Origin of the sequence: Streptomyces nojiriensis (genome assembly GCF_017639205.1) — a bacterium.
Lineage (GTDB): Bacteria > Actinomycetota > Actinomycetes > Streptomycetales > Streptomycetaceae > Streptomyces > Streptomyces nojiriensis.
On sequence record NZ_CP071139.1, the window covers coordinates 4,578,150 to 5,025,003 of the forward strand.

Here is a 446,854-nt window from a genome sequence, read left to right on the forward strand (position 1 = left end):
AGGGTTCGCCGGACGCGCCGCCGTAGTAGGAGCTCGCGATCCAGTTGCCGCGCACCTCCAGCTCGCCCGCCGACTCCCCGTCCCAGGGCAGGAGGTCGCCGCTCGGGCCGATCAGCCGGGCCTCGACACCCGCCGGGAAGCGGCCCTGGGTGATCCGGTAGGGCCACTCCTCCTCGGCGCTCAGGCCGGCCGGCGGGTGCGCCATCGTGCCCAGCGGCGAGGTCTCGGTCATGCCCCAGGCGTGGCAGACGCGGACGCCGAGCTTGTCGTACGCCTCCATCAGGGCGGGCGGACAGGCCGAGCCGCCGATGGTGACGTGCTTCATCGAGGTCAGGTCGCGCGGGTTGGCGGTGACCTCGGCCAGCAGGCCCTGCCAGATGGTGGGAACGGCCGCGGCGTGCGTGGGCTTCTCCCGCTCGATCATCTCGGCGAGCGGGGCGGGCTGCAGGAAGCGGTCCGGCATCAGCATGTTGATGCCGGTCATGAAGGTGGCGTGCGGCAGTCCCCAGGCGTTCACGTGGAACTGCGGGACCACGACGAGGGTGGTGTCCCGGTCCGTGAGACCCATCGACTCGGTCATGTTGACCTGCATGGAGTGCAGGTAGACCGAGCGGTGGGAGAAGATGACGCCCTTGGGCTCCCCGGTGGTGCCGGAGGTGTAGCACATGGCGGCCGCCTGGCGTTCGTCCAGCTCGGGCCAGTCGAAGCTGTCGGAGCCGGCCGCGAGGAGCTCCTCGTACTCGTGCACGCGCACGTTCAGGCCTTCGAGCACGGAGCGGTCGCCGATGCCGCTGACCACCACGTGCTCGATGGTCGGCAGGTGCGGCAGCAGCGGCGCGAGCAGGGGCAGCAGCGTGCCGTTGACCAGCACCACCCGGTCGGCGGCGTGGTTGACGATGAAGACCAGCTGCTCAGGGGGGAGCCGCAGATTGAGGGTGTGCAGGATCGCGCCCATGGAGGGGATCGCGAAGTACGCCTCGACGTGCTCGGCGTTGTTCCACATGAGGGTGGCGACCCGCTCGTCCTGCTGGACTCCGAGCTCGTCGCGCAGGGCGCCGGCGAGACGGGTGGCGCGGTTGCCGATCTCGGCGAAGCTGCGGCGGTGCGGCTCAGCCTCCCCGGTCCAGGTCGTGACCTGGGACTTCCCGTGGATCGTCATTCCGTGTCGGAGTATGCGGGTGACGAGGAGCGGTACGTCCTGCATGGTGCTGAGCAAAGCGTCCTCCCGGTGAGCGCTGCGGCGCTGCGGCGGCTACGGATGCTGCCGATTCTGCGCACATACCGGTCGGTCTGTCACTACCCGGGAGTAGAAACCAGGGCGTGTTTCACGTGAAACATCCCCGGGCGTCGTCGTGTTTCACGTGAAACACCGTCCGTCACCGGACCGGCATGAGCTCCGGGTCCTCGCGGAGTTTGCCCAGCGCCCGGGAGACCGCGCTCTTGACCGTGCCGACCGAGACCCCGAGCAGTTCCGCCGTCTGCACCTCACTCAGGTCCTCGTAGTAGCGCAGGACGACCATGGCCCGCTGCCGGTCGGGCAGCCGGGTCACCGCACGCCACATCGCGTCGCGCAGCGCCTGCGCCTCGGCGGGGTCGCCGGCCGGAGCCGACTCGGTCTCCGGAAGCTCGTCGCATGCGAACTCGTCGACCTTGCGCTTGCGCCACTGGGAGGTACGGGTGTTGACGAGGGTCCGACGGACGTAGCCGTCCAGGGCGCGGTGGTCCTCGATCCGGTCCCAGGCCACGTACGTCTTCGCGAGGGCCGTCTGGAGCAGGTCCTCCGCATCGCACGGGTTGGCGGTGAGGGAGCGCGCGGTGCGCATCAGGACCGTGCCGCGGGTCCGTACGTACGCCGAGAACGACGGGTACGGCGTCGGATTCGAGGCGAGCGTGCACACAGGCGTGGTCATGTCTCCACGCTAGGAGCGCCCGCCCGCCGTGGGATCGGCCGCAGGTGCCGATGGTGGATCCACCTCAGGTTGTAGGAACAGGGCCGTCCCCACCCCCTGAAGGTGGAGGGGGCGGGGGCCACGGGTCCCGGATCTCAGCCGTCGGCGCCGAGGATCAGACCGGAGGTGGGGACCCCGGTACCGGCCGTGACGAGAGCGTGCGCCGCGCCCGCGACCTGATTGACGGAGGTGCCGCGCAGCTGGCGGACGGCCTCGGCGATGCCGTTCATCCCGTGCAGGTACGCCTCGCCGAGCTGGCCGCCGTGGGTGTTGAGCGGCAGCGCGTCCGCGGCCACGAAATCCGCGGCCTCGCCCGGCGCGCAGAAGCCGAATTCCTCCAGCTGCATCAGCACGAAGGGGGTGAAGTGGTCGTAGAGGATGCCGACGTCGATGTCCGAGGGCCGCAGCCCACTGGTCCGCCACAGCTGGCGGGCGACCACGTCCATCTCCGGCAGCCCGGTGAGGTCGTCACGGTAGAAGGAGGTCATGCCCTCCTGGCGGCGCCCGGCACCCTGCGCGGCCGCGGTGATCACGGCGGGCGCGTGTCTCAGGTCCCGGGCGCGCTCGGTCGTGGTGACGACGACGGCCTGGCCGCCGTCCGTCTCCTGGCAGCAGTCCAGCAGCCGCAGCGGCTCCACGATCCAGCGCGAGGCGGCGTGGTCGGCGAGGGTGATGGGCTTGCCGTGGAAGTAGGCGGCGGGGTTGTTCGCTGCGTGCCGGCGGTCGGTGACCGCGACGTGCCCGAATGCCTCGGGGGTGAGGTTGTAGGTGTGCAGGTAGCGCTGGGCGGTCATGGCCACCCAGGAGGCGGGGGTCAGCAGCCCCCAGGGCAGCGACCAGCCGAGCGCCGCACCCTCCGCCGAGGGCTCCCGCTGCTGCACCCCGGACCCGAAGCGGCGTCCGGAGCGTTCGTTGAAGGCGCGGTAGCAGACGACGACCTCCGCGACCCCGCTGGCGACGGCGAGGGCGGCCTGCTGGACGGTGGCGCAGGCCGCGCCGCCGCCGTAGTGGATACGGGAGAAGAAGGACAGGTCCCCGATGCCCGCCGCCTGGGCGACGGTGATCTCGGGGCTGGTGTCCATGGTGAAGGTGACCATGCCGTCGACATCGGCGGGGGTGAGTCCGGCGTCGTCGAGGGCGGCGTGCACCGCCTCGACGGCGAGTTTGAGCTCACTGCGGCCGGAGTCCTTGGAGAACTCGGTCGCTCCGATGCCGGCGATGGCGGCGCGGCCGCCGAGCTCGTCGCGAGTGCGGACGCTCATGCCGGCACCTCCGCGGTGACCGTCCCCGTGACGTGGTGGCCGATGCCGTTGGCGCCGACGACCCGGATCTCGACGGTGTTGCCGAGCACGGCGGTGACGGTGCCGGTGAGGGTCATGGTGTCGCCCGGGTAGTTGGGGGCGCCCAGGCGGATGGCGACCTTGCGCAGGACGGCGCGCGGCCCGAGGTGGTCGGTGATGTAGCGGCCGACCAGGCCGTTGGTGGTCAGGATGTTCATGAAGATGTCCGGAGAGCCCTTCTCCTGCGCGAGCGCCGCGTCGTGGTGGACGTCCTGGTAGTCGCGGGAGGCGATCGCGCCCGCGACGATCAGGGTCCGGGTGACCGGGATCTCCAGTGGCGGCAGCGTGTCGCCGACGTTCATGCCTGCTCTCCCTCGGCTCGTTCTCCCCCGGCTATCGAAGCTCCGAGCTCGGCCAGCAGCTCGCTGCCGCAGCCCAGGTAGGAGTCCAGCTGTCGTCCCCACAGGAAGTGCCGGTGGACGGGGTGGTCCAGGTCGGCGCCCATGCCGCCGTGCAGGTGCTGGCCCGCGTGCACGACCCGCTTGCCCGCCTCCGAGGCCCACCAGGCGGCCGTCAGCGCGTGCTCGTGTGCCGGAAGGCCCTGGTCGATGCGCCAGGCCGCCTCGTACGTGGTGACCCGGATCGCCTCGGTGTCCATGTACGCGTCGGCCGCGCGCAGCATGACCCCCTGGTTGGTGGAGAGCGGCCTGCCGAACTGCTCCCGGGTGGAGGTGTATTCCACCGCGCGGGCGAGGGACCCCGCGCAGACTCCCGCCTGGAGCCCGGCGAAGGCGGTGCGGGCGGCGGCGAGTGCGTCCTCGTACGCGCCGTCGGAGCCGAGGCGTTCTCCCTCGGCCGCGGTCAGCGTCAGCCGGCCGGCCGACCACGGGGCGGTGGTCTCCACCGGGGAGGTCCGCACACCGGGCGCGTCGGTCCGTACGAGCCACAGTGCCCGGTCCGTGTCCGGGACCAGTACGTGTGTGGCGTCGCGCAGCCACGGCACGGCGGGGGCGGTCCCGGTGAGCCGGCCGCCCTCGGCGGTGATCCGGCCCCGCGCCGGGAACGCTCCGGTGGCCACCGCCTCGCCCGTGCCGAGGGCGGGCAGCAGGCGGGCGCGCTGCTCGGGGCTGCCGTGCGCGGCCACGGGGAGGATCCCGTACACACAGGTGGCGGCGTACGGGACCTGTGCGGTGGTGCGGCCCTGTTCCTCCAGCAGCAGGACCAGTCCGAGCAGGCCGACCTCCTCGACCGCGGCGGTCAGTCCGGCCGTGGTGAGGGCCTTCCACAGCTCGGCGTCGCTGCCGGTGCCGGCTTCGGCGAGGCGCTCGTGGGTGGCCAGATCGGAGAGGATCCGGGCGGCGAGACCGGCCGCGGCGGCCTGCTCCTCGGTGGGGTGGAAGTCCATCAGCCCTCGCTCCCGCGGAAGACGGGGAGTTCGAGGCCGGCGTCGACGCGCAGGAACTCCAGTCGGACGGGGAGGCCGATGCGCACCTTGTCGTAGGGCACCCCGGTGATGTTGCTGATCATCCGGACTCCTTCGGCGAGCTCGACGAGTGCGACCGCGTAGGGCGGGTCGAAGGCCGGGAAGGGCGGGTGGTGCATGACGACGTAGCTGAACACCGTGCCGGCGCCGGAGGCCTCGACCGTGTCCCAGTCGGGGCTCGCGCAGGCGTTGCAGCCGGGGAGCCACGGGAAGCGGAGGGCGGCGCAGGAGGCGCAGCGCTGGATCAGCAGCTTGTGGTCGCGCACCCCGTCCCAGAAACCCTGGTTGTCGCGGTTGACCACCGGGCGGGGGCGCTGCGACGCGGGCCGCTGTGCCGGGGTCCGCTTCACCGGCCCGGCGGCGGGCGCGTACTTGAGGATGCGGAAGCGGTGGGTGCCGGCGAGCTCCCCGTCCGCCTGGACGTCCATACGGGTGGTCACGAAGTGGCCGGTGCCCAGCTTGGTCGTCTTGCGGGGCGACACGGTCTCGATGACGGCGTCGAAGGTGATCTCGGCGCCGGGGCGCAGGGGGCGGTGGTACTCCTGCTCGCAGTCGGTGGCGACCACGGAGGTGAAGCCGGCGCCGTCGAGGAGCGTGAGGAGCTCGTCGTAGGCGGAGGAGCGGTCCGCGTGGCCGGAGAGGCCTCCCATGGTCCAGGCCTGGAGCATGGTGGGCGGCGCGATGGCGTCCGGGCCGGTGTAGGCGGGGTTGGCATCGCCCATCGCCTCGCACCAGTGCCGGATCATCGGCTCGTTGACCGCGTCCTTGCCCCGTCCCGCAGTGGCGGCCAGCTGCCCCTCGAAGGCCGCCAGCAGGCTGTGGAAACGGGCTGCCGCTTCTGCCTCGGCCGCGACCGTGCCGTCCACGTCGTCCACCTCCGCGTCCGCCGTCATCGCTTCCTCCCCTTCATGCCGAGCCGCATCATGGCGACGATCTCCCGCTGGACCTCGCTGACCCCGCCGCCGAACGTGTTGATCTGGGCGGCCCGGTTCATCCGTTCGAGCTCGCCGCCGGCGAAGGCCGCGGGCCCGCGGATCAGGGCCTCCTCGCCCACCACCTCCTGGCACATCCGGTACACCTCGACGGTGGACTCGGTGCCGAGGAACTTCACCCCGCTGGCGTCTCCGGGGGCCAGGGCCCCGCTGCCCACGTCCTGGACGAGCCGCCAGTTGAGGAGGCGCACGGCGGCGAGGCGTGCGTGCGCCTCGGCGAGCCGGGACTGCACCCAGGGGAGGTCTGCGGGCCGGTCGCCGGTGACCGGGTCGGGGGTGCGGGCGTGGTCGAGCGCGTACGCGTAGAAGTCCTCGGCCTGCATGCCGATGGCGGCGAGGGCGACGCGCTCGTGGTTGAGCTGGTTGGTGATCAGACCCCAGCCGCCGTCCTCGGCGCCTACGAGATGGCCGGCGGGCACGCGGACGCGGTCGTAGTACGTGGCCGTGGTGGTGAGCCCGCCGACGGTGTCGATCGGGGTCCAGGAGAAGCCCGGGGTGTCGGTGGGCACCAGGATGATCGAGATGCCCTTGTGCTTGGGGGCCTCGGGGTCCGTGCGGCAGGCGAGCCAGATCCAGTCCGCGTTCTGGGCGTTGGAGGTGAATACCTTCTGCCCGTCGATCAGCCAGTCGGATCCGTCGCGGACCGCGCGCGTGCGCAGGGCGGCGAGGTCGGTGCCGGCCTCGGGTTCGGAGTAGCCGATGGCGAAGACGGTGTCGCCCGCGAGGATCCGGGGGAGGAAGTAGTCCTTCTGCTCCTCGGTCCCGTACTTCATCAGGGTCGGGCCGACGGTGTTGAGCGTGACCATGGAGACGGGGGCCCCGGCCCGGTAGGCCTCGTCGAAGAAGACGAACTGCTCGTCGGCGCCGCGGCCCTGACCGCCGTACTCGGCGGGCCAGCCGAGGCCGAGGAGCCCGTCGGCGCCTATGCGGCGCAGGAGTTCGCGCTGGCGGGCCGGATCATCCGGAAGGCCGTCCGGCATCAGGTCCTTGAAGTACGCGCGCAGCTCGGCGCGGAGCCGCAACTGGCCTTCGGTCGGGGCGAGGTGCACGGCGCTGGCCTCCCGGCATCACATCATCGAGGGAACCTGACTGTCCGTCAGATTCACCCGTGGTGTCAAGGTCGGGGGGACATGCGCGAGGGCGCCCGCGCTACCGGACCCCAGCCGGTCCGGTCGCACGGGCGCCCTGAGGAATCGGAGCGGCTCAGGCCGCGGCTACCACCAGGGGACGAAGTTGACCGCGACGGCCGTATTGGACTGGTCGATCGCAGTGAGGGCCGAGCCGTTCACCTGAGCGGTGTTGCTCCGGTTGGATGCGCCGGAACCGGTGGCGACCTGCTGCGAGGTGGACGAGTTGCCGTTGTTGTCCCCGCCCACACCGCTGCCGATGATCTCGGCCACGCTCGCATTCGATCCGTCGTTCGCGAAGGCGCCGTTGTCGGCCGACGCCACCCCACCGAAGAGAGCGGCGGCGAGGGGGAGCGCGGCGACGGCGGCGATGACGCGGGCGGTACGGATGCTTGCCATGTCTTTATCCTCCAGAAAACCGAAGTGGGACTTGCTCCAAGGCAGTTGGCCGACCGCCTCGGTGGTTCGTTCCGAGTGGTGACGACGTCGCGAGACCAGAGTTGCCCACCGAATCCGCGGCGAACCACCTCGGAGTCTCCGATTCCCCCGCAAGTATGACCAACATCGGATAAACCTCATTCACGCCCCCGAAGCCCCAGGTCAGCACCCTGGAAACAGCTGAATCCCACGCCGCACAAGGGATGAAGCGTTCCGCCGGTTTGCCCTGTCCCGGACATGCCGAAAAGGGCCGCGCCATCCGGGAACCCCACCGTCTCCCGGGCCTGCGGCCCTGCAATGCCAAGCTTCACGCCCCCTGTGCGCCCCGGCGCAAGCCGGGGTGATCCATCCGTGCCCTGCCCTGGGGGCACCCACGTAGCGCGATCCACGGTCACGACCGACCGGGCTCCAGCGCCTGTTACCGGGCCTGCTGCTGCTCTCGTTCCTGCTGGTCCTCTGGCTCGTCCTCTTGCCACTGCACGTACATGACCGACGGGACTACGGGACTACTGGCTACGGGGCTACGAGGCTCCCGGGCTACGCGGCGAGCGCGAGCGCGCCCCGGGTGGCGCCGGCGGCGACCGGGGGTACTGCGGTCTGCGCGGTGGGCGCCGCGACGGCGGCGGCAGGTGCTGCGGTGCGTGCTGCGGTGTGTACTGCGGCGGGCGTTGCGGCCGAGGTCGGCGTCGGGGAGGCGGTTCCGGCACCGGCGCCCATGGCGGCGGCAGTGGTGGAACGTCGTACGGAAGGGGTCTTGCCGTGCGCCTCGGCGTGGATCCGCTGCTTGATGGTCGGCGGCAGCGAGCCGCCCCGCATCATCGCCCGCCAGGTCCGCCGGGCCGCGACGGCCGGCCGACGTGCGGCGGTGGCCTCGGTGCCGGCAGCGGCGGGGGCGGGGGCAGGTGCGGAGGCGGCGGCCGGAGCCGACTTCCCCGTGATGCCGAAGCCGGAGAGGACGGCCATCAGGGCGGCGAGGACGGCGGTCCAGATCGACGTGAGGATGCTGCGCTGGGTCATGACGAGGTGCCTCGATTCACGATGTTCGGACGGGCGGATCTGAATACATTCGTCATGATGTGGCCGCAACCGCACCGTCCCCACGACCCGCGCCGATCTTCCGACAAACACCACTCGGACGGCCCAAGGACGTGACTCAGACCCTGGGCCGCCCTCCTTGGGGCCGCCGGAAAACCTTCTTCCGAACCTCCCCTGACCTGCGTATTCGCTTCAGCACGCGGCCGACCGACCGGCAAGCCGGGAATCCCCTCGCCTGCCTTGCCCCGGCAGATCACCTCCGGAGGCGCGCACACCACGCGGAAGCAGGCCCGGGTCGGCGACCCGGGCCTGCTTCAGGAACGGCGAGGAAGGCGGAGCGTCAGAAGATCCGGAGCCCGATCCGGCCGAGGATGGTGCCGGCGTGCGTGCCGTAGACGGCCAGCACTGCGATGCCGACAAGGAGCACGGCGCCGATCACGGCACGGCGGACGAGGCGGGCGTTCATGAGAGCTGCCTTTCTTTCACGGGTACGGGGTGTGCGGCGTCGCCCACGGTCAGGACCACGTCGCAGCGGTCGCGGACCGCGTCGTCGTGGGTGGCGATGACGACGGCGCAGCCCTCCTCACACATCGTGCGGAGGATCTCGACGACCATGGAGGTGTTGTCGTGGTCGAGGGCGCCCGTCGGCTCGTCGGCGAGGACGAGGGCGGGCTGCTTGACGATGAGGCGGGCCAGCGCGACGCGCTGCTGCTCCCCACCGCTGAGCCGGTGGACCTGTTCCTTCTCGCGTCCGGCCAGCCCGACCCGCTCCAGGGCCTCGGCGACGGTCGGATCGCCCTTCCTCGCTCTACGCGGCTTCATCGCGACCTCCAGGTTGGCCGCGACGCTCGCGTTCTCGATCAGCGCGTAGTTCTGGAAGAGGTACCCGAGCACGTCACGCCGGTAGTGCCGCGTGGCGCGCGGGCCGAAGCCGGTGATGTCGCGGCCCTCGTGCCGGATCGCCCCGGAGCTCGGCGCGTCGAGCAGGCCGAGGCAGTTGAGCAGCGTCGACTTGCCGGAACCGCTCGGGCCCGTGAGCGCCAGCATCTGCCGGCGTTCCACGGTGAAGGAGAGACCGGACCAGAGGGTTCGCGGGCCGAAGGACTTGGACAGGCTCTCGATCTCGATCATGTGGAAGCTCCTGCAGAAAGGTGGGGGGTCACGACTCGGCCGCCCCTTCCTTGACGATCCGGCGGTGGAAGACGACGAGGGCCACGAGCACGGCCGCGACCTCGACGGCGACGAGCACACCGGTGACGCCGAGGTCGAGCCCGGTGAATTCGGCGGTCGGGCGGGGGGCGGGGATGCCGAGGGCCTCGTACCGGGCGGCGTCCTGGTTCTGCTGCCACACCTGGAAGGGCACCCATGCGGCGAGCAGTACGGCGAGGACGCCTTCGACCAGCAGGACGGGACGGTGGGTGGCCGTGAAGGTCCAGCCGCTGATGTGGCGGGCGAAGATCGCCTGGGCGTTCTTGCGCGAGTGGACGATGCACACGCCGACTCCGGTGATGAGCAGCACCGCCACGGCCACCGCCAGGTTGAACAGCTGGAGCCGGAAGTCCCCGACCACCTTGCGCAGCTCCAGCGCGGCGTCCTGCCCCACGGGAGTCATGGCGGTGACGTACGACTCGAGGTGCCGCTTCTCGACGCCGGCCGTGACGTCGTCCGGGTTGTGGAAGACGATGCTCCGCTGCGAGGCGTAGCTGGTGTAGCCCTTGTCGCTCAGGAAGGGCGCTCCGTTGGGGAACACGATGATGACGGGGTCCGTCACCAGGGAGTCGTCCGCTCCGGGGTTGTCCGCGGCGTGCGACTTGCCTCGCGGGTTGTAGGTGAAGACGCGCTGGCCGTCCTTCGACGGCAGGGTCTTGACCTGGGCGGGAGCGATCTTGCCCGGGTCACTCGGGCTCAGCCACGTCGGGGTGAGCTCCTTCAGGCGGCCGGTGTGCTGTGCGAGGGCCTCGGGGACCAGGAGCCTGATCTGGTCGGGTGCCGCGGCGGTCGGTTCGATCCTTCGCCCCGCCGGGTCGAGGACGGGCTGCTCGGTGAGGAAGGTTTCGTTGACGACGAGCAGGTCGCCCTTGGTCAGGCCCGGTATGCCGGCCGACAGCCGGAGGTCACGGTGCCCGGCGACGATGATCTGGCCGTCCCGGTCGGCCTGGCGCAGCCAAGGGCCCACGTTCTCGTCCAGGCTGCGCAGGGCGGTGTCGCTCGCGAGGCTGCCGTTGAAGCGGATCGACGTGGCGTCGCCGATCTTCGCGTACGCCTCTCGGCTCTCCTGGCGGGCCAGGACGTCCTGGGCTCCCAGCACCACGGCTGTCGCGATGCTGAGGGCGAGCAGGAGCGCGGGTATCCGTACGAGGTAGGCGCTCACCGACGCGGCGCGCGCGGGCAGCTCGCCCTTGAGGGCACGCAGTACGTCGGTCTGGAACGTCAGCCAGAGCATCGCGCAGTGGGTGACGAGGGCGATGAGGCTCAGGGCGACCGTGCAGCCCAGGGCGATCGAGGCGAACTGGCCGATCCAGGCCAGCCCGTTGTAGAGGCCGAGGAGCAGCAGGGTCGCGGCGGACACCACGGCGCAGGCGACGGCCCAGAACGCCCCGAGTTGCCGCATGTCGCGCAGCAGGATCTGCCCGAACGACTTCCCCTGGAGCCGCTGCACTCCGTAGGCCTTGGCGTTGAGCAGGACGCTCGCGCCGGTCATCGTGACGACGGCGAGGGCGACCACGAAGAACGAGCGGTACAGCGCGCTGTCGGCGTAGACGGTGGTCAGCTGCGCCAGGGAGAAGGGCTGGTTGACGGAGGCGACGAGGCCGAGGTCGTCGAGGGTCCGGGTCAGCGAGGCGGCCGCTGCGTCCGGCCCGAAGACGTAGTAGAAGCCGCGCGGGTCGCGCTGTCCCAGCTCCGCGACGGGGTGCACGTCGGTGTGGTAACCGCGGCTGAACGCGGGATAGCCGTCCCGCAGCCAGTCGGAGTGGGGGCCGCCCGGTGCGAGGTAGAGATGGCGGCGGTGGGAGGGATCCTTGAGGTCGGGGACCTCGCGCGCGATCGTCGCGTGGTTCTTCGCGGCGAACTCGGCGATCACGCCGGCGACCTGCGAGCCGCTGGCCGCACCGTCGGAGTCCGTCACCCAGACGACGGCGGAGTGCCCGAGGGCCCAATCCTCGTCGAGGCTCCGGAGGAAGAGGAAAGAGAGGGTCGCGGAGAACGCCAGTACGACGGCGTGGGCGAACTTGATACCTCGATGCAGCATCTATTGCCTAGCTAGGGGCACTTCTGGAGCGCGATTCGTGGGGGGCGAGCCGTCCGCCCGTACGGCGCGGACGGCTCATCGCTGCAAGGCCGGGTCGTGGGACCCGGCCTCAGATCAGCAAGAGGTGTTGTAGTACGACTTGTTGCCGCTCAGCTTCACCTTGGCCGAGGTGATGGACCAGGAGCCCGAGGCGGCCTCGTCGCTGTCGATGTACGCACCGACGGAGGTCGAGCCGTGGCACTTGGAGCCGTGGTAGTAGTCCGACCACACGGTGGCGGTACCCGCGCCGTAGTTCCACTCGCCGCCACCGACGTAGGCGGTGGTCGCGAGGGCCGGAGCGGCACCGGCGATGACGAGGGCGCCGGTGGCGACCGCGAGCTTCATGCTGCGCTTGATCTGCACTGCAAACATCCTTCTTTTCGCGCACTGATGATCATCAGAAAATGATCACTGCGGAGATTGCCGCAACAGTTCGAGGCATGTCAACCGGCCATATGGCTCAAAGCCGTTGGTACGCTTGGGCTCCATGTCGACGTGATGATCATCACGCGCGACGGGGCCGAGCAACCACAGCCACCCGCCATGGCGTCTGGTCGGCCCCATGCAGAAGTGACACGTGTCAGCGCCGCATCGCACGCCCACCCGCCCGCCCGCCGGAACTGAGTTCGATGGCCGGCACCGCGTGCAAAAAGGGGTGCCACCAGATCGGTGGCACCCCTCATGAGCTGGGCCTCGGCCCGCTTGGCGGTGGGTGTGGGATTTGAACCCACGGTGACTCGCGCCACGACGGTTTTCAAGACCGTTCCCTTAGGCCGCTCGGGCAACCCACCTGGCCGGTACAGAGTACCGGCCAGGTGGGGGTGGCGGGAGCGGCTCGAGGGGTCAGGACGTCTGGGCCTTGTCGTAGGCCGCCTTCGCCTCGTTGCCGAAGTACGGGCCGTACATCCGGTTCGGCAGGAAGGTGTAGCCGAAGCTGTTCACCGAGACCTGGGTGCCCAGGCCCGTGGCCTCGTTGAAGTCCTGGAACCAGGGGCCGCCGCTGGAGCCGCCGGTCATGTTGCAGCCCAGACCGTGGTCCTTGGTCAGCAGGAAGTCCTTGCTGCTGTTGCCGCTGCAGTAGACCAGCTTGGTGCCGTCGTACGGGGCCGCCGCGGGGAAGCCGAAGGAGTACATCTTCTTGTTGTAGCCGCCGTTGAAGGCGATGCCCTGGGCTCCCACGGCCTGGCTGAGGGTCTGCCCGTTCAGCGGGGCGACGACGGCGAGGCCGACGTCCATGTTCATGTCCTCGCTCGCGGCCCACTGGTCGGTGGCGAAGGTCTTGGTGGCCGACCACTGGCCGTAAGGGGCGGAGCCGTTGTTGTAGGCGGGGACGAAGACCCAGTTCGTGTGCCAGGCCCCCTGGTACTTCACGCAGTGGCCGGCCGTGATGACCGTGCTGCCGTTGGCGCTGGTGACCGAGTCGCCGGAGCAGGATGCGGTCCGGTCGCCCATCGTGAAGAAGACTCGCCCCGAGGTCTTCACCACGGCGCCGCCGCCCGTCCAGGCGCCGCCCGCCTGCGGGAACGCCGTGGGGGACGCCGCCGCCGTGGGGGCGATGGTCGTGGGGGTCGCCGACGTGGCGACCGGGGTGCGGGCCGCGCCGGGGACCGCCGTCACGTCGAGCGGGGCGGCGCCGCGCATCCGCTCGGCGGTCCAGAAGCCGTCGGTGTGCTGCTGCCGGAAGGACGCGGGGGCATCCGCGGCGACCGAGGGGCCGGCCGCCGTCAGGGCGCCCGCGACCAGGGCGCCGGCCGCGAGCAGGACGGACAAGGCCGTGCGATGACGATTCACGCATGACTCCTTCTGCCGTGCCCGGGCCGGTTGGCGAAGCCGGGCAGGGTGGGGGTGAAGAGCGGTCGGTGCGGATCGGCTGTGCGCGGTTCGTGGTGCGTCGTGCGTCGTGCGTCGTGCGGATTACCGGGCAGGGTGGCACGGGTGCGTCGCAATGTCAGCGGGCAGTCGGAACGTTCGGTCGGTTCCGGCCAGGAAATGGCCAACTCCCCGCCGTTGCACCGCCATGCAACGCCATACGGCGTCATACGGTGAGCATCACGCCCGCGTACGAAACGCCCGCCACGACCACCCACGCCCCGAGCCCCAGCGCCGCGGCCCGCCCACCCGTGCGGGCCAGCGTCGGCAGGTGCACCGCGCTCCCCAGGCCGAACAGGGCCGCCGCCAGCAGGGCCTCCTGGGCGGTGTGCGCCCACTCCAGCGCTACGTCGGGCAGGACCCCGGTGGCGCGCAGCGCGGCCGCGGCCAGGAACCCGAGGACGAACAGCGGCACCGGCGCCGGCCTGCGGCCCGAGGCGGTGCGCACCCCGCGGCGCCGGGCCCGTACCGAGAAGGCGACGGCCGCCACCAGCGGGGCGAGCAGCGCCACGCGCATCAGCTTGACCAGGACCGCCTCGCCCAGGGCGGCGGGGCCCGCGGTCTGCGCGGTGGCCACGACCTGTCCGACGTCGTGGACCCCGGCGCCGACCCACCGCCCGAAGGCGGGGTCGGAGAGCCCCAACGGCCCTTGGAGGAGCGGGAGTATCCCTATCGCGAGCGTCCCGCAGAGAGTGACCAGTGCCACGGAGGCGGCCACGTCCTCCTCGTCGCTGCCGGACACCTCGCTCACCGCGCCGATCGCCGAGGCACCGCAGATCGAGTACCCGGTGGCGATCAGCAGCGGCTGATCGCCCGGCAGTCCCAGCCGGCGGCCCAGCCAGAGGGTGCCGAGGAAGGTGGCCGCGACCACGCCGACCACCATGGCCACGGTGGCCCAGCCCAGCCGGAGCACCTGGTCCAGCCCCAGGCCGAGGCCCAGCAGGACGATGCCCATCCGCATGAGCCGACGGCCGGCCAGGGAGAGTCCCGGGCGCGCGGCCGCGCGTACGAACGTCCGCAGGCCCGGCAGGTGCGCCACCGCGATGCCCAGCACCACGGATGCGGTCAGCATCGGTACGGCGGGAACGAGTCGGTGGACGCACCAGGCGGTCAGCGCGCCGCCCGCAGCCATCGCCAACCCGGGCCACGGAGTGGGTGTTTCACGTGAAACATCCCGGGCCGCCGCGCTTTGCGGGCGGTGGAGGAGGGCCATCAGTCGACGGGGAGCGTGTAGACGCGACGGATACTGGTGCCCAGCCGGGAGACGTCGGCGCCGTAGACGTGCACCGATATCGCCTTGGTCGTACAGGAGTTGCGCACCTTGTGGATGTCGCCGGGCGGGGCGAACCCGCAGACGTCGCCCTGGGCGTTGACCACGTCCTCGGTGGCAACCAGCCGGGCGGGACCGGTACCCGGCGCGAGCCGGAAGCGTCGTTCGCTCTCCTCGCCCAGGTGCACCCCGGCCACGCACCAGGACACGTGGTCGTGGATGCAGGTCTCCTGGCCGGGCAGCCACACCAGTGCCACCACGGAGAAGCTGCCGTCGGACTCGGCGTGCAGGATGTGCTGCCGGTACCGCTCCGGGTCGCCTTCCCGCTGCGCCTCGGTCAACAGGTCGGGCGCGCCCAGGTGCGGGGCGAGCCGCTCGCCCACCAGGTACGCGGTGAGGTCGGGAGCCAGCCCCCGCTCCACGACCGTGCGGATCTCACTGACGAGGGCGGCCATCCTCGTGGTGGTACGGGCCGGCGTGGTGGTGGTCATATCGGCAGCGTGCTGCCGACCTTCCATCACGTCCAACGACAGTTATGACCTGAAATCCCAAGCACCGCTTATGGGTTGGTCAGCAGCCGACCCGGTTCGCCGCCACCTGCTTCAGCGCGTCGAGCACCACGGCCGTCGCCGGGATCCGCAGGTGATCGCGGTAGACGTACGCGGCGATGTGCCGGCGCGCGGCGGGCTGGAGGGCCCGCCCGCAGACCCGGCTCAGCGAGAGGGAGGGCAGCACCAGCGCGGGCATCATCGCCACGCCCAGGCCCTGTGCGACCAGGCTCTGCACGACCAGGTTGTCATCGGTGGCGAAGCGGATGTCGGGCACGAAGCCCAGCTCCGCGCACTCGTGCAGCAGGTTCGCCCGGCAGCGCGGGCAGCCCGCGATCCACCGTTCCTCGGCGAGGTCGGCCAGGTGCACGGCGCGTCGGCGGGCCAGCGGGTGCCCGGTCGGGAGCAGCACCGTCAGCTGGTCCTCCAGCAGCCTGACCTCGGCGACCTCCTCCGGGATCTCCTCGTGCAGACCGGGATAGGTGAAGGCCAGGGTGATGTCGCACTCCCCGCGCTCCAGCCGACGCAGCGACTCGGGGGGCTCGCTTTCCAGCAGTTCCACCTGTATGCCCGGATGGTCCTTGGCCAGGCCGCTCAGGGCCTCGGGGACGAGGGTGACATTGGCGCTGGGGAAGCCGCACAGCCTGACCCGGCCGGTACGCAGCCGGGCGTACGCGCGCAGCTGGGCCTCGGCGGCGGAGAGGTTGCCGAGGATGGTCTCGGCGTGCCGGGACAGGGACTCCCCGGCCTCGGTCAGCTGCATCTTGCGGCCCACGCGGGTGAACAGCGGGGTTCCGACGGCGCGTTCGAGCGCCTTCATCTGCTGGGTGATGGCGGGCTGGGTGTACCCGAGCACGCGGGCGGCGGCCGAGTACGACCCGGAGGCGACCACCGTGTGAAAGGTCCGTATGTGCCGAGAATCGAACACCAGCGAAGCATAAGCGGACGTTGGAGGGGCCGTAGGCGAAATCCCGCCTACGGCCCCTCGACATCGGGCCGCCGCCGCGACCGGTGGTGCTCGGGTGCTGCTACTTGTCGCCGACCCGCGAACCGAGCGTGATGTCGACCGTGGTCGGCTTGCCGCCGCGCAGGTAGGTCAGCTTCACGGTGTCACCGGGCTTGTAGGTCCAGATCATGCTGATCAGGGTCGGGCCGCTGTCGACCGGCTTGCCGCCGAACTCGGTGATGACGTCGCCGGGCTTGAGCCCCGCCTTGCCGGCCGGGCCGTTCGGGTCGACCAGTTCGTTGGCGGCCGCGCCCTGCTCGGAGATCTTGGCGCCTTCGGACTTGGCCTGGAGGTCGACCGAAACCGAGATCACCGGGTAGACCGGCTTGCCCGTCTTGATCAGCGATTCGGCGACGTTCTTCGCCTGGTTGACCGGGATGGCGAAGCCGAGGCCGATGGAACCGGCCTGGCCGCCGCCGAAGCCGCCGTTGCCCGCCGACTGGATCGCGGAGTTGATGCCGATGACAGCGCCGCGTCCGTCGAGCAGCGGACCGCCCGAGTTGCCCGGGTTGATCGAGGCGTCCGTCTGCAGGGCGCTCATGTACGAGTTCTTGCTGCCGCTGCCGTCTCCGGAGGCGACCGGGCGGTTCTTGGCGCTCACGATGCCGGTGGTGACCGTGTTGGACAGGCCGAACGGGGCGCCGATGGCGATGGTCGAGTCGCCGACCGCGACCTTGTCGGAGTCGCCGAGGGGCAGCGGCTTGAGGCCGGCCGGCGGGGTCTTCAGCTTGAGGACGGCGACGTCGTAGCCCTGGGCACGGCCCACGACCTCGGCGTCGTACCGCTTGCCGTCGGAGAACGTCGCGAAGAGCTTGCCGCCGTTCGCGGCGGAGGCCACGACGTGGTTGTTGGTGAGGATGTGGCCCTGCTGGTCGTAGACGAACCCGGTGCCCGTGCCGCCCTCACCGTCGCCGGCCGAGGCCTCGATGGTGACCACGCTGGGCAGGGCGCCCGCGGCCAGACCGGCGATGGAGCCGGCCTCGCGCTTGAGGTCCTTGGGGCTGTTCGCGGCACTGATCGTGGTGGAGCCGGTGCCGTTGTTGCTGCGCTCGGCGGCCCAGTAGCCGACGCTGCCGCCGATGCCGCCCGCGAGGAGGGCCGCCACGAGCACGGCCGCGATCAGGCCGCCCCTGCCCTTCGGCTTGGGCGCGGGGGCCCCGTCGGCGGTCAGGGGGGCTCCCCAGGCACCGCCGCCGTGGCCACCGCCCGCTCCGTAGGCCGGCACCGTGGGCGGCGGGGGCGGCCAGCCCTCGGCTCCGTGCGCGGCCGGGGCGGCAGCCTGGTCGTACGCCGGGGCCGCCTGTGCGGCAGTCTGGTCGTACGCCGGGGGCGCCTGTGCGGGCGGGATCTGCTGGGTGGGCTCGGTGCCGGGCGCCGGGGTCGGCGGCAGCTGCTGGGTCACCGGCTCGCCGACGGCGGGCGCGGGGGCCGCATCCTGCGTCTCGGAGGCCGGAGCAGGGGGTACGGACGGGGCCGCGGGAGGTGTCGGGGCCGCGGTGCCCTCGTTCTCGGTGCTCACAGCGCTCTCTCCTCGTCACACACGGCTTCGGAAAATTCTCTGGCAATGTCGGTCCGAGTGAACGTTCGACGTGCCGCACAAGTTCCTGGGCAAAGCCTTTCCCATGACCCGTCAGAGCACTGTAAGCCGGACCTGTGCATCTCTCCCCATTCTTTATATCCGACATTTCGGATGCACTCCCGGGGTCGGCCCCGACACCCGGGCGCCTCTCGGTGGCACCATGACCCGGTGACCCACGCAATGCCGCGCACCATCCAGGTCGTCGCCCACCGCGGCGCCTCGGAGGATGCCCCCGAGCACACCCTGGCCGCCTACCGCAAGGCCATCGAGGACGGCGCCGACGGCCTCGAGTGCGATGTCCGGCTGACCGCGGACGGCCATCTGGTCCTGGTCCACGACCGCCGGGTGAACCGCACCTCGAACGGCCGCGGCGCCGTCTCCGCCCTGGAGCTGGCCGATCTCGCCGCCCTGGACTTCGGCTCCTGGAAGGACCGCGAGGAGTCCCCCGACTGGGACGCGGACCCCGAGCGCACCTCCGTCCTCACCCTGGAGCGCCTGCTGGAGCTGGTCTCCGACGCCGGACGGCCGGTGCAGCTCGCGATCGAGACGAAGCATCCGACCCGCTGGGCCGGACAGGTGGAGGAGCGCCTCCTCGTGCTCCTCAAGCGCTTCGGACTGGACGCCCCGCCCGCCGAGGGTCCGCACCCGGTGCGCGTCATGAGTTTCTCCGCGCGCTCCCTGCACCGGATCCGGGCGTCCGCGCCGACGATCCCGACCGTGTACCTGATGCAGTTCATCTCGCCCCGGATGCGGGACGGGCGGCTGCCGGCCGGCGTGACGATCGCCGGCCCCGGGATGCGGATCGTGCGCAACCACCCCGCCTTCATCCACAAGCTCCAGGGTGCGGGCCACTCCGTGCACGTATGGACAGTGAACGAACCTGAAGACGTTCAGCTCTGCGCTGATCTGGGCGTGGAAGCAATCATCACGAACAGACCCCGCCAAGTTCTGTCCCAACTCGGGCGCTGAAGTCCCTTTTTGCACACCCGCCACCCCCAACTCGTTCGTTACAGGGTGTGCTCCGGCGCATCCGCTCCGCATTCGGTCGGCGTGAATGCGTCAGAGGGGCCCGCTTCGGGCTGCTTCGACGGTTTCCGGTCCAGGCCATGGGGGCATCCAGACCATGCGTGGGGCTAAGGAGGTTCCGGGGGTGGCGTTGGTGGTGGCACAAGAAGTGCCCACGTCGTCGTGCATGGACGTACGCCATGGTCCTGCGGGCGTGGGCGAGGCGCGACACCGGATGCGCGAGCAACTGCGTATCAGCGGGGTGCCCGAATCGGTCGTGGACGATGCCGTACTGATTCTTTCCGAACTGCTCAGCAACGCCTGCCGACACGGCAGGCCGCTCGGCGCTCGGGAAGTCGGAGACGGGGAGATACGCGCCGCATGGCGCGTCGACAGAGCGGGACGACTGACGGTCGAGGTCACGGACGGAGGCGGGCCCACCCGCCCGGTTCCCGCCACGCCCTCGGTCACCGCACGGGGCGGCCGGGGGCTGAACATCATCAGCGCCCTGGCCCAGGACTGGGGTGTCCGGGACGGAGCGGCGGGTGAGGTCACCGTGTGGGTGATCGTTGCCTGTGGGCCCCGGCACGATGATTTCGCTACGCGCGTTGCGCCCCCGGCGATCGACTTCAGTACGGCGTTCGACGACCTCGGTCCCTGAAGCCGGGATCCCGGAACCCGGGATCGCAGACCGCACGACAGCACGACCGGCACGAGAGCAAGGCAGCACGAGAGCAGCACAGCAGTACCGGTCATCCGCACAGGCGGCCGTCCGGGAGCGCACGCCGACCGTGCTCCCGGCCGCACCCAACCGGTTCCGGCGGTACGAACGGCTAGGCTCGCGCCCAGACACGACGCCGTACCGCCGCAACCGGGAGACACGCACGATGGCCAAGAAGCGCCCCGCAGCCAAGACTGCAAAGCCGCAGCTCAACAACGGTGAGATCCCCGTCGTGGGCGCCCGCGAGCCCTGTCCCTGCGGATCCGGCCGCCGCTACAAGGCCTGCCACGGCGCAGCCGCCGCGCACGCCGTCACCGAGCACGTGCGGCGCCCCTTCGAGGGACTGCCGGGCGAGTGCGACTGGGTCGCGCTGCGCGAACTGGTGCCCGCCGCCACCGTCCCGCTGTCCCTCAAGGGCGGCCTGCCCGAGGGCGTCCCCTCCGTCACGCTGGTGACCGTACTGCCCATGGCGTGGCCGGCGCTGCGCCGTGAGGACGGGTCCGTCCTCCTCGGCCTGCAGAACGACTCCTCCTCCGGGGACCTCGGCCGCGACATGGCCGACACCCTGGAGCGTGCCCTTGTGGCGGAGCCCGGTACGCCGGTTGCCGCCCGCCGGGTTCCCGCCGAGGGTCCCCGACTTCAGGATCTCCTGGACACCGACGGCGGTTTCGAGCCGGTTGTGCACACCGGGTTCGAATTCTGGATTCCGGAATCCGAGAGCGCCCAGAACGCCTCGCCGGAGATCGCCGCCTCGCTGGAGCGCGCCAACGCGGCCGCCATTCCCACCGTCAAGCTGACCGGCGTGGACGCCGCCTACTGGTGCGAGACGCCGGACAAGAACCACCTTCGCTGGGTCATGCCGCACCCCGAGGAGAAGCTGCTCGACGCCCTCGCGCGGCTGCACGCGGCCGGGACGTCCTCGCTCGGCGAGGGCACGAAGCTCGTCGGCTCCTTCCGCGCCCACGGCCTGATGGTTCCCGTCTGGGACCTGCCCACCGGGGTCACGGCCGACGACGTCGAGAAGCCCGCGGCGGAGTTCGCGGAGCGGCTGGCCGGGGCTCTGGCCACGGACGCCCCGCTGACCACGGAGGAGCGCCGGGCCCGCGGCGGACTCACCAACCGCCAGGTGACGCTCAGCTGACCGAGCGCCCGCTGGGAGCCGGTGACCGGAGTCACAACTCCCGCTAATCGTCTGCAAATCGGTGTCTGAATATCGGAGATCGAATTTGCGAACAGGCGATCTCTTGTTACCGTTCTTGTAGCCCGGTCGCTGGTGCATCCCCCGTCGCCAGCGACCGGGCCCTTGATTTTCAGGGTGCGATCAACCGTCACCCGGCGCCGGTGAGTTGCTCCCGGACCTCAGAAGCAGTTCCCCTTCATCATCCGGAACTGCAAACTCCGCTACGGCCGAGTAACCCTCCGGACCACCTGCCGAGGCCTCTTTCGGCGTCTCGCACAAGCCCGGTTCGTCGCCCGCTCCCACCGCGCACCGAATCTGGACCGTACGCCCGGCCGGACCCATCAGCGTCAGCACGGCGTCCAGTGCGCGACCACTCGTGTTCCGGTAGTAACTCCGGCCCCATGTCCGGCCTTCACCGATCATCACGCACGTCTGCGCCTCCACCCCGTGCGGGGAGGACAGTTCGGGGCCGCAGCGGGAATCCGTACGGGGCTGTTCGGCCGGACCGGGCTGCTGCGGGCCGGCCGTCGGCGCCGAGCGCGCGGGGGATGTGCGGGAGGAGTCCGAAAGCCCGAGCACCGAGAACAGGCCGCCGCCTTTCCCGTCGTCCTGACCGGCAAAATCCGGCCCGGCGATCGCCCCGGCGAGCGGGAGCGACAAGATGATCAACACACCGGCGCCGATACCGATCAGGCGGAGATTCATTCGCCGAAGATAGCGAGGAGGGAATGGGCCACGGAGATGCCCGCGCCCAATTCCCTTGGAAACTCGTCCCGCCGACACCCGTACGAGTGATCCTCACAGGCCCGGCAGGTCAGTACGCGAGCCTGCTGCCGCCGCCCGGCGCACCGCTGCTGGCCTCGACCAGCGCGTCAACGACCGCCTCGATCTCGGGCAGCCAGAGATTTCCCGCCCCCGCCTGCACATGCGGCAACTGCGCCTGCGCCGACCGTGCCTGCGGCCGCTGCTCCGCCGACTGCGCCCGTGGCTCCCGTTCCCAGCGCACCTGGCCACCGCTGGACGCGGCGGACGGCGGCAGCAACAGGTACCCGCCCTCACCGTGGAAGCGCAGGGAGGAGGGCACGTGGTCCTTCGCGTAAAGGAGTTCGCCGAGCCGCTCCAGCGAATAGGGCGCCACCAGCAGTGCCCAGCGGGTGGGCGTGGCCACGACCGGACCGAGCCGCATGCCCTGCGCGTCCAGTCGTACGAGGGCGCGCGCGGCCGCGCCGGCCGGCAGGCTCACCGCGCACGGGGCGGTCCCGCCGGTGGCCATCAGGACGGGGGCGGCGGGCCGGTTGGTCCACCACCAGGCCACCATCCGCGGGTCGGTGGTGGCGGCGAGCAGTCCGGGGTCGAAGGGATGCGCGCCGGGGACGGCGCAGTCGGGGTCGGGGCAGGCGCATCGCTTGGCGTCGGTGCCGGACCGGCCGACGCCGGGCAGGACGGGCCACTGCCAGGTGGTGGCGCAGGCGAGCGCCGCGTCGAGGAGAGCCGACGAGCTGCCGCTCTGTTCCGGGTCGGGGCGCAGGGATTGAAAGCGATCGCGGAGCCGCTGGAGACGCCTTCCGAGGATCTCGCGCATGTGCGCTCGTTCCTTTCCGTTGAACGCCGAGGGCCACATCACACCATGTAACCGGTGTCTCACCACACGTACAGGTTTCGCGTCACTGTCCGCCAGAAGCAGGTTCACACGGTTCGTGCAGTCTTCTTACAGGTCCATCAAACGTCCCGCGGGGGTGGAGCGCGACCCGCGCCGGCCACCGAGACCGGCGGCCGCCGCTAAGGACGACGGCCCGCGCCGGGTGGTTCCCGGCGGCGCCAACTGGCCTCGTGCATCAACGAGTACGTACCCGAGGCCCCTGCGGAGCCCGCTCAGTCGATCGCAAAAACCGACTGCTCCCAGCTTTTTCCGGCCAAGTTCTAGCCTTGGCTCGACAGTGAGTTGCGGTCTCACGGACACCAGGATTCCCACCTGGGCAATGCTGGACATGCATCCACGTGTGCGTGTAGATGTGGATTCCTTGATGGCGGCGCAGCACGATCTGGGGGTTTGCGATGCTATTTGGCGAATCGCACCAGGTGGAAAGGCGGACGCCATGAGCGCCCCGCATCTGCCGAAAGTGGCTGGAATCGATCCAGCAGCAACCGCGTCGCCGCACACTGCGGCGCCCGCGCCCGCCCGGACCACCCCCGCACCGGCCCCTCCGCCCGGCGGCCCGGGCAGTGTCATCCAGGACCGGCTGGCGGGCATGGTCTCGGACCTCACCACCCTGCACGAGCTCACCGAGCGCCTCGCCCGCGCCAATGACCTCGACACCTCGCTGCGCGAATTCCTGCGCGCCGGAGCCGCGCTCGTCGGCGCCCGCCGCGGCCTGATCGTCCTGGAGCCCTCCGACGGACTCGGCCCGACCAGCACGATCGGCCTCGGGCTCGGCCACGCGGAGCTCGGCCACATCGAGACCGTGCCGCGCAGTGCCACCTCCTACGGGCGGATCCTCGACGGTCTGCCCGACGCCCAGGGCGGTTCCGACTTCCTCCCCGAACCGGGCGCGCCCCCCGGAACCGGAGGCTTCGCCGCCCCCGTGGATCCCCGCCACCGTGAGGTCGCCGCCCGGCTCGGCTACGCCGCGAGCTACTCGCTCCCCCTCACCGCCGAGGCCACCGGCCGGCTCGGCGCAGCCGTCTGGCTCTACGACGAGCAGGCCGAGCCGAGCGACCGCCAGCGCGACCTCGCCGGGCTGTACGTGCGGCACGCCGCCGAGCACCTGGCCCGGATGCTGGAGGTGGAGCGCTCCCGCTCGCACCTGGCCACCGTCTCCGAGGAGCTGCTGCCGAGCCGGCTCCCCCGGATCCCCGGAGTGCAGCTCGCGGCCCGCCACCACACGGGACCCCTCGGCGGGGGCGACTGGTACGACGCCCTGCCGCTGCCCGAGGGCGCCCTGGGACTGGCCGTCGGGTCCGTCACCGGATCCGGGCCGAGCGCCGTCGCCGCGATGGGGCGGCTGCGCGCCTCGCTGCGCGCCTACGCCGTCATGGAGGGCGAGGACCCCGTAGCGGTCCTGTCCGACCTGGAGCTCCTGCTGCGCCTCACCGAGCCCGCCCGCGCCGCCACCGCGCTGTTCGCCTACTGCGAGCCCGCCGGGGGTCCGCAGTCCGGAGGCCAGGGCAGCAAGATCATCCTGGCCGGTGCCGGGCACACCCCGCCGCTGCTGATCGGCGAGCACCGCACCGAGTACGTGGAGACCTCGCTCTCCGCGCCCCTGGGCATGCTGTCCTGCTGGGAGGCGCCGAGCGTGGAGATCGAACCCGCACCCGGAGAAACGGTGCTTCTCTACACCGACGGGCTGCTGCACCACACGGGCGACCCGATGGACCGGGCCTACGCCCGGCTGCACGCCGCGGCCGCTGCGGCCCCCCGCGGCGTCCGTGAGGACCCGGCGGCCCTGTGCGAGCACATCCTGCGGACCGTGCTGCCCGGCGGGGAGCCGACCGACGCCCCCGAGGACATCGTGCTGCTCGCGGCCCGGTTCGAATGAGGCGCGGAGCCTGTTCCGAATCGTGACGGATTCCACGATTCGGAACGGCTCTCTACGCACACGCATACGATGGATGCGGTCCACACCCAGGTCCGTACCGTCGTAGCTGAGGAGAAGACGTGGCTGACGAGCTCACCCCGGAGACCCCGGAAGAAGAGCAGCCCAAGAAGACGCACAAGCAGCGCAAGAACGGTCTGTACCCGGGCGTCAGCGACGAACTCGCCGAGAACATGCGCAGCGGCTGGGCCGACACCGAGCTGCACGGACTGGAGCCCATCGCCCAGGCCGCCCACACCCTCGCCCGCCGCGACGCGCTGTCCCGGCGCTTCCCGGGCGAGCGCCTCGTCATCCCCGCGGGCCGTCTGAAGACCCGCTCGAACGACACCGAGTACCCCTTCCGGGCCTCGACCGAGTACGCGTACCTCACCGGCGACCAGACCGAGAACGGCGTCCTGGTCCTGGAACCCAGCGGGGCGACCGGTCACACGGCGACCGTCTACCTGCTGCCGCGCTCCGACCGGGAGAACGGCGAGTTCTGGCTGTCCGGCCAGGGCGAGCTGTGGGTCGGCCGCCGGCACTCCCTCACCGAGGCCGAGCAGCTCCTGGGCATCCCCGCGCAGGACGTCCGCAAGCTCGCGGAGGCCCTCACCGAGGCCGAGGGCCCGGTCCGCGCCGTGCGCGGCCACGACCCGGTGATCGAGTCCGCCCTCACCGACAAGGTGACCAAGGAGCGCGACGAGGAACTGCGCGTCTACCTCTCCGAGGCCCGTGCCGTGAAGGACGCGTTCGAGATCGGCGAGCTGCAGAAGGCCGTCGACTCCACGGTCCGCGGCTTCGAGGACGTCGTGAAGGTCTTGGACAAGGCCGAGGCCACGTCCGAGCGCTACATCGAGGGCACCTTCTTCCTGCGCGCCCGGGTCGAGGGCAACGACGTCGGCTACGGCTCCATCTGCGCCGCCGGCCCGCACGCCTGCACCCTGCACTGGGTCCGCAACGACGGCGACGTCCGCTCCGGTGACCTGCTGCTGCTCGACGCCGGTGTGGAGACCCACTCCCTCTACACCGCGGACGTCACGCGCACGCTGCCGATCAACGGCACGTACACCGACATCCAGCGCAAGATCTACGACGCGGTCTACGCGTCCCAGGAAGCCGGCATCGCCGCGGTGAAGCCGGGTGCGAAGTTCCGCGACTTCCACGACGCCTCCCAGCACGTGCTGGCCGAGAAGCTCGTCGAGTGGGGCCTGCTGGAGGGCCCGGTCGAGCGCGTCCTGGAGCTGGGGCTGCAGCGCCGCTGGACCCTGCACGGCACCGGCCACATGCTCGGCATGGACGTCCACGACTGCGCCGCCGCGCGCACCGAGGCCTACGTCGACGGCACGCTGGAGCCGGGCATGTGCCTGACCGTGGAGCCGGGTCTGTACTTCCAGGCCGACGACCTGACCGTGCCCGAGGAGTACCGCGGCATCGGCGTCCGGATCGAGGACGACATCCTCGTCACGGAGGACGGCAACCGGAACCTGTCCGCCGGACTGCCGCGCGCCTCGGCCGAGGTCGAGGCCTGGATGGCGCGCCTGAAGGGCTGACGCCTGCGCATCGCGCACCGGTGGGCGGGATTCCTGTACGGGGTCCCGCCCATCGGCGTTCCCGGGAACGCCTACGACACCCTCAGCAGCGCGTCGTCGCGCCACTTCAGCATCTTGTCGAAGCTCACCACCGCACCGCGGCCCGGCCGGTTGCGGAAGCGGACGTGGTCGGCGAGTTCGGAGATCAGGTGCAGGCCCCGGCCGTGTTCGGCCAGGGAGGGTCTGCGGCGGGCCACCGTCGCGGGCGGGAACCCCGGACCGGAATCGGTCACCTCGATGCGGCAGCAGTCCCCGTCCAGATAGGCCGTGACGTGGTACGCCTCGGTATCGTCCGGGATTTCGCCACCCCCGCCGTGCTCCACCGCGTTCGCACACGCCTCGCTCAGCGCCACCGAGAGATCGAAGGAGATGTCCGGGTCCACCCCCGCGGTCTCCATCGTCCCCAGCAGCAGTCGCCTGGCGAGCGGCACGCTCGCGGCTTCGCGCCTCAAGTGGAGAGACCACCAGATGCTCATACGGTTACCTATTGCCGCCCGCGAGGGGGCGTAAGCGCCCTGCGGCCGTCCGAGACCTCAATGCGCCCGTACGGCCGATGCGGCTCTCCCGGAGAGCGGTGTATGCGGCGGGCCCGGACGGTCCTCGCACAGGGGACTCATGCGGACCTTCCGGACCTGCCGTATGAAGGGCCTGAGCACAGTGCGATGATGACCCGGCCATGTCTGACCCCCACGCGACGCACGCCGGAGCCGGCCTCCGGCTGATCCGGGCCGCGGTGTTCACCGCGGTCTGTGTCGTGCTGTCCGCGACCGGGCACGCCCTGGCGTCCTGCGCCACCGTGCCCTGGTGGTCCCTCTGTCTCGGCTTCCTCGCCGTCTTCGCGGTCGCCGCCCCGCTCGCGGGCCGTCGGCGGTCGCTGCCCGGCATCGCCGCCGGGCTCGCCGCCGGACAACTCGGCCTTCACGCGATGTTCGGCCTCGGCCAGCACAGCGCCGCGGCCGCCCAGGCACCGGCCGGCTCCGCCGACGCCTCGCTCGCCGAGCTCGCCGCGCGCCTGGTGTGCGGGGGCAACTCCGTACCGCTCAGCCCGGCCGACGCCCGGCAGATCCTGGAGGCCGCGGGCCTGGACCCGGCCGCCCTGGCCGAGCAGGCGGCACAGGCCGGGCAGGTCGCGGTGCAGGGGCACGGCGCGCACGCGCACGTGGCCCAGGCCGTCACCGCGGCGCCCGCCACCGGCCTGTTCAGCCCGGCCATGCTGGCCGGCCACCTGCTGGCGGCACTCGCCGCGGGCTGGCTGCTCGGCCGCGGCGACGCCGCGCTCTTCCGGCTGGTCGAGCTGTCCCGTCGCTCGGCCGAAGCCGCCCCGATCCGGCCGCTGCGCGCCGCGCTGGCCTTCGTACGCGCCCTCGGCGCCGGGCTCCCGGGCTCGGCCACCCGTATCCCGCAGGACCCGCGGACCGGGTCCGACCCCGCCCCCTGCACGGGGCGGGAAGCACTCCAGCACACGGTGATCCGGCGCGGCCCACCCGTGGCACTCGCCCTCGCAGCCTGACGCGGCACCCTCCTTCCCGGCCACAGAGCGGGATACCGGTGCCGCGAACTCCGCGCGCGCCCGTGCGCGGAGCCACCGCCACCACTGCTTCCGTGGAGTGTTCCTGCCATGAAGACCTCTCGCGTCTCCATCGCCGCCGCCATCGCCGCCGGTTCCGTCCTCGTCCTCTCCGGCCCCGCCTTCGCCCACGTCGGCGTGCAGCCCGCGGGTGAGGCGGCCAAGGGCGGCTACGCGACGATCAACTTCAAGGTCCCCAACGAGCGGGACAACGCGTCGACCACCCAGCTGGAGGTCAGCTTCCCGGTCGACCAGCCGCTCAGCTCCGTGATGCCGCAGGACGTCCCCGGCTGGACCGTGACGGTCGAGAAGAGCAAGCTCGACAAGCCGCTCACCGTGCACGGCAAGCAGATCAACGAAGCCGTCACCAAGGTGACCTGGTCCGGCGGCAAGATCGAGCCCGGGAAGTTCCAGCAGTTCCCGCTCTCCGTGGGCAAGCTGCCCGAGAACGCCGACCAGATGGTCTTCAAGTCCATCCAGACGTACGACAACGGCGAGGTCGTCCGCTGGATCGAGGAGGCCAAGGAAGGTGCCGCGGAGCCGCAGAACCCCGCGCCCGTCCTGAAGCTGAGCGCCCCCAAGGGCGACGACCACCACGACAGCGGTGCGAAGGCCGACGAGCCGAAGAACACCGACAAGGACGCCGAGCACGGCCACGACAAGGCCGCCGCCGAACACGGCTCCGACACCACCGCGCGCGTCCTCGGCATCGCCGGCATCGTCGTCGGACTCGGCGGTGTCGCCTTCGGCATCGCCTCGCGCCGCCGCTCCGCCTGACCTGCCGCGCCCATGGGCGCTGCCGTTCCGAAACGTCCGTAGCATCCCCGATCCCAGGGACATTTCTTCATGCGCACCACACGTGTGACGGTCGCCGCGCTGCTCGCGGCGGCCGCACTCACCCTCACCGCCTGCGGCGGTGAGCCCGCCAAGACCGGCGGAGTCACCCAGATCTCCGGCGGTCAGAACAGCAACAAGGCCGCGACCCTCCTGGACCGCCCCTTCACCAAGCCGGAACTCGTCCTCACGGACACCAGCGGCCAGCCGTGGAACCTGCGTGAGCAGACCAAGGGCAAGCCGACCCTCATCTACTTCGGCTACACCAACTGCCCCGACGTGTGCCCGCTGACGATGAGCAACATCGCCGTCGCCAAGAAGGCACTCCCCAAGGCCGACCAGGACAACCTCCGGGTCGTCTTCGTCACCACCGACCCTGCGAGGGACACTCCCGAGTCCCTCGGCGCGTGGCTCAAGATGCAGGACCCGTCCTTCACCGGACTCACCGGGGACTTCGCGACCATCCAGGCCGCCGCACGCACGCTCGGCATCGGCATCGACCCCGCCGCGACGGGGGCCGACGGCAAGGTCGTCTCCATGCACGGCGCCCAAGTCATCGCGTTCTCGCCGAAGACCGACGAGGGGTACGTCCTCTACGGCGAGAGCACCACCGTGGACGACTACACCAAGGACCTGCCGAAGCTCATCAAGGGGGAGAACCCGTGAACGCCCGCACCACCCGCACTCTCGCCGCCGCGCTCTCCCTGACGGCAGCGCTCGCCATATCCGGCTGTTCCGGGAAGGCCGAGCCGAGGATGACCGTGAGCGGCGCGTTCATGCCCCAGCCCGTGAACGACAAGATGGCCGGCGGGTTCATGGTCATCAAGAACGGCTCCGAGACCGCCGACAAGCTCACCGGCGTCACCTCCTCGCTCTCCGACGATCTCCAGATCCACGAGACCAAGGACCAGAAGATGCAGCAGGTCCAGTCGATGGACGTGCCCGCGAACGGCGAGCTCCGGCTGGAGCGCGGCGGCAACCACATCATGTTCATGGGGCTCAAGAGCACTCCCCGGGTCGGCGAGAAGGTCACCGTCGAGCTCCGCTTCGAGAAGGCCGCTCCGGTCAAGGTCGAGCTGGACGTGAAGGACCGGACGTACAACCCTCAGGCTCCGGCAGACACGTCCGGCAACGCCCACTGACGGACCGAGGAGCTGACACGCCATGACGGCCACCGCCCCCGCCCTCTCCACGGCCCGCGCCACGGCATTCCTGCCGCGGCTCGCGCTGGTCCTCGCAGCCCTGCTGGCAACCCTGTTCACCGCGGCCTCACCGGCCACGGCGCACGCCGCACTCACCGCGAGCGACCCCAAGGACGGGGCGGTGGTCGCCACGGCCCCCGCCCAGGTAACGCTCTCCTTCTCGGAGCAGGTCGCCATGGGGGACGACTCCATCCGCGTGCTCGACCCCCAGGGCAAACGCGTGGACACCGGTGAACTGCGCGACATGTGCAGCGGGAACACCGTCCGCTACGGCACCGCGCTGCACGCCGGACTGCCGAACGGCACCTACACCGTCGCCTGGCAGGCCGTCTCGGCCGACAGCCATCCGATCTCCGGCGCCTTCACCTTCTCCATCGGCGCGCCCTCGGCCACCGATGTCACCCTGCCCACCGCGCAGGCCGGCGGCGGACCCGTCGGGATCGCGTACGGGATCGCCCGCTACGCCGCCTACGCAGGGTTCACCGTGCTCGTGGGCGGCGCCGCCTTCATTCTGCTGTGCTGGCGCAGGGGCGCCGCCGAACGGCCGCTCCAGAAGCTCGTCGTGCGTGCCTGGGTCACCCTGACTGCCGCCACCCTGGCCATGCTGGTGCTGCGGACTCCGTACACGGGGTCCGGCAGCTTCTCCGATGTCTTCGATCTCGACGGGCTCCGGGCCGTCCTGCAGACCAAGACCGGGGCCTCGCTCGTCTCCAGGCTGCTCCTGCTGGGCGCGGCCGCCCTCTTCGTCGCGGTCCTCTTCGGCGTCTACGCGCGCCGCGTGGCGGGCCACGGACCCGATGAGGCCGACCGGACCGAGCGGGAGACCGACGGGCCGGACCAGGCCGACGGGTCCGACGAAGCCGATCGGTCCGACGAAGCCGATGGGGCCGAGAGGCCGGACGACACCAGCGATCTCACCTTCGGGCTGGCCATCGGCGGCGCCGTCGTGTCCGGCGGTATCGCCGCCACCTGGGCGCTTTCGGAGCACGCCTCGACCGGGATCCAGCCCGGAATCGCCATGCCCGCCGACATCCTGCACCTGATGGCGGTCGCCACGTGGCTCGGTGGTCTCGCCGCGCTGCTCGTCGCCCTCCACAAGGTCCCCGGGATCGAGCGCGCGGCCGTCCGCCGCTTCTCCCGGGTCGCCTTCGTCAGTGTCCTGGTGCTCGCCGTCACCGGCGTCTACCAGTCCTGGCGCCAGCTCGGCAGCTGGTCCGCCCTCACCGGCACCGACTACGGGCAGCTGCTGCTCCTGAAGATCGGCCTGGTCGCCGTCCTGCTCGGCATCGCCTACGTGTCCCGCAGGTGGACCGCGCGGCTCGCCGATGCCCCTGCGGACGCCGCCGTCGGCTCCGTCGGCTCCGTCGGCTCCGTCGGCTCCGTCGGGCAGACCCCGGAGGATGTTTCACGTGAAACAGAGCCCGTGCCGGCTCCCGTCCCCGCGGACCCGGAGCGCGCCGCCCAGCTCGCCCGGCAGCGGGCCGCACGCGAGAGCGCGCTGGAGAAGCGGGTACGGGACGCGGATCCGGACCGCGCCGGCCTGCGCCGCTCCGTCCTCGCCGAGGCGGCCATCGCCGTGATCCTGCTCGCCGTCACCACCGTGCTCACCAGCACCGAGCCCGGGCGGACCGTGGAGCGGGAGACGGGCCGCGGTTCCACCGCCACCGCCGTCCCCGACCGGGCCGTCAAGATCACCCTGCCCTTCGACACCGGCGGTCCGAACGGCAAGGGCTCCGTCCGGCTCGAACTCGACCCGGGACGGGTCGGGGCGAACACCCTGCACCTCTGGGCGGACTCCGCCGACGGCACCCCCTTCGACCTCCCCGAGATCAAGGTCGCCTTCACCCTTCCCGCCAAGGACATCGGCCCCCTGCCGCTCGTCCCCGAGCAGGCGGCTCCCGGACACTGGACCGCCTCCGGCGTCCAGCTGCCGCTCGCCGGTGAATGGCGCATCGACGTGACCGTCCGTACCTCCGACATCGACCAGACCACCGTCCAGAAGACCGTGAAGATCGGCTGACCAGCGTGACCGAGAGCAACCCCGACATCCAGATCTCCCGGCGCAGGCTGCTGGGTACCGTCGGCGCCGCGGGCGCCGTCGGGATCGCCCTCGGCGCCACGGGCGGCGCCTTGGCGCACTCCGCGCTGGACGACTCCGGGAGCGGCTCCGCCCCAGGCGCGGCCGGCGGTCCGGCCTCCCTGGGCGTCACCCAGGTGGCCTTCCACGGAGACCACCAGGCCGGCATCACCACGCCGCTGCAGGCCAAGGGACACCTCGTCGCCTTCGACCTCACCGCCGGGGCGGGCCGCACCGAGGCCGCCGCGCTGCTGCGGCGCTGGTCCGACACGGCCCGGCGGCTGATGGCGGGCGAGCCGGCCCCGGCCTCTGACAGCGGGATCGCCCTGGACGCCGGTCCGTCCTCCCTCACCGTCACCTTCGGCTTCGGCCACTCCTTCTTCGAGCGCACCGGCCTCACCGCCCGCCGCCCCGCCGCCCTCGACCCGCTGCCGGACTTCTCCTCGGACCGGCTGGACGCCCAGCGCAGCAACGGCGACCTGTGGGTCCAGATCGGCGCCGACGACGGCCTCGTCGCCTTCCATGCCCTGCGTGCCCTGCAGAAGGACGCCGGGGAGGCCGCCCGCGTCCGCTGGCAGATGAACGGTTTCAACCGGTCTCCCGGCGCCACCGGCACCCCGATGACCGCCCGCAACCTGATGGGCCAGGTGGACGGCACCGGCAACCCGAAGCCCTCGGAGCCCGACTTCGACAAGCGGATCTTCGTTCCCGGTGCGGGCCCCGGTCCCGCCGAGCACGCCTGGATGGCCGGGGGGTCCTACGCCGTCGTCCGGCGCATCCGCATGCTCCTCGACGACTGGGACAAGCAGTCCCTCGCCCAGCAGGAGCAGGTCATCGGCCGGACCAAGGCCACCGGCGCCCCGCTGACGGGTGGCGGCGAGACCACCGAGATGCAGCTCGACAAGATCGGGCCCGACGGCAAGCCCGTCATCCCGTCCAACGCGCACGCCCGGATCTCCGCCCCCGAGCAGAACGGCGGGGCCGCCATGCTCCGGCGGCCGTTCTCCTTCCACGACGGGATCGGCCCGGACGGCGCTCCCGACGCGGGGCTCCTCTTCGTCTGCTGGCAGGCCGATCCGCTGCGCGGGTTCGTACCCGTACAGCGCAAGCTCGACCGCGGCGACGCGCTGTCGGCGTTCATCCGGCACGAGTCCAGCGGGCTGTACGCGGTTCCGCCCGGGCCGCGCAGCGGCGAGTACGTGGGTCAACGGCTGCTCGAAGGATGAACAGCAACCCGGCGGTCGGCACCCCGGCATTAGGCTGATCGCATGTCAGCCACCCGCTTCACGTATCTCGGTCCCGAGGGCACCTTCACCGAGGCCGCCCTGCGCACCCTGCCGGAAGCCGCGACCCGGGAACTCGTCCCGATGGTGTCGGTCCCGGCCGCCCTGGACGCCGTGCGCAACGGCGAGGCGGCCGCCGCCCTCGTCCCGATCGAGAACTCGGTGGAGGGCGGCGTCACCGCCACCCTCGACGAGCTGGCCTCGGGCGAACCGCTGATGATCTACCGCGAGGTGCTGCTGCCCATCACCTTCGCGCTGCTCGTGCGGCCCGGGACCGCCCTGTCGGACGTCAAGACCGTCACCGGGCACCCGGTCGCCCAGCCGCAGGTGCGCAACTGGCTGCGGGCGAACCTGCCCGACGCCGTGTGGGAGTCGGCCGCCTCCAACGCGGACGGGGCCCGGCTGGTCCAGGAAGGCCGCTTCGACGCCGCCTTCGCGGGCGAGTTCGCCGCGGCCACCTACGGGCTCGTCCCGCTGGTGACCGAGATCCACGACGCGGAGAACGCCGAGACCCGGTTCGTGCTGGTGGGACGCCCCGCCCGGCCGGCCGCGCCGACCGGTGCGGACAAGACCTCCGTCGTGCTGTGGCTCGGCGACGACCACCCCGGTGCGCTGCTGGAGCTCCTCCAGGAGTTCGCGGTCCGCGGGGTGAACCTGATGCTGATCCAGTCCCGTCCGACCGGACAGGGCATCGGCAACTACTGCTTCGCCGTCGATGCCGAGGGGCACATCTCCGACCGGCGGGTCAGCGAGGCGCTCATGGGCCTCAAGCGGACCTGCCCCCAGGTCCGCTTCCTCGGGTCCTATCCGCGGGCCGGTGTCGCTCAGGGTGATGTCCGGGCTCCTCGGCCCGGGACCTCCGACGGTGACTTCACGGCCGCCTCCGACTGGCTGGGGCGTTGCCTCGACGGGCGGGCGTAGGGCGTCGTCCACTGTCCACAGAGTTATCCACAGGCGGAGATGGGAACCTGGGGACAAGTCGACAGAACGGCACGACAAGGTCGACAAATCGCCCGGGAGCCTCAGGTTTCGCTCTGGGGAGCGGGAGGTGAACGGTGTCACCTCCACATCGCCGATCAACTCTTTGGGGCGAGTCATTCCCACCCGAATGAGTGTGTGAGGGTGGTTTGAACCCTGATTCGTCCCGGCCATCCACCGATCAGGAATGATCTATTCCTGTGTCCACAGAGACGGCACACAGCCTGTGGATAAGATGCGGGCCACGGCAATTCCTGTGGACAAGAAGCCCCTCCGACCCTGTTCAGGGCCCGCCCGCCCGCCGGCATTCTGCCCCTTTTCGGGGAATGGGGCCGGTTTTCCCGACGCTCCGAGAAGGACCACTTCCGGTCAGCCGTCAAGACTTATCCATTCGTTGCAATTGGGACATAGTGACACGCAGCGTGATATCGGTGTGATCCCAGGAAGCCCAGCCCGGTAGCCTGGAGGGGTGATTGACCTCCGGCTGCTCCGTGAAGACCCTGACCGTGTCCGCGCCTCGCAGCGCGCCCGTGGAGAGGACGTCGAACTCGTCGACGCGCTGCTCTCCGCCGACGAGCGCCGCAGGTCCTCCGGCATGCGCTTCGACGAACTGCGCAATGAGCAAAGGTCCCTCGGCAAGCTCATCCCCAAGGCCTCTCCCGAGGAGCGGGCCGAGCTGCTGAAGAAGGCCGAGCACCTCAAGCAGGACGTCAAGGCGGCCGAGGCCGAGCAGAACGAGGCCGACGAAGCCGCCAAGCAGCTTCTCCTCCAGCTCGGCAACATCGTCCACGAGGACGTCCCGGTCGGCGGCGAAGAGGACTTCACCGTCCTGGAGACGCACGGCACCATCCGGGACTTCGCCACCGAGGGCTTCGAGCCCAAGGACCACCTGGAGCTCGGCGAACTGCTGGGCGCCATCGACGTCGAGCGCGGTGCCAAGGTCTCCGGCTCGCGCTTCTACTACCTGACCGGTGTGGGCGCCCTGCTGGAGCTGGCGCTGGTCAACGCGGCCATCGCCCAGGCCACCGAGGCCGGCTTCATCCCCATGCTGACCCCGGCGCTGGTCCGCCCGCGCGCCATGGAGGGCACCGGCTTCCTCGGCCAGGCAGCCGAGAACGTCTACCACCTGGAGAAGGACGACTTCTACCTGGTCGGCACCTCCGAGGTCCCCCTCGCCGCGTACCACATGGACGAGATCATCGAAGCCGAGAAGCTGCCGCTTCGGTACGCCGGCTTCTCCCCCTGCTTCCGCCGCGAAGCCGGTACGTACGGCAAGGACACCCGCGGCATCTTCCGCGTCCACCAGTTCGACAAGGTCGAGATGTTCTCGTACGTCGCGCCGGAGGACGCCGAGGCCGAGCACCAGCGGCTCCTGGAATGGGAGAAGCAGTGGCTGACCAGCCTGGAGCTGCCGTTCCAGGTGATCGACGTCGCCACCGGTGACCTGGGCTCCTCCGCCTCGCGCAAGTTCGACTGCGAGGCGTGGATCCCCACCCAGGGCAAGTACCGCGAGCTGACCTCCGCGTCGAACTGCGACAGCTTCCAGGCCCGCCGCCTGTCGATCCGCTACCGCGACGGCAAGAAGACCCAGCCGCTGTCGACGCTGAACGGCACGCTGTGCGCCGTACCGCGCACGATCGTCGCGATCCTCGAGAACCACCAGCAGGCCGATGGTTCGGTACGGGTGCCCCAGGTGCTCCGTCCCTACCTCGGCGGCCGCGAGGTCCTGGAGCCGATCACCAAGTGAGCCCGGCCCCGTTCCCGTACAAGCTCGTCGCGACCGATCTCGACGGCACGCTGCTGCGTGGCGACGACACCGTCTCGGAACGCACCCGTGAAGCGCTCGTCGCGGCCACCGCGGCGGGCGCGGCCCACATCATCGTCACCGGTCGGGCCGTGCCCTGGACCCGGCACGTACTGGACGATCTCGGCTACAAGGGGATCGCGGTCTGCGGGCAGGGTGCGCAGGTCTACGACGCGGGTGCGCACCGGCTGCTGACCTCGGTGACGCTGGACCGGCAGCTGGCCGGTCTGGCGCTGTCGAAGCTGGAGGCCGAGATCGGCCCGCTGGCCTTGGCGGCCAGCCGGGACGGGGTGGACGGCGAGGTCCTGTTCGGGCCCGGGTACCAGGTACAGGAAGGCCTCCCGGCCCTCTACCTGGAGGACGCCAAGGCGCTCTGGGCGGCTCCGCTGAACAAGCTCTACATCCAGCACCCGGAGCTGGACGACGACGCGCTCGTCAAGGTGGCCCGGGAGACCGTGGGCAGCCTGGTCGACATCGTCATGGCGGGTCCCGGCATCGTCGAGATCCTGCCGCTGGGTCTGACCAAGGCCACGGGCCTGTCGCTGGCCGCGCGCCGGCTGGGAGTGAAGGCGGCGGAGACGATCGCCTTCGGTGACATGCCCAACGACATCCCGATGTTCGGCTGGGCCGCGCACGGGGTGGCGATGGCCAATGCCCATGCCGAGCTCAAGGCGGTGGCCGACGAGGTGACGACCTCCAACGAGGAGGACGGCATCGCGGTGGTGCTGGAGCGTCTGCTGGGCGCCGCGTAGCGCGCGTGACGTAGGAGAGGTCCGGGACAGCCCGCGCCGCAAGGCGCGCTCGAAGTGGCTGCCCCGGACCTTTTGTTGCTCCCCGCACGACTCACTCTGCACCGGGCGCAGGTCCCTTACCAGCGAATTTCCGTGCATCAGCCGTGGATGCGGCGGCGGCGCCAGTAGGCGACGGTGAGAATGCCCAGCAGCGGGCCCCAGAGCAGCAGCGGCGCGTAGGTCAGGTCGAAGATCCGGAGGGCGAGCCCGGTGGGCGCATCGGGATTCGCGGCGTTGACCTCGCTCCAGGTCCAGGCGCCCAGGACCGTGATGCCGGTGAGCGCGATCGCGCCCAGCGTCGCGGGAACCACGGCCACCAGGGGGTGGATCCGGCGTCCGCCCAGCACGGGGATCCAGCCGGGCACCTCCTCGCCCCAGCGCTGGACCATACCGAGGCTCAGCAGGGCCAGGCACTCCTGCAGGATGCAGACGAAGACGAGGACCAGCGACCCGGAACCCGGGTAGTACGAGTGGTGCAGATCGCTGCCCGGCCCCCAGCCCATGGGGATGCCGACCGCGATCGCCAGCCGCCACAGGCAACTGGGAAGCACGGTCAGCGAGGTCAGCCCCGCGAGCCGGCGAAGCCAGGGGGAGACTCCGGGCACGGTGTGCGAAGCGCGAACGGCGGTGCTGGAGGTCATCTGCCAAGTCCTTTTCGGAGACTGCCGGTTGATGACTCAAGCCTGGTCGGACGAGGTCTTCGGAACCATCCGCCGATCAGCAGGCCGGCTGTCCCGCGGCGTCGGTGCCGCTCTGCCGATCGGCAGATGGCCGCACTCCGGGGTGCGCTCGTAGGGTCGGTTCATGACCGTCAGACTTCGTGCCGCGTATGCCCCGTTGCTCGCCCTTGCCGGCGTCGCCACCCTGCTCGCGGTGTTCCTGGGCGCGCCCCCGGCATGGTTGCTGATCTGTGTGGGTCTGCTGCTGGCGTTGCTGGCCCTGGTCGCCCGCTGGTCCCCGGTGCGTTCGGGGGTCGTCGCCGCCTCGCTGGGCGTGACGGCTGTCGCGGTGTGGCCGCTACCGCTGATGTGGGAGACGGCGTCGTGGCTGGAGGTCTGCGCGGCGGCGGCGTTCTGGGCGGTGCCCGCGCTCGGGGCCCTGGCGGCCGGGGGACATCTGCGCCGTCAGGCGAGCCGGATGCGCCAGGCCGTCCGGGACGGCCGGCGCGACCAGCAGCTGGAACTCGCCCGGGATCTGCACGACTTCGTGGCGCACGACGTGAGCGCCATCGTGGTGCAGGCTCAGGCGGCCAGGTTCGTGGCGGACAAGGACCCCGAGCAGGCGGTCCGCGCGCTGGAGCGGATCGAGGCGGCGGGGCTCGGCGCGCTCGCCTCGATGGACCGGACGGTGCACGCGCTGCGGGAGGCGGCCGGTGCGCGGTCCGTCTCGGTTCCGGGGACCTCGGAGCTTCCGGAGCTGGTGGAGCGGTTCGAGGGCGGGGTGCTGGAGGCCGATACGACGGCGGCCGGGGAGTTGTCGCGGGAGGCGGACACCACCGCCTACCGGGTGGCCGTGGAGGCATTGACGAACGTACGCCGGCACGCGCCCGGGGCGGCGATCGTACGGGTGCGCCTGCACCGGGTCACGGAGGGGATCGAGCTGAGCGTGGCCAACTCCGCGCCGGCCCGGGGCGCGGGCGGACTGCGGGGACTGGGACTGCGGCGGCGGAGCGGAACCGGGCTGGCCGGTCTGCGCGGCAGGGTGGAGGCGGCGGGCGGGACGCTGCGGGCCGGCGCGAGCGCCGACGGCGGGTGGCGGGTTCGCGCCGTCTTCCCGGCGCGGGGGCGCACCCTCGGGTGATCATGGCGGCGTGACCACACGCATCCTGATAGCCGATGACCAAGAGGACATCCGCAGCGGTTTCCGGCTGATCCTCGATTCGCAGCCGGACATGACCGTGGTGGGGGAGGCCGCGGACGGGGAGAGCGCCGTGGCACTGGCGCGGGAGCTACGGCCCGATGTGGTGCTGGCGGACATCCGGATGCCGCGGCTCGACGGGCTGGAGGTGACCCGGCTGCTGGCGCCGCAGACGCGGGTGGTGGTGGTGACCACCTTCGATCTGGACGAGTACGTGCACACCGCGCTGCGCAACGGCGCCTGCGGCTTTCTGCTGAAGCGGTCCGGGCCGGCTCTGCTGATCGAGGGGGTGCGGGCGGCGATGGCGGGGGACACACTGATCAGTCCGCAGATCACGGTGCGGCTGCTCAGTCGGCTGACGCAGGCGGGGCCGGTCGCCCGGCCCGCGGCGCGTCCACTGACGGAGCGGGAGGTGGACATCGTGCGCCTGGTGGCACGAGGGCTCACCAACGCCGAGATCGGCGCGGAACTGTTCATCAGCCCAGGGACGGCCAAGACCCACATCGCGAACGTCCAGGCCAAGCTGGGGGCCCGCAACCGGGTGGGAATCGCCGCCTGGGCCTGGGAGCACGGCATCGCCAAAGCGGAGCCGGAGGCTGAGGACACCCCGTAGGCCCTCGTCATGTTTCACGTGAAACAACGTTGCGGGTGAGCGGCCAGGCGAGCAGGCCGACGGAGAGCGCGATGGCGTGGCCGAGGTCCGTGAAGGTGCCGCCGGTGACCAGCGGGATCCCGAAGAAGGCGACCGCTCCGGCCAGGTAGAGCCATCTCCAGGGGCCGGGGAGCCGATAGGTGAGGACGCCGATGGAGGCCGCGAGCCCGTAGCTGACGCCGATGTCGACGACGTGGGTCATGCTGTGCGGGGCCCGGTGGTCCTGGATGGCCGTCAGGAGGATCTTCTGGCTGGCCAGGGTGGCGACGATGTGGGCGGTCGCGACGATCAGGAGCCAGCGCAGGGTGCCGAGCCAGCGTTCGACGGGGGCGTGGAACAGCTCGAAGAGCGCGGCGTAGAGAGCGAGAGAGGCCGGGTTCGCGATCCAGAAGGCACTGCTGACGAGTGCCCGGACGGGGTATTTGACGAGCTGGTTGATGTTGCTGCTGTTGCGGTGGAGCAGGACGTTGTCGACCCGGTCGGGTGCGATGGCGACGATGATGCTGGTGACGGCGATGATCAACAGCCAGATGTGCGTTCCGGGCGAGGTGCGTATCCAGGACCGCAGTGGCCTGGACGGCTCCGGCTCGGTGTGCGCGACCATGCACCGATGATGCCGCGCGAACCTGTGCCCCGCCTGGCCGGTGGGCCGGGCGGGGCACAGGTTCGTGCGGGCTGCGGCGGGACTTACTCCTCGCCCGCCAGGGTGAGGCGGCGGAGCTTCTGGCCCGCGTAGACGGTGGCGCCGACGGTGACCGCGCAGAGCAGGATCACGGCGGTGGGAAGGCCGACGGTGGCGTCGACGTACCCGTTCCCGGCCACCTTCTCGGCGACGGACAGCGCCCACTGCTGGACGCTGAGGGTCTTGGCTCCGGAGACCAGGCTGCCGAAGAGCGACTCCCAGATCAGGGCGTAGACCAGGCCGAAGACGACCGCGTGCCGGCTGACGGTGCCGAGCAGCAGGAACAGTGCGCTGTAGGCGATCGAGGCCACGAGGGCGGCGATCGTGTAGGCGACGGCGATCTGCTGGCCGTTGCCGTTGAGGATGAATCCGGCGATCAGGGTGGGGATCGCGGAGAAGACCATCGTGACGGCGATGGCCACGATCAGCTTGGTCATGATGATCGTCGGACGCTTCACCGGCTTGGCGAGCAGGTAGACGATGGAGCCGTCGTCGATCTCGGGCCCGATGGCTCCGGTGCCGGCGATGACACCGATCAGCGGAACCATGGTGGCGAGGGCGAAGCCCCCGAGGAGGTCGGCGGCGACCTTGTCGTCCAGGCCGACGAAGACACGGACGACGAGGGAGATCACGATCAGCAGGGCGGGCAGCGCGAAGAGGATCAGCGCGCGGCGCCGGCCGAGCAGGGCCCGGTAGGTGAGCCGGGCAACGGTGGGTTCGTACATGGGTGCCAGCTCCTTTCAGGCCGCGACGAGGTAGGAGAAGACCGACTCGAGGGACTCGTCGGAGGGCGAGACCGTCAGCAGCCGGATGCCGTGGTTCCGGGCCACACGGGGCAGCAGCTCGGTGAAGCGGCCGAAGTCGACGGCCTGGATGCGCAGCGCGCCTTCCTTGAGGTCGACCTCGATGCCGGCGGTGGAGGGGTCGGCGATCAGGGCCGCGGCGAGGGCCCGGTCGTCGGAGGAGCGGATGAGGTAGCGGTGCGGGCGGTCCGTCATCAGGCGGCGGATCTTGCGGAAGTCGCCGGACGCGGCGTGCCGGCCGGCCACGACCACCTCGATGTGCGAGGCGAGCTGCTCGACCTCCTCCAGGATGTGGGAGGAGAACAGGACGGTGCGTCCCTCGTCGCCCATGCGCCGCAACAGGTCCATGAGCTGCATGCGCTGGCGCGGGTCCATGCCGTTGAACGGCTCGTCGAGGAGCAGTACGGACGGGTTGTGGACGAGGGCCGAGGCCATCTTCACGCGCTGTCGCATGCCCTTGGAGTACGTGGAGATCTTGCGGTCCTGGGCGTACTCCATCTCGACGGTGGCGAGCGCCCGCTGGGCTGCCGCGTCGTCGAGGCCGTGGAGTTCGGCGTTGGCGACGACGAACTCCCGGCCGGTGAGGAAGTCGTACATGGCCTCGCGCTCGGGCACGACGCCGATCTGCTTGTAGACCTGCTCGTTCTGCCAGATCGGTGCGCCGTCGAGGGTGACGGTGCCCGTGGAGGGAGCGAGGAAGCCGCCCATCATGTTGATGAGGGTGGACTTTCCGGCGCCGTTGGGACCCAGCAGCCCGGTGACGCCGGGGCCGATGCTCATGGTCACGTCGTTGACGGCGACGACGTTCCCGAACCAGCGGGAGGTGTGGTCGATGTCGATGGTGGTCACAGCCCGGCCTTCCGGTAGCGGGCCATCAGGGCGGCGTACGAGCCGACGATGAGGCCGAGGGCGACGATCAGGTAGACGACGCCGACGCCGGCCGAGGGACCCTCGCCGCCGGGGAAGGCGGAGGTCGCACCGAGGAACGCGGTCTGTACGCCGTCGATGAGGGTGATGGGGGAGAACAGGCCCATCCACTCGATGGGCCCGGTGTTCCCGGTGCTGTAGGAGATGCCCTGGACCGCGGTCACCGCGCCGAACGGGATCAGGAGCACCGCGATGATCGCGGCGACGCCGAACCCGCGGCGCGGGGTGAGCGCGGCCATCACCAGGCCGAGGCCCGCGAAGAGCAGCGACAGCAGCAGCACCGACACGAGTCCCTGCCCGAATCCCTTGGTCTGGTCGGCGAAGTCGAACTTCGCGAGGAGCGAGCCGATCCACATGATCAGCAGCGGGGTCGCGGTGAGGATGAACAGGGCCGAGGCCATGGCCGCGTACTTGGCCACGACGTAGTCGACGCGTTCGATGGGCCGCGAGAAGTAGAGCGGCACCGTCTTGAAGCGCAGGTCCCGCGAGACCGACTGGGGCGCCTGGGACGCGAGGAAGAGGCCGATGATCACCTGCGTGGTCAGGGCGTACGTCGTGTACTTGATCGGCAGGTCGGTGGAGCCGGGCACCGCGATGGCGACCGCGACGATGATCAGCGCGGGTACGCACATCACCGCGAAGAGGATCATCGGGAGGACCTTGGACTTGGCGGACCGGCCGAGCCCGTAGGCGCCGCGCAGGGACTGCGAGAACAGCGACTTGCGGGCGTAGGCGCGGCCGAGCCGGGGTCCGTCGTAGGACCGGTAGCCGATGTTGTGGATCTGGGTCGAGGTGTCAGGCGCCATCGGAACCGGCTCCCTTCTGCTGGACGGTGGGCGAGGGCTGCTCGTTGGCGCGGAAGACCTCCGCGATGTGGTGACGGCGCTGCTCCATGCGGACCAGGCCGATGCCCAGGTCGGCGACGGTGTCGCGGACGGTGTCGTACGTCTGCTCGCCGGTGGCCTCGACGAGGAGGATGTGGCCGGCTCCGGGCAGGCCCTGCTCCTCTCCGACGTGCAGGGTGACACCGGCCTCGGTGAGCGCCTTGCGCAGGGCGGCGGTGCCGTCCGGGTGGGCGTCGGAGTCGGTGACCTCGACCGCGAGGGTCGTGGTGATCTGGGTGAAGTCGCTGGTGGAGCTGGAGCGCAGCAGCTTGCCGCCGTCGACCACGACCACGTGGTCGCAGGTCCGCTCCAGCTCACCGAGGAGGTGGGAGGTGACCAGGACGGAGATGCCGAAGTCGGTGTAGATCCGGCGGATCAGGCCGAGCATCTCGTCGCGGCCGACCGGGTCCAGACCGTTGGTCGGCTCGTCGAGGAGGACCAGCTGGGGGTCGTGGACGAGGGCCTGGGCGAGCTTGACGCGCTGCTTCATGCCGGTGGAGTAGCCGCCGATGGGGCGGTAGCGCTCCTCGTACAGTCCGACGTGGCGCAGGGTGTCGGCGGTGCGCTCGCGGGCCGCGGTCGGCGGCAGCCCGGACATGCGCGCCATGTGGACGACGAACTCGGTGGCCGAGACGTCGGGTGGCAGGCAGTCGTGCTCGGGCATGTAGCCGACGCGTTCACGGATGGCGCTGCCATGCGTGTGGACGTCGAGGCCGAGCACGGCGGCGCTGCCCTCGGTGGCGGGGGACAGTCCCAGCAGGATCTTGATCAGCGTGGACTTGCCGGCTCCATTGGCACCAACGAGGCCGGTCACACCAGGCCCGATGTCCAGGGAGAGCCGGTCGAGGGCGGTCACTCGGGGGTACCGCTTGCTCAGGCTTTCGGTCGCGATGACAGTCACGGGTTCGACGTTAGTGGCGCGTCTCCCGTGAAACGTCAGACCTGGAGCTGGATCCGGTCTCAGCCTTCAGGCGTACATGCCCGTACTGGAGGCTGATGTGGACCCGACAACTTTGTCCACAGGTCCGTGCACGACCCTTGACGTGATCTCCAGTCATTGTCACATTCATCAGTGTCAACTTACGGGCGCGTACGGCTACACGGATGGACGGGCTGACATGGCTGGGGACACCAAGCAACGCACCGCGCGACTCTCCGGACGACGCTCCGCCGACCTGAGCGGCTTCAGAGAGGTACAGCGCCTCTCGTACGAGTGCGCCGAGGCCGTCGCGGCCCAGCTGAGGCCCGGGGTGACCGAGCGCGAGGCCGCGCGGATGCAGCGCGAGTGGCTGCGGGAGCGCGGCGTACGGGACTGGTTCCACCTGCCCTTCGCGTGGTTCGGGGACCGCACCGCCTTCGCGAACTTCAGGATCCCGCTGCAGTTCTTCCCCACCCACCGGAAGCTGGAGCCCGGGATGCCGTTCATCCTCGACATGGCACCGGTCTACAAGGGGTACGCGGCGGACGTCGGCTATTCGGGCAGCCTCGGGCTCAATCCGGTGCAGGACCGGCTCATGTCAGATCTCCAGGCGCACCGCGTGCTGATCCTGGAACAGGTGCGCGAGGGCCGCTCCCTGCGCGAGATCTACGAGAACGTCGAACGGCTGATGACCCGGCAGGGGTACGCCAACCGGCACCGGGCCTATCCCTTCGGCGTGATCGCGCACAAGATCGACCGGGTCAAGGAGCGGCGCTGGTCGCCGACCGCTTTCGGCTTCGGCACCCAGTCCCTCAAGGGACTGGCGAGCGACGCCCTGCACGGCCACCGTGAGGGCTGGTCCCCGCTGTGGAGCCCGTACCACTTCTCCGACCATCCGCCGCAGCCCGGCCTGTGGGCGGTGGAACCACACCTCGGATTCCGGGGTACCGGCGCGAAGTTCGAGGAGATCCTGGTCGTCACCGACTCCCGGGACCCCGAGGAGAGCGCGTTCTGGCTGGACGACGATCTGCCGCACGTGCGGCGCTGGGCCGAGGAGAAGGCAGCATGAGCGACATGGGTGGAGCGGGAGCGGTGGGACTGGCGGGTGCGCGCGAGCGCCGGGTGAGCACCGGTGGGGTCGAGCTGTGCGTCGTCGAGCTCGGTGAGACGGGCCGGCCGACGGTATTGCTGGTGCACGGCTACCCGGACAGCAAGGAGGTCTGGTCGGAGGTCGCCGAGCGGCTCGCGACGCGCTTCCACGTGGTGCTCTACGACGTGCGCGGCCACGGTCGCTCCACCGCGCCGCAGCCGCTGCGCGGCGGCTTCACCCTGGAGAAGCTGACAGACGACTTCCTGGCGGTCGCGGACGCGGTCAGCCCGGACCGGCCGGTGCACCTGGTCGGCCACGACTGGGGCTCCGTACAGGGCTGGGAGTTCGCCACGGTCGCCCGCACCGAGGGCAGGATCGCCTCCTTCACCTCGATGTCGGGGCCCTCCCTCGACCACTTCGGGCACTGGATCAAGAAGCGGATGGCCCGGCCCACCCCGCGGGCGGCGGCGCAGCTCCTCGGCCAGGGCGCCAAGTCCTGGTACGTCTACATGCTGCACACCCCCGTGCTGCCCGAGCTGGCCTGGCGGGGACCGCTCGGCAAGCGGTGGCCCGCGATGCTCCAGCGCATCGAGAAGGTTCCGGCCGGCTCCTATCCGACGGCCTCACTGCCGTCGGACGCGGCACACGGAGCCTGGCTCTACCGCGACAACGTGCGGCCGCGCATGCGCCGGCCGCGCCCCGACGCGTACGCCCACGTACCGGTGCAGCTGATCACCCCGACCGGGGACGCCTTCCTGTCCGAGCGGCTCTACGACGGTCTGGAGCGGTGGGCCCCGGACCTGCTGCGCCGGACCCTGCCGGCCAAGCACTGGGTGCCCCGGACCCGGCCCGACCAGCTGGCCGCCTGGATCACCGAATTCGTCACCGACCGGGAGGAGCCCGCGACGCGGGCACCGGAGCGGAAGGCCCCGGGCCGGTACGCCGACCGCTTCGCGGGCCAGCTGGTCCTGGTGACCGGTGCGGCCAGCGGCATCGGCCGGGCCACCGCCTTCGCCTTCGCCGAGGCCGGGGCCCGGGTGGTCGCCGTCGACCGCGACGCGGAAGGCGCGGCGCGCACGGCGGACATGGCTCGGCTCGTCGGCGCCGCCGAGGCCTGGGCCGAGTGCGTGGACGTCAGCGACGAGCAGGCGATGGAGAAGCTCGCGGCGAAGGTCGCCGCCGAGTACGGAATCGTCGACGTCCTGGTCAACAACGCCGGGATCGGCCTGTCCGGCGCCTTCCTCGACACCACCGCCGAGGACTGGAAGAAGGTCCTGGACGTCAACCTGTGGGGCGTCATACACGGCTGCCGGATCTTCGGGAAGCAGATGGCCGAGCGCGGCCAGGGCGGGCACATCGTCAACACCGCCTCCGCCGCGGCCTACCTGCCGTCCAGGACCCTGCCCGCCTACAGCACCTCGAAGGCTGCGGTGCTGATGCTGTCGGAGTGCCTGCGCGCGGAACTGGCCTCGAAGTCGATCGGCGTCTCCGCGATCTGCCCGGGCATCGTCAACACCAACATCACCGCCACCTCGCGCTTCGCCGGGGTGGACGAGGCCGAGGAGAAGCGCCGCCAGGAGCGCTCCTCGCGGCTGTACGGGCTGCGCAACTTCCCGCCGGAGAAGGTCGCCGACGCGATCCTGCGGGCGGTGGTGCGCAACGAGGCCGTCGTGCCCGTGACTCCGGAGTCCAAGGGCGCCCTGTGGATGTCCCGCTTCGCCCCGCGCGCCCTGCGGCGCATCGCGAGGCTGGAGCCGAAGCTGTGAGCGGGGCCGCGGACCCGATCGCCCGGCACCCGATCGGCCCGCGCCGGGTGGCCTTCGAATGGAAGACCACCCCCCTGCACTGGATACCGGACGAGCCCACCGCCACGCACGTCATCAACGTGCTGCACCTGCTGCTGCCCGCCGGGGAACGGTGGTTCGTCAGGGTCCTCAAGGAGGGCCTGCCCCTGGTCACCGACCCCGAGCTGCGCAGTGACGTCAAGGGGTTCATGGGCCAGGAGGCCACGCACAGCGTGCAGCACTCCTACGTACTGGACCATCTCGCCGAGCAGCGGCTGCCGACGGAGGCGTACACGCGGCACGTGGACTTCCTCTTCGAGAAACTGCTCGGGGAGGCCCCGCCGTTCGGGGTACCGGTCACGGCGCGGGAGTGGCTGCGCTTCCGGCTGGCCGTGGTCGCCGCGATCGAGCAGTTCACGGCGGTCCTCGGGGACTGGGTGCTGCGGGCCGACGGCCTCGACCGGGCCGGGGCGGACGAGATCATGCTGGACCTGCTGCGCTGGCACGGCGCGGAGGAGGTGGAGCACCGCTCCGTCGCCTTCGACATGTACCAGCACTGCGGGGGAACCGGTCTGCCCCGCTACGCGCGCCGCGTCGAGGGGATGGTCGTGGTCGCGCCGGTACTGGCGTGGCTGTGGGTGTGGGGGGCCTCGTACCTCATACGCAACGACCCGGAGCTGGGCGGCCGGCAGCGCTACTCGCTCGGCGCGCACAACCGCGCGGTGGCCAAGGGCCTGCTGCCTCCGTGGAGAGAGCTCGGCACGGCCATACCCCGCTACTTCCGGCGGTCGTACCATCCCTCGCAGGAGGGCTCGCTGCGCAGGGCGGTCGAGTACCTTGCGGCTTCACCTGCCGCCCGGGCCGCGGCGGGCGCGGTCGGCCGAGCCGCGATGTCGTAGGGAGCCGGGATTGTCCGATCAGGCGGTAGCCGAGTACCGGATCGAGGATCTGGCACACCACAGCGGGGCGACGGTGCGCACGATCCGGGCGTACCAGGACCGTGGTCTGCTGCCGAAACCGGAGCGGCGGGGCCGTTCCAACGTCTATCGGGACACGCATCTGGCGCGGCTGCGGCAGATCGCCGATCTGCTGGACCGCGGCTACACCCTGGCCTCCATCAAGGAACTGCTGGAGGCCTGGGACGCGGGGCGCGGTCTGGGCGGCGTACTCGGGCTGGTCGCCGAGGTGCACGGGCCGTGGACCGACGAGGAGACGGCCCGGATCAGCCGGGAGGAGCTGAACGAGCGGTTCGGCGGCCGCCCGGACGACGACGCCGTGGACGAGGCGTGCGAGCTCGGGGTGCTGGAGCGGATCCCGGGGCGCCCGGACCAGTTCCTGGTGCCCTCCCCGCAGGAGCTGGCGGTGGCCGCCGAGCTGCATGCGGCCGGGGTGCCGCTGCCGGCGATCACCGGGCACCTGCGGGAACTGCGCGGACAGGTGGAGCACATCGCCTCGCGGTTCCTGGAGTTCACCACCGAGCACGTCTTCGCGCGCTACCTCGGACAGGTGCCGCCCACGGACGCGGACGCGGCGGAGGCGGCGACGATGGTACGGCGGCTGCGGCCGCTGGCCCAGCAGACCGTGGACGCGGAGCTGGCACGGGCGATGCGGCTCTTCGCGACCCGGCACCTCCAGCGGCACCTGGGGTCGGCCGGCGCACCGGGGCCGACGGGGCCCTCGCCGGTGGCGCTGCCGGCCGCGACGGTACGGGCGGTGCAGGAACTGGTGGGTGCCGACCATGTGGCGGAGTTCGTCCGGGCCGCGACGGAGCGGGAGCTCCAGGCCCGGACGATGAACGATCTGGCGCGCCGGGGGGAGCGGTAACGACGCCTGGGCGGGTGGTCACCGGCGAAGGGCCCGGTCGGGGCCGGTCCGCAGGTTCCATGAATTCCACGGACTCCACAGATTCCACAGGGCGGATCACGCGTTTGCCGTCAAAACCTGCCCAAACGGCTGTGGACAAGACCCCTTTTCCTGTGGGCAACTGAGCTGCCGTCTCACCCGACGGTCCCGTACGCCGCCTTGGCGGGGCTCGCTCCGTCCACCGGCGCCGCCTTCGCGCTCCGGCCGAACCTGGACCCGTACTTGGCCCCCGCCCCTGTCCCGGCCCCTCTCCCGGTCCCGTACAGGAGGGCGGCCAGGGCCAGGCCGAGGATCCCGCCGATCAGCTGGGCGCCGACGAATCCGGGCAGCGACCGGGGGGCTATGCCGGTGAAGGAGTCACTGAAGCTGCGCCCGATGGTGCCCGCCGGATTGGCGAAGGAACCGGAGGAGGTGAACCAGATCGCGGCCGCGATGTACGCCGCGACCGCCGCCGGGACGAGCCTGGAGCGACCGATCCGGCCGAGGCCCTGGATCAGGAGGACGAGACCGGCGGTGGCGACCACCTCGCCGATGAGCAGGTGACCGCCGTCGCGCACCTGGGTGGCGAAGGTGCCCGGGGTCCGGCCGAACATGACTTCCGCGACGAGGGCGCCGCCGATGGCTCCGGCGCTCTGGGCCACGGTGTAGACGAGCGCCTCGCGGGCGCCCAGGCCCTCGCCGCCGGTCCGCCGGGACCACCAGGAGGTGAGGGTGACCACCGGGTTGAGGTGGGCACCGGACAGCGGCCCGAAGATCGTGATGATCAGCCCGAGGCCGATGGCAGAGGCGAACGAGTTGGCGATGAGGGCGACACCGGTGTCGCGGCTGAGCTCGGCGGCCTTGAGCCCGGAGCCGATCACGACCACGAGCAGGCCGGCGGTACCGACCAGCTCAGCAGCGGCGCGGCGTGACAGTGAGGGTTGGGCTGTCATGGTTTCTCCCTCTGAACAGAAGTGGAAGTGGAAAATATATTCCGCATCTTGGAATGACGATAGAGGGTGTCCACCACCCGTCACCACCGGCCGCCCCCGGAAAATCCCTGCCGCGGGGCCGCCCGACCGGGCACGCTGGGGCCATGGATGAAAGACGCACCGTGAAGGTGTCGAAGTACGTCTCGAAACACCTGCGACACCAGCCGGAACGGATCGGACTGGTGCTCGATCCCCACGGCTGGGTGGAGATCGACGACCTGCTGCGCGCGGCCGCCGCACACGGCTTCCGCTTCAGCCGGGCCGAGCTCGACCACGTCGTCGCCGCCAACGACAAGCAGCGGTTCGCCGTCGACGGCACCCGGATCCGGGCCAGCCAGGGGCACACCGTCGCCGTGGACCTGGACCTGCCGGAGGCCGAACCGCCCGCGTACCTCTACCACGGCACCGTCGCCTCCGCCCTGGGGCCGATCCGCGCCGAGGGCCTGCGCCCGATGGCCCGCCACCACGTGCACCTGTCCCCCGACCGGGAGACCGCCACCCGGGTCGGCGCGCGACGCGGCCGGCCCGTCGTGCTCAGCGTGGACGCCGGGGCGATGCGAGCGGCCGGACACGTCTTCCGGATCAGCGCCAACGGGGTGTGGCTGGCGGACGCCGTACCGCCGCAGTTCCTGCGCTTCCCGTAGTTCGTGCGCTCCCCGGCCTGGCCGGGGCTGCGAGAGGAGGCCACCGCCACGACGGTGTCGGAGGCCCGCAAGCGGCTGGAGGAGGCCGCCGGGGTACTGGAGGCGGCCTTGGCGGCGGATCCCGGAGTCCCCGGGCTGCGGTCGAACTCGCCCAGACCTGGCATCAGCTGGCGCAGGTGCTCGACCGGCACGTCAACACGAACGGGCAGCCCGACGAGGGGACGAGGCCGAGGACCAGGAGCTCGCCGGTGCCGGCGCGGAGCCGTCGGCCCTGCTGAGCCCCGCCGAGGTCGACCGGCTGCGCCTGGCGGAGATCGAGCTGTGGGACCGGGCCTCCCGGGTCGACGCCGAGCTCGGCCCCGACCATCTGCGGGACCGGTTCCAGTGCCTGGACAACGCGGCCTGGACCGAGCAGGAGCGGGGTGACGCGGATGCGGGCGCCGCGCGCGTCTCCGCGCTGATCGACGAGGCCCGGGCGCTGCCCGAGGACGACGTGCCGGACTGGCTCCTGCCCTCGGCAGAGCGCCTGCTCGCGCAGCTGAACGAGAGGGACTAGCCGTCGCCGTCCCGGGCGTCGTCGCCGCTCGTGCGAGTGGCGACGACGACCGGCAGGTCAGCTGTCGAGCTGGGCCAGGGTCTCGGTGGCGATCTTCTCGAACACGGCCTCATCGGCGGCGAACTCGGAGTCCGGGATCGGGGCGTGGATCACCACCTCGGTGAAGCCCAGATCGCGGTGCCGGCCGGCGAAGTCGACGAACGCGTCCACGGACTGCAGCACGGTGTTGGCCTCCGGCGTGAAGCCGGTCAGGAGGACCTTCTCCACGGGCTCCAGGTCGCGCCCGATCTCCAGGAAGGCCGCGCCGAGCCGTTCGAGCTGCACGCGCAGGGCCTCGCGCGACTGCTCGGGCGTGCCCTCCTCGAAGAGCTTGGGGTCGCCCGTGGTCACCCAGGCCTGGCCGTGCCGGGCGGCGAGCCGCATGCCGCGCGGTCCGGTCGCGGCGACCGCGAACGGCAGCCTGGGCCGCTGCACACAACCGGGGATGTTGCGGGCCTCCTCGGCGGAGTAGAAGGTCCCCTCATGGCTCACCGATCCCTCGGTCAGCAACCGGTCCAGCAGCGGCACGAACTCGGCGAAGCGGTCGGCACGCTCGCGCGGGGACCAGGCCTCCTGACCCAGCGCGGTCGCGTCGAAGCCGTTGCCGCCCGCACCGATGCCGAGGGTGATGCGCCCGCCGGAGATGTCGTCCAGGCTCATGAGGTCCTTGGCGAGGGTCACCGGGTGACGGAAGTTCGGCGAGGTGACGAGCGTGCCCAGGCGTAGCCGCTCGGTGGCGGCGGCCGCCGCGGTCAGGGTGGGCACCGCGCCGAACCACGGGCCGTCGCGGAACGTCCGCCAGGACAGGTGGTCGTAGGTGTACGCGGTGTGGAACCCGAGCTGCTCGGCCCGGAGCCACTGATCGCGTCCTCCCTCGTGCCATCGACGTACCGGAAGGATCACCGTGCTCAGACGCAGACTCATGCTTCGAGCCTACGGTGAGGGGATGTTTCACGTGAAACGGCGCCGTTTCACGTGAAACATCGCCCGAGGTGACAGCCTCCCGCCCATGGTCAGGACCTCCTCGGCCATGGGCGAAGATGGAGCAGTGACCTCGGCTCCCCAGTGCCCGGACGGGCCAAACCCCACGCCCCGGCTGATCGCCACCGACCTCGACGGCACCCTGCTGCGCGACGACAAGTCCGTCTCGCCGCGCACGGTCGCCGCGCTCGCCGCCGCCGAGGAGGCCGGGATCGAGGTCTTCTTCGTGACCGGCCGCCCGGCCCGCTGGATGGATGTGGTCAGCGACCATGTCCACGGCCACGGCCTGGCGATCTGCGCCAATGGCGCGGCGGTGGTCGACCTGCACGCCGGACGAGAGTTCGTACAGGTCAGAGCCCTTCCGCGAGTGGCAGCGCTCACCGTCGTCGAGGCCCTGCGGACCGCGGCGCCCGGCACTTCCTTCGCGGTCGAGCTGACCACCGGCATCAACTACGAGCCGGCGTACCCGCCCTTCTTCAAGGACCCGGGTGCCCGGGTCGCCACTGCCGAAAAGCTGCTGCACGAGGACACGGACGAAAGCTCCGCGCCCGTGCTCAAGCTGTTGGCGCACCACGCCGAGCTGGCCCCGGACGAATTCCTGACGCTGGCACGGTCCGCCGCCGGCGGGTACGCGTCGATCACCCGGTCCAGTCCCACCTCGCTGCTGGAGGTCAGCGGGCCGGGCGTGTCCAAGGCGAGCACCCTGGCTCTGTGCTGCGCCGAGCGGGGCATCTCCCCCGCCGAGGTCGTCGCCTTCGGGGACATGCCGAACGACGTGGAGATGCTCAGCTGGGCGGGCACCTCGTACGCCATGGGCAACGCCCACCCTGATGTGATCGCGGCCGCGTCGGGCCGTACGGTCGCCAACAACGAGGACGGGGTCGCCCTCGTCATCGAGCGCATCCTGGCCGAACGGACCGCGGCGCAGCAGGCCTAGGTCGTCTCTTTCGGATCTTGTCGGCCGAGCCCGCGGCGTCCGGTGCCGTACATGGCAAGGCGGAGGAGCGCACCGTGTACTGGACGTACTCGGGCGCCCCGACAACGCGGCCAGGTGCGGTGCCGGGCGTCGCGGGCCCGGCAAGATCCGGAAGAGACGGCCTAGACGGCGGGCTGGAGCGGGGCCTCCCACACCACGGTGGTCCCGCCGCCGTCCTCGCCGAGGCCCGGGCCGTAAGAGCTCGCGCCGCCCAGCGACTCGGCCCGTCGGCGCAGGTTCCGCAACCCGCTGCGGCGACCGCCCTCCGGGATGCCCACCCCGTCGTCGGCGACCTCGAGCCGGACGCCGGGCCGACCGTCGGCGAGCGTGATGGTGGAGTCGACGACCACCTCGATCCGGGTCGCCTCGGCGTGACGGAAGGCGTTGGACAGGGCCTCCCGCAGCGCGGCGATCAGGTTCTTGCCCACCAACTCACCGACGACCGTGTCGACCGGGCCGAGGAAGCGGTGCGCGGGCTTGAAGCCCAGGGGCACCGCGGCCATGTTGATCTCCCGCAGCACCCGGGTGCGCAACCCGGACGGAGCCTCCGCCGGACCCTGTTGGAGGGCGAAGATCGCGGTGCGGATCTCCTGGATCGTCACGTCCAGCTCGTCCACGGCCTTGCCCACGCCGTCCCGCACCTCGGGGACGATGGACCGGCGCTGGGCGCCCTCCAGCATCAGCCCGGTGGCGAAGAGCCGCTGGATGACCAGGTCGTGCAAGTCGCGGGCGATCCGGTCGCGGTCCTCGAACACCGCCAGGCGCTCACGGTCGCGCTGCGCCTCGGCCATCATCAGGGCGAGCGCCGCCTGCGAGGCGAACTGGGTGGCCAGGGTCCGCTCGGCTTCGGTGAAGGGACGCCCGCCACGGGCCCGGGGGGTGACCAGCGCGCCCAGCACCCGCCCGCCGCTCTGCAGCGGCAGCAGCATGCACGGGCCGTACCGGCTGGTGAGCTCGCTGGTCGTGCGGGGGTCGGACGCGGCGTCGTCCACGAAGACCGGCTCGCCCTCCAGCAGCCGGTCCACCACCGGGCTCTCGGCCGGGATCACCACACCGATCGAGGTGGCAGGGTTCTCGGAGGAGACCGCGACGATCTCCATGCCACCCTCCTCGGCCGGCAGCATGACGATCCCGGCGGCGGAGTCGGCCAGCCGACGGGCCTGTTCGGCGACCACCGCGAGCGCGTCGTCCGCGTCCCCGCCGGACAGGAGGGCGGTGGTGACGGCCACCGAGCCGTCGATCCAGCGCTCGCGCTGCGTGGCGGCCTCGTACAGCCGGGCGTTGCCGATGGCGATGCCCGCCTCGGTGGCCAGTACCCGGACCATGTGGACGTCGTAGTCGTTGAACTCGCCGCCGCCGTTCTTCTCGGCGAGGTAGAGATTGCCGAAGATCTCTCCCTGCACCCGGATCGGCACTCCGAGGAAGGTCTTCATGGGCGGGTGGTGCGGCGGGAACCCCGCCGAGCGCGGGTCCTTCGTCAGATCGGCGAGCCGCACCGTGTCGGGGTGCGAGATCAGCGCTCCGATCAGGCCCCGTTCCCCGTCGGGGCGGTGCCCGATCTTCCGGGCCTGTGCGGAGCCGATCCCATGGGTGACGAAGTCCGAGAGCCCGCGGCCCTCCGTGTCGACGACACCGATCGCCGCGTAGCGTGCGTCCGCGAGCTCGGCCGCGGTCTCGCAGATGCGGTCCAGCGTGGAGTGCAGCTCGAGCCCGGTCCCGACCGACCTCATGGCCTCCAGCAGTTGCGGTACACGGGCCGTGAGCTCGGTGGACAGGCCGTGCAGGCTCCTGGTGGCCTGGGCGGCGGCCACCAGCGGATCCGGTGATGGACCCGGTGGGGGATCAGGTGATTCCTGCGACTCCTGCGCTGACATGGTCCTGAGAGTAGTTAGTCCCTATTGGCGGGGAAAGTTAGCCAAAGTTCCGTCCGTTGCCCTTTCGCGCTCCAGCAGTCGCCGCAGCGGTCCCTCGGCGGCGGCCAGCTCGGCGTACGGGCCGCGCTGCACGACCTCACCGTGGTCCAGCACGAGCACCTCGTCGACCGCCTCCAGGCCGGCCAGCCGGTGCGTGATCAGCACGGTGGTCCGGCCCTCGGTAGCGGCCAGCAGATCCGCCGTCAGGGCGTCCGCCGTGGCCAGGTCCAGATGCTCGGCCGGCTCGTCCAGGACCAGCACGGGGAAGTCCGCGAGCAGCGCCCGGGCCAGGGCCAGCCGCTGTCGCTGACCACCCGAGATCCGCTCGCCGTGCTCGCCGACCAGCGTGTCCAGCCCGTCCGGGAGGCCGTCGGCCCACTCCAGCAGCCGGGCCCCGGCCAGCGCCTGCCGCAGCTGCTCCTCGCTCGCCCCGGTCCGGGCCAGACGCAGGTTCTCCCGTACCGAGCTGTCGAAGATGTGCGCGTCCTGGGCGCACAGGCCCACGAGGGCCCGTACGGCGTCGCCGTCGAGCGTGCGCGCGTCGCTCCCGCCCAGGCCGTACGCGCCTTCGGCCGGGTCCAGGAACCGGAGGAGGACCTGGGCCAGGGTGGTCTTGCCGGACCCCGAGGGACCCACGACGGCGATGCGCCGGCCGGCCTCCAGGGTCAGGTCCACGTCCCGCAGCGCGGCACGCTCCTGGCCGGGGTGGCGGGCGGTGAGCCCCGTCAGCCGCAGCGGGAACGGCGAAGCGGGGGCCGCGGCGGGCTGCTCCGGCTCGGTGACCGGGACCGGCGCGTCGATGACCTCGTAGACCCGCTCGGCGCTACGGCGCACCCGCTGGCGGTACTGGACGGCGAGCGGAAGTCCGCTCACCGCCTCGAAGGCGGCCAGCGGCGTCAGGACCGCGACGGCCATGGCCACCCCGGACAGCCGTCCGTCGTGGACGGCGTTCGCGGCAACGGCCGCGGCGGCCACGACGGTGAGCCCGCACACCAGGGCCGACAGGCCGCCGCCCAGCCCGGCCGCGGCCGAGCCCCGCGCGGCGATGCGCGTCAGCAGGGCGTCGCTCCGGCGCGTCCGGCCCTTGCGGTCCTCCAGCGCTCCGGCCACGGTGAGCTCCGCGGTCCCGGTGAGCAGATCGGCCACGCGGGTGGCGAGTTCGCCCCGGGCGGGCGCGAGCCTCCGCTCCGCGCGGCGGGCGCAGGCGCCGCTGACCAGCGGTACCGCGACACCGGCGGCGAGCAGCCCGACGGCGAGTACGGCTCCGGCCTCGGGCAGCAGCCATGCGGTGAAGGCGACCGAGCCCGTTCCGACGAGCACGGCCGTACCGACGGGCAGCAGCCAGCGCAGCCAGTAGTCCTGCAGTGTGTCGGTGTCGGCCACCAGCCGGGCCAGCAGGTCCCCGCGCCGGTGCTCGCGCAGCCCGGCGGGCGCGATGCGCTCCAGTCGGCGGTACACGGAGACCCGCAGGTCGGCGAGCATCCGCAGCACGGCGTCGTGCGAGACGAGCCGCTCGGCGTACCGGAAGACGGCGCGGCCCATTCCGAAGGCCCGGGTGGCCGTGACGGCCACCATCAGGTAGAGCACGGGCGGCTGCTGCGAGGCCCGCGAGATCAGCCAGCCCGATACGGCCATCAGGCCGACGCTGCATCCGACGGCCAGCGCCCCGAGCAACAGTCCGAGCCTGAACCGTCCTTGCCATGCCCGGGCGACCTCCCGCACCCGGCGCAGCGGATCACCGGCCGCCCCGGAACGGGCCGAACCCGAACCGGCCGGGGCCGAGCCGCCGGTCTCCGACCGCTCGCGCGCCGCACCGAGGATCCACTCCCCGGCGTCCGGGACGTGCTCGTCGGCGTCACCGGCCGCACCGGAGGACAGCAGCTCGGCGCCGGCCGGGGAAGCGGCGCGGCGGGGGAGTGTCCCGTCGGCGAGGGACCCCTCGGGGCCGTCGCCCGCCGCCATCGCCACCACCCGGTCCGCGACGGCGAGCAGCGCCGGCCGGTGCACGACCAGCAGCACGGTCCGCCCCGCGGACAGCCGCCGGACCGCGTCCACGATCCCCGCCTCGGTCTCGCCGTCCAGCGCCGCCGTCGGCTCGTCCAGCAGCAGCACGGGCCGGTCCGCCAGGAACGCGCGGGCCAGGGCCAGCCGCTGCCGCTGACCGGCGGACAGTCCCACACCGCCCTCGCCCAGCGGGGTCTGCACCCCGTGCGGCAGCGCGGTCACGAACTCCCAGGCCCCGGCATCCTTCAACGCCTCGGCCACATCGGCGTCGGAGGCACCCGCGCGGGCCAGCCGTACGTTCTCGGCGATCGTTCCTGCGAACAGGTACGGCCGCTGCGGCACCCAGGCGACCTGCTGCCGCCACTGCGCCGGCGACAGCTCTGCGAGGTCCACACCCGCGACCCGGACCCGCCCGGCCGTCGGCGTGACAAAGCCCAGCAGCACCTGGAGCAGCGTGGACTTCCCCGCTCCGCTCGGGCCGGTGAGGGCCACGCACTCCCCCGGTCCGACCGTGAGCGAGACCGGCCGGGGCGAGTCCTCGCCACGGCCCTCGTAGCGGACCGCGATCCCCTCGATCTCGATCCGCAGGGGAGCGCCTCCCGGCAGCTCGGCCGTACCGGACGTACCGGTGGTGGGGGTCTCCAGAACCTCGAAGATCTCCTCGGCGGCCGCCAGCCCTTCGGCGGCCGCGTGGTACTGGGCCCCCACCTGCCGCAGCGGCAGGTACGCCTCGGGCGCCAGGATCAGGATGACCAGCCCGGTGTAGAGGTCCAGTTCGCCGTGGACCAGCCGCATACCGATGGTCACGGCCACCAGGGCCACCGACAGGGTCGCCAGCAGTTCCAGGGCGAAGGAGGAGAGGAAGGCGATGCGCAGGGTCCGCATCGTCGCGCGCCGGTAGTCATCGGTGATCTTGCGGATCGACTCGGCCTGCGCCTTGGCCCGGCCGAAGACCTTCAGCGTGGGAAGCCCGGCGACCACGTCGAGGAAGTGCCCGGAGAGCCGGGACAGCATCCGCCACTGGCGGTCCATCCGGGACTGGGTTGCCATGCCGATGAGGATCATGAACACGGGGATCAGGGGCAGCGTCACCACGATGATGGCCGCCGACACCCAGTCCTCTGTGACGACGCGGGCCAGCACGGCGACCGGCACGACCACCGCGAGCCCGAGCTGGGGCAGGTAGCGGGAGAAGTAGTCGTCGAGCGCGTCCACGCCCCGGGTGGCCAGTGACACCAGCGATCCGGTGCGCTGTCCGGCCAGCCATCCGGGCCCGAGCTCGGCGGCCCGGTCCAGCAGCCTGCCCCGCAGCTCCGACTTGACCGCCGCGCCCGCCCGGTGCGCGGCCAGCTCGGTGAGCCAGGCGATCAGCCCGCGCCCGAGCGCCACCGCCGCGAGCAGCAGCAGTGGCGTCCGGAGCGCCTGGCCGTCGAGTCCCCGTTCGAAGGCGCCGACCACGATCTCGGCGATCAGCATCGCCTGACCGACGACCAGCCCCGCCCCGGCGAGGCCCAGGGCCACCACCGCCCCCAGGAAGAGGCGGGTGGAACGGGCGTACCGCAGCAGGCGCGGGTCGATCGGTTTCACGTGAAACATCCCCTCGGGGAGGTCGTCAGCCGGACGGGCGGGTCATACGTCGCGGGGACTCGGTTCAGGGCTCAGTGCACATCGACGATGTGCTGCGTCCCGATCCGCTTGCGGAACACCCAGTACGTCCAGCCCTGGTAGAGCAGTACGAGCGGGGTGGCCACGGCCGCACACCAGGTCATGATCTTCAGGGTGTACGCGCTGGACGAGGAGTTGGTGACCGTGAGGTTCCAGGCCTCGTTCAGCGAGGACGGCATGACGTTCGGGAAGAGCGTGAGGAAGAGCATCGCGACGGCCGCCGCGATGGTCACTCCGGACAGTGCGAACGACCAGCCCTCGCGTCCGGCCAGGTTGAAGCCGAGGGCCCCGACCAGCGCCAGCACCGCGACGATCATCGCGATCAGGCTCTGGCCGTCGCCGCACGAGACCTGGGTCCAGATCAGGAAGACCAGGGCCAGCACGGCGGTGACCACGCCCAGCCTGGTCGCCAGCTTCCGCGAGCGGTCCCGGATGTCACCGACGGTCTTGAGCGAGGTGAAGACCGTGCCGTGGAAGGTGAACAGGGTGAGGGTGACCAGTCCGCCGAGGATCGAGTAGACGTTGAGCAGGTCGAGGAGGGTGCCGACGTACTCCTTGTTCTCGTCGATCTTGACGCCGCGCACGATGTTGGCGAAGGCGACGCCCCACAGGAACGCGGGGATCAGCGAGGTCCAGAAGATCGCGTGTTCCCAGTTGGTCTGCCACCGGTCCTCGGGGCGCTTGTGCCGGTACTCGAAGGCGACGCCACGGATGATGAGGCAGATCAGGATGAGCAGCAGCGGCAGGTAGAAGCCCGAGAAGAGGGTGGCGTACCAGTCGGGGAACGCGGCGAAGGTGGCACCGCCCGCGGTGAGCAGCCAGACCTCGTTCCCGTCCCACACGGGCCCGATCGTGTTGATCAGGACCCGCTTCTCCGTGCGGTCGCGGGCGAGCAGCTTGGTCAGAACGCCGACTCCGAAGTCGAAGCCCTCCAGGAAGAAGTAGCCGGTCCACAGGACGGCGATGAGTACGAACCAGACATCGTGGAGTTGCATGGTGTGCGCTCCTCGGCCTCAGTACGAGAAGGCCATCGGCCGGTCGGGGTTCTTGTCGTCCCCACCGATCTTGGTGGGTGGGTTGAGGTCTGCCTCGGTGAGTTCGGGCGGGCCGGCCTTGACGTACTTGACGAGGAGCTTGACCTCGATCACGGCGAGCACGGCGTACAGGAGCGTGAACCCGATCATCGAGGTGAGCACCTCGGCCTGGGACACGTTCGGCGAGACCGCGTCCCTGGTGCGCAGGACTCCGTAGACGACCCAGGGCTGGCGGCCCATCTCGGTGAAGATCCAGCCCCAGGAGTTGGCGATGAGCGGGAAGCCCATGGTCCAGAGCGCGACGACCCAGTACAGGTTGGCGAGCTTCGGGCTCAGCGGCTTCTTGAAGAGCACCAGGTGGGGAACCTCGTCCTCCCCGGTCCGCAGCTCCGCCGGCAGCATGAACCGCTTGCGGGTCAGCCACAGGCCCAGTGCTCCGATGCCGAGCGAGGCCATGCCGAAGCCGATCATCCAGCGGAAGCCCCAGTAGGCGACCGGGATGTTGGGCCGGTAGTCGCCGGGACCGAACTTCTCCTGCTCCGCCTTGTTGACGTCGTTGATGCCCGGGACGAAGGAGGTGAAGTCGTCGTTGGCCAGGAAGGACAGCAGGCCGGGGATCTCTATCGCGACCTTGTTGTGGCCCTTCTCGACGTCGCCGTAGGCGAAGACCGAGAAGGGAGCCGGCGCCTCGCCGTCCCAGAGCGCCTCGGCGGCGGCCATCTTCATGGGCTGCTGCTTGAACATCACCTTGCCGAGCAGGTCACCGCTGATCGCGGTACCCATACCGGCGACGATCAGGACGATCAGGCCGAGGCGCAGCGAGCTCCGCATCACGGGGACGTGCTTCTTGCGCGCCAGGTGGAAGGCGGAGATTCCCGCCATGAACGCGCCGCCGACCAGGAAGGCGGCCGTGATGGTGTGGAAGAACTGGGTGAGCGCGGTGTTCTGGGTCAGCACCAGCCAGAAGTCGGTGAGCTCGGCCCGGCCCCGCTCCTCGTTGATGCGGAACCCGACCGGGTGCTGCATCCAGGAGTTGGCCGCCAGGATGAAATAGGCGGACAGGACGGTGCCCATGGACACCATCCATATGCACGCCAGGTGGATCTTCTTCGGCAGCTTGTCCCAGCCGAAGATCCACAAACCGATGAAGGTCGACTCGAAGAAGAAGGCGATCAGGGCCTCGAAGGCCAGGGGGGCCCCGAAGATGTCGCCGACGAATCGCGAGTAGTCGGACCAGTTCATGCCGAACTGGAACTCCTGGACGATGCCGGTGACGACACCCATCGCGATATTGATCAAGAAGAGCTTCCCCCAGAACTTCGTGGCTCTGAGGTACTTCTCCTTCTCGGTGCGCACCCACGCCGTCTGCAAGCCCGCCGTCAGGGCGGCGAGCGAGATCGTCAGGGGCACGAAGAGGAAGTGGTAGACGGTCGTAATGCCGAACTGCCATCGCGCCAATGTCTCCGGCGCCAAAGCTAGGTCCACGTCGTCTTCTCCTTGTCGTCGCCGTGGTCACAGCCGCAGTCTGCCTGGCGGGTTCCCTCCATACCGGGAGGAAGCAGGACACGCTTGTGAACGCGTTCACATTCACAAGCATTATGTCGTACCACTCTCGGCCACCTTCGAGCGGGGTACCCCTCTAGCCAATTGATTCAACAGATTGTTGAATTCAGCTCATGCAGATACGAATCTCCTGGCCCGCGGGCCAGCTCACCGCAACCCTCGACGAGACCCCGACCAGCAAGGCGCTGGCCGAGGCCCTTCCGATTTCCGCCTCCGCCAACACGTGGGGCGAGGAGGTCTACTTCGACACCGGAGTCTCCGTCGCCCTGGAGGGCGACGCCCAGCAGGTCGTCGCCCCCGGCACGGTCGCGTTCTGGACCGAGGGCGACGCTCTCGCGCTGCCCTACGGCCCCACGCCCATCTCACGCGGAGGCGAGTGCCGCCTCGCGAGCCCGTGCAACGTGCTCGGCTCGTTCGACGGCGACCCCCGCCTGCTGTCCACCGTCCGCGACGGCGATCCCGTCCGCGTGGAACTCGCCTGAGCCCTACCGCCTGGCGCCTACCGCCTAGAGCTCCTTGAAGAACGCCTCGGCCGTGTGCAGGAAGAGGTCGTTCGCCTCGGTCTCACCGATCGTGACCCGCAGGCCCTCGCCCGCGAAGGGCCGGACCACCACACCGGCCTTCTCGCAGACCGCCGCGAACTCGGCGGTCCGCTCGCCCAGCCGCATCCACACGAAGTTCGCCTGCGTGTCCGGAACGGTCCAGCCCTGGGCGACCAGCGTCTCGTGCACGCGCGTGCGCTCGCTCACCAGCGCCCCGACGCGGCCCATCAGCTCGTCCTCGGCGCGCAGCGAAGCCACCGCAGCGTCCTGCGCGAGCTGGCTGACGCCGAAGGGCACCGCCGTCTTGCGCAGCGCCGCCGCGACCGGCTCGTGCGCGACCGCGAAGCCGACCCGCAGGCCGGCCAGCCCGTACGCCTTGGAGAAGGTGCGCAGCACGGCGACGTTCGGGCGGTCGCGGTAGAGCTCGATGCCGTCCGGCACGTCCGCGTCCCGCACGAACTCGCGGTACGCCTCGTCCAGGACCACCAGGACGTCCGAGGGCACCTGGTCCAGGAAGCGCTCCAGCTCGGCGCGGCGCACGGCCGTGCCGGTGGGGTTGTTCGGATTGCAAACGAAGATCAGCCGGGTCCGGTCGGTGATCGCCGCGGCCATCGCGTCCAGGTCGTGCACGTCGCCGTCGGTGAGCGGAACCCGCACCGAGGTCGCGCCCGAGATCTGCGTGATGATCGGGTACGCCTCGAAGGAGCGCCAGGCGTAGATCACCTCGTCGCCCGGGCCGGCGGTCGATTGGATCAGCGACTGGGCCACGCCGACCGAGCCGGTGCCCGTGGCGATGTGCTCGACCGGCACGCCGAAGCGCTCGGCGAGCTCGTTCACGAGGCCGGTGCAGGCCATGTCGGGGTACCGGTTGAAGTTCCCGGCCGCGGCGACCGCGGTCTCCAGCACGCCCGACAGCGGCGGGTACGGGTTCTCGTTCGAGGACAGCTTGTACGCGACAGGCCCTCCCGCGGCAGCCGGCTTGCCGGGCTTGTATGTCGGAATGCCGTCCAGCTCGGCGCGCAGCTTCGGGCTCTTCTCGCTCACCGCAGGTCCTCCTCGACCGTCCCGTACGACGTCGCCGTCGACTCAATACTGCTCACCTTATGAGGATTCCGCCGTTCCGAGAATGGGGGCGCCAGGAATGCGGGGGAGCGCACGCATATATGCGCGCGCCGGTGGCCTGCGCCGTGGCGCGCATCCCTCGTGCAGGTGAGTTGAGAACGGCCCGAGATCACATCGTTTTGGCATGCTCGGACCCGACGACAAGCTCAACACTCACCCTAAGCGATCAAAGACCTTTATTTCCAAGGTCATTGGGGGTGGCGAACCATGCAGAAACGTGCCTGTCAACGCCTGCATATGCACCCAGACCACCCTCCCCACCGAGCCCTACTATCGGCTCGCCATGACAGCAGCAGGGAAGCATCAGGTGAGCCGGACCGAGACCACCCGGCGGGCCGCCGGCCGACAGGGCCGGGCCGGCATCAGGGACGTGGCCGCCGCGGCGGGCGTCTCCATCACGACCGTCTCCGACGCGCTCAATGGCAAGGGACGGCTGCCCGACGCCACCCGCCGCCACGTTCGCGAAGTGGCCGACCGGCTGGGCTACCGCCCGTCGGCCGCCGCCCGCACCCTCCGTACCGGCAAGTCCGGCCTCATCGGCCTGACCGTGACGACATACGGGGATGAACCTTTCACCTTCACCGAATTCGCCTACTTCGCCGAGATGGCCAGGGCCGCCACCTCCGCCGCGCTCGCCCGCGGCTACGCCCTGGTCATCCTCCCCGCCACCTCCCGCCACGACGTGTGGTCCAACGTCGCCCTCGACGGCACCGTCGTCATCGACCCCTCCGACCACGATCCCGTCGTCACCGAACTGGTCCGCCAAGGCCTGCCCGTGGTCTCCGACGGCCGCCCCGCAGGCTCCCTCCCCGTCACCGCCTGGGTCGACAACGACCACGAGGCCGCCGTACTCGGCCTGCTCGACCACCTCGCCGCCGCCGGCGCCCGCCGGATCGGACTGCTGACCGGGACCACCACCGACACCTACACCCGGCTCTCCACCACCGCCTACCTCAGCTGGTGCGAGCGCGTCGGACAGGACCCCGTCTACGAGTCCTACCCCGCCCACGACCCGTGCGCGGGCGCCGTCGCCGCCGACCGGCTCCTCGCCCGCCCCGACCGGCCCGACGCGGTCTACGGGCTCTTCGACCCCAATGGCACCGATCTGCTCGCCGCCGCCCGCCGCTACGGCCTGCGCGTCCCCGAGGACCTGCTGCTCGTGTGCTGCAGCGAGTCCACCGTCTACGCCAACACCGAGCCGCCCATCACCACCCTGTCCCTCAAACCCCGCCGCATCGGCACCGCCGTCGTGCAGCTGCTCATCGACGCGATCGAGGGAGTGAACACCGGACGCCCCGTCGAGCAGGTCGTCCCGACGGAACTCATCATCCGTACCTCGTCGCAGCGCAGGCAGCCCCGCACGACCGTCAGCCCGCCCCGTTCGCCGGCCCAGGACTGACCGACAGACCGTCCGGTCGGCCTGCCGAGAGGCCGACCGAGGACCGTCCGAGGAACATCCGACGACCGGCCGAGCACCGACCAAGGACCGGCCGAGGATTTCAGCAACGCCGATATCGGGAGAAAACGGTAGGAACGATCGGCTCCGTAAAGGATTCACCACCCCTGGTGCGTCACAGAGCGCGAGCCGCATTCCTATGATGGGCGCACGACATCACGGACCCTCCTCCCTGGAGGTCAGGAGGGTCCGCAGGTGTACGGCAGCGCGACGGTGGTGGAGGGGTCGATGACTCAGGGGGCCGGTCAGGGACCCGCGATGCGGACGGACACGCTGCGGGACTTCCGGGTTCCCGGCACCGAACCCGCCCTGTACGCCGCAGCCACGTCCACGGGGCTGCCCGGCGAGCCTCCGGTGTACGGCGAATACCCGGCGTACTACGAGGACGCCACGCCGAACGTGCCCCCGCAGCCGGGCTATCCGCCGCAGCCGCCCGCGCACCGGCCGGCCGCGCCTCAGCCGCCCGCGCAGCAGCCCCCGTACCCCGACACGCGCACCGGCGCACACCCCGACGCCGAACCGGCGCAGGCGACGCCCCAGGGCCCCGGCGAGGACGACCCGGAGGGCTACACCCCGACCTACCGGGACCTGCCCGTCATCGGCCGCGGCGCACTCGGCGGCCCCGGCGACACCGTCCAGGTCCAGTACGTGCCCCAGGAACACGCCGCGGGTCCCGGACCGCTCTACGTCGTCGGCGACGTCCACGGCTACCTCGACGAGCTCGTCACCGAACTCCACGCCCAGGGTCTGATCGACGCGGAGCGCCGCTGGTCCGCCGGCAACGCCCGGCTCTGGTTCCTCGGCGACTTCACCGACCGCGGCCCCGACGGCATCGGCGTGATCGACCTCGTCATGCGGCTGTCCGCCGAGGCCGCCGCCGCCGGCGGCTACTGCAAGGCCCTGATGGGCAATCACGAACTCCTGCTCATCGGCGCCAAGCGGTTCGGCGACACCCCGGTCGTCTCCGGCGCCGGCACCGCCACCTTCCAGGCCGCCTGGCTCCTCAACGGCGGTCAGCGCACCGACATGGAGCGCCTGCAGGACGTCCACCTGCAGTGGATGTCCCGCCTGGACGCGGCCGTCCTTGAGGAGGGCCACCTGCTGCTGCACTCCGACACCACGGCCTACCTCGACTACGGCGACTCCGTCGAGGACGTCAACGACACCATCCACGAGCTCCTCAACCGCGGCGACGCCGACATCACCTGGGACCTCTTCCGCAAGTTCACCAAGCGGTTCGCCTTCCGCGACGAGGGCACCGGCCCGGCCGCCGTACGCGAACTCCTCGACACCTACGGCGGCAGCCGCGTCGTCCACGGGCACAGCCCCATCCCGTACCTGCTCGGCGAGGTGGGCACCGAGGACGGCGACGATTCGCGCGGCCCCGAGGCCGTGGACGGCCCGCACGTGTACGCGGAAGGGCTCGCCATCGCGATGGACGGCGGGGTGACGATGGCGGGCAAACTGCTTGTCGTACAACTCCCCCTGAGCGACTGAGAGCTTACGGAGAGGGGTATTTCCGGAAAGCCCCTGTCACGGCGTGGCGTGGGCGCTCTACCATCGCTCTATCCGTAGCAGGCTCTCCTCCGTTTGTGCCGGCGCCCGGGTCTACGCGGGCATACCGGCTTCTACGGAGCATCGGGGGATGCACATGACCAGCGCTCCGCACCTGCTGACCGAAGACCGACCGGAGTTCGATCGGCTCGTCGACGAGGCGCTGCGCGCCGCGCACGAGCGGCCCGAACTCGCCACCCTCGGCGAACGGCTGAACGCCGAACAGCTGCGCACCATGGCACAGGGGGCCAGCGCCCTGCTGGCGGCGGCCGCCGCGGCCGAGTACGGCCACTACGTGAAGGTCCGCGAGGAACGACGCGACGAGGTCCTGACCCCACCCGGCACGACGGGGGACGAGGACGGCGCCCAGGGCGGTGGTGGCGGCGCGGGCATCGGCGCCGTGGTCGCGGTCCTCGCGCCGGTCCTGGCGGGCACCGCCATGCTGATCTTCCTGCTCGTGGGCTACATCCTGAAGATGATCGAGCCCGAACCGGCCTTCGCCGAAACCATGCTGACGGCGGGCTGGCTCTTCGGCGGGCTCACTGCGGCCGCCCTGCTCTTCGCCGTGATCGGACTGCTGGTGACGGCCGTCCGCAACAGCGCGACCGAGGTGGCGGCGGACGAGACGGAGGCGATACCCGACGAGGTCGCCCGGGCCCGCGAGGCCTGGCGGCACGCCCTGCTGGAGCGCGGCATCATGCCCTTCCTACGGGACGCACTGGCCGATCCGAGCGCCGGCCCGGGCTTTCCCACCCCCCGCACCCCGGCGGCCGGCCGCATCCCCAACCTGGGGTACAGCCGCCCCGACTTCACCAGCCCGGGATCCCCGTCGGAGAGCCCCCGGCCCGGCTACACACCTCCGGACTTCACGAGCCCGGACTTCGGCGGCCCGGAACACGAACCGGAGTGACGCCCGGTGCGGGGCGTCAGCGCCTCGCACCGGCACCTGCCCGGATCAGGACATCTCGCCGTGGCCCGCCCGAACTGCCGCTCGCCGCACACCGGCAGCCCTTGGGATGACGGCCCCGCTCCGGGGGTGGCCGCCGCCGCGACGGCCCTACTCGTCTTCCTCGTGCTTCTCCGCAAGCGCTGATGGTCGCAACCGATGCGGGCAACCGCCCGTCATCCGTGATCAACAACTGCCTGGCCGGCGCGGGCGCCGTGTGGTTCTGCATCGGCGAGGCCACCACCTGACAGGCCCCGCTCCGCAAGAAGACCCGCGGCCGTTCGCCCTCGATCGCGGTGAGGGCGAACGACCGCAGGCCGTCGGACCAGGTGGACCGCGCTCTTCCAGCGCCTCCCAGCCCAGAGTCACCGGAGCGGTCCCCAGGTCGCAGCGACCGACCGACGGCTCCCCCCACGGCGCCGTCGGGCAGTCGCGTTCCCTCGGGTCAGTCGGCCAGCGGCAGGTAGACGCGGTTGCCCGAGGCCGCGAACTCGGCGGACTTCTCCGCCATGCCCGCCTGGATCTCCTCCGCCTTCAGGTCGCCGCCGTGCTCACGGCGGATGTCCTGCGAGATCTTCATCGAGCAGAACTTCGGACCGCACATGGAGCAGAAGTGCGCGGTCTTGGCCGGCTCCGCCGGGAGGGTCTCGTCGTGGAACTCACGGGCCGTGACCGGGTCCAGGGCCAGGTTGAACTGGTCCTCCCAGCGGAACTCGAACCGCGCGTCGGACAGGGCGTCGTCCCACTCCTGGGCGCCCGGGTGCCCCTTGGCCAGGTCCGCCGCGTGTGCCGCGATCTTGTACGTGATGACGCCGGTCTTGACGTCGTCGCGGTTGGGCAGGCCCAGGTGCTCCTTGGGCGTGACGTAGCAGAGCATCGCGGTGCCCCACCAGGCGATCATCGCCGCGCCGATGCCCGAGGTGATGTGGTCGTACGCGGGCGCGACATCCGTGGTCAGCGGGCCGAGCGTGTAGAACGGCGCCTCCTCGCAGATCTCCTGCTGGAGGTCGATGTTCTCCTTGATCTTGTGCATCGGGACGTGGCCCGGGCCCTCGATCATCGTCTGGACGTTGTGCCGCTTGGCGATCGTGTTCAGCTCACCCAGCGTCTTCAGCTCGGCGAACTGGGCCGCGTCGTTGGCGTCCGCGATCGAGCCGGGGCGCAGGCCGTCACCGAGGGAGTACGTGACGTCGTACGTCGCGAGGATCTCGCAGAGCTCCTCGAAGTTCGTGTAGAGGAAGTTCTCCTTGTGGTGCGCCAGGCACCACGCGGCCATGATCGAGCCGCCGCGCGAGACGATGCCGGTCTTGCGGCGGGCGGTCAGCGGCACGTAGGGCAGCAGCACGCCGGCGTGGACCGTCATGTAGTCGACGCCCTGCTCGGCCTGCTCGATGACCGTGTCCTTGTAGATCTCCCAGGTCAGGTCCTCGGCGCGGCCGTCGACCTTCTCCAGCGCCTGGTAGAGCGGGACGGTGCCGATCGGGACGGGGGAGTTGCGCAGCACCCACTCGCGGGTGGTGTGGATGTTGCGGCCGGTCGAGAGGTCCATGACCGTGTCGGCGCCCCACTTGGTCGCCCAGGTCATCTTGTCGACCTCCTCCTCGATGGAGGAGGTGACCGCGGAGTTGCCGATGTTGGCGTTGACCTTCACCAGGAACCGCTTGCCGATGATCATCGGCTCGATCTCGGGGTGGTTCACGTTCGCCGGAAGCACGGCGCGACCTGCGGCGATCTCCTCGCGGACGACCTCGGGGGAGACGTTCTCGCGGATCGCGACGTACTCCATCTCCGGGGTGATCTCACCCCGGCGGGCGTACGCGAGCTGCGTGACGGCGGCTCCGCCGCGGCCGCGGCGGGGCTGGCGGGGGCGGCCCGGGAAGACCGCGTCGAGGTTCTTGAGGCCGCCGCGCGGCGAGGTGTGCTTGATGCCGTCGTCCTCGGGGCGCACGGGGCGCCCCGCGTACTCCTCGGTGTCCCCGCGGCTGATGATCCAGTTCTCGCGCAGCGGCGCGAGGCCGCGGCGGACGTCGGTCTCGATCTGCGGGTCGGTGTACGGACCGGACGTGTCGTAGAGCGTCACGTCCTTGCCGTTGGTGAGGTGGACCTGGCGGACCGGCACCCGGAGGTCGGGGCGGGAGCCCGCCAGGTATCCCTTGTGCCAGCCGGGCTGGCGCTCGGTCTGGCCGTCGGCGTCCTGGCTGACGGCAGGCGTGCGTGCGTCCTGAATGGTCATGAGACCTGATCTCCCTACGCCGGCATTACCCGGTAACAGGTTCGGCGGTCGACGCAGCCTCTTCCCGTACGCATCTGAGATGCCCGTACGGTGATCAGCGTCCTCTCAGCCCGGTGCTCCGAGCTCCCGCGTTGTGCAAAGGTGCCCCCACGCTAGCGTCATCCATGGCGTGCTGAACAGTGGGCCCCCTCATCTCTTGCGATGATCTGCTGGTGACGCCCTCGCCGCAGCCCCCCATCGAGCACACAGAGCCCCATGGCCACAACGGCCACGCGCATGCGGGCCCCGGACCGTCCGACGGGCACGCCGACAGACACTCCGACGGGCACTCCGACGGTGGGTCGAACGGCGGCTCGGACGGGCACGCCCCGGGTCCGTCCCACAACCATGGCCACGGCCACGGTCATGGCCACGGCCCGGCGGCCCCCGTCTCGAAGCACCTGCGCAAGGTCATCGCCGCCGTACTGATCCCCTTCGCCGTGGCCGTCTTCGTCGGGATGGTGGTGCTCTGGCCGGGCGGCGCCCCCGGCCACGAGCGCACGGGGGTGGGCTTCGACCGGCAGACCCAGCAGGGCGTGGTCACCTCGCTCGAACAGGTCGACTGCAAGTCCGTGAACGCCGCCCAGGTACCGACGACCGCGGCTCCTTCCACTCCCGAGGGCCGCCAGGCGCAGGCCGAGCAGACCGGTGAGTGCAAGAAGGCCACCGTCGAGGTCACCACCGGACCGGACAAGGGCCGCACCTTCGTGGAGGTCGTCCAGCCGGGCGCGCCACGGCAGTTGGAAGAGGGCCAGGAGGTGGTGGTGGCGTACGCGCCGGACGCCCCCCGTGACCTCCAGTACTCGGTGATCGACGTGAACCGCAAGCTCCCGATGGCGCTGCTGGCCGGCATCTTCGCGGTCGCGGTCGTCGTCGTCGGGCGGATGCGCGGGCTGTTCGCGCTGGTCGCGCTGGTGGTCAGCTTCGGCGTGCTGACCCTCTTCATCCTCCCGGCCATCCTGCAGGGGTCGAACCCGCTGGTCGTCGCGGTGGTCGGGGCGAGCGCCATCATGCTGATCGCGCTCTACATGTGCCACGGACTGACCGCCCGCACCTCCGTGGCCGTCCTCGGCACGCTCGTCTCGCTGTTGCTGATCGGGCTGCTCGGCTCGGGGTTCATCGACTGGGCGTTCCTCAGCGGCAACACCGACGACAACACCGGCCTGATCCACGGGCTGTACCCGGACATCGACATGAGCGGTTTGCTGCTCGCAGGCGTGATCATCGGATCGCTGGGCGTGCTCGACGACGTCACGGTCACCCAGACGTCCGCGGTGTGGGAACTGCACCACGCGGATCCCTCGATGGGACCCCGCTCCCTTTACCGGGCGGCCATCAGGATCGGCCGCGACCACATCGCGTCGGTGGTCAACACGCTGGTGCTGGCCTACGCGGGTGCCGCGCTGCCGCTGCTCCTGCTGTTCTCGATCGCGAACAGCAGCATGGGTTCGGTGGCCAACAGCGAGCTGGTGGCGGAGGAGATCGTACGGACCCTCGTCGGCTCGATCGGCCTGGTGGCCTCGGTCCCCGTGACAACGGCGCTGGCCGCGCTGGTGGTTTCTGCCGACCGATCGGGATCCCCGGCCGGCGCCCCGGCCTCGGGGCCGGTCCGCGGCCGGGGCCGGCGGCGCAAGCGCTGAGCGGCCGACGGACCGGCCGGTCGATCGGCCGGACCAACGGCCGGTCCGTCGGCCCGGCGGCAGGCCCGACGGTCAGCCGGCGTTCTGTTCGTTCTGGTGCGATTCCGCGAGGATCTTGCCGAGGGCCTCGTCGAGGTTCTCCTCGAAGTCGCCCAGGTTGCGCTCCTGTCCGAGCGGAACGATCCGGTCGGTGCGGTCGAGGAACGCGACGAGCGGCGCCGCGCTGGCGCGGAACAGAGCCCGGTCGCCGCCGACCTGCAGGCGGATGTGCACGTCGGACAGGTCCTCCGGGTGGGTGGGGGCGATGTGCACATCGCCGTCACCGCATGGCTTGTTGATGCCGTCGAGGAGGAGCTCCCGGCCGAACGCCCAGGTCACGGGCGCGTCTCCGGGAAGGTGGAAGGTCAGGCGGACCGCGTAGGGGTCGCGTGCGTCGTACCGGAGTTCCACCGGAATCCGGAACGAGAGCTCCTCGGAAACGAGGAAGCTCATCATGACCTCTGCCTGTACCGACTCGCGCATTGACTACCCCGCTGTAGTTGAAGTGGCCAGGAATGATCCCCCAGGACCCACTTGACAAGAGTGGTGGAAGCGGTAGCAGATCACAAGGAGTGAGTTTTCAGATACTGATAGAGAAGGAGAGGGTGCTCAACAGCGCGCCTACTTCACTCCGTAGCCGATTGACTACATAGAGCAATCGTTCTTCTTGGTGGAGAGGGAGAGAAATGGCCATCGTCGCGACCGTATCGCCGGCCGCAATGGGGATGGCCGCACAGATCGTGCCGAGGGCATATTCCTGACGCTCGATCACCGGCTGCATTCGCCCGAGCGCCCCGATCCGGCTTTCCAGGGACCGTAGATCGCGGACGGTATAGGGGGTGATGGCCTCGACCGGATGGCGGTCGTAGTAGTCCTTGCGCGTCTTCTCGTCGAGTTGCCCCAGCAGGCACTGCCCGATGGCGTGCGCGTGGCCGGTCTCACGGAAGTCGGCCCACTCCTCGCAGGCCGGGCTGGCCGGAGTGTCCGAGACACCCACGACCTCGATCTCACCCTCGCGGTAGACCGCGAAGTAGACGGGGGCCCCGACCGTGTCGCGGAAGTACGCGAGCGAGTCGAGGATCATGCTGCGACGTTTCTGCTGGAGTCCCCCACGGGCGAGCCGCTCCGCGGCCTCCCCCAGCACGAACACGCCGCCCACTCTGCGCAGGTAGCCCTCGTGCGTCAGTGTGCGCAGCAGGTGGTACGCGGTGGGAAGCGGGAGCCCGGCCTCGCGCGCCAGCTGTTTCGCCGGGGCTCCCCCGCTATGGGACCCGGCCGCTTCGAGCAGCCTCAGCGCGCGCTGCACCGAACCGATCAGAGTCGGCACACCGGCGTTGTGAACCGGAGACAAAGCTCACCCCCAGGCGTGGCGGCGAGCCTTGGGGGAGGCCCGCCCTGCGGGGGCCGCCCCCGCGCATGCCGTGGATCCTGGGGGTCGTACTCGGGCGGCTCGTTTGCGTCGCCGCAGGTCAGGGCGGCAGATCGGAGCGGCGGTACCGGCTTTCGGTGCCCAGGGAACGGCATAGATTGCCACTCTATCCACCGATTCCGGGGATGTGAGCCGTTCAGCGCGTCACGTTCCCCCGCCTGGCTCAATCCCGGATCCGCCCGGACCGCTCCCGACTACCACTCGCCGGACGAGGCCTTCGAGCCGCTGCCGCTGAACTTCTTCACGACGAAGATCAGTCCGCCGACGAGGCCGACGAAGAGGAGCAGCTTGAAGACGAACCCGATCAGCGCGCCCAGGATGCTGGTGATCACCCCGCCGAAGACGAAGAGGGCCAGCAGCGGAACCGCGACCCACTTAACCCACCAGGGCATGCCTGCGAATATCTCTCGGATGCCGTCCATGTCCTCGACCTCTTCCTCGTCCGTGACTTCGTCCGCTACTTCCTGCTCTCGATGCTAGGAGTCCGGGGCCCCGTATCGGGGTCCGTGGGCCCTCGGAGTCCCCTGATCCGCCCCTTAGGGGGATCAGGGCCGCGACCCTCATCCGGCCGGGCCGCTCAGCCCTCCGGCGGGGAGAACACCACCATCACCTTGAGGTCCTCGGTGATGTGGTGGAACTTGTGCGCGACGCCCGCCGGGACGTAGACGACGCTGCCGCGCGCCACGGTCGTCGTCTCCTCCCCGACCGTGATCGAGGCCCGGCCGCTGACGACGAAGTACACCTCGTCCTGCCGGTGCGGCAGCTGCGGATCGATCTGTCCGGCGTCGAGCGCGTACAGCCCGACCGACATGTTCCGCTCGCGCAGGAACTGCAGATAAGCACCGTCGTTCGCGACCCGCTCCGCTTCGAGCTCGTCAAGCCGGAAGGCTTTCATCGTCGTTGTGCCCCTTGTACTCGATCGTTCCCTTGCATCCGCTGATCTGCGGATGTTCCACCGGGATCTTCTCTGCCACGATCAGACACATGACGAATTTCGTAGTCAAGACGCTCGCCAATGCGGCGGCCCTGGCCGTCGCCATCTGGCTGCTTTCCGGCATCACCCTCGACGACGGCAGCAGCACGGGCCGACGGGCGCTGACCCTGATCCTGGTCGCTCTGGTCTTCGGCCTGGTCAACTTGCTCGTCAAGCCCTTGGTGAAGCTGCTCTCGCTGCCGCTGTTCATCCTCACCCTCGGCCTGTTCACCCTTGTCGTGAACGCCCTGATGCTGCTGCTGACCTCGTGGCTGGCCTCGAAGCTCGACCTCAGTTTCCACGTCGACGGCTTCTGGACCGCACTGCTCGGCGGCCTGATCATCTCCATCGTCTCCTGGGCCATGAACATGGTCCTGCCCGACAAGAACTGAACGGGCCCGCCATGTACCGCGTCTGCTTCGTCTGCACGGGCAACATATGCCGCTCCCCCATGGCCGAGTCGGTCTTCCGTGCCCAGGTGGCGGCCGCCGGCCTCGGCACCCTGGTCGAGGTGGACAGCGCCGGCACCGGCGGCTGGCACGAGGGGGACGGCGCCGATCCGCGCACCGTCGCCGTCCTGGAGGCGGCCGGCTACGAGCAGGACCACCGGGCCCGCCGGTTCCGCTCCTCCTGGTTCGCCCGCCTGGACCTCGTCATCGCGCTCGACGCCGGGCATCTGCGGGACCTGCGGGCACTCGCGCCCACTCCGCAGGACGCCGCCAAGGTGCGGCTGCTGCGGTCCTACGATCCGGCGGCCTCGGCCGCGGAGACCGACGTACCGGATCCTTACTACGGGCCGCTCGACGGGTTCGAGGAGTGCCTGGAGCTGGTCGAGGCCGCGAGCCCCGGCCTGCTGGACGCCGTACGCGCCGCCGTGAAGGAGCACACCGCGTGAACGAATACGCCCCGCAGGAGACCGGAGCGGCCGCGCTCGGCGACGGCACCCGGGCCGTCCGGGCCGGACTGCCCGAAGCCGTCAAGAACGAACCGCCCCTGCCCGGACCGGTCTTCGCCGCCCACTTCCACCTCCCCGGCGACGTCGAAGGCCCGTACGCCTACGGGCGCGACACCAACCCCACCTGGACGCTGCTGGAACGGGCGATCGGGGAGCTGGAGGCCCCAGGCGAGGATGTGCACACGATCGTCTTCGCCTCCGGCATGGCGGCGGTCTCCGCCGTCCTCCTCTCCCAGGCGCACACCGGCGACACCGTGGTCCTGCCCGACGACGGCTACCAGGCCCTGCCCCTGCTGCGCGAGCAGCTGGAGGCGTACGGGATCCACGTGCGCACCGCTCCGACCGGCGGCGACGCCCAGCTCGCGGCCCTCGACGGGGCCCGGCTGCTGTGGATCGAGACCCCTTCCAACCCCGGGCTCGACGTGTGCGACGTACGCCGCCTCGTGGACGCGGCGCACGCCGGCCGGACCCTGGTCGCCGTCGACAACACCCTGGCCACCCCGCTCGGGCAGCGGCCCCTGGAGCTCGGGGCGGACTTCTCGGTGGCGAGCGGCACCAAGGGCCTCACCGGCCACGGCGACGTACTCCTCGGGTACGTCGTCTGCCGCGATCCGGAGCTCGCCGCCCGCGTCCGGCGGTGGCGCAAGATCGTCGGTGCGATCCCGGGGCCCATGGAGGCCTGGCTCGCGCACCGCTCCCTCGCCACGATCCAGCTGCGCGCCCACCGCCAGTGGGCCAATGCACTGGCCGTCGCCGAGGCGCTGACGCATCGGACGGACGTGCGCGGACTGCGCTACCCGGGGCTACCCACGGACCGCTCCCACAAGACGGCCGCCCGGCAGATGCGGGGCTTCGGGTCCGTGGTCTCCTTCACCCTGCCCGACCGCGCGCACGCGGAGCGGTTCATGACCGCCCTGAGCCTGGTCGAGGACGCCACGAGTTTCGGCGGGGTACGGTCCACCGCCGAGCGGCGCGGACGCTGGGGCGGCGACGCCGTCCCGGAGGGCTTCATCCGCTTCTCCGCCGGCGCCGAGGACACCGAGGACCTGGTCGCGGACGTGCTGCGCGCCCTCGACCACGCGGGCACCCCCTAGGCCTGAACCGGGGACGGCCGTCGCCGTGTGCAGCGGTCCGAGCCTCCCCCCTGGTGGCTCGGACCGCCCCGGGTTCCGCGCGCGAAGAACCACGCGACAAGGCTAATTGACTCTGCGTCAGTGTCCAATCACGGTAACGACAGGGAGCTATCTGCATATTTATAGTTGAAGGCCCCCACCGAGAGGTGCAGCGATGGACCTGACCCTGCTGCGCACCTTCGTCGCCGTCCACCGGGCCGGCTCGTTCACACGCGCGGCCACCTTGCTCGGACTGTCCCAGCCCGCCGTGACCTCGCAGATCCGCACCCTGGAGCGTCAGTTGGGGCGCCCGCTCTTCCACCGCCGGGCCCGTGGCGTCACCCCCACCGCCGTCGGCGACGAGCTGGCACACAAGGCCGCCCCGCACCTCGACGCCCTGCTGCGGATCACCGAGGCCGAGCGGGAGGCCGCCGGCGCGTTGCGCACCCTCCACGTCGCCGGGCCTCCCGAGTTCCTGTGCCTGCGCGTGCTGCCCGCCCTCGCCCTCCTGGTCGGCCAGGGCCACACCCTGCGCGCCGCCCCGCAGACCGACGCCGAGGCCACCCTCGACGGGCTCGCAGCCGGCCACCACGACCTCGTCGTCACCACCGCCCACCCCCGGGGCGGGCTCTTCACCGCCACCGCGCTGTGCGACGAGGAGCACGTCCTGGTCGCCGCGCCCTACTGGGCCGCCCTCGTCGACAGGGACCGGCTGGGCGAGGAGGGTTCCGCCGCGCTGGACGGCATCCCGCTGGTCGAGGTCCACGAGAGCCTGCCGCTCGTCACCCGCTACTGGGCCGCCGTCTTCGACACGCTGCCCGACGCCAGGTCCCTGGCCGCCACCGTGGTCGTACCCGACCTGCGGGCCGTACTGGAGTGCGTCCGGGCCGGCGCCGGACTCGCCGTCCTGCCCCGCTACCTGTGCCAGGACGCCCTCGACAGCGGTCGGATCGTGGCGCTGGCGGAGCCTGCGGTGCCGCCGCTGCGCACCTGGTTCCTGGTCGTACGGACGGGGAGCCTGGCCCTCGCCCACCTCGCCCGGGCGCACGACCGACTGCTGGATGCCGCAGTGCACTGGTGAGCCCGCCCTTTTCCGGCCCGTGGCGCGTTTCAGAAGCGGAGTGGCGGGCCACTCTTCTCCCATGACCGAACGTCCCGTGGTCAAACGCACCGCCCGCGCGATCCTGCTCGACGGTGACGACCTGATCCTCATCAAACGCACCAGGCCCGGCGTCGATCCGTACTGGCTCACCCCCGGCGGCGGAGTGGAGCCCTCGGACCCCACCGTCGTCGACGCCCTCCACCGGGAGGTCCACGAAGAACTCGGCGCGAAGATCACCGATGTGGTGCCCTGCTTCGTCGACACCGTCGAGCACATCGCCGACAGAGGGGTGACCGGCGTGAAGGTGCAGCACTTCTTCGTCTGCCGCCTCGAATCGATGGACCCGAACCTCCGGCACGGCCCCGAGGTCGACGAGCCCGAGGGCGAGTACGAGATCGTCCGCGTGCCCTTCAGCCGGGTGGGCATCGCCGCCGTCCACCTCGTCCCGCTGTCCCTGCGGCACTATCTCGACGGCAACATCGAGGGTGTCCGCGCCATGCACGCTCCCGACCTGGGCTGAAGCCGGGCTGAGACCGGCGGGCTGCCTCCGGTCTCAGCCGGCGATGCCGGCCAGCTCCTCCACGGCGTCGTGCCGGATCCGCTCGCAGGGGATGCCGATCCGCAGGAGCTCGTCCACTCCGTTGCGGATCATCGCGGGCGGGCCGGAGATGAACGCGTCGTACGAGCTCCACGGCCCGTGTTCACCCACCGCGTGCGGCAGCTGTCCGGCCAGCCCGTCGCCGACCACCGGGCGCACCGAAAGCCACGGGTGCGAGCGCTGGAGCCCCAGCAGCGTGTCCTTGTCGTAGAGGTCGCTGTCACTGCGGGCCCCGAAGAACACCTCCACCGGGCGCCGCTCGCCGTGTCCGGCCACGTCCTCGATCAGCGCCTTGATCGGAGCGATCCCGGTGCCCCCGCCCAGGCACAGCATCCCGTTGTCCGTGGTGTGGTCCACCACCATCGACCCGGCCGGCGGTCCCAGGCGCAGTACGTCTCCCGGGCGGGCGTGGCGCACCAGCGCGTTGGAGACCCAGCCCGCGGGGACGGCCTTGACGTGGAAGGACAGCAGCCCGTCGGCGCGCGGCGCCGAGGCGAAGGAGTAGTGCCGCCACACCCGCGGCCACCACGGGGTCTCCAGGCTCGCGTACTGGCCCGCGAGGAAGGGGTAGGGCTGGTCGGGGCGGACCGTCAGCACCGCGATGTCCGGGGTGCGCAGATCGTGGGAGACCACCTCGGCGTGCCACCACGGCGGGGCCTTCACCTCTTCCTCCGCCGCCGCGTCGATCATGATCTGGGAGATTCCGGTGTACGCCCGCACCCAGGCGGCCTGCGTCTCGGGCCCCCAGCTGTCCCGCGCGTACCGGGACAGTGCCCCGACGAGGGCCTCGCCGACCGCCGGGTAATGACCGGCCATCGTGCCGTACTTGCGGTGCCCGGCGCCCAGTCGGCGCAGGTAGGGAACGAGGACGGCGGGATTGTCGATGTGCTCGGCGGCGGTCAGCAGTGCCTTCAGCAGCCGGTCCCGCTGTACGTCCATGGCGGCGGGGAACATGCCGCGCACTTCCGGGTGCCCGGTGAACACCAGAGCGTAGAAGTACGAGGTCACCTTGTCGGCGACGGGGGCGATCTCCGCGAGGGTCCGGCGGATGAGTACGGCATCCGGTGAGGGCTCGATCGCACCGCCCTCGCCGGATATCCGGGCCGATTCGCGTCTGTCCGATCTGGTGGGCGGAGCGTCCATGCGGTGCCTCGCTTCGAGCATCTCGGTCGGTCTGCACACGCCACGGCCTGTGAATCCGTGGTTCCGGGTTTCACAGCGTGCCAGCCGACTCCGAGGCCTGCGGGGAAATGCAGAAATTCCGCGTTTCGAACCCACTTTCCTCCTAAGATGCGTCAACTCCCGGGCGCGTCAGCCCTACGAGCTGGTATGCCTCCCGAAGGTCCCGGCCCTCGTAGACATAGGTCGCACGTTCGGCGAGATAGGGCCTCGCATTCACCGCCACCGAGACCGGCACCGCCTCGAAGAGCATCGCGTCGGTCACCGAATCCCCGTACGCGACGCAGTCGGACCGGCTCACACCGAACTGCGCACAGAGCCGGTCCGCCACCCTCACCTTGCCCTCGGGTGTCAGGATCCCGGATTCCTCCACGGGCCGGGTGAACGGCACCTCCGGGAAGACCGAGCCGTGCGCGGCATGCGCACCCCACTCCAGCAGCAGCTCCACGAAGAACGACGGCGACAGGGAGATCACCGCGCAGTAGTCCCCGCGCTCCCTGATCTCCTGCCACACGTCCCGGATCCCCGCGAGCCAGGGAGCCCCGTCGAATGCGGCCCGGACATGCGCGGGCGTCAGATCGGCCCAGAGTGCGTGGGCGGCCACGGAGAACTGGTGCGGCCCCATCTTCTGCGCGCCGAAGGCTCGTTCCAGCTCGGCGATCTCGGCGCTCAGCCCGAGTTGGCGGGAAATTTCGACCGGCGCCGCCGAGCCGTACATCAGCGTTCCGTCGAGGTCGAAGAGGTGCAGGAGGGTCATGGCCAACGAGGCTAGTCGGTCTGTTTCACGTGAAACACCGTGTTTCACGTGAAACATCGACGGGTGTCCCGTGCCGGGGACCTGGTGTTTCACGTGAAACATCCGACCGCAAACCCTCTGGACGGCTCCCAGTCCATGATCCAGTCTGGGCCAGGTGACACCACCACACCTCACCGATCTACCGATCCGGGCGCTGACCGTGGACGATCTCCGCCGCTGCGCCGACCTGTCCGAAGATCGCGGATGGCTCCGCGAGGACCACAAGTGGCGTCTGCTCCTCGCCGCCGGAAACGGCTACGGCGTCGATGCCCCGGATGGCCAGGGACTCGCGGCCGCCTGCGTCGTCACCCGCTACGGCGACACCCACGCCGGCCCGGAGCTCGCCGCCATCGGGATGGTCCTCGTGGCCGACCGGTTCGCCCGCCAGGGCCTGGGCCGCCGTCTGATGACCCATGTCTGCGACGACGTGCTCAAGGGCGTCCCCCTCACCCTGCACGCCACTCCCTACGGGCGCCCCCTCTACGAGGAGCTGGGCTTCGAAACCACCGGCCGCACCGAGATGCTGACGGGCGCCTTCCGACACGAGGGCACCCCCCGCGCGTACGGCACCTCCCGGGTCCGGCCGGCGACCGCCGAGGACCTCCCCCGCATCCTGCGCCTGGACGCCGAGGTCTTCGGAACCGACCGCACGCACATGATCACGCGGCTGCCTGCCTTCGCCGACCGGCTGGTCGTCGCCGAGGACCGCTCCGGAGACGGCGCACTCACCGGCTACGCCGCGGCCTGGCCAAACATGCACACCCAGGTCATCGGCCCGCTGATCGCCCATGACACCGCGACCGCCCAGTCGCTGGTCACCGCGCTCGCACTCAGCACCGACCGGGCACTGCGCACCGACGTCGATGTCCGGCACGAGGAACTCCTCGCCTGGTTCAAGGACCGGGGCCTGGCCTCCGTGGCCTTCAACGCCGTCATGACCCGGGGCATCCCCGGCCTGCCCGGAGACTGGACCCGCCGGTGGGCGCCGCTCACCGTGGCCGCGGGCTGAGAGGAGAACGCACGATGACCGACACCCCCGAGCTGACGATCCGGCCGGCCACCGAGGCAGACGTGCCCGCCATCGTCGCCATGCTGGCCGACGACCCCCTCGGCGCCACCCGCGAGTCCCCGGACGACCTCACCCCGTACCTCGCAGCCTTGAAGCGCCTGACCGACGACCCGAACCAGCACCTGGTCGTAGCCGTCCGCGCCGACCGTGTCGTGGGCACCCTCCAACTGACGATCGTCCCGGGACTCTCCCGCAAGGGAGCCACCCGTTCCATCATCGAGGGCGTCCGGGTACACGCCGACGAACGCGGCGGTGGTCTGGGCACCCGGTTCATCGAATGGGCCGTCGAGAAGTCCCGTGCCGAGAACTGCGCGCTGGTGCAGCTGACTTCGGACGTGACCCGGACCGATGCCCACCGCTTCTACGAACGGCTCGGGTTCACCGCCTCGCACGTCGGGTTCAAGCTCCAGCTCTGACGATCGCTCCGGCAAGCCGGGCCGCCGTGTCGGCGGCCCGGCCTACGATCGGGAGGATGAGCCTCCCTCTCGTCACCACAGTCGAGCGACGCCACCGGCTCGGCCTGCGCCACCGCCTGGCTCCGTCGGCCCGCGCCGAGACCGTCGCGGAGGCGGCGGACTCCGTCGTCGCCCTGCACGCCACCGACGCCGCGACCGTCTTCCTCTCGGCCCGGGCCCGGCTCGCCGAAGGCGGCCCGGACGCGATCGAGCGGGCGCTCTACGAGGACGTAAGCCTCGTGCGCCTGCTCAGCATGCGCAACACCCTCTTCGCGGTCTCCGCCGAACTCGCCCCGCACGTCGACTCCTCCACCGCCCGCGCGATCGCCGCGAAGGAGCGCCGCAGCCTCCTCAAGCACCTCGACGAGGACGGACAGGGACTCGACGCCGCCTGGCTCGCCGGCGCGGAGGCCGCCGCGCTCGACGCCCTCGACGCCCGCGGCCCCTCCACCGGCAGCCAGCTGTCCGCAGCCGTACCCGCGCTGCGCCAGAAGATCACCATCAGCCGCGGCAAGAAGTACGAGACCGAGCAGGGGGTCGCCACCCGGGTCATCCGGCTGCTCGCCGCCGACGGCCGGATCCGCCGTGACCGACCGCGCGGCTCGTGGACCTCCAGCCAGTACCGCTGGGTCCACACCGAGCCCTGGCCCGCCGTACCCGCCGCCGAGGCGCGCGCCGAGATCGCCCGCCGATGGCTGCACGCGTACGGTCCGGCCACCGAGGCCGACCTCAAGTGGTGGACCGGGTGGACCCTCACGGACGTCCGCAAGGCCCTCGCCGTCGTCGGCCCCGACCAGGTCCGCCTGGAGGACGGCAACACCGCCCTGGTCAGCCCCGGGGACACCGGGCCCGAACCGGAGCCGGAGCCTTGGGCGGCGCTGCTGCCCGGCCTCGACCCCACCGGCATGGGCTGGGCCGACCGCGGATTCCACCTCGACCCCGCCCACAGGAGCGCCCTGTTCGACTACGCCGGCAACATCGGCCCCACCGTGTGGTGGAACGGCGAGATCGTCGGCGGCTGGGCGCAGCGTTCCGACGGCGAGATCGTCTGGCGGCTGCTGGGCAGCCCCGGCCGAGCAGCCGAGCAGGCGATCACCGCCGAGGCCGCGCGGCTCGCCGCATGGGTGGGAGAGGCCCGGATCACCTCGCGCTTCCGTACTCCGCTGGAGCGCGAACTCGTCGCCTGACCCGGCCCGCGCCGCCCGGACCGTCAGCCGATGCCCCGCCAGCCCTGCGGGTCCACCCCGCCGGGCACCGGGGCCTCGGCATCGTAGGGCTCCCGGGTGAACACGAAGGACGCCAGGTCGAGATGGCTCACCGAGCCGTCCGCACGGCGTACCGCCCGCAGCGTCTCACCAGCGTAGTAGCCGAAGAGCCCGGTCCAGCTGCCGTCCGGCTCCGCCCGGAAGCGGGCCGTGCGCCCGCTCGCGCCCACCGGCCCCAGTTCCAGGAGCCCGTCCGCGGTCAGGCGCACCACCTGGGCCGAAGTCCCCCAGTACCAGGGTCCGCACAGTTCGAGCGGCACGTGGTCGGACTCCGGGAACGGCCGCCACGGCCTCGGGAAACGCGGTTCCGCGTCCGCCACGATCCCCACGAGATCCGCGGCCACCGTCGAGGCCGGAAGCCCCGAGGTGCAGTTCGCCAGCACCACCGCCGCCACGTCGTCCGCCTCGCTCAGCCACAGCCCCGCGACGAAGCCGGGCAGGGATCCGCTGTGCCCCGCGAGCCTGCGTGCGCCGACGGCCATCAGCTGCATGCCCAGCCCGTAGCCCAGCTCGGCGAGACCGGGCTCCGGGGGCGCGGCTGCCGTGCGCATCTCCCGTACGGACTCGGCGCACAGGACGCGCTCGTCACCGCGCAGCAGGAAGCCTGCGAACCGCGCCAGGTCCCGTGTCGTGGACCACAGCTGGCCGGCCGCGGCCATCAGCCCCAGGTCCTCCAGCGGTTCGGGCATCATCACGTCCGCCCAGGGATGCACCGCCCAGCCGCCGGCGTGCGGGGCCTGCGGCTGTCCGCTCGTGCGCTCCAGACCCAGCGGCTCCAGCACTTCGGCCCGCAGCGCCTCTTCCCAGGGCCTTCCGCGCACCGCCTCCACCAGTGAACCCAGCAGGGTGTAACCGGGGTTGGAGTAGTGGTGCCTGGTTCCCGGTGCCAGCTTGAAGGGGTCCTCCCCCAGCACGTCGCCGAGCTCGGGCCGCAGCTCGGCGGGGGTGCGCTCCCACCACTCGCCGGGCGTCTCCGCCGCCAACCCTCCGGTGTGGGAGAGCAATTGGGCGATGGTCACCAGGCCGACGCCGGTCCCCGGCAGGTGCTTCTCCAGCGGATCGGCGAGCGAGATCAGACCCTCGTCCCGCAGCCGCATCACGAGGACCGCGGTGAAGGTCTTGGTGATCGAACCGATCCGGTACTGGACGTCGCCGTCCGGACCGTGTCCCTCGACCGAGGTCCGGGAGCCCTCCCAGACCACCTCCCCGCCCCGCAGGACGGCCGCCACCACGGACGGCGCCCGCCCTTCGCTCTGCGCGACGGCGATCCGGTGCCTCAGCGCGCGCCGGGTGGCAGGGAGAAGTTCCAGGTCTTCAGCAAGCTCATCCATGATCGGATGCTATGTGTTGGCCATGTCCACGAAGCGCGAGTAGTGGCCCTGGAAGGCCACCGTGATCGTGGCCGTGGGGCCGTTACGGTGCTTCGCCACGATCAGGTCCGCCTCGCCCGCACGGGGGGACTCCTTCTCGTACGCGTCCTCGCGGTGCAGCAGGATCACCATGTCCGCGTCCTGCTCGATGGAACCCGACTCACGCAGGTCGGAGACCATCGGCTTCTTGTCGGTGCGCTGTTCCGGGCCACGGTTCAGCTGCGAGAGCGCGATCACGGGGACCTCCAGCTCCTTCGCCAGCAGCTTGAGGTTTCGGGACATGTCCGAGACCTCCTGCTGACGGCTCTCGGGGCGGCGCGAGCCGCCCGACTGCATCAGCTGGAGGTAGTCGATGACCACGAGCGAGAGGTCGTTGCGCTGCTTGAGCCGGCGGCACTTGGCCCGGATCTCCATCATCGACAGGTTGGGGGAGTCGTCGATGTAGAGCGGGGCCGCGGAGACGTCCGGCATCCGGCGGGCGAGACGGGTCCAGTCGTCGTCCGTCATCGTGCCCGAGCGCATGTGGTGGAGCGCGACCCGGGCCTCCGCCGAGAGCAGGCGCATGGCGATCTCGTTGCGCCCCATTTCGAGGGAGAAGATCACGCTCGGCAGGTTGCTCTTGATGGAACAGGCCCGGGCGAAGTCCAGGGCGAGGGTGGACTTACCCATGGCGGGACGGGCCGCGATGACGATCATCTGGCCCGGGTGCAGGCCGTTGGTCAGCGAGTCCAGGTCCGTGAAGCCGGTGGGAACGCCCGACATCTGGCCGCTGCGGGAGCCGATCGCCTCGATCTCGTCGAGGGCGCCCTCCATGATGTCGCCGAGCGGCAGGTAGTCCTCGGAGGTCCGCTGCTCGGTGACGGCGTAGATCTCGGCCTGGGCGCTGTTGACGATCTCGTCGACGTCGCCGTCGGCCGCGTACCCCATCTGCGTGATCTTCGTACCGGCGGCGACCAGGCGGCGCAGGACGGCCCGCTCGTGGACGATCTCCGCGTAGTACTCGGCGTTCGCCGCGGTCGGCACGGACTGGACCAGGGTGTGCAGGTACGAGGCCCCGCCCACTTTGCTGATCTCACCGCGCCGGGTCAGCTCGGCGCCGACGGTGATCGGGTCGGCCGGCTCGCCCTTGGCGTACAGGTCGAGGATGGCCTGGTAGATCGTCTCGTGCGAGGGCCGGTAGAAGTCGTGGCCCTTGAGGACCTCGACGACATCCGCGATGGCGTCCTTGGAGAGCAGCATGCCGCCGAGCACCGACTGCTCGGCGTCGAGGTCCTGGGGAGGGACGCGCTCGAAGCCGCCGCCGCCGCCGGAGTCCCAGGAGCCGCCCTCGCGGCCCCGGTCGTGCTGTTCGTCCCCGCGGCCGCGGCCTTCGCTGTTACGGCGCGGACGGGCGGGCAGACGGTCACCCGGACCGCTGTCGGCCCAAGGGTCGTCCATGGGCTCGGGCATGCTCACCGGGCCGCCTCCTCCCGTCCGCAACGCGGACCTCGCCGTGTCACTCTTTCTACGACACGGCTCTGACATTTGGGGCACCCGAATCCGCCGTCGGCGAGTCGGGCAACGAACCACGGTAGGCCCGAGAGCGGCGTCAGCCAATCTTGTTATCCACAGGCTGTGTGGATGACATGTGGATGACGGCGCCAATGCTGTGGGTAACTCGCCGGAAGCTGTGTACGGACCGGGGGACGACGCTGTGGACAAAATCACCTGCGGCACCCACTTACCCCACCTGAACTGGGATTTCCTCCTCCAGAGGCAGCGGTGGAGAAAATTCTTGGACACTGTCTCAAGATCGCCTCCAACGAGGTGTGAGGAACGCCCAAGTCAACGCGTCAGTAAGGATTCAAAGGCAGTTGCATCTATTACCTGTGGAAGATTAGATTGAGCGCATGACACAGGCTGTCGCAGCACCCAAGGCAGGGCCGGAACGGCACGACCGAGAGATCTTCGCACTCGCTCTCCCCGCCTTCGGCGCACTCGTCGCCGAGCCCCTCTTCGTGATGGCCGACAGCGCCATCGTGGGGCACCTCGGCACCCCCCAGCTGGCCGGTCTCGGCATCGCCGCCGCAGTGCTCACCACCGCCGTGAGCGTCTTCGTCTTCCTCGCCTACGCCACCACCGCGGCCGTCTCCCGCCGCGTCGGCGCAGGAGACCTCCAGGCAGCCATCCGGCAGGGGATCGACGGCATCTGGCTCGCCCTCCTGCTGGGCGCGGCCGTCGTCGCCGTGGTGCTTCCCGCTACCCCCTCGCTGGTCTCGCTCTTCGGAGCCTCCGACACGGTCGCCCCGTACGCGATCACCTATCTGCGGATCTCCGCGCTCGGCATCCCGGCCATGCTCATGGTCCTGGCCGCCACCGGGGTCATCCGCGGCCTCCAGGACACCCGTACGCCGCTCTACGTGGCCATCGGCGGCTTCGCCCTCAACGCGGGCCTGAACGTCGCCCTGGTCTACGGTGCGGGGCTCGGTATCGCCGGCTCCGCCTGGGGCACGGTCATCGCCCAGTGCGCCATGGCCGCCGCCTACCTCGTCGTGGTCGTCCGCGGAGCCCGGCGCCACGGTGCCTCGCTGCGCCCCGACTCCGCGGGCATCCGGGCCTGCGCCCAGGCGGGCGCCCCGCTGCTGGTGCGCACCCTGTCGCTGCGCGCGATCCTGATGATCGCCACCGCCGTGGCCGCCCGGCTCGGCGACGCCGACATCGCCGCCCACCAGATCCTGCTCTCCCTGTGGAGCCTGCTCGCCTTCGCCCTGGACGCCATAGCGATCGCCGGTCAGGCGATCATCGGCCGCTACCTGGGCGCGGGCGACACCGACGGTGCCCGGGCCGTCTGCCGCCGCATGGTGCAGTGGGGGATCGCCTCGGGTGTCGTACTCGGCCTGCTGGTCGTCCTGGCCCGCCCGGTGTTCATCCCGCTGTTCACCAGCGATCCGGCGGTCGAGGCGGCCCTGCTGCCGGCCCTGCTGGTCGTGGCCCTCTCCCAGCCCGTCTCCGGCATCGTCTTCGTGCTCGACGGGGTCCTGATGGGCGCCGGAGACGGCCGCTACCTGGCCCGGGCCATGCTCCTGACGCTGGCCGCCTTCGCCCCGGCCGCACTGCTCGTGCCGATCCTCGGTGGCGGCCTCACGGCGCTCTGGTGGGCCATGACACTGATGATGGTGGTCCGGATGATCACTCTCCGGCTGCGGGCCGGCTCGGGCCGGTGGCTGATCGCGGGAGCCACCCGCTAAGCCATCCGGGCCCGGCCCACCGTGTTTCACGTGAAACACCGCCCGGCAACGACGAAGGGCCGCACCCCATCGGGGTACGGCCCTTCGAGCGCAGCCCTTAGGCGGCGACGACCTCGATGCCCACGTTCGCGGCCACGTCGGCGTGCAGACGCACGGAGACCTGGTACGAACCGAGGGTCTTGATCGGGGAGCCGAGCTCCACGCGGCGCTTGTCGACCTTCGGGCCACCCGAGGACTCGATCGCCGTGGCGATGTCGGCCGGGGTCACGGAACCGAAGAGACGACCGGCGTCACCCGCGCGGGTGGCCAGACGGACCTTCACACCCTCGAGCTTGGCCTTGACCTCGTTGGCCTGCTCGATGGTCGCGATCTCGTGGATCTTGCGGGCGCGGCGGATCTGCGCCACGTCCTTCTCGCCACCCTTGGTCCAGCGGATCGCGAAACCACGCGGGACCAGGTAGTTGCGAGCGTAACCGTCCTTGACGTCGACGACATCGCCGGCGGCACCGAGGCCAGAAACCTCGTGGGTCAGGATGATCTTCATTAGTCGGTCACCCTTTCCTTATCGCGCGGTGGACGTGTAGGGCAGCAGCGCCATCTCACGGCTGTTCTTGACGGCCGTGGCGACGTCACGCTGGTGCTGCGTGCAGTTGCCGGTAACGCGGCGGGCACGGATCTTGCCGCGGTCGGAAATGAACTTCCGCAGCATGTTCGTGTCCTTGTAGTCCACGTACGCGGTCTTGTCCTTGCAGAATGCGCAGACCTTCTTCTTAGGCTTGCGCACAGGCGGCTTCGCCATTGTGTCTCTCCTGTGTGATCAAGAAGTGGGGATGCGAGCTGCCCTAGAAGGGCGGCTCGTCCGAGTAGCCACCGCCGGAGCCGCCGGAGCTTCCGCCCCAACCGCCCCCGCCGCCGCCCTGCTGCTGGCCACTGGCCGGCGCGCTGGACGCCCACGGGTCGTCGGAGGGAGCTCCGCCGCCCTGCTGCGGCTGGCCACCGGGGGCTCCGCCCCAGTTGCCACCGCCGCCGCCCTGCTGCTGACCGCCGCCGCCGTATCCACCCTGGCCACCGCGGCCGGTGGTCTTGGCGACCTTGGCCGTGGCGTTCTTCAGGCTGGGGCCGACTTCCTCGACGTCCAGCTCGTAGACCGTGCGCTTGACACCCTCACGGTCCTCGTACGACCGCTGCCTCAGCCGGCCCTGCACGATGACGCGCATGCCTCGCTGGAGGGACTCGGCGACGTTCTCCGCCGCCTGCCGCCACACCGAGCAGGTCAGGAACAGGCTCTCGCCGTCCTTCCACTCATTGGTCTGACGGTCGAAGGTGCGGGGGGTGGACGCGACACGGAACTTCGCGACCGCCGCACCCGAGGGGGTGAAGCGCAGCTCGGGGTCGTCGACGAGATTGCCGACGACCGTGATGACGGTCTCGCCTGCCATGGATGAACCTCTCGGCGGGGATTGCTGCTGGGCTGCTGTGCTACTCGATCCCGATTACCGCTGAACCGAAGTTCAGTGGGTCTCGGGGCGAAGGACCTTGGTCCGGAGAACCGACTCGTTCAGGTTCATCTGTCGGTCAAGCTCCTTGACGACCGCAGGCTCGGCCTGAAGGTCGATGACCGAGTAGATGCCCTCGGGCTTCTTCTTGATCTCGTAAGCGAGACGACGACGGCCCCAGGTGTCGACCTTCTCGACCTTTCCGTTGCCCTCACGGACGACGGAGAGGAAGTTCTCGATCAGCGGGGAGACAGCGCGCTCCTCGAGATCGGGGTCGAGGATGACCATCACTTCGTAGTGACGCATGTGGAACCCACCTCCTTTGGACTCAGCGGCCACGGTCGTTCCGTGGCAGGAGGGTCGTGATGCGTGAGCACGGCGTCCGCAGAGCAGACACCGCGCAGCTGTACAGACTACCTGGTCGCGTCCTTCCGGTTGAAATCCGCCGGGAGAGGGCCACAATCTGTATCCATCGGGTGTGCTCGGTGCTATGCCCTCGGCCCCCGCCGGAGGCAGCCCGCAGCACCGCCAGCTTCAGCCAGGAGGTGCCCTTCCGATGGCACAGGCAATGCGGCCCCCTCAGATCTCCCTGCTCTCCACCGACGGCAAGCCCCACCCGCTGCAGGACACCCTGATGGCGGTCACTCTGACCCTCGGCGCCGTGGCGTTCGTCACGGCCTTCTTCCACAACCTGCACCTGATCAGCTCGTGGGCCGGGCTGATCGGAATCCTGACCGGCGCGTACGGACAGTTCGTCTCCGTCACGACACGCGAGCGCTTCGCGCTGATCATCGGCCTTGGCGCGTCTGCCATCGGCTTCTACCTCGGCATGTTCCACGGCGGCCTCTTCGGGGGCTGACCGGGCCGACCGGGACACCTCCTCGGCAGGGCGCCGGCCACGCACCGGCCCGGGCCCCCGGCCCGTCCCCCAGAAGGGTGGCGCCCCTGTCGCAGTAGGCTTCGCGCCATAGCAGCGAAGCCGCCGGAGGAGACGCCCCGCATGAGCCTGTCCCTGAGGACCATCAGCCGAGAGCAGCATCTGGGTTACCTCCAGAGCCTGCCCTCGGCGAGCCACTGCCAGGTCCCGGCGTGGGCCGACGTGAAGAACGAGTGGCGCTCCGAGAACCTCGGATGGTTCAACGAGTCCGACGAACTCGTCGGAGCGGCCCTGGTGTTGTACCGGCAGTTGCCCAAGGTGAAGCGGTACCTCGCGTACCTGCCCGAGGGCCCTGTCATCAACTGGTACGCCCCGAACCTGGAGGAATGGCTCCAGCCGATGCTGGCCCACCTCAAGCAGCAGGGCGCCTTCACCGTGAAGATGGGCCCGCCCGTCGTCATCCGCCGCTGGAACTCGACCGCCATCAAGGCCGGTATCCAGGACCCGAACGTGAAGCGCCTGCGCGACGTGGAGGCCTCGGTCATCGAGCCCCGCGCCTTCGAGGTGTCGGACAAGCTGCGCCGCATGGGCTGGCAGCAGGCCGAGGACGGCGGCGCCGGCTTCGGCGACGTCCAGCCGCGCTACGTCTTCCAGGTACCGCTGGCCAACCGCTCGCTGGACGACGTCCTCAAGGGCTTCAACCAGCTGTGGCGCCGCAACATCAAGAAGGCCGAGAAGGCCGGCGTCGAGGTCGTCCAGGGCGGCTACGACGACCTGCCGACCTGGCAGCACCTGTACGAGATCACGGCCGAGCGCGACAAGTTCCGCCCGCGTCCGCTCAGCTACTTCCAGCGCCAGTGGACGGCCCTCAACTCCGAGGACCCCAACCGGATGCGGCTCTACATCGCCACGCACGAGGGAGAGCCGCTGGCCGCCGCCACGATGCTCACCGTCGGCCAGCACGTCTGGTACTCGTACGGCGCCTCCGCCAACCACAAGCGCGAGGTGCGCCCCTCGAACGCGATGCAGTGGCGCATGCTGCGCGACTCGTACGCGCTCGGCGCAAGCGTGTACGACTTGCGCGGCATCTCTGACACGCTGGACGAGAACGATCACCTGTTCGGTCTGATCCAGTTCAAGGTCGGTACGGGCGGCGAGGCCGTGGAGTACGTCGGTGAGTGGGACTTCCCGCTCAACAAGATGCTCCACAAGGCCCTCGACATCTACATGTCGCGCCGCTGACCCGCCCCACCCCGCCCCACACGTACACACAGCACCGCTGCACCACGCAGCTTCTCAGGAGAGGTTCCGGACGGGCATGGCGCTCACGCTCTACGTCGACACCGCGCGCTGGCGTGCGCACCAGAAGCAGATCCAGGACCAGTTCCCCGGGCTGATCCCGGTCTGCAAGGGCAACGGCTACGGCTTCGGCCACGAGCGGCTCTGCGAGGAGGCGACCCGCATGGGCGCCGACATCCTGGCCGTGGGAACGACGTACGAGGCCTCCAGCATCAAGGACTGGTTCGGCGGCGACCTGCTCGTCCTCACCCCGTTCCGGCGGGGCGAGGACCCGGTGCCGCTGCCCGACCGGGTCATCCGTTCGGTCGCGTCGCTGGACGGGGTGCGCGGCCTGGTGGGGGCCAGGGTGGTCATCGAGTGCATGAGCTCGATGCGCCGTCACGGCATCTCCGAGCAGGACCTCGGCCAGCTGCACGCCGCCATCGAGGACGTCCGGCTGGAGGGCTTCGCCCTGCACCTGCCCCTGGACCGCCCGGACGGCTCGGACGCGGTCGAGGAGGTCATCGGCTGGATGGACCGGCTGCGCGCGGCCCGGCTGCCGCTGCACACCATGTTCGTCAGCCACCTGCGGGCCGCGGAGCTCGCACGGCTGCAGCAGCAGTTCCCGCAGACCCGCTTCCGGGCCCGGATCGGCACCCGGCTGTGGCTGGGCGACCACGAGGCCACCGAGTACCGCGGCGCGGTCCTCGACGTCACGCGCGTGGCCAAGGGCGACCGGTTCGGCTACCGGCAGCAGAAGGCGGCCTCCGACGGCTGGCTGGTCGTGGTCGCCGGCGGCACCTCGCACGGGGTGGGACTGGAGGCCCCCAAGGCGCTCCACGGTGTGATGCCGCGCGCCAAGGGCGTCGCACGGGCGGGTCTGGCCACGGTCAACCGGAACCTTTCGCCTTTCGTGTGGGCGGGCAAGCAGCGCTGGTTCGCGGAGCCGCCGCACATGCAGGTGTCGATCCTGTTCGTGCCCGCGGACGCGCCCGAGCCGAAGGTCGGCGACGAGCTGGTGGCGCACCTGCGCCACACCACCACGCAGTTCGACCGGGTGCTCGACGCCTGAGTCCGACCGGTCAGTCCTGGGCGCTCGCGCCCCAGGCGACCCGCTGTCCGTCCGAGGGCGTCGCGTACTGCGGCGCCCTCGCCGCGTCCGACAGCACGAACACGTCCTCCGCGCCGTCCAGGACGCCACCGGAGGGGTCGTCCGAGCCGTCCCGGCGTACGACGTCCCGCTCGGGCATAAGAATGTCCCGGACGATGACCGCGCACAGGTACAGCGTGGTCAGCAGGTGGGCGGTGATCGCCAGCTGGTAGCCCTCCACGGGCAGGCCCTGGTGCTTGTCACCGCTGGAGGTGTAGGCGAGGTAGAACCAGATCCCGAGGAAGTACACGACCTCGCCGGCCTGCCAGATCAGGAAGTCCCGCCAGCGCGGCCGGGCCAGTGCGGCGAGCGGGATGAGCCAGAGCACGTACTGCGGCGAGTAGACCTTGTTGCACAGGATGAAGGCGGCGACGACGAGGAAGACCAGCTGGGCGAAGCGGGGCCGGCGCGGGGCGGTCAGGGTGAGCAGGCCGACGGCCCCGCACAGCAGGAGCGTCAGCCCGGTCGCGTACGTGTTGGCGCCTTCCAGCGAGTTGCCCGAGCGCTGGGAGATCAGCAGCCACACCGAGCCGTAGTCGATGGGCCGCTCCTGGCTGAAGGTGTAGAACTTCTTCCAGCCGTCCCATGCGAAGAGCATGACCGGCAGGTTGACCACGAGCCAGGCTCCGGCCGCGCCGAGTGCGGCGGCGCCGAAGGCGCGCCACTTCCCGGCCCGCCAGCAGAGCACGAACAGCGCCCCGAGCAGCAGTACGGGGTAGAGCTTGGCCGCGGTGGCCAGGCCGATGAGGATGCCGAAGAGGACCGTCCGGCCGCGGGACCACATGAGCATCCCGGCGGCGGTCAGGGCGATGGCCAGCAGGTCCCAGTTGATCGTCGCCGTCAGGGCGAAGGCGGGCGCCAGGGCGAAGAGCAGGGCGTCCCAGGGGCGGCGGCGGTGGGTGCGGGCGACGCACACGGCGATGACGGCCGCGCAGGCCATCAGCATGCCCGCGTTGACCATCCAGTACATCTGTTCGCGGTGCTGCATGGAGCCGCTGCCGGGGGTCAGCCAGGAGGCGATCTCCATGAAGAGCCCGGTGAGCACCGGGTACTCCAGGTACTCCATGTCGCCGGGGAGCCGGTCGAAGTAGGGCGTCAGGTTGTCGGCGAAGCCGCGTACCGCGTACAGGTGCGGGATGTCGGAGTAGCAGGCGTGGGTGTACTGCGAGCCCGCACCCCGGAACCACGCCCAGTCGTAGCAGGGCAGCTTCTGGACCATGCCGAGCGCGAACATGCCGATGGCGATGAGCGCCACGACCCGGACCGGCCCCAGCCAGTGCCCGCCGAGCCGGGCGTAGCGGCCGAGCGGGCCGCCGATGAGCTCACTGCCGGCTGCGGCGACCTCGTCCTGCTGCGTCGGCAGTACGGGGCTGTCCTCGTGCACCTTGGTCATGGGCTCATCCTGCCGTACCGGACCGGACATGGGGGAAGGCCGTCGCACGGGGGGTGCGACGGCCTTCCTCGGCTCACGGAGCGGCGGTACGGGTCACCCGGTGCCGCCGTCGAACCCGCCGGTGATGCCGCCAGGGCGGCCCGGTTTGCCGCTCTGCGTCGGGGACGGTGATCCGCTGGATCCGCCGATCACCCCGGTGCTGGTGCCGGATGTGTTGCCCGAGTTGGTGCCGGTGCTGGTGCCGGTGTTGGCGCCGCCGTTGTTGTTGCCGCGCGTGGTGTCCGGGTCGCAGTACAGCTTCCACGGCGGGCAGGTCGGCCGGCCGCCCTTGGACGGGGAGGGGGACGCCGGCGGGGAGCTCGGCGGCTGCGTCGACGGGGACGGGGACGCCGGGACGACGGCCGAGGGCGTGGGGGAGGGGGCGCCGGCGGAGTCGGCGGTCACGCCGATGTCCTCGGCCTCCGGGAACTGCTTGACCGGTTGGCCCTTGAGCGCTTCGCCCATGTACTCGGTCCAGATCTCGGCCGGGATGTCACCACCGTGGAGGGAGGGGATGTCGCCCACGCCCTTCATGGAGATCAGCTTCTTGTCCGGCGAGTTGGGGTCGGTGCGGAAGAGGACCACCGAGGTGGACAGCTCCGGGGTGTAGCCGACGAACCACGCCGACTTGTTCTCGTCCGTGGTACCGGTCTTGCCCGCGGCGGGCCGGCCCAGCTTCTGGACCTTCTTGCCGGTGCCGTTCTCGACGACGTTCTCCAGCACCTTGGTGATGTTGTCGGCCACGGCGCTGTCCATGGCCCGCTGGGCCTTGGGGGCCTCGAAGCCCGCCAGCTTCTCGCCGTCCTTCTCGACCTCGGTCACGGAGAACGGCTCGCGGTGCGTGCCGGAGGCGGCGAAGGTCGCGTACGAGTCGGCCATGCGGATGGCGCTCGGGGTGGAGGTACCGAGGGCGAAGGAGGCGTCGTTGTTCGGGTTGACCGACTCCTCCAGGATGCCCGTGGACTTGGCCACGGCCCTGACCTTGTCGTGGCCGACATCGAAGACGAGCTGGGCGAACGGGACGTTGATGGACTTCTCCATCGCCTCGTTGAGGGTCACGTACCCGAAGGCGGTGGGGCTCTCGTTCTTCTGCTTGAACGGCGCGCCCGACGCGTCGCGCAGGGGCTTGCCCTCACGGTTGTTGATCACGGTGAGGTCGTTGGCCATGTACTTGCTGTCGGCCGAGATGCCCTTGCCCTTGGAGTTCTGGGTGCCGTACTCCATCGCCGCCGCCAGCACGTACGGCTTCCAGGTCGAGCCGACCGGGACACCGCTGGAGTTGGCGTTGTTGCTGAAGTACTTGTGGTCCCAGCCCGGGCCGCCGTACAGGGCGACGAGGGCTCCGGTCTTCACGTCCACCGAGGCCGCGCCGAACTGTACGAAGGTGTCCGTCTCGGGGCGGCCCTTCTCGTCGATGAACCCGTTACGGGTGTCCTCGACCGCCTTGACCATGGCGTCCACCTTCGGCTTCTGGAAGGTGGTCTTGATCCGGTAGCCGCCCATGGCCATCTGCTCAGGGGTGATGCCCTTGGTCTTCATCACGTAGGCCTTGGCCGTGTCGACCAGGTAGCCGATCTGCCCGGTCATGCCGCGGGCCTGCTCCGACTCGACCCGCGGGGGGAAGTCCGCGTCCGTGAACTTCGCCCGCTCGGCCTTGTCCATCCGGCCGACCTCGACCTCGCGGTCCAGCACCCAGCTCCAGCGCTCCCGGGCCCGCTTCTCGTTGAGGGCGGGGGTGGCCGCGGCGCCGATGCCGCCGTCCGGGTTGTAGAGGTTGGGACCCTTCAGCACGGCGGCCAGGAAGGCGCACTCGGAGGGGTTCAGGTCCTGGCTGTCCTTGCCGAAGTAGGCGCGGGCCGCGGCCTGGATCCCGTAGGCGTCCCGGCCGTAGTAGGCGGTGTTCAGGTAGCCCGCGAGGACCTTGTCCTTCTCCTCCGTGACACCCAGCCTTATCGCGATGAAGAGCTCGGTGGCCTTCCGCTTGAGCGTCTGGTCGGAGTCCAGGTAGGTGTTCTTCACGTACTGCTGGGTGATGGTCGAGCCGCCCTGGGTGGAGCCGCCCGTGGCCATGTTCCACACGGCGCGGCCGACACCCATCGGGTCCACGCCCTTGTCCGTCTCGAAGGACTCGTTCTCCGCCGAGATCACGGCGTCCCTCATCGACCGGGGGATGCTGGAGATGGGCACGATCTGGCGGTTCATCGAACCGCCCGTCGCGACCATCTGGCTGCCGTCGGCCCAGTAGAAGACGTTGTTCTGCGCCTGCGCCGCCTTGTTCGGGTCCGGCGTGCTCACCATGGCGATACCGATGCCGGTACCGGCCGTGATGACCGCGAAGAAGCCCAGGGCCGTGCCGGCGACGAACTTCCAGGACGGCACGAAGCGCTTCCAGCCGTCTCTGTCGGACCGCGGGTAGTTGATGAGCCGCTTGTCGCGCGTGGCGGTGCCGGCTCCTCTCCCGCGGCCGCTGCCTCTCTGGGCAGCCCGGCGGGCATCGGCACGGCTGCCCTGGGCGGGCTGCGGTGCGTACGGGCCGCTGTGCGACGCCGTGGGGACGTCACGTCCGGCCGCGCCTCTTCCGGGGCGCGGCGGGGCGGTGCGGCGGGCTGAGGCGCGCCCACCGCCTTCGGGCTGCGGCGGTTTGCGACGGTGCTCGCTCATCGAACGACTACTCCTCGGGCAGGCGAGTGGCCTGGAAGCGGCAGATTAGTTCCGGTACCCCCCGGTGTCATGGCGCACAGACTACGCACGCTCAAAACGCGCTCACTGCCGAAGTTCACCCCAAATCAGGCAACCTGCCTGGTGCGAATTGGTGATGTGACACCGGTCACCATGTCTCCCCTTGTCGATCAGAGCGCCCCGTTCTATCGTCTGGATGTATCGAGTCGATACATCAGCTCGACATAAAGACTCAGGGGCGGAGGAGGGGCAGGCGGATGAGCAGACGCTCAGGCATCCTCGAGTTCGCCGTCCTCGGCCTGCTTCGCGAATCCCCCATGCACGGCTATGAGCTGCGCAAGCGGCTCAACACCTCGCTTGGGGTGTTCAGAGCCTTCAGCTACGGGACGCTCTACCCCTGCCTCAAGACGCTGGTCGCCAACGGCTGGTTGATCGAGGAACCGGGCAACGCCCCGGAGGACGCGCTCGCCGCTTCACTCGCAGGGCGCCGCGCCAAGATCGTCTACCGGTTGACGGCCGCCGGTAAGGAGCATTTCGAGGAATTGCTCTCCCACACGGGCCCGGATACCTGGGAGGACGAGTCCTTCGCCGCTCGCTTCGCCTTCTTCGGCCAGACCGAACGAGACGTCCGCATGCGGGTGCTGGAGGGCCGCCGCAGCCGGCTGGAAGAGCGGCTGGAGAAGATGCGCGCCTCGATCGCCCGGACGCGGGAGCGCCTCGACGACTACACGCTCGAGCTGCAGCGGCACGGCATGGAGTCCGTGGAGCGCGAAGTGCGCTGGCTGAACGAGCTCATCGAGAGTGAGCGGGCGGGACGGGATCGCAGACGATCCGGTCCGTCCGACGAAACTGAAAAATGAGGCCTGCATCTCGCAGACCTCGTCCGAGAACAAACAGGGAGCAACCGGAATGGGTTCGGTTCGCGTAGCCATCGTCGGCGTAGGCAACTGCGCCGCCTCGCTGGTGCAGGGCGTCGAGTACTACAAGGACGCCGACCCGGCGGCCAAGGTCCCCGGTCTGATGCACGTCCAGTTCGGCGACTACCACGTGCGTGACATCGAGTTCGTCGCCGCGTTCGACGTCGACGCGAAGAAGGTCGGCCTCGACCTTTCGGACGCCATCGGCGCCAGCGAGAACAACACCATCAAGATCTGCGACGTCCCGAACGCCGGTGTGACCGTCCAGCGCGGCCACACCTACGACGGCCTGGGCAAGTACTACCGCATGACGATCGAGGAGTCCGCCGAGGCTCCGGTCGACGTGGTCCAGGTCCTCAAGGACCGCGAGGTCGACGTCCTGATCTGCTACCTGCCCGTCGGTTCCGAGGACGCGGCGAAGTTCTACGCCCAGTGCGCCATCGACGCCAAGGTCGCCTTCGTCAACGCCCTCCCGGTCTTCATCGCCGGCACCAAGGAGTGGGCGGACAAGTTCACCGAGGCCGGTGTCCCGATCGTCGGCGACGACATCAAGTCGCAGGTCGGCGCCACCATCACGCACCGCGTGATGGCGAAGCTGTTCGAAGACCGCGGTGTCCGTCTCGAGCGCACCATGCAGCTCAACGTCGGCGGCAACATGGACTTCAAGAACATGCTCGAGCGCGACCGCCTCGAGTCGAAGAAGATCTCCAAGACGCAGGCCGTCACCTCGCAGATCCCCGACCGTGAGCTCGGCGAGAAGAACGTCCACATCGGCCCGTCCGACTACGTCGCGTGGCTCGACGACCGCAAGTGGGCCTACGTCCGCCTCGAGGGTCGCGCCTTCGGCGACGTCCCGCTGAACCTCGAGTACAAGCTCGAGGTGTGGGACTCCCCGAACTCGGCCGGTGTCATCATCGACGCCCTGCGCGCCGCGAAGATCGCCAAGGACCGCGGTATCGGCGGCCCGATCCTGTCGGCGTCCAGCTACTTCATGAAGTCCCCGCCGGTGCAGTACTTCGACGACGAGGCCCTGGCCAACGTCGAGAAGTTCATCAAGGGCGAGGTCGAGCGCTAACCGAACCCAAGGGTCTTCACGACACCTGGACTTCGGCAGTTCTTCCGCGGAGGGTCCCCGGGCAATGTGCCCGGGGACCCTCCGCGTATGTGACCCTTGCCCTCATGCCTGTCGTACGTGATCTGCGCGTACTCCTGCGCCTGAGGGATTTCCGCAACCTGCTCGCCGTTCGGCTGCTCTCCCAGGCCGCGGACGGCGTCTACCAGGTCGCACTCGCCACCTACGTCATCTTCTCTCCGGAGAAGCAGACCTCCCCGGCGGCCATCGCCTCCGCCATGGCGGTACTGCTGCTGCCCTATTCGGCGATCGGCCCCTTCGCCGGGGTCCTGCTCGACCGCTGGCGCCGCCGCCAGGTCTTCCTCTACGGCAATCTCCTGCGGGCCTTCCTCGCCTGCATCACCGGGATGCTGATCGTCGCGCAGGTGCCCGACTGGCTGTTCTACGCCTCGGCCCTGTCGGTGACCGCCGTCAACCGCTTCGTGCTGTCCGGGCTCGCCGCCTCGCTGCCCCACGTCGTCGGACCCGATCAGCTGGTCACCGCGAACGCGCTCTCCCCCACCGCCGGAACCCTCGCGGCGGTGGCGGGCGGCGGGCTGGCCTTCCTCGTCCGGCTGATGGCCTCCGATTCCAACGCCCTTGTGGTGCTCCTGGGCGCCGGGCTCTACCTGTGTGCGGCCCTCGTCTCCCTGCAGCTGGCCATCGGCCTCCTCGGGCCGGACCACCCCGCCGGCCGGGCCCATCCCTCGGTAACCGAGGGGGTCGCCCTCACGGTGCGCGGGATGGCCGAGGGCCTGCGCCACCTCGCCTCCCGGCGCGAGGCGGCCCGGGCGCTCACCGCGATGACCTTGATGCGGTTCTGCTACGGCGCCCTGTTCGTGATGCTGCTGATGCTCTGCCGCTACTCCTGGTCGGACAACGAGTCCGACGGGCTGGCGCTGCTGGGCATCGCCGTCGGCGCGTCCGGGGCCGGATTCTTCGCTGCCGCCGTGGTGACCCCCTGGCTGGTGGGCCGGCTGGGTCCGCTCGGCTGGATCACCGCGTGCTCCGCGGGCGCCGCCGTCCTGGTACCGGCCCTCGGCCTGTTCTTCGCCCCGGGACCGATGCTGGCCGCAGCGTTCGTACTCGGCCTCGCCACCCAGGGCGCCAAGATCGCGACCGACACCGAAGTGCAGTCCCAGGTGGACGACGACTACCGCGGCCGCGTCTTCTCCGTCTACGACGTGCTGTTCAACGTCGCTTTCGTCGGCGCGGCGGCAGTGGCCTCCCTGATGCTCCCCGCCGACGGGCGCTCGGTGGCCCTGGTGCTCATCGTCTCCGCGCTCTACGCCGCGACCGCCGTGTTCCTGGCCCGGGGTGAGCGACGTTTCACGTGAAACATCAGCTCTGAAGAACGACGGGGTCGATGTTTCACGTGAAACATCGGCCCCGTCGTCCGTAGGTCAGGCCTGTGCGGCCCACCACTCCTTCAGCTCGACAACGGCGGCGTCACGGCCCATCGGGCCGTTCTCCAGCCGCAGCTCCAGCAGGAAGGCGTAGGCCTTGCCGATCACGGGACCGGGGCCCACGTCGAGCACCTGCATGATCTCGTTGCCGTCCAGGTCGGGCCGGATCGCGTCCAGCTCCTCCTGCTCCTGCAGCTGCGCGATGCGCTCCTCCAGCCCGTCGTAGGTCCGGGAGAGGGCATTGGCCTTGCGCTTGTTGCGCGTGGTGCAGTCGGACCGGGTCAGCTTGTGCAGACGTTCCAGCAGCGGACCGGCGTCGCGGACGTAGCGCCGGACCGCGGAGTCGGTCCACTCCCCGTCGCCGTAGCCGTGGAAGCGCAGGTGCAGCTCCACCAGCCGGGACACGTCCTTGATCATGTCGTTGGAGTACTTCAGGGCGGTGAGCCGCTTCTTGGTCATCTTCGCGCCCACCACCTCGTGGTGGTGGAAGGAGACCCTGCCGTCGCTTTCGAACCGGCGGGTGCGGGGCTTGCCGATGTCGTGCAGCAGGGCCGCGAGCCGCAGGACCAGGTCCGGGCCGTCCTCCTCCAGCGCGATCGCCTGCTCCAGCACGATCAGCGAGTGGTCGTAGACGTCCTTGTGACGGTGGTGCTCATCACTTTCCAGCCGCAGCGCGGGCAGCTCGGGAAGCACCCGGTCGGCCAGCCCCGTGTCCACCAGCAGTCCCAGACCCTTGCGCGGGTGGGAGGACAGGATCAGCTTGTTCAGTTCGCCCTGGACCCGCTCCGCGGAAACGATCTCGATCCGCTCGGACATCGCCTTCATGGCCGCGACGACCTCCGGGGCGACCTCGAAGTCCAGCTGGGCGGCGAACCGCGCCGCCCTCAGCATCCGCAGCGGGTCGTCGGAGAAGGACTCCTCCGGGGTTCCGGGCGTACGCAGCACACCGGCGGCCAGGTCCTCCAGACCGCCGTGCGGGTCGATGAACTCCTGCTCGGGCAACGCCAGGGCCATGGCGTTGACCGTGAAGTCACGCCGCACCAGGTCTTCGTCGATCGAGTCGCCGTAGGAGACCTCGGGCTTGCGCGACGTACGGTCGTAGGCCTCCGATCGGTACGTCGTCACCTCGATCTGGAAATTCCGCACGGCGTCCCCGACGCGGGCGCTCTTGTGAGCCCCGACGGTGCCGAAAGCGATACCGACGTCCCACACCGAGTCCGCCCACGGCCGGACGATCTTCAGAACGTCCTCGGGGCGGGCATCGGTGGTGAAGTCGAGATCGTTGCCGAGACGCCCCAGCAGCGCGTCGCGGACGGACCCGCCGACCAGGGCGAGGCGGAAGCCCGCCTCCTGGAAACGGCGGCCGAGCTCGTCGGCGACAGGAGCGACCCGCAGCAGTTCACTGACCGCGCGGCGCTGCACCTGACTCAGGGCACTGGGGTTGTCTTCGTTGGCGTTCGGCACAACAGAAAAGGGTACGTGCCCGGCCCGCCGGGGGCCGCCCCGTTTTGCGGCCACCCCGGCACACGGTCCCCGGGGTCCTGAGCCGATCATGTGGAGCAAGGCGCGGCACTCGCACACAGCGGGCCTCGTTACCATGCGTGGACGCACAAAAGACGACCACTGACACTTCGAGGGACGGGCTAGCGCGTGGCCGAGGCGGCTGACAACCAGGGGGCGTCCCCCGCTCCTGCCCGGCGCCGGTGGCTGCGGCGGGCGATCGTCCTGCTCGCCGGGACGCCCGTACTGGCCGCGCTGATCTACTCTCCCGCCCCCCGGGCCGAGGCCGCGCAGGCCTCGGCCGTGGACGTCCAGCTGACCTCCATGGCCCCCTCGGCGCCGGTCAAGGGCGACACCCTCACCATCCGGGGCACCGTGCTCAACACCGGTGCCGAGACGATCACCGACGCACATGTCGGTCTGCGGGTCGGGCCCGCGCTCGCGGACCGCTCGTCCATCGACGAGGCGGCGGAGCGCACCGGCTTCCGGGCCGGCGCCGACCCGGGCGAGATCGACCCGGCCTTCGCGGTGAAGATCGCTTCCCTGCCGTCGAAGATCAGCCAGGAGTTCACGCTCACCGTCCCGGTGAACAAGCTGGAGCTGGACAAGGACGGCGTCTACCAGCTCGGCGTCTCCCTGTCCGGGGTGACCGACAGCCGGCCCTCCGAGCAGGTGATGGGCATCAAGCGGACCTTCCTGCCCTGGCAGCCGGAGGCCGCCGCCAAGCGCTCCCAGCTCACCTACGCCTGGCCGCTCGTCTCCACCACGCGCCTGACGGCGGAGACCGGGTCCGACGAGCTCCAGACCCCCGTCTTCCTCGACGACTCCCTCACCGACGAGCTCAAGCCGGGCGGGCGCCTGGAGCAGATGGTCACCCTCGGCAAGGACCTGCCGATCACCTGGGTCATCGACCCCGACCTGCTCTACACGGTCGACGCGATGACCAAGGGCTACCGGGTCCGCAACCCGGGCGGCAAGCCCGTCCAGGGCAAGAGCAAGGCCGTCGCCGAGCAGTGGCTGAACTCACTGGAGGCGGCCGTCCAGGGCAAGAAGGTCGTCGCCCTGCCGTTCGCCGACCCCGACCTCGCCTCCCTCGCCCACCACGGCAAGGACGTCTCGGGCACCCTGGGCCAGCTGCGTCCCGCCACCGACAAGGCGAAGCAGGCCGTCGAGACGGTCCTGCACGTCCCCGCGTCCACGGACTTCTCCTGGCCCGTGGACGGCGCCATCGATCCCTCGATCGTCAATGTCGCCACCTCGGCCGGCGCCCACAACGTCCTCACCCGCAGCGACAGCCTCGTGGAGAGCGGCGCCCTCGGCTACACGCCCTCGGCCGCCCGGCCCATCGGCGCCGGCACCACCGCCGTCGTGGCCGACGCCGACCTGTCCACCGCCTTCGAGGGCGACATGCTGAACGCCGGGACCTCCACGCTCGCCGTACAGCGCTTCCTCGCCCACACCCTCGCCCTGAACCTGCAGAAGACCGACGAGCCCCGCAGCTTCGTCGTCGCCCCGCAGCGGATGCCCAGCGTCAGCCAGGTCCAGTCGATGGCCGAAGCCGTACGCGGCCTCCAGGCGGGCCGCTGGACCCAGCCCGCGGACCTCGAGGCCGCGGCCGCCGCCAAGCCCGACCCGGGAGCCACCACCCAGGTGCCGGGCGCCGGCCAGTACCCCGAGGCGCTGCGCAAGCAGGAGCTGCCGGTGTCGGCCTTCGAGAAGATCCGCACCACGCAGAACGCCCTCGACCGCTTCAAGGTGATCCTCGCCGCGCCCGACCGCGTGGAGATCCCCTTCGGCAACACCACCAACCGCGAGATGTCCACCTCCTGGCGCGGCCGTCCCGAGGAGTCCCGCCTCTACCGGGACCAGGTGCAGGACTACCTGATCGGTCTCACCGAGAAGGTCAAGGTCGTCCCCAAGTCCGACGCCACCCTGTCCGGACACAGCGCCACCATCCCGGTCAGCGTCCAGAACAGCCTGGTCCAGGACGTCCACGACCTCGTCCTGCGGGTGAAGTCCACCAACAAGACCCGCTTGATGTTCAGCCAGGACGAGCAGCAGGTCACCGTCCAGGGCGACCACACCCAGACGGTCAAGTTCACCGCCAACGCCACGGCGAGCGGCCCCGTCGAGGTCACGGCGCAGCTGTTCACCAAGGACGGCGTCCCCTACGGCAAGGAACGCAGGTTCACCGTCGAGGCCACCGAGATCACGCCCACCGTGATGCTCGTCATCGCCGGCGGTGTGCTCCTCCTGGTGCTGTCAGGCATCAAGATGTACGCCAGCCGCAAGCGCGTCGCAGCACGCGCGGCCGCCGAGGAGAGCACGCAGCCGAGTGACGAGTCCCCTGACACCGGAGTGCAAAGCACCGAGGGGTCCGGAACGAGTGAGACAGTGGACCGTTGATTGACGCCGTGGCCGGTCGGCCTGGGGACGATGAGGTGGGGTTTCGATGAACGCGCCGTACGACGGTGACCGCGCGCAGGGCACTGGTGGGCCTGCGCCCTCCCAGGGCGCTGCCCCGGGCACCCCGGTGCCCGGGCAGGTTCCCGCACCTGCGCCCGCACCGGAACGTGACCCGTATGTCCAGGACGCCTACGACCACGACCCGTACCGGTCCCAGGACCTGTCGGCCCAGGACCCGGTCGCCGAGGTGCTCTACGACCGCGCCTCGCACCCGCCGCCGCCCCCCGGCACCTACCAGGAGCCCGGCCCGCTCTACGCCGCGCCGACCGCACCCTCGTACTCCCCCGACCCGCGCGTCTGGGCCCAGACCCCGCCGCCCGAGCCGGACGGCCCCTCGCGCCACCTGCCGTACGGCGACCACGCCACCACCACCCAGTTCGTCGGCGTCGACTCCCTGGTCACCAACGCCTCGGACGAGCAGCCCGAACCCGACGCCTTCGCGCACCTGTACCGGGACCAGGAGGCGGCGCCCCGTACCCCCGCCGAGGACGCGCCCGTCGCCGCCCCGGCGCCGAGCAAGCCGGCCGGACGGGCAGCGAACCTGCTCAAGTCCAGCGCGCTCATGGCCGCGGGCACGATCGTCTCCCGCATCACCGGCTTCCTGAAGACCCTGGCGATCGCCGGTGCCATCGGCGTCGGCACCTTCAACGACACGTACCAGATCGCCAACACCCTGCCCACGATGATCTACGTGCTGGTCGGCGGCGGCGCCCTGAACGCCGTCTTCATCCCGCAGCTGGTCCGGGCCATGAAGAACGACGACGACGGCGGGCAGGCGTACGCCAACCGGCTGCTCACCCTCGTCGTGGTGCTGCTGGCCGCCGTCACCACCATCTGCGTCCTGGCCGCACCGGTGTTCATCACGATGATGTCGCCGAAGATCGCCTCCGACCCCCAGCAGATGGACGTCGCGGTCGCCTTCGCCCGCTACTGCCTGCCGACCATGTTCTTCATGGGCGTCCACGTGGTCCTGGGTCAGATCCTCAACGCCCGCGGCCGCTTCGGCGCGATGATGTGGACCCCGGTCCTCAACAACATCGTGGTCATCGCCACCTTCGGCGCCTTCATCTGGGCCTTCGGCGGCTTCACCACCTCCGGCGTCAACGCCGCCACCGTCACCCCGGAGGGCGTGCGTCTGCTGGGCCTGGGCACCCTGCTCGGCCTCACCGTCCAAGCCCTCGCGATGCTGCCGTACCTGCGTGACGCCGGCTTCAAGCCCCGCCTGCGCTTCGACTGGCGGGGCCATGGCCTCGGCAAGGCCGCCCGCCTGGCCAAGTGGACGTTCTTCTTCGTCCTCGCCAACCAGGTCGGCCTCGTGGTCGTGACCCAGCTCGCCACCTGGGCCGGATCCGTCGCCGAGAAGCAGGGCCACCCCGGTACCGGTATCACCGCGTACAACTACGCACTGCTGTTGTGGCAGATGCCGCAGGCGATCATCACTGTCTCCGTCATGACGGCCGTCCTGCCCCGCATCTCCCGCTCCGCGCACGACGGCGACGCCGCCGCGGTCCGCGACGACATCTCCTACGGGCTGCGCACCTCGGCCGTCGCGATCGTGCCCTGCGCCTTCGCGTTCCTCGCCCTCGGTGTCCCGATGGCCACCCTGCTGTACGCCGGCTCGGGTTCGGGCGCGCAGAACATCGGCTACATCCTGATGGCCTTCGGCCTCGGCCTGATCCCGTACTCCATCCAGTACGTGGTCCTGCGCGGCTTCTACGCCTACGAGGACACCCGCACGCCGTTCTACAACACCGTCATCGTCGCCGCGGTCAACGCGGCGGTCTCCGCGCTGTCGTTCTTCGTGCTCCCCGCCCGGTGGGCGGTGGTCGGCATGGCCGCCGCCTACGGGCTCGGCTACGCCGTCGGCGTCGGCGTCGCCTGGCGCCGCCTGCGCACCCGGCTCGGTGGCGACCTCGACGGGGCGCACGTCATGCGCACCTACGCCCGGCTCACCGGCGCCTGCATCCCGGCCGCCGCCGTGGCCGGCGCGGCCGCTTTCGGGGTCACCCAGTGGGTGGGCAGCGGAGTCACCGGCTCCGCCACCGCCCTCCTCGCCGGCGGGATCGCCCTGGCAGCGGTGTTCCTGATCGCCGCCAAGCGGATGCGGATCGAAGAGCTCAACGCGATGGTCGGAATGGTCCGCGGACGTTTGGGGCGCTGATGCGCACAACCGTCGCCCCCTTTCGTGTGTCGTGCTTAGCGTCGGACTGTGGGCACAATTGGCATGGCTTCGCAGACTGGCTTACAGCGCGCAACGGATGGGGAGGCAGGAACGACGGTGGCGGAACGTAGCACGGCTGCCGTCGACGTGGCCGACAACAGCGGCGATGAGCCGCTGACCGCTCAGGCGGCACAGGCCACGTCCGACGGGGTGGACACCCAGAACGGACGAGCCGCGGACGGACCCATGCCCGACAAGGACGGCGAACGCACCAACGCGGCCCCTGCGGCCGCACCCGAACTGCACAGCGGACACAAGCTCGCCAGGCGCTATCGGCTGGAAGAGTGCGTCACCCGTGTGGACGGATTCAGCAGTTGGCGCGCGATGGACGAGAAACTGCGCCGTGCCGTGGGCGTGCATCTGATGCCCGCCGACCACGCGCGCGCCCGCTCGGTCCTGGCCGCCGCCCGGTCCTCCGCCCTGCTCGGCGACCCACGGTTCGTCCAGGTCCTGGACGCCGTGGAGGAGAACGACGTCGTCTACGTCGTCCACGAGTGGCTGCCCGATGCCACCGAACTCACCGCGCTCCTCGCCGCGGGCCCGCTGGAGGCCCACGAGGCCTACCAGCTCGTCAGCCAGGTCTCCCAGGCCATGGCCGCCGCGCACCGTGAGGGGCTCGCCCATCTGCGGCTGACGCCCAGCGCGATACTGCGCACCTCCACGGGCCAGTACCGCATCCGCGGCCTCGCCGTGAACGCCGCCCTGCGCGGCATCACCAGCGAGACCCCGCAGCGGGCCGACACCGAGGCCATCGGCGCGCTCCTGTACGCCGCCCTGACCCAGCGCTGGCCGTACGAGAGCGACGCGTACGGCCTCACCGGCCTGCCCAAGGGCGTGGGCCTGATCGCCCCCGACCAGGTACGCGCCGGCGTCCACCGCGGCCTGGGCGAACTCGCCATGCGCGCGCTCGCCAACGACGGGGCCACCGCCTCCCGCCAGGAACCCGCCTGCACCACTCCTGACGAGCTGGCCAAGGCCGTGGCCGCGATGCCCCGCATCCGGCCGCCGGAGCCCGCCTTCACGGCCCCGCCGGAGTACCAGCACACCACCTACCAGCAGGGCACCTACGGCCGTCCCACGCCGCCCGGCGTGAACACCGTCCAGAGCCGGCCCGTCGTCCCGCCGCCGCCCCCGCTGCAGAGCCGTACCGGCCGGGTGCTGAAGTGGGGCGTCGCCGCCCTGCTCATCGCCGCGCTCGGCCTGGGCAGCTGGCAGCTGGCCGACCGCCTCTTGGGCCGCACCAACCAGCCGGGCAGCAGCGGCACCAGCAACAACACCAAGCCCGGTACCGACGACAACCCGAAGCCGCCCGAGCGGACCCCGCTGGCCATCAAGGGGGCTGCGGAGTACTACCCGGACGAGAAGCCCCAGGATCTCGACGGGGTCTCCAAGAGCTACGACACCGACCCGAGCTCGTTCTGGCGGACCTACCGGTACGACGACGGCCCTGACATGGGGGCCTACAAAGAGGGGCTCGGCCTCGTCTTCGACCTCGGCGAGGAGCAGGAGGTGAGTGCGGCCTCGATAGCGTTCCGGTACCCCGGAGACCACACCACCGCGACGATCTACGCCGCGCCGAGCCTGTCGTCGTCGACCCCGATCAAGAGCATGAAGCAGATCGCCACGGGGACCACGAAGGACCAGCAGCTGGAGCTCGCCACCGAGACTCCGGTCAAGACGCGCTACGTGGTGCTGTGGCTCACGGCCATGCCGAAGGCCGGTCCTTCGGAGTTCAGCGGGGCCGGCTACAAGCAGGGCATCTCGAACGTCGTCTTCTCCCGGATCTCCTAGCCCTTCCCCCGCTGTACGCGGTCCGGTCCGGGCAAGAGGTCTGCGGGAAGGAATTTCCCGCAGACCCCCGGGGCCCGGCCGCGCGGGCCGGCTCCGGGACGCACCCGGTTCGACACGTGCTCGGCTTCCCACAGGAGGGGAATCATGAGGCCTGCGCCTGACGGCCCCGCCTCGGACCAGGAGCTCCTGGCCCGGCACGTCGCCGGGGATCCCGAGGCCTTCGGGGAGATCGTGCGGCGGCACCGGGACCGGTTGTGGGCCGTGGCGTTGCGGACCCTCGGGGACCGCGAGGAGGCCGCCGACGCGGTGCAGGACGCCCTGGTTTCCGCCTACCGGGCCGCGCACACCTTCCGCGGGGAGTCCGCCGTCACCACCTGGCTGCACCGCATCACCGTCAACGCCTGCCTCGACCGCGCCCGCAAGGCCGCCTCGCGCCGGACCGCGCCCCTCGACGACACGGACCGCCTGGAGCGCCTCCTGGAGCCCCATGAGTCCGCGGAGGCCCCTGCGGAGCGCCAGGACCTCCATCGCCAGCTCCTGGCCGCTCTGAGCACCCTCCCGGCCGATCAGCGGGCCGCGCTGATCCTCGTCGACATGCAGGGATACCCCGTCGCCGAGGCCGCCCGGATCCTCGACGTCCCCACGGGCACCGTAAAGAGCAGGTGCGCACGCGGCCGGGCGAAACTCGTGCCGCTCCTCACTCATCTGCGCACGAATGCCGGGGATAACACGGCCACCGAGCGGGGAAGGAACCGGACGCCGGGCCCACCCGTCCCACCAGCGGCAGAACCCAGGCATCCAGACCCAGACGCTGTGAAGGGCGGAGGTGGACGACCATGACCCCGCCCACTGGCATGTCCGGCACGACCGGCACGATCCGGCACCCGGACGTCTCGGAGATCTCCGACCTGACCGAAGGTCTTCTCTCCCCGTCCCGGACCGCCGAGATCCGCCGCCATCTCGGCGACTGCGCCCTGTGCGCCGATGTGCGCGCATCCCTGGAGGAGATCCGCTCCCTCCTCGGCACCCTGCCGGGCCCGGCCCGGATGCCCGCCGACATCGCCGGCCGCATCGACGCGGCCCTCGCCGCGGAGGCCCTTCTCGACTCCACCCAGCCGCGGGCCCAGGCCGAACCCGCCGACCGGCCCCACACGGCGGACCGCGATGTTTCACGTGGAACGCCCCCAGCTACCGCTGGGAGGTACCCCCGGCCCGCCGGTCACCCGACCGGCCCAACCGGTCCCGGGCGGCGCCGCGCACGCCGCCGGATCGCCGTCCTCGCCGGTCTGGCCGGAGCCGCCGCCTGCGCGCTGGGCATCTTCCTGTTCGGCGACTTCGCGGGTACGCCCGCCCACCAAACCGCCGCCAGCGGCGAGGCATCCGACTCCGCGGCACGGCCGTCCGCCGCCGCGGGTGAAGGCGGCTACACCGCGCAGGGACTCCAGGACAGCGTCAGGCAGCTCATCGCGGGCGGGCAGGGTGCCAAGAACGTTCCCGAGGAGCAGAACAACACCCTCGGACTGGAGAACACCGCCCCCGGGGACAAGCGGGCAGCGCCTTCCGTCCCCGCATGTGTCCAGCAGGCCACCGGCCGGTCCGACAACCCGCTCGCGGCCGAACGCGGCAGCTACCAGGGCACCCCCGTCTACCTCCTCGTACTGCCGCACCCGGCCGACTCCGCCCGTGTCGACGCCTACCTCGTCGACACGGCGTGCGAGCGGACCGGTTCGGCAGACCCCGGGAAGGTCCTCCTGACGAGCACCTATCCGCGGTAGCCGAGGCGTTCGGGGCCGTGGTGGAGCGGGTGGGGAATGCATGCGCCGTAGGATCCGTTGGGTGGGGTGAGAGTCCGCACCGGCCCCCGGTAGGCAGTACGCAGTCCGCAGAGACGAGGAAGAAACCCGTGAGCGACGTCCGAAACGTGATCATCATCGGCTCCGGGCCGGCCGGTTACACCGCCGCCCTGTACACCGCACGCGCTTCGCTCAAGCCGCTGGTCTTCGAAGGTGCCGTCACCGCCGGTGGCGCCCTGATGAACACCACCGAGGTGGAGAACTTCCCGGGCTTCCAGGACGGCATCATGGGCCCCGACCTGATGGACAACATGCGTGCTCAGGCCGAGCGCTTCGGCGCCGAGCTGATCTCGGACGACGTCGTGGCCGTGGACCTCAGCGGTGAGATCAAGACCGTCACCGACACCGCCGGCACCGTGCACCGCGCCAAGGCCGTCATCGTCACCACCGGTTCCCAGCACCGCAAGCTCGGCCTGCCCAACGAGGACGCCCTCTCCGGCCGCGGTGTCTCCTGGTGCGCCACCTGCGACGGGTTCTTCTTCAAGGACCACGACATCGCCGTCGTCGGCGGCGGCGACACCGCGATCGAGGAGGCCACCTTCCTCTCGCGCTTCGCCAAGTCCGTCACGATCGTCCACCGCCGTGACAGCCTGCGCGCCTCGAAGGCCATGCAGGACCGCGCCTTCGCCGACCCGAAGATCAAGTTCGCCTGGGACAGCGAGGTCGCCGAGATCCACGGCGACCAGAAGCTCTCCGGCCTCACCCTGCGCAACACCAAGACCGGTGAGACCTCCGAGCTGCCCGTGACCGGCCTCTTCATCGCCGTCGGCCACGACCCGCGCACCGAGCTCTTCAAGGGCCAGCTCGACCTCGACGAGGAGGGCTACCTCAAGGTCGAGGCCCCCTCCACCCGGACCAGCGCCACCGGCGTGTTCGGCGCCGGTGACGTCGTGGACCACACCTACCGTCAGGCCATCACCGCCGCGGGCACCGGCTGCTCCGCCGCCCTCGACGCCGAGCGCTTCCTCGCCGCGCTCGCGGACGCCGAGAAGGTCCACGCAGCGGTCTGACCGGCCTGACCCCTACACCGCCCCACCCCACACCCCGCAGGAAGAAGAAGGAGGCCGCTGTGGCCGGCACCCTCAAGAACGTGACCGACGCTGACTTCGACAAGCAGGTACTCGAGAGCGACAAGCCCGTACTGGTGGACTTCTGGGCCGCCTGGTGCGGACCCTGCCGCCAGATCGCGCCGTCCCTCGAGGCGATCGCAGCCGAGCACCCCGAGATCGAGATCGTCAAGCTCAACATCGACGAGAACCCGGCCACGGCCGCCAAGTACGGCGTCATGTCCATCCCGACGCTGAACGTCTACCAGGGCGGCGAGGTCGCCAAGACCATCGTCGGCGCGAAGCCGAAGGCCGCCATCCTGCGCGACCTCTCCGAGTTCGTCAACGTCAAGACCGCCTGACGCGCTCGACGTTTCACGTGAAACGGGGCCGCCCCTCCTGGGGGCGGCCCCGTTCCGCGTCTCGCGCTCACAGCGGCCGCAGCGCAGGCTCCTTGCGCGCCGCCCCCAGCAACCGGTCCAGCGCCAGCTCCACGTCTTCCTTCCACGACAGCGTCGAGCGGAGTTCCAGCCGCAGCCGCGGATGCACGGGGTGGGGGCGGACCGTCTTGAAGCCCACCGCGAGTAGGTGGTCGGCCGGCAGCAGACACGCCGGACCCTCCCAGTGCGCGTCCCCGAAGGCCTCGATAGCCCGGAAGCCCCGCCGCAGCAGGTCCTTGGCCACCGTCTGGACCATGACCCGCCCCAGCCCCTGCCCCTGGTACCCCGGCATGATCCACGCGGTGATCAGCTGCACGGCATCGGGCGAGACCGGGCTGGTCGGAAAGGCCGTGGCCCGCGGCACGTACGCCGGCGGCGCGTAGAGGACGAAGCCCACCGGAATCTCGTCCACGTAGACCACTCGCCCGCAGGATCCCCACTCCAGCAGGACGGCGGAGATCCACGCCTCCTTCTCCTGCGCCGGCGTACCCGCTTTCACTGCGGCCTCACCACTGACCGGGTCCAGCTCCCAGAACACGCAGGACCGGCAACGACGGGGCAGGTCCTGGAGGTTGTCCAGCGTGAGCGGTACCAGCCGACGACCCATGACCGCATCGTATCCACTGGTCCATCGTTCTTCGACAGCAAAGCGAAGGGGCGGACCGCACCGGTTCACACCGCTGCGATCCGCCCCTGGCCGGCTGGGGATCACTCCCCGGCAAGACCCTGATCCAGCACCCGGCCTTCGCCCGGCGCCAGCGTCCCCAGAATCCGCTCCAGATCCTCCATCGAGGCGAACTCGACAGTGATCTTGCCCTTCTTCTGACCCAGATCCACCTTCACCCGCGTCTCGAACCGGTCCGACAACCGGGTCGCCAGCTCGCTGAGCGCCGGAGCCACCCGGGCACCCGCACGCGGACCCTTCGGCTTCACCGCACTCGACGGCTCCGAGGCCATCAGCGTCACGATCTCCTCGACCGCACGCACCGACAGGCCCTCGGCCACGATCCGGTGCGCCAGCTTGTCCTGCTCCTCGGAGTCCTCCACCGAGAGCAGCGCACGGGCGTGTCCGGCCGACAGCACACCCGCGGCCACCCGGCGCTGCACCGAAGGGGACAGCTTGAGCAGCCGCAGGGTGTTCGACACCTGGGGACGCGAGCGCCCGATCCGGTCGGCCAGCTGGTCGTGGGTGCAGTTGAAGTCCTTGAGCAGCTGATCGTAGGCCGCGGCTTCCTCCAGCGGGTTCAGCTGAGCCCGGTGCAGGTTCTCCAGCAGCGCGTCCAGCAGCAGCTTCTCGTCGTCCGTCGCCCGGATGATCGCCGGAATGGCCTCCAGCCCGGCCTCGCGGCAGGCACGCCAGCGCCGCTCACCCATGATCAGCTCATAGCGGCCGGGGGCCGACTGCCGCACCACCACCGGCTGGAGCAGTCCCACCTCCTGGATGGAGGTCACCAGCTCGGCGAGCGCGTCCTCGTCGAACACCTCACGCGGCTGACGCGGGTTCGGAGTGATCGCGTCCATCGGGAGCTCGGCGAACGTCGCGCCCGCCACTGCATTGCTCTCGGTCTCGGGCTCGATCTCGGGCTGGGGCTCGGCCACCGGGGCGACCGCGAGCGATGTTTCACGTGAAACATCGGCCTGTACGAGCGCAGCAAGCTTCGCCGCCGCGACCCCCCGCTCCGAAGCCAGTGTCGGCACCGCCGACGGGGAAGCCGAACCGGTGCTGATCACCGGCGGCGTCTTCTCCTGCGGAGCCGCGGGAATCAGCGCACCGAGCCCCCGCCCAAGACCCCTACGTCGCTCACTCACTGGATCCCCTCCGCCACACTGTGCGTGTTGTTGCTGCCCGGGCCCAGATGGGCGTGCCGAGCGTCGTACTGAATGCCGACCCCCCGATACGCGATCTCTCGCGCTGCCTCCAGATAGGAGAGGGAACCGCTGGAACCCGGGTCGTACGTGAGCACCGTCTGCCCGTAGCTCGGCGCCTCGGAAATGCGCACCGACCGGGGGATGCTCGTCCGCAGCACTTCCTTGCCGAAGTGGCTGCGCACCTCCTCCGCCACCTGCGAGGCCAGCCGTGTCCTGCCGTCGTACATCGTCAGCAGGATGGTGGACACGTGGAGCGCAGGGTTGAGGTGAGCCCGCACCAGATCGACATTGCGCAGCAGCTGACCCAGGCCCTCCAGTGCGTAGTACTCGCACTGGATCGGGATCAGCACCTCCGCGCCGGCCACCAGCGCGTTCACCGTCAGCAGGCCGAGCGAGGGCGGGCAGTCGATCAGGATGTAGTCGAGGGGCTGGTCGTACGCCTGGATCGCCCGCTGGAGGCGGCTCTCGCGCGCCACGAGCGACACCAGCTCGATCTCCGCACCCGCCAGGTCGATCGTGGCGGGGGCACAGAAGAGACCCTCCACGTCCACCACCGGCTGGACGACCTCCAGCAGCGGCCGGCTGTCCACGAGCACGTCGTAGATGGACGGCACGTCGGCGTGGTGGTCGATACCCAGCGCCGTGGACGCGTTGCCCTGCGGGTCGAGGTCGATCACCAGGACCCGTGCACCGTGCAGCGCGAGTGAGGCCGCCAGGTTCACGGTCGTCGTGGTCTTGCCCACGCCGCCCTTCTGGTTGGCGACGACGATGACCCGGGTCTGATTCGGCCGGGGCAGCCTCTCACCGGCGCGCCCCATTGCCTCGACCGCCTGCTGGGCGGCTCGGCCGATGGGGGTGTCGTTGTCTACAAGAGGCGGAGGCAATGTTTCACGTGAAACATCCTCACCCGCCGGTTCAGAGCGGGGACCGGGGACCGGATCGGCCATGGGCCCCGCGAGGTTGGCGTCGGACCGCACGGTGTCACTCTCCTCGACATCAGGCTCGCGATGAACAGAGCCTCCCATGTCACCCGGGTCGCGAACCAGCGGGGCCCGTACTCCTGTGGATGAATCCACCGATGTGGACAACTCTGTCCCCCTTGCGTCCTTGCGTTCGCGAGGGGACGCAGCCGCACGACCGCGGCTGATGATTCCGTGCAGCAGAGAGCGACGTTTCACGTGAAACACGATGCCCGGAGGGAGTCTCCCGGCCGCTACGACACTCCGAAATCCATACCTATAGGGCCCAACACGGATGAAATCTCCCGTGTGGGCCCCGACCGCCGGCGAATCCGCGGAGGATTACCGACGTCGGCGGGTGCGCCCCACCCGGGCCGCCTTAGCCCGCTTGGCCGCGAACCTCACCCCTCCAGGGCTCTCCCCGACCTCGACCCGCACCACCGTCGACAGCGGGTCCACCAGACCCTCGCCCACCTGCAGCACCGAGGTCTTCACCACACCCAGCTTCGCCAGCGCCGTCTTCGCCGACACCAGCTCCTCGTCCGCGGTGTCGCCCTTCAGCGCCAGCATCTCGCCGTACGGCCGCAGCAGAGGCACACCCCAGCCGGCCAGCCGGTCCAGCGGAGCCACCGCCCGCGCCGTCACCACGTGCACCGGCTGCAGCTTGCCCAGGACCTCCTCGGCCCGCCCGCGCACCACCGTGACGTGGTCGAGGCCCAGCAGCTCCACGGCCTCCTGGAGGAAGGTCGTACGCCGCAGCAGCGGTTCGAGCAGCGTGATCTTGAGATCCCGCCGCACCAGAGCGAGCGGGATACCGGGCAGACCCGCGCCCGAGCCCACGTCGCACACGGTGACGCCCTGGGGCACCACCTCCGACAGCACCGCGCAGTTCAGCAGGTGCCGCTCCCACAGACGCGGCACCTCACGCGGCCCGATCAGGCCCCGCTTGACTCCTGCGTCCGCCAGCAGCTCCGCGTACCGCACAGCTTCCGGGAAAAACTCACCGAACACCGCGCGCGCCTCTTCAGGCGCCGGGGGAAGCTCAGCTGCCTCCGTCACGGGGACCGTCCTTCCGTACCGCATGGTTCTGAAAAACCACGTCTTCAAGATGAGGCGTCGTTCACCTGTCAGGCCAGGCTGACAAACATCGGCCCCGCCTGCGACACAGACGGGGCCGAACAACTCGTGCCGACGATCAGGCCGGGAGCACAACGACGAAGCGCTGCGGCTCCTCGCCCTCGGACTCGCTCCGCAGACCGGCGGCCGCCACGGCGTCGTGGACGACCTTCCGCTCGAACGGGGTCATCGGGGCCAGCTTCAGCGGCTCGCCGGACGCCTTCACGTCCGCCGCGGCCTGGGCGCCCAGCGCCGCCAGCTCCTCGCGCTTCTTCGCGCGGAACCCGGCGATGTCCAGCATCAGCCGGCTGCGGTCCCCGGTCTCCCGGTGCACGGCGAGGCGGGTCAGCTCCTGCAGAGCCTCCAGAACCTCACCGTCGCGGCCCACGAGCTTCTGCAGATCACGGCTGGCCGAGTCACTGACGATCGACACCGCGGCCCGGTCGGCCTCGACGTCCATGTCGATGTCGCCGTCCAGGTCGGCGATGTCCAGCAGACCCTCGAGATAGTCGGCCGCGATCTCACCCTCCTGCTCGAGGCGGGTCAGGGTGTCGCCACTCTCAGCGGCGGCGGTGGTGGTGCCTTCCGTCACGGGAGGGACTCCTTCTTACTTCTTGGGAGCGGGCTTGGTGGGGGTCTGACGCTGCGCCTTCGACTGGCGCTTCGGCTGCTGCCGCTTCGCGGCACCGCCGCTCGCCGCATCCGAGTCCGCCGTCGCCTCGACACTCTTGATCACAGAACCGTCGGGCTGCGCGGCCATGCCCTGCTTGGTGAGGGCGGCGATGAACTTGCGCTCGTTGTCGTTGCGGTCCGGGCCCTTGGCGACGATCGCCGCGACGACCCGCTTCTTGCCCCGGCCCTTGAGCTCACCGTGCGAGCTGATCTGCTTCAGCAGGCGGGTCAGGTACTGGTCCTGGGCCTTGCTGCCCGGCGTCGGGTTCTGGTTGATCACGTACATCTGCTGACCCATGGTCCACACGTTCGTGGTCAGCCAGTAGACGAGAACACCGACAGGGAAGTTGATGCCCATGACCGCGAAGATCACCGGGAAGATGTACATCAGCATCTTCTGCTGCTGCATGAACGGCGTCTTGACCGAGAGGTCGACGTTCTTCTGCATCAGCTGACGCTGGGTGTAGAACTGCGACAGCGACATCATGATGATCATGACGGCGGTCACGATCCGGACGTCCGTCAGGGTGGCGCCGAGGGCGGCGACCTTCTCCGGGCTGTCCATGAACTTCGCGGCGATCGGCGCACCGAAGATCTTGGCCGCACGGGCACTGTCGACCAGCTGCTGGTCCATCGCGCCGACCGGCTTGCCATCGGCGATGTTCGACAGCGTGTGGTACAGCGCGAAGAAGAACGGGGACTGCGCCAGGATGGGCAGGCACGAGGAGAGCGGGTTGGTACCCGTCTCCTTGTACAGCTTCATCATCTCTTCGGACTGACGCTGCTTGTCGTTCTTGTAGCGCTCCTGGATCGCCTTCATCTTCGGCTGGAGCGCCTGCATACCCCGCGTCGCCTTGATCTGCTTCACGAAGAGCGGGATCAGACAGATACGGATCAAGATCACTAGGGACACGATGGACAGGCCCCAGGCCAACCCACTCGACTCACCGAAGATCGCCCCGTACAGCGAGTGGAACTGGACGATGATCCACGAGACGGGGTAAGTGATAAAGCTGAACAGACTGGCAATCGTGTCCACTAATCAGGCTCCTTGAGCATTGCGAGATCTACGCAACGCACTGCGCAGCTGCTCGTGCCAACGCGGGCGTTTACGGGGTGGGACGTGGTCCACGCCACCCGGGGACCACGGATTGCACCGCAGGATCCGCCAGGCGGTCAGGGCCGTCCCCTTCACCGCACCATGCCGGTCGATGGCCGTGTACCCGTAGTGCGAACACGACGGGTAGTAGCGGCACACCGGCCCGAGCAGCGGACTGATCGTCCACTGGTACAGCTTGATCAAAGCGAGCAGCGGGTACTTCATCGAGCCACGCCTCCCAGGAGCCGCACCAGAGCGGCATCCAGGTCCCGGGCCAGCTCGTCGGGGCCGGCATCACCCGCTCCGGGCAACGCGCGTACCACCACCAGGCTACCGGCGGGCAGCTGAGACAGCCGCTCGCGGACCAGATGGCGCAGACGGCGCTTGACCCGGTTACGTACGACGGCGTTGCCGACAGCCTTGCTGACGACGAAACCCGCACGCGACGAGGGATCGATCTCCCCCGACTCGTGCGGGTCCGTTGCACCGCTTGTACGTAGATGGACGACGAGGAGCGGGCGACCAGCCCGGCGACCTCGGCGTACCGCGCTCGCGAAGTCCTCGCGCCGCCTCAGCCGATTTTCGGGAGACAGCACGACGTCACGACCTGCGTGTTGTTACGCGGAAAGGGCGGCGCGGCCCTTGCCACGACGGTTCGCGAGGATCGCGCGACCGGCACGGGTACGCATCCGCAGGCGGAAGCCGTGGGTCTTGGCACGACGGCGGTTGTTCGGCTGGAAGGTGCGCTTGCTCACTCGGGGGCTCCAGAGAATGAATCGTTGTGGCGGGACATCGCCTGGCTGTCACCGTGCGCCCACGAGGAAACTCGCGTGTTCGCCCGAGTGGCACCGCTAAATGATCACTATCAGTGACCTTCGCCCATCGGTAGGCAGGCGGCAGCAGCCATCGACAACTCGACCTCGTTACGGTACGCGCGGCTACGCCATCCGGTCAAACCGAGCCTACGTGGCCCCACACTGTGCACAGGCTGTGGACAACGACTTGAACCGTACCCGCTGGCCTGACTACCGTTGCCTGACCCCGGATTTTTTGTCCCGACCGTCCCAAAGAACCACACATTCGTGGGACCCCTGTGAGAGAGCGTGCTCTGTGGCTGACGTACCTGCCGATCTTGCCGCAGTGTGGCCAAGGGTGCTCGAAAAGCTCCTCGGGGAGGGACAGCCGGGGATCGAGCCCAAGGACAAGCAGTGGGTCGAGCGGTGCCAGCCCCTGGCACTCGTCGCCGACACCGCACTGCTGGCCGTCCCCAACGAATGGGGCAAGCGCGTCCTCGAAGGCCGCCTCGCCCCGCTGATCAGTGACGCGCTCAGCCGTGAGTGCGGCCGCCCCATCCGGATCGCCATCACCGTGGACGACTCCGCCGGCGAGCCCGCGCCCCCCGCCCCGCCCGTCCAGCAGCAGGGCGGGTACGAGCCGTACGGCGGCCAGCGCCCCGGCGACGACCAGCTCCCCACCGCGCGCCCGGCCTACCCGGACTACCAGCAGCAGCGCCCCGAGCCCGGCGCCTGGCCCCGCGGCGGCCAGCAGGACGACTACGGCTGGCAGCAGCCGCGCCTCGGCGGTTTCCCCGAGCGCGACCCCTACGCGTCCCCGCAGCCCGGCTACCTCCAGCAGCCCGAGCCCTCCGGCTACGACCAGAGCTCCTACGAGCAGCAGAAGTACGAGCAGTCCCCGTACGAGGCCCAGCAGCACCAGCCCCATCAATACGAGCAGCAGCAGTACGAGCAGCCGGCGCCGCGCCAGGCCCCCGGCCGGTCCGCGGCGCCGTCCCCGTCCGGCGGCTCCACGTCGGGCCCGCTGGAGCCGACCGCGCGGCTGAACCCCAAGTACCTCTTCGACACCTTCGTCATCGGCGCCTCCAACCGCTTCGCGCACGCGGCCGCGGTGGCCGTCGCCGAGGCACCCGCGAAGGCGTACAACCCCCTCTTCGTCTACGGGGAGTCGGGCCTCGGCAAGACGCACCTGCTGCACGCCATCGGGCACTACGCGCGGAGCCTCTACCCCGGCACCCGGGTGCGGTACGTGAGCTCCGAGGAGTTCACCAACGAGTTCATCAACTCCATCCGCGACGGCAAGGGCGACGCGTTCCGCAAGCGCTACCGCGAGATGGACATCCTGCTCGTCGACGACATCCAGTTCCTCGCGAGCAAGGAGTCGACGCAGGAGGAGTTCTTCCACACCTTCAACACGCTCCACAACGCCAACAAGCAGATCGTGCTCTCCTCCGACCGGCCGCCCAAGCAGTTGGTCACCCTGGAGGACCGGCTCCGCAACCGCTTCGAGTGGGGCCTGATCACCGACGTCCAGCCGCCCGAGCTGGAGACCCGTATCGCGATCCTGCGCAAGAAGGCCGTCCAGGAGCAGCTCAACGCCCCGCCGGAGGTACTGGAGTTCATCGCCTCCCGCATCTCGCGCAACATCCGCGAGCTGGAGGGGGCGCTGATCCGGGTCACGGCGTTCGCGAGCCTGAACCGGCAGCCGGTCGACCTGGGCCTCACCGAGGACGTCCTGAAGAACCTGATCCCGGGCGGCGAGGACAGCGCGCCGGAGATCACCGCCTCCGACATCATGGCGGCCACCGCCGACTACTTCGGTCTGACCGTGGACGACCTGTGCGGCTCCTCGCGCAGCCGGGTCCTGGTCACCGCCCGGCAGATCGCCATGTACCTGTGCCGGGAGCTCACAGACCTCTCGCTGCCCAAGATCGGGGCGCAGTTCGGCGGCCGCGACCACACGACCGTCATGCACGCGGACCGCAAGATCCGCGCTCTGATGGCCGAGCGCCGCTCCATCTACAACCAGGTCACCGAGCTCACCAACCGCATCAAGAACGCCTGAGCGCGGCCCCCCGACACCCGGTTCGGGGCCGCTCCAGGGCCCCTTCAAACGCATCCAGAGGGCGCTCCCGGTCCACAACGGGGGCGCCCTTCTTCGTTCGCGCGCCCCTGACCTGTTCGAATACGCCCCCCGTGGACCAACTCATCCACAGATTGGGAGACTTTCTTCCGTCCACACCCTGGGGACGGGTCCCGTCACCCACAATCTGTCCACAGGCGTGCGGGGTGAGGCTCCATCAGGGCTGGTCAGCCCCCTGTGGAATTGTGCACAAACGTCATCCACAGGCTGTGGACAAATATTTCGTCCACAGCCCTGTCCACGGCGTTGTCCACCGTCGGCCCACAGGTTTCCACGTCCTGTGCACAGGATGCGCGGGCTTCTCCACACCCTTGTCCACTGTTCGGCAACACACCACCCCCTCTCACCACCCGGAGTGAAAGCCGTCACACGGATGTAGACGTTTGGGTTGTGGAGTACCGGGGGAAAGCTGGGGACGCACCTGTGGAGTAATCGGGGTCACCTGGGGACAGCCTGTGCAGAACTTTTCGTTCTCCACAGGGACACGGGGTTGTCCACCGGTGCCACCCACAGGGTCGGTGGATAAAAAACCGGGGTTGACCTGCGAGAACGGGCTTATCCACCGTTTCCACAGGCCCTACTACTACCCCCATAGAGAGTTAGGCCGGTTTCGGTTTTCAAGCGGGTCCTGTGCACAACTCGTCGATCGCCCGCCCCGACGCCTCGCTCCCGACTTGACCGCCGGCCGCACCGAGTGTCGGCGCCGTACGTCAGACTGGTCCCCGGCATCGGTCGAGGCATCGACGAGCCGACGACGAAGGCCGGCAGACGAGCGAGCAACAGCAGGAGGCGGTTCCGGTGAAGATCCGGGTGGAGCGCGACGTACTCGCGGAGGCGGTGGCCTGGGCGGCCCGTAGCCTCCCGGCCCGGCCGCCGGTGCCCGTTCTCGCGGGCCTGCTGCTCAAGGCCGAGGAGGGCACGCTGAGCCTCTCCGGCTTCGACTACGAGGTCTCGGCCCGGGTCTCGGTCGAGGCGGACGTCGAGGAGGACGGCACCGTCCTGGTCTCCGGCCGGCTGCTCGCCGACATCTGCCGCGCCCTCCCCAACCGCCCGGTGGAGATTTCCACAGACGGTGTACGGGCGACCGTGGTCTGCGGCTCCTCGCGATTCACACTCCACACCCTGCCTGTGGAGGAGTACCCGGCACTGCCGCAGATGCCGACCGCGACCGGCACCGTGGCCGGTGAGGTCTTCGCCTCCGCCGCCAAGCAGGTGGCCACCGCCGCCGGCCGTGACGACACGCTGCCGGTGCTCACCGGTGTCCGCATCGAGATCGAGGGCGACCGGGTCACCCTGGCCTCCACCGACCGCTACCGCTTCGCGGTCCGCGAGTTCCTGTGGAAGCCGGAGAACCCGGACGCGTCGGCCGTGGCCCTGGTGCCCGCCAAGACGCTCCAGGAGATCGCCAACTCGCTGACCAGCGGTGACACCGTCACCCTGGCGCTGTCCGGCTCCGGAGCCGGCGAGGGCCTGATCGGTTTCGAGGGCGCCGGCCGCCGCACCACCACCCGGCTGCTCGAAGGCGACCTGCCCAAGTACCGGACGCTGTTCCCGACGGAGTTCAACTCGATCGCCGTGATCGAGACCGCGCCCTTCGTCGAGGCCGTCAAGCGCGTCGCCCTGGTGGCCGAGCGCAACACCCCGGTCCGCCTCAGCTTCGAGAAGGGCGTGCTGATCCTGGAGGCCGGCTCCTCCGACGACGCACAGGCTGTGGAAAGGGTCGACGCCCAGCTGGACGGCGACGACATCTCGATCGCCTTCAACCCGACCTTCCTGCTGGACGGCCTGAGCGCGATCGCCTCCCCGGTGGCCCAGCTCAGCTTCACCACGTCGACCAAGCCCGCGCTGCTCAGCGGCCGCCCGGCGATCGACGCGGAGGCCGACGAGGCCTACAAGTACCTGATCATGCCGGTGCGACTGTCCGGCTGACGTTCCACCTGTCGACGTCGGGCCCGGTCTCGCACGCAGCGGGACCGGGCCCGACGTCGTCCACAGGCTGGGGAGGGTGCCGGGAAAACCCGTGAACCCGGACCGGCCGCCATGGAGCGCCCGCAGGGCCCGCCGCCACGGCCCGGCGTAGGCTCGGATCCGGTGGGCGACCCCCCGCGCGTCCGGCGAGGACACGGCCGGGGAAGCCCCGGCAAAGACGGCCACAACGCTTAAGGAACCACCTGATGGAGCTTGGTCTCGTCGGTCTCGGCAAGATGGGCGGCAACATGCGCGAGCGCATCCGCCGCGCAGGCCACACCGTCATCGGATACGACCGCAACCCGGACCTCGCGGATGTCCACAGCCTGCAGGAGCTTGTGGACAGCCTGCAGGCCCCCCGCGTCGTGTGGGTCATGGTCCCGGCCGGTGCGGCCACCCAGTCCACGGTCGACGAGCTCGCCGAGCTGCTGTCGCCCGGTGACATCGTCGTCGACGGCGGGAACTCCCGCTGGACCGACGACGAGAAGCACGCCGAGGAGCTGAAGGCCAAGGGCATCGGCTTCGTCGACTGCGGTGTCTCCGGCGGCGTGTGGGGCCTGGAGAACGGCTACGCGCTCATGTACGGCGGCGCCGCGGAGGACGTGGCCCGCGTGCAGCCCGTCTTCGACGCACTCAAGCCCGAGGGCGAGTTCGGCGCCGTGCACGCCGGCAAGGTCGGCGCGGGCCACTTCGCGAAGATGGTCCACAACGGCATCGAGTACGCCATGATGCAGGCCTACGCCGAGGGCTGGGAGCTCCTGGAGAAGGTGGACTCGGTCACCGACGTCCGCGAGGTCTTCCGCTCCTGGCAGGAGGGCACCGTCATCCGCTCCTGGCTGCTGGACCTGGCCGTGAACGCCCTCGACGAGGACGAGCACCTGGAGCAGCTGCGCGGCTTCGCCCAGGACTCCGGCGAGGGACGCTGGACGGTGGAGGCGGCGATCGACAACGCCGTGCCGCTGCCCGCGATCACCGCGTCGCTCTTCGCGCGCTTCGCCTCGCGGCAGGACGACTCCCCGCAGATGAAGATGATCGCCGCGCTGCGCAACCAGTTCGGCGGCCACGCGGTCGAGAAGAAGTAGCACTCCGCACCAGAGCGGCACAGCCGTACAGCCGCACAGCACCACAGCGAGTAGTTGGAAAGCCGGGGGAGGTCGGCGCCGTATGCACGTTTCGCATCTCTCACTGGCCGACTTCCGCTCGTACGCCCGGGCCGAGGTTCCCCTCGACCCGGGCGTCACCGCTTTCGTGGGCCCCAACGGCCAGGGGAAGACCAACCTCGTCGAGGCGATCGGCTACCTCGCGACCCTCGGCAGCCACCGGGTCTCCTCGGACGCCCCGCTCGTGCGGATGGGCGCGGACCGGGCGATCATCCGCGCGGCCGTCACCCAGGGCGAGCGGCAGCAGCTGGTGGAGCTGGAGCTCAATCCAGGCCGGGCGAACCGGGCCCGGATCAACCGTTCCTCGCAGGTCAGGCCGCGGGACGTGCTGGGGATCATACGGACGGTGCTGTTCGCGCCGGAGGACCTGGCGCTGGTCAAGGGCGACCCGGGCGAGCGGCGGCGGTTCCTGGACGAACTGGTCACGGCGCGCTCGCCGCGGATGGCCGCGGTCCGCTCCGACTACGAGCGGGTGCTCAAGCAGCGCAACACCCTGCTGAAGTCGGCGGCGATGGCCCGCCGGCACGGCGGCCGCTCCCTGGACCTCTCCACCCTCGACGTGTGGGACCAGCACCTCGCGCGCGTGGGCGCGGAGCTGCTCGCGCAGCGGCTGGACCTGATCGCGACCCTCCTCCCGCTGGCGGACAAGGCCTACGAGCAGCTCGCGCCCGGCGGCGGTCCGCTGGGGCTGGCGTACAAGTCCTCGGCCGGCGAGCCGGTGGACAGCGGCGCGGCGCGCACCCGCGAGGCCCTCTACGAGGTGCTGCTGGCCGCTCTGGCCGAGGTGCGCAAGCAGGAGATCGAGCGCGGTGTGACCCTGGTCGGCCCGCACCGCGACGACGTGGTGCTGCGCCTCGGGGAGCTGCCCGCGAAGGGGTACGCGAGCCACGGGGAGTCGTGGTCGTACGCACTCGCGCTGCGGCTGGCCTCCTACGAGCTGCTGCGCTCGGAGGGCAGCGAGCCGGTGCTGATCCTCGACGACGTGTTCGCCGAGCTGGACGCGCGGCGCCGGGAGCGGCTGGCGGAGCTGGTGGCCCCCGGCGAGCAGGTACTGGTGACGGCGGCGGTCGACGACGACGTCCCGGGGGTGCTGGTGGGAACGCGGTTCGGGGTGTCCGGCGGTGAGGTGACCCGGCTGTGAACGAGCACGCCAAGGACCCGCAGGAGGGTCGCAGGACCCCGGAGGCCTCCGGGGTGGACCTGGCGCGCCAGGCCCTCGCGGCGGCGCGCGAGCAGGCGCGGGCCCGGGGCAACGCGGCCGGCGGCAAGAAGCGCCAGCAGCCGGGACTGCGCTCGGGAGCCCGCGCGGACGGCCGGGACCCGATGCCGCTCATGGCGGCGCTGGACCGGCTGCGCACCGAACGCGGCTGGGAGATGCCGATGGCGGTGGCGGGCGTGATGGAGCGCTGGCCGGAGATCGTCGGCCCGGAGATCGCGGCCCACTGTGAACCGGAACGCTACGAGGACCGTGAGCTTGTCGTGCGGTGCGATTCCTCGGCGTGGGCGGCGCAGCTGAAGCTGCTGGCTCCGCAGCTGGTCGCGCGGCTGAACGCGGATCTGGGGCAGGGCACCGTACGCCTGATCAAGGTCCAGGGGCCCGGCGGACGGCCGAAGGGCTACGGGCCGTGGCGGGCGCCGGGCAGCAAGGGACCGGGCGACACCTACGGGTGAGTAGCCGGTTCGGCGGGTGGTGTCCCTCACGGTAGTCGGAGGTTGACAGCCCGAAGGGCTGGATGCCCGTGTGAGCCTCTTTGAGCCCCTCCCCGGATGTGGGGAGTCGGAGAGAGGAGGTTCAGGGCGGCACATGCGGACTCAGGTACCGGCAAACCCCCATTCATGTCCGTGGTACCGGTAGACTGAAGCGAATCCCGCCGGTTCGCGGGATCACGCAGACAACGCAGATCGACGCGGCCGCTCCCGCCGGCGCACTTGCTGGTCCGGAGTAGGGGCTGTGCTGTGCCAGAAAGGGCGCTTCGTGGCCGATTCCGGCGACTCCAACGAGAAGAATTACGACGCCAGTGCGATCCAGGTCCTCGAGGGCCTGGACGCGGTCCGCAAGCGGCCGGGTATGTACATCGGCTCGACGGGTGAGCGTGGTCTGCACCACCTCGTCTACGAGGTCGTCGACAACTCGGTCGACGAGGCGCTGGCCGGACACGCGGACACCATCGACGTGACGATCCTCGCCGACGGTGGGGTGCGCGTGATCGACAACGGTCGCGGTATCCCGGTCGGCATCGTTCCGTCCGAGGGCAAGCCGGCCGTCGAGGTCGTCCTGACGGTCCTGCACGCGGGCGGCAAGTTCGGCGGCGGCGGCTACGCCGTCTCCGGTGGTCTGCACGGCGTCGGCGTGTCCGTCGTGAACGCCCTGTCGACCAAGGTCGCGGTCGAGGTCAAGACGGACGGCCACCGCTGGACGCAGGACTACAAGCTGGGCGTGCCGACGGCCCCGCTGGCCAAGAACGAGGAGACCGCCGAGACGGGCACCTCGGTCACCTTCTGGGCCGACGGCGACATCTTCGAGACGACCGAGTACTCGTTCGAGACGCTGTCGCGGCGCTTCCAGGAGATGGCCTTCCTCAACAAGGGCCTGACCCTGTCGCTGACCGACGAGCGCGAGTCGGCGAAGGCCACGGCGGGTGCCGACGACCCGGACGCGGACGCGTCCGAGCCCCAGGCGCGCACGGTGAAGTACTACTACGAGGGCGGCATCGTCGACTTCGTGAAGTACCTCAACTCGCGCAAGGGCGAGCTCATCCACCCGACCGTCATCGACGTCGAGGCCGAGGACAAGGAGCGCATGCTCTCGGTCGAGATCGCGATGCAGTGGAACTCGCAGTACACGGAGGGGGTCTACTCCTTCGCGAACACGATCCACACCCACGAGGGCGGTACGCACGAGGAGGGCTTCCGTGCGGCCCTGACGGGTCTGGTGAACCGTTACGCGCGCGACAAGAAGCTGCTGCGCGAGAAGGACGACAACCTCGCCGGCGAGGACATCCGCGAGGGTCTGACGGCGATCATCTCGGTCAAGCTGGGCGAGCCCCAGTTCGAGGGCCAGACGAAGACCAAGCTGGGCAACACGGAGGCCAAGACCTTCGTGCAGAAGGTCGTCCACGAACACCTCAACGACTGGTTCGACCGCAACCCGGTCGAGGCGGCGGACATCATCCGCAAGTCGATCCAGGCGGCCACGGCGCGCGTCGCGGCCCGCAAGGCCCGTGACCTCACCCGTCGCAAGGGTCTGCTGGAGAGCGCCTCGCTGCCGGGCAAGCTGTCCGACTGCCAGTCGAACGACCCGACCAAGTGCGAGATCTTCATCGTCGAGGGTGACTCGGCCGGTGGCTCCGCGAAGTCCGGCCGCAACCCGATGTACCAGGCCATCCTGCCGATCCGCGGCAAGATCCTGAACGTCGAGAAGGCCCGTATCGACAAGATCCTCCAGAACACCGAGGTCCAGGCGCTGATCAGCGCCTTCGGTACCGGTGTGCACGAGGACTTCGACATCGAGAAGCTCCGCTATCACAAGATCATCCTGATGGCGGACGCCGACGTCGACGGCCAGCACATCAACACCCTGCTGCTGACCTTCCTCTTCCGCTTCATGCGGCCGCTGGTCGAGGCCGGTCACGTGTACCTGTCGCGCCCGCCCCTCTACAAGATCAAGTGGGGCCGGGACGACTTCGAGTACGCGTACTCGGACCGCGAGCGCGACGCGCTGGTGGAGCTCGGCAAGCAGAACGGCAAGCGGATCAAGGAAGACTCGATCCAGCGCTTCAAGGGTCTGGGCGAGATGAACGCCGAGGAACTGCGCGTCACCACCATGGACGTGGACCACCGTGTCCTCGGCCAGGTCACCCTCGACGACGCGGCACAGGCCGACGACCTGTTCTCGGTGCTGATGGGTGAGGACGTCGAGGCGCGGCGCTCCTTCATCCAGCGCAACGCCAAGGACGTCCGCTTCCTCGACATCTGAGTCGGCTCCGCTGACCGCCGCCTGAAAGGACTTCTGACCAGCAATGGCCGACGAAACCACCCCCACCGCAGAGAACGCCGCGGAGGAGCAGCCCGTGCTGCGCATCGAGCCCGTCGGGCTCGAGACGGAGATGCAGCGCTCCTACCTCGACTACGCGATGTCCGTCATCGTCTCGCGCGCCCTGCCGGACGTGCGCGACGGCCTCAAGCCGGTGCACCGCCGCGTGCTGTACGCGATGTACGACGGCGGCTACCGGCCCGAGAAGGGCTTCTACAAGTGCGCCCGCGTCGTCGGCGACGTCATGGGCACCTACCACCCGCACGGTGACAGCTCGATCTACGACGCCCTGGTCCGGCTGGCCCAGCCGTGGTCGATGCGCATGCCGCTGGTGGACTCCAACGGCAACTTCGGCTCTCCGGGCAACGACCCGGCGGCAGCGATGCGCTACACCGAGTGCAAGCTGATGCCGCAGGCCATGGAGATGCTCCGGGACATCGACGAGGAGACCGTCGACTTCCAGGACAACTACGACGGCCGCAACCAGGAGCCGACCGTCCTGCCGGCGCGCTTCCCGAACCTGCTGGTCAACGGCAGCGCCGGTATCGCGGTCGGTATGGCGACGAACATCCCGCCGCACAACCTCCGCGAGGTCGCGGCCGGCGCCCAGTGGGCGCTGGAGCACCCGGAGGCCACGCACGAGGAGCTCCAGGACGCGCTCATCGAGCGGATCAAGGGACCCGACTTCCCGTCGGGCGCCCTGGTCGTGGGCCGCAAGGGCATCGAGGAGGCGTACCGGACCGGTCGCGGCTCCATCACGATGCGCGCGGTGGTGGAGGTCGAGGAGATCCAGAACCGCCAGTGCCTGGTGGTCACGGAGCTCCCGTACCAGACCAACCCCGACAACCTCGCGCAGAAGATCGCGGACCTGGTGAAGGACGGCAAGGTCGGCGGCATCGCCGACGTCCGTGACGAGACCTCGTCGCGGACCGGCCAGCGCCTGGTGATCGTCCTCAAGCGCGACGCCGTCGCCAAGGTCGTGCTGAACAACCTCTACAAGCACACCGATCTGCAGACCAACTTCGGCGCCAACATGCTGGCGCTGGTGGACGGCGTGCCGCGCACGCTGTCGATCGACGCGTTCATCCGCCACTGGGTGACGCACCAGATCGAGGTCATCGTCCGGCGCACGAAGTTCCGCCTGCGCAAGGCGGAGGAGCGCGCCCACATCCTGCGCGGTCTGCTCAAGGCGCTGGACGCGATCGACGAGGTCATCGCCCTGATCCGGCGCAGCAACACGGTCGAGATCGCGCGCGAGGGCCTGATGGGCCTCCTGGAGATCGACGAGATCCAGGCGAACGCGATCCTCGAGATGCAGCTCCGCCGCCTGGCGGCCCTGGAGCGGCAGAAGATCGTCGCCGAGCACGACGAGCTCCAGGCCAAGATCAACGAGTACAACGCCATCCTGGCCTCGGAGGAGCGCCAGCGCTCCATCGTCAGCGAGGAACTGGCGGCGATCGTCGAGAAGTTCGGCGACGACCGGCGTTCCAAGCTGGTGCCCTTCGACGGTGACATGTCCATCGAGGACCTGATCGCCGAAGAGGACATCGTCGTCACGATCACGCACGGCGGCTACGTCAAGCGCACCAAGACCGAGGACTACCGCTCGCAGAAGCGCGGCGGCAAGGGCGTGCGCGGCACCAAGCTGAAGCAGGACGACCTGGTCGACCACTTCTTCGTCTCCACCACGCACCACTGGCTGCTCTTCTTCACCAACAAGGGCCGGGTCTACCGGTCCAAGGCGTACGAGCTGCCGGACGCCGGCCGCGACGCCCGCGGGCAGCACGTGGCGAACCTGCTGGCCTTCCAGCCGGACGAGAAGATCGCCCAGATCCTCGCGATCCGCGACTACGAGGCGGCGCCCTACCTGATCCTGGCCACCAAGGGCGGCCTGGTGAAGAAGACGGCGCTCAAGGACTACGACTCGCCCCGTTCCGGCGGCGTCATCGCGATCAACCTCCGGGAGACCGGAGCGGACGGCGCCGACGGCGCTGCCGACGAGCTGATCGGCGCCGAGCTGGTGTCCGCCGAGGACGACCTGCTGCTGATCAGCAAGAAGGCGCAGTCGATCCGCTTCACGGCCACCGACGACGCGCTGCGCCCGATGGGCCGCGCCACCTCGGGCGTGAAGGGCATGAGTTTCCGTGAAGGTGACGAACTGCTCTCCATGAACGTTGTGAGGCCGGGTACGTTCGTCTTCACCGCGACCGACGGCGGCTACGCCAAGCGGACGCCGGTCGACGAGTACCGCGTCCAGGGCCGTGGCGGTCTGGGTATCAAGGCCGCCAAGATCGTGGAGGACCGCGGTTCGCTCGTCGGGGCGCTCGTGGTCGACGAGAGCGACGAGATTCTCGCCATCACGCTCGGCGGTGGTGTGATTCGCACGCGCGTCAACGAAGTCAGGGAGACCGGCCGTGACACCATGGGCGTCCAGCTGATCAACCTGGGCAAGCGCGATGCCGTGGTCGGCATCGCCCGGAACGCCGAGGCCGGTCAGGAAGCTGACGAGGTCGAGGCCGACGAGAACGACACCGAGGTGGCCGACGGACAGGCCGCCGAGGCCGCCGAGGGCACGCAGCCCTCGGCCGGGGAGCACGAGGAGTAAGTCGTGAGTGGAGCCACGGGCGCCGGACCGGCCAAGACTGGAGCGAACGGTGCCCGTGGCCCTGCCGCGGACTCCCAGGGGGGAACCGTGACGGACACCCGAGGTCCGAAGCCGTCGGTCGGCGCGGACGCCGGCCAGGACAAGCCCGCACAGCCGTACCACCCGCCGCAGGCCTACCCGGCGCCCACGGGCCCCGGGACGGCTCAGGGCGGCCCGGGAGCGGGCGCGCAGCGCAAGCCGCGCACGGGGGTCCGTACGGCCCCCCGCACGCGCAAGGCGCGACTGCGGGTGGCCAAGGCCGACCCGTGGTCGGTCATGAAGGTCAGCTTCCTGCTGTCGATCGCGCTGGGCATCTGCACGATCGTGGCGGCGGCCGTGCTGTGGATGGTCATGGACGCGATGGGCGTCTTCTCGACCGTCGGCGGCACGATCAGCGAGGCGACCGGTTCGAACGAGGGCAACGGCTTCGACCTCCAGTCGTTCCTGTCGCTGCCGCGCGTGCTGATCTTCACGTCGGTCATCGCGGTGATCGACGTGGTGCTGGCGACGGCACTGGCGACGCTGGGTGCGTTCATCTACAACCTGTCGGCGGGCTTCGTCGGCGGTGTGGAGCTCACCCTCGCCGAGGACGAGTAGGCCCTCCGTCCGGGCGCCCGCGACGGGTCGGATGACCTGCGCAGACGCCCCCGGGCAACGGATTTTGGCCTGACCGGGTCTGTGCGCTAATCTTCAGGAGTCAGCGCGCAGCGCGGATGGGGCTATAGCTCAGTTGGTTAGAGCGCATCCCTGATAAGGATGAGGCCACAGGTTCAAATCCTGTTAGCCCCACAGTGTCGAAGACCCCCAGGCCAAGGCCTGGGGGTCTTTGTCGTTGGGCCAGTTGGTGGACCGCCAGGTCACCGATCGGTATCGGTCGGTGTGTATTGTTGGGCGCCAGAAGTCCCCTACGTCAACGAAAGACGAGGTCGCGCGGTGAAGAAGCTGCTCCTGGTCGCACTGGCCGCCATCGGCGGGCTCCTCGTGTACCGCCAGATCCAGGCGGACCGCGCCGAGCAGGACCTGTGGACGGAGGCAACTGACTCCGTGCCCTCTGGTTCCGGTGTGTGAGACCCAAGGCTGATCGCATGAAGCCCCGGCTGCCGCTGCGGCCGGGGCTTTGTGCTGCTCTGTGACGAAAAATTCCGTTATGTAAAGATTTGGCTTGCGCGAGCAAACTCGGGGTGGGCGTGATGGTGCGGGGACGGACGACGGCGTGGGCGGCGGCCCTGGGCCTGGTGGCGGGAGCGCCGGGAGCCGCGTACGCCGACGGGGCCGCGCCCGGCCCCCTCCCGGCCTACCGGGCCGCCGACGGCGCCCGGGCGATCGAGGGCAGGCCCTCCACGGCCGACGCCCCGCAGATCGAGGCCGGCAACGTCTACCGGGACACGCTCGGGCCGGGGGAACGCGTGTACCGGCTCGTCCTCGACAAGGACGACTCCGACGTCTACGTCTCCGCCGTGGTCCGCCCGGCGGCGGGCGCGAAGGTCTCCGGCGGCGACGGCATCCACGTGGAGATCATGACCACCGCCGGGCGCTCCTGCCCCCGCAGCGGCGGCCGGGCGAACTTCGGCTACGACCCCTACCCGATCAGCGCCGCCGGTGTCCGCAGGGGCGCCGAGGACGAGGACTGCGCGCCCGCGGGCGTGTACTACGCCAAGGTCACGCGGACCTCGGCCAAGGGCTACGACCAGAGCCCCTGGCCCCTGGAGATCAAGGTCCAGCGGGAGCCCGGCCGCGGCCCGGGCGGCCCCACCGCCGCGCCGGGCACCTGGCCCTCCGGCGCCCCCGTGCTGCCCGGCACCGAGGCGGTGCCCCGCAGCGGCGGCACCGGCTTCAACGACGCCCGCGCCCTGGGCGCCGGTGTCTGGCGCGACGAGATGCGGCCCGGGCAGACCCGTTTCTACCGGGTCCCGCTGGATTGGGGGCAGCAGCTGGGCCTCGGCGCCGAACTGGCCGCCGCGAAGATGACGAAGACCTACGGTTCGGCCTCGGGCGGGCTCACCGTCTCCCTCTACAGCCCGTACCGGGGCCTGATCTCCGACAAGGACACCTCGTACGACGGCAAGCAGGCCGGGATCACCCTGGAGAAGACCCCGCCCGTCGCGTACGAGAACCGCTTCGCGAGCGACTCGAAGGTGCAGCCCGTCTCCCTCGCGGGCTGGTACTACGTCGCGGTGACCATGGGCGCGAAGGTCGCCGACTTCACCGAGGACGCGGCGCCCGTGCCGCTGACCCTGCGCCTGGACGTCGCCGGTACGCCGGCCAAGGCGCCCGCGTACAAGGAGAGTCCGGCCGCGGGAGGCTTCGGGGTGGGCGACGAGGACCGGGCCGCGGCCAAGGAGGGGCTCACCGCCCCGGAGGCCGCCGAGGCCGCCGAGCGGCACTCCACGATGCGGATCGTGGCGGGCGCCGGATTCGGCACCGGGACGGTCCTGCTGCTGGTGCTGGGCGGCTGGACGCTGCTCGGCCGGGGCCGGGGGCTCGGTCCTACAGCCGGGTGAGGGCCCAGACCCCCACCGCGAAGCAGAGCAGCGCCGCGGCGAGCAGGGAGGCCACCGCCTTCGCCGGGGGCGGTGCGATCCCGCCGCCCGCCCGGACCGGCGCCCCGGCAGGGGCCGAGGGGACCGGCGCGGCCGGTGCGGCCGGCGGCGGCAGGTGGAAGCTGCCGGTCTCCGAGGGCCCGTACGCGGGCACCCGGGCCGGGACGGCGGGGGAGCCGGGGACGGCCGGTGCGGCGGCAACGGCCGGATAAGGGGCCGTCGGCGCGGGCAGGGCCACCGGAGCGGTCCGTGCCGTACCGCGCGGGTCGGTCCGGAGGGGCTCCGCGGGCACCGTGACGGAGGCGGAGGACCCGGGTGCCGGGGCTCCGGCGGCGGGCGCCGGTGAGGCCCCGGCCGCCGTGCTCGGCGGGCCCTGCGGGCCGAATCCGGTAGGCAGCGGGCCGAGTTGGTCGAACACCTCCACCGGCTCCTCGTCCGGGGCGGGCGGCGGCAGCAGTTCCACGGCCTCGGCAAGGGCCTTGCGCGCCCCTGTGGCCGTCCGGAAGCGGTTTCGGGGGTCCGGCTGCAGGAGGCCGGCGATGACGTCCCAGAGCGGTGCGGGAACGCCTTCGGGGGCGCCGGGGGTGCCGTGCGCGAGGAAGTGCTCCACCAGCGCCCGGGAATCGGGCTTGCGGCCCTGGAGCAGGTACAGGGCGACCAGCCCCACGGCGAAGAGGTCGGCAGGGAAGTCGGGCTCGGCGCCCAGGAGTTGCTCGGGGGCGAAATAGCCGGGCGTGCCGACCACGACGTCGGTCTCGGTCAGCCGGGGCTCGCCCTTGCGCATGGAGATGCCGAAGTCGGACAGCCGCAGGTGCGGCCGCCCGGTTCCGGTGGCCTCCATCAGGATGTTGGCCGGTTTGATGTCGCGGTGCACCACGCCCTCCGCGTGCACCGCCGCGAGCCCCGACAGGAGCTGGTCGAGCAGGCCGCACACGAACCGGGGCGGCAGGGGCCCGTAGTCCCCGATCACATGGCCGAGCGAGCCGCCGCCGACCAGGTCCATGGTGAACAGGACCTTGTCGTCGTCGGCCGCCCAGCTGGCCGGAGCCAGTACGTGCGGATGGTCGATCCGCAGCGCCTGCTCCCGTACGAACCGCAGCAGCGTGTGGGCGTCGCTCTGCAGGAGGACCTTCGCGGCCACATAGCGCCGACGGCGGTGGTCCCAGGCCCGCCACACGGCACCGGCGCCGCCGCGTCCGATCGGATCGATCAGCTCGTACCGGCCGGCGAAGACCTCACCCATCGCTGCGCCCGTCCTCCCCCGTCACCCGTCGTCCGCCCCCGTGCGTGTCAGTTCTGGTGGGCCTCGTAGTGGGCGACCGCGTCGGCGGTGCGGCCCGCGCCGTACACCCGGAGGAACTCTGCCAGTTCCGGGTGGCTGGGGGCGAGGCTGTTCGCCGCGTCGATGATGTCGCCGGCCGCGGAGACCGAGCGCAGCAGCGACTGGATCTCGCGGACGACCCGCTTGACCGTGGGTGCGCCGGAACTGGTGGTGGTCTGACCGCTGTTGCTGAGGACGGATCCTCCCTGGGTCTTCTTGATCTCGTCCATCCGGTCGGTGGCCTCCCCCGCGCTGACGCTTCCGTCGGCCACCTGGCCGGCGAGATCCTGGAGGGCCTGGACGCGCTGGACCACGGCCGGGTTCCCGATCTTGGCTCGCTGGCCGCTCATCAGCTGGGACAGCATGGGCGCCGACAGTCCGAGGACGGCAGCGAGGCGGGCCTGGTTCAAGCCGAGGTCATCTATGAGCCGGCGGAAGAGCGCTCCCAGCGGCTCCCCGTACCAACTGCGCTGAAGTTCTCTGGCTCTGGCCGTGGCCTCTTGTTGTACTGCGTCCACTCTTACTACTCCCCTTCGCTGGTGCGAACCTCGCGAGCATCTTACGGAGAGTGGTCGCACGGCGGGAGTCCCTATCATTTTGCGAGATGAGGGGGTACACCCGGTACTCTGTTCTGCGGAACGACCACACCTCCCGCACGGGACGGGTGCGTCCACTTCCACGGGGCCTTAGCTCAGTTGGTAGAGCGCTGCCTTTGCAAGGCAGATGTCAGGAGTTCGAATCTCCTAGGCTCCACAGCACAAATGCCCTCCGACCTGCGGAAACGCAGTCTCGGAGGGCATTTTTCATGCCTGCCGGCGGGGCTCGCCGAACCAGTCGCCCAGGGCGCCGGCCAGCGAGCCGCCGTCCGGGGCCCAGGCGATGTACCCGTCGGGTCGGACGAGGACGGCGTCCCAGGGAAGCGGCCGGGCGGGCGTCGCGGACACCGTGCGCACCACGTGGGCCCAGGCCGCGCCCTGCTCGCCGTACGCCCGGCCGGCCTCCCCGAGCAGGAGCAGGACGGGACGGCCGGGCAGCAGCAGCCGGGTCAGGTCGGTCGGGCCGTCGGCGGTGGTGAGCGGCAGGTTCGGCAGGAACCGGCCCTCCCCGCGGGAGCCGCGCCCGGTGCGCGCGGGGTACACCGTCTCCTGGGCGCTGATCATGTGGCCCAGGTGGGTGTTCACCGAGTCGATCCCCAGGAGCTCGGCGACGAGGTCGCGGAGGGGGTCGAGCCCCGGGTCCGGCCGCATCAGGGCGAGCTGGGCCCGGGTGTTGTCGATGACGCGCTGCCCGGCGGGCCGGCGTTCGGCGTCGTAGGTGTCGAGCAGGTCCTTGCCCGCGGTGCCCGCGAGGGCGTGCGCGAGTTTCCAGGACAGGTTGAGAGCGTCCTGCAGCCCCAGATTGAGGCCCTGCCCGCCCACGGCGAAGTGGATGTGGGCGGCGTCGCCGGCGAGGAACACCCGGCCCTGCCGGTAGTTGCGCACCAGCCGGGCGAAGTCGCTGAAGCGGGACAGGAACCGCGGGTCGGCCATGGGCACGCGGTGGCCGATGATGCGGTCGGCCTCCTGGCGCAGCTCGTCGAGGGTGAGCGGGGAGTGCCGGTCGGGGTGCGGGCCGCGGAAGTCGATCGTGATGAACCGGCTGTGCCCGTACGGGTTGACGCCCGCGATCGTCCAGCCGCGCGGGGTGCGGTGCCAGCCGTACGGCACGCTGTCCGGGTCGGTCAGCCGTACCAGGCCGAGCCCGGCGGACACGGTGGCCGGGTGGGTGTCCACGGGGAAGCCGAGCCGCTCGCGCACCGTGCTGCGGGCGCCGTCCGCGCCGACCACGTACTCGGCGGTGAACCGCCGTACGCCGTCCGGCCCCCGGGCGGTCACGTGGACGGCGTCGGGTCCCTGGACGAGGTCGGTCACGCGGTGTCCGCGCAGGACGTCGACGCCCCGTTCGCGGGCCCGGAGCTCGAAGCCCCGTTCCAGTTCGGCCTGGGAGCGGCCGAGCACGGGGGCGGGCTCGGTGGCGGGGGCGGTGATGACGAGTCCCGGCGCGCCCGCGAAGTGGAACCCCTCGGCACGGCCGCGCCCCAGCAGGTCCCCGGTCGCGACGGGCACGGGCAGATGGCCGCGCCGGGCCAGGCCCTGCGCGGTGCGGGCGTGCAGGGTGCCGGCCTTGGGCCGGTCGACGGTCTGCGGTTCGGTTTCGAGTACGACGGTGCGGACGCCGTGGTGCCCGAGCTCGGCGGCGACGAGCATCCCGACGGGCCCGCCCCCGACGACCAGGACCTGGGTGCGTGTCACGCGGTGCTCCCGGCGGAGCCGTCGCGCAGCAGTGCGGCGATCACGGCGCACACCGCCACGCCGACGCCGGCGACGGTGCCGAGCAGGGCGAAGCCGGCGCCCGTAACGGTGGTGCGGCCGACGGCGTGGTCTGCGTACTCATGGGGCACAACTCCAGGCTCGGCCCGGCCCGCTGACGGCCAGGTTCGGTTTTGATCGAACCTAAAGCTGGCACACGGCGGAGGTATGATGCAAGACGTACCTAACGGGAGGAGGGCGCGATGCCCGACGAGGACGGCCACCCCTCGCCTGAGGAGATGAGCCTGCCGGCCGTGCTGAACGCGCTCTCCGACCCCCTGCGTTACGCCGTCGTGAGCGAGCTGCTGGGGGAACCGGCGGGAGCGGAGCGCACCTGCGCCTCCTTCGACCTCCCGGTCTCGAAGTCGACGACCACCCACCACTTCCGGATCCTGCGCGAGGCGGGCCTGGTGCGGCAGGTCGACCGAGGCAACAGCCGGGCGGCCACGCTGCGCCGCGCGGACCTGGACCTGCGCTTCCCGGGCCTGCTCGACCTGATCGCCGCCGACCGCCGCACGCGCGCATGAAGGTCAGACGACGGCCGGCCGGCAGCTGAGGCAGCCCCGGAACCCGGCGGCGGAGGCCTCGTCGGCCGAGGTGAAGGGCACCTCGTGGCGGGCGGTGATGCGGCGGGCGTGCGCGCACGTCGGGTAGCAGAAGATCCGCGTGGTGCCGCTGCCCAGGAACCGGGCACCCGCCCGCACGAACCGCTCCACCCGCTCGGCGTCCACGCCCTCCCACTCCCGCAGCCGCCGTTCGAAATCGGGCGGCAGCCCGCAGTCCGCCGGGAGTCCGTCGTCGGTGCACAGCCGGTGCGCGGGTACGAGCACGGGGACGGGGTTGGCCCGGACCGCCGCCAGGACCGTCTCGGGTGCGAGACCCGGCAGTCCGGCCTCGCGGGCCAGCCAGGCCGCCGGTCGGAGCTGTCCGAACGGGACGGCCCGGGTCGCCAGCAGGACGGCGCGCTGTTCGTCGGCGAGCGGCCCGAATTCGTAGCGCAGGGTCCGGTCCCGGCCGCGCAGGGCCCGCGCCAGACCCGGCGGGGGCTTGACCCCGGAGAGCGCCGACCGCCGGGTCCGGGCCCGGTAGGCGTCCTCGAACGCCCGGTCGTCGGCGTACCAGTCCGTGGCGGCGGCGCCGGTCACCGCCCCCCGCCCGTGGGCGACGTAGAGGGGGCCGACCGGGGAGTCCGCCCGCACGTAGCAGTCGTAGCGATGTGCCGGAACGCCGACGCGGTCCAGCACGCGTGCCGCGAACCCCGCGGGTGCCGCCTCGCGCAACGTGTCCAACTCGTCCGGCAGTCTCATCCCGTCGCCTCCTTCCGTTCCGTCCGGGCCGCTTCGTGTGCCGTCCTCGCCGTCGCCGTCTTCGCCCCGGCAGCCCCGGCAGCCCCGGCCGCTCCGTGCGTCCCGCGGTCGGCGGCCAGGCCGGGCTCCGCGCGCAGGGCGGCGAGCCCCCGCGACACCTGGGCCTTCACCGTGCCGACCGGGCAGTCCAGGATCCCGGCCACCTCCTGGTAGCTCAGCTCGCCGATGTGGCGCAGGACCACGGGCAGCCGGTGGTGGTCCGGCAGCCCGGACAGCGCGGCCACCAGCCGGGCCCGGCGCGCCCCGTCGAGCGCGAGCTGCTCCGGCCCGGGGGAGCCGTCCGGGAGCTCGATGGCCGTCACCTCGATGCCGTCGGCGACGCCGGGCCGCCGGCTCAGGGTGCGGACGTGGTTGCGCCACACGTTCGCGGCGATGGTCAGCAGCCAGGCGCGCGGCTGGAGCTGACCGCGGCGCTCGGGCGAGTAGTCGCGCAGGGCGGAGTAGGCGCGCAGGAACGTTTCCTGGCCCAGGTCGTCGGCGTCCCGCGCGGAGCCGGAGAGACGCAGCAGGACGGAACGCACGGTGCCGGCCTGGGTGCGTACGAGTTCGGTGAACCCGTCGTCCAGGTCGGTCGCGAGCAGTTCCGTCAGTGGCAGGGGCGTCTCGTCCATCCCCCTTGTGAACACCGGCCCGCGTGGGAACGTTGCACCTCACGCGAGAATCCTTTTACTTTGCCTGCCATTCGCATTCGGTGCGATATCCAGTTCCCTTTATGTCGTCCGCATACCGGACGCGCCCGTGCGGCCTTCCCGGGCCCGGCGGAGATCGTGTTCCCGCGGGCCGCGGCAGGACTGGTCATTTCTCGCCAGCTGGCCGATATTCGAAGGATTCCGAAAGTCGGAGGTACAAGGGGTGCGATGCGACCGGTTCGGAACAAAGGGGGCGAGCCCCTTGACCACCGGTCGCACCGCGAAGCTAGAGTTGCGGACGAGCTGTGGCGCTCAGCTGGGTCGCTCACGGTTCGGATTGCTCAAGATCCGGCGAGGTCTCGGGGGAGGCGTGGTGGCGACCGTTCTGCGCACAGCAATGGAAAAACGATTCACAAGACGTTTTCTTCCTTCTTTCCTTTCGGCCGTACCCGCATTCCGGACATGATGGGGAACCCCGTCCGCGGCACGGCGACCGCGGACGAAGACTTAAGCGGCGGCAGTTGGTCGTTCGGCGAACGGCTGCTCTCGTTCCGGGGACGGGAAGGGCTGACGCAGCGCGAGCTGGCGGAACGCGCCGGGGTGAGCGTGCGGGTCCTGCGGGACATCGAGCACGGCCGGGTGCACCGGCCCCAGACGCGGACCGTGCGGCTGCTGGCCCGCGTGCTGGGCCTCGACGCGGACACCGCACGGCGGCTGGCGCCGCCCGCGCGCGAGTCCGTACGCCCGGGGAGCGAGCGGCTCCACATCGGCATCCTCGGTCCGCTGTCCGTCCGGTACCGCGGTGTCGAGACCCACGTCCACGCGGCCAAGGTGCGGCGCCTGCTGGCCCTGCTCGCCCTGCGGTACCCCGAGGCGGCCGGCCTGGGGGAGATCACCCACGCGCTGTGGCCCAAGGACCCGCCGCGTTCGTACCAGAACCTGGTGCACACCTACGTCAGCCAGGCGCGCCGGGTGCTGCTGCTCCCCGGTGGCCAGGCGGGGGCACCGGCCCCCTCGTTCCTGGCGCGCACGCACACGGGCTACGTGCTGGAACTGGAGCGCGACCAGGTCGACCTGACCCAGTTCCAGGACCTGTGGGCACGGGCGCGCCAGGCGCACGGGGCCGGGGACGCGGAAGCCGCCCACGAGCTGGCCGAACGCGCCTACGGCTGCTGGCGCGGCCCGCTGCTGGCCGGCGAGCCGCTGCTGCCGCACCATCCCGCGGCCATGGCGGCCGCCCGGCAGCGGGTGGAGAGCCTGCTGCTCCACACGGACCTCTCCCTGCAGGTGCGGCGGCCCGAGCGGGTGCTGGGGGCCCTGCGCGGTGCCACGGAGGAGGAACCGCTGCACGAGGGGCTCCAGGCGCGGCTGATGCTGGTGCTGGCGAGCTGCGGGGAGCAGCGGGAGGCCTTGAAGATCTACTCCGAGGTGGCCCGCCGGCTCGACCGGGAGCTCGGCGTCCAGCCGGGTGACGAACTGCGCCGCGCCCACCTGCGGATCCTGCACCAGGAGCTGCCGTGGCCGCGGACGGGACCGGCGTCCGCGTGGGCCGCCTTCGACGTGCCGGCCGCGCCCCCGCCCCGGCCCGCCGCGCCGGCGCCCAGACCCCGGCCGTCCCAGACACCGGCCGCGAGCACGGGCTTCGTCGGCCGCGCCGCCGAGCTGAAACGGCTGGACCGGCTGCTCCTGCCCACCGGCGAGCGGGCCGGGCAGGTCCCCGCGGTGCTGGTCACGGGCTTCCCCGGGGTGGGCAAGACGGCGCTGGCCGTGCGCTGGGCCCACCGGGTGCGCGAACGGTTCCCGGACGGGCAGTTGTACGTCGACCTGCACGGGTACGCCGACCGGCGGCCGCTGCACCCGCAGGAGGCCCTCGCCTCGTTCCTGCGCGCCCTGGGCGTCCCCGACGGGGAGCTCCCCCGGTCCCTCGACGAAGCCGCGAACCTGTACCGCACCCTGCTGTCGGACCGGCGGATGCTGATCGTGCTGGACAACGCGCGCGAGGAGAGCCAGATCCGGCCGCTCGTGCCGGGCGCGGCCGGCTGCGCGGTCCTCGTCACCAGCCGCGACACCCTGCCGGGGCTGGTGGCCCGGGACGGCGTGCCGCGGCTCGACCTCGACGTGCTCGGCGGGGACGAGGCGCTCACCCTGCTGTCCCGGCTGCTGCGCAGCGGGCGGGTGGATGCCGAGCCGCTGGCCGCGCGGGCGCTGAACCGGCAGTGCGGAGGTCTGCCGCTGGCGATACGGCTGCTCGCGGCCCGTCTGGAGGAGCATCCCGGGGTCGGGATCGCCCAGCTCTGCGTGGAGTTGCAGGAGGCGGGGGCGTTCCGGGAGCTGCGGGTCGAGACGGACGACCTGTTCACCGCGGTCCACGCGGCGTTCGAACTCTCCTACGTGTCCTTGCCGGAGCCCCTGCGCCGCTGGTTCCGGCTGTTCGCGCGGACCGAGGGACGGCTCGTCAGCGGCTACGCCATGGCGGACCTGGCGGGCACGACCCCGCTGGAGGCGACGCGCGCACTGCGCCGGCTGGTCGGCGTGAGCCTGCTCCGGGAGTGCGCCCAACCGGTTCTCCCTCCCCGCTCCGCTGCTGCGCTACGCGCGCCAACTGGCGCTGCGGGAGGACGCGCAGTGCCCGCTGCGGTCGGTGTGACCGCAGCGGGGCGAGGGCGGGCGGCCGGGTCACCCGCCGAGTGCCAGCCGGACGGCGAAGAGCCCGAACACGACGGCGGTGAGGCTGTCGGTGATCCGTAGCACCCGCGGGGACCGCAGGTGCGGGGCGAGCCGGTGGACCAGCCTCATCCAGGTGAGGAGCCAGAGCAGCCCCAGCGCCAGATAGCAGGCGGCCAGCAGTGGGACGCCGACCTCGGGGGCCATGCCGACGGGCACGAACTGGGGCAGGAAGGCCATCAGGAAGATGCCCACCTTGGGATTGGACCCGGTGCACAGCAGGCCCTGCCCGAAGGCCTGGCGCACCGAGGGGCCGGCGTCGCCGGCCGCCCGTCCGGGCGGAGGGGGGCTGGCGGTGGGTTCACCCGCCGCGTGCGCGGGGACCGTGACCGCGGCCTGGGGCGACGGCGCGGGGGCCGCGGCGCCGGCCCGGCGGGTGGCCCGCCGCAGGGCGAGCACGGCCCAGCCGAGCAGCACGACCGCGCCGGCCCAGCGGAAGGCCGCGAAGAGCCCGGGGCTCGCCGCGAGGAGCGCGGCCAGCCCGGCCGCGCCGAGCCCGGCCTGGACGGCCCCGGCGGTGATCATGCCGAGCGCGGCGGCGGTGGCCACCCGCAGGGAGCCGTTCAGCACCAGGTTGGTGATCATGACGAGGTCGGGGCCGGGCGTCATGATCACCACCAGGGAACTGATCAGGAAAGCGGCGGTGTTGATCGCTGCTCCTCGATGGAAAGCAGGCGTTCCGCGGCCCGGACGGCCTCGTAGTCCCGCTGGATCTGTTCTGCGTCGGGGTGGGCGAGGATCACGAATCCGAAGTTGAGGCTGTCGACCAGGTCCCGGGTGGCGGGCACGTGGTCCCCGTCGGCCAGGTTCTGGATCGAGAAGTGGTGGCTGGGCAGGTCGCGGACGCCGTCCAGGGCGGCCGTGCCGCGGACGGTCCCGGAGCGGGGCGCGATGTGGAAGACGCACATCTGGTGGACGAGCAGCTCGTAGCTCTGCGGGAGTTCGCCCCCGGTCAGCCAGCGCACGGTCCGGTCGATCTGGCTGTCGCCGGTGGCGTTGCGGTTGAAGCGCGGCTGGCCGCCGCCGTGCGGCCGGGCACCGAGCTCGATCAGCAGGGGGCCCTCCGCCGTGCCCATCACCTCGACGTGGGCCGAGCCGAAGCGCAGGCCCACCGCGTCCAGGACGCCGAAGACGTACTCCGTGAGGCCGGGCAGGGCCGGATCGTCCGGGGGGAGCCAGCGCATGGTGTCGTAGACGGCCATGTGCGGACCGTTGTCGACCTTGCGGTAGGCGCACACGTCGACCACGGCGTGCTTGCCGTCGTGGCTGAAGGTGTCGATCACGTACTCGGTGCCGGTGACGAACTTCTGGACCAGGAGCCGGTCGTCGACCTCGCCGAACTGGTTGACCCGGCCGAGCTGGCGCGCGAACACGCCCCGCCAGTCCTCCCCGCCGGTCAGTTTGATCACACCGTCGGTGCTGGCGCTCTTGGGCGGCTTGACGACCAGGTCCGCCCCGGCCAGGCCCTCGCGCTCCAGCCAGGCCGCCACCTCGTCGGCGTCGGCGGTGCAGATCTGCGGGATGACCGGCAGGCCGGCCGCCCGGGTGGCGTCCGCCATGCTGCTCTTGTCCCGACGGGCCGCCGCGAGTCCGGGTACGTTGCACCGCTCGGGCGTCACGAGCGGGGCGAGCCGTTCGGCCAGTTCCACCCCGGACTCGCAGCCCGCCACGACGCAGCGCGGGTCCAGCGCCCGCAGCCGCTGTGCGACGGCCTCCAGGTCGCCCTCGTAGACGATGATCTCGGGGAAGTCCTGCGGCTGGTAGGAGGAGGCGTAGGCCTCCGGCGGCCGGGGGCCGGTCACCACCGCCACCACCGGGACGCCGTGGTCGGCCAGCGTCTGTGCGAACAGCGCCCCCGAGGAGTACGGGTCGACGATCACGCAGGGGCCCTGCGGTGCGTCCGGGGTCCGCTCAGCGCCCGTCACGGCCGGCCGCCTCTCCGGCCGCGAGGGCGGCCACGGCGTCGCAATAGCGGGCGAAGAACGCCCCGGCCGGCTCGCTGATCCGGCGGGCGCGCACCGGGGCGTGCACCATCCCCTCCTCCATCACGTACGTCACCGGCGTGCCGTTCTGCCGCAGCCGGGCGGTGTACTTCTCGGCGTCCACGCGCAGCGAGTCCATCTCGCAGCCCACGACGTAGGCGGGCGGCAGGTCGTGGAAGGTGCCGGTGAGCAGCGGCGAGACGTACGGGAGTTCCGCCTGACCGGGTTCCGGGCAGTAGCACGCGGTGTAGAACTCCATCTCCCCGCCGGAGAGCAGGGGCGCGTCCTCGCCGCCGTGCCGCCACCGGGTGAAGTCCAGCACCGGGCTGATCACCGCCTGGCCGCGCAGCCTGGGGCCGCCCCGGTCGCGGGCGATCATCGAGAGGACCACGGCCATGTTGGCTCCGGAGCTCTCCCCGCAGAGCACCGCGCCCTCGGGGTCGATGCCGTCGAGCCCGAGGGCGGGCAGGTCGGCCAGCGTGCCGCACAGTCCGGCGTAACAGTCCTCCAGCGGGCCGGGGTGCGGGTTCTCCGGGGCCATGCCGAAGTCGAGGGCGATCGCCACCAGGCCGGTGCGGTCGGCGAGTTCGGCGACCAGGCTGTGGTGGCTGTGCAGGGAGCCGATGACGAAGCCGCCGCCGCGTATGTAGAACAGCACGGCGTCGCCCGTGCGCCGGGCCGGTTCGTAGATGCGGATCCGGGCGGTCCGTCCGCCGTGGGTGACGCTCGCGTCCCGGTGGCTGACGCCCTCGGGCACGGGGATCGGGAGGACCTCGGTCAGCCCGTCGTACAGGGCGCGCTGTCGTTCGACGGGGTAGGTGTAGAAGTCCGGCGGTAGGGCGCCGTCGACCGTCTTCACGAAATTCTCGATGCCGTCTGCGTAGGCCATGGGCAGCTTCGCTCACTTCCGGATCACGGCGTGCCGGAGAACCTCGGCACGGGGGAGGGGGCTCAGGGTGTTTCGGCGGGCGTCGGGGCGGCCGCCGGCTCGGCGTCCGCGGTCCGCCGCCGCTCGTCGGCGGAGGGTTCGGCCATGCCGATCAGGGTGACGGCGACGGCGACGGCGGTCAGCACTCCGCACAGCCACCACACGGAGGCGGCCGAGGCCTGCCAGGCCGCGATGCCGATCACCGGGCCCACCGCGTAGCCGATCTGCATCGGGAAGGCGGAGGCCGCGATGTAGCGGCCCCGCAGGTGGGCGGGGGCGACCTTGCCGGGCCAGGCGGAGGCGGTCGGGGTGCCGATCATCTCGCCGACCGTCCACACCACCGTCGCGATCACGAACACGGCCATGCCGGGACCGGCCACGTACAGGTTCATGCCGACGCCGACCAGGCCGACGCCCAGCGCTACGGCGAACCGTCCGGGGAGGTGCTGCACGTACTTGGTGAACAGCAGTTCCAGGCAGATGACCATGGCCGCGTTGAGCGAGAGCAGGGTGGAGTAGAAGGTCGGTCCGTGGCCGTCGGCCTTGAGCTGGAGCGGCAGCGCGGAGGTGTGCTGGATGTAGACGACGGCGTTGAGGAACAGCGCCAGCAGGAACAGCAGGTAGCGCCGGTCGCGGAGTACGGCCAGGTACGACGCGCCGTCGGCCTGCGGATCCCGGGCGCGGCCGGCGCCTTGGCCGGTCTTCACCAGGACCAGGGCGAAGAGGGCGAAGCCGACCGACGTCACCGCGTCGATGTAGAACATCAGGTCGTACGAGTAGCTGATGAGCAGGGCGCCGAGCAGCGGGCCCGCGGTGGTGCCGAGGTTGAACGCCATGCGGTAGACCGCGAACACCATGACGTGGTGTTCCTCGGGCGTGGCCTCCACCAGCAGCGCCGAGGAGGCGGGCCGGTAGGCCTGGGCGGCGATGCCGATCACCGCGGCCACCGCGATCACCACGGGCAGGGTGTCGAGGAAGACCAGGCTGAGGGTGAGCAGGCCGGCGAGGGCCATGGAGCCGACGATGGTCCACGCGTAGCCGACCCGGTCCGAGATCGAGCCGCCCGCCAGGACGCCGACGACCGAGCCCACCCCGTACGCACCGAGGGCGAAGGCGGCCGCGGAGGTGCTGAAGCCCTTGTCGGTGAGGTAGAGCACCAGGTAGATCTGGAGGAAATTGCCCAGCCGGTTGATCAGCATGCCGGCCAGGACCAGCCAGATCGGTCCCGGGATCCCGCGCAGGGTCTGTACGACGGACGGCCGGGCGGCCTTGCGGCCCTCCGGAGAGTCGTGTCCGGTGTTCGTCACGGAGCGGGTACCTCCGCCGGGCGGGAGTCGAGCTCCACGATCTCGGAGGCGCTCAGCAGGGCGGCGCGGGCCTGCTCGACCGAGTCGGCGAGGGCGATCACGCGGGCGTAGCGGGAGATGTAGCCGCGCGGCGGCAGACGCAGCACCGCGCCGGGACCGGCCATGGCGTCGGCGCTGTGGACACCGGCCGGGAAGCGGTCCTCGTGGACGGTCACGGCATCGATCTCGATGTCCTCGTCCGGGTACAGGAAGGCGATGGCCGCGGCCTTGCGGTGGCGCACCTCGGTGTCCGGGCGGACCCCCGCGGCGGTGTCCGCCGCCGCCATCGCCACGTCGACGCCGGTGGCCAGCTCCCCGAGGTAGGGGATCATGTCCCCGCCGAGGCGGGCGTTGACCTCCATCAGGCGCAGTCCGCCGGCGGTGATGCGGAATTCGGTGTGGCTGACGCCGGTGTGGAAGTCGAGCGCGGCGTGCGCGGACCGCAGCGCCTCCAACAGCCCGGGATCGGTCAGCAGCGGGTCGGCGCCGTCGACCTCGTGTCCCGTCTCCTCGAAGAAGGGCGCCAGGCCGACCTGCTTGCGGGCGACGACGAGCGGAACGCACTCCCCGTCGAAGAAGACCGCGTCGACGCTGATCTCGGGGCCGTCGGCGAACTCCTCGACGAGCACCGACACGTCGAAGACGGGAACACCGGGGTAGGAGGCGCCGGAAGCCGCCCGGTAGGCGCTCTCCACGTCCTCGGGGCCGTCGGCCTTGCGCACGCCCATCCCGCCGGCCAGCCCGCGCGGCTTCAGCACGACGGGGAAGCCGATCTTCTCCGCCGCTGCCCGGGCCTCGGCCAGGGACCGTACGCCGATGGAGGCCGGCTGCGGCACGCGGGCCGCTTCCAGCGCGGACCGCGTGGCGGCCTTGTCCCGGCAGGCGATGACGGACTCGGGGGAGTTGCCCGGCAGCCCGAGCGCCCGGGCCACGTGCGCGGCGGGGGTCACGAGCCCCTCGTCGTAGCAGAACACACCGGCCAGGGTGTGTTCGGCGGCCACCTGCCGGGCGGCGGCCGTCAGCGCGTCCGGGTCGGTGTTGTCCACGATCGTGGAGCCCACGACGTACGGCTCTTCCCAGCTCACCGGTGCGGGCTGGAGGAGCCATAACGCGTAACGCGTGCTCACCGTCCGCAGAATGAACTCCCTGCTGCGCTGACCGCTGCTTCCGATCAGCAGCAGAAGCGGCTTCTCGCCGTCCCACGCCATGGTCCACACTCCTCGTTCGTCGTGATGCCTTCGGCCGGTGCGCCGCCACCTGTAGAACACCGGGTCGGTGCAGGCCGTTGCACCCGGCGCCGGATGTCCGGCGCCGGGTGCAACGGGATGGGATCAGACCGCCGCACCCGGGCGGGCGAGTTCGGCCGACAATGGCCGGTACTCACGGCTGGTGCGGCCGCATACGTCGCCCGGGGCCGTCGCGGCGCGGGCGGGACGGTCGGGCAGGACCGCCGTGACCCGGTTCCCGGTCCGCACGGCCGGGATCTCGTTGCGCAGCCGCGCCGCGGACGTCTTGCGGTCGTGCCAGGGGCAGATCAGCCGGCCGGCGTCCGGTGTCACACCGGCCAGGTGGAGCGGGCCGCCGCGGTGGGGGCACTGGGCGTTCATCACGAAGCCGCGGCCGCCGACCGTGGCGTACACGTAGGCCGTCCCGGAGACGACCACGCAGTTCTCCCGCCCCGCGACAGGGAAGCTCACTACAGGCATTTGCGGTAATCCCCCACCGAGTGGATCTCGTAGACACACTCCTCGGACAGAATGTCGGCGCCGTGCAGCCGGTTGCGCCGGATGACGACCCCTTCTCCCGCCTCCAGCGTCAGCGAGGAGCCGAGCCCGCTCTCGAAGCGCATGGTGCCGGAGACGATGTGGCAGAGCTCGTCGCCCTCGTGGCAGTGCGTGTTCGACAGCTCGTTGAACGGCTCGACCAGGTGCGCCACCGGCGCCTGGACCCGGCCTTCCCTGATGGCCTCGTAGACGGGACCGTGCAGCTTCTTGAGCTCCGGCTGGTCGTCCATCCAGGAGATCTGCGCGACGAAGTCCTTGTCGGCGACCTCCAGGAGCACCCGGTACTCCTCGATGCCCCGGACGATCTCGGGGATGATCCCCTCGCCGTGCGCCTCGATGAGCGGCGCGATGATCTTTTCGCGCGCCATGCGGCCGTGGTGCTGGTCGATGTGGACGTGCTCGGTGAAGTAGGTGGTGTCGACCGAGTCGCCGAAGACGCCGTGCAGCAGGCGGTCGGCCCGCCGGCAGAAGTCGACCAGCGAGCTCTCGGTGTAGAACAGGGCGCCGACGTAGCGGAAGAACAGCTCGTGGTTCTTGCCCAGGTAGTGGAAGTAGTTGTTCAGCAGCAGGCTGCTGTTGAGGTAGTACTGCCAGTACCGGTGGAGGTCGGACTTCAGGCCGACGGACTCCAGCGTCCGCTCGAACAGGGTGCTGTGCTTGGTGTCGTGCACGCCGTAGCCGTACTCGTCGATGACGACCTTGAACCACTCGGACTGGACCGGCCCGTAGTAGCCGAGGACGTTGCGCATCATCGGCGACGCCTCGGACAGGAAGTCGGGGGCGAACTGCACCAGCCACATGCGGGCGGCGCGCGCGGGGTCGGTGGAGCCGGTGACGGCCGCCTCGATCGGTGACAGCTCCTCCCCGCCGCCCATGTCGAGCGAGTCGAGGTAGCTGTCCAGGCTCGCCTTCGTCCACTTACCGGACGTCTCGACCTCGTCGTCGAGGAAACCGAAGGCGTACCGCTCCAGAGCCGGGCGTATTCGCTCCCCGAGCGCCCGGTTGGCCGGACTGTAGAACGCGCGGAAGTCCTCCTCCTTGCCCTCCAGGCCGGACTTGGGGAAGAACACCAGGTCCGCCTCGTAGATCGAGGTGAGCAGGCGCTGCACGGCCAGGCTCGTGTAGTCGAGGATGTTCTCCCGGCCCGGCACCTTGTCGAAGTCGAGGTGCGGCAGGACCTGCGGGCGCAGCTGGCGACGGTAGGGGTTGTCGTCGTTCTGCCAGTCCAGGTTGTCGAGGAAGATCGGGTTCGTGGCGTACTGCACGATCGCGTCGCGCAGTTCGGTGCCGCTGAGTTCGAACGGGACGTGCTGCGGTACGTGACTCATTGCGTTCTCCTTGGTCCGGATGCGCAGGAGGTACGGCCGGCGGTACGGGGTGGGCCCGCCGGCGGTGTCGGTCAGACGTGCACGCTGAGGGAGAAGTCGCTCCACCGGAGCCGGAGCGGGACGGACTCGCCCGCCTTCACCGGGACGGACTTCTCCAGCGGGACCCAGCCCTGCATCCAGTGCGACCTGGTGTTGTCCGGGGAGTTGGTCAGCGTGGTGCCGGCCGCCATGTCCAGCTCGAACCACACGACCAGGGCGTGCGCCTCCCCGTCGGTGCTCGCGGTGAGGTCGATCTGGCGTTCGCCCGGCTCCAGGGGGTCTTCGGCCAGGTCGAACCCGACGACCGTGGTGGTCTCGGACAGGAACCGGTGGGGCCAGGTGCTCAGGCGCACCGGGAGGTGGCCCCGGGTGGACAGCGTGTTCATGAGCGAGACGTCGAAGCCGCCGGCCGTGGTGACCTGGTTGAGCCGCAGGATGTCCTCGCTGCTGACCAGCCGGCCGAGGATCCGGGCCGCGGAGGGGAACATGATCCCGCCGGGCTTCAGCAGGTGCCGGCGCGCGTGCCGGATCGACGGCAGCAGGCCCTCGCCGATGAGCCCGCAGTCGACGATCTCCGAGACCAGTACGTCCACCGGGCCGTCGAGGTCACGGCCGATCTCCAGCGAGGTGGACGGCTTTCCGATCACCGTGATGACGTCGCCGAAGCCGTGGGCGTCGATGACCTGCCGGGCCACCTCCGCGAGCAGCGGATTCATCTCGCAGGTGATGACGCGCGAGGCGCCCGCCCGCGCCGCCGCCATGGCGAGCAGCCCGCTCCCCGAGCCGATGTCCAGCACGGTCGCTCCGGACGGGATGCCACGCGCCAGGGCGCCGGCCAGGGCGTCATTGCGCTCGGTGTCGTTCAGCATCGCGAAGTGCCAGCGGGGAACGGTTCTGCGGGCGATCCGGGTGAAGACCTCGGAGTCGGTGGACGGACGGCCCGCCGGTGTGGTGAGCAGTGCGGACGCCTGCTCGGCGATGTCGTTCATCTCCTGCGCCAGCGATTGCAGGGACGCGGTGATGAGCCGGTGTTGAGAGCTGTTGAGCGACAGGCTCGGACCGTCGGGTCCGGGATCGTGCCCTGATGTCGCGACCTGTGCGCCCTGGACGTGCTGCATGTTCGCCACCGCTCCTCACGTTGGACCGCCCGATCAGCCGTGGTGCACGACGGCTCGTCAAGATCGGCGCTCCGTCGCAAGGCGACCGTACGGAAGCCCGGTGGGGCGCAACTCCAGCGGAACTCCAGCGCGAGCGGCGGTTCTGCCGGGGGCGGACGCGCCGTACGGGGCGCTGACCCGCGGGAACCGCGCGTTCCGTCTGTCCGCTGGAACGAGGCGGCAGAAACCGGGTCCTCGGACCGGCTGATTCCGCCGCCTCCCGGTATAGACATCCCAGGACGATTCCTAGCGCGCGTCGTGGAAGATGACGCCCAGCACGTGGCGCTCACCGCTGAGGACGGCGCTCACACCGTGCCGCAGCGTCACCCGGCTCCAGCCGCGCACCGAGCGCACCGGGCGGTGGTCGACCGTGAAGATCAGGCCCTGGCCCTGGGTCGGCCGCCTGACGAGCGGGCGGGACTGGGCGCGCGGGCGCTGTTCGACGAACACGCTCTCCCCTCCGGTGAAGTCCTCGTCCGGGCGGTCGAGCATGATCGCCACCTGCAGCGGGAAGGTCAGGTCACCGTAGACGTCCTGGTGCAGGCAGTTGTAGCCGCCCCGCCCGTACCGGAGCAGGAGCGGGGTCGGGCGGAGCTGCCCGGCGGCCGCGCAGGCCTCGACCAGTCCCTCGTGGTCGGGGGCGAAGGCCGGCTGCCCCAGACGCCGCGCCCACTCGTTGGCGATCAGGGCGAGCGGTGGGTACAGCCGCTCCCTGAGGTCCTGGACCAGTTCGGGCAGTGGGTAGGCGAAGTAGCGGTAGAGGCCCTCGCCGAAGCGGTGCCGCGCCATGGTCACGGTGCTGCGGAAGGCCGTGGGGTGGTCGAAGAGTTCCCGCAGCTCCGCACACTGCTCGGGCGACAGCAGCGGCGGGGTCACCGCCACCCCCTCGGTGTTCAGCTCCGCGGCCAGCCGCGTCCAGTCGAGGGTTCCCGGCGCGGCCGGGGCGAAGACCGGGCCGGGCAGTTCGAGGCCCGGGAGCTGGGACGGCTCGTACGCGCTCACATGCTCTGCTTTCTGCAGCGGGGAGGGCGGATTCAGGCGGCCGGCGCGGCCGCGGCTTCGAGGGCGAGCAGATGGCGCTTGGCCTCCAGCCCTCCCGCGTAGCCGCTGAGGCTGCCCGTGGAGCCGATGATCCGGTGGCAGGGCAGCACCACGCACAGCGGATTGGCTCCCAGCGCGGTCCCGACGGCACGCGCGGCGCCGGGCCGGTCCAGGGCCCGGGCGAGCTCGGCGTAGGTCGCGGTGCGCCCGTACGGGACGAACTCGGCCAGCATCAGGTTGGTGCGCCGGCTGAACGGGGTGGCGAGCCGCAGGTCCGTCGCGACGGTGAAGTCCCGGCGCGTCCCGGCCAGGTACGCGTCGATCTGTTCCCGGGCCTCGTCCAGGACCTTGAGTCCCGGTGCGCCCGCCTCCCCCGGTCCGGCCGGGCGCAGTCCGGCCCGGCCCAGGCGCTCCGCGGCTTCCTCGGCGGTGCCGTAGCAGCACAGCACGAGCGCGTCGTCCGTCGCGGCCAGCACGAGCGGCCCCAAGGGCGTGGGATGGATCGCCACCGTGGCGCTGGCACCGCTGAGCGGACCGGGGGTCGGCATGGCGGGACTCCTTCGTTCGTCATGATCTTCGTTCGCCACGACCCGGCCCACCGCCGGGGCCGTGCGGCGACGGTAGGAACACCGCCGCCGCCGAAAGGGTTGCGCGGTCAGCGATCGCGCAGTTCCAGCGTGCAGCACTTGACGCTGCCGCCGGCCTTGAGCAGTTCGGAGAGCTCCACCCCGATCGGCTCGAAGCCGCGCGCCCGCAGCTTGGCGTGCAGGCCGGTGGCCGCGGCCGGCAGGAGCACATGGCGGCCGTCGGAGAAGGCGTTGAGGCCGAAGACGGCCGCGTCCTCGGCGCCGGCCAGGATCGCCGTGGGGAACATGGCGCGCAGTACGGCCTGGCTGCCCTGGGAGAAGGCGGCCGGGTAGTACATGACCTCGTCCTCGGACAGCACCGAGAGCGCGGTGTCCAGGTGGTAGTACTCCGGGTTCACCAGGGTCAGCGAGGTGACCGGGAGACCGAAGAACTCCTGCGCCTCGGCGTGGGAGCGCGGGTCCGTACGGAAGCCGGTGCCGGCCAGCAGGCGGCGGCCGACGGTGAGGATGTCGCCCTCGCCCTCGTTGACGAACTCGGGCCACAGCGTGTCCGTGTAGCCGCGGCCCTCCAGCCACCGCAGGTACGCGGGTCCCTCGGCGGTGCGCTCCGCGTGCCGGAACCGGGCCCCGTACACCTTGCCGTCGACGACGGTGGCGCCGTTCGCCGCGAACACCATGTCGGGCAGGCCTTCGATGGGGTCTATCTCCTCGACCACGTGGCCGAGTTCGAGGTACAGGTCACGCAGGCCCTCCCACTGGCTGACGGCGAGCGCGTTGTCCGTGGCGTGCTGCGGGTTCATCCACGGGTTGATCGAGTACGTGACGTCGTAGTGCCGGGGCCGGCACATCAGCAGACGTCGGCGCGTGGCGACCCGGGTGGGGCTCTCGGAACGGTAGAGCGCGCCGGCAGGGGTGATGGGCTCGGTGAGCGGCACGAGGGCTCCTTCTCATGGGGTTTCGATGGAAGCCCGGCTGCCCGAGGGATGGTTCGGCCAGCCGGATGCGTGTGACGCAACTGATCACAAGACCCCATGGAAATGGGGCTCGGAGTTGACCGGAAGTAATCGTGGACACCGGCCAATCAACGCGCCCGCGAGGGCCGCGGCCGAGTTGATTGTCCGTGGCCGATACGGCTTCCGGGCAATCGGGCGGCGCCATGGAATGTGGTCATCACCCGGGAGGCAACGCAAGGACGCGAACCGTCCTGCCTGACCGTACGAACCTGTCCACCTGTTCCATCTGGAGGTACTTCCATGGCGCATCGCAATGTCGAACTGCTCGCAGTCGGCGCAGGCCCGGCGAACCTGGCGCTGGCGGTCGCCGTCGAGGAGCTCGCACCCGAGCTGGCCGGTGACACCCTGCTGATCGAGCGCGAGCAGGACATCGTGTGGCAGCGCGGCATGCTGCTGCCCGACGCGCTCAGCCAGGTGTCCTTCCTCAAGGACCTGGTCACCATGCGCAATCCGTGCAGCAGATTTTCCTTCGTCAATTTCCTTCACTCGCAGGAACGCCTCGACGCCTTCGTCAACCTGGCGAGTTTCGTCCCTTACCGCAGCGAGATATCCGAGTACCTGCAGTGGGTCGCCAATGAACTGGAGACGGTGCAGGTCGAATACGGCCGCGAATGCGCCGGCGTCGAGGCGGTCACGGGCGACGACGGCGAGGTCGCCGGCTGGCTGGTCACCCTCGCCGACGGCGACACCATCGGCTGCCGCTACCTCGTGATCGGTGCGGGCCGTGACGCCCACGTCCCCGCCGTGTTCGACGGTCTGCCGGCCGAGCGCGTCATCCACAGCACCCAGTACACGCAGCGCATCGCCGGGGTGCGGGCCGACCTGCCGCACCGCGTCGCGGTGATCGGCGGCGCGCAGAGCGCGGCCGAGCTGTTCGGCGCCGCGCTGCGGGACCTGCCCGAGTGCAAGCCGACGATGATCATGCGCTCCATCGGTCTGAACGGCTACGAGAGCAGCAAGTTCACCAACGAGCTCTACTACACGTCCTTCATCGACGAGTTCTACGGTTCCTCGCCCGAGGCCCGCCAGCAGCTCCTCGGCGAGATGTACCGCTCCAACTACGGCGGTCTCTCCCCCGCCACCCTCGACGGCCTGTACCGGCAGTTCTACCAGGACCGCCGCTCCGGCCAGGAGCGCCTGGGCATGCACGCCATGACGGACGTGACCGGCGCCCGCATGGACGGCGACGAGGTCGTCCTGACCCTCGTCGACCGCAAGTCGGGCGCCGAGCGGGAGATGCGCACCGACCTGGTGCTCCTGGGCACCGGCTTCGTCCGCGAGATGCCGTGGGCGGTCAAGGCCCTCGCGGAGTCGATCGGCGTCGAGGAGATCAACGTGAGCCGCAACTACCGGCTCGACCTCGGCCGCCCCGCGACCGCCGCCTGCTACCTGCAGGGCGTCAACGAGGCCACCCACGGCATCGCCGACTCGCTGCTCAGCGTGCTCGCGGGCCGCTCCGCCGAGATCACCCAGGACATCCTGGCGCACCGCCGGACCCGGTCCGTGGAGATCCCGGACGTGCGGGAGCTCGCTCTCGCCGGCGCGGTCTGAGACCCGCGCACCCCTCACGACCCGCGCACCCCTCACGAGCCGAACCCGCCTGACGAGGAGAGACCGAAGCACATGCTCACCCAGCCACTCGACCGCGAAGGACTGACGCACGAGAACGGCCTGGACGCGCAGCGGCTGCTGCCCTGGCCCGAGCTCAACGCCCCGTTCGAGGGGTCCTGGTGCGTGATCCGCCCCGGCACCGCATCGACCGCCCACGCCCACCACGAGTACGAGATCTTCATCGCCGTCGCCGGCACCGCCGTCCTGGAGTCGCAGGGCGTCCGCAAGCCCTTCACGACCGGGGACATCGTGCACTTCACCCCGGGCTCCGACCACCGGGTGATCAACGAGTCCGACGAGGACTTCGAGATGTACAGCGTCTGGTGGGACCTCGACATGACCCAGCGGTTCGCAGCTCGCCACCAAGGAGTCCAGGCATGACACGCCGTACGGTCATCATCGCGCCGCCGCCCACCCCGAACGGGGACCTGCACACCGGGCACCTGGCGGGCCCCTACCTGGCGGGCGACGTGTACGCACGCTATCTCCGGGCGTCGGACCGGCCGGTGATCTTCACCAGCGGTACCGACGACAGCCAGACCTACGTGGTGGCCAGCGCCGCCCGTGCCGGTCTGACCCCGGAGGAGCTGGCCCTGCGCTCCGCCACCCAGATCCGCGCCACCCTGGAGGCGGCCGGCGTCTCCGTCGACGGCTTCGCCCCCTTCGACAAGGGCTACCGCCAGACCGTCATCGACTTCGTCACCGACCTCCACAGCGAGGGGGCGTTCCGCCTCAAGACGGTGCTGCTGCCGTACGTCGAGGCCACCGGCGAGTACCTGATGGAGGGCCTGGTCGCCGGCGACTGCCCGGTGTGCCTCGTGGAGAGCCGCGGCGGACTCTGCGAGTCCTGCGGACACCCCAACAACTTCGACGAACTGCTGCGGCCCCGCTCCACCGTCGACCCGGACGCCGTGGTCACGCACCGCGAGGCGCAGATCCTCGTACTGCCGATGGAGGAGTACCGGGACAGGCTCGCCGACTACTACGTCCGGCACCGGGACGTGCTGCGCCCGCACACCGCGCAGCTCGTCCGGGAGGCGCTGGACCGCCCGCTGCCGGACTTCCCGATCACCTACCCGACCGCGTGGGGCATCCCGGCGCCGTTCACCGAGACGCCGGGCCAGGTCCTCAACGCCTGGGCCGAGGGCATGGCCGCCTCGATGTACTGCACCTGGTACGCGGCCGAGCAGCTCGGTGAGCACACCGACCGCTTCGACGAGCACTGGCTGTCCGAGCACGGCATCGACCTCGTGTACTTCCTCGGATTCGACAACGTCTACTTCTGGGGAATGACGCACCTGGCCCTGCTGATGGCGCACGGCGACCGGTACGTCGAGCCGCACGCCATCGTGTCGAACGAGTTCTACGAACTGGAGAACCAGAAGTTCTCGACAAGCAAAGGCCACGTGGTGTGGGCCGCCGATCTGGTGGCCGAGGTACCGCGTGACCTGGTGCGCTTCTACCTGGCGCTGACCGCGCCGGAGCACTCCCGGACCAACTTCAGCCGTGAGGCGCTCGACAGCCTGTCGAGCTCCCGGCTGGTCGATCCGTGGAACCACCTCGCGGGCCGGCTGGACGCGCTCCTCGCGGGCGTCGGGGCGGACGCACTGCTGCCGGTCTCCGAGACCGGTGCCCGGGAGGCGGGGATCGTCGTCGAGCGGTTCCGCTCCCACTACGAGCTGGAGAGCTTCAGCCTCCACCGGGCCGCGGACCTGATCGTCGTGCACCTCGACCGGCTGCTGAACCAGGCGGACCGGGTGGACGCGGGCGTCCCGAGCGACCTGGGCGACCTGGTCCTCGCCGTCCGGACGCTGACCGCGTGCGCCGCTCCGCTGCTCGTCGACCTCGCGGCCCGTGCCGAGCGGGCCGGCGCCGATCTGAGCCTGCCGGCCGGCGCCTTCCCGGCCGACCCCGTCGCTCCGCTGCGACTCCCCCTCCTGTCGACCGAGGTCGGGGCCTTCGCGCCCATGGCCGAGCCGGCCGACATCCGAGCCTGACCTCCGAGGAGCACTGTGTCCACGATCGCCCCGCCCCGTCCCAATCGGGCAGAACGACTGCTCATCCCCGCGACCTTCATCACCAACCTCGGCAACGGCATCCAGCTCACCGCCGCCTCGTACCTGGTCTTCACCGAGGCCAACACCATGCTCGCGGTCAGCTGGCTGATGATCGCCGTCACCATCCCGCAGGTGGCGCTGTCCCTCTTCTTCGGCAAGCTCGCCGACCGCTTCGACCGCCGCACCCTGGCGATGATCTCCGACCTGGCCAGCGCGGCCGCCGCGATCGGCCTGCCGGTCTGGCTGGCCCTCGGCGGCAACCCCTCGACCGTCAGCTACGTCGCCAGCTTCATCCTGTCGATCTCCGCCGCCCTGTTCTTCCCCGCCAGCAACGCCCTGATCAAGGAGCGCATCCCGGAGTCCCGGCTCGCCCAGTTCAACGGCAACGCCGAGATCGCCATCCAGGCCGGCACGCTCGCCTCGGCGGCCCTCGGCGGCTGGGTGATCGTCTGGGTCGGCACGACGTCGCTCTTCTACTTCAACGCGATCACGTTCCTGCTCTCCGCCGCCCTGCTGTTCTTCATCGGCCGCCGTCCGGCCGGCCAGGGCACCAGCTCCCCGGAGGCCGCCGCCAAGGCGGCCGCGGCAGCCAAGGCCGCCGCGTCCGGCTCCCGCCCGCCGCTGGCCCGTCTCGCGCTGCTCTACATCATCGGCAACATCGTCATCATCGTCGGCAACAGCATCATGCTGGTCCTGGTCATCGACGGCTTCAAGTCCAACGCCGGCTACCTCGGCATCGTGGACGCCCTGTTCGGCATCGGTGCGCTGTTCGCGGCCTGGGCCTTCAAGAAGATCAGTTCCAAGGCCACCGTGCTGAAGACGGCGCTGATCGGCTACCTCGCCTTCGCGGTGCTGCTGTCCCTGGAGTCCGTCCACCTCTACGCGATGATGGCCGTCATCCCCTTCGCCGCCATCGCCTTCTGCGTGGCCCGCATCTCGGCCCGTACCGCCCTGATGAGCGCGGCACCCGAGGAGAAGACGGGCTTCGTCTTCGGCGCCACCAACGCCTTCGGCCTCGCGGCCGGCACCACCGCCGTCGTCCTGATCTCGCTCCTGGTCGACTCCACCAACGTGAAGAACGGCTTCTACGCCCTCTCCGCCCTGGTCGTCGTCATCGCCTCGCTCACCATCGTCTCGCTGCGCAAGCACGACCGCGAGGTCGCCGCCGCCGAGGCCGCTGCCGCCGCCGAGGCCGCTGCCGCCGCCGAGATCGTGTCCGAGCCCGCCGCAGAGCCCGCCGAAGCCGCTGCCGAGCCCGTCCCGGCCAAGGTCTGAGGGGAGGAGCACAGATGAAGCTGCTCGCCATCGAGGCCAGCCAGAACGCCACCTACTACATCTCCCGCTACCAGCAGATCGAGGCCCTCGGGGCCGAGGTCCACGTACTCAACGGCATAGGCACCGAGGACTTCTGGCCCGCGGAGCGCTACCGGATCGCCGGCTCCAAGCAGATCGAGGACATCGTCACCGCCGCCAAGATCTGGCACGCGGAGGAGGAGTTCGAGGGGGTCCTGACCTTCTCGGAGTCCGGGGTCGTCACTGTGGCGGTCGTCGCCGAGGCGCTCGGACTGCCGAGCATCGGCTTCGAAGCCGCCCGGACCAGCCGCAACAAGCTGCTGATGCGCCAGGCCCACGAGCGCGGCGGCGCCGCGCACCCCGGCTTCCGCTACGCCCCCGACGTCGAGGCCGCCCTGACGGCCGGTGAGGAACTCGGCTACCCGCTGATCCTCAAGCCCACCCTGGGCGCCGCCAGCAACTTCGTGTTCAAGGTCGACGACCCCGAGGAGATGCGGGCCCGCTTCGCGGACGCCACCTCGGGCATCGAGACCATGACCTGGGCGCTGATGGAGGCCGACGGACTGGACCTCGGCCCGAACGGGATCATCGTCGAGGGCTACCTCGACGGCCACGAGCACCTCATCGAGGCGCTGGCCTGGGACGACGAGGTGTACCTCGGCTCCATCGTGGACCGGATCACGGTCGAGAGCGGGACCTTCGACGACGACGTCCACCACGCGCCGAGCTCCCTGACCCCCGAGCAGATCGCCGCGGTCCACGAGGTGGTCCGCGACGCGGCCCACGCCCAGGGGCTGCGCCGGTCCGTGCTGCACGCCGAGGTGAGGTTCCACCAGGGGGCGCCCTTCATCCTGGAGATAGCGATCCGTCCCGGCGGCGGCGGTCTCGACCACATGGCGCGGATCAGCGCCGGCCACGACCCCATCCGGTGCGTGTCGGACGTGGCGCGCGGCCTGCGGCCCGATGTCTCGCACTACGCGCCGACCGGGGTGCACACCGCCGCGATGTGCCTGATCAGCGGGGCGGGAACGGTCGAGTCCATCGAGGTGCCGACCGAGGTCGCCGAGGACCCCGCGCTGTTCTTCCTCAAGATCACGGCCACGCCGGGGACCGTCATCAAGCGCCCGCCGGCGGGCAACAACATCCTCGGTTTCATCGGTGCCACCGGCACCTCCCTGACCGAGGCGCTGACCACCGCGCACGTCGCGGCCGGCCGCATCCGCACCGAGATGAGGCCGGAGCATGGCTGAGACCCCGCGGCGTACGGCCACCAGGCGGCACTACCTGATGTGCCGGCCGACCCACTTCGAGGTGACCTACGCGATCAACCCGTGGATGAACCCCGAGAAGCCCATGGACGCCGACCTGGCGCTCGCCCAGTGGGAGCGGATCCGGGACCTCTACCTCGGGTTCGGGCACGAGGTCTCCTACATCGACCCGGTGCCGGGCCTGCCGGACATGGTGTTCTCCGCCAACGGAGCCACCGTGGTCGACGGCAAGGTGCTCATCGCGAAGTTCCGCCACCAGGAGCGCGCGGCCGAGGCCGACGCCCACCGGGCCTGGTTCGAGGCCCGCGGCTACACCGACATCCGGGTCCCGCGGTACGTCAACGAGGGCGAGGGCGACTTCGCCCCCGCCGGCCGGCGGATCCTGGCCGGCGCGGGATTCCGCAGCGACCCCGGCGCGCACGAGGAGCTCCGTGAGTTCTTCGGCCTGCCGGTGGTCGGACTGACCCTGACCGACCCCCGCTTCTACCACCTGGACACCGCGCTGTTCGTCCTCGACGAGGACCTGGTGGCGTACTACCCCGCCGCCTTCTCCGAAGAGAGCCAGGACGCGCTGCGCCGGCTGTACCCGGACGCGATCCTCGCCACCCGCGAGGACGCCGATGCCTTCGGCCTGAACGCGGTGAGCGACGGACTGAACGTGGTGGTGACGGAGACCGCCACGCATCTGATCGACCAGCTGCGCGAACGCGGCTTCGAGGTGCACGGCGTGGACATGTCCGAACTGCTGAAGGCCGGTGGCGCGGTCAAATGCATCACTCAGGAGATACGACGCCCGTGATCGATTACGACGGCAGGAGTTTCCGCAACACCGGTTACCCGGCGGGCGAGGACGCACCCGTCGGCCACTACCGCCAGGACGGCGACCTGCTCTGGGCCGATTTCGACGGAGGGCCCGTCCGCAGGGGCTCGCTGAACGGGCGCGTGGAGCCCGACGGGAACCTCGAATTCGCCTACACGATGGTCCTCGCGGACGGCGAGGTGGTCGCAGGACGGTGCTGGAGCACCCCCGAGTTCCTGGACGACGGACGGATCCGGCTCAACGAGCGCTGGGAGCGCTACGGAGCCCACTCGGACAGCGGTGAATCCGCACTGGAGGAGGTAAGGACATGACCCCGCCCACCACCCCGCTCCGCGGGGGCAGCGTGACCTGGGCCTGCACCAGCGGTTTCAGCCCGGTCTTCATCTTCCCGTTCACCCCGGGCGAGTACTACGGGGTGGCCAACCTGCACGAGTTCCAGACGCTGATGTACCGGCCGCTGTACTGGTACGGCACCGGCGGCCAGCCGACGGTCGACTACGAGCGCAGCCTCGCCGAGCCCCCCGAGTGGAGCGAGGACGGCCGCACGGCGACGATCACGGTCAAGCCGTACAAGTGGTCGAACGGCGAGACGGTCGACGCCGACAACGTGATGCTGTGGATGCACCTCCTGGAGGCCGAGAAGGACAGCTTCGGCGGGTACACGCCGGGCTTCTTCCCGGACAACCTGACCGGCTACGAGAAGGTCGCCGAGGACAAGGTCAGCTTCACCTTCGACCGCGCCTACTCGCACAACTGGGTGCTGATGAACCAGTTCAGCACCATCACCCCGCTGCCGAAGGCCTGGGACCGCACCGCCGACGACCGGCCGGCCGACGCCACCCACGACCCGGCCCAGGCCTCCGCCGTCTACGCCTACCTGCGGGCCTGCAACGACGAGCGCAAGAGCTGGGACACCAGCCCCGTCTGGAGCGTGGTCAACGGGCCTTGGAAGCTGAGCAGTTACACGATCGACGGGACTTCGGGCGAATGCGTCCTGGTGCCCAACGAGAGCTACTCCGGCCCCAACAAGCCCTACCTCGACGAGTTCCGCCTGGTGCCCACCGGCTCGGACACCGAGCAGTACGAGATGCTCCGCCGCGGGCCCGAGGCCCTGGACGGTGTGCAGATCGGCTTCCTGCCCTTCGACGAGGTCACCGAGCCGGCCGAGGACCCGCTGGTCGGCGGGCCCAACCCGCTCGGCGAGCACTACGACCTCGTCCCCCAGCTCACTTACAAAATCCATTACTTCCCGATCAACTTCAACAACCCCACCGTCTCCGGAAAGATCTTCAAGCAGCTCTACTTCCGCCAGGCACTGCAGTCCTGCCTCGACTCCCGGGGCGCCATCCGCGACGTCTACAAGGGCTACGGCTACCCGACCACCGGGCCCATCCCGGCCCTGCCGGACAGCCCGCTGCTCTCACCCGCCGCGCACGAGGACCCGTACCCCTTCGACGTCGAGAAGGCCCGCGCCTTCCTGACGGAGAACGGCTGGGACACCAGCACCACCCCGGCGCTCTGCGTCCGCGAAGGCACCGGGCCCGGGGAGGCGGGCGAGGGCATCCCGGCCGGCACCCCGCTGCGGTTCTCGATGCGCTACGCCCAGGGGCACGAGACCCTGACCGCGGTCATGCGCAAGTTCGCCGCCGACGCCGCCGAGGCGGGCATCGAGATCGTGCTGAGCGAGGTCGAGGCGAGCGTCCTGGTCCTGGAGGACACCACCTGCACCCCGGGCCCCGACAGCCCCTGCCTGTGGGAGTTCAGCGACTGGAACGGCGGCTGGGGCTACGGACCCGGCTTCTACCCGACCGGCGAGGCGCTGTACTCGACCGGCTCCTCCGTGAACTTCGGCAGCTACAGCGACCCGAAGGCGGACGAGCTGATCGCCCGCACCGTGGTCAGCGACGACCTGGAGGACCTGTACGCCTACCAGGACTACATCGCGCAGCAGGTCCCGGTCATCTGGATGCCCAACTTCCCCTTCCGCCTGCTGGAAGTGGCCAACAACCTGAAGGGCGTGGCTCCGATCAACCCCTTCGGACTGATCAACCCCGAGGACTGGCACTACGTCGGCGAGGTGCTCTGATGTACCAGCGACTGATCGGCCTCCTCGACAGCAATCAGGCCCGCTACCGGCTGATCGACCATGTGGCCGAGGGCCGGACCGATCTGGCGAGCGTCCTGCGCGGCCACCCGCTGGAGCAGGCCGCCAAGTGCATCGTCGTCCGCGTGAGCATCACCAAGCGGGTCGGCAAGTACGTGCTCGCGGTGGTTCCCGGCGACCGGCAGGTCGACCTGGAGGCGGTCGGCGCGCTGTTCGGCGGCGGGCGGACGGCGTTCGCCACGCCCGAGATCGCCGAGCGCCTGGCCGGCAGCGTCTGCGGCACGGTGATGCCGCTGAGCTTCCACCCCGATCTGCACCTCGTCGTCGACGAGGGCCTGATCCTCACCGAAGAGATCTACTTCAACGCGGCCCGCCTGGACCGCTCCGTGGCCCTGTCCACCCCCGACTACCTGGCCATCGCCCAGCCGCAGCTCGCGGCGATCGCGACGGCCGGCGACCGGGTCCTGACCCACTCCGCGAGGTGACGAAGATGACGGACGACGCCAAGAAGACCGATGACGGCGTGGTGATCCTGGTCGGCAGCGGACAGCGCGCCTACCGCGAGTACCTGCTCGCCGGGGCCGCCCGGCGCCGCCCGATCTGGATCCTGGACGCGGTGGACCCGACCTGGCAGGAGCAGTACGTGCTCGGCTCCACCACGGTGGAACTGCTCGACCGCGAACGCCTGGTGCCCGACACGCAGGGCCTGATCGAGGCGGCCGAGGCGGTGGCCGCCGAGCACCGCGTGGTCGGCGTGTTCAGCTACGACGAGACGCTCGTGGTGACCTGCGCCCTGATCGCCGAGCGGCTCGGACTGCCGGGCCTGACCTCCCGCGGCGCCGACAACTGCCGCAACAAGCACAACACCCGGCAGCTGCTGACCGCCGCCGGACTGCCCCAGCCCCACTTCGCCTACGTGACCGACGCCGAGGCGGCCCTCGCCGCGGCCGACTCCTTCGGCTACCCGGTCGTCCTCAAGCCCCGCGGCATGGGCGCGAGCATCGGCGTCATCCGCGTCGACGGCCCGGAGGCGGTGCGCGCGGCCTTCGAGGTCGCCGACGCCGCCGGCCGCGGCGGGAACAGCGACTACGAGGGCGGCGCGCTGGTCGAGGAGTGCGTCATGGGCCCCGAGATCAGCATCGACGGCGTGGTCTTCGACGGCGCCTGGAGCCCGCTCTTCCTCGCGCACAAGGAAGTGGGCCTCGCGCCCTACTTCGAGGAGACCGGCCACGTGGTCAGCGCCACCGACCCGCTGCTCGCCGACGAGGAACTGCTCGGCATCCTCCGCGACGCCCACCGGGAACTGGGCATCGGCTACGGGATCACGCACACGGAGGTCAAACTCACCACCCGCGGCCCGGTGATCATCGAGGTGAACGCCCGTCTCGGCGGCGACCTCATCCCCTACCTCGGCAGCCTCGCCACCGGCGTGGAGCCCGGGGAGCTGGCCGCGGAGCTGGCCGCCGGCGTCCGCCCCGAGTGGACCCCGGCCGAGTCCCGCACCGTCGGGATCCGCTTCCTGTACCCGCCGGAGAACGGCACGGTCCGCTCGGTCGACGTACCCGCCCCCTCGGACGTACCGGGGCTGCTGGAGACGAACGTGATGGTGGCGCCCGGGGTGAGGCTGCTGCTGCCGCCCGAGGGCTACCTCAGCCGGTACGCCAACCTGATCTGCGCCGGGGACGACTTCCCGAGCTGCGAGGAGTCCCTCGCCAAGGCGGCCGCTCTGACCACGATCGTCCTCGACAGCTGACCCGTCGGCTCAACGAAAACTGAAGGGAGGTGTGTGATGTCGACGAGGGTGACAGTAGTGGGCGGCGGAGTGATCGCCCTGCTCACGGCGGTCGAGTGCGTGCTCGACGGACACCGGGTCACGGTCGTGGACCAGGGCCCCATCCCGCACAGCAGAGCCACCTCTTTCGACCAGCACCGGATCCTGCGGGCCCTGCACCCGGCGGACCCGCGGACCACGGCGGCCGCACTGCGTGCGCACCGCCGCTGGGTCGAACTGGAGGAACTGTTCCTGACGCGGTTCTACGAGCAGGTCGGTTCGCTGACCGTCCTGCCGCCCGCGGCCGCGACGGACGCGGCGGCCATGCTCGCCGACGCCGGCGGCCACGCCAGGGAACTGACGGCGGCCGGCCTGGCCGACCGCTATCCGCACCTGCACGTGGGCGGCGGCCTCGGCGCGGTACTGGAGGACGAGGCGGGCGTACTGCTCGCCGAACGGGTCCTCGCCGCCTGCGTCGGCTGGCTGAAGTGGCAGCGGGGCATCGAGCTGATCGAGCACCGGGCCGTGACCGCCGTCGACGGCGAGAGCGGCAGCGTACGGCTGGTGGACGGGCAGGTGCTGCACAGCGACGCGGTGCTGGTGGCCGTGGGCCCCTGGTCCCGGGACCTGCTGCCGCCGAGCATCGCCGAGCGGCTGACCCTGTACCGGCAGTCCCTCCTCTACTGCCGGGTGCCCCGGCAGCAGTCGCAGGCCTGGGCGGCCACTCCGGCCATACCGGCCCTGGGCACCGAGGGCGGAGCCTGGCTGATCCCGCCGGTGGCGGGCACGGCACTCAAGCTGACTTCGGCCACCGCCTGCCGGGCGGTGGACGCGATCACCGACTACGCCACCGACCCGTACTGGCAGCGCAAGCTGGAGAAGGAGTTCGGGGACATCCTCCCCGGCTTCGGACCGGCCTGGGTCACCGCGGCCAAGGACGCCTACTACTCGGCCTTCTCGCCGACGGGCGGCCCGCTGCTGGTCGCCCTGGGCGGCGCGGGATTCGCGTACGCGGCCTGCGGTGGCACATCCTTCAAGTTCGCGCCGCTCATCGCGCGGTCGCTGGCCGACCGGATGACCGGCAGGAGTCCGTCGCCGATCGGCCTCGGGGCGCTCGACGGGCCACCGCTGGACGTCCACACCCCGCAGCTCGCGGGACTGTGAGCGGCGGCCGGATGAGCAAGGAGCGTGCCATGGCGACGGTGGACGACGTACGGCGGCTCGCGATGGGCCTGCCGAGGACCGAGGAGCACCTGATCCGGGACCGGGTGAAGTTCCGGATCGGCAGGATCGTCTACCTCGCCCTGTCCCGGGACGAGAGCGAACTCGGCTTCGCCTTCCCCAAGGAGGAGCGGTCGGCGCTGGTGGCCGCCGAGCCGGAGAAGTTCTTCCTGCCCCGGGAGTCCGATCTGCGCTTCCACTGGGCGCAGGCGCGCCTGGCGGCCCTGGACGTCGACGAGCTGACGGAGCTGGTCACCGAGGCCTGGCGGATGGTGGTGCCCGCCAAGGTCGCCCGCGCCCACCTGGACCCGCCGGCCGCGCCGCCGCTCCCGCCCGCGCCGTCCCTGGCCGAACTGAGGTCCTCGGCAGAGGTGTTCAACGGCTTCGCGGGCGTGGACCGCAGCTGGCAGGCGCTGCGCGAGGAGACCGGCGGCGCCCTCGACCTCTCCCTCGCCGCACACCGCAGCGCCCTGCACCGCTGGCTGAACTCCTGGGGCTGCCGCATCCGTTACCCGCGCGAGGGCGAGCCCGACACCTTCGGCGCGGGGCTCGCCGCATGGTGGGGGCGGCACAGCCTGGCGCACGCACCGCTGGCCCGGCTCACCCCGCGGGAGATCTCCCGGTTCGCCGCCGCCTACGAGGAGCTGGCGGCGCTGCCGATCGGCCGCCGCAGCCTCGGCCCGACCGCCGCGGCCAAGGCCCTGTACGCACTGCGGCCCGAGTCGGTCATGCCGTGGGACGCGGCGATCGCGCAGCGGCTGCACGGGGTCCGGGACGGGGCCGCCTTCGCCCGCCACCTGGAGCTCGGCCGGAGCTGGGCGCGTACGGTGCTGGAGCAGGGCGGCGGTCTCGGCGAGGCGGCCCTGTGCGCCGAGATCGGCCGGCCCGGGGTGTCCCTCGCCAAGATCCTCGACGAACACCTCTACGTCACGATCACCCACGCGGCCTGAGGCGGCCTACCTCGGCTGCCGCACGTGCGCCTGGCCCCGCGCCGCAGCGGGTGCGGGCGCGGCCGCCGGGTCCTCCTCCGTCGGGTCGGGCTGGGTCAGCGCGTACGCCCGGGCCATCGGCGTCAGCCCGTACTGCCCCGGCAGGTCGGAGTGGTCGAGCAGCCCCGCGTCGAGGAGCCGTTCGAGGAGGTCCTCCACCGGCTGCGCGGACCGCTCGACCAGCATGGCGAGCGCGTCCGCCGACTCGTACACCACGTTGTCCACGGAGGGCGGGTTGTCGGAGCCGGCGAACTGGCGCAGCATCAGCCGCGCCCACGGGGTCAGCAGCCGGTAGGCGCTGTCGAGGCGGTTGCTCAGCGCGTCGTCGCCGATCTGCAGCCGGGCCAGGAAGCGGCCGGATGCCCGCTGCCCGGCGCGCCCGTCGTGGCCGCCCGGCCCGCCCGGACCGTCCCCGAGCAGCTCGGACACGGAGTCCTGGAGCATCCATTCGGGGCGGGCCGCGATGCGCCGGCCGGCCAGGTTGAGCGCCAGCGGCAGGTCCCCGCAGGCGTCGGCGAGGCGCAGGCAGGCGCGCGGCTCGGTACCGACCCGGTCGCCGCCGAGAAGCTGCGCGAGCAGCTCCATGGACTCGTCGCGGTCCAGTGCGGGGAGCCGGATCCGGCCAATTCCGTCGAGGCCCAGTAGACGCGATCGGCTGGTGATGATGATGCGGCTCTCGGGCGCCGCGATGAGGAGTTCCCGGATCTGCCGCTCGTGCTGCACGCCGTCCAGCACCACCAGCAGCCGCCGCCGGTTCAGGAGCGACCGGTACAGGCCAATTCTCTGACCGGGATCGTTCGGGATCCGGTCGGCGGGGATGCCGAGTGCCTCCAGGAAACCGCCCGCGATTCCGGCGGCGTCCTTGCGGCCGTCGGCGGCCGGGTCGAGGTTCGCGTAGAGCTGCCCGTCGGGCAGGTTCACGGCGAGTTCGTGGGCGAGCCGCAGGGCGAAGGCCGTCTTGCCCACACCCACCTGACCGCTGATCACCAAGGGCGCCGCGGGGCGCTGCCCGCCGTACGAGGGGGCGGTCAGGGCCCGCGCCCGCTGCAGCAGCTCACGCCGTCCCACCAGGGGATGAGCCTCCATCGGCAGCTGTGAGGGGGGCGGCAGCACGGCGCGTACGTCGGCCGCGCGCAGCTCGTTCTCCTGGTGCTGCTGCACGGCTTTGACCGCCGGACGGGCGGTTCCGTCGTCCCCGTCGGCCCGTGCCGCCTCGTGCCAGCGGCGCTCCCAGGTGGCGCGGTCACCGCCGCAGGCCTCGGCGAAGGCGAGGGCCACCTGCAGCGTCGGGAGGCGGTAGCCGGCGGCCGCGTCGGAGAGCACGGACGCGGAGAACATGGCCCGGGTGGCCATGTCGCGGTAGCCGGGACTGCCGGCCGCGGTCCGCAGCCTGCGCAACTCCCGGGCGAACGCGGTGACTGGTCCGGCATCGGGGGCCAGTGGTCTCTCCAGTCTTCCCACAGCCTGCTCCTTCGGTACTCGCTCCGTGTGCTGCCTGCTCCGGGCCGCCCATGAACTGTCCGTGTCGGCCTTCCTGATCTGCTACCGGATGCTTACCGCCTGCTAGGAGGAACCCCTATGATCCGGTTGACATGGCCTGGCCAGGGGCCTTGTTCTTTGGGGGTGGATGTCCGATGCCGGGGGCGGATGCGGAGTCCGGGGAGAGACGAAGCGTGGATCCTGCGGGGGGCAGGCTGCGCTTCAACGTGCTCGGATCGCTTGAGGGATGGTTCGGAGAAGTACGGCTGAGGCTGGGGGGAGCGATCCAGGAACGGGTCCTGTGCGTCCTGCTGCTCGAAGCCGGCCGGGTGGTGCCCGTGGCCCGCCTCGTCGAGGCGACCTGGGAGAAGGACCCGCCGGTGACCGCGGCGCACCAGGTCCGCAAGGCCGTCGCCGACCTGCGGCGGCGCATACCCACCGGCACCGAGGTGATCGCCACCGACGGGCCGGGATACCGCGTGGTGGTGGCGGACGACCAAGTCGACCTCCTGGAGTTCGACGCCCTGACCAGGGCGGCGGGCCAGGCACTGCGGGAAGGCGGGCAGGCCGCGGCCGCCGAGGCGCTGCGGGCCGCCCTCGCGCTGTGGCGGGGACCGGTCCTGTCCGGCACCGGCGGACCGGTGATCGAGGCCGCGGCGACCGCGCTGGACGAGCGCCGGCTGGCCGCCGCCGAGCAGTTCTTCGACCTGTGCCTCGCACTGGGCGAGAGCGGTGAGCTCATCCCGGGCCTGCGTGCGCTGATCACCCAGCACCCGCTGCGGGAGACGCTGCGCGGCCAGCTGATGCTCGCCCTGTACCGCTCCGGGCGGCAGGCCGAGGCGCTCAGGGAGTACGGAGAGGTCCGCGAGCTGCTCGTGGAAGAGCTCGGGATCGACCCGGGCCCCCGGCTGGCCAGGCTGTACGAGGCGATCCTGCGGGACAGCCCCGAGCTGGCCGCGCCCGAACGGCCGGCGCCGGTGACCGTGGCGCCCGTACGCCCGGCGTCCGGGCCGGCGGCCCCCGTGGAGCCGCTGTCCGATCCGGCCGGGCCCCGGGCCGCGGTGCCACAGGGCGCGGCGCCCCAGGCCCCGGCCGGCACGGAACCGGACCGGGAAGGGGAGCCGGGAACGCGCACCGGGCCGGCCGACGCCCCGTGCACCCTGCCGAACGACCTGCCGGACTTCACCGGACGCGCCAAGGAACTGGCCGAGCTCTTCGACTTCGTGCAGGACGAGGGCCGGGGCAGCGAGCGCTACGCCCGGATCGTGGCCATCGACGGCATGGGCGGGATGGGCAAGACCACCTTGGCCGTGCGCGCCGCGCACCGGCTGGCCGACCGGTATCCCGACGGGCAGCTCCACATAGACCTGCACGGATTCACCCCGGGCCGGGAGCCCGTGACGCCCACCGCCGCGCTCGACAGCCTGCTGCGGACCCTCGGTACCCCGGGCGACCGGATTCCCGAGGACCTGGAGGGGCGCACCGCCCTGTGGCGGTCGAAGCTGGACGGCCGCCGGATGCTGCTCCTGTTCGACAACGCGGTCGACGCGGCGCAGATCAGGCCCCTGCTGCCGGCCTCGCCCGGCTGTCTCGCCCTGATCACCAGCCGCGGGCGGCTGCTGGACCTCGACGGCGTCGAGTGGGTGTCCATCGGGATGATGGAACCCGAGGACAGCACCAGCCTGATGGCGGAGACCCTCGGTACCACCCGGGTGGCCGCCGAGCCGGCGGCCTCCGCCGAACTGGCCGAGCTGTGCGGGCACCTGCCGCTGGCGCTGCGGATAGCGACCGCCCGGCTGCGCAACAGGCCGCGCTGGACGGTGCGTTATCTGGTCGAGCGGCTGCGCGACGAGAAACGCCGGATGGACGAGCTGAGTTCGGGAGAGCGCAGCGTCGCGGCGACCCTCCGGCTGTCGTACCTGGCGATGGACGAGGAGTACCGGACAGCGTTCCGCATCCTCAGCCTGTACCCGTGCGCCGGGACGGACGTCCATTCGGCAGCGGCGCTCCTCGGCACGACCGTCCGGGACGCCGAGGACGCCCTGGAATTCCTGCTCGACGTCCACCTGGTCCAGCAGCCCGACATCGGCCTCTACACCTTCCACGACCTGGTGCGCAGTTTCGCCCAGAGCCTGCGGGGGCCGGCGACGGCGGACGACGACGCGGCGGCGGTCGAGCGGCTGCTCGGCTACTACCTGACGGCGTCGAACAAGGCCTGTGAAGTGCTCTTCCCGGGGCGGGAGCGCCGGCCCACCGGCATCGCGCCCTACCAGGGCGAACTTCCGTCCCTCAGGGACGCCGAGCAGGCCGTGCGGTGGTTCGACCGCGAGCAGGCCGGACTGCTGGCGGCCGTGTCGCTCGCCGAGCGGTGCGGCCACGACCGGTACGCGGCCTGCCTGAGCCGCAATGTGGGCTTCCACCTGCACACGCACGGACAGCTCGACGAGTTCTGGAGCGTCGGGCACCTCGCGGTGGCCGCCGCCCGCCGGCTCGACGATCCGGCGCTTCTCGGCATCAGCCTGGCCAATCTGGGCGCGGCCTGCTGGAAGCTGGGCCGCTTCGAGGAAGGGCTGGAGGTGGCCGCGGAGGCGCGCGACACGGCGATCCGCGCCGGGGACCGGCACACCGAGGCGCACAGCGAATCGACCCTCGGGCTGCTGATGTCGATGCTCGGGAGGTACGGGGAGGCCCTCCCGCTCCTGGAGCGGTCCGTGGCCGTGGCCCGCGAACTGGGCAATCTGCGGGCGGAGTCGGAGAGTCTGACGACCCTCAGCACGCTGTACGAGAGGTGGGGGCGCTATCCGGAGGCGGCCGCCGCCGCCCGCCGGGCGATCGAGATCGACCGCGGCCTCGGCTACCGCGGCAACGAGATCGTGGCCCTGACCGATCTGGCCTTCGCGCAGGTGGGCCTCGGCGAGTTCGCGGACGCGGACGCCAGTCTCAAGCGCGCCCGCGACTTGTGCGACGAGACCAGATCGCCCGGCGACGTCGCCCTGCTGCTCGCGCTGTCCGCGCAGGTCGCGCACGAGCGGGGCGACGGGCCTCAGGCGCGCGCGTTCGCCGAGCGCTCCCTGGTCCTCGGCCGCACCAGCGGCGCGCCGATCCGGCTCGCGAAGGTCGAGAACGTCCTCGGCCGGCTCCACCTGCTGTGGGGGGAGCACGAGGTGGCCCTGGCCCTGCACGCACACGCCCACAAGATCGCGGAGCCGATGAGCTTCCGTGCCGAGGAGGCGTCCGGACTGGTGGGCATGGCCCGTGCGGCCGAGGCGCTCGGGGACGCCCCGGCCGCGGCCGGACACCGCGCGGCCGCCGAGGAGTTATTCGCCTTCATGAGCCTGCCGGCGCACCGCCGGACGTACTGAGCGCGCACGGGGAAGTGCCCCGCACCGGAACCCGGTGCGGGGCACTTCCCCGTACGGGGCGGGCGGCGGGTCTACCGGGGGGACGGGACCGGGGTCGGGGCCGGGGAGGCGACACCCGGACCCTTGTCGTCCGCCAGCACCTGGTAGCCGGAGGGCTGGCCGGCGTCCACCGGGCTGCTGACCGTCACACCGACTCCGATCGCCAGAGCTGCCGCGATGATCCCGATCAGTCCAGCCAGCTTGCTGCGCATGTGTGGAACCCCCTGGTGTGTACCCGGTGCGGCTCCCGTGTGCTGCGGTGGCCGCTCTCGACAAGACAAAGACTGGCCGCAGCCCTTACCGGTCCGTTCCCCTCTCGATACCGCTCGTGACCGTGGCGCGGGAACGGCCGGTACCGTGCCGTTCCCGGTCCGGTTCCGTGGCCGCCGCGATACGCGAGCCCCGCGCGCTGACCAGCACGTCCGTCCGCGTGGTGCCCGATTCGTACCCGGCCAGATCCAGCAGGGCCCGTACCGTCGCGCGGATCCCGGCCTGCTCCGCGTCGTGGAGCGGCGCCGCCGTTCCCTCGGGAGCGATGTCCGCGACCAGGTGCATACCGTCGACGGTCAGCGTCTCCACCCTGAACTTCGCTCCCGTCAAGAGCTCTTCGACGAGATAGGGAGCCGAGTGCCGGGCGGTGACCGCCTGTTCGGCCCACCGGGCCAGTGCGGGCCGGTCGTGCACCGGAACGGTCCACCAACACCCGGACTTGTCGGCCGACTTGATGACCACGGGCAGGGGGAATTCCTCCGCCAGCGAGCACGCCTCCGTGATGGAGCGGGCCTCCTCGGCACGTACCGCGGAGGTCCGGCTCTCGTTGAGGATCCGCCGGATCGTCAACGCGTCCGGCAGCCCGCGGGCCGGCTTCCCGCGGCTGTCGGACAACTCCCGCAGCACCTCCTCGGCGGCGGCCGCGGCTCCGCTGCCGAGACCCCTTTCGAGATCGCTCGAGAGGTAGAGGATCTGCCCGATCCCGTGTTCGGCGACCGTGTCCGTCAGCAGGGCGCGCAGCGCGTCCGGGTCCTCGAAGTCCACGCGCAGGAGCCGCTGCGGGGGCAGCTCCGCGGGAAGCCGCGCGTCCGGTGGGCGGGGTACGGGATCGGACACCACCCAGACGTCCAGGCCCGCCACGACCGCGGCGCTCACGAGCCCGGGTCCGGGCCTGACCAGCACTACCCGCTCCGCAGCCTGTCTGATGATCACAGAAATCTCCTCCATCGTGTCCCACGATGGTGGCGCCGGGCCTTCCCGGTCCCTTCCCGACACGTTCCCTTCCGGGCCCTGACCTGGTGCGCGCGTCCCCCGGACGGCTCCGTCGCAGGGCCGCGGGGCGCCCGGTGCAGGACAGTGGAAGGAGGTACCGATCCCGGGGGGCAGCATCACGCCGGAGGCGTACAGACATGGGACTCTTCGACTTCCTGAAGTCCGACAAGAAGAAGGCGCACGACGCCGCCGAGAAGGCGGCGGACCAGGTGCAGCAGCAGGCGGGCGAGGGCAGGAGGCCCCCTTCGGGTTCGGCGGCCGACGCCGCCTCGGCCACCCGGGCCACCGCCGAGCGCATGGCGGCGGCCGCGCCGCCCAGGCACGTCCCCGCGACCCCGACCCCGACCCCCACGTCCGCCGCGCACAAGGCCGTGCCCGCCGCCCCCAAGCCGACCGTGATGCCGAAGCCCTCGGCCTCCGCCGCCGCCGCGCCGGGCGCCATGCACACGCCCACCCCGCACTCGGCCGCGCACAAGGCGGTACCGGCGGCCCCGACGCGGGGGCCCGGGTCCACCGCCAAGAAGCGCACGTACACCGTCAAGGCCGGCGACTCGCTCCCCGCGATCGCCCGTCACGAGCTCGGCAACGAGGCCCGCTGGCGTGAGCTCTACGCGATGAACCGGGGTGCCGTCGGCGCCAACCCCGACCTCATCCGCCCCGGCACGGTCCTCACCCTCCCCGGCTGACGCCCCGCGGACGCGGAAGGGGCCCGGATCCCGTCACCGGGATCCGGGCCCCTTCGCGTGCGCCGATCAGAGCTGCTTGTCGTCGGGGCCCGACTCGGCCTCGCGCTCCTTCTCCGCCAGCTCCTCGTCGAAGGCGGTCGGCGCCGCGTCGCGCGCCGACAGCTCGGTGGCCGTCGGCGGTTCGACGAGCCAGTCCGGATTCGACTGCTGGTCCCACCACCGCCACACCGCGTAGGCGGCGCACGCCAGTACGCCGACCAGTGCGACACCGCGCAGGATCTTCCCGTTGCGCGCGTGCCGCTCGCGGCGCCGTACGAGCTTCTGTACTTCCTTGGCCGTCACCTGGCCGCGCAGCGCCGCGAGGGCCGCCGTCGACCGGGACGCGGCCTCCTCGGCCACCGGAGTGGCGGCCGCGATCGCGCTCTCGATCTTCGGCTGGGTGTATTCGGCGGCCTGCCGCGCCGCCTGGCGCGCCTGTGTCGCCGCCCGGTCGACGGGGGGCGGCACATGGGCCCGCGCCGCCTTGAGCCGGGGTTGCAGATGGCAGTCGTAGGTCGTACGGGCGTGCTGGGCGGCGCTGGTCGCCGCGTACGACATCTTGGGTGCCAGCCGCTCGTTCGCTTCCTGGGCGTAGTGCACCGCGGCTTCCCTGGCGGATTCCGCGTACGGTGCCACCACTTCCGTCGCGTGCCGCACACTCTCCCTGGCGCTCTCGGCTGCCAGGCGCATGCTCTCCTTGCCGGTCACGGGATCCTCCTCCTCGGTGGCGGACACAGTTCACCTTTCCACCCTTTGTCGGATCATGCCTGCCATATCGCTGACGGGCATGCGTGACAGGGCATACGGGTGGAGGATTTCAGTGCCGCGGAGCGCTCCGTGCGACCATCTGGACCGACAGTGATGACTATGGAAGGCAGATCCGTGGCCGAGAAGCTCTACGCCACCCTGAAGACGACCCACGGCGACATCGAGATCGAGCTGCTGGAGAACTTCGCTCCGAAGACCGTGCGGAACTTCGTCGAGCTCGCCACGGGCGCCCGGGAATGGACCCGCCCCACCGACGGCCAGAAGACCACGGACCCGCTGTACGACGGCACCGTCTTCCACCGTGTCATCAGCGGCTTCATGATCCAGGGCGGCGACCCGCTCGGCAACGGCACCGGCGGCCCCGGCTACCGGTTCGCGGACGAGTTCCACCCCGACCTGGCCTTCACCAAGCCGTTCCTGCTCGCCATGGCCAACGCGGGCCCGGGCACCAACGGCTCGCAGTTCTTCATCACCGTCGCGCCCACCGCCTGGCTGACGCGCAAGCACACCATCTTCGGCGAGGTCACCGACCCGGCCAGCCAGAAGGTCGTGCAGGCCATCGCCGGCGGCGCCACCAACCCGCGCACCGAGCGCCCCCTGGACGACGTGATCATCCAGTCCGTGGTCGTCGAGCGGCGCTGACGCCGGGAACCTTTCGGCCCCGCCCGTCCGTACTGGATACGTACCGGACCGGCGGGGCGCCCCCCTGCCCCGCCGCTGACCTAGGGAACCGATGGACACCGACCGTCTGCCGGGCTGCTACCGCCACCCGGACCGCGACACGGGGATCAGCTGCACCCGCTGCGAGCGCCCCATCTGCCCCGAGTGCATGATCAGTGCCTCGGTCGGCTTCCAGTGTCCCGAGTGCGTCCGCGCGGGCTCCGGCACCGGGCACCACCCGACCGCGAACGCGCCGCGCACCGTCGCGGGCGGGGTGGTCGCCGCCGATCCCCACCTGGTCACCAAGATCCTCATCGGGATCAACGTCCTGGTGTTCCTGGCGGCGCTCGCCGACCCGGCGCTCGCCGTCCAGCTGGAGCTGATCGGCGGCCGGTACCGGGAGTACCTCGGCGGCCCGGTCCACGGGGTCGCCACGGGCGAGTACCACCGGCTGCTGACCTCGGTGTTCCTGCACGTCCAGTGGTGGCACATCATCAGCAACATGATCGCCCTGTGGGTGATCGGCGGCCCGCTGGAGGCGGCGCTGGGCCGGGTCCGCTATCTCGCGGTCTTCCTGCTCTCGGGCCTCGGCGGCAGCGCGCTCGTCTATCTGCTGAGCGAGCCGTACGTGCCGACCCTCGGCGCCTCGGGCGCAGTCTTCGGCCTGCTCGGCGCCACCGTCGTGCTGGCGAAGCGGCTGCGGTACGAGATGCGGCCGGTGATCGTCATGGTCGTGCTGATGCTGGTGCTGACCTTCGTACCGCTCGGGGGCGCGCTCACGGTGTCCTGGCAGGCCCACGTGGGCGGCCTGGTCACCGGAGCGCTGGTGGGTCTGGGCATGCTCATGCCGCCTGCCGGCCGCCATCGCGCACTCGTCCAGTGGGGCACCTGCGCGGTGGTTTTCCTGCTGGTCGCGATGGTGATTCTGATCCGCACCGCGGAACTCACCTGATCACACCGGCGTCAACTCTCCACAGAGTTATCCACAGATCTTCTGTCTTTTCCTCAGGTGTGGATGACGCTGTGGATAACTCATGGGGAGAGCTTCCATCAGGGGCTGTCGGGTGCTACTTCCACTGCGTGGATACGCCGAATCCGGCAGCGATAAAGCCGAAACCGACTACAATGTTCCAATTGCCCAGAGCCTCGATCGGCAGCTGGGTCTCGGTCACGTAGAAAATGACGATCCACGCGAGTCCGATCAGGAAGAACGCCAGCATGACCGGGGCGACCCAGCTGCGATTCGTGAGCCGGATGCTCTGCGGCTGCCGGGTCGGCGGCGGCGTGTAGTCGTCCTTCTTGCGGATACGTGACTTCGGCACGAGGGGCTCTCCTGTCGATGCGCTGGGGACCTTGCCTGCCCCGGGCGTCCGTTAGCGTAGTGGACCTGTGGCGTTGAAGGAGAAGGGTACGTTGAGCAATTCAGACGACTCCTCCGCGGGTCCCCGTCGCCGGGCCAGGCCGGTCCGGCTGCTGACGGCCGCCGTCTTCGCCCTGGCCGGGCTGCTCTTCGTCACCAGTTTCAACACCTCCAAGGGTACGAACATCCGGACGGACGCCTCGCTCCTGAAGCTGTCGGACCTCATCCAGGAGCGCAGCCAGGACAACGCCGCGCTGGAGCAGAGCACCGCGGCCGTACGCGGCCGGGTGGACGCCCTCGCCGAGCGTGACGACGGCAGCACCAAGGCCGAGGACGCCAGGCTGGCCGCCCTGCGCGCCGCCTCCGGCACCGAGGAACTGACCGGCAAGGGCCTGACCGTCACCCTGAACGACGCCCCGCCGAACGCCACCGCCCGCATCCCCAACGTGCCCGAGCCGCAGCCCAACGACCTGGTGATCCACCAGCAGGACCTGCAGGCCGTGGTCAACGCCCTCTGGCACGGCGGTGCCCAGGGCATCCAGGTCATGGACCAGCGGCTGATCTCCACCAGCGCGGTGCGCTGCGTGGGCAACACCCTGATCCTCCAGGGCCGGGTCTACTCGCCGCCGTACAAGATCTCGGCGGTCGGCGACCCGGGCGCGTTGAAGAAGGCCCTCGCCGCCTCTCCGGCCCTGCAGAACTACCAGCTGTACGTGAACGCGTACGGGCTCGGCTGGAAAGTGGACGAGCACAAGGCGCTGACACTTCCCGGCTACTCCGGCACAGTGGACCTCCACTATGCGAAGCCGGTGGCGCCCACCCCGTGATCGGGTCCGTCCTGACGTCGTACTGCGCCTGGTGGTACGGACGTTCAGCGAGGTGTGCCTGACCGCGGGCACCGTGATCCTGCTCTTCGTCGCCTACGTCCTGCTGTGGACCGGGGTCAAGGCCGACCGGGCCATGGCCGGGGAGATGGACCGGATGCGCGACCACTGGGCGGCCGCCCCGGCCGCGGCCCCCGCCACGTCGCCGGCGCCGGCACCCGCGCAGACCCCGTCGGCGCCCCCGCCGCCGCCCGCGCAGCCCGAGCGCCACCCCGCCGGCCGGGCCTTCGCCGAGATGTACGTCCCGCGCTTCGGCCCGGACTGGGTCAAGCCCGTCCTGGAGGGAACCGACCCCGAACTGCTGAAGAAGGGGCTCGGCCACTACGCCGCCACCGCCCCCCTCGGCGCCGTCGGGAACTTCTCGGTGGCCGGCCACCGGCGCACCTACGGGGACCCCTTCAAGGACTTCCCGCGGCTGCGCCCGGGCGACGAGGTGATCCTCAAGGACGCGGGCACCTGGTACACGTACACGCTCCGCTCCGCGCCCCTGCGCACCGTGCCCACCGACGTCGCCGTGGTCGACCCGGTCCCGGAGAAGTCACCGTTCCGGGCACCCGGCCGCTATCTGACGCTGACGACCTGCGATCCGGAATGGGGTCACAGCCACCGGCTGGTCGTCTGGGCGGAGCTGACCGGGACCCTCCCCGTGTCCCAGGGGCGTCCGGAGGGTTTGTCCGGGTGACCCACCCTTTCGGGCCGCTGCCTTTAGTCTGTTCGCGTACCGCCCCCGCGGTGCGTTGAACGAACGTGGACGAAAAGGAATCAGGCGGCATGTACGGCTGGATCTGGCGGCACCTGCCCGGAAACGCGTGGGTACGCGCGCTGATCTCGCTCGTACTGGTCCTCGCGGTGGTCTTCGTGCTGTTCCAGTACGTCTTCCCGTGGGCCGAGCCGCTTCTTCCGTTCAACGATGTGACGGTGGACGAGGGATCGGGAGCCACTCCGTGAGCGCGCGCATTCTGGTTGTGGACAACTACGACAGCTTTGTCTTCAACCTGGTCCAGTACCTCTACCAGCTCGGTGCCGAATGCGAGGTGCTGCGCAACGACGAGGTCGAGCTCTCGCACGCACAGGACGGCTTCGACGGCGTGCTGCTGTCCCCCGGCCCCGGTACGCCGGAGGAGGCGGGCGTCTGCATCGACATGGTCCGCCACTGCGCGCGCACGGCCGTCCCCGTCTTCGGCGTGTGCCTCGGCATGCAGTCGATGGCGGTCGCCTACGGAGGCGTCGTGGGCCGGGCCCCCGAGCTGCTGCACGGCAAGACCTCACCCGTGATCCACGAGGGGCTCGGCGTGTTCGAAGGACTGCCGTCGCCGTTCACCGCGACCCGCTACCACTCCCTCGCCGCCGAGCCCGCGACCCTGCCGGACGCGCTGGAGGTCACGGCGCGGACCGAGGACGGGATCATCATGGGCCTGCGCCACCGGGAGCACGACGTGGAGGGCGTGCAGTTCCACCCCGAGTCCGTGCTGACCGAATGGGGCCACCGGATGCTCGCCAACTGGCTGGTGCGGTGTGGTGACGCGGGTGCCGTGGAGCGCTCGGCGGGGCTGGCCCCGGTGGTGGGCAAGGCCGTCGCGTGACCGCGGTCGCGCCGTCCGCGCCCACGCAGGGCCGGGCCGCGCGACGCAGGGCCGCTCAGGAGGCCGCGAAACAGGCCGCCCGGCGCAGCCGCAGGCGGGGCGGCCGGCGGCGCAGGCGGCCGGCCTCGGGCGGCCCGGTGGTCATCGCGAGCAGGCTGGGCGGAGAGCTGTTCATCACGCTGGGCCTGGTGATGCTGCTGTTCGTCGCCTACCAGCTCTGGTACACGAACCTGCTGGCCGAGCGGGTGGCGAACGGCGCCGCCGGCTCCCTGCGCCAGACCTGGGAGCGGGACCCCGGCACCTCCGGGGCCGCCGCACCACCCGTGACGGCCTTCGAACCCGGCCAGGGCTTCGCGATCCTCCACATCCCGAAGCTGGACGTGAAGGTCCCGGTGGCGGAAGGCATCAGCAAGCCCAAGGTGCTGGACAAGGGCATGGTCGGGCACTACGGCGAAGGCGCGCTGAAGACGGCGATGCCCGCCGACAAGCAGGGCAACTTCGCGGTCGCCGGACACCGCAACACCCACGGCGAGCCGTTCCGCTACATCAACCGGCTGGTGCCCGGGGACCCCGTCGTGGTCGAGACCCGGGACGCCTACTACACGTACGAGACGACCTCGTCGCTCGCGCAGACACCGCCGACGAACGTGGCGGTGATCAAGCCCGTGCCGGAGGGGTCGGGATTCACATCCGAGGGCCGGTACATCACGCTGACCACCTGCACCCCGGAGTTCACCAGCACCTACCGGATGATCGTATGGGGCAGGATGACCGAGGAACGCCCCCGCAGCCAGGGTCCGCCGCCCGCGCTGACCAGTTAAGGACGAATCAGCAGTGTCTCGTGCCCGCCGCCGCGCCGCGGCCCCGCCCGCCGGCAACCGCAGTGTGCTCGCCGGATTCCTGAGTCTGCTGGGCGAGGTCCTGATCACCGTGGGCCTGGTGCTGGGCCTGTTCGTGGCCTACTCGCTCTGGTGGACGAACGTGCTCGCGGACCGGCAGGCGTCGGCGCGCGGCGACGAGATCCGCCAGCAGTGGCAGGCCCCCGAGCAGGCCGCGGGGCCCGGGGCGCTGGACACCCGGGGAGGGGCCGGCTTCCTGCACGTACCGGCGATGAGGAACGGCGAGGTGCTCGTCAAGGCGGGGACCGACCCGGACACCCTCGACGACGGCGTGGCCGGCTACTACACGGAGCCGGTGAAGTCGGCGCTGCCGTGGGACGAGAAGGGCAACTTCGCGCTGGCCGCGCACCGGGACGGCCACGGGGCGAAGTTCCACAACATCGACAAGGTGAAGAACGGCGACGCGATCGTCTTCGAGACCCGCGACACCTGGTACGTCTACAAGGTCTTCGCGGAGCTGCGCCAGACCTCGAAGTACAACACCGACGTGATCAACGCGGTCCCCAAGGACTCGGGGAAGACCGCCCCCGGCCGGTACATCACGCTCACCACCTGCACGCCGGTCTACACCTCGAAGTACCGGTACATCGTGTGGGGCGAGCTGGTCCGGACGGAGAAGGTGGACGCGAAGCGGACCCCGCCGGCCGAACTGCGCTGAGCGCCCGGCGGACCGGAGCGGACCCTGGGGCCATCAGGCCCCCAGAAGGCCCCTGTGGGCGTCGCTGACGCCTCCTGAGCCCCACGTGGCCCACGCGTCCCGGATGCGGCCGCAGGCGGCCGTACAGCGGCGGGACGCACAAAGGTCCGGCCTCCCTCCCGGGAACGGGAGGGAGGCCGGACCTCTTCACTGTGCCGGTGGCCGCGCCGGCGACCCGGTCAGCGGTTGTCGCCCAGGCCGCCGAAGCCGCCGCCGTTGTTGTTGCCGCCCTGCTGCTGGCCGCCGCCGCCGAAGGCGATGACGTTCACCGTCTGGCCCGTCTGGACCGGGGTGCCCGGCTGCGGGTCGGTGGTCACGACGATCGCGTTGCCGTCCGTCGAGCCGGTGACGACGCCGAGCCGCAGGTTGGCGCGCCGCAGCTCTTCCTTGTACTGGTCCACGGTGCGGCCGGCGAAGTTGGGCACCGTGGTCTGCGCCGAGGCCTTGGCGATGCTGATGTTCACCGTCTTGCCCACCTCGAGCTGCTGGCCCGCCGCGAACTGCTGATCGACGACCGTGCCCGGTACGGCTCCGGGCGACTCGGTCTCCGTCACGCTGCCGAGCCGGAGCTTGGCGTCGGTGAGTGCCTTGACCGCCTCGTCCTTCTTCTTGCCCCTGAGCTCCGGCACGTCGGCCTTGGAGATCTCCTTGGCGACGGTCAGCGTGACGACGCTGTTCCGCTCCGCTTCGCCGCCGTTCGGGGTCTGCTCGAGGACGGTTCCGGCGGCGCGCTCGGACTCCTGGGGCTTGCGGTCGACCTGCAGCCCCTTCTCCTTGAGCAGCTTCTCCGCGTCCTCGAACTTGAGGTTGACCACGCTGGGGACCGCCACCTTGGGCGCGCCCGTGGAGATCGTCACCGTGACGGGCGAGCCCTCGTCGACCTTGGTGTCGGCCGCGGGGTCCTGCTTGCAGACGTTGCCCTTGGGCTGGTCGTCGCAGGGTGCGTCGGGGCCCTTGACCACCTTGAGGCCGACGTTGTTGCCGCTCTTCTGCGCCTGGTCGAAGGTCTGGCCGATGAGCTTGGGCACGGCGGGCCGGTTGTCGGCGCTCTCGCCGAAGAGGGAGCGGCCGATGAGGATCGCGCCGACCAGGACGAGGATGCCCGCCGCGACGAGCAGGACGGTGGACGCCTTGCTCTTCTTCTGGCCGCGGTTCCCGCCCTGGTCGTAGCCGCCGTGGCCCTGGTCGCCGTAGCCGTATCCGCCGTCGCCCGGGGGCATGGGCGCCATCATCGCCGTCTGACCGCCGGGGTCGGTGGCGCGCAGGGCGGTGGTGGGCTGGTCGTAGCCCGGGTGTCCGTAGCCGTGCCCCGGGTCGGGGTAGCCGTAGCCGCCGGCCGCACCCATGGTCGCGGCGGCGGCGACGGGCTGGCCGTCGAGGCAGGCCTCGATGTCGGCACGCATCTCGTCGGCCGACTGGTAGCGGTAGTCGGGGTCCTTGACCAGTGCCTTGAGGACGATGGCGTCCATCTCGGGCGTGATCTCGGGATCGAAGTTCGACGGCGGCTGCGGCTCTTCCCGTACGTGCTGGTAGGCGACGGCCACGGGGGAGTCACCGACGAACGGGGGCCGGACGCTGAGCAGCTCGTAGAGCAGGCAGCCCGCGGAGTAGAGGTCGGAACGCGCGTCGACCTGCTCGCCCTTGGCCTGCTCGGGCGAGAGGTACTGGGCGGTGCCGATGACGGCGGCCGTCTGCGTCATGGTCATGCCGGAGTCGCCCATGGCGCGGGCGATGCCGAAGTCCATGACCTTGACCTGGCCGGTGCGGGTCAGCATCACGTTGGCGGGCTTGATGTCGCGGTGCACGATGCCGGCGCGGTGCGAGTACTCCAGGGCCTGGAGGATGCCGATGCACATCTCCAGCGTGCGCTCGGGCAGCAGCTTGCGGCCCGAGTGCAGCAGCTCGCGCAGCGTCGAACCGTCGACGTACTCCATCACGATGTACGGGATGGAGATGTTGTCGACGTAGTCCTCGCCGGTGTCGTAGACCGCGACGATCGCCGGATGGTTCAGCGACGCGGCCGACTGGGCCTCGCGCCGGAACCGGGCCTGGAAGGACGGGTCACGGGCGAGGTCGGCGCGCAGGGTCTTGACGGCGACGGTACGGCCGAGCCGGGTGTCGTGAGCGAGGTAGACCTCGGCCATGCCACCACGGCCGAGCACGTGGCTCAGCTCGTACCGGCCGCCGAGGCGACGCGGCTCTTCCATAACGTTGCAGCCCTCTCCGTCAGTCCCGACCGCACCTGTGTGTGGTCCGGCGGTGTGCTGTTCGCGCAAAGGCTACCGGCCGATCGTCCGTGATCGGTTCGTGGCCACAGGCTGATACTGGACCGGTACCGTACGCGCGGACGCGGCGGAATTCTGTGATGTGAGTCACTGAACTCCGGTCCGTCGTCCCTCGGTCACCCCTGGCTGTTCAGTACCGCCTGCATGACCGCCTTGGCGACGGGAGCGGCCAGGCCGCCACCGCTGATGTCCTCACGGTCCGCCTCGCTGTCCTCGATCACGACGGCGACGGCGACGGGCGAGGTCTTGTCCGGGGTCTCGGCGTAGGAGATGAACCAGGCGTAGGGGCGCTTCTTGTTGCCCTCGCCGTGCTGCGCCGTACCGGTCTTGCCGCCGACCGTGACGCCCTTCATCTTGGCCTTGCCGCCGGTGCCGTTCTCGACGACGTTGACCATCATCTGCTGCACCTTCTCCGCGTTGGCGGCGGAGAGCGGCCGGCTCATCTCCTGCGGCTCGTGCTTCTCGATGATGTCCAGGTTGGGGGCCGTGAGATTGTCCACCATGTACGGCTTCATCAGCTTGCCGTCGTTGGCGATCGCGGCGGTGACCATGGCCATCTGGAGCGGGGTGGCGGCGGTGTTGAACTGCCCGATGGAGCTCTGGGCGTTGCCGTCCTTGCCCATCTTCTTGTCGTAGATGCTGGCGAACGCGCGGACCGGGATGTCGATCTTGTCGTTGTTGAAGCCGAACTTCTCCGAGGTCTCCACCATCTTGTCGCGGGTGACCTTGTCGCCCATGTTCGCGAAGACGGAGTTGCAGGAGATCTCGAGGGCCTTGTTCAGGCTGGCCTTCTCGCAGCCCTGGGCGTGGTTGACCATCACGGTCTTGGTGCCCGGCAGGAAGTACGGCTCGGGGGTGTCCGTGGCGGCGTTGATGTCCTGGACGACGCCGTGTTCGAGGGCGGCGGCCGCGGTGACCACCTTGAACGTGGAGCCCGGCGGGTACGTCTCGCGCAGGGCGCGGTTGACGAGGTTCTTGTCCTCGCTGTCCTTCAGCTCGTTCCAGGCCTTCCCGTCGTCCTTGGAGTTGCCCGCGAAGCGCGACGGGTCGTACGAGGGCGTGGAGACCAGGGCCAGGATGGCGCCGGTGCGCGGGTCGATGGCCGCGACGGCGCCCTTCTTCGTGCCCAGCGCCTCGAAGGCGGCCTTCTGGGCATCGGGGTTCAGCGTGGTGACGACGTTGCCGCCCTGCTTCTTCTCCCCGGTGAACATGCCGATGGTGCGGTCGAAGAACAGCCGGTCGTCGTTGCCGGTGAGGATGCCGTCCTCGAGGGATTCCAGCTGGGTGGAGCCGAAGGCCTGCGAGGCGTAACCGGTGACGGGAGCCCAGAGCTCGCCGTTGGTGTAGGTCCGCTTGTACTTGTAGTCGCTGCCGTCGGTCACCTTGGAACCGGTGATCGGCTCGCCCTTGACGATGATGTTGCCGCGCTCGGTCGCGTACTGGGCGATCTGGACCCGGCGGTTCTCCTTGCGGGTGCTGAGCTCCTCGGCCTGCACGTACTGCAGCCAGTTGGTGCGGATCAGCAGGGCGAGGACGAGCAGCCCGCAGAACAGCGAGATGCGGCGCAGGGGCTTGTTCATGACGGACGGACCACCTGGGTCATCTCGGAGTCGGGGGACGGGGCGGGGGCCGGTGCGGGGCGGCGTGCGGTGTCGCTGATCCGGATGAGGATGGCGATGAGGATCCAGTTCGCGAGGACGGAGGAACCGCCGGACGCGAGGAAGGGCATCGTCATGCCGGTGAGGGGGATGAGGCCCATGACGCCGCCGGCGACCACGAAGATCTGGAGCGCGAAGGCGCCGGAGAGGCCGATGGCGAAGAGCTTGCCGAAGGGGTCGCGGGCGGCGAGCGCGGTGCGCACACCCCGCTCGATGATCAGCCCGTAGAGCAGCAGGAAGGCCATCACGCCGGCGAGGCCGAGCTCTTCGCCGACGGTGGAGAAGATGAAGTCGGAGTTGGCGGCGAAGCCGATCAGGTCGGAGTTGCCCTGGCCCCAGCCGGCGCCGAGGACACCGCCGGAACCGAAGCTCATGATCGACTGGCCGACCTGCTCACAGGCGCCCGAGGTGGCGTAGCAGGCGAAGGGGTCGAGCCAGGCGTTGACGCGGGCCTGGACGTGGCTGGCGAAGGTGCCGACGACCACGGCGCCGCCCACCGACATCAGCAGGCCGATGACGATCCAGCTGGTGCGCTCGGTGGCCACGTACAGCATGATCACGAACATGCCGAAGAAGAGCAGCGAGGTGCCGAGGTCGTTCTCGAAGACGAGGACGAGCAGGCTCATCGCCCAGATCATCAGGATCGGGCCGAGGTCGCGGCCGCGCGGCAGGTAGAGGCCCATGAAGCGGCGGCTGGCCAGGGCGAGCGCGTCGCGCTTCACCATCAGGTAGCCGGCGAAGAAGATCGCGATGACGATCTTCGCGAACTCACCGGGCTGGATGGAGAAGCCGCCCACGCTGATCCAGATCTTCGCGCCGAAGACGTCGGCGCCGAGGCCGGGGACGACGGGCAGGATCAGCAGGACCAGGGCGCCTGCCATCGAGATGTACGTGAATCTCTGCAGGACGCGGTGGTCCTTGAGGATCAGCAGGACGGCGGCGAACAGGGCGATGGCGAGCGCCGTGTACATCATCTGGCGGGGCGCGGAGGGGGAGAACGTGCCGAAGGACTTCTTGGCGAGGTTCTGCAGGCGCCCGGACTGGTCCAGGCGCCAGATCAGGACGAGGCCCAGCCCGTTGAGCAGGGTCGCGAGCGGCAGCAGCAGCGGGTCGGCGTACTTCGCGTACCGGCGCACGATGAGGTGCGCGATCCCGGCGAGGGCGCCGAGGCCGAGGCCGTAGAGCACCATGCCGGGGGGCAGGGTGTCGTTGATCGCGAGGCCCACGTTGGCGTAGGCGAACATCGGGATGAGCACGGCGAAGCCGAGCAGCAGGAGCTCGGTGTTCCGCCGGCTCGGCAGCTCGATGGCGCCGATGGTGGTCGTATTGGTGACTACGCTCATGGTGTGGCAGGCCCCCTGCGCCCGCGTATGTCTACTACTTGCCGCACAGCCCGACCAGTTGCTGCTCCTCGGGAGTCAGGCTGGGGGCGGGCGTCTGGCTGTTCTGCGCCTCGGCGTTGCGGCGTTCCTCGTCCTTCTTGCAGGCGGACACCTGGACGCCGAGATCGTCGAGCTTCTTGCGCGCCGCATCGAAGCTGTTCTCGCTGATGGTGGCCTCGACCAGCTTCCGCTTGAAGGGCGGCAGGTACTTCAGTTCGATGTCGGGGCGGTCGGTCTCCACCTTGGAGAGCTCCAGCGGCCCCAGCTTCGGGCTGATGCCGCGGAAGAGCGCGACGTGCTCGCCCTTCACGCCCACGTAGAACTGGGTCTGCGTCCAGCGCCAGCCCGCGTAGAGGCCGCCGCCGATGACACCGGCCACGATGAGCAGGGTCAGCGTACGAGTGGTCCACTTGCGCCCTTTGCTGCGGCGCCTGCGGGGGTGGTTGTACGTGTCCTCGTAGCCCGGGTCGGCCGCGTAGGCGTCGGCTTCGCCGAAGGTGCCGTAGCCGTTGCCGCCCTGGGCCTGGCCCTGGTCGGAGTACCCGTAGCCGGGGGCGTCGCCGCTGCCGGGGGGGCCGAAGGCGCCGGCGGGCGGCTGGCCCTGGCGGCCGAGGCCCGAGGCCCGGCCGGCCGGGGTCTGCATGGCGTTGCCGCCGTCGAAGAGCTGGTGCTGGTTCTCGGCGACCGCGCCGACGACCACCGGGGTGTCGCTGACCTGGGCGGCGAGGGTGTCGCCGCTGTCGGTGTCGAGGACGTCGGCGACGATGCAGGTGATGTTGTCGGGTCCGCCGCCGCGCAGCGCGAGCTGGATCAGCGACTGCACGGTCTCGCGGGGACCGTGGTAGTCGGCGAGGGTCTCTTCCAGGGTCTGGTGGGAGACGACGCCGGAGAGCCCGTCGGAGCAGATCAGGTAGCGGTCACCGGCCCGGACCTCGCGGATGGAGAGGTCGGGCTCGACGATGTCGCCGCTGCCCAGCGCGCGCATCAGGAGGGAGCGCTGCGGGTGGGTGGTGGCCTCTTCCTCCGTGATGCGCCCCTCGTCGACGAGGCGCTGCACCCAGGTGTGGTCCTGGGTGATCTGGGTGAGGACGCCGTCGCGGAGCAGATAGGCGCGGGAGTCGCCGACGTGGACGAGGCCGAGGCGCTGGCCGGTCCACAGCAGGGCGGTCAGCGTGGTGCCCATGCCCTCGAGCTGCGGGTCCTCCTCGACCATCACGCGCAGCTGGTCGTTGGCGCGCTGCACGGCCGTGGCCAGGGAGGTGAGGATGTCGGAGCCCGGGACGTCGTCGTCGAGCTGCACGAGGGTGGAGATCACCTCGGAGCTCGCGACCTCGCCGGCGGCCTGGCCTCCCATGCCGTCGGCGATCGCGAGGAGCCGGGGACCGGCGTAGCCGGAGTCCTCGTTCCCCTCGCGGATCATGCCCTTGTGTGATCCGGCGGCGAACCGCAAGGACAGACTCATGCGCACCTGCCCTGTCGACGAAGCTGCCTCCGGGTACAACCGGTCTCGAGCCACACTGCCCACCCTCCGGTCGGGAGCGCGCACGGGTCCGTGTCCTCGGTGGGACGGATCGCCGCCGCGCGCTCGCTCCGCTCGCTCATTCTCGTACTACTTCCGCAGCTCGATGACGGTCTTGCCGATGCGGATCGGTGCGCCCGGCGGAATGGGCGTCGGGGTGGTCAGCCGGGTCCGGTCGAGATACGTGCCGTTGGTGGACCCGAGATCCTCGACGATCCACTGGCCGTCACGGTCGGGATAGATCCTGGCATGGCGGCTGGACGCGTAGTCGTCGTCCAGCACGATCGTGGAATCGTGCGCGCGGCCCAGCGTGATCGTCTGGCCGGCGAGGGCCACCGTGGTTCCCGTGAGGATGCCCTCGGAGACGACGAGTTTCGTTGGCGCGCCGCGCCTCTGGCGCTGCTGCGGAGGCGCGGCCTGGCGGCCCGCCTGCTGCGGGGCGCCGCCGGCGCCTCCGCTGCCACGACGGGACCCGCGCTGGGTCACGCGCGTCCCGAAGAGATCGCTGCGGATGACCTGGACGGCCACGATGACGAACAGCCACAGAACGGCCAGGAAACCCAACCGCATGACCGTCAGGGTCAGCTCTGACATTGCCCCCGCTTCACCCTTCGGCTTGCCGGTAAATGATGGTGGTGCTGCCCACGACGATCCGCGAGCCGTCGCGGAGCGTAGCGCGGGTGGTGTGCTGCCCGTCCACCACGATGCCGTTGGTGGACCCGAGATCCTGGATCGTCGAGGGCGTTCCGGTCCGGATCTCACAGTGCCGGCGGGATACGCCGGGGTCGTCGATCCGCACGTCGGCTTCCGTGCTTCGGCCGAGTACGAGCGTGGGGCGCGAGATCTGGTGGCGTGTGCCGTTGATCTCGATCCAGTGGCGCCGGGCGCCGCCCGGGCCGGCCGCGGGGGCCGGTCCGGCAGGTGCGCCCGGAGCGGGCCGCCGGGCGCCGGGTCCGCCGGGGGGCGGGGCGCTGGGCATGGGCGGTGCCGCGACCGGGGGATATCCGTAGCCGCCCTGCGGAGGGCTCTCCGGCGGGTAGCCGTAGCCGCCCTGCGGTGAGGGTGGCCCTGCCTGCGGCTGGGAGGTGCTGGAGGCGAGGGTGCGGCTGCGGACCCGGTAGAGCCCGGTGTCGAGGTCGTCGGCCTTCTCCAGGTGGACCTTGATGGGGCCCATGAAGCTGTAGCGCTGCTGCTTGGCGTAGTCGCGGACGAGGCCCGCGAGCTCGTCGCCGAGCTGCCCGGAGTAGGGGCTCAGGCGGTCGTAGTCACCGGCGCTGAGCTCGACGATGAAGTCGTTGGGGACGACGGTCCGCTCGCGGTTCCAGATGGTGGCGTTGTTGTCGCACTCCCGCTGGAGGGCTCCGGCGATCTCCACCGGCTGGACCTCGGACTTGAACACCTTGGCGAAGGTGCCGTTCACCAGACCTTCGAGTCGCTGCTCGAACCGCTTCAGAACTCCCATGGGGCACCTCCTCCGTCGCTGTCGCCCTGTACTGCTTACTGATCGTATCCACGCGTGGCGGATTCGGGTGGTTCCCCATCGTTCCTGTGAGGACGAGTGTTGGTCCTCACAAGGGATCGTAGGGGCGCTCCAGGGACAGTGTCCCGCACCGGGAGCGGAGTGCGGGAGGGGCCGTCCGCGGCGGGGTCGGGGGGTGCCGGGAAAGCGATGTGAATCCACCCCGTTCTCCGTGCTAATGTTTCGACGTCGCCAGGGGAAAGGCCCGAAAGGGAAGATCCACTGGGGCGCTGCTCGGGCGAGTGGCGGAACGGCAGACGCGCTGGCTTCAGGTGCCAGTGTCCTTCGGGACGTGGGGGTTCAAATCCCCCCTCGCCCACATCGACGAGACGGTCGTCACTGCGAAAGCGGTGGCGGCCGTTTCGCATTTCCCCCCGGGCGCGTGTGTGACGTACGTCCCTCCTCAGGGCCCCTGAGCTGTGGTTTTTTCGCGGGACCTGGTTAGGGTGATCCAACTGTCCGCATCACGGGACGAGTTGTGGCCGCCGGATGTGCGGGATCGCTCATGTCCCCTCCCGCCGGCACCGTCAGGATTCAGACATTGCTCACCTCGGACGAGGCCGTCGAAGCGGCCCGGGCCCGCCTCGTGCAGGCGTTCGCCCCGGAGCCGTCGACGATCGTGCTGCGGCCGGAGCTCACCCGGGAGCACGAGCAGGCCTGGACCGTCCGGTTCGGGACCCGGGAGAGCACCGGCGCCGGGGATCCCTGGGCGAGTCCGTTCAACACACTCGTGATCGTGGCCAAGGACGGCTCGTGGGTGGACTTCCCGCCGACACACCTGCCCCTCGACGAGTACCTCGCCTACGTGCGCCACGGCGGCTGGGAGCGGGCCGGCACGGCGAAGACCTCCAAGGCCGAACCGTGGCAGACCGCGCTGGAGTGGCTGCTGTCGACGTACGGCGGCCTCGTCGGGCTGGCGGGCATCGAGCCCGTCGCCGAGGACGCCGGGACCTGGCTGTTCGCCTGCCGGACCACCGAGCGGCCGGGCCGTCCGCGCACGCCCATGCTGGCGGCGTCGCTCGTGGTGCCCAAGGACCACGGGGAGCCCTTCCACCCCGCTTCGGACGATCCGTGGGGCGACGCCACGGCGTACACGCACGATCCGGTCGAGCGCGACCCGCAGGTGCAGGCGAGGCGGCTGAACGCCCGCGGCTGCGTGGTCGCGACGGCCGCCGCGCTCGCGGGCGGCCCCGCGTCGCCGCTGCCGTGGCAGCCCGCGCACGAGGCGCCCGGCTGGTGGGAGCTGCTGCTGCGGCGCCACTTCCCGGCCGCGCGCGAGCTGCGGTGCGCGAGCTGGGACGAGGTGATCAGGCGGGCCGAGGAGACCGGACCGGACACCCAGGGAGTGGTGTGGGTGCGGCGCGTCATCGGCGGCACCGAGGTCGGCGGACACCTGCTGTACGTGCACAACAACGGCGGCCGGGTGGTGTTCCTGGACGGGATGACCGGCGGGCCGGCCCGGCTGGACCGGGTCGCCGTGCTGGAGCTGGTCTTCGCCCGCGTCGCGGGCCCGACCGGGCGGTGACGACGGGCCCCGGCAGGCGCGGGGACGGGGCACCGGTCGACTTTCGTCGTGCGGGGCGCGACGAAAGAGGGCGGCCGGGCCGGAGCGCGGGTGTCTAGGGTCGGGCGCGTGGATGTGATGGCGAAGACGCGGGCCGGCTGGGACTGGCTGAAGGGCCCGGAGCCGTGGACCCGGCGGATGCTGGCGGGGGACCTGGCGCTCGGCGGCGTACTGGCCATACTCGGACTGGGTGTCGAGGAGGTCGGCAACGCCTCCGGGCAGCGCATGATGCTCGGCGCCGTGGCCGCGGTGGTGCTGACGCTGCTGCGCCGCAGGCTGCCGGGGAGCACGCTCGTGATCGCCTCGGGCGTGGTCTCCTTCCTGCCCGGGGCCTTCTTCGTCCTGCCCCTCCTGGGCTGGTCGGCCGGGCGGCGGATCATCGGGGTGGGCCGGGCGCTGGCGGCCTTCACGCTGGCCTTCGTGGCGGCGATCGGCTGCGGCGTGGTGGACCAGTGGGCGCAGATGCAGCCACTGCTGGTGATCGTGTTCTCCACGCTGATGTTCCTGGCGACGACCGTGATGCCCGGTCTGGCCAGCCGGTACTGGTCGCAGCGCCGCACCCTGCTGCGCGCGCTCCAGGAGCGCAACGGCCAGCTGCTGCGCGAGCGGGCCATGGTCGCCGGGCAGGCGAGGCTGCGCGAGCGCCAGCGCATCGCCCAGGACATGCACGACAGCCTGGGCCACCAGCTGGCCCTGATCTCCGTGCACACCGGGGCGCTGGAGGTCGATCCGCAGCTCACCGATCGTCAGCGCGAGGCGGTGGGGGTGTTGCGGCAGGCCTCGGTGGCCGCGATGCACGAGCTGCGCGAGGTCGTCGGCATCCTGCGCGACGGGGTCGAGGCGCCCGCGCCGGCGGAGGAGGCCCAGCCCGCGGCGCGCGGGGTGGCCGGCATCGCCGGGGTCGTGGAGGCGGCGCGGGGCTCGGGCACCGACGTAAGGCTGACCACGTCGGGGCAGCCGAGGCCGCTGGTCGCGGCGTGCGACCACGCCGCGTACCGGATCGTGCAGGAGGCCCTCACGAACGCCTACAAGCACGCTCCGGGGGCGTCGATCACGGTGGAGCTGCGGTACGAGGACGACTCCCTGGTGGTGGAGATCGCCAACGGGCCGTCGGCCGGTCCGGCCGCCGACGAGGTGGTCTCGGGCGGGCAGGGCCTGACCGGGCTGCGCGAGCGGGCCCGGCTGGTCGGCGGGATGGTGCACGCGGGCCCCGCCGAGGGCGGCGGGTTCCGGGTGGCCGGGGTCCTCCCGTACGGGGCGGAGCCGGCCGGCGTGGACGTGGCCGACGACTTCGGGCAGCAGGCGCACGCGTACGCGCGCGGCCCGCTGCCGGGGCGCGGCGGCGAGCAGCCGATGGACTGGGAGGCGGTGGACCGGGAGCTGGCCGTGCGCGTGCCCAGCCGCTCCGGGGGCGTCGCGGTGGGCTGCGGGATCGCGTTCGCGGCGGTGGTGCTGCTGGTGATCGTGTTCGGCGCCGGAGTGGTGCTGCTGCTGGACTCGGCGAGTGACGCGATGATCGACCGGGACGAGTTCGACGCCGTGCACGTGGGCGAGTCGGAGCAGTCCGTCCGCGACCGGCTGCCGACCGGGGAGAACTTCATGACCGCCGGGGCCGCCCGCAAGGGGCCGCCGAGGCCGGCGGGCTCGGAATGTCTGGCCCTGCTGGCCGAGAACCAGCCGAGCGCCGTGGGAACGGACCGGATCTTCCGGTTCTGCTTCAAGGACGGCAAGCTCGTGGAAAAGCAGGAGTACGAGGTCAAGCAGTAGGAGCGCGGGGTGACAGCCGAAGTGATCAGAGTGGTGATCGCCGACGACGAGCCACTGATCCGGGCCGGGATCAGGATGATCCTGACCTCGGCGCCGGACATCGAGGTCGTCGCGGAGGCGGCCAACGGCAGGGAGGCGGTGGACCTGGCCCGCTCGCACGCGCCCGACGTGATGCTGCTGGACATCCAGATGCCGGTGATGGACGGGCTGACGGCGCTGGGAGAGCTGCGGCGGGCCGTGCCGCAGGTGCGGGCGCTGATCCTGACCACCTTCGGCGAGAAGGAGAACGTGCTGCGGGCGCTGGGCGAGGGCGGCGCGGGATTCCTGCTGAAGGACTCGGCGCCGGGCGAGCTGATCGGGGCGGTCCGGGCGGCGGCGGCCGGGGACGCCTACCTCTCGCCGGGGGCGACCCGGCACGTGGTGGACCAGCTGGCGTCCGGGAAGGCCGCCGTGCGCGGTGAGGTGGCCCGGCGTCAGGTGGCGGAGCTCAGCGAGCGGGAGCGCGGTGTGCTGGCGCTGCTGGGCGAGGGACTGTCCAACGCGGAGGCGGGCCGGCGGCTGCACATGAGCGAGGCGACCGTGAAGACGTACGTGAGCCGGATCCTCGCGAAGCTGGACTGCGAGAACCGGGTGCAGGCGGCGCTGCTGGCCAGGGACGCCGGGCTGTAGATACGGTCAGCCCGTTCGAGAAGCGATCAATGAAGTGAACGGGTGGGGGCGGCGTCGATGGCGGCGATGACGGGTCAGCGGATTCCGGATGTGGCGGGCTTCGCGCCGAGGGTGGCGGCCGGCTCGCCGAAGGAGGAGGGCAAGGCGCTGCGCGCCCGCCTGCCGAGGTCGGCGCACGCCGCCTTCACGGCGCCGGCCGGGCGGCCGGACGCCGTGCGCGCGGTGGAGGAGTCCAACGCCGGGCGGGTCGCCGAGCTGACCCCGATAAGGGTCGGCCGGATGGCCGCGAACCCCTTCGCGTTCCTGCGCGGGGCGGCCGGGCTGATGGCCCACGACCTCTCCGGTGGTCCGGTGACCGGGGTCGGCGCGCAGATCTGCGGTGACGCGCACGCGGCGAACTTCGGTCTGTACGGGGATGCCCGCGGGCGGCTCGTCATCGACCTCAACGACTTCGACGAGACCGTTTTCGGCCCGTGGGAATGGGACGTGAAGCGGCTGGCGGCCTCGCTGGTGCTGGCGGGCCGGGTGGCCGGCGCGGACGAGGACACCTGCCGGGCGGCCGCGCTCGACGCGGTCGGCGCCTACCGGCGCACCATGCGGCTCCTGTCCAAGCTGCCCGCGCTCGACGCGTGGAACGCCATCGCCGACGAGGAGCTGGTCTCGCACGCCGACGCCCGCGATCTGCTGGGCACGCTGGAGCGGGTCTCGGAGAAGGCCCGCAACAACACCTCCGCGCGGTTCGCGGCCAAGTCCACGGAGATAGGGCCGGACGGCGCCCGCCGCTTCGTCGACGCGCTGCCCGTGCTGCGCCGGGTCGGGGACGCGGAGGCGGCGGCCGTGGCGGCCTCGCTCGGCCCCTACCTGCAGACGCTCCAGGGCGACCGGCTGCCGCTGCTGGCCCGGTACGCGATCCAGGACGTGGCCTTCCGCGTGGTGGGCACCGGGAGCGTCGGCACCCGCTCGTACGTGGTCCTGCTGCTGGACCACCGGGGCGAGCCGCTGGTGCTCCAGGTCAAGGAGGCGCGGCCCTCGGTGCTGCTGCCGCACCTGCCCGGGCTCGGCTTCGTCTCGGCGCCGGAGGAGCACGAGGGCCACCGGGTGGTGGCCGGGCAGAAGCGGATGCAGGTGGTCTCCGACATCATGCTGGGCTGGACCACGGTGGAGGGCCGCCCCTTCCAGGTGCGACAGTTCCGCAACCGCAAGGGCAGCGTGGATCCGGCGGCGCTGGCCGTCGAGCAGATCGACGACTACGGGCGGATGACCGGCGCCCTGCTGGCCCGGGCGCACGCGCACAGCGTCGACCCGCGGCTGCTGGCCGGGTACTGCGGGAAGAACGACGAGCTGGACGAGGCGATGGCGACCTTCGCCGTGGCCTACGCCGACCGCACCGAGGCCGATCACGCCGACCTGGTGGCGGCGGTGCGGGCCGGCCGGATCGCGGCGGAGACCGGGGTCTGACGGGTCCGGCGGGAGCGGTGGCGGGCCCTGTCGCCGCGGGCGGTGTTTCACGTGAAACACCGCCCGCGCGGACGGGCCGTAGGCTGGCCGGGTGAGCGAGCAGACCGAGCAGCCTGAGCAGACAGTCCCCGGTGATTCCGGTGACTCCTCCGTCACCGGTGGGGAGCGCCCGGAGGCGCGCCTGGAGCGGGCCGTGCGGGCCGCCGAGCAGGCGCTGATCGAGTTCGAGATCGCGGTGGAGACCTTCCGGGTGGAGGTGGAGAACTTCTCCCGCCTGCACCACCAGAAGCTCGGCCCCATGTACACGAGGCTCGACGAGCTGGACGCCCTGATTGCCGAGGCGAAGGCGTCCCGCAGCGGGGATCCCGAGGACCTGCGGCGGGCACAGGAAGCGCGCTCGCTGGTCATGCCGATGCCCGGGGTGGACGAGCTGTTCCACGACTGGCTGGGCTCCGACGGGATCTCCGACGACGCCTCCGCGATGCTGACCGACCGGCCCGTGCGGCCGCCGGAGCGGGTGCGGCCCTCCGAGGAGGTGCGCCGCCTCTACCGCGAGCTGGTCCGCCAGGCCCACCCCGACCTCGCCCAGGAGGAAGGCGAGCGGGCGCGGCGCGACGCGTTCATCGCGCGGGTCAACGCGGCCTACGGGCGCGGCGACGAGGGGCTGCTGCGCGAGCTGGCCGAGGAGTGGGCGGCCGGACCGGCGCCCGAGGCGGCGGTACCGGGCGAGAGCGACGAGCTGTACGCCCGGCTGGAGTGGCTGGCCCGCCGCAAGGAACTGCTGTCGCTCGTCGCCAAGGAGCTGGAGGAGAGCGCGATCGGGTCGATGCTGCGGATGGCGCCCGAGGACCCCGACCGGCTGCTGGAGGAGATCGCGGAGCAGTTGCTCGCGCAGGTCTCCGAGCGCGAGGCGGAGCTGGCGGCGGAGCTCGCCGCCGAGTGAGCCCGGTCCGCCCGTACCGGGTGGTCGGATAGGTTGGCAGCAGATTCGTGAAGAGAGAAGGCGACAGCTATGAACTTCGGACCGCTCCCCTCGGTGGACGCCACCGCGGTGCCCTCCGAAGGCTTTGTCCTCGACGTCCGTGAGGACGACGAATGGGCGGCCGGCCACGTCCAGGGTGCCCTGCACATCCCGATGAGCGACTTCGTGGCCCGCTTCGGCGAGCTGACCGAGGCCGTCGAGGACGGCCGCCGGGTGTACGTGATGTGCCGGGTCGGCGGGCGTTCCGCGCAGGTCACCCAGTACCTGGTGCGCCAGGAGATCGACGCGGTGAACGTCGACGGCGGGATGCAGGCCTGGGACGGTGCCGGGCGCCCGATGGTGACGGACCACGGGAACCCGGCCTTCGTGCTCTAGGCCGTCTCTTCCGGATCTTGCCGGGCCCGCGACGCCCGGCACCGCACCTGGCCGCGTTGTCGGGGCGCCCGAGTACGTCCAGTACACGGTGCGCTCCTCCGCCTTGCCATGTACGGCACCGGACGCCGCGGGCTCGGCCGACAAGATCCGAAAGAGACGGCCTAGGTGTCCGCTCAGGCGAGGGGGTGGGCGGCCAGCAGGTCGCCCAGGGCCTCCTCGTGCGCGGCGGCCGGGCCGAGCTGGAGCTCCAGCTGCTTGGCCCAGGCGTGGTAGCGGTGCAGCGGGTAGTCGGTGTCGGCGCCGAAGCCGCCGTGCAGGTGCTGGGCGGTCTGCACGACCCGGCGTACGCCCTCCGAGGCCCAGATCTTGGCGACGGCGACATCACCCGAGCTCGGCAGGGGACCACCGGCGCCGCCGGTCGCGGCATCGAGCCGCCAGGCGGCCTGCCACAGCGTGACCTCCATGGCGCGCAGGTCGATGTACCGGTCGGCGGCCTGGACGGCGACGGCCTGGAAGGTGGCCACCGGGAAGCCGAACTGTTCGCGCTTGCCGGTGTACCCGCTGGTCATGGTGAGTACGTTCTCGCCCAGTCCGAGCGCCAGCGCGCAGGTTCCGGTGGCGAGGAGCTGGCGCAGCCGTTCCCAGGCTCCCGGGGTTTCGATGAGGTGCGTCCCGGCCACCCGCACGCCGTCGAGGGCTAGTTCGGCGAGCCGCTCCCCACTCGTGGAGACCTGCTCGGCGAGGGCCAGCCCGTCGGCGGTCCGCGGGACGAGCGCGAGGACGGCCTCGCCCTCGCCGGTGTGCGCGGGTACGGCGATCCAGTCCGCGCCGTGCGCCCAGGGGACCGCGGTCTGCGTGCCCTCCAGGATCCACGCCTCGCCCTCGCGGCGGGCGATGACGGCGAGTTCGGCCGGGTCGTGGCCGGAGCGCCCGTGGGCGGCGGCGGTGAGCACGAGCGTGCCGCGCCCCGCGCCGGGCAGCAGGGCGGCGGCCAGTTCGGGACTGCCGTGGGCCTGTACGGCCATGGCGGTGGCGCAGTGCTCCAGCAGCGGGACCCGCGCCAGCACCCTGGCGGCCTCGCGCAGCACCAGGCACAGGGCGACGGCGTCCAGGCCCGCTCCCCCGAGCTCCTCGGCGAGGACCAGGCTCAGCAGGTCCGATGCGGCGAGCTTGGCCCACAGCGGGCGGTCGAAGTCGTCGGCGACGGCCCCCGGGGTCAGCGCGGGGCTGGGCACGCCGTCGGGCGCGACATCCGCGAACACGGCCCGGGCCGCCTCGACGGCGGCCTGCTGCTCCTCGGTGAAGGTGAAGTCCACTGCCTGTCCTCCCACACGGTCGGTCCGACGGTGTCGCGTCTGACGGTGCGTCAAGATAGAACACGTTCTTGAAAATGGACAGGCCTTGGAAATGGACAGGCCGTCGAAAACGGTCCGGCCGCGAAACGGCCGGCCTCGAAAACGGTCCGGCCCCTGTCGTGGGACAGGGGCCGGACCCGAGGGACGTCGTTCCGCGCTCAGCGGTCGAAGTCGATCTCCACATCCTCCGTGACCGGGTGCGACTGGCAGGCCAGGACGAATCCGGCCTCCGTCTCCTCGGCCTCCAGCGCGAAGTTGCGCTCCATCCGGACCTCGCCCGAGACCACGAACGCCCGGCAGGTGCCGCAGACGCCGCCCTTGCAGGCGTACGGGGCGTCCGCGCGGTTGCGGAGCACCGCGTCCAGCAGGGACTCGCCGTCCTGGACCGGCCAGGTGCCCGAACGGCCGTCGAGCCGTGCGGTGACCCGCCCGTGCGCAGGGGCCGGGACGCCCGCGGCGCGGGCCGCCGGCGCGGTGTCCTCGACGTGGAAGATCTCCTCGTGCACCCGGGCCCGTGCGACGCCGAGCGCGCCCAAGGCCCGCTCCGCGCCCTGCACCAGCCCGTACGGGCCGCACAGGAACCAGCCCGTCACCTCCGTCACCGGCAGCAGAGCGGGCAGCAGGGCCGCCAGCCGCTCCTCGTCCAGCCGCCCGGAGGGCAGCCCGGACTCCTGCTCCTCCCGGGAGAGGACCGTCACCAGCTGGAACCGCGCCGGATACCGGTCCTTGAGGTCGGCGACCTCCTCCAGGAACATCGTCGAGGCCGCCGTACGGTCGCTGCGCACGAGGCAGAACCGGGCATCGGGCCGGGCGGCCAGCAGGCTCGCCGCGATCGACAGCACGGGCGTGATGCCGCTGCCGCCGACGATCGCCGCGTAGTGCCCCGATGCCGGGGCGGCGGCGGGCTCCAGCACGAAGCGCCCGGCCGGGACCATGACCTCCAGCACGTCCCCGGCGGCGATCTCCTTGTGGGCGAAGGTGGAGAACTCGCCGCCCTCCACCAGCCGCACCCCGACCCGCAGCCGCTCCGGGCCCGGGCCGTCCGCGGACGGCGCGGGGGAGCAGATCGAGTAGGTGCGGCGGACCTCGGTGCCGCCCTCGGGGGCGGTGCGGCGCAGCGTCAGGTGCTGGCCGGGGGCGTGCCGGTAGTCCTCGCGCAGCTCCTCGGGAACCCGCAGGGTCAGTGCCACCGAGTCGTCGGTGAGCCGGTCGACAGCCGCCACCGTCAGCGGGTGGAACGCGCCGTGGCGGGGGGCGGCCATCTAGAGCTCCTTGAAGTGGTCGAACGGTTCGCGGCAGGCGGTGCAGCGGCGCAGCGCCTTGCATGCGGTGGAGGAGAAGCGGCTGAGCAGCTCGGTGTCGGTCGATCCGCAGTTCGGGCACCGGACCGACAGGGTCAGCGGGACCGGTCCGCCGGCCGCGTGCGGCCGGGGCGGGGCGATGCCGAACTCGGCGAGCTTGCGGCGGCCCTCGGCGCTGATGTCGTCGGTCGACCAGGCGGGGGCCAGCACGGTGGTCACCCGCACCTCGGGTATGCCGTGGCCGGTCAGGGCCCGCTCGATGTCGGCGGACATGGCCTCGATGGCCGGGCAGCCGGTGTAGGTCGGCGTCAGCGTGACCTCGGCGTGGCCGTCCTCGTGCATCCGAACCCCGCGCACCACGCCGAGCTCACCGAGGGTGAGCACGGGCAGCTCCGGGTCCGGGACGGAGCCGGCCAGCGCGGCCAGTTCCGCCTCCAGACGGGTCGTTCCGGCGTCGGTGGTCACCATGAGGCCCCCGGGTGGCTGCGGTGCAGGTGCTGCATCTCGGCGAGCATCCGGCCGAAGGACTCCGTGTGCAGGCCCTGGCGTCCGGCCCCGGCCGCCCAGGCGCCGGTGCGCGGCCCCTGGGGCAGGTCGAGTCCGGCCTGGTCCAGTACGCCGGTCAGCGCGGTCAGCCAGCGCTCTTCCAGGGCGGTCAGGTCCAGGCCGTCCTGGCCGTCCACCGGCTGGAACATCTCGCCGGTGTACTTCCACAGCGCGTCGAGGGCGGCCCGCATCCGGCTGCGGCTCTCCTCGGTGCCGTCCCCGAGCCGCAGGGTCCACTGCTCGGCGTGGTCGCGGTGGTACGCGGTCTCCTTGACGGCCTTGGCCGCCAGGGGCGCGAACGGGCCGTCCCCGCGGGCGAGCTCCCCGTAGACCTCGTGCTGGTAGATGGAGAAGTAGAGCTGGCGGGCGATGGTGTGGGCGAAGTCGCCGTTCGGCTGCTCGACCAGCTGGAGGTTGCGGAAGGACCGCTCCTCGCGCAGGTACGCCAGCTCGTCCTCGTCGCCGACCATGGACAGCAGGATCCGGGCCTGGCCGAGCAGGTCGAGGGCGATGTTGGCGAGGGCGACCTCCTCCTCCAGGACGGGGGCGTGTCCGGCCCACTCGCCGAGGCGGTGGGAGAGGATCAGCGCGTCGTCGCCGAGCGCGAGTGCCGCCGCGGCGCCGGCGCCGGTGAGGCGCGTGGTGTCGGTGCTGGTCACAGGTGGCTCACCCCCTCCGGGATGTCGTAGAAGGTGGGGTGCCGGTACGGCTTGTCGGCGGACGGCGCGAAGAAGGGGTCGCGCTCGTCCGGCGAGGAGGCGGTGATCTCGGTGGAGGGCACCACCCAGATCGAGATGCCCTCGTTGCGCCGGGTGTAGAGATCGCGGGCGTTGCGCAGGGCCATCTCCGCGTCGGGCGCGTGCAGGCTGCCCGCGTGCGTGTGCGAGAGGCCGCGGCGCGAGCGCACGAAGACCTCCCACAGGGGCCAGTTCTGCGTCATACCCGTGCCTCCTCGTTCTGTCCGGCGTGCTTCGCCGCTTGCTGTGCCACCTGCTGTGCCGTCTGCTTGCGCGCGTACGCGGCGGCCGCGTCGCGCACCCAGGCGCCGTCCTCGTGGGCCTTGCGCCGCTGCCCGATCCGCTGCTCGTTGCAGGGGCCGTTGCCCTTGAGCACGTTCCAGAACTCGGCCCAGTCGATGGCGCCGAAGTCGTGGTGTCCGCGCTCCTCGTTCCACTTCAGGTCCGGGTCGGGCAGGGTCAGACCGAGGGACTCGGCCTGCGGGACGGCGATGTCCACGAACCGCTGGCGCAGCTCGTCGTTCGAGTGCCGCTTGATGCGCCAGGCCATCGACTGGGCCGAGTGCGCCGACTCGTCGTCCGGCGGGCCGAACATCATCAGCGACGGCCACCACCACCGGTCCACCGCGTCCTGGGCCATCGCGTGCTGGGCCTCGGTGCCGCGGGAGAGCGCCTGGAGCAGCTCGTACCCCTGGCGCTGGTGGAAGGACTCCTCCTTGCAGATCCGGACCATGGCGCGTGCGTAGGGCCCGTAGGAGCAGCGGCAGATCGGCACCTGGTTGGTGATCGCCGCGCCGTCCACGAGCCAGCCGATGGCGCCGACGTCCGCCCAGGTCAGGGTGGGGTAGTTGAAGATCGAGGAGTACTTCTGCTTGCCCGAGTGGAGCTTGTCGAGCAGCTCGTCGCGGCTGGTGCCGAGGGTCTCGGCCGCGCTGTAGAGGTACAGCCCGTGGCCGGCCTCGTCCTGGACCTTGGCCATCAGGATCGCCTTGCGGCGCAGCGAGGGCGCGCGGGTGATCCAGTTGGCCTCGGGCTGCATGCCGATGATCTCGGAATGGGCGTGCTGGGCCATCTGGCGCACCAGGGAGGCGCGGTACTCGTCCGGCATCCAGTCGCGCGGTTCCACGCGCTCGTCGGCCGCCACGGCCGCGTCGAATGCCGCCGCGAGCTGTGCGCCCAGGTCAGCAGTCATGCCTGTCCCGTCCGTCCCGTCTGTCCCGAGGGCCGTGTCCGGCCCCGTCTCCGGGGTCACTGCCACCATTCCGGCCCCCTGCCAGAGTCCGCTGTCCGCCCGACCGACCGATCGTTCGGTTCATTCGCTTCAATGGTGAGTCGGCGGCCCGTAGGGTGTCAACCTCTGAGGTCAACCCTGTGGACACCGGACGATCGGGTGGGGATGGATTCGAACGAGCACGAGCCCGCCGAAGGGGCCGCTCCGCCACCCCCGCGGACGCCCGGAATCGCCGGTCTGTCCGCCCCGTACCGGGTCGTGACCGCGCTGGCCCTGGGGGTGATCGCGGTCGCCGCCTGCACGCACCTCGCACTCGTCTTCCTGCACGTGGCCCCGAGCAACACCCTCAGCAAGCAGCACGCGAAGACGGTCGACGGCTGGGTCTACCCCGAGTTCGAACAGAACTGGAAGCTGTTCGCCCCCAACCCGCTGCAGCAGAACATCGCGGTGGAGGTGCGGGCGGAGGTCAGGACGGGCTACGGCGAGGTGGTCACCACGCCCTGGCACGACCTGAGCGCCGAGGACGGCGAGGCCATCCGGCACAGCCTGCTGCCGAGCCACACCCGGCAGAACGAGCTCCGCCGCGCCTGGGACTTCTTCACCGGCTCCCACGACGAGGACAACAAGCCGAGCGGCGAGCGCGGGCAGCTGTCCGAGGAGTACCTCCGGCGGATCGCGCTGAACAGGCTCCCCCCGTATCCGCGGGACGGGATCCTCCTGCGGATCCAGCTGCGCTCGGCGACCACGGCGGTGCCCGCGCCGAAGTGGAGCACCGAGACCACCGACACCCAGACCTACTACCGGGAGCTGCCGTGGTGGACGGTGTGAGACGCGCCCGCGAGGCGGCGGCCCGGACGGCCGCGCAGGTCACCGGGCGGGCGCTGGGCCCGTACCAGAGCGCCGTGGTCCGCATCGGCTTCGCCGCGACCTGGCTCTTCTTCCTGCTGCGCGAGTTCCCCAACCGCGCCGAGCTGTACGGGCCGGACGGGCCGTGGAGCTGGCACCTCGCGGAGCGGCTGATCGATTCCAACCACGCCTTCACGGTGCTGATGTGGTCGGACTCCCCGCTGTGGTTCGAGCTCGTCTACCTGGTGTCCGTGCTGGCGAGCGCGGGGCTGGTGCTGGGCTGGCGGACGCGGGCGACGTCCGTGGTCTTCATGGTCGGTGTGCTGTCGCTGCAGAACCGCAGCGTGTTCATGGGCGACGGCGGGGACAACGTCATCCACCTGATGGCGATCTACCTGGTGCTGACCCGGTGCGCGCAGGTCTGGTCGCTGGACGCCCGCCGGGCCCGTACGCGCGGCTCGGCGACGGCCGGGGCGGCCGGGCCGGTGCTGTGGGGCGTGCTGGGCGCGGTGTTCGCCTTCGGCGCAGTGACGGGCGGCTTCGGCTACGGCTGGCTGGCGGCGTTCGCGGCGGTGTGGGTGGCCTGCGGGCTGTGGTGGCTGGTCGACCGCAACGAGCCGGAGGGCGAGGGACGGGCGGTCCTGGACGTCCTGGCCAACCTGCTGCACAACGCGGGCATGCTGGTGATCATGGCGGAGGTCTGCCTGATCTACGCGACGGCGGGCTGGTACAAGATCCAGGGGTCCCGGTGGCAGGACGGGACGGCCCTGTACTACCCGCTGGGGCTGGACTACTTCAGCCCGTGGCCGGCGCTGTCGGCGCTGGTGACGGGCAGCGGGACGCTGGTGATGCTGCTGTCGTACGGGACGGTGGCGGTCCAGGTGGCGTTCCCGTTCACGCTGTTCAACCGGCGGATCAAGAACGTGCTGCTGGCGTTGATGATGCTGGAGCACGCGGGGATCGCGGTGCTGCTGGGGCTGCCGTTCTTCTCGTTGGCGATGATCGCCGCGGACGCGGTGTTCCTGCCGACCGGGTTCCTGGTGTGGCTGGGCGCGCGGGTCGTCGCGCGACGGCGGCGTGCGGTGGAGCCGGTGGCGGATCCCGCCGACCAGGTGCAGGTGCAGGTGCCGGCGCAGGTGCCCGCCCAGCGCTGACGGCGCCCTGCGGCGCCGCTCCCGGGGCTCCGCCCCGGACCCCGCGCCTCAAACTCCCCCGGCTACCGCTGGGAGGTGCCCCCTGGCGAGGCTGGATCATCCGGTCCGGGCGGCGTACGGCGGAGCTTAGGGTCGGGGTATGGACGACACGGTGCGGGAATGGCGGGAGGCCGAGCAGGCGGGGGATCTCGTGCTGCTCGACGGGTTTCACGCGCTGAAACACGCCCTGCGGTTCGGGGCCGACGTGCGGATGGCCATCGCCGAGGATCCCGCCGCCGTACGGGCGCTGGCCCGTGAGCTGGCTCCGGACGTCGAGGCCGACGTGGTGCGGCTGGTGCGGCGGGCCGGGCTCAAGGGGGTGCTGCCGCGCGTGCACCCCACCGGGGTCGCGGCCCTCGCGGTACGGCCCGACCGGGCCGCCGGTATCGCGGGGCTGGGGCGGATGCCCCGGCCGGCGCCGGTGGTCGTGCTCGACAACCCCCGCAATCTGGGCAACGTCGGAGCCGTCGTCCGGCTCGCCGCCGGCTTCGGCGCCACCGGCGTCGTCACCCGCGGCGACCTCGACCCCTGGCACCCGAACGTGGTCCGGGCCGGGGCCGGTCTGCACTACGCCACCACCGTCGAGCGCCTCGCACTGGACGAGCTGCCGCCCGGGCCGCTCTACGCGCTCGACCCCGAGGGCGCGGACATCCGCGCCCTCACCCTCCCGGACGACGCGCTGCTCGCCTTCGGCTCGGAGCGCCACGGGATCTCACCGGAGCTGCGCGCCCGGGCGGACCACCTCGTCTCCCTGCCGATGCGCCCCCAGGTCTCCAGCTACAACCTCGCCACCAGCGTGGCCATGACCCTCTTCCACTGGGGCGGCCCCCCGGCGGCCCACGAACACGGCGGCGAGGACTCCTAGGACGCCCCCGGCCGCGATCGCCGCGGCCGCGCCGAGCGTCGCCCCGTCCGGGTGGACCAGCGCCTGGCCGCGCAGCGCCTGCCAGGTCAGCAGGGCGAGCACCGCCGCGTAGACCCCGGCCGCGACCAGGGTCAGCCGCAGCCGCACCCGCTCCCGGCGCAGCAGGGCGAAGCGCCCGGCGAGGGCGGCCAGCAGGAGCACGAAGAGCGGGAGCAGCTGCAGGGCGTGCATGCCGAAGAAGTGCGGGATGCGCAGGTCACCGCCGGTGGTCGACCAGCCGGTCAGCGGCATGGCGGGTCCGCCGTCCGGCACCCCCACGCTGTGGGCGCCCGACACCGGTGCGTCGTCGACCGCGAGCTGCGCCTCGGTGGGGGTGGTCATCAGGAAGCCGAGTCCCGCCCCCGCGAGGGCGAGGACGGCGGCGGTCCGGATCGCCCAGGTGGTGGCCCGGTCGGCGACGCGGGACCGGAAGAGCAGGACGGCGACGACGAGCGTGGCCGTCCACAGCACGACGACGGTGACGGCCATGGCGCCGTAGATCTGCGCGTCGAGGGGGGTCTGCTGGTTGAAGTGGCTCTGCCGGCCGCGGATCACCTGACCCGTCATGAGCAGCATTTCCACCGTGCTGGCGGCGACGACGACGGTACCGGCCCACCAGGCGGGCCTGCGCAGTCGAGGGCGGGCGGCGACGGCCAGGGAGAGCATCCAGGCCAGGCTGAGCGCGTAGCCGACGAACGAGACGGCGAACTTGAAGGGCTTGGCCCAGATCGGCGCGCCGACCAGCACGCGGCCGTCGACGGCGAGACCCACGGCCGAGCCGACGGCCCAGACCGCCATCACGCCGGCGAACACGGTCAGTGGACGGTGCCAGGTACGTAACGCAGACATGGGACCCCCAAGGGAATGGATAGTGACGCTCGCCGCTATCTGATAGCCCCACTATCTATGATGGGCGGGGATCGGGGCAAGAAGAAACGAGTGAAAACGCCATGCGCATCGGAGAGTTGAGCCGCCGAACCGGGGTCCCGGTACCGACGATCAAGTACTACGTCCGGGAGGGCCTGCTTCCGCCGGGCGAGTTGAGCAGCCCCAACCAGGCCAGCTACGACGACGGGCACGAACGCCGGCTGCGGCTGATCCGTGCCCTGCTGGAGGTCGGCGGGCTGTCGGTGGCGGCCATCGGAGACGTCCTCGTGGCCATCGACGACAAGGAGCGGCCGGTGCACAAGCTGCTCGGCGCCGCGGCCCAGCGGCTGGTGCCCGCGTACGGCGACGGCGGGAGCCACGACGACGCCGAGGCGGTGCTGGCCCGGGAACGGGTGGCGCGGCTGATCGAGGCGCGCGGCTGGTGCATCCAGCCCGGGAACAAGGCGGCCGACGCGCTCGCGGCCGCCCTCGCCTCACTCGCGCGGGTGGGCCACGGCTCCTTCGCCGAACTGCTCGACGACTACGCCGACGCGGCCGAGCGGGTGGCCCGGGTGGACCTGGAGTACACGGCCCGCCATGCGGACCGCGAGGGCCTGGTCGAGGCGGTGGTCGTGGGCACGGTGGTGGGCGACGCGGTGTTCGCGGCCCTGCGCAGGATGGCCCAGGTGGACGCCTCCTCCCGCCTCTTCGCCGAGGAGCGGCAGGAGTAGGAGGAGGGGGCGCGGTCCACCCGGGCCGGGGTTCTGCGGTGACGCGGTTACGCCTGGCGGCGGACCTCCACCACCCGGAAGCGGTTCGCGACGAAGGCGCCGTCGCACAGGGCCGCGTTGGCCGCCGGGTTGCCGCCGGAGCCGTGGAAGTCCGAGAACGCGGCGGTCTGGTTGACGAACACCCCGCCGGTCAGGTTCAGGGAGAGCTGCGCGGACTCCTCCAGGCAGACCTCCTCGACGGCCCGCTCGGTGTCGGGGGACGTGGTGTACGCGCCCACCGTCATGGCGCCCTTCTCGCGCACCGTGCGGCGCAGCAGGTCGAGGGCGTCGGCGGTGGTGTCCACGGCCACCGCGAAGGAGACCGGGCCGAAGCACTCGGAGAGGTACGGCGCCTCCGGGTCCGCCTTGGCGGCGTCCAGCTTGACCATGACGGGGGTACGGACCACCGCGTCCGGGAACTCGGGGTTCACGACCTCCCGGGAGGCCAGCGCGACCTCGCCCAGGGCGGCCGCGGCCTCCAGCCGGGTCTTGACGTCCGGGTTGACCAGCGCGCCGAGCAGCGCGTTGGCCCGGGCGTCGTCGCCCAGCAGGCCGCCGACCGAGGCCGCGAGGTCGGCGACGACCTCGTCGTAGGTCTTGTGGCCGGCGTCCGTCGCGATGCCGTCGCGCGGGATCAGCAGGTTCTGCGGGGTGGTGCACATCTGGCCGCTGTACAGGGACAGCGAGAACGCCAGGTTGGACAGCATGCCCTTGTAGTTGTCGGTGGAGTCCAGGACGACGGTGTTGACGCCGGCCTTCTCCGTGTAGACCTGGGCCTGGCGGGCGTTGGTCTCCAGCCAGTCGCCGAACTCCGTGGACCCGGTGTAGTCGATCAGCTTGATCTCGGGGCGGACCGCGAGGGTCTTGGCGATGCCCTCGCCCGGGCGCTCGACCGCCAGCGCCACCAGGTTCGGGTCGAAGCCCGCCTCGGCCAGGACCTCCCGCGCGACCTGGACGGTCAGCGCGAGCGGCAGCACGGCCCGCGGGTGCGGCTTGACCAGCACCGCGTTGCCGGTGGCGAGGGAGGCGAACAGGCCGGGGTAGCCGTTCCAGGTCGGGAAGGTGTTGCAGCCGATCATGAGGGCGATGCCGCGCGGGACGGCGGTGAAGGTCTTGCCGAGCTCCAGCGGGTCCTTCTTGCCCTGCGGCTTCGACCAGTCGGCCTGGCCCGGGACCCGGGTCTGCTCCTCGTACGCGTAGGCCACGGCCTCCAGGCCGCGGTCCTGCGCGTGCGGGCCGCCGGCCTGGAACGCCATCATGAAGGCCTGGCCGCTGGTGTGCATGACCGCGTGCGCGAACTCGTGGGTCCGGGCGGAGATGCGGGACAGGATCTCGATACAGACCAGGGCGCGCGCCTCGGGTCCCGCGTCGCGCCAGGCACCCATGCCGGCCTTCATCGCGGGCAGCAGCACGTCCGGGTCCACGTGGGGGTACTCGACACCCAGCTCCGGGCCGAACGGGGACACCTCGGCGCCCGTCCAGCCGTCGGTGCCGGGCTGGCCCAGGTCCAGCCGCGTGCCGCGCACGGCCTCGAAGGCGGCGAGCCCGTCGGCGGGCGCGGTCTCGCCGTACGCCTTGGGGTGTTCGGGATGCGGGGACCAGTAGGCGCGGCTGCGGATCGCCGACAGGGCCTGGTCCAGGGTGGGCCGGTGCTTGGCGGACAGCTGGGGGACGGTGAGCTCGGCGGCCATCAGGGACCAACTCCTCGTTGAGCCGGGCGAAGGAGAGCAGACTGGAGTTAGAGTAACCGAACGATCGGTCGGGACAAGAGGGCCCGGCGGACCTGTGGACAAGTGTGTGCGGGAGGATCAGGGCATGACAGCAATCGAGCGGTCCCGCACAGTGGCGGTCGTCGGCGCCGGCACCATGGGGCAGGGCATCGCCCAGGTCGCCCTTCTCGCAGGTCACCGCGTGCTGATCTACGACATCAACGCCGCGCTCGCCGCCGACGGCGTCGGTTTCGTCCAGGACCGGGTCGACCGGATGGCCGCCAAGGGCCGGCTGGACCGCGCCGAGGCCGAGGAGGCGATCGGCCGGATCGCGTCGGCCGGCGACCTCGCGGACCTCGCCGGGGCCGCCCTCGTCATCGAGGCGGTGGTCGAGAACGTCACCGTGAAGCAGACGCTCTTCGCCGCCCTGGAAGAGGTGGTCGCGCCGGACGCGCTGCTGGCGACCAACACCTCCTCCCTCTCGGTCACCGAGCTCGCCGCCGGGCTCGCGCACCCCGGCCGCTTCCTCGGCCTGCACTTCTTCAACCCGGCCCCGCTGCTCCCGCTCGTCGAGGTGGTCAGCGGTTTCGCCACCGACCCGGCCGCCGCCGAGCGCGCGTACCGCACCGTCCTCGGCTGGGGGAAGACGCCGGTCCGCTGCGCCGACACCCCCGGGTTCATCGTCAACCGGATCGCCCGCCCCTTCTACGCCGAGGCCTTCGCGGTGTACGAGGAGCAGGGCGCCGACCCGGCCACCATCGACGCCGTGCTCCGCGAGAGCGGCGGCTTCAAGATGGGCCCCTTCCAGCTGACCGACCTGATCGGCCAGGACGTGAACGAGGCCGTGACCCGCTCGGTGTGGGAGTCCTTCTTCCGCAGCCCGAAGTTCACCCCCTCCCTCGCCCAGCGCCGCCTCGTCCAGTCGGGCCGCCTCGGTCGCAAGACCGGGCACGGCTGGTACCCGTACGGTCCGGACGCCGAGCCCGCGCTCCCGCACACCGCCGCGCCGGAGGAGGCCCCGGCGAAGGTCACCGTCGTCGGGGACCTCGGCCCCGCCGCCGACCTGGTCGACCTGCTGGAGGAGGCCGGGATCGCGGTCGCGGCCACCGCACAGGGCGGCCCGTACATCCAGCTCCCCGGCGAGGGCCAGCTGGTCCTCGCGGACGGCAAGACCTCGGTGGAGTTCGCGGACGTCGTCTACTTCGACCTCGCCCTCGACTACCGCGGCGCCACCCGGATCGCGCTCTCCGCGAGCGCGGACACCAGCGAGCGCACCCTCGCCGAGGCGATCGGCCTCTTCCAGAAGCTGGGCAAGCAGGTCTCCGTGATCGGCGACGTCCCCGGCATGATCGTCGCGCGGACCGTCGCGATGCTGATCGACCTGACGGCCGACGCGGTCGCCCGGGGGGTCGCCACCGCCGAGGACATCGACACGGCGATGCGACTGGGTGTCAACTACCCGCTGGGACCGGCCGAATGGCACGACCGGATCGGCCGCGACTGGGCCTACGACCTGCTGCACAACCTCGACGAACGCGTCCCCGGCGGCCGCTACGCACCCTCCCTCGCCCTGTTCAAACTGGGCTACGAGGACGGCGACGGGGCCGGCGACGACGAGGGCGACCAGGACGACACGGGGGAGAACGAATGACGACGGCCAAGCGGGACACCTACACCCCCGAGACACTGCTCTCGGTCGCCGTCCAGGTCTTCAACGAGCGCGGCTACGACGGCACCTCGATGGAGCACCTCTCCAAGGCCGCGGGCATCTCGAAGTCCTCGATCTACCACCACGTCGCGGGCAAGGAGGAGCTGCTGCGGCGAGCCGTGAGCCGCGCCCTCGACGGGCTCTTCGGGATCCTGGAGGAGCCGGGCGCGGTACGCGGCCGGGCGGTCGAGCGCGTCGAGTACGTCACGCGCCGCACCGTCGAGGTGCTGGTCGGCGAGCTGCCGTACGTGACCCTGCTGCTGCGCGTCCGCGGCAACACCCGCACCGAGCGCTGGGCGCTGGAACGCCGCCGCGAGTTCGACCACCAGGTCGCGGACCTGCTGGGGGCCGCCGCGGCGGAGGGCGACCTGCGGGCCGACGTGGACATACGCCTCGCCACCAGGCTGCTCTTCGGCATGGTCAACTCCCTGGTCGAGTGGTACCGCCCGCACCCGGGCGCCGGCCACGCCCAGCTCGCCGACGCGGTCGTCCACCTCGCCTTCGACGGCCTGCGCACCACCCGCTGACCCCCTTGGACCGCACCCCGGGCGGCCGGGGTGCGAGCATGCCGCATGAGTACCTTCCTCCCCACGCTCACCGAACGCCGCTCTCCCTGGGTCACCTTCACCCGCGCCGATGACCCCTGGGTGGCGCGGGCGGAGGCCGAGCTGCTCGCGCGGGACGGGCTGGTGCTGCGGATATCCGGCGGCGAACTGGACACGGAGGCCTGCGTCTACCGGACGTTCGCCCGTGAGCTGGGCTTCCTCGGGTACTTCGGCCACAACTGGGACGCGATGGTCGACTGCCTCGGCGACTGGCACGGTCCCGGGCACGGCAAGCAGGACGTCGCCGTGATCATCGACGCCGCCGACGACCTGCTCGGCGCGGACTTCCTGGGGGTCTTCGTCTCCACCCTGGCCCGGGGCGCGTGGCGGGCGAACTTCATGGTCGACGCGGACGGGGACCCGGACGAATGGGCCGACCCCTTCGCTTTGCACTTCGTCTTGCTGCTGGACCGCACCGAGCCCGCCGCGTTCGCCGCGAAGGTCGTGTCCCGGGACGGAGACCTGCGCGAGGCGGTGGTCGACGGGCGGCTGCTCGTCACCCTGACGGACGTCGACTGGCCCGGCGGTGACCCGGTGTGGCCGCCGGCCGGCGGGCCCCTCGCGCCGGCGGCCCGGACCCCTGCGTAGCGCGGACGGCCCTACTCCTCCGAGATCGTCGGGCCCGTCCCAGGGCCCGGGGACAGCAGATCCGTTTCCTCGAAGACCAGCAGGGTGCGCGTCGAGAGGACTTCCGGGATGGCCTGGAGCCGGGTCAGGACCAGCTCGCGCAGGGTCCGGTTGTCCGGGGTGTGCACCAGCAGCAGGACGTCGAAATCGCCGCTGACCAGCGCGATGTGCGCCGCGCCGGGGAGCTCGCGCAGCTGCTCGCGGACCGTGCGCCAGGAGTTCTGGACGATCTTCAGCGTGATGTAGGCGGACGCGCCCTGGCCCGCGCGTTCGTGGTTGACGCGGGCCGTGAACCCGCGGATCACCCCGTCGTCGATGAGCCGGTTGATCCGGGCGTAGGCGTTCGCCCGCGAGACGTGCACCTGCTCCGCCACCGACCGTATCGAGGCGCGGCCGTCCGCCTGGAGCAGCCGCATGATCGACCGGTCGATCGGATCCAGGGGCCGGGGTGCGACGGGAGGGCCCGAAGTGGCTCCCGGGGTGCCCCCCGGCGCGGCCGGTGCGGAACCCGTTCCGGCCATTTGTTCATCCGGCATTGCCCGATGCCTCCCTCTCCTGGACGTCCTGCATCCATCCCAGGGCCCCGGCGCCCGTTTGTCCACAGCCTGGAGCCGCCTGTAGCCAAATTGCCCAGACAACCGAACAATCGGTAGGTGAGGGGCCTCACACCCGGGGCACCCCCTGCCCGCTTCCCACGAGGAGGTGTACGCCGCCATGACGGTCCAAGAGCTGCCCGGTGCCGGTGCGTCCCACCGTTCCACCCAGCCGCCCGCCTGGAGCCCCCGCACGGATGCCGCGCCGCTGCTGCCGGACCCCGAGCCCTACCGGGTGCTGGGCACCGAGGCGGCGGACCGGCTCGACCCGGAGCTGATGCGCCGCTGCTACGCCGAGCTGGTGCGCGGCCGGCGCTACAACGCCCAGGCCACGGCGCTCACCAAGCAGGGCCGGCTCGCCGTGTACCCCTCCACCGTCGGCCAGGAGGCCTGCGAGATCGCGGCCGCACTGGTCCTGGAGGAGCAGGACTGGCTGTTCCCGAGCTACCGGGACACCCTGGCGGCCGTGGCGCGCGGACTGGACCCCGTACAGGCCCTGACGCTGCTGCGCGGCGACTGGCACACCGGGTACGACCCGCGCGAGCACCGCATAGCCCCGCTCTCGACCCCGCTCGCCACCCAGCTGCCGCACGCGGTGGGCCTGGCGCACGCGGCCCGGCTGCGCGGCGACGACGTCGTCGCCCTCGCCATGGTCGGCGACGGCGGCACCAGCGAGGGCGACTTCCACGAGGCGCTGAACTTCGCCGCCGTCTGGCAGGCCCCGGTGGTCTTCCTCGTACAGAACAACGGCTTCGCGATCTCCGTCCCGCTCGCCAAGCAGACCGCCGCCCCGACCCTCGCCCACAAGGCCGTCGGGTACGGGATGCCCGGCCGGCTGGTCGACGGCAACGACATCGCCGCCATGCACGAGGTGCTGTCCGAGGCGGTCCGGCGGGCCCGGGCCGGTGGCGGTCCGACCCTGATCGAGGCCGTCACGTACCGGATGGAGGCCCACACGAACGCCGACGACGCGACCCGCTACCGCGGTGACGCCGAGGTCGAGGCCTGGAAGGCGCACGACCCGGTCGATCTGCTGGAGCGTGAGCTGACCGCCCGCGGGATCATCGACGAAGCGGCGATCCAGGCGGTGCGCGACGACGCCGAGGCGATGGCCGCGGCGCTCCGCGAGGGGATGAACGCGGACCCGGTGGTGGACCCGATGGACCTGTTCGCGCACGTGTACGCGGAGCAGACGGACCGGCTGCGGGAGCAGGCGGCCATGCTGCGCGCAGAGCTGGAAGCCGAGGACCAGGCGTGACGACGGTGGCGGCGAAGTCCGCGAAGTCGGGGGCCAAGCCCGCGACGATGGCGCAGGCCCTGACCCGGGCGATGCGCGACGCGATGGCCGAGGACCCGACGGTCCACGTGATGGGCGAGGACGTCGGGACGCTGGGCGGGGTCTTCCGGATCACGGACGGGCTCGCGAAGGAGTTCGGCGAGGAGCGCTGCACGGACACCCCGCTCGCGGAGGCGGGAATCCTGGGCGCGGCGGTCGGCATGGCCATGTACGGGCTGCGGCCGGTGGTGGAGATGCAGTTCGACGCCTTCGCCTACCCGGCGTTCGAGCAGCTGATCTCGCACGTGGCGAAGATGCGCAACCGCACCCGCGGCGCGATGCCGCTGCCGATCACCATCCGGGTGCCGTACGGCGGCGGGATCGGCGGCGTGGAGCACCACTGCGACTCCTCCGAGGCGTACTACGTGGCCACGCCCGGCCTGCACGTGGTGACCCCGGCGACGGTCGAGGACGCGTACGGGCTGCTGCGCGCGTCGATCGCGAGCGACGACCCGGTGGTCTTCCTGGAGCCGAAGCGGCTCTACTGGTCGAAGGCCGACTGGCGGCCCGAGGCGCCGGCGGCCGTGCCGGGCATCGGGAAGGCACTGGTCCGGCGGACCGGCACGAGCGCGACCCTGATCACCTACGGGCCCTCCCTGCCGGTGTGCCTGGAGGCGGCCGAGGCGGCGCGCGAGGAGGGCTGGGACCTGGAGGTCGTGGACCTCCGCTCGCTGGTCCCCTTCGACGAGGACACGGTCGTGGAGTCCGTACGCCGTACCGGGCGCGCGGTGGTGGTCCACGAGGCCGGCGGCTTCGGCGGACCGGGCGCGGAGATCGCCGCCCGGGTCACCGAGCGGTGCTTCCACCATCTGGAGGCGCCGGTGCTGCGGGTGACGGGCTTCGACATCCCCTACCCGCCGCCGATGCTCGAGAAGCACCACCTGCCGGGTGTGGACCGGATCCTGGACACCGTGGCCCGCCTGCAGTGGGAGAACTGATGCCGCAGGTAATGGAATTCAAGCTTCCCGATCTCGGGGAGGGCCTGACCGAGGCCGAGATCGTCCGCTGGCTGGTCGCGGTGGGCGATGTCGTCGCCATCGACCAGCCGGTGGTCGAGGTCGAGACGGCCAAGGCGATGGTGGAGGTTCCGTGCCCCTACGGCGGTGTGGTCACCGCCCGCTTCGGGGAGGAGGGCACGGAACTTCCCGTCGGCGCACCGCTGATCACCGTGGCGGTGGGAGCGGCGTCGCTCCCGCAGGCCCCGGCCGCGCAGGCGGCCGAGGCCGAGGGCTCCGGCAACGTGCCCCGGCCGCTGATCGGCTACGGCGAGGACCACTCGCGCCCGGCGCGTCGGCGACGGGTGCGACCCGTCACCGCCGCGGTGTCGGCGCCGGTCGTCGCCGCTCCGGTGGCGCCGGTCGTCGCGGCTCCGGTGGCTCCGGCGGCTGTCGCCGGGCCGGTGCCCGTCATCTCGCCGCTGGTGCGCAAGCTGGCCAAGGACGGCGGGGTCGACCTCCGCGCGCTGACGGGGTCGGGGCCCGAGGGGCTGATCCTGCGGGCCGACGTCGAGGCGGCGCTGGCCGCGCTGCGGGCGCCCCAACCGGCGCCGGTCGCCGCGGCGGCGCCCGCGGTGGCGGCGCAGGGCGAGCGGATCCCGCTCAAGGGAGTGCGCGGGGCGGTCGCCGAGAAGCTGTCGCGCAGCCGCCGGGAGATCCCGGACGCCACCTGCTGGGTCGACGCGGACGCCACCGAGCTGATGGCCGCCCGGGCCGCGATGAACGCGGTCGGCGGGCCCAAGATCTCGGTGCTCGCGCTGCTGGCCCGGATCTGCACGGCCGCCCTGGCCCGGTACCCGGAGCTCAACTCCACCGTGGACCTCGCCGCCAAGGAGATCGTCCGGCTCCCGTCGGTGCACCTGGGCTTCGCCGCCCAGACCGAACGGGGCCTGGTGGTCCCGGTGGTCCGGGACGCGCAGCACCGCAACCCGGAGTCCCTGTCGGCGGAGTTCGCCCGGCTGACCGAGCTGGCCCGGTCCGGGAAGCTGGCTCCGGCCGATCTGACCGGCGGCACCTTCACCCTGAACAACTACGGGGTGTTCGGGGTCGACGGCTCCACGCCGATCATCAACCACCCCGAAGCGGCGATGCTGGGCGTGGGCCGGATCATCGACAAGCCGTGGGTCCACGAGGGGCAGCTGGCGGTCCGCAAGGTCGTCCAGCTGTCGCTGACCTTCGACCACCGGGTCTGCGACGGGGGTACGGCGGGCGGCTTCCTCCGCTACGTCGCGGACTGCGTCGAATCCCCGGCGGTCCTGCTCCGGAGCCTGTAGGCCGCCGAGGGCCGGTGTCCTGGGGCTCCGCCCCCGAACCCCCGCGCCTCAAACTCCCCCAGCTACCGCTGGGAGGGGCCCCCGGGCGGGGCTGTATTCCAGCCCGTCCGGCGCTTGAGGACCGGGGGTTCGGGGGCGGAGCCCCGCAGCGGCGCCGCGCCCGGCCTTCACACCGTGAGCAGCAGCTTGCCCACGTGGGCGCTGGACTCCATGACCCGGTGGGCCTCGGCGGCGTCCCGCATCGGGAACGCCGCGTGGACCACCGGGCGGACCCGCCCCGCGGCCACCAGCGGCCACACGTGCTCGCGCACGGCGGCGACGATGGCCGCCTTCTCCTCCAGCGGGCGGGCGCGCAGCGAGGTGGCGGTGATCGCCGCCCGCTTGGCCAGCAGCGCGCCGAGGTTCAGCTCGGCCTTCACCCCGCCCTGGAGCCCGATCACCGCGAGCCGCCCGTTCACGGCCAGGGCGTCCACGTTCCGGGCGAGGTACTTCGCGCCCATGATGTCCAGGATCACGTCCGCCCCGGCCCCGCCCGTCGCCTCGCGCAGCGCGGCCACGAAGTCCTGCTCGCGGTAGTCGATCAGGATGTCCGCGCCCAGCTCCTTGCAGCGCGCCAGCTTCTCCGGGCCGCCCGCCGTCACGGCGACCGTCGCGCCCACCGCCTTCGCCAGCTGGATCGCCATGGTCCCGATCCCGCTGGACCCGCCGTGCACCAGCAGGGTCTCGCCGGGGCGGAGCCCCGCCACCATGAACACGTTGGACCACACGGTCGTGACGACCTCGGGCAGCGCGGCCGCCGTCACCAGGTCCACGCCCGCCGGGACCGGCAGCAGCTGCCCCGCCGGCACGGCCACCCGCTCCGCGTACCCGCCGCCCGCCAGCAGGGCGCACACCTCGTCGCCCACGGACCAGCCGGACACGCCCGGCCCCATCGCGGCGATCCGCCCGGAGCACTCCAGCCCCGGATGGCGCGAGGCGCCGGGCGGCGGATCGTAGAACCCCTGTCGCTGGAGGACGTCGGCGCGGTTCACGGCGCTCGCCGCGACCTCGACGAGGACCTCGCCCTCGCCCGGCACCGGATCGGATACGTCGGCCCAGACGAGGGCCTCGGGGCCGCCGGGCTGCTCGATGGTGATCGCATGCATGGCCCGGAGGCTACGCCACGGCGCGGCTAATCGGCAGGTCCGAACTTCACCTGCGGCGAGCCGGGCGGCGTCGCCCGCACGATGGTGATGAGACGGTCCGTCAGCTGGATCGGGCTCGCGTGCGGATCGTCGTACGGGAGCAGCCGGTGGCCGCGCACCACGCTCACGACCAGGTCCTCGGTGTCCCGTACCGACTTGCCGGCCTCGGACTTGCGGGCGGGGCGTTCGATGAGGTCGAGGCCGCTGCCCTGCTGGATCAGGTCCTCCATCACGGTGCCCGCGCTCGGGCTGAGCACCGAGAGGCCCAGCAGCCGGCCGGCCGCGCTCGCGCTCGTGATGACCGCGTCCGCGCCGGACTGGCGCAGCAGCGGGGCGTTCTCCTCCTCGCGCACCGCCGCGACGATCTTCGCCCCGCGGTTGAGCTGCCGGGCGGTCAGGGTGACCAGGACCGCCGTGTCGTCCCGCTGGGTGGCGATGACGATCTGACGGGCCTTCTGCAGCTCGGCGCGGAGCAGGACTTCGGAGCGGGTGGCGTCGCCGACCACGCCCGTGAAGCCCTCCGCGTTGGCCGTGTCGATCACCTTGGCGCTGGGGTCGACGATGACGACCTGCTCCTTGGAGAGGCCGGTGGCCAGCAGCGTCAAAAGGGCCGAGCGGCCCTTCGTGCCGAAGCCGATGACGACCGTGTGCTCACGCAAGTTCTTCCTCCAGCTCTTCAGCCGCCACTCTTCCCTCGTCCGTTCCGTCAGGACTTCCAGGGTGGTACCGACCAGGATGATCAGGAACAGCACGCGCAGCGGGGTGATCAGCAGGATGTTGATCAGTCGCGCACTGTCGCTGTACGGCACGATGTCGCCGTAGCCCGTCGTGGACAGCGTCACCGTGGCGTAGTAGAAGCAGTCGAGGAGATCGACCTGCTCGTTGGCGTTGTCGTGGTAGCCGTCGCGGTCCAGCCAGACGATGAAGACCGTCAGGAAGAGCACGAACAACGCCATCAGCAGGCGCTTGGTGACCTGCCTCAGCGGGTTCTCGACGACGCGTTTGGGCAGTTTGATGCGCCGGGAGACGAGCTTCTCGTCGGCGCCGCGGGCCATGGAGTCCTGGCCGTGCAGTTTCACGTGAAACATCCTCCGGAAGCCCAGGGCAGATCGAGAATCTCCAGTTCCTGCCCGGACCGCGCGCCCTTGGGCGGTACGACGGCCAGCGCGTCGGCCGCCGCCACGCCGCGCAGCATCGCAGGTCCGTGGTAGCGCAGCGGCACCGCGTGCTCGTCGCTCAGCAGGACCGGGACCAGCCGGGTGTCGTACGGGTGGCCCGGTACGTCCCCCTGCACCGGCGCCGTGTAGCGGGGGCGCCTGCGGCGGCCGGCGAGGGCGCGCAGCAGGGGTTCGGCGAGGGTGAGCAGCCCGGAGACGGCGGCCAGCGGGTTGCCGGGCAGCCCGACGACATGGCGCACCGTGTTCTCGCCGTTTTCTCCGTTCACGTCGTTCTCGTCGGCGGCCCTGGACCCGATGCGGGCCAGCAGCATGGGGTGCCCGGGTCGCACCGCCACTCCGTCGACCAGCAGTTCGGCGCCGGCCTCCCGCAGTACGGGGTGGACGTGGTCGACGGGGCCGGAGGCGGTGCCGCCCGTGGTGATCAGGACATCCGCGGTGCTCGTGCGGACGGCCTCCAGCAGGGCCGCGGCCCCCGCCGGGTCGTCGCCGAGCCGCCGCGTGCCGGTGACCTCGGCGCCGAGGCGGTCGATCCAGGGGCCCAGCATGGGGCTGAGGGCGTCGCGGACCAGCCCCTCGTGCGGGAGGCCCTCGGTGAGCAACTCGTCGCCGAGGACGAGGATCTCCACGCGCGGGCGGGGCCGGGTGGTCAGCTCGTCGTACCCGGCGGCCGCGGCGAGCCCCAGCACGGCCGGCGTGACCAGGGAGTCGGCGGGCAGCAGCAGGTCGCCGGAGCGGCACTCCTGGCCCCGCGGGCGGATGTCCTGGCCGGTCAGGACGGGCCGGTCGGCGAAGAGCTGGGTGCCGGCCTCGCGGCAGTGCTCGCGGCGGATGACGGCGGTGGCGTCGGCGGGGATCCGGGCGCCGGTGGCGATCCGTACGGCCTCGCCGTCGGTGAGGGGCTCCGGCCGCTCGGAGCCGGCCAGGACGCCGCCGCCCGCGCGCACGCTCCAGGGGCCGGGGCCCGCGACGGCCCAGCCGTCCATCGCGGAGGTGTCGAAGGACGGCAGGTCGGTCAGCGCGTCCAGAGGGGTGGCCAGGACCTCGCCGAGGGCGTCCGCGAGGGGCACGCGGTGGGTACGGGGCCGCACCCGGCTCCCGGCGTGCGCGGCGGTGTCCCGCGCCCGCTGCCAGCCGGACGCGCGATGGCCGCCGGCACCGCCGCCGCCCGCGCCGCCCGTGGCGCCGCCCTCGGGGGTGCGGCTGACCAGCGCCAGGGCCTCGTCGAGGGCCTGCTCCGCGGAATTCGTGGGGGTCATCCGGAGCCGTTCCGTTCGGCGGTGTCGGCTGCGGCCTCGTCGGCCCACCGCAGCGCCAGGTCGGCCGCCTTGCGGGAGGCCTCGGCTACGGCCTGGGCGGGGTCGGCGCCGGTGGCGGCGGCCTGCGCGGCCGCGTAGCCGACCAGGAAGGTGGTCAGCGGGGCGGCGGGCCGGGCGACGCCGTGGGCGGCGTCCCGGGCGAGGTCGAGCAGGGTCTTGGTGTCGACGGGGAGGTCGATGCCCAGCTCACTCTTGACGGCGGTGATCCATTGCTCCAGCACGCCTCCATGCTCCCTGATCCGGGCGCGGGCGGCGGCGAGATCGTCCCAGGTGTCGCAGTCGAAGGAGGCGAGGGGCCGGGACGTGACGCGGGCGAGGTCCAGTTCGGCGGTGAGCGCACGGAGCGGGAGCCCGGTGAGAGCGCCGTGCTCGGCGGCGAGCAGGGCGATCTCCCGGCGCAGCGGCTCGGCCCGGTAGGCGGCGACCAGCGGCTGGTCCCGGCCGTCGGGGTCCCGCAGCATCGCCCCGTCCGCGCCGGGGGCGTCCAGCAGGGCCCGTACGGTTTCCCGGTCGAGGAACGGCAGGTCGGCGGAGAGTACGAGGACCAGCCCGGCGGTGGTCCGGCGCAGCCCGGCGTCCAGCGCGGCCACGGGGCCGCCGCCGGGCGGGTCCTCCCGGGTCCAGCACACCGGGCGCGCGGTGGCCCGGCGGCCGCCGACCACGACGGTGGTCCGGGCGTCCGGGCAGGCGTCGAGCACGCGGTCGAGGAGTGCGCGGCCGCCGACGCTCAGCGCGGGCTTGTCGGCCCCGCCGAGGCGCCGCGCGGCGCCGCCGGCCAGCACGATCGCGTCGTAGCTCATGCCCTTGAGTATGCGGCGACCATGTCCCTGGCGGGACCCGCACTTTCCGGGCCTCACTCCGCCGGGTGCGGCGCCGTTGCCGGGGGCGCTGCCCCCGGACCCCCGTGCCTCAATCGCCGGCGAGGCTGAAGGTGGCGGGGCTGAGGGTGGCGGGGCTGAAGGTGGCGGAAGCGGGTCCGGGCCGCGCCGGGGCGTGGGCCGGACCCGCTTCTTCCGCTGTCCGCCGGAGGCTAGAGGTAGGGGCCCGAGCGGATCGCGCCGTGGCCGCCGTCCTCGTCGTCGTCGTGCGGACCGCCCGGCGGGAGGGCGCGGCGCATCTGCTCCAACTGGGCCCGCGCCGCCATCTGCTGTGCGAACAGGGCCGTCTGGATGCCGTGGAAGAGGCCCTCCAGCCAGCCCACCAACTGGGCCTGGGCGATCCGGAGTTCGGCCTCCGAGGGAATGGCCTCCTCGGTGAACGGGAGCGACAGGCGCTCCAGTTCCTCCACGAGCTCCGGAGCCAGGCCGTCTTCCAGCTCCTTGACCGAGGCGGCATGGATGTCCTTGAGCCGGACCCGGCTCGCCTCGTCGAGAGGCGCGGCGCGTACCTCTTCCAGGAGTTGCTTGATCATGCTGCCGATCCGCATGACCTTGGCGGGCTGTTCGACCATTTCCGTCACCGGGACCTCGCGCGACTCGTCATCGGCGTCGCCGACGGCCGTCCCGTCCTGTCCCACGATCAGAACGTGCGGGGGGCTGTCCTGCGACCGTTCACTCCTCGGCATCTCCATGCCGTCATTCTCTCGCACACCTCCGTCCTCACTCGGTGTGCCCCCGTACAGTCGTGATCCACCCTGTACGGGGGCACCAGCCTGGGACCGCCCCCGGGCCCCGGCGCTACCCCGCGGCCCGGCGGGCCAGCGCGCCGCTGGAGCGGGTGACCAGGGCCGCCAGCAGGGCCGCGCCGATCGGAACCACGACGACCAGCCCGCCGAGGGTCTCCCACGGCACGGAGATCGGCACGAACGGCACCGCTTCCGTCATCGCCGAGAAGCCCTGCGCGATCGACTCCTGATAGAGCGCATCGGCTTCCCGCTGCTCGGTCAGGCGCAGGCCGACGGCGGGCAGGATCCCGGCCGCCGAGCCCAGGACGACGCCCATCAGGGCGACCACCCCGCACTGGAAGCCGCTCAGCGTCCGCCGCACCCGCGGCGCCGCGCCCACCGCGGCCAGCGTCTTCAGGTCGGCCTCCGCGTCGGCCTGGGCCAGCCCGGTGGCGATGCCGGCCGCACCGATGGTGACGAGCCCCGCGAAGACGGCGAGGGCCAGCATGACGAGGCTGTTGTCGCCCTGGTAGCCCGCCTCGATGCGCAGGGAGGCCTCCACGCCCATCCGGTCGATCTCCCCGTCCATCCGCTGGCGCTGCTCGCTGGTCGGCGCCCCGTCGAGGCTGAAGTACGAGCCCACCGGCGCGGTGACCAGCCCGGCGGCCTTGGCCGCCGAGGGCGGCAGGATCAGCTCGATGCCCCAGCTCTCGGCCGAGTCGGGTGCCAGGTGGACGGGGAGGACCTTGTCCTCACCGGGCGTCTCGTCGTAGTGCCCGCGCATGATGTCGTCCTCGCCCTGTTCGGTGATGATCCGCAGGGTGAGCTTGCCGTCCTTGACCTGGCGCTTGTCGAAGGAGACGGCCTGGCCGGCCTTGAGCGCGGCCACGGAGCCCGGGTCGGTGACCGCGAGCACGCCCAGCACCTGCTCGTCGCCGACGACGACGGAGTGCTGCGTGCCGTGCCGGGGTTCCTGGCAGCGCCAGTCCTGGCGCAGTTCCTTGCGCTGCGCGTCGGAGAAGGCCGCGCTGCTCTTGGGGTCCTCGTAGAGCGGGCAGCGCTGCTCCTTGGGCGTGATGACCTCGGCGCGGCCGCAGCCGGGGTCCGAGGAGAACGACTCGCAGCCGGGCTTGCCGACGACCAGCCGGTCGATGTCCGCCCGCCGGGCCAGCGGCAGTTCCTTGGCGAGGGCCTCGCGCAGGGCGGGCACGTCCTTGTACGCGCTGTTCTCGGTGGTCTCCAGCACCCCGGTTCCGTGCGGCAGTTCGGCCTGGTACTCGTGGCGCATCTGGACGTCGTAGCTCTGCTGGTACGTCGCCACGGCGACGGTTCCGGCGACGGCGGCCAGTACGGCGGCCACGGCGGGCGCCGTACGCCCGCGGTTGCGCACGGCGTCGCGCAGCGCGAGCCGCGGCGACAGTGGCAGCCACCGCCCGAGCCGGCCGAACAGGCCGACCAGGATCGGGGTGAGGGCGACGATGCCGAGTTCGGCGAGGGCGCTGCCGCCCGCCACGACGGTGCTGCCCAGCTTCGAGGTGGTGCCGTAGAGGGCGATCGCGGTGCCTGCGGCGACGGCGATCAGGCCGAGGACGGGCAGCACCCGGTTGGCGCGGCGGATGCCGCGGCGGCCGGTCAGCGAGGCCAGCACGGTCTGCCGGGAGGCGGTGACGGCCGGGACGATCGCGGCCAGCAGGCCGGTGATCACGGCGAGCAGGGCGATGCCGGCCAGTTCCAGCGGGCGCAAGTCGAAGCCGCCGAAGCGGTTTCCGAGCCCCTCCTCCAGCACCGGCCGCAGTACGACGGTGAGCAGGACGCCGACGACGGTGCCGGTGACGGCGGCGACGGCGCCGAGGACCAGGCCGCCGGAGAGCACGATGGAGCGGATGTGGCGCCGGTCGCCCCCGTTGGCGCCGACCAGGCCCAGCTGGCGGCGCGAGCGGCGGGCGCCGACCGCGAAGGCCGGTCCGGCGAGCAGGCAGATCTCCAGCATGGCCAGGCCCACGACGGTGGCCAGGATGGCCATCTCGACGGTCTTGTTGCCGTCGCGCTCGACCATCGCCTTCGGCTCGTCCCGGTAGAGCGGGATCTCGGAGTCGGCGGGCGGGTCGAGGACGACCGCGCGGGAGGTGACGACCAGGCCCTTGGCGTTGGCCGCCTTGACCGCGTCCCAGGTGACGCCCGCGTCGCCGCCGACCTTGACCAGGTACTTCTCGTCGGGGGTCAGTGTGCGCCCGCCGGACGCCACCAGCGCCTTGTTCAGCGGGTCGATCAGGGTGCCGGGCGGGGCGATGAGCTCGGGGCGCCCGAGTTCGTCCGGCAGCTCGTAGGCGCCGACGATCTTGTACGGGGAAGCGGCACCGCGCGGGGTGACCGAGGAGCCGACGAAGAGGCCGGACTCCTTCAGGAAGGCCCGGGTGGCGATGACCTCGCCGGGGTCCTTGGGCAGCCGGCCGCGGTCGAGCGTGACCATGCCCTTCACCAGGGGGCTGTGCGTGTCGAGTTCGCGCAGCTGGGTCTCGAGCAGCCCGTGCGTGGTGCGGACCTTGGTGTAGCCGCTGCTGTCCTTGACGACCTGGGTCCCGGGCGGGAGCGCGGACCCCACCGGTTCCGGCTTCTCCCGCGGGAACTTCGAGGGGTCGTAGTCCTTGTAGCCGCCGACGGGCGAGGATCTCGTGCCGTCGGGGTTCTGGTTGATGGGCCCGGAGATGTGCGAGTGGCCCACCCGTGCGTCGGCGGCGCCGATCATCCGGGTGAGGGTCTGCTCGGGGGAGAGTTCGGCACTGCGCAGTGTGAGGTCGGCGGCGCTGACCCCGACGATCGGCAGGGCGAGCATCGCGAGGACGAGGGAGCTGCGGCCCTTGGCGCGCCAGGCGTCGCGGCGGGCTATGCGCAGGGCCGCGATCCAGGAGTGGTACCAGCCTTGGAGCGGAGAGGTCACTGGCCGGCCGCCTGCCCGGAGAGGAGGGAATCGGCGTGGCTGCGCAGGGTCTCGTCGACCACGGTGCCGTCGCGCAGGAAGACCACGCGGTCGGCCCAGGCGGCGAACCGCGGCTCGTGCGTGACGAGGATCCCGGCGGCGCCCGCGTCGCAGCGGGCGCGCAGCAGGGCGAGGACGGACTCGCCGGTCTCGGAGTCCAGGGCGCCGGTCGGCTCGTCGGCGAGGACCAGCCGGCGGTCGCCGACGAGGGCGCGGGCGATGGCCACGCGCTGCTGCTGGCCGCCGGACATCTCGTCGGGGAAGCGGTCGGCGAGCCGGCCCAGGCCCATCTCCTCCAGCGCGGCGAGCGCGGAGGCGCGGGCCTTGCGGGCGGACATCCCGTCGAGTTCCCGCGGCAGCGCCACGTTCTCGGCGGCGGTGAGGGCCGGTATCAGGTTGTAGTCCTGGAAGACGTACCCGATGCTGCGGCGGCGCAGGGCGGCCAGCTGCTTGCGGCTCGCCGTGGTGATGTCGGTGCCCTCGACGATCACCCGCCCGCTGCTCGGGGTGTCGAGGCCGCCCGCGAGGGTGAGCAGCGTGGACTTGCCGGAGCCGGAGGGGCCCATCACGGCGACGAGTTCGCCGGGGAAGACCGAGAGGTCGATCCCGCGCAGGGCGTGCACCTCGGTGGCGCCGCTGCCGTGCGTGCGGACGAGTCGGTCCAACTGCAGTACGGGCCGCTGGGGCTGGGATTGGTGCTGGTCAGGCATGGAGTGTCCCCCCTGGAACGGTGGTTCAGCCGCGGCGCGTACGAGCGGTACGGGGCGGGGTGGCGGTGGTCGGGGCCGGGGTCTCGGCTGCGGCGGCCTGGGGTGGTTCGTGTTCCGCGGCTCTCCGGTCGGCCGGCAGGGAGAGCCGGACGAGCCGGGCTTCGCAGTGGTCCAGCCAGCGGGCCTCGGCCTCGGTCTGGAAGATCAGCTGTTCCAGGACGAGCAGCCAGGCCACGTCGTCGCGTTCGCGGGACCGGCCGCTCTCGACCGCGGCGAGCGCCGTGGCCTTGAGCCGGGTGTAGTCCTGCATCGCCTTGATCGTGGCGTGCCGCTGGGACTGGATGACGGCGCGGATGTCCACACCGGGGGCGCCCACGGCCATGGCGAGCTTGATGGACAGCTCGTCGCGGGGCGGGTTGGCCCGGTCGACGGGGCGCCCGTACCACTGGAGCAGCTCGGTGCGCCCGGCGTCGGTGATGGCGTAGAGGGTGTGGCCGGCGGCGTCCTCCCCGTCGGGGACGACGAGGCCGTCCCGTTCGAGACGGGCGAGGGTCGTGTACACCTGCCCGACGTTGAGCGGCCAGGTGGAGCCGGTGCGGGATTCGAACTCGGTGCGCAGCTGGGAGCCGTACCGAGGACCCCGTTCCAGCAGGGCGAGTAGCCCGTGACGGATCGACATACTCGGTATGTATACCGAGTATGTTCGCGCGCGGCAACCGTCCTGAGGCGTACGCCGCAGGGGGGACGCCCGCCCGGAGGGGGGAGGTCCGGGCCGCTCAGATCCCCCGGCGCAGGCGCATCCCGAGGTAGCCGAGACCGAGGCCCATCAGGGCGAATCCGGTACCGAGCGGCAGTATGTGCGCGGCCAGGTCGGCGGCCCGGTCGTTGGGCGCGGTGCCGAGGGCGGTGACCACCGACGGCGGCGGACTCGGGGCGGCGACGGCGGCGGTCGGCCGCGGCGGTGTCGGTGGCGGCGGCGGTGGCTGTGCCTGTGGCGGTGGGGAGGGCTCGGCGCGCGGGGGGTACACCGGCAGCGGCCGGGAGGCCACCGTCAGCTCCGGGTTCGCGGGCTCGCCGGCCGGCCGCCCGGGGTGTTCGCGCCCGACTCCGGCGACGCTGCCGGCCAGCTCCTCGTAGGGGTCGTCGGGCGAGGCGGGTGCGGCGGGTGCGGCGACGTGCCCGGCCGGGGCGAGGAAGGGGCCGGCGTACGCGGAAGCGGTGGGCGCGAGCGCGGCGGCGGCGAGGGCCGCGCAGGCCAGCCAGTGCGGCGGGCGGAAGCCTTGGATCACGGGGAGCCCCTCCCGTCCCGAGCCACGAGCTGCTCGCTGCGCGTCAGAGATATGCGCCCAGATTTACATAGTGGGGCAAAAGCGGCATCCCGGACGCCCCATCGGGGTGCCCGGGATGCCGGTGTGTCGGACTGCGCCGCGTGCGGCGCCGCTTGTCGCGCCCTGCGGGGCCGCTATTCGGGGTTGCCGGTCGACACGGTCAGCGTGTACTCCGTGCCCTCCTTGGCGATCTTGTCGCCGGCGGTCGGGGTCTGGAACAGCACCGTGTCCTTGCCGTACACGGCCTCGTCCTTGTACTCGATCTTGTACTTGCCGCCCGAGGCCTGGATGCACTCCTTCACGGAGAGCAGGTTCTTGTACTTGAGGTCCGGCGCCATGTACTTGCCGGCCTCGCTGTAGTGCTTCACCGGCTCCGTGCACTTCTTCGGGTCGATCGTGCGCGTCAGGTCGGGTCCCTTGTACCCGGCCTTCGCGGAGGCCGGCGCGGACGCGGAGCTCGCCGGGTCCGCCGTGGTGCCCCCCTTGTCCTTGTCGCCGCCCTGCATGATCGCCGCGATCAGACCGCCCACGGCCAGCAGGGCCACCGCGATCGCGCCGATGACCACGGGCCTGTTCCGCCTGCCGTCACCGGACGCCGCGGACGGCGCGGACGGCGCGGCCGTCGGGGAGATCGTGTACGGCGGCGGGGTCTGCGGCGCGTACTGCTGCTGCGGCGGGGGCGTGTGCGGGTAGGCGTAGCCGCCCTGCGCGTGCTGCTGCGGGGCCGGGGCCGGGGTGGGCGCGTACGGGGCCGGCGGCGGGGTGTGCGGCGCCTGGTACGGCTGCTGCACCGACTGCGGGGACGCCTGGTACCCGGACTCCACCGGCGGGAACACGGCCGAGGCCACGCCCGCGCCACTGCTCAGGGGCCCCTGGCCCTGGACGATGACCGGTGCCCCGGTCTGCCCGGAGCCCAGCACCCGCGCGACCTCGTCCCCCATGGCCGCGGCCGTGGGGAAACGCTCGTTCGGGTTCTTCTTCAGGGCCCGTGCCACCAGCGCGTCCATCGCCGGGGTCAGCGACCGGTTGATGGAGGACGGGGCGACCGGCTCCTCCTGCACGTGGGCGTACGCGATGGCCAGCGGCGAGTCCGCGTCGAACGGGATCCGCCCGGTCAGCAGCTGGAACAGCATGATGCCGACCGAGTAGAGGTCGGAACGGGCGTCGACCCCGCGCCCCAGCGCCTGTTCGGGCGAGAGGTACTGGGGGGTGCCGACGACCATGCCGGTCTGCGTCATCGAGGTGACCCCCGACTGCATGGCGCGGGCGATGCCGAAGTCCATCACCTTGACCACGCCGCGCTTGTTCACCATGACGTTGCCGGGCTTGATGTCGCGGTGGACGAGCCCCATCTCGTGGCTGGTCTCCAGGGCGGCCAGCACGTCGGCCGTCACCTTCAGCGCCTTGTCCGCGGGCATGGCCCCGTGCCGGCGGATGTCCTCCTCCAGCACCGAGCCGAGCGGCCGGCCCTCCACGTACTCCATGACGATGTACGGCATCACCGCGCCGTCAGCCGCGGCCGAGCCGCCGAACGTCACTTCGCCTTCGCCGGTGTCGAAGACCGAGACGATGTTCGTGTGCGACAGTTTCGCTACAGCCTGGGCCTCGCGGCGGAATCGTTCGCGGAAGGACTGCTCGCGGCCGAGGTCGCTGTGCAGCGTCTTGATGGCGACCTGCCGGTCGAGGGCCGAGTCGTACGCCAGGTACACGGACGCCATGCCGCCCGCACCCAGCAAGTCCCTTAGCTGGTAACGGCCACCGGCCAGAGAGCCGCCCGCGTACTGGCCCTGAGTGCCGTCCTGGCTCATGACTGTTGCTTCCCCTCGGGATGTGTCCCCACGCCGCTGGCCGGGCGCATATGGCGCCCAGTCTGCCCGAGGGCAAGCACACGTCAAGCCAGGTACCCGTTCCGTGACCACATGGGCACAGGCGGCCTTGTCCGAACGGTGACCGGTTCCGAGGCTGTAGCGTTCACCGGAGCACCGACGAAGAGGACGACCGCTGAGCGGCGACCGAGAGATACGACGGCGAGGACTGATGGCACCCGAACCCGATGGAAACGGCGCCGGGATGACCGATGGTCCTGAGCACTGGGGCGCCGGCGGCCTGGTGGGAGACGGCCGTTACCGGATGACGCACCGGCTGGGCCGCGGCGGCATGGCCGAGGTGTTCGCGGCCGAGGACGTCCGGCTGGGCCGGACCGTCGCCGTGAAGCTGCTGCGCGCGGACCTCGCCGAGGACCCGGTGTCCAAGGCCCGCTTCACGCGCGAGGCGCAGTCCGTCGCCGGACTCAACCACCACGCCGTCGTCGCCGTGTACGACTCGGGCGAGGACAAGGTCGGCCCCAACACCGTCCCGTACATCGTCATGGAGCTCGTCGAGGGCCGCACCATCCGCGACCTCCTGCTCAGTGCCGAGGCGCCGGGCCCCGAGCAGGCGCTCATCATCACCTCGGGCGTGCTCGAAGCCCTCGCGTACTCGCACCAGCACGGCATCGTGCACCGCGACATCAAGCCCGCGAACGTCATCATCACCGAGACCGGCGCGGTCAAGGTGATGGACTTCGGCATCGCCCGCGCCCTGCACGGCGCCCAGTCGACGATGACCCAGACCGGCATGGTCATGGGCACCCCGCAGTACCTGTCGCCCGAGCAGGCCCTCGGCAAGGCCGTCGACCACCGCTCCGACCTGTACGCGACCGGCTGCCTGCTGTACGAACTGCTCGCGCTGCGTCCCCCGTTCACCGGCGAGACCCCGCTGTCGGTGGTCTACCAGCACGTCCAGGACGCGCCGGTGCCGCCCTCGCAGCTGCCGGAGGGGCGTCATCTCCCGCAGGAGCTCGACGGCCTGGTCATGCGCTCCCTCGCCAAGGATCCGGACGACCGGTTCCAGAGCGCCGAGGAGATGCGCGGACTGGTCCAGTACGCGCTCCAGATGCTGCACGACCAGGGGCCGAACACCGGTACCTGGAGCACCGGCCCGGTCACCATGTCCCTGCCGCACGGGCGGGGCGGCGCCTCTGCCACCACGGCCATGCCCCTGCCCGGGAACGGCGGCCAGCAGCAGTACGGGGCGCACGCCTCGACCTCGCAGTTCCAGCAGCCGATGGTGCCGTCGCTGAACCCGGACGACGGCTCGGCCTTCCCCGGGGGCCACGGCCCGGCCGGCAACGGCGGCTACGACGGGTACGACGGCTACGACGACCGCGGTGGCGGCGGCAGCCGTTGGAAGGCGTGGCTGTTCGCGGTCCTCGCGATCGTCGCGGTCATGGGCGGCGTGGCCTACGCCGTCAACAGCGTGGGCAAGACGGACAAGAAGAAGCCGGAGACCACCCAGAGCACTCCGAACGACCAGCCGAGCAAGTCCGCCTCCCCGAACCTCACCCAGCCGCCGGCGACCCAGGACAACCCCCCGGCCACCGCCGACAATTCGCCCCCGCCGACCCGGAGCCGGACGCAGAGCTTCAGCCCGACGCCGACGGCCACCGCGACGCACACGCCGACGGGCACGGCCTCGCCGAGCAGCTCGCCGGTGACGAAGTCCCCGACGGCCCCGCCGACGACGCCGTCGACGAAGCCGTCGACGAAGCCCACGGAGACGAGCGGCGGCGGCGCAGGCGGCGCGGTCGGCGGCGGTGGCGCCCCCAGCTCGGAGGAGTGAGACGGATACGCGGACGGGCCCGGCGGAATCAATTCCGCCGGGCCCGTTCCCGTATCCGCGTGAGCGCGGGTCAGAGCGCGTGCTGGTACTGCCGGTCCGGATTCCGGGCGAGTGAGTGCACGGTGACGAACTGGGGTTCGATACGCATGTAGACGGGGTCGAAGACCTGGCCGTCGATGAAATGCGGAACCGGGCCAAAGAGCTCCAGCTCGGCGTTGGCGGGCTCCACGACCTGCGCCGTTCCGGTGAACTGGACCGACCAGAGCTCGGGGTCCGGCGAATGGGAATTGTCGGCTCCGTAGGCCACCACACTGCCGTTGCAGGCCTGGTGGTAGCCGAAACCGGAATGCATTCTCAGGAGCACCCCGCCGTCCACCACGATGTGCCGGGCGAGCGCGAGGAAGGGCAGCGCGCGCATGCTGGTGGCCACGCGGCCGTACGGCACCCGGCGCAGCAGTTCGACGGCGTGGAGTTCCTCGGGGGACATGGCGTCCACTCTCGGTCACCGGCACCCCGCGGGGGAAGAGCAGCCCGCCCCGAGGAGGGGGGACGTTGGTCCCGAGTGGAACGCCCGGAGCAGGGGAACCCGTACCGTCACGGAGCGTCACCGCGCGTGGCCGGCGCGAGGGGCGGAGGTCAGCGCCGTTCGGCCTGCAGGCGGGCCACGTAGGCCGCGGCCTGGGAGCGGCGCTCCATGCCCAGCTTGGAGAGCAGGCTGGAGACGTAGTTCTTGATGGTCTTCTCGGCCAGGTGCAGCCGCTCGCCGATCACGCGGTTGGTCAGGCCCTCGCCGATCAGGTCGAGGATCTTCCGCTCCTGCTCGGTGAGGTGGGCCAGGCGGTCGTCGCCCCGGCCGCTCCTGCCGCCGTCGCGCAGCCGCTCCAGCACGCGGGCGGTGGCGACCGGGTCCAGCAGCGACCTGCCGGCGGCGACATCGCGGACGGCGCTCAGCAGCTCATTGCCGCGGATCGCCTTGAGCACGTAGCCGGAGGCGCCGGCCATGATCGCGTCGAAGAGCGCCTCGTCGTCGGCGAAGGAGGTCAGCATCAGGCATTTGACGTCCTCGTCCTGCGAGCGCACCTCGCGGCAGACCTCCACGCCGCTGCCGTCCGGGAGCCGGACGTCGAGGACGGCGACGTCGGGACGGGTGGCGGGAATGCGGACCAGTGCGTCGGCGGCGGTGCCGGCCTCGCCGACGATCTCGATGTCCTCTTCGACCGACAAGAGCTCGTGGACGCCCCGACGTACCACTTCGTGGTCGTCCAGGAGGAATACCTTGATTTTTCCGTCTTCGCGCACGAAGTCAGTTTCACACACTCACCCCTTCCCTGCCGGAGTTACCCGGGATAACGTGCCGTTGTTCCCGGCCCCTGCAAGGCTGTGACCAGTGGTTGTTCCCGTTGCTGCGTTTTTACTAGGAAATCCAAGCAAAAACGCAGGTCAAACGGGGTTTCGCAGTTATGCGGCGCACTGGGTAACGTGCATTGCGCAGGGCACTCGCCGGGACACCTGTCACGCCTGAATCCCCGTACGCGAAGCGCACCCACCCCGTGCGCTCGTTACGGATACAGGTGAGCCGCACTGGACCCCGGAGAACCCGGGTGCCGGACCGACGGAGGAGCACACGTGACCGTGGAGAGCACTGCCGCGCGCAAGCCGCGACGCAGCAGCGGCACCAAGCGGGCGGCAGGCGCGGCGAACGCCGCCGCCAAGCCCGCCGCTGCCACCGCGCAGACGCAGGACGCCGTACCTCAGCTCGTACAGCTGCTGACGCCCGAAGGGGACCGGGTAGAGAACGCGGACAACGCGGAATTCGCCCCCTTCGTCGCAGACATCACCACCGAGGACCTGCGCGGGCTGTACCGCGACATGGTCATGACCCGCCGCTTCGACGGTGAGGCGACCGCCCTGCAGCGTCAGGGCGAGCTGGGCCTGTGGGCCTCGCTCCTGGGCCAGGAGGCCGCCCAGATCGGCTCCGGCCGGGCGCTGAACGACGAGGACTACGTCTTCCCGACCTACCGCGAGCACGGCGTGGCCTGGTGCCGCGGGGTCGACCCGACCAACCTGCTCGGCATGTTCCGCGGCGTGAACCACGGCGGCTGGGACCCGAACACCAACAACTTCCACCTCTACACGATCGTCATCGGCTCGCAGACGCTCCACGCGACCGGTTACGCGATGGGTGTGGCCAAGGACGGCGCGGACTCCGCGGTCATCGCCTACTTCGGCGACGGCGCGTCCAGCCAGGGCGACGTCGCCGAGGCGTTCACCTTCTCCGCCGTCTACAACTCCCCCGTGGTGTTCTTCTGCCAGAACAACCAGTGGGCGATCTCCGAGCCGACCGAGCGCCAGATGCGCGTGCCGCTCTACCAGCGCGCTCAGGGCTTCGGCTTCCCGGGCGTGCGCGTCGACGGCAACGACGTGCTGGCCTGCCTGGCCGTGACCCGCTGGGCCCTGGACCGGGCCCGCCGCGGCGAGGGCCCGACCCTGGTCGAGGCGTTCACGTACCGCATGGGCGCGCACACCACCTCCGACGACCCGACGAAGTACCGGCGGGACGAGGAGACGGCGGCCTGGGAGGCCAAGGACCCGATCCTGCGCCTGAAGGCCCACCTGCTGGCCACCGGGGGCGCCGACGAGGCGTTCTTCACGGAGCTGGAGGCGGAGAGCGAGGCGATGGGCAAGCGCGTGCGCGAGGCCGTGCGCGCCATGCCCGACCCGGACACCATGGCGATCTTCGAGAACGTCTACGCGGACGGGCACGCGCTCGTCGACGAGGAGCGCGCCCAGTTCGCCGCCTACCTCGCGTCCTTCGAGGAGGGTCACTGATGGCTGTCGAGAAGATGTCGATCGCTAAGGCGCTCAACGAGTCGCTGCGCAAGGCCCTGGAGCAGGACCCCAAGGTCCTGATCATGGGTGAGGACGTCGGCAAGCTGGGCGGTGTCTTCCGGATCACCGACGGCCTGCAGAAGGACTTCGGCGAGGAGCGGGTCATCGACACCCCGCTCGCCGAGTCGGGCATCGTCGGCACCGCCATCGGCCTGGCCCTGCGCGGGTACCGGCCGGTCGTGGAGATCCAGTTCGACGGGTTCGTCTTCCCCGCGTACGACCAGATCGTCACGCAGCTCGCGAAGATGCACGCGCGCGCCCTGGGCAAGGTCAAGATGCCCGTCGTCGTGCGCATCCCGTACGCGGGCGGCATCGGCGCGGTCGAGCACCACAGCGAGTCCCCCGAGGCGCTCTTCGCGCACGTGCCCGGCCTCAAGGTGGTCTCCCCCTCGAACGCGAGCGACGCCTACTGGATGCTCCAGCAGGCGATCCTCAGCGACGACCCGGTGATCTTCTTCGAGCCGAAGCGCCGCTACTGGGACAAGGGCGAGGTCGACTTCGACGCCATCCCCGGTGAGCTGCACAAGGCGCGCGTGAGCCGCGAGGGCTCGGACGTCACCCTGGCCGCCTACGGCCCGATGGTGAAGGTCTGCCTGGAGGCCGCGGCCGCGGCCGCCGAGGAGGGCAAGTCGGTGGAGGTCCTCGACCTGCGCTCGATGTCCCCGGTCGACTTCGACGGGATCCAGGCCTCGGTCGAGAAGACCCGCCGGCTCGTGGTCGTCCACGAGGCGCCGGTGTTCCTCGGCGTCGGCGCGGAGGTCGCCGCCCGCATCACGGAGCGGTGCTTCTACCACCTGGAGGCGCCGGTCCTGCGCGTGGGCGGTTTCCACGCCCCGTACCCGCCGGCCCGCCTGGAGGACGAGTACCTGCCCGGCCTGGACCGGGTGCTCGACGCCGTCGACCGCTCGCTGGCGTACTAGGAGACCCGCGTCATGACCATCCGCGAATTCAAGATGCCCGATGTGGGCGAGGGCCTCACCGAGGCCGAGATCCTCAAGTGGTACGTCCAGCCCGGCGACACGGTCACCGACGGTCAGGTCGTCTGCGAGGTCGAGACGGCCAAGGCCGCCGTGGAACTGCCGATCCCGTTCGACGGTGTCGTGCACGCGCTCCTCTTCGAGGAGGGCACCACGGTCGACGTCGGCCAGGTCATCATCTCGGTCCAGACCGGCGAGGCGGAGGCTCCGGCCCCCGCCGCGGTGGAAGCGGCCCCGGCCGCTGCCGCCGCCGAGCCGGCCCCGGCCGCCCGCCAGCCCGTCCTGGTCGGCTACGGGGTCTCCGAGTCCTCCACCAAGCGCCGCCCGCGCAAGGCCGCCCCGGCGCCCGCCGTGGCCGCGCAGAACGGCACTGCGGCCCCGGTGGCCGCCCCCGCGGCTCCGGCCGCCCCGGCGCCGCTCCCCGCGGTCCCGGCGCAGCCGGGCGGCGAGCGGCCGCTGGCCAAGCCGCCGGTGCGCAAGCTCGCCAAGGACCTCGGCATCGACCTGGCCTCGGTGGTCCCCACCGGCGACGGCGGGGTCGTGACCCGGGAGGACGTGCACGCCGCGGCCGCCGCGGCGATCACCCCGCAGGCCGCCGCGCCCGCGGCGGTTCCGGCGGCCGCCCCGGCCGCTGCGGCCGCGCCCGTCGCGGTGGCCGCGGCCCCCGTGGCCGACGCCTCGGCGCGGGAGACCCGTATCCCGGTCAAGGGCGTCCGCAAGGTCACCGCGCAGGCCATGGTCGGCTCGGCCTTCACCGCGCCGCACGTCACCGAGTTCATCACGTTCGACGTGACGCGCACGATGAAGCTGGTCCAGGAGCTCAAGGCCGACCCGGACCTCGCGGGGCTGCGGATCAACCCGCTGCTGCTCATCGCCAAGGCCGTGCTGGTGGCCATCCGCCGCAACCCGGACGTCAACGCGTCCTGGGACGAGGCGGCCCAGGAGATCGTGCTCAAGCACTACGTCAACCTGGGCATCGCGGCGGCCACCCCGCGCGGGCTGATCGTCCCGAACATCAAGGACGCGCACGCCAAGACCCTCGGCGAGCTGTCGGAGTCCCTGTCCTCGCTGGTCGCCACGGCCCGCGACGGCAAGACCTCCCCGGCGGACATGCAGAACGGCACGATCACCATCACCAACGTCGGCGTCTTCGGCGTCGACACCGGTACGCCGATCCTGAACCCAGGCGAGTCCGCGATCCTCGCGGTCGGCGCGATCAAGCTCCAGCCGTGGGTCCACAAGGGCAAGGTGAAGCCCCGCCACGTCACCACCCTGGCGCTGTCGTTCGACCACCGTCTCATCGACGGCGAGCTCGGCTCCCGCTTCCTGGCCGACATCGCGGCGGTCCTGGAACACCCCCGCCGCCTGATCACCTGGTCGTAGCGGCACGCACGACGCCCCACCCGATGGCCGGCCTCCCCCAGGGAGGCCGGCCATCGGCCTTGTCCGACGAGGGAACGTCCCGAAGGAGCGGCGCGATGCAGGAGCAGGTCCCGGCGGTACCGGTGGCATCGGAGACGACCCTCGTACGCGAGGTCTTCGGCCCGCTCGGCGGCCTCGTCGAGTGCGGCGCGGCGCTGGAATCGGTGTCGGTGGGCGCGTTCGTCGCGCGGCACCGCGCCGAGCTGGACCGGGTGCTGGACGTGGTGCGGCGGTCGGGCGCCTTCCACGACGCGTCGATGGAGATCATGGACGGGCTCGGGTACCTGCGGGAGCACGACGTCCCGCCGGCCGCCCTGCTGATGTGGTCGGGAGGCATCGAGGAGTACACCCCGGACCTCGGCGCGCCGGAAACGGTGCGCCGCATGGCCCGGACGGGCGCCGACCTCCAGCTGGCGCACCTCCTCCAGGCGCTGGTGGGGGTCGCGGCCCTGCGCGGCGGCGGCGACGTGGAGCCCCGGGCCCGGGAGATCGCGGAGGCGATCGGCGCGGTGTGCGCGTGGGGCGGGGCCGGCGGTGGGCGGTCGCTCCGGGAGGTGTTCCTGATGTGGCGGGTCGCGTTCCTTCCCGGGCTTCTGATGCCCTCGGCGGGCTCGGCGGGCTCGGCGGGCTCGGCGGGCTCGGCGGAGCACTTCAAGCGGCGCCTGCGGGAGTACGCGCACGCCCTGGAAGGGATCGTGGCACGGGGGGAGTGACCGGGTCGTGGGGAAACCCCTGGTCAGGGCGGTGGGCCGCGTGTGATCATCGCCAGATGATCTTTCGCTCCGCCACTGCGGACCCCTTGGACCTGGACCGTGCCGTCGCCCACCCGGCCGACGGGCCCGTGCCCGCCCTGACCGCCGAGCGGATCCGTGAGGAGCTCGCGGAGAACCAGATCCGACCCGAGTGGATCTGGTTCGCCGAGGACGAGGACGGCGAGATCCTGGCCCGTGCGCTGTGGTGGGGGCGCGCCGACAGCGAGCGGCCCATCGCGCTCGACTGCCTCCAGGTGCGCGACGACGTGGCCGACCCGGCCGCGGTCGCCGCCGGGCTGCTGGAGGCCGGCCACGCCGCCTTCGGCAAGCGGCCGGGCTACAACATCTCCCTGCCCCGCGACTGGCGGGCCGACCCGGAGCTGGCCGCCGCGGTCGGCTGGCGCCAGGAGGCCGCGGCCGAGGCGGGCCTGACGCGCGAGATCGAGCGCCTGCGCTACGAGTGGACCCCGGCCGCCGGGACGGCCGGGCCCACCGGCCGGCTCGTCTTCCGCGAGGGCACGGACGAGGAGATGCTGGACGCCTTCGTCCGGCTCTCCCGGGACAGCCTCGACCTGGCCACGCAGCACGAACTGGAGCTGATGGACGCAGAGCAGCTGGCCCGCGAGGACTTCGACTTCTACCTCGACTGCCCCGGCGAGCGCTCCTGGTGGCGCCTGGCCCACCTCCCGGACGGCCGCCTCGCGGGCCTGGCCGTCCCGTCGGCGACCCCGTACCACCGCAACGTCGGCTACCTGGGCGTCGTACCGGAGCAGCGCGGCCAGGGCCTGATCGACGAGATCCTGGGCGAGATCACCCGCTTCCACGCGGCCGAGGGCGCGCAGCGCATCACCGCGACCACGGACACCGTCAACATCCCGATGGCCGCCGCCTTCGACCGGGCCGGCTACGAGGTCACCGAGATCCGGCTGGTACTGGAGGAACCGTCCGGGGTCTGAGGGACGTTCATCCGGCATGGAGGCCGGAAGCGGCGGACCCCGGAGGACGAGGAAGCGAATGAGTAGCGCACCCGGCCGGCCGGGCTACCGCGCCGAGCCGTCCGGCGACCCCGGCCGGAGCCGGGTCTTCCCGGTCCCGGTGCCGGCGGAGCTGCGGGCGCTCGGCAACGACGTCCGGGCGGCCGACTGGCCGGTGCGGCTCGCCTTCCGCAGCTCCCGGACCGCGCTGCTCGACACGCTCTGCCGCTGGCAGACCCTGCGCGCGCTGGCGTACGTGCACCTGCTGGCCGCCCGCACGGGGGACGAGCGGCTGCCGGTCGACCTGAGGGTGGTTCCCGGCCCGGAGGCGGCCGGCGATCCGGGCCTGCCCGAGCTGCTGGCGAGGCTGGAGAAGGCCGCCGCCGGCCTCCCGGCGGACCTGCTGGACACGGTCGTCTGCGACAGCGGCGGGCTGCTCGCCGACCAGCGGTTCGCGGCATCGGTGCTGGCCGCCGGGCTCACCGCCGATTCCCGGCCGGCGGACGCGGACGAGGCGGTCTCCCGCGCCGTGGTGCTCACCGGCTACTGGTACGAGGTCCCCGGGCTGCGCGGCGCGCTGGCCCTGGCGTGGAGCGCGAACCTGTTCGTCCGCTCCTGGCTGGGGTGGTCCCAGAAGTTCGTGTACGGCGACCCGGCGGGAGGCATCGGCATCACCTCCGACCCCCGCCCGCCCCGCCCGTCGGCGTCCGCCCTCCCGGGATGGGCGGCGCCCCTGCTGGACCGCATCGGGCGGGGGGACGGCGCCGGGAGGTAATCTCCCGCCCGGGGAAGGGGGCGCGGGTGTCCATCGCCGAATTGCAGGTGTACTCCGTCGAGGAGGCCGATGTCACGGGCGGCGTGTGCGTGGTCCGGTGCGTCGGCGGGGTGGCACGGGCCGGACAGGTCTACGCCGTCGGGGAATCCAGGATCGGGCTGCGCCGCATCGAACGCCACGGCCGGGCCGTCGGCTCCTTCGACGCCGGGCACATCGCGAGGGTCCACCTGGCCGGCGCCATGGTCGCGCTGCTCACCCGGGGGCAGGTGCTGACCTCGGTGCCGCCCGACGGGCACGCGCTGGAGGAGCTGGAGGCCTGGCTGGCCACCGAGCCGCCGCTGCGGGACGAACCGCACCCGCGGACCCTGCGCGTCCTGGCCGGGGTGCGGATGCGGGACGAGCGGCTGCCGGACGGGATCCGGCTGCGCTGGGGCCGGATCGCGCTGGCCGCCACCCACCGCTGCGCGCGGGCCGAGGGCGGGCCCGGTCTGCTCCGGGCGCCCGAACTGGCCGGCGTACAGGTCTACCTGATCCAGCAGTTCGGTCCGGAACGCGGTGGTGACCCGGCCGCCCTGTGCCGGGAGCTGCTGGCGCTGATGGACCTGGCCCCGGAGCAGGCCGCGGCCCAGGGCCGGGTCTGGCGGGACCTCCCGTACCACCGGATCCGGCACCTGCGCCGGATCAAGAGCCTGATCCCGTGGCTGGTGCTCGTGCGGCCCCACCTCGCGGACGCCGACCCGTCGGCGCGGGCGGTCGACGCCTGGGCGGCGGTCCGGCCCGACCTGCCCTAGGGGGGTGTGTCCTGGCCGGACCGCACGCCGTCGGTCCTACCGGGCCGCGTTGCCGAGGACCTTGGTCGGGGTGATGCGGACGACCACCCGGACGTCCTCGGCGGGGGCCTGCGCGTACTCCTTGCCGGCGCCCGGGCCCATGTACTCCTCGGCGATCCGGACGGCCACCGTCCGGCCGATGTCCTCGGTGACGGTGGCCGTGCCGCGGATCTCGGCGTAGAGGAAGGGATTGGCCAGGTCGAAGACGGTGATGCCGACCCGCCCGTCCCGGACGATGTTGCGCTCCTTGCGGCGGCCCCGCTCGGTGGAGACCAGCAGGTCGCCGCCGTCGCGGGTCACCCAGATCACCGAACTCTGCGGACTTCCGTCGGGGTTGATGGTCGACAGGACGGCGGGGTGCGGCGCGTCGAGCAGCCCTCGCACGGTCTCGTTCAGCTCAACAGTCATGGCGGCGAGGCTAGTCGGGGAGCCGGTGGCCCGCCGCCGGTTCCCGGCCGCGGCCGCCGACTACCCGAGGTCGGACACCGTCCGGACGGTCCGAGCGAAACGCCCTAGCTCCAGGGGATGTTGAGCCAGGGGCTGGCCGGGTCGGTCGTCAGCGCGAGGTGGGCGGCGAGCGCGGTCGTGTACCAGGTGCCGAACTCCTCCTCGTCGAAGTGCAGGCACCGGCCCAGGACGTACCCGGCGGAGAACTCCGCCCACGAGCGGTACGTGTCGCGCGCCGCCTCCCCGGCGCGCAGGACGGCCGTCTCGGCCTCGGCGACGGTCCCGTAGCGGCAGCCGACGCCCCAGCGGGCCATCTGCGAGGCCCGGCCGATGTCCCAGCCCTCCACGGAGCGGACCCAGCCGTCCTCGGGGAGCAGGCCGTCGGCCCGGAAGCGCTGCTCGTAGCGGGTGATCCGGCCGATGAGGCGCTTGACTCCGGCTATCTCCCCCTCGACCTCGGCGGCCGGCCGCGGCTGGGCGACGGTGACCCCGTCGGGGGTGAGCTGCGGCTCGGCGGCACGTTCGGCGCTGCGGCGCAGGCTCGCCTCGGCGGCGTGCCGCCAGTGCTCGATGTCCACCGGCCCGGCGAAGTCGGAGGCGAGGGCGCGGCGGACGCGGAGCGCGTACTCCCAGACGGGGCTGACCATCCCGCGGTCCAGCAGGGTCTCCAGGGTGGAGAGCCAGTCGGGCCGGTCGGTGATGCTCCAGCTCTTCGCGACGCGGCGGCGCTCGTACTGGTAGCCGCTGCCGTGGTAGGCGAGGGAGTTCCAGAACTCGCCGTTCGTCACGGCGAGATGGCCGCCGACGGCGAGGCCGTGGGCGACGGGCCCGTGCAGCGGGCCGCCGGTGAACAGGGCGTGGACCTTGCCCTCGGGCAGGCCGTAGTGGGGGGCGGCCTCCGCGTGGGCGCGCCAGCGGGCCAGGTCGGCGGGGGCGGTGGTGAGGTAGGCCTCGGAGGGGGAGCCCGGGTTCACGGCGAGGAAGGCGGGGTCGTCGGCGGCCCAGACCTTGGCGAACCAGCGCAGGCTGCGCGACTCGTAGACCGTCTCGGGGGTGGGGGCGGGCAGCATGCCGGCGGTGTGGACGACGAGCATCCGGTCCGGGGTGGCGTGGAAGAACACCGAGTCGGGGTGCGCGTCGGACCGCGCGCGGGACTGCGCCACGTACAGCGGCGTACGGGCCAGTACGTCGAAGTAGGCGGCCCAGTCGCCGGCGGTCTTGGCCTCGTACAGCTCTCTCTCGATGGCGCTCGGCGCGATCCACGTCCCCATGCGGCCCGAGCCTATACGGGCTCCCGCCGGGGGCCCGAAGGAGCGTCCTCAGCCTTCGACGACGGGGGTCAGGCCGTCCAGGAGGGCACGCAGCCCGAGGTCGAAGAGCGCGTCGAGCCGCAGGTCGTAGCCGTCCTCGAAGGACCCGACCACCTTGGCGAAGGTCGGGAAGCGGCCGGAGTCCACCAGTTCCCGCAGGACGGGGGCGCGGCTGTCCATCCACTGGTCCTCCGACTGGCCCGTGGCGGCTTCGGCGTCGGCCTCCAACTCCAGGTGGACCGCGAGGCCGTGCACATGGCTGTAGAGCAGGACGTGGATGTCGAAGAGGGTGGTGGGGTCGAGTCCGTGGCCGTCGAGGGCGCTCAGCATCCACTCGCCGTGGACCAGCAGGTTGGGCACCAGCAACGGGCGGGTGAGCGAGCCGACCCGGGCCAGCCAGGGGTGCTTGCGGTACAGGCCCCACAGGGTCCGGGTGCCCACCTCGACGCGCGCCCGCCAGTCCTCGGGGACGTCGGCGTCGGCGTAGGCGTCGGCGGGGCGGGCCTCGCCGAACGCGGCGTCGGCCATGAGCAGGACCAGGTCCTCCTTGCTCGGCACGTACCGGTACGTCGACATCGCCGCGACGCCGAGCCGGGCCGCGACACCGCGCATGGAGAGCGCCGCGAGCCCTTCGGCGTCGGCGATCTCGACGGAGGCGCGGACGATCCGGTCGAGGGTCAGCTCCGGCTCGGTGTCCGGGGCGGGCGAGGGGCGCCTGCGGGCCGTCGGTGCGGTGGGGGCGGCGGGCCCCGCGGGCGAGCTCCCGGCGACGACCGTCCCGATCCGCGGGCGGGCCTCGACCAAACCCTCCAGGCGCAGGGTCGTCAGCGCCTTGGTGGCGGTGGCGAGCGCGACGCCCCATTGCGCGGCGATCTGCCGGGTGGAGGGGACCCGGTCCCCGGGGGCGAGTTCCCCGTCCGCGATGCGCCGCCGGATCGTGGCGACGATGCGCAGGTAGGGGGGATCACCCGCTGTGCCTGTGGTCTGCGTCACGTTCTGCCGCCTTCCTGTCCTGTACTAGTGCAGAGGGTAGCAGCGGAGACGCGCTCCCGGACCTGTTCTGACCTAGTACAGACTCGTTGTAATGCCTGTTGAGAGACCTGCGCGTACGTCGTACATTCAGTGTGCGTACAGCGTACAAACCACTGAAGGAGCTTCTCATGCGGACCGTACTCATCTCCGGCGGCGGCATCGCGGGTCCCGTCCTCGCCCACCTCCTGCACGGCCACGGCTTCGCGGCCACCGTCGTCGAACGCGCCCCGGGCGTGCGCGGCGGCGGGCAGGCCGTGGACATCCGCGGCGTCGCGCTCGACGTGGTGGGGCGCATGGGGCTGCTGGAGCGGGCGAGCAGCGTACGCACCCGGATGCGCGGCATGTCGATCCTCGGCCCCGACGGCAGCGAGGTCGGCCGCTCCACCGAGGCGACCTTCAGCAGCGGCCGGCTCGACGGCGAGGACATCGAGGTGCTGCGCGAGGACCTGGTGCGGATGGTCCACGAGCACACCCGCGCGGACGTCGAGTACCTCTTCGGCGACACCGTCACCGCTCTGGAGGAGGACGGGAACGGAGTGCGGGTGGAGTTCGCGCAGGCGGCGCCGCGCACCTTCGACCTCGTCGTGGGGGCGGACGGCCTGCACTCCACCGTCCGGCGCCTGGCCTTCGGCCCCGAGGAGGACTACGCCCACCACCTGGGCAGCTACCTCTCGGTGTTCGGCGCGGACAACTTCCTCGGCCTGGAGGACTGGCAGATGTGGCTGCGGGACCGGGACATGGGCTTCGGCATCATGCCCGTACGCGACAACACCGAACTGCGCATCGCCTTCGGCTTCGAGTCCGCCCCCCTCGCCCCGGAACTGCGCACCGCCGAGGCCCTGCGGAAGGCCGTCGTCGACCGGCTGGAGACCGTGGGCTGGGAAGGGGCCCGCCTGGCCGAGGCGGCCCGCAAGGCGCCCGACTTCTACTGCGACGCCATGGCCCAGATCCGCATGGACCAGTGGTCGCGGGGCCGGGTCACCCTGCTCGGGGACGCCGGCTACTGCCCCTCCCCCCTCTCGGGGCAGGGCACCAGCCTGGCCCTGGTCGGCGCCCACGTGCTGGCCGACTCCCTCGCCGGGGCCGGGGGCGACCACGTCGCCGCGTACGCCCGCTACGAGGAGCGGATGCGGCCCTTCGTCGACCTCAACCAGGCGCTGGCGACCGAGAATCCGGGCGGCCCCGCCTCCGAGGAATCGGTGGAGCGCGCCAAGAACGCGATCTCCCTGGACGGCTGAACCCCGGTACGCCGCCCTCACGGTTCCGGGCGACCCGGCGCCCGGCGCCCGGCATCCGGCGACCCGGCGCCCGGTGCCGTCCCGGCCGAGCCCGCGGGCCCCGCGGCACGGCACGCCCCCTCGTGCCACCGCGCGACCGTGCGGACCCCCTTGACGCCCCCGGGCGCCGGGGAGACGCTCCCGGGTCTTGGATCCGAACGGTTGCAGCTGGGGGGCCGCCATGCCGGAGGAGTCTGTCCAGACCGCGGGGGAGCTGCGTGCGCAGCTCGTCGCGCAGGGGGCGCGCTGGTCGGTCCTGGAGCACCTCGCCGACGAGGAGCCCGTGCCGCGGCCTTCGCTCGGTCTGGAGCCCGGGGCGAACCTGACCACCGCCGAGGACGCGGGGGTGATCGATCTCCCGGGGATCATCGGCCACGCGAGCGGCAATCCGAACCTGACCCGGCGCCGCGCCGCCCACGGGCTGCTGCCCGGGGTCCGGGGGCCGGCCGCCCCGGCCCGGCCTGCCGCCGTGGACTGGCGCACCCGCTGGGGATGGCCGTGGATCACCAAGGTGAAGGACCAGAACCCGTGCGGCTCCTGCTGGGCCTTCGGCGCCGCCGGCCTGGTGGAGTCCATGGCCCGGATCGAGCACGACGTATGGGCGGAGCGCTCCGAGGGGGACGTCCACGACGGCCTGCGCTTCACCTGCGGCCAGGGCAGCAATCCGGAGACCGCCCTCGACTGGATCAAGGCGAACGGCGGGCTCGCCGACCCGGACTGCTGGCCGTACAGCACCCCGCCCGCCGGTCTGCCCGCCGCCCGCCGCGACGCCTGGCGCGCCGAGTACACGCCCAGCTGGGACCGGTCCGGCCGGACCGTCCGGATCACCGACTACGTCCGGCTCGGCGACGTGGAGCAGCAGAAGGTCTGGCTGGACACGGTCGGCCCGCTGACGGCCTGCTTCGACGTCTACGACGACTTCTTCGGCCTCGGCTCCGGCGTGTACCACCGTACGAGCGACCATCTCGCGGGCGGCCACTGCGTGTTGATCGTCGGCTACGACGACGCGGCGGGCTGCTGGCTGTTCAAGAACTCCTGGGGGACGGGCTACCACGTGGGCGGCTACGGCCGGATCGCCTACGGCGAGGTCAACATCGACCACTGGGCCAAGTGCGGTCTGCGCGGCACCAACCCCGACCCGTGGACCAAGCGCCGCCTGCACACCGGCAACGTCTACGAGAGCGGCAACGGCCGCGCCCACCGCAACTTCGAGCTGCTCGCCACCGCCCCCGGCGACCGCCTCCAGCACTGGTGGCGCGAGGGCGACTCCCCGTTCGCCTGGGCCCGCGCGGGCACCTTCGCCGCCGACGCCTCCGGCCAGCCCGCCTTCACCGGCACCACCTACAACCGCAACATGGAGTCCCTGCACGTGACCACCGGCGGCCGGCTGCGCCACTGGTACTACGAGCAGTCCGGCGGGGCCTGGCGCGACGGCGGCGTGTTCGGGCCGGGGGACGCGGCCGTCGGTTCGACCCCGGCGTTCATCCAGAGCGACTACGGCAAGCCGGGCAACTTCGAGGTGGTCGTCCGGACCGCCGACGGCCGCCTCAACCACTGGTGGCGGATCAACGGCGCCCCCTGGACCTGGAACGACGGCGGCCGGTTCGCCTCCGGCATCGCCCACTACGGTCCCGCCCTCGTCCAGACCCGCGGCCGCCACCTCGACCTCGTCGCCGCCCTCACCGACGGCCGCATGCAGCTGTGGTGGCGCGACGATCCGAACGGCTTCACCTGGCGGGCCGGGGAGATCTTCGGCAGCGGTACGGCGGCCGTCTCCGCGCCCTGCCTGATCGAGGGGCAGTTCGGGGCCGCCGACGAGGACACCGCCGGGAACTACGAGCTGTGCGTGGCCGTCGCCGGCGGCCGCGTGGAGCACTGGTGGCGCGGCAACGCGGGCGGCTCGCCCTGGCGGCGCAGCGCGGTCTTCGGGCACGACGTCGCCGCCGTCACCGGGATGCTCCAGGGCAGTTTCGGGTTCAACCTGGAAGTCATCGTCCTGCGCACCGACCGCCGCCTCCAGCACTACTGGCGCGACGGCGCGGGCTGGCACGAGGGGTCGGTGATCGGCCCCGTCTGAGAGGACCGGACGGGCGTGGAGGTACGGAGCATCGTGCTGGGCCCGGACGAGCCGTACGAGCTGCGGCTCACCGGGCGGGGCGCGCGCGGGTACGTGTGGACCTGGCAGGTCACCGGGGACGCGGACGCGGTGACGGTGGCGGAGGCCCCCGAGACCCCGGCCGACAGGAACCCGGCCGCCGCCGGGGCGGCCCGGCTGCCCGGGGCCCCGGTGGAGCGGACGTACGTGGTCCGGGCCCGGCCCCCGGGCGGGGGCCGGGCCCGGATCCGCTTCGCGCAGGTCCGGCCGCCCTACCCGGACGAGGCCCCGTACGACGAGTTCGTCCTGGACGTGGAGGTGGCGGCGGTCACCGGCGGGGCTTGAGGACCGTGCGCTGTACGGCTTCCAGGGGGCCGTGGCCGAAGCGGCGCAGCCACAGCCGCGATCCGGCGGCCAGGGTCAGGCTCACACCGGCCCACAGGCCCATCACCCACCAGGGGCCGCTGCCGCCGAACCGTTCGGCGAGGCCCAGCCCGATGCCGTAGCAGAGCAGCATGCAGAGCAGGTTCTGGGCGACGTAGCAGGACAGGGCGGTGCGGCCGACGGAGCCGAGCGCGCGGCTCACCGGGGCCGGGATCCACTGCCGGTCGAGGGCGATGCCGATCAGGCCGATGTAGCCGAGGGCGAGCAGCGGCGCGGCGCCGTAGCGGCCCAGGAGGTAGAAGTCGGAGCCGCCGAGGGTGGTCGCGGCGTTCAGCGGCAGCCCGAGGCCCAGGCCCCAGGCGGCCGTCCGGGTCCGGATGCGGCGGCCTTCGGCGGTGGCGGTGAAGGCGCCCGCGCGGTGCAGCCGCACGCCGAGGAGGAAGAGGAACACGAGCAGCCCGAAGGAGATGACCGGCTCGATGCGCAGCGCGAGGAAGTGTTCCAGGCGGAAGGCGATCTGGGCCGGATAGCCGCCGTGGGCGTACAGCTCGACGGCGGCCGGGTCCGGGCTCTTCGGGGCGCCGGCGGGCCGGCTCAGCGCGTCGAGGGTCACCAGGGACATCAGCGCCAGGTGCAGCGCGCCGGCCGTCCACATGGCCGCCTTGCGCACCTTCTCGGCGCGGGCCAGCAGCCAGGCGACGAGGAGGGCGGTGACGGCGTACCCCATGAGCACGTCCCAGGCGAAGACGAGCACGAAGTGGACGGTGCCCTCGACGAAGAGGAAGGCGGCGCGGCGCGGGTAGCGGCCGGGCCAGGGGTCGCCGCGGCGGGCGGCGGAGTCGAACTGGATGGCCAGGCCCACCCCGAACAGGACCGTCAGCAGGGCCAGGAACTTGCCGTCGGCGAGGAAGCGGAAGACGCTCTCGGCGAGGTGGGCGGCGGAGGGGTCGGCGATCGGGTCCGGCGGCTTCAGACCGCCCTGGAGCACCCCCCACTCCGAGCCGGGCGAGGTGAAGATCCAGACGTTGGTCATGAGCGTGCCGAGGATCGCGGCGCCGCGCAGGACGTCCAGGAGCGGGAGCCGGTCGGTCTTGTGAGCCGCCGGGGCGAGCAGGGTGTCGGCCATGACTTCAGCCTCCCGGTGCGCGGGGCCCCGTACGTCCTGCGGGTGGACGAAGGCGCGGTACGTCCTTCGATGCAGCGGGCGGCCCGCGGACCACACCCGGGGTCCGGGCGCCGGGTCGCCGCCCGGCACCCGGTCCGGTCCACATCCTGGACCCGGCCGGGCTTGCACCCCTGTTGTATCTATCCTGTGCGCATGCCCGCCCCCGCCCCTGCCGCGACCGCCGCCGACCGTGTCTACCGGCACGTCAAGCAGGGGGTGCTCGACCGCCGCTACGAAGGCGGCATCCTCCTGACCGAGGGCGAACTGGCCGCCGCCGTCGGGGTGTCCCGCACGCCCGTCCGCGAGGCACTGCTGCGGCTGGAGACCGAGGGGCTGCTGAAGCTGTACCCGAAGAAGGGCGCCCTGGTCCTCCAGGTCTCCGCGCAGGAGATCACCGACGTCCTCGAAACCCGCCTGCTGGTCGAGGAGTTCACCGTACGCAGAGCCGTGCCGGCCCCACCGGGCCTGCTGGACCGGCTCGCCGCCCTGCTCGACGAACAGCGCCGGCACGCCGACGAAGGCGACCTCGCCGCGATGATGGCCGCCGACCGCGGCTTCCACGCCGAGATCGTGCGCAGCGCCGGGAACCAGATCCTGTGCCGGCTCTACGACCAACTCCGCGACCGGCAGCTGCGGATGGGCGTGGCCCTGCTGCACGCCCACCCCGAACGGCTGGACCGCACCCTCGCAGAGCACGCGGAGATCCTGGACGCGCTGCGCGCCGGGGACGCGGACACGGCCGCCGCGGCGGTCCGCGGGCACATCGGCCGGGTCGAGGCCCTGGTGCGGGGGCCGGGCCGGTGAAGGGGCCGGTGAAGGGGCCGGTGAACGGCCCGGTGAGCGCCTCCCCGGCCAGGGCCGGCACACCCGCCGACCCGCCGGGCGGCCGGAAGGCCGTCGCCGTGTGGGGCATCGGCGTCGCCGTCTACTTCGTGGCGGTGATCTTCCGTACCAGCCTGGGCGTGGCCGGCCTGGACGCCGCCGACCGCTTCCACGTGGGCGCCTCGGCGCTGGCCACCTTCTCCCTCCTCCAGCTGCTGGTCTACGCGGGCATGCAGATACCCGTGGGCCTGATGGTCGACCGGCTCGGCACCAAGAAGGTGCTGACCCTGGGCGCGGTGCTCTTCACCGCCGGCCAGCTCGGCTTCGCGCTGGCGCCCTCGTACGGGATGGCGCTCGCCGCGCGGGCGCTGCTGGGCTGCGGCGACGCGATGACCTTCATCTCGGTCCTGCGGCTCGGCACCCGCTGGTTCCCGGCCCGGCGCGGGCCGCTGATGGCCCAGCTCGCCGGGCTGGTCGGCATGGCGGGCAACCTCGTCTCCACCCTCGTCCTCGCCCCGGTCCTGCACGGCGTCGGCTGGACCGCCGCCTTCGCGGGCAGCGCGGCGGCGGGGCTGGTGGTCCTGGTGCCGCTGACGCTGTTCCTGCGGGACCACCCCGAGGGGTACGGGCCCGCGCCGCGTGCCGCCGGGACCGCCGGGGCTCCGGGGGGCTTCGTCCGCCGCCAGATCCGGGAGTCCTGGGCCGAACCCGGCACCCGGCTCGGCCTGTGGGTGCACTTCACCACGCAGTTCCCCGCGATGGTCTTCCTGCTGCTGTGGGGCATGCCCTTCCTGGTCGAGGCGCAGGGGCTGTCGCGGACCACCGCGGGCGGGCTGCTGACGCTGGTCGTCGCCTCGAACATGGCGCTCGGGCTTGTCTACGGCCAGATCGTCGGCCGCCGCCAGTCCGCGCGGATCCCGCTCGCCCTGGGCACGGTCGGCCTCACCGCCCTGCTGTGGGCGGCGGTCCTCGCGTACCCGGGCGACCGGGCGCCGATGTGGCTGCTGGTCGCCCTGTGCCTGGTGCTCGGCGGCTGCGGACCGGCATCGATGATCGGCTTCGACTTCGCCCGCCCGGCCAACCCGGCGGAGCGCCAGGGCACCGCCTCCGGCATCACGAACATGGGCGGCTTCATCGCCTCCATGACCACCCTGCTGACGGTCGGCATCCTGCTCGACGCCACCGGCGACAACTACCGCGTCGCCTTCTCCGCGGTCTTCGTCCTCGAAGCGCTGGGCGTGGCCAGCATCCTGCGCCTGCGCCCCCTCGCCCTGGCCCGCGAGGCCGCCCGGGGCCGCGTCACCGTCCCGGCGCAGGCACTGGAGCCGGGGCCGGAGCCGGAGCCGGAACCGGAGCCGGTGTCCCGTGCGTGTCCCCTCCCGGAAACAGCAGGGCGCGAGGCGCCGTAGGTCCGCCGTCCCTCCGGGAGAGCGGTGTCGGGAGGGGGATCCGCCGCAGATGTGGACGAAGCTGTCCGCAGGCGCCGTGCCGACCGTGGAGAGGTTCGACTGGTTCACGGACGTCATTTCCAGCTCGCTGATGCCCACCGCGCTCAGGAGCGAACGCTCCGCCGACTTCCAGGCGGAGGCGGCGGTCCTGGACCTGGGCGCCGTGCAGGTCTCCTCCTTCGAGTACTCCCACGTACGCTCGCGGCGCACCCCCGCGCTGATCCGGCGCGCGGACCCGGAGCAGTACCAGCTGTCGCTGCTGACCCGCGGCCGGATGTGGATGTCCCAGTGCGGCAGCGACGCGGAGCTCGCCCCCGGGGACATGATCCTCTGGGACACCTCGCACCCCTTCGAGGCCGACTGCCGACCGGGCGACGGCACCCTCCGGGCGCTGGTCGTCCAGCTGCCGAAGACCGTGCTGCCGCTGCGCGCCGGCCGGATCGATCCGCTGCTCGGCCGCCGCGTCGGCGCGGAGAGCGGCCTGGGAGCCATCCTCGCGGGGTTCATCGCCTCGCTCGGACGGCACGGCTCCGACTGCGGGCCGCAAGAGCTGCGCCACCTCGGCACGGCCGCGATCGAGCTGACCGCCGCCTGCCTCGCCGAACGCCTCGACGCCTACGGGGAACTGCCCGCCGAGGTCCGCGCCCGCGCTCTGCGCGAGCGGATCGACACCTTCATCGAGGACGGCCTCGGGGACCCGGCACTCACCCCCGGCCTGATCGCCGCCGCCCACGGCATCTCCGTACGCGCCCTGCACGTGCTCTTCCGCGAGGGCCCGGAGAGCGTCGCGGCCGTCGTCCGGCGCCGCCGCCTGGAGCGCTGCCGTACCGACCTGGCCCGCCCCGAGCTGGCCGGACGGCCCGTCCACGAGATCGGCGCCCGCTGGTGCTTCACCAATGCCGCGGCCTTCAGTCGGGCCTTCCGGGACGCCTACGCGATCAGCCCCACCGAGTTCCGCCGCACGGCCGCCCGGGCCGCACGACTCGGCCGCACGACCGGGCCGTGCGGCCCCGCAGGCCTTACGGGGTCACGGAGAACTGCGTGAGGATGGCGTCCGCCAGCTCCGCGTCGCCCTCCACCTTCACCCGGTCCGCGACGGTGTGCGCCCGTACCCGGCCCGCCGCCAGGCGGACGTAGGTCTCCCAGTCCAGCGTCAGGGTCACCGCCGGGCCCAGCGACGGCGACTTGTTCACCGTGCCGCGGCCGTCCGCGTCCACCCGTACCGTCCGCATGAACTCCAGCTGGCCGTGGACGTCGATGACCACCGCCGAGTTCGCCGGCGCCCCCGCCTTCTTGGCCACCACCTTCGGCAGCCCGGCCAGCAGGAGGTCCCGGGCCACGTACGCGCCCGGCGAGTCCCAGTTCCCCGGTGCCCCCAGCGCCGCCCGCAGGTCCTGCTCGTGGATCCACACGTCGAACGCCCGCAGCCGCAGCGCCTGCTCCAGCGTCACCTGGTCACCGAGCGGCCCGCGGACCATGGTGGCCGGATCCCGCTTCTCGTTCCGCAGCTGCCGGGAGCGCCGGATCACCGTGTACTCCAGCTCCGAGGTCATCTCCGGCGCGGTGTGGTGCCGCCGCACGTCGACCTGCACCTCCATGTACCGGCTGAACTCGTCCACCACGTGCCGCAGGTCCCGCGCCACGGTGTGGATCGGCCGCGGGTCCCCGAGCTGCTCGCACTCGATGCCGATGATGTGGGAGACGACATCGCGGACCGACCAGCCGGGACACGGCGTCGCCCGGTTCCACTCGCCCTCCGTCAGCGGGAGGACCAACTCGGATATCGCCTCGATGGAGTGTGTCCAGGCGTCGGCATAGGGCTGGAGGGCGGGATGCGGCTGGACGGTCAACGGGACCCCTCGCGGTGCTGTTCAATGGCGCGTTTCGGAAGCGGTGGACTCAGTTTCCAAAACTACGCTGCCGGTGAGCACCCCGGCAGTGCTTTCGTGTGACGATCGTAGGCCCGAGTTGACGGCTTGAACGCCAGGACGGTGGTAGTGTGCGCGCCTCGCTGATCCAAATCGCAGTGAACGAGGGCGAGTCGGTGTCTTCCCGACGCGTCCGCGTGGCCGAACTCGTACGGGAGCAGGCAGGCTCCGATCTCGTCGTCCTGCCGGAGCTGTGGCCGGTCGGCGCATTCGCCTACGAGCAGTTCGAGACCGAGGCCGAACCGCTGGACGGACCGACCTACGAGGCCATGTCCAAGGCGGCGCGCGACGCCGGCGTCTGGCTGCACGCGGGTTCGGTCGTGGAGCGCGCCGGCGACGGCTCCCTCTACAACACCGCCCTCGTCCTCTCCCCGGCGGGCGAGCTCGCCGCCACCTACCGGAAGATCCACCGCTTCGGCTTCGACCAGGGCGAGGCCGTGCTGATGTCGGCCGGGGACTCCCTGACCACGGTCACCCTGCCCGAGCAGACCCTCGGCATCGCCACCTGCTACGACCTGCGCTTCCCGGAGCTGTTCCGCGGCCTCGTCGACGCCGGGGCCACCACGATGGTCGTCTCGGCGGGCTGGCCCGCCCGCCGCCGCTCCCACTGGACCCTGCTCAACCGGGCGCGCGCCGTGGAGGACCAGTCCTACGTCCTGGCGTGCGGGACGGCCGGCACCCACGCGGGCGTGGAGCAGGCCGGGCACAGCCTGGTGGTCGACCCGTGGGGCGAGGTCCTGGCGGAGGCGGGCCCCGGCGAGGAGGTCCTCACCGTCGACCTGGACCCGGCCAAGGTCCCCGACACCCGCTCCCAGTTCCCGGCGCTGAAGGACCGCCGCATGGGCCGCTGACGCCGCCATGGCGTCCCCGGGGCTCCCGGAGCCCCGGTTGGCGCCGGGGTTCGCGGGCAGACGAAGGGGACGGGCGGCGTCGGCCGCCGGGTCCACGACGAGGAGGCGGGTACACCGTGACGGACGACGCAGAGGCCGTTCTGGAGGCCGCCCTGGAACCGCACGAGCCCTCCGCCGCGGAGATCGCGGCCCGGCGGCGCGTCCGGGAGCGGGCCGTAGGCCTGACCCACCACGAGGCCCGCGCCGCCCTGGAGGCGGTGCTGGCGGCCGCCGGCGACCTGGAGCGCGCCGACGCCGCCGTCCGCGCCGAGGCCGCCGAGTGGCAGCGCATCTGCGAGCTCCTCTTCGACCACGGAGGCCCGTACACACCGGATGCCGACCCCTACGTCCAGGGTCAGCTCACGGCCCGGGAACACCATCGGGGCTGACCCCGTCCTCCCGCTCCTTCTCCGCCATCCGGATCACGCACACCGCGACCGCGATCAGCAGCGCCGCGTCCGCGTCCTCCCGGACCACGTCCACCGCGTACGTCTCGCGCAGCCGGTACCACTGCCGCGAGACCAGCGCGAGCAGCTCCCCGTCGTACTCGACCTTGAACTCGCGGTCCAGGATCCGCCCGCTGACATCGAGCTCGGTGCCCTCGGCCAGGGTCACGCGGAAGTGGCCCCGCACCAGCGAGAGCCGCTTGCGGCGGATCACCGCGAGCCGCCGCTGGTCCCGCTCCAGGGTCATCGCGTCCCGCAGCGCGAACAGCTTCTCCCGCAAGGTGATCAGGATCTGCCCGTCCGGATCCTTCAGCTCCAGCGTGTCCCGGAAGCGCAGCGCCTTCCCGTCGACGAGGAAGGCGTGCCGGCCGTTCTCGTCCTCGATCCAGTAGTCGTCCCCGATGGCCACCATTTTGTCCCGTACGAGGTATTTCATGCGCTGATCAGTGCCCGCGATAGGTTGCCCTCATGCCCCTGCTCTACGTGACCGACCTGGCGTACCCCGCACGCGGCCGCCGCTACTGCGACGAGGACATATTCCTCACGTCCCGACTGCGCGCCGCGTTCGACCTGGCCCTGTGCCATCCCGCGGACGCGGAAGCCATGCTGCCGCTCGGCTTCGACGCGGTGATCGTCCGCAACAGCGGCCCGGTCCTGCACTACCAGGAGGCCTACGACTCCTTCCGCGCGGCCGCCCTCGCCTCCGGAACCCGCGTCTACAACCCGCTCACCGGCCGCGCCGACATGGCGGGCAAGCAGTACCTCCTCGACCTGACGGCCGCCGGCTACCCGGTCATCCCGACGGTCGACGACCCCGCCCGGCTGGCGGAGCTGCCGCAGGTGCCGCAGTACGCGGTCAAGCCGAAGCAGGGCGCCGACTCCATCGGCCTCACCTTCACCGCGACACCGGACGGGCCCGCCGGGGCCGTGCTGATCCAGCCGCGCATCGACTTCACGTACGAGGTGTCCTTCTACTTCGTCGACGACGCCTTCCAGTACGCGCTGTACGCCCCCGATCCGGCCCGCCGTTGGGAGCTGGAGCCCTACTCCCCGACCGGGGCGGACCTGGCCTTCGCCCGCTCCTTCGTCGACTGGAACACCCTCGACCACGGCATCCAGCGCGTCGACGCCTGCCGGGCGCCGTCCGGCGAGCTGCTCCTCGTCGAACTGGAGGACCTGAACCCGTACTTGTCGCTGGACCTCGTCCCGGCACCGGTACAGGACGCCTTCGTCGGCGCGCTCACAAGATCCCTCCACACCTTCCTCAGCACCACCGCCTGATGTCAGACCCGGCTGCCAGGCTTTCCCCATGGACAAGCAGACGTTCTGGAAGCTGATCGAGACGGCCCGCGCCGACGCGGAACCCGAGGAGGTGGCCTCACGCGCGGCGCAGCTCCTCGCGGACCGGGCGGCGGCGGAGATAGCCGCGTCCCAGCAGGTGCTGTGGGACCTGCTGGCGGAGTCCTACCGGGCGCCGCTCTGGGCCGCGGCCTACGTGATCAACGGGGGCTGCTCGGACGACGGCTTCGACTACTTCCGCGGCTGGCTCCTCACCCAGGGCCGGGAGGTCTTCGAGACCGCCCTGGCCGACCCCGACTCCCTGGCCGCGCACCCCGCGGTCCGCGAGGCCGCGGAACAGGGCCTGGAACTGTGGGACGAGTCCGCCCTCTCGATCGCCTGGACCGCCTACGAGGCCGGCACCGGCAAGGAACTCCCCGCGGACTCCTTCACGATCAGTTACCCGGCCCTGGACCCTTCCTGGAACTTCGACTTCGACGACACCGACGAGATGGCGGCCCGACTGCCCCGGCTGAGCGCCCTCTTCGACTACGCGTAGCGGTGGAGCAGGGACTCGCGCTCCTGCCGCCGGATCTCCTCGATCGTCAGACCGGGGAGATCCAGGTGGGAGAGGGTGATCTCGGCGGAGCTCGGGACGGCGTCCTCGGCGACCCACTGCTCGGGCTGCCACGCGTTGCTGCGCAGGAACGCCTTCGGGCAGTGCTGGTACGCCTCCTCGACCTCCACCACGATCGCGCTCCGCGGCGGCTTGCCGACGGGGGTCAGCTGCTCCAGCAGCTGCGGATCGGCGGAAACGCAGGCCCGCCCGTTCACCCGCAGGGTGGTGGTCCGCCCGGGGATGACGAAGATCAGTCCGGCCCGGCCCGTCTCCACGATGTTGTGGGCGGTGTCGAGCCGCTTGTTGCCGGTGGCGTCGGGCAGCGCGAGGGTGAACTCGTCCAGCACGGCCACGAATCCGGGCGGCCCGCCCCGGGGCGTCACATCGCAGGTCCCGTCGGCCCCGGCACTGGCGACGAACACCAGCGACGACCGCCCGATGACCGCCCGCGCGGCCTCGTGGATCCGGTCCACGGCCTTGCGGCGGGCCATCTCGCCGGGATGTTCGTAGAGCGCGCGCAACCCGTCGGTGCTCCGGACGGCGGTGGCGCTCACGGCATCGAATATCCGCCCGCTCGGCGGCGTGCTGGCTGTCACGTCCCGCACGCTACCGGGCGCGGCTACAGCCCGCTGGTGTCCAGCTCGATCACCTGCGGGTGCACTTCGCGCAGCGGGGCCCAGTCGCCGGCCTGGTGCTCCACGCGGTGGAGGACCCGTACGGCCTCCGCCGGCGCCCCGGCGAACAGCGCGCGTGATCCGATGTTCATACCCGGATGGCAAGCTTGAAGCATGAACGATGCCGCCCCGGCGCCCACCCCCGCGCCCGCGCCCCGCCGTGCCCGTGTCCGTGCCCCCGAGCTGATCGGCAAGGGTGGCTGGCTCAACACCGGCGGGAAGGACCTGAGCCTCGCCGACCTGCGAGGACGCATTGCGATCCTCGATTTTTGGACCTTCTGCTGCATTAACTGCCTGCACGTCCTCGACGAGCTGCGCGAGCTCGAGGAGAAGCACCGCGACACCGTCGTGATCATCGGCGTGCACTCCCCGAAGTTCGTGCACGAGGCCGAGCACGCCGCCGTCGTCGATGCCGTCGAGCGGTACCAGGTGCACCACCCCGTGCTGGACGATCCCGAGCTCGCGACCTGGAAGCAGTACGCCGTACGGGCCTGGCCCACGCTCGTCGTGATCGACCCCGAGGGGTACATCGTCGCCCAGCACGCCGGTGAGGGCCACGCGCACGCCATCGCCCGCCTGGTCGAGGAGCTGGAGGCCGAGCACGAGGCCAAGGGCACGCTGCGGCGCGGCGACGGGCCGTACGTGGCGCCCGAGCCGGTCGCCGGCGCCCTGCGCTTCCCCGGGAAGGCGCTGCTGCTGCCGTCCGGGAACCTGCTGGTCTCCGACTCCACCCGGCACCAGCTCGTGGAGCTGGCCGCCGACGGCGAGAGCGTCGTGCGCCGCATCGGCAGCGGCGAGCGCGGCTTCGCCGGGGACAGCTTCAGCGAGCCCCAGGGCCTCGCGCTGCTGCCCGACGGCAAGGTCGTCGTCGCCGACACCGTCAACCACGCGCTGCGCACCTACGACCCGGCCACCGGGCACGTGGAGACCGTCGCCGGGACCGGCCGGCAGTGGTGGCAGGGGTCGCCGACCTCCGGGCCTGCGCTGGAGGTGGACCTGTCCTCGCCGTGGGACGTGGCCTGGTGGCAGGGCCGGGTCTGGATCGCCATGGCCGGTGTGCACCAGCTGTGGACCTGGGACCCGGAGGCCGGGACGGTCGAGGTCGCCGCCGGTACGACCAACGAGGGGCTGCTCGACGGGCCGGCCGCCGAGGCCTGGTTCGCCCAGCCCTCGGGGCTCGCGGCCGCCGGGGACCGGCTGTGGATCGCCGATTCCGAGACCAGCGCCCTGCGCTACGTGGAAGCCGCGGACGACGGGTACGTCATCAAGTCCGCCGTCGGCACCGGGCTGTTCGACTTCGGCCACCGGGACGGCGACGCCGCCCAGGCCCTGCTCCAGCACCCGCTCGGCGTGACCGCCCTGCCCGACGGCTCGGTCGCGGTCTGCGACACGTACAACCACGCGCTGCGCCGCTACGACCCGGCCACCGGCCAGGTCTCGACCCTCGCGACCGACCTGCGCGAGCCGAGCGACGCCGTGCTGGTGGGCGAGGACATCGTGGTCGTCGAGTCGGCCCGGCACCGGCTGACCCGGCTGCGCCTGCCGGAGGAGGCGGTCCGGGTGGACGCGGTCGCCCACCGCACGCAGCGGGCCGCCACCGAGGTGGCGCCCGGCACGCTCCGCCTCGACATCGTCTTCCAGGCGCCGAGCGGACAGAAGCTCGACACCCGCTACGGGCCCTCCACCCGGCTGCTCGTCTCCTCGACCCCGCCGGAGCTGCTGGCGGACGGCGAGGGCGCCGGGACCGACCTGTTCCGGGAGCTCGCGCTGAACCCGGACGTCACCGAGGGCGTCCTGCACGTCTCGGCGATGGCGGCGTCCTGCGACGACGACCCCGCCAACGAGTACCCGGCCTGCCACGTCCACCAGCAGGACTGGGGCGTGCCGGTCCGCGTCACGGCCGACGGCGCCGCCCGGCTGCCCCTCGTCCTCGCGGGGATGGACGCCGAGGGGTAGCCGGCCGTGGCCTTCCTGGGGGCTCAGCCCTCCAGGAAGGCCACCAGGGCGTTCGCCAGCAGGAACGGGTCGTCGGCGCCGCACAGTTCGCGGGCGCTGTGCATCGAGAGGATCGCGACGCCGATGTCCACGGTCTGAATGCCGTGGCGGGCGGCGGTGATCGGGCCGATCGTCGTGCCGCACGGCATCGAGTTGTTGGAGACGAAGGTCTGCCACGGGATGCCGGCCCGCTCGCACGCGGCGGCGAACACCGCGCGACCGCTGCCGTCGGTGGCGTACCGCTGGTTGACGTTGACCTTCAGGATCGGTCCGCCGTTGGCGCGCGGGTGGTGCGTGGGGTCGTGCCGTTCGCCGTAGTTGGGGTGCACGGCGTGTCCGGTGTCGGAGGACAGGCAGATGGTGCCGGCGAAGGCACGCGCGCGGTCCTCGTACGAGCCGCCGCGGGCGAAGACTGAACGTTCCAGCACGTTGCCGAGCAGCGGGCCGTCCGCGCCCGTGTCGGACTGCGAGCCGTTCTCCTCGTGGTCGAAGGCCGCCAGCACCGGGATGTGGTCGAGCTTGTCGGCGGCGGAGACCGCGGCCAGCGCCGCGACGCCCGCGTGCACCGACAGCAGGTTGTCCATGCGCGGGCCGGCCACCAGCTCGCGGTCACGGCCCAGGTACGACGGCGGCTCGATGGAGTGGACCATCAGGTCCCAGCCGGCCACCGACCCCTGGTCCAGGCCCTCTTCCTCCTCCAGGAAGGAGATCAGGTCGCCCTCCTGGACGTCGCCCAGGCCCCAGATCGGCTGCATGTGGCGCTGCTTGTCGAGCTTGAGGCCGTCGCTGTTGACCGACCGGTCCAGGTGCACGGCGAGTTGGGGTACGCGCAGCAGTGCGCGGTCCACGTTCACGAGGCGCTCGGTGCCGTCGCGCAGGGTCAGCCGCCCGGCCAGTCCCAGGTCGCGGTCGAGCCAGGTGTTGAGCAGGGTGCCGCCGTAGATCTCGACGGCGATCTGCCGCCAGCCCTGCGAGCCCGTGTCCGGCAGCGGCTTGACCCGCAGGTTCGGGGAGTCGGTGTGCGCGCCGACGATCCGGAACGGGGTGTGTGCGGCCGCGCCTTCGGGGACGAACCAGGCGATGAGCGCACCGCCGCGGAGCACGAACTTGCCTCCGGTGCCCGCATCCCAGGCGTCCGTTTCCGACAACTGCCTGAAGCCTGCCTTCTCCAGCCGCTCCGCCGCGTTGGCCACGGCGTGGTACGGCGACGGACTGGCCGTCAGGAAGGTCATCAGATCGTCGGTGTGGCCGCGGTCGAAGCGGGCGGGAGAGCTCATCGTATTTCCCTTGTGTGGAAGCCCCCGGCTTCAGCCGGGTGAGGAAACGCAGTTCCGGCTCGGAGCCTCGCCGCGGCGGAGTGCCGAAGCGTGAGGCTGTGACCTGTGCTTGTGTTCGGATCGTGACCGACCGTAGTCTCCGCGGTGTGGGGTTTCCTTCCGTGAAGCGGTCGTTCAAGTACCGTTTCTATCCGACGGACGCGCAGGCCGTGGAACTGTCGCGGACGTTCGGGTGTGTGCGGAAGGTCTACAACCTGGCTCTCGCCGCCCGTGCCGAGGCCTGGAAGGCGCGCGGCGATGCCGCCTGGCGTGAGCTGCGGTCGATGCTGGAGTACAAGACGGCCTGGTACGGCCGCGAGCTGATCGCCGTCGACCGGTGGTTCCCCAGTTCCAAGCTGTGCTCGGCTTGCGGGGTGATCGCCGACTCGATGCCCCTGGGCGTCCGCGAGTGGACCTGTGAGAGCTGCGGGACCGCTCACGACCGGGACGGGAACGCCGCGGTCAATCTTCTGGCTGCCGGGCTGGCGGCTGCTGCCTGTGGAGCGGATGTGAGACCTCATCGGGAGTCCTCCTCTCGGTCGGGGCGGTCCGTGGCGAAACAGGAATCCCCACGCGTGAGTGTGGGAATCCCCTCCCGCTAGGGAGGGGAGGAAGCCAAGTGGTTCACCTTAACGAGGGTCGGGTTCGTGTTCGTCATGGCCGGACCGTGCGACAGCCGGGAGATCCGGTTCCGCGCCCGTTGCTCTGCGGTCCCGTCGGTTTTCAGCCCGGCGGACGCTCGAATCGGCGTTGCAGCTGCCTGCGCTCGCCCCGGCGGATGCGCGGGAGCATCTCCGGGGTCTGCGGGGAGCGCTGCGCGCGTCTTTTGCGTCCGGCGCAGAAGATACAGGCCTCGCCGGGAGGAGCGTCGGGGTCGATCGGCGCGCCGGGATGTTCGGCGCATCCCGAGGCGTTGCGCGGCCGGGAGAGTTCGCGGGCGACGATGAAGGCGCGGTGGAGGTCGTCGGCTATGCGGACGAAGTCGTCCGCGGGTGAGGACAGGCCCAGGTGGAACCGCTGGTCCTCGACGGTTCGCAGGTAGGTGCGCAGCCGCTGGAGCGTGTACGGGGGGTCCGGTACGGGGTAGCCGAGGCGGCGCTGTTCTCCGGCGGGGGCGGCGGGCGGGCCGCCGTGCCGGCGCGCTCCGAGGCGCCGTCGGTCGTTGCAGATCAGGCAGCGGCCCCAGCCTTCGGGTGCCTCGGGGTCGAGGGCGCCGTTGGGGTGCTCGGGGCAGCCGGTGTAGCTCTTGGCGGGGGCCAGTCCGGTGGCGGTCTGGAAGGCCACGTACAGCGCGTCGGCGATGGTGTCGTACTCGGCGGGGTGGGCGCCGTCGTACAGCTCGCGCAGGTGGTCGCCGAGGCTGCCCAGGCTCGCCTGCAGCTCCTTGAGGGCGTACGGACGCCCGGTGGGGACGGAGTACCCCCTGCTGCCGTGCTGATCCTGTGGACTCATGTGTACGAGCGTCCCATGAACGACTGACATCGGGGGAAAGCGGCAGGACAGGGGCCTGGGGCCGGGTACGCGCCAGCGGCCGGGCCCCTGTGCGGGGGGCCCGGCCGCTGGTGGGTGTGCGCTGCGGTGGCGCGACCGGCCTAGAAGGCGGCCTCGTCGAGCTCCATGAGGGAGTTGTCGACGACCTCGGCCAGCTGGCGCTGGACCGAGACGTTCGGCAGGACCTGCGACGCGAAGAACTTCGCGGCGGCGATCTTGCCGGTGTAGAAGGGGACGTCCTTCGGGGCGGCGGTCGCCAGCTTCTCGGCGGCCACGGCGGCGCCCTTGAGCAGCAGGTAGCCGACGACCACGTCACCCGAGGCCATCAGCAGGCGGGTGGTGTTCTGTCCGACCTTGTAGATGTTCTTGACGTCCTCGCCGGTGGCGGTGAGGTCGACGATCATCTGGCCGACGATGGCCTCCAGGTCGACGGCGGCCTTGGCGAGCGCGTCGCGGGCGCCGGCCAGCTCCTCGCCGCCGACGGCCTCGGCCAGGAACTTCTTGATCGTCTCGGAGAGGATGTTCAGGGAGGCGCCCTGGTCGCGGACGATCTTCCGGAAGAAGAAGTCCTGGCCCTGGATGGCCGTGGTGCCCTCGTAGAGGGTGTCGATCTTGGCGTCGCGGATGTACTGCTCGATCGGGTACTCCTGCAGGTACCCGGAGCCGCCGAAGGTCTGCAGGGACTGCGCGAGCTGCTCGTAGGACTTCTCGGAGCCGTAGCCCTTCACGATCGGCAGGAGCAGGTCGTTCAGGCCGATCTCGGCGGAGGCGTCCTCGCCGGCGGCCTGCTTGAGCTGGATCTCGTCCTGCACGGAGGCCGTGTAGAGGACCAGGGCGCGCATGCCCTCGGCGTAGGCCTTCTGCGTCATGAGCGAGCGGCGCACGTCGGGGTGGTGCGTGATGGTGACCTTGGGCGCGGTCTTGTCCATGAAGTTCGCCAGGTCCGGGCCCTGCACGCGCTCCTTGGCGTACTCCAGCGCGTTCAGGTAGCCGGTGGAGAGGGTGGCGATGGCCTTCGTGCCGACCATCATGCGGGCGAACTCGATGATCATGAACATCTGGCGGATGCCGTCGTGCTTGTCGCCGATCAGCCAGCCCTTGGCGGGGTGCTGGTCGCCGAAGGTCATCTCGCACGTGTTGGAGGCCTTGAGGCCCATCTTGTGCTCGACGTTCGTGGCGTAGACGCCGTTGCGCTCGCCCAGCTCGCCGGTCTCCCAGTCGAAGTGGAACTTCGGGACGAGGAAGAGGGACAGGCCCTTGGTGCCCGGGCCGTGGCCCTCGGGGCGCGCGAGGACGTAGTGGAGGATGTTCTCCTCCATGTCGTGCTCACCGGAGGTGATGAAGCGCTTCACGCCCTCGATGTGCCAGGAGCCGTCCTCCTGCTGGATCGCCTTGGTGCGGCCGGCGCCCACGTCCGAGCCGGCGTCCGGCTCGGTGAGGACCATGGTGGAGCCCCAGCGCTTCTCGACGGCTATCTGCGCGACCTTCTTCTGCGCCTCGTTGCCCTCTTCGAAGAGGATGCCGGCGAACGCCGGGCCGGAGGAGTACATCCAGATGGCCGGGTTCGAGCCGAGCAGCAGCTCCGCGTAGGCCCAGATGAGGGAGCGGGGCGAGGTGGTGCCGCCGATCTCCTCGGGCAGGCCCAGGCGCCAGTACTCCGAGTCCATGAAGGCTTCGTAGCTCTTCTTGAAGGAGGCGGGGACGGGCGCGGTGTTGGTGGCCGGGTCGAAGACCGGCGGGTTGCGGTCGGCGTCCTCGAAGGAGGCGGCCAGCTCGTTCTCGGCGAGGCGGGCGATCTCGGACAGGACGCTCTTGGCGGTCTCGGTGTCCATCTCCTCGAACGGACCGGTGCCGTACTGCTGGTCGCGGCCGAGCACCTCGAAGAGGTTGAACTCGATGTCGCGGAGATTCGACTTGTAGTGCCCCATGGCGACGGCTCCGTTAAGGCTCGGGGAGACAGGGTTCCTCGTACATACCAATCGGTAACGTAATGATGCTACCCGCCGGTAATAAGGCGCAACCCCTGACGACTGTGACCAGCGTCAAGCCTGGCGGGAAATACGTGTCCGACGGCGAGTGGCCGGTCGGTAGGCTTCGCCCCATGTACGGCTACGACCAGAACGTGAGCGCGGGGCACGCGGGGCAGCAGCAGTACGCCGCCCCGCAGCAGATGGCCGGCGGTTACGCCGAGCAGCCGCTCTACCCCGAGCCCTCGCCCCCGTCGCTCGCCGACGCCGTGCGGGCCTTCACCACGGGGTCCCTCTCCGCCGAGGACTTCCAGCAGATCTTCGCCACCTCGAAGGTCTACTGCCCGCGCGGCGACACCCCCGGATTCCTGGCGCTGCACAACACGCAGCACCCGGTCATCCCCATGTTCACCACGCTCAAGGAACTGCGCCGGTACGCCGGCAAGGAGTCCAAGTACTTCGTGATCACCGGCGCCGAGGTGATCGACCTGCTGCCGACCGGGTACGGCTTCGTCCTCGACATGGAGGGCGACCACCGGATGGTCTTCGACGCGAAGGCGGTCGAGCAGATGGTCGACTTCGCGATGCGCCGGATGTACGGCTAGGCGCGACTGCTGCGCGGACGGCCGGCGGCCATCGGAGGCGTACCGGCCGACGCCTGACGGGGGGCGGACTGTGCTGCGGGTGCATTTCACGGCGGAGGACCTGCTCGACGTCACCTTCGCGAGCGAGCCGCTGCCGCTGGTGGAACTGGGCATGGCGATGGTCGCCTGGCAGCGCACCGACGAACAGGCGGTCTTCGGCCGCTGGCGCAGCCGTGTCGGGCGGGAGCTGCCCGGCCGCGCCCGCCCGCTGCTCGACCTCCTGCGCCCCGACGGCGACAACCCCCAGTTCGTCGAGCCGTACGCGCGCACCCTGGAGGAGGGGCTGGCCGTCGTACGGGACGCCGGCCCGCTCCTGACCCCCGGCGAGCTGCGCCGCGTCGCCGCCCGGGCCCCGGGCGGCGCGTCCTGGCTGCGCGCCCTGTGGGACCAGGACCGCGAGGCGTGGGACCAGCTCGGCGGCGCGCTCCGGTCCGCCTACGAGGTGGTCGTCGCCCCGTACTGGCCGCGGATCCGGCAGTCCTTCCAGGCGGACGTGGCCTGGCGCAGCCGGCTGCTGGCCGCCCACGGCATCAGGGCGTGCCTGGCGAGCACGCATCCGCTGGCCGCCTGGGCGGGCACGGTGCTGGAGGTGGACGGGCCGCCGCACTACGAGGTCCGCCTCGGCGGGCGCGGCCTGCTGCTGATGCCCTCGCCGTTCTGGACGGGCCGGCCGCTGCTCGCCGAGGGCCCGGACGGCCCGGACGGCAGGTGCCTGCTGCTCTACCCGGCGCTGACGCCGCTGCCCCTGGTCGGCCCGGGCCCGGCGCAGGGGGCGCTGGACGCCCTGCTGGGCCGGACCCGGGCGGCCGTGCTCCAGTCGCTGATCGAGCGGCGCACGACCAGTGAGCTGGCCCGGGACCTCGACATCAGCCTCCCCTCGGCCTCCGAGCACGCCCGCACCCTGCGCGCGGCCGGCCTGATCACCACCGAGCGCGAGGGCAAGGCGGTCCTGCACTCGGTGACGGGCCTGGGCGTGGACCTGCTCCGCAACGGCGGCTGAGGCACCCTTCGGCCCTGCCCGAAAGGATCGCGGGCCGCGGGCCCGCTGCCCGAGCATCGGTGCGGCGGGGGGACACCCGCTCCTAGGGACAGGGAGACTGCGATGTCACGTATGTCGTTACGCACGAAGCTCGGGGCTGTGGCGGCCGCGGGGGTGATGGCGTTGGGTACGGGGGTCCTGGCGGCGGGATCCGCACAGGCGTCCGACCACACGGTGGCCGGGTGCCCGTCCGGTTACGCGTGCATCTACCCGCAGGACGCGGTGCCCGTCACCCCGTCGCTGAAGTGGTCGCGGGCGGGCACCTACAACCTGAGCGGCCAGTACGGATGGCACTGGGTCCTGAACAACCAGACCTCCAACTGGAAGTTCAGGCTGTGCACCGGCTGGAACGGCACGGGGAACTGCACCAACATGCCCGTCGACCAGTGGGTGGCGGTCGACCTCACGCCGATCAACTCGGTCATAGTCTCGCCGTAACCGCAGGTCAGGACCGTTGGGGCCCCGGAGGAAATTTCCTCCGGGGCCCCTCTGTTGTGTGGGGTGTGGCAGAAAGTTCGAGTTTCAACTAAACTCGAAGCAGAAGGAGGTCCTGACCATGCCCGCAGTGACTGTTGAGAACCCGTTGACCCTTCCGCGCGTGGCCGAGCCGCAGGCCGCCGTCCCGCGCAAGGTGCTGGCCGTCGTCTCCGCTCCCGGTGGGTTCGAGGGTGAGGGATTCCCGGTGCGCCGCGCGTTCGCCGGGATCAACTACCAGTACCTCGACCCGTTCATCATGATGGACCAGATGGGTGAGGTGGAGTACGCGCCCGGTGAGCCCAAGGGCACGCCCTGGCACCCGCACCGCGGCTTCGAGACCGTCACGTACCTGATCGACGGGACCTTCGTCCACCAGGACAGCAACGGCGGCGGCGGAGTCATCAACGGCGGCGACACCCAGTGGATGACCGCCGGTTCGGGCCTCCTGCACATCGAGGCCCCGCCGGAGTCCCTCGTCGTGTCCGGCGGGCTGTTCCACGGCCTCCAGCTGTGGGTGAACCTCCCCGCCTCCGACAAAATGATGCCCCCGCGCTACCAGGACATCGGCGGCGGCCAGGTCCAGCTGCTGACCACCCCGGACGGCGGCTCCCTGCTCCGCGTCATCGCCGGTGAGCTGGACGGCCACCAGGGCCCGGGCATCACCCACACCCCGATCACGATGATCCACGCGACCGTGTCGCCGGGCGCGCAGATCACCCTGCCGTGGCGCGAGGACTTCAACGCGCTGGCGTACGTCATGGCCGGGCGCGGGTCCGTCGGCGAGGACCGCCGGCCCGTACAGACCGGGCAGACGGCCGTCTTCGGCGAGGGCGGCTCGCTCACGGTGCGGGCGGACGCCTCCCAGGACTCCAACGCCCCGGACCTGGAGGTCGTGCTCCTCGGCGGACGTCCGATCCGCGAGCCGATGGCGCACTACGGGCCGTTCGTGATGAACAGCAAGCACGAGCTGCAGCAGGCCTTCGACGACTTCCAGGCGGGCCGGCTGGGCCGCATCCCCACCACCGCGCGCACCGGCCTCGGCCACCGCGGCACGGGCGAGGCGGACCAGGACTGACGGGCCAGGACCGACGGGCCAGGACCGACCCGCAGGTCCGCTACGCGGGATCCACGGGCCCGGGCGCCGCATCGGCGGCGTACCGGGCCCGCAGTTCCGAGATCACCCCGAAGACGGCGGCGGTCATGGGCACCGCCAGCAGCATCCCCAGGATCCCGGCGACGCTCGCGCCCGCCGTGATGGCCAGCATCACCACGGCCGGGTGCATCTGCACGGTGCGGCTCTGCACCACGGGCTGCAGTACGTAGCCCTCGATCATCTGGACCAGCAGCACCAGGCCCAGAGCCCACAGGCCGATGATCCAGCCCCGGTCGGCGAAGGCCACGAGCACGGCCACGGCGCCCGACAGGATGGCTCCCAGGTAGGGGATGTACGCCGTCACGAAGACCAGGGCGGCCAGCCCCAGCGCGCCCGGCACCTCGAGGACCAGCAGACCCGCGCCGATCAGCACGGCGTCCACCAGGGCCACGAACGTGGTCCCGCGCATGAACCCCTCGACGGCCTCGAAGGCGCGCCGCCCCATGGCCTCCATCAGGTCGCCCGAGCGGCTCGGTACGAGGGAGCGCAGGGTTCCCACGGCCCGGTCGGAGTCGCGCAGGAAGAAGAAGATCAGCACCAGCGCCAGCAGCACCATGGCGATCATCGAGCCCACCACGCTGAGCCCCGCGACCACACCCGAGGCGGCCGTGCCGCCGAACTTCGCCAGCAGGTCCTTGGAGTTCGCGGCGATGTCCTCCAGCGAGGTGCCCACCGCCCCGAAGTGCTCGGCGACCGTCTCGCCGGCCCGCCGCAGCGCGTCGACGATCTGGCCGCCGGTCCCGATGAGCGCGAGGACGACGATGTACGTGGCCCCGCCGACGACGGCGACCACGGCGAGGCAGGTCAGCGCCGCGGCCAGCGAGCGGTTCATCCTCATGCGGACCAGGCGCCGGTGCATCGGCCCGAGCAGGGCCGTACCGAGCACGGCCAGCAGGACGGGCGTCACCACCGACTCGAAGACGGTGCACAGCCATACGCCGACGGCGAGGACGGCCGTGACGAGCAGGACGACGCCGCACCAGGCGGCGAGCCGCCGTACGGGCGCGGGCAGGAGGGGAGCGGACACCGCTGCATCCAATCACGCCCCGCCGCGCGCCCCTCGGGGTCAGAACACCGGGTCGGCGTCCGTCTTGGACTGCTCGTGCAGCTCGAACCAGATCGACTTGCCCTCGCCCCGCGGGTCGACGCCCCACGCGTCGGCCAGCATCTCCATCAGCAGCACCCCGCGGCCGCTGGAGGACATCTCGCCCGGCTGCCGCTTGTGCGGGAGCTCGTCGCTGCCGTCGGCGACCTCGACGCGCAGCCGGCGCGCGCCCAGCTCGCCGGCCGCCTCCGCGACCAGCAGGGCGTCGCCGTCGGTGTGCGTCAGTACGTTCGTCACCATCTCGGAGACCATCAGCACCGCCGAGTCCACCTGGTCGGGGTCGGCCCAGTCGTGCAGCAGCTCGCGGATCTGCTGCCGCACGCCCGCGATCCGTTCGGGCTCGGCCTGGGCCACGGTCAGTACGGTGCGCCGCACGGGCCGGGCCGGGTGCGGCAGCGCGGTGCCCGGTTCGCGCTCCGCGCTCTCGCGGCACAGCAGCACCACGGCTATGTCGTCCTCGCGGCGGTCGGCGAGCGGGCCGGTGGTGTGGTGCGAGGACGGCCCGTGCACGGCCTGGACCAGCAGGTCGGCCAGTCTTTCGAGGTGTGCGGCGTTCTCGTACGCGTTCTCGTGCAGGTCGGACTCCAGGACCGCCCGCAGCCGTGCCCAGCCGGTGTCGAGGTCGTGCCCGCCGGTCTCGATGAGCCCGTCGGTGCAGAGCATCATCGTCTCGCCGGGCTCCAGGGTGAACCGGGTGGTGGGGTAGTCGGTGTCGGGGACGATCCCGAGGGGCAGCCCGCCCGCGGTGGGGCGCATCATGACCGTTCCGTCGGCCATCCGGATCGCGGGATCGGGGTGGCCGGCGCGGGCCACCTCCAGCATGCCGGTCCGCGGATCGCACTCCACGTACAGGCAGGTCGCGAACCGCGGGCTCTGGAAGTCGGAGTCCTGGCCGCCGTCGTCCCCGTACGGGTCGGACTCCGGCGAGGAGCACAGCCCGGCCAGGAAGCGGGAGGCGCGCGAGAGCACCGCGTCCGGCCGGTGGCCCTCGGACGCGTACGCCCGTACGGCGATCCGCAGCTGGCCCATCAGCCCGGCCGCCCGGACGTCGTGGCCCTGCACATCGCCGATGACCAGCGCGAACCTGCCCGACGGCAGCGGGATCATGTCGTACCAGTCGCCGCCGACCTGGAGCCCGCCGCCCGTCGGGACGTAGCGGGCCGCGATCCGCATGCCGGGGATCTCCGGGCCGAGCTGCGGCATCATCGACCGCTGCAGGCCGGTGGTGAGCTCCCGCTCGGACTCGGCCACCACGGCGCGCTGGAGCGCCTGGGCCAGCATCCGGGCCACGGTGGTCAGGACGGACCGCTCGTCGGGGGAGAAGGACGCCGGGTGCTTGAAGGCGGCCATCCAGGCGCCCATGGTCCGCCCGGCCACGATCAGCGGCAGGAAGGCCCAGGAGACCCGGTCGAAGCGCTGGGCGAGAGGCCAGGCGGCCGGGAAGCGCCGCTTGTAGTCCTCGGGGGTGGGCAGGTAGATCGCCCGGCCGGTACGGACGACCTCCGCGGCCGGATAGTTCGTCTCCAGCGGCATGTCGGAGAACGGGCCCTCGTCCCCCGGGTCGTGCCCGTGGTGCCCGATGATCGACAGCCGGTCCCCGGCCACGCCGAAGACCGCCAGCCCGTCCGGGCTGAATCCGGGCATGGACAGCGAGGCGGCGACCCGCAGCACCTCGGCCGTGGACCGCGCCTCCGCCAGCGCGCGCCCCGCGTCCAGCAGGAAGGCCTCGCGGGAGCGCCGCCAGTCGCCCGTGATGGGGGTGTGGGCGGCCGTGGTGCCGGGCTGCGGCTCGGCGATCTCCTGGATGGTGCCGATCAGCTCGTAGTCCGTGGACCCTTCGGGTGTCCGGTTCGCCACCGGTTTGGAGCGGCTGCGCACGGTCCGCAGCACCCGGCCGTCGACGTCCATGATCCGGAGCCGGGCCTCGGCGAGGGTGCCCTCGGCGACGGCCAGGTTCACGATCCCGTTGATCTCGTTCCAGTCCACCGGGTGGAAACGCGACCGTACGGCGACCTCCGGCAGCTCCACCGGTTCGGCGGGCAGCCCGAGGAGCCGGGCGGCCTCGCTGTCGAGGGTGACCGTCCCGGAGGCGTTGTCCCATCGCCACAGGCCGGTCGCGATGGCGGCCAGGACGTCCTCGGTGCGCACCCGGCCATCTTTACAGGTCATATCCGTTACGTGCCTGTTCGCCCGCACCACCGGACGCATTTGCGCAGGCTGGAGGGAGTGCCCGACCCGTCACCTTCCCGGACGGTAACCTTGGGACGGTTGAATCCACCCTGGTATCGCGTAGAACTGGATGACTGATGCATCGGTACAGGTCCCACACCTGCGGCGAGCTCCGCGCTTCTGACGTCGCCGCCGACGTCCGGCTGAGCGGCTGGCTGCACAACCGTCGAGACCTGGGCGGCATCCTCTTCATCGATCTGCGTGACCACTACGGCATCACGCAGCTGGTCGCCCGGCCCGGCACCGCGGCGAACGAGGCGCTGAGCAGCGTCACCAAGGAGACCGTCGTCCGCATCGACGGCAAGGTCGTCTCCCGCGGCGCCGACAACGTCAACCCGGAGCTGCCGACCGGCGAGATCGAGATCGAGGTCTCCTCGGTCGAGGTGCTCGGCGCGGCCGCCCCGCTGCCGTTCACGATCAACACCGACGACGGGGTGAACGAGGAGCGGCGCCTGGAGTACCGCTTCCTCGACCTGCGCCGCGAGCGCATGCACCGCAACATCATGCTGCGCTCGGCCGTCATCGCGTCGATCCGCTCGAAGATGGTGGCCCTCGGCTTCAACGAGATGGCGACCCCGATCCTCACCGCGACCTCCCCCGAGGGCGCCCGTGACTTCGTCGTGCCGTCCCGCCTGAACCCGGGCAAGTTCTACGCCCTGCCGCAGGCGCCGCAGCAGTTCAAGCAGCTGCTGATGATCTCCGGCTTCGACCGCTACTTCCAGATCGCGCCGTGCTTCCGCGACGAGGACGCCCGCGCCGACCGTTCGCCGGGCGAGTTCTACCAGCTCGACGTGGAGATGTCCTTCGTCGAGCAGGAGGACGTCTTCCAGCCGATCGAGCGCCTGATGACCGAGCTCTTCACCGAGTTCGGCAACGGTCGCGAGGTCACCTCGCCGTTCCCGCGGATCCCGTTCCGCGAGTCGATGCTGAAGTACGGCAACGACAAGCCCGACCTGCGCGCCAAGCTGGAGCTCGTCGACATCACCGACGTGTTCGAGGGCTCGGAGTTCAAGGCGTTCGCCGGCAAGCACGTGCGCGCCCTGGCCGTCCCGGACACCGCCGCGCAGCCGCGCAAGTTCTTCGACGGCCTCGGCGAGTACGCGATCTCGCTGGGCGCCAAGGGCCTGGCCTGGGTCCGCGTGGGCGAGGACGGCGGGCTGACCGGCCCGATCGCCAAGTTCCTCACCGAGGAGAACGTCAAGGTCCTCACCGAGCGCCTGGGCCTGGTCCCCGGCCACGCCGTGTTCTTCGGCGCGGGTGACTTCGACGAGGTCTCCAAGATCATGTCCGGCGTTCGTGTCGAGGCGGCCAAGCGTGCGGGCCACTTCGAGGAGAACGTCTTCCGCTTCTGCTGGATCGTCGACTTCCCGATGTACGAGAAGGACGAGGAGACCGGCAAGATCGACTTCTCCCACAACCCCTTCTCCATGCCGCAGGGCGGGATGAAGGACCTGGAGGAGAAGGACCCGCTGGACATCCTGGCCTGGCAGTACGACATCGTCTGCAACGGCATCGAGCTGTCCTCCGGCGCCATCCGCAACCACGAGCCCGAGGTCATGCTGAAGGCCTTCGAGATCGCCGGTTACGAGGCCGAGACGGTCGAGCGCGAGTTCGCGGGCATGCTCCGCGCGTTCCGCCTGGGCGCCCCGCCGCACGGTGGCATCGCCCCGGGCGTGGACCGCATCGTGATGCTGCTGGCCGACGAGCCGAACATCCGCGAGACCATCGCCTTCCCGCTGAACGGCAACGCGCAGGACCTGATGATGGGTGCGCCGACGGTGCTGGAGGAGGCCCGCCTGCGCGAGCTGAACATCGCGCTGCGCAAGCCGGTCGAGACGAAGGCGGCGGAGCGGCCGGTCTCCGACGCGGTCGCCCCGGACGCCGGTTCCCCGCGGGGCTGACCCCCGGACAACGCCGAAGGCGGCGCCCCCCTCCTTGCCGGAGGGGGGCGCCGCCTTCGTGCTTCCGCCCGCCGTACTAGAACTGCTCCAGGATGCCCTTGACCAGGGCGGCGGAGGTCAGCTCGGTGGGGGCGGGGCCGGCGTGGAAGAAGCCCGCGTTCTCGGCGTCCAGCTTGCGCAGGAAGTCGAAGGCCTTGGCGTCGTGGTCGCCGAAGGCGACGAACTGCCAGTGGACGCCCGGAGCCGTGGTGGCGGCGTCGGCCAGTGCCTGGCGGGCGGGCTGGCGGTTGTCGGGGGCGCCGTCGGTCTGGAAGACGACCAGGGCCGGGCCCTCGCCGCCGTCCTTCCGGTAGCGCTCCAGGACGGCCTCGACGGCCACGTGGTAGCTGGTGCGGCCCATCCGGCCGAGCTCGGCGTGGCGGGTCTCGACCCAGGCGGCGTCGTAGCCGTCGAGGGCCAGGTCGGCGGTGCCGTCCACGTCCGTGGAGAAGAACACGGTGTGCACGGTCGCCGCGTCGTCGAGGTGCGCGGCGAGGGCGAGGGCGTGGTCGGCGAGGTGCTGGGCGCTGCCGTCCTTGTAGAACCCGCGCATCGAACCGGACCGGTCCAGCACGAGGTACACCTTCGCGCGCGCCCCGGTCTTCCCCTTGCCGCGCAGCACCTGCCCGGCGGCCTTGTACGCCCCGGCGACCTCAGGAGCCCGCCGCCGCACGGCAGCAGCCCCGTGAGCGGCCCCGACCGGCTCGGCCTCTGCCTCTGCCTCCGGCGCGGTTTCGGGCTCGGCCTCGGCGGTGGTGTCCGCCTCCGGGGCGGTCGGTGCCTCGGCCTCGGGCTGTTCCGTGGCAGCGGCGACCGGCTCCTCCGCGGGAGCGTCCTGCGCCTCCGCCTGCGGTGCGGTTTCGGGCTCGGCCTCGGCGGTGGTGTCCGCCTCCGGCGCGGTCGGTGCCTCGGCCTCGGGCTGTTCCGTGGCAGCGGCGACCGGCTCCTCCGCGGGAGCGTCCTGCGCCTCCGCCTGCGGCGCGGTTTCGGGCTCCGCCTCGGCGGCGACCGGGGCGGCCTCGTCCTGCGCCTGCGGCGCTTCGGCCTGGGCCGGCTCCGCCTCGGTGGCTTCGGCAGCGGCCTCGGGCTGCTCCGCAGCGGGGGCGGTGTCCGCCTCCAGCGGGGCCTCCGGCGCGATGGCCTCGGCGGCAGCCGGTTCCGCGTCCGCCTCGGGCTGCTCCGCAGCAGGGGCGGCGGCCGGCTCGGCCTGTTCCGGTGCCGGGGGTGCGGGGGTTTCTCCGCCGGGCTTCGCCGCAGGCGCACGGCGGGCCTCCGGGACCGTGGGGTCCGCCACCTGGGCGGGGGCGGTGAGGACCGTGCCCGGTTCACGGTCGCGCGGGGCGGACTGCGGCGGAACGGTGGGGTTGTCGAAGGACGCCGCCACCAGTTCGGCGGCGACGTCCAAGGGGGTCCGTTCCGCCTGGTTGGGGACAGCGGCCGAAGGGGTGTCCGTAGTCTCCGGAACGGATTCCGCGGACCGTCCGAATACCTTGCGCAACAAGCTCCGAATACCCATGGGCCAGGCCTTTCGCATGTGTGCGTGCGTCATTTGTCCGTGCTGCGCGGATGATCCCTGCCCAGAGTGGACACGTAAGGTTATCGGCCGCCCGGCTGGATCTTCGGCAGGGGCGCCTTTCGTGGCGCCCGGCTCCCACCCACCCGCACACGCTCCGTGAACTGCCGCTCCGACGTGCCGGGTTCACCGACCGTTCATCCCCGCGCCGCCGCTTCGGCGCAACCCGGGCCTACCGTCGCGGCTGGATCGTACCGACGCGTTGTCGGCGCCCACGCAGCTACTCGGAGGACACTCGTGCGCAAGCTTCTGCCGTTCATCGGCAACCCGCATGGGAGCGGCCGGTCCGCTCTCACCTGTCGTTACCGCTGTGGCGACGCCTGCTTCCACGAGGTGCCGAACACAAGCGACAACGAGTACGCCGGCGATGTCATAGCCCGTGCCTACTCCCGCCGCGCGATGCTGCGCTCCGCCGCCGTCGTGACGGTCGCCACCGCGGCCGGCTCCGCCGTGGCGCTCAGCGGCCCGGGACAGACCGCCAACGCCACTCCCGCCGCCGACGCCGCCGATGCCGCCGCGGGCAAGGGCGGCGAGGCCGCCCGGGGCTTGCGCTTCAAGGCCGTCGCGCCGAACACCGACGACAAGGTCACGGTCCCCGAGGGCCACGAGCAGAACGTGGTGATCCGCTGGGGCGACCCGATCGTCAAGGGTGCCCCGGGCTTCAACCCCGACAAGCAGACGGCCGCCGCGCAGGCCGGTCAGTTCGGCTACAACAACGACTTCCTGAGCCTCCTCCCGCTCGGCGGCGACTACGAGCGCCAGCAGCTGCTCGTGGCGAACCACGAGTACACGGACGAGAACCTCATGTTCAAGGCGTACGACCCGGCCAACCCGACCCGCGAGCAGGTCGAGATCGCCTGGGCCGCGCACGGCCTGTCCGTGGTCGCCGTCCAGGAGGACCACCGCAGCGGCAAGCTGACCGCGATCAGCCGCCACCAGCTCAACCGCCGGCTGACCGCCACCAGCGAGTTCAAGCTGACCGGTCCGGCCGCGGGCAGCGCCCTGCTGAAGACCTCCGTCGACGCCACCGGCACCAAGGTGCTCGGCACGCTCAACAACTGCGCCGGCGGCACCACCCCGTGGGGCACCACCCTCCACGGCGAGGAGAACTTCAACCAGTACTTCGGCAACGCCGGCCAGGTCACCGACCCGACCGCCGCCGCCCGCCTCAAGCGCTACGGCGTGACCGCCGGCGCCACCGAGCGCAAGTGGGAGCGGTTCGACAAGCGCTTCGACGTGGCGCAGGAGCCCAACGAGTCGCACCGCTTCGGCTGGGTCGTCGAGCTGGACCCGTACGACCCGAACTCGGTCCCGCGCAAGCGCACCGCGCTCGGCCGCTTCAAGCACGAGGCCGCGCAGCCCCGCCTGACCGAGGACGGCCGTCCGGTCGTCTACATGGGCGACGACGAGCGCTTCGACTACTTCTACAAGTTCGTCTCGTCGAAGCGGATGAAGAAGGGCAATTCGCGCGCCGCGAAGGAGCACAACCTCACGCTGCTCGACGAGGGCACCCTCTACGTCGCCAAGCTCACCGGTGACTCCCCGGCCGCCGAGATCGACGGCACCGGCAAGCTCCCCTCCGACGGCGAGTTCGACGGCTCCGGCGTGTGGATCAAGCTGGCCACCGGCAATGTCTCGCACGTCGAGGGCATGACCGCCGAGGAGGTGTACGTCTTCACGCGCCAGGCCGCCGACAAGGTGGGCGCCACGAAGATGGACCGCCCCGAGGACGTCGAGCCCTCCCCGCGCACCGGTCGCGTCTACATCGCGCTGACCAACAACGCCGACCGCGGCAAGCCGGGCAAGGAAGGCGCGACCGAGGCCAACCCGCGCAACCTGAACAAGCACGGCCAGATCCTGGAGCTCGCCGAGAACTTCGACGACCCGGCGGGCGACGGTTTCGCCTGGCGGCTCTTCCTGGTCGCCGGTGACCCGAACGACCCGGCGACCTACTTCGCGGGCTTCCCCAAGGACAAGGTCAGCCCGATCTCCTGCCCGGACAACGTGGCCTTCGACCCGCACGGCAACCTGTGGATCTCCACGGACGGCAACCAGCTGGGTTCCCACGACGGCCTGTTCGGTGTCGCGACGGCCGGTGAGCGCCGCGGTGAGCTGAAGCAGTTCCTGACCGTTCCGCGCGGCGCCGAGACCTGCGGCCCGCTCATCCAGGACAAGCGCGTCCTGGTCTCCGTCCAGCACCCGGGCGAGATCGACGGCGCGTCCGTCGAGAAGCCGCAGTCGGTGTGGCCCGACGGCCCCGGCAAGATCGTCCGCCCGGCGGTCGTGTCCGTCTGGCGCAAGGACGGCCGCAACATCGGCGTCTGACCGGACCGGTTGACCCGAGGGGCGTGTTTCACGTGAAACACGCCCCTCGGGCGTCCAAGTGGCTCAAGTCGGTCAATTCCCCTCCGGCATCCTGCCGACGGGGAGCCGGAGCGTCGTCACCGCGCCCCCGTCGGGCGCGTTGGCGAAGCCCACCACGATCTCCAGCACGGCCGCCTGCCCCATCACGATCGTGAGGCCCAGGCCGTGACCGCGCCCGCGGCCCGGGTCCCCGGTACGGAACCGCTGCGGGCCCTGCTCGATCAGCTCGGGCGGATAGCCCGGACCGTGGTCGCGGACCACCACCACCGGCCCCTCCACGGTCACCTCGACCGGCGGTCTGCCGTGCTTGCCGGCGTTGACCAGCAGATTGGCCAGGATGCGGTCCAGCCGCCGCCGGTCGGTGACCACCACCATGTCCTCGACCACCCGTACCGAAGCGGCCGGCCCGGCCTCCGGCGCTGCCCCGCCCCCGGCGGCGGCCGTGGCCGCGGCGACCGCCCGCTCCACCGCCCGGCCGAGTTCCACCCGGGCGAGGTCGGCCCGTTCGACGCCCGAGTCCAGCCGGGAGATCTCCAGCAGGTCCTCGGTCAGCAGGTGCAGGGCCTTCAGCCGGCTGTTGATCATCTCCTTGGGGCGGCCCTCGGGCAGCAGCGCCGCCGCGGCCAGCGAACCGGTGAGGGGGGTGCGCAGCTCATGCGCGACATCCGCCGTGAAGCGCTTCTCCGCCTCCAGCCGGCCCTGGAGCGAGCTCGCCATCGAGTCCAGCGCGTGGGCCACGTCCTGGACCTCGTCGCGGGAGCGGCCCGGCCCCGGATCGTCCCCCTCGGCCTGGAGGTTCACCCGGGCGTCGAGGTCCCCGGCGCTGATCCGGCGGGCCACGGCGGCGGTGGTCGCGAGCCGCCGGCTGATCCGGTCGGCGAGGAACAGGCCGGCCAGCGCCACCAGACCGGCCGCGAGGACCGCGGAGGCGAGGATCGCGGTGTCGATGTCCCGCAGCCGTGCGCGGGTGCTCCCGAAGGGCAGCCAGACGGCGAGCGCCTTGTCGTCGGCGGGTCCGGCCGCCCACATGACGGGCTTTCCCCCTTGTACGCCGACGATGCTGCCGGTCTGGCCGGTCGCGACGAGCTCGCGCAGGCGCCGGGGAAGGTCGGGCGGGTCGAACACGGCGTTCACGTCGCCGTGCGCGGTGCCGTACTCGTAGTGGCCCAGGGCGTGGTCCAGCTCGGTGACGGCGGCCTTGCGGACCTCCCCGACCATCTGCCGGGCGACCACGTTGTGCACCAGGATGCCCAGGGCGGCGGCGACCATGCAGCACACCATGGTGGTGGTCAGCGCGATCTTCCAGCGCAGGCTGCTCAGCGCGCGCATCGCGCCCCGTCCCCGCCCGCCGGACCCTCTGCGCTCCCCGGGCAGTCGTCGAGGGTGAGCTGGGACAGGTTCATGATCCCGGCCTTCGGGTCCCACACGTAGTCGGACACGGCGACGTGGTCGGGGTTGGTCGTGGGCTCGCGGACCGCAAGGTGCTCGGCGGCCACCTCCACCCCTTCCAGCACCGCGCGCCGGGACAGGATCCGGGCGATGCTCCCGTCGTCCTGAACGGTGTAGACGCGCAGCTCGCTGACCCGGCCGTCGACGTCCAGGGCGGTGATGAGCTCCTCCCGGCCGTTGCCCGTCAGGTCGTGCAGGACCGCGGGGCGCACCGGGCAGTCGGGGCCGCCGTCCACAGCCTGTGTGCAGAGACCGAGCCGCCGGACGGCGCGCGGGTCGACGAGCCGGCCGGTCCCGCCGTCCTGCTCGGCGGCGGAGGTGATGTCGGCGCGTACGACGGACAGCGCGTCCACCCCGCGCATGCTCAGGTCCGTCACCTTGGGGAGCCCGGGGACCACGGCGGCCGTGCCCGGCTTCTGGTCCGGGGCGGGCGGGTCGGGGCGGATGTCCTTCCACAGGCTCTTCGGTGCGTGCACCGTGCCGAGGTCGCCCTCGCTCTGCAGTCCCTCCACATCGGCGCACCCCGCCAGGAGTACGGCGAGGACCATCACGGCTGGGACGCGGCGCATGCTCCGATGCTGCCCCGTCCGCCCCCGCCCGGCCCGGGAGGCGACCCATTCGGGGGACACCGGTCCCGGGCGGGGGCGGTGGGCCGGTCAGGACTCCGGCCGGGCGATGGCCAGGGCCGCCGCGATCTCCTGGTGGACCGGGGCCAGCACGCTCGTTGCCTCGCCCGGCGGCCCCGCGTCGACCCGTACCGGGATGCTGCTGCTGCGCACCCGCACGGCCAGCTCGCGAAGCTGCCGCGCGATCGACTCCACCTCGTCGGCGGGGGGCGGGGCCGCGCCGTGGTTGACCCGGACCCGCGCGGCCGTGGTCGCGTCCACGATCCGCTCGACGGCGACCACCAGCGGCCACCAGGCGGCGGCCCGCGCCCCGGTCGGCGGTGGCTCGGTCAGCGCCCGCTGGAACTCGCTGCGTACGCCCGACAGGTCCCGGTAGATGCGCCGCCGGGCCTGGAGGCGGGTGGTCCGTGCCACGGCGAACGCGGCCTCGTCGGCGACCGGCGCGAAGGCCCGTTCCACGTAGCGGGCGGCGTCGTCCACGGTGTCGGCGAGCCGGTCCCCGATCCGGGTGTGCCAGCTCTCGGGCCACAGCAGGTACCCGAAGACCAGGGTGATGGCGCAGCCGATCAGGCTGTCCACCAGCCGGGGCCGGATCAGGTCGAAGCCCTGGTGGTTGAGCAGGTCCGAGAGGAGCAGGATCACCGGGGTGATCGCGGCGGTCTGGAAGGCGTACCCCTTGACGGAGAAGGCGGGGATCAGCCCGGCCAGCACCACCATCACCGGCACGTCCCACCAGCCGCGCGGCACCTCGGAGAGCACGGCGGCCGCGACGACCAGCCCGCCCGCGGTGCCGAGCGCGCGCAGTACGGCCCGGGAGAACACCGAACCGAAGTCGGGCTTGAGGACGAAGGTGACGGTCAGCGCGACCCAGTAGGACCGCTCGAACTCGATCACCGATACGAGGGACTGCGCGATCCCGATGCACAGCGCGAGCCGCAGCCCGTACCGCCAGGAGGCCCGGGACAGCACCATGTCGCGTACCGCCCGCCGGGCCCGCACCCGCAGTGCGGCGGGCCGGCCGAGCCGGTCGTCGACGTTGTCCAGGTCCGGCCGGGCGATGTACACGATCCTCGCGGCATGGCGCAGGGCCGCGTCGACGGCCCGTTCGGCCGGGGTGTGCGCGGCGGGCAGCTCCAGTACGGGGGTTCCGGTGCGGCCCTCCTCGACGGCGTCGGCCAGGTCCCGTACGGCCGCCGGGATCTCGGGGGGCAGCGGCCGGCCGCGCAGGTGCGCGGCGGGCGCGGCCTCCACCAGCGGGATCACCACGTTGAGCTGGGCCAGCAGCCGCACCAGCGAGGGGCTGCGCCCGTGCACCCGGGCCCGGCGGCCGAGCACGAGGTCGTAGGCGTGGTTGAGGGCGTGGGTGACCTGCTGCCGGCGTTCGTCGTAGGGGGCGCCGGGTCCGCCGGCGGCCTCCAGGGCGTCGGCCAGGGCCCGGTAGGTGTCGGCCACGGCGGTGCGCTCCGGTTGCCGGCGGTGCAGCGGCCAGCCCAGCAGGCTCAGCGCGAGGACGAACAGCCCGCCCGCGCTCAGCAGCAGCGGGGCCGTCCACCAGGGCTCGGGCAGCGGCAGTCCGGCGCCGATCACGGCGTTGAGCAGGAGCAGCAGTCCGGACACGGAGGCCACCGTGCCGATGGAGGAGATCATCCCGGAGACGAGGGCGATGAGGGTGAGGGCTCCGACGGCCAGCCAGCCGTGCCCGTAGACCAGGGTGCCGAGCGCCACGCCGACGGCGCCGAAGAGCTGGGGGACGGCGATGTTCAGGACGCGCATCCGGTAGGCGTCGGCGGTGTCGCCGATGACTCCGGCGAGGGCGCCCATGGAGGCGAGCGCGCCGTATTCGGGCTCGTCGAGGGCGAAGCCGACGGCGAGCGGCACGGACATCGCGACCGAGGCCCGGGCCACGGCGGCCCACGGGATCGGTGCGGCACTGGGCTTCAGCCCGTTGAGCAGCCAGGAGGGCGGAGCCAGCGGATGGTGCCGGGCTCGCCGCGACGATATGTGTTCGGTGCGTTCGGTGCTCATTCCCGCTTCCGTGCCCGCCGCTCGCGAATCGGTTCTTCTGTGATCTTCTGCGTGGTTCTGATGGTGTTGGTACCTTCCGAGCTTATGGGGTGTGGCGTAGTCGGCCCATCACCCATGCGGCGAGTGCGGCGGCGAGCCCGATCGCCAGCACCACCCAGGCGGTGGTGCGCAGGTACGCGGTGAGGGCGTCGTACACGGCTCCGGCGGCGGGCCGGTCGATGTCGGCGGGCAGATCGTCCAGGGTGAGCCGGCGGCACACGTCCACCGCGAGCCACAGCAGCCCGGCCCCGATCGCCAGCCCCGCTCCGGTGGCCATGAGGGCGCGGCGGCGGTGGACGGCGACGGCGATGGCCGTCGCGGCCAGGACCAGGGTCAGTACGGGGAGCCAGACGCCGGCGACCTGGAGCATGTGGAAGCCCTTCCGGAGAGCGGCGAGGTTGTCGTACTCCATGACCTTCACGGTCAGGTGGGTCACCGGGATGCGGTCCGCGAAGGGCACGTCGTCGGCGACGAGATCGCCCCTGACCTGGGCGATGACGGGTGCGAGGTCGATGGTGAGGGCGTCGCCGTGTCCGGTGGTGAGGGCGTCGAGGAACGCGGCGTGGGCGGCGCGGTTGGCCGCGTCCCAGGCGGTCCGGTAGGCGGCGGTGCCGGCGAAGGAGTGCAGGGCCTCGCCGAGCAGGGTGTCCAGGCCGATCTGGAAGGGGCCCGCGTCGATCTGGCCGGCGAGGGCGCGGGTGACCTGGGTGACGACGACCTCCTGCACCTTGGGGTTCTCGGCGAGGGGGGACATGGCGGCGGTGTACCGGTCGGCGTTGCCCAGCTCGCGGTCCGCCCAGTACGCGACGGCGCTCGCGGGCACCAGGAGGGCCACGAGCGCGATGAGTACCGTCGACAGGATGGTGCGCACGTCACCAGGGAATGCGGACGCGGGGCCGGGCGCGAGCGGTGTTGCTGCGGGCGGGTGGTGGGCCGCCGGACGGCGTGGCACCCTTGCGCCAGTAATCCTGGATATTTAATATCCAGGATATGAGGATGAGCGAGGGCGTCGAGTGGGCGCTGCACAGCTGCGTCAACCTGGCCTGGAGCGGCCCCGACCGCGCCGTGTCGGCGGCGCGTCTCGCCGCGTGGCACGACCTGCCCGCGGCCTACCTCAACAAGCAGCTCCAGGCGCTGGCCCGGGCGGGCATCGTCACCTCCACCCCCGGCCCCCGGGGCGGCTTCCGGCTGGCCCGCCCGCTGGAGGCCATCTCGCTCATGGACGTGGTCGCCGCCGTCGAGGGGCCCGAGGAGGCCTTCCGGTGCGCGGAGATCCGGCAGCAGGGGCCCGGCGCCGGCGGACCGGCGGACTCCGCCCCGGAGAAGGACGCCGCCGACTGCGCCATCGCGCACGCCATGACCCGCGCCGAACTGGCCTGGCGCCGGGCCTTGGCGGCCCAGAACCTCGACGAGATCCGGCAGCAGGCCGAACGGCAGGCCCCCGGGGCCCCCGAGCGGCTGCGCGCCTGGCTCGCCGCGCGGTAGCCGCACCACGGAGCCCCAAGGCGCGCACCGCACCGCACGTACGGACACGGATACGGACACAGGGAGCTCGGCATGACGCGCAGCATCATCAACCCGGCAGGACTCCACACCCCGACCGGCTACGGCTACAGCCACATCGTCTCCGCACCCGGCGAGCAGGTCTTCATAGCCGGCCAGTACGGCTCCGACCAGGACGGCCGCGTCGTCTCCGAGGACTTCGCCGACCAGGTCGAGCGGGCCTTCGCCAACCTCCGTACCGCCCTCGCTGCGGTCGGCCTCGGCCCCTTCGACGTGGTCCGCATCGGCACCTACATCGTCGGCCACGACCAGCGGAAGCTGGAGATCCTGCTGAAGCAGCTGCACGCCACCTGGGGGACCGAACTGCCCGCCCAGACCCTGATCGGCGTCGCCGCGCTCGCCCTGCCCGACATGCTCTTCGAGATCGACGCGGTGGCCGTGCGCACGCCATGACCGCTGATCCACTTGCCGCCGGGGGGCGGCGGGTGTGCCCTGGATGATGGGAGAGAGGAGCCCGTCATGGCACATGCGGCACCCAGCGCCCTCGGGCGGCGCCGGCAGAGCGCGAGCAAGACCCACCTGCACAAGAGCGCGTTCGTGGGGCCTGTGCTCCTCGGGCTCGTCTACGGATTCTGGGCCGCCTTCATCGAGCGCCAGGCGGGTCCGGTGACCACGGCCAACGTCTTCTACGGGATCCTGTGCGGCGTGATCTTCGCAGGGATCATGTTCGGCCTGGCCAGGGTCGGTCCCCGGATGATGCGCGAGGTCCACGCCGCCGCCTACGGAGCCTTCGGCGGCATCGCGGTGGGCTATCTGCACAGCCTCACCGGCCAGTCGATCCTCAAGGCCGTGGTGGTGGGCCTCGCCGTCGCCGCGGGTGTCGGTGCGGCGGCGTTCTACCGCTACTACACGCACGAGGACTGAGCCGAGCCGGTCGCACGGCCGGGACGCGCCAGGAGCGCCGGTACCCCCGGCGCTCCTGGCGCGTCCGCGCGGTTCCTACGCGGCCGAGTCCGCGGGGGCGGTCCGCTGCGGTTCACTCTCGGCCTCGACGGCTGTGGCGGTGGCTGTGGAGGTGGCCGTGGCGTTGGCCGTGGTCTTCGGCGACGCGGCCGGCTCGGTCTGCCGGACCGGCGGGGAGAACCGGGTGACCTCGGCGCGGAGCATGGCGTTCAGTGCGGCGTAGGGGTCGATGGGCATGGCGGAACCTCACGGTGCTCAGGGGGGTGTGGGGGCTGCGTCCGGACCTCGGTCCGCTCAGCAGCGCAGCACCACACTCCGCACCGTCCGCCGGCACAGGGCCGGTTCGGCCGCCGCCTCCGCGGCGGGCCCGCACACCGGGGCGGCCGGATGTTCCACGTGAAACACCGCGAGCGGTGCCCGCCGTACGCCGGACAGCCCGCGCGTGACCGTCCGTACGGCCGCCCGCGCCTCGGGATCAGGAGCCGGAGCCGGATCGGACTGGCCCTCGCCGGGCTCGGGGGACTCGGCGGGGGCGCCCGGCGCGGTGGAGGCGGTGGAGGCGGGGCGGAACTCGGCGGCCTCGGCTCCGGCCGGACCGGCGCCGAAGACGCACAGCAGCACGACACAGGCCACGGTCAGAGCCCTGGCCAGTGCCGAACGCGCGTGGTGCCTCCCGCTCATGCGAGGGGTCTGCCCCGCCACGCCGAACGACTCCCGGACGGACACCGAGAAGCCCCCGACCGGGGGACGAAGACACCCCCCTCGGCTGACGGACCGCCACCCGATCCGGTGGTATCAACGGGTGCGGCGCTGCCCGGTCAGCCGGGCCAGCACGGCGGTCTCGCCGCCGACCAGCCGCAGTTGGGCCCGGCCGGACGCGCCTTCGTGGCCGGAGGACCTGCCGGGTGAGATCCGTACGACGGTGAACACGGCGGTACGGCTGTCCGCGCGGGGGATCTCGATGGTCCGGCCCCGCCGCAACTCGCCGAGCCGAAGCCCCTCCACCGTCACAACCGCGGTCCCGGCCGCACCCGGCGCCGGGCCCCCGGTGTCCCAGGCGACCTCCGCACGGCCACCGCCCAGCGGGAGGTCCACGCCCAGGCTCGGGATGCGCAACCGCAGGGGCCGCGCGGCCCGCAGGGGGCCGGTGACCGCCCGCAGCGGCCCGGGTGCGGTCCTCGGCGACCGGGCCCCCGTGCCGGGGGTGTGCTCGCCGGACTGCTCCAGCTCCCGCACCAGACGTCGGTGGCCCGACAGCCCCAGCGCCCGGGAGGGCAGCGCGTCGTCGGTGGTCACGGCCGCGGGAAGGGCACCCTCGGTCCGTTGCAACACCGCGATGCCGGTGGACAGCAGAACCACCGTCAGCGAAGCGACGACCCACTTGGCGCGGGGCATGGGATTCCCTCCTGTCCGGCTCGGGAAGCCGGGTCATGTGAGCAGTGGACACCTCCTCTGCCCGTCGGTACCCCGTGCAACACGGTGGACTGACATGGCGTCACGGGCGTGTCGTCGCCCGATCGGGGAGTCTTCGCAGTTCGCGAAGGGTCCACCCGCCGAACGCCCACGGTGGCGCCCATGCGCCCGAACGGGTGAGAGCCTGCTCAGCCCCACATGACGAGGGCGGCCGCGCCCGCCCCCATCAGCGCCCCGGCCAGGTGCATGGCGGGGTGGCCGTAGTCGCCGTACCAGAGGTGGCGGGCCAGGCCGCCCAGTGCGGCCAGCGCGGCGATGATCCCGATCTGGCCGAAGAGCGTGACGGCGCAGCAGGGGGCCAGGAGCAGCAGGAACGAGTTCAGCCAGAACGGGGCCGCGCCCGTCCAGCCCCGCCATTGCCTGATCGCCGTCGCCATGTACTACCGGCCCCCTCGTGCTCAACTCGTCGGCTGCACAGCCTCCTTGGGTGCGGAGGCGGGCACAAGGGCTCGTTCGGCTAGAAAACCGAAAGCCAGGCCGAAAGTCGTCCACAGTGCCGTCTGGATGGCCAGGGACGCGAGGCGGAACTCCCAGATCAGCGCGGCGGGGAAGCCCGGCGGGACCTCGTCGATGCCGGGCAGCAGGGCGTACGAGAGGCCGATGGCCAAGGCGAAGGCCGCGCCGGCGACGACCGACGCGTTCCAGTTGCCGAGCTTCGGTGCGAGCCGTCGCCCGAGGATCAGCGCGCCGGCCGCCAGCAGCACGCTCAGGGCGATCATCAGGAGGTAGAGGGCGGTCCGGCGGGCGGCGGTTCCGGGATCGCCCACGGCGGGGGGATTGGCGGGGTACTTGAAGAACGGCACCAGTGTCACGGTGACGTACAGACCCCCGGTGACCAGTGCGGCCGTGGCCCGCGGGCCGAAGCGGCCGATGCGGCCCAGGGCGAAGCAGTAGACGAGCGCGGCGATGCCGCCGAGCGCCACCGCGTAGAGCAGGACGCCGGTGCCGAGCCCGGCCGTGGCCTGGAGGGCCCGGCTGACCGGCGCGTCCTCGCCGTGGTCGTGACCGGCCGCGGCGGCTTCCTCGATGGCGATCGCCGCGTCCACCTTGGACTCACCGAGGAGGTAGGCGACGAGGAAGGCGGCCACGCCGGCCAGCAGGCCGGCGAGCATGCCGCGGACGAGCAGGGTGCGGGGGGAGACCCCACCCGGAGAAGTGGAAGTCATCGATCTGTTCCCTTGCTGAGACGTCGGTCGGTGGCAGGGGAATCAGTGGCAGGGGAACCCGAGCAGGTGGCGGCCGTCGTGCAGCCACTCGTGGATGGTCTCCCCTTCGAAGACCGAGGTGGCGCCCTGCTCGGCGCCGACGAAGTACAGCAGGACGAGCATGAGGATGCCGACGAACACGGCCCAGGGGGCCAGCGCGGAGAGCGAGATGGGGGCGATGACGGGTGAGTTCGTCGTGGGCACGGCGGAGTGGGCCATGGCAGAACCTCCAGAGGGAACACGCGTCCCGGTCAGTGGTGCTCGCTACGACGGTGGCGGGTCTGACTTTCCTCCCCCTCCGGGAGGTTTCACAGTGGCGCGACCGTGCCGGATTCTCACCGTGCTTCCGTCGTTCCGTCGTAAGTCAATTGAACCATTTGTGACCGTACCGCGCTTACGCTCCCCTTATGAAGACCCCGTTGGTACGAGTTCGGCTCATCACCTTCCCTCTGGACCCGGCCGCCCGTCAGGGCCGCTTCGGTCACGCCCGGCCGTGCCCGGGCCACGAGGGGCTGCGCGGTCTGTCGACGGGCGAGTGGGCCGGGCGCACCCTGGACGAGGTGGCGGGCCGGGACCCGGCGGCCGTGCACGCCTGGCTGTCGGATCCCGCGTACGCGCCGCCGGGCGGGGAGTCCGTCGACGCGCTGATCGCGCGCGTCGGGGCGGTGCTGGCGGGCCTGGCCGAGGGCACGCACCGGGTGGTGGTCGAGCAGGCCGTCGTCCGGGCGGCCGTGGTGCACGCCCTGGACCTGCCCGCGGCGGCCTTCTGGCGGCTCGACGTACGTCCGGAGTCGGTGACCACCCTCACCGGGCGGGCGGGGCGCTGGAACCTCCTGGTCGGACAGCCGCAGGACGAGCAGCCGGGGGCCGGGCAGGAGCGGGCCGGGCAGGAGCAGGCGCGGCAGGAGCAGGGCCAGCCGTAGCCGTAGCCGCGGTGGGTGAAACGGTTCGGCCCGGACCCCGCGACGCGGTCCGGGCCGAACGGGCGGTCAGCCGCGCGTCACGCGACGATCCAGTCGGACGTGGCGATCACCGGCTGCACGCCGTCGCGGTGGATGGTGCCCTCGATCAGGCCGTACATCCGGTCCGCCGCGAAGTAGACCTCGTTGTCGTTCTTGAGGCCGAAAGGCTCCAGGTCGACGAGGAAGTGGTGCTTGTTGGGGAGGTTGAGGCGCACCTCGTTGACCTTGGCGCAGTTGTCGAGCACCCGCTCGGCCATCTGGTTCAGGGTCTGCTGCAGCGAGTACGAGTACGTCTCCGCGAAGGCTTCCAGCAGGTTCTTGCGGACCTTCTTGTACGCCTGGTCCCAGTCGTACCCGGCGTCGTCGGCGGCCAGCGCCGAGTGCGCCCAGCGCGCGGTGACCTTGGTCGCCAGGATGCGGTCGTACGCCTCCTGCAGGGTCGTGTACTTGTCCTTGATGTAGCCGTGGAACTCGGAGTTGGTCGAGTTCATCACCGTCAGGTCCTTCAGACCCGAGATGACCTGCAGGCCGGTCGTCTCGCTGTAGGTGATCTGCGCGGTGCGCACCTCCTGGCCCTTGCGGACGAAGGAGTGCTGCTCCTTGCGCGTGGGGACCGGGATGCGGTCCCACACGTACTCCTCGATGCGGATCTGGGCCTCGCGGATCGGCTGCTGGGAGGAGACGAAGTGCTTGGCGAGCAGGATGCCGAAGGCCTCGGGCGAGTCGATGCCGTGCTCCTTGCCGAAGGCGTACACCGTGTTCTTGGTGGTGTCGGTCGGCAGGCAGTTGGCGTTGTCGCCGGTGAGGTGGACGTCGCGGAATTCACCGCGGAGCGCGACCGAGACGTTGAGGTCGCGGATCTCGTGCCAGGAACCGTCGCCGCCCTTGCGGGTGACCTTCACGATGCGGTTCTCGGCCTTGCCGTACTGGTTCTGGGCCAGGACGTGCTTGCTCATGCTGTCTTCCTTCGGGTACTCGGGAACACGGAGTCCGGTCGTCTGGATCCCGTACGCCCGGCGTCCAGCGCCCGCCCGAATCAAGGACGTCCCGCTCCCCGCCGTTCGGCCCCTCGCCGAGGGACCGCCCCGGGCCTGACGTGCATCCCGGTTCGTAGGTGCTTGGCCTGTTGTGCGTCTTGAAGGCCTGCACGGATTGCAGCATGCGCACCGGGGGTTGATCCCCGTACAAATCCTCCGAACACCAGCACCCACGCCTTGGGCGACCCCACAGAAGCCCAGGTCAGGCGGTGTGGGCATCCGCCACCGAGAGGGCCTCGTCGAGGATCTCCAGCCCCTTGGCCACGTCCTGCGGCGAGATGTTGCACGGCGGTGCGATGTGGATCCGGTTGCCGGCGGTCAGCGGCCAGAGCCCGCCCTTCTTGCACGCCGCCCCGAACTCGGCCATCGGGGCGTTCTCCGCCCCGGAGGCGTTGTACGGGACCAGCGGCTCGCGGGTCTCCTTGCTGCGCACCAGCTCCAGGGCCCAGAAGGTGCCGAGCCCGCGGACCTCCCCGACCGAGGGGTGCCGCTCGGCGAGCGCGCGCAGGCCGGGGCCGAGCAGTTCCGCACCCGTCCGGGCGGACTGCTCGACGATGCCCTCCTCCTCCATGACGCCGATCGTCGCGACGGCGGCCGCGCAGGCCAGCACGTGCCCGGAGTACGTCAGTCCGCCCGGGTAGGGCCGGCGGGCGAAGGTCTCGGCGATGGCGGCCGAGATGGCGACCCCGCCGAGCGGGAGGTATCCGCTGGTCACGCCCTTGGCGAAGCAGATCAGGTCGGGGGTCACGTCCCAGTGCTCGGAGGCGAACCACGTACCGGTGCGCCCGAAGCCGACCATGATCTCGTCCAGGACGAAGACGATGCCGAAGCGGTCGCACAGCGCGCGTACGCCGGCCAGGTAGCCGTCCGGGTGCACGAGCACGCCCGGGGCGCCGCCGACGGTCTCCAGGATGATCGCGGCGATGGACTGCGGCCCCTCGAAGACGATGGTGTCCTCCAGGTGGCGCAGGGCCCGCTCGCATTCCTCGGCGGGGTTGGCCGCGTAGAAGGGCGAGCGGTAGGCGAACGGCCCCCAGAAGTGCACGACACCGGCGGTCGCGGAGTCGTTGCCGAAGCGGCGGGCGTCGCCCGTCAGGTTGATCGCGGTGGAGGTGGCGCCGTGGTACGAGCGGTACGCGGACAGCACCTTGGGCCGGCCGGTGTGCAGCCGGGCCATGCGGACGGCGTTCTCCACGGCCTCGGCACCGGCATTGGTGAAGAAGATCTTGTCGAGGTCGCCGGGGGTGCGCTCGGCGATCAGCCGGGCCGCCTCGGAGCGCACGTCGACGGCGAAGCCGGGCGCGACGGTGCACAGCTTGGCCGCCTGCTCCTGGATGGCCGCGGTGACCTTCGGGTGCTGGTAGCCGATGTTCGTGTAGACGAGGGCGCTGGAGAAGTCGAGGAAGCGGTTGCCCTGGTAGTCCCAGAAGTACGAACCCTCGGCGCCGGCCACGGCGAGCGGGTCGATGAGCTCCTGCGCCGACCAGGAGTGGAAGACATGCTTCCGGTCAGCGTCTTTCACGGCGGCGAGGGCGTCGGCTTCTGCGTTCATGAAACGAGCGTAGTTGTCCATGATGTGGACGGGGCGGGGGTCGGCACCCGGGCACCCGTGCCGGCTCAGGCCAGGGCCTCGCCGTACAGGCGGAACAGCCGGGGCCCGGTGGCCGGGGCGGCGGCCCCCAGCCCGGCCCAGGCCTCGGACGCCGCCGCCCGGGCCGTCGTGCCCGGCCACGGCTGCGGCAGCAGCTCCGGCGGGAGCAGCGGATCGGGGAGCATCGCGGCGGAGAAGGCGGCGGCCAGTGTCACGGCGTGCGCCAGCCCGTCGGCCCGGCCGGGCCCGGCAGGCTGCTCCGCGAGCGCGCGGAGCTCCCCGTACCGCGCCGCGATCTCCGGCAGCGGCCACAGCCGCTCCGCCAGGGCGCGCGGGTCCGAGGTGCCGCCCACCGCCAGGTCCCGGGTGCTCAGGCAGGTCAGCGCCTCCGACAGGCCCAGCTCCGCCGCGTGCGCCCGCACGTACGGGCCGATCGCGTTCGGCGTGACGTACAGACCGCCCTGGACCGGCGCCGCTCCCAGCCCGGTCAGCGCGTCCCGCAGGGAGTCCCGCGCGGCCCGCGCGGACTCCGGTACGGCGAAGGCGAACGCGTGCCAGAGCCCGTCCCACGGCTCCAGCCCCCGGTCCTGCCGGTAGGCGTGCCGGACGAACTCCACCTCCGGCACGAGCGGCAGTCCGGCCCCCGGCTCCGCGCCCGACAGGCGCAGCACGGCCCGCCGGCCGCGCCCCTCCACCGTGAACCGGCCCTCGGCCTCCAGGCGCTTCACGCACAGCCGCACCTGCTGGTCGGTCATCCCGAGCAGGGCGGCGACCTCGTACAGCTCCTCGCCCGCGACCGTCCCGTCCTCCCGGACCAGCGCGTGCACCACCATCCGCGTGGGGATCCCGCTCATCGTGCCGCCACCTCCTTGTGCATCGTCGTCACGCCCCCGAATCCCAGCACGTCCCGCAGCCAGGGCGTGCGCTGCACCCGTACCGCGCGGAACCCGTGCTTCTCGTAGAGCTCCCGCGCCCGCGGGTTCTCCGCGACCACGTCCAGCCTGATCCGCCGGCACCGCTGCTCCACGGCGATCGCCTCGATCTCCCGCAGCAGCAGGCCGCCGATGCCCCGGCTCCGCTCGGCGGGGTCCACGGCGATGCCGTCCATGACCAGCTCGCCGCGGGCCGGGGTGCGTTCCAGCAGGGCCAGCAGGACCACCCGGTACAGGCCCCGGACCCGCCCGTACTGGGCCATGACCGCGGCCGCGTCGCCGCCGACCAGGCCGCGCCCGGCCAGCTGGTAGCCCGCCACGCCGACCACCCGGCCGCCCCCCTGGCCGTCGCCGCCGGACAGTGCGGTCACCGCCCGGTCCGGGTGCAGGTGCCCGGCGATGAAGCGCCGTCCGGCCTCCGCGGGGCCGAGCGCGAGGCCCAGCTTTCCCCCGAAGGCCTCCCAGTACAGCTCGGCGACGCGCGGAGCGGCCCCTTCGGGCAGCCCGCGCCGTACCTCCACGCTCTCCGTCGTCATACGTGCAAGCGTAATACGTTCATTGCCGTTACGATCGTTTTTGATGTGAGCGAACGAGTGTGTGAATCCACGAGCGAGGAATCCGGAGCCGAGATGACCGAGCCCCCCGTACCCGCAACGGCCCGCAGACTGCGCCGGGCACTGCTGTCCGGCCTCCTCATGGCCCTCACCACCGCCCTCCTCCTCACCGGTGTCGTCCTGTGGCAGCACGACTACGGCCTCCACGAGGAGCGCGTCACGGTCCCCGCCGCCGGCCACGACCTCCCCGGGGTGCTCGCCACCCCGGCCGGCCGGGGCCCCGGGCCCTTCCCGCTGGTCGTCCTCGTGCACGGCGACGGCGGGATCGACGCCACCCACGACGGCTTCTACCGCCCCTACTGGGAGGCGTTCGCCCGGGCCGGTTACGCCTCGCTCTCCCTCGACAAGCCCGCCGACTGGCTCGGCCAGACCATGGACGACCGGGCCCGCGAGAGCGTCGACGCCCTCACCTGGGCGGCCCGCACCCGGCCCGAGATCGACCCCGCCCGCATCGGCCTGTGGGGCGCCAGCCAGGCCGGCTGGGTCATGCCCAAGGTGGTGGCGCGGGCCCCCGCCCCCGGGGTGCGCTTCGTCATCGCGGTCGGCACCGCCGTGAACTGGGAGCGCCAGGGCGAGTACCACCTGCGGTCCGAGCTCCGGGCGGCCGGAGCCGGCGCCGACCGCACGGCGGCCGCCCTGCGCACCCGGGAGGCCACGCTGTCGCTGCTGCGGCGCGGTGCGACGTACGAGGAGTACCGCGCGAGTCCCGGCGCCGACCGGGAACTCACCCCGGAGCGCTGGACGTTCATCAGCCGCAACCACACCGCGGACATGACCGCCGACCTGCGGGCGATGCCGCCCGTCCCGGTGCTGCTGATCTCCGGCGCCGACGACCTGAACGTGGACGGCGCCGAGACCGAGGCGCTCCACCGGAGCGTGCTGCCCCCCGGCACCCTCACGGTCCGCCGTTATCCGGGGGCGACCCACTCCCTGCTGCGCACCGAGGTCGAGCGCTCCTCCTGGCGGCTCCCTGACGGCGGTGTTCGCCCCGCGCGCCCTCTTCCCGCCCGGCCTCCTCGCGGACCAGGAGCGTTTCCTGCGGGAGCTCAACCGCTCAGGGTGACCCGCGCGAGGTCCCGTACGGCCGCCGGCCGCGGCGCGTCGCCGGCGTCCCCGTACCGCGCGTACTCCTCGTACGCGTCGCCGAGCGCGGCGCGCGCCGCGCCCTCCACCCGTGCCGCGTCGGGGCGCGAGTGGTCCGGCCCGCCGCGCACGGCGAGGGCCGCGGCCAGCAGCCGGGCCGCCTCCCGCGGCCGGTCCAGCCGGACCGCCTGGTCCGCGACGCCCACCAGCACCTGGGCGAGCGTCGGCGCGTGCCCGCAGGACACGGCCAGCTCCAGCGCCTCGGCGCGGTGGGCGCGGGCGGCGGCCAACGCACCGTCCGCCGCGTCCAGGTACCCGAGGGAGTCGAGCACCACCGCCTCGAACACCGGGTGCACGGCGACCTCGCGCACCGCCTCCCTGGCCCGCGCCAGTTCGGCCCGGGCCGACGCCGGTTCGCCGTTCCAGCGCTCCAGGTCCGCCTTGCCGTGCGCCATCATGGCCAGCGCCTCGGGCCAGCCCGCCGCCACCGCGTCCCGCTCCGCCCGGGCCATCACCGCAGCGCTGCCCGCCGGGTCCCCGGCCAGCCGGCACAGCTGCGCCTGCCGGACCCAGGCGTACAGCCGGTCCTCGACGACGCCCAGCTCGCCGATCACCGCCACGGCCTCCTCGTAGTGGCCGATCGCCGCGCGGTGGTCGCCGCGCCGGGCCACCAGATCGGCCAGCAGCGTCAGCGCGAAGGAGATCCCCCACCGTTCCCCGAGCCCGCGGAACCCGGCCAGGGCCGCCTCGATCGAGGCCTGCGCCCGCGTGGGCGGGCCGCCGGCCCCGAGCAGGGTCTTGGCGCCCTCCAGCCCGGCCTGCGCCCGCACCCAGGGGTCCTCGTCGGCCAGCAGCCCCGCCCACGCGTCCGCCGGGTCCGCCGAGCCCCCGTCGGCCCCGCGCAGCAGCCGCTCCAGCGGCTCCAGGAAGCGGACCACCGGATGCCGGCTCCCGCTGCGTCCGGCGAGCAGCAGCCCCTGGCGGAGCAGTTCGCCGGTCCGCCGGTCGTCACCGAGTCCGGCCGTCGCGAAGAGCACCGCCAGCGCGCAGGCCACGGCGCGGGCCTCGTCGTCCCCGTCGTCCCCGTCCGCCCCGTCGTCCCCATCTGTCCCGTCCGCCTCGTCCGGAGCGGGCAACGCGAGGGCCCGCGCAGCCAGTTCGGCGCCTTCCGCCTTGTGCCCGCCGAGCCACCAGTACCACCCGGCCGCCGCCACCAGCCGTACGGCCGCCCGCGCGTCGCCCGCCGCGATCGCGCCCCGCAGCGCAGCGGCCAGGTTGTCGTGCTCCTCGGTGAGCCGCCCGAGCCACTCCAGCTGCTCCGCCCGCCGCAGGTACGGGTCCGCGGTCCGGGCCAGCCCGGTGAAGTACGCGGCGTGCGCGCGGCGGACCGCCTCCCGCTCACCGGCCTCTTCGAGCCGTTCCAGCCCGTACGCGCGGATCGTCTCCAGCATCCGGTAGCGCCCGTCGCCCGCCGTCACCAGCAGGGACTTGTCGGCCAGCGAGGTGATCAGGTCGAGCACGTCGTACGCGTCGACCGGGCCGCCCGCGCAGACCCCCTCGGCCGTCTCCACCGTGGCGCCGCCGGGGAATGCGGCGAGCCTGCGCAGCAGCACCCGCTCGGCCTCCGTCAGCAGCTCCCAGCTCCAGTCGACCACCGCGCGCAGGGTCCGGTGCTGGCGCGGAGCCGTTCGCGCGCCGCCGGTCAGCAGCCGGAAGCGGTCGTCGAGCCGCGCCGCGAGCTGCTCGGCGCTCATCGTGCGCAGCCGGGCCGCCGCCAGTTCGACGGCCAGCGGCATCCCGTCGAGGGCCCGGCAGATCCGGGTCACGGCGGGGGCGTTCTCCTCGGTGACGGCGAAGCCGGAACGGGCCGCCGCCGCCCGGTCGTTCAGCAGCCGCACCGCCGCGTACGACAGGGCCTGCGCCGCGTCGGCGCCCTCGGGCGGGAGGTCCAGCGGACGCACCGGCCACAGCGCCTCGCCGGTGAGGCCGAGCGGCTCCCGGCTGGTCGCCAGGATGCGCAGTCCCGGGCAGGCGCCGAGCAGCCGGTCGGCCGTCGCGGCGGCCGCTTCGATCAGGTGCTCGCAGTTGTCGAGGACCAGCAGCGCGGTGCGGGTGCGCAGGGCCGCGGTGAGCCGGTCCAGCGGGTCACCCGCGGCGGGCGCCTGGTCCCGCAGGGCCAGCGCGTTCAGGACGGCGGGCGCTACGTCGGCCGCCGCGCCCAGCGGTCCCAGCTCCACCAGCCAGACGCCGTCGGGGAAGCGGGCGAGCAGCGGGCGGGCGCTCTGCAGGGCCAGCCGGGACTTCCCGGCGCCGCCGGGGCCGATGAGCGTGGTGAGCCGGAACCGGCCCATGAGGGAGTCGACTTGGCTGAGGTCCTCGTCGCGGCCCACGAAACTGGCCAGTCCGGCCCGGAGGTTGGTCGGTGGTGACGGCAGTGGAGACGCTGGCGCGTCGGGGTCCGGCGGCGGTCCGGTGGCCCCGGGCGGCGGACCCGCGGGGACCTCGACCTGTCCGCGCAGTACGGCGGTGTGCAGGGCGGACAGCTCCGGGGAGGGGTCCGTCCCGAGCTCCTCGGCGAGGGCCGCGCGCGCGTTTCCGTAGACGGTGAGCGCCTCGGCGGGCCGTCCGGCCGCGACGAGGGCCCGCATCAGTGCCCCGACGAGCTTTTCCCGCAAGGGGTGTTCGGCGACGAGTGAGGTGAGCTCGCCGGTCAGCTCCCGGCCGCGTCCCAGCCGTAGATCCGCCTCGATCCGGTCCTCCAGGGCCGCCATCCGCAGCTCCGACAGCCGGGTCACCGGGGCCCGGAAGGACGCGGAGGCCGCGACGTCCAGCAGGGCCGGGCCGCGCCACAGCTCCAGGGCGTCGCGGAGCAGTCGTGCCGCGGCGGCGGGGTCCCGGGCCAGTGCCCCGCGGCCTGCCGAGGCCAGCCGTTCGAAGCGGACCACGTCCACCGCGTCGGGCGCGACCACCAGGCGGTATCCGGCCGGGTGCGCCGCCACCTCCACGGCGGGCAGGGCCCGGCGCAGCCGTGACACCAGTGCCTGAAGGGCGTTGGCGGCGCCGGCCGGTGGAGCGTCCTGCCAGATCCCGTCGATCAGGAGCTCGGAGGCCACCACCCGCCCCGGCTCGAGCGCCAGCAGGATCAGCAGGGCCCGCAGGCGGGTCCCCCCGACCGCGACGCCGCTTCCGTCCTCGCCCCGTACGTCCAGGGCCCCCAGCATCGAGATCCGCATGGCGACATTGTGCGGCGCCGTTCGGCGGCATTGCCATGGCATTGTCCGGCACGGGTCGCCGGGGACGGCCCCCGCAGGTGAATTGCGGGCGGCCGTCCTCCGGTGCGGGACGGACGGTGGGTTATTTGTCGGAGTAGCTGAAGTCCCCGACGGTCCAGGCGCTGACGTCCTTGACCGCGATCCGGTACATTCCGCCGGTTTCGGGGATGCCCAGGGTGCCCTGGAGGATGCGCGCCACGTGGAAATGAAGGTGTGAGGGTGCCTCGGCCGGCTGTCTGTCGCCGCGTCCGGGAGAGCTGAAGATCTCGGCGAACGGGCCCAGCTGGTCGGAGTCGCGCAGGACCTCGGCCACCCGCTGGCGCCAGACGCTCTCGGGGGCGAGGCGGCCTGTGATGACGGCGCCGTGGACCACGACGGTCAGGGACATCTGATTGGTCTGCTCCGACTCGACCATGGCGGCGAGATCGAGGAGCAGGTCGTCAGGGATCGACATGGGCACGGACTCTAGCAAGCGTGCTCGCGTACCGGCCGTGCTTCCGGGGAGTGGCCTGGTCGGCGCGCTCGGGGAGAAAAGGACGGCCGAGGCCCGCACCCCAGGGTGCGGACCTCGGCCGCGTCTGCGCGCCGACGCGGGCGCCGGCGTGGACCTCGGACGTCAGGCGTCGTGCGTCAGGCGGGAACGATGTTCTCGGCCTGCGGGCCCTTCTGGCCCTGCGTGACGTCGAAGGTAACCTTCTGGCCTTCCTGAAGCTCACGGAAGCCGGAAGAGGCGATGTTCGAGTAGTGGGCGAAGACGTCGGCGCCGCCGCCCTCCTGCTCGATGAAGCCGAAGCCCTTTTCCGCGTTGAACCACTTCACGGTGCCAGATGCCATATGAATTCTCCTTTGGGGCAGTGCCCGGATCCGCACTGTGCGGGCCCGGTGTCGCCGTGATGATTGCCCCGACCGGAACGAGTAGGTTTCACTTCATGCACCGGAAATAAAAAGTGCGCCCACCGAAAATCCGGTGAGAGCACTTGTAAGTTTTTGGGAACCACAACTGCAACGAACGTCACGGTAGCACAGCAGGTGTCGGCGGCCATGGAAATTCCGACGTGCCCCACTCTCGAATCCGCGCGCGCGAAGCGGAAATTCGAAACGGAAAATCATATGAACGCCGGAATGTTTTTCATGGAAGCGTTCCCGCCCCGGCGCCGCGACGGCGCCCGGAGGGCGATGTCCGGGACACGACCCCTGGCGGGGCGGGCTCGGTTAACGTCGCTCAGGTACCCGCCGGCCCGCGCGGGACCGGGGCCCGCCGCCCCGCATCCGTAGAGCAGGGAGTGCCCCGTGCCCCACGCAGTCGTCGACTACTCGGACTCGCTGACCGGTGCCTTCGACCGCCGGGCGTTCGCGCTCGAACTGCACGCGCTGGTGGTCGAGATCCTCGACACCGCGATCGGCAACTGCAAGACGCGCTTCCACCGGCTGGAGGAGTCCGTCGTCGGGGAAGGCACCGACGCCCGGGCGGTGGTCGTGCACGTCGAACTGGCCATCGCCCGGGGCCGTACGCCGCAGACCAAGTCGCGCCTGACCCGTGCGGTGCTGGAGCTGGTGGAGCGCCACACGGCGAAGGCCGCCGGCCTGGAGGTCCACGCCTCCGTGGACGTACGGGACCTGGGCGAGGCCTACACCAAGAGCGTGGCGACCCCCTGATCCGCCCCGAGGTGCCGCGGGGTGCCGCGGGACGCCCCGCCGGTACCGCCTACGCGCCGATGCGCAGCAGCGCGAGCGTGATGTTGTCGGGGCCGCCGGCGTCGATGGCGGCCCGCCACAGCTCGAACGCGGCCCGGCCGTCGTCGTGCACCCGCAGCAGCCCCTCGATCTCCTCGTTCGGCACCGGGTCGGTCAGCCCGTCGCTGCACACCAGGTAGCGATCCCCCTCGGCCACCGAGAAGGCCTCGATGTGCGGGGTGATCTCGTTGTACCCGCGGGTGCCGCCGAGGACCTGGGTGACCGCCGAGGTGGTGCGGTGCCCGGGGGCCGGCGGCGGGCTGTCGTCCACGCTGACCTGGCGCAGCCCGTCCTGCGCCGCGTGGAACACCTTGCTGTCGCCGACGTTGAACATCAGCAGCGAGTCCGCCAGGACGAGGGCGCCCGCGACCGTGGTCCCCATGGTGGCCAGCTCCGGCCGGCCCTCGGTCGCCGAGTACACGGCGCGGTTGCAGATGCTCAGCGCGTCACCGACGGCTTCCGGGCCGTCCAGCGTGGGCCCGAGCGAGGAGAGCTGGCGCACGACCAGCTCGCTGGCGACCTCGCCGGCCGGCTGGCCGCCGAGGCCGTCCGCGACCGCGACGACGAGCGGCCTGCCGAAGGGGAAGACCAGGGTCTGCGGATTCTGGGTCACGGTCCCGCACAGGGTCCACGGGCCGATGACGAGGCTGTCCTCGTTGTGCTCGCGCACCAGCCCGACATGACTCAGGGCGGTTACAGCTATGTACGGCACCTCGGCGTCCCGCCTCTAGGCCATCGCGACGGCTGCGGCGACGGCAACGGCTACGGCGACGGCCGCGCAACGGCACACGCGTCCGTCCTCACCATTGTCGCGCCGCTCCGGCATGCGGGCTCCGGCGTGCCGGAGCACCCTGGTCGTGGAGCCGCCTGTTCCCCGACCGGTGGCCCTGCGAGGAAGGACTGCCGCAGATGTTCGCGAGGCTGAGCACCTACCAGGGATCACCGGTCCCCGCGGAGGGAGACGTGGCTGCGCATTCGGAGGCGATTGTCAGGCAGGTCCAGGACGTTCCCGGGTTCCGGGGCGTCTACTACCTCGTCGACCGGGCCACGGGCATGGCCAAGACGCTGACCTTGTGGGACGACGAACGGACCATGTTGGACAGCGAGGAGCAGGCCGCCCGGATCCGCGAGCAGACCGCGCAGCGTGAGGGCCAGCGGATCGTCTCGGTCGAACGCTTCGAGGTGGGCTTCAGCCACCTGCAGCCGTAGCACGGCGCAGCGTGGAACGACGTGACGCACGAGGAGCGATGGCCATGGGCAAGCTCTCGATCGACCAGTTGCGAGAACGGGTACGCGGGGCGGTGGTCACCCCGGACGACGAGTCCTACGACGAGGCGCGCAAGGTCCACAACGCCATGATCGACCGGAGGCCGGCGGCCGTCGTGCACTGCGCCAACGCCGGGGACGTCATGGCCACGGTCGACTTCGCCCGCGAGAACGGGCTCGACCTCGCGGTGCGCGGCGGCGGGCACAGCGTGCCCGGCTTCGGTACCTGCGACGGCGGCGTGGTGGCCGACCTGTCCGGGATGCGGGGCGTCCGCGTCGATGCCGCGGGGCGCACGGCCCGCGCGGAGGGCGGGGCGACCTGGGGCGACTTCAACGCGGCCACGTACGCCTTCGGGCTGGCCACGACCGGCGGGATCATCTCCACCACCGGCATCGGCGGCCTCACCCTCGGCGGCGGCATCGGCTACCTGGCCCGCGGACTGGGCCTGAGCTGCGACAACCTGATCTCGGCCGATGTGGTGACCGCGGACGGCCGGCTCGTGGTGGCGAGCGAGGAGGAGAACGCCGACCTCTTCTGGGCGCTGCGCGGCGGTGGCGGCAACTTCGGCGCGGTGACCTCGTTCGAGTTCCGGCTGAGCCCCGTCAAGGACATCTACGGCGGACCGATGCTCTTCGAGCTGGCGGACGCTCCCACCGTGCTGCGCTCCTTCGCCGACCACATCGCCGACGCCCCGGAGGAACTCGGCGGCTTCCCGGCCTTCCAGATCGCCCCGCCGCTCCCGTTCATTCCGGAGGACCGGCACGGTGACACCTTCGCGCTGATCGTGGCGTGCTGGTCCGGGCCGCTCGACGAGGGGGAGCGCGCCGTCGGGGCCTTCCGGGACTTCGCGCCGGTGGTCGCCGAGCAGGTGGGCCCGATGCCCTACCCGGCGCTCAACAGTGCCTTCGACGCGCTCGTACCGCCCGGCCTCCAGCACTACTGGAAGGCCAATTTCGTCACCGAGCTCACCGACGACGTGATCGACGCGCACCTGCGGCACGCACCGGGCCTGCCGGCCGTGAACTCGACGGTCCACATCTACCCGATCAACGGCGCCTGCCACCGGGTCGCGCCGGACGCGACGGCCTTCGCCTACCGGGACGCCTCGTTCGCCACGGTGATCGCCGGCATGTGGCCCGACCCCGCCGCCAACGAGTCCGCGACCGCCTGGGTGCGCGACTACTACGAGGCGACCGCCCCGCACTCGGAGGAGGGCGGCTACATCAACTTCATGGCCGACGACGACCAGGACCGGATCCGGACCAACTACAAGGGCAACTACGACCGGCTGGTCGCGGTCAAGCGCGCCTACGACCCGGGGAACCTGTTCCACCTGAACCAGAACATCCGGCCCTAGGTCGGCCCCGGGTCGGCCCCGGGTCGGCCCAGGGCCGCGCGGAGCGGTGCGGATGCGGAGTCATCCCTCATCTGCATATTTTTGCCGGGTGTACCGGAAAGTCCGGTACACCCGGTTTGTCAGATTGAGGAAGGCCCCCATGAAGCGTTTCCCGGTGATCGGTGTGCTCTGCGTCGGCGCGATTCTCGGTCTCTCCGCGTGCTCTGACGACAGCAGCTCGCCCGCGGAGGAGGCCAGCCAGGCCGCGGCGGACCTCTGCACCGACCTGAATGCCCTCAAGGCCGACAACGCCAAGCTGAAGGCCCTGGACCCCGCCAACGCGACCAAGGACCAGGTCAAGGACGCCTACGAGGCCGTCCAGAAGGACTGGGCGAACGTCAAGGAGAACGCGGCCCAGCTGAAGGACGCGGAGCGCGCCGCGGTCCAGTCGGCCGCCGAGAACCTCAAGAAGAGCTACCAGGACCTGCCCGGCGACACGACCGGCAAGGACGCGCGCACCCAGTTGCAGCCGCAGATCGAGAGCCTGGACCAGGCCGCCACGGCCGCCTCCACCGGCCTCCGCTGCTGACCGCCCGGCCGACCCCGCGCAGAGGACCCCGCCCGGTTTCCCGGGCGGGGTCCTCCCTGTCCGCGGCCGGGCTAGGCCGCGGGCGCTGCGGGCGCGGCGGGCTTCGCGGGTACGGCGGGCAGCTCGGGGATCGGGGGCCCCACGGGCAGCAGCTCGGTGACCACGAAGGCGACCACGGACGCGATGATCACGACCGGGATCATCGCGGTGCCGCCGAGCATCAGGACCACCATCACCACGCTGCTCACCGGCAGCCGCAGTGCGCTGGCGGCGGTCGCCGCCATGCCCGCGCCCATCGCGGGCACGATGCCGAGACCGGGCAGCGGACCGAGCAGGACGCCCGCCACGGCGCCGAGGCACAGGGCCGGGAAGACCGGGCCGCCGCGCAGGCTGCCGAGGCAGATGGCGTAGCCGAGGCCCTTGAAGAGGAGGATGCCGATCAGCGCACCCACGCCCCAGGCGTGCGGGTCGGCGGCCAGCCTGCCGATCAGTTGCTGGCCCGACCCGGTGACGTCGGCGGGCGTGAGGCCGGTGATGAGCGCGTAGAGGCTGGCGCAGGCCGCGGCGCCCAGCGCGCACTGGACGGTCCGCAGGAGGGGCCGTTGGAGGACGTACGCGGCGATCCCCCGGGCGCCGGTCAGCACCGGGTGCAGGGCGAGGGCCAGGGCCGCCGCGATGAGCACCGCCCAGAACACGTCCGGCACGTCCAGGTGGGGCACGGGTACGCCCAGTTCGAGTTTCAAGCTCCCGATCGGCAGTCCGGTCCAGCGTCCGAGGCCCGTGAAGACCAGGTCGCCGACCCCGGCGGACAGCAGGGACGGCAGCATCACCGCGAACAGCTGCGGCCCGCCCACGCCCGCCACCTCGATCAGCAGCACCGCGGCGATCAGCGGATTCCCGAAGATGGTGGCGATGGCCGCAGCGGCTCCCGCCGCGCCCACGAGCGCGGTGCCCTGCGGGGTCACCGGGGCCTGTGCGAGGTTGCGGAAGAGCAGGGCCAGCCCGCCGCCGAGGGCGATCAGCGGGGCCTCCGGACCCAGGACCGCGCCGAGCGGCAGACTCGCGACCGCCGCGATGATGACGCCGGGCAGGGCGCCGGCCGAGGCCCCGCCGGTGTGCAGGCCGGCCGCGGGGAGGTGACCGCCGTTGCCGCGCATGTGCGGGACGACCAGGCCGACCACGACACCGGCGACGAGCAGCAGGGGCAGCGGCCACCACCAGGGCGGGGTGTCCCAGCCCAGGGCCTCGGGGAGGTCCGTCCACATCACGTGTTCCATCTTGTGCAGCGCCGCGAGGAACCAGAACGACGCGAGGGAGACGGGGATGCTGATGAGGGCGCAGAAGAAGAGCAGCTTGAGGTATCCGGGGCTGCGGAGGGTCTGCCTCAGGACGTCGGCCTCCTGCGGCTGCGTTCCGCCGGGGGGCGGCTGCGATCGGGGGCGCGACTGCGGCATGGCTCACTTCCTTTCCGCTTCCTCGATGGTCCACCTCGGGGGCGCACTTCGCCGCTCAGGGCTCGTCGTCGTCCGGGGCGGAGGTCTGCGAACTGCGCCTGTGCATGCCGATTTTGACCGCGCCGACCAGTGCTTTGGCGATCACTCCGATGAGGATCAGGTCGGCGACCATCTGGGAGGTGACCAGTACCCGGCTGCCCTGGTCGGTGGCGACGATGTCGCCGTATCCCACGGTGGCGAACGTGGTGATCGTGAAGTAGAGGGCGTCCGTGCGGGTCAGCGGTTCCGAGAACGAAGCGGGGTCCTGCGCCGCGAGCAGGTAGTACGTCGCGGAGAACAGCAACAGGAACAGCGGTACGCCGGTGGCCATCGCCTCCAGGGCGCGCATCCGGGGGAACTGTGCATGGGAGACGGCACTGATCTGCCAGGCCGTCAGCAGCCCGAAGACCACCAGGCCGAGTGCGAGCGACAGGATGGTGCTGAGGCCGAACCCGCCCTCCAGGGGCGCCACGTAATACAGCCCCGTCAGGAGGGCGATGGAGAACACCGAGCGCAGGAGGTGGCCCAGCAGGACGCGTCGGCGCTGTCCGGCTGCGTTGCGTTCCATGCCTTCAGGAGAACGGCCCGGAACCCGGCGCGCGACCGGAGCCGGCCTCCGCATGCGGACCGCCGGGGTCGCCTGTATGAATGAAGGACCACGTGCATGATCGGAGTCGAGTATGGACGACTACCCGCTTCTCAACTTCTTCTGGACGATGCTGTGGTTCTTCGTGTGGGTCATGTGGTTCTTCCTCCTCTTCAAGGTCATCACGGACATCTTCCGTGACCACACCCTTGGCGGCTGGGGGAAGGCGGGCTGGCTCATCCTCGTGCTGGTGCTGCCGTTCATCGGCATCTTCGTGTACCTGATCGCCCGTGGGCGGAGCATGCACGAACGGGACCGCAAGCAGGCCGAGGAGCAGCAGGCGGCCTTCCGCGCGTACGTGCAGCAGACGGCCGGGGCCGGGTCGGGCTCGGCGGACGAGCTGCACAAACTCTCCGCGCTCAAGGACAAGGGCGACATCACCCAGGAGGAGTTCGACCGGGCCAAGGCCAAGATCCTGGCCTGAGCGGCAGCGGTGGTCAGGTTGCCGATAATCCGCGACGGATCGATTCTCGTTACCCTGGCCGACATGACAGCCATGGCACCCACGCGCACCGAACCGGACCTGTCCTTCCTCCTGGACCACACCAGTCACGTGCTGCGTACGCAGATGAGCGCGCGGCTCGGCGAGATCGGACTCACCCCGCGGATGCACTGCGTGCTCGTCCACGCCCTGGAGGGGGAACGCACCCAGGCGCAGCTCGCCGAGATCGGCGACATGGACAAGACCACGATGGTGGTGACCGTCGACGCGCTGGAGAAGGCCGGTCTCGCCGAGCGCAGGCCCTCCGGCACCGACCGGCGGGCCCGGGTCATCGCGGTGACCGAGGAGGGGGCGAAGGTCGCGAAGGAGAGCCAGAAGATCGTCGACCAGGTCCACGAGGGCGCGCTCGGCGCCCTGCCCGAGGGTGAGCGCGAGGCGCTGCTCCGGGCGTTGAACCGGCTGGTCACGGGGCATCTGGAGACTCCTGTCGAGGGCCCGCGGCCGGCCCGGCGGGCGCGTCAGAAGGGATAGCCGGGAGCGGTCGCCGAAACGGTGGATCCGTAAAAGATAGTCTGCAACAAAACTATCTGTTACGGTCCTTCCTGTTGCCTCCAACGAACAGGAGAGACCGCCGTGCCCGCCACCGCCACCGCCACCTCCCCCGCCCCTTCCGCCTCCCCCTCGCGTTCCCGCCGGCCCGCCCTGGGCGTCCTGGCCGCCGGAATGCTGATGACCGTCCTCGACGGCAGCATCGTCACGGTCGCGATGCCGGCCATCCAGGGCGATTTCGGCTTCACCCCGGTCGGGCTGAGCTGGGTCGTCAACGCCTACCTCATCGCCTTCGGTTCGCTGCTCCTGCTCGTCGGCCGCCTCGGTGACCTGATCGGCCGCAAGCGGATGTTCCTGGCGGGCACCGCGGTGTTCACCGCGGCCTCGCTGCCGGCCGGGCTCGCCACCTCGCCCGAGGTCCTGATCGCCGCCCGGTTCCTCCAGGGCGCCGGCAGCGCGGCGGCCTCCGCCGTCAGCCTCGGCATCCTCGTCACGCTCTTCACGCAGCCGCGCGAACGGGCCGTCGCCATCGGGGTGTTCAGCTTCACCGGCGCGGCCGGTGCCTCGATCGGGCAGGTCCTCGGCGGTGTCCTCACCGACGCGCTGACCTGGAACTGGATCTTCTTCATCAACCTGCCCATCGGCATCGCGGTGCTCCTCGTCGCCCTCCGGGCCCTGCCCGGCGACCGCGGCCTGGGCCTGCGGGCGGGCGCGGACGCCCTCGGCGCGCTGCTCGTCACCTCCGGTCTGATGCTCGGGATCTACACGGTCGTCAAGATCGAGACGTACGGGGCGACTTCGGCCCGCACCATCGGATTCGGCGCCCTCGCGCTCGCCCTGCTCGCCGGCTTCCTCGTCCGCCAGGCCACGGCGCGCACCCCGCTCATGCCGCTGCGCGTCTTCCGCTCGCGCAGCGTCCTCGGCGCCAACCTGGTGCAGATGCTGATGGTCGCCGCACTGTTCTCCTTCCAGATCCTCGTCGCGCTCTACATGCAGAACGTGCTCGGATACTCGGCGTCGGAGACCGGTCTCGCGATGCTGCCGGCCGCCGCCGTGATCGGGCTGGTCTCGCTCACCGTCTCGGCCCGCCTGAACTCCCGCTTCGGCGAGCGCAAGGTCCTGCTGGCCGGTCTGGTCCTGCTGGTCGGCGTACTCGGCCTGCTGACGCGCGTACCCGGTCAGGCCGAGCGGGCGGACTACCTCACCGACCTGCTCCCCGTGATGCTCCTGGCCGCCGGCTTCGGCCTCGCCCTCCCCGCGCTCACCTCGCTGGGCATGTCCGGTGCGCAGGAGGCCGACGCGGGCCTGGCCTCCGGGCTCTTCAACACCACCCAGCAGATCGGCATGGCGCTGGGCATCGCGGTCCTCTCCACCGTGGCCGCCTCCCGCACCGAGTCCCTCACCGCGGCGGGCGCTCCCGTCCCCGAGGCGCTGACCGGTGGCTACCACCTGGCCTTCGCGGTCGGCGCCGGGCTGATCCTGGTCGCCCTGGCCGTCGCGGCCGCCGTCCTGCGGGGCCCGAAGAGCTCCCCGCGGCCGGTCACGGCCGAGCCGCGGACCCCGCGGACCCCTCTCGCGGCTCGGTGAGGTTGCGGGTCATGCGCTCCAGGACGGTGACGGCGGTGACGTACTCCTCGCGGGTGATCCCCTTCGCCGACAGCTCGCGGAAGTCGGCCACGCGGCGGGCGACCTCGGCGAGGCGGGCGCGGCCGTCATCGGTCAGGGCGAGGTGGTCCGGCCGCGGGCGGGTCACCCAGCCGCCGGCGAGCACCGATGCGACCGCCGCGGTCGGTGCCGCGGAGTCGGCGCCCGCGGCCAGGGCGGTCAGGACGGCGGTGTCGGTGGCCCGAGGGTCGTCCTTGACGACGTTGAGGATCTGCCAGCCGAGCCGGGTGAGGCCGAACTCGGCCAGCGCGGCGTCCATCGACGCGGTGAGGGCCTGGTCCGTGCGGTTGAGCCAGTAGCCGATGGGCTTCATGTCCTGCTCCTTCGGAAGGTCGGTCGGCGAGCGGGCGGGCGGGTCAGCGGGCGGTGAAGGCGTCCGCGTTCTCGCGGGCCCACTGCCGGTAGGTGCGGGCGGGTACGCCGAGCAGGGTCTCGGTGGTCTCGCCGAGGGCGGCGGGACCGTGGTCGGCGGCCTCCCACAGGTCGAGCAGCGAGGACACCATCGGGGCGGGCATGTGCCGGCCCATCTGCTCTTCCGCCTCGGCGCGGGTGATGTGCTCGACCGGGATGGCGCGGCCGAGGGTCTGCGAGAGGACGGCGAGCTGCTCGCGGAAGGAGAGAGACTCGGAGCCGGTCAGGGTGAGCGCGCGGCCGGTGAGGGAGTCCCCGGTCAGGGCCAGGGCGGCGATGTCGGCGATGTCCTCGGGGTGGATGGGCGCGATCTGCGCGTCCGGGTAGGCGAGCTGGACCGGCATCGACCGGCCGACGGGCCAGGCCCACCCCAACGAGTTGCTGGCGAAGGCGTCGGGGCGCAGGAACGTGCAGGTCAGACCGGAGTCGGCGAGAGCGCGCTCGACCTTCAGGCTGTGGCTCGCGAGCGGGTCGCTCTCGGCGTCCGGGGCGAGCACCGAGGACGAGGACAGCAGGACGACGTGCTCGACCCCGGCGGCCTCGGCCGCCTCGATCAGGTCGTGGATGCCGGCGGGCTGCGGATAGAGGAAGACCTGGCGGACGCCGCGGAGTGCGGCGGCGAAGGTCTCGGGCCGGTCCAGGACGAGCTCGGCGGTCTCGACGCCGGCCGGGACGGTCAGTTCGGCGGGGCGGGCGCTGGCGGCCCGGACGGGGAGGCCGGCGGAGTGCAGGCGGTCGATGACGGCCCGGCCGACCTTGCCGCGCGCGCCGGTGATGAGGATGGTCACGAGAACTCCATTCGTTCGTGGGTGCATATGCATGCTCGCATGCACACGTTTTCACGTCAACACATGTCTGTGTGAGCTCACATATGTACGATGAGGGGCATGACGAAGCACGAGCCGGCGACCGACGAGGAACTGCTGGACGCAGTGGGCCCGGCGATGGGGAAACTGCGGCGCTCCTCGCTCCTGGAGGTTGAGAACCCGATCTCGCCGAAGGACCTCAGCCGCACCCTGGTCCTCAACATCGTCCTGGAGGCCGAACAGGGGGACGGCCGCGAGATCACCGTCGGCGCCGTGGCCGAGTACCTGGCCGTCGACCCCTCGGTGGCCAGCCGCATGGTGTCCGACAGCATCTCCGCCGGCTACCTCGTCCGCGCGGCCTCCCAGCAGGACGGCCGCCGCACGATCCTTCACCTCAGCCCCGAGGGCCGGGACATGATGGACCGCTTCCGGCGGCACCAGCGCGCGGCCTTCGAGTACGTGACGGCCGACTGGAGCCGGCGCGACCGCCTCGACTTCGCCCGCCTCATGCTGAGGTACGTCGACGCCCAGAACGCCCTGCGCCACCGCTGACGGCCGCCGGCCGCCCGCGCGCGGCAACACCACAGCCCCGGGCGGACGGCCCGGGGCTGTGGCGTGGGGCGGAAGGCCGGTGGGCTACCGGAAGGAGACCCACTTGGCCGCGCTCGGCACCCCGTTCTCGTCCAGCAGGAAGAGCATGTAGTAGCCGGGCGGGACGTCGTTGGCCGAGGGCGGTGCCTGCAGGCGCAGGCTGTTCCCCTGGCGCTTCACGATGCCCAGTTCCAGGTGGCGCTGGCTGGTGTTGAGCGAGTGCGTCGCCGTGGTCGGGGCCAGCAGGACGGCCTTCTTGACCTGGTCGGGCGTGGAGGTCCCCACGTTGAAGGCGGTGTTGTACCGCAGCGGGCCGTCGGGGACGCGGTCGAGGGCCGGGCGGCTGCCCTGGTGGAGGTAGGCCGGCTCGAAGATCTCGATGCTGCCGTTCATGTCGTCGTCGATCTTCGGGTCGTTGGCGAGCTGCTGCAGCTCGTCACCGGTGACCATGACCCGGCCGTCCGGGAGGACGACGGCGTTGGAGTGGTAGCCGCGCGGCAGCCGCTGCGCCGGTCCCAGCTTCCACTCGCCCAGCGCGTTGCGGGTCTCGATCTGCCGGTACTTCAGGTCGGACTTGGGGTTGTAGTCGCCGTTGCCGTAGTCCCGGATGCCGTAGGCGCCGTTGACGGTCAGCAGGCTCGCGTCCGGGAGCAGCAGCGTGTCGTCCTGCGTCCGGCCGAAGGCGCGGGGCTGCTGCTTCTCCCAGTCGCCGCCGCTCGTGAGCCGGTAGGTGTTGGGGTCGTCCCGGTCGCCGCCGAGGACCAGTACGGAGTCCGGGCCGCGCAGTCCGGCGGGCAGCGGCACGGCGGAGCCGTAGCCGCGGTGGACGCCGTCGGGGCGCGCGGGCAGGTCCGTACGGGTCTCCGCGACCGGGTCGAAGGCCCACTGCTTGGTGGCGTGCCGGCCCAGGCCGTACACCTTGCCGTCGCGCAGGGTGAACAGGTGCGGGTAGTCGCTGTCGGCACCGAAGGGCGCGTCCACGCGCAGGGTGTCCGTCGGGACGTCCTTGGGGATCAGGGTCTTCTCGAAGGGGACGGGATGGCTCTTGGCGGGGAAGCGCTCGATGACGGAGGTGGAGGTGCCCCAGCCCTGGTCGGTGTGGCCGGACATGATCAGCAGGCGGCCGTCGGGGGCGGCGGCCACCGACGGGTACCAGCGGCCGACCTCCATGTCCTTGTTCACGGACCAGCTCTCGGTCCACGGGTCGAAGACCAGCGACAGCTTGGCGCCGGCGCCGCCGCCGTAGCCGAGGTTGCCGCCGAACACGCCGACCATGCCGTTGGGCAGGAAGGCGTGTCCGGCGCAGAAGAAGGGCGCCGGGCGCTTCTCACCCGTGCCGTCCGGCACGACCAGCTCGGGCGGGGTGACCTTCGTGAAGGCGGCCGCTCCGGTTCCGCGGCGCGGGTCCCACAGGAAGGCGCGGCCGGCGTTGGCCTTGCCGAGGGTGTTGGTCGGTGCGGGCTCCTCGGTCGGGTCGGTCTCCATGCGCTCGAAGGAGAAGAGCAGCACCTTGCCGGTCGGGAGCATGGCGATGTGGGCGGCGAAGTCCGGGGACTGGAAGTACTCGGCGAACTGCCCGAACGCCTTGGGGTGGAAGCGTGCGTTCACGTCGGCCTGGGACCGGGTCAGTGAGTTCAGGCTGTCGATCCGGGCGAGCTGGGAGTACCCGCCCAGCTTGAGGAGCTGCTCGCGGACCTTCGTATGCTCCTGGGCGTGTTCGGCGCCGAGGGCCGCTTTCTCCTCGGGGCGGGCCGATCCGTCGTGCGCGGCTGCCGGTACGGCGGTGACCAGGGCTGCGGTGGCCGCGAGTACGGAGATCGCGGCCCGGCGGGCGGCTCGGCGGGCGGATCGGCGCTTGATACGTGACATGTGACTCCTCACCAGGGGTGCTGGAGCGACGGGTGCCCGTGCGGGGGCACAGGGCGTCTACGACGCCTGTGCCCACAGACCTATGCCGACGGGTCGGGCGCCGCACACCGGGAAGATCGTCCGCGCTTCGGGCCGCCCGGGTGAAGGCACCGCTCTGAGCTGCGCCGACGGCGGCCCCGAGACCCGCCCGCCGGTCCCCCGCCCGGCCGCAGCCCGTGGTGATCACGGACACCGGGTCGGCCCCTGCGAACCGGGTCGCCGCCGCCCCCCGGCGCGGGCCGGGACAGCGGCCCGCAGGAAGGCCGGAGCAGGGCCGGGGCAGGGCCAGGGGCAGGGCCGGAAGGAGGAGTCCCGATCGGTCAGGATTCGAGAAGCCGCCGTGCTCCGGGCGCAGTTACGGTGACGGACATGGACATCAGCATTCACATGAGCACCCTCCCGCAGGACGACCCGGACGCCGCCGTCGCCTTCTACCGCGACGTCCTCGGCTTCGAGGTCCGCAGCGATGTCGGCCAGGGCAAGATGCGCTGGATCACGGTCGGCCCCGCCGGCCAGCCCGGCACGTCCATCCTCCTCGCCCCGCCGGCCGTGGACCCCGGTGTCACCGAGGCGGAGCGCCGCACCATCGCCGAGATGATGGCGAAGGGCACCTACGGCTGGATCCTCCTCGCCACCAAGAACCTCGACAGCACCTTCGAGAAGATCCAGGCCGGCGACGCCGAAGTGGTCCAGGAGCCGACCGAGCAGCCGTACGGCGTCCGCGACTGCGCCTTCCGCGACCCCGCGGGCAACCTGATCCGCATCCAAGAGCTCCGCTGAGCGCCCGCATCGACGGAATCGACGAAGGGGGTCCACCATGTGCCGTCCCGCGTGGCGACAGGCACTGATCGAGGCAGCGCACCTGAAGGACCTGGCGCGGCTGCGCCGCGTCCGGGACCGGATCGACCGGGAGTACGCGCGCCCGCTGGACGTCGAGGAGCTCGCCCGCGCCGCGGACATGGCGGCCGGGCACCTCGGCCGCCGGTTCCGGCTCGCCTACGGTGCCTCCCCGTACGCCTATCTGACGGCGCGCCGCATCGAGCGCGCGACGGCCCTGCTGCGCGGTGGCGGCCTCGGCGTCGACGAGGTCCGCCGCGCCGTGGGCTGCCCGACGCCGGGCATCTTCAGCACCCGCTTCACCGAGCTGGTCGGCATGGCGCCCGGCGCCTATCCGCGCGCCGTCCGATCGCCCGCGGCTCCGGCCGAACCGGTCAGGATCCGAGAAGCTTCCGCCCCGGCCCCGGAACTGGCGTGATGTTCATGGCCTCCCCCGAAACCTTCACCCTCGAGGTGGCCGACACCACCGCCGCCCGCCACTTCTACGGCGCCTTCGCTCCGGGCGCGGAGGTCCGCCTGCGGGCCTCGGAAGCCCCGAGGGCCGGGCGGGGATCGGTCCGCGTCAGACCGGCCCGGTGGGCGAGGACGGCGGCCTGGACCCGGTTCTCCACGCCGAGCTTGCCGAGGATCGCGCTGACGTGGTCCTTGGCGCCGACAGCACGGTCCCCCCGGCCGCGATCAACCGCACCGAGTGGATGAGCTCGTCGGGCGCGGTGTCCTTGAGCAGGAACCCCGACGCGCCGGAGCCCGTGGCCCGTGCGACGTCCTCGTCCGCGGAGAAGGCGGTGAGCACGGCGCCCGCGGGCCGGCGCGGCGCGGGGGACGTGCGGGAGGCTCCGGGTCCCCTCCGGCGGACGGCGGACGGCGGACGGCGGACGGCGGCCGCCGGCCGTGGACCGGGCCTCAGGCGCTCTCCCGGATGAAACGGCGCAACTCCGCGCAGAGGGCACCGGGATTGTCCAGCTGGACGAGAGTGCCCGCCCCGGGGATCTCCACGTACCGCCCCTGCGGCAGCAGTTCGGCCAGCCGGCGGCCCGTGGCGGGCGGCATCATGCGGTCCTCGGCTCCCCAGGCGACCAGCGCGGGCCGGTCGAATTCCGCGAGCCTCCTCGCGGCCTCGAGGTAGGTGTCCTTCCGGGTGCTGCGCACGAACTTGGCGAGATCCCGACGGATCGCACGCCGGCTGAGCAGGGGCCCGTACCAGCGCCGGACCAGCGCGTACGGGATCGGCCGCCGTGCCATCCCGCCCAGCGAGCTCCCCATTCGTACGAGGAAGGGGACGCGGAAGGACTGCAGCAGCAGGAACAGGCCGCCCGGGACCCGGGCGGCCGCGTGCAGGGTCCTGCCCTGGATGCCCGGCGGATAGTTCTCCAGCGCCTCGCACGAGGTGAGCACCAGGCGGCCGACGCGTTCGTCGCGCACGCCCACCAGCAGCTGGGCCGTGCCCGCGTCGTTCTGGACCAGGGTGACGTCGCGCAGGCCGAGGCGCTCCAGGAACTCGGCCAGGAGCGCGGCGACCCCGTGCGCCGAGAGGTCCGCGTCCGGCCGCATCGGCCTGCGGTGGCCGCCTATCGGCAGTACGGGCACCACCACCCGGAAATCGGCCCGCAGTTCCCGTACCACGTGGTCCCAGACCGACTCGTCGAACCCGAGCCCGTGGACGAGCACCACGACCTCGCCGTCGCCGCCCGTGTCCGTGAAGTCGATGACGCCTGCGCTGAGTTCGATCTCGGGCAAGGGACTACCTCCGACTAGATAGACCGATCTAGTGAGAGACTATCGAGCGTGAGAACCACGGGCGACACCAGAGCGCGCATCGTCACCGCCGCGACCGAGCTGTTCCGGCGCCAGGGCTACGCCGCCAGCGGTATGAAGCAGATCGTCGCGGCGGCCGACGCCCCGTACGGCTCGGCCTACCACTTCTTCCCCGGCGGCAAATCCCAGCTCGGCGAGGAGGTGATCCGCACGTCGGGTGCGGCCTACCTGGAACTGATCGCCGACCTCTTCCCCCGGCGGAGGCCGCGGACATGGCGGCCGTCACCCGCGACGCGTTCACGGCCGCGGCACAGACCCTGCGCGAGCTCGACTTCACCGATCCCTGCCCGCTCGCCACCATCGCGCTGGAGGTGGCCGGCACCCATGAACCGCTGCGCCTGGCCACCGCCGAGGTCTTCGCGAGCTGGACGGACCGCCTCGCCGCCTTCTACCGCGCCGGCGGTATCGCCGGGCCCGCCGCGCACGAGACCGCGAGCTCGGTGCTCGCCCTGCTGGAGGGCGCGTTCATGCTCGGCCGTGCCGCGCGGAGCACCGGTCCGGTCCTGGCCGCGGCCAAGGCCGCGGCGGCCGTCGTCCGTGCGGCGCAGTCCGACGCGCAGTTCGACGTGTAGGGCACTCGGTCGGGGCGTCCGGGACGGGTGCGGGGTCAGTCGCGGGCCGGCGTTCTCAGCGCGGTGAAGATCAGGAGCGCGAACGCGACGACGGCGGCGGCGGTGCGGATGTCGTTGAACATCTCCCAGTGCCGCAGGATCTCGTGGTGATCGGCCGGGGCCGAGCCGTGCGCCCACTCCTTGATCCGGCTGTTGATCGGGACGTTGCCGAACCGGGTGACCAGGAGGGACGTCAGGGCCAGCAGGCCGGCCCCGCCCGCGAGCAGCCGCGTACGGCCACGGCTCACGGCGGTGAGGGCCAGCGAGCTGACGATCGACACGCCCATCGCCGCCTGCATGGTGATGCCGTTCATCTTCATCAGTTCGGTGTGGAACGACAGCCGTATGTCGAGCGGTACCGCGTTGAAGGTGGGTACGAGGTTGGCCGCCCCGTAGCCGAACGCGCCGGCGAGGAGTCCGGTGGAGAGGAGGGCGAGGCCCAGCAGAAGGCGTGTGCGCATGTTCGTCGGCTCCTGTGCGTCGGTGCTCACGGCGGGCGGGCGGGCGGGCGGGTGGGCTGGCCGGCGGGCGGGTGCGGGCGGCGGCATGCCTGTGCACCAGGGTCCGCGCTGCCCCGCGCCAAGTCCAAGAGGAAGTCCTTCTCGCAAGCAGAAGGACCGGCTATCGGGGCCCTGCCCCCGGGGCGGCGCGCAGGAGCCGCGTCACTTGCCGTCGGAGAAGTTGTGCACGCCCCACCAGCCCGTGGAGTCGTGGTAGAGGCCCACGCCGACCTCGGTGAAGTCCGGGTTGACCTGCGCCTTGTAGTGCCCGGAGCTGTGGCGCCACATCGACTGGAACTTCTCCGCGGCTTCCTGGGCGGTCATCGAGGCATCGCTGAACCAGACGATGTTCTCGCCGGTCCAGGTGCGCGAGCCCGTCTTCAGGTACGCGCGGTCCGCCGACGAGGAGTGGGCGAACCCGTTCTTGCTCATGTGCTCGGCCCACTTGCGGGCGAAATCGCTGAGGTCCTGCTTGAGCGCGAGCGGAGGCCGGCCGACGGCGGCACGCTCGTTGTTGAGCAGCTGCAGGGACAGCGACTGGGCCGTTGCGACGTCCTGCGTCGAGGTACGGGCGCCGGGCACCTTGGGGTCCGGTCCCGTCGGCCCGCTCCCCGAAGTGCCGCGGGTCGGCGGCGCGGTGGGCTTGGCGGCGCGTTCCGTGGCCGGGGCTCCGGAGCGCTGCTCCGCGTCCTTCGCCTGCGCGGCGGGAGCGGACGCGGGCGCGGGGGCCGATGCGGGTGCGGACGCGGCGGCGCTCGGGCTCGCCGTCCCGTCGGCCGCCGACGGGTCGCCGGCGGCGGTCGCGGACGCCGCTGCGGCCGGCGGGCCGTCCACCGCGTCCGGCCGGCCGGCGAGTGCGGAGGGGGCGCCCGTCGCCGCGGTGCGTTCCGGGGCCCCACCGGATATGAGGGCGTAGCCGCTCCCGACCCCGGCCAGCAGGACCACGGCGGCCGCCGCCATCAGGGGGGTCCGGCGACGGCCCCTGCGGTGGCCGCCGGCCGCCCGGCCCGCGGCGCGCGCCCGCCCGCGCCGGCCCGACCGCGAACCGGCACCGTCCACGTTCGCGTCCGCGTCCGCGCCGTACGTGAACTCATCGTCGTGATCCCGCATCGCATCTCCTCGAAGGTGACGGCCCACCTGGCCTGACACTGAAGGAGACCCGTGAGGCGCGCGGCGATAACACCTTTCTCACAGGAAAGTGCGGCGGCCCGGGCCGAACCACCGCGACAGTGCGTCGGCGAGCCCGTCCCCGTCCCCGGCTCCCGCTGCCCAGGCGACGATTCCGTCGGGGCGTACGAGCAGCCCGGCCGGCTCCGGTCCGTCCGGGCAGGCAGCGGTGACGACCCGCACGCGCTCGCCGTACCCCCGGGCGTGCGCCCTGAGACCCGCGTCGTCGGCGAGGTCGAGGAGGAGTGCCCGCCCGTCGTGAAGCAGGTCCGCGAGGCGCGTCCCGTCGGTGAACGCGAGGTCCGGGGCGCTGCGGCCGACCAGCGGATGGCTGCCGGGAAGGTCGTACCGGTGCGAGACGCCGGAGATCTTCTTGGCGAAATAGGTGGTGCCGGCGACCGATTCGGCCAGCTCGGCGACGACCTGGCGCAGCGCCTGGGCCTGTGGTTCCGGCCGCATCAACGCGACTTGCGCCCTGGTCCATTCGAGCACCCATGCCCCGATCGGGTGCCGTTCGGCGGTGTACGAGTCCAGCAGCCCTTCCGGTGCCCGGCCGCGTACGACCGCGGCGAGTTTCCAGCCGAGGTTCATCGCGTCCCCGATCCCGAGGTTCAGCCCCTGGCCGCCGAACGGCGAGTGGACGTGCGCGGCGTCGCCCGCCAGGAGGACCCGGCCCGCGCGGTAGTCGGCCGCCTGGCGCGCGTGGTCGGTGAAGCGGGTGGCGGTGCGCACCCCGGTGATCGTGACCTCGGCCCCCGAGACACGTCGCAGACTCGCCTGCAACTGCTCCGCGGTGACCGGCGCTTCCCGGTCGGCCGGCGGCCCGTCGAACTCGACGGTGAGGATGCGGCCGGGCATCGGCCCGTGCACGTACATCCCGGTGTGCGTGTGGTTCCAGCCGGGCCGGAGGGCCTCGGACCCGGTCATCTCGACGAGCGCCTGGTGACCGGTGATCTGCGGATCCGTACCGGGGAAGGCGAAACCGGCGAGTTTGCGCACCGTGCTGCGGCCGCCGTCGCAGCCCACGAGCCAGTGCGCACGGATCACCTCGCCGGATCCGTCGGCTGCCGGGGCCACGCGGACCTCGATTCCGCCGTCGACCGTGTGGAATCCCGTCAACTCGGTGCCGCCGCGCACCTCGATGCCGAGCTCGCGGGCGCGCTCGGTGAGGAGCCGCTCGATCTCCTGCTGCGGTACGTGGCCGATGTCCTTTGCGGGACCGGCGTTCACGAAGTCCGGGTCGGCCGGGTCCAGCAGCTCCCCGCGCAGCATGATCCCGGCGAAGTGCCCGGCGAACCCGGCCGGTGCGCGGGGAGGTCGTCCGCTTCCCCCGGTCCCCTGCTGTTCGCGTACGAACGCCCGGAACCGCTCGACGGAGCGCTGCTGGACCTCGGCCAGCGCGGGCAGCATGCCGCGCCGGTAGAAGGCCTCGGCGGTCGGTGTGCTGATCCACCCCGCCTTGATGGTCCGGTCCGCTTCGGTGCGCCGCTCGACCACCACCACGCTCGCGCCGCCGAGCCGGAGCTCGCAGGCAAGCATCAGTCCCACCGGGCCGCCCCCGGCCACCACTACGTCAAAGTCCGAGTTCATGGAGTTCACTTTAGTCACTAAAACTTTGGAGTGGCTATAGTGTCACCGTGACCGAGGAAACTGAGAGGCGTGGCTCCGGAGAGCGCGTGGCCGACCGGGCGTTGACCTTGCGGGAGCGCAAGAAGCGCGAGACCCGGCAGCGGATCTCCGACGAGGCGACGATGCTGTTCGCGGCGCGCGGCTTCGACCAGGTGACCGTGGCGGAGGTCGCCAAGGCCGCCCATGTCTCCACGATGACGGTCTTCAACCACTTCCCCCGCAAGGAAGACCTCTTCCTGGACCGGATCCCCGAAGCGGTCGAGCTCTTCACGGCAGCGGTACGCAACCGCCCGGCCGGCGAGTCCCCGTCGGCCGCCCTGCGCGCTCTGCTGCTCCGACTCCTGGACCAGCGCCATCCCCTGGCGGCGGTGAGCGACGACTTCCCGTACTTCTGGCGCATCGTGTTGGACTCGCCCGCCCTGCGGGCGCGGGCGCGCGAGGGTGTCGAGGAGGTGGAGCTCGCGCTGGGGGACGCGATGGCCGAGACCGCCCCGGAAGGCGACGGCCCCGGCACCCGCCTCGCGGCAGCACTGACCGTCGCCGCGTACCGGGCCGTCTACGTCGCGACGGCCCAACGCCTGCTGGCGGGCGAGCGCGCGGCCGATGTGGCCGAGGACCACCGGTCTCGTGTGAACGGCGCGTTCGACGCGCTGGAGCGTGCACTTCCCGGGTCCCGCTGACGCGGGCGTCGGCCGCGAGGCCGGCCGGTCCGGCCCAGGGCTTCTCGGCGGCCCGGCGGAGCAGGGCGACCGGCTGATCGACCCATGTCGACCCGGTCTTCGTTCGGCACGCCGGCGGACCTGTCCGGGATGGCCGAGGTCGATGTCCGCGGGCGCCCCCGCCCGCCGCAACGCGCGGCGGAGGTCCCGGGGCGACCATGCCCGGCCGCTCCGGCCTGTGACGCCGACCTCGCGCAACCCCCGGTGGTCGGGTGCGTGCACGATGACCTGAGGCCCGCTGGGCGCCATGGCATCGTGGTGATCGGGCGACGACCGCGGCCCGGCTCCTGGAAGGGGCCGGGCCGTTTTCGGCGTGCCGGTCAGGCGAGGGCGAGGAACAGCTTTTCGAGTTCTTCCTCGGTCATGGGGGCCTGGTTCTCGTCGGCGTTGGACATGCACTGGCGCATGCCGCTCGCCACGATCTTGAAGCCTGCGCGGTCCAGGGCCTTGGAGACGGCGGCGAGCTGCGTGACGACGTCCTTGCAGTCACGGCCGGCCTCGATCATGGCGATGACGCCCGCGAGCTGCCCCTGGGCGCGGCGCAGGCGGTTGAGGACTGCGTTGACTGCGTCGTCGTCGACTTTCACCGGGTGCCTCCTGGCCTTGTGTGCTCTTCCTCAATGGTACCCCAGGGGGTATCCGTCAGCGGGCGCGGAGGGCGGCGAGGGTGGCGTCGAGGTCGCCCTGGTGGGGGCGGTTGTGGGGGAGTCTGGCGAGGAGGGCCGCCATGCCGCAGGTGTTGGTGAGGGCCGAGTAGACCAGGCCGCCGGCGACACCCGCGGTGGCGAGGCGGAAGGCGGGGCGCAGACGGCCGAGGGTCAGGCCGGTCAGGACGACGGCGCCGGCGGTGAAGCGGACCTGGCGTTCCATGGCCCAGGGGGTGCGCCGGTCGTGGTCGGGGTGGTGCAGGGCGTGGCCGCCGTCCGTCCAGGCTCCGGTGCCTCCGGTGAGGGTGGTGGCGGTGATGCCGTGGTCGGCGAGGGTGGCGCGGGCCTTCTCGGCGCGGGTGCCCGAGGCGCAGACGACGAGGATCTCGCTGCGGACGGCGGCATCGCGAAGATCGGGCAGGGCGCGGGCGAGGTGGTCGAGGGGGATGTTGAGGGCGCCGGGGAGGTGACCGGTGGCGTATTCGCCGGGGGTGCGGACGTCCAGGACGATCAGGTCGGGCAGGCGGCTGTGGGCCTGTTCGGCGTCGAGGGCGTGGCTGTGGGTGTGGGGGTGGGGGTGGGTCATGGTGCTGTGTTCCGTCCTTGTCGGAAGGGGGGGCGGGTCCGCGGGGTCAGTGGAGGGCGTCGGTGAGCATGAGGGCGGCGACGGCCAGGAGGACGGTCGCGAACGCCCGCTGGAGGGCGGGTCCGGAGATCTTGGCGGCGAGGCGCTTGCCGTCCCAGGCTCCGAGGGCGGCCGCTCCGGTGAAGGGGGCGATGACCGCCCAGTGCAGCGGGGCGTGGGTGCCCGTGCGGGCGGCGAGCGCGGCCAGGGAGTTGACGGTGATGACCAGGAGGCTGGTGCCGACGGCGGCGCGCATGCGCAGGCCCAGTACGGAGACCAGGGCGGGGACGGCGAGGAAGCCGCCCCCGACGCCGAGGAAGCCGGTGATCGAGCCGAGTCCGGCGCCCGCCCCGGCAGCCCGCGCGGGGCGTACGGGCCGGGGCTGCCGCCCGGGGGCGGGGGCGGCGAACATGCGCCAGGCGGCGAGGCCGGCTACCGCGGCGAACGCCGCGGTCAGGGCCGGTTCGGGGACGCGGGTGGCCAGGGTGGCGGCGGCGAGGGCGGGCGGGATGCCGGCCGCCGCGAACAGGGCGCCGGTCTTCCAGCGGACGTTGCCGGACGTGGCATGGCGGTAGAGGGCGGTGGCGGACGTGGCGGTGACGATGATCAGGGAGGCGGTGGTGGCGGCGGCCGGGGTGAAGCCCAAGAGGTAGATCAGGGCGGGGACGGCCAGGACACTGCCGCCGCCGCCCAGTGCCCCGAGGGCGAGTCCGATGACGGCCCCGGCGGCGAGGGCGAGGGCGAGCGTGCTCACGCCGGCCGGCCGCGGCTTCCGCGTTCGCCGACGACCGGCAGTCCGGCGGAAGCCCAGGCGTTCATGCCGCCCTTGACGTCGACGGCGTCGCCCCCGCGGCCGGTCAGCAGCTCGGCGGCCTGCCGGGAGCGGTGTCCGGACCGGCAGATCACCACCAGCGGCCGGTTCCGGGCGGTCGCCGGCAGGGCGGCGCCGGTGAGGAGGCGGGAGAGCGGGGCGTGGACGGCTCCGGGGACGTGTCCGGCGTTCCACTCGGCCTGCTCGCGCACGTCGAGGAGTACGGCGGCGCCGTCGGTGATGCGCTTGATGGGCCTGGGCGGGGGTGATGCGGGTGGGGGTGATGCGGGTGGGGGTGACGCGGGCGGTGCCGCGGCGGAAGAGGAACATCCGTCTTCCTTCCGGGTCGGTGGGGAGGGAGGAGGGCGGGCTCAGCGGTTCCGGTCGCCGTCGGTGAGGGGCAGGCCGGCCTCGGCCGCGGCGTCGAAGGAGTCGTCGACGGCGACGACGTCACGTCCGGCGGCGTCCAGCAGGGAGGCGGCGATCGCCGCGCGCATCCCGCCGGCGCAGTGCACCCACACGGTGCCGGGCGGGACCTCGGTCAGGCGCCGGTGCAGGTCGTGGACGGGGATGTGCACGGACCCGGCGATCCATCCCCCGGCCCGCTCGGAGTCGCGGCGCACATCCAGCACGACGGTCGGTGAGCCGGCGCCCCGGCCGTCCCGGGTGCCCGGGACGGCCCGGTCGGCGAGGTCGGCGAAGGTGGCGCGGGGGAAGGAGCGCGGGCCGCGACCTTCGGGTATCCAGTCGCGGGGCGTGCCGGTGGCCGCCGCCGCGGGCCGGTCGAGGCCGACGCGGACCAGTTCGCGCTGGGCGGCGGCGAGCTGGGCGGGTGACTCGGCGAGCAGGGTGACGGGCTTGCCCCAGGGGATCATCCAGGCGAGGTAGGTGGCGATCTTTCCCTCGGCCTCGAAGTTGAACGAGCCCGCGACGTGCCCTTCGGCGAACGCGATCCGGTTGCGCAGGTCGACCACCCATTCCCCGGCGGCCAGCCGCGCGGCGATGTCGGCGGCGTCGGTCAGGGGCGGTGTGCTCAGGTCCACCGGATCCGGGCCCGCGGCGTTGGCCGGGCCCATGTGGGCGTAGTAGGCGGGGACGTCCTCCAGGCCGGCCAGCAGGTCGGAGACGAAGCGGTCGACGTCCTTGACCAGGGCGTCGTTGACGCTCTTCTCCTTGCCGATGGTGGTGGCGTCGCCGCCCGCGGACCGGGAGGCGGAGCAGAAGCTGCCGAAGCCGTGGGTGGGCAGCACGGCCGTCTCGTCGGGGAGCTCGGCGGCCAGGCGGTGGGCGGAGGCGTGCTGGGCGCGGGCGAGCTCCTCGGTCAGGCGTGGCTCGACCAGGTCGGGGCGGCCCACCGAGCCGATCAGCAGCGAACCGCCGGTGAAGACCGCCGCCACCCGGCCGTGCTCCTCCAGCACGTAGGAGGTGTGGTGGGGGGTGTGGCCGGGGGTGGCCAGCGCCCGCAGCGCGATGCCGTCGTCGACGCCCACCGTGTCGCCGTCGGCCACCGGTGTCCGGGCGAAGGAGACGCGGGCACCGGCCGGCACCAGGTACGCGGCGCCGGTCAGGCGGGCCAGGTCCAGGCCGCCGGTGACGTAGTCGTTGTGCAGGTGGGTCTCGACCACGTGGGAGATCCGCACCCCGCGCGCGGCGGCCGCCGCGATGACCCGGTCGATGTCGCGTGGCGGGTCGACGACGGCCGCGGTGGCGGCGCCGCCCGCCAGGTAGCTGCGGTTTCCGAGGCCCTCGGTCTCGATGGTGTCGATGAAGAACACGCGGTTGCTCCTTTCGGCCGGGCGATTACCCCCGGGGGTATATTTTCGAGCCTAGCACGGGTACCCCCGGGGGTATTTTTGAGAGCAACGGGACCCCGCCCTCACTCGGCGGCTACCCGCCGGCCGCCCGCCCACACCACACGTGAACCGATCCGGACGACGAAGAAGGCCCAGGTCGTAGACCTGGGCCTTCGTTCAGGAGCGCCGAGCGGACGGGGATCCGCGTCGGGGTGTCAGGCGATCCGCTCCGCGAGGGCCGCGGGGAGCGGGTACACCCGCTCCTCGGGCAGCAGGGACGCGGCCGTGTCCGGGCTCCCGGCCGCCATCGCGGCGTGGACCTCGCGCGCCAAGGGGGTGACGTCCCGGATCTCGCTGATCCAGTTCTCCACGTACTGCTCGACCGCCGGGCCCGAGAGGCCGATCTGTATCGCGCGGTGCGGCAGCGGATTCAGGTTCAGGTCCCGCTCGGGATCCCATTGGACGCGGACCGGGCTGGAACGAACGGCGGCGCGCCATTCCTCGGCGGTCGCGAACCGTGTCCGGTCGAAGTGGCTGAGGCAGGCCCGGGAGAGCGCTTCCTCGAATCCCTCCCGCGTGATGTCGATCGCCAGTACGCGTTCCTGATCGGTCTTCGTGGCCCATCCGCAGCGGTACATCATCCACAGGAACGACGGTTTGATCCACGTCATTCTGCCGCGCTTGAACGGGTCCACGAAAGTGCCGGCTTCCAGGGCCGGTCCGGCGATGCGCGCCGGGTACGCCTGATAGACGGTGATGGTTTCGTCGTCGAACCGCGCCCGGACTTCGTGCGCCGCCGCGCCGGTCATACGGAAACCTCGTCGATCCAGACCTGCGGCTTCGTCAGCACCGGGTCGGCCACCGTGCGCGCGCCGCAGGCGTGGAGGAGCCAGCGCAGGTCCTCCCAGGCGAAGAACGGCTCGCCCCAGGTGTCCGCCCAGAGCCGCAGCCGGTCCGCCCCGGCGGGCGCCCGCGTCAGGTCCCACCAGGACCAGCCCCGGACCTCCAGGTCCGGATCGAAGCGGGAGAGCCAGTTCTGCAGGTCCCAGGGCCCGCTGCCGGTCCGCTCGGTGTAGCGGTCGCGTCCTTCGGCTGCGAAGGGCTCCGGGGAGGTACCGCCCCGGCAGACGCCGGGGAACCACGCGGGAAGGGTGTCCACGGGCAGATCGTCGTCGTCGAAGGACTCCGAAGCCGCGATCTGCAGGACGGCGTCCATGACGCCGCGCAGCCTGCCCGCGTACTGAACGGGGTCCCCGTCCACCGCCAGTTCGAAATAAGCGAGGACCGGGGGCGCGGAATCACTTTCCGGCCGGCTGGACGCGCGGGCCCTCTCGATTTCGAGATCTTCGATTTCGTGCAGCATTCTACAATCCTCGCTAATGGTCCTGGACGATCCTACCAGAGCCGGGTATGATGACTTTTCTCATTTTGTCGATCACTTCACCCGGAAGCCCGTACAGGTCCGTTCCCCTGGTGGGGTCGGATATTTCGGGATAGATCTGCTTCACCTGTTTCCATTCCTGTTTGGTGAAGCCGAACCCGTCCGGCTGTTCCTGCGGGACCGCTTTCGCACGGATCTCGTCCACAAAACTCTTCGGTACGTCGAAGGCGACGATCTGGCCGTTGTCCCCCCGGAATTCCACGGTGTGCCGAAGGTCGCCGCTCATGTTCACGTACAGGTGGTTGTTGCCCTCGATCCGGACGTTGCCGTTCTCGTCGATGTGCACCCGCTGGCTGAGCGGATGCTCGGTCTGCTTGCGGTAGACGGTGACCGTGCACTCGTCCGGAGCCAGGCCGAGGTGGTCCGACCAGGTGTGGGGGTTGGGAACGTACGTCGCCGGGTTGGGCGCCGGGGCGAGTCCCAGCGGGTCCGGGCTGAGGTACCGCGCCGTCTCCGGGTCGTACGTGCGGAAGACGTTGTAGTGCAGACCCGATTCGGGGTCGAAGTACTGTCCCGGGAAGCGCAGCGGCGTGTACGTCGACGCGCCGCGGTTCCAGGTCGTCGCTCCCCACAGGGCGGACCGGGTGTGCCAGGCGATCTCGCCCCGCTCGTCCACGAGTTCGGTGGGCGTGCCCACCAGGTCCGTGACGATCGAGAAGAAGCGGCTGTCGATCTCCTCACGCGAGGCCGTCAGGATGCGTTCCGTCTGGGCCAGCGGATGCAGCCCGCGATGGTCCCAGGTCAGGGCCACCGGGTGGGGGAGCTCGTCGGACCGCGTGATCTGCTCGCAGAGGGTTGCGCCCTCCCAGGTGAAGAGGACCTCTTCCACGACCTCACCGGCTGCCGACAGCCGCTGCTTGGCGGTCCGCCGGCCCAGCGGGTCGTACAGGTAGCGCCAGACCGTGCCGTCCGGGGTCGTGACCCCCACCAGGCGGTCCTCCGCGTCCCACGCGTAGTGCCAGGTGTCCGGCTTGCGGGAGAGCCGGGTCTTCCGGCGCAGCACGACACGCCCCTGCGCGTCGTACGCGTAGTGCACGCCTCCCGCGCCCGTGAGGCGGTTGCCGGTGTAGCTGCGCGGCCCGGGCGCCACGTCGGCGTCCGGGTGGGCGGTGGGCCAGGACGCGGAGGTCTGGTTGCCGGCCTCGTCGTAGGCGTAGCGCTCGGACCACGCCCCCGCCTCCACCGCGGTGACACGGGCTGCTCCGTCCAGGGTGAAGGAGCGGGAGCCGCCCAGCGCGTCGTCCACCGCGGTGAGATGGCCGTCGGGCCGGTAGGTGTAGCCGCGACGCTGCAGGGTGCGGCCGTCGTGGCCCGTGAGGTGCTGCTCGGTGAGGCGCCCGACCTCGTCGAAGCCGTGCCGGAGCATGACGCCCCCGCCGATCCGGCGGACCGTCTCGCGGCCCGTCGCATCGTGCTCGAAGGCCAGGGTCCGGCCGGAGGCCGTCAGACTTGCGCGGCGACCGGCGGCGTCGTACGACCACTCGCTGACCGCACCGGTCGGGGTGGTGCGCCGGGCCGTCCGGCCCAGCTCGTCGTACGCGTAGCTGAGCGTGCGGCCGTTGACCGTCTCGGAGTGCAGCAGGCCCTCGCGGTTGCGGATCCGGCTCAGGGTCACATCCGGGCCGACGGCCTGTGCCAGCTGGTCCGCGTAGTCGTACTCGTACGTGGTGACCGCGCCGGCGGCGTCCTTGCGAACCGTCTGGCCGAGGTCGTTGTACTCGTACCGGACCGTCTCCCCGAGCGCGTTGGTCCGGGCGGACAGCCGGCCCGCCGCGTCGTACGCGTAGCCGAGGGTCCGGCCGTCGAAGTCCGTCTCGGCGGTCAGCCGGCCCGCCGGGTCGTATTCGTACGTCCAGGTCAGCCCCTGCGGGCCGGTGACCTCCGTCAGCCGCAGCTCCAGGTCGTGCGCGAACGAGTAGCGGGCCCCGTCGGGACCGGTGCGCGCGACCAGGGAGTCGAAGTCGCCGTACTCGTAGACCGACCGTCCGCCGGCCGCGTCGGTGTGGCTGAGGCAGTTCCCCTCGCCGTCGTACACCCACGACTGCTCGCTGCCGTCCGGCTCCACCCGGCGCTGCAGGCGGCCCTCCACGCTCCAGGTCAGACGGGTGACCCCGCCGAGCGGGTCGGTGATCGTGGCCGCGCGGCCGAAGGCGTCGTAGGCGTACCGGGTGACCGCGCCCAGCGGGTCGGCCGATTCCTCGACGAGGCCCGCCGCGTTGCAGCGGAAGGAGGTGGTGTCGCCCAGCGCGTTCGTCACCGAGGCGAGGTGGCCCCGTTCGTCGTACGTGAACCGGGACTTCGCGCCCGAGGCGTCCCGCACGGTGAGGGGGTTGCCGCGTTCGTCGTAGGTCCGGCGCACGGAAGTGCCGTCCGGCCGGGTGACCCGTTCGGGCAGGCCGAGGGCGTTGTACTCGAGGGTCGTACGGCGCCCGTCCGTGCGTTCGACGGAGGTGACGAGCCCGTTGTCGTCGTAGGCGATCCGCGTCGTCAGGCCCAGCGGATCGGTGCGGTTCAGCAGCCGGTTGAAGGGATCCCACGCGAAGTGGGTCGTGGCGCCGTTCGCGTCGGTCTCGGCGACGACCCGGGCCTTCTCGTCGATGACGTAACGGCGCTGGTGCCCGAGAGCGCCGGTGACCGTGGTGACGCCGTCCTCGTAGGTGAAGCGCGAGTCCACGTGCCCGTTCGTGCCGGACTGGGCGACGCAGCGGTCCCGGTCGTCGTACGCGTAGTCGAAGTGGCGGCCGTTGGTGTCGGTCCACGAGACGATCCGGGCCTGATCGTCGTACCCGAACCGCAGGGGCTTGCCCGAGGAGTTGACGACCTCGGTCAGGTTGCCGTCGGTGTAGCCGTAGTCGAGGACCCTGGTCCCGTCCGCGAGGAGGAGCGAGGTGATCCGGCCGTCGGCGGTCGTGAACCGCACCCCGTAGCCGCCGCTGTGGCTGATGCCCGTCGGGGCGCCGTCCGCGTCGTACTCGTAGGCGATCCAGCCCCCGTTGCGGTCGTCCAGCTGGACGAGCGTGCCCTCGGCGGTGAAATGCCAGACGCGGCCCGATTCCGGGTCGCACACCGTGAACCCGCCGTCCGGTGTGGCGGACAGGGGCCAGCGCCGGCCGTGTGTGGGCAGCACCGGCAGCCCCGGTGCGGGGTGCGGATAGGCGAGGACGCTGCCGTCCTCGCCCAGGAGGACGACACCGGCGGCGTCGATCTCCAGGCGCTGGTCGATGCTGCTCGCCCAGCTCGGGCCGAACCAGCGGCCCGCCCGGTAGGAGGACTCGAAGGTGCGGGTGAGGGCCAGCGGCAGCGAGCCCGGCAGGACGAGGTCGGTCTGCGGCAGGACCATCCGTCCGGTCGCGACGTCGACCGGGTCGTCGACGCACGTCTTGTCGCCGGGGGCGCGCGACGGGGCGTCGGGACCGTCGTTGTCGAGGTGGGTGCGACCCGGTCCCTTGAGGTCGTCGGCGTGCTTGGCGATCGATGCCGTCTTCTTCAGGGCGCCGAGGCCCTTGGAGCCGACGAGCTCGGGGAGCATCTTGCCGATGCCCTCGCTGGGGTCCTTCATGAACTCGTCGAGCATCTGCTTGCCCGCGCCCATGGGGTCGTTGACCGCCACGGCCAGGCCGGCGACCGTCGAGTTGAGGCTGGTCAGGTACTCGGCGGGGTGGGTCAGGTTGTACGGGTCCATCGGGTTGACCGAGCGGACGAAGTTGACGAGGCCCGCGGTGCCCTTGATCACGCCGCCCGCGAGGTGGGTCTGCGCGAGGTCCAGGTAGTCCATGCCGTCTTTGAGCTGCTCGGCGTACGAGGGCTTGGGCGGGGCGGCGTCGCGGGCCGCCCGGACCGCCGTACGGGTCGTCTCGGCGACCTCGTTGCGCTGGGTGCGCGCGGTGTCGAGCTTGTCCTGGGCGGCCTTGATCAGCGGGTCGCCGGGGTCGGTGAAGTCATCGGCGGGCCGCGGCGGCAGCGTGTCCTTCTTCGCCTCGACCGCGGCCTTGTAGTCGGTGATCGACTTGTTGTAGGCGGTGCGCGCGTCCTGCGAGACCTTCTTGGCGTGGTTGTAGTCCGCCAGGGCCTCCTTGGCCTGGCCCTGAGCCCACTCGACGGTCTCTGCGAAGCGGCCCATCGCGTCGGCGGCCTTGCCGAAGGCCTCCGCCGCCTTGAACCAGCGCGGCGGCTCCTTGGCTATCGACTCCCGGAACGCGTCCGCCGACGCGCCCTTCAGACCGTCGCCCTCCAGACCCTTCAGGCCGTTGCCGACCATGGTGAAGGAGGACTTGAAGTCGTTCAGGTGCGAGACCTGCTCGCGGATCTTCGACACGCTGCCGTAGACCAGCTTGTTCGGATCCTCCGTCTGCCCGAGCTCCAGCTCCGATACGTCGGCGCCGAGCTGATTGGCGGCCGAGCGGCTCTTGTCCCGGACCCAGTCGCCCGCCTCGTCGAGACCGACCTCCTCGGCGACGTCGGCGACCTTGTCGCCGGTCCACTCGATCGCGTCGCCGACGTCCTTGGCCCGGTCCTCGACCCAGTCCTCCGCCGAGTCCGGTACGAAGTCCCGCCAGCCCATCAGTTACCGCCCCCGCCCGCCTGGTCCAGCAGGTCCTTGATCGAGCCGATCTTCCCGCCGGAGGTCAGCTTGTCGCCCGTGTCCGACCAGGTCTGCTTCATGTCCTGCCGGCCCTTCTCGAAGGACTCCGCGCTGTAGTCCGGCTTGTAGACGTCCGCCCGCCAGATGTCGTCCCAGCTCTTCTGCTCGATCTCGTCCTCGCTCGCGTGCGGATTGCCGTACGCGGCGTTCGCGACGACCTTGAACGCGCCGTGCATGTACTGCTCTTCCTCCCACACCGTGCCCGCCGCGATCCCGAGGTTCCCGGCCAGGGTGCTGGCGTTCTGCACGAGACTGCGCACGCCCCACTCCCAGCGCTCGCAGAAGTCCTCGAAGTCGGTGGCCAGACCCATGTGCCCGGCCTCCATCCCCGTCATCGACAGATCGCTGAAACCGGCCCCCTGGGAGGCGCCGGCCGCATCCCCCGACTCGCGCAACTCGGCGATGGCCTTGCGCAGACCGTCCTGGATGTTCTTGACCGCGGCCGGGGAGACCTCCAGGTCCCCGTCGCCGGCCATCAGACGGCGTCCGCACGGTCGGCGCCGGCATCCACGGCGTACGCGTCCGCAACGATGCCCACGACCGGCGGGAACAGCATCGAAGCGTCCTCGTCCGCCACATCGACCGCCACACCGGTCGGACCGTCGACCGTGGGGATCACCGCGTCGACGAGACGGGCACCGAGGATCGACAGGTACTCCCACTCACGGGCCCCGGTCCCGGCCCCGGCCCCGCGCGACTGCGCGAAACGGGCCAGCGCCCCCTCGTCCGTGAAGGCGTAGATCCAGCGGACCCCGCCCTGCCACCCCGTCATCAACCCGCCGTCATCGCCCTCCGACAGCGGCACGAGCAGCGGAGTACGGCGGAATTCGCCCAGCAAACGACCTGAATGCCCGGACCCGCCCCGCATGGCGGCTATCTCCTCAGGCAGTCCCATCACACGCCCCGTTCCCGGGAGCAGTCGACAGCCCCCGTTCGCACACGTTACGCAAATGAGCGGCGGCCGAGCAGCATTGCCCCTCGCGCCGCAAGGCCCTGTGCCGGGCCTCGCGGCGCTCGGCCGGCCGGATCGCGGGCGCAACTGAACCGAGTATTCCGATGGTTGGGGCGGGCGGCGCCGAACACCGGCACACCGGCGGCCACGGCAAGGGCCGAGCGGCCCGGACATGACGCGGGCCCAGGTCGTCGACCTGGGCCTGCGTTCGAGCCTCCTGCCTCGCTCGGTCAGAACGCCCGTGACGTCCTCGCCGGAGAACCGCCCTACGCGGCAGACGCGGGGCCGGTGTCGGGGAGCCCGAGCCGGAACCTGCCGAACTGCGCGCCGTCCCGGCCGGCGAAGAACCGCTGCAGCAGGTCCTCCTCCGCGAGCGCCCCGTCCAGCCGCTCCCGCACCTTCCGCAGCACCTCCTGCGGGCCATCCGGATTCCCGAAGCGCAACAACTCGGCACACATCGCCTCGTCCTCACGGAGCTGGTCCAGCAGCCAACGCGCCAGGTCCAGACCGGTGGTGCAGGGGATCGAGCCGGTGATGTGCAGGGAGGGGCCCTCCTCGGTCACCGGGTCGTGCCAGAAGCCCCGCGGGAGGAAGAGCACGTCGCCGGGTGAGAGCACCAGGTCGTCGATGACCTCGGCGGGCGGCGTGCCCATGGCCGAGTCCGCCGGGTGCATGGAGAACTCGTTGCGCCCGAAGATGCGCCACCGCTTCCTGCCCTGGAGCTGGATGACGAACACGTCGTGGTCGTCCCAGTGGGTGTTGAAGCTGCCGGTGGGCGCCCAGGAGGCGTAGAGGTTGAACTCGAAGTCGCTGAGCAGCCTGCGCTCGAACGCCTCGGACAGCTGCGAGACCCCGGGGTGGATTTCGTCGAGGTATCGCATCGAGAGCGTGTGGCCCTCGCGGAGCGCCGCGCGCAGCTTCACCGGGTCGATGCGGACGCGCCGGCGGCCGCGCCGGACGGTACGCGCCTCCATGTAGGCGGCCTCGGCCAGCTGCTTGCCGTCCCGCGACAAGCGCATCTGGGGGGACCTGAGCGGATGCGTCTCCAGGATCTCGTTCAGGTCGTCCCAGCCGAAGACGTCCCTGATCTTTTCCGCGGCCGCGGGGAACACGCGGTGTTCGCGGTGGTAGACCTGCGGCAGGAAGTCGTCGGCCATCACTGTGGAGATGACGTCTTCCATCGCGCCCGAGAGGTCTCTCGTGTATTCCATGATTCCTCCGTGATTCACCATCGGTGACCGGCCCGCCGGTTGCGGTACGCGCCGCCGCGGGAAAAGGACGCGACACCGTGCGTCCCCGTTCAAACAACCCGGACGGATCGCAGGAGAGTGAGCCTCTCTCGGCCGCTTCAGCCGTACAAGAGGTGAAGGCGCTCATGAAGTGACATTGCAGGAGGCTGAACTGCGACTGCAGCTTCTCCAGTCGCCCGGCACCGAGTTCTGATGGGGGATGTCCAGTTTGGCGGCATCCGTTCCCTTCAGGATCCTGCAACGCCACATGATGTCCCATTGCCCTCGTTGTCGTGCCGTCGTTCCTGCGGCAATTCTTGTGTCAGCAAGCAGGCAGGTGCCTCGGAGCCGCCGGGAAAAACCTCCCGGCAAATTCCGGCCCGCTCCTGCCGATTCATAAGGACAGGGGAGTTCGCTCCCCTCGCGAAAGGAATGGTCATGGACTCTCAGGACACGAAGAACATCGAGCTCGTCGAGGAGAAGTCGGTGCTCGAGGACATCGAGATGCTGGCTTGGCCGCGCAACCTGGCCGTTGTTCCGGCGGACGTCCTCGACCTGGTCTGATCCAGGGGCGAGGGGCGGGCCGGCGAGCCGATCAGGCCGCCGGCCCGCCCCGCTCCCGAAGCGTGACATCGCGACGGCATCGCACAAGGACATCTCCCATGAAGATCACCATTAGAACTCCGCACCTCACAGTGGTGGATGACTTCCTCGGCGAGGCCGAATTCGCATCGCTGGCGACTTCACTGCAGTTCCTGTCCTATCGCCCGATGCATTCCAAGGAATGGGTCAAGGCGTACGGGCTCTCATCGGCTCCGGTCCTGCAGAGCGAGCTGGCCACCCGCGGACGGGTGGACTCCACTCCTCCGGGGATGAGTCGGGTGGGAGAGCTCGTCGAACGTATCGCCCGGCCCGACGGAGCGCTGCAGGACAGCTACCCGCAGGGAATCACCGGCCAGGGGTCCACCGTCACCGGCCGCACCGTGCTGTCGGGGGTAGGAGCGGCTCTGAACTGGCACAACGACGCAGAGAGCCTGCTGGGTGCCTATGTCTTCTACGGGCATCCGCGATGGGGTTCCTCGTGGGGCGGCGAGCTGCTGGTCCTCGCCGAGGACGAAGCGGGCGGCCGGGACGGGACCGGGGACCGCGATGGCCGGCCCCCGGAGGTCAACGGCGATCTGGGGCCCGACTTCATGCTCGACGTGCGTGCCGAGCAGTACAGGAACGACATCGGGCACGGCATCTTCGTCTCTGCCCGCCCCAACCGCCTGGTCCTGCTCACCTCCCGGGTCCACCACCGGGTCGCACCGGTGACGCCCAGCGCGGGAGACCAGCCCAGGACGGCTGTCGTCGGCTTCTTCGTATCGGACGCGGGCCTCTCCTGAGGAGCTCCGCCACTTCGTCCCCACTCCCAGCTCGGATTCGTGATTCAGTGACACCGCAAGCGATGATTCAGGACGCGCTCGACCAGGCGATCGTGGAGGCAGGTACCAGCGGAAACATCGTGGTGCTCCTCGTCGACAAGGGACGCGAAACCCTGGTCGAATGGGGACCGGGACATGCCGGTGTCGCACCGGCGGAGCAGTATTACCAGCTGGGCTCGATCTCGAAGTTCATCACCGCGGCAGCGTGTCTCGTCCTGGACGGGCAGGGATATCTGAGTCTGGACGAGCCGATGCGGTTCGTCGACCACCTGATTCCCCGATATCTGGGGCACCGGGTTGCCCTCACGCCCCGCCAGGTCCTCCATCACATTACGGGCCTCAACGTACGCAGTGTTCCCGGATACGCGCGCGATGAGACGGTTCCGACCCTGGCCGAGATCATCGCCGGTAAGGGCCGGTCGCCGGCGCTCGCCTTCACCGGGATTCCGACGGGCCGTGTCGCCTACTGCAGCGGCGCCTTCGCGCTCCTCCAGGCCCAGCTCGGGCAGGGAGGCGACCTCGCCGGACTCCTCCCGGATGCGATCCGCGAGATTTCCCCCGGTGCGGCCCTGCTGGCCGATTCGCTCGAAGGACCGGTGAACCCGTCTCTGGCAAAGGGTTTCATCCATCCGGCGATACCCGTGCCGCAGGGCTCGCTCCACTACCCCGAGACATGCGCGGGCGGTCTCTGGGCACGTCCGCGGGACCTCATGACGGTACTCGTCGACATCGCGGACCACCTGCGCGGTGAGAGCGGCAGCGGAACGGTGGGCAGCCGGATCCGCGGGCACCTGCTTTCCCGCCACCTCCATCCGAAGATGGCGATGTCCGCCCTGGTCGACGAGGACGGGGAAGGACGGACGTACTACCACCACCAAGGGGCCAGCGCCGGATTCACCACCGAGTTCGCGAGCTACCCCCAGGAGGACGTGCACATCGTCGCCATGGCAACGGCCGCGGTCACTCCGCCGGAGCTGCGCACGGTCGTCAAGCAGGCGCTCGCCGCCACGTCGGTGGGCACCCCGGCAGCACCCGCGGGGGGTGTGCTGCCGTCGGAGAGCGCGACGCCGGTGGACAGCCGGACCGAGGACACCGGGAGCTATGCCGGCGACTCCCTCGGAGCCGAGGTCGTGGCGGACGTCGCCACGGTGCGCACGCAGAGCGGGTTCGAGCTGGAGCTGCGCAGGACGGCCGCCCATGTCTATGCGGTACCCGGAGAGCCGTACCCCAGATGTGTGATCGACGGAGACCGGATGCGGTTCAGCGACGGCTCCCGCCTGTACAGGCTCAGCCGCTCCTCGACCTCCGGATCCTGAGAAAGGTCGGTGACTTCGGTGCCGGAACTCCTTGTCCTGACCAGAATCCAGGGCGGCTGGGACCTCTTCCAGACCAGCTACGTCGAGGCTGCCCGGACGTTGAGGAGAAACCCCGGACGGCTCGCGGACCTCTGGGCCGAACGCCGTCGTGCGGTGGCGCTGCACCCGCTCTCCGATGACCTGCGGGAGCTCTACGGCGCCCAGATCGACCGGAGCCGTGCCGCCATGGCAAGGCTGGCTCCCCCTCTGCTGCAGAGGTACGCCGATCAGGCCGTGCCGCTGATCGAGCATTCCTGGCTGCGGAGCATTCCCCTGCGGAGCAGCGCGGTCGAGGCGGCCCGGGTCGTGCTGAAGGAGCTCTCGCTCCCTGACGGGGAAGCACTGGCCACGGTCAGCAGCCCACCGGGCGGCGGTCCGGCCGGCCGGACCGCCAAGACGGCCACCGGCTTTCGCATCCTGGCCACCGACGACGGCACCACGTCGTCCCTCGCGGTGCTCCTCCACGAGCTGGGGCACTTCCTCTACGAGGCCGATCCCGGGCCGGGGCCGACCGAGGGCATCGTGCACTACGTCGAATCCGAAGCCGCAGCGCTGGCTCTCGGGCGGGTGGGGTTCGACAGGTACCTCGCCGCGCTCCCGGACGCCGGCGAGAGGCGGCGGCTCTGGGCCTCGTACTGCCGCACCGAAGCCTGGCTGAACCACTTCTACTTCTTGACGGAGGCCGCCGAGCTGGGCCTCTGCGAGCCGCCTCCGGGCAGGTTGGACATGCTCTACCTCCGGGACACGTACAGCAGCACGGTCGGATACCAGTTCGTGTACGCCGCGGCATCGAGCCTCATGGCCGATCGGCCGGAGCAGCTCGTCACCCGGCTCGCCCCGGCGGGCGGACCGGGCAGGGCCCGTGGACACTTCGCCCCGCCCTGGCATCCGGAACCGGCCTGGCACACCGCCGCCACCACCGCAGCAGGAGAGGAGATGACCTCCAGATGGTGATCGATCACGTAGGACAGGACCCCCAGGACGAGGTCGCGGCGCGCTTCGCCGGCAAGATCGACCGGAGCAAGGTCGTCCAGCAGACCGCCGAAGGCGTCTGGCTGGTCCTCGGCCATCCGGAAGCGGTACAGCTCCTGAGGGACCGCACGGTGAGCAGCATGACCAGGAAGCCCGGGCCCGGCATCTGGGAGCAGGTCTCCTCGCGCTTCTTCATGTTCAAGGACGCCCAGCAGCACATGCGGCTGCGGCGCATGGTCGGCGACTGCTTCACACCCGCCCGCCTCGCGGAGCTGAAGGCCGGCATCCGCCAGGCGACCCGTGACCGCCTGGACCGGCTCGACGAGGTCGCCTCGGCCGGGGGGCGGCAGAGCGACATCATGGAGACGGTGGCCTACCCGGTCGCGTCGGATGCCATCTGCCGTCTGCTGGGCGTGTCCCCGGTCGAGGGCGCCTTCCTCGGTGAGTGGGCCGTCTCCCTGTCCCGGCACACCAGTGACGAGCAGTTCAACCGCAGTGCCGATGAGATCCTGGCCTTCTTCCAGGAACAGCTGTCCGCCCACCGCGAGGCCCCCGGTGGATCGGGGCTGTTGCCGATCATGGCCGAGCGGGCCGCTGCCGCGGGCATCGACGACGACGAACTCCTCGCCACCTGCATCCTGCTGCTGGTCGCGGGCTTCGAGACGAGCGCGAACTTCTTCGGGAACATGCTCCTCTCGCTGCTGTGGCGTCGCGATCGGTTCGAGCGGCTGGTGGCCGACGAGGCACTGGTCGCGCCGGCGATCGAGGAACTCCTGCGGCTGCACAGCCCGGCGCACGTGGTGATGCGCAGGACGACCGGGGACACCGTCGTCGGAGACACGGTCATACCGGCCGAGGCCCAGGTCGCCGTACTCCTGGGGCTGTGCAACCGAGATCCGCGGGTGTTCGACGATCCGGACGCGTACCGCCTCGACCGCGCCTCCAACCCCCACCTCAGCTTCTCCCAGGGCCCGCACTACTGCGTGGGCGCGTCACTGGCCAGGGTCGAGCTGGAAGCGATGCTGCGCGCGGTCCTCGACCGCCTCCCCCTGCTGTCCCTCCGCACGGAGCAACCGCTGCGCTGGTCCGGCCGCTTCCTGGGCAGGGGCCTCGACCGACTGGAGGTCCTCGCGTCATGAGCGCACCGAACGAAGTCACCCCCGTCCTTTCGTGGGGACCCCTGCGGCTGGGGCTGGGCGGCAACCGCCTGGCCGGACCCGACTCCTTCGGCCCGCCGCGGGACGGGAACGAGAGCCGCAAGGTCGTCCACCTCGCCTGTGACAGCGGGGTGGCCGTGATCGACACCGCCGACTGCTACGGCCCCTACTGGTCCGAGCGCATCATCGGAGAGGCGCTGAGCCGGCGCGACTCCCGGCCGCTCGTGGCCACCAAGGTGGGTGTGGTGCGTGACGCGTCCGCCGGCTGGGCCGTCGACGCACGGCCGGAGGGCCTGGCCCGGGCCGCCGAAGGCAGCCTGCGCAGGCTCAAGCTCGAAGCGGTCGATGTGCTGCAGCTGCACCACCCCTCCACCAGGATTCCCCTGGAGGCTCAGGTCGGTGCCCTGCAGGACATACGGCGCCGCGGCCTGGCCCGTCACATCGGACTGTGCAACGTGACGCTGGAGCAGCTTCAGCGTGCCGAGCGCGAAGGGCCGATCGCCAGCGTGCAGAACCATCTGCACGCCCTGCGCATCACCCCGGACGATCTGCGCCTGGTCGCGTACTGCAAGGACCGGGGCATCACCGTCATGGCCTACCAGCCCTTCGCCGAGGGGGCCCTGCTGGCCGAGCCGAGGATCGTGCGAGCCGCCGAACACAAGGGCGTTCCCGCTGCCCAGGTGGCCCTCGGCGTGCTGCTCGACCTCGGTGACCACGTGGTGCCGATCCCCGGATCGGGCTCGACCCGCCACGTGCGGGCCAATGTCGACGCCGTCTCGGACCACCTGGGCCTGGCCGGTCGCGTCTCCCGACCGGCATCGACCGATGGGGAGAACCTGTGATGCGACTGCCCGAACGCCCGGGGCCGCGGCCTGCCACCAGTGCCACCGTTCCGCACCAGCAGCTCACCCACAACTCCGCGTACCACGTGCAGCGACGGCTCCTGCACCGCTGCGAGGAGCTCGCCGGCGTCGAGGTGTCCGCCACCAGGGTGTCCGTCCCGGGCGCCGTCGGCCTCCACCTCACGCAGGCGGGGGAGCACGGCCGCCCGCTCGAGTTCGCGCACGCCCACCCTTCGTACGACGGCTCCTGGCACGTCAGCCTGCCGGCGGCCGAGGCCGCCTCGGTCGTCGAGGCGGGATGGGGCGAGTACCACCCGCTCGCCGGTGACCGGCTCCCCCGGGGCACCGTCCTGCTGTTCGCACCGAGGGACGCCGAAGAATCCGACGTCTGCTTCGACGTCCTGAAGAGCGCGCATGCCTTCGCTTCCCGCACTATGAGGGGATCCCGTGACTGACGACACCTTCGGTTCCGTGTGCGTGCTGGGCGCCGGCCGTTTCGGAACCGCTCTCGCCCTGCGACTGATGGACCGCGGGGTCGGCACCCGGGTCGCGGCACGCCGCACCGATGCCGGGACGCCCGGCCGCCCGGGCCCGCTGCTGGACCGGGGTGTCTTGCGGCCGACGCTCGAAGCGCTCGACGGAGCGGACATCGTGGTACTCGCGCTTCCGTTCGCCGCCGCGCTCAACCTGGCGGACAGGTTCCCCGGGTTCGCCGAGGGCCGGATCGTCGTGGATGCCACGAACCCGCTGACCGAGGAGGGCGACGGCATCGTCCTGCCTCCCGACACCTGTGGAGCGGTCGAGATCGCCCGGCGCATTCCGTACGCGCGTCTGGTCAAGGCCTTCAGCACCTGCACCACGGAAGACCTCACCTCGGACGGCACGGGGGCGCTCAATCTGGTCGCGGGGGACGACGAGCAGGCGAAGCAGACCGTGCTGCGGCTGTCCCGTCACCTCGGCCTCGCGGCGCTCGACGCCGGCGTACTGGCCCACTGCGGTGTCCTGGAAGGGATGGCGCTCCTGCGCGAGGAGATCCGTCGGCGCAACCCGGCCGCCGCTGCTGCCCGCCGCCTGACGGGAGCTCTGCTCCCGCCCGGTACCGGGGCGGAATCCCCATGCTGAACTGGGGATTCATCGGGGCCGGCCAGGTGGCCAGGGTGGCCATGGCACCGGCTGTGCACCGGTCCCGGCTGGGTACCCTGCGGATCGCGGCCGGCAGGGAACTGCGGCGGGCCGAGCTCCTCGCCCCGCAGAAGGCGACCACCGACTACGAGGACGTGCTGGCGGACGACGCCGTGGACGTCGTGTACATCAGCCTGAGCAACGAGAGCCACGTGGCCTGGTGCGTCAAGGCGCTCCGGGCGGGGAAGCACGTGCTGTGCGAAAAGCCGCTCGCCCTGTCGACCGCGCAGGTGGACCGGATCGCGGAAGCCGCCGACCGCGCCGGGCGCACCGTCTCGGAGGCCATGTGGTACCGGTGGCACCCGCGGATGCGTTCGGCGGAACGGATCGCCGCGTCCTTGGGCCCCGGAGCGCACACCGATGCGACGTTCGCCGTGCACCGGGCGGACCACGGCAACTACCGGTGGGACCCGGCGCGGGGCGGCGGCGCGCTCCACGACCTGGGTGGCTACGTCCTGAGCGCGGTACTGGCCGTGAACGGCTGGCAGGCGCCCCGGATCGTATCGAGTGCCATGACCACCGGCCCGACCGGAATCGACACGAGCACCACCGCATCACTGGCATGGGACAACGGCGCAACGGCCGCGGTCCACGTGTCGTTCACGGCAGAACGACCGCGTGAGGTCCTCGAGCTGCGCGGAGCCGGAGAGCAGCTCTCGCTGCCCGACTGGCCGTTCTCCGCGGTGGCCCAGGACACCGTGCACCTGGTCCACCGCGACACGTCCGGCCGGGAGACGGTGACGGCGTACTCCGACGTCAACGCCTACCGCCTGATGGTGGACGAGTTCAATCGCGTGGCGGGCGGCGAGAGCGGCGGGCGCGACTGGACGATGCCGCTCGCCGAATCCCGTGCCGTAGCCGCGCTGTCCGAAGCCGTGGCTCGTGAAGCCTCATCCAAGGAGAACTGACGATGGACCCCACACCCGGCAAACGGCCCTTCCACAAGCTGTGGGCGGCCACCGCCACGTCGAACCTCTCGGACGGGGTGAGCCTGGCCGCGGCGCCCCTGCTCGCGGCCACCGTGACCCACGACCCGGCGCTGATCGCCGGCATCACCGTGGCGCAGCGGGCCCCGTGGCTGGTCCTGGCCTTCATATCCGGAGCCCTCGCGGACCGGCTGGACCGAAAGCGCGTCGCACAGGCGGCGAACTGGATCCGCGTGGCCGGATTCGCGGCTCTCGCGGTGGCGGTCCTCGGCGATGCCGTCTCCATGCCGCTGCTCTACGCGGTCTTCTTCGCCATCGGGACGGCCGAGACGCTCTACGACAGTTCGTCGTCCGCGTGGCTCCCGACCCTGGTGGCCCCGGACGACCTGGGCCGGGCCAACGGACGGCTGCAGACCACGTTCGTCGTCTGCAACGAGTTCGTCGGACCGCCGATGGGCGGATTCCTCTTCGCCTCCGCGGCCGCGGCCCCGTTCGTGCTCGGTGCCGGCGGCTATCTGGCCGCCGTCGGCCTGCTGGCGCTGATCCCCTCGGCCGTCCGGCAGCGGCAGGAGCCGTCCGCGGAGCCCCTGACGGTGAAGGGCATCGCCGCGGACATCGCCGTCGGCGCGCGGTGGTACTGGTCGTCGCCGACGCTGCGGTCGCTGAGTGTCATCGCAGCGATGGGCAACGCCGTCAGCGCTGCCACGTACGGCATCCTCGTACTTCTCGCCACGGACGTGCTGGGTGTCACCTCGAGCTGGTACGGCGTACTGCTCGCGGCCGGTGCCATCGGCGCGGTCATCGGCGGCCTCGTGGCCGGCAAGGTCGGCGAGTGGATGCCGCTGGGCACGCTGATCCTGCTGACGAACCTGCTGTCGGCCGGATCCACCATCGGCATGGGACTGGCGATCAGCCCGGCGGCCACCGTCTTCTTCATGGCGCTGGACGGCTTCGTCGTCCTGATCCAGACCATCCAGGTCGTCACGCTCCGACAGCAGATCGTGCCGAACGAACTGATGGGCCGCGTCACCGCGGCCTACCGGTCCGTCGCCGTGGGCGCTTTCACCGTCGGAGGAATAGTGGGCGGCCTGGTGGCGAAGTTCTTCGGAATCCAGGCCGCCTTCTACGCCGGTGGTACCGCCATGGCGCTCACTGCCGTCGCGGTCCTGCCCGTGCTGAACAACAAGCGCCTCGCCCAGGTGAAAAAAGAGGCAGCAGATCCGGAAGAGGCTTCCGCCTCTCATTCGATGAAGGAGGATGAAAATGAAGGAATTCACTCTCGATGACCTGGTGCGCATCCTGCGGGAATGCGCCGACCAGGACGTCTGGACCGAAATCGAGCTGGGCGGGGACATAGCGGACCAGGACTTCGAGAGCCTCGGGTACGACTCCCTGTCGCTGTTCAACACGCTGACACACATCGAGCATGAATTCGGAGTCGAGCTTTCGTTCGACATCGTCTATACGGCCGCGACCCCAGGGACCCTGGTGAAGGTGGTCAACGAAGCTCTTCCGAACAACGCCTAAAAGAGAAAGGGGGGTCGGGGAAATGTGCGGAATCGCCGGGTGGGTGGACTTTGGACGCGACGTGTCGGCACGGCACGAAGAGATCCGGAACATGACCGACACGCTGGCTTGCCGCGGCCCGGATGCGGAGGGGATGTGGACGGCTCCCCACGTGGCTCTGGGCCACCGCAGGCTCGCCATCATCGACCTCGACGGCGGTCGGCAGCCGATGACGGAGCACTCCGTCCGTGAGCGCGTGACGCTCACGTTCTGCGGAGAGGTCTACAACTTCTCCGAGCTCCGTACCGAGCTGATCGGCCACGGCCACACGTTCCGCACGCGCAGCGACACCGAAGTGGTGCTCCGCTCCTATCTCCAGTGGGGCCCTTCGTTCGCCGAACGCCTCAACGGGATGTTCGCGCTGGCGATCTGGGACGGCCGGAACGAGGAACTGACCCTCGTACGCGACCGTATGGGCGTCAAGCCCCTGTATTACTTCCCCACCCCGGACGGTGTGCTCTTCGGGTCCGAACCCAAAGCCGTACTGGCCCACCCGACGGTGTCCGCCCGCGTGGACTCCGATGGATTGCGCGAAGTCCTCGACATGGTGAAGACGCCGGAAGCGGCCGTCTATTCGGGCATGTACGAGGTCCGGCCCGGGCACCTCGTGCGGGTGAGCCGGAAGGGGCTGACCAAGCACCGCTACTGGGCGCTGGAGGCACGCGAGCACACCGACGACCTCGGTACGACGATCCGGACGGTCCGGGAGCTCCTGGAGGACACGGTCCAGCGCCAGATGGTGTCGGACGTCCCCCTGTCCTCCCTGCTCTCCGGGGGCCTGGACTCGTCCGCCATCACGGCCCTGGCAGCCCGCACACCGGGATCGGGCCGGCTGAGGTCCTTCTCCGTCGACTTCGCCGAAGCCGCCGCCGGGTTCCGGCCCGATGCGGTACGCGGCTCGGCCGATGCCCCCTACGCGCGCGAGCTGGCCCGGTACGTGGACACCGACCACACCGAAATCCTGCTGGACAGCGGCGAGCTGCTCAGCCCCGCCGTGCGCGCGGCCGTCCTGCGGGCCACGGACCTGCCGCCGGCCTACTGGGGTGACATGTGGCCGTCGCTCTACCTGTTGTTCAAGGCCGTGAAGCAGCACACCACCGTGGCCCTGTCGGGGGAGTCGGCGGACGAACTCTTCGGCGGATACCGGTGGTTCCACAATCCCGGGGCCGTAAGGGCCGACACCTTCCCGTGGCTGACCTCAGGCTCGGCCCGCTATTTCGGCGGACTTCAACTGCTCGACCGCGGGCTGGTGGAGAAACTCGACATTCCCGGGTACCGCCGGGCCCGCTATGACGAGGCCCTGCGCGAAGTACCCGTACTGCCGGGCGAGGAGGCGGGCGAACGCCGGATGAGGGAGATGAGCCATCTCAACCTCACCCGCTTCGTGCAGACGCTGCTGGACCGCAAGGACCGAATGAGCATGGCGGTCGGGCTGGAGGTCCGGGTCCCCTTCTGCGACCACCGGCTGGTCGACTACGTGTTCAACACCCCGTGGGCGATGAAGGCGTTCGACGGCCGTGAGAAGAGCCTGCTGCGCGCCGCCACGGCCGATCTGCTGCCCGCGTCCATCCTGGAACGCGTCAAGACTCCTTACCCGACCACTCAGGATCCGGCGTACGAGAGCGGTCTGCGCACCGAGCTGGCCGAGATCCTCCGCGACGGCAACGCCCCGGTGCGGTCCCTGCTCGACGTGGAGAAGGCGCGGGCGGTCCTGGACCGGCCGCAGGGTGCGACCAGCCGGTCCTACGACCGGGGCAGCATTGAAATGGCGATCTGGCTGAACAGGTGGCTCGGCTCCTACGACGTCACTCTGGATCTGTGACGCCGGAGTCGCCGAGGAGGCCCGAGGTGGCGAGCAGATAGCCGAGCTGCGCCCGGTTGGTGGATCCGAGCTGCTCGGCGATCTTCGCGATGTGCGCACGGCAGGTCCGGACGCTCATGCCCACGCGCCGGGCGATGGCCTCATCGACGTAACCGGAGATCAGGAGCTGGCAGATGGTCCGGCGGATGCCCGGGATCACGCTGGGCTCCTCCCGGCTCCGGCTGCTGGAGGTGAGGGGGGTCCCGCGCTGCCAGGCGCGCTCGTAGACGTCCACGAGAAAGGTGATGAGGGCCTGGTTGCGGACTTCGAGAGCGCTCTGCCGGTCGCTGCGGGCCGGGATGAACGCCACTTCACGATCGAAGATGATCATCCGCTCGAAGAGCTCGTCCAGGGTCCGGACCTGCGCCGATGCACCGGCGTCGGTGATCTGCTGGATGTAGTCCATGGTCGCCGGGTTGTAGCGCACGGTGTGCTGGTATAGCGTCCGCAGCCGGACACCGCGGCCGAGCAGGGCCCGGCTCCGCTCCAGGGCCTCGGACAGGACCGCCGAGGAGCGGCCGCCGCCGGGCTGGGCCGTCAGCAGCTCGGCTTTGCACCTCTGGGTGGCATCGTCGATGGCGGCGTTGATGGCCGGCAGGCCCTCGAGCATCACCAGGTCCGCGGTGGGGCGCTGCTCGGCGTTGTAGAGGGCCTCGATCGGATCCAGGGCCCGCTGCAGTCCCTGGGCGACCGCCTGGCGCTGGTGGATCTCCTCCTCGATGGGGCGCACGAGCATGGCGAGGGCGTAGGACGGGCGGATGGGCGTCAGTGACTGCTCGGCGCCGAGGGCGGGCTGGAGGAGCTGCAGCCGCAGGAGGCAGGCGGGCGCGGAAGGCTGATCGGCGTGCCCGGTGCGGACCGCGTCCATGTAGTACTCGACGCCCCGCTGGCAGAGCACGCCGTTGATATCGCACTCATTGCCTGATTCGCACGCTTCGTTCATGTTCAGCCTCCTGCAATGTCACTTCATGAGCACCTTCAACTCTTGTACGGCTGAAGCTGTCGGGAGAAGCTCTCATCCATCGCGGGTAAGGCACTCGCGAATGAGGGGGAAATGATGAAGCTTCTTCGCAAGGCTACCGGGCTGACAATCGCGCTCATTGCGCTCGTCACGGTCCTCACAACTACCGGCCCTGCCGATACCGGTTCGGCGGGAGCCGAAACTCACGCGTCCGCCAGTGCCCCCGGCCCCGCCAAGGCTCCGGATCCCGGGTGGGATTAATCACTCCGCTGGGGGAGTTGGGCCGGGCGTGGCACCAATGAACCGGAAAAGCATGCGACACCTGCCGCCACCATACGAACCGCCGCAAAGCTCCGGTGACCTCACGCGGCGCCTGGAATCGCTCCTCGCGGCGGATGTGCCGACCGTCTGCCCCGTGTACGTGGGGCTGGCACTTCCCGTGCCCTGTTCGCCGAAGCACGCCATCGCGACCCATGCCATTGCCGAGCATTTGGCACGGCGCGATGTCGAGGCGCTTCCCGCCTTCAGCAAGATACCGCCCCGCCGGCTGCGCGTCCTTACCGCGGCCAGTTGGGGCCGCGCGGACGCGGTGGGGACGGAGGTCGACCATCTTCCGCCGGATCTGGCGACCGGACTGTGGTGGCGCATCAGCGAACTCTGCAGGAATTCCGAGGAATTGACACCGCTCGAACGGGACACGGCCGGCACTTTGATGCTGCGGCTGGGCTATCCCGAGCAGGCGGCACGGCTCCTCGGAATCACCGACGTACGGGCGGGCATGCCGGCCCTCCCCCGGGACGTCCGGCCGGAGCACGCACTCGCCCGGGTGACGGTCTCCCTGCAGCTGCATCCCAGGCCCGCTCTCGTGGTGACGCAGGCCCTTCGAGCGGTGGCCGATCCCCGCCTGTCAGTACTGACCCGCCTGACACTGGCGGGCTTCGCGATACCGCTCGAAGCCGGCCGCGAGGCCGGATCCGGGGCCCTGTACGAGACCGTACGCCTGGCCGAACAAGCGCTGACGCGACTGATCGACGTGGATCCGGCGCACCGGTGGGTCGAGCGCCAGGTTCTCCAGTCGCTCGCCGACGCAGCCGTCCTGAGAGGGGAACCCGAAGCGGCGTCCGCATATCTGGACCGGGCCGCGATGGGCGCGATGGGCATGCGACCGCACGGCGGCCTGCAGCGACTGGCATGGGACGAAGAGCTGCTCGCTCTCCTCGCGTCCCAAGGGCGTGCGTGCCGGAGCAAGGACGACGTCGAGGGCGCTGTGGCCGCCACGTCCCGCATGCCGGGCATCGCTCCGTACGACGCACACGCCTGGGCCGCCCACGGCTACGCGCTCCTGGCCGCGGGCCGGCTGGAGGAGTCGCTCCACGCGTACGAGGAGATGTTGCCCCTGGGCGGACATCCGGTGGCCGCGGCCGCGTTCCACCTCGGCTGGATCCACGAGAGCCGCGGAGACCGCAGACGCGCCCAGGACGCCTATGCGTACTCGCACTCGATCGACCCCACGGTTCCCGCCGTCAAGGAGAGGCTGTCCTCCTTCTGCTGACGGCGCCCCGGGTCGGCTCCGGCCGGGACCACGACAACCCGCTGAACAACCAACCAAGAGAGACGTCTGATGTTCGAGGCTCACCACCACGCACGCATGCTCGCCGACGCCACGCGGCTGACCGCGTTCCACGACGCCATGGCGGAGGTGATCGCTGACGGGGACCGGGTCCTCGATGCCGGAACGGGTACGGGCATCCTCGCGGCCATGGCCTCGCAGCTGACCGCGGGGACGGTCGTCGCGGTCGAGTACCTCGAGGACACCGCTTCCTTCGCGGAGCAGGCGCTGCGGGCCTCGGACCTCGACCGCGTCGAAGTCGTCCAGGGCAATGCGGTCCAGGTCGACATCGGCACGCCCCCCGATGTCGTCGTCTCGGAAACGATCGGATCCCTCGGACCCGAGGAGAACATCGTGGGCCTGACCCACGCCCTGCGGCAGCGCTACCCCGGTATACGGGCCTTCATCCCGTCACGGCTGCGCGTTCTGGCGGAGCCGGTCGTCTCGCCGGAGGCAGACGCTCTGCGCGCGAGCGTCATGGGAGCGTTCACCCGGGAACAGCCGGGCGGGATGTCGTTCGCCTCCGTGCTGCCGCAGGCGGAGCACGCCCTCGGCAGCCAGATCATCACCGCGAAGCTGACCGGCGCGACCTCGGCCGGACCTGCCCGGCCGCTCGTCGAGTACGACCTGGGCGCCACGTCGGAAGCCGACTTCAGCCGGACGCTGTCCTTCGGCGACTCCCCGGCCAATGCCGTGCACCTCTACTTCGAGGCGCCCCTGTCTGCGGCCGTGACCCTCAGCAGCCACCGCACCGCGGCGTTCACGCACTGGGGCCATTCGTACATCGTCCGCCCGCCCCACGCCTCCACGGTCACGATCGGCTACCGCAGCGCCGACCGACGTTTCACCTGCCGCTGGGAGCGCACCGCCGAGTCCGACCAGCCGCCGACGGGCCGGCACGGCTTGGACCGAGAGGTCTAGATGACGACGCAGGCCCAGGTCTGTGACCTGGGCCTGCGTCGTTGTGCGCCGCTGTCGGGGGAGCCGCTGCGCCGCACTCGGCCGCGCTGTCAGTCAACGGGCCGCAGCGCGCGCTCGGAACGCAGCGCCGCCCAGGCGGCCACGGCGGCCAGGGCCGCGACCCCGGCGAGGGCGAGGCCCGCGGTCAGGGGTGCGGGATCGGACGGGGCCTGATTCCAGAGGTAGAGCTGGTACTGGGACTCGGCGGGCAGGTTCAGCAGATCGGCGATCCAGCGGTGCGGCAGGAACGGCGCCGCCGGAAGCAGCACGAGTGGCGCGGTCACCAGCAGGGGACCGATGCCGAGCGCGAGGGTCCCGATGACGCTGCGCAGCAGGGCCGCCGCGAGGGCGGCCAGGGAGATGAAGAGGAACTGGACGAGGAGGGCGGCGGCGATCGCGCCCGCGGCCTGGCCCCAGGTCGCGAACTCGACGGGCAGCGGAGACGACGTCTGGACGGCCCCGTCGGCGAACCCGGGAGGTACCACGCGGGGCACCGCGCGGGGCCGCACCGGCCACAGCCGGGCGTATACCGAGGTGCTCAGCCACAGCAGCACACCGGTGACGATCTGGCTGGCGAGTGACAGGGCGAGTGCGGCGCCGACCTTGCGGGCCCACAACACCCCGACCCGGTTCTCGAACAGGCGCAGGGCGCTCCAGGTGCCGCCTTCCAGGGTCTGGCCGAGCCCCGTGGCGACGACCACTCCCGTGAGGACGAGGCCCAGCAGGGTCGCGAACTGCCATGCCGACGCTCGCAGCGCCGACGGGAGCGAGGTGAGCGCCGACACCGAGGGGTCGAGCGCCCCGTACGGGGCTCCCGCCATCCACAGCCGTCCGACGAGCGCCAGGGCCAGCAGCATCGCAGCCGCGGTCGCTCCCCATACGGGAGCGGTCCACAGGGCGCGCAGCTCGCCGGCCCAGGCGGTGCCCTCCCCGCGCGCCGGCCGCCGCCGGGTACCGGCCATCAGGCGCGGTCCCGGGTCCGGTTGAGGCGGTCCAGTCCGAGCCAGAGCAGGCCGATGAGGGCCAGGGTCGGCAGGACGCGGAGCAGGACGGGGGCCGTGGAGGGGGTGGTGGAGATCCAGAAGTGGTCCCAGACCCCGTCCACCGCACCGAAGCCGACGAGGTCGGCCAGCGCGCCGCCGGGGAGCCAGGCGCCCAGCCCCGGCGCGGCGGAGGTGCGGACCACCAGGACGAGCACCAGCATCCCGGCGAGGAAGGTGCGCATCGGCTGGCGCAGCAGTGCGCCGATGGCGACCGCGACGGCTGCGGCCCCGGCCAGCACGGCTGCCCCGGCCAGTACGCCGAGTGCGGTGTCGGCGAGGACGGTGCCGAGGGTCCCGGGCGAAGGCAGCGTGTAGGCGTTGCGGCCGTAGAGCAGGCCGAACGCGGCTGTCACGGCGGCGGACACGCACAGCAGCACCAGAGTCCACACCCAGACGGCCAGGGCCTTGGCGGCGAGCAGCCTGCTGAGGCGGGACTCGTAGAGGAGGAGCGGCACGATGCTGCCCCGGCTCCACTCGCCGGCGACGGAGAAGGCCGCCAGCATGACGAGGAGCGCCAGCCCGGGAACGGACGTCAGCAGCCGCACGGTCCACAGCAGCGAGCCCACCGGGTGCTGGGCGTGCGCGGCACGGACTCCTTCAGCGGTGAACCTGTCCTGGATCCGCTCCAGCCCGACGGCCTGCAGCGGCACTTCGGCGAGGCACTTGGCCTTCTGCTCCGGGGTGTTCTGCTTGGAATCGCACGATCGGGGGAGGTAGTCGAGGTTGGCCTGCACCTGCTTGAGGTTGTACGAGGCCATGTTCTGGCTCACCCAGGCGCAGTAGAGGGAGCCGAGGACGAACAGTACGGCGAGGGTGAGGGCGAGCGGGTGCCGCAGCAGCCGCCGGGTCTCCGCCCGGACGAGGCGGTTCACTGGCGGCCGCCGTTCCCGACGAGCCCGAAGAACCAGTCCTCGAAGGCGGCCGGACCGCTTTCCGGGTCGTAGCCGAGCGCGTCGAGAGTGCCGGCGGCGACGACGCGGCCCTGGGCGAGCATGATCACGCGGTCGCAGATCCGCTGGATCTCGTCGAGCTGGTGGCTGGAGACGAGGACGGCGGCCCCGCGCGCGGCCTCCTCGGCCACGATCCGCCGCACCATGCGCAGTCCCTCGGGGTCGAGCCCGTTGGTGGGCTCGTCGAGGATCAGCAGATCGGGCTGCTTGAGCAGCGCCGCGGCGATGGCCAGCCGCTGCCGCATGCCCTGCGAGTACGTCCCGAGGCGGCGGTCGGCGGCGCCGGTCAGCCCGACGCGGTCGAGCGTACGGGCGATCCGTCCGCCGTCGGGAAGCCCGGCGGTGTCGAGCAGGGTGCGCAGCATGGCGCGTCCGCTGGACCACCGGTGGAAGGCGGGCGCGTCGAGCGCGGCTCCGAGCCGGTCGAGCTGCCGCGGCCGCATGGGCAGGGCCTCCCCGAACAGCCGCACCTCACCGGAATCGGGGGTGGACAGCCCGGTGATCACCCGCATCAGGGTGGTCTTGCCGGCGCCGTTGAGCCCGAGGAGGCCGACGATCTCGCCGGCCTCCAGGCTGAGATGAACCCCTTCCAGCACGGAGTGCTTCCGGAAGCTCTTGGTCACTTCGTGACAGGAAAGGACGCTCATCGTCTGAGATTACTTCCAGTTGTAGACGACGCGACCCGACGAGTGGATCAAGTGCGGGCGTTGGCTGTCTGCATGTAGTACTTGCCGGCGGGGGCGTTGCCGAACTCCTTCCAGAACGTGCCGTTGTCGCAAGACCAGTCACGCCAGGCCACCCACTTGTCCGGCGCCCAGTCGATGTCGATCTTGAAGTCGTAGCCGACCCGGCCCTGAGCGCCGTTGCTCGTGGCGCAGGCGTCCTGCGTCGCCGACTGGCTGTTGCCCGGGGCGCTCCAACGGCCGGTCTCCGCACCCACACCCTCGTCGGTGAAGGAGAAGTTTTTGACCTGGGTGTACCCGGCGAAGGCGTTCGGCGCGAGCGCGCCGATGAGTCCTGCTGCGAGCGAGGCCGTCACCACGGCCGACCCCATGCGAGTACGCATGGGGTTCCCTCCGTTTGCTCCACCGTCCCCGGTGGAGTCTGTGCACTGCGTGCCGTCATCGGCACCCAGCTGAAGATGATCTTCATCAATGTGCGTGTCTTGGTCAAATGACGGCATGATCAAGCCAAATTTCGATGTTTGCGTTTGCTTTTTGATGACCCATCTGGGTGTTGGTGGCGGGCCGCCAAAGATGAACTCGCCGTTTTGGTCGGGTAGTCGGCCGCTCTGCCGGAGTGCGGGCGCCGGAGGGCCTCGACGCCAGGTCGTCCAGCGGCGACCCCTGCGGGTGCCGGAACCGGCTGCGCCGGGAGGGGCCTGCCCCTGGACGAACCCCCGGCGGCCGGGTGGCCTCGGTTGCGTCGCCCAACCCTTCGAAGCGCGCGACCGCTCGCGTCGTCCGGCTCACCACTGCCCGGTTCGTCCCGCACCGACCCCCGACGTGCCCCCATTCATGATCGTTTGCGGGCGCAGTCCTGCACATGCAGCAAAGAAGTGCCTGAAGCCCGATCCCAACTCGCGGCAGCGGACACGGCCTTCGCGCCGAGGCGGATGGCTTCCGCAGCCGGGTTCCTCCCGGCTGCGCGGATGGTCCGGGTCACTGCTGCGTCCGCGGTCGGCCGCTCCGATCACCTCGGACAGAGGGATCTCCGTGCCCTGCGTATACAGGACCTGGCGAGCCCCGCTCGGGGGCCCCCGGGCACCGGGTTCGACCGCTGTTGACCGTCCTCGAGGGCACGGTTGGGGCACGCCTTTGCGGTGCTGCCGCGGCAGAGGTGTGCGCCGCCCGGATCGCCCGCGATCGGGCCTGGTTGGCAGGTCGCCTTTGGGTGGGACTGCTTCCGCAAGCAGTTGGCCGGAGGAAACGGGGGCGACATCCGCGCCAGCCGGATATCTTCCGCATGTTGGGAGGGTGTGGTCGTCAGGAGGCGGAAGTGGGTCGCGTCCAGCACTCGAGGTCGCTCAGTGCCTTGGTGAAGGAGCCGAGCATCGGGTGCAGGTGTTCCTCGTCGAGCGGGACGAGGCCGTCGGTGTGTGCACCGCCCGCCACCGTGATGTAGCGGTGCAGGCCGGCGCGCCCGGCGTCGGTGACCATGCGGTGGTAGGCGTCGCCGAAGGCGGCCGGCGGGGTGAGGGCGTCGAGGCTGCCCTGGATGCTGATGAGGGGGCGGCGGATGTTCCCGGTGAGGGAGATCCGCTCCACGGCCTCGTGCACCGCCCGGGGGCGGGAGGCGAAGTCGTAGTCGGTGTCGCAGCCGGCCCCGGTGCCTGCCGGACAGTGGGGGGTGCCGGCCTGGGTGGGGCCGTCGTAGTCGGGGTCGAGCTCCTCGCGGATCACCCGCTGGAGCAGGTCCCACTGCTTGTCGTAGTGCCAGCCCCACTGGGGTTCGGAGCCCTTGGGGTAGCCGGCGGCGAGGATGGCGGCCTGGGCGCTCCGGTCGCCCTTGTCATAGCGGGGGTAGGCGCGCAGGGCGGGCGGGAGGGTGGCGAGGAGGCCGCCGTCCGGGGTGAAGGTGAGGGCGTTCCAGTCCAGGCCGCCGGTGTAGAGGTCGGGACGGTGTTCGAGCTGCCAGCGGACGAGGTAGCCGCCTGCGGAGAGGCCGGCGGCGTAGGTGGAGCGCGGGCTGCGGCCGTAGTGCCGGCCGGCCACCTGCTTGGCGGCGACGGTGAGTTCGGTGACCCTGCGGTGCCATTCCAGGATGGCGTCGCCGGGGCGGTCCCCGTCCTTGTAGATCTCGGGGCCGGTGTTGCCCTTGTCGGTGGCGGCGTAGGCGTATCCCTTCGCGAGGACTTGGTCGCTGATGATCCGGTCGTTGGCGTACTGCTTGCGCAGTCCCGGCGGTCCGGCGACGACGAGTCCGCCGTTCCAGTGGTCGGGCAGCCGGATGACGAACTGGCTGTCGTGCTTCCAGCCGTAGTTGACGTTGGTGTTGGTGGTGGAGGTGTCGGGGAAGTAGCCGTCGATCTGGACACCTGGGACGCCTGACGGAGTCGTGGTCCCCGGAGCCTCCAGGCCCGTCCAGTCGTCCGGATCCGTGTGCCCGGTGAGCCGGGTGCCCGTGGTGGTCAGATCGGTGAGGCGGGCGGAGACGGTGTACTCGGCGCCGGGGACCCTGATGTCGGCGGGGCCGGTCCGGGCGGCCGCCGGGGCTGTCAGGACGGTTGCCATCAGCAGGGGTGCGATGGCGAGGGAACGCAGGTGCATGAGTCCTCATCTCGTGCGGTGGTGACGCCGAGGAATCTAGGAACCGCAGGTCATGAGAGGTAAGTACGCAGCGGCAGGGGTGTGCGGGACCGGAGGGCACATGACCTTCGGCCACATCCCGCACTCCGTCGGCCGCGTGGTGCGGATGGGCTCGTGGGTCTGCGTACGCTGCGAGGACCGTGCGTGTGCACGGGATTTCCGAGGAGGTCCTATGCCGCGTCCTGTGCCCTGGATACCCGCCGTCCTGTACGGGGCGGTGCTCGCGGGGGGCCTTTACTACGCCGCGATCGGTCCGGGTTTCGACTCCCGCACCGGCGGGTTCGCGGTGCTGCTGTGCGTGCTGGCGGCCCTCGACGGGAGGGCGTGGCGGATTCCTGAGGGCGCCGTGTTCGCCCTCAGGGCCGTGCTGCTCTGCGCGGTGGCCGCTCTCGACACCTCGGGGCTCTCGCGGGTGCTGTTCGTGCTGGTGCCGTTCCTGGGGTTCTTCGCGTTCGGTCCGGCTGCCGCGGTGTGGCTCGGCGCGGGCTGTGTGCTCCTGCTGGCGGGCGCGTTCACGCTGTGGGTGCCGGACTGGGCGGTGCGCGCCGAGTACATCTCCGACCTGCTGATGTTCGCGCTGGGCGTTGTACTGGCGCTGGCCATGGCGGGGGTTGCCGTACGGGAGCAGCGGGCCCGCGGTCGGCTGGAGGACACCCTCGCGCAGGTGGCGCAGCTGTCGGCGGCCCGGGAGCGCAACCGGCTGGCCCGCGAGATCCACGACAGTCTCGGGCACCATCTGACCGCGATCGGCATTCAGTTGGAGAAGGCCGAGGCGTTCGCCGCGCTCGATCCGGCCGCCTCCGCGCAGGCCGTGTCCCATGCCCGCTGGTCCGCGAACCGGGCCTTGGACGAGGTACGGGCCTCCGTGCGCACCCTGGGACCCGAGGCGGAGTCGGAACCGGTGGGCCTCTCCCGGACGCTGGCCGACCTCGTCCACCACCTGGACGGCGGCGCCCGCCGGATCTCCTTGGACGTGTCGGGCGTCGAGCGGCGGCCGCTGCTGGTGCTGTACCGGGCGGCGCAGGAGGGCCTCACCAACGCCTGCCGGCATTCGGGAGCCACCGAGATCGGCGTGAGGGTCCGCTACGACGACCACGGCGCGAGCCTGTGCGTCACGGACAACGGCAGCGGTCTGGGCGGGGCCGAGGAGGGTTTCGGCCTGGCCGGGCTGCGGGAACGCGTCCGTCTGGCCGACGGGAGGCTGGAGCTGTCCAGTTCGGACCGGGGCACCGCACTCACGGTGGGGGTGCCGTGGTGAACAGACCCGTGGCGCAGGAGGGGGCGAACGTACGCGTCCTCGTGGTCGACGACCAGGACCTCGTCCGCGAGGGCATCGCCGCACTGCTCGGCATCCAGCCCGGTATCGAGGTGGTGGGCAGCGCGCGGGACGGTGCCGAGGCCGTGGACGTCGCCGGGCAGTGTCACCCCGACGTGGTGCTGATGGACGTCCGGATGCCCGGCATGGACGGGGTGGCAGCCACGGCGCTGCTGCGTCGGCAACTGCCCGGCTGCCGGATCGTGATGCTGACGACCTTCAACGACGACGAGTACGTCGGCCGGGCACTCAAGGCGGGGGCGGTCGGCTACCTGCTGAAGAACCTGCCCGCGGCGGAACTCGCCCAGGCGGTCCGCCTGGCGCACGCGGGTGTCGCCCAGTTCGATCAGACGGTCATCGCCGCGCTGGCCGCCGGCGCCCCCGCTCCTGACCTGCTGACGCCCCGGGAGACGGAGGTGCTGCGGCTCATCTCCGCGGGCGCCACGAACCGGGAGATCGCCGCCCGGCTGTACCTGAGCGAGGGCACCGTCAAGAACCACATTTCGCGCGTGCTGAGCCGACTGGGCCTGCGCGACCGGACCCAGGCCGCGCTCTACGCGCGGGACAACGGGCTGATCTGAGCGGCGGCCCGGCCGTGGCCCGTCGCGGGCTTCCGCTGCCCCGCCTGGGCAACCACGGGCGTCAGCCCTTCGACGTGCCGGCGCCGCCGAGCACGCGGACCGCGTCGGCGATCAGCGTTGGCGGGGCCGGCGGATTTTCATGTCGTCCACGCTGGTGACCTGGGTACGCAGTGCGCCGTGGCCGATGGCGCGTGCGGCGAGAGCCGTGGCCGCCCGGTCGCAGGCCGTGCCCCCCGCCGCCTCGTCCGCCAGATCGGCGGCCTGCCGGACCACGCAGCGGAAGGAGAAGGCGCGCAGCTCCCGGTCGTAGACGAGGGTGCCGTCTTCGGTGAACGCGGCCTTGAGGATGTCGTGTTCGCCGGCGGACGCGAGGAGTTCGGTGCGTTGGGTGTCGTCCAGGTCGGCGAACACGCCGCGGACGATGACCCGGTAGGTGCGCTCACTCATGGGACGTCCCTTCAGTTCGTACGTCGCGGCCCTGCTCCAGCAGGGTGGACAATCCGTCCAGGAGGCGTTCGAGGGCGAACGAGAAGCGGGCCTCCATGGACGGGTCGGTCAGGTCGCCGGCGAGCGCGACCAGGTTGGGGAAGGTCTCCTGCGGCAGCCGGCGCAGCTGCTCCCCTGCGGCCGTGGCGACCTCTCGGCGGTCGGCACCCATGGCCTCGGACGCCGAGAGGGGCCCCTGCTCCTGGAGCACGAAACCCTGGACGAAAGCGCCGAGCGCGTAGTTGACCATGGCGGCGTCGGCGTCGGAGAAGCCGGCCTCCCGTAGGCGGCCGAGCTGGTCCTCCATCAGGCGCAGCAGATGGGGGCCCGGTACGAGCCGGCCCGCGACAACCTTGGCTGCGTCGCGCTTGCCGAGCAGATGCCGGCGGTAGCGCACGCAGTACTCGCGCAACTGCTCTCGCCAGCCGCCCTCCCGGGGCGGCGCCTCGGCGTCGGCCATGAGCTCGTCTGTGAGCAGGTCGAGCAGTTCCTCCTTGTTGCGCACGTGCCAGTACAGCGAGGCCGCCTTCACCCCCAGCTCCGCGGCGACCTTGCGCATCGACAGGCCGTTGACGCCCTCCTGCTCCAGCACCCGCAGGGCGGCCCGGACGAGCGCCTGCCGGGTCAGCCCCGGCTGTGACGGGGCGCCGTCGCTCTTGCTCTCCACGGCCATCGGCCACCTCCGTACGCGGGTCCCGCCGGGAATCCCGCTTGCGTGACTAACACTGTTAGGGGCAGTCTAAGCGCACCGACCGATCGACTAACACTGTTAGGGAGAGTGATGACGAAGCCGCCCACCCGACACAAAGGGCTCGTGCTCGCCACGCTGTGCGCCACGATGTTCATGGCGATGCTCGACAACGTCATCGTCAACAACGCCCTGCCCCGCATCGGGCAGCATCTGCACTCCGGCGTCAGCGGCCTTCAGTGGGTGGTCGAGAGCTACAGCCTGGTCTACGCGGCCCTGCTCCTCACCGGTGGCACCCTGGGCGACCGGTACGGCCGCAGGCGCATCTTCCTCACCGGCCTGGCCGTCTTCACGGCGGGCTCGGCGGCTGCGGCGCTGTCCGGCTCGACCGGCGCACTGATCGCCGCCCGGATGTTCCAGGGACTCGGCGCGGCACTCCTCACACCCGGCAGCCTGTCCATCCTGCGCCACGTCTTCACGGACGAGAAGGAGCGGGCCAGGGCCGTCGGCCTCTGGTCCGGCGTCTCCGCACTGGGCCTGGCCGTCGGCCCGGTCCTGGGCGGGCCGATCGTGGACGCCTTCGGCTGGGCCGCCGTTTTCTGGATCAACGTCCCCATCGGCATGGCGGGCCTGCTGCTCGCGTCCCGGGTCCTCCCCGAGTTCGCCGCCCGCACCAAGCGGCTGGACCTGCCGGGCCAGGCGCTCTCCGCGCTGGGATTCGGCACGCTGGTGTACGCGCTCATCGAGGGGCCCGGCCGAGGCTGGACCGACACCCGGGTGCTCACCCTCGCCGCCCTCGCGACGCTGGCCCTGCCCGCGTTCGTCGCCGTCGAGGCCCGCAGCGCCGACCCCATGCTCGACCTGCGCTTCTTCCGGGACCGGGTGCTCACCGGCGCCGCGGTGAGCGGGTTCATGATCAGCTTCGGCATGTTCGGAGCCGCCTTCTTCCTGCCCCTCCTCATGCAAGACGTGATGGGCTGGTCCCCGTCGGACGCCGGCCTGGCGGGCCTGCCGATGACCGCGATGATCGTCGTCGCCGCGCCGCTGTCGAGCGCCCTCACATCACGCCACGGCCCCCGCCTCCCGCTGGTCACCGGCCTGGCCCTGTGCGCCACGGGGCTCGGCGCTCTCTCGCTCTACGGCGCACACGCCCACTACGCGCAGTACGTATGGGTCCTGCTCACCATGGGCCTCGGCATGGGCATGACGTTCACCCCCGTGTCCATCACGGTCATGCAGCGCGTCGACCCGGCGCGGGCCGGCATGGCCTCCGCAACCCTCAACACCCTGCGCGAGATCGGCGGAGTCATCGGCGTCGCCGTCCTCGGAGCTGTCCTCAGCAGCCGGCTCACCACCCTGACCGACTCGCTCCACCGGCTCGGCGCACCGTCCGAACTCGGCCGCCACCTCCCCGGTGCGGCCCTGGACAACACCGCAGCCCTCCCCGCTTCAGTCCGCGACGCCGTCAACGCCGCCTTCGTCGACGCCCTGCACCTGGCGCTGCGCTGCGGCAGCGCCACCCTGGCCGCCGCAGCGATCCTCGTCGCGCTACTCCTCCGCCCACAACGGGGCATCACCCCGCCGCCCGCCGACGAACGACCGGCCCCGCAGCCGGAAGCGGCACAGCGGTAGGAAGAGGGACTCCTCCTTGCTCCGTGGTGGCGCCGCCGGGACCGCCCACGGCTTCTCGGCGGCCCGGCGGAGCAGGGCGATCAGTTGGTCGACAGCTGCCGACCCGGTCTTCATCCCGTACGGCTCCTGCTCGTCCTCGCTGAGCACCTCCTGGCTGTCCGGGTCGCGGGCGATATGGACCTGCATGCCGGGGATGGTGTCTACGGGACCGGTAGCGGAAGAAGTCGTCGCCGGGGTCCGCGAGCCCGACTGCGGGTAGCTGTCGGCAAGGCTTGCAGCGGTCTTCAGGCGAGTCCGGCAGTCGTGCCCAGCAGATGCGTGACCAGGCGGCGAAGCTCGAGCAGGCCGCGGAGCGTGCCACCGACCCGGCGGAGCGTCAGCGGCTGAAGGACAAGGCCCTGCGGCTCTCGGAGCAGAGCAAGAAGGAGGCGAACGTGGCCTCGGGGACGTCGATCCCATGTGACGGCCCTGCGGCATGTACCGGCCGGTGACTGCCCGCGCGATCCTCTCTGCGTGAGGGAGACACCGGCCGGTGTTTTGCGTCCAGCACCTCTGGGCGTCGGCGGCGCAGTACCGACCTCACGGCGAGGTAGAGCACGTCGGCGATCAGGAGCAGTACGCCGGCGGAGACCAGGTACAGCATGCCTTCGACGGTCGCGCCGACGATGATCAGCACGATCGCGGCGGTCAGCAGGAGGTAGAACACGGCCATGGTGGGATGCCTCGGTTCGCGGTTGCGCGTGCCGGAGGCGCGGCAGGATGGTCGTGGCGACCGTGCTGTTTGCGTCCTCGGCCTCGGGGGTCGTGCGGCAACGAGGTGTTCCTCGCGCGGTGTCAGGGGCGGCTACCAGTAGTGCCGTCGTGGCTGCGTCGGAAGGCGGGCCGTCCCTTCAGTGCCGAGGATGGGCGAGATCCCCACCCGCCACCTGCTGTCAGGAGCCCGTCATGCTGGAGCGGAAGCTGCGCAAGGACCGCACGGAGGTCACCTTCGTCCTGCCGGCCGACACGCCACCCGGCCCGGTCAGCGTAGTGGGCGACTTCAACGACTGGCAGCCCGGTACCCACACCCTGCGGCCGCGCAAAGACGGGAAGCGCGCCGTCACGGTCGAGCTGCCCAGCGCCAGCACCCATTCCTTCCGGTACCTGGCCGCCGGTGATTACTGGTTCAACGACGAGAGCGCCGGCGACCAGGACGGCCCCAACAGCCGTCTGCACACCTGATGGATCCAGGGGCGTGACCTGGTGAGGCCCGGCTGGAGGCCGACCAGCAGTTGATCCACCTACGTCGTCTGGGGGTCCTCCACGGCGAAGGCGGTCGCCCGGAAGGCGTTGCGGGCGCCGGTGAAGGGCTCGCGGTCGCGGTTGTAGCGGAGCTGTTGGTGAGGAGGGCGGCCCGGCGCCCCTGGGCGCGGCTGACCCACATGCCGGTGCCGGTGAAGCCGTAGTGGACCCAGATGTCCTGGGCGGGGCCGGTGCCGGGGGCGGGGTGCCAGAAGAGGCCGCGGGCGGGGCTGAGTTCGCCGGTGTGGATGCGGAGGGAGTCCTTGATCCAGGTCGGGCCGAAGGCGGCCCGGGTGGGGGCGAGCATGTGGCGGAGGAAGAGAGCCAGGTCGTCGAGGACGGAGAAGGTGCCGGCGATGCCGCATACGCCGCCGAGGAGGCGGGCGGACAAGTCATGGGCGGTGCCCTTGAGGTGGGTGCCGGTGGTCTCGTCGTACTCGGTGGGGGCGCAGCGATCGGCCTCGGCGCTGGGGAGGGGGCCGAAACTGGTGTGGGTCATGCCCAGTGGGTGCCAGATGCGGTCGGTGGCGAGCTGGTCCAGGGGATGGTCGAAGAGGTGTTCGGCGAGGTGGCCGAGGACGAGGGCGGCTCGGTCCGTGTACTCGACGGCTTCGCCCGGCCGGCGGTGAAGTGCTTCGTGGAGGACTCCGTCGCGGATGTCCTGGGGGTCGGTGCCGTAGAGGTTCTTGAAGTTGGGACGCAGGGGCAGCCCGGCGGTGTGGGTGAGCAGGTGATGGGCCGTGGCCTCGGCAAGGGGGTGGCTGGCGACCTCGTCCCAGAAGGTGCCCAGCGGGGCGTGGAGCTGGAGTTTTCCCTCTTCCACGAGGGTGCCGACGGTGATCCAGACGGCAAGGATCTTGGTGAGGCTGGCGACGTCGAAGACGGTGTCCAGCCTCATGGGCTGGTCGGGCCGGTCGGGGTCGAGGAGGCCGACAGCTCCGCTGGCTGGATGCCATCGGCGTCCCCGACCGCCCACACCGCGCCGGGGTAGACCTCGTCGCGCACGCCGGCCTGCAGGAGGTCTTCGATCCGGTCGCCGGTGTGGGTCATGGTCTCCCGATCGTCGTGGGCCGCGGGTGGTCCACTGGCCAGGTTGGTGACGCGGCCGGGGCGGTGCCTGCTCCGCCACAGGCGGTGTCAGGCGAGCCGTCGGCCGAGGTCGGCGATGGCTGCGACGGTGGTGCTGAGCGGGACGCGGGCGGCGTTGGTGCGGCCGGATGCCCGGAGCATCTCCAGCAGGCCGGGGGTCGTGCGCAGGCGGTGGAGGTCGTGGGCGGCGGTGGTGGCGTTGGTGAAGTCGGTTGCCAGGCCGGTGCCGGAGAGGGCTTCGCTGAGTCCCGGGACGGGTTGGTAGAGGACGGGGAGTCCGCAGGCTTGGGCTTCGAGCGCGACGAGACCCATGGCTTCGAGGGTGGTGGACGGCACGGCCAGGACGTCGTGGTCGGCGCAGACCTTCCAGAGCTGTTGCCGGCGGAACCAGCCGAGGTAGCGGACGTGGACGGATGACCGGTGTGAGGTCGTGGAACCGGGCGCGCGGGGCGGCGATGCCCAGCTCGACTGAGGGGGTGGCCGAGATGGCTTGGAGGAGGGGTTCGAGGCCCTTCTCGGAGCTGAGGCGGCCTGCGAAGAGCACCCGCAGGTGGCTGGTGGGGCGTCGGGCGGATCGCGGTGGTGGGCTGGTCAGGAGGTGGTCGGGGATGCCCCAGGGGATCTTCTCGATCTTGCGCCTGTCGGTCTTGGGGGTGAGCTTGAGGAGGCGGGCGGCCATGGCGCCGGTGGGGACGACGATCGCGTCGGCGGCGGTGGCGGCCTCGCGCAGGACGCGCAGCTGCGTGCTGTGGTTCTCGGCGTAGAGGAGGCCGGTGCCGTGGACGAACGCGATCCGCGGGTGGGCGGGGGCGGCGCCGAAGGCCAGGTGGTGCAGGTGCAGGACGCCGATCTGACGCGGGTCGATGGCGGACGTCATGGCGTGGCGCAGGTTCGTAACGTATCGGTTGAAGGCGGGGGCCGACGCCAGGGTGCGCGCTGCCCGCGTCACGGGAGCGGTGAAGAGGCAGGCGAAGGGCGCCTGACGATCGGTGGGTGAGGGGAGGGAGGCGTCCCGCCTTCCTCCCCCACCGGCTCTCTGGGTGCCGTTGGACCCGAACAGAAGCGGCGGCGCTCGTCGATGGCCCGTCTACGGCCGTGCCGTGTCGAGAGGAAACCTGGCGCTCAGGCACGCCTCCATGCGTCGAGGAAGGCTTTCCGCTCAGCCGGATCAGCTGCTTTGTGTTCCGCGTGCAGGACCCGCCAGGCGGTGAGTTCGAGATCGCGGAGCCACAGCTCGCCGATGACCTGCGTCTTGAGGTCGGGGAGGTGGTCGGATTCGGCGAGCGCCTGGCCGATTACCTCTCCGGCTGCGACGCGCTGGGGCGGGGTCATCTCGTCGACAGCCGAGAGGATCTGACCGGCCAGACCTGTGCCTTCTCCGGCCAGCGAACTCAGCACGAACGTCTTGATGTTGGCGGGCAGCAGGTAGAGGGAGCCTGAGGTCCTCCACAGGTCCGACCAGAAGCGTTCTCCGGCTTCGGTGGGAGCGGGGAGCGCGGCCAGCAGTCCGAGGAGGTGCGCGGTGGCCGCGTACCCATCGGAGTGGGCGGATGCGACGACGGCGATGTCGGCGACGCGCTCCACGTCGATTCGGCCCGCTTCGAGGCGTGGGTCCAGTCCCAGTCGCTGTTCCAGCTGGTGGGAAAGGGGGGCGGATGCGTGGGAGCGAAACTCGGGAAGCATCGGCGGTCCTTGAACGTAGGAGAGCGGAGAGGCCCGTTCGGAAGCCCTGATCGTTCCCATGGCCCGCCGACTTACACGACTTCCACGGCCCCAGTTGGCGGCACGCTTCCAGGACCGGAATTATGGGCGGCTGGACGGACCAGGTCCGGCGGTGCCGGCCCGGTGGTCCGAGGCAGGCCTCGGGTAGTGCTCCTGCGGGCAGGCTCCTGACATGAGCACGTGGTTGCCAGTGACGCCCAGCAGTCCGAGGCAGGAAGGGAAGCAGTGTCCCGCGACGACGTCGAAACCGGCGGTGTGTCTTCCGCACCGACGGTCGGAGGCTGCGAGGCAAGTGGTCCTCCCTCCGGATCGCACCGTGACAAGGCCGCCGAGGACTCCCACCCGGTTGCCGACCTGGTCGAGCGAGCGGCCGATCTGGTGGAGCCGATCAAGCCGAAGCTACGAGGCTGGCTTCACGCCGGAATGGTCCCCGCATCGCTGGCCGCGGGCATCGTCCTCATCTGCCTGGCTGGGACGCCGCACGCCACCCTGGCCTGCACCGTGTACTCCGTCACCGCCTGGATGCTGTTCGGGACGAGCGCCGTCTACCACCTGGGGACGTGGGGACCACTCGGTGAGGCCGTTCTGCGTCGCCTCGACCACGCCAACATCTTCCTGATCATCGCCGGCACCTGTACCCCGCTTGCCGTGCTCCTTCTCGCCCCTGACCAGCGGTCCGTCCTGCTGTGGATCGTGTGGACGGGCGCTCTGGCCGGCATCGCCTTCCGTGTCCTGTGGGTCGGAGCTCCCCGCTGGCTGTACACCCCCTGCTACCTGGCCCTGGGCTGGGCACCGGTGCGTTACCTGCCCGACTTCCTGGACAGTGGTGGGACGCCCGTACTCGCCTTGATCGTGACCGGCGGGCTTCTCTACAGTGCGGGCGCGGTTGTCTACGCCCTTCAGCGCCCCGACCCCTCGCCCCGCTGGTTCGGCTTCCACGAGGTCTTCCACGCCCTGACCGTGGCAGCCTTCACCGCGCACTACATCGCCATCTCCTTCACCGTCTACTGAGCACGGCAATGTTCTGCCCGGGGCTGCTGTCGCCCTGGGGCGGGCGAGTTGCCGGCTGGCTTCGGGTCAGGGTGCGAGGGGGCGGCGGAGGGAGAGGTAGTAGTTGCCGACGGCGGACAGGTAGCGGTGGTCAGCCGTTTCGCTGTCGGTGGTGAACTGGGGAGCGGCTTTGATCTCTTCCCGGGTCCCTGTCACCCTTACCGTCCGTGTTTCGGTGTCGATGCCGGCGACGGCGCCGGCCGGGATCAGAATGCTCTTGCCGAACACCCACACGCCGGTGTCGACGACCAGGTGTTGCATGCCGGGCTGGTCCTGCTGGCGGTCCACGTGCCCGATGGTTCCGTCAGCCGCCTCAACCGTGAACCCCACCAGTGACTGCCGGGACGTGTAGCCGCTGTCCTGCGCGTACATCCACACACCGCTCACAACCCCGTCTCCTCACTCTCGGCTCGAAGGCGGCGGCCACAGCCACACCGCCGGCTTGAATCGTCCATCCCCATGCCCCGGTGCTTGCCTCGTAACCGGGTCCTCAGAGGATTCCGGGCGCGCGTGCTATGCCGGTGACCGGGCAGCGTCCCCGAGTAGGGCCGATGCCTGCTGTTCGGGTGAACCAGTCAGGCAGCGCGGCCTGCGCGGGCAGCAGCAGCCACCTGGCGTGCGGGTCCTCGGGCAGGGTTGAGCACGGTCGGCCCCGCGGGTTTCCCGGATCTGTGCCGGCCGTGGTCACAGGCTGCGACCCCAGATGGATGGCTTCGCGACGAGGCAGTGGGGGCCGACCGTAAGGCCTCGGGCGCTCGGAAAGAGCGTCAGGGAGCAGTTCTCGTGGAGGGGCCGGTCCCACGGTGTCGGAGGAGGAGAGGAGCGGTCATGCCCCCAACCGAGGAGCGAGATCCAGGCGCCCATCAGGGACGCGCCGGCGGAGAGCAGCTGGTGGAGGTGGACCTTGCGGGCGTGCTCGCGGCAGCGGAATCCGCCTCCCCTGTGGAGTCCCTGGACGTTGTCGCGCGGCTGCTCCGGGACCGCCTGCAGGCTGCCTCGGTCTCGTTCCTGATCGTCGACTTCACCGGTTCGTCAGTGGTGCGGCTCGGGGCAGCCGACAGCGTCGAGTCTGACGAGCCCCCTGAGCGCGTCGCTCTGCCCGGCACCCTCTACGCGGACGCGTTGCGCACACAGCGGCCGGCCCTCCAGCGAGAGGGCAACAGCCGGGTCAGGGTCGTGGCGCCCGTCACCAACCGCGGCGACGCCATCGGCCTGCTCGAACTCTTCCTGCCGGATCACCCCGACGACTTCGCGATGAGGCAGATCGGCGCGACCGCTCACGCCCTGGCCTACATCGTGATCGCCAATCGGTCCTTCACCGACGTCTACCAATGGGGTCGCCGTACACGGCCCCTGAACCTGGCCGCCGAGATCCAGCACCGACTCCTGCCCACCTCACTGGCGTGTGAGGCAGCCCAGTTCACGGTCGCCGGAGCGCTGGAACCGGCCACGCACGTCGGCGGTGACACCTTCGACTACGTCGTCGACCGCGACACCATGCAACTCTCCGTCACCGATGCCATGGGCCACGACGTGGAAGCCGCGCTACTCGCCACCCTCGCAGTGGGCGCCCTTCGCAGGGCCAGGCGTGCCGGCGCCGAGCTCGAAGTACAGGCCTTGGAGGCCAACCGGGCCGTCATCGACAACGGCAGGCGGGGCTTCGTCACTGGGCAGCTGCTGCGCATCAGCCTGCTCGACGGGACCACTCAGTTCGTCAACGCCGGGCATCCCTGGCCCCTGCGCCTCAGGCGGGAAAGGGTCGAGCAGATGGTTCCCGAGGTCGATCTCCCCTTCGGTATCCAGCCGCGTACCGACTATCGGGTGCAGCGGCTGGACCTGCAGCCGGGTGACCGCCTTGTGATGCTCACCGACGGCATGCTCGAGCGCCGCGCTGTGGAGGTCGATCTGCCCTCCCTGGTTGCGCGCACGGGCGATCTCCACCCCCGCGAGGCCTCCCGCGCTCTGGTCGCCGAGATTCTGCGCGCGCATGGCGGCCGTCTCGAGGACGACGCGACGGTCATGTGCCTGGACTGGCACGGTACCCACCAGGTCACACGCAGCGCTGACGCCGGGGCGGACCTGGCGGAGGCATCCGCACCCGAATAGCACTCCTTCGACGACCGAGGCCCGCCGATCCCGACGGGCACACTCGGGTCAGGCCGAGGACGGCGGCGCGGATGATTCGGCGGCGCGGCGGTACTCGGCGTTGATGCGCTGGGCTTCCTCGAGCTGGTCTTCGAGGATGATGATGCGGCAGGCGGCCTCGATGGGGGTGCCCTGGTCGACGAGTTCCCGGGCGCGGGCGGCAATGCGCAGCTGGTAGCGGGAGTAGCGGCGGTGGCCGCCCTCGGAGCGGAGCGGGGTGATCAGGCGGGCTTCGCCGATGGCGCGGAGGAAGCCCTGGGTGGTGCCGAGCATCTCGGCGGCCCGGCCCATCGTGTAGGCGGGGTAGTCGTCATCGTCGAGACGGCCGAACGAGTCGTCTGCTGTCATTGAACCTCTCTTGTGGAACGCGTGGAGGGGCCCTGGTGCCGTACGGCACCAGGGCCCCGAAGGAACTACTACACCATCTGTCGGCCCTGATACTGCGCCGACCCTGTGTTTCCGCCGACCCGACCGAGATGCTGCCGGGAGTGCGGGGATCGCGGTTGCTTGACCGGAGACCACCTCACTATCGATGTCCTGCGGTACCCGGGCTCAAGGCTTCCGCCCGGGCGATCCTGATGGTGCTCGGCTCCTCCGTTCTTCCCTCGGTGATCAACTGCTTACTGCTGGTACTGCTCTACTGCGTATTGCTGGTGGCCTGTGTCAGCGCCACTCTTCGGCAGCCAGCCCCGTTGCCCATCTTGCGTCTGCTCTGGCTTGGAACCCCACTGCCGAACTTCCCGGTGCGCGCGTCCGCAGCCGACGCCTTCACCGAGGTGCTACTCGCTTACTTCACTGCTGGGTACTTCGAACTGCACTTACAGGTACTGCCACTGCGTTAACTGCTGGCACTGCTCACGGCGGCCCCTGATGACTGCGGGCCACCCGGTCCGGTCGTCAGTCCCGTCGCCGTCCTGCAACAACCCTGGCTTCGGAACTCCACCACCGCACCGTCCTGCGCACTGCAACTGCGGGTACTGCTGCCCGGCAGTTCGTCTCTGCCAGGCCCTGCTGTCTCTCTGAGCTACGAGAGAAACCATAACCACGCCACAGCCCAATGTCTACTCCGGCCGTCGTAGATTTTCGTGTGGCGGGTGAGGAGGTAATCGACCTCGAACGCACGGTCGCTCCTGTCGATGCGCAGCACAAGGAGCAGCTGGGGGCGGTCAACGGTGTGTGCCTCATCGAGGGCCAGAGCAACGGTCGAGAGCGTCGCGGCACACCGGAAACGGTGTCCTGGAGGATGGAAGAATCGTTTTGACGAACGTGACGGACGATCATTGGACGGACTCCAGCCGCGGCGCACAGGCCGGCAGCGGCAAGCGCAGAGCGGTTGGCCGTCTTCCGGAACAAGCGCGCCGAAGGCCTTCCCGTAGCCCGGCACACGCCCGTGACCGGATTCCCGGAGAAGCGACGGACCAGGGCACACCCCTGTACACGCAGCTTGCCGAGGGATGGGCGGCCCGCGGCGCCGCCGTTCCCGGCCTCCCCGACCCGCTGTGGCAGCGTCTGGCCTCTTCCGAACACCTCAGGCGCGAGACGGAAAGCACCTTGCGCCAGCTCCACCTGGCGGGGGAGGCCCGCCCCGTGGATGGCTCAGCCGAGTCGGTTCAACCGGAGGCACTCCCGTGAACCACGCTGCACTGGTGTGCCGGGGCTGCTTCGGCAACCTCTACGCCGTCTCCAGCGACTGCGCCCCCGCCGCACCCTTGCCCACCTGGGAAGTCGACCACGACCACACCCCGGCCAACTGTCCCCTGCGCCCTCTCCTGCCGCTGGAAGGTGCGGCCGCTCACGTCCACGAGCTCCCCGACGCAGGCCACGTCCTGACCGAGCCGGCCTGACACGATCCCGGCTCGTCACCACCTCGCTCCGGCTCGCTGGCACGGTCCCTTCCATGAGGCGCCGCGCGGACCGCTGCGGCATCGAGGCCGGCTGGCCCATGGCCGAATGCTTCGCCCCGAGCGTCACCCCATTGCCGACCCGTCTGTTTGGGAGGGATCCCACCGGTCATACGGGGTTCTGTAAGACCTTTCCATCGAACAGGGAGTGATCAGCTGTGTCTGGTGAGCAGAAGGCCGAGGCGAAGGGCGAGCAGGCCAAGGGCAAGCTCAAGGAGACCGCTGGCCGTCTGACGGGCAATGAGCGGATGACCGCCGAGGGCCGCGCGGAGCAGGCCAAGGGCGATGCCCGCGAGGCCAAGGAAAAGATCAAGGACATCTTCAAGCACTGACCCCTCGTGTGCACGGGGCCGGGACCGCAGGAGCGGTCCCGGCCCCGTTGCATGTCCGCGCGCAGCTGGCTCCGGTCAGGCGGCGGCGCGCTGAGGCTGGCGCAGTTGCGCCTGTCCGAAGAGGAGTGCGTAGTCGTCGGGGAGTCGCTGGAGGACGCGGGCAAGGAGGTCGGGTCCGGCGAGCGCGGTGACGGTGGCGAGTACGGCGCCGGTGTCCCAGCGGGCGATGGCCGGGCTCACGCCGGTTCGTGCGGCCAGGTCCTTGACGAAGCCCCAGCCGGTGAGCTGCTCGGTATCGGGGATCTGGGCGGTCAGGGTGAGGGCGGCTTCGACGGGCAGGCACTGGGCGAGGTCGACGCGCTCGTCACCGGTGACCTGCCGGCCGAGCGCGGCAAGCACGGTGCGGACGGCTTCTTCCGCGCGTTCGCGGGTGGGGTAGGCGCCCTCGTAGCGGACGCGTTCCAGCATCTGGTCGAACGTCATGGCGGGGGTGGGCCGGTCCGGTCGAGGCTGGTCGTACATGGTGCTGCGGTTGCCTTTCTCTTCGAAGGTTCGAGTTCCGGCCGTCGGCGCCGGTCAGATGGGCTGGGGGTGGCCGAAGAGGAGGTCGTAGCCGGGCGGGAGCTGGATCAGGACCTCGCGCATGAGGACGTCACCCGCCGCTGCGGCCACGGTGGAGAGGACCGCGCCGATGTCCCACAGGGCCGTCTTCTCGGTGGCGCCCTCGATCCAGGCCGCGGTCGCGCGGACGAAGCGTTCGGGTGAGAGCGGTTCGGCGGCCTGCAGGGGATTCAGAAGGATCAGGGCGTACGTCTCGGGGAGCCGGGCGGCGAGCTCGGCCCGCACGGTGCCGACCAGGTGCGCGCCCAGTAGGGCCAGGACGACGCGCGCCGCCCGTTCGGCTTCCGGCAGGGTCGTGTACTCGCCGCGTTCCTGGACGTGGGTCAGGAACGATTCCCTGCGCATCGGCATCACAACACCTCCGAGAAAGGGTGAAGGGGGCCAAGGGGGTGCGGAGGGCGGGGTGCCGGAGGGGGAATGGGCTCTTCCCGCCCTCCGCTGCCGGCTGGTGCGGGAGGGTTCAGCCGGAGATCTGCTTGCGGCCGCTTTCGCCGCCGATGCTGATCTTGCGGGGCTTGGCGCGTTCGGCGATCGGGATCCGCAGGGTCAGGACACCCGCGTCGTACTCGGCTTCGATGTGCTCGGTGTCGAGGGTGTCGGCCAGCATGACCTGGCGGGAGAAGACACCGAGGGGCCGCTCGGAGAGCTCCATCTGCACGCCGTCGGACTTCTCCGCGGGCCGGCGCTCGGCCTTCACCGTCAGCATGTTCCGCTCGACGTCGATGTCGATCGCCTCGGTGCTCACACCGGGGAGGTCGAAGGCGATCACGTACACGTCGCCCTGACGGTAGGCGTCCATCGGCATCACCGACGGCTTCGACCACGTGCCAGACGTACCCGACAGCTGCTGGACGATCCGGTCCATCTCGCGGAACGGGTCGGTGCGCATCAACATCGCGAAACACCTCCAGTTGGTTCAGGCAGAAACTGCCAATGCGCTTCAACGTGCCTCCGTTGTAACATGTCATCGAAACGATGACAAGTAAGCAGTCATCTGGAGGATGACAAGCCAACGGAGAGTCCCATGAACGAGGCCGAACGCGATGCCACCCCACCGCCCACCCAGGTCCCCTTCCTCGCCGCCGCGGCGGCACTGGAGACCATCGACCAGGCCCTGCGGGACGCGCAGCGACCCTCCGCAGCACCAACGACGGCCCCGACGGGGCGCGCGCCGGACCCGGGTCCACACCCGGCCCTGGCCGCGCTGTTGCTGCTGCGCGAAGTCCGCGAGCAGCTCGCCGACTGGGAGAGCGGGCTGATCGAGACCGCCCGCGGGCGAGGCGCGAGCTGGGCCGACCTCGCGGGCCCGCTCGGGGTCGCCAGCCGCCAGGCCGCAGAACGGCGCTACCTGCGGCTGCGCCCGGGAGCGGCCGGGAGCACCGGCGAGCAGCGCGTCCAGGCCACGCGCGACACACGCGCCGCCGACCGCACGGTGACCGCCTGGGCCCGCGACCACGCGGCCGACCTGCGCCGTCTCGCCGGCCAGGTCACCGCTCTGACCGGTCTCCCCGAGGGTGCCGAGGGCGCCGTCGGCGACCTGAACCTGGCCCTCGCCGACGACGACGCCGCCCGCCTCGTCCGCCCTCTGATCGACACCCGTGCCCACCTGCGACCCGAGGACACCGAGCTCGCCGAACGCATCGACGCCCTGACCTGGCACACCGACCGGCTCCGCCAGGAAACCCACGACCAACGCAGCACCTGACCCGCCCCTCCCCCGAACCGCCGACCGGACCACGGGCTTCGGGGGCCACGCCACGAACCTGGGAGTGACCCACCATGGCCGAACGCCCTTCCCCGGAGGCCGGCGGCAACGCCATCGCCGTGGAAGTCCTGGAGCACGCCGTTGCCATCAGGCCCTCGGGCGAGATAGACATCGAGACGGCCCCCGCCCTGCGGTTCGCCCTCGCCGAAGCCCTCACCCACGCCTCGCCGGCCAAGCCCGTGACGGTCGACTGCAGCCGCGTCTCCTTCTGCGACTCCTCCGCGCTCAACGCACTCCTCGCCGCCCGGCGCGCAGCACAGGAGACCGGAACCGTCGTTCGCCTGGCAGCCCCCAACCACCAGCTCCTGCGCCTCCTGGAGATGACCGGCACCCTGCCCCTCTTCCCCGCGGACCACGACCCGCCGCCCGGCGACCGCTCTCCGGAGGGATGGCCGGACGGCCTGCCTCAATAGGCACACCGGTCGCGTACGGGCGCCGCCCGGGTCACCGGCGGGGACGGTCGCCTTCCGGGGCCAACCCCCTGGCGCCGACCAGGACCGAACCCTCGGGCCACCCTCGCTGAGGTGGGCTGGAGTGGGGGTGACACTGCTTCGGCGCCAGCCGGTCCGAAGTTTGGCGTGCTCGCCGAACGTCTGCTTCGCATGGCGCAGGACCCGGCCGGTGTGGCTACGGGGCCCCGGCCGGGTCCTGCTTGCGTGGGGCAATCCGTCGTCCTACCCCACGTGCACTGTCACATGTGCCCGGTTGCGCGTCCTGCCGGGTGCAGCGGGTGGGTGACCCGGTGGGCAGTACGGCGGCGTCGGCGTGCGCGGCTCCTGCTCTGCCCTGACCATGGGCCCGTACTGTCCCTCCCCCTGTCCGCCAGGAGTCTCTCGTGCTGGAACGCGCCGTGCGCAAGAACCGCGCCAAGGTCACCTTCGTTCTGCCCGCCGACATGCCTGCGGCCGAGGTGAGCGTGGTCGGCGACTTCAACGACTGGTGTCCCGGCGTGCACCCTCTTACCCTCCGCAAGGACGGCAACCGCGCGGTCACCGTTGAGCTGCCCACCGGCAGCAACCATTCCTTCCGCTACCTGGCCGCCGGTGACTACTGGTTCAACGACGACACCGCCGACGAGCAAGACGGCCCCAACAGCCGTCTCCGCACCTGATCGCGTCTGGCAAGTGCTCTCCGATGCCGGCTTCCAGAAGATCGCTACCGCCGGCGAAGGTGCGCACCTGATCCGGCATAGCTGCGGCGTCATGGTCGGTTGGCTTCCGGCGGGACACGCTGCCGCGAGTAGTGGGCGAATAAGTCCGGGCAGCCGCCGTCCTGGGCGATGAAACCGAGCTCTTCTCCGCGTTTAACCTTCACGACGAGGCCCCCACTCCATGCGGAACGCGGAGGGTAATCGCCCTGGTTCGTGACTAGCCGGGCCGCCTCCACGAGAGTGCCGTGGTCGACGAGCTCCCGGACGCGGGCGGCGGTGCGCAGCTGGGTAACGGGAGCAGTGGCGGAGGACGCCGGCGAGCGGAGCGGGTGATCAGACAGGCCTGGAGAGGAAGAGGGGGCGGAACGAAAGGAGGGGCCCCGGTGCGTTCAGCACCGGGGCCCCGAAGGAACTGCTACACCATCTGCCGGCCCTAGTCCTGCGCCGGCCTACTGTTTCCGCCGACCCGTCCGAACGGGGACAGGCTGTGCGGGGATCGCGGTTGCTCGACCGGAGACCACCTCACTATCGATGTCCTGCGGTACCCGGACTCACGACTTCCGCCCGGGCGATCCTGATGGCGCCTCAACTCCTCCGTTCTTCCCTCGGTGATCAACTGCTTACCAAACGGGAGAGACTGCGAACTGCGGGTTACTGCACTCACTGCGGTACTGCTCTACTGCGTACTGCTGGTGGCCTGTGTCAGCGCCACTCTTCGGCAGCCAGCCCCGTTGCCCATCTTGCGTCTGCTCTGGCTTAGAACCCCACTGCCGAACTTCCCGGTGCGCGCGTCCGCAGCCGACGCCTTCACCGAGGTGCTGCTCACTACTTCACTGCTGGGTACTGCGAACTGCACTTACGGGTACTGCCACTGCGTCAACTGCTGGTACTGCTCACGGCGGCCCCTGATGACTGCGGGCCACCCGGTCCGGTCGTCAGTCCCGTCGCCGTCCTGCGACAACCCTGGCTTCGGAACTCCACCACCGCACCGTCCTGCGCACTGCAACTGCGGGTACTGCTGCCCGGCAGTTCGTCTCTGCCAGGCCCTGCTGTCTCTCTGGGCTACGAGAGAAACCATAACCACGCCACAGCCCAATGTCTACTCCGGCCGTCATAGATTTTCGCGCCCGTCGAGGAGAGCTAGACCTCTGCGGTGGGACCAGATGTGCAGAGCATCCTGCACAGCAGGTCAGGGGCTCGGACGCCCTGTCCTGTACGGCCGCCGTACCGGTGGATTCGGCTGGCCCATGGTCACCGCAGCGCCCGAGCAACCGGTGTCACCCGTCGGCCCTCCGGCGGGAAGACGGTGAGTGCTCTTCTCGACCGGTAGTCCTCCCCGTCGAGAGAACGGGACGACCGGTGCATAAACTCGGCTCCCATGTCGAAGCCTGACGAGCTGCTCGTTGACGTTGCCACCCTGGTGGAGTCCGGGCAGAGCAATCAGATGTCCCTGACCGTTGTCACCGGTGGCGCTGTCATCACCGGTCGGCTGGCACCCGAAGCCGTGTGGAGGCAGCGGGTGTCGGAGGTCCTGACGGATTCCGCCCGCCTGGGCGAGTTCGCCGCCATCTTCACCGCCACGACACCCCACGAGGGGCCGCCCACTCATCTGCACTTCCATGTGGCCCGCATCCTTCAGGGCACGGTGGGGATCCCGGAGACGGGTGGGATGTACCGCGTCTCGATCGCGGATGTCAGCGCCTGGACCATGGGCGACTTCAGCTACTCCGACCACTGACCGACATCGCGTAAGAACCCCTGGGTACGCGGGAGGGCCCGACCGGCGTGTGCCGGTCGGGCCCTCCTCGCTGTTCGGGTGTCGGCTCGCGCCGGTCCTGTCCGTCAGACGGTCACCGGGATGCCGAGCATCGCGGAAGCCTGCTGGAGCGGGCTGAGGACGCGCCTGGGCGCGGCGGCCCGGGGGAGGCCGCGGCAGGTGAACCCGAGCTGGGTCATGGCCCGGAGGACTTCACCGGCGCTGAAGTCGCGGCGGTCCTGGCGCGTGATGACCTGACCGACCTGCTTGACGGGGTAGGTACGGCGCCCGATGATCACGGACTCGCCGACGACCTGCTCGGGCTTGACGCCCTTCATCGACTCCAGGACACCGCTCTTGGTCAGGTCGAACGGGAAACGGGCGATGACACAGCGCATGTTGCCTCACAGGAAGAAGAAGACGGGGACGGCCGTGCCGCGGTGAGGCGGTTCAGCGGGCAAGGGCGAGGACGCCCAGAGCACTGCCCTGCTCATCGACGACCGGCAGGGCATCGAGCCGGCGGTAGCGCATCGCGTGTTCGGCTTCGGCCATCGTGGTTGCGGGTGAGGCGACCGGCCCGCGGTCCCCCAGCAGGTCGCGGAGACGGACCCGGTCGGTGTACGCCGCGCTGTCGCGGATGGCGGTGAGCTGGGCCTGCGTGACCAGCCCAGTGCACAGGCCGTCCTCGTCGCAGACGAGCAGATGACCCGCGCGGGCGCCGGCCATGACGGCCAGGGCCACCTCGACCGTCATGTCGTCACATACCTGTGGACCGGCCGCCTCCATCGCGTCGTCCACCGTCCGGTGCACAGGGTTGGCGTTCGCCGAGCGGGGCTGCATCTGGACCAGCGTCAAAACGTACCTCCTGCAGAGATGGGTCAGTTTCCTGATCACGTGCTTCTCAGGCCGCCGCATCGAAGGCGGACTGCCGCACGCTCACGCGCCGGACCGTCGAGGCGGGCCGTCGCCTGCCGCGGGAGGCCGCGCTGCGCTTGGCGCGTTCGACGACGGGTGCGGTGATGACGACGGGGATGCCGGAGGGGGCTTGGGCGCCGGTGATCCGGTTCAGTGCCTCTTCGCCGGAGCGGACCTGGGTGGTCTGCGGTGTGATGCCGGCGGCCTGCATGAGGCGGGTCATGTCGCGGCGCTGGTTGGGAGTGACGAGGGTGACGACGCTGCCGGACTCGCCGGCGCGGGCGGTGCGGCCGCCGCGGTGGAGGTAGTCCTTGTGGTCGGTGGGCGGGTCGACGTTGACGACGAGGTCGAGGTTGTCGACGTGGATGCCGCGCGCCGCCACGTTCGTCGCGACCAGTACGGTCACGTGTCCGGTCTTGAACTGGGCGAGGGTGCGCGTGCGCTGCGGCTGCGACTTCCCACCGTGCAGGGCGGCGGCCCGGACACCGCTGTTCAGCAGGTCCTGGGTCAGCCGGTCGACGGCGTGCTTGGTGTCCAGGAACATGATCACCCGGCCCTCCCGGGCCGCGATCTCCGTCGTCGTGCGGTGCTTGTCGGCGCCGTGGACGTGCAGCACGTGGTGCTCCATCGTCGTGACGGCGCCCGCGGACGGGTCCACCGAGTGCACGACGGGGTCGGTCAGGTAGCGGCGCACCAGCAGGTCGACGTTGCGGTCGAGGGTGGCGGAGAAAAGCATCCGCTGCCCCTCAGGACGCACCTGGTCCAGGAGGGCGGTGACCTGCGGCATGAAGCCCATGTCGGCCATCTGGTCGGCCTCGTCCAGGACGGTGATCGCGACCTGGTTAAGCCGGCATTCGCCACGGTCGATGAGGTCCTTCAACCGGCCGGGCGTAGCCACGACGACCTCTGCGCCTCCGCGCAGCGCTCCGGCCTGCTTGCCGATCGACATGCCGCCGACGACCGTGGTCAGGCGCAGCTTCACGGCGCGGGCGTACGGGGTGAGGGCGTCGGTCACCTGCTGGGCCAGCTCGCGGGTGGGGACGAGGATCAGGGCGAGGGGCTGGCGGGGCTCGGCGCGCTGCCCGGCGGTGCGGGCCAGCAGAGCGAGGCCGAAGGCGAGGGTCTTACCGGAGCCGGTCCGTCCGCGGCCGAGGACGTCGCGGCCTGCGAGGGTGTTGGGCAGGGTGGCTCCCTGGATCGGGAACGGCACGCTCAGGCCCTGCGCGCCTAGGGCAGCAAGCAGCTCCGCCGGCATGTCGAGGTCGGCGAAGGCCTCGACGGCGGGCAGCGCGGGAGTGATGGTCTTCGGCGGAGCGAACTCGCCCTGTACCGCTGCGGGTCGGCGGCCGTAGCCGCCCGAGCGGCGCGGACCTCCGGAACGGCTCGGGGCCGACGAGCCGAAGCGGCTGCCCCGCTCCGAACCGGCGGCAGCGCCGAAAGCGGGGCCGCCGGTGCGGCTGCGGGTGCGAGAGGAACGGTCGTTCGTACGTGTGCGGTTCATTCAGAACCTTTCCTTGATGCGGCGCGTATCAAGGAATTCCCGCAGCGAAACGCAGTGCAGGGAATCACAAGAACGGGCCGAATGGAATGCGAAAGCGACTCTGGCCAACAGAGATTCTGTACGGGCGCATGCGCTGAGATGAGGTGGCGTCACGGGGACGCGAAATCAAGAAATCGAGTGGGGTGAAGCGCCGAGCAGGCTGTAACCCTGAAATGCTTCATCCCGCAGGTGACACCACTGCGGGAAATGCGTGCAGCTGGGGCCCGCACCCCGAGGGATGCGGGCCCCAGCTACGAAATGCGCGTCAGCGTCAGGCGGGAACGATGTTCTCGGCCGTCGGGCCCTTCTGGCCCTGCGCGATGTCGAAGGTGACCTTCTGGCCTTCCAGCAGCTCGCGGAAGCCCTGGGCGGCGATGTTCGAGAAGTGGGCGAAGACGTCGTCGCCGCCACCGTCCTGCTCGATGAAGCCGAAGCCCTTGGCTGCGTTGAACCACTTCACGGTGCCAGATGCCATGTCATATCTCCTTTGGGGCAGTACACCAGCATCCGCACCATACGGACACCGTGTCGCCGCGATGATGCCCCGCCGGAAAATGACCGGAAATATGAAGCACTCGAATGTGGCGCGGAGGCCGACTGGAGCGCTTGAAGTTTTTGGGTACCAAAACTGCAACCGAGACCGACAGTAGCACGCTGCAGCGGTTCGTGTGCGTTAAATATCTCCATCGTGTGCTGTGCGGAAAAACTCTCCCTGCGGGGTCCATTAAACTCTCTGACCGCGGGGATAGATATTGATTCCCCCCGAGTGCAGCGTTTCGGGAGCAGGAGCGTCCGCCAGCTGCGACGTGCAGTCCAGGGGGGCGTGAGCCTACGGGGTGTGTCAGCAGCGCCCTCCCGAAGGGATCAGCAGCTCGCAGGGTTCCATGGCGGTCTCGGGGGCGTCCACGGCAAGGCGGCGCGGCCAGCCCCGCGCTTGTTACACGTCTGTTCCGCAGCGCCTGACCGTCACTGCGGTCGTTCGCGAAGCCGCTCCCGCAGGTGGAGGAGAACCTCGGTGTCGGCGATGTCGACCAAGGCTGCCAACAGGATCCGGATACGAGCGTCATCGCCATGGTGCACAGCCCGCACGATGGCCTCGACGGTGGCGGCCGCCTCAGCGGGAAGGCATGGTGGGCTGGCCGTGGCCCACACGTGAACGGCAGGACCGGCGCTGCCCGGCCGTTCTGCCGGAGTGTTCTGCCCAGGGTCACTGCCTTCATCCACCGGCACCCGTGGGAACCTCCTGACGAGATGGTCAGCTCAACGGTGATCTCAGTGGCCATCTCACTGGCACGGCTGGACCAGGCCGCCCCCGAGTCCCGGTGCGCCGCTCTCTTCGAGACTTGCATCAGTGGGGACCGGTGTGTGGAGCCTGTCCCGCTGAGAGGCGTGGCACTCTCGTCGCGAGCACCGTTGGCGGGGAAAGAGGACTAGGCAGACCCGTCGAGGGCCTGAGCCAACCCCTCCGACCAACCGCCCCTTTTGGAAAGCGAATTCACGCGACGGAGACAGCGGTGTGAGGCAGGTCATCGAGAACGCGTCTCGCGGCGCGAGACCGGCGGGGGCTCGTGTGGTGCAAGTGGTGCGCGAAGAGCCCTCCGGCCAGGGAGTTCCCGCGAGTTGGGGCACGCGGAGGGCACGGCGAGAGTCGAGAGGTCTAGACAACGACGAAGGCCCAGGTCTGCGACCTGGGCCTTCGTCCAAGAGCGGATGACGGGAATCGAACCCGCGCTATAAGCTTGGGAAGCTCATGTTCTACCATTAAACTACATCCGCGCAGCGGGCCAGTTGCCTGGATCCCTAACGTTGCTCACTCTACCTCATGATCGACCCCCGGTGAATTTGCCGCGGGGTCGTTGTCGTGTGTGGCGTACACCGGGGCGTGTGCGTGCGGGAGTTGGGGCGTACCGTGTGGGTGCGGAGCGGCGGCTGGAGCGGGTGCCGATCATCCCCTAATGTGGCGATTCGTCGCAGTACGGCTCGTTGGGGAAAGGGACTCGATGGAGCACACCGTCGTCCGTTGTGCCGAAGGGCACGTTTTCAGTACCGCCTCCTTCCCGCTGCAGCACCTCGGTGCCGGCCGGATCGGGCCCGGGCGGCTGCTGCGGTGTCCGCGGTGCGCACGGTTGCGGCACGCCGTGCCCGTGGGTGGCGCGAAGCGGTAGCCGCCAGGGCGGGCGCGCGGGTGTCGCTCTCGATTGGGGGTGGCCCGCGCGCTCTGCGTATCCTCGGGACGTGCTTCTCTCTGACAAAGACATCCGGGCCGAGATCGACAGCGGACGGGTTCGCATCGACCCGTTCGAGGAATCGATGGTGCAGCCCTCCAGCATCGATGTACGTCTCGACCGGTTCTTCCGGGTGTTCGAGAACCACCGCTACGCCCACATCGATCCGGCGATCGAGCAGTCGGACCTGACCCGGATGGTCGAGCCGGAGGGTGACGAGGCGTTCATCCTCCACCCCGGTGAGTTCGTCCTCGCCTCGACGTACGAGGTCATCTCGCTGCCCGACGACATCGCCTCCAGACTGGAGGGGAAGTCCAGCCTGGGCCGCCTCGGCCTGGTGACGCATTCGACCGCCGGGTTCATCGACCCCGGGTTCTCGGGCCACGTGACCCTGGAGCTGTCGAACCTCGCCACCCTGCCGATCAAGCTCTGGCCGGGCATGAAGATCGGGCAGCTGTGCATGTTCCGACTCAGCTCGCCGGCCGAGTTCCCGTACGGCAGCGAGCGCTACGGGTCCAGGTACCAGGGGCAGCGCGGGCCGACCGCCTCGCGCTCCTTCCAGAACTTCCACCGCACCCAGGTGAGGCACGAGGCATGAGCGACGTACGCGAGAACCTGACCTACGACGGCTTCGGGCGCGCCGTGCGCGAGCTGGCGCAGACGATCGCCGACGACGGCTACGAGCCCGACATCATCCTGAGCATCGCCCGCGGCGGGGTGTTCGTCGCCGGCGGCCTGGCGTACGCGCTCGACTGCAAGAACATCCACCTCGTGAACGTGGAGTTCTACACCGGCGTCGGCACCACGCTGGAGATGCCGGTCATGCTGGCACCCGTGCCCGAGGCGATCGACTTCACCGACAAGAAGGTCCTCATCGCCGATGACGTGGCCGACACCGGCAAGACGCTGAAGCTCGTCCACGACTTCTGCCTGGGCCACGTCGCCGAGGTGCGCTCCGCCGTCGTCTACGAGAAGTCCCACTCCCTCGTGAAGTGCGAGTACGTGTGGAAGAAGACCGACGAGTGGATCAACTTCCCCTGGTCGGTCGAGCCGCCCGTCGTCAAGCGCGAGGGCCAGGTCCTCGACGCCTAGCCCGCGGACGTCATGCAGAGGGCCCGCCGCGCGGACAGTGCGCGGCGGGCCCTTTCGTGTGCTCAGGCGCGGTCAGATCGTGCCCAGCTTGATGATCGACAGCAGGGCGACCAGCTGGATCGCGGACGCGCCCAGGGCCTTCGGCCACGGCAGGTCGTGCGACTTGCTGATCAGTGAGGTGAACAGGGCTCCGGCCGCCACCCACGTGGCCCAGCCCAGCACCTGTACGACCATGTTGTCGCCGCCGAGGAACACGGCGAACAGCAGGCGCGGCGCGTCCGTGATGGACATGACCAGCATCGACAGGCCCACCGTCGGCTGCCACGAGCCGTCGCCGCCCAGCTGGCGGGCCATGGTGTGCGTGACCGCGCCCAGGATCAGGCCGCAGATGACGAAGGCCACGCCGGCGGACAGGACGATCGGGATGGCCTTCGGCACGGTCGCTTTGATGACGTCCTCGCGGGCGTCGTCGAGGCCGAAGACCGCGAGCAGCCCGTAGAGGAAGGTCACGATCAGCGCGGGGCCCCAGACCGCGTAGTCGCGCATCTGCAGGAAGGTCTGCCCCGGCCGCGTCACGATGCCGCGGAGCAGCTCCTTCCACGGCAGCCGCGGCCCGGACGGCACCGCCGAGGCCGCGCCCGCCTGGTAGGTCGCGCCCTGGCCGTACGGGTCCTCGCCGACGGCGAAGACCTGGGTGTGCCCCGGGTTGTCGTTGTAGCCCCCGCCGCCGCGGCCCCCGCCCCCGTGGTCGTACGGGGGCTGCTGCGCGTGCGGCTGCTGCTGCCCGTACGGGTCGAAGTACTCCGGCTCACCGTGACCTCCCGCGCCCGGCTGCGGCCACTGCTGCTGCGGTGGCGGGCCGCCGACGGGAGGGTACGGCGGCCGGCCGTACGGCGGCGGTTGCTGCTGCTGACCGTACGACTGCTGCTGCTGCGGGGGTTGTTGCGGAGAGCGGTTGTTGTCCCTGCCGCGTCCGATCCTGAATCCAGCCACGTGATCGAACGTACCTGGTCCGGCGGGCACACGTGGACGGGCAGCCGGAACAGCCACCCTTTGCGGCTGACCTGTGACATCCCTTAGGGGGTCCCGGAGGGGCTGTCCCCACCCCGTGTCCGATCTTGCCCTGTGCCCGATTTACCAGGCTGTGTCGTGGTCTGCGGCGTTCCGTTACGTTCTCGATGGGTTACGCACATATCGGGTCCGTAGTTTCGTTCTCGTCGCCGCCACACGGCGCGAACGACCACGAACGAGCACGAACGAGCACGAGTACACGAGACACGAGAAGAGCCCACACATGCGCAACACTCGCCGAACCAGCCTCCGCAGCGCCGCCGTCGTCGTCGGCGCGGCCACCGTCCTGGCCGTCCCGGTCGGGTCCGCCTTCGCGGACTCGCCGGCCGTACCGGGGCCGGGGGTGCTGCCGTCCGTCGAACCGGCCGCGAGCGTCCGCGCGTACGTCACCACCGTGAAGCTGGCGGACGGGTCCGTCGCCGAGGTCTACAGGATCGGCAACAGCCACTTCGAGGCGGACGTCCTCGCCGGCTCCGCGAAGCTGGACACGCTGGTCAGCAAGGAGGGGGCGGCGTCGTACGGGCAGAGCGACGGCCTGCGCGTCGTGCTCCGGCCGAACGGCACCGTCACCTCCTGGATGGAGGGCGCGCCGAAGCCGCAGACCGGGAAGGAGAGCTCGGTGCGGATCACCATGGCCGACGGGCGGATCGCCAGGCTGGTGGACGGCTCGTACGGCAAGCGCGTCGAGATCTCCACGCCGAAGGGCCGCGCCGCCCTGGCCACGATCGACCTGCGGCGTCCGAGCGTCCAGCACGACGGCTGGACGTACAGGCTCGTCCAGGACGGCAAGCGCGTGAAGTTCGTCGTCATCGACGGCAAGGGCGGCGGGAACAGCTGGGTGTACGACTTCAACGGCAGGCTGATCGAGAAGTACACGGTCGCCCCGGTGCGGCAGGACGGCGGGAAGGGCGTGAAGGTGGCCGCCTCCGGCGGCGCCTCTGCGGCGGACGCGGCCGGGCTGGGCTTCACCGTGCTGCGGGGCCGGGGCTGAGTCCCTCCCGTCCCCGTACGACGACGGAACGGCCGGTCCCCCTGGTGGGGGACCGGCCGTTCCGGTGCGGGTGCCCTGCCGGTGCCCGGCGGGGCCCTGCGGGAGTCCTACTTGGCCTCGGCCTCGGGCTTCGTCTCGGCCTCGGCCTCGGGCTCGCCCGCAGTCTCTGCCTTCGCCTCTGCCTCCGGCTCGGCCGCAGTCTTCGCCTCGGCCGCGGCTTCGGCGTCTGCCTCTGCCGGGGCGTCCGCCTCCGGCTCGGCAGCGGCCTCAGTCGCCGCCTCGGCTTCCGCCTTGGCAGCCGCCTCGGCTTCCGCCTTGGCCTTGGCCTCGGCGTCGGCCTTCGCCTTCGCTTCGGCGTCGGCCTTCGCCTTGGCCTCGGCTTCCGCCTTCGCTTCCGCCGCGGCCTTCGCGGCAGCGGCGGCGGCTTCCGCCTCGGCCGCGGCCTGTGCCTCGGCCTCCGCCGCGAGCGCGGCCAGCTCGGCCTCCGTCGGGCCCGGGGTCTTCACCGAGTCGAGCAGCAGCTGCGCCACGTCGACCACCTGGACGTGTTCCTTCGCTTGGCCGTCGTTCTTCTTGCCGTTCACCGAGTCGGTGAGCATCACGAGGCAGAAGGGGCAGGCAGTGGAGACGATGTCCGGGTTCAGGGACAGGGCCTCGTCGACGCGCTCGTTGTTGATGCGCTTGCCGATCCGCTCCTCCATCCACATCCGCGCGCCACCGGCGCCACAGCAGAAGCCCCGCTCCTTGTGGCGGTGCATCTCCTGCTGGCGCAGGCCCGGCACGGCCGACATGATCTCGCGCGGCGGCGTGTAGACCTTGTTGTGCCGGCCCAGGTAGCACGGGTCGTGGTACGTGATCAGGCCGTCGACCGGCGTGACCGGCGTGAGGCGGCCCTCGTCGATCAGGTGCTGGAGCAGCTGCGTGTGGTGGATGACCTCGTACTCGCCGCCCAGCTGCGGGTACTCGTTCGCGATCGTGTTGAAGCAGTGCGGGCAGGTCGAGACGATCCGCTTCGCCGACTTCGGCTTCTTCGTCGAGGGGTCCTCGTCGTCCTCGCCGAACGCCATGTTCAGCATGGCCACGTTCTCCTGGCCCAGCTGCTGGAACAGCGGCTCGTTGCCCAGGCGGCGCGGCGAGTCACCGGTGCACTTCTCGTCGCCGCCCATGATCGCGAACTTGACGCCCGCGATGTTCAGCAGCTCCGCGAAGGCCTTCGTGGTCTTCTTGGCCCGGTCCTCCAGGGCGCCGGCGCAGCCGACCCAGTAGAGGTAGTCGAACTCGGAGAGGTCCTCCGCGTCCTTCCCGATGATCGGGACCTCGAAGTCCACCTCCTTGGTCCACTCGACGCGCTGCTTCTTCGCCAGGCCCCAGGGGTTGCCCTTCTTCTCCAGGTTCTTGAGCATCGTGCCCGCCTCCGACGGGAACGCGCTCTCGATCATCACCTGGTAGCGGCGCATGTCGACGATGTGGTCGATGTGCTCGATGTCGACCGGGCACTGCTCCACGCACGCACCGCAGGTGGTGCAGGACCACAGCACGTCCGGGTCGATGACGCCGTTCTCCTCGGCGGTGCCGATCAGCGGGCGCTCGGCCTCCGCGAGAGCGGCGGCCGGGACATCGGCGAGCTGCTCCGCCGTGGCCTTCTCGTTGCCCTCCATGTCCTTGCCGCCACCGGCCAGCAGGTACGGGGCCTTGGCGTGCGCGTGGTCGCGCAGCGACATGATGAGCAGCTTGGGGGACAGCGGCTTGCCCGTGTTCCAGGCCGGGCACTGCGACTGGCAGCGACCGCACTCCGTGCACGTGGAGAAGTCGAGGATGCCCTTCCAGGAGAACTGCTCGACCTGGGAGACACCGAAGGAGTCGTCCTCGCCCGGGTCCTCGAAGTCGATCTCCTTGCCGCCCGAGGTCATCGGCTGCAGCGCGCCGAGGGCCGTGGAGCCGTCCGCGTTCCGCTTGAACCAGATGTTCGGGAAGCCGAGGAAGCGGTGCCAGGCGACACCCATGTTGGTGTTGAGCGAGACCGTGATCATCCAGGTGAAGGACGTGACGATCTTGAGCGCCGCGAAGAAGTACGTCAGGTACTGGAGCGTGCTCAGGCTCAGCCCGTCGAAGGCGGCGATCAGCGGGTACGAGGCGAAGAAGCCCGGCTCCCAGCCGTCGACGCCGTGCTGGGCGCCCTCCAGGGCGCGCAGCGTCATGATGCAGATGCCGACGATCAGGATGACGGCCTCGACGAAGTACGCCTGGCCCGTCTTGGAGCCCGCGAAGCGGGACTTGCGGCCCGCCGCGCTCGGCCGGCTCAGCTGCCGGATCACGATGAGGGTGACGATGCCGAGCACCGTCATCAGGCCGAGGAACTCGGTGAAGATCTCGTACGGCAGCCAGTCACCGATGATCGGGATCAGCCAGTCGGCCTGGAAGAGCTGGCCGAAGGCGTTGACGATCGTCAGCAGCAGCGAGAAGAAGCCCACCGCCACGAACCAGTGCGCGAAGCCGACGATGCCCCAGCGGTTCATACGGGTGTGGCCGAGGAATTCCTTGACCAGGGTGATGGTGCGCTGCGTGGGATCGCCGGTGCGCGTGCCCGCGGGCACTGGCTGGCCGAGTCGCACGAAACGGTAGATCTGCACGATGGCACGGCCGAACAGCGCGACGGCCACCACCGTGATGACCAGCGACACGATGATCGCGGCGAGTTGCATGGAAGGGCTCCTCGGGCGGCACTTACTAAGCGGTAACTTATGAAGTCAAGGCTTGAGGTTACCCATTCCCGACGCCGCAATGTAGCTGAGCGTGCGGTGATCTGTGTCGCTCAGGCGACCCTTTGCCGGTACGCCGCGCGCGGGGTCTGCGCCAGGATCGCGAGGTCCATCCCGAGCCAGTGGTTCTCCACATAATGCCGGTCGAGCAGGGCCATCTCCTCCCAGGGGAGGTCCGAACGCGCGCTGACCTGCCACAATCCGGTCATTCCGGGGCGTACGAGGAGTCGCTCGGGGTGGTCCGTGCGGGCCTGCGGGCGCGGTCCGACGAGCGACATCTCGCCGCGGGCCACGTTCAGCAGCTGCGGGAGGCTGTCGAGGGCGCAGCGGTCCAGGGCCGCGCCGATCCGGCCCGTGTCGGCGGTGCGCAGCCGCCACGTCCGAAACGGGCGGCCGGCCAGGCCGGCCGCGGCCTCCCGTGCGAAGGGGCGGCCGCCCTGGGTCGCGCAGAGCAGGGCGGTGGCGGCCGCGAGCGGCAGGCCGAGCACCGCGAGCAGCACCACTGCCCCGACGAGGTCGAGCACCCGCTTCGCCGGCGGGGCGGCGGGGACCCGTACCCGCGGAGCGGTGAGTGTGAGGGGCATGCCAGCACGCTGCCGCATGCCTCCGGCGGTCTTGCGGTGGCGCGCGGCTGCGGTGACCCGTTCGGCTGAAGCCCCACTGCCGGGACTCCGCCCCCGGACTCCCCGCGCCCGCTGCGTCGACGGGGCCCTGCCGGCGCAAGGTTGCGCGTAAGCGCGGGCTAAAGGTTGAGTCGACTCGACTCAGCTCTGTTGACGCAAGCGCGGCGATACGGCATGGTTGAGTCTGTTCCACTCAAGTCAGCTGGAGGAATTGAAATGGCACGTGCGGTCGGCATCGACCTGGGCACCACTAACTCCGTCGTCAGCGTTCTGGAAGGCGGCGAGCCCACCGTCATCACCAACGCCGAGGGCGCCAGGACCACGCCGTCCGTCGTCGCCTTCGCCAAGAACGGCGAGGTCCTCGTCGGCGAGGTGGCCAAGCGCCAGGCGGTCACGAACGTGGACCGGACCATCCGCTCCGTCAAGCGCCACATGGGCACTGACTGGAAGATCAACCTGGATGGCAAGGACTTCAACCCGCAGCAGATGAGCGCCTTCATCCTGCAGAAGCTGAAGCGCGACGCCGAGGCGTACCTGGGCGAGAAGGTCACGGACGCGGTCATCACCGTCCCGGCCTACTTCAACGACTCCGAGCGTCAGGCGACGAAGGAGGCCGGCGAGATCGCGGGCCTGAACGTCCTGCGCATCGTCAACGAGCCCACGGCCGCCGCCCTGGCCTACGGCCTCGACAAGGACGACCAGACCATTCTCGTCTTCGACCTCGGTGGCGGCACCTTCGACGTGTCGCTCCTGGAGATCGGCGACGGCGTCGTCGAGGTGAAGGCCACCAACGGTGACAACCACCTCGGTGGTGACGACTGGGACCAGCGCGTCGTCGACTACCTGGTGAAGCAGTTCGCCAACGGCCACGGCGTGGACCTCTCCAAGGACAAGATGGCGCTCCAGCGCCTGCGCGAGGCCGCGGAGAAGGCGAAGATCGAGCTGTCCTCCTCCACGGAGACCACGATCAACCTGCCCTACATCACGGCTTCCGCCGAGGGCCCGCTGCACCTGGACGAGAAGCTCACGCGCGCCCAGTTCCAGCAGCTGACCGCGGACCTGCTCGACCGCTGCAAGACCCCGTTCCACAACGTCATCAAGGACGCCGGCATCCAGCTGTCCGAGATCGACCACGTGGTCCTGGTCGGCGGCTCCACCCGCATGCCGGCCGTCGCCGAGCTCGTCAAGGAGCTCACCGGCGGTCAGGACGCCAACAAGGGCGTCAACCCGGACGAGGTCGTCGCCATCGGCGCCACCCTCCAGGCCGGTGTGCTCAAGGGTGAGGTCAAGGACGTCCTGCTCCTCGACGTGACCCCGCTGTCCCTCGGCATCGAGACCAAGGGCGGCATCATGACCAAGCTGATCGAGCGCAACACCACGATCCCGACGAAGCGCTCCGAGATCTTCACGACGGCCGAGGACAACCAGCCGTCCGTCCAGATCCAGGTCTACCAGGGCGAGCGCGAGATCGCGGCGTACAACAAGAAGCTCGGCATGTTCGAGCTGACGGGCCTGCCCCCGGCCCCGCGTGGCGTCCCGCAGATCGAGGTCTCCTTCGACATCGACGCGAACGGCATCATGCACGTCACGGCCAAGGACCTTGGCACGGGCAAGGAGCAGAAGATGACCGTCACCGGCGGCTCCTCGCTCGGCAAGGACGAGGTCGACCGCATGCGCCAGGAGGCGGAGCAGTACGCGGACGAGGACCTGCGCCGCAAGGAGGCGGCCGAGTCCCGCAACCAGGGCGAGCAGCTCGTCTACCAGACGGAGAAGTTCGTCAAGGACAACGAGGACAAGGTCCCGGCCGACGTCAAGACCGAGGTCGAGTCCGCCGTCGCCGAGCTGAAGGAGTCGCTCAAGGGCGAGGACACGGCCGAGATCCGCACCGCGACGGAGAAGCTCGCCGCGGTCAGCCAGAAGCTCGGCCAGGCCATCTACGCCGACGCGCAGGCCGCCCAGGCCGCCGGCGGCGCGGGTGACGCGGGCCAGGCCAAGGCCGACGACGACGTCGTCGACGCCGAGATCGTCGACGACGAGAAGCCGAAGGGCGGCGCTGCCTGATGTCGGAGGAGACCCCGGGCTTCGACGAGAAGCCCGAAGTCCCCGACGCCGGTCAGAACGACGCCGAGCCGAAGGCCGCCGACTCCGCCAAGGACGAGGCGGCCCCGGCCGGGGACTCCAGCCAGGACGTGGCGCTGCTGGCGCAGCTGGACCAGGCCCGTACCGCGCTCTCCGAGCGCACCGCGGACCTCCAGCGGCTCCAGGCCGAGTACCAGAACTACCGCCGCCGGGTGGAGCGGGACCGGATCACCGTCAAGGAGATCGCGGTCGCGTCCCTCCTGACGGAGCTGCTCCCGACCCTGGACGACATCGGCCGGGCGCGGGAACATGGCGAGCTGGTCGGCGGCTTCAAGTCGGTGGCCGAATCGCTCGAGACCGTCGCCGCCAAGATGGGCCTGCAGCAGTTCGGCAAGGAGGGCGAGCCCTTCGACCCGACGATCCACGAGGCCCTGATGCACTCGTACGCGCCGGACATCACCGAGGACACCTGCGTGGCGATCCTGCAGCCGGGGTACCGGATCGGCGAGCGTACGATCCGTCCCGCACGGGTCGCGGTGGCCGAGCCCCAGCCGGGCGCGGCCCCGAAGTCCGAGTCCACGGAGGGCGAAGCGCCGGACGGCTTGGACGCGGATGCCCCCGACAAGGGCTGATGCACCACACGTAGAAGCACGGGAGGAGGGACACCGGGGATGAGCACGAAGGACTTCGTCGAGAAGGACTACTACAAGGTCCTCGGTGTCCCGAAGGACGCCACCGAGGCCGAGATCAAGAAGGCGTACCGGAAGCTCGCACGCGAGTTCCACCCGGACGCCAACAAGGGCGACGCCTCTGCCGAGGAGCGCTTCAAGGAGATCTCCGAGGCGAACGACATCCTCGGCGACGCCAAGAAGCGCAAGGAGTACGACGAGGCGCGCGCGCTGTTCGGCAACGGTGGCTTCCGCCCCGGGCCGGGCGGCGGCGGCTCGTTCAACTTCGACCTCGGCGACCTCTTCGGGGGCCAGCAGCAGGGCGCCGGCCAGGCCGGCGGCTTCGGCGGCGGCCTGGGCGACGTCTTCGGCGGCCTCTTCAACCGCGGCGCCGGCCCCGGGGCGGGTACCCGTACCCAGCCGCGCCGCGGCCAGGACATCGAGTCGGAGGTCACCCTCTCCTTCACGGAGGCGGTGGACGGGGCCACGGTCCCGCTGCGGATGTCCTCCCAGGCCCCCTGCAAGGCCTGTTCGGGCACCGGCGACAAGAACGGCACCCCCAGGGTGTGCCCGACCTGTGTCGGCACCGGCCAGGTCTCGCGGGGCAGCGGCGGTGGCTTCTCGCTGACCGACCCCTGCGCGGACTGCAAGGGCCGCGGCCTGATCGCGGAGACCCCCTGCGAGGTCTGCAAGGGCAGCGGGCGCGCCCGCAGCTCCCGCACCATGCAGGTCAGGATCCCGGCGGGCGTCTCCGACGGCCAGCGGATCCGGCTGCGCGGCAAGGGTGCGCCGGGCGAGCGCGGCGGTCCCGGCGGTGACCTCTACGTGGTCGTGCACGTCGGTTCCCACCCGGTGTTCGGCCGCAGGGACGACAACCTGACGGTGACCGTGCCCGTGACGTTCGCGGAGGCGGCGCTGGGGGCCGAGATCAAGGTTCCGACCCTGAACGGCCCCTCGGTGACGCTGAAGCTGCCGCCGGGCACCCCCAACGGGCGCACCATGCGGGCCCGCGGCAAGGGTGCGGTCCGCAAGGACGGCACCCGCGGCGACCTGCTGGTCACGGTGGAGGTCGAGGTCCCGACCGAGCTGTCCGACAAGGCCCGCGAGGCCCTGGAGATGTACCGCGAGGCGACGGAGTCGCAGGACCCGCGCTCCGCGCTGTTCGAGTCCGCGAAGGGAGCATGACATGGACGGCCGCCGACGACAGTCTTCCCGTCTGGGAAGCGGTGCCTACCAACTCACCGACGAGACCCCGGTCTACGTGATCTCGGTGGCCGCCCAGCTCTCCGGTCTGCATCCGCAGACCCTCCGCCAGTACGACCGTCTCGGCCTGGTCTCCCCGGACCGTACGGCCGGCCGCGGCCGGCGCTACTCGGCCCGTGACATCGAACTGCTCCGTACGGTGCAGGCGCTGTCGCAGGACGAGGGCATCAATCTGGCGGGCATCAAGCGCATCATCGAACTGGAGAACCAGGTCGCCGCGCTCCAGCAGCGCGTGGCCGAGCTCTCCGCGGCCGTGGACGGCGCGGCGGCCACGCTGCAGGCCCGCGAGGCCCAGGTGCACGCCTCGTACCGGCGCGACCTGGTCCCGTACAGCCCTCCGCAGCCGGGCAGCGCCCTGGTGGTCTGGCGCCCCAACCCCAAGCGGCCGATGGACTGAGTGCGCCTCTCACCCGGGCCCGCACCCTCAGGCCCCGCCCCTTCCGGGGCGGGGCCTGAGGGCTGTCAGAGTCCTTCCCCGTCCCGGTCGTGGTCCTCGTGGTCCGGGTGTCCCTCGCAGTCCTGTTCGGGGTCCGAGGGGCGGCCCAGGATGCCGGACCGGGCGATGAGGTAGCCGAGCTGGGCGCGGCTGCCGCTGCCGAGGGTGGTGGCGAGCTTGGCGATGTGCGCCCGGCAGGTGCGGACGTTCATGCCGAGGCGGCGCGCGATGGCCTCGTCGACGTGGCCCTCGATCAGGAGCTGGGCGATGGTCCGCTGCACGCCCGATATCCCGCCGGGGGTGCTGCGGTACGTCACCTCCTCCTGGAGGGGCACGGCGCGGTGCCACAGCTGCTCGAACACCTTGATGAGGTAGTCGACCAGGCCCGGGTGGCGCAGCTCCAGGGCGACCCGGCGGTCGTCGCTCACCGGGATGAAGGCCACCGTGCGGTCGAAGATGATCAGGCGTTCGATCAGTTCCTCCAGGGTGCGGATCTCCACCTTGCCCGTCGAGATCCGCTCCACGTAGGCGAGCGTGCCCTGGCTGTGCCGTGCGGTGTGCTGGTACAGGGTCCGTATGCTGACCCCGCGGTCGATCAGCGGCTGGTCGCGTTCCAGGGCCTGCGTGAGGGCCAGGGAGGGCCGGGCGCCGCCGGGCTGGACCGTCAGCACCTCGGTGTGGCACTCGGCCGTCGCGAGGTTCAGGGCGGCGTTGATCTGTTCGAAACCCTCCAGCACCGTGATGGCATGGGTGTTGGCCGGGCTCTGTGCGCTGATGGCCAGGAAAGGCTCGAAAGTGTCGGTGAGATCTACAGCGCTGCGCCGGCGGTCCTGGATCTCGCGTTCAATCGGATGGAGCCGTTGAGCCAAAGCCACGGCCGGGGGAACCGGGCGGAGCTGGTTCGCGTCATCCGGGTCGGGCTGCAGAAGAGCGAATTCAAGCAGGCAGGGGGCGTTCTGGATCTCGCCCCGGGCTATCCGGCCGGTGCTCAGCGCGGTCGCGTAGAGCCGCGTCCCCTCGGCGCACATGGACGTCACAGGGTGGGGATGTGTCGCTTTTGTCTCGTTTCGCGTCAAATCTCCACCCCCCAGGGTCCTGAACATGCAAGAACATGATGCATCGTCCCTGTGGCATTGACGTGCCTGAATGAGCCATCGTCTGTCACGCGGGGGAGAGGATTCCATCAAGTGAGGACGAAGCCGACCATGTACAAGAGAATGCTTCGCTCGGTGCTTGCCATAGTTTTCTCCGCCGTTGCGGTTTTTGGGGCAGTCAGCGCCGTCGAAAGTGACGCGGGGAGCGCTAGGGACGGTCAGGGCACGAGCCTGACGAGCACGGACGACACCGGCTGGACCACGGCGCCCGCGGGTAAGTACGCGGATACCGGCTGGACCAGCGGCCAGCTGGGCGGAAGCGGCGATACGGGTTGGACCGAGGCGCCTGCGACGGTGTCCGCGTGACCCCCGACGATCGCGGCTTCCGCCGCGAGATGGCCTCCGCCTACCGTTCGGGCTGGCAGTTCATCGATCTCGCCACGGCCATCCCCCACCCTGGCGATTCGGTGATGGTCACCCTGTTCGGCCAACCGATCGTCGTCGTGCGCGAGGAGGACGAGGACGTACGTGCCTACCGGTGCCTGCGCCGCCCGCGGGGCGCGCCGCAGCCCGTCCGCTGCGAGGTGCGCTACGGAATGGTCTTCGTCAATCTCGATCAGCGCGACCACCAGCTCTTCGAACCCGATATCACCACCGCCACCCCCCGCAGTGCCTGAAGCGATTCCCCCGTCGTTCCAGATCGCTCAGGCGCTACCCCCACACAACGGCGCCATCGTGGACCTGACCACGATGGCGCCGTTGTGATGTCCGCGTCCAGTGCCTGAACCGGACAAGATGAAGAATCAACGGCTTACGCGCGCCCCATGGCCCGCTCCAGGGTGATCTCCATGACGACCCGGTCGGGATTGGGCGACGGCGTACGCCCGTAGCGCTGCGCGTAGCGCGCCACCGCGTCGGCGACCGACGCCTCGTCCGTGCGGATCACCGCGCGGCCCTCCAGCGTGGCCCAGCGGCGCCCTTCCATCTGGCAGACCGCGACCCGCGCGCCCTCCGGGTGCGCCTCCTGCACCGCCAGGACGTTGCGCACCTTCTTGCTGTGCCGGTTGCTGATCACCCGGGCCAGGCCGGCCTCCGGGTCGTACGTCACCCCCACCGGCACCACGTGGGGCGTGCCGTCGGGGCGCGGGGTGGTCAGGGTGCAGACGTGCCGCTCCCGCCAGAAGGCGAGGTACTCGGGCGTCGGGTTGAGTACGTCATGGGACATGGCCCGAAGGGTACGGGGGAACGGTGTCCGCACTTGCCTTGAGTGGAATAGACTCAACTTTGCGTACGCTGACTCTGTCAGTGTTGTTGTGGGTGCCAACCCCTCGGGGAGAGGAGAAGACGCAGTGGACGCCGAACTGACCAACAAGAGCCGGGACGCGTTGAACGCGGCCACCAGCAGGGCCGTCAAGGACGGTCATGCGGATCTGACCCCCGCGCACCTGCTGCTGGCCCTGCTCGCCGGCGAGGACAACGAGAACGTCATCGACCTGCTGGTCGCCACCGACGCCGACCAGGCCGCCGTCCGGGCCGGAGCCGAGCGGCTGCTCGCCGCCCTGCCCAGCGTCACCGGCTCCACCGTCGCGCCCCCGCAGCCCACCCGCGACCTGCTCGCCGTACTCGCCGAGGCGGACGCGCAGGCCGGCCGGCTCGGCGACGACTACCTCTCCACCGAGCACCTCCTCATCGCCCTCGCCGCCAAGGGCGGCGCGGCCGGCGAGGTCCTTTCCACCCAGGGCGCGACGGCGAAGAAGCTGCTCGACGCCTTCGAGAACGCACGAGGAGGACGGCGGGTGACCACCCCCGATCCCGAGGGCCAGTACAAGGCCCTGGAGAAGTTCGGCACCGACTTCACGGCAGCCGCGCGCGAGGGCAAGCTCGACCCGGTCATCGGCCGTGACCACGAGATCCGCCGCGTCGTGCAGGTGCTCTCGCGCCGCACGAAGAACAACCCCGTGCTGATCGGCGAGCCCGGCGTCGGCAAGACCGCCGTCGTCGAGGGCCTGGCCCAGCGCATCGTCAAGGGCGACGTCCCCGAGTCCCTGAAGAACAAGCGCCTCGTCTCCCTGGACCTCGGCGCGATGGTCGCCGGCGCCAAGTACCGCGGCGAGTTCGAGGAGCGGCTGAAGACCGTACTGGCCGAGATCAAGTCGAGCGACGGCCAGATCATCACCTTCATCGACGAGCTGCACACGGTCGTCGGCGCGGGCGCCGGCGGCGACTCCGCCATGGACGCGGGCAACATGCTCAAGCCCATGCTGGCCCGCGGCGAGCTGCGCATGGTCGGCGCGACCACGCTCGACGAGTACCGCGAGCGGATCGAGAAGGACCCGGCGCTGGAGCGGCGCTTCCAGCAGGTGCTGGTCGCCGAGCCGTCCGTCGAGGACACGATCGCGATCCTGCGCGGGCTCAAGGGCCGCTACGAGGCCCACCACAAGGTCGTCATCAACGACAGCGCGCTGGTGGCCGCCGCGACCCTCTCCGACCGGTACATCACCTCCCGCTTCCTCCCCGACAAGGCCATCGACCTCGTCGACGAGGCCGCGTCCCGGCTGCGCATGGAGATCGACTCCTCCCCGCTGGAGATCGACGAGCTCCAGCGCTCCGTGGACCGCCTGCGGATGGAGGAGCTGGCCCTGAAGAACGAGTCCGACCCGGCCTCGATCGAGCGCCTGGAGAAGATCCGCAAGGACCTCGCGGACCGGGAGGAGGAGCTGCGCGGGCTGACCGCCCGCTGGGAGAAGGAGAAGCAGTCCCTCAACCGGGTCGGCGAGCTCAAGGAGCGCCTGGACGACCTGCGCGGGCAGGCCGAGCGCGCCCAGCGCGACGGCGACTTCGACACCGCCTCCAAGCTGCTCTACGGGGAGATCCCGGCCCTGGAGCGCGAGCTGGCCGAGGCCACGGAGGAGGAGGAAGAGGCCTCCAAGACCGGACACTCCAAGGACTCGATGGTCAAGGACGAGGTCGGCCCCGACGACATCGCCGACGTGGTGGGCGCCTGGACCGGCATCCCCGCCGGCCGCCTGCTGGAGGGCGAGACCCAGAAGCTGCTGCGCATGGAGGACGAGCTGGGCCGCCGCCTGATCGGCCAGGGCGAGGCCGTGCGGGCCGTCTCCGACGCCGTGCGCCGCACCCGGGCCGGCATCGCCGACCCGGACCGCCCGACCGGCTCCTTCCTCTTCCTCGGCCCGACGGGCGTGGGCAAGACGGAGCTGGCCAAGGCGCTCGCCGACTTCCTCTTCGACGACGAGCGGGCCATGGTCCGCATCGACATGTCGGAGTACGGCGAGAAGCACAGCGTGGCCCGCCTGGTCGGCGCCCCGCCCGGCTACGTCGGCTACGAGGAGGGCGGCCAGCTCACCGAGGCCGTGCGCCGCCGCCCGTACAGCGTGGTGCTCCTGGACGAGGTGGAGAAGGCCCACCCCGAGGTCTTCGACATCCTGCTCCAGGTCCTGGACGACGGACGGCTCACGGACGGCCAGGGCCGGACCGTGGACTTCCGCAACACCATCCTGATCCTGACCTCGAACCTGGGCAGCCAGTTCCTGATGGACCCGCTCACCCCGGCCGAACAGAAGAAGCAGCAGGTCCTGGACGTGGTCCGGGCGAGCTTCAAGCCGGAGTTCCTCAACCGCCTGGACGACCTGGTGGTCTTCTCCGCACTGAGCCGGGACGAGCTGGCGCACATCGCCGAGCTCCAGATCGGCCGCCTCGCCAAGCGCCTGGCCGACCGGCGGCTGACCCTGGAGGTCACCCCCGAGGCCCTGGCCTGGGTGGCGGACAAGGGCAACGACCCGGCGTACGGCGCCCGGCCGCTGCGCCGTCTGATCCAGACGGCGATCGGCGACCGCCTGGCGAAGGAGATCCTCTCCGGCGAGGTCCGGGACGGCGACACCGTACGGGTCGACGTGGCGGGCGAGGACCTGCTGGTCGGCAAGGCCCTCTGAGCGGGGGCGGCCGCGCCCCGGGGCGCGGCCGGCCGTCTCAGGACGCGTCGAAGCGGACCTTCGCGGTCGTTCCGACCTCCGGGGTGATCCGCATCCGCAGCCCGGCCGCCCGGCCGGGCTGCGGCTCCTCGTGGACGAGGGCGAAGCACCCCTCGCTCTCCGGGTCGTAGTTGTCCGGCCGCGGACCGGGGCAGACGACCCGCTCCGGTGCCTTCGGGAAGGACGCGACCCACGCCTCGGCGTCGGCGTGCTCCATGCGGAAGGTGCCCAGGACCGTCGTGCGGCCGTCCGCCGCCTCGGTCCGGTCGCACTTCCCGTCCCGCCAGCCCGCCGGCGGGGCCATCCGGGCGAATGCCATGACCTCCGCGCAGTCGGCGGTCCCCCGGGGGCCGCCCTCGTCGCCCGGATCCTCCGCGGCCTGCCACAGCACCCCGGCGCACACGGCGGCGCCGACGGCCAGCGGCAGCCCCAGGACCAGCTTGAACGTACCGCGCAGGGCCATGCGCCCCCCTTACCTGGTTCTTACTCGGTTCTTAATCGTTCCGCCCGGAGCGGATCGTACGTGCGGGGCTGGACACAAGGTGGGCGCGATGGGGGAGGATGCAGGTATCCGCACGAAGGGAAAACACGGTGAGCATCGACCCGGCCTCGATTCCGAACTTCGGAGGGCAGCAGCCCGATCCGCAGGCCACAGGACCGGCGGGCCCCGTCGTCCCCGACCAGGATCTGGTCAAGCAGCTGCTGGAGCAGATGGAGCTCAAGTACGTCGTCGACGACGAGGGTGACCTCGCGGCGCCGTGGGAGGAGTTCCGCACGTACTTCATGTTCCGCGGCGAGGACGAGCAGCAGGTCTTCTCGGTGCGGACCTTCTACGACCGTCCGCACAAGATCGACGAGAAGCCGCAGCTTCTCGAGTCGATCGACGACTGGAACCGCCGCACCCTGTGGCCGAAGGTCTACAGCCACACCCACGACGACGGCTCGGTCCGCCTGATCGGTGAGGCGCAGATGCTGATCGGCACCGGCGTCAACCTGGAGCACTTCGTGTCCTCCACGGTCAGCTGGGTCCGCGCGTCCATCGAGTTCGACAAGTGGCTCGTCGAGCAGCTCGGCCTGGAGCAGGACATCGACTCCACCGACGGCGACGACGGCGACGACAGCAACGGCGACACCAACAGCTAGCCGTTACAGCGGCACACGGGCGATCAGCAGCAGATACAGCCCGTAGCCGTAACCGAGCCCGGCCACCACCGCGGTCACCATGACCGCGGTGCGGGGCCGGGCTCTCGCCATGACGGCGGCCAGCGGCAGGAGCAGCGGGAAGGCCGGCAGCAGGAAGCGCGGCTTGGACTCGAAGAAGCCGGCCCCGCCGAAGCCGATGACCAGCAGGATCGCGGTGTAGGCGAGCAGCGGCAGCGGGGTGCGGTCCAGGACCAGCAGCACCGCCAGCAGCCCGGCGACGGCCAGCAGGACCACCGTCACGGTGGTGGCGAGCGGCACGTGCCCGCCGGTCAGCACCCGCTCGGCGGAGCGCAGCGCCCCCACGCCGAAGTCGAAGCGGGAGCCCCAGCCGCGCTGCACGGCGAAGTAGCCGCCGAAGGGGTCGTCCACCTTCGCCCCGACGGCCAGGACGTACGCCGTCCAGCCCGCCGGCGCCACCAGCCCGGCCAGCCACACCTCGGGTGCCCGGGATCTTCGTACGACGATCGCGTACAGGGCCGTGGCCGAGACGGCGGCCGCGACGGCCAGCCCGGTGGGCCGGGTCAGCCCGGCCAGTACGGCGAGGCCGGCGGCCCACAGCCAGCGGCCGCGCAGCAGGGCGTACAGCGCCCAGGCGGCGAAGGCGGCCAGCAGGGCCTCGGTGTAGGCGAGGGTGAGCACCACGGCGTGCGGCAGCGCCGCCCACAGCCCCACGAGCAGCAGCCCGGCGCGCGGGCCGGTCACCCGCTCCCCGACCCGGTAGATCCCGAGGGCGGCCACGGCGGCGGAGACCCACGCGACGAGCAGCGCGGCGGGGACCATCCCGCCGGGCAGCACCCCGGAGACGAGCCGTATCAGGGTGGGGTAGAGCGGGAAGAAGGCGTGGTCGCTCTGCACGGGCCCGGTCCCGGTGGCGGCCTCGGGCCACATCAGGGTCCGCCCGTAGCCGTGGGCGGCGATCCGCAGGTACCAGTCCGAGTCCCAGGACCTGCCGAGCACCTTCAGCGGATCCCGCCCGGCCCACCAGGCCCCGAGGCCGAGCACCAGCACCCCGGCCCCGCGCACGGCGGCGAACACCCCGAGCGCGATCACGGTGGTCGGCGCGGCCGACCGCACGGCCCGGACCGCGCGCATCTCCAGCGGCGACGCGGACACGGCCGCTCTGCCCGTTGCCATGAATCCCGACTTTCCAGCTCGCGGTGGTTCCGCTCACCCGGCGGTGAGGGCTTCGGGCACTTGCACGACGCACAGCTTCACACCGGCCCTACAACCCCGCAAGGACGCACGATGACCGGTGTCGGAACGGCCCGCGCGAAGCGGCCCCCCTAGAGCCGGCGCAGCCGCTCGGCGGCCTCGCGCAGGACGTCCTCGCGCTTGCAGAAGGGCAGGACATGAGCACAGAGCACCAAGGAAAACTCTGGCACTCAGAACACAATCTGAGTACAGTCTGGGTATGAGCCTCACTTACCTGGGAGCCGAGCCCGAGTCGGTTTCGTTCACGGATCTGTCGAGAAACCCGAAGGCCGTAGCTGCCCGAGCCGCCGCCCTCGGTGCTCTGCGCGTCACGCATCGGGACGCACCCGACATGGTGTTGACGACGGCCGTGCACGCGGAGCGCACCGAGGAGAACCTCACGACGGCGTCCCGGCTCTTCCTCGCGCTCATGAAGCACGATGACGGAGCCCGGTCGCTCCTGCTGGCGCTGCCCGAAGTCTTCCCGTGGGTGCGGCACCTGGACGACGAAGAGATGCGCGCGTTCACCGTGGAACTCCTGGAAGCGCTTTCCGATGCGGCGGAGCTGGGTGCGCGGGAGGCCGTGCACCGCGCGCTCGTCTCCTGGAGGGCGACGGCTCGTATCAACGCGGATCCGGAGCAGCTCAAGGAAGCTCTGCGTCCGCTCGACGGGGATGACCTGGGGCCGGTCGAGGTGGGTGGGTGAGCCCGAAGAAGGGCGATCGGGTCAGCGTTCCACCCCTGAGCGGATGGAACGTCGTCTTCGGGACCACGGAGGCGGTGGCGGGGTGGGAGGAGCTGTGCCGCGCGGCGCTGCCCAGTGCCCACCGGTGCCTGGAGGCGTTGCGCACCGACCCGCTGTCGCGTGACAACTGGAATCGTCAGCACCAGTTGCGCGGGAGACTCGCCACCAAGGAGTGGAAGGGCTCCGCGCTGGAGCAGTGGGAGTTCGAGGTCACGAGCGGCGGCCGCGTGCGCTACGTGGTCAGCCCTGAGACGTCGACCGTAATCCTGGTCTACGCGTCCACGAGGCACCCCAAGGACACCGAGTAACTCGTGGTGCCCGTGCGGCACGGGCACCGGCCGAAAGCCCGGGCCCTGTGCCCGCACGTCCACCTGGCTTGCGCTCAGCGAGTCAGTCGGCCGAGGCGGTTCACCGCCTCCTCCAAAACATCCGTTCGCTTGCAGAAGGCCCAGCGGACCTGGGTCCTGCCCGCGGCCTTGTCGTCGTAGAAGACCTGGTTCGGGATGGCGACCACGCCGCAGCGTTCGGGGAGGGCGCGACAGAAGGCGAGGCCGTCCTTCTCGCCGAGCGGGGTGATGTCTGTGGTGATGAAGTACGTGCCCTGCGGGCGGAAGACCTCGAAGCCGGCCGCCGCGAGGCCGTCGGCGAGGATGTCGCGCTTGGCGGCCAGGTCGGCGCGGAAGGCGTCGTAGTAGCTGTCGGGCAGGGCGAGGGCCTCGGCGATCGCGTACTGGAAGGGGCCCGAGGAGACGTACGTGAGGAACTGCTTCGCCGAGCGGACCGCCGTGATCAGCTCCGGGGGCGCGGTGACCCAGCCGACCTTCCAGCCGGTGAACGAGAAGGTCTTGCCGGCCGAGGAGATGGTGACCGTGCGCTCGCGCATGCCCGGGAGGCCCGCCAGCGGGGTGTGGGCGCCCTCGAAGACCAGGTGCTCGTACACCTCGTCCGTGACGACCAGCAGGTCGCGCTCGACGGCCAGCTCGGCGATCGCCGTGAGTTCGGCCGGGGTCAGGACGGTGCCCGTCGGGTTGTGCGGGGTGTTCAGGAGCAGCAGGCGGGTGCGCGGGGTGACGGCGGCGCGCAGTTCGTCCAGGTCGAGGGCGAAGGCTCCGGCGTGCGGGCGCAGGGTGACGGGGACGCGCACCGCGCCGGCCATGGCGATGCAGGCCGCGTACGAGTCGTAGTACGGCTCCAGGGCGATGACCTCGTCGCCCGGTTCCAGGAGGGCGAGGAGGGCGGCGGCGATGGCCTCCGTGGCGCCCGCCGTGACGAGGACCTCGGTGTCGGGGTCGTGGCCGATCCCGTAGAAGCGCTGCTGGTGCGCGGCGATCGCGGTGCGCAGTTCCGGGACGCCCGGGCCCGGCGGGTACTGGTTGCCGAGTCCCGTGAGGACCGCGCGGGCGGCCGCCTCGGCGATCTGCGCCGGGCCGTCGGTGTCGGGGAAGCCCTGGCCGAGGTTGATCGAACCGGTGCGCGTGGCCAGCGCCGACATCTCCGCGAAGATCGTCGTGCCGAAGGCCGCCAGGCGGCGGTTCAGGAAGGGGCGGTCGCTGCTCACGGGTGTGCTCATGGTCGTCATCCTGAGGGCAACCTCTGGACTTCCTCAAGTGTGCTTTGGGCCGCGCGGCCCGGGGGCATTTCCCCCTCACGCGGGACGCGGGGATCCCGCTCCCCCGGGAAGACCGGGGTGTGAGAGAGGTGGCGCACATGGGGTTCGTCTTCGTTGTGATCCTGCTCTTCGTCGCGGCGTACTTCCTTGTCAAGCTGGTCCGGTCGTCCGCGGGCCGGGGCTCGTCCCGGCGCCGGGGCGGGCGCGGCCACGGCAGCTGGTGGAGCGGTGACGGCGGTTCCTCGGGCGGCGGCTGCGGATCGTCCTCCTCGTGCGGGGGGTCGTCCTCCTCGTGCGGCGGGGGCGGCGGCTGCGGTGGCGGTTCCAGCTGACGCGGGGGCGGCGCGAGGCCTCGGCCCGACACCCGCGCAACACCCGTGAAACACCCGCGGCTCACCGCGTGGACGAGGGCGTTCGGCGGTCCGACTGCCGTGGGACGCCCTCTTGTTCGCCGATGCATGACGACGCGCGGGACGCAACTTCTTGAACACGTGAACTGCGGAGCCCCCGGGGGGATGTAAACCCCGTCAAGTTGGGTAAAAACGCTGTGAGTGCCGTGCCTTTCATGATTCCCTCGGTTGAGTAGACCAGTCCTCGGACCTCCCTGGACTTCCTGTGGACCCGTGCCGGTTTCCCCCCACCCGTGCTTGCTACCGCTGGCGGGCCCCGGCCCATCTCCCTCGCGCGTTTGCGGAGCCGACTCATGCTCACGACCCTCCAGACCTCATACACCGACACGCGTGCCGCCGATCTCGCCTGGGCCCTGGGTCGGGACCGGTTGCCCGCCCTGGCCGTACTGAACCTCGAACTCTCGGGGGCGAAGGTGGAGTTGCGCCTCCTCGGGGCGTCCCACCAGGTGCTCCTGGAGGAGGGGGAGGTGCTCTGCTCGGAGACCGTCGCCTGTATGCCCGGCAGCAGTACGCCGCTGCCGCTCGGCGTGGCGAAGCGGGTGGGCGACTGGGAGTACGAGTTCGCCGCGCGCGTCGAAACCCTCTCCCGCGGCTCCTTCGCCGGGCGGGCCCAGGAGTTGCTCGCACTGGTGGCGGACCACCCGAACGGACTAGCTGGGACCTTTCCCGGAAGTCCGCACGCCTTCACGGCCATGCTCGCGCAGCGCTACGAGGGCCAGGTGCGCTGGCGGACCTGGCACGCGTACCCGCAGGAGGGCCAGCTGGTGGCCACCCGGACACGGGTGGGCGTACGGATCGGGGCGCCCGCGGCGGCGGCCCTGGAATCGCCCGCGCTGACGTAGCGGGCGCCGGGGGCGCGATTATCCCGCCATGGTTACGCCAACTGGCCGGATCAGTACGCCACTTACACCCATGTGGGTGACCGGATGCAGGTGAGTGGTGACGTACGGTTCGCTGCATGATCGACCGTTCCGTCCCGCGCCGGGTGCTCCCGGCTCCGGATCCTCGGGGCGCCGCGACCGTCCCGGCCGCCCTGCCCGTACGGCCCCGGACCGGCCGACTCCTCGTCCTGGCCACCGTATTCGTCTGCGCCGCATGCGGGCTCGTATACGAGCTGGAGCTGCTCGCCCTCGGCACCTACCTCATCGGCGACTCCGTCACCCAGGCGTCGGTCGTGCTGTCCGTCATGGTCTTCGCCATGGGCGTCGGCTCCCTGCTCGCCAAGCGCTTCCGCCACCGGCCCGCCTTCGGTTTCGGCGCCATCGAGGCCGGACTGGCCCTCCTCGGCGGGCTGTCGGCCATAGCGCTGTACGCGAGCTTCGCCTGGCTGGGGGAGTCCCGCCCCGCGCTCGTCGCCTTCTCCTTCGCCATCGGGGTGCTCATCGGCGCGGAGATCCCGCTGCTGATGGTCCTCATCCAGCGCATCCGCCGGCAGGACGCGGGCGGGGCCGTCGCCGACCTGTTCGCCGCCGACTACGTGGGCGCCCTCGTCGGCGGCCTCGCCTTCCCCTTCCTGCTGCTCCCGGTGCTCGGCCAGCTCACCGGCGCCATGGTCACCGGCACCGTCAACGTGATCGTCGGCGGCGGGCTGGTCCTGTGGCTGTTCCGCCGCGACCTGAGCCGCCGCTGCCGCTGGCTGCTGATCGGCGCGAACGTGACCGTACTGGCCGTGCTCGCCTCCGCGACCGTCCTCGCCGACGACTTCGAGCGGACCGCCCGGCGCGCCGTCTACGGCGGTGAGGTGCGGGTCGCCGTACAGACCGGGGTGCAGGAGCTGGTGCTCACCGGGCCCGGGACCGGTTCCCCGCGCTCCCTCGACCTCTACCTGGACGGGCGGCTGCGGGTCAGCGGCTACGACGAGTACCGCTACCACGAGGCCCTGGTCCACCCCGCGATGACCGGCCCGCACCACCGCGTCCTGGTCCTCGGCGGCGGCGACGGGCTCGCCGCGCGCGAGGTGCTCCGCTACCGGGACGTCTCCTCCGTCACCGTCGTCGAACTCGACCCCGGCGTGGTCCGCCTCGCCCGCACCGATCCGATGCTCTCCGCACTCAACGCCCGGGTGTACGAGGACCCGCGGCTCGCCGTCGTCACGCAGGACGCCTTCCGCTGGCTGCGGGGGCCGGCCGCCGACGACCGCTTCGACGTCATCGTCTCCGACCTCCCCGACCCGGGCATCACCCCCAGCACGAAGCTGTACTCGCAGGAGTTCTACGGGCTGGCCGCGCGGGCCCTGCGGCCCGGGGGCCGCATCGCCGTGCACGCCGGACCGATGTCCACGCGCCCGCGTGCGTACTGGACCGTCGACTCCACCCTCCGCGCGGCCGGCCTGCACACCGCCCCCTACAGCGCGGGCGGCCGCCTGACGGGCTTCGCCGCCGGACCCGACCGCACCCCCCACGGCGTGACCGACGCGCCGCCGCAGGACTGGGGCTTCGTCCTGGCCGCCAGGGACCAGGACCCGCCCCTGCGGGTGGACCGCGACACGCCCGCGCTGCGCTCGCTGTCGACCGGCTCCCTGCAGGACGCCGCACGTGACGCGGAACGCACCCGGGTGCCCGGACTGCCGCCGTCGACGCTGCCGCACCCGCGGTATTCGTGACCCGGTGCGGTCTCGTCGGTAGGCTCGACCACATGGAGCATCAGGTGTTCGTCCCGGTACCGGCAGACGATCTCCGCGCCGTGCTGCGCGACCCCGCCCGGGTGGCCCGGTGCGTGCCGGGACTCCAGCAGGACGCCGACACCGACGCCGGGCCGGTCTCGGGCCGGCTCAAGGTCCGGGTCGGCGGGAGCACCGTGACCTACCGGGGCGCCCTGGCCGTCACCGAGCGCGATCCCGGGCACTTCGCCTTCGAGGGCGAGGGCACGGAAGCCCGGGGCAGCGGGAGCGTGAAGTTCGCCCTCGACCTGCGGCTGACCCCGGTCCCGGACGGGACCCGGCTGGACTTCCACGCCGAGGTCACCGCCGACGGGCGCGCCGCCGCCTTCCCGCCCGAGGCCGCGGCCACCGCCGTGCGCCGGCTGCTGGACCGGGCCGCGGGACTGCTGGTCCTCGGCTCCGCTCCCGACGCCGTGGGCGACCCGGTGGCCGAGGCCGAGGAGGCGGAGGGCGGAGCGGGGCCCGGGTTCGTCGAGGACGACGGCACCGAGGTCACCGCCTCCCTCTTCGAGACCGACGTACCGCCGCCGTCCCTGGACCCCTTCCTCGCCGGTCGGTTCGAGGGCTCCGACGGGGCCCCGAGGCCCCCGGCCGAGGCCGCCCACGCCCGCCGCACCATGATCGGCCGCAGTGCGGAGGAGGTGGACCACGCGCCGCCGCGCGGCCGGTACGCCCCGGTCCCCGCGCCCGCCTCCGCCGGCGCCGGCGACAGCCTGCGCTGGATCGCCCCGGCCGCCGCCTTCGCGCTCGCCTCGGCGGTTGTCATCGGCCGCGCACTGCGGCGCCGTCGCTGATCAGAGGGCCCGGCCCGCATTAGGGTCGACCGCATGAGTACGCAACTGAGCGCCGGCGGCGCCGAGGTGACGGTCGACCAGCAGAACGGCTGCCGGATCAGCAGCCTGCGCATCGACGGAACGGAACTGCTGCGCCAGGGCCCGACGTTCGGGGCCTTCCCGATGGTCCCCTGGTGCGGCCGGACGGCGAACGGGCAGTTCCGCGACGGCGCGACCGTCCATCAGATGCCGCTCAACCACCCGCCGCACGCTCTCCACGGCTTCGCCCGCGACGCGCCCTGGCGCCCGGCCGGGGCCACCGCCACCGAGGCCGCCTTCGCCTACGACCTCACCGACCCGTGGCCGTACCCCGGCCGGGTGACCCAGGTCGTCACGCTCACCGAGGACTCGCTGACCCTCACCATGGGCGTCGAGACGTACGGGGACTCCTTCCCGGCCCAGGTCGGCTGGCACCCCTGGTTCCTGCGCAACCTCGAGGCGGGCGGCCCGGACGCGGAGGTCTCCTTCGAGCCCGCGTGGCAGGAGGAGCGCGGCGCCGACCACATCCCCACCGGCAACCGGATCGACCCGAAGCCCCGCCCCTGGGACGACTGCTTCGGCATGCCGCACGGCGTCGACGTCACCCTCACCTGGCCCGGCGCCCTCGCACTGCGGGTCACCAGCCGGGCCGAATGGGTGGTCATCTACGACGAGGAGCCCGAGGCCGTCTGCGTGGAGCCCCAGTCGGGTCCGCCGAACGGGCTGAACACCCTCCCGCGCCTGGTCACCCCGGTGGATCCGCTGGAGGTCTCCACCACCTGGACGTGGCGCCGGCTCGGCTAGGACCTCCACCGGGCCCCCTCTAAGCTCAGAGGCATGAGTGACGTACGCGATGCGCTTCTGCAGCAGATCAAGGACAAGGCCGTCGTGCACGGCAAGGTGATCCTCTCCTCCGGTCTCGAGGCCGACTACTACATCGACCTCCGCCGGGTCACCCTCGACGGCGAGGCGGCCCCGATGGTCGGCCAGGTCATGCTCGACCTCACGGCCGACCTCGACTTCGACTGCGTCGGCGGTCTGACCCTGGGCGCCGACCCGGTCGCGACCTCGATGCTGCACGCCTCCGCCGCGCGCGGTGAGCGCCTGGACGCCTTCGTCGTCCGCAAGGCGCAGAAGGCCCACGGCATGCAGCGCCGTATCGAGGGCACCGACGTGAAGGGCAAGCGCTGCCTGGTGGTCGAGGACACCTCGACCACCGGCGGGTCCCCGCTGACCGCCGTCGAGGCGGTCCGCGAGGCCGGAGGCGAGGTCGTCGCCGTCGCCACGATCGTCGACCGCGGTGCGGCCGACGCGATCGCCGCGGCCAACCTGCCCTACCTCACCGGATACCTCCTTCAGGACCTCGGCCTGTCCTAGGCCGTCTCTTCCGGATCTTGCCGGGCCCGCGACGCCCGGCCCCGGGTCGGCTCCGGCCCCGGGTCGGCTCCGGCCCCGGGTCGGCCCCGGCCCCGGGTCAGCTCCGGTCCCGGCTCCGTCCGGCCACCGCGACAACTGGTGACGAAGGCTCTCGGCCGCCCCTGGGGCCGGCCTGACCTGCTCTTTCCCGGGCGCCCGGGATGTTTCACGTGAAACTTCCCGGGCCGTTCGCCCACCACGTGAGACCGGCAGTCTGGACCCCTGCGCTGAGTCTGGAAAGATAGGCGCGACGATGACGTCGCCCCCAGGTCAGGGCCCGCAATAAGCACACTCCCGCACATCCAAGGAGCCGGCAGATGCCCATCGCAACCCCCGAGGTCTACAACGAGATGCTCGACCGGGCGAAGGCAGGCAAGTTCGCCTACCCGGCCATCAACGTGACCTCCTCCCAGACCCTGCACGCTGCCCTGCGGGGCTTCGCGGAGGCCGAGAGCGACGGCATCATCCAGATCTCCACCGGTGGTGCGGAGTTCCTGGGTGGCCAGCACAACAAGGACATGGTCACCGGCGCTGTCGCCCTGGCCGAGTTCGCGCACATCGTGGCCGCCAAGTACGACATCACGGTCGCCCTGCACACGGACCACTGCCCGAAGGACAAGCTGGACGGCTACGTACGTCCGCTGCTCGACATCTCCGCCGAGCGCGTGGCCCGTGGTCTGAACCCGCTCTTCCAGTCGCACATGTGGGACGGCTCCGCCGAGACCCTGGCCGACAACCTGGCCATCGGCCAGGAGCTGCTCGCCAAGGCCGTCGCCGCCAAGATCATCCTTGAGGTCGAGATCACCCCGACCGGCGGCGAGGAGGACGGCGTCACCCACGAGATCAACGACGAGCTGTACACCACCGTCGACGACGCGATCCGTACCGCCGAGGCCCTCGGCCTGGGCGAGAAGGGCCGCTACCTGCTGGCCGCCTCCTTCGGCAACGTGCACGGCGTCTACAAGCCGGGCAACGTCGTCCTGCGCCCCGAGCTCCTCAAGGACCTCCAGGCCGGTGTCGCCGAGAAGTACGGCAAGGCCTCGCCGTTCGACTTCGTCTTCCACGGCGGCTCGGGCTCCACGGCCGAGGAGATCGCCACCGCGCTGGAGAACGGCGTCGTGAAGATGAACCTCGACACCGACACCCAGTACGCCTTCACCCGCCCGGTCGTGGACCACATGTTCAGCAACTACGCCGGTGTGCTGAAGGTCGACGGCGAGGTCGGCACGAAGTCGAAGTACGACCCCCGCACCTGGGGCAAGGCCGCCGAGGCGGGCATGGCCGCGCGCGTCGCCGAGGCGTGCGCGAACCTGCGCTCCACCGGTACCAAGCTGAAGTAGCCGCCCCCGGCGAGCCGCACCGCAGGGCCCGGCCCCCGTCCCACGACGGAGGCCGGGCCCTGCGGCGTTCCCCGGCCCGACACCGCGCCGGGCCGCGGCGCGCGGCTGCCGCACGGTCCGAACGAGGCCTTCCGGTGCGACTGTTCCGCAACGCAGCCGGCCCTGACATCGTGTCCGCACGCGCCCCGCGAGCCGGTCGGGGCGACCGCCCCCGCGAACTGGCCCGGCCCCTCCCCACGTCAAGGGCCCGCACCCGGCAATGCGAGTGACGCGGCAGGGGCGTGGGGCCGCGGACCAGCGCATACGGCGGGGCGGCGACAGCGAGGGGACAGCGGGTTTCGCGGACCACCGCACCCGGCAGACTGGGGGCATGTCCATTCACCAGAACCTGCTCGGGGGCCCCGCCCCCACCCACCTGCCCGACGAGCCGGGCCGCGAGGCCATCGCCGCCGGCACCCCCGCCGTCGAGGTGGCGGCCGCGCACCCTACGTCGTCCCTCGCCTGGGCGATCCTCGCCGACGAGGCCTTCGCCGCCGGCAGCACGGTCGAGTCGTACGCCTACGCCCGTACGGGCTACCACCGCGGCCTCGACGCGCTGCGCCGCGCCGGATGGAAGGGCCACGGCCCCGTGCCGTGGGAGCACGAGCCGAACCGCGGCTTCCTGCGCGCCCTGCACGCCCTGGCCCGCGCGGCCGAGGCGATCGGTGAGAAGGAGGAGTACGAGCGCTGCTCGACCTTCCTGCGCGACTCGTCCCCGACGGCCGCGGACACGCTGAGCGCCTGATCCCGTACGGCGGGGAGTGACACGCACCGAAATTGTGTGGTCTGTGTCACTCTCCGCTGGAGCGCGGGCGCGCCGGTGTCCTATGCTGCGGGCAGGGGACCGGGGCTCCACTCACCTCACGGAAGGGGCGGACCGCTACCCGGAAGCACGTGTCGAGGAGACAGCGATGTCGAAAACCCTTGATGCCTCCGGAGTCGGCGGGTCGGAAACCCCGAACCTCGACTTCGACGGCACGACCCCGTACGAGGACTACGTCCAGGCGGACGTCCTCACCCACCTCCAGCACCTCCGCTCGGACGACCCGGGCGAGATGGTCTTCCTGGTCACGACCCAGGTCATGGAGCTGTGGTTCACGGTCATCGTCCACGAGTGGGAAACCGCCGCGAAGGCCCTGCGCGAGGACCGCATCCCGGTCGCGATGGATGCGCTGAAACGTTCCCTCCGCGAGCTCGAGGCCCTCAACGCCTCCTGGCGCCCGCTCGCCCAGCTCACCCCGGGACAGTTCAACGCCTACCGCGCCGCCCTCGGCGAAGGCTCCGGTTTCCAGTCGGCGATGTACCGCCGGATGGAGTTCCTGCTCGGCGAGAAGTCCTCCTCCATGCTGGTCCCGCACCGGGGCGCCCCGCGCGTCCACGCGGAGCTGGAGAAGGCCCTGCACGAGCCCAGCCTCTACGACGAGGTGCTGCGCCTGCTCGCCCGCCGCGGCCTGCCGGTCCCGGACGCCGTCCTGAACCGCGACCTGTCGCTGCGCTACGAGCCCTCGGCCGAGGTCGAGGCCGTCTGGACGGGCCTGTACGCCGCCCCGGACGACAACGAGACCGTGGACCTGCACCGCCTCGGCGAGGTCCTCACGGACGTCGCCGAGCTCGTCTGGCGCTGGCGCAACGACCACCTGGTGGCCACCCGCCGCGCGATGGGCGCGAAGACGGGCACGGGCGGCTCGGCCGGCGTGACCTGGCTGGAGAAGCGCGCGACGAAGAACGTCTTCCCGGAGCTCTGGACGGCGCGCAGCTATGTCTGACGATTCCACGGACATAGCGGCGGACCTCCGCGCCCGCGCGGCCGAGCTGGACGCCGCCGACGGGCTCGCGAAGCTCCGCGAGCGCTTCACCCTCCCCGACGGCGTCGTCTACCTGGACGGCAACTCCCTCGGCGCCCTCCCGGCCGGTGTCGCGGACACCACCGCCGACGTCGTCGCCAGGCAGTGGGGCGAGCTCCTCATCCGGTCCTGGGACGAGAGCGGCTGGTGGACCGCGCCCGAGCGGATCGGCGACAAGCTCGCCCCGCTCATCGGCGCGGCCCCCGGCCAGGTGGTCGTCGGCGACTCCACGAGCGTCAACCTCTTCAAGGCCCTGGTCGGCGCCGCCCGTCTCGCGGCACCCGGCCGGACGAAGCTGCTGGTCGACGCCGCCACCTTCCCCACCGACGGCTACATCGCGCAGTCGGCGGCCAGGATGACGGGCCTGACCGTCGTCCCGGTGGACCCCTCGCACGCGGCCGAGGCCATGGACGCGGACACCGCCGTGGTCCTCCTCAACCACGTCGACTACCGCAGCGGACGGCTCCACGACCTCCCCGCCCTCACCGCGGCGGCCCGCGCCGCCGGGGCGATCACGGTCTGGGACCTGTGCCACTCCGCAGGGGCCCTCCCCGTCGGCCTCGACGCGCACGCCGTCGACCTCGCGGTGGGCTGCACGTACAAGTACCTCAACGGCGGCCCCGGCGCGCCCGCGTACCTGTACATCGCCGCCCGCCACCAGGCCGGCTTCGACTCCCCGCTCCCGGGCTGGAACGGCCACGCGGATCCGTTCGCGATGACCCCGGCCTTCGAGGCGGCCCAGGGCGCGACCCGTGGCCGCGTCGGCACGCCGGACATCCTGTCCATGCTGGCCCTGGAGTCGGCGCTCGACGCCTGGGACGGGGTGTCCGTCGAAGACGTACGGGCCAAGTCCCTCGCGCTGACCGACTTCTTCCTGGAATGCGTGGCGGCGTACGTCCCGCAGGGCCGGGTCGAGTCGGTCACCCCGGCCGAGCACGGCCGCCGCGGGAGCCAGATCTCGCTGCGGACCGAGAACGCCCGCGAGGTCATGGGCGAGCTCATCGCGCGCGGCGTCATCGGTGACTTCCGGGCACCCGACGTCCTGCGCTTCGGCTTCACCCCGCTCTACGTCGGTTTCGCCGACGCCGAGCGCGCCGCGCGGACACTGGGTCACATTTTCGGGTGACTCGGTAGCGAAACGTCACATCACCGGGCGGGCGGGGCTACGGCCCCGTCCGCCCGGTCATATTCCGGGCCCCGCACGGAAGCCGGTGTTCCAGACTGATACGGTCCCGCTCTGCCGGAACACCGGAACATCTGTCCCCGCTGTCCCACGCGTTACCGAGAGGTTGAGCCGATGACGGACCCCGCCGCAGTGGAACGGGATGCCGCGGAGGCCGCCTCGGCCTTCGCCCACCCGGCCGTGGCGCCGGACGCGACCGCCGCGTACGGGGAACACCCCGACCACGTCGTCGACTTCTACGCCCCGCGCGGCGACACCCGGGAGCCGGCCCCGCTCGTGGTGCTGCTGCACGGGGGTGCCTGGCGGGCCCCGTACGACCGGCAACACGTCACACCGTTCGCCGACTTCCTGGCCCGCCGCGGTTTCGCCGTGGCCAACGTCGAATACCGGCGCGGCAGTTCGCTTCCGCACCAGAACGCCGGCGGGCCGGTCGCCGGGCGCTGGCCGGAGACCTTCGACGATGTCGCCGCCGCGATGGACGCACTTCCGGGTCTGGCGGCCGACGTGCTCCCGCAGGCCGACGTACGCCGCACGGTCGTCACCGGCCACTCGGCCGGCGGCCACCTCGCGCTGTGGGCCGCGGCCCGGCACGTGCTCCCGGCCGGCTCCCCGTGGCGACTGCCCTCCGCGCCGATGCTGCGGGGCGTGGTGGCGCTGGCCCCGATCGCGGACTTCACGGTGGCGGAGGAACTGGGCGTGTGCGGCGGCGCGAGCGCGCAGCTGCTGGGCGGGGCCGACCACTGGGACGAGCGGCTGCCGTACGCCGATCCGGCGGCGCTGCTGCCGACGGGGATCGCCACGGCGGTGGTCCAGGGCCGGGACGACATCGTGGTCCCGCAGCAGGTGGCCGAGGCGTACGTGGCGGCGGCCGCGAAGGCGGGGGAGATGGTCGGGCTGACCCTGCTGGACGCGGTCGGTCACTTCCCGCTGATCGACCCGGCGGCGGACGCGTGCGCGGTGGTCGCCGAGGAGATCTCGCAGTTGGCCTGGTAGCGCCCGGCGGCGCACCCGTACGGCAGGCCGGTGCTCAGCAGTCGTAGCGGTGGGCGTACGGGGTGTCCGGGCAGCGGCGGCAGACGAAGAAGTACATGCCGCCGAGGTCGCCCATGTCCATGCCGTGCCCGAACCCGTCCAGGGCGGCGGGGTCCGCCTCGGCCCGCCAGGACGGGGTCGCGGCCCCCTCCTGGCGGGGGTTCCGGTCGTCCAGGGGGAGCCAGCGGCCCGCGCCCGGTTCGGTCGCGGTGACGCTGAGCAGGTGTTCCATACGGGTGCCGCAGCCCGCGCAGCCGGGCCAGTCGGGCTGCTGGGTCCACCCCGGGTAGCCGCCGACCTTGCTCTGCTGCGTGGTGGCCACGTCGAAGTAGCCGTAGCCCCGTTCCTCCCGAAGGGCCTCGAACCGCTCGTCGAGCAGTTCGCCGAGCCCGTCCGGCAGGTCCTGGTTCGGGTACTCGACCGCAGGTGTGGGGGACACCGTGCAGGGGCGGGGCAGGAACTCCTCATCCGCGGTGTGCGGGCGCGGTGCTTCCCCGGAAGTGGCGCGGGCGGCCGTCGGCCCGGTGCTGCGCCAGTGCAGCCGGGGGGCGGCCGCGTACGGGGCCTCGTCGTGGACGAGCGGGCACCACAGGATCTGCAGCAGGTCGGCTCCGGCGGGGAAGACCAGGCCGGGCACGTCCCGCGCGTACAGCTGGACCACCGGGACCATCGCGACGGGCTCCGGCCCGACGGGCGGGCCGAGCGGCTTGTAGTGGCCCGGTTCGGCGCACATCGGCCAGGGCTCGTCCGCCGGCCACAGCAGCGGTCCGCCGAGGGAGCTGTCACCCGGGCCCGGCCTTCCCGCCCGGGGATAGAGCAGGGTGACCTCGCGGGCCGAGCCGGTCAGTTCCGGGAAGACCGCCTCCACGTCGAAGGGGATCGGCGCCAGCGGCCGGGGCCCGGACGGGCGGGCCCGGGCGGCCTTCTGCTGCGGGTGCCCTGACGGCATGGGCGCCTCCCCTTGGCCGTGTCGCGCGCCACGACCCTAACCCCCGCCTCCGACACCCGGCCGACTAGCGATCCGATTTGCCCGGGGCCAGTTGTTCCACCAGTTCGGCCAGGTCCTCGCAGACCTGCTCGATCTTCAGGCGGACGTTGTTCTGCTCGGTGACCAGGGCCGAGAGCAGCAGCCCGGTCAGGGCCGCCGCACCGTTGAGGCCCTGGAGGTTGATCATGATTTCGAGCAGGGTGTGGTGGGCGAACGGCCCGTCGTGGGCGGTCGCCGCGGCGATCGACAGGACCGACACCAGCAGGGTGACCGGGGCGCTGCCGGCGAGCTGGAAGCGTACGGCCGCCCAGATGATCAGCGGGAAGACGAGGAAGAGCAGCGAGAGGGGGCTCCGCGTGGCCACGAGCGTGACGGCGACCGAGGCGACCACCAGGGCCACCGCCTCGACCGCACGGTAGCCCTCCCGGGGCCGCCGGACCGTCACGAGCCTGCGCAGGACGAGCATCACCGGGGTCAGCACGAGCACGCCCATCGCGTCCCCGGCCCACCAGGCCGACCAGACCGGCCAGAACTGCGACGCCGGCAGGTCCCCGGTGAGCACCAGCGCGCAGGTCCCGATCGTCGCGCTGATCAGCATGGGCAGCAGGCCGCCCAGGAAGACCAGCGCCAGGGCGTCCCGCAGCCGGTCCATCTCGGTGCGGAAACCGACCCGGCGGAGCATCAGGTACGCGCACACGGGGGCGAGGACGTTCCCCGCGACGATGATCAGACCGGGCGGGTCGAAATCGGTGATCTGCTCGATGGTGAGGTACGTACCGAGCGCGATCCCCGGCCACGCCCGCAGGCCCAGCCAGAGCAGGGAGGTCAGCGCGATGCCCGTCGGCAGCCACAGGGGGGTGACCTCGGCGTCGTTGACGACCACACGCTGGTACAGCCCGATCAGCCCGCCCAGGTAGTAGGCGACGGCGACCGCGAGGATCGGCAGCAGAGCTGCGGGCAGACGTCGCCATCCCTCGGTGCGCACCACAGCATCAGACAACAGCCCGGCGCCCCCACGGGCCGTGACACGCGCTAGGGGCCGTCTTCCGGATCGGGCCGGGCGTCGTGGCTGAGCACCAGTACGGCGGCGTCGTCGGCGTGGCCGGTGGAGTCGGCCACCTTCATCACCTCGGCGGCCAGCTCGCCCGGATCGGTGCCCGCGGCCTCCCGCACCACCCTGGCCACCCGCTCCAGTCCGACCTCGATCGGGAACTTCGGACCCTCGACCACGCCGTCGGTGAGCAGCACGATCGACCCCGCCTGCGTCAGCCGGCGCCGGGTCACCGCGTACCCCGTCCCGGGCACCAGGTTCAGCGGCGGGCCGCCGTCGTCCTCGGCTATGCCGTACGCGCCGTCGACGGTGGCCCAGACCGCCGGGACGTGGCCCGCCCGGGCGGTCTCCAGCTCCTGTGTCTCCGGATCGAAGCGGAGCAGGCTGCAGGTCGCGAAGAGGTCGCGGTCCATGGAGAGCAGCACCTCGTTGGCCCGGCTCAGCACCTCGCCCGGGTCGACGACGACGGCGGCCACGGCGCGCAGGCAGATCCGTATCTGCCCCATGAAGGCGGCCGCCTCCACATCGTGGCCCTGGACGTCACCGATGCAGAAGGCGAGCGCGCCCTCGGGCAGCCGGAAGCCGTCGTACCAGTCGCCGCCGATGTCCAGGCCGTGCCGGGCGGGCGCGTACCGTGCGGCGGTCCGCAGGCCCGGCAGTGCGGGCAGCGAGGCGGGCAGCATCTCGCTCTGCAGCGCCTCGGCCAGGTCCACCCGGGCCTGCTGCAGCTCCACCCCGCGGCGGGCCTGGTCGGCGAGCCGCCCGAGCGTGCTGAGCAGGTCGGCGCTGGCCGCCCGCGGGGCACGGCGAGGAGTCACGGAACGCTCCGAGGTGCATCCATCCGTCCCTGCTTCCGCTGCGCGAAAAGCTCGTGCACATCATATTTCCGCCCACCCGGAACCCGCCCCCCGAGACCGGACCCGCCCCGCCCCGCGGAGGCCTACGGGGGCCTCAGCCCCACTGCTCGTCGGCCAGCGAGCCGACCGGCTGCGGCTTGCCGATGACGGCCAGGGCGATGAAGAAGTTGATCTGCCCGATCGCGATGGTGAGGGTGGCGAGGGCCTTCTCGTCGTAGTGCGCGGCGACCTCGGCGTAGAGCTCGTCGGGGACCCGCTCCCGGCCGTGCGGGGCGGGCTGGAGGGTGGCCTCCACCAGGGCGAGGGCGGCGCGCTCGGCGGCCGTGAACCAGGGGGCGTCCTGCCAGGAGGAGACGGCCGTGATGCGCTCCTCGGACTCCCCGGCCTTGCGGAGGAAGCCGGTGTTCAGGACGGTCAGGTAGGTGTTGCCGACGATCTGCCCGGCGCGCAGGTGGACCAGGCTCATCGTGGTCCGCGGCACCGAGCGGTTGCCCGTGGCCCGGAAGAGGGCGGCGCTGATGTCGTTCAGCTCGGGGACGAAGTCGGCCGGGTTCGGCATCCGGGAGAGGGAGGTGTTCGTGTGCGTCATGGCTGCTGCTCTCCTTCGGTCGGTGTCTGCACAGCACTGACGGAGGGGAGCGCGCGGATGTGACAGGGGGGCGGGACTTTTCTTTTCGGCGTTCCGGGTCCGGGCGGCGTTCCGGGAACGCCGGAGGGGCGGCGGGCGCGGGGTGCGCCTGCCGCCCCTCCGGGGGACCGGATCTCCTAGAGGAACGAGTTGATCTCGATCGTCTCGGTACGGCCGGGGCCGACGCCGATCGCGGAGATCGGGGCGCCCGACATCTCCTCCAGGGCCTTGACGTACGCCTGGGCGTTCGCCGGAAGGTCCTCGAAGGTCTTGGCCTTGGTGATGTCCTCGGACCAGCCGGGCAGGTATTCGTAGATCGGCTTCGCGTGGTGGAAGTCCGTCTGCGAGTACGGCAGCTCCTCGACGCGCTTGCCGTCGATCTCGTACGCGACGCAGACCGGGATCTGCTCCCAGCCGGTCAGTACGTCCAGCTTGGTGAGGAAGAAGTCGGTGAGGCCGTTCACACGGGTGGCGTAACGTGCGATCGGCGCGTCGAACCAACCGCAGCGGCGGTCACGTCCGGTGGTCACGCCGCGCTCGCCGCCGATGCGGCGCAGGTCCTCGCCGTCCTGGTCGAACAGCTCGGTCGGGAACGGGCCCGCGCCGACTCGGGTCGTGTAGGCCTTGAGGATGCCGATGACGCGGCTGATCTTCGTCGGGCCCACGCCGGTGCCGGTGCAGGCGCCGCCGGCGGTCGGGTTGGACGAGGTGACGAAGGGATAGGTGCCGTGGTCGACGTCGAGCAGGGTGCCCTGGCCGCCCTCGAACAGCACGACCTTGTCCTCGTCCAGCGCGTTGTTGAGGATCAGGGTGGTGTCGGCGACGTACGGCTTGATCTGCTCCGCGTACTGGAGCATCTCCTCGACGATCTGGGCGGCGTCGATCGCGCGGCGGTTGTAGAGCTTCGCGAGGAGCTGGTTCTTGCCCTCCAGCGCCGCTTCGACCTTCTGGACGAGGATCGACTCGTCGTAGAGGTCCTGGACGCGGATGCCGACGCGGTTGATCTTGTCCGCGTACGTCGGGCCGATGCCGCGACCGGTGGTACCGATCTTGCGCTTGCCGAGGAAGCGCTCGCCGACCTTGTCGAGGGTGACGTTGTACGGCGTGATCAGGTGCGCGTTGCCGCTGATGAGCAGCTTGGAGGTGTCGATGCCGCGCTCGTTCAGGCCGCGCAGCTCGGAGAGCAGGACGGCGGGGTCGACGACGACACCGTTACCGATGACCGGGGTGCATCCGGGGGAGAGGATGCCGGAAGGGAGAAGGTGCAGCGCGTACTTCTGGTCGCCGACGACGACCGTGTGGCCGGCGTTGTTGCCGCCCTGGTAGCGCACTACATAGTCAACGGATCCACCGAGCAGGTCGGTGGCCTTTCCCTTGCCCTCGTCACCCCACTGAGCTCCGAGCAGCACAAGAGCGGGCACAGGCGTACACCTCTTCCGGATGGGGCATGTCCAAGGTCAGGGGGCGTACGACGATGTACACCGCAGGCTGAGCCGTCGGACCGGTACCCCGGAATAGACGAAGGCCCTGGCGCAATAGCGCAAGGGCCTCTTGCACAAAGATGCTACCCGAGGAAGGACCGAGGTGTCGGCTCCAGAGCCCACCATGAGCCAAGCGGGCGCGCCGGTAGGCGGCCTGCTCGTGCTCGTCGACCCGGTCGCCCGCCGTCTTGACGGCGAGTCCGTGCGGATCGCGAAGGATGTGTTGTCAGCGGGCGCGGCAGCGAAAATCTGCCTCCCGGATTCGCAGGAGGAATTTGCGCGGGCTCTTGCCCGCCGGGGCCATCGGCGGCTGGTGATCGTCGGTGACGACCGGGCCCTGGTGCGCGCCGTGGGGCTGCTGCACCGGGAGCGCGGGCTGGGGGAGGGCCCCCTGGCGCTGGTCCCGGTCGGCCCGGTGGGGTCGCTGGGGCTGGCGCGGTCCCTCGGCGTGCCGCTTTCGGCCGTCGCCGCGGCCCGGGCGGTCCTCGACGGGTCGGTGCGGGCCTGTGACCTGCTGGTCGACGACAGTGACGGGGTGGTGCTCGGCGCGCTGCGGATCCCGCCGGTGCACGGGGTCCCGCGGCCCACCGGCCCGTCGGTGTGGAGCGCGTACCGCTCGCTGGTGCGGACGCTGGTCCGGCCGGTGGCGGCGGCCGGTGGTGTGGCCACGAGCCGGCACCGGCTGCGGGTCGAGGCCGACGGGGTGCTGCTGGCGGACGTGGACCGGCCCGTGGAGGACGTCTCGGTTCGCACCCGGGACGACGGCGGCGCGGCGGAGGTCGTGGTCCGGACGGGTGGCGGCGGCTCCGCCGAATCGACGGTGACGGCCCGGGCGAAGACGGTGACGGTGTCGGGCGCGGACTTCCGCTACCGCGCCGACGCGGCACTGACCGGCCCGGTCCGCCGCCGTACGTGGACCCTGCGTCCCGGCGCATGGACGCTCACCGTGCCCCGGTGACCACACCGGGTACACGGGACGCGCCGGGTGGCCGGGGCGATCCGGACCCGCAGGACCCGCAGGACGCGCCGGCCGACGGGCGGCACCTGCTGACGCTGGGCCCGCTGGGGCGGCGGGTGCTGCCGCCGCCCCGGCCGCTCGCGGGCGACCCGGCCGCGGCCGGGGCCCTGTGGGCCCCGCACTCCGGCCCTCTGGGCTGCTGCGCCCGGCCCTCTCGCTGCGCCCGGCTCGCGCGCCGCGGGCGCGCGCTCCCGGTCAGGGCGCGGACACGGCGAGCGCGGCCTCTTCGATCAGATCAGTGACCGGTACGGGCTGCGAGGCGAGCGAGGCGTGGCCCGCGTCGAGCTCGATCACCTTGCGGGGCTTCATCCGCTCGGCCATCCGCCGCTCGTTGTCGGGGTGGATCATCCGGTCCGCCGTGGACACCTGGTACCAGCTGGGCTTCGTCTTCCAGGCCGGCGCGGTGACGTCGTCCCCGAAGGTCGAACCGGGCGGAGCCTTCTGGGTCACGGCCATGACCAGCGACTCCTGCGCCGAGAGGTCCTGCGCGAAGCTCTCGTGGAACTTGTCCTGCTTGATCCACAGGTAGCCGTCCGAGTCGGGCGCGATGTTCTCGAACGCGGCGGGGGGCAGCTCCTGGCTGATCTGCCCGGGGCTCTCCCCGGCGTCCGGGGCGAACGCCGCCACGTAGACCAGCCCGACCACGTTCGGCAGGTCCCCGGCCTCGGTGATGACCGCGCCGCCGTACGAGTGCCCCACGAGCAGCACCGGACCGTCGATCTGGCGGACCATCTTGCGGGTGCGCTCGGCGTCGTCGGCCAGTGAGGTCAGCGGGTTCTCCACCGCGTGCAGGGAGGCGAACCCGCGCCGGTGGAGCTCGGGGATGACCTTGGCCCAGTGGGCGGCGCCGCCCCAGAATCCGTGGACCAGGACGATGGCGGGCTTGTCTGTCATGGAGGTCGCACCTTCGGTCGTGGGGGGTACCGATACGTCCGCCGACCACGCTGGGCAGCTCCCCGGACCTCTGCCACCGCAGTGGCTGGAGGTCCGGGCCGGAGGTCCGGGGAGGGGCGCCGGTCAGGCGCCGACGTACGCCGCGAGGTGCTCGCCGGTGAGGGTGGAGCGGTCCTCCACGAGGTCGGCGGGGGTGCCCTCGAAGACGATCCGGCCGCCGTCGTGACCGGCACCGGGACCGAGGTCGATGATCCAGTCGGCGTGCGCCATGACCGCCTGGTGGTGCTCGATGACGATGACCGACTTCCCGGAGTCGACCAGCCGGTCGAGCAGGCCGAGCAGCTGCTCCACGTCGGCGAGGTGCAGGCCGGTGGTCGGCTCGTCGAGCACGTAGACGCCGCCCTTCTCCGCCATGTGGGTGGCCAGCTTGAGCCGTTGCCGCTCGCCGCCGGAGAGCGTGGTGAGCGGCTGGCCGAGGCTGAGGTAGCCGAGCCCGACGTCGGCGAGCCGGGTGAGGATGCGGTGCGCGGCGGGGGTGTGCGCCTCACCCGCGCCGAAGAACTCCTCGGCCTCGGTCACCGACATCGCGAGCACCTCGCTGATGTCGCGGCCGCCGAGGTGGTACTCCAGCACCGAAGCCTCGAACCGCTTCCCCTCGCAGTCCTCGCAGGTGGTCGAGACGCCGGCCATCATCGCCAGGTCGGTGTAGATGACGCCGGCGCCGTTGCACGTGGGGCAGGCACCCTCGGAGTTGGCGCTGAACAGGGCCGGCTTCACCCCGTTGACCTTGGCGAACGCCTTGCGGATCGGGTCGAGCAGCCCGGTGTAGGTCGCCGGGTTGCTCCGGCGCGAGCCGCGGATCGCGCCCTGGTCGATGGAGACCACGTCCGCGTCGGGGGAGAGCGACTTGTGCAGCAGCGAGCTCTTGCCCGAACCGGCGACGCCGGTGACGACCGTGAGCACTCCGAGCGGGATGTCGACGTCGACGTCGCGCAGGTTGTTCGCCGTGGCCCCGCGGATCTCCAGCGCGCCGGTGGGCTTGCGCACCGACGCCTTGAGCTTGGCCCGGTCGTCGAGGTGGCGGCCGGTGATGGTGCCGCCGGCGCGCAGCCCCTCGACGGTGCCCTCGTAGCAGACGGTGCCGCCCGCGGTGCCCGCGCCGGGGCCGATGTCGACGACGTGGTCGGCGATCGCGATGGTCTCCGGCTTGTGCTCCACGACGAGCACGGTGTTGCCCTTGTCGCGCAGCCGCAGCAGCAGGTCGTTCATGCGCTGGATGTCGTGCGGGTGCAGGCCGATGGTGGGCTCGTCGAAGACGTAGGTGACGTCGGTGAGCGAGGAGCCGAGGTGGCGGATCATCTTGACGCGCTGCGCCTCGCCGCCGGACAGCGTGCCGGAGGCCCGGTCGAGCGAGAGGTAGCCGAGGCCGATCTCCACGAACGAGTCGAGGGTGAGCTGCAGTGCGGTGAGCAGCGGGGCCACCGAGGGCTCGGCGAGGCCGCGTACCCACTCGGCCAGGTCGCTGATCTGCATGGTGCAGGCGTCGGCGATGCTGATCTTCTTGATCTTCGAGGACCGGGCGCCCTCGCTGAGCCGGGTGCCCTCGCACTCGGGGCAGACGGTGAAGGTGACCGCCCGTTCCACGAAGGCCCGGATGTGCGGCTGCATCGCTTCCTTGTCCTTGGACAGGAAGGACTTCTGGATCTTGGGGATGAGGCCCTCGTAGGTGAGGTTGACGCCCTCGACCTTGACCTTGGTGGGCTCCCGGTAGAGGAAGTCCTGCATCTCCTTCTTGGTGTACTTGCGGATCGGCTTGTCCGGGTCGAGGAAACCCGACTCGGCGTAGACCCGTACGGTCCAGAAGCTGTCGGACTTCCAGCCGGGGATGGTGAACGCGCCCTCGGCGAGCGACTTGGAGTCGTCGTAGAGCTGGGTGAGGTCGATGTCGGAGACCGAGCCGCGGCCCTCGCAGCGCACGCACATGCCGCCGGTGCGGGAGAAGGTCGCCTTCACCGTCCTGGTCTTGGCTTCGCCGCGCTCGACCGTGATGCCGCCGCTCGCCCGGACGGAGGCGACGTTGAAGGAGTAGGCGCTGGGCGGGCCGATGTGCGGCGTGCCGAGCCGGCTGAAGAGGATGCGCAGCATCGCGTTGGCGTCGGTGGCGGTGCCGACCGTGGAGCGGGGGTCGCCGCCCATGCGCTGCTGGTCGACGGTGATCGCGGTGGTGAGTCCGTCGAGTACGTCGACCTCGGGGCGGGCCAGCGTGGGCATGAAGCCCTGGACGAAGGTGCTGTAGGTCTCGTTGATCATCCGCTGGGACTCGGCGGCGATCGTGTCGAACACCAGCGAGCTCTTGCCCGAGCCGGAGACACCGGTGAACACCGTCAGCCGGCGCTTGGGGATCTCGATGCTGACGTCCTTGAGGTTGTTCACGCGCGCGCCGTGCACGCGGATCAGACCGTGGCTGTCGGCGGCGTGCGTCGTGTGCTCGGGGTCCGGCGCGGTGGCCCTGCTCATCGTGTCTCCATCTCTCGGGCGGGCCGCCTGCGCGGACTCCTGCGGCAGTCGGCGGCTACGGCTTACGGGGCTGGTTGAAGCGGAGCATGTTGCCCGCCGGGTCCCGGAAGGCGCAGTCGCGGACGCCGTACGGCTGGTCGACGGGCTCCTGCAGCACCTCCCCGCCGGCGGCCCGGATGTGTTCGAAGGTGGCGTCGACGTCGTCGGTGGAGAAGATCACGCCGCGCAGCAGGCCCTTGGCCAGCAGCTCCGCCATGGCCTGCCGGTCGGCCGCGGAGGCGCCCGGGTCGGCGAGCGGCGGTTCGAGGACGATCTCCACGTCCGGCTGCGTGGGGGAGCCGACGGTCACCCAGCGCATCCCCTCGAACCCGACGTCGTTGCGGACTTCCAGGCCGAGGATGTCGCGGTAGAAGGTGAGCGCCTTGTCGTGGTCGTCGACGGCGATGAAGCACTGCGAGAGGTTGATGTCCATGCCGTCGACGCTACGAGGAGGGTGCGGATTTCGCTTCTCCGATCCTGACCGGTCGCGTGAGGATCTTGGCGACGCACGCCGGGATCGCCGCGCCGTCGTCGTGGCTGCGGGCCCGGTAGGCGCTGGGGGTCTCGCCGACGAGCTCGGTGAAGCGCGAGCTGAAGGACCCCAGCGAGGTGCATCCGACGGCGAAGCAGACGTCCGTCACGCTCATGTCGCCGCGTCGCAGCAGCGCCTTCGCGCGTTCGACGCGGCGGGTCATGAGGTAGCTGTACGGGGTTTCCCCGAAGGCGGTGCGGAAGCTGCGGGAGAAGTGTCCCGGCGACATGAGGGCGACGTTCGCGAGTGCCTGAACGTCCAGCGGCTCCGCGTACTCGCGGTCCATCATGTCCCGGGCGCGGCGCAGCCGTACCAGGTCCTCCAGGTTCATGCGTTCCAGCATGGCACGCAGGAGGTGTCCCGTCTGCGGGTATCGGTGCTTCCGGATCCGGCCGTCCGGCCATCAGGTGACCGGCCGGGTCGGGCCCGGTCGGGCCCGGCGGGCCTGGTCGGGCTTGGCCGGGCCGGGGCGGGCCCGCTCAGGCGAGGCCGATCGTCGCCTTGTGGACCCGCCAGCGGTCCATCAGACCCAGCATCTCGCCCTGCATGAACTCGAAGAAGGCCGCCGTCTCCGCGACGCGCGCCCCGGCGGGAGAGTCCGTGCCGAGGGTGGCCGCGCCCTCGCGCAGGGTCTTCTCCCACAGGGTCAGGACCTGGTCGCGGCGCGTGAAGGTCTCGTACCAGAGCTCGTTGTGCAGGACGTACCGGTCGCGGCGCGAGCCCGGTTCGCGCTCGCGGCTGACCATGTTGACCTGGGTCAGGTAGGACACCGCGCCCGACACCGCGGCCGGGCTGATCTGCAGGGCCTCGCCCAGCTCCGCCGAGGTCATCGCGCCGCCGTCGCTGGCCAGCAGCTGGGCGAAGACGCGCGCGGCCATCCGCTGCATCCCGGCCTCGGTCAGCTGCGCGGCGAACCGCTCGACGAAGCGGGAGACGGCGTCGCCGTCCCGGGCACCGGCGGCCGTGCCGGAATCGCTGCCGGCATCGGTCCCCGCGTCCACATTCACCATGTCATCTGCCACCTTTCCGACTTTACGCGATTCCTGAGATTCCCAAACTTCACAAGTTTGTGAAAGTAGCGTACGTTCGGAAGCATGACGAAGGCAATCAGCGTTGCCGGCCTCCACAAGGCATTCGGCCGCACCCGCGCACTGGACGGACTCGACCTCTCGGTCGCCACCGGCGAGGTCCACGGCTTCCTCGGCCCCAACGGCGCCGGCAAGTCCACCACCATCAGGGTCCTGCTGGGCCTGCTGCGCGCCGACTCCGGCACCGCCGAGCTCCTCGGCGGCGACCCCTGGGCCGACGCGGTCGCCCTCCACCGCCGTATCGCCTACGTCCCCGGAGACGTCACCCTGTGGCGCAACCTCTCCGGCGGCGAGGTCATAGACCTCTACGGACGCCTCCGCGGCGGCCTCGACCGGACCCGGCGCGCCGAGCTCGTCGAGCGGTTCGAGCTGGACCCCACCAAGAAGGGGCGCACCTACTCCAAGGGCAACCGGCAGAAGGTGGCCCTCGTCGCCGCCTTCGCCTCCGACGTCGAACTGCTCGTCCTCGACGAACCCACCTCCGGCCTCGACCCGCTGATGGAGGAGGTCTTCCAGGCCTGCGTCACCGAGGCGCGCGCCGCCGGCCGCACCATCCTGCTCAGCTCGCACATCCTCAGCGAGGTCGAGACCCTCTGCGACCGGGTCAGCATCATCCGCAGGGGCCGCACCGTGGAGACCGGCACCCTCGCCGAACTCCGCCACCTCACCCGTACGTCGATCAGCGCCGAGCTGGCCGGCCCGCCGAACGGCCTCACACACCTGCCGGGCGTGTACGACGTCCAGGTGCAGGGGCTGAAGGTCCGCCTCCAGGCCGACACCGACAAGCTGGACGCGGTGCTCCGCTCGCTCACCGCGTCGGGGGTGCGGTCGCTGACCTCGACCCCGCCCACCCTCGAAGAGCTCTTCCTGCGCCACTACACCGAAGAGGCGTCCCGATGAACAACGGACTGGCCGGTACCGGGGCGCTGCTGCGCCTCGCCCTGCGCCGCGACCGCGTGATGATGCCGGTGTGGACCCTGGTCACCGCGCTCATGGTGGTGAGCATGCCCGGCTCACTGGGCAGCGTGTACGCCACCGCCGCCGAACGCGCCCGGGCCGCCGCCTCGATGAACGCCAACAGCTCGATGCGTGCCCTGTACGGACCGGTCTTCGACGATTCGCTCGGCGCCCTGACCGCCTGGCGGGGCGGTGTCTACGCCGCCGTCCTCGCGGCCGCCATGAGCCTGGTCATCGTCGTCCGGCACACCCGCGAGGAGGAGGAGACGGGCCGTCAGGAACTGCTCTCCGCCGCGATGGTGGGACGGCGGGCCCCGCTGACCGCCGCGCTGCTCGCCGCCCTCGTGGCCAACGCCTGTGTCGCCCTGCTGGTGGCGGCCGGTCTCGCGGGGCAGGGCGCGCCCGGCGCGGTCGCCCTCGGCCTGGCCGTCGCGGCCACCGGGATGTTCTTCGCCTGCACGGCCGCCATCGCCGCCCAGCTGACCGAGAGTGCCCGCGCCGCCAAGGGGATCACGGCCGCCGCGCTCGGCGCGGCCTTCGTCCTGAAGGCCGCGGGCGACGCCGGCACGGGGGGCGGGCGGTCGGCCCTGACCTGGGCCTCGCCGCTCGGCTGGGTGGAGAACGTCCGGGCCTTCGCCGCGGAACGCTGGTGGGTGCTCCTCCTGTTCGCCGCCGCCGTCACGGTGCAGGCGGGCGCCGCGTACGCCCTGGCCGGGCGCCGCGACCTGGGCATGAGCTTCCTGCCGTCGCGGCCGGGGCCGGCCGAGGGACGCCTGGGCACGGCGGGTGCGCTGGCCTGGCGGCTGCAGCGCGGCAGCGTACTGGGCTGGAGCGCGGGCTTCCTGATCGCCGGTGTCGTCTTCGGCGGAATGGCGGACGGCGCCGCGGACCTGGTCGGCGACAACGACCGGACCCGCGAGATCATCGAGCGGATGGGCGGGCAGAGCGGGTCGGGCGCGCAGGGTGCGCTGACCGACGCCTTCCTCGCCACGATGGCCGGCATGTTCGGCATGGTCGCCGCCCTGTACGCCGTTTCGGCCGTACTCCGCCTGAGCGGTGAGGAGTCGGGCGGGCGCGCGGAGCCGCTGCTGGCGAACGCGGTCGGCCGGCTGCGCTGGGCCGGCGGCCACCTGGCCGTGGCCTTCGGCGGATCGGCGCTGATCCTGCTGCTGGCAGGGCTCGGTCTCGCCCTCGGGCACGGCCGCGAGCCGGGTGCGGTGATCGGCGCCACGCTCGCCCAGCTCCCGGCGGTCTGGCTGATCGGAGCGCTGGCGGCACTGCTGTACGGCGCGGTCCCGCAGTACGCGGCGGCCGCCTGGGGGGTGGCCGGGGGCGCGCTGGCCCTGGGCTGGGTCGGCCCGGCGCTGAACCTCCCGCAGGCCGTCCTGAACCTCTCGCCCTTCGCCCACCTGCCCCGGCTCCCGGGCGCGCAGGCCCTGGACCCGGCGCCGCTGCTGGTCCTGACCGCGCTGGCGGCGGCCCTGACGGCGGCGGGCCTCGGCACCCTGCGCCGCCGCGACATGATCGCCTAGCGGGCGTCCCGGCTCAGAACTCCACCAGCAGTTGTTCCAGCCCCCGGATGACGTAACCGTCCCGCCACCGCGGCTCCTCGACGAGCCGCAGCGGCGGGACTCCGTCTGCCAGCAGCGCCCCGAACGAGGCCTCCAACTCCCGCCGCGCCAGCGGCGCCCCGAGGCAGTAGTGGATCCCGGCCCCGAAGGTCAGGTGCGGGTTGTCGGCCCGTACGAGGTCCAGCGCGTCGGGATCGTCGAAGCGCGCGGGATCCCGGTTCGCGGACCCGAAGAGCAGTGCGACCTCGGCCCCGCGGGGGACGACGGTGTCACCGATCCGGATGTCGTCGAGCACCCAGCGTTCGAACATCTGGAGGGGAGTGTCGTACCGCATGAGTTCATCCACAGCTGTGGACAACTTTTCGGGATCGCGGCTCTCGCGGAGCGCGGCGAGCTGCGCGGGATTGCGGAACAGCGCCCACCACCCGTTGACGGTCGTGTTGACGGTGGCCTCGTGCCCGGCGTTCAGCAGCAGCACACAGGTGGAGATCATTTCCTGCTCGCTGAGCCGCCCCTCCTCATCGTGGGCGGCGATCAGCCCGGAGATCAAATCCTCCCCGGGGCGGCTCCGCCGCTCGGCGATCAGCCCCCGGAGATAGGCGCTGAACTCGACGCTCGCCCGCACCGCGCGCCGCGCCGTCTCCTCGTCCGGCCGGAGCTCGAACATCCCGCAGATGTCCGCCGACCAGGGCCGCAGCAACCCCCGGTCCGCCTCGGGCACACCCAGCAGCTCCGCGATCACCGCCACCGGCAGCGGCTCGGCGACGACGGTGAGCAGATCCCCGCCCCCGTCCGCACGCAGCCGCCCCACCAGCTCCCCCGCCAGCCGCCGCACCGCGGGCACGAGCCGCTCCACCGTCCGCGGCGTGAAGGCCTTCGCCACCAGCCTGCGCACCCGCGCGTGCGCAGGATCCTCCAGGTCCAGCAGGCCGTTGCCGTTGAGCACGTGGAACGGCTCGTGCTCGGGCGGCGGCGCCTCGCGGCCGAACTCCTCGTGCGAGAACCGGTGGAGGTAGGTCCGCCCCAGCCGCCGGTCCCGCAGCAGCGCACTCACATCGGCGTAGTGCGGCACCAGCCACTGCCCGGTGGCCTCCCACCACACGGCCCGCCCCTGCTCCCGCAACTCCCGGTACGCCGGATACGGATCGGCGACGAACGCGGCATCCCACGGATCAAAGCCCATCCCCGCACCCTAAAGCCGGCAGGGTCCGATCAGGCGGGTGTCACCAAGCGGGTTTCGTACGCGTACACGGCCGCCTGTGTCCGGTCCCGCAGGCCCAGCTTCACCAGGATCCGGCTCACATGGGTCTTGATGGTGGACTCGGCGACGACCAGCCGGTCGGCTATCTCGGCATTGGACAGCCCCTGCGCGATCAGTACCAGCACCTCCGTCTCCCGCTCCGTCAGCTCACCCGCGCCCGCCGGGTCCGCCAGCTTGCGGGCTTCGGAGATCTTCGAGAACTCCACGATCAGCCGCTTGGTCACCGAGGGCGCCAGCAGGGCCTCCCCGGCCGCCACCACCCTGACCCCGTCGGCCAGCTGACGGGCCGACGCGTCCTTGAGCAGGAACCCGGAGGCCCCGGCCCGCAGCGCCTGGTACACGTACTCGTCGAGGTCGAAGGTCGTCAGGACCAGCACCTTCGCGTCCGTGTCGGCGGCCACGATCTCCCGCGTGGCCTCCAGCCCGTTCATCCGCGGCATCCGGATGTCCATCAGCACCACATCCGGCCGCAGCGCCGCCACCTGCTCGATGGCCTCCCGTCCGTCCACCGCCTCGCCGACCACCTCGATGCCGTCCATCGCGTTCAGCAGAACGGAGAACCCCTCGCGCACCATCACCTGGTCGTCGACGATCAGGACCCTGATCGTCATACCGTCCCCTCCCGCGGCTCCGGCGCCGACTCCGCACGGTGGGCCACCGGTATGAACACCGCCACCTCGTACCCGCCCGCCGGTGTCCGGCCGGCCGTCATCTCGCCCTCCAGCATGGCCACCCGCTCCCGCATGCCCGTGATCCCGTGCCCGGCCCCCGGCGACGGCCGCGCGTCCCCGGTCGCCCGGTCGTTGACGATCCTTATGCCCAGGCCGCCCAGCACGTACGAGACCTCCACCTCGGCCGTGGCTCCCGGCGCGTGCCGCAGCGTGTTGCTGAGGGCCTCCTGGATGATGCGGTACGCCGACAGCTCCACGCCCTGCGGCAGCTCCCGCACCGAGCCCGTGATCGTCTTCTCCACGATCAGGCCGGCGTCCCGCACATTGGCCAGCAGCCCCTCCAGCGACGCCAGCGTCGGCTGCGGGGCGTCCGGGGCCTCGTAGTCCGCGGAGCGCACCACACCCAGCACCCGCCGCAGCTCTGTCAGAGCCGCCACGGCGTTCTCCCGGATGGTGACGAACGCCGCCTCCAGCTCCGGCGGCGGATTCTTCACCCGGTACGGCGCGGCCTCCGCCTGGATCGCCACCACCGACATGTGGTGGGCCACCACATCGTGCAGCTCCCGCGCGATCGTGGTCCGCTCCTCCAGCAGCGTCCGCTTGTCCCGCTCGACGGCCGTGACCTCCTGCTGCGCGCTCACCTCCGCCCTGGCGTCAAGGCGTATCCGGATACTGCTGGCGATCACCAGGGCGAAGGCCGAGGCCACCGCCATCTCGGGCAGGTTCGACCCCCAGTGGCCGCTGAACACCACGGAGATCGCCGATCCCAGTACGAGGGTGAGCGTCCACATCCAGGCCGCCACCCGGGCCCCGGTCCGCAGCGTGACGAGGAACATGACCGCGATGTACGCGAAGAAACTGCTGTCGGTCCACGGCCAGTTGTAGCCATAGCCGTACCCGTCGCCGAGGCCGGCCGTCACCACCGTCATCGCGATGGCCGCCCACCACGCGCCGACCGGCCGCACCAGCGTCATCAGGACCGGGGCCGCGGAGATCACCGCCATGGCTATCGGCCTGAGGTTGCCCCATGCGCCCAACTGCGTGTTGAGCGCGGTCAGCCCGACGAGGACGGACAGGATCCCCACCGCCGCATGCCGCCGCCACGGCGCGTACCGGCGCAGCACCCCGGGAAGCCGGCGCACGAAGCGCCCGGAGGTCTCCGCCAGAGGCAGCGGCCGGTAGGCCAAGGCGTCGGTGACGAGATCCCGTCGGAGGGTCGCGATCACCTCAGATGCCAGTCGGAACTCAGGTGCCCGGGATGTTCCCCCGGTGGTCGTCTCGGTCATGCACACCACCGTAGGTCCGTACCGGCCTCGTCCGCGTCGCCGCTGATGGGGATTTCCCGGGGTCCCTCTCAAGTACTACCCAGGTCCGCTCAGTAGCCCGTCGGGCGGATCAGGCCCGTCTCGTACGCGAACACCGCGGCCTGCGTGCGGTCCCGCAGACCCAGCTTCACCAGGATCCGGCTCACGTGCGTCTTCACCGTCTGCTCGGCCAGCACCAGGTGCTCCGAGATCTCGGCGTTCGACAGGCCCTGGGCGATCAGCGACAGCACCTCCGTCTCCCGCTCGGTCAGCGCCTCGATCCGGGCCCGCGACGGCGCGCGCGGCGCTCCCAGCCGGGAGAACTCCGTGATCAGCCGCTTCGTGATGTTCGGCGAGAGCAGCGCCTCGCCGGCCGCCACCACCCGCACCGCCTCGGCGAGCTGGTCGGCGGACGCGTCCTTGAGCAGGAACCCGGAGGCCCCGGCCCGCAGCGCCTCGTACACGTACTCGTCGAGATCGAAGGTGGTCAGCACCAGCACCTTCACCGCGGCGTCCGGCACCGCGGTGATGACGGACGTGGCCTCGATCCCGCCCATCCCCGGCATCCGGATGTCCATCAGCACCACGTCCGGAGCCAGCTCCGCCACCTTCGCGACCGCGTCCGCCCCGTCCACCGCCTGCCCCACGACCTCTATGTCGGGCTGCGCGTTGAGAAGCACGGTGAAGCCCTGCCGGACCATCATCTGGTCGTCGGCGATCATCACCTTGATCGGGGTGCTCATGAGGCCCTCTTCGTCTCGGAGTCGGGGACCGCGGGCAGGTCCTGCGGGTCCATCGGGAGTACGGCGCTCACCTCGTACCCCCCGTCGGGGCGCGGGCCGGCGGCCAGTTCGCCCCCCAGCATGCCTGCCCGCTCCCGCATCCCCAGCAGCCCGTGCCCCGCACCGGGCGAGGGCGGGGCCGACCGGGTCGGCGCGCTGTTCGCGACGCACAGGTGCAGATCACGCGGCCCGTACGCGATGCCCACCTCCACCCGCGAACCGGGCGCATGGCGCAGTGCGTTGCTCAGCGCCTCCTGCACGATCCGGTACGCGGTGAGCTCCACGCCCGGGGTCAGCGGCCGCCGTATCCCCGCGATCTCGGTCGTGACGTCGAGTCCGGCCCCCCGCACGTTGTCCACGAGGCCGTCCAGGTCGCCGAGGGTGGGCTGCGGATGATGGGGGTTCGCGGGATCGTCGGGCCGTTCGGACCGCAGCACGCCCAGTACCCGCCGCAGCTCCGTCAGTGCCTCCAGCGCGTTCTCCCGGATGCCGGCCAGATTCTCCTTGAGCTCCTCGGACGGGTTCTCCACCAGGTGCGGGGCGACCTGCGCCTGGATGGAGATCACCGACATGTGGTGGGCGACGACGTCGTGCAGTTCGCGGGCGATCCGGCTGCGCTCCTCCAGCAGGGTGCGCCGGGCCCGCTCCTCCTCGGTGAGGGTCTCCTGCTCGACGAGTTTGCCGCGGGCGAGGCGGGTGGCCCGCAGGGCGTAGCCGAGGATCCCCACGAACGCGAAGAGGAGGGCCACGCCCCCGATGATGGTCTGGCTCCGCGGCGGCCTGAGGACGATGTCGGCCAGTCCGCTGAGGGCGAGCGTGATGCCGATGACCGAGGCGGTCACCCGGGGCGGCACCCGCAGGGCGACCATCAGGAGCACGGGCGCGAGCGTGAACGGCCCGGCGGCCGTCCAGGGCCAGGACTGCCCCGGGCCGACGTGGTCGTGGATGGCCCAGGCGACGAGGCCGGCGGTGACGAGCCCGAGCCACCAGGCGGCGACCGGACGGAACATGCTGAGCACCACGGACGCGGAGGTCAGCAGCGACAGCCCCAGCACGGCCGAACCGAACACCCCGTAATGGTCGTTCAGCTGCATTCCCGTCAGGACGCCGCAGGGAATGGCCACGTATCCGAGGACCGCATGCGGCAGCCAGGCCAGCCAGCGCGGCCGCGACATCTTCGGCAGCGGGTCCCGGCGCAGGGTGAACAACTCCCGGGCCAGGCCGAGCGGCAGGCGGCTGCGGACGTCGGCGGCGGGTGGCTCGGTCTGCTGGTTCACGCCGTCCAGGCTAAGGCGGGCCCTAGACATGGGTGATCTCCTTGGCGGGGGCCGTCCCGGGGCGGGGGGCGGCGGCGGTACGGGCGGCGCGGGACGGCTTCGGACGGCGGGATGCCTGCTCGTGGATACGGAACGCGGCCCAGCACAGCGACAGCGCGGCGGCGAACACGGGCAGCCACAGCAGCCGGGCCGCTATCCAGCCCGGCGAGTCGGGCACCGTGTGCAGCCCGGGCAGGTCGGCCGAGACCAGCAGCCCGAGGGCGGTGACGGCCATCATGGCGGTCTGGTGCCACAGGAAGACGGTCATGGCGGAGAGGTTCACCAGGGCCACCTTCGCCCAGGCCGCCGGCCGTCGCATGGCCCGGGCCAGCGGCTCGCGCACCAGGAGGGCCAGCCCGCACTGGGCCAGCCCGAAGGCGGCCGCCGCCAGCGTCGGCGGGTTCAGGTTCGACACGGCGGCCCCGGGGACACCCACCATCGACGCCGGGTACCCGCCCCAGAGGATCAGCGCGGCCGTGGCCAGGACGCCCGCGCCGAGCAGGAGCAGCGCCCGGTCGCGCCGGGCGAACGCCCCGCGGGACCAGGCGGCGCCCAGGGTGAAGGGGACGAGCCAGCCCGCGCCCACATTGACCCAGCCGATCCACCCGGGGCCGTCCAGCCCGAAGCGCCACACGTCGACGGCAGCCACCACGGCCAGCGGCCACAGCGGGCTGAGCCGGGCCACGAGCGGGGTCGCGGCGGTGAGCACGGCGAACACCAGCAGGAACCACAGCGGCGACAGCACCAGCGTGACCAGCGACCGGACGGTGGTGAACTCCGCCCCGCCGATCAGCATCCCGGCCGCGACGACCGTCCAGAGAACCAGCACCGCGGCGACCGGACGGAACAACCGCCCCAGCCGCTGACCGGCCCACGCGCCGTACGAGAGGCCGCGCTCGCGCGCCGACCCGTACCCGCGGGCGGCGACATGGCCGCCCACCAGGAAGAAGACGGACAGTGTCTGGAACACCCAGGACACCGGGGCCAGCCACGGCAGGTGCGCCAGCGGGCTGGTCGTGCTCAGCGCGCCGTCGTGTGCGGTCAGCGCGGTGACCAGCCAGTGGCCGAGGACCACGCCGAGGATCGCGAAGGCCCGCAGCGCGTCCACGGCCCGGTCGCGCCCGGCCGGGGTGGCTGCGTCGATGCCCGCGGCCAAGGTGGACCAGCGGGCGCGGAACTCAACCACGGTCGGCCTCCGATGCGGGGGTGGTGCCGAGGACGATGGCGGCCAGGCTGTCGAGGGACTCGGTGCCCGGCTTGAGGTAGTCGCTGTGTCCGACGGCGCCGGCGGCGAAGGGCCGGGCACCGAAGGCGGGGTCGACCGGGTCGGTGCCGAAACCGATCCCGCCGAACCGCACATGCGGGACGTTGCCTATCCAGTCCCCGCTGCCCCGGCCGGCCCAGACCCGGGCCCCGGTCGGCAGCTCACGGGCGGACCCGGCCCCGGTCCCCGGGCTGCCGAACAGCGCGATGTCGCCGACCGCGGACCCGGTGGCGGTCCGGGCGCAGACCACGGAGCCGTAGGAGTGGCACAGGAGGGAGATCCGGGCACCGGGCCCCGACATGCCGCGCAACTGCTCGAGGAAGGGAGCCAGTTCGCCGGCGGCCGCGTCGGACCGGTCGGCGCTCAGGACGGTGGTGCTCACCGTGCCGGGGGTGTCGTACCCGAGCCAGGCGACCACGGCGGAGCGCGGATGCCCGGCCTGCAGGCGCTGCTGGAGGGAGACGGCCCCGGCACGGAACCGCTCGTAGGTGTCCAGCGTGGTGTCGGACCCGGGCACCAGGACGGCGACCCGGTCGGCGCTCTCCAGCTCGCCGAACACCTCGACGGCGCGGCCCCTGCCGCGGCCGTCGAAGGTGAGGAACCGGGCCGCTCCGGCCGCGCTCATGGCGCGCAGCCTGGCTGCCCGGCCGGGGCGGTCGGCGTCCTCGGCGGTACGGACCGCCTCGGCGAGGTTGGCGCTGTTGGCGGCGTACCGGCTGCGGGGCGTGGCGTCCTCGGAGAACGTGGCGGGCGCGGGGGCCGGGACGTTCGGGGAGGCCGCGGCGGACACGGGGACCACCACGGCCGCGGCGACCAGGGCGGCCAGCAGGCCGCGGCGCAGCCGGCCACTGCCGGAGCCGGCCCTCCCGGTGGCGAGCGCCGTGCCCGACCCGCGGGTCCTTCCCGTGGCCCCGGTCCGCGTCCCTGCCCCGGTCTGTGTCCCTGCCCCGGTCTGTGTCCTCGTCCCCGTTGCCATGGTCCTCTTCCTCCGGTCGCCGGAAGAGCCGTGAACGCTCTTCTCTGCTACCGAAGTTAGAAATCCGGGCCCGTGGTCGGCGTCACGCCATGGAGCCGTGTTCGCGCGTAGCTCTCAGGTATGACGGGGGATACCTGCGAGCCAGGGCCACGACCGTCACGACCGTCGTGACCGTCACGACGTCATGACCTCACGGCCCAGCGCTGAGCCCGCGGCTCAGTCTGCCACCAGGGGTTCGACGTAGCCCGCCCGCCAGCGCGGGGCCGGGTCCTGGCCGGGGCTGGTCCAGTACTCCCGCGCCCCCACGATCTCCCCGTCCCGCACGGTCCAGAGGGAGACGGCCCGGTAGACGACGTGGTCCTGGGGTATCTCCACCTCGGTGACCACGAGGTTCCCGTCGGCCAGGATCCGCAGCAGTTCCACGGATCTCTCGTCCGCTCTCTCGTCCGCGCAGTCGTCGTCGCTGTTCACGGCTATGAAGTTGGCGCGCCCCACGATGCGCTCGCCGCTCACGGGCCATTCGATGACCGCGTCCTCGGCGATGAGCCCGGCCACGCCGTCCCAGTCGCGTGCCTCGATCCGCTCCCACAGTTGTGCCACTACCCTCAACGGCTCCATGTGCCGCAGTGTCCGGCAGCTCCGTTATACGTAACAAGCTTTGCCTGCAGGCTTATTGACTTCGACACAATCGCTCACGGCGGGGCCTTCGCGCCGCGAGCAGGGCGCCGAAGGCGGTGCCGTCCGGGCCTATTCCGGCGCGGGTGCGGGAATGCCGGCGGACGGCGCGCCGGACTCCAGCGCGTCCAGTGCCGTGGCCAGCCGCTCCAGGACGCGGACCGTCTCCGCGAAGGCGGCATCGCCCAGCTCCGTGGTGAGGCGGGCCGCCAGGGCCGCGTGGCCCGGGCCGATCCGGTCCACCGCGCCCCGCCCCTCCTCCGTGGGCCGCAGCAGCTTCGCCCGCCGGTGGGCGGGGTTCGGGGCGTATTCCGCCAAGCCCTTGGCGACCAGCAGGTCCGCGATGCGCTGCACGCTCTGCCGGGTGATGCCCATGTTCCGGGCGATGCCCGCGACGGGCAGTGGCTCCCGCAGTACCGCGCCCAGGACCTGCCACCAGGCGGCCGTCAGCCCGGCCGGCTTGGCCAGCTCTTCCGAGATGGCGAGGAACTGGCCGTTCAGCCGGAACACCCCGAGCGCGGTGCGGCTCAGCAGGTCCTGCTGGGTACGGGCGTGGGCAGGGGCGCGGGTGCCGGCGTCCGCGAGGTCCCCGGCGGGCAGCGGCTCGTGTGTCAGCGGCTCGTGCACCAGCGGCCCGTGGGTCGCCTCGCTCATCGCCTCACGCATCGCCGGCCGCCGATGCCGCCATCAGCACCGGGTACGCGCTGACGTCCGAGTCGTGGAAGAGCCCGTACCAGGCGTCCAGGACGTCCGGCTTGTAGACGTCCAGACGGGCGAAGACCTCGCGGGCGAAGGCCACCGGCTCCGTCGGCCCCGCCGTGATCAGGTCGCCGTCGGTCACCGCGTCGGCCTCGACGTAGCACTCGGCGCCCCCGTAGCCGGGCTGCTCGGCGAGGTAGAAGGAGGCGGCGCTGGTGTGGGTCCGGCCGTCCAGCAGGCCCTCGCGGGCGAGGCCGGCGGTGGCTCCGCAGATCGCCGCGACCGGCACTCCGGCGGCCAGGAACTCCCGCGCCTTGGCCGCGAACGGAGCCAGATCGTCGCTCGTGTCCCACAGGGACGCGCCCGTGAGGATCAGCAGCGAGGAGTCCTCCGGTAGCAGGCCGGCCAGGGCCAGGTCAGGCTGGATGCGGACGCCGCCCATGGTGGTGACCGGCTGCGCGGCGCTCACGCCGACCGTGCGCACGGTGTGGCCGCGCTGGGTGAGGTGCGCGGTGGTGTGGCCGGTCTCCCAGTCCGCGTACGTGTCGTAGACCGCGAGGTGGACGGGCTTGCGCGGGGTCTCGCTCATGGTGCTTTCGCCTCCAGCGTGGTTCCTGCTCTATGACAATAGACTGTCATGACGACAGGATGCTGTCAATCCTGCGAGGGGGTTCGAGCCCCCTCGCAGACAGACTGCCGAGAGCGGCCCCCCACCCCCATACAGTCCGCCGATATCCCGCCCCACCTGCGCACTTCTAGCGTGACGACATGACCCCTCATGTCACCTCGCACACCCTTGCCACCGTGAAGGACGCAGATCGGAAGCACGTCTTCCACTCCTGGTCCGCCCAGGCCCTGATCGACCCCCTCGCCGTTGCCGGGGCCGAGGGGTCGTACTTCTGGGACTACGAAGGCAAGCGGTTCCTCGACTTCTCCTCCCAGCTGGTGAACACCAACATCGGCCACCAGCACCCCAAGGTCGTCGCCGCGATCCAGGAGCAGGCCGCCCGGCTCTGCACCCTCGCGCCCGGCTTCGCCGTCGACGTCCGCTCCGAGGCCGCACGCCTCATCGCCGAGCGGACCCCGGGCGACCTGGACAAGATCTTCTTCACCAACGGCGGCGCCGAGGCCGTCGAGAACGCGGTGCGCATGGCCCGTCTGCACACGGGCCGCGCCAAGGTGCTCTCCGCCTACCGCTCCTACCACGGGGCCACCGCCGCCGCGATCAACCTGACCGGCGACCCGCGCCGCTGGCCCTCCGACACGGCCGCCGCCGGCGTCGTGCACTTCTGGGGCCCGTACCTCTACCGCTCCGCCTTCCACGCCACCACCGAGGCCGAGGAGTGCGCCCGCGCCCTCGCCCACCTCGCCGACACCATCGCCTTCGAGGGGCCGCAGACCATCGCGGCGATCATCCTGGAGAGCGTGCCCGGCACCGCCGGCATCATGACCCCGCCCGCCGGCTACCTCGCGGGCGTGCGCGAGCTCTGCGACCGCCACGGCATCGTCTTCATCCTGGACGAGGTCATGTCGGGCTTCGGCCGCACCGGCAAGTGGTTCGCGGCCGACCACTGGGACGTCACCCCCGACCTGATCACCTTCGCCAAGGGCGTGAACAGCGGCTACGTCCCGCTCGGCGGCGTGGCCATCTCGTCCGCCATCGCCGAGACCTTCGCCACCCGCCCCTACCCGGGCGGACTGACGTACTCCGGCCACCCCCTGGCCTGCGCCGCCGCCGTCGCGACCATCAACACGATGGAGGAGGAGGGCATCGTCGAGCACGCCGCCCACCTCGGTGAGAACGTGATCGGCCCGGCGCTCGCCGAGATCGCCGAGCGGCACCCCTCGGTCGGCGAGGTCCGCGGGCTGGGCGCCTTCTGGGCCCTGGAGCTCGTACGGGACAAGGAGACGCGCGAGCCGCTCGTGCCGTACAACGCGGCCGGTGCGGACAACGCGCCGATGGCCGAGTTCGCGGCGGCCTGCAAGGCGTCGGGGCTGTGGCCCTTCGTGAACATGAACCGCACCCACGTGGTCCCGCCCTGCAACGTCACGGAGGCGGAGGCCAAGGAGGGCCTGGCCCTGCTGGACGAGGCGCTGACGGTCGCCGACCGCCACACCACGGCCGGCTAGACCCGCCCGCATCCGGCATCCGCACCCGCCCACCGGGTGCGGATGCCGGATGCCGGATATCGGTTGGCTACCGATCGGTTTTCGGCCGCGTTGTCTGGCCTATGGTGTCCGGAGCTCTACGACAGGAGACGGACCCCTATGCCAGGCAGCGGAGCTGTCACCCGCAACACACTTCGCCAGCAGATCGCGGACGCGCTGCGTGACGAGGTGCTCGCGGGACGCCTGCCCCCGGGGACCGAGTTCACCGTCAAGCAGATCGCCGAGCAGTACGAGGTCTCCGCGACCCCGGTGCGCGAGGCGCTCGTGGACCTCTCGGCCCAAGGGCTGCTCGAACTGGTCCAGCACCGCGGCTTCCGCGTGCGGGTCTTCTCCGTGGACGACTTCCGGGGCATGGTCGAGGCCCGTTCGCTCGTCGTGGACGGGATCTTCCGCCGGCTCGCCGAGCGCGGCACCGCCCCCGGCTCCGGCGAGCTGCTGGTGTCGGTGCGCCGCCGGGGAGAGGAGGCGCGGCGGGCCGCGCAGAGCGGTTCGCTCGAAGTCCTGATCGGCTACGACCTGCGCTTCTGGCGGGAGCTGAGCGGGCTGGTCGCCAACACCTACATCTCCGAGTTCCTGCACCGCATCCGCGTGCAGTGCTGGGTCTTCGCCGTCCCCCACCTCCAGCGCGAGCCGCAGCTGCGGTCGGCGCTGTGGGACGGTCACAGCGAGCTGGTGGACGCGGTGACGCTGGCCGACGCCGACGCGGTGCGCGGGATCGTGCGCGGCTACAACGAGCACGCGCTGGCCTGGGCCGCCCGCCTCTGAGGGCCCGGGTGTCTTGCCCCCAGGTTCTGCGCACCCCTTCGCGGAGGGTGTCCGGCCCACTACGCTGGCCGGAATCGGCGACAACGACTGATCGGAGGCCGAGTGGCCTGTGACCTGTGGCTGGTCCCCCTTGTCGACGTGCTGTGCCACAGCCCCGACAACCCCTTCGCGGAAGAGATCGCCTCGTACGACAGGGCGCTGGGCGCGGCCGGACTGCCGTCCGTGCCCGTGTTCGCGTACATGCCGGGCCTGAGCGGGGACGTCGCCCCGGTCGCCGGCTTCGACTACGACGCCCTGCACTTCCTGAGGCGGGCGTACATGCTCCAGCTCTGCGGGCTGCCCGTGACCCCGGTGGACGAGCTCGGCGGGGACTACGAGCAGCTGCTGGAGATGTTCGAGCCCACGGCCCAGCAGTCGCACCTGGTGTGGCACTACGACCACGCCGGGGCCTATGTCCCGGTGGACTTCGCGGCTCCGCTGGCGAACGAGGAGCTGCTGGCCGGGGGCGGGCCGCTGGGGTCCGGTCAGGGGCTGCTGCGGGAGCTGCTGTTCGTGGCCCCCGCCATCGGGATAGACCCGGGGAACCCGCCCGCCGCACCGGCGCCGCCGGGGCGGCCGACGCTGCTGGAGGAGCCCGCGGGGCCGATTCCGTACGACGACAGCCCCTTCGCCCGTGAGCGGCACGTGTGGCTGGGACTGCACGCGGCCGCGACGCGGAGCCTCGGCCAGGGATCGATGATCATCTTCAGCTGAGCGGCTCCGGTGGGCGGGGTACGGGTCCGCTGCGCGGAACCCCGGCCCCGCCCGTCCCGTAAGCCCCGCCCGTCCCGTAAGCCCCGCCCGTCCCATGAGCCCCGCCCGTCCCTCAGCGCGGCTGCTCCGGCGGCCGCTGCCGGGGCATGTTGGGTCTGGTACCCGGCGGCAGCGGGAAGCGGGCGGGCGGGATGTTCGGGTCCGGGCGCCCCCCGGAGGCCCCCAGCGACTGCATCACCAGCGGCGCGGGCCCGGCCCGGAACTCCACCATCCAGTCCGCCGTCTCCGACCGCACCAGCTCGGTGATGTCCTCCGAGAAGCGGCGCAGCACGGTCAGGCACCGCTCCGCGGCCTCGCTGGCCGTGCCCTCGGTGGGGCCGAGCACCTCGCGCACGTTCTCCGAGGCCCAGTCGAACTGCAGGGTCTGGAGTCGGCGCTGCACGGCCTGGGCGGTGGCCACGTCCCGCATCCACCCGGACGTCAGCCCGAAGAACCGGTCGCAGGCCAGCGCGGCCGCGCCCAGCAGCAGCGCGAGGTAGCCGTAGGTGGAGGCGCCCGGGATCGAGCCCGTCAGCTCCAGCAGCGGCATCGAGGCGCCCGTGACGGCGCCCACGGCCGCCCCGGCGCGCAGCACGCGCGCACCGCGCCGCTTCCAGGCCCGGTCGGACAGGTACCACTCGGCGGTGCGCAGCGCGTCGGCCTCGACCCGCCGGTAGAGCTCGTCGAGCCGCTCGGCGGGCTCGCCCCAGTCCCCGAGGGGGAACGGCCGGCCGGTCAGATCGCCCGCCGCCATCGGTCCGCCGCCTTCCTCCCGGGGATCCCGGGGTGGCCCCTCGGGCTGCATCTCCGGCTGGCTCACCCGGCACTCCCTCTGCCTGCGCTGACGTGTGGTGGTGCGCGTGTGCGCAATGATGCGCATGCTCTTCCTACCTTCGAATGACGGGCGATGGGCGACGATTCCCGGGATTTCCGCCCGCAAGGAGGTCTCCATCAGGTACGCGCACGCCTCGTCTCTCACTCGAAAGAGTTGGTCCTCACGGCGTAGGGCGCGGGGCCCGGGGAGCACGTAGGCTCGGATTGACCAGCGTTCCTAAGGTCTCGACGTACGACGTATGGAGTGAGTGCCCTGTGATTCCCGGTGGTGGCCAGCCCAACATGCAGCAGCTGCTCCAGCAGGCCCAGAAGATGCAGCAGGATCTCGCGGCCGCGCAGGAGGAGCTCGCACGGACCGAGGTCGAGGGCCAGGCCGGCGGCGGTCTGGTGCGGGCGACCGTCACCGGCTCCGGTGAGCTGCGCGCGCTGGTGATCGACCCGAAGGCCGTGGACCCCCAGGACACGGAGACGCTCGCCGACCTGGTGGTGGCCGCGGTGCAGGCGGCCAACGAGAATGCGCAGGCGCTCCAGCAGCAGAAGCTGGGCCCCCTGGCCCAGGGCCTGGGCGGCGGCAGCGGTATCCCCGGCCTCCCGTTCTAGCCCGGCCCTCCCCCCTACCCGACGAAAGAAGGCAGTCCGTTGTACGAAGGCGTGGTTCAGGACCTGATCGACGAACTGGGCAGGCTGCCCGGCGTCGGGCCCAAGAGCGCGCAGCGGATCGCCTTCCACATCCTGCAGGCCGAGCCCACCGACGTCCGCCGCCTCGCGCACGCGCTGCTGGAGGTCAAGGACAAGGTCCGGTTCTGCGCGGTGTGCGGGAACGTGGCGCAGGAGGAGCGGTGCGGTATCTGCCGCGACCCGCGCCGGGACACCACGGTCATCTGCGTCGTCGAGGAGCCGAAGGACGTCGTCGCGATCGAGCGGACGCGCGAGTTCCGGGGGAAGTACCACGTCCTCGGCGGCGCGATCAGCCCGATCGAGGGCGTCGGCCCGGACGACCTGCGCATCCGCGAGCTGCTGGCGCGCCTGGCGGACGGCGAGGTGACCGAGCTGATCCTGGCCACCGACCCGAACCTGGAGGGCGAGGCGACCGCCACCTACCTCGCCCGCATGATCAAGCCCATGGGCCTGAAGGTCACCCGCCTGGCCAGCGGACTCCCCGTCGGGGGAGATCTGGAGTACGCGGACGAGGTCACGCTCGGGCGGGCCTTTGAAGGAAGGCGACTTCTCGATGTCTGACGCAACGCTGCACGCCCTCGGCCAGGATCCGGACGACTTCGCCGCCTCGATCGCGGACCAGATCGAGTCGTTCATCGTTGCGGTCACCGAGGTGGCCAAGGGCGAGGACCCGGACAGTGCGGTGCCCTTCCTCCTCCTGGAGGTGTCCCAGCTGCTGCTGGCGGGCGGCCGGCTGGGCGCGTACCAGGACGTGCTGCCGGAGGAGCGCTACGAGCCCGACCTCGGCCCGGAGCCGGACGTGGACGACCTGCGCGAGCGGTTCGCGATCATGCTGGAGCCGGTCGACGTCTACTCCGAGGTCTTCGACCCCTACGAGCCCCGCAAGGCCCCGGTGGCCCACCGGATCTCCGACGACCTGGCGGACGTGGTCGCCGACCTGCGGCACGGGCTCATCCACCACCAGTCGGGCCGCATCACGGAGGCGCTGTGGTGGTGGCAGTTCTCGTACTTCACCAACTGGGGTCCGACGGCCTCGGCCACCCTGCGCGCCCTCCAGTCGCTGATCGCCCACGTACGCCTGGACCAGCCGCTGGCGGCGCTGGACGGCCTGGACACGGACGAGGACATGGCCGAGGACGATCTCGCGGAACAGGCCGGACAGGTGATGGCCGAGGAGCTCGGCGGCCTCGGCCGCACGTGAGCGGACGCGGCGGCCCTGCCGGGAGCCGGTAGCCGGGAACTCATCCTCTGATCTTCTCGTCTCATGATGCGGTACGGGGCGGTCGGATCCCGGTCGCTCGTTAGACTGCACCAGCAATGAGACGGACTGAGCGAGGAGCGCACGTGGGCCTTGTCGTGCAGAAGTACGGAGGCTCCTCCGTAGCCGATGCCGAAGGCATCAAGCGCGTCGCCAAGCGGATCGTGGATGCCAAGAAGAACGGCCACCAGGTGGTCGTCGTGGTTTCCGCGATGGGCGACACGACGGACGAGCTGATCGATCTCGCCGAGCAGGTATCGCCGATGCCTGCCGGGCGCGAATTCGACATGCTGCTGACCGCCGGGGAGCGGATCTCCATGGCCCTGCTGGCCATGGCGATCAAAAACCTGGGCCACGAGGCCCAGTCGTTCACCGGTAGCCAAGCAGGCGTGATCACCGACTCGGTCCACAACAAAGCGCGCATCATCGATGTCACGCCGGGCCGGATCCGCACCGCGCTGGACGAGGGCAACATCGCCATCGTCGCGGGCTTCCAGGGGGTGTCCGCGGACTCCAAGGACATCACCACCCTCGGCCGTGGCGGCTCGGACACCACCGCCGTCGCGCTCGCCGCGGCGCTGGACGCCGAGGTGTGCGAGATCTACACGGACGTCGACGGCGTCTTCACCGCGGACCCCCGCGTCGTGAAGAAGGCCAAGAAGATCGACTGGATCTCCTCCGAGGACATGCTGGAGCTCGCGGCCTCCGGCTCCAAGGTGCTGCTGCACCGCTGCGTCGAGTACGCGCGCCGCTACAACATCCCGATCCACGTCCGCTCGTCCTTCTCCGGACTGCCGGGCACCTGGGTCAGCAACGAGAATCCGCAAGGGGACGCGCAGGTGGAGCACGCCATCATCTCCGGAGTCGCGCACGACGTCTCCGAAGCCAAGATCACGGTCGTCGGGGTCCCGGACAAGCCGGGCGAGGCCGCGGCGATCTTCCGCGCCATCGCGGACGCCGAGATCAACATCGACATGATCGTGCAGAACGTCTCCGCGGCCTCCACGGGCCTCACGGACATCTCCTTCACGCTCCCCAAGACCGAGGGCCACAAGGCCATCGAGGCCCTGGAGAAGGCGAAGGGCGCGATCGGCTTCGAATCCCTGCGCTACGACGACCAGATCGGCAAGATCTCCCTGGTCGGCGCGGGCATGAAGACGAACCCGGGCGTCACCGCCTCCTTCTTCCAGGCGCTGTCCGACGCGGGCGTGAACATCGAGCTGATCTCGACCTCCGAGATCCGGATCTCGGTCGTCACCCGCCAGGACGATGTGAACGAGGCCGTCCGCGCCGTGCACACGGCCTTCGGCCTCGACTCCGACAGCGCCGAGGCCGTCGTCTACGGGGGCACCGGACGATGACCCCCACCCGGTCCTCCGGCCCGGCACTCGCCGTGGTCGGGGCGACCGGAGCAGTCGGTTCGGTCCTGCTCCAGATGCTGTCCCTGCGGGCGGACGTCTGGGGTGAGATCCGCCTGATCGCCTCCGCGCGCTCGGCCGGCCGCATGCTGGCCGTCCGCGGGGAGGAGACCGAGGTGATCGCCCTCACCGAGGACGCCTTCGACGGCCTCGGACCGGGCGACATCGCCCTCTTCCTCACCCCCGCCGACGTCTCGGCCCGGTGGGCCCCCGTGGTCACCACGCGCGGCTCGGTCGTCATCGACCTGTCCGCCGCCTTCCGGGAGGACCCCGAGGTCCCGTTGGTGGTGCCCGAGGTCAACGGGCACGCCGTACGGATCCGGCCGCGCGGGATCGTCGCCGGCCCGGACTGCGTGACCGCCACCATGATCGCGGCCCTGGGCGCGCTGCACTCCGAGTACTCCCTCTGCGACCTCGTCGTCTCCTCGTACCAGGCCGCGAGCGCCGCCGGCCGGGCCGGTTCCGAAGCGCTGCGCCGCCAGCAGTCGCTGGTCGCCGGGACCTCCCTGGGCGAGCAGCCGGGGGACGTACGCCGTGCCGTGGGCGAGGACACCGGCCCCTTCGCTGCCCCGCTCGCCCTCAACGTCGTGCCCTGGTCCGGTGAGCTGCGCGCGGACGGCTGGTCCTCGCACGAGCTGGCGGTACGCGCGGAGACGCGCCGGATCCTGGATCTGGAGCAGCTCCCGGTGTCGGTGACCTGCGTCCAGGTGCCGGTGCTGACCGGGCATTCGCTGACCGTGCGGGCCCGGTTCGAGCGCGAGGTGGAGGCCGCGCACGCCCGGGAGATCCTGGAGGCCGCGCCCGGCGTGGTGCTCGTGGACGACCCGGAGGCCGGGGAGTTCCCCACCCCCGTGGACGCCGCCGGGACGGATCCCGCCTGGGTGGGGCGGCTGCGGGCCTCGCTCGACGACCGTCACGCCCTGGAGTTCTTCGTGTGCGCCGACAATCTCCGCAAGGGCGCAGCGCTGAATGCCACACAGATCGCGGAACTGATCGCGGGTGAATTTGCGTAATTCGCTTTGTAGGATCGGTGCTGATCCCTTGATCAAGGTGATGGCCCGACTGCCGTCTCGATAAAGACGGGGCAATCGGGAAGAGCGGGTGCGCATGAGGGCAATAGGGATTTTGCTGGTGAGGCTGCCTCGCGCGTACAACCCTGATGGGGGGACGCGTGTCCAACCGGCGTGGCAGACACACTGCTCGAACCGGCCGTCCGGCCGGCGCAGATCGGGATCATCCCGTCGCGCCGGGGTCTCCGCACACCCGGCGGCGGTTTTCCCGTGATCGTGCCCGTCCCGCCGGCGGGGCCCTCGGCGGGACCGTCGACGGCGCCCGTACGGACCGCCGTACCGATCCGGAGCGGTCTCGTGCCCGCGCCGCGCGACAGCGCTGAGACGGACGGGAGCAGCAAGAGCGAGGCGGTCGAGACGGCCGAGGCGGTCGAAACGGCTGAGACGGCTGAGACGCCCGAGACGGCCGAGGCGGTCGAAACGGCTGAGACGCCCGAGACGGCTGAGACGCCCGAGGTGGTCGAGACGCCCGAGGTGGTGGCCGGCACCACCGTCGACCACCTCACCGCGACCTACCAGGCGCACTACCGCTCCCTCCTGGGCCTGGCCGCGCTGCTCCTCGACGACACCGCCTCCTGCGAGGACGTGGTCCAGGAGGCCTTCATCCGGGTGCACTCCGCCCGCAACCGGGTCCGCGACCGGGAGAAGACCCTGGCGTACCTGCGCCAGACCGTCGTGAACCTCTCGCGGTCCGCCCTGCGCCGCCGCATCCTCGGCCTCAAGCTGCTCTCGAAGCCGATGCCGGACATGGCGAGCGCCGAAGAGGGCGCGTACGACCAGCTGGAACGGGACGATCTGATCAAAGCGATGCGTGGACTGCAGCGGCGCCAGCGCGAGGTGCTGGTGCTGCGCTACTTCGCGGACATGACGGAGGTCCAGGTCGCCGAGACGCTCGGAATATCGCTCGGCTCGGTGAAGGCGTACGGATCGCGGGGCATTGCCGCGCTGCGGGTGGCGATGGAGGCTGCGCAGTCATGATGGACGACCACACATCGCCGGGCGGGGCGAGCGGGGAAGAAGAGCTGCGCATCCTCCTGCGCGGGGCCGTCGAAGGCCTGCAGCCCTCCGCGGACGCGCTGGAGCGACTGCGCGACGCCGTCCCCGCGCGCCGGACCCGCAACCGCCGGGCCGCCTTCGTCGGCGCCGCCGCGGCCGTGCTGCTCGTCGGGACGGCGATCCCGGCCGCGCTGCACCTGTCCGCGGCCGAGGGCGCGGCCACGGACCACCCGGCGATGGCCGGGCACGGCGAGGCCGCGGGCGACCAGCACAGCGCACCGGGTTCCAACCCCCACCAGAACGGCTTCGGTGCCCTGCCGAGGTCGACCCACTCCGGCGAGGTCCCGTCCGCGGGCGGGGGCACCGGCCAGCCGAACGCCACGGCGGTCCCCCCGGCGAACGGTCTGACGGCAGGCCCGTCGGGCGCCGGGACCTCCGCCGGACCGGCCGGTTCCGGCGGGCCGGTGGCGGGCTCGGGCCCGCTGCCGCCGGTGGCGGCGCCGGGAGTGCCCGGGTGCGGCGCGGACCAGCTCGGGGTGGTGGGATCGGCCCGGGCCCCGGAGACCGACGGCAGGGTGTACGGCAGCTTCCGGGTCACCAACGTCTCGGCGCAGGGCTGCTCCGTCGCCGGTCAGGACACCCTGACGGCAGCCCCGGCGCCCGGTACCGGGGCCGGCTCGGGCGCCGGGGTCGCGGTGGTCGGCCACACGGCGGGGGATCCGGCGAGCGGGCTGCTGCCCGACCCGGCGGCCGCTGCTCCGTCGCTGGTGCTCCCGCCGAACACGGCGTACGAGGTCCGCTTCGCGTGGGTGCCGTCGGGGCAGACCTGCGCACCGGCGAACCCGGACGCGGGCGGCAAGTCCCCGCAGACCGGCCCGGCGGGCACCACGGGCGGCACGGGCAGCGGACCGGCGGTCGAGCCGCAGTCGGGCGCGTCCCCGGCCCCGGCCGGCGTGGCCGTCTCGCACACCCCGCAGTCGGGGGCCACGACCACGCGGACGACGATCCCGCAGGCCTGCGGCGGAACGGTCTACCGGACGGGCGCGATCCCGCTGTCCTAGGCCGTGTCCGCGAAGTAGCGCCGGCCGCCCGAAGGGCGGGCCCAGGCGTCGCGGGGCGGGCGGGACTTTGCGGACACGGCCTCAGGGGGTGTCCTGCCGAGCAGGCCGGGCTACCGCGCGGCAGGCTCCAGCAGGCCCGCCTCGGCGTCGCGGATGGTCTCCACCTCGCGGCGGTAGAGCCGGAACCACATGAAGAGCACGAAGGCGGCGAAGACGAACCACTCGCCGGTGTAGCCGAGGTTCTGGAAGGCCTTCAGGTCGAGCCCGGTGTTGGTCGGCGCCTGCGCGGGCACCGGAATCATGCCGTCCGACGGGGTCTGCACGGTCAGCCAGGCGTCGTACAGGTCGTACGGGACGATGTTGACCAGCGAGGCCGCGCTGATCACCCCGAGCTGCCCGGCCGGCAGCCCGCCCTGGGAGTGGACCCCCTTCGTGCCGGCGTTCTCCGAGGCCTGCAGGGCCCCGCTGACCTCGACCCGGCCGGTCGGCGGGACCGGCGCCTTCGCGGGATCCGCCGCTCCCGGCAGCCAGCCCCGGACGACCGGGACGGTCTTGCCGGAGTCGGTCTTCAGCAGCGTCAGTACGTAGAACCCGGACCGGCCGTCCAGCCGTCGCTCGGGCACCAGCAGCTGGTCGCCGTACTCCCCGGCCGTGGAGGCCAGTCGCCCGGAGGTCGTCTTGTCGACCGGAAGCAGCGAGTCCAGGGGCGCGGCCACCTGGTCGGCCGGCCGCTCCGTGCTCGCTTCCCGGTGGCTGTCGACGCGGTCCTCGAACCGGCCGAGCTGCCAGGACCCCATGAACAGGCAGAAGGGAACGGCGAGCGCGACGAAGACGTTGATCCCCCACCAGCGCGGGGTCAGGAGAAACCGGTGCACCCCACCACCGTACGGGGGGTGCACCGGTCGGCCTCCCGCAGGGTCAGTGGGGCAGGTGCTTCAGCGCGAACTCCAGCTCCATCCGAACCTGCTTGATCCGCTCCTCCACCACCAGCGAACCGTGCCCCGCGTCGTACCGGTACACCTCGTGCACGGCCCCGCGCGCGGCGAGCCGGTCCACGTAGTTGTCGATCTGGCGGATCGGGCACCGCGGGTCGTTCACGCCGGCCGCGATGTGGACCGGCGCCTTCACGGCGTCCACGTACGTCAGCGGCGAGGACGCCTCGAAGCGGTCCGGGACCTCCTCCGGCGTACCGCCGAAGAGGGTGCGGTCCAGCGCCTTCAGCGCCTCCATCTCGTCGTGGTAGGCCGTCACGTAGTCCGCGACCGGTACGGCGGCCAGGCCCACGGCCCAGGCGTCGGGCTGCGTGCCCAGGCCCAGCAGCGTCAGGTACCCGCCCCAGGAACCGCCCGACAGCACCATGCGAGCCGGGTCCGCGAGGCCCGAGGAGACCGCCCACTCCCGGACCGCCGCGATGTCCTCCAGCTCGATCAGCCCGACCCGGTGCTTGAGTGCGTCGGTCCACTCGCGGCCGTACCCCGTCGAGCCGCGGTAGTTGACCCGCACCACGGCGAAGCCGTGGTCCAGCCAGGCCGCCGGGGCCGACGCGAAGGAGTCGCTGTCGTGCCAGGTCGGCCCGCCGTGGACCTCGAAGACCGTCGGGAACGGACCCTCGCCGTGCCCCGCCGGCCGCTGCGCGAGCGCGTGGATCCGCCCGCCGGGACCCTCCACCCACACGTCCTCGACCGGCATCGAGCCGGGCGCCCGGAAACCGGGCGGGTCCAGCACGATCCCGCCCGCGGTGGACCGTACCGCCGAGGGCTCGGCGGCCGACGACCACAGGTACTCCACCGTCCCGTCGGGCCGTGCGGTGGCACCCGACACCGACCCCGCGGGCGTGTCCACGCGGACCAGCTCCCGTGCGGCCAGGTCGTAGCGCCACAGCTCGCTGCGCGCCTCGAAGCTGTGCTCGACCAGCAGCGCGGACCCGTCCGGATACCACTCGGCGGCGACGTCGCCCGGCAGGTCGATCGCGAGCTCCTGCTCGGCGCCGGTGGCCACGTCCCACACCATCGGCTCCCAGCGGCCGCGCCGCTGGTGGCCGACGAGCAGCCGGGTGTCGCCCACGAGCGGCGCGAAACCGAGGACCTCCAGGCCCAGCTCCCGGGACCCGCCCCGGGAGTCGTCCAGCTCGGCGACGGTGGTCCCGTCCAGGGTCAGGACGCGCAGGGCGGAGTGCATCGCGTCGCCGTGCTCGGTGTGCTCGACGGCCACCAGCGTCCCGTCGCGGGACAGGTCGCCGACGCCGGCCGACTCCCGGTGCCGGTAGATCACGGTCGGCGCGGAGCCGTCCGGCCGGACCACGTGGACGGTCGAGCCGTCCTCGTCGGTGGAGCGCCCCACGACGGCGGTCCCGTCCCGCCCGATGGCCAGCCCGGCGGGGTACGAGGGCTCCAGGCCCGGGGTGGCCGGTTCGTCGGGGCCGCCCGCGAAGGGCTGGCGCACCCAGGTGCCGAACTCGTCGCCGTCGGTGTCGGAGAACCACCAGATCCACTCGCCGTCGGGGGTGAGGGTGCCGTCGGTGGTGCCGTTGGGGCGGTTCGTGGCCTGCCGCTGCTCGCCGGTGGCACGGTCCCACGCGTAGATCTCGTAGGTTCCGGTCGCGTTGGATACGAAGAGCGAACGGTCCGGGGCGTCCTCGGCCCAGTCGGGGAGCCCGACGCGCGGTGCCCGGAACCGCTTCTCCCAGTCGGGCATGTCGGGGGTCATCTCACTGTCGCTGGTCATGCGCCCCATTGTGGCCGCAGCGCTCCCCGGGATGCCGACCGCTGCGAACGGGCGCACAGTGGAACGCGTCGGCCGTTCCGTCCGAGGAGGAACGATCATGGCCAAGAAGGCCCGCACCGGCCACCACAGCCACCAGGACTCCGAGCGCGCGCTGGCCAAGAACACGGCCGCCGAGGCCCGTGCCAAGGCCGCGTTCCGGGACGCCCACAGCACCGCCGCGAAAACGCGCGGCATGCAGCAGAAGGCCCAGGCCAAGCGCGGCTAGGCCCGCTCCGCCCGAGGTCTGTCTAGGCTGGCGCCATGCGGATGATCGTCCGGGGCGCCCGGCTGCTGCACACCCACGGCCTGTCCGACGTCGAGGTCGCGGAGGACGGCCGCATCGCGCGGGTCGTCCCGTACGACGATCAGAAGGAACCACCGGTCACCGGCATCCTCATCGAGGCCCACGGCGGGCTGCTCACGCCCCCCTTCGTCGAGCCGCACATCCACCTCGACACGGCGCTGACCGTCGGCGAGCCCCGCCCCAACGCCTCCGGCACCCTCTGGGAGGGCATCGCCTGCTGGAGCGAGCGCAAGCGGACCCTGACCCGCGAGGACGTGATCGCGCGGGCCACCGAGGTGCTGCGCTGGCAGGCCGCCCACGGGGTGCTGCACGTGCGGACCCACTGCGACGTCACCGACCCGGACCTCACCGCGCTCGAGGCGCTGCTGGAGGTGCGCGACCGGGTGCGGGACTTCATGACCCTGCAGATCGTGGCCTTCCCGCAGGAGGGCATCGTCTCCTTCCCGGGCGGTGAGGGGCTGATGCGCGAGGCCGTCGCCCGCGGGGCGGACGTCGTCGGGGCGATCCCGCACTTCGAGGACACCCGCGAGGACGGTCTCGCCTCGCTGCACACGGCCTTCGCGCTGGCCGAGGAGCACGGCCTGCGGGTGGACGCGCACTGCGACGAGATCGACGACGAGCAGTCCCGCTTCGTGGAGGTGCTGGCCACGCTGGCCCTGCGCTCGGGGCTGCGGGGGCGCGCCACGGCCTCGCACACGACGGCCATGGGCTCCTACAACGGCGCGTACAGCTTCAAACTCCAGCGCCTGCTCGCCCGCTCCGGCATCAACCTGGTCTCCAACCCCTTCGCCAACCTGGGCCTGCAGGGCCGCTTCGACGCCTATCCCAAGCGGCGCGGCCTGACCCAGGTCAAGGAGATGCTGGCGGCCGGGGTCAACGTCGCCTTCGGCCACGACGACGTGATGGACCCCTGGAACGCGCTGGGCACCGCCAACCCGCTGCAGACCGCCCTCGTCGGGCTGTACGCCGCCCAGCTCACCGGCGCCGACGAGATCCCGCTGGCCTTCTCGATGGTGACGGAGCGCGCGGCGCGGGTGCTCGGCCTCGCGGAGACGGAGTACGGCATCACTGCGGGTGCCCCCGCCTCCTTCGTGCTGCTGCCCGCGCCGTCGCCCGAGGAGGCGATCCGCCGCCAGGTCCGCCCGCGGTACGTCGTCTCGCGCGGGACCGTCCTCGCCGAGACCCCGCCCGCTCCGACCCGGCTGAACTGGCCGGGGGAGCCCCCGTCCGAGATCGACTTCAGCCGACGCCTACGCTGACGCCCCATGAAGACGTGGACGCTTGACACAGCATCGGCCCGCGCAGCTCTCGAGATCGCCTCGGAGTACGCGGACACGACCCTCCTGAACCACTCGGTCCGCTCCTACGCCTTCGGCGCCCGGTACGCGGAGCAGCACGGGCTGGCGTACGACGCGGAACTCCTCTACGTCAGCGCCCTGGTGCACGATCTGGGCCTGACCGCGCCCTTCGACAGCCACACCCTGCCCTTCGAGGAGGCCGGCGGCCATGTCGCACGCGTCCTGACGGCGGGCCTGGGCTGGCCGGCGGCGCGGCGGGCGCGCGCCGAGGAGGTCATCGTCCTGCACATGCGGGACGACGTGAGCGCGGCCGAGGACGTGGAGAGCCACCTGCTGCAGGTGGGTACGAGCGCGGACGTCTCGGGCCTGCGCGTCGCCGAGTTCGATCCCGCCTTCACGGCCGACCTCCTCGCCGCGTACCCGCGGGGCGACTTCGGCGCCGCGTTCCTCGCGCTGGTCCAGGACCAGGCCGCGCGCAAGCCCGACTGCGCGGCGGCCGCGTACGTGGCCGGCGGCGCGGCCGCCCGGATCGCCGCCAACCCGCTGGAGCGGCCGCAGGGGTAGCCCGGTACGCGGGGGTCACGTCACGCGGGGGGTCACGCATATCGGTCACCGTGTCGGATAACGTGCCCGCATGTCGTGGGACGAGGACGGAACACCGCACCCGCTCGCACTGCGCCGCACCGGCCGCAGCGAACTGGAGCCGGACCGGCTGCCCGAGATGCGGGAGCTGGAGGTGCTCGGCTGGGAGCCGGCCCCCGAGGACCTGCGCTGGGTGTTCCTCCCGTACGTCTGGCCCCCCGCGGACCGCACCTGGATCCCCGACCGGTCCACCCACTGGGCGGTGGACACCGCCCTCGACGGCCACGGCCACATCACCGGCGTGGAGTGCGCCCCGCTGCCCGAGCCCGACCTACGGGACCTCGACCGCGAGGCCGACGAAGCCCTCGCGGCGCTCGGGCTCCCGCCCCGCCCGCGGGGGCGCCTGTGGCTGCTGCGCCCGGTCGGCCCCTTCACCACCCTCGGCGCGCTCCTCGACCACCTCGACGGCCTGGCCGCGGCGGGCGCCGTGGCGGCCCGGCCCTCCGAGGCCTTCCTCGCCCTGGCCCGGACCGAACTCGCCGCACTCGCCGCCCCTGAGGAGCGGTGAGGTGTGGAGGGTGTGGCTACGCTTGTCGTGAGGGGGTACCGCTGGGAGGCGATCTCATGGGTCGGCGCCATCACTTCCACATCGACCACGACGGGCATTCGGTCAGCGCCACGGTCCAGACCGGGCACACCGCCGTCGTGGAGGTACTGGTGGACGGCAAGGAGACCGGACACGCCACGACGCACGACGACCACCCCGTGACCGTGCACGTCGAGCTGCCGACGGATCCACCGACGCAGGTCTCCGTCCGCGCGACGCCCGGGCCGGGCGTGCCCCGCTGCATCTTCGAGGCCCCGGCCATCGAGCCGCACATCATGTCCCCCCGCCCCTACTGACCCGCTGACCCGCTGACCCGATGGCCTGCTGACGGCGGCGGCCGCGGCCGCGACTACCGGCTCCCCTTGCGCTCCTGCGTCGCGGACCGGATCTCCTCCGTCGCCTCCCGGAACGCGGGGGCGGCGCGCCTGAAGTAGTCGAAGAGCAACTCCTGCTGCTCCGGCGTGTACCCGGCGAGCACCTCGCCGATCCGCTTCCGGGCCGGCCCCACGGCGGCCTCGACCTGCGCCAGCGCGCCGGGCACGGCCTCGACCACGACCTTGCGCCGGTCGCCCGGGTCGGCGGTGCGCCGTACGTACCCCGCGCGCTCCAGCCGGTCGATCAACCGCGTCGTCGCCCCCGTCGTGAGGCCGGTCCCGGCCGCGAGCTCGCCGGAGGTGAGACCGCCGGCCAGGGTGATCCGGCTGAGCGCGTACCACTCGGACGCCTGGAGGCCAGCCGCCTCCGCGCCCGCCATGCCGTGCAGCCCCACGGCGTCGACGTAGTCCCGAAAGACCGCCCGCCGGTCGTCGTGCTCCGCCATCGCGAACCCGCCTTCCCCTTGTCATTTATCTGCATGTATGCAGATAATGCATGTGTGCAGTTGCTGCGTCAGTGTAATCAACGCGGCGGCGGCCGTCATCCGCCCGTACCCGTGGACCGAGAGGCACCCCGTGAACACCAAGACCCTCAAGCGCGCCGCCCTCGTCACCGCCGCCCTCCTCGCCCTCGGCGCCGGCGGCGCGTACCTCTACCTCGACACCACCTCCGACGTCCGCCGCGCCGGGACGGAAACCTGCGCCGACGTCATACCGGAGGGCGCGAACCGTGCCGACGGCGAGGCCATCTGCGCCACCATCGACGCCCTCACCACCGCGTGGGCCCGCGGCGACGCGGACGCGTACGGCCGTCAGTTCACCGAGAACGCCACCTACACCACCTACGTCGGCAGCCACTACGAGGGCCGCTCCGACATCACCGAGGGCCACCGCGCGCTCTTCAAGGACTTCGTCAAGGGCACCGAACTCGCGGCGACCTTCCTCGACCTGCGCTTCCTCGGCACCGACGCCGCCATCCTCACCGGCCGCGGCGACGACTACACGGGCACCAAGCCCGGCCCCACCGAGCTCTCCAAGGTCCAGACGTACACCTTGGTCCGCGACCCGGACGGCGCCTGGCGCATCGCCGCCTTCCACAACACGCAGCGCCGGAACGTGATGGAGCGGTTCTCCTTCCTCTTCTCGCCCGCGACGGCTCCGAAGGCGGAGCGGTGAAGCCCGGTCAATCGCAGCGCTCGACGGCGCCGGGCTGCAGTCTCAGCTCCTGGATCTGATAGCAGTCCGAGTAGACGGTGGCGATGACCGCCCCGCACGCGCACACCAGGTTGGGCCCCCACTCGCCGTCCATCCCACAGCAGTAGCCGCGGCGCATCGCGGGGTCCGGGTGCTCCTCCAGGCCGATGCCGTCGCCGGGATTGAGCACGACGGTGCGGCTCGGACCGGACTCGACGAGCAGGCCGGACGAGTCGTCCAGGACGTACGGCGGCCCGGAGGGATCGGGGTCGACCGCGAACGTCCCCGGGGCCATCCGCACGATCGGCCGATCGGTATGCCCCTTCGCATCGGCGGCCCCGGCCACCGGCCGGTACCACCCGTCATCCGTATCCGGGTCCGGCAGCGGTCGCTCGATGACGGCCGGCGTCACCGCACGGCGGCAGCCACGGCACCGGAAGACCGTCATCGCGCACCTCCTTCACAGGGCCGGTCGCGCAGACCAAAGCAGGAAGACCACCTACTGAATCAGTAGATGGTCTTCCTGGTACTGCTCTGTCGGGGTGGCGGGATTTGAACCCACGACCTCTTCGTCCCGAACGAAGCGCGCTGCCAAGCTGCGCTACACCCCGATCGCCGCCTTGCAGCGCTTGCTGCCCTGGCGACATCGATTACTTTAGCGGACCTCTCGCCGGAGACGAAATCCGGTTTTCGCGGAGCGGTCGCGGGGCCAGGGGCGGCGTCGGGCGGAAGCGGTCCGCCGTGACCAGGGCGAGGCCGAGTGCGTAGAAGGCTGCGCCCAGGACCAGCGCGTTCAGGGTCACGTGGGCGTAGCCGTACCGGGCCGCGTCGATGAAGGGGTACGTGTACCGGCGCGCCGTGCCCGGGGCGAGCAGGGCGCCGCGCAGCAGTGCGAAGGTCACGTACGTCAGGGGGTAGGCCAGCCACAGGGCGGCGTGGCGCGGGCGCAGGGTGCGCGGTGTCGTCAGGAGGAGGAAGTCCAGGAGGGCGCCGGCCGGGGTGACCGTGTGGAGGAGCTGGTCGGCCACGGCCACGGCCCTGGCGCCGGTCAGCCTGTCGAGCTCCGCGACCACGTTGAAGGGGCTGGCGGGGTTGGCGAGCACCAGGTGGAAGACGAGCCCGGTGATCAGGATGAAGAGGAGGGCCCCGCCCCGGTAGAGGGGGGCGACGTCGGGCCGGCGCTGCCGGGCGCGCGCGGCGGACAGCCCGAGGACGACCGCGACCAGGATGTTCGTCCAGATCGTGAAGTAGCTCAGGACGACGGGCACGCTGCCGTACGCCAAGTCGATGGCCGCCCCCGCCACGGCCGCCGCGGCGATCAGGCCGCGGAACACCACCGGGACGAGGCGCGACGGGGCGGTCATCCCGGCAGCGCATTACCCCTTCGGGGTCAGCGTCAGGAGCGTCGCCTCGGGCGGGCAGGCGAAGCGGACCGGGGTGAACCGGTTGGTGCCGCAGCCGGCCGAGACGTGCAGGTACGCGCGATTGCCCTCCGCCTCGTGCGTGGAGAGCCCCTTCACCCGCTTCGTGTCCAGGTCGCAGTTGGTCACGAGCGCCCCGTAGAAGGGGATGCACAGCTGACCGCCGTGGGTGTGTCCCGCGAGGATCAGCGGGTACCGGTCGGCCGTGAAGGACTCCAGGACGCGCAGGTACGGGGCGTGCACCACGGCCATCGAGAAGTCCGCGTCCGCCTCCGGGCCGCCGGCGACGCTCGCGTAGCGGTCCCGCTTGATGTGCGGGTCGTCGAGCCCGGTGAAGGCCAGCTCCAGGCCGTCGAGCTTCAGCCGCGCCCGGGTGTTGGTGAGGTTCAGCCAGCCGGCCGCGTCGAAGGCGTCCCGCATCTCCTCCCACGGGTTGTGGACGGCGCCGACGACCGGCTTGTTGCCGTTCAGCCCGTGCCGGCCCTGGGTCCGCTCGATCAGGTAGCGCCCGGGGTTGCGCAGCCGCGGCCCGTAGTAGTCGTTCGACCCGAAGACGTACACGCCCGGGAAGGACATCAGGGGGCCCAGCGCGTCGAGCAGCTCGGGGATGCCCTCGGTGTCGGAGAGGTTGTCGCCGGTGTTCACGACGAAGTCGGGGCGCAGGCCGGCCAGCGACTGCAGCCAGGCACGTTTCTTGCGCTGTCCGCCGACCATGTGGATGTCGGACACCTGGAGCACGCGCAGCGGGCGCATCCCCTGGGGAAGGACAGGCACCGTGACCCGGCGCAGGCGGAAGGACCTCGCCTCGAAACCGGCGGCATAGGCCACACCCGCGGCCCCCACCGCAGCGATTCCGGCAGCCGCCTTCAGGGGTACTCCGTAACGCGCACGCATGGACCCATCGTCTCAGACCCGGAAAACCGGTGAGCGCCACTGCCCCCGTACCTGGCACACTCACCTGCATGACCACGCTCAAGGCCAAGCTCCAGGAAGACCTCACGACCGCCATCAGGGCGCGCGACGAACTGCACTCGTCCACGCTGCGCCTGACCCTCTCCGCCATCACCAAGGAGGAGGTCGCGGGCAAGGAAGCACGTGTGCTCTCCGACGAGGAAGTCCTCAAGGTGATCGCCAAGGAGGCGAAGAAGCGCCGCGAGGCCGCGGAGGCCTTCGCCCAGGGCGGCCGTCCCGAGCAGGCCGCGCGCGAGACCGCGGAGGGCGAGTTCCTCGACACGTACCTGCCCAAGCAGCTCAGCGACGACGAGCTCGTCGCGATCGTGGCGGCGGCCGTCGAGGAGGCCAAGGCCGCGGGCGCCGAGGGGCCGCGTGCCATGGGTGCCGTCATGAAGATCGTGAACCCGAAGGTCGCCGGGCTGGCGGAGGGCGGGCGGGTCGCCGCCGTCGTCAAGCAGCAGCTCTCGTAGGACCGCGAAGCGAAAGCGCGACGAAGAGCGCGCAGCGCAAAGGGGGAGGGCCCCGGCCGGTGTCGGCCGGGGCCCTCCCCCTTTCTTCGCGTGTCGTGTCGTGCTGTGCGCCGACCGCCGACCGCTACTGGTCGTCGCGGCCGCCGATCACGCCGGCGGTGTTCGGGTCGATCGAGATCCCGGGGAACGGGGGCTGCGGCTGGACGTCGCCCGTGGCGCCCGTGGCACCGCCGCCGCCGTGTCCGCCGGTCTGACCGCCGGGGCGGCCGCCGGGCTTGCCGTCGCCGCCGGGCTTGCCGGGCCGGGTCGGGTTCGTGGTCGGCTTGTTGCCGCGCGGACCGCCGGAGGGGAGGGTCGGCTCCGGGATGCCGACCGTGACGAAGTTCCCCGACTCGCGGCCGGAGAGCGCGCCGCTGACCGCGTCCTTCCAGATCGGGCCGGGCAGGCCGCCACCGAAGACCTTCTCGAAGGGCTTGCCGCCGATCACGATGTTCTCCATCGTGATCTTCTTCGCGCCGCCCGAGCCGACCCACACCGCGCCGGAGACGTTCGGCGTGTAGCCGACGAACCAGGCGTTGTAGCGGGAGTCCGTCGTACCGGTCTTGCCCGCGCTGTCGCGGTCGTTGAGACCGGCCCGCTCACCGGTACCGGAGTCGACCACTCCGCGCAGCAGGGTGTTGATGGTGTCGGCCGTCTCGGTGGACATCGCCCGGTCGCACTTGGACTTCGGCACGGCGAGCGCCTTGCCGTGCGCGTCGGTGATCGACTCGATGGCGACGGGCGTGCAGAAGACACCGCGGTTGGCGAAGGTCGCGTACGCGTTGGCCATCGTCAGCGGGGACAGTTCGGCGGAGCCGAGCGCGATCGACGGGGCCTCGGGGAGCTTGGAGCCGTCGGCCGGGACCACGCCGAGCTTCTGCGTCATCTCCGTCACCGGGCAGAGGCCGATCTCGCCGATCATCTCGACGAAGTACGTGTTGATGGACTTCTCCATCGCCGTCCGCAGCGCGTACGGACCGATCTCGTCCTCGGTCTCGTTCTTCGCCGTCTGGATCTTGCCGTCGATCGGCAGGTTCAGCCACTGCGTGCCGTCGCACTTGGAGATCGGCGTCGGATAGTCGATCTTGTTCGGCGCCTGGTACACCTTGGTCGGCGGCATGCCCCGCTCTATGGCGGCCGCGGCGATGAACGGCTTGAAGGTCGAGCCGACCTGGAAGCCGAAGTTCGAGCCGCCCATCCGCTTGTCCACGGAGTAGTTGATCTGGGTCTCGTTCTTCCCGAAGCCGTACGGCTTGGACTGACCCATCGCCAGCACCCGTCCGGTGCCCGGCTGGACCATGGTCACAGCCGTCGCGATCGAGTCCTCCTGGTAGACGTGGTCCTTGATCGACTCGTTGGCCGCGTCCTGCGACTGCGGGTCCAGGGTGGTGCGTACCGTCAGGCCGCCCTGGTTCCAGACCTTCGCGCGCTCCTCGCGCGTCTTGCCGAAGGCCGTGTCGGTCAGGAAGGCGTTGCGCACGTAGTCGCAGAAGAAGCCCGCGCCCTTGACGGCCGTGATGCAGCCGTTCTTCGGCTTGGTCACCTTGAGGGTGACCGGCTTCGCCTTCGCCGCGTCCGCCTCCGCCTGCGAGACGTCCTTGGTGTCGGCCATCCGCTGCAGGACGATGTTGCGGCGCTTCGTCGCCTCCTGCGCGTCGTTCACCGGGTCGTACCGGCTCGGCGACTGCACGACGCCCGCGAGCAGCGCGGACTCCTCCAGCGTCAGGTCCTTGGCCGGCTTGCTGAAGTAGCGCTGGGCGGCGGATTCGATTCCGTACGCCTGCTGCCCGAAGTAGGTGATGTTGAGGTAGTTCTCGAGGATCTTCTTCTTCCCGAGCTCCTCCTCGACCTGGATCGCGTACTTCAGCTCGCGGATCTTGCGGCCGAGGCTCTTCTCCTGGGCCTCGCGCACCTTGGTCTCGTCGTCGCCGGCCTCTTCGACGAACACGTTCTTCACGTACTGCTGGGTGAGGGTGGAGGCGCCCTGCGCGGCGCCGCCTTCCTGCGCGTTGCGGTTCACCGCGCGCAGGATGCCCTTGAGGTCGACCGCGCCGTGTTCGTAGAAGCGCGAGTCCTCGATGGCGACGATCGCCTTCTGCATGTACGGGGAGATCGCCGTGAGCGGGACCACCTGACGGTCGCGCGAATAGATGGTGGCGATCTGGCCACCCTCGGCGTCCAGAATCGTGGTCCGCTGACTCAGCGGCGGAGTCTTTAGATTGGCCGGGATCTCGTCGAATCCCTCGACCGTCCCCTTGGCCGCCAGGCCCAGGGCGCCTGCGGCCGGAATCGCCATGCCGGCCAGTACCACCCCGGAGAGGACGGACACTCCGAGGAACTTGGCGGCCTGCTGGCTCCCCGTGAGCCCGCCGCCCGAGCGCTTCTTTCCCATAGGGGGAAGCCTACGTTCTCATTCGCCGGACACACGCGAATGCCTTGGCCTAAGCTGTCCCCAACTGTCACAGCAGTGTGGTGCGACATCAACCCCTCGGCTTGATTTTCACCCTTCCCGAATGGGGTGGACACATGTCCGAATCTTGCCCCTCTGCTGAAGCTGAACCGACGATTACACCCGAATTGCCGCAATGGTCGGGCATGTCGCCGGATCACTCCGTCGGGTGATCTGCCGCTTACCCATAGTCCGTTCGGACCATTCAAGATTGGGCCCGTCGGGGGTGTTGCACTGTGCCCGCCTTCCGTAACGTCCTCAACTGGCAGCGGTGAATATGCCGCTACCGCCGTGGGGGAGCCTCGATTCGGGAGAGGACGGCGCCGGGATGGGCTGGGTTACCGACTGGAGTGCGCAGGCAGCCTGCCGCACTACCGATCCGGATGAACTATTCGTTCAAGGAGCGGCACAGAACAGGGCCAAGGCGGTGTGCACCGGATGTCCGGTGCGGACCGAGTGCCTGGCCGACGCGCTCGACAATCGTGTCGAGTTCGGCGTATGGGGCGGAATGACCGAGCGGGAACGACGTGCGCTGCTGCGCCGGCGTCCCACCGTCACCTCGTGGCGACGGCTGCTCGAAACCGCACGTACGGAGTACGAGCGCAGTACGGGCATCCTCACCATGGATGCAGACGCGGAGATCGACGTGTCGTACGAGACTTACGCGGCAGCCGGGTAGACCACACGGCCGCCACGACGTACGAACGCCTACGCTCCGGCCGGAACCCCGGCCGCGAGTCGTTCTCCGATGGCCCGCAGCCCGGCGAGGTCGTGCACATCGCCGGGCAGGGCGGCCACTTCCGCCACCGCCACTTCGGGGTGCAGTGAGGTGAAGCGATCGCGTGTGCGCTGCTCACGCGCGATCACCTGCATGCGTTCGGCGTGCAGGCGAAGCAGTCCTGCCGTGATCCGGTCGACGACCGCGGTATCGCCTTCGGTGCCGGGGGAGCCTGTCTCGGGAGGGTTCGCGGTCCGGGTGGTGTGTGTGGTCCGTGTGCTGTGTGCGGTCTGCGCAGTCTCGGCGGACCCGGTGGTCTCGGCAGTTTCGGTGGGCTCGGTGGGTTCCGCGCCCGAGTCACGAAGTCCAGCTTTCCCGGACTCCTGATCGACAATGCCGCCTTCTTCAAGATTCTCTGCGGCGGCCAACGCCCGCTCGGCGGACAGCTGGTCGGCGCCACTGCCGTGCACCCGGTTCAGCACCAGGCCGGCCAGCGGCATGTTCTCCGCGGCCAGCCGTTCCACGAAGTACGCCGCTTCGCGCAGGGCGTCCGCCTCGGGGGCGGCGACCACCAGGAAGGCCGTGCCGGGAGCCTGCAGCAGTCGGAAGGTCGCGTCCGCGCGCGTGCGGAAGCCGCCGAACATCGTGTCCATCGCGGCCACGAAGGTCTGGACGTCCTTCAGCAGCGAGGCCCCCATCAGCTTGCTGAGGGTGCCGGTCATCATCGACATGCCGACATTCAGGAACTTCATCCCGGCCCGGCCGCCCACCTTCGCCGGAGCCATCAGCACCCGGATGAACTTCCCGTCCAGGAAGGACCCGAGCCGCTTCGGCGCGTCCAGGAAGTCCAGCGCGGACCGGCTCGGCGGAGTGTCGACGATGATCAGGTCCCAGTCGTCCCGGGCCCGCAGCTGCCCGAGCTTCTCCATCGCCATGTACTCCTGCGTGCCCGCGAAGCCGGCCGACAGCGACTGGTAGAAGGGGTTGGCGAGGATGGCCCGGGCCCGCTCGCCGTCCGCGTGCGCCTCGACGATCTCGTCGAAGGTCCGCTTCATGTCCAGCATCATGGCGTGCAGTTCGCCGCCCCCGGCCCCTACGGCCTCGACCCTCCGCGGGGTGTTGTCCAGCGAGTCGATCCCCATCGACTGCGCGAGCCGGCGCGCCGGGTCGATGGTGAGCACGACGGCTTTGCGCCCGCGCCCGGCCGCCCGTACGCCGAGCGCCGCGGCCGTGGTGGTCTTGCCGACGCCGCCCGCCCCGCAGCACACGATGATCCGCGTCTCCGGGTCGTCCAACAGCCGGTCGACCGCCAGCCGCGGCGGAGTGTCCATGCTCACGGTGCCCACCCCTTCGCTCATTCGGCCACCGACTGCTTCCGCAATTCCTTGGCCAGTGCGTACAGCCCGGCCAGATCCATCCCCGCGCCGAGCAGGGGCAGTTCGTACGTCGGCAGGTCCAGCCCCGCCAGTACGGCGCGCTGCGCGCGCTCCAGCTCCACCCGGCTCGCGTGCTCGGCCGCCTGCGTGAGCAGCGGGTCCACCAGCCGCTCGGCCAGGCCGCCGCGCCGCGCGCCGCCGAGGCCCGCCCGGGACAGCGACTTCGCCACCTCGGCGCGGTGGTCGCCGGCCGCTGTGCGCAGGGTGTCCTCGTCCAGATGGTGCGGCCGGACCATGTTGACGACGACCCGCCCGACGGGCAGTCCCGCCTCGCGCAGTTCCTCGATGCCGTCCGCGGTCTCCTGGACGGGCATCTCCTCCAGGAGGGTGACCAGGTGCACGGCGGTCTCGGGGGACTTGAGGACCTTCATGACGGCCTGGGCCTGGTTGTGGATCGGCCCGAACCGGGCCAGGCCCGCCACCTCGTCGTTGACGTTCAGGAACCGGGTGATCCGCCCGGTCGGCGGCGCGTCCATGATCACGTGGTCGTAGACGTAGCGGCCCGTCTTGTCCTTGCGCCGCACCGCCTCGCACGCCTTGCCGGTCAGTAGCACGTCGCGCAGCCCGGGGGCGATGGTCGTCGCGAAGTCGATGGCGCCGAGCTTCTTGAGCGCGCGGCCGGCCGAGCCGAGCTTGTAGAACATCTGGAGGTAGTCCAGCAGCGCCCGTTCGGCGTCGATGGCGAGCGCGTAGACCTCACCGCCCCCGCCGGGCGCCACGGCGATCTTCCGTTCCTCGTAGGGGAGTGCCTCGGCGCCGAAGAGCTGCGCGAGCCCCTGCCTGCCCTCGACCTCCACCAGAAGAGTCCGGCCGCCCTCGCGTGCGAGGGCAAGCGCGAGTGCTGCGGCGACCGTGGTCTTGCCGGTGCCGCCCTTGCCGCTGACCACCTGGAGCCTGCTCACAGCGTCCGAGCCTAATTCCTCGGGTTCGACTCCGGTGGTGCCGGGTGGTTCTGCCGGAGTGTTCGGGGGTGAGCTCCGTTACGTCCGTGCCGGATCGGCCCCGGTCCCTGCCCGGTCCGTGCCCGGTCCGGGGCGGCGCGGCGCCTGCCCGGGTGAGGTGTCCGGCCGTCGGATCCGGGGGCGGCATGCGCCCCGCACTCCAGGCACTACCCTCGCTCCCATGACCAAGAAGTTCGAATATGCGACGGTCCCGCTGCTGGTTCACGCCACCAAGCAGATCCTGGACACCTGGGGCGAGGACGGCTGGGAGCTCGTCCAGGTCGTGCCCGGCCCGAACAACCCCGAGCAGCTCGTGGCCTACCTCAAGCGGGAGAAGGCATGAGCGCCGTAGAGGCGAAGCTGGCCGAGCTCGGCCTGACGCTCCCGGGCGTCGTCCCGCCGCTGGCCGCGTACCAGCCCGCCGTGCGGTCGGGCTCGTACGTCTTCACCGCGGGCCAGCTCCCGATGGTCAAGGGCAGCATGCCGGTCACCGGCAAGGTCGGCGCCGAGGTCTCGCCGGAGCAGGCCAAGGAGCTGGCGGCGATCTGCGCGCTGAACGCCCTGGCCGCAGTCAAGTCCGTCGTCGGTGACCTCGACAAGATCGCGCGTGTCGTGAAGGTCGTCGGCTTCATCGCCTCCGCCCCCGACTTCACGGCCCAGCCGGGCGTGCTGAACGGTGCGAGCGAGCTGCTCGGCGAGGTCCTCGGCGAGAAGGGCGTCCACGCCCGCAGCGCGGTCGGCGTGGCGGTCCTGCCGCTGGACGCCCCCGTCGAGGTCGAGATCCAGGTGGAGCTGGTCGCCGGAGCCTGACCCCTCGGGGTGGGTTCCGCCGGGACGGACCGGGTCGCGCACCGCGCGCTTCCCGGTCCGTCCCGCCTGCTTCCCCGGGGGCCGGATCGCCCGTGGCGGCCACCGCGCCGGCCGGCCGGGACGGGAGACCCTCGAACATCGGGCCGGATGGCCGTAGCATCCGGCCATGCCGAATGGTCAGCATGGTCAGCAGCAGCCCTCCGCCGGAGGCCAGTGGTACCCGCCGGAGTGGCCCGACCGCATCCGCGCGCTCGCGGACGGCTCGCTCGTCCCGGTGGAGCCGCGGCGCGCCGCCACCGTGATGCTCCTGCGCGACACCCCCGACGGTCCCGCCGTGCACATGCTGCGCAGGCGGGCCTCCATGGCCTTTGCCGGGGGCGCGTACGCCTATCCGGGCGGCGGGGTCGATCCCCGCGACGAGGAGCACCAGGTCGGCTGGGCGGGTCCCTCCCGGGAGGACTGGGCGGCCCGGCTCGGGACCGACCCCCTGACCGCCCAGGCCATCGTCTGCGGTGCCGTACGGGAGACCTTCGAGGAGGCGGGCGTCCTGCTCGCCGGGCAGACCCCGGACGAGATCGTCGGTGACACCACCGGCGACGACTGGGAGGCCGACCGGCAGGCGCTGGTGGCGCGGGAGCTGTCCTTCGCGGAGTTCCTCGACCGCCGCGGCCTGCGGCTGCGCTCCGACCTGCTCGGGGCCTGGGCGCGCTGGATCACCCCCGAGTTCGAGCCGCGCCGTTACGACACCTGGTTCTTCGTCGCCGCCCTGCCCGAGGGGCAGCGCACCCGCAACGCCTCCACCGAGGCCGACCGGACCGTGTGGATCCGCCCGGCCGACGCCGCCGCCGGATACGACAAGGGCGAGCTGCTGATGATGCCGCCGACCATCTCCACGCTGCGGTCGCTGGAGCCGTACGGGAGCGCCGGGGGCGCGCTCGCCGCCGCGGCCGGGCAGGACCTCGCCCCGGTGCTGGCCCAGGCCACGCTGGAGGACGGCGAGGTCGTGCTCAGCTGGCCGGGGCACGACGAGTTCACCAAGCGCGTCCGCCCCTCAGGTCCCGCAGGTCCCGTGGATCCCGCAGATCCCGCAGCTTCCGGAGGCCCCGCATGACCGACGCCGCCGCACTGCCCGGACAGCCCCGCGGAGTCGTCACCTCCGGGCCCGCGACCGCCCGCGCGGTGAACGTCCTGGCTCCCAACGCCTCCGCGATGACCCTCGACGGCACCAACACCTGGCTCGTGTCCGAGCCCGGATCCGACCTCGCCGTCGTGATCGATCCCGGCCCGCTGGACGACATACACCTGCGGGCGGTCATCGCCGCCGCAGAGCAGGAGGGCAAGCGGATCGCCCTCACCCTCCTCACCCACGGCCACCCGGACCACGCCGAGGGCGCGGGCCGCTTCGCCGAGCTCACCCGGACGAACGTCCGCGCCCTGGACCCGGCGCTGCGCCTCG

At 71.4% G+C, this 446,854-nt stretch carries 427 protein-coding genes, 6 tRNA genes and 10 pseudogenes (2 of these 443 only partly in view); 221 read left to right on the plus strand and 222 right to left on the minus strand.

The window, feature by feature from the left end:
• From JYK04_RS21335 to JYK04_RS21420, 19 genes are all read right to left on the minus strand, one after another.
• Nucleotides 1-1,216: the 5' portion of a long-chain fatty acid--CoA ligase gene (locus tag JYK04_RS21335; protein ID WP_189737743.1), read on the minus strand. 434 nt of this gene lie to the left of the window's left edge; the window shows 1,216 of its 1,650 coding nt (coding positions 1-1,216); its start codon is at nucleotides 1,214-1,216; the stop codon falls past the left edge of the window.
• A gap of 160 nt (nucleotides 1,217-1,376) precedes the next feature.
• On the minus strand, nucleotides 1,377-1,910 hold the full coding sequence (locus JYK04_RS21340; protein ID WP_189737746.1) for a SigE family RNA polymerase sigma factor: 534 nt from the start codon (nucleotides 1,908-1,910) through the stop codon (nucleotides 1,377-1,379).
• 134 nt (nucleotides 1,911-2,044) lie between these two features.
• Nucleotides 2,045-3,211: a lipid-transfer protein gene (locus tag JYK04_RS21345; RefSeq protein WP_189737749.1), complete on the minus strand. Its 1,167-nt coding sequence runs from the start codon at nucleotides 3,209-3,211 to the stop codon at nucleotides 2,045-2,047.
• Entirely contained in the window at nucleotides 3,208-3,591 is a 384-nt protein-coding gene (locus JYK04_RS21350; protein WP_189737751.1) for a MaoC family dehydratase, read from the minus strand. Before JYK04_RS21350 ends, JYK04_RS21345 begins: the two co-directional genes overlap by 4 nt.
• The gene (locus JYK04_RS21355; RefSeq protein WP_189737754.1) at nucleotides 3,588-4,634 is read right to left on the minus strand and encodes an acyl-CoA dehydrogenase family protein; all 1,047 of its coding nucleotides are present in this window, start codon (nucleotides 4,632-4,634) and stop codon (nucleotides 3,588-3,590) included. Before JYK04_RS21355 ends, JYK04_RS21350 begins: the two co-directional genes overlap by 4 nt.
• Nucleotides 4,634-5,605, minus strand: a complete 972-nt coding sequence (locus tag JYK04_RS21360) for a bifunctional MaoC family dehydratase N-terminal/OB-fold nucleic acid binding domain-containing protein (RefSeq protein WP_189737757.1) — start codon at nucleotides 5,603-5,605, stop codon at nucleotides 4,634-4,636. The genes JYK04_RS21355 and JYK04_RS21360 overlap by 1 nt, the downstream gene beginning before the upstream one ends.
• Entirely contained in the window at nucleotides 5,602-6,753 is a 1,152-nt protein-coding gene (locus JYK04_RS21365) for an acyl-CoA dehydrogenase family protein (protein ID WP_189737759.1), read from the minus strand. The genes JYK04_RS21360 and JYK04_RS21365 overlap by 4 nt, the downstream gene beginning before the upstream one ends.
• 165 nt (nucleotides 6,754-6,918) lie before the next feature.
• Nucleotides 6,919-7,230 (minus strand): hypothetical protein, encoded by a 312-nt coding sequence (locus JYK04_RS21370; protein WP_189737762.1) that lies wholly within the window; start codon nucleotides 7,228-7,230, stop codon nucleotides 6,919-6,921.
• Between the two features lie 576 nt (nucleotides 7,231-7,806).
• Nucleotides 7,807-8,286, minus strand: coding sequence for a DUF6344 domain-containing protein (locus JYK04_RS21375; protein ID WP_189737765.1), 480 nt, complete (start codon nucleotides 8,284-8,286; stop codon nucleotides 7,807-7,809).
• A gap of 358 nt (nucleotides 8,287-8,644) precedes the next feature.
• On the minus strand, nucleotides 8,645-8,770 hold the full coding sequence (locus tag JYK04_RS41925) for a hypothetical protein (protein WP_268254144.1): 126 nt from the start codon (nucleotides 8,768-8,770) through the stop codon (nucleotides 8,645-8,647).
• Nucleotides 8,767-9,435, minus strand: a complete 669-nt coding sequence (locus JYK04_RS21380) for an ABC transporter ATP-binding protein (RefSeq protein ID WP_189737768.1) — start codon at nucleotides 9,433-9,435, stop codon at nucleotides 8,767-8,769. Before JYK04_RS21380 ends, JYK04_RS41925 begins: the two co-directional genes overlap by 4 nt.
• Before the next feature lie 28 nt (nucleotides 9,436-9,463).
• A complete protein-coding gene (locus JYK04_RS21385; protein WP_189737770.1) occupies nucleotides 9,464-11,554 on the minus strand; it encodes a bacteriocin-associated integral membrane family protein in 2,091 nt (696 codons plus the stop codon).
• A gap of 114 nt (nucleotides 11,555-11,668) precedes the next feature.
• Nucleotides 11,669-11,956 carry a lactococcin 972 family bacteriocin gene (locus tag JYK04_RS21390; protein ID WP_189737773.1) on the minus strand — a complete coding sequence of 96 codons (288 nt, stop codon included), beginning with the start codon at nucleotides 11,954-11,956 and terminating at the stop codon, nucleotides 11,669-11,671.
• A 340-nt stretch (nucleotides 11,957-12,296) separates the two neighbouring features.
• Nucleotides 12,297-12,384: transfer RNA gene (locus tag JYK04_RS21395), tRNA-Ser, on the minus strand.
• A gap of 52 nt (nucleotides 12,385-12,436) precedes the next feature.
• Nucleotides 12,437-13,384 carry a trypsin-like serine peptidase gene (locus JYK04_RS21400; RefSeq protein WP_189737776.1) on the minus strand — a complete coding sequence of 316 codons (948 nt, stop codon included), beginning with the start codon at nucleotides 13,382-13,384 and terminating at the stop codon, nucleotides 12,437-12,439.
• A 244-nt stretch (nucleotides 13,385-13,628) separates the two neighbouring features.
• Complete coding sequence (locus JYK04_RS21405) at nucleotides 13,629-14,675, minus strand: YeiH family protein (protein WP_189737779.1); 1,047 nt, start codon at nucleotides 14,673-14,675, stop codon at nucleotides 13,629-13,631.
• Nucleotides 14,675-15,223, minus strand: coding sequence for a cysteine dioxygenase family protein (locus JYK04_RS21410; RefSeq protein ID WP_189737782.1), 549 nt, complete (start codon nucleotides 15,221-15,223; stop codon nucleotides 14,675-14,677). Before JYK04_RS21410 ends, JYK04_RS21405 begins: the two co-directional genes overlap by 1 nt.
• A gap of 79 nt (nucleotides 15,224-15,302) precedes the next feature.
• Nucleotides 15,303-16,208, minus strand: a complete 906-nt coding sequence (locus tag JYK04_RS21415) for a LysR family transcriptional regulator (RefSeq protein WP_189737785.1) — start codon at nucleotides 16,206-16,208, stop codon at nucleotides 15,303-15,305.
• A 100-nt stretch (nucleotides 16,209-16,308) separates the two neighbouring features.
• Nucleotides 16,309-17,805, minus strand: a complete 1,497-nt coding sequence (locus tag JYK04_RS21420; RefSeq protein WP_189737788.1) for a S1C family serine protease — start codon at nucleotides 17,803-17,805, stop codon at nucleotides 16,309-16,311.
• Between the two features lie 240 nt (nucleotides 17,806-18,045).
• Between JYK04_RS21420 and JYK04_RS21425 the strand changes: the two genes are divergently transcribed.
• The 3 genes and pseudogenes from JYK04_RS21425 (at nucleotide 18,046) to JYK04_RS21435 (ending at nucleotide 20,732) form a co-directional block, all read left to right on the plus strand.
• Entirely contained in the window at nucleotides 18,046-18,834 is a 789-nt protein-coding gene (locus JYK04_RS21425) for a glycerophosphodiester phosphodiesterase (RefSeq protein ID WP_189738591.1), read from the plus strand.
• 137 nt (nucleotides 18,835-18,971) lie between these two features.
• Nucleotides 18,972-19,531: pseudogene (locus JYK04_RS21430) on the plus strand (ATP-binding protein).
• Nucleotides 19,532-19,757: 226 nt separating this feature from the next.
• Nucleotides 19,758-20,732: a DUF5926 family protein gene (locus JYK04_RS21435; protein ID WP_189737791.1), complete on the plus strand. Its 975-nt coding sequence runs from the start codon at nucleotides 19,758-19,760 to the stop codon at nucleotides 20,730-20,732.
• Nucleotides 20,733-20,912: 180 nt separating this feature from the next.
• On the opposite strand, the gene JYK04_RS21440 is transcribed toward JYK04_RS21435, so the two are convergent.
• Both JYK04_RS21440 and JYK04_RS21445 read right to left on the minus strand, forming a co-directional pair.
• Nucleotides 20,913-21,476 carry a hypothetical protein gene (locus JYK04_RS21440; RefSeq protein ID WP_189737794.1) on the minus strand — a complete coding sequence of 188 codons (564 nt, stop codon included), beginning with the start codon at nucleotides 21,474-21,476 and terminating at the stop codon, nucleotides 20,913-20,915.
• A 109-nt stretch (nucleotides 21,477-21,585) separates the two neighbouring features.
• Nucleotides 21,586-22,353 (minus strand): bifunctional DNA primase/polymerase, encoded by a 768-nt coding sequence (locus JYK04_RS21445; RefSeq protein ID WP_189737797.1) that lies wholly within the window; start codon nucleotides 22,351-22,353, stop codon nucleotides 21,586-21,588.
• Nucleotides 22,354-22,750: 397 nt separating this feature from the next.
• Between JYK04_RS21445 and JYK04_RS21450 the strand changes: the two genes are divergently transcribed.
• Entirely contained in the window at nucleotides 22,751-24,307 is a 1,557-nt protein-coding gene (locus tag JYK04_RS21450) for a PP2C family protein-serine/threonine phosphatase (protein WP_189737801.1), read from the plus strand.
• Nucleotides 24,308-24,426: 119 nt separating this feature from the next.
• Entirely contained in the window at nucleotides 24,427-25,893 is a 1,467-nt protein-coding gene (locus JYK04_RS21455; RefSeq protein WP_189737805.1) for an aminopeptidase P family protein, read from the plus strand.
• A 71-nt stretch (nucleotides 25,894-25,964) separates the two neighbouring features.
• Here the strand turns inward: JYK04_RS21455 and JYK04_RS21460 are convergent, their stop codons facing one another.
• Nucleotides 25,965-26,408, minus strand: coding sequence for an ATP-binding protein (locus JYK04_RS21460; RefSeq protein WP_189737807.1), 444 nt, complete (start codon nucleotides 26,406-26,408; stop codon nucleotides 25,965-25,967).
• 200 nt (nucleotides 26,409-26,608) lie between these two features.
• Between JYK04_RS21460 and JYK04_RS21465 the strand changes: the two genes are divergently transcribed.
• From JYK04_RS21465 to JYK04_RS21505, 9 genes are all read left to right on the plus strand, one after another.
• The gene (locus JYK04_RS21465) at nucleotides 26,609-27,442 is read left to right on the plus strand and encodes a hypothetical protein (RefSeq protein WP_189737809.1); all 834 of its coding nucleotides are present in this window, start codon (nucleotides 26,609-26,611) and stop codon (nucleotides 27,440-27,442) included.
• Nucleotides 27,443-27,550: 108 nt separating this feature from the next.
• Complete coding sequence (locus JYK04_RS21470) at nucleotides 27,551-28,276, plus strand: YcnI family copper-binding membrane protein (protein ID WP_189737812.1); 726 nt, start codon at nucleotides 27,551-27,553, stop codon at nucleotides 28,274-28,276.
• A gap of 69 nt (nucleotides 28,277-28,345) precedes the next feature.
• Nucleotides 28,346-28,999, plus strand: coding sequence for an SCO family protein (locus JYK04_RS21475; protein ID WP_189737815.1), 654 nt, complete (start codon nucleotides 28,346-28,348; stop codon nucleotides 28,997-28,999).
• Nucleotides 28,996-29,475 carry a copper chaperone PCu(A)C gene (locus tag JYK04_RS21480; RefSeq protein ID WP_189737819.1) on the plus strand — a complete coding sequence of 160 codons (480 nt, stop codon included), beginning with the start codon at nucleotides 28,996-28,998 and terminating at the stop codon, nucleotides 29,473-29,475. The genes JYK04_RS21475 and JYK04_RS21480 overlap by 4 nt, the downstream gene beginning before the upstream one ends.
• 22 nt (nucleotides 29,476-29,497) lie before the next feature.
• Nucleotides 29,498-31,555: a copper resistance CopC/CopD family protein gene (locus tag JYK04_RS21485; protein WP_189737822.1), complete on the plus strand. Its 2,058-nt coding sequence runs from the start codon at nucleotides 29,498-29,500 to the stop codon at nucleotides 31,553-31,555.
• Entirely contained in the window at nucleotides 31,552-32,838 is a 1,287-nt protein-coding gene (efeB, locus tag JYK04_RS21490) for an iron uptake transporter deferrochelatase/peroxidase subunit (protein ID WP_373297441.1), read from the plus strand. The genes JYK04_RS21485 and efeB overlap by 4 nt, the downstream gene beginning before the upstream one ends.
• Nucleotides 32,839-32,880: 42 nt before the next feature.
• Nucleotides 32,881-33,816 carry a prephenate dehydratase gene (gene pheA / locus JYK04_RS21495; protein ID WP_189737828.1) on the plus strand — a complete coding sequence of 312 codons (936 nt, stop codon included), beginning with the start codon at nucleotides 32,881-32,883 and terminating at the stop codon, nucleotides 33,814-33,816.
• Between the two features lie 526 nt (nucleotides 33,817-34,342).
• A complete protein-coding gene (serS, locus tag JYK04_RS21500; protein WP_189737831.1) occupies nucleotides 34,343-35,620 on the plus strand; it encodes a serine--tRNA ligase in 1,278 nt (425 codons plus the stop codon).
• Nucleotides 35,617-36,429 carry an HAD family hydrolase gene (locus tag JYK04_RS21505; protein ID WP_189737834.1) on the plus strand — a complete coding sequence of 271 codons (813 nt, stop codon included), beginning with the start codon at nucleotides 35,617-35,619 and terminating at the stop codon, nucleotides 36,427-36,429. Before serS ends, JYK04_RS21505 begins: the two co-directional genes overlap by 4 nt.
• 137 nt (nucleotides 36,430-36,566) lie before the next feature.
• On the opposite strand, the gene JYK04_RS21510 is transcribed toward JYK04_RS21505, so the two are convergent.
• Nucleotides 36,567-37,109, minus strand: a complete 543-nt coding sequence (locus JYK04_RS21510; RefSeq protein WP_189737837.1) for a hypothetical protein — start codon at nucleotides 37,107-37,109, stop codon at nucleotides 36,567-36,569.
• A gap of 163 nt (nucleotides 37,110-37,272) precedes the next feature.
• On the opposite strand from JYK04_RS21510, the gene JYK04_RS21515 reads away from it, so the two are divergent.
• Both JYK04_RS21515 and JYK04_RS21520 read left to right on the plus strand, forming a co-directional pair.
• Nucleotides 37,273-38,268, plus strand: coding sequence for a sensor histidine kinase (locus tag JYK04_RS21515; protein ID WP_189737840.1), 996 nt, complete (start codon nucleotides 37,273-37,275; stop codon nucleotides 38,266-38,268).
• A gap of 10 nt (nucleotides 38,269-38,278) precedes the next feature.
• Complete coding sequence (locus JYK04_RS21520) at nucleotides 38,279-38,938, plus strand: response regulator (protein ID WP_189737842.1); 660 nt, start codon at nucleotides 38,279-38,281, stop codon at nucleotides 38,936-38,938.
• A 7-nt stretch (nucleotides 38,939-38,945) separates the two neighbouring features.
• Here JYK04_RS21520 and JYK04_RS21525 read toward each other — a convergent pair whose 3' ends face one another.
• The 5 genes from JYK04_RS21525 to JYK04_RS21545 form a co-directional block, all read right to left on the minus strand.
• Nucleotides 38,946-39,581 (minus strand): rhomboid-like protein, encoded by a 636-nt coding sequence (locus JYK04_RS21525; protein WP_189737845.1) that lies wholly within the window; start codon nucleotides 39,579-39,581, stop codon nucleotides 38,946-38,948.
• An 83-nt stretch (nucleotides 39,582-39,664) separates the two neighbouring features.
• Nucleotides 39,665-40,384 (minus strand): ABC transporter permease, encoded by a 720-nt coding sequence (locus JYK04_RS21530; protein ID WP_189737848.1) that lies wholly within the window; start codon nucleotides 40,382-40,384, stop codon nucleotides 39,665-39,667.
• 15 nt (nucleotides 40,385-40,399) lie between these two features.
• Nucleotides 40,400-41,311 carry an ABC transporter ATP-binding protein gene (locus JYK04_RS21535; RefSeq protein ID WP_189737851.1) on the minus strand — a complete coding sequence of 304 codons (912 nt, stop codon included), beginning with the start codon at nucleotides 41,309-41,311 and terminating at the stop codon, nucleotides 40,400-40,402.
• On the minus strand, nucleotides 41,308-42,195 hold the full coding sequence (locus JYK04_RS21540) for an ABC transporter permease (RefSeq protein WP_189737854.1): 888 nt from the start codon (nucleotides 42,193-42,195) through the stop codon (nucleotides 41,308-41,310). Before JYK04_RS21540 ends, JYK04_RS21535 begins: the two co-directional genes overlap by 4 nt.
• Entirely contained in the window at nucleotides 42,185-43,174 is a 990-nt protein-coding gene (locus JYK04_RS21545; RefSeq protein ID WP_189737857.1) for an ABC transporter ATP-binding protein, read from the minus strand. The genes JYK04_RS21540 and JYK04_RS21545 overlap by 11 nt, the downstream gene beginning before the upstream one ends.
• A 217-nt stretch (nucleotides 43,175-43,391) precedes the next feature.
• On the opposite strand from JYK04_RS21545, the gene JYK04_RS21550 reads away from it, so the two are divergent.
• The 4 genes from JYK04_RS21550 to JYK04_RS21565 are packed head-to-tail and all read left to right on the plus strand — an operon-like array spanning nucleotide 43,392 to nucleotide 47,890.
• Nucleotides 43,392-44,261: a M24 family metallopeptidase gene (locus tag JYK04_RS21550; protein WP_189737860.1), complete on the plus strand. Its 870-nt coding sequence runs from the start codon at nucleotides 43,392-43,394 to the stop codon at nucleotides 44,259-44,261.
• The gene (locus JYK04_RS21555) at nucleotides 44,258-46,048 is read left to right on the plus strand and encodes an SDR family oxidoreductase (RefSeq protein ID WP_229875340.1); all 1,791 of its coding nucleotides are present in this window, start codon (nucleotides 44,258-44,260) and stop codon (nucleotides 46,046-46,048) included. The genes JYK04_RS21550 and JYK04_RS21555 overlap by 4 nt, the downstream gene beginning before the upstream one ends.
• Nucleotides 46,045-46,965 carry a metal-dependent hydrolase gene (locus JYK04_RS21560; RefSeq protein WP_189737863.1) on the plus strand — a complete coding sequence of 307 codons (921 nt, stop codon included), beginning with the start codon at nucleotides 46,045-46,047 and terminating at the stop codon, nucleotides 46,963-46,965. The genes JYK04_RS21555 and JYK04_RS21560 overlap by 4 nt, the downstream gene beginning before the upstream one ends.
• Nucleotides 46,966-46,975: 10 nt before the next feature.
• Nucleotides 46,976-47,890 carry a MerR family transcriptional regulator gene (locus tag JYK04_RS21565; protein WP_189737866.1) on the plus strand — a complete coding sequence of 305 codons (915 nt, stop codon included), beginning with the start codon at nucleotides 46,976-46,978 and terminating at the stop codon, nucleotides 47,888-47,890.
• 173 nt (nucleotides 47,891-48,063) lie between these two features.
• Here the strand turns inward: JYK04_RS21565 and JYK04_RS21570 are convergent, their stop codons facing one another.
• Entirely contained in the window at nucleotides 48,064-48,861 is a 798-nt protein-coding gene (locus JYK04_RS21570) for an aquaporin (RefSeq protein WP_189737869.1), read from the minus strand.
• Nucleotides 48,862-49,004: 143 nt separating this feature from the next.
• Here JYK04_RS21570 and JYK04_RS21575 point away from each other — a divergent pair, with 143 nt between their 5' ends.
• Nucleotides 49,005-49,544 (plus strand): RNA 2'-phosphotransferase, encoded by a 540-nt coding sequence (locus tag JYK04_RS21575; protein WP_189737872.1) that lies wholly within the window; start codon nucleotides 49,005-49,007, stop codon nucleotides 49,542-49,544.
• Nucleotides 49,545-50,157: 613 nt separating this feature from the next.
• Here the strand turns inward: JYK04_RS21575 and JYK04_RS21580 are convergent.
• On the minus strand, nucleotides 50,158-51,063 hold the full coding sequence (locus tag JYK04_RS21580) for an LLM class flavin-dependent oxidoreductase (RefSeq protein ID WP_189737874.1): 906 nt from the start codon (nucleotides 51,061-51,063) through the stop codon (nucleotides 50,158-50,160).
• Nucleotides 51,064-51,169: 106 nt separating this feature from the next.
• On the opposite strand from JYK04_RS21580, the gene JYK04_RS21585 reads away from it, so the two are divergent.
• Nucleotides 51,170-52,057 carry a Cof-type HAD-IIB family hydrolase gene (locus JYK04_RS21585; RefSeq protein WP_189738598.1) on the plus strand — a complete coding sequence of 296 codons (888 nt, stop codon included), beginning with the start codon at nucleotides 51,170-51,172 and terminating at the stop codon, nucleotides 52,055-52,057.
• A gap of 161 nt (nucleotides 52,058-52,218) precedes the next feature.
• On the opposite strand, the gene JYK04_RS21590 is transcribed toward JYK04_RS21585, so the two are convergent.
• From JYK04_RS21590 to JYK04_RS21605, 4 genes are all read right to left on the minus strand, one after another.
• Nucleotides 52,219-53,970 (minus strand): GAF domain-containing sensor histidine kinase, encoded by a 1,752-nt coding sequence (locus JYK04_RS21590; protein ID WP_229875341.1) that lies wholly within the window; start codon nucleotides 53,968-53,970, stop codon nucleotides 52,219-52,221.
• A 21-nt stretch (nucleotides 53,971-53,991) separates the two neighbouring features.
• The gene (gene cydD / locus JYK04_RS21595; protein ID WP_189737877.1) at nucleotides 53,992-57,600 is read right to left on the minus strand and encodes a thiol reductant ABC exporter subunit CydD; all 3,609 of its coding nucleotides are present in this window, start codon (nucleotides 57,598-57,600) and stop codon (nucleotides 53,992-53,994) included.
• A gap of 71 nt (nucleotides 57,601-57,671) precedes the next feature.
• Nucleotides 57,672-58,673 (minus strand): cytochrome d ubiquinol oxidase subunit II, encoded by a 1,002-nt coding sequence (cydB, locus tag JYK04_RS21600; protein WP_189737880.1) that lies wholly within the window; start codon nucleotides 58,671-58,673, stop codon nucleotides 57,672-57,674.
• 18 nt (nucleotides 58,674-58,691) lie between these two features.
• Complete coding sequence (locus tag JYK04_RS21605) at nucleotides 58,692-60,197, minus strand: cytochrome ubiquinol oxidase subunit I (protein WP_189737883.1); 1,506 nt, start codon at nucleotides 60,195-60,197, stop codon at nucleotides 58,692-58,694.
• 191 nt (nucleotides 60,198-60,388) lie between these two features.
• On the opposite strand from JYK04_RS21605, the gene JYK04_RS21610 reads away from it, so the two are divergent.
• Nucleotides 60,389-60,757 carry a cyclophilin-like fold protein gene (locus tag JYK04_RS21610; protein WP_189737886.1) on the plus strand — a complete coding sequence of 123 codons (369 nt, stop codon included), beginning with the start codon at nucleotides 60,389-60,391 and terminating at the stop codon, nucleotides 60,755-60,757.
• 24 nt (nucleotides 60,758-60,781) lie between these two features.
• On the opposite strand, the gene hisC is transcribed toward JYK04_RS21610, so the two are convergent.
• Nucleotides 60,782-61,861: a histidinol-phosphate transaminase gene (hisC, locus tag JYK04_RS21615; RefSeq protein WP_189737889.1), complete on the minus strand. Its 1,080-nt coding sequence runs from the start codon at nucleotides 61,859-61,861 to the stop codon at nucleotides 60,782-60,784.
• A gap of 361 nt (nucleotides 61,862-62,222) precedes the next feature.
• Between hisC and JYK04_RS21620 the strand changes: the two genes are divergently transcribed.
• The 3 genes from JYK04_RS21620 to JYK04_RS21630 all read left to right on the plus strand — a co-directional run bounded on the left by JYK04_RS21620 (nucleotide 62,223) and on the right by JYK04_RS21630 (nucleotide 65,859).
• Nucleotides 62,223-63,338 carry a LacI family DNA-binding transcriptional regulator gene (locus JYK04_RS21620; RefSeq protein WP_030010171.1) on the plus strand — a complete coding sequence of 372 codons (1,116 nt, stop codon included), beginning with the start codon at nucleotides 62,223-62,225 and terminating at the stop codon, nucleotides 63,336-63,338.
• Between the two features lie 285 nt (nucleotides 63,339-63,623).
• Nucleotides 63,624-64,892: a metallophosphoesterase gene (locus JYK04_RS21625; RefSeq protein WP_189737891.1), complete on the plus strand. Its 1,269-nt coding sequence runs from the start codon at nucleotides 63,624-63,626 to the stop codon at nucleotides 64,890-64,892.
• 148 nt (nucleotides 64,893-65,040) lie between these two features.
• Complete coding sequence (locus JYK04_RS21630; protein WP_189737894.1) at nucleotides 65,041-65,859, plus strand: hypothetical protein; 819 nt, start codon at nucleotides 65,041-65,043, stop codon at nucleotides 65,857-65,859.
• Between the two features lie 481 nt (nucleotides 65,860-66,340).
• Here the strand turns inward: JYK04_RS21630 and thiC are convergent, their stop codons facing one another.
• Entirely contained in the window at nucleotides 66,341-68,128 is a 1,788-nt protein-coding gene (gene thiC, locus JYK04_RS21635; RefSeq protein WP_229875344.1) for a phosphomethylpyrimidine synthase ThiC, read from the minus strand.
• Between the two features lie 179 nt (nucleotides 68,129-68,307).
• On the opposite strand from thiC, the gene JYK04_RS21640 reads away from it, so the two are divergent.
• The gene (locus tag JYK04_RS21640; RefSeq protein WP_373297434.1) at nucleotides 68,308-69,807 is read left to right on the plus strand and encodes a YibE/F family protein; all 1,500 of its coding nucleotides are present in this window, start codon (nucleotides 68,308-68,310) and stop codon (nucleotides 69,805-69,807) included.
• A gap of 72 nt (nucleotides 69,808-69,879) precedes the next feature.
• Here the strand turns inward: JYK04_RS21640 and JYK04_RS21645 are convergent, their stop codons facing one another.
• The 4 genes from JYK04_RS21645 to JYK04_RS21660 all read right to left on the minus strand — a co-directional run bounded on the left by JYK04_RS21645 (nucleotide 69,880) and on the right by JYK04_RS21660 (nucleotide 72,170).
• Nucleotides 69,880-70,329 carry an SsgA family sporulation/cell division regulator gene (locus JYK04_RS21645; protein ID WP_189737900.1) on the minus strand — a complete coding sequence of 150 codons (450 nt, stop codon included), beginning with the start codon at nucleotides 70,327-70,329 and terminating at the stop codon, nucleotides 69,880-69,882.
• 97 nt (nucleotides 70,330-70,426) lie between these two features.
• Nucleotides 70,427-71,173 carry an IclR family transcriptional regulator gene (locus tag JYK04_RS21650; RefSeq protein WP_229875346.1) on the minus strand — a complete coding sequence of 249 codons (747 nt, stop codon included), beginning with the start codon at nucleotides 71,171-71,173 and terminating at the stop codon, nucleotides 70,427-70,429.
• Between the two features lie 296 nt (nucleotides 71,174-71,469).
• Nucleotides 71,470-71,697, minus strand: coding sequence for a DUF5326 family protein (locus tag JYK04_RS21655; protein ID WP_189737906.1), 228 nt, complete (start codon nucleotides 71,695-71,697; stop codon nucleotides 71,470-71,472).
• A gap of 155 nt (nucleotides 71,698-71,852) precedes the next feature.
• Nucleotides 71,853-72,170, minus strand: coding sequence for a cupin domain-containing protein (locus JYK04_RS21660; RefSeq protein ID WP_189737909.1), 318 nt, complete (start codon nucleotides 72,168-72,170; stop codon nucleotides 71,853-71,855).
• Nucleotides 72,171-72,259: 89 nt separating this feature from the next.
• On the opposite strand from JYK04_RS21660, the gene JYK04_RS21665 reads away from it, so the two are divergent.
• The 5 genes from JYK04_RS21665 to JYK04_RS21685 all read left to right on the plus strand — a co-directional run bounded on the left by JYK04_RS21665 (nucleotide 72,260) and on the right by JYK04_RS21685 (nucleotide 75,937).
• Nucleotides 72,260-72,640 carry a phage holin family protein gene (locus tag JYK04_RS21665; RefSeq protein ID WP_030713863.1) on the plus strand — a complete coding sequence of 127 codons (381 nt, stop codon included), beginning with the start codon at nucleotides 72,260-72,262 and terminating at the stop codon, nucleotides 72,638-72,640.
• Between the two features lie 11 nt (nucleotides 72,641-72,651).
• Nucleotides 72,652-73,143 (plus strand): low molecular weight protein-tyrosine-phosphatase, encoded by a 492-nt coding sequence (locus JYK04_RS21670; protein ID WP_189737912.1) that lies wholly within the window; start codon nucleotides 72,652-72,654, stop codon nucleotides 73,141-73,143.
• Nucleotides 73,140-74,297: a cystathionine gamma-lyase gene (locus JYK04_RS21675; RefSeq protein WP_189737916.1), complete on the plus strand. Its 1,158-nt coding sequence runs from the start codon at nucleotides 73,140-73,142 to the stop codon at nucleotides 74,295-74,297. The genes JYK04_RS21670 and JYK04_RS21675 overlap by 4 nt, the downstream gene beginning before the upstream one ends.
• A gap of 193 nt (nucleotides 74,298-74,490) precedes the next feature.
• Nucleotides 74,491-75,396: a LysR family transcriptional regulator gene (locus tag JYK04_RS21680; protein WP_189737918.1), complete on the plus strand. Its 906-nt coding sequence runs from the start codon at nucleotides 74,491-74,493 to the stop codon at nucleotides 75,394-75,396.
• Nucleotides 75,397-75,457: 61 nt separating this feature from the next.
• Nucleotides 75,458-75,937 (plus strand): NUDIX domain-containing protein, encoded by a 480-nt coding sequence (locus JYK04_RS21685; RefSeq protein WP_189737920.1) that lies wholly within the window; start codon nucleotides 75,458-75,460, stop codon nucleotides 75,935-75,937.
• Nucleotides 75,938-75,970: 33 nt separating this feature from the next.
• On the opposite strand, the gene JYK04_RS21690 is transcribed toward JYK04_RS21685, so the two are convergent.
• Together JYK04_RS21690 and JYK04_RS21695 are read right to left on the minus strand one after the other, a co-directional pair.
• Nucleotides 75,971-77,179 (minus strand): globin domain-containing protein, encoded by a 1,209-nt coding sequence (locus tag JYK04_RS21690; RefSeq protein WP_189737923.1) that lies wholly within the window; start codon nucleotides 77,177-77,179, stop codon nucleotides 75,971-75,973.
• A gap of 121 nt (nucleotides 77,180-77,300) precedes the next feature.
• Entirely contained in the window at nucleotides 77,301-77,951 is a 651-nt protein-coding gene (locus tag JYK04_RS21695) for an HAD family hydrolase (RefSeq protein WP_189737926.1), read from the minus strand.
• A 154-nt stretch (nucleotides 77,952-78,105) separates the two neighbouring features.
• On the opposite strand from JYK04_RS21695, the gene JYK04_RS21700 reads away from it, so the two are divergent.
• From JYK04_RS21700 to JYK04_RS21710, 3 genes are read left to right on the plus strand one after another with little or no spacing between them, the layout of a single operon-like run.
• Nucleotides 78,106-78,999 (plus strand): GNAT family N-acetyltransferase, encoded by an 894-nt coding sequence (locus JYK04_RS21700; protein WP_189737929.1) that lies wholly within the window; start codon nucleotides 78,106-78,108, stop codon nucleotides 78,997-78,999.
• Between the two features lie 14 nt (nucleotides 79,000-79,013).
• Complete coding sequence (locus JYK04_RS21705) at nucleotides 79,014-79,475, plus strand: GNAT family N-acetyltransferase (protein ID WP_189737932.1); 462 nt, start codon at nucleotides 79,014-79,016, stop codon at nucleotides 79,473-79,475.
• Nucleotides 79,476-79,531: 56 nt separating this feature from the next.
• Entirely contained in the window at nucleotides 79,532-80,701 is a 1,170-nt protein-coding gene (locus tag JYK04_RS21710; protein WP_189737935.1) for a winged helix DNA-binding domain-containing protein, read from the plus strand.
• A 23-nt stretch (nucleotides 80,702-80,724) separates the two neighbouring features.
• On the opposite strand, the gene JYK04_RS21715 is transcribed toward JYK04_RS21710, so the two are convergent.
• Nucleotides 80,725-82,110 (minus strand): serine hydrolase domain-containing protein, encoded by a 1,386-nt coding sequence (locus tag JYK04_RS21715; RefSeq protein ID WP_189737938.1) that lies wholly within the window; start codon nucleotides 82,108-82,110, stop codon nucleotides 80,725-80,727.
• A gap of 9 nt (nucleotides 82,111-82,119) precedes the next feature.
• The gene (gene dnaB, locus JYK04_RS21720) at nucleotides 82,120-83,586 is read right to left on the minus strand and encodes a replicative DNA helicase (protein WP_030713894.1); all 1,467 of its coding nucleotides are present in this window, start codon (nucleotides 83,584-83,586) and stop codon (nucleotides 82,120-82,122) included.
• A 452-nt stretch (nucleotides 83,587-84,038) separates the two neighbouring features.
• Between dnaB and JYK04_RS21725 the strand changes: the two genes are divergently transcribed.
• A complete protein-coding gene (locus JYK04_RS21725) occupies nucleotides 84,039-85,376 on the plus strand; it encodes an MATE family efflux transporter (RefSeq protein WP_189737941.1) in 1,338 nt (445 codons plus the stop codon).
• 97 nt (nucleotides 85,377-85,473) lie between these two features.
• Here JYK04_RS21725 and rplI read toward each other — a convergent pair whose 3' ends face one another.
• The 4 genes from rplI to rpsF all read right to left on the minus strand — a co-directional run bounded on the left by rplI (nucleotide 85,474) and on the right by rpsF (nucleotide 87,178).
• The gene (rplI, locus tag JYK04_RS21730) at nucleotides 85,474-85,920 is read right to left on the minus strand and encodes a 50S ribosomal protein L9 (protein ID WP_030008386.1); all 447 of its coding nucleotides are present in this window, start codon (nucleotides 85,918-85,920) and stop codon (nucleotides 85,474-85,476) included.
• An 18-nt stretch (nucleotides 85,921-85,938) separates the two neighbouring features.
• Nucleotides 85,939-86,175, minus strand: coding sequence for a 30S ribosomal protein S18 (gene rpsR, locus JYK04_RS21735; protein ID WP_005315025.1), 237 nt, complete (start codon nucleotides 86,173-86,175; stop codon nucleotides 85,939-85,941).
• Between the two features lie 43 nt (nucleotides 86,176-86,218).
• Nucleotides 86,219-86,815, minus strand: coding sequence for a single-stranded DNA-binding protein (locus JYK04_RS21740; protein ID WP_189737944.1), 597 nt, complete (start codon nucleotides 86,813-86,815; stop codon nucleotides 86,219-86,221).
• Between the two features lie 72 nt (nucleotides 86,816-86,887).
• Complete coding sequence (rpsF, locus tag JYK04_RS21745; protein ID WP_004950685.1) at nucleotides 86,888-87,178, minus strand: 30S ribosomal protein S6; 291 nt, start codon at nucleotides 87,176-87,178, stop codon at nucleotides 86,888-86,890.
• A gap of 250 nt (nucleotides 87,179-87,428) precedes the next feature.
• Here rpsF and JYK04_RS21750 point away from each other — a divergent pair, with 250 nt between their 5' ends.
• The 3 genes from JYK04_RS21750 to JYK04_RS21760 all read left to right on the plus strand — a co-directional run bounded on the left by JYK04_RS21750 (nucleotide 87,429) and on the right by JYK04_RS21760 (nucleotide 90,099).
• Nucleotides 87,429-87,731, plus strand: a complete 303-nt coding sequence (locus JYK04_RS21750; protein ID WP_030008388.1) for a hypothetical protein — start codon at nucleotides 87,429-87,431, stop codon at nucleotides 87,729-87,731.
• A gap of 141 nt (nucleotides 87,732-87,872) precedes the next feature.
• Nucleotides 87,873-88,991: a lipid II:glycine glycyltransferase FemX gene (locus tag JYK04_RS21755; protein ID WP_189737947.1), complete on the plus strand. Its 1,119-nt coding sequence runs from the start codon at nucleotides 87,873-87,875 to the stop codon at nucleotides 88,989-88,991.
• A 76-nt stretch (nucleotides 88,992-89,067) separates the two neighbouring features.
• Nucleotides 89,068-90,099: an alanine racemase gene (locus tag JYK04_RS21760; RefSeq protein WP_189737950.1), complete on the plus strand. Its 1,032-nt coding sequence runs from the start codon at nucleotides 89,068-89,070 to the stop codon at nucleotides 90,097-90,099.
• 10 nt (nucleotides 90,100-90,109) lie between these two features.
• Here JYK04_RS21760 and JYK04_RS21765 read toward each other — a convergent pair whose 3' ends face one another.
• Nucleotides 90,110-91,570, minus strand: coding sequence for a glycosyltransferase family 87 protein (locus JYK04_RS21765; RefSeq protein WP_189737953.1), 1,461 nt, complete (start codon nucleotides 91,568-91,570; stop codon nucleotides 90,110-90,112).
• A gap of 93 nt (nucleotides 91,571-91,663) precedes the next feature.
• Nucleotides 91,664-94,270 carry a transglycosylase domain-containing protein gene (locus JYK04_RS21770; protein WP_189737957.1) on the minus strand — a complete coding sequence of 869 codons (2,607 nt, stop codon included), beginning with the start codon at nucleotides 94,268-94,270 and terminating at the stop codon, nucleotides 91,664-91,666.
• A gap of 275 nt (nucleotides 94,271-94,545) precedes the next feature.
• Here JYK04_RS21770 and JYK04_RS21775 point away from each other — a divergent pair, with 275 nt between their 5' ends.
• From JYK04_RS21775 to JYK04_RS21785, 3 genes are all read left to right on the plus strand, one after another.
• On the plus strand, nucleotides 94,546-95,148 hold the full coding sequence (locus tag JYK04_RS21775) for a PadR family transcriptional regulator (RefSeq protein WP_030008393.1): 603 nt from the start codon (nucleotides 94,546-94,548) through the stop codon (nucleotides 95,146-95,148).
• A gap of 49 nt (nucleotides 95,149-95,197) precedes the next feature.
• Entirely contained in the window at nucleotides 95,198-96,280 is a 1,083-nt protein-coding gene (locus JYK04_RS21780) for an inositol-3-phosphate synthase (RefSeq protein WP_189737960.1), read from the plus strand.
• A gap of 104 nt (nucleotides 96,281-96,384) precedes the next feature.
• Nucleotides 96,385-97,653, plus strand: coding sequence for an MFS transporter (locus JYK04_RS21785; RefSeq protein ID WP_189737963.1), 1,269 nt, complete (start codon nucleotides 96,385-96,387; stop codon nucleotides 97,651-97,653).
• A gap of 66 nt (nucleotides 97,654-97,719) precedes the next feature.
• Here JYK04_RS21785 and JYK04_RS21790 read toward each other — a convergent pair whose 3' ends face one another.
• Nucleotides 97,720-99,186, minus strand: coding sequence for a CCA tRNA nucleotidyltransferase (locus JYK04_RS21790; protein ID WP_189737966.1), 1,467 nt, complete (start codon nucleotides 99,184-99,186; stop codon nucleotides 97,720-97,722).
• Between the two features lie 186 nt (nucleotides 99,187-99,372).
• On the opposite strand from JYK04_RS21790, the gene JYK04_RS21795 reads away from it, so the two are divergent.
• The 7 genes from JYK04_RS21795 (at nucleotide 99,373) to trxA (ending at nucleotide 108,961) form a co-directional block, all read left to right on the plus strand.
• Nucleotides 99,373-101,628 carry a DUF6049 family protein gene (locus JYK04_RS21795; protein ID WP_189737970.1) on the plus strand — a complete coding sequence of 752 codons (2,256 nt, stop codon included), beginning with the start codon at nucleotides 99,373-99,375 and terminating at the stop codon, nucleotides 101,626-101,628.
• A 46-nt stretch (nucleotides 101,629-101,674) separates the two neighbouring features.
• Nucleotides 101,675-103,849, plus strand: a complete 2,175-nt coding sequence (gene murJ / locus JYK04_RS21800; protein WP_189737973.1) for a murein biosynthesis integral membrane protein MurJ — start codon at nucleotides 101,675-101,677, stop codon at nucleotides 103,847-103,849.
• Between the two features lie 117 nt (nucleotides 103,850-103,966).
• Nucleotides 103,967-105,700 (plus strand): protein kinase family protein, encoded by a 1,734-nt coding sequence (locus JYK04_RS21805; RefSeq protein ID WP_189737976.1) that lies wholly within the window; start codon nucleotides 103,967-103,969, stop codon nucleotides 105,698-105,700.
• 144 nt (nucleotides 105,701-105,844) lie between these two features.
• Entirely contained in the window at nucleotides 105,845-106,540 is a 696-nt protein-coding gene (sigM, locus tag JYK04_RS21810) for an RNA polymerase sigma factor SigM (RefSeq protein ID WP_189737979.1), read from the plus strand.
• Nucleotides 106,537-107,475, plus strand: a complete 939-nt coding sequence (locus JYK04_RS21815; RefSeq protein ID WP_229875349.1) for an anti-sigma factor — start codon at nucleotides 106,537-106,539, stop codon at nucleotides 107,473-107,475. The genes sigM and JYK04_RS21815 overlap by 4 nt, the downstream gene beginning before the upstream one ends.
• Before the next feature lie 128 nt (nucleotides 107,476-107,603).
• Nucleotides 107,604-108,563, plus strand: a complete 960-nt coding sequence (gene trxB, locus JYK04_RS21820; protein ID WP_033214950.1) for a thioredoxin-disulfide reductase — start codon at nucleotides 107,604-107,606, stop codon at nucleotides 108,561-108,563.
• A gap of 59 nt (nucleotides 108,564-108,622) precedes the next feature.
• Nucleotides 108,623-108,961 (plus strand): thioredoxin, encoded by a 339-nt coding sequence (trxA, locus tag JYK04_RS21825; protein WP_189737981.1) that lies wholly within the window; start codon nucleotides 108,623-108,625, stop codon nucleotides 108,959-108,961.
• 67 nt (nucleotides 108,962-109,028) lie between these two features.
• Here trxA and JYK04_RS21830 read toward each other — a convergent pair whose 3' ends face one another.
• From JYK04_RS21830 to rpmH, 9 genes are all read right to left on the minus strand, one after another.
• Nucleotides 109,029-109,646 (minus strand): GNAT family N-acetyltransferase, encoded by a 618-nt coding sequence (locus JYK04_RS21830; RefSeq protein ID WP_150258246.1) that lies wholly within the window; start codon nucleotides 109,644-109,646, stop codon nucleotides 109,029-109,031.
• 101 nt (nucleotides 109,647-109,747) lie between these two features.
• The gene (locus tag JYK04_RS21835; protein ID WP_189737984.1) at nucleotides 109,748-110,848 is read right to left on the minus strand and encodes a ParB/RepB/Spo0J family partition protein; all 1,101 of its coding nucleotides are present in this window, start codon (nucleotides 110,846-110,848) and stop codon (nucleotides 109,748-109,750) included.
• On the minus strand, nucleotides 110,845-111,933 hold the full coding sequence (locus JYK04_RS21840) for a ParA family protein (protein ID WP_189737987.1): 1,089 nt from the start codon (nucleotides 111,931-111,933) through the stop codon (nucleotides 110,845-110,847). The genes JYK04_RS21835 and JYK04_RS21840 overlap by 4 nt, the downstream gene beginning before the upstream one ends.
• Before the next feature lie 276 nt (nucleotides 111,934-112,209).
• Nucleotides 112,210-112,926, minus strand: a complete 717-nt coding sequence (gene rsmG / locus JYK04_RS21845; protein WP_030755365.1) for a 16S rRNA (guanine(527)-N(7))-methyltransferase RsmG — start codon at nucleotides 112,924-112,926, stop codon at nucleotides 112,210-112,212.
• A 136-nt stretch (nucleotides 112,927-113,062) separates the two neighbouring features.
• The gene (locus tag JYK04_RS21850) at nucleotides 113,063-113,575 is read right to left on the minus strand and encodes a Jag family protein (RefSeq protein WP_030008408.1); all 513 of its coding nucleotides are present in this window, start codon (nucleotides 113,573-113,575) and stop codon (nucleotides 113,063-113,065) included.
• Nucleotides 113,576-113,590: 15 nt separating this feature from the next.
• Nucleotides 113,591-114,694: a membrane protein insertase YidC gene (gene yidC / locus JYK04_RS21855; protein WP_189737990.1), complete on the minus strand. Its 1,104-nt coding sequence runs from the start codon at nucleotides 114,692-114,694 to the stop codon at nucleotides 113,591-113,593.
• A 3-nt stretch (nucleotides 114,695-114,697) separates the two neighbouring features.
• Nucleotides 114,698-114,979 carry a membrane protein insertion efficiency factor YidD gene (yidD, locus tag JYK04_RS21860; protein WP_076043740.1) on the minus strand — a complete coding sequence of 94 codons (282 nt, stop codon included), beginning with the start codon at nucleotides 114,977-114,979 and terminating at the stop codon, nucleotides 114,698-114,700.
• Complete coding sequence (gene rnpA / locus JYK04_RS21865) at nucleotides 114,976-115,350, minus strand: ribonuclease P protein component (protein ID WP_078851074.1); 375 nt, start codon at nucleotides 115,348-115,350, stop codon at nucleotides 114,976-114,978. Before rnpA ends, yidD begins: the two co-directional genes overlap by 4 nt.
• Before the next feature lie 21 nt (nucleotides 115,351-115,371).
• Nucleotides 115,372-115,509 (minus strand): 50S ribosomal protein L34, encoded by a 138-nt coding sequence (gene rpmH / locus JYK04_RS21870; RefSeq protein WP_008741645.1) that lies wholly within the window; start codon nucleotides 115,507-115,509, stop codon nucleotides 115,372-115,374.
• Between the two features lie 958 nt (nucleotides 115,510-116,467).
• Between rpmH and dnaA the strand changes: the two are divergent.
• The 11 genes and pseudogenes from dnaA to JYK04_RS21925 form a co-directional block, all read left to right on the plus strand.
• Nucleotides 116,468-117,613 (plus strand): annotated as a pseudogene (gene dnaA / locus JYK04_RS21875) (chromosomal replication initiator protein DnaA); the annotation flags it as partial.
• Between the two features lie 876 nt (nucleotides 117,614-118,489).
• Nucleotides 118,490-119,620 carry a DNA polymerase III subunit beta gene (gene dnaN / locus JYK04_RS21880; protein WP_030956769.1) on the plus strand — a complete coding sequence of 377 codons (1,131 nt, stop codon included), beginning with the start codon at nucleotides 118,490-118,492 and terminating at the stop codon, nucleotides 119,618-119,620.
• Between the two features lie 245 nt (nucleotides 119,621-119,865).
• Nucleotides 119,866-120,741, plus strand: a complete 876-nt coding sequence (gene gnd / locus JYK04_RS21885) for a phosphogluconate dehydrogenase (NAD(+)-dependent, decarboxylating) (RefSeq protein WP_033214929.1) — start codon at nucleotides 119,866-119,868, stop codon at nucleotides 120,739-120,741.
• A gap of 82 nt (nucleotides 120,742-120,823) precedes the next feature.
• On the plus strand, nucleotides 120,824-121,960 hold the full coding sequence (recF, locus tag JYK04_RS21890) for a DNA replication/repair protein RecF (RefSeq protein WP_189737996.1): 1,137 nt from the start codon (nucleotides 120,824-120,826) through the stop codon (nucleotides 121,958-121,960).
• Nucleotides 121,957-122,490: a DciA family protein gene (locus JYK04_RS21895; RefSeq protein ID WP_030008414.1), complete on the plus strand. Its 534-nt coding sequence runs from the start codon at nucleotides 121,957-121,959 to the stop codon at nucleotides 122,488-122,490. The genes recF and JYK04_RS21895 overlap by 4 nt, the downstream gene beginning before the upstream one ends.
• Before the next feature lie 280 nt (nucleotides 122,491-122,770).
• Nucleotides 122,771-124,795 carry a DNA topoisomerase (ATP-hydrolyzing) subunit B gene (gene gyrB / locus JYK04_RS21900; protein WP_189737999.1) on the plus strand — a complete coding sequence of 675 codons (2,025 nt, stop codon included), beginning with the start codon at nucleotides 122,771-122,773 and terminating at the stop codon, nucleotides 124,793-124,795.
• Nucleotides 124,796-124,838: 43 nt separating this feature from the next.
• Nucleotides 124,839-127,457 carry a DNA gyrase subunit A gene (gyrA, locus tag JYK04_RS21905; RefSeq protein WP_189738002.1) on the plus strand — a complete coding sequence of 873 codons (2,619 nt, stop codon included), beginning with the start codon at nucleotides 124,839-124,841 and terminating at the stop codon, nucleotides 127,455-127,457.
• A gap of 87 nt (nucleotides 127,458-127,544) precedes the next feature.
• Complete coding sequence (locus JYK04_RS21910) at nucleotides 127,545-128,093, plus strand: DUF3566 domain-containing protein (RefSeq protein ID WP_229875351.1); 549 nt, start codon at nucleotides 127,545-127,547, stop codon at nucleotides 128,091-128,093.
• 118 nt (nucleotides 128,094-128,211) lie between these two features.
• Nucleotides 128,212-128,285, plus strand: a tRNA-Ile gene (locus JYK04_RS21915).
• 144 nt (nucleotides 128,286-128,429) lie between these two features.
• On the plus strand, nucleotides 128,430-128,564 hold the full coding sequence (locus JYK04_RS21920) for a DLW-39 family protein (protein WP_208809277.1): 135 nt from the start codon (nucleotides 128,430-128,432) through the stop codon (nucleotides 128,562-128,564).
• A 122-nt stretch (nucleotides 128,565-128,686) separates the two neighbouring features.
• Nucleotides 128,687-129,997 (plus strand): hypothetical protein, encoded by a 1,311-nt coding sequence (locus JYK04_RS21925; RefSeq protein ID WP_229875353.1) that lies wholly within the window; start codon nucleotides 128,687-128,689, stop codon nucleotides 129,995-129,997.
• On the opposite strand, the gene JYK04_RS21930 is transcribed toward JYK04_RS21925, so the two are convergent.
• Nucleotides 129,984-131,279, minus strand: coding sequence for a serine/threonine-protein kinase (locus JYK04_RS21930; protein ID WP_189738012.1), 1,296 nt, complete (start codon nucleotides 131,277-131,279; stop codon nucleotides 129,984-129,986). The two genes, JYK04_RS21925 and JYK04_RS21930, sit on opposite strands and share 14 nt — an antisense overlap.
• 47 nt (nucleotides 131,280-131,326) lie before the next feature.
• Nucleotides 131,327-131,875, minus strand: coding sequence for a helix-turn-helix domain-containing protein (locus JYK04_RS21935; protein WP_189738015.1), 549 nt, complete (start codon nucleotides 131,873-131,875; stop codon nucleotides 131,327-131,329).
• 162 nt (nucleotides 131,876-132,037) lie between these two features.
• Here JYK04_RS21935 and JYK04_RS21940 point away from each other — a divergent pair.
• Nucleotides 132,038-132,110: transfer RNA gene (locus tag JYK04_RS21940), tRNA-Ala, on the plus strand.
• Nucleotides 132,111-132,160: 50 nt separating this feature from the next.
• Here JYK04_RS21940 and JYK04_RS21945 read toward each other — a convergent pair.
• Nucleotides 132,161-133,648 carry an FAD-dependent monooxygenase gene (locus JYK04_RS21945; RefSeq protein WP_229875358.1) on the minus strand — a complete coding sequence of 496 codons (1,488 nt, stop codon included), beginning with the start codon at nucleotides 133,646-133,648 and terminating at the stop codon, nucleotides 132,161-132,163.
• On the minus strand, nucleotides 133,645-133,797 hold the full coding sequence (locus JYK04_RS21950) for a hypothetical protein (protein ID WP_189738018.1): 153 nt from the start codon (nucleotides 133,795-133,797) through the stop codon (nucleotides 133,645-133,647). Before JYK04_RS21950 ends, JYK04_RS21945 begins: the two co-directional genes overlap by 4 nt.
• Nucleotides 133,798-133,908: 111 nt before the next feature.
• Between JYK04_RS21950 and JYK04_RS21955 the strand changes: the two genes are divergently transcribed.
• Complete coding sequence (locus JYK04_RS21955) at nucleotides 133,909-134,232, plus strand: ArsR/SmtB family transcription factor (protein WP_189738021.1); 324 nt, start codon at nucleotides 133,909-133,911, stop codon at nucleotides 134,230-134,232.
• 3 nt (nucleotides 134,233-134,235) lie between these two features.
• Here JYK04_RS21955 and JYK04_RS21960 read toward each other — a convergent pair whose 3' ends face one another.
• Entirely contained in the window at nucleotides 134,236-135,012 is a 777-nt protein-coding gene (locus tag JYK04_RS21960) for an MGMT family protein (protein ID WP_189738024.1), read from the minus strand.
• Entirely contained in the window at nucleotides 135,009-135,683 is a 675-nt protein-coding gene (locus JYK04_RS21965) for an RNA polymerase sigma factor (protein WP_189738027.1), read from the minus strand. Before JYK04_RS21965 ends, JYK04_RS21960 begins: the two co-directional genes overlap by 4 nt.
• A 480-nt stretch (nucleotides 135,684-136,163) precedes the next feature.
• Here JYK04_RS21965 and JYK04_RS21970 point away from each other — a divergent pair, with 480 nt between their 5' ends.
• Nucleotides 136,164-138,449 carry a BTAD domain-containing putative transcriptional regulator gene (locus JYK04_RS21970; RefSeq protein WP_189738030.1) on the plus strand — a complete coding sequence of 762 codons (2,286 nt, stop codon included), beginning with the start codon at nucleotides 136,164-136,166 and terminating at the stop codon, nucleotides 138,447-138,449.
• Here the strand turns inward: JYK04_RS21970 and JYK04_RS21975 are convergent.
• From JYK04_RS21975 to ddaH (JYK04_RS22025), 11 genes are all read right to left on the minus strand, one after another.
• Nucleotides 138,378-139,034, minus strand: a complete 657-nt coding sequence (locus JYK04_RS21975; RefSeq protein WP_189738033.1) for a LysE family translocator — start codon at nucleotides 139,032-139,034, stop codon at nucleotides 138,378-138,380. The two genes, JYK04_RS21970 and JYK04_RS21975, sit on opposite strands and share 72 nt — an antisense overlap.
• A gap of 20 nt (nucleotides 139,035-139,054) precedes the next feature.
• Entirely contained in the window at nucleotides 139,055-140,350 is a 1,296-nt protein-coding gene (locus JYK04_RS21980) for an ATP-grasp domain-containing protein (RefSeq protein ID WP_189738036.1), read from the minus strand.
• Nucleotides 140,337-141,296: an alpha/beta hydrolase gene (locus JYK04_RS21985; protein ID WP_189738038.1), complete on the minus strand. Its 960-nt coding sequence runs from the start codon at nucleotides 141,294-141,296 to the stop codon at nucleotides 140,337-140,339. Before JYK04_RS21985 ends, JYK04_RS21980 begins: the two co-directional genes overlap by 14 nt.
• A gap of 62 nt (nucleotides 141,297-141,358) precedes the next feature.
• The gene (locus JYK04_RS21990; protein ID WP_189738041.1) at nucleotides 141,359-142,642 is read right to left on the minus strand and encodes an MFS transporter; all 1,284 of its coding nucleotides are present in this window, start codon (nucleotides 142,640-142,642) and stop codon (nucleotides 141,359-141,361) included.
• Nucleotides 142,639-143,889, minus strand: a complete 1,251-nt coding sequence (locus JYK04_RS21995; RefSeq protein WP_189738044.1) for an ATP-grasp domain-containing protein — start codon at nucleotides 143,887-143,889, stop codon at nucleotides 142,639-142,641. The genes JYK04_RS21990 and JYK04_RS21995 overlap by 4 nt, the downstream gene beginning before the upstream one ends.
• Before the next feature lie 123 nt (nucleotides 143,890-144,012).
• A complete protein-coding gene (locus JYK04_RS22000; protein ID WP_189738047.1) occupies nucleotides 144,013-144,378 on the minus strand; it encodes a Rieske 2Fe-2S domain-containing protein in 366 nt (121 codons plus the stop codon).
• The gene (locus tag JYK04_RS22005; protein WP_189738050.1) at nucleotides 144,378-145,793 is read right to left on the minus strand and encodes an iron-containing redox enzyme family protein; all 1,416 of its coding nucleotides are present in this window, start codon (nucleotides 145,791-145,793) and stop codon (nucleotides 144,378-144,380) included. Before JYK04_RS22005 ends, JYK04_RS22000 begins: the two co-directional genes overlap by 1 nt.
• A 71-nt stretch (nucleotides 145,794-145,864) precedes the next feature.
• Complete coding sequence (locus tag JYK04_RS22010; RefSeq protein ID WP_189738052.1) at nucleotides 145,865-146,950, minus strand: 50S ribosomal protein L11 methyltransferase; 1,086 nt, start codon at nucleotides 146,948-146,950, stop codon at nucleotides 145,865-145,867.
• 285 nt (nucleotides 146,951-147,235) lie between these two features.
• Nucleotides 147,236-147,991 (minus strand): 2OG-Fe(II) oxygenase, encoded by a 756-nt coding sequence (locus JYK04_RS22015; RefSeq protein WP_229875359.1) that lies wholly within the window; start codon nucleotides 147,989-147,991, stop codon nucleotides 147,236-147,238.
• 32 nt (nucleotides 147,992-148,023) lie between these two features.
• The gene (locus tag JYK04_RS22020; RefSeq protein WP_189738054.1) at nucleotides 148,024-148,578 is read right to left on the minus strand and encodes a methylated-DNA--[protein]-cysteine S-methyltransferase; all 555 of its coding nucleotides are present in this window, start codon (nucleotides 148,576-148,578) and stop codon (nucleotides 148,024-148,026) included.
• 107 nt (nucleotides 148,579-148,685) lie between these two features.
• The gene (gene ddaH / locus JYK04_RS22025; RefSeq protein ID WP_341875303.1) at nucleotides 148,686-149,552 is read right to left on the minus strand and encodes a dimethylargininase; all 867 of its coding nucleotides are present in this window, start codon (nucleotides 149,550-149,552) and stop codon (nucleotides 148,686-148,688) included.
• A 318-nt stretch (nucleotides 149,553-149,870) separates the two neighbouring features.
• On the opposite strand from ddaH (JYK04_RS22025), the gene JYK04_RS22030 reads away from it, so the two are divergent.
• The 12 genes from JYK04_RS22030 to JYK04_RS22085 all read left to right on the plus strand — a co-directional run bounded on the left by JYK04_RS22030 (nucleotide 149,871) and on the right by JYK04_RS22085 (nucleotide 162,725).
• Nucleotides 149,871-151,181: a SidA/IucD/PvdA family monooxygenase gene (locus tag JYK04_RS22030; RefSeq protein WP_189738057.1), complete on the plus strand. Its 1,311-nt coding sequence runs from the start codon at nucleotides 149,871-149,873 to the stop codon at nucleotides 151,179-151,181.
• A 72-nt stretch (nucleotides 151,182-151,253) separates the two neighbouring features.
• Nucleotides 151,254-151,622, plus strand: a complete 369-nt coding sequence (locus tag JYK04_RS22035) for a cupin domain-containing protein (protein WP_189738060.1) — start codon at nucleotides 151,254-151,256, stop codon at nucleotides 151,620-151,622.
• Nucleotides 151,619-153,238 carry a class I tRNA ligase family protein gene (locus JYK04_RS22040; protein WP_189738063.1) on the plus strand — a complete coding sequence of 540 codons (1,620 nt, stop codon included), beginning with the start codon at nucleotides 151,619-151,621 and terminating at the stop codon, nucleotides 153,236-153,238. The genes JYK04_RS22035 and JYK04_RS22040 overlap by 4 nt, the downstream gene beginning before the upstream one ends.
• A gap of 15 nt (nucleotides 153,239-153,253) precedes the next feature.
• On the plus strand, nucleotides 153,254-154,573 hold the full coding sequence (locus JYK04_RS22045; protein WP_189738066.1) for an MFS transporter: 1,320 nt from the start codon (nucleotides 153,254-153,256) through the stop codon (nucleotides 154,571-154,573).
• 14 nt (nucleotides 154,574-154,587) lie between these two features.
• Nucleotides 154,588-155,841: an ATP-grasp domain-containing protein gene (locus JYK04_RS22050; protein WP_189738069.1), complete on the plus strand. Its 1,254-nt coding sequence runs from the start codon at nucleotides 154,588-154,590 to the stop codon at nucleotides 155,839-155,841.
• The gene (ddaH, locus tag JYK04_RS22055) at nucleotides 155,834-156,658 is read left to right on the plus strand and encodes a dimethylargininase (RefSeq protein ID WP_189738072.1); all 825 of its coding nucleotides are present in this window, start codon (nucleotides 155,834-155,836) and stop codon (nucleotides 156,656-156,658) included. The genes JYK04_RS22050 and ddaH (JYK04_RS22055) overlap by 8 nt, the downstream gene beginning before the upstream one ends.
• On the plus strand, nucleotides 156,655-156,990 hold the full coding sequence (locus tag JYK04_RS22060) for an avidin-fold protein (protein ID WP_189738075.1): 336 nt from the start codon (nucleotides 156,655-156,657) through the stop codon (nucleotides 156,988-156,990). The genes ddaH (JYK04_RS22055) and JYK04_RS22060 overlap by 4 nt, the downstream gene beginning before the upstream one ends.
• Nucleotides 156,987-158,765 carry an ABC transporter substrate-binding protein gene (locus JYK04_RS22065; protein ID WP_189738077.1) on the plus strand — a complete coding sequence of 593 codons (1,779 nt, stop codon included), beginning with the start codon at nucleotides 156,987-156,989 and terminating at the stop codon, nucleotides 158,763-158,765. The genes JYK04_RS22060 and JYK04_RS22065 overlap by 4 nt, the downstream gene beginning before the upstream one ends.
• Nucleotides 158,765-159,268: a YbaK/EbsC family protein gene (locus JYK04_RS22070; protein ID WP_189738080.1), complete on the plus strand. Its 504-nt coding sequence runs from the start codon at nucleotides 158,765-158,767 to the stop codon at nucleotides 159,266-159,268. Before JYK04_RS22065 ends, JYK04_RS22070 begins: the two co-directional genes overlap by 1 nt.
• Before the next feature lie 5 nt (nucleotides 159,269-159,273).
• The gene (locus tag JYK04_RS22075; protein ID WP_189738084.1) at nucleotides 159,274-160,536 is read left to right on the plus strand and encodes an ATP-grasp domain-containing protein; all 1,263 of its coding nucleotides are present in this window, start codon (nucleotides 159,274-159,276) and stop codon (nucleotides 160,534-160,536) included.
• A 36-nt stretch (nucleotides 160,537-160,572) separates the two neighbouring features.
• Nucleotides 160,573-161,718, plus strand: coding sequence for an NAD(P)/FAD-dependent oxidoreductase (locus JYK04_RS22080; protein WP_189738087.1), 1,146 nt, complete (start codon nucleotides 160,573-160,575; stop codon nucleotides 161,716-161,718).
• Between the two features lie 29 nt (nucleotides 161,719-161,747).
• On the plus strand, nucleotides 161,748-162,725 hold the full coding sequence (locus JYK04_RS22085) for an MmcQ/YjbR family DNA-binding protein (protein ID WP_189738090.1): 978 nt from the start codon (nucleotides 161,748-161,750) through the stop codon (nucleotides 162,723-162,725).
• A 6-nt stretch (nucleotides 162,726-162,731) separates the two neighbouring features.
• Here JYK04_RS22085 and JYK04_RS22090 read toward each other — a convergent pair whose 3' ends face one another.
• Complete coding sequence (locus JYK04_RS22090; RefSeq protein ID WP_189738093.1) at nucleotides 162,732-164,225, minus strand: NB-ARC domain-containing protein; 1,494 nt, start codon at nucleotides 164,223-164,225, stop codon at nucleotides 162,732-162,734.
• A 173-nt stretch (nucleotides 164,226-164,398) separates the two neighbouring features.
• Here JYK04_RS22090 and JYK04_RS22095 point away from each other — a divergent pair, with 173 nt between their 5' ends.
• Nucleotides 164,399-167,605 (plus strand): AfsR/SARP family transcriptional regulator, encoded by a 3,207-nt coding sequence (locus tag JYK04_RS22095; RefSeq protein WP_189738096.1) that lies wholly within the window; start codon nucleotides 164,399-164,401, stop codon nucleotides 167,603-167,605.
• 71 nt (nucleotides 167,606-167,676) lie between these two features.
• Here the strand turns inward: JYK04_RS22095 and JYK04_RS22100 are convergent, their stop codons facing one another.
• Together JYK04_RS22100 and JYK04_RS22105 are read right to left on the minus strand one after the other, a co-directional pair.
• Nucleotides 167,677-167,856 (minus strand): hypothetical protein, encoded by a 180-nt coding sequence (locus tag JYK04_RS22100; protein ID WP_189738099.1) that lies wholly within the window; start codon nucleotides 167,854-167,856, stop codon nucleotides 167,677-167,679.
• An 85-nt stretch (nucleotides 167,857-167,941) separates the two neighbouring features.
• Nucleotides 167,942-168,847: an ATP-grasp domain-containing protein gene (locus tag JYK04_RS22105; RefSeq protein WP_189738102.1), complete on the minus strand. Its 906-nt coding sequence runs from the start codon at nucleotides 168,845-168,847 to the stop codon at nucleotides 167,942-167,944.
• A gap of 197 nt (nucleotides 168,848-169,044) precedes the next feature.
• Here JYK04_RS22105 and JYK04_RS41325 point away from each other — a divergent pair, with 197 nt between their 5' ends.
• Nucleotides 169,045-169,593 carry a LysM peptidoglycan-binding domain-containing protein gene (locus JYK04_RS41325; RefSeq protein ID WP_189738105.1) on the plus strand — a complete coding sequence of 183 codons (549 nt, stop codon included), beginning with the start codon at nucleotides 169,045-169,047 and terminating at the stop codon, nucleotides 169,591-169,593.
• A 66-nt stretch (nucleotides 169,594-169,659) separates the two neighbouring features.
• Here JYK04_RS41325 and JYK04_RS22115 read toward each other — a convergent pair whose 3' ends face one another.
• Entirely contained in the window at nucleotides 169,660-170,367 is a 708-nt protein-coding gene (locus tag JYK04_RS22115) for a DUF5324 family protein (RefSeq protein WP_229875361.1), read from the minus strand.
• Between the two features lie 147 nt (nucleotides 170,368-170,514).
• Between JYK04_RS22115 and JYK04_RS22120 the strand changes: the two genes are divergently transcribed.
• Both JYK04_RS22120 and JYK04_RS22125 read left to right on the plus strand, forming a co-directional pair.
• The gene (locus tag JYK04_RS22120; protein WP_272933169.1) at nucleotides 170,515-171,042 is read left to right on the plus strand and encodes a peptidylprolyl isomerase; all 528 of its coding nucleotides are present in this window, start codon (nucleotides 170,515-170,517) and stop codon (nucleotides 171,040-171,042) included.
• A 91-nt stretch (nucleotides 171,043-171,133) separates the two neighbouring features.
• Nucleotides 171,134-172,012 carry a rhomboid family intramembrane serine protease gene (locus JYK04_RS22125; RefSeq protein WP_189738111.1) on the plus strand — a complete coding sequence of 293 codons (879 nt, stop codon included), beginning with the start codon at nucleotides 171,134-171,136 and terminating at the stop codon, nucleotides 172,010-172,012.
• Between the two features lie 115 nt (nucleotides 172,013-172,127).
• Here JYK04_RS22125 and crgA read toward each other — a convergent pair whose 3' ends face one another.
• Nucleotides 172,128-172,382 (minus strand): cell division protein CrgA, encoded by a 255-nt coding sequence (gene crgA, locus JYK04_RS22130; RefSeq protein ID WP_189738114.1) that lies wholly within the window; start codon nucleotides 172,380-172,382, stop codon nucleotides 172,128-172,130.
• A gap of 91 nt (nucleotides 172,383-172,473) precedes the next feature.
• Between crgA and JYK04_RS22135 the strand changes: the two genes are divergently transcribed.
• The 6 genes and pseudogenes from JYK04_RS22135 (at nucleotide 172,474) to JYK04_RS22160 (ending at nucleotide 176,444) form a co-directional block, all read left to right on the plus strand.
• Entirely contained in the window at nucleotides 172,474-173,247 is a 774-nt protein-coding gene (locus JYK04_RS22135; protein ID WP_189738116.1) for a DUF881 domain-containing protein, read from the plus strand.
• Nucleotides 173,219-173,986 (plus strand): class E sortase, encoded by a 768-nt coding sequence (locus tag JYK04_RS22140; protein ID WP_189738119.1) that lies wholly within the window; start codon nucleotides 173,219-173,221, stop codon nucleotides 173,984-173,986. The genes JYK04_RS22135 and JYK04_RS22140 overlap by 29 nt, the downstream gene beginning before the upstream one ends.
• Nucleotides 173,987-174,075: 89 nt before the next feature.
• Entirely contained in the window at nucleotides 174,076-174,252 is a 177-nt protein-coding gene (locus JYK04_RS22145; protein ID WP_030011120.1) for a hypothetical protein, read from the plus strand.
• Nucleotides 174,249-174,887 carry an aminodeoxychorismate/anthranilate synthase component II gene (locus JYK04_RS22150; RefSeq protein ID WP_189738123.1) on the plus strand — a complete coding sequence of 213 codons (639 nt, stop codon included), beginning with the start codon at nucleotides 174,249-174,251 and terminating at the stop codon, nucleotides 174,885-174,887. Before JYK04_RS22145 ends, JYK04_RS22150 begins: the two co-directional genes overlap by 4 nt.
• A 149-nt stretch (nucleotides 174,888-175,036) precedes the next feature.
• Nucleotides 175,037-175,708: pseudogene (locus tag JYK04_RS22155) on the plus strand (class E sortase); the annotation flags it as partial.
• A gap of 13 nt (nucleotides 175,709-175,721) precedes the next feature.
• Nucleotides 175,722-176,444 (plus strand): class E sortase, encoded by a 723-nt coding sequence (locus tag JYK04_RS22160; RefSeq protein WP_189738129.1) that lies wholly within the window; start codon nucleotides 175,722-175,724, stop codon nucleotides 176,442-176,444.
• A 218-nt stretch (nucleotides 176,445-176,662) separates the two neighbouring features.
• Here the strand turns inward: JYK04_RS22160 and pknB are convergent, their stop codons facing one another.
• From pknB to JYK04_RS22190, 6 genes are all read right to left on the minus strand, one after another.
• A complete protein-coding gene (gene pknB, locus JYK04_RS22165) occupies nucleotides 176,663-178,690 on the minus strand; it encodes a Stk1 family PASTA domain-containing Ser/Thr kinase (protein ID WP_189738133.1) in 2,028 nt (675 codons plus the stop codon).
• Nucleotides 178,691-178,884: 194 nt separating this feature from the next.
• Nucleotides 178,885-180,348 carry a peptidoglycan D,D-transpeptidase FtsI family protein gene (locus tag JYK04_RS22170; protein ID WP_189738135.1) on the minus strand — a complete coding sequence of 488 codons (1,464 nt, stop codon included), beginning with the start codon at nucleotides 180,346-180,348 and terminating at the stop codon, nucleotides 178,885-178,887.
• A complete protein-coding gene (locus JYK04_RS22175; RefSeq protein WP_189738138.1) occupies nucleotides 180,345-181,769 on the minus strand; it encodes an FtsW/RodA/SpoVE family cell cycle protein in 1,425 nt (474 codons plus the stop codon). The genes JYK04_RS22170 and JYK04_RS22175 overlap by 4 nt, the downstream gene beginning before the upstream one ends.
• A 34-nt stretch (nucleotides 181,770-181,803) precedes the next feature.
• Nucleotides 181,804-183,270 carry a PP2C family protein-serine/threonine phosphatase gene (locus tag JYK04_RS22180; RefSeq protein ID WP_229875371.1) on the minus strand — a complete coding sequence of 489 codons (1,467 nt, stop codon included), beginning with the start codon at nucleotides 183,268-183,270 and terminating at the stop codon, nucleotides 181,804-181,806.
• 147 nt (nucleotides 183,271-183,417) lie between these two features.
• A complete protein-coding gene (locus JYK04_RS22185; protein ID WP_189738144.1) occupies nucleotides 183,418-183,921 on the minus strand; it encodes an FHA domain-containing protein FhaB/FipA in 504 nt (167 codons plus the stop codon).
• A 10-nt stretch (nucleotides 183,922-183,931) separates the two neighbouring features.
• A complete protein-coding gene (locus tag JYK04_RS22190) occupies nucleotides 183,932-184,789 on the minus strand; it encodes an FhaA domain-containing protein (protein ID WP_189738147.1) in 858 nt (285 codons plus the stop codon).
• 293 nt (nucleotides 184,790-185,082) lie between these two features.
• Here JYK04_RS22190 and JYK04_RS22195 point away from each other — a divergent pair.
• The 7 genes from JYK04_RS22195 to JYK04_RS22225 all read left to right on the plus strand — a co-directional run bounded on the left by JYK04_RS22195 (nucleotide 185,083) and on the right by JYK04_RS22225 (nucleotide 191,661).
• Nucleotides 185,083-185,165: transfer RNA gene (locus JYK04_RS22195), tRNA-Leu, on the plus strand.
• Between the two features lie 186 nt (nucleotides 185,166-185,351).
• Nucleotides 185,352-186,371 (plus strand): toxin glutamine deamidase domain-containing protein, encoded by a 1,020-nt coding sequence (locus JYK04_RS22200; RefSeq protein ID WP_189738151.1) that lies wholly within the window; start codon nucleotides 185,352-185,354, stop codon nucleotides 186,369-186,371.
• 117 nt (nucleotides 186,372-186,488) lie between these two features.
• Nucleotides 186,489-188,177 (plus strand): sensor histidine kinase, encoded by a 1,689-nt coding sequence (locus JYK04_RS22205; RefSeq protein WP_189738626.1) that lies wholly within the window; start codon nucleotides 186,489-186,491, stop codon nucleotides 188,175-188,177.
• Between the two features lie 9 nt (nucleotides 188,178-188,186).
• Entirely contained in the window at nucleotides 188,187-188,846 is a 660-nt protein-coding gene (locus JYK04_RS22210; RefSeq protein ID WP_272933167.1) for a response regulator, read from the plus strand.
• Between the two features lie 57 nt (nucleotides 188,847-188,903).
• Entirely contained in the window at nucleotides 188,904-190,304 is a 1,401-nt protein-coding gene (locus tag JYK04_RS22215; RefSeq protein WP_189738153.1) for a DUF2252 domain-containing protein, read from the plus strand.
• Nucleotides 190,305-190,485: 181 nt separating this feature from the next.
• Nucleotides 190,486-191,247, plus strand: a complete 762-nt coding sequence (locus tag JYK04_RS22220; RefSeq protein WP_229875414.1) for a hypothetical protein — start codon at nucleotides 190,486-190,488, stop codon at nucleotides 191,245-191,247.
• A 69-nt stretch (nucleotides 191,248-191,316) separates the two neighbouring features.
• On the plus strand, nucleotides 191,317-191,661 hold the full coding sequence (locus JYK04_RS22225) for a rhodanese-like domain-containing protein (RefSeq protein WP_189738158.1): 345 nt from the start codon (nucleotides 191,317-191,319) through the stop codon (nucleotides 191,659-191,661).
• Nucleotides 191,662-191,834: 173 nt separating this feature from the next.
• Here the strand turns inward: JYK04_RS22225 and JYK04_RS22230 are convergent, their stop codons facing one another.
• The 6 genes from JYK04_RS22230 to paaA all read right to left on the minus strand — a co-directional run bounded on the left by JYK04_RS22230 (nucleotide 191,835) and on the right by paaA (nucleotide 196,861).
• Entirely contained in the window at nucleotides 191,835-192,977 is a 1,143-nt protein-coding gene (locus JYK04_RS22230) for an acyl-CoA dehydrogenase family protein (protein ID WP_189738160.1), read from the minus strand.
• Nucleotides 192,978-193,174: 197 nt separating this feature from the next.
• Nucleotides 193,175-194,278: a 2Fe-2S iron-sulfur cluster-binding protein gene (locus JYK04_RS22235; RefSeq protein WP_189738162.1), complete on the minus strand. Its 1,104-nt coding sequence runs from the start codon at nucleotides 194,276-194,278 to the stop codon at nucleotides 193,175-193,177.
• Nucleotides 194,279-194,785, minus strand: a complete 507-nt coding sequence (paaD, locus tag JYK04_RS22240; RefSeq protein ID WP_189738165.1) for a 1,2-phenylacetyl-CoA epoxidase subunit PaaD — start codon at nucleotides 194,783-194,785, stop codon at nucleotides 194,279-194,281.
• Nucleotides 194,779-195,522 (minus strand): 1,2-phenylacetyl-CoA epoxidase subunit PaaC, encoded by a 744-nt coding sequence (gene paaC, locus JYK04_RS22245; RefSeq protein WP_189738167.1) that lies wholly within the window; start codon nucleotides 195,520-195,522, stop codon nucleotides 194,779-194,781. Before paaC ends, paaD begins: the two co-directional genes overlap by 7 nt.
• Complete coding sequence (gene paaB / locus JYK04_RS22250; RefSeq protein ID WP_030817166.1) at nucleotides 195,519-195,803, minus strand: 1,2-phenylacetyl-CoA epoxidase subunit PaaB; 285 nt, start codon at nucleotides 195,801-195,803, stop codon at nucleotides 195,519-195,521. Before paaB ends, paaC begins: the two co-directional genes overlap by 4 nt.
• The gene (gene paaA / locus JYK04_RS22255; protein ID WP_373297437.1) at nucleotides 195,800-196,861 is read right to left on the minus strand and encodes a 1,2-phenylacetyl-CoA epoxidase subunit PaaA; all 1,062 of its coding nucleotides are present in this window, start codon (nucleotides 196,859-196,861) and stop codon (nucleotides 195,800-195,802) included. Before paaA ends, paaB begins: the two co-directional genes overlap by 4 nt.
• Before the next feature lie 135 nt (nucleotides 196,862-196,996).
• On the opposite strand from paaA, the gene JYK04_RS22260 reads away from it, so the two are divergent.
• The 3 genes from JYK04_RS22260 (at nucleotide 196,997) to JYK04_RS22270 (ending at nucleotide 199,735) form a co-directional block, all read left to right on the plus strand.
• Nucleotides 196,997-197,659, plus strand: a complete 663-nt coding sequence (locus JYK04_RS22260) for a DUF5819 family protein (protein WP_229875374.1) — start codon at nucleotides 196,997-196,999, stop codon at nucleotides 197,657-197,659.
• The gene (locus JYK04_RS22265) at nucleotides 197,656-198,831 is read left to right on the plus strand and encodes an HTTM domain-containing protein (RefSeq protein WP_229875416.1); all 1,176 of its coding nucleotides are present in this window, start codon (nucleotides 197,656-197,658) and stop codon (nucleotides 198,829-198,831) included. Before JYK04_RS22260 ends, JYK04_RS22265 begins: the two co-directional genes overlap by 4 nt.
• A gap of 139 nt (nucleotides 198,832-198,970) precedes the next feature.
• Nucleotides 198,971-199,735, plus strand: coding sequence for a TrmH family RNA methyltransferase (locus tag JYK04_RS22270; protein ID WP_189738175.1), 765 nt, complete (start codon nucleotides 198,971-198,973; stop codon nucleotides 199,733-199,735).
• Here the strand turns inward: JYK04_RS22270 and JYK04_RS41330 are convergent.
• Nucleotides 199,688-200,623, minus strand: a pseudogene (locus JYK04_RS41330) (hypothetical protein); the annotation flags it as partial. The gene JYK04_RS22270 and the pseudogene JYK04_RS41330 overlap by 48 nt on opposite strands.
• Before the next feature lie 101 nt (nucleotides 200,624-200,724).
• Between JYK04_RS41330 and JYK04_RS22275 the strand changes: the two are divergent.
• Complete coding sequence (locus JYK04_RS22275) at nucleotides 200,725-201,372, plus strand: MerR family transcriptional regulator (protein WP_189738178.1); 648 nt, start codon at nucleotides 200,725-200,727, stop codon at nucleotides 201,370-201,372.
• A gap of 47 nt (nucleotides 201,373-201,419) precedes the next feature.
• Here JYK04_RS22275 and paaN read toward each other — a convergent pair whose 3' ends face one another.
• Nucleotides 201,420-203,102: a phenylacetic acid degradation protein PaaN gene (gene paaN / locus JYK04_RS22280; RefSeq protein ID WP_189738181.1), complete on the minus strand. Its 1,683-nt coding sequence runs from the start codon at nucleotides 203,100-203,102 to the stop codon at nucleotides 201,420-201,422.
• A gap of 124 nt (nucleotides 203,103-203,226) precedes the next feature.
• On the opposite strand from paaN, the gene JYK04_RS22285 reads away from it, so the two are divergent.
• Genes JYK04_RS22285 through JYK04_RS22295 form a run of 3 tightly spaced genes read left to right on the plus strand, consistent with a single transcriptional unit; the run spans nucleotide 203,227 to nucleotide 206,021 of the window.
• Nucleotides 203,227-204,771 carry a 3-hydroxyacyl-CoA dehydrogenase gene (locus tag JYK04_RS22285; RefSeq protein WP_189738184.1) on the plus strand — a complete coding sequence of 515 codons (1,545 nt, stop codon included), beginning with the start codon at nucleotides 203,227-203,229 and terminating at the stop codon, nucleotides 204,769-204,771.
• Nucleotides 204,768-205,355 (plus strand): TetR/AcrR family transcriptional regulator, encoded by a 588-nt coding sequence (locus tag JYK04_RS22290; RefSeq protein WP_189738186.1) that lies wholly within the window; start codon nucleotides 204,768-204,770, stop codon nucleotides 205,353-205,355. The genes JYK04_RS22285 and JYK04_RS22290 overlap by 4 nt, the downstream gene beginning before the upstream one ends.
• A gap of 45 nt (nucleotides 205,356-205,400) precedes the next feature.
• Nucleotides 205,401-206,021 carry a barstar family protein gene (locus JYK04_RS22295; RefSeq protein WP_189738188.1) on the plus strand — a complete coding sequence of 207 codons (621 nt, stop codon included), beginning with the start codon at nucleotides 205,401-205,403 and terminating at the stop codon, nucleotides 206,019-206,021.
• 11 nt (nucleotides 206,022-206,032) lie between these two features.
• On the opposite strand, the gene JYK04_RS22300 is transcribed toward JYK04_RS22295, so the two are convergent.
• On the minus strand, nucleotides 206,033-206,596 hold the full coding sequence (locus JYK04_RS22300) for an Lrp/AsnC family transcriptional regulator (protein ID WP_373297438.1): 564 nt from the start codon (nucleotides 206,594-206,596) through the stop codon (nucleotides 206,033-206,035).
• 178 nt (nucleotides 206,597-206,774) lie between these two features.
• On the opposite strand from JYK04_RS22300, the gene pdhA (JYK04_RS22305) reads away from it, so the two are divergent.
• From pdhA (JYK04_RS22305) to JYK04_RS22315, 3 genes are read left to right on the plus strand one after another with little or no spacing between them, the layout of a single operon-like run.
• Nucleotides 206,775-207,911, plus strand: a complete 1,137-nt coding sequence (gene pdhA, locus JYK04_RS22305; protein WP_189738192.1) for a pyruvate dehydrogenase (acetyl-transferring) E1 component subunit alpha — start codon at nucleotides 206,775-206,777, stop codon at nucleotides 207,909-207,911.
• A 47-nt stretch (nucleotides 207,912-207,958) separates the two neighbouring features.
• Entirely contained in the window at nucleotides 207,959-208,927 is a 969-nt protein-coding gene (locus JYK04_RS22310; protein WP_189738634.1) for an alpha-ketoacid dehydrogenase subunit beta, read from the plus strand.
• On the plus strand, nucleotides 208,927-210,258 hold the full coding sequence (locus tag JYK04_RS22315; RefSeq protein WP_189738195.1) for a dihydrolipoamide acetyltransferase family protein: 1,332 nt from the start codon (nucleotides 208,927-208,929) through the stop codon (nucleotides 210,256-210,258). The genes JYK04_RS22310 and JYK04_RS22315 overlap by 1 nt, the downstream gene beginning before the upstream one ends.
• A 167-nt stretch (nucleotides 210,259-210,425) precedes the next feature.
• Here the strand turns inward: JYK04_RS22315 and JYK04_RS22320 are convergent, their stop codons facing one another.
• The 10 genes from JYK04_RS22320 to JYK04_RS22365 all read right to left on the minus strand — a co-directional run bounded on the left by JYK04_RS22320 (nucleotide 210,426) and on the right by JYK04_RS22365 (nucleotide 222,362).
• Complete coding sequence (locus JYK04_RS22320; protein WP_189738198.1) at nucleotides 210,426-211,403, minus strand: NAD(P)H-quinone oxidoreductase; 978 nt, start codon at nucleotides 211,401-211,403, stop codon at nucleotides 210,426-210,428.
• A 26-nt stretch (nucleotides 211,404-211,429) separates the two neighbouring features.
• Nucleotides 211,430-212,530 (minus strand): potassium channel family protein, encoded by a 1,101-nt coding sequence (locus JYK04_RS22325; RefSeq protein WP_189738201.1) that lies wholly within the window; start codon nucleotides 212,528-212,530, stop codon nucleotides 211,430-211,432.
• On the minus strand, nucleotides 212,518-213,876 hold the full coding sequence (locus JYK04_RS22330) for a molybdopterin molybdotransferase MoeA (RefSeq protein WP_189738204.1): 1,359 nt from the start codon (nucleotides 213,874-213,876) through the stop codon (nucleotides 212,518-212,520). Before JYK04_RS22330 ends, JYK04_RS22325 begins: the two co-directional genes overlap by 13 nt.
• Nucleotides 213,873-214,736: an NTP transferase domain-containing protein gene (locus JYK04_RS22335; RefSeq protein WP_189738207.1), complete on the minus strand. Its 864-nt coding sequence runs from the start codon at nucleotides 214,734-214,736 to the stop codon at nucleotides 213,873-213,875. The genes JYK04_RS22330 and JYK04_RS22335 overlap by 4 nt, the downstream gene beginning before the upstream one ends.
• Before the next feature lie 230 nt (nucleotides 214,737-214,966).
• Nucleotides 214,967-215,506: a bacterial proteasome activator family protein gene (locus JYK04_RS22340; RefSeq protein WP_030014634.1), complete on the minus strand. Its 540-nt coding sequence runs from the start codon at nucleotides 215,504-215,506 to the stop codon at nucleotides 214,967-214,969.
• 106 nt (nucleotides 215,507-215,612) lie between these two features.
• Nucleotides 215,613-218,372 (minus strand): FtsX-like permease family protein, encoded by a 2,760-nt coding sequence (locus JYK04_RS22345; RefSeq protein ID WP_229875419.1) that lies wholly within the window; start codon nucleotides 218,370-218,372, stop codon nucleotides 215,613-215,615.
• 101 nt (nucleotides 218,373-218,473) lie between these two features.
• On the minus strand, nucleotides 218,474-219,226 hold the full coding sequence (locus JYK04_RS22350) for an ABC transporter ATP-binding protein (protein WP_189738213.1): 753 nt from the start codon (nucleotides 219,224-219,226) through the stop codon (nucleotides 218,474-218,476).
• 25 nt (nucleotides 219,227-219,251) lie between these two features.
• Nucleotides 219,252-219,905: a PadR family transcriptional regulator gene (locus JYK04_RS22355; protein WP_189738216.1), complete on the minus strand. Its 654-nt coding sequence runs from the start codon at nucleotides 219,903-219,905 to the stop codon at nucleotides 219,252-219,254.
• Between the two features lie 97 nt (nucleotides 219,906-220,002).
• Complete coding sequence (locus JYK04_RS22360; protein WP_189738218.1) at nucleotides 220,003-220,515, minus strand: hypothetical protein; 513 nt, start codon at nucleotides 220,513-220,515, stop codon at nucleotides 220,003-220,005.
• A 173-nt stretch (nucleotides 220,516-220,688) separates the two neighbouring features.
• Complete coding sequence (locus JYK04_RS22365; RefSeq protein WP_189738220.1) at nucleotides 220,689-222,362, minus strand: protein kinase domain-containing protein; 1,674 nt, start codon at nucleotides 222,360-222,362, stop codon at nucleotides 220,689-220,691.
• A 229-nt stretch (nucleotides 222,363-222,591) separates the two neighbouring features.
• On the opposite strand from JYK04_RS22365, the gene JYK04_RS22370 reads away from it, so the two are divergent.
• Nucleotides 222,592-224,214, plus strand: coding sequence for a protein kinase domain-containing protein (locus JYK04_RS22370; protein ID WP_189738223.1), 1,623 nt, complete (start codon nucleotides 222,592-222,594; stop codon nucleotides 224,212-224,214).
• 70 nt (nucleotides 224,215-224,284) lie between these two features.
• On the opposite strand, the gene JYK04_RS22375 is transcribed toward JYK04_RS22370, so the two are convergent.
• Complete coding sequence (locus tag JYK04_RS22375; protein WP_189738226.1) at nucleotides 224,285-224,701, minus strand: pyridoxamine 5'-phosphate oxidase family protein; 417 nt, start codon at nucleotides 224,699-224,701, stop codon at nucleotides 224,285-224,287.
• 149 nt (nucleotides 224,702-224,850) lie between these two features.
• Nucleotides 224,851-225,513: a response regulator gene (locus JYK04_RS22380; protein WP_189738228.1), complete on the minus strand. Its 663-nt coding sequence runs from the start codon at nucleotides 225,511-225,513 to the stop codon at nucleotides 224,851-224,853.
• A gap of 327 nt (nucleotides 225,514-225,840) precedes the next feature.
• Here JYK04_RS22380 and pdhA (JYK04_RS22385) point away from each other — a divergent pair, with 327 nt between their 5' ends.
• From pdhA (JYK04_RS22385) to JYK04_RS22415, 7 genes are all read left to right on the plus strand, one after another.
• On the plus strand, nucleotides 225,841-227,043 hold the full coding sequence (gene pdhA, locus JYK04_RS22385; protein WP_030010543.1) for a pyruvate dehydrogenase (acetyl-transferring) E1 component subunit alpha: 1,203 nt from the start codon (nucleotides 225,841-225,843) through the stop codon (nucleotides 227,041-227,043).
• Nucleotides 227,043-228,023 (plus strand): alpha-ketoacid dehydrogenase subunit beta, encoded by a 981-nt coding sequence (locus JYK04_RS22390; RefSeq protein ID WP_030010542.1) that lies wholly within the window; start codon nucleotides 227,043-227,045, stop codon nucleotides 228,021-228,023. The genes pdhA (JYK04_RS22385) and JYK04_RS22390 overlap by 1 nt, the downstream gene beginning before the upstream one ends.
• 12 nt (nucleotides 228,024-228,035) lie before the next feature.
• The gene (locus JYK04_RS22395) at nucleotides 228,036-229,463 is read left to right on the plus strand and encodes a dihydrolipoamide acetyltransferase family protein (RefSeq protein ID WP_189738231.1); all 1,428 of its coding nucleotides are present in this window, start codon (nucleotides 228,036-228,038) and stop codon (nucleotides 229,461-229,463) included.
• Between the two features lie 95 nt (nucleotides 229,464-229,558).
• Complete coding sequence (locus tag JYK04_RS22400) at nucleotides 229,559-230,215, plus strand: hypothetical protein (protein WP_189738234.1); 657 nt, start codon at nucleotides 229,559-229,561, stop codon at nucleotides 230,213-230,215.
• A gap of 56 nt (nucleotides 230,216-230,271) precedes the next feature.
• Complete coding sequence (locus JYK04_RS22405) at nucleotides 230,272-231,210, plus strand: GNAT family N-acetyltransferase (RefSeq protein ID WP_189738237.1); 939 nt, start codon at nucleotides 230,272-230,274, stop codon at nucleotides 231,208-231,210.
• Nucleotides 231,211-231,268: 58 nt separating this feature from the next.
• Entirely contained in the window at nucleotides 231,269-232,003 is a 735-nt protein-coding gene (locus tag JYK04_RS22410) for a hypothetical protein (protein WP_189738240.1), read from the plus strand.
• 26 nt (nucleotides 232,004-232,029) lie between these two features.
• A complete protein-coding gene (locus JYK04_RS22415; protein WP_189738243.1) occupies nucleotides 232,030-232,794 on the plus strand; it encodes a hypothetical protein in 765 nt (254 codons plus the stop codon).
• A 36-nt stretch (nucleotides 232,795-232,830) separates the two neighbouring features.
• Here the strand turns inward: JYK04_RS22415 and JYK04_RS22420 are convergent, their stop codons facing one another.
• From JYK04_RS22420 to JYK04_RS22430, 3 genes are all read right to left on the minus strand, one after another.
• A complete protein-coding gene (locus tag JYK04_RS22420) occupies nucleotides 232,831-233,241 on the minus strand; it encodes a PPOX class F420-dependent oxidoreductase (protein ID WP_189738245.1) in 411 nt (136 codons plus the stop codon).
• Nucleotides 233,242-233,345: 104 nt separating this feature from the next.
• Nucleotides 233,346-234,551: a DUF1266 domain-containing protein gene (locus tag JYK04_RS22425; protein ID WP_189738247.1), complete on the minus strand. Its 1,206-nt coding sequence runs from the start codon at nucleotides 234,549-234,551 to the stop codon at nucleotides 233,346-233,348.
• Nucleotides 234,552-234,599: 48 nt separating this feature from the next.
• Nucleotides 234,600-235,583 (minus strand): GntR family transcriptional regulator, encoded by a 984-nt coding sequence (locus tag JYK04_RS22430; RefSeq protein WP_189738249.1) that lies wholly within the window; start codon nucleotides 235,581-235,583, stop codon nucleotides 234,600-234,602.
• A gap of 167 nt (nucleotides 235,584-235,750) precedes the next feature.
• Between JYK04_RS22430 and JYK04_RS22435 the strand changes: the two genes are divergently transcribed.
• The 3 genes from JYK04_RS22435 to JYK04_RS22445 all read left to right on the plus strand — a co-directional run bounded on the left by JYK04_RS22435 (nucleotide 235,751) and on the right by JYK04_RS22445 (nucleotide 239,339).
• The gene (locus JYK04_RS22435) at nucleotides 235,751-236,860 is read left to right on the plus strand and encodes an FAD-dependent monooxygenase (RefSeq protein WP_189738252.1); all 1,110 of its coding nucleotides are present in this window, start codon (nucleotides 235,751-235,753) and stop codon (nucleotides 236,858-236,860) included.
• Between the two features lie 220 nt (nucleotides 236,861-237,080).
• Complete coding sequence (locus JYK04_RS22440) at nucleotides 237,081-238,976, plus strand: C1 family peptidase (RefSeq protein WP_189738254.1); 1,896 nt, start codon at nucleotides 237,081-237,083, stop codon at nucleotides 238,974-238,976.
• A gap of 15 nt (nucleotides 238,977-238,991) precedes the next feature.
• Nucleotides 238,992-239,339, plus strand: a complete 348-nt coding sequence (locus JYK04_RS22445; protein WP_189738257.1) for a protease inhibitor I42 family protein — start codon at nucleotides 238,992-238,994, stop codon at nucleotides 239,337-239,339.
• On the opposite strand, the gene JYK04_RS22450 is transcribed toward JYK04_RS22445, so the two are convergent.
• Entirely contained in the window at nucleotides 239,323-240,504 is a 1,182-nt protein-coding gene (locus JYK04_RS22450) for a DUF418 domain-containing protein (protein ID WP_189738260.1), read from the minus strand. The genes JYK04_RS22445 and JYK04_RS22450 overlap by 17 nt on opposite strands.
• A gap of 192 nt (nucleotides 240,505-240,696) precedes the next feature.
• Between JYK04_RS22450 and JYK04_RS22455 the strand changes: the two genes are divergently transcribed.
• From JYK04_RS22455 to JYK04_RS22465, 3 genes are read left to right on the plus strand one after another with little or no spacing between them, the layout of a single operon-like run.
• Entirely contained in the window at nucleotides 240,697-241,347 is a 651-nt protein-coding gene (locus JYK04_RS22455; protein WP_189738263.1) for a GntR family transcriptional regulator, read from the plus strand.
• 32 nt (nucleotides 241,348-241,379) lie between these two features.
• Nucleotides 241,380-242,774 (plus strand): MFS transporter, encoded by a 1,395-nt coding sequence (locus tag JYK04_RS22460; protein WP_189738637.1) that lies wholly within the window; start codon nucleotides 241,380-241,382, stop codon nucleotides 242,772-242,774.
• 49 nt (nucleotides 242,775-242,823) lie between these two features.
• On the plus strand, nucleotides 242,824-243,858 hold the full coding sequence (locus JYK04_RS22465) for an AraC-like ligand-binding domain-containing protein (protein ID WP_189738266.1): 1,035 nt from the start codon (nucleotides 242,824-242,826) through the stop codon (nucleotides 243,856-243,858).
• Here the strand turns inward: JYK04_RS22465 and JYK04_RS22470 are convergent.
• Nucleotides 243,833-244,663, minus strand: coding sequence for a maleylpyruvate isomerase family mycothiol-dependent enzyme (locus JYK04_RS22470; protein WP_189738269.1), 831 nt, complete (start codon nucleotides 244,661-244,663; stop codon nucleotides 243,833-243,835). The genes JYK04_RS22465 and JYK04_RS22470 overlap by 26 nt on opposite strands.
• A gap of 149 nt (nucleotides 244,664-244,812) precedes the next feature.
• Here JYK04_RS22470 and JYK04_RS22475 point away from each other — a divergent pair, with 149 nt between their 5' ends.
• Nucleotides 244,813-245,592 carry a carbon-nitrogen family hydrolase gene (locus tag JYK04_RS22475; RefSeq protein ID WP_189738272.1) on the plus strand — a complete coding sequence of 260 codons (780 nt, stop codon included), beginning with the start codon at nucleotides 244,813-244,815 and terminating at the stop codon, nucleotides 245,590-245,592.
• A 116-nt stretch (nucleotides 245,593-245,708) separates the two neighbouring features.
• Nucleotides 245,709-246,020, plus strand: coding sequence for a hypothetical protein (locus JYK04_RS22480; protein ID WP_229875377.1), 312 nt, complete (start codon nucleotides 245,709-245,711; stop codon nucleotides 246,018-246,020).
• Here the strand turns inward: JYK04_RS22480 and JYK04_RS22485 are convergent.
• Nucleotides 245,992-246,513, minus strand: a complete 522-nt coding sequence (locus JYK04_RS22485) for an LURP-one-related/scramblase family protein (protein ID WP_189738274.1) — start codon at nucleotides 246,511-246,513, stop codon at nucleotides 245,992-245,994. The two genes, JYK04_RS22480 and JYK04_RS22485, sit on opposite strands and share 29 nt — an antisense overlap.
• 32 nt (nucleotides 246,514-246,545) lie before the next feature.
• Between JYK04_RS22485 and JYK04_RS22490 the strand changes: the two genes are divergently transcribed.
• Together JYK04_RS22490 and JYK04_RS22495 are read left to right on the plus strand one after the other, a co-directional pair.
• Nucleotides 246,546-247,358, plus strand: coding sequence for an ATP-grasp domain-containing protein (locus JYK04_RS22490; RefSeq protein WP_189738277.1), 813 nt, complete (start codon nucleotides 246,546-246,548; stop codon nucleotides 247,356-247,358).
• 28 nt (nucleotides 247,359-247,386) lie between these two features.
• Nucleotides 247,387-247,914: a DUF4240 domain-containing protein gene (locus JYK04_RS22495; protein ID WP_189738280.1), complete on the plus strand. Its 528-nt coding sequence runs from the start codon at nucleotides 247,387-247,389 to the stop codon at nucleotides 247,912-247,914.
• On the opposite strand, the gene JYK04_RS22500 is transcribed toward JYK04_RS22495, so the two are convergent.
• Both JYK04_RS22500 and JYK04_RS22505 read right to left on the minus strand, forming a co-directional pair.
• Nucleotides 247,905-248,570: an MSMEG_1061 family FMN-dependent PPOX-type flavoprotein gene (locus JYK04_RS22500; RefSeq protein ID WP_229875387.1), complete on the minus strand. Its 666-nt coding sequence runs from the start codon at nucleotides 248,568-248,570 to the stop codon at nucleotides 247,905-247,907. The two genes, JYK04_RS22495 and JYK04_RS22500, sit on opposite strands and share 10 nt — an antisense overlap.
• Nucleotides 248,571-248,593: 23 nt before the next feature.
• Nucleotides 248,594-248,740, minus strand: coding sequence for a hypothetical protein (locus JYK04_RS22505; protein ID WP_189738285.1), 147 nt, complete (start codon nucleotides 248,738-248,740; stop codon nucleotides 248,594-248,596).
• A gap of 22 nt (nucleotides 248,741-248,762) precedes the next feature.
• Between JYK04_RS22505 and JYK04_RS22510 the strand changes: the two genes are divergently transcribed.
• Nucleotides 248,763-250,604 (plus strand): NHL domain-containing thioredoxin family protein, encoded by a 1,842-nt coding sequence (locus JYK04_RS22510; RefSeq protein ID WP_189738288.1) that lies wholly within the window; start codon nucleotides 248,763-248,765, stop codon nucleotides 250,602-250,604.
• A 23-nt stretch (nucleotides 250,605-250,627) separates the two neighbouring features.
• Here JYK04_RS22510 and JYK04_RS22515 read toward each other — a convergent pair whose 3' ends face one another.
• Entirely contained in the window at nucleotides 250,628-251,920 is a 1,293-nt protein-coding gene (locus tag JYK04_RS22515; RefSeq protein ID WP_189738290.1) for a M18 family aminopeptidase, read from the minus strand.
• A 161-nt stretch (nucleotides 251,921-252,081) separates the two neighbouring features.
• Between JYK04_RS22515 and JYK04_RS41930 the strand changes: the two are divergent.
• Nucleotides 252,082-252,204, plus strand: a pseudogene (locus JYK04_RS41930) (helix-turn-helix domain-containing protein); the annotation flags it as partial.
• Nucleotides 252,205-252,561 (plus strand): annotated as a pseudogene (locus JYK04_RS22520) (zinc ribbon domain-containing protein); the annotation flags it as partial.
• 121 nt (nucleotides 252,562-252,682) lie between these two features.
• On the opposite strand, the gene JYK04_RS22525 reads toward JYK04_RS22520, so the two are convergent.
• Nucleotides 252,683-253,411, minus strand: a complete 729-nt coding sequence (locus JYK04_RS22525) for a hypothetical protein (RefSeq protein ID WP_189738296.1) — start codon at nucleotides 253,409-253,411, stop codon at nucleotides 252,683-252,685.
• A 140-nt stretch (nucleotides 253,412-253,551) separates the two neighbouring features.
• The gene (locus JYK04_RS22530) at nucleotides 253,552-255,378 is read right to left on the minus strand and encodes an acyl-CoA dehydrogenase (RefSeq protein WP_189738299.1); all 1,827 of its coding nucleotides are present in this window, start codon (nucleotides 255,376-255,378) and stop codon (nucleotides 253,552-253,554) included.
• 173 nt (nucleotides 255,379-255,551) lie between these two features.
• Between JYK04_RS22530 and JYK04_RS22535 the strand changes: the two genes are divergently transcribed.
• The 4 genes from JYK04_RS22535 (at nucleotide 255,552) to JYK04_RS22550 (ending at nucleotide 258,652) form a co-directional block, all read left to right on the plus strand.
• Nucleotides 255,552-256,022, plus strand: coding sequence for an SseB family protein (locus JYK04_RS22535; protein WP_030714326.1), 471 nt, complete (start codon nucleotides 255,552-255,554; stop codon nucleotides 256,020-256,022).
• Nucleotides 256,023-256,101: 79 nt separating this feature from the next.
• A complete protein-coding gene (locus tag JYK04_RS22540; protein WP_189738302.1) occupies nucleotides 256,102-257,061 on the plus strand; it encodes a helix-turn-helix domain-containing protein in 960 nt (319 codons plus the stop codon).
• Between the two features lie 111 nt (nucleotides 257,062-257,172).
• Nucleotides 257,173-257,538: a hypothetical protein gene (locus tag JYK04_RS22545; RefSeq protein ID WP_189738305.1), complete on the plus strand. Its 366-nt coding sequence runs from the start codon at nucleotides 257,173-257,175 to the stop codon at nucleotides 257,536-257,538.
• A gap of 118 nt (nucleotides 257,539-257,656) precedes the next feature.
• Nucleotides 257,657-258,652 (plus strand): pirin family protein, encoded by a 996-nt coding sequence (locus JYK04_RS22550; RefSeq protein ID WP_202186076.1) that lies wholly within the window; start codon nucleotides 257,657-257,659, stop codon nucleotides 258,650-258,652.
• Between the two features lie 40 nt (nucleotides 258,653-258,692).
• Here JYK04_RS22550 and JYK04_RS22555 read toward each other — a convergent pair whose 3' ends face one another.
• A complete protein-coding gene (locus tag JYK04_RS22555; protein ID WP_229875390.1) occupies nucleotides 258,693-259,757 on the minus strand; it encodes an AI-2E family transporter in 1,065 nt (354 codons plus the stop codon).
• 39 nt (nucleotides 259,758-259,796) lie between these two features.
• Nucleotides 259,797-261,983: a SpoIIE family protein phosphatase gene (locus JYK04_RS22560; RefSeq protein ID WP_189738311.1), complete on the minus strand. Its 2,187-nt coding sequence runs from the start codon at nucleotides 261,981-261,983 to the stop codon at nucleotides 259,797-259,799.
• 158 nt (nucleotides 261,984-262,141) lie between these two features.
• On the opposite strand from JYK04_RS22560, the gene aspS reads away from it, so the two are divergent.
• Nucleotides 262,142-263,965 (plus strand): aspartate--tRNA ligase, encoded by a 1,824-nt coding sequence (gene aspS / locus JYK04_RS22565; RefSeq protein WP_189738314.1) that lies wholly within the window; start codon nucleotides 262,142-262,144, stop codon nucleotides 263,963-263,965.
• Nucleotides 263,966-264,041: 76 nt separating this feature from the next.
• Here aspS and JYK04_RS22570 read toward each other — a convergent pair whose 3' ends face one another.
• Nucleotides 264,042-265,409, minus strand: coding sequence for a VWA domain-containing protein (locus JYK04_RS22570; RefSeq protein WP_308431041.1), 1,368 nt, complete (start codon nucleotides 265,407-265,409; stop codon nucleotides 264,042-264,044).
• 405 nt (nucleotides 265,410-265,814) lie between these two features.
• Between JYK04_RS22570 and JYK04_RS22575 the strand changes: the two genes are divergently transcribed.
• Nucleotides 265,815-267,902 (plus strand): PhoX family protein, encoded by a 2,088-nt coding sequence (locus JYK04_RS22575; RefSeq protein WP_189738320.1) that lies wholly within the window; start codon nucleotides 265,815-265,817, stop codon nucleotides 267,900-267,902.
• Nucleotides 267,903-267,974: 72 nt separating this feature from the next.
• Here JYK04_RS22575 and JYK04_RS22580 read toward each other — a convergent pair whose 3' ends face one another.
• The 4 genes from JYK04_RS22580 to JYK04_RS22595 all read right to left on the minus strand — a co-directional run bounded on the left by JYK04_RS22580 (nucleotide 267,975) and on the right by JYK04_RS22595 (nucleotide 272,951).
• On the minus strand, nucleotides 267,975-269,270 hold the full coding sequence (locus JYK04_RS22580) for a sensor histidine kinase (RefSeq protein ID WP_189738323.1): 1,296 nt from the start codon (nucleotides 269,268-269,270) through the stop codon (nucleotides 267,975-267,977).
• Nucleotides 269,258-269,959: a hypothetical protein gene (locus JYK04_RS22585; protein ID WP_229875393.1), complete on the minus strand. Its 702-nt coding sequence runs from the start codon at nucleotides 269,957-269,959 to the stop codon at nucleotides 269,258-269,260. Before JYK04_RS22585 ends, JYK04_RS22580 begins: the two co-directional genes overlap by 13 nt.
• An 87-nt stretch (nucleotides 269,960-270,046) precedes the next feature.
• Nucleotides 270,047-272,041, minus strand: a complete 1,995-nt coding sequence (locus tag JYK04_RS22590; RefSeq protein WP_189738326.1) for an FUSC family protein — start codon at nucleotides 272,039-272,041, stop codon at nucleotides 270,047-270,049.
• A gap of 82 nt (nucleotides 272,042-272,123) precedes the next feature.
• Nucleotides 272,124-272,951 carry a hypothetical protein gene (locus JYK04_RS22595; protein ID WP_189738328.1) on the minus strand — a complete coding sequence of 276 codons (828 nt, stop codon included), beginning with the start codon at nucleotides 272,949-272,951 and terminating at the stop codon, nucleotides 272,124-272,126.
• Between the two features lie 125 nt (nucleotides 272,952-273,076).
• On the opposite strand from JYK04_RS22595, the gene JYK04_RS22600 reads away from it, so the two are divergent.
• From JYK04_RS22600 to JYK04_RS22610, 3 genes are all read left to right on the plus strand, one after another.
• A complete protein-coding gene (locus JYK04_RS22600; RefSeq protein ID WP_189738331.1) occupies nucleotides 273,077-273,565 on the plus strand; it encodes an RrF2 family transcriptional regulator in 489 nt (162 codons plus the stop codon).
• Nucleotides 273,566-273,637: 72 nt separating this feature from the next.
• On the plus strand, nucleotides 273,638-274,036 hold the full coding sequence (locus tag JYK04_RS22605) for a RidA family protein (RefSeq protein ID WP_189738335.1): 399 nt from the start codon (nucleotides 273,638-273,640) through the stop codon (nucleotides 274,034-274,036).
• Nucleotides 274,037-274,102: 66 nt separating this feature from the next.
• Nucleotides 274,103-274,507, plus strand: coding sequence for a hypothetical protein (locus JYK04_RS22610; protein ID WP_189738338.1), 405 nt, complete (start codon nucleotides 274,103-274,105; stop codon nucleotides 274,505-274,507).
• 75 nt (nucleotides 274,508-274,582) lie between these two features.
• On the opposite strand, the gene JYK04_RS22615 is transcribed toward JYK04_RS22610, so the two are convergent.
• The 6 genes from JYK04_RS22615 to JYK04_RS22640 form a co-directional block, all read right to left on the minus strand.
• On the minus strand, nucleotides 274,583-274,783 hold the full coding sequence (locus JYK04_RS22615) for a hypothetical protein (RefSeq protein ID WP_189738661.1): 201 nt from the start codon (nucleotides 274,781-274,783) through the stop codon (nucleotides 274,583-274,585).
• Between the two features lie 57 nt (nucleotides 274,784-274,840).
• Nucleotides 274,841-275,227: a hypothetical protein gene (locus JYK04_RS22620; RefSeq protein ID WP_189738341.1), complete on the minus strand. Its 387-nt coding sequence runs from the start codon at nucleotides 275,225-275,227 to the stop codon at nucleotides 274,841-274,843.
• A 114-nt stretch (nucleotides 275,228-275,341) separates the two neighbouring features.
• On the minus strand, nucleotides 275,342-275,941 hold the full coding sequence (locus JYK04_RS22625) for a class F sortase (RefSeq protein WP_189738344.1): 600 nt from the start codon (nucleotides 275,939-275,941) through the stop codon (nucleotides 275,342-275,344).
• 206 nt (nucleotides 275,942-276,147) lie between these two features.
• Nucleotides 276,148-276,396 carry a hypothetical protein gene (locus tag JYK04_RS22630; protein ID WP_189738347.1) on the minus strand — a complete coding sequence of 83 codons (249 nt, stop codon included), beginning with the start codon at nucleotides 276,394-276,396 and terminating at the stop codon, nucleotides 276,148-276,150.
• Nucleotides 276,397-276,417: 21 nt separating this feature from the next.
• Nucleotides 276,418-277,185 (minus strand): CbtA family protein, encoded by a 768-nt coding sequence (locus JYK04_RS22635; RefSeq protein ID WP_189738350.1) that lies wholly within the window; start codon nucleotides 277,183-277,185, stop codon nucleotides 276,418-276,420.
• A gap of 42 nt (nucleotides 277,186-277,227) precedes the next feature.
• On the minus strand, nucleotides 277,228-277,443 hold the full coding sequence (locus JYK04_RS22640; RefSeq protein ID WP_030016542.1) for a CbtB domain-containing protein: 216 nt from the start codon (nucleotides 277,441-277,443) through the stop codon (nucleotides 277,228-277,230).
• Nucleotides 277,444-277,631: 188 nt separating this feature from the next.
• Here JYK04_RS22640 and JYK04_RS22645 point away from each other — a divergent pair, with 188 nt between their 5' ends.
• Nucleotides 277,632-278,147 (plus strand): histidine phosphatase family protein, encoded by a 516-nt coding sequence (locus JYK04_RS22645; protein WP_189738353.1) that lies wholly within the window; start codon nucleotides 277,632-277,634, stop codon nucleotides 278,145-278,147.
• Nucleotides 278,148-278,224: 77 nt separating this feature from the next.
• On the opposite strand, the gene pucL is transcribed toward JYK04_RS22645, so the two are convergent.
• From pucL to JYK04_RS22665, 4 genes are all read right to left on the minus strand, one after another.
• A complete protein-coding gene (gene pucL / locus JYK04_RS22650; RefSeq protein WP_030016547.1) occupies nucleotides 278,225-279,142 on the minus strand; it encodes a factor-independent urate hydroxylase in 918 nt (305 codons plus the stop codon).
• A 283-nt stretch (nucleotides 279,143-279,425) separates the two neighbouring features.
• Nucleotides 279,426-280,775 carry an aspartate aminotransferase family protein gene (locus tag JYK04_RS22655; RefSeq protein ID WP_189738356.1) on the minus strand — a complete coding sequence of 450 codons (1,350 nt, stop codon included), beginning with the start codon at nucleotides 280,773-280,775 and terminating at the stop codon, nucleotides 279,426-279,428.
• Between the two features lie 65 nt (nucleotides 280,776-280,840).
• The gene (locus tag JYK04_RS22660) at nucleotides 280,841-281,668 is read right to left on the minus strand and encodes a PaaX family transcriptional regulator C-terminal domain-containing protein (protein WP_189738359.1); all 828 of its coding nucleotides are present in this window, start codon (nucleotides 281,666-281,668) and stop codon (nucleotides 280,841-280,843) included.
• Complete coding sequence (locus JYK04_RS22665; RefSeq protein ID WP_189738362.1) at nucleotides 281,665-282,282, minus strand: GNAT family N-acetyltransferase; 618 nt, start codon at nucleotides 282,280-282,282, stop codon at nucleotides 281,665-281,667. The genes JYK04_RS22660 and JYK04_RS22665 overlap by 4 nt, the downstream gene beginning before the upstream one ends.
• 159 nt (nucleotides 282,283-282,441) lie before the next feature.
• On the opposite strand from JYK04_RS22665, the pseudogene JYK04_RS22670 reads away from it, so the two are divergent.
• Nucleotides 282,442-283,239 (plus strand): annotated as a pseudogene (locus JYK04_RS22670) (alpha/beta hydrolase family protein); the annotation flags it as partial.
• A gap of 167 nt (nucleotides 283,240-283,406) precedes the next feature.
• On the opposite strand, the gene JYK04_RS22675 reads toward JYK04_RS22670, so the two are convergent.
• From JYK04_RS22675 to JYK04_RS22685, 3 genes are all read right to left on the minus strand, one after another.
• Nucleotides 283,407-286,676: an AfsR/SARP family transcriptional regulator gene (locus JYK04_RS22675; RefSeq protein ID WP_189738365.1), complete on the minus strand. Its 3,270-nt coding sequence runs from the start codon at nucleotides 286,674-286,676 to the stop codon at nucleotides 283,407-283,409.
• A 121-nt stretch (nucleotides 286,677-286,797) separates the two neighbouring features.
• Nucleotides 286,798-287,169: a hypothetical protein gene (locus JYK04_RS22680; RefSeq protein WP_189738368.1), complete on the minus strand. Its 372-nt coding sequence runs from the start codon at nucleotides 287,167-287,169 to the stop codon at nucleotides 286,798-286,800.
• Nucleotides 287,170-287,345: 176 nt separating this feature from the next.
• Complete coding sequence (locus tag JYK04_RS22685; RefSeq protein ID WP_030011983.1) at nucleotides 287,346-287,549, minus strand: cold-shock protein; 204 nt, start codon at nucleotides 287,547-287,549, stop codon at nucleotides 287,346-287,348.
• A 456-nt stretch (nucleotides 287,550-288,005) separates the two neighbouring features.
• Between JYK04_RS22685 and JYK04_RS22690 the strand changes: the two genes are divergently transcribed.
• On the plus strand, nucleotides 288,006-288,371 hold the full coding sequence (locus JYK04_RS22690) for a 5-carboxymethyl-2-hydroxymuconate Delta-isomerase (RefSeq protein WP_189738371.1): 366 nt from the start codon (nucleotides 288,006-288,008) through the stop codon (nucleotides 288,369-288,371).
• A gap of 49 nt (nucleotides 288,372-288,420) precedes the next feature.
• On the opposite strand, the gene JYK04_RS22695 is transcribed toward JYK04_RS22690, so the two are convergent.
• Nucleotides 288,421-289,161 (minus strand): PP2C family protein-serine/threonine phosphatase, encoded by a 741-nt coding sequence (locus JYK04_RS22695; RefSeq protein ID WP_189738374.1) that lies wholly within the window; start codon nucleotides 289,159-289,161, stop codon nucleotides 288,421-288,423.
• A gap of 251 nt (nucleotides 289,162-289,412) precedes the next feature.
• Here JYK04_RS22695 and JYK04_RS22700 point away from each other — a divergent pair, with 251 nt between their 5' ends.
• From JYK04_RS22700 to JYK04_RS22710, 3 genes are all read left to right on the plus strand, one after another.
• Entirely contained in the window at nucleotides 289,413-289,658 is a 246-nt protein-coding gene (locus tag JYK04_RS22700) for a hypothetical protein (RefSeq protein ID WP_229875396.1), read from the plus strand.
• A 44-nt stretch (nucleotides 289,659-289,702) separates the two neighbouring features.
• On the plus strand, nucleotides 289,703-291,073 hold the full coding sequence (locus JYK04_RS22705) for an FAD-binding oxidoreductase (RefSeq protein ID WP_189738380.1): 1,371 nt from the start codon (nucleotides 289,703-289,705) through the stop codon (nucleotides 291,071-291,073).
• 139 nt (nucleotides 291,074-291,212) lie between these two features.
• Nucleotides 291,213-291,641, plus strand: a complete 429-nt coding sequence (locus tag JYK04_RS22710) for a hypothetical protein (protein ID WP_189738384.1) — start codon at nucleotides 291,213-291,215, stop codon at nucleotides 291,639-291,641.
• A gap of 71 nt (nucleotides 291,642-291,712) precedes the next feature.
• Here JYK04_RS22710 and JYK04_RS22715 read toward each other — a convergent pair whose 3' ends face one another.
• Complete coding sequence (locus tag JYK04_RS22715) at nucleotides 291,713-293,095, minus strand: chloride channel protein (protein ID WP_189738387.1); 1,383 nt, start codon at nucleotides 293,093-293,095, stop codon at nucleotides 291,713-291,715.
• Nucleotides 293,096-293,150: 55 nt separating this feature from the next.
• Nucleotides 293,151-293,702 (minus strand): potassium channel family protein, encoded by a 552-nt coding sequence (locus JYK04_RS22720; protein WP_189738390.1) that lies wholly within the window; start codon nucleotides 293,700-293,702, stop codon nucleotides 293,151-293,153.
• A 112-nt stretch (nucleotides 293,703-293,814) separates the two neighbouring features.
• On the opposite strand from JYK04_RS22720, the gene JYK04_RS22725 reads away from it, so the two are divergent.
• From JYK04_RS22725 to JYK04_RS22735, 3 genes are all read left to right on the plus strand, one after another.
• Entirely contained in the window at nucleotides 293,815-294,204 is a 390-nt protein-coding gene (locus JYK04_RS22725; protein ID WP_189738393.1) for an SHOCT domain-containing protein, read from the plus strand.
• A 63-nt stretch (nucleotides 294,205-294,267) separates the two neighbouring features.
• A complete protein-coding gene (locus tag JYK04_RS22730; protein ID WP_189738396.1) occupies nucleotides 294,268-294,753 on the plus strand; it encodes a MarR family winged helix-turn-helix transcriptional regulator in 486 nt (161 codons plus the stop codon).
• A 192-nt stretch (nucleotides 294,754-294,945) separates the two neighbouring features.
• Nucleotides 294,946-296,358, plus strand: a complete 1,413-nt coding sequence (locus JYK04_RS22735) for an MFS transporter (RefSeq protein WP_229875420.1) — start codon at nucleotides 294,946-294,948, stop codon at nucleotides 296,356-296,358.
• Here JYK04_RS22735 and JYK04_RS22740 read toward each other — a convergent pair.
• Nucleotides 296,312-296,749 (minus strand): MarR family winged helix-turn-helix transcriptional regulator, encoded by a 438-nt coding sequence (locus tag JYK04_RS22740; RefSeq protein WP_189738399.1) that lies wholly within the window; start codon nucleotides 296,747-296,749, stop codon nucleotides 296,312-296,314. The two genes, JYK04_RS22735 and JYK04_RS22740, sit on opposite strands and share 47 nt — an antisense overlap.
• A gap of 43 nt (nucleotides 296,750-296,792) precedes the next feature.
• The gene (locus tag JYK04_RS22745) at nucleotides 296,793-297,635 is read right to left on the minus strand and encodes an NAD(P)H-binding protein (RefSeq protein WP_189738402.1); all 843 of its coding nucleotides are present in this window, start codon (nucleotides 297,633-297,635) and stop codon (nucleotides 296,793-296,795) included.
• Between the two features lie 99 nt (nucleotides 297,636-297,734).
• Here JYK04_RS22745 and JYK04_RS22750 point away from each other — a divergent pair, with 99 nt between their 5' ends.
• Nucleotides 297,735-298,205: a MarR family winged helix-turn-helix transcriptional regulator gene (locus JYK04_RS22750; protein WP_189738405.1), complete on the plus strand. Its 471-nt coding sequence runs from the start codon at nucleotides 297,735-297,737 to the stop codon at nucleotides 298,203-298,205.
• An 84-nt stretch (nucleotides 298,206-298,289) separates the two neighbouring features.
• Here JYK04_RS22750 and JYK04_RS22755 read toward each other — a convergent pair whose 3' ends face one another.
• Nucleotides 298,290-300,113 carry a galactose oxidase early set domain-containing protein gene (locus JYK04_RS22755; RefSeq protein ID WP_189738408.1) on the minus strand — a complete coding sequence of 608 codons (1,824 nt, stop codon included), beginning with the start codon at nucleotides 300,111-300,113 and terminating at the stop codon, nucleotides 298,290-298,292.
• A gap of 408 nt (nucleotides 300,114-300,521) precedes the next feature.
• Between JYK04_RS22755 and JYK04_RS22760 the strand changes: the two genes are divergently transcribed.
• Together JYK04_RS22760 and JYK04_RS22765 are read left to right on the plus strand one after the other, a co-directional pair.
• Nucleotides 300,522-300,932, plus strand: coding sequence for a VOC family protein (locus tag JYK04_RS22760; protein ID WP_189738411.1), 411 nt, complete (start codon nucleotides 300,522-300,524; stop codon nucleotides 300,930-300,932).
• Nucleotides 300,933-300,969: 37 nt separating this feature from the next.
• Nucleotides 300,970-301,407: a helix-turn-helix transcriptional regulator gene (locus JYK04_RS22765; RefSeq protein WP_189738414.1), complete on the plus strand. Its 438-nt coding sequence runs from the start codon at nucleotides 300,970-300,972 to the stop codon at nucleotides 301,405-301,407.
• 485 nt (nucleotides 301,408-301,892) lie between these two features.
• Here JYK04_RS22765 and JYK04_RS22770 read toward each other — a convergent pair whose 3' ends face one another.
• On the minus strand, nucleotides 301,893-302,726 hold the full coding sequence (locus JYK04_RS22770; protein WP_189738417.1) for an alpha/beta fold hydrolase: 834 nt from the start codon (nucleotides 302,724-302,726) through the stop codon (nucleotides 301,893-301,895).
• A gap of 290 nt (nucleotides 302,727-303,016) precedes the next feature.
• Between JYK04_RS22770 and JYK04_RS41350 the strand changes: the two genes are divergently transcribed.
• Entirely contained in the window at nucleotides 303,017-303,376 is a 360-nt protein-coding gene (locus tag JYK04_RS41350; RefSeq protein WP_244372150.1) for an LmrA/YxaF family transcription factor, read from the plus strand.
• Nucleotides 303,377-303,411: 35 nt separating this feature from the next.
• On the opposite strand, the gene JYK04_RS22780 is transcribed toward JYK04_RS41350, so the two are convergent.
• The 3 genes from JYK04_RS22780 to JYK04_RS22790 all read right to left on the minus strand — a co-directional run bounded on the left by JYK04_RS22780 (nucleotide 303,412) and on the right by JYK04_RS22790 (nucleotide 306,672).
• Entirely contained in the window at nucleotides 303,412-303,876 is a 465-nt protein-coding gene (locus JYK04_RS22780; protein ID WP_189738423.1) for an anthrone oxygenase family protein, read from the minus strand.
• A 201-nt stretch (nucleotides 303,877-304,077) separates the two neighbouring features.
• Nucleotides 304,078-305,025 (minus strand): CAP domain-containing protein, encoded by a 948-nt coding sequence (locus tag JYK04_RS22785; RefSeq protein ID WP_189738426.1) that lies wholly within the window; start codon nucleotides 305,023-305,025, stop codon nucleotides 304,078-304,080.
• Between the two features lie 78 nt (nucleotides 305,026-305,103).
• A complete protein-coding gene (locus JYK04_RS22790; RefSeq protein WP_189738429.1) occupies nucleotides 305,104-306,672 on the minus strand; it encodes an FAD-dependent oxidoreductase in 1,569 nt (522 codons plus the stop codon).
• A gap of 47 nt (nucleotides 306,673-306,719) precedes the next feature.
• On the opposite strand from JYK04_RS22790, the gene JYK04_RS22795 reads away from it, so the two are divergent.
• Nucleotides 306,720-307,391, plus strand: a complete 672-nt coding sequence (locus JYK04_RS22795) for a TetR/AcrR family transcriptional regulator (RefSeq protein ID WP_229875398.1) — start codon at nucleotides 306,720-306,722, stop codon at nucleotides 307,389-307,391.
• A gap of 359 nt (nucleotides 307,392-307,750) precedes the next feature.
• Here JYK04_RS22795 and JYK04_RS22800 read toward each other — a convergent pair whose 3' ends face one another.
• The 11 genes and pseudogenes from JYK04_RS22800 to JYK04_RS22850 form a co-directional block, all read right to left on the minus strand.
• On the minus strand, nucleotides 307,751-308,017 hold the full coding sequence (locus JYK04_RS22800; RefSeq protein WP_189738432.1) for a metal-sensitive transcriptional regulator: 267 nt from the start codon (nucleotides 308,015-308,017) through the stop codon (nucleotides 307,751-307,753).
• A 55-nt stretch (nucleotides 308,018-308,072) separates the two neighbouring features.
• The gene (locus tag JYK04_RS22805) at nucleotides 308,073-308,663 is read right to left on the minus strand and encodes a rhodanese-like domain-containing protein (protein ID WP_189738434.1); all 591 of its coding nucleotides are present in this window, start codon (nucleotides 308,661-308,663) and stop codon (nucleotides 308,073-308,075) included.
• Nucleotides 308,664-308,709: 46 nt separating this feature from the next.
• Nucleotides 308,710-309,456, minus strand: coding sequence for a sulfite exporter TauE/SafE family protein (locus tag JYK04_RS22810; protein WP_189738437.1), 747 nt, complete (start codon nucleotides 309,454-309,456; stop codon nucleotides 308,710-308,712).
• A pseudogene (locus JYK04_RS22815) lies at nucleotides 309,453-309,843 on the minus strand (rhodanese-like domain-containing protein). Before JYK04_RS22815 ends, JYK04_RS22810 begins: the two are co-directional and overlap by 4 nt.
• 41 nt (nucleotides 309,844-309,884) lie before the next feature.
• Nucleotides 309,885-311,288, minus strand: a complete 1,404-nt coding sequence (locus JYK04_RS22820; RefSeq protein WP_189738440.1) for an MBL fold metallo-hydrolase — start codon at nucleotides 311,286-311,288, stop codon at nucleotides 309,885-309,887.
• A gap of 233 nt (nucleotides 311,289-311,521) precedes the next feature.
• Entirely contained in the window at nucleotides 311,522-312,115 is a 594-nt protein-coding gene (locus tag JYK04_RS22825) for a DUF4291 domain-containing protein (RefSeq protein WP_189738443.1), read from the minus strand.
• Nucleotides 312,112-312,669, minus strand: coding sequence for a hypothetical protein (locus JYK04_RS22830; protein WP_189738446.1), 558 nt, complete (start codon nucleotides 312,667-312,669; stop codon nucleotides 312,112-312,114). Before JYK04_RS22830 ends, JYK04_RS22825 begins: the two co-directional genes overlap by 4 nt.
• A gap of 13 nt (nucleotides 312,670-312,682) precedes the next feature.
• Nucleotides 312,683-317,308 carry a putative T7SS-secreted protein gene (locus JYK04_RS22835; protein ID WP_189738449.1) on the minus strand — a complete coding sequence of 1,542 codons (4,626 nt, stop codon included), beginning with the start codon at nucleotides 317,306-317,308 and terminating at the stop codon, nucleotides 312,683-312,685.
• The gene (locus JYK04_RS22840) at nucleotides 317,308-317,865 is read right to left on the minus strand and encodes a hypothetical protein (RefSeq protein WP_189738452.1); all 558 of its coding nucleotides are present in this window, start codon (nucleotides 317,863-317,865) and stop codon (nucleotides 317,308-317,310) included. Before JYK04_RS22840 ends, JYK04_RS22835 begins: the two co-directional genes overlap by 1 nt.
• On the minus strand, nucleotides 317,865-318,284 hold the full coding sequence (locus JYK04_RS22845; RefSeq protein WP_189738455.1) for a hypothetical protein: 420 nt from the start codon (nucleotides 318,282-318,284) through the stop codon (nucleotides 317,865-317,867). The genes JYK04_RS22840 and JYK04_RS22845 overlap by 1 nt, the downstream gene beginning before the upstream one ends.
• 323 nt (nucleotides 318,285-318,607) lie before the next feature.
• The gene (locus JYK04_RS22850; RefSeq protein ID WP_189738458.1) at nucleotides 318,608-319,552 is read right to left on the minus strand and encodes a cupin domain-containing protein; all 945 of its coding nucleotides are present in this window, start codon (nucleotides 319,550-319,552) and stop codon (nucleotides 318,608-318,610) included.
• 456 nt (nucleotides 319,553-320,008) lie between these two features.
• Here JYK04_RS22850 and JYK04_RS41935 point away from each other — a divergent pair, with 456 nt between their 5' ends.
• From JYK04_RS41935 to asnB, 12 genes are all read left to right on the plus strand, one after another.
• The gene (locus tag JYK04_RS41935; RefSeq protein WP_268254146.1) at nucleotides 320,009-320,134 is read left to right on the plus strand and encodes a hypothetical protein; all 126 of its coding nucleotides are present in this window, start codon (nucleotides 320,009-320,011) and stop codon (nucleotides 320,132-320,134) included.
• Between the two features lie 98 nt (nucleotides 320,135-320,232).
• Complete coding sequence (locus tag JYK04_RS22855) at nucleotides 320,233-320,955, plus strand: 2OG-Fe(II) oxygenase (protein ID WP_189738461.1); 723 nt, start codon at nucleotides 320,233-320,235, stop codon at nucleotides 320,953-320,955.
• Between the two features lie 62 nt (nucleotides 320,956-321,017).
• The gene (locus tag JYK04_RS22860) at nucleotides 321,018-322,310 is read left to right on the plus strand and encodes a serine hydrolase domain-containing protein (RefSeq protein WP_189738464.1); all 1,293 of its coding nucleotides are present in this window, start codon (nucleotides 321,018-321,020) and stop codon (nucleotides 322,308-322,310) included.
• Nucleotides 322,311-322,328: 18 nt separating this feature from the next.
• On the plus strand, nucleotides 322,329-323,303 hold the full coding sequence (locus JYK04_RS22865; RefSeq protein WP_189738467.1) for a hypothetical protein: 975 nt from the start codon (nucleotides 322,329-322,331) through the stop codon (nucleotides 323,301-323,303).
• On the plus strand, nucleotides 323,297-324,460 hold the full coding sequence (locus JYK04_RS22870; protein WP_189738469.1) for a cytochrome P450: 1,164 nt from the start codon (nucleotides 323,297-323,299) through the stop codon (nucleotides 324,458-324,460). Before JYK04_RS22865 ends, JYK04_RS22870 begins: the two co-directional genes overlap by 7 nt.
• Nucleotides 324,457-325,320 (plus strand): aldo/keto reductase, encoded by an 864-nt coding sequence (locus tag JYK04_RS22875; protein WP_189738472.1) that lies wholly within the window; start codon nucleotides 324,457-324,459, stop codon nucleotides 325,318-325,320. Before JYK04_RS22870 ends, JYK04_RS22875 begins: the two co-directional genes overlap by 4 nt.
• Nucleotides 325,320-325,775 (plus strand): luciferase domain-containing protein, encoded by a 456-nt coding sequence (locus JYK04_RS22880; protein ID WP_189738475.1) that lies wholly within the window; start codon nucleotides 325,320-325,322, stop codon nucleotides 325,773-325,775. The genes JYK04_RS22875 and JYK04_RS22880 overlap by 1 nt, the downstream gene beginning before the upstream one ends.
• Nucleotides 325,768-326,442, plus strand: coding sequence for an NADPH-dependent F420 reductase (locus JYK04_RS22885; protein WP_189738478.1), 675 nt, complete (start codon nucleotides 325,768-325,770; stop codon nucleotides 326,440-326,442). Before JYK04_RS22880 ends, JYK04_RS22885 begins: the two co-directional genes overlap by 8 nt.
• Nucleotides 326,436-327,410, plus strand: a complete 975-nt coding sequence (locus JYK04_RS22890) for a Gfo/Idh/MocA family protein (protein ID WP_189738481.1) — start codon at nucleotides 326,436-326,438, stop codon at nucleotides 327,408-327,410. The genes JYK04_RS22885 and JYK04_RS22890 overlap by 7 nt, the downstream gene beginning before the upstream one ends.
• 2 nt (nucleotides 327,411-327,412) lie before the next feature.
• Nucleotides 327,413-328,714 (plus strand): MFS transporter, encoded by a 1,302-nt coding sequence (locus JYK04_RS22895; protein WP_189738483.1) that lies wholly within the window; start codon nucleotides 327,413-327,415, stop codon nucleotides 328,712-328,714.
• Nucleotides 328,692-328,955 carry an acyl carrier protein gene (locus JYK04_RS22900; RefSeq protein WP_202186077.1) on the plus strand — a complete coding sequence of 88 codons (264 nt, stop codon included), beginning with the start codon at nucleotides 328,692-328,694 and terminating at the stop codon, nucleotides 328,953-328,955. The genes JYK04_RS22895 and JYK04_RS22900 overlap by 23 nt, the downstream gene beginning before the upstream one ends.
• Nucleotides 328,956-328,977: 22 nt before the next feature.
• Nucleotides 328,978-330,816: an asparagine synthase (glutamine-hydrolyzing) gene (gene asnB, locus JYK04_RS22905; protein ID WP_189738489.1), complete on the plus strand. Its 1,839-nt coding sequence runs from the start codon at nucleotides 328,978-328,980 to the stop codon at nucleotides 330,814-330,816.
• Here the strand turns inward: asnB and JYK04_RS22910 are convergent.
• A complete protein-coding gene (locus tag JYK04_RS22910) occupies nucleotides 330,800-331,798 on the minus strand; it encodes a helix-turn-helix domain-containing protein (protein ID WP_229875400.1) in 999 nt (332 codons plus the stop codon). The genes asnB and JYK04_RS22910 overlap by 17 nt on opposite strands.
• A gap of 433 nt (nucleotides 331,799-332,231) precedes the next feature.
• Here JYK04_RS22910 and JYK04_RS22915 point away from each other — a divergent pair, with 433 nt between their 5' ends.
• The gene (locus tag JYK04_RS22915; RefSeq protein ID WP_189738492.1) at nucleotides 332,232-333,368 is read left to right on the plus strand and encodes a tetratricopeptide repeat protein; all 1,137 of its coding nucleotides are present in this window, start codon (nucleotides 332,232-332,234) and stop codon (nucleotides 333,366-333,368) included.
• A 69-nt stretch (nucleotides 333,369-333,437) separates the two neighbouring features.
• Nucleotides 333,438-334,346, plus strand: a complete 909-nt coding sequence (locus JYK04_RS22920; protein WP_189738495.1) for a methyltransferase domain-containing protein — start codon at nucleotides 333,438-333,440, stop codon at nucleotides 334,344-334,346.
• 89 nt (nucleotides 334,347-334,435) lie between these two features.
• Here the strand turns inward: JYK04_RS22920 and JYK04_RS22925 are convergent, their stop codons facing one another.
• From JYK04_RS22925 to JYK04_RS22945, 5 genes are all read right to left on the minus strand, one after another.
• Nucleotides 334,436-335,347, minus strand: coding sequence for a hypothetical protein (locus tag JYK04_RS22925; protein ID WP_189738498.1), 912 nt, complete (start codon nucleotides 335,345-335,347; stop codon nucleotides 334,436-334,438).
• On the minus strand, nucleotides 335,347-336,300 hold the full coding sequence (locus JYK04_RS22930; protein WP_189738502.1) for an ABC transporter permease subunit: 954 nt from the start codon (nucleotides 336,298-336,300) through the stop codon (nucleotides 335,347-335,349). Before JYK04_RS22930 ends, JYK04_RS22925 begins: the two co-directional genes overlap by 1 nt.
• Nucleotides 336,297-337,025, minus strand: a complete 729-nt coding sequence (locus JYK04_RS22935; RefSeq protein ID WP_189738505.1) for an ABC transporter ATP-binding protein — start codon at nucleotides 337,023-337,025, stop codon at nucleotides 336,297-336,299. The genes JYK04_RS22930 and JYK04_RS22935 overlap by 4 nt, the downstream gene beginning before the upstream one ends.
• Before the next feature lie 47 nt (nucleotides 337,026-337,072).
• A complete protein-coding gene (locus tag JYK04_RS22940; RefSeq protein ID WP_189738508.1) occupies nucleotides 337,073-337,444 on the minus strand; it encodes a hypothetical protein in 372 nt (123 codons plus the stop codon).
• Nucleotides 337,445-338,363: 919 nt separating this feature from the next.
• On the minus strand, nucleotides 338,364-339,647 hold the full coding sequence (locus JYK04_RS22945) for a tannase/feruloyl esterase family alpha/beta hydrolase (protein ID WP_189738511.1): 1,284 nt from the start codon (nucleotides 339,645-339,647) through the stop codon (nucleotides 338,364-338,366).
• A gap of 211 nt (nucleotides 339,648-339,858) precedes the next feature.
• On the opposite strand from JYK04_RS22945, the gene JYK04_RS22950 reads away from it, so the two are divergent.
• A complete protein-coding gene (locus JYK04_RS22950) occupies nucleotides 339,859-340,944 on the plus strand; it encodes a sensor histidine kinase (protein ID WP_189738514.1) in 1,086 nt (361 codons plus the stop codon).
• Nucleotides 340,938-341,582 carry a response regulator transcription factor gene (locus JYK04_RS22955; protein WP_189738517.1) on the plus strand — a complete coding sequence of 215 codons (645 nt, stop codon included), beginning with the start codon at nucleotides 340,938-340,940 and terminating at the stop codon, nucleotides 341,580-341,582. Before JYK04_RS22950 ends, JYK04_RS22955 begins: the two co-directional genes overlap by 7 nt.
• Before the next feature lie 111 nt (nucleotides 341,583-341,693).
• Here the strand turns inward: JYK04_RS22955 and JYK04_RS22960 are convergent, their stop codons facing one another.
• Nucleotides 341,694-342,029, minus strand: a complete 336-nt coding sequence (locus JYK04_RS22960; RefSeq protein ID WP_189738520.1) for a DUF6204 family protein — start codon at nucleotides 342,027-342,029, stop codon at nucleotides 341,694-341,696.
• Nucleotides 342,022-342,741, minus strand: a complete 720-nt coding sequence (locus tag JYK04_RS22965; RefSeq protein WP_189738523.1) for a TetR/AcrR family transcriptional regulator — start codon at nucleotides 342,739-342,741, stop codon at nucleotides 342,022-342,024. Before JYK04_RS22965 ends, JYK04_RS22960 begins: the two co-directional genes overlap by 8 nt.
• Before the next feature lie 108 nt (nucleotides 342,742-342,849).
• Between JYK04_RS22965 and JYK04_RS22970 the strand changes: the two genes are divergently transcribed.
• Nucleotides 342,850-344,388, plus strand: a complete 1,539-nt coding sequence (locus tag JYK04_RS22970; RefSeq protein ID WP_189738526.1) for an MFS transporter — start codon at nucleotides 342,850-342,852, stop codon at nucleotides 344,386-344,388.
• Here JYK04_RS22970 and JYK04_RS22975 read toward each other — a convergent pair.
• Nucleotides 344,305-344,574, minus strand: coding sequence for a hypothetical protein (locus JYK04_RS22975; protein ID WP_189738529.1), 270 nt, complete (start codon nucleotides 344,572-344,574; stop codon nucleotides 344,305-344,307). The two genes, JYK04_RS22970 and JYK04_RS22975, sit on opposite strands and share 84 nt — an antisense overlap.
• Nucleotides 344,575-344,702: 128 nt before the next feature.
• Between JYK04_RS22975 and JYK04_RS41355 the strand changes: the two genes are divergently transcribed.
• Both JYK04_RS41355 and JYK04_RS22985 read left to right on the plus strand, forming a co-directional pair.
• The gene (locus tag JYK04_RS41355) at nucleotides 344,703-344,879 is read left to right on the plus strand and encodes a DUF6381 family protein (protein ID WP_229875409.1); all 177 of its coding nucleotides are present in this window, start codon (nucleotides 344,703-344,705) and stop codon (nucleotides 344,877-344,879) included.
• A gap of 454 nt (nucleotides 344,880-345,333) precedes the next feature.
• The gene (locus JYK04_RS22985) at nucleotides 345,334-345,609 is read left to right on the plus strand and encodes an isoamylase early set domain-containing protein (RefSeq protein WP_189738532.1); all 276 of its coding nucleotides are present in this window, start codon (nucleotides 345,334-345,336) and stop codon (nucleotides 345,607-345,609) included.
• 59 nt (nucleotides 345,610-345,668) lie between these two features.
• Here JYK04_RS22985 and JYK04_RS22990 read toward each other — a convergent pair.
• The 3 genes and pseudogenes from JYK04_RS22990 to JYK04_RS23000 all read right to left on the minus strand — a co-directional run bounded on the left by JYK04_RS22990 (nucleotide 345,669) and on the right by JYK04_RS23000 (nucleotide 348,441).
• Nucleotides 345,669-346,719 (minus strand): annotated as a pseudogene (locus tag JYK04_RS22990) (serine hydrolase domain-containing protein).
• A gap of 87 nt (nucleotides 346,720-346,806) precedes the next feature.
• Nucleotides 346,807-347,674, minus strand: a pseudogene (locus JYK04_RS22995) (glycosyltransferase family 4 protein); the annotation flags it as partial.
• 206 nt (nucleotides 347,675-347,880) lie between these two features.
• Entirely contained in the window at nucleotides 347,881-348,441 is a 561-nt protein-coding gene (locus JYK04_RS23000; protein ID WP_189738535.1) for a hypothetical protein, read from the minus strand.
• Nucleotides 348,442-348,705: 264 nt separating this feature from the next.
• On the opposite strand from JYK04_RS23000, the gene trhA reads away from it, so the two are divergent.
• Nucleotides 348,706-349,491 carry a PAQR family membrane homeostasis protein TrhA gene (gene trhA / locus JYK04_RS23005; protein WP_189738538.1) on the plus strand — a complete coding sequence of 262 codons (786 nt, stop codon included), beginning with the start codon at nucleotides 348,706-348,708 and terminating at the stop codon, nucleotides 349,489-349,491.
• A 66-nt stretch (nucleotides 349,492-349,557) separates the two neighbouring features.
• On the opposite strand, the gene JYK04_RS23010 is transcribed toward trhA, so the two are convergent.
• Entirely contained in the window at nucleotides 349,558-349,917 is a 360-nt protein-coding gene (locus JYK04_RS23010; protein WP_189738541.1) for a PRC-barrel domain-containing protein, read from the minus strand.
• 510 nt (nucleotides 349,918-350,427) lie between these two features.
• On the opposite strand from JYK04_RS23010, the gene JYK04_RS23015 reads away from it, so the two are divergent.
• On the plus strand, nucleotides 350,428-351,636 hold the full coding sequence (locus JYK04_RS23015; RefSeq protein ID WP_189738658.1) for a PP2C family protein-serine/threonine phosphatase: 1,209 nt from the start codon (nucleotides 350,428-350,430) through the stop codon (nucleotides 351,634-351,636).
• 48 nt (nucleotides 351,637-351,684) lie between these two features.
• Here the strand turns inward: JYK04_RS23015 and JYK04_RS23020 are convergent, their stop codons facing one another.
• Nucleotides 351,685-352,023, minus strand: a complete 339-nt coding sequence (locus JYK04_RS23020) for a MerR family transcriptional regulator (protein WP_189738544.1) — start codon at nucleotides 352,021-352,023, stop codon at nucleotides 351,685-351,687.
• A gap of 1,280 nt (nucleotides 352,024-353,303) precedes the next feature.
• Between JYK04_RS23020 and JYK04_RS23025 the strand changes: the two genes are divergently transcribed.
• Nucleotides 353,304-353,519 (plus strand): hypothetical protein, encoded by a 216-nt coding sequence (locus JYK04_RS23025; RefSeq protein WP_189738547.1) that lies wholly within the window; start codon nucleotides 353,304-353,306, stop codon nucleotides 353,517-353,519.
• A 215-nt stretch (nucleotides 353,520-353,734) separates the two neighbouring features.
• A complete protein-coding gene (locus JYK04_RS23030; RefSeq protein WP_189738550.1) occupies nucleotides 353,735-353,908 on the plus strand; it encodes a CsbD family protein in 174 nt (57 codons plus the stop codon).
• A 75-nt stretch (nucleotides 353,909-353,983) separates the two neighbouring features.
• Here the strand turns inward: JYK04_RS23030 and JYK04_RS23035 are convergent, their stop codons facing one another.
• The 3 genes from JYK04_RS23035 to JYK04_RS23045 form a co-directional block, all read right to left on the minus strand.
• Nucleotides 353,984-354,430 (minus strand): DUF2267 domain-containing protein, encoded by a 447-nt coding sequence (locus JYK04_RS23035; RefSeq protein ID WP_189738553.1) that lies wholly within the window; start codon nucleotides 354,428-354,430, stop codon nucleotides 353,984-353,986.
• 54 nt (nucleotides 354,431-354,484) lie between these two features.
• A complete protein-coding gene (locus JYK04_RS23040) occupies nucleotides 354,485-354,880 on the minus strand; it encodes a DUF2267 domain-containing protein (RefSeq protein ID WP_189738557.1) in 396 nt (131 codons plus the stop codon).
• 109 nt (nucleotides 354,881-354,989) lie between these two features.
• The gene (locus JYK04_RS23045) at nucleotides 354,990-355,424 is read right to left on the minus strand and encodes an Hsp20/alpha crystallin family protein (RefSeq protein WP_189748824.1); all 435 of its coding nucleotides are present in this window, start codon (nucleotides 355,422-355,424) and stop codon (nucleotides 354,990-354,992) included.
• Nucleotides 355,425-355,553: 129 nt separating this feature from the next.
• Here JYK04_RS23045 and JYK04_RS23050 point away from each other — a divergent pair, with 129 nt between their 5' ends.
• The 4 genes from JYK04_RS23050 (at nucleotide 355,554) to JYK04_RS23065 (ending at nucleotide 359,182) form a co-directional block, all read left to right on the plus strand.
• Complete coding sequence (locus tag JYK04_RS23050; RefSeq protein ID WP_202186078.1) at nucleotides 355,554-356,234, plus strand: HSP18 transcriptional regulator; 681 nt, start codon at nucleotides 355,554-355,556, stop codon at nucleotides 356,232-356,234.
• Nucleotides 356,235-356,308: 74 nt separating this feature from the next.
• Nucleotides 356,309-356,707 (plus strand): STAS domain-containing protein, encoded by a 399-nt coding sequence (locus tag JYK04_RS23055; protein ID WP_202186079.1) that lies wholly within the window; start codon nucleotides 356,309-356,311, stop codon nucleotides 356,705-356,707.
• A gap of 422 nt (nucleotides 356,708-357,129) precedes the next feature.
• Nucleotides 357,130-357,405 carry an isoamylase early set domain-containing protein gene (locus JYK04_RS23060; protein WP_189743748.1) on the plus strand — a complete coding sequence of 92 codons (276 nt, stop codon included), beginning with the start codon at nucleotides 357,130-357,132 and terminating at the stop codon, nucleotides 357,403-357,405.
• A 1,417-nt stretch (nucleotides 357,406-358,822) separates the two neighbouring features.
• Nucleotides 358,823-359,182 carry a hypothetical protein gene (locus tag JYK04_RS23065; RefSeq protein WP_030755669.1) on the plus strand — a complete coding sequence of 120 codons (360 nt, stop codon included), beginning with the start codon at nucleotides 358,823-358,825 and terminating at the stop codon, nucleotides 359,180-359,182.
• A gap of 104 nt (nucleotides 359,183-359,286) precedes the next feature.
• Here the strand turns inward: JYK04_RS23065 and JYK04_RS23070 are convergent, their stop codons facing one another.
• The 5 genes from JYK04_RS23070 to JYK04_RS23090 form a co-directional block, all read right to left on the minus strand.
• Complete coding sequence (locus JYK04_RS23070; protein WP_189743750.1) at nucleotides 359,287-359,598, minus strand: SCO5918 family protein; 312 nt, start codon at nucleotides 359,596-359,598, stop codon at nucleotides 359,287-359,289.
• Between the two features lie 52 nt (nucleotides 359,599-359,650).
• On the minus strand, nucleotides 359,651-360,055 hold the full coding sequence (locus JYK04_RS23075; RefSeq protein WP_189743752.1) for a CBS domain-containing protein: 405 nt from the start codon (nucleotides 360,053-360,055) through the stop codon (nucleotides 359,651-359,653).
• Between the two features lie 46 nt (nucleotides 360,056-360,101).
• On the minus strand, nucleotides 360,102-361,616 hold the full coding sequence (locus JYK04_RS23080) for a DEAD/DEAH box helicase (protein ID WP_189743754.1): 1,515 nt from the start codon (nucleotides 361,614-361,616) through the stop codon (nucleotides 360,102-360,104).
• Nucleotides 361,617-361,926: 310 nt separating this feature from the next.
• A complete protein-coding gene (locus tag JYK04_RS23085) occupies nucleotides 361,927-362,130 on the minus strand; it encodes a cold-shock protein (RefSeq protein ID WP_030647895.1) in 204 nt (67 codons plus the stop codon).
• Nucleotides 362,131-363,360: 1,230 nt separating this feature from the next.
• Nucleotides 363,361-363,431: transfer RNA gene (locus tag JYK04_RS23090), tRNA-Gly, on the minus strand.
• A 459-nt stretch (nucleotides 363,432-363,890) separates the two neighbouring features.
• On the opposite strand from JYK04_RS23090, the gene dcd reads away from it, so the two are divergent.
• Nucleotides 363,891-364,478 (plus strand): dCTP deaminase, encoded by a 588-nt coding sequence (dcd, locus tag JYK04_RS23095; protein WP_189743756.1) that lies wholly within the window; start codon nucleotides 363,891-363,893, stop codon nucleotides 364,476-364,478.
• Nucleotides 364,475-364,972 (plus strand): phosphoribosyltransferase, encoded by a 498-nt coding sequence (locus JYK04_RS23100; RefSeq protein ID WP_030009869.1) that lies wholly within the window; start codon nucleotides 364,475-364,477, stop codon nucleotides 364,970-364,972. Before dcd ends, JYK04_RS23100 begins: the two co-directional genes overlap by 4 nt.
• 72 nt (nucleotides 364,973-365,044) lie before the next feature.
• Here the strand turns inward: JYK04_RS23100 and JYK04_RS23105 are convergent, their stop codons facing one another.
• Nucleotides 365,045-365,965 carry a Yip1 family protein gene (locus JYK04_RS23105; RefSeq protein WP_189743758.1) on the minus strand — a complete coding sequence of 307 codons (921 nt, stop codon included), beginning with the start codon at nucleotides 365,963-365,965 and terminating at the stop codon, nucleotides 365,045-365,047.
• A 301-nt stretch (nucleotides 365,966-366,266) separates the two neighbouring features.
• On the opposite strand from JYK04_RS23105, the gene JYK04_RS23110 reads away from it, so the two are divergent.
• The gene (locus JYK04_RS23110) at nucleotides 366,267-367,034 is read left to right on the plus strand and encodes a hypothetical protein (RefSeq protein ID WP_189743760.1); all 768 of its coding nucleotides are present in this window, start codon (nucleotides 366,267-366,269) and stop codon (nucleotides 367,032-367,034) included.
• Nucleotides 367,035-367,141: 107 nt separating this feature from the next.
• Here JYK04_RS23110 and JYK04_RS23115 read toward each other — a convergent pair whose 3' ends face one another.
• Together JYK04_RS23115 and JYK04_RS23120 are read right to left on the minus strand one after the other, a co-directional pair.
• On the minus strand, nucleotides 367,142-369,736 hold the full coding sequence (locus JYK04_RS23115) for a (Fe-S)-binding protein (RefSeq protein WP_229876514.1): 2,595 nt from the start codon (nucleotides 369,734-369,736) through the stop codon (nucleotides 367,142-367,144).
• Between the two features lie 110 nt (nucleotides 369,737-369,846).
• Complete coding sequence (locus tag JYK04_RS23120) at nucleotides 369,847-370,377, minus strand: sugar transferase (RefSeq protein WP_189743762.1); 531 nt, start codon at nucleotides 370,375-370,377, stop codon at nucleotides 369,847-369,849.
• Between the two features lie 255 nt (nucleotides 370,378-370,632).
• On the opposite strand from JYK04_RS23120, the gene dnaK reads away from it, so the two are divergent.
• The 4 genes from dnaK to JYK04_RS23140 are packed head-to-tail and all read left to right on the plus strand — an operon-like array spanning nucleotide 370,633 to nucleotide 374,823.
• Nucleotides 370,633-372,477 carry a molecular chaperone DnaK gene (gene dnaK / locus JYK04_RS23125; protein WP_030009743.1) on the plus strand — a complete coding sequence of 615 codons (1,845 nt, stop codon included), beginning with the start codon at nucleotides 370,633-370,635 and terminating at the stop codon, nucleotides 372,475-372,477.
• Nucleotides 372,477-373,127 (plus strand): nucleotide exchange factor GrpE, encoded by a 651-nt coding sequence (gene grpE / locus JYK04_RS23130; RefSeq protein WP_189743764.1) that lies wholly within the window; start codon nucleotides 372,477-372,479, stop codon nucleotides 373,125-373,127. The genes dnaK and grpE overlap by 1 nt, the downstream gene beginning before the upstream one ends.
• 39 nt (nucleotides 373,128-373,166) lie before the next feature.
• A complete protein-coding gene (gene dnaJ / locus JYK04_RS23135; RefSeq protein ID WP_189743766.1) occupies nucleotides 373,167-374,348 on the plus strand; it encodes a molecular chaperone DnaJ in 1,182 nt (393 codons plus the stop codon).
• 1 nt (nucleotide 374,349) lies between these two features.
• Complete coding sequence (locus JYK04_RS23140) at nucleotides 374,350-374,823, plus strand: heat shock protein transcriptional repressor HspR (protein ID WP_189743768.1); 474 nt, start codon at nucleotides 374,350-374,352, stop codon at nucleotides 374,821-374,823.
• A 65-nt stretch (nucleotides 374,824-374,888) separates the two neighbouring features.
• Here the strand turns inward: JYK04_RS23140 and JYK04_RS23145 are convergent, their stop codons facing one another.
• Nucleotides 374,889-375,965, minus strand: a complete 1,077-nt coding sequence (locus JYK04_RS23145; protein ID WP_229876517.1) for a helix-turn-helix transcriptional regulator — start codon at nucleotides 375,963-375,965, stop codon at nucleotides 374,889-374,891.
• A gap of 386 nt (nucleotides 375,966-376,351) precedes the next feature.
• Here JYK04_RS23145 and JYK04_RS23150 point away from each other — a divergent pair, with 386 nt between their 5' ends.
• Complete coding sequence (locus JYK04_RS23150) at nucleotides 376,352-376,633, plus strand: Rieske (2Fe-2S) protein (protein ID WP_189744130.1); 282 nt, start codon at nucleotides 376,352-376,354, stop codon at nucleotides 376,631-376,633.
• A 134-nt stretch (nucleotides 376,634-376,767) separates the two neighbouring features.
• Here JYK04_RS23150 and JYK04_RS23155 read toward each other — a convergent pair whose 3' ends face one another.
• On the minus strand, nucleotides 376,768-377,181 hold the full coding sequence (locus tag JYK04_RS23155; protein ID WP_189743770.1) for a pyridoxamine 5'-phosphate oxidase family protein: 414 nt from the start codon (nucleotides 377,179-377,181) through the stop codon (nucleotides 376,768-376,770).
• Between the two features lie 124 nt (nucleotides 377,182-377,305).
• Between JYK04_RS23155 and clpB the strand changes: the two genes are divergently transcribed.
• Nucleotides 377,306-379,906: an ATP-dependent chaperone ClpB gene (gene clpB / locus JYK04_RS23160; RefSeq protein ID WP_189743772.1), complete on the plus strand. Its 2,601-nt coding sequence runs from the start codon at nucleotides 377,306-377,308 to the stop codon at nucleotides 379,904-379,906.
• 37 nt (nucleotides 379,907-379,943) lie between these two features.
• On the opposite strand, the gene JYK04_RS23165 is transcribed toward clpB, so the two are convergent.
• On the minus strand, nucleotides 379,944-380,408 hold the full coding sequence (locus tag JYK04_RS23165) for a hypothetical protein (protein ID WP_189743774.1): 465 nt from the start codon (nucleotides 380,406-380,408) through the stop codon (nucleotides 379,944-379,946).
• A 128-nt stretch (nucleotides 380,409-380,536) separates the two neighbouring features.
• Here JYK04_RS23165 and JYK04_RS23170 point away from each other — a divergent pair, with 128 nt between their 5' ends.
• Nucleotides 380,537-381,088: a type III secretion system chaperone family protein gene (locus JYK04_RS23170; RefSeq protein ID WP_189743776.1), complete on the plus strand. Its 552-nt coding sequence runs from the start codon at nucleotides 380,537-380,539 to the stop codon at nucleotides 381,086-381,088.
• Between the two features lie 3 nt (nucleotides 381,089-381,091).
• Here the strand turns inward: JYK04_RS23170 and JYK04_RS23175 are convergent, their stop codons facing one another.
• Complete coding sequence (locus JYK04_RS23175) at nucleotides 381,092-382,282, minus strand: glycosyltransferase family 39 protein (protein ID WP_189743778.1); 1,191 nt, start codon at nucleotides 382,280-382,282, stop codon at nucleotides 381,092-381,094.
• Between the two features lie 277 nt (nucleotides 382,283-382,559).
• Here JYK04_RS23175 and JYK04_RS23180 point away from each other — a divergent pair, with 277 nt between their 5' ends.
• Nucleotides 382,560-383,045 (plus strand): prevent-host-death family protein, encoded by a 486-nt coding sequence (locus tag JYK04_RS23180; protein ID WP_229876519.1) that lies wholly within the window; start codon nucleotides 382,560-382,562, stop codon nucleotides 383,043-383,045.
• Nucleotides 383,042-383,392 carry a hypothetical protein gene (locus JYK04_RS23185; RefSeq protein WP_189743780.1) on the plus strand — a complete coding sequence of 117 codons (351 nt, stop codon included), beginning with the start codon at nucleotides 383,042-383,044 and terminating at the stop codon, nucleotides 383,390-383,392. Before JYK04_RS23180 ends, JYK04_RS23185 begins: the two co-directional genes overlap by 4 nt.
• Nucleotides 383,393-383,466: 74 nt before the next feature.
• Here the strand turns inward: JYK04_RS23185 and JYK04_RS23190 are convergent, their stop codons facing one another.
• Nucleotides 383,467-384,663, minus strand: a complete 1,197-nt coding sequence (locus JYK04_RS23190) for a pyridoxal phosphate-dependent aminotransferase (protein WP_373297487.1) — start codon at nucleotides 384,661-384,663, stop codon at nucleotides 383,467-383,469.
• A gap of 128 nt (nucleotides 384,664-384,791) precedes the next feature.
• On the opposite strand from JYK04_RS23190, the gene JYK04_RS23195 reads away from it, so the two are divergent.
• The 11 genes from JYK04_RS23195 (at nucleotide 384,792) to JYK04_RS23245 (ending at nucleotide 395,389) form a co-directional block, all read left to right on the plus strand.
• Nucleotides 384,792-385,025 carry a hypothetical protein gene (locus JYK04_RS23195; protein ID WP_189743784.1) on the plus strand — a complete coding sequence of 78 codons (234 nt, stop codon included), beginning with the start codon at nucleotides 384,792-384,794 and terminating at the stop codon, nucleotides 385,023-385,025.
• Between the two features lie 371 nt (nucleotides 385,026-385,396).
• The gene (locus JYK04_RS23200) at nucleotides 385,397-385,945 is read left to right on the plus strand and encodes a DUF2617 family protein (protein ID WP_030010116.1); all 549 of its coding nucleotides are present in this window, start codon (nucleotides 385,397-385,399) and stop codon (nucleotides 385,943-385,945) included.
• Nucleotides 385,946-386,061: 116 nt separating this feature from the next.
• Nucleotides 386,062-387,705: a polyamine aminopropyltransferase gene (locus tag JYK04_RS23205; protein ID WP_189743786.1), complete on the plus strand. Its 1,644-nt coding sequence runs from the start codon at nucleotides 386,062-386,064 to the stop codon at nucleotides 387,703-387,705.
• A gap of 32 nt (nucleotides 387,706-387,737) precedes the next feature.
• Entirely contained in the window at nucleotides 387,738-388,556 is an 819-nt protein-coding gene (locus JYK04_RS23210; protein ID WP_189743788.1) for an SRPBCC family protein, read from the plus strand.
• A 33-nt stretch (nucleotides 388,557-388,589) separates the two neighbouring features.
• Nucleotides 388,590-389,378 (plus strand): aldose epimerase family protein, encoded by a 789-nt coding sequence (locus JYK04_RS23215; protein WP_189743790.1) that lies wholly within the window; start codon nucleotides 388,590-388,592, stop codon nucleotides 389,376-389,378.
• A 33-nt stretch (nucleotides 389,379-389,411) separates the two neighbouring features.
• Nucleotides 389,412-389,951 carry an orotate phosphoribosyltransferase gene (gene pyrE, locus JYK04_RS23220; RefSeq protein ID WP_189743792.1) on the plus strand — a complete coding sequence of 180 codons (540 nt, stop codon included), beginning with the start codon at nucleotides 389,412-389,414 and terminating at the stop codon, nucleotides 389,949-389,951.
• A gap of 356 nt (nucleotides 389,952-390,307) precedes the next feature.
• Nucleotides 390,308-391,330 carry a class II fructose-bisphosphate aldolase gene (gene fbaA, locus JYK04_RS23225; RefSeq protein ID WP_030755743.1) on the plus strand — a complete coding sequence of 341 codons (1,023 nt, stop codon included), beginning with the start codon at nucleotides 390,308-390,310 and terminating at the stop codon, nucleotides 391,328-391,330.
• Between the two features lie 370 nt (nucleotides 391,331-391,700).
• The gene (locus tag JYK04_RS23230; RefSeq protein WP_030012083.1) at nucleotides 391,701-392,114 is read left to right on the plus strand and encodes a DUF3151 domain-containing protein; all 414 of its coding nucleotides are present in this window, start codon (nucleotides 391,701-391,703) and stop codon (nucleotides 392,112-392,114) included.
• A gap of 166 nt (nucleotides 392,115-392,280) precedes the next feature.
• A complete protein-coding gene (locus tag JYK04_RS23235) occupies nucleotides 392,281-393,135 on the plus strand; it encodes a tryptophan 2,3-dioxygenase family protein (protein WP_189743794.1) in 855 nt (284 codons plus the stop codon).
• Entirely contained in the window at nucleotides 393,128-394,339 is a 1,212-nt protein-coding gene (gene kynU, locus JYK04_RS23240; protein ID WP_189743796.1) for a kynureninase, read from the plus strand. Before JYK04_RS23235 ends, kynU begins: the two co-directional genes overlap by 8 nt.
• Nucleotides 394,340-394,510: 171 nt before the next feature.
• Nucleotides 394,511-395,389: an alpha/beta hydrolase gene (locus JYK04_RS23245; RefSeq protein WP_189743798.1), complete on the plus strand. Its 879-nt coding sequence runs from the start codon at nucleotides 394,511-394,513 to the stop codon at nucleotides 395,387-395,389.
• A gap of 34 nt (nucleotides 395,390-395,423) precedes the next feature.
• On the opposite strand, the gene JYK04_RS23250 is transcribed toward JYK04_RS23245, so the two are convergent.
• The 5 genes from JYK04_RS23250 to JYK04_RS23270 form a co-directional block, all read right to left on the minus strand.
• Nucleotides 395,424-396,377, minus strand: coding sequence for a hypothetical protein (locus tag JYK04_RS23250; protein ID WP_229876522.1), 954 nt, complete (start codon nucleotides 396,375-396,377; stop codon nucleotides 395,424-395,426).
• 64 nt (nucleotides 396,378-396,441) lie between these two features.
• Nucleotides 396,442-397,404: an MASE1 domain-containing protein gene (locus tag JYK04_RS23255; RefSeq protein ID WP_189743800.1), complete on the minus strand. Its 963-nt coding sequence runs from the start codon at nucleotides 397,402-397,404 to the stop codon at nucleotides 396,442-396,444.
• 44 nt (nucleotides 397,405-397,448) lie between these two features.
• A complete protein-coding gene (locus tag JYK04_RS23260; RefSeq protein WP_189743802.1) occupies nucleotides 397,449-398,285 on the minus strand; it encodes a PP2C family protein-serine/threonine phosphatase in 837 nt (278 codons plus the stop codon).
• 133 nt (nucleotides 398,286-398,418) lie between these two features.
• The gene (locus JYK04_RS23265) at nucleotides 398,419-398,913 is read right to left on the minus strand and encodes a carboxymuconolactone decarboxylase family protein (protein WP_189743804.1); all 495 of its coding nucleotides are present in this window, start codon (nucleotides 398,911-398,913) and stop codon (nucleotides 398,419-398,421) included.
• A 176-nt stretch (nucleotides 398,914-399,089) separates the two neighbouring features.
• Nucleotides 399,090-400,373 carry an adenylosuccinate synthase gene (locus tag JYK04_RS23270; protein ID WP_030010833.1) on the minus strand — a complete coding sequence of 428 codons (1,284 nt, stop codon included), beginning with the start codon at nucleotides 400,371-400,373 and terminating at the stop codon, nucleotides 399,090-399,092.
• 184 nt (nucleotides 400,374-400,557) lie between these two features.
• Between JYK04_RS23270 and JYK04_RS23275 the strand changes: the two genes are divergently transcribed.
• On the plus strand, nucleotides 400,558-401,391 hold the full coding sequence (locus tag JYK04_RS23275; RefSeq protein WP_189744136.1) for a diacylglycerol kinase catalytic domain-containing protein: 834 nt from the start codon (nucleotides 400,558-400,560) through the stop codon (nucleotides 401,389-401,391).
• A gap of 255 nt (nucleotides 401,392-401,646) precedes the next feature.
• Here the strand turns inward: JYK04_RS23275 and JYK04_RS23280 are convergent, their stop codons facing one another.
• The 5 genes from JYK04_RS23280 to JYK04_RS23300 form a co-directional block, all read right to left on the minus strand.
• Entirely contained in the window at nucleotides 401,647-402,345 is a 699-nt protein-coding gene (locus JYK04_RS23280; RefSeq protein WP_189743806.1) for an alpha/beta hydrolase, read from the minus strand.
• 123 nt (nucleotides 402,346-402,468) lie between these two features.
• Nucleotides 402,469-404,862 (minus strand): ATP-binding cassette domain-containing protein, encoded by a 2,394-nt coding sequence (locus JYK04_RS23285; protein WP_189743808.1) that lies wholly within the window; start codon nucleotides 404,860-404,862, stop codon nucleotides 402,469-402,471.
• Nucleotides 404,863-404,917: 55 nt separating this feature from the next.
• Entirely contained in the window at nucleotides 404,918-405,334 is a 417-nt protein-coding gene (locus tag JYK04_RS23290) for a VOC family protein (RefSeq protein WP_189743810.1), read from the minus strand.
• A gap of 10 nt (nucleotides 405,335-405,344) precedes the next feature.
• A complete protein-coding gene (locus tag JYK04_RS23295; protein ID WP_030755782.1) occupies nucleotides 405,345-405,764 on the minus strand; it encodes a helix-turn-helix domain-containing protein in 420 nt (139 codons plus the stop codon).
• Nucleotides 405,765-405,912: 148 nt separating this feature from the next.
• Nucleotides 405,913-406,443, minus strand: a complete 531-nt coding sequence (locus tag JYK04_RS23300; RefSeq protein WP_189744138.1) for a GbsR/MarR family transcriptional regulator — start codon at nucleotides 406,441-406,443, stop codon at nucleotides 405,913-405,915.
• A gap of 84 nt (nucleotides 406,444-406,527) precedes the next feature.
• Between JYK04_RS23300 and JYK04_RS23305 the strand changes: the two genes are divergently transcribed.
• Both JYK04_RS23305 and JYK04_RS23310 read left to right on the plus strand, forming a co-directional pair.
• Nucleotides 406,528-407,421 (plus strand): ABC transporter ATP-binding protein, encoded by an 894-nt coding sequence (locus tag JYK04_RS23305; protein ID WP_189743812.1) that lies wholly within the window; start codon nucleotides 406,528-406,530, stop codon nucleotides 407,419-407,421.
• Complete coding sequence (locus JYK04_RS23310; protein ID WP_189743814.1) at nucleotides 407,418-409,010, plus strand: ABC transporter permease; 1,593 nt, start codon at nucleotides 407,418-407,420, stop codon at nucleotides 409,008-409,010. The genes JYK04_RS23305 and JYK04_RS23310 overlap by 4 nt, the downstream gene beginning before the upstream one ends.
• A 13-nt stretch (nucleotides 409,011-409,023) precedes the next feature.
• Here JYK04_RS23310 and JYK04_RS23315 read toward each other — a convergent pair whose 3' ends face one another.
• From JYK04_RS23315 to JYK04_RS23355, 10 genes are all read right to left on the minus strand, one after another.
• Nucleotides 409,024-410,232, minus strand: coding sequence for a cytochrome P450 (locus tag JYK04_RS23315; protein WP_189743816.1), 1,209 nt, complete (start codon nucleotides 410,230-410,232; stop codon nucleotides 409,024-409,026).
• Between the two features lie 29 nt (nucleotides 410,233-410,261).
• A complete protein-coding gene (locus JYK04_RS23320; protein WP_189743818.1) occupies nucleotides 410,262-410,921 on the minus strand; it encodes a response regulator in 660 nt (219 codons plus the stop codon).
• A complete protein-coding gene (locus tag JYK04_RS23325; protein ID WP_189743820.1) occupies nucleotides 410,918-412,267 on the minus strand; it encodes a sensor histidine kinase in 1,350 nt (449 codons plus the stop codon). Before JYK04_RS23325 ends, JYK04_RS23320 begins: the two co-directional genes overlap by 4 nt.
• 89 nt (nucleotides 412,268-412,356) lie before the next feature.
• Nucleotides 412,357-413,028 (minus strand): response regulator, encoded by a 672-nt coding sequence (locus tag JYK04_RS23330; protein WP_030383691.1) that lies wholly within the window; start codon nucleotides 413,026-413,028, stop codon nucleotides 412,357-412,359.
• On the minus strand, nucleotides 413,025-414,344 hold the full coding sequence (locus JYK04_RS23335) for a sensor histidine kinase (RefSeq protein WP_229876524.1): 1,320 nt from the start codon (nucleotides 414,342-414,344) through the stop codon (nucleotides 413,025-413,027). Before JYK04_RS23335 ends, JYK04_RS23330 begins: the two co-directional genes overlap by 4 nt.
• A 22-nt stretch (nucleotides 414,345-414,366) precedes the next feature.
• On the minus strand, nucleotides 414,367-415,569 hold the full coding sequence (locus JYK04_RS23340) for an acyltransferase family protein (RefSeq protein WP_229876526.1): 1,203 nt from the start codon (nucleotides 415,567-415,569) through the stop codon (nucleotides 414,367-414,369).
• Nucleotides 415,562-416,623, minus strand: coding sequence for an alpha/beta hydrolase (locus tag JYK04_RS41360; protein WP_229876530.1), 1,062 nt, complete (start codon nucleotides 416,621-416,623; stop codon nucleotides 415,562-415,564). The genes JYK04_RS23340 and JYK04_RS41360 overlap by 8 nt, the downstream gene beginning before the upstream one ends.
• A 216-nt stretch (nucleotides 416,624-416,839) precedes the next feature.
• A complete protein-coding gene (locus JYK04_RS23345) occupies nucleotides 416,840-417,241 on the minus strand; it encodes a nuclear transport factor 2 family protein (RefSeq protein WP_189743826.1) in 402 nt (133 codons plus the stop codon).
• Between the two features lie 129 nt (nucleotides 417,242-417,370).
• Nucleotides 417,371-417,952 (minus strand): MarR family winged helix-turn-helix transcriptional regulator, encoded by a 582-nt coding sequence (locus JYK04_RS23350; RefSeq protein WP_189743827.1) that lies wholly within the window; start codon nucleotides 417,950-417,952, stop codon nucleotides 417,371-417,373.
• A gap of 4 nt (nucleotides 417,953-417,956) precedes the next feature.
• Complete coding sequence (locus tag JYK04_RS23355; RefSeq protein WP_189743829.1) at nucleotides 417,957-418,586, minus strand: DJ-1/PfpI family protein; 630 nt, start codon at nucleotides 418,584-418,586, stop codon at nucleotides 417,957-417,959.
• Nucleotides 418,587-418,765: 179 nt separating this feature from the next.
• Between JYK04_RS23355 and JYK04_RS23360 the strand changes: the two genes are divergently transcribed.
• The 3 genes from JYK04_RS23360 (at nucleotide 418,766) to JYK04_RS23370 (ending at nucleotide 421,684) form a co-directional block, all read left to right on the plus strand.
• Nucleotides 418,766-420,127, plus strand: coding sequence for an aspartate aminotransferase family protein (locus JYK04_RS23360; protein ID WP_189743831.1), 1,362 nt, complete (start codon nucleotides 418,766-418,768; stop codon nucleotides 420,125-420,127).
• Nucleotides 420,128-420,265: 138 nt separating this feature from the next.
• Nucleotides 420,266-420,931 carry a GntR family transcriptional regulator gene (locus tag JYK04_RS23365; protein WP_189743833.1) on the plus strand — a complete coding sequence of 222 codons (666 nt, stop codon included), beginning with the start codon at nucleotides 420,266-420,268 and terminating at the stop codon, nucleotides 420,929-420,931.
• Nucleotides 420,932-421,033: 102 nt separating this feature from the next.
• Nucleotides 421,034-421,684, plus strand: coding sequence for a hypothetical protein (locus tag JYK04_RS23370; protein ID WP_030010934.1), 651 nt, complete (start codon nucleotides 421,034-421,036; stop codon nucleotides 421,682-421,684).
• A 112-nt stretch (nucleotides 421,685-421,796) separates the two neighbouring features.
• Here JYK04_RS23370 and JYK04_RS23375 read toward each other — a convergent pair whose 3' ends face one another.
• Nucleotides 421,797-422,543 (minus strand): SLATT domain-containing protein, encoded by a 747-nt coding sequence (locus JYK04_RS23375; protein ID WP_189743835.1) that lies wholly within the window; start codon nucleotides 422,541-422,543, stop codon nucleotides 421,797-421,799.
• 269 nt (nucleotides 422,544-422,812) lie between these two features.
• On the opposite strand from JYK04_RS23375, the gene JYK04_RS23380 reads away from it, so the two are divergent.
• The 7 genes from JYK04_RS23380 to JYK04_RS23410 all read left to right on the plus strand — a co-directional run bounded on the left by JYK04_RS23380 (nucleotide 422,813) and on the right by JYK04_RS23410 (nucleotide 429,038).
• Complete coding sequence (locus tag JYK04_RS23380) at nucleotides 422,813-423,157, plus strand: YbaB/EbfC family nucleoid-associated protein (protein WP_189743837.1); 345 nt, start codon at nucleotides 422,813-422,815, stop codon at nucleotides 423,155-423,157.
• A 39-nt stretch (nucleotides 423,158-423,196) separates the two neighbouring features.
• A complete protein-coding gene (gene recR / locus JYK04_RS23385; RefSeq protein ID WP_030010802.1) occupies nucleotides 423,197-423,796 on the plus strand; it encodes a recombination mediator RecR in 600 nt (199 codons plus the stop codon).
• Nucleotides 423,789-424,436, plus strand: a complete 648-nt coding sequence (locus JYK04_RS23390) for a DUF5063 domain-containing protein (protein WP_189743839.1) — start codon at nucleotides 423,789-423,791, stop codon at nucleotides 424,434-424,436. The genes recR and JYK04_RS23390 overlap by 8 nt, the downstream gene beginning before the upstream one ends.
• 143 nt (nucleotides 424,437-424,579) lie before the next feature.
• Complete coding sequence (locus JYK04_RS23395; RefSeq protein WP_189743841.1) at nucleotides 424,580-425,854, plus strand: aspartate kinase; 1,275 nt, start codon at nucleotides 424,580-424,582, stop codon at nucleotides 425,852-425,854.
• Nucleotides 425,851-426,924 (plus strand): aspartate-semialdehyde dehydrogenase, encoded by a 1,074-nt coding sequence (locus JYK04_RS23400; RefSeq protein WP_189743843.1) that lies wholly within the window; start codon nucleotides 425,851-425,853, stop codon nucleotides 426,922-426,924. The genes JYK04_RS23395 and JYK04_RS23400 overlap by 4 nt, the downstream gene beginning before the upstream one ends.
• Before the next feature lie 273 nt (nucleotides 426,925-427,197).
• Entirely contained in the window at nucleotides 427,198-427,959 is a 762-nt protein-coding gene (locus JYK04_RS41365) for a SigE family RNA polymerase sigma factor (RefSeq protein WP_373297491.1), read from the plus strand.
• A complete protein-coding gene (locus tag JYK04_RS23410; RefSeq protein ID WP_189743845.1) occupies nucleotides 427,956-429,038 on the plus strand; it encodes a hypothetical protein in 1,083 nt (360 codons plus the stop codon). The genes JYK04_RS41365 and JYK04_RS23410 overlap by 4 nt, the downstream gene beginning before the upstream one ends.
• 110 nt (nucleotides 429,039-429,148) lie before the next feature.
• Here JYK04_RS23410 and JYK04_RS23415 read toward each other — a convergent pair whose 3' ends face one another.
• On the minus strand, nucleotides 429,149-429,913 hold the full coding sequence (locus tag JYK04_RS23415; protein WP_189743847.1) for an SURF1 family protein: 765 nt from the start codon (nucleotides 429,911-429,913) through the stop codon (nucleotides 429,149-429,151).
• A 43-nt stretch (nucleotides 429,914-429,956) separates the two neighbouring features.
• Complete coding sequence (locus JYK04_RS23420; RefSeq protein WP_189743849.1) at nucleotides 429,957-431,762, minus strand: S9 family peptidase; 1,806 nt, start codon at nucleotides 431,760-431,762, stop codon at nucleotides 429,957-429,959.
• A 97-nt stretch (nucleotides 431,763-431,859) separates the two neighbouring features.
• On the opposite strand from JYK04_RS23420, the gene JYK04_RS23425 reads away from it, so the two are divergent.
• The 5 genes from JYK04_RS23425 to JYK04_RS23445 all read left to right on the plus strand — a co-directional run bounded on the left by JYK04_RS23425 (nucleotide 431,860) and on the right by JYK04_RS23445 (nucleotide 434,888).
• Nucleotides 431,860-432,027: a hypothetical protein gene (locus JYK04_RS23425; RefSeq protein ID WP_189743851.1), complete on the plus strand. Its 168-nt coding sequence runs from the start codon at nucleotides 431,860-431,862 to the stop codon at nucleotides 432,025-432,027.
• A 35-nt stretch (nucleotides 432,028-432,062) separates the two neighbouring features.
• Nucleotides 432,063-433,364 (plus strand): cytosine deaminase, encoded by a 1,302-nt coding sequence (gene codA / locus JYK04_RS23430; protein WP_229876545.1) that lies wholly within the window; start codon nucleotides 432,063-432,065, stop codon nucleotides 433,362-433,364.
• A 6-nt stretch (nucleotides 433,365-433,370) separates the two neighbouring features.
• Nucleotides 433,371-433,967, plus strand: a complete 597-nt coding sequence (locus JYK04_RS23435) for an HD domain-containing protein (protein WP_189743853.1) — start codon at nucleotides 433,371-433,373, stop codon at nucleotides 433,965-433,967.
• Nucleotides 433,968-434,037: 70 nt separating this feature from the next.
• Nucleotides 434,038-434,553: a DUF5956 family protein gene (locus JYK04_RS23440; RefSeq protein ID WP_189743855.1), complete on the plus strand. Its 516-nt coding sequence runs from the start codon at nucleotides 434,038-434,040 to the stop codon at nucleotides 434,551-434,553.
• A gap of 56 nt (nucleotides 434,554-434,609) precedes the next feature.
• Entirely contained in the window at nucleotides 434,610-434,888 is a 279-nt protein-coding gene (locus JYK04_RS23445; RefSeq protein WP_189743857.1) for a hypothetical protein, read from the plus strand.
• A gap of 53 nt (nucleotides 434,889-434,941) precedes the next feature.
• Here the strand turns inward: JYK04_RS23445 and JYK04_RS23450 are convergent, their stop codons facing one another.
• The gene (locus JYK04_RS23450; protein ID WP_189743859.1) at nucleotides 434,942-435,412 is read right to left on the minus strand and encodes a MarR family winged helix-turn-helix transcriptional regulator; all 471 of its coding nucleotides are present in this window, start codon (nucleotides 435,410-435,412) and stop codon (nucleotides 434,942-434,944) included.
• 130 nt (nucleotides 435,413-435,542) lie between these two features.
• On the opposite strand from JYK04_RS23450, the gene JYK04_RS23455 reads away from it, so the two are divergent.
• Entirely contained in the window at nucleotides 435,543-436,142 is a 600-nt protein-coding gene (locus JYK04_RS23455; RefSeq protein ID WP_229876557.1) for an SgcJ/EcaC family oxidoreductase, read from the plus strand.
• A gap of 7 nt (nucleotides 436,143-436,149) precedes the next feature.
• Here the strand turns inward: JYK04_RS23455 and JYK04_RS23460 are convergent, their stop codons facing one another.
• The 4 genes from JYK04_RS23460 to JYK04_RS23475 all read right to left on the minus strand — a co-directional run bounded on the left by JYK04_RS23460 (nucleotide 436,150) and on the right by JYK04_RS23475 (nucleotide 438,475).
• Nucleotides 436,150-436,608, minus strand: coding sequence for a hypothetical protein (locus JYK04_RS23460; protein ID WP_189743860.1), 459 nt, complete (start codon nucleotides 436,606-436,608; stop codon nucleotides 436,150-436,152).
• A gap of 89 nt (nucleotides 436,609-436,697) precedes the next feature.
• Nucleotides 436,698-436,771, minus strand: a tRNA-Pro gene (locus JYK04_RS23465).
• 39 nt (nucleotides 436,772-436,810) lie between these two features.
• A complete protein-coding gene (locus JYK04_RS23470) occupies nucleotides 436,811-437,524 on the minus strand; it encodes a Pr6Pr family membrane protein (protein ID WP_189743862.1) in 714 nt (237 codons plus the stop codon).
• A gap of 12 nt (nucleotides 437,525-437,536) precedes the next feature.
• The gene (locus JYK04_RS23475; RefSeq protein WP_189743864.1) at nucleotides 437,537-438,475 is read right to left on the minus strand and encodes a metallophosphoesterase; all 939 of its coding nucleotides are present in this window, start codon (nucleotides 438,473-438,475) and stop codon (nucleotides 437,537-437,539) included.
• A gap of 68 nt (nucleotides 438,476-438,543) precedes the next feature.
• Here JYK04_RS23475 and JYK04_RS23480 point away from each other — a divergent pair, with 68 nt between their 5' ends.
• Nucleotides 438,544-439,005 (plus strand): GatB/YqeY domain-containing protein, encoded by a 462-nt coding sequence (locus JYK04_RS23480; protein ID WP_030009270.1) that lies wholly within the window; start codon nucleotides 438,544-438,546, stop codon nucleotides 439,003-439,005.
• A gap of 124 nt (nucleotides 439,006-439,129) precedes the next feature.
• Here the strand turns inward: JYK04_RS23480 and JYK04_RS23485 are convergent, their stop codons facing one another.
• The gene (locus JYK04_RS23485) at nucleotides 439,130-441,436 is read right to left on the minus strand and encodes a transglycosylase domain-containing protein (protein ID WP_189743866.1); all 2,307 of its coding nucleotides are present in this window, start codon (nucleotides 441,434-441,436) and stop codon (nucleotides 439,130-439,132) included.
• Nucleotides 441,437-441,821: 385 nt separating this feature from the next.
• Between JYK04_RS23485 and JYK04_RS23490 the strand changes: the two genes are divergently transcribed.
• Nucleotides 441,822-442,172: a WhiB family transcriptional regulator gene (locus tag JYK04_RS23490; protein ID WP_030009547.1), complete on the plus strand. Its 351-nt coding sequence runs from the start codon at nucleotides 441,822-441,824 to the stop codon at nucleotides 442,170-442,172.
• Between the two features lie 29 nt (nucleotides 442,173-442,201).
• Here JYK04_RS23490 and bagB read toward each other — a convergent pair whose 3' ends face one another.
• Together bagB and bagA are read right to left on the minus strand one after the other, a co-directional pair.
• A complete protein-coding gene (bagB, locus tag JYK04_RS23495) occupies nucleotides 442,202-443,542 on the minus strand; it encodes an ATPase BagB (RefSeq protein WP_229876598.1) in 1,341 nt (446 codons plus the stop codon).
• Nucleotides 443,543-443,565: 23 nt separating this feature from the next.
• Nucleotides 443,566-444,549 (minus strand): ATPase BagA, encoded by a 984-nt coding sequence (gene bagA, locus JYK04_RS23500; RefSeq protein ID WP_189743870.1) that lies wholly within the window; start codon nucleotides 444,547-444,549, stop codon nucleotides 443,566-443,568.
• 220 nt (nucleotides 444,550-444,769) lie between these two features.
• Between bagA and sp36 the strand changes: the two genes are divergently transcribed.
• The 4 genes from sp36 to JYK04_RS23520 all read left to right on the plus strand — a co-directional run.
• Entirely contained in the window at nucleotides 444,770-444,931 is a 162-nt protein-coding gene (sp36, locus tag JYK04_RS23505; protein WP_007264966.1) for a Sp36 family protein, read from the plus strand.
• Nucleotides 444,928-445,398, plus strand: coding sequence for a RidA family protein (locus tag JYK04_RS23510; protein WP_189743872.1), 471 nt, complete (start codon nucleotides 444,928-444,930; stop codon nucleotides 445,396-445,398). Before sp36 ends, JYK04_RS23510 begins: the two co-directional genes overlap by 4 nt.
• A 166-nt stretch (nucleotides 445,399-445,564) precedes the next feature.
• The gene (locus JYK04_RS23515) at nucleotides 445,565-446,509 is read left to right on the plus strand and encodes an NUDIX hydrolase (RefSeq protein ID WP_189743875.1); all 945 of its coding nucleotides are present in this window, start codon (nucleotides 445,565-445,567) and stop codon (nucleotides 446,507-446,509) included.
• Nucleotides 446,506-446,854: the start of an MBL fold metallo-hydrolase gene (locus JYK04_RS23520; RefSeq protein WP_189743877.1), read on the plus strand. Its footprint extends 497 nt past the window's final position; only the first 349 of its 846 coding nucleotides appear in the window; it begins with the start codon at nucleotides 446,506-446,508; the stop codon falls past the right edge of the window. The genes JYK04_RS23515 and JYK04_RS23520 overlap by 4 nt, the downstream gene beginning before the upstream one ends.

Coding starts and splice junctions, on each gene's coding strand:
- JYK04_RS21340 (WP_189737746.1), bottom strand. CDS start 1,910: ATGACCACGCCTGTGTGCACGCTCGCCTCGAATCCGACGCCGTACCCG.
- JYK04_RS21345 (WP_189737749.1), bottom strand. CDS start 3,211: ATGAGCGTCCGCACTCGCGACGAGCTCGGCGGCCGCGCCGCCATCGCC.
- JYK04_RS21350 (WP_189737751.1), bottom strand. CDS start 3,591: ATGAACGTCGGCGACACGCTGCCGCCACTGGAGATCCCGGTCACCCGG.
- JYK04_RS21355 (WP_189737754.1), bottom strand. CDS start 4,634: ATGGACTTCCACCCCACCGAGGAGCAGGCCGCCGCGGCCGGTCTCGCC.
- JYK04_RS21360 (WP_189737757.1), bottom strand. CDS start 5,605: ATGACGGCGGACGCGGAGGTGGACGACGTGGACGGCACGGTCGCGGCC.
- JYK04_RS21370 (WP_189737762.1), bottom strand. CDS start 7,230: ATGGCAAGCATCCGTACCGCCCGCGTCATCGCCGCCGTCGCCGCGCTC.
- JYK04_RS21375 (WP_189737765.1), bottom strand. CDS start 8,286: ATGACCCAGCGCAGCATCCTCACGTCGATCTGGACCGCCGTCCTCGCC.
- JYK04_RS41925 (WP_268254144.1), bottom strand. CDS start 8,770: ATGAACGCCCGCCTCGTCCGCCGTGCCGTGATCGGCGCCGTGCTCCTT.
- JYK04_RS21380 (WP_189737768.1), bottom strand. CDS start 9,435: ATGATCGAGATCGAGAGCCTGTCCAAGTCCTTCGGCCCGCGAACCCTC.
- JYK04_RS21385 (WP_189737770.1), bottom strand. CDS start 11,554: ATGCTGCATCGAGGTATCAAGTTCGCCCACGCCGTCGTACTGGCGTTC.
- JYK04_RS21405 (WP_189737779.1), bottom strand. CDS start 14,675: ATGGCCCTCCTCCACCGCCCGCAAAGCGCGGCGGCCCGGGATGTTTCA.
- JYK04_RS21410 (WP_189737782.1), bottom strand. CDS start 15,223: ATGACCACCACCACGCCGGCCCGTACCACCACGAGGATGGCCGCCCTC.
- JYK04_RS21425 (WP_189738591.1), top strand. CDS start 18,046: ATGCCGCGCACCATCCAGGTCGTCGCCCACCGCGGCGCCTCGGAGGAT.
- JYK04_RS21435 (WP_189737791.1), top strand. CDS start 19,758: ATGGCCAAGAAGCGCCCCGCAGCCAAGACTGCAAAGCCGCAGCTCAAC.
- JYK04_RS21440 (WP_189737794.1), bottom strand. CDS start 21,476: ATGAATCTCCGCCTGATCGGTATCGGCGCCGGTGTGTTGATCATCTTG.
- JYK04_RS21445 (WP_189737797.1), bottom strand. CDS start 22,353: ATGCGCGAGATCCTCGGAAGGCGTCTCCAGCGGCTCCGCGATCGCTTT.
- JYK04_RS21450 (WP_189737801.1), top strand. CDS start 22,751: ATGCTGGACATGCATCCACGTGTGCGTGTAGATGTGGATTCCTTGATG.
- JYK04_RS21460 (WP_189737807.1), bottom strand. CDS start 26,408: ATGAGCATCTGGTGGTCTCTCCACTTGAGGCGCGAAGCCGCGAGCGTG.
- JYK04_RS21465 (WP_189737809.1), top strand. CDS start 26,609: ATGTCTGACCCCCACGCGACGCACGCCGGAGCCGGCCTCCGGCTGATC.
- JYK04_RS21470 (WP_189737812.1), top strand. CDS start 27,551: ATGAAGACCTCTCGCGTCTCCATCGCCGCCGCCATCGCCGCCGGTTCC.
- JYK04_RS21475 (WP_189737815.1), top strand. CDS start 28,346: ATGCGCACCACACGTGTGACGGTCGCCGCGCTGCTCGCGGCGGCCGCA.
- JYK04_RS21485 (WP_189737822.1), top strand. CDS start 29,498: ATGACGGCCACCGCCCCCGCCCTCTCCACGGCCCGCGCCACGGCATTC.
- pheA (WP_189737828.1), top strand. CDS start 32,881: ATGTCAGCCACCCGCTTCACGTATCTCGGTCCCGAGGGCACCTTCACC.
- JYK04_RS21510 (WP_189737837.1), bottom strand. CDS start 37,109: ATGACCTCCAGCACCGCCGTTCGCGCTTCGCACACCGTGCCCGGAGTC.
- JYK04_RS21515 (WP_189737840.1), top strand. CDS start 37,273: ATGACCGTCAGACTTCGTGCCGCGTATGCCCCGTTGCTCGCCCTTGCC.
- JYK04_RS21525 (WP_189737845.1), bottom strand. CDS start 39,581: ATGGTCGCGCACACCGAGCCGGAGCCGTCCAGGCCACTGCGGTCCTGG.
- JYK04_RS21530 (WP_189737848.1), bottom strand. CDS start 40,384: ATGTACGAACCCACCGTTGCCCGGCTCACCTACCGGGCCCTGCTCGGC.
- JYK04_RS21540 (WP_189737854.1), bottom strand. CDS start 42,195: ATGGCGCCTGACACCTCGACCCAGATCCACAACATCGGCTACCGGTCC.
- JYK04_RS21550 (WP_189737860.1), top strand. CDS start 43,392: ATGGCTGGGGACACCAAGCAACGCACCGCGCGACTCTCCGGACGACGC.
- JYK04_RS21555 (WP_229875340.1), top strand. CDS start 44,258: ATGAGCGACATGGGTGGAGCGGGAGCGGTGGGACTGGCGGGTGCGCGC.
- JYK04_RS21570 (WP_189737869.1), bottom strand. CDS start 48,861: ATGACAGCCCAACCCTCACTGTCACGCCGCGCCGCTGCTGAGCTGGTC.
- JYK04_RS21575 (WP_189737872.1), top strand. CDS start 49,005: ATGGATGAAAGACGCACCGTGAAGGTGTCGAAGTACGTCTCGAAACAC.
- JYK04_RS21580 (WP_189737874.1), bottom strand. CDS start 51,063: ATGAGTCTGCGTCTGAGCACGGTGATCCTTCCGGTACGTCGATGGCAC.
- JYK04_RS21585 (WP_189738598.1), top strand. CDS start 51,170: ATGGGCGAAGATGGAGCAGTGACCTCGGCTCCCCAGTGCCCGGACGGG.
- JYK04_RS21590 (WP_229875341.1), bottom strand. CDS start 53,970: ATGTCAGCGCAGGAGTCGCAGGAATCACCTGATCCCCCACCGGGTCCA.
- cydB (WP_189737880.1), bottom strand. CDS start 58,673: ATGCAACTCCACGATGTCTGGTTCGTACTCATCGCCGTCCTGTGGACC.
- JYK04_RS21610 (WP_189737886.1), top strand. CDS start 60,389: ATGCAGATACGAATCTCCTGGCCCGCGGGCCAGCTCACCGCAACCCTC.
- JYK04_RS21620 (WP_030010171.1), top strand. CDS start 62,223: ATGACAGCAGCAGGGAAGCATCAGGTGAGCCGGACCGAGACCACCCGG.
- JYK04_RS21625 (WP_189737891.1), top strand. CDS start 63,624: ATGACTCAGGGGGCCGGTCAGGGACCCGCGATGCGGACGGACACGCTG.
- JYK04_RS21630 (WP_189737894.1), top strand. CDS start 65,041: ATGCACATGACCAGCGCTCCGCACCTGCTGACCGAAGACCGACCGGAG.
- thiC (WP_229875344.1), bottom strand. CDS start 68,128: ATGACCATTCAGGACGCACGCACGCCTGCCGTCAGCCAGGACGCCGAC.
- JYK04_RS21645 (WP_189737900.1), bottom strand. CDS start 70,329: ATGCGCGAGTCGGTACAGGCAGAGGTCATGATGAGCTTCCTCGTTTCC.
- JYK04_RS21655 (WP_189737906.1), bottom strand. CDS start 71,697: ATGGACGGCATCCGAGAGATATTCGCAGGCATGCCCTGGTGGGTTAAG.
- JYK04_RS21660 (WP_189737909.1), bottom strand. CDS start 72,170: ATGAAAGCCTTCCGGCTTGACGAGCTCGAAGCGGAGCGGGTCGCGAAC.
- JYK04_RS21665 (WP_030713863.1), top strand. CDS start 72,260: ATGACGAATTTCGTAGTCAAGACGCTCGCCAATGCGGCGGCCCTGGCC.
- JYK04_RS21670 (WP_189737912.1), top strand. CDS start 72,652: ATGTACCGCGTCTGCTTCGTCTGCACGGGCAACATATGCCGCTCCCCC.
- JYK04_RS21680 (WP_189737918.1), top strand. CDS start 74,491: ATGGACCTGACCCTGCTGCGCACCTTCGTCGCCGTCCACCGGGCCGGC.
- JYK04_RS21685 (WP_189737920.1), top strand. CDS start 75,458: ATGACCGAACGTCCCGTGGTCAAACGCACCGCCCGCGCGATCCTGCTC.
- JYK04_RS21690 (WP_189737923.1), bottom strand. CDS start 77,179: ATGCTCGAAGCGAGGCACCGCATGGACGCTCCGCCCACCAGATCGGAC.
- JYK04_RS21695 (WP_189737926.1), bottom strand. CDS start 77,951: ATGACCCTCCTGCACCTCTTCGACCTCGACGGAACGCTGATGTACGGC.
- JYK04_RS21705 (WP_189737932.1), top strand. CDS start 79,014: ATGACCGACACCCCCGAGCTGACGATCCGGCCGGCCACCGAGGCAGAC.
- JYK04_RS21710 (WP_189737935.1), top strand. CDS start 79,532: ATGAGCCTCCCTCTCGTCACCACAGTCGAGCGACGCCACCGGCTCGGC.
- JYK04_RS21715 (WP_189737938.1), bottom strand. CDS start 82,110: ATGGATGAGCTTGCTGAAGACCTGGAACTTCTCCCTGCCACCCGGCGC.
- dnaB (WP_030713894.1), bottom strand. CDS start 83,586: ATGGACGACCCTTGGGCCGACAGCGGTCCGGGTGACCGTCTGCCCGCC.
- JYK04_RS21725 (WP_189737941.1), top strand. CDS start 84,039: ATGACACAGGCTGTCGCAGCACCCAAGGCAGGGCCGGAACGGCACGAC.
- rplI (WP_030008386.1), bottom strand. CDS start 85,920: ATGAAGATCATCCTGACCCACGAGGTTTCTGGCCTCGGTGCCGCCGGC.
- rpsR (WP_005315025.1), bottom strand. CDS start 86,175: ATGGCGAAGCCGCCTGTGCGCAAGCCTAAGAAGAAGGTCTGCGCATTC.
- JYK04_RS21740 (WP_189737944.1), bottom strand. CDS start 86,815: ATGGCAGGCGAGACCGTCATCACGGTCGTCGGCAATCTCGTCGACGAC.
- rpsF (WP_004950685.1), bottom strand. CDS start 87,178: ATGCGTCACTACGAAGTGATGGTCATCCTCGACCCCGATCTCGAGGAG.
- JYK04_RS21750 (WP_030008388.1), top strand. CDS start 87,429: ATGGCACAGGCAATGCGGCCCCCTCAGATCTCCCTGCTCTCCACCGAC.
- JYK04_RS21755 (WP_189737947.1), top strand. CDS start 87,873: ATGAGCCTGTCCCTGAGGACCATCAGCCGAGAGCAGCATCTGGGTTAC.
- JYK04_RS21760 (WP_189737950.1), top strand. CDS start 89,068: ATGGCGCTCACGCTCTACGTCGACACCGCGCGCTGGCGTGCGCACCAG.
- JYK04_RS21765 (WP_189737953.1), bottom strand. CDS start 91,570: ATGACCAAGGTGCACGAGGACAGCCCCGTACTGCCGACGCAGCAGGAC.
- JYK04_RS21770 (WP_189737957.1), bottom strand. CDS start 94,270: ATGAGCGAGCACCGTCGCAAACCGCCGCAGCCCGAAGGCGGTGGGCGC.
- JYK04_RS21775 (WP_030008393.1), top strand. CDS start 94,546: ATGAGCAGACGCTCAGGCATCCTCGAGTTCGCCGTCCTCGGCCTGCTT.
- JYK04_RS21780 (WP_189737960.1), top strand. CDS start 95,198: ATGGGTTCGGTTCGCGTAGCCATCGTCGGCGTAGGCAACTGCGCCGCC.
- JYK04_RS21785 (WP_189737963.1), top strand. CDS start 96,385: ATGCCTGTCGTACGTGATCTGCGCGTACTCCTGCGCCTGAGGGATTTC.
- murJ (WP_189737973.1), top strand. CDS start 101,675: ATGAACGCGCCGTACGACGGTGACCGCGCGCAGGGCACTGGTGGGCCT.
- sigM (WP_189737979.1), top strand. CDS start 105,845: ATGAGGCCTGCGCCTGACGGCCCCGCCTCGGACCAGGAGCTCCTGGCC.
- JYK04_RS21815 (WP_229875349.1), top strand. CDS start 106,537: ATGACCCCGCCCACTGGCATGTCCGGCACGACCGGCACGATCCGGCAC.
- JYK04_RS21830 (WP_150258246.1), bottom strand. CDS start 109,646: ATGGGTCGTCGGCTGGTACCGCTCACGCTGGACAACCTCCAGGACCTG.
- JYK04_RS21840 (WP_189737987.1), bottom strand. CDS start 111,933: ATGGGAGGCTCTGTTCATCGCGAGCCTGATGTCGAGGAGAGTGACACC.
- yidD (WP_076043740.1), bottom strand. CDS start 114,979: ATGAAGTACCCGCTGCTCGCTTTGATCAAGCTGTACCAGTGGACGATC.
- gnd (WP_033214929.1), top strand. CDS start 119,866: ATGGAGCTTGGTCTCGTCGGTCTCGGCAAGATGGGCGGCAACATGCGC.
- recF (WP_189737996.1), top strand. CDS start 120,824: ATGCACGTTTCGCATCTCTCACTGGCCGACTTCCGCTCGTACGCCCGG.
- gyrA (WP_189738002.1), top strand. CDS start 124,839: ATGGCCGACGAAACCACCCCCACCGCAGAGAACGCCGCGGAGGAGCAG.
- JYK04_RS21925 (WP_229875353.1), top strand. CDS start 128,687: ATGGTGCGGGGACGGACGACGGCGTGGGCGGCGGCCCTGGGCCTGGTG.
- JYK04_RS21930 (WP_189738012.1), bottom strand. CDS start 131,279: ATGGGTGAGGTCTTCGCCGGCCGGTACGAGCTGATCGATCCGATCGGA.
- JYK04_RS21955 (WP_189738021.1), top strand. CDS start 133,909: ATGCCCGACGAGGACGGCCACCCCTCGCCTGAGGAGATGAGCCTGCCG.
- JYK04_RS21960 (WP_189738024.1), bottom strand. CDS start 135,012: ATGAGACTGCCGGACGAGTTGGACACGTTGCGCGAGGCGGCACCCGCG.
- JYK04_RS21965 (WP_189738027.1), bottom strand. CDS start 135,683: ATGGACGAGACGCCCCTGCCACTGACGGAACTGCTCGCGACCGACCTG.
- JYK04_RS21970 (WP_189738030.1), top strand. CDS start 136,164: ATGATGGGGAACCCCGTCCGCGGCACGGCGACCGCGGACGAAGACTTA.
- JYK04_RS21975 (WP_189738033.1), bottom strand. CDS start 139,034: ATGACGCCCGGCCCCGACCTCGTCATGATCACCAACCTGGTGCTGAAC.
- JYK04_RS21985 (WP_189738038.1), bottom strand. CDS start 141,296: ATGGCCTACGCAGACGGCATCGAGAATTTCGTGAAGACGGTCGACGGC.
- JYK04_RS21995 (WP_189738044.1), bottom strand. CDS start 143,889: ATGGCGTGGGACGGCGAGAAGCCGCTTCTGCTGCTGATCGGAAGCAGC.
- JYK04_RS22005 (WP_189738050.1), bottom strand. CDS start 145,793: ATGAGTCACGTACCGCAGCACGTCCCGTTCGAACTCAGCGGCACCGAA.
- JYK04_RS22010 (WP_189738052.1), bottom strand. CDS start 146,950: ATGCAGCACGTCCAGGGCGCACAGGTCGCGACATCAGGGCACGATCCC.
- JYK04_RS22020 (WP_189738054.1), bottom strand. CDS start 148,578: ATGCCGACCCCCGGTCCGCTCAGCGGTGCCAGCGCCACGGTGGCGATC.
- JYK04_RS22030 (WP_189738057.1), top strand. CDS start 149,871: ATGGCGCATCGCAATGTCGAACTGCTCGCAGTCGGCGCAGGCCCGGCG.
- JYK04_RS22035 (WP_189738060.1), top strand. CDS start 151,254: ATGCTCACCCAGCCACTCGACCGCGAAGGACTGACGCACGAGAACGGC.
- JYK04_RS22040 (WP_189738063.1), top strand. CDS start 151,619: ATGACACGCCGTACGGTCATCATCGCGCCGCCGCCCACCCCGAACGGG.
- JYK04_RS22050 (WP_189738069.1), top strand. CDS start 154,588: ATGAAGCTGCTCGCCATCGAGGCCAGCCAGAACGCCACCTACTACATC.
- ddaH (WP_189738072.1), top strand. CDS start 155,834: ATGGCTGAGACCCCGCGGCGTACGGCCACCAGGCGGCACTACCTGATG.
- JYK04_RS22065 (WP_189738077.1), top strand. CDS start 156,987: ATGACCCCGCCCACCACCCCGCTCCGCGGGGGCAGCGTGACCTGGGCC.
- JYK04_RS22070 (WP_189738080.1), top strand. CDS start 158,765: ATGTACCAGCGACTGATCGGCCTCCTCGACAGCAATCAGGCCCGCTAC.
- JYK04_RS22075 (WP_189738084.1), top strand. CDS start 159,274: ATGACGGACGACGCCAAGAAGACCGATGACGGCGTGGTGATCCTGGTC.
- JYK04_RS22080 (WP_189738087.1), top strand. CDS start 160,573: ATGTCGACGAGGGTGACAGTAGTGGGCGGCGGAGTGATCGCCCTGCTC.
- JYK04_RS22085 (WP_189738090.1), top strand. CDS start 161,748: ATGGCGACGGTGGACGACGTACGGCGGCTCGCGATGGGCCTGCCGAGG.
- JYK04_RS22095 (WP_189738096.1), top strand. CDS start 164,399: ATGCCGGGGGCGGATGCGGAGTCCGGGGAGAGACGAAGCGTGGATCCT.
- JYK04_RS22100 (WP_189738099.1), bottom strand. CDS start 167,856: ATGCGCAGCAAGCTGGCTGGACTGATCGGGATCATCGCGGCAGCTCTG.
- JYK04_RS41325 (WP_189738105.1), top strand. CDS start 169,045: ATGGGACTCTTCGACTTCCTGAAGTCCGACAAGAAGAAGGCGCACGAC.
- JYK04_RS22125 (WP_189738111.1), top strand. CDS start 171,134: ATGGACACCGACCGTCTGCCGGGCTGCTACCGCCACCCGGACCGCGAC.
- JYK04_RS22140 (WP_189738119.1), top strand. CDS start 173,219: ATGCGAAGCCGGTGGCGCCCACCCCGTGATCGGGTCCGTCCTGACGTC.
- JYK04_RS22145 (WP_030011120.1), top strand. CDS start 174,076: ATGTACGGCTGGATCTGGCGGCACCTGCCCGGAAACGCGTGGGTACGC.
- pknB (WP_189738133.1), bottom strand. CDS start 178,690: ATGGAAGAGCCGCGTCGCCTCGGCGGCCGGTACGAGCTGAGCCACGTG.
- JYK04_RS22170 (WP_189738135.1), bottom strand. CDS start 180,348: ATGAACAAGCCCCTGCGCCGCATCTCGCTGTTCTGCGGGCTGCTCGTC.
- JYK04_RS22175 (WP_189738138.1), bottom strand. CDS start 181,769: ATGAGCGTAGTCACCAATACGACCACCATCGGCGCCATCGAGCTGCCG.
- JYK04_RS22180 (WP_229875371.1), bottom strand. CDS start 183,270: ATGAGTCTGTCCTTGCGGTTCGCCGCCGGATCACACAAGGGCATGATC.
- JYK04_RS22185 (WP_189738144.1), bottom strand. CDS start 183,921: ATGTCAGAGCTGACCCTGACGGTCATGCGGTTGGGTTTCCTGGCCGTT.
- JYK04_RS22190 (WP_189738147.1), bottom strand. CDS start 184,789: ATGGGAGTTCTGAAGCGGTTCGAGCAGCGACTCGAAGGTCTGGTGAAC.
- JYK04_RS22200 (WP_189738151.1), top strand. CDS start 185,352: ATGTCCCCTCCCGCCGGCACCGTCAGGATTCAGACATTGCTCACCTCG.
- JYK04_RS22205 (WP_189738626.1), top strand. CDS start 186,489: ATGGCGAAGACGCGGGCCGGCTGGGACTGGCTGAAGGGCCCGGAGCCG.
- JYK04_RS22215 (WP_189738153.1), top strand. CDS start 188,904: ATGGCGGCGATGACGGGTCAGCGGATTCCGGATGTGGCGGGCTTCGCG.
- JYK04_RS22225 (WP_189738158.1), top strand. CDS start 191,317: ATGAACTTCGGACCGCTCCCCTCGGTGGACGCCACCGCGGTGCCCTCC.
- JYK04_RS22235 (WP_189738162.1), bottom strand. CDS start 194,278: ATGGCCGCCCCCCGCCACGGCGCGTTCCACCCGCTGACGGTGGCGGCT.
- paaD (WP_189738165.1), bottom strand. CDS start 194,785: ATGGTGACCACCGACGCCGGAACGACCCGTCTGGAGGCGGAACTGGCC.
- paaB (WP_030817166.1), bottom strand. CDS start 195,803: ATGACGCAGAACTGGCCCCTGTGGGAGGTCTTCGTGCGCTCGCGCCGC.
- paaA (WP_373297437.1), bottom strand. CDS start 196,861: ATGGTGGCAGTGACCCCGGAGACGGGGCCGGACACGGCCCTCGGGACA.
- JYK04_RS22260 (WP_229875374.1), top strand. CDS start 196,997: ATGGATTCGAACGAGCACGAGCCCGCCGAAGGGGCCGCTCCGCCACCC.
- JYK04_RS22270 (WP_189738175.1), top strand. CDS start 198,971: ATGGACGACACGGTGCGGGAATGGCGGGAGGCCGAGCAGGCGGGGGAT.
- JYK04_RS22275 (WP_189738178.1), top strand. CDS start 200,725: ATGCGCATCGGAGAGTTGAGCCGCCGAACCGGGGTCCCGGTACCGACG.
- paaN (WP_189738181.1), bottom strand. CDS start 203,102: ATGGCCGCCGAGCTCACCGTCCCCCAGCTGTCCGCCAAGCACCGGCCC.
- JYK04_RS22285 (WP_189738184.1), top strand. CDS start 203,227: ATGACAGCAATCGAGCGGTCCCGCACAGTGGCGGTCGTCGGCGCCGGC.
- JYK04_RS22290 (WP_189738186.1), top strand. CDS start 204,768: ATGACGACGGCCAAGCGGGACACCTACACCCCCGAGACACTGCTCTCG.
- JYK04_RS22295 (WP_189738188.1), top strand. CDS start 205,401: ATGAGTACCTTCCTCCCCACGCTCACCGAACGCCGCTCTCCCTGGGTC.
- JYK04_RS22300 (WP_373297438.1), bottom strand. CDS start 206,596: ATGCCGGATGAACAAATGGCCGGAACGGGTTCCGCACCGGCCGCGCCG.
- pdhA (WP_189738192.1), top strand. CDS start 206,775: ATGACGGTCCAAGAGCTGCCCGGTGCCGGTGCGTCCCACCGTTCCACC.
- JYK04_RS22310 (WP_189738634.1), top strand. CDS start 207,959: ATGGCGCAGGCCCTGACCCGGGCGATGCGCGACGCGATGGCCGAGGAC.
- JYK04_RS22315 (WP_189738195.1), top strand. CDS start 208,927: ATGCCGCAGGTAATGGAATTCAAGCTTCCCGATCTCGGGGAGGGCCTG.
- JYK04_RS22320 (WP_189738198.1), bottom strand. CDS start 211,403: ATGCATGCGATCACCATCGAGCAGCCCGGCGGCCCCGAGGCCCTCGTC.
- JYK04_RS22325 (WP_189738201.1), bottom strand. CDS start 212,530: ATGTTTCACGTGAAACTGCACGGCCAGGACTCCATGGCCCGCGGCGCC.
- JYK04_RS22330 (WP_189738204.1), bottom strand. CDS start 213,876: ATGACCCCCACGAATTCCGCGGAGCAGGCCCTCGACGAGGCCCTGGCG.
- JYK04_RS22335 (WP_189738207.1), bottom strand. CDS start 214,736: ATGAGCTACGACGCGATCGTGCTGGCCGGCGGCGCCGCGCGGCGCCTC.
- JYK04_RS22340 (WP_030014634.1), bottom strand. CDS start 215,506: ATGGAGATGCCGAGGAGTGAACGGTCGCAGGACAGCCCCCCGCACGTT.
- JYK04_RS22345 (WP_229875419.1), bottom strand. CDS start 218,372: ATGCTCGCCCTGCCGATCGTCGGGGTCAGCGCCGCCGACCTCACACTG.
- JYK04_RS22350 (WP_189738213.1), bottom strand. CDS start 219,226: ATGCCTGACCAGCACCAATCCCAGCCCCAGCGGCCCGTACTGCAGTTG.
- JYK04_RS22355 (WP_189738216.1), bottom strand. CDS start 219,905: ATGTCGATCCGTCACGGGCTACTCGCCCTGCTGGAACGGGGTCCTCGG.
- JYK04_RS22365 (WP_189738220.1), bottom strand. CDS start 222,362: ATGAGCCAGGACGGCACTCAGGGCCAGTACGCGGGCGGCTCTCTGGCC.
- JYK04_RS22370 (WP_189738223.1), top strand. CDS start 222,592: ATGGCACCCGAACCCGATGGAAACGGCGCCGGGATGACCGATGGTCCT.
- JYK04_RS22375 (WP_189738226.1), bottom strand. CDS start 224,701: ATGTCCCCCGAGGAACTCCACGCCGTCGAACTGCTGCGCCGGGTGCCG.
- JYK04_RS22390 (WP_030010542.1), top strand. CDS start 227,043: ATGGCTGTCGAGAAGATGTCGATCGCTAAGGCGCTCAACGAGTCGCTG.
- JYK04_RS22395 (WP_189738231.1), top strand. CDS start 228,036: ATGACCATCCGCGAATTCAAGATGCCCGATGTGGGCGAGGGCCTCACC.
- JYK04_RS22400 (WP_189738234.1), top strand. CDS start 229,559: ATGCAGGAGCAGGTCCCGGCGGTACCGGTGGCATCGGAGACGACCCTC.
- JYK04_RS22405 (WP_189738237.1), top strand. CDS start 230,272: ATGATCTTTCGCTCCGCCACTGCGGACCCCTTGGACCTGGACCGTGCC.
- JYK04_RS22410 (WP_189738240.1), top strand. CDS start 231,269: ATGAGTAGCGCACCCGGCCGGCCGGGCTACCGCGCCGAGCCGTCCGGC.
- JYK04_RS22420 (WP_189738245.1), bottom strand. CDS start 233,241: ATGACTGTTGAGCTGAACGAGACCGTGCGAGGGCTGCTCGACGCGCCG.
- JYK04_RS22425 (WP_189738247.1), bottom strand. CDS start 234,551: ATGGGGACGTGGATCGCGCCGAGCGCCATCGAGAGAGAGCTGTACGAG.
- JYK04_RS22435 (WP_189738252.1), top strand. CDS start 235,751: ATGCGGACCGTACTCATCTCCGGCGGCGGCATCGCGGGTCCCGTCCTC.
- JYK04_RS22440 (WP_189738254.1), top strand. CDS start 237,081: ATGCCGGAGGAGTCTGTCCAGACCGCGGGGGAGCTGCGTGCGCAGCTC.
- JYK04_RS22450 (WP_189738260.1), bottom strand. CDS start 240,504: ATGGCCGACACCCTGCTCGCCCCGGCGGCTCACAAGACCGACCGGCTC.
- JYK04_RS22455 (WP_189738263.1), top strand. CDS start 240,697: ATGCCCGCCCCCGCCCCTGCCGCGACCGCCGCCGACCGTGTCTACCGG.
- JYK04_RS22465 (WP_189738266.1), top strand. CDS start 242,824: ATGTGGACGAAGCTGTCCGCAGGCGCCGTGCCGACCGTGGAGAGGTTC.
- JYK04_RS22485 (WP_189738274.1), bottom strand. CDS start 246,513: ATGAAATACCTCGTACGGGACAAAATGGTGGCCATCGGGGACGACTAC.
- JYK04_RS22490 (WP_189738277.1), top strand. CDS start 246,546: ATGCCCCTGCTCTACGTGACCGACCTGGCGTACCCCGCACGCGGCCGC.
- JYK04_RS22495 (WP_189738280.1), top strand. CDS start 247,387: ATGGACAAGCAGACGTTCTGGAAGCTGATCGAGACGGCCCGCGCCGAC.
- JYK04_RS22505 (WP_189738285.1), bottom strand. CDS start 248,740: ATGAACATCGGATCACGCGCGCTGTTCGCCGGGGCGCCGGCGGAGGCC.
- JYK04_RS22510 (WP_189738288.1), top strand. CDS start 248,763: ATGAACGATGCCGCCCCGGCGCCCACCCCCGCGCCCGCGCCCCGCCGT.
- JYK04_RS22515 (WP_189738290.1), bottom strand. CDS start 251,920: ATGAGCTCTCCCGCCCGCTTCGACCGCGGCCACACCGACGATCTGATG.
- JYK04_RS22525 (WP_189738296.1), bottom strand. CDS start 253,411: ATGAGTCCACAGGATCAGCACGGCAGCAGGGGGTACTCCGTCCCCACC.
- JYK04_RS22530 (WP_189738299.1), bottom strand. CDS start 255,378: ATGGGGCACTACAAGTCGAATCTCCGCGACATCGAGTTCAACCTCTTC.
- JYK04_RS22535 (WP_030714326.1), top strand. CDS start 255,552: ATGTACGGCTACGACCAGAACGTGAGCGCGGGGCACGCGGGGCAGCAG.
- JYK04_RS22545 (WP_189738305.1), top strand. CDS start 257,173: ATGTCGTTACGCACGAAGCTCGGGGCTGTGGCGGCCGCGGGGGTGATG.
- JYK04_RS22550 (WP_202186076.1), top strand. CDS start 257,657: ATGCCCGCAGTGACTGTTGAGAACCCGTTGACCCTTCCGCGCGTGGCC.
- aspS (WP_189738314.1), top strand. CDS start 262,142: ATGCATCGGTACAGGTCCCACACCTGCGGCGAGCTCCGCGCTTCTGAC.
- JYK04_RS22580 (WP_189738323.1), bottom strand. CDS start 269,270: ATGCGCGCGCTGAGCAGCCTGCGCTGGAAGATCGCGCTGACCACCACC.
- JYK04_RS22585 (WP_229875393.1), bottom strand. CDS start 269,959: ATGCGCCGCGTCCCAGCCGTGATGGTCCTCGCCGTACTCCTGGCGGGG.
- JYK04_RS22590 (WP_189738326.1), bottom strand. CDS start 272,041: ATGAGCACCGAACGCACCGAACACATATCGTCGCGGCGAGCCCGGCAC.
- JYK04_RS22600 (WP_189738331.1), top strand. CDS start 273,077: ATGAGCGAGGGCGTCGAGTGGGCGCTGCACAGCTGCGTCAACCTGGCC.
- JYK04_RS22605 (WP_189738335.1), top strand. CDS start 273,638: ATGACGCGCAGCATCATCAACCCGGCAGGACTCCACACCCCGACCGGC.
- JYK04_RS22610 (WP_189738338.1), top strand. CDS start 274,103: ATGGCACATGCGGCACCCAGCGCCCTCGGGCGGCGCCGGCAGAGCGCG.
- JYK04_RS22615 (WP_189738661.1), bottom strand. CDS start 274,783: ATGCCCATCGACCCCTACGCCGCACTGAACGCCATGCTCCGCGCCGAG.
- JYK04_RS22620 (WP_189738341.1), bottom strand. CDS start 275,227: ATGAGCGGGAGGCACCACGCGCGTTCGGCACTGGCCAGGGCTCTGACC.
- JYK04_RS22625 (WP_189738344.1), bottom strand. CDS start 275,941: ATGCCCCGCGCCAAGTGGGTCGTCGCTTCGCTGACGGTGGTTCTGCTG.
- JYK04_RS22630 (WP_189738347.1), bottom strand. CDS start 276,396: ATGGCGACGGCGATCAGGCAATGGCGGGGCTGGACGGGCGCGGCCCCG.
- JYK04_RS22635 (WP_189738350.1), bottom strand. CDS start 277,185: ATGACTTCCACTTCTCCGGGTGGGGTCTCCCCCCGCACCCTGCTCGTC.
- JYK04_RS22640 (WP_030016542.1), bottom strand. CDS start 277,443: ATGGCCCACTCCGCCGTGCCCACGACGAACTCACCCGTCATCGCCCCC.
- JYK04_RS22645 (WP_189738353.1), top strand. CDS start 277,632: ATGAAGACCCCGTTGGTACGAGTTCGGCTCATCACCTTCCCTCTGGAC.
- pucL (WP_030016547.1), bottom strand. CDS start 279,142: ATGAGCAAGCACGTCCTGGCCCAGAACCAGTACGGCAAGGCCGAGAAC.
- JYK04_RS22655 (WP_189738356.1), bottom strand. CDS start 280,775: ATGAACGCAGAAGCCGACGCCCTCGCCGCCGTGAAAGACGCTGACCGG.
- JYK04_RS22660 (WP_189738359.1), bottom strand. CDS start 281,668: ATGAGCGGGATCCCCACGCGGATGGTGGTGCACGCGCTGGTCCGGGAG.
- JYK04_RS22665 (WP_189738362.1), bottom strand. CDS start 282,282: ATGACGACGGAGAGCGTGGAGGTACGGCGCGGGCTGCCCGAAGGGGCC.
- JYK04_RS22675 (WP_189738365.1), bottom strand. CDS start 286,676: ATGCGGATCTCGATGCTGGGGGCCCTGGACGTACGGGGCGAGGACGGA.
- JYK04_RS22680 (WP_189738368.1), bottom strand. CDS start 287,169: ATGTCGATCCCTGACGACCTGCTCCTCGATCTCGCCGCCATGGTCGAG.
- JYK04_RS22685 (WP_030011983.1), bottom strand. CDS start 287,549: ATGGCATCTGGCACCGTGAAGTGGTTCAACGCGGAAAAGGGCTTCGGC.
- JYK04_RS22705 (WP_189738380.1), top strand. CDS start 289,703: ATGGGCAAGCTCTCGATCGACCAGTTGCGAGAACGGGTACGCGGGGCG.
- JYK04_RS22710 (WP_189738384.1), top strand. CDS start 291,213: ATGAAGCGTTTCCCGGTGATCGGTGTGCTCTGCGTCGGCGCGATTCTC.
- JYK04_RS22715 (WP_189738387.1), bottom strand. CDS start 293,095: ATGCCGCAGTCGCGCCCCCGATCGCAGCCGCCCCCCGGCGGAACGCAG.
- JYK04_RS22720 (WP_189738390.1), bottom strand. CDS start 293,702: ATGGAACGCAACGCAGCCGGACAGCGCCGACGCGTCCTGCTGGGCCAC.
- JYK04_RS22725 (WP_189738393.1), top strand. CDS start 293,815: ATGGACGACTACCCGCTTCTCAACTTCTTCTGGACGATGCTGTGGTTC.
- JYK04_RS22730 (WP_189738396.1), top strand. CDS start 294,268: ATGACAGCCATGGCACCCACGCGCACCGAACCGGACCTGTCCTTCCTC.
- JYK04_RS22735 (WP_229875420.1), top strand. CDS start 294,946: ATGCTGATGACCGTCCTCGACGGCAGCATCGTCACGGTCGCGATGCCG.
- JYK04_RS22740 (WP_189738399.1), bottom strand. CDS start 296,749: ATGAAGCCCATCGGCTACTGGCTCAACCGCACGGACCAGGCCCTCACC.
- JYK04_RS22750 (WP_189738405.1), top strand. CDS start 297,735: ATGACGAAGCACGAGCCGGCGACCGACGAGGAACTGCTGGACGCAGTG.
- JYK04_RS22755 (WP_189738408.1), bottom strand. CDS start 300,113: ATGTCACGTATCAAGCGCCGATCCGCCCGCCGAGCCGCCCGCCGGGCC.
- JYK04_RS22760 (WP_189738411.1), top strand. CDS start 300,522: ATGGACATCAGCATTCACATGAGCACCCTCCCGCAGGACGACCCGGAC.
- JYK04_RS22765 (WP_189738414.1), top strand. CDS start 300,970: ATGTGCCGTCCCGCGTGGCGACAGGCACTGATCGAGGCAGCGCACCTG.
- JYK04_RS41350 (WP_244372150.1), top strand. CDS start 303,017: ATGGCGGCCGTCACCCGCGACGCGTTCACGGCCGCGGCACAGACCCTG.
- JYK04_RS22780 (WP_189738423.1), bottom strand. CDS start 303,876: ATGCGCACACGCCTTCTGCTGGGCCTCGCCCTCCTCTCCACCGGACTC.
- JYK04_RS22785 (WP_189738426.1), bottom strand. CDS start 305,025: ATGCGGGATCACGACGATGAGTTCACGTACGGCGCGGACGCGGACGCG.
- JYK04_RS22790 (WP_189738429.1), bottom strand. CDS start 306,672: ATGAACTCGGACTTTGACGTAGTGGTGGCCGGGGGCGGCCCGGTGGGA.
- JYK04_RS22805 (WP_189738434.1), bottom strand. CDS start 308,663: ATGACCCACCCCCACCCCCACACCCACAGCCACGCCCTCGACGCCGAA.
- JYK04_RS22825 (WP_189738443.1), bottom strand. CDS start 312,115: ATGACCGGCGCGGCGGCGCACGAAGTCCGGGCGCGGTTCGACGACGAA.
- JYK04_RS22830 (WP_189738446.1), bottom strand. CDS start 312,669: ATGCTGCACGAAATCGAAGATCTCGAAATCGAGAGGGCCCGCGCGTCC.
- JYK04_RS22835 (WP_189738449.1), bottom strand. CDS start 317,308: ATGGGCTGGCGGGACTTCGTACCGGACTCGGCGGAGGACTGGGTCGAG.
- JYK04_RS22840 (WP_189738452.1), bottom strand. CDS start 317,865: ATGGCCGGCGACGGGGACCTGGAGGTCTCCCCGGCCGCGGTCAAGAAC.
- JYK04_RS22845 (WP_189738455.1), bottom strand. CDS start 318,284: ATGGGACTGCCTGAGGAGATAGCCGCCATGCGGGGCGGGTCCGGGCAT.
- JYK04_RS22850 (WP_189738458.1), bottom strand. CDS start 319,552: ATGGAATACACGAGAGACCTCTCGGGCGCGATGGAAGACGTCATCTCC.
- JYK04_RS41935 (WP_268254146.1), top strand. CDS start 320,009: ATGGACTCTCAGGACACGAAGAACATCGAGCTCGTCGAGGAGAAGTCG.
- JYK04_RS22855 (WP_189738461.1), top strand. CDS start 320,233: ATGAAGATCACCATTAGAACTCCGCACCTCACAGTGGTGGATGACTTC.
- JYK04_RS22860 (WP_189738464.1), top strand. CDS start 321,018: ATGATTCAGGACGCGCTCGACCAGGCGATCGTGGAGGCAGGTACCAGC.
- JYK04_RS22870 (WP_189738469.1), top strand. CDS start 323,297: ATGGTGATCGATCACGTAGGACAGGACCCCCAGGACGAGGTCGCGGCG.
- JYK04_RS22875 (WP_189738472.1), top strand. CDS start 324,457: ATGAGCGCACCGAACGAAGTCACCCCCGTCCTTTCGTGGGGACCCCTG.
- JYK04_RS22880 (WP_189738475.1), top strand. CDS start 325,320: ATGCGACTGCCCGAACGCCCGGGGCCGCGGCCTGCCACCAGTGCCACC.
- JYK04_RS22890 (WP_189738481.1), top strand. CDS start 326,436: ATGCTGAACTGGGGATTCATCGGGGCCGGCCAGGTGGCCAGGGTGGCC.
- JYK04_RS22895 (WP_189738483.1), top strand. CDS start 327,413: ATGGACCCCACACCCGGCAAACGGCCCTTCCACAAGCTGTGGGCGGCC.
- JYK04_RS22900 (WP_202186077.1), top strand. CDS start 328,692: ATGAAGGAATTCACTCTCGATGACCTGGTGCGCATCCTGCGGGAATGC.
- asnB (WP_189738489.1), top strand. CDS start 328,978: ATGTGCGGAATCGCCGGGTGGGTGGACTTTGGACGCGACGTGTCGGCA.
- JYK04_RS22910 (WP_229875400.1), bottom strand. CDS start 331,798: ATGAACGAAGCGTGCGAATCAGGCAATGAGTGCGATATCAACGGCGTG.
- JYK04_RS22920 (WP_189738495.1), top strand. CDS start 333,438: ATGTTCGAGGCTCACCACCACGCACGCATGCTCGCCGACGCCACGCGG.
- JYK04_RS22925 (WP_189738498.1), bottom strand. CDS start 335,347: ATGGCCGGTACCCGGCGGCGGCCGGCGCGCGGGGAGGGCACCGCCTGG.
- JYK04_RS22935 (WP_189738505.1), bottom strand. CDS start 337,025: ATGAGCGTCCTTTCCTGTCACGAAGTGACCAAGAGCTTCCGGAAGCAC.
- JYK04_RS22940 (WP_189738508.1), bottom strand. CDS start 337,444: ATGCGTACTCGCATGGGGTCGGCCGTGGTGACGGCCTCGCTCGCAGCA.
- JYK04_RS22945 (WP_189738511.1), bottom strand. CDS start 339,647: ATGCACCTGCGTTCCCTCGCCATCGCACCCCTGCTGATGGCAACCGTC.
- JYK04_RS22950 (WP_189738514.1), top strand. CDS start 339,859: ATGCCGCGTCCTGTGCCCTGGATACCCGCCGTCCTGTACGGGGCGGTG.
- JYK04_RS22960 (WP_189738520.1), bottom strand. CDS start 342,029: ATGAGTGAGCGCACCTACCGGGTCATCGTCCGCGGCGTGTTCGCCGAC.
- JYK04_RS22965 (WP_189738523.1), bottom strand. CDS start 342,741: ATGGCCGTGGAGAGCAAGAGCGACGGCGCCCCGTCACAGCCGGGGCTG.
- JYK04_RS22970 (WP_189738526.1), top strand. CDS start 342,850: ATGACGAAGCCGCCCACCCGACACAAAGGGCTCGTGCTCGCCACGCTG.
- JYK04_RS22975 (WP_189738529.1), bottom strand. CDS start 344,574: ATGCAGGTCCATATCGCCCGCGACCCGGACAGCCAGGAGGTGCTCAGC.
- JYK04_RS41355 (WP_229875409.1), top strand. CDS start 344,703: ATGCGTGACCAGGCGGCGAAGCTCGAGCAGGCCGCGGAGCGTGCCACC.
- JYK04_RS22985 (WP_189738532.1), top strand. CDS start 345,334: ATGCTGGAGCGGAAGCTGCGCAAGGACCGCACGGAGGTCACCTTCGTC.
- JYK04_RS23000 (WP_189738535.1), bottom strand. CDS start 348,441: ATGCTTCCCGAGTTTCGCTCCCACGCATCCGCCCCCCTTTCCCACCAG.
- JYK04_RS23020 (WP_189738544.1), bottom strand. CDS start 352,023: ATGACAGCAGACGACTCGTTCGGCCGTCTCGACGATGACGACTACCCC.
- JYK04_RS23035 (WP_189738553.1), bottom strand. CDS start 354,430: ATGTACGACCAGCCTCGACCGGACCGGCCCACCCCCGCCATGACGTTC.
- JYK04_RS23040 (WP_189738557.1), bottom strand. CDS start 354,880: ATGCCGATGCGCAGGGAATCGTTCCTGACCCACGTCCAGGAACGCGGC.
- JYK04_RS23045 (WP_189748824.1), bottom strand. CDS start 355,424: ATGTTGATGCGCACCGACCCGTTCCGCGAGATGGACCGGATCGTCCAG.
- JYK04_RS23050 (WP_202186078.1), top strand. CDS start 355,554: ATGAACGAGGCCGAACGCGATGCCACCCCACCGCCCACCCAGGTCCCC.
- JYK04_RS23055 (WP_202186079.1), top strand. CDS start 356,309: ATGGCCGAACGCCCTTCCCCGGAGGCCGGCGGCAACGCCATCGCCGTG.
- JYK04_RS23065 (WP_030755669.1), top strand. CDS start 358,823: ATGTCGAAGCCTGACGAGCTGCTCGTTGACGTTGCCACCCTGGTGGAG.
- JYK04_RS23070 (WP_189743750.1), bottom strand. CDS start 359,598: ATGCGCTGTGTCATCGCCCGTTTCCCGTTCGACCTGACCAAGAGCGGT.
- JYK04_RS23080 (WP_189743754.1), bottom strand. CDS start 361,616: ATGAACCGCACACGTACGAACGACCGTTCCTCTCGCACCCGCAGCCGC.
- JYK04_RS23085 (WP_030647895.1), bottom strand. CDS start 362,130: ATGGCATCTGGCACCGTGAAGTGGTTCAACGCAGCCAAGGGCTTCGGC.
- JYK04_RS23100 (WP_030009869.1), top strand. CDS start 364,475: ATGAGCGACGTACGCGAGAACCTGACCTACGACGGCTTCGGGCGCGCC.
- JYK04_RS23110 (WP_189743760.1), top strand. CDS start 366,267: ATGCGCAACACTCGCCGAACCAGCCTCCGCAGCGCCGCCGTCGTCGTC.
- JYK04_RS23115 (WP_229876514.1), bottom strand. CDS start 369,736: ATGCAACTCGCCGCGATCATCGTGTCGCTGGTCATCACGGTGGTGGCC.
- JYK04_RS23120 (WP_189743762.1), bottom strand. CDS start 370,377: ATGCCCCTCACACTCACCGCTCCGCGGGTACGGGTCCCCGCCGCCCCG.
- dnaK (WP_030009743.1), top strand. CDS start 370,633: ATGGCACGTGCGGTCGGCATCGACCTGGGCACCACTAACTCCGTCGTC.
- grpE (WP_189743764.1), top strand. CDS start 372,477: ATGTCGGAGGAGACCCCGGGCTTCGACGAGAAGCCCGAAGTCCCCGAC.
- dnaJ (WP_189743766.1), top strand. CDS start 373,167: ATGAGCACGAAGGACTTCGTCGAGAAGGACTACTACAAGGTCCTCGGT.
- JYK04_RS23140 (WP_189743768.1), top strand. CDS start 374,350: ATGGACGGCCGCCGACGACAGTCTTCCCGTCTGGGAAGCGGTGCCTAC.
- JYK04_RS23145 (WP_229876517.1), bottom strand. CDS start 375,965: ATGTTCAGGACCCTGGGGGGTGGAGATTTGACGCGAAACGAGACAAAA.
- JYK04_RS23150 (WP_189744130.1), top strand. CDS start 376,352: ATGGCCTCCGCCTACCGTTCGGGCTGGCAGTTCATCGATCTCGCCACG.
- JYK04_RS23155 (WP_189743770.1), bottom strand. CDS start 377,181: ATGTCCCATGACGTACTCAACCCGACGCCCGAGTACCTCGCCTTCTGG.
- JYK04_RS23165 (WP_189743774.1), bottom strand. CDS start 380,408: ATGGCCCTGCGCGGTACGTTCAAGCTGGTCCTGGGGCTGCCGCTGGCC.
- JYK04_RS23175 (WP_189743778.1), bottom strand. CDS start 382,282: ATGGCAACGGGCAGAGCGGCCGTGTCCGCGTCGCCGCTGGAGATGCGC.
- JYK04_RS23180 (WP_229876519.1), top strand. CDS start 382,560: ATGAGCCTCACTTACCTGGGAGCCGAGCCCGAGTCGGTTTCGTTCACG.
- JYK04_RS23190 (WP_373297487.1), bottom strand. CDS start 384,663: ATGACGACCATGAGCACACCCGTGAGCAGCGACCGCCCCTTCCTGAAC.
- JYK04_RS23195 (WP_189743784.1), top strand. CDS start 384,792: ATGGGGTTCGTCTTCGTTGTGATCCTGCTCTTCGTCGCGGCGTACTTC.
- JYK04_RS23200 (WP_030010116.1), top strand. CDS start 385,397: ATGCTCACGACCCTCCAGACCTCATACACCGACACGCGTGCCGCCGAT.
- JYK04_RS23205 (WP_189743786.1), top strand. CDS start 386,062: ATGATCGACCGTTCCGTCCCGCGCCGGGTGCTCCCGGCTCCGGATCCT.
- JYK04_RS23210 (WP_189743788.1), top strand. CDS start 387,738: ATGGAGCATCAGGTGTTCGTCCCGGTACCGGCAGACGATCTCCGCGCC.
- JYK04_RS23215 (WP_189743790.1), top strand. CDS start 388,590: ATGAGTACGCAACTGAGCGCCGGCGGCGCCGAGGTGACGGTCGACCAG.
- pyrE (WP_189743792.1), top strand. CDS start 389,412: ATGAGTGACGTACGCGATGCGCTTCTGCAGCAGATCAAGGACAAGGCC.
- fbaA (WP_030755743.1), top strand. CDS start 390,308: ATGCCCATCGCAACCCCCGAGGTCTACAACGAGATGCTCGACCGGGCG.
- JYK04_RS23230 (WP_030012083.1), top strand. CDS start 391,701: ATGTCCATTCACCAGAACCTGCTCGGGGGCCCCGCCCCCACCCACCTG.
- JYK04_RS23235 (WP_189743794.1), top strand. CDS start 392,281: ATGTCGAAAACCCTTGATGCCTCCGGAGTCGGCGGGTCGGAAACCCCG.
- kynU (WP_189743796.1), top strand. CDS start 393,128: ATGTCTGACGATTCCACGGACATAGCGGCGGACCTCCGCGCCCGCGCG.
- JYK04_RS23245 (WP_189743798.1), top strand. CDS start 394,511: ATGACGGACCCCGCCGCAGTGGAACGGGATGCCGCGGAGGCCGCCTCG.
- JYK04_RS23250 (WP_229876522.1), bottom strand. CDS start 396,377: ATGCCGTCAGGGCACCCGCAGCAGAAGGCCGCCCGGGCCCGCCCGTCC.
- JYK04_RS23265 (WP_189743804.1), bottom strand. CDS start 398,913: ATGACGCACACGAACACCTCCCTCTCCCGGATGCCGAACCCGGCCGAC.
- JYK04_RS23275 (WP_189744136.1), top strand. CDS start 400,558: ATGAGCCAAGCGGGCGCGCCGGTAGGCGGCCTGCTCGTGCTCGTCGAC.
- JYK04_RS23280 (WP_189743806.1), bottom strand. CDS start 402,345: ATGACAGACAAGCCCGCCATCGTCCTGGTCCACGGATTCTGGGGCGGC.
- JYK04_RS23285 (WP_189743808.1), bottom strand. CDS start 404,862: ATGAGCAGGGCCACCGCGCCGGACCCCGAGCACACGACGCACGCCGCC.
- JYK04_RS23290 (WP_189743810.1), bottom strand. CDS start 405,334: ATGGACATCAACCTCTCGCAGTGCTTCATCGCCGTCGACGACCACGAC.
- JYK04_RS23295 (WP_030755782.1), bottom strand. CDS start 405,764: ATGAACCTGGAGGACCTGGTACGGCTGCGCCGCGCCCGGGACATGATG.
- JYK04_RS23300 (WP_189744138.1), bottom strand. CDS start 406,443: ATGGTGAATGTGGACGCGGGGACCGATGCCGGCAGCGATTCCGGCACG.
- JYK04_RS23305 (WP_189743812.1), top strand. CDS start 406,528: ATGACGAAGGCAATCAGCGTTGCCGGCCTCCACAAGGCATTCGGCCGC.
- JYK04_RS23310 (WP_189743814.1), top strand. CDS start 407,418: ATGAACAACGGACTGGCCGGTACCGGGGCGCTGCTGCGCCTCGCCCTG.
- JYK04_RS23315 (WP_189743816.1), bottom strand. CDS start 410,232: ATGGGCTTTGATCCGTGGGATGCCGCGTTCGTCGCCGATCCGTATCCG.
- JYK04_RS23320 (WP_189743818.1), bottom strand. CDS start 410,921: ATGACGATCAGGGTCCTGATCGTCGACGACCAGGTGATGGTGCGCGAG.
- JYK04_RS23325 (WP_189743820.1), bottom strand. CDS start 412,267: ATGACCGAGACGACCACCGGGGGAACATCCCGGGCACCTGAGTTCCGA.
- JYK04_RS23330 (WP_030383691.1), bottom strand. CDS start 413,028: ATGAGCACCCCGATCAAGGTGATGATCGCCGACGACCAGATGATGGTC.
- JYK04_RS41360 (WP_229876530.1), bottom strand. CDS start 416,623: ATGGCAACGGGGACGAGGACACAGACCGGGGCAGGGACACAGACCGGG.
- JYK04_RS23345 (WP_189743826.1), bottom strand. CDS start 417,241: ATGGAGCCGTTGAGGGTAGTGGCACAACTGTGGGAGCGGATCGAGGCA.
- JYK04_RS23350 (WP_189743827.1), bottom strand. CDS start 417,952: ATGAGCGAGGCGACCCACGGGCCGCTGGTGCACGAGCCGCTGACACAC.
- JYK04_RS23355 (WP_189743829.1), bottom strand. CDS start 418,586: ATGAGCGAGACCCCGCGCAAGCCCGTCCACCTCGCGGTCTACGACACG.
- JYK04_RS23360 (WP_189743831.1), top strand. CDS start 418,766: ATGACCCCTCATGTCACCTCGCACACCCTTGCCACCGTGAAGGACGCA.
- JYK04_RS23365 (WP_189743833.1), top strand. CDS start 420,266: ATGCCAGGCAGCGGAGCTGTCACCCGCAACACACTTCGCCAGCAGATC.
- JYK04_RS23390 (WP_189743839.1), top strand. CDS start 423,789: ATGTCTGACGCAACGCTGCACGCCCTCGGCCAGGATCCGGACGACTTC.
- JYK04_RS23400 (WP_189743843.1), top strand. CDS start 425,851: ATGACCCCCACCCGGTCCTCCGGCCCGGCACTCGCCGTGGTCGGGGCG.
- JYK04_RS23410 (WP_189743845.1), top strand. CDS start 427,956: ATGATGGACGACCACACATCGCCGGGCGGGGCGAGCGGGGAAGAAGAG.
- JYK04_RS23420 (WP_189743849.1), bottom strand. CDS start 431,762: ATGACCAGCGACAGTGAGATGACCCCCGACATGCCCGACTGGGAGAAG.
- JYK04_RS23425 (WP_189743851.1), top strand. CDS start 431,860: ATGGCCAAGAAGGCCCGCACCGGCCACCACAGCCACCAGGACTCCGAG.
- codA (WP_229876545.1), top strand. CDS start 432,063: ATGCGGATGATCGTCCGGGGCGCCCGGCTGCTGCACACCCACGGCCTG.
- JYK04_RS23435 (WP_189743853.1), top strand. CDS start 433,371: ATGAAGACGTGGACGCTTGACACAGCATCGGCCCGCGCAGCTCTCGAG.
- JYK04_RS23440 (WP_189743855.1), top strand. CDS start 434,038: ATGTCGTGGGACGAGGACGGAACACCGCACCCGCTCGCACTGCGCCGC.
- JYK04_RS23445 (WP_189743857.1), top strand. CDS start 434,610: ATGGGTCGGCGCCATCACTTCCACATCGACCACGACGGGCATTCGGTC.
- JYK04_RS23450 (WP_189743859.1), bottom strand. CDS start 435,412: ATGGCGGAGCACGACGACCGGCGGGCGGTCTTTCGGGACTACGTCGAC.
- JYK04_RS23460 (WP_189743860.1), bottom strand. CDS start 436,608: ATGACGGTCTTCCGGTGCCGTGGCTGCCGCCGTGCGGTGACGCCGGCC.
- JYK04_RS23470 (WP_189743862.1), bottom strand. CDS start 437,524: ATGACCGCCCCGTCGCGCCTCGTCCCGGTGGTGTTCCGCGGCCTGATC.
- JYK04_RS23475 (WP_189743864.1), bottom strand. CDS start 438,475: ATGCGTGCGCGTTACGGAGTACCCCTGAAGGCGGCTGCCGGAATCGCT.
- JYK04_RS23480 (WP_030009270.1), top strand. CDS start 438,544: ATGACCACGCTCAAGGCCAAGCTCCAGGAAGACCTCACGACCGCCATC.
- JYK04_RS23485 (WP_189743866.1), bottom strand. CDS start 441,436: ATGGGAAAGAAGCGCTCGGGCGGCGGGCTCACGGGGAGCCAGCAGGCC.
- JYK04_RS23490 (WP_030009547.1), top strand. CDS start 441,822: ATGGGCTGGGTTACCGACTGGAGTGCGCAGGCAGCCTGCCGCACTACC.
- bagB (WP_229876598.1), bottom strand. CDS start 443,542: ATGGACACTCCGCCGCGGCTGGCGGTCGACCGGCTGTTGGACGACCCG.
- sp36 (WP_007264966.1), top strand. CDS start 444,770: ATGACCAAGAAGTTCGAATATGCGACGGTCCCGCTGCTGGTTCACGCC.
- JYK04_RS23510 (WP_189743872.1), top strand. CDS start 444,928: ATGAGCGCCGTAGAGGCGAAGCTGGCCGAGCTCGGCCTGACGCTCCCG.
- JYK04_RS23515 (WP_189743875.1), top strand. CDS start 445,565: ATGCCGAATGGTCAGCATGGTCAGCAGCAGCCCTCCGCCGGAGGCCAG.